Annotated in this window: 378 protein-coding genes and 3 tRNA genes (2 of these 381 running past the window's edge); 200 read left to right on the top strand and 181 right to left on the bottom strand. The window is 29.7% G+C overall.

What is annotated here, in order from left to right:
* Positions 1 to 520: the 3' portion of an enoyl-CoA hydratase/isomerase family protein gene (locus R3X25_RS03330; protein WP_317671834.1), read on the top strand. Its footprint begins 257 nt before the window's first position; 520 of the gene's 777 nt are visible here — the last part of the coding sequence; its start codon lies off the left edge, out of view; it ends in the stop codon at positions 518 to 520.
* Between the two features lie 4 nt (positions 521 to 524).
* Here the strand turns inward: R3X25_RS03330 and R3X25_RS03325 are convergent, their stop codons facing one another.
* Both R3X25_RS03325 and R3X25_RS03320 read right to left on the bottom strand, forming a co-directional pair.
* Entirely contained in the window at positions 525 to 1,178 is a 654-nt protein-coding gene (locus tag R3X25_RS03325) for an HD domain-containing protein (protein ID WP_317671832.1), read from the bottom strand.
* 61 nt (positions 1,179 to 1,239) lie between these two features.
* Positions 1,240 to 1,650 (bottom strand): BrxA/BrxB family bacilliredoxin, encoded by a 411-nt coding sequence (locus R3X25_RS03320; RefSeq protein ID WP_317671830.1) that lies wholly within the window; start codon positions 1,648 to 1,650, stop codon positions 1,240 to 1,242.
* 230 nt (positions 1,651 to 1,880) lie between these two features.
* Here R3X25_RS03320 and R3X25_RS03315 point away from each other — a divergent pair, with 230 nt between their 5' ends.
* Positions 1,881 to 2,621 carry a TerB family tellurite resistance protein gene (locus tag R3X25_RS03315; RefSeq protein ID WP_317671828.1) on the top strand — a complete coding sequence of 247 codons (741 nt, stop codon included), beginning with the start codon at positions 1,881 to 1,883 and terminating at the stop codon, positions 2,619 to 2,621.
* 441 nt (positions 2,622 to 3,062) lie between these two features.
* Here R3X25_RS03315 and R3X25_RS03310 read toward each other — a convergent pair whose 3' ends face one another.
* Positions 3,063 to 3,953, bottom strand: a complete 891-nt coding sequence (locus R3X25_RS03310; RefSeq protein WP_317671826.1) for a metallophosphoesterase — start codon at positions 3,951 to 3,953, stop codon at positions 3,063 to 3,065.
* A 145-nt stretch (positions 3,954 to 4,098) separates the two neighbouring features.
* Here R3X25_RS03310 and ileS point away from each other — a divergent pair, with 145 nt between their 5' ends.
* From ileS to R3X25_RS03295, 3 genes are all read left to right on the top strand, one after another.
* Positions 4,099 to 7,509, top strand: a complete 3,411-nt coding sequence (gene ileS / locus R3X25_RS03305) for an isoleucine--tRNA ligase (RefSeq protein ID WP_317671824.1) — start codon at positions 4,099 to 4,101, stop codon at positions 7,507 to 7,509.
* 4 nt (positions 7,510 to 7,513) lie between these two features.
* Complete coding sequence (locus R3X25_RS03300; RefSeq protein ID WP_317671822.1) at positions 7,514 to 7,891, top strand: TraR/DksA family transcriptional regulator; 378 nt, start codon at positions 7,514 to 7,516, stop codon at positions 7,889 to 7,891.
* A gap of 173 nt (positions 7,892 to 8,064) precedes the next feature.
* Positions 8,065 to 8,685, top strand: coding sequence for a lipoprotein signal peptidase (locus R3X25_RS03295; protein WP_317673390.1), 621 nt, complete (start codon positions 8,065 to 8,067; stop codon positions 8,683 to 8,685).
* Here the strand turns inward: R3X25_RS03295 and R3X25_RS03290 are convergent.
* From R3X25_RS03290 to R3X25_RS03280, 3 genes are read right to left on the bottom strand one after another with little or no spacing between them, the layout of a single operon-like run.
* A complete protein-coding gene (locus tag R3X25_RS03290) occupies positions 8,675 to 10,006 on the bottom strand; it encodes a sulfatase-like hydrolase/transferase (RefSeq protein WP_317671820.1) in 1,332 nt (443 codons plus the stop codon). The two genes, R3X25_RS03295 and R3X25_RS03290, sit on opposite strands and share 11 nt — an antisense overlap.
* Positions 10,007 to 10,024: 18 nt before the next feature.
* The gene (locus R3X25_RS03285) at positions 10,025 to 11,269 is read right to left on the bottom strand and encodes a DUF1566 domain-containing protein (protein WP_317671818.1); all 1,245 of its coding nucleotides are present in this window, start codon (positions 11,267 to 11,269) and stop codon (positions 10,025 to 10,027) included.
* Positions 11,270 to 11,294: 25 nt separating this feature from the next.
* Positions 11,295 to 12,473 (bottom strand): DUF1566 domain-containing protein, encoded by a 1,179-nt coding sequence (locus R3X25_RS03280; protein WP_317671816.1) that lies wholly within the window; start codon positions 12,471 to 12,473, stop codon positions 11,295 to 11,297.
* Between the two features lie 95 nt (positions 12,474 to 12,568).
* Between R3X25_RS03280 and R3X25_RS03275 the strand changes: the two genes are divergently transcribed.
* From R3X25_RS03275 to R3X25_RS03225, 11 genes are all read left to right on the top strand, one after another.
* Positions 12,569 to 12,901: a metalloregulator ArsR/SmtB family transcription factor gene (locus R3X25_RS03275; RefSeq protein ID WP_317671814.1), complete on the top strand. Its 333-nt coding sequence runs from the start codon at positions 12,569 to 12,571 to the stop codon at positions 12,899 to 12,901.
* Positions 12,902 to 12,963: 62 nt separating this feature from the next.
* The gene (locus R3X25_RS03270; RefSeq protein ID WP_317671812.1) at positions 12,964 to 13,437 is read left to right on the top strand and encodes a DUF6428 family protein; all 474 of its coding nucleotides are present in this window, start codon (positions 12,964 to 12,966) and stop codon (positions 13,435 to 13,437) included.
* Between the two features lie 45 nt (positions 13,438 to 13,482).
* Complete coding sequence (locus R3X25_RS03265) at positions 13,483 to 13,803, top strand: thioredoxin family protein (protein WP_317671810.1); 321 nt, start codon at positions 13,483 to 13,485, stop codon at positions 13,801 to 13,803.
* Positions 13,804 to 13,815: 12 nt separating this feature from the next.
* Positions 13,816 to 14,430, top strand: a complete 615-nt coding sequence (locus R3X25_RS03260) for a protein-tyrosine-phosphatase (protein WP_317671808.1) — start codon at positions 13,816 to 13,818, stop codon at positions 14,428 to 14,430.
* 125 nt (positions 14,431 to 14,555) lie between these two features.
* Positions 14,556 to 15,593: an ACR3 family arsenite efflux transporter gene (arsB, locus tag R3X25_RS03255; protein WP_317671806.1), complete on the top strand. Its 1,038-nt coding sequence runs from the start codon at positions 14,556 to 14,558 to the stop codon at positions 15,591 to 15,593.
* A 125-nt stretch (positions 15,594 to 15,718) separates the two neighbouring features.
* Complete coding sequence (locus R3X25_RS03250) at positions 15,719 to 16,696, top strand: permease (protein WP_317671804.1); 978 nt, start codon at positions 15,719 to 15,721, stop codon at positions 16,694 to 16,696.
* Between the two features lie 19 nt (positions 16,697 to 16,715).
* Positions 16,716 to 17,153, top strand: a complete 438-nt coding sequence (locus R3X25_RS03245; protein ID WP_317671802.1) for a nitrophenyl compound nitroreductase subunit ArsF family protein — start codon at positions 16,716 to 16,718, stop codon at positions 17,151 to 17,153.
* Entirely contained in the window at positions 17,153 to 17,863 is a 711-nt protein-coding gene (locus tag R3X25_RS03240; RefSeq protein WP_317671800.1) for an aromatic aminobenezylarsenical efflux permease ArsG family transporter, read from the top strand. Before R3X25_RS03245 ends, R3X25_RS03240 begins: the two co-directional genes overlap by 1 nt.
* A gap of 23 nt (positions 17,864 to 17,886) precedes the next feature.
* Entirely contained in the window at positions 17,887 to 18,012 is a 126-nt protein-coding gene (locus R3X25_RS03235; protein WP_317671798.1) for a hypothetical protein, read from the top strand.
* Positions 18,013 to 18,144: 132 nt separating this feature from the next.
* Complete coding sequence (gene uvrC, locus R3X25_RS03230; protein ID WP_317671796.1) at positions 18,145 to 19,944, top strand: excinuclease ABC subunit UvrC; 1,800 nt, start codon at positions 18,145 to 18,147, stop codon at positions 19,942 to 19,944.
* Positions 19,941 to 22,154, top strand: a complete 2,214-nt coding sequence (locus tag R3X25_RS03225; RefSeq protein ID WP_317671794.1) for a patatin-like phospholipase family protein — start codon at positions 19,941 to 19,943, stop codon at positions 22,152 to 22,154. The genes uvrC and R3X25_RS03225 overlap by 4 nt, the downstream gene beginning before the upstream one ends.
* Positions 22,155 to 22,209: 55 nt before the next feature.
* On the opposite strand, the gene R3X25_RS03220 is transcribed toward R3X25_RS03225, so the two are convergent.
* The gene (locus R3X25_RS03220) at positions 22,210 to 23,760 is read right to left on the bottom strand and encodes a ribonuclease E/G (protein ID WP_317671792.1); all 1,551 of its coding nucleotides are present in this window, start codon (positions 23,758 to 23,760) and stop codon (positions 22,210 to 22,212) included.
* Between the two features lie 275 nt (positions 23,761 to 24,035).
* Positions 24,036 to 24,326 (bottom strand): HU family DNA-binding protein, encoded by a 291-nt coding sequence (locus tag R3X25_RS03215; protein WP_317671790.1) that lies wholly within the window; start codon positions 24,324 to 24,326, stop codon positions 24,036 to 24,038.
* Between the two features lie 135 nt (positions 24,327 to 24,461).
* On the opposite strand from R3X25_RS03215, the gene mutY reads away from it, so the two are divergent.
* The 5 genes from mutY to R3X25_RS03190 are packed head-to-tail and all read left to right on the top strand — an operon-like array spanning position 24,462 to position 28,912.
* Complete coding sequence (gene mutY, locus R3X25_RS03210; RefSeq protein WP_317671788.1) at positions 24,462 to 25,499, top strand: A/G-specific adenine glycosylase; 1,038 nt, start codon at positions 24,462 to 24,464, stop codon at positions 25,497 to 25,499.
* Between the two features lie 37 nt (positions 25,500 to 25,536).
* Positions 25,537 to 25,977 carry a single-stranded DNA-binding protein gene (locus tag R3X25_RS03205; RefSeq protein ID WP_317673388.1) on the top strand — a complete coding sequence of 147 codons (441 nt, stop codon included), beginning with the start codon at positions 25,537 to 25,539 and terminating at the stop codon, positions 25,975 to 25,977.
* A gap of 22 nt (positions 25,978 to 25,999) precedes the next feature.
* On the top strand, positions 26,000 to 27,310 hold the full coding sequence (gene gldE, locus R3X25_RS03200) for a gliding motility-associated protein GldE (RefSeq protein WP_317671786.1): 1,311 nt from the start codon (positions 26,000 to 26,002) through the stop codon (positions 27,308 to 27,310).
* A 4-nt stretch (positions 27,311 to 27,314) separates the two neighbouring features.
* On the top strand, positions 27,315 to 27,863 hold the full coding sequence (gldD, locus tag R3X25_RS03195; protein ID WP_317671784.1) for a gliding motility lipoprotein GldD: 549 nt from the start codon (positions 27,315 to 27,317) through the stop codon (positions 27,861 to 27,863).
* On the top strand, positions 27,863 to 28,912 hold the full coding sequence (locus R3X25_RS03190; RefSeq protein WP_317671782.1) for a COX15/CtaA family protein: 1,050 nt from the start codon (positions 27,863 to 27,865) through the stop codon (positions 28,910 to 28,912). The genes gldD and R3X25_RS03190 overlap by 1 nt, the downstream gene beginning before the upstream one ends.
* A 51-nt stretch (positions 28,913 to 28,963) precedes the next feature.
* Here the strand turns inward: R3X25_RS03190 and R3X25_RS03185 are convergent, their stop codons facing one another.
* Both R3X25_RS03185 and R3X25_RS03180 read right to left on the bottom strand, forming a co-directional pair.
* The gene (locus tag R3X25_RS03185) at positions 28,964 to 29,341 is read right to left on the bottom strand and encodes a hypothetical protein (protein WP_317671780.1); all 378 of its coding nucleotides are present in this window, start codon (positions 29,339 to 29,341) and stop codon (positions 28,964 to 28,966) included.
* A gap of 74 nt (positions 29,342 to 29,415) precedes the next feature.
* Complete coding sequence (locus R3X25_RS03180; protein ID WP_317671777.1) at positions 29,416 to 29,796, bottom strand: heavy-metal-associated domain-containing protein; 381 nt, start codon at positions 29,794 to 29,796, stop codon at positions 29,416 to 29,418.
* A 90-nt stretch (positions 29,797 to 29,886) separates the two neighbouring features.
* Between R3X25_RS03180 and R3X25_RS03175 the strand changes: the two genes are divergently transcribed.
* From R3X25_RS03175 to R3X25_RS03100, 16 genes are all read left to right on the top strand, one after another.
* Entirely contained in the window at positions 29,887 to 30,759 is an 873-nt protein-coding gene (locus R3X25_RS03175) for a DMT family transporter (protein WP_317671775.1), read from the top strand.
* A 402-nt stretch (positions 30,760 to 31,161) separates the two neighbouring features.
* The gene (gene rplU / locus R3X25_RS03170; protein WP_317671773.1) at positions 31,162 to 31,815 is read left to right on the top strand and encodes a 50S ribosomal protein L21; all 654 of its coding nucleotides are present in this window, start codon (positions 31,162 to 31,164) and stop codon (positions 31,813 to 31,815) included.
* 34 nt (positions 31,816 to 31,849) lie between these two features.
* Positions 31,850 to 32,110 carry a 50S ribosomal protein L27 gene (gene rpmA / locus R3X25_RS03165; protein ID WP_317671771.1) on the top strand — a complete coding sequence of 87 codons (261 nt, stop codon included), beginning with the start codon at positions 31,850 to 31,852 and terminating at the stop codon, positions 32,108 to 32,110.
* A gap of 79 nt (positions 32,111 to 32,189) precedes the next feature.
* On the top strand, positions 32,190 to 33,425 hold the full coding sequence (locus R3X25_RS03160) for a 3-deoxy-D-manno-octulosonic acid transferase (RefSeq protein ID WP_317671770.1): 1,236 nt from the start codon (positions 32,190 to 32,192) through the stop codon (positions 33,423 to 33,425).
* Positions 33,422 to 34,054, top strand: a complete 633-nt coding sequence (locus tag R3X25_RS03155) for a Crp/Fnr family transcriptional regulator (protein ID WP_317671768.1) — start codon at positions 33,422 to 33,424, stop codon at positions 34,052 to 34,054. Before R3X25_RS03160 ends, R3X25_RS03155 begins: the two co-directional genes overlap by 4 nt.
* 72 nt (positions 34,055 to 34,126) lie before the next feature.
* Positions 34,127 to 34,684, top strand: a complete 558-nt coding sequence (locus tag R3X25_RS03150) for a YeeE/YedE family protein (RefSeq protein WP_317671766.1) — start codon at positions 34,127 to 34,129, stop codon at positions 34,682 to 34,684.
* A gap of 3 nt (positions 34,685 to 34,687) precedes the next feature.
* Positions 34,688 to 35,101 carry a DUF6691 family protein gene (locus R3X25_RS03145; protein ID WP_317671764.1) on the top strand — a complete coding sequence of 138 codons (414 nt, stop codon included), beginning with the start codon at positions 34,688 to 34,690 and terminating at the stop codon, positions 35,099 to 35,101.
* Between the two features lie 62 nt (positions 35,102 to 35,163).
* Positions 35,164 to 35,796 (top strand): Crp/Fnr family transcriptional regulator, encoded by a 633-nt coding sequence (locus tag R3X25_RS03140; protein WP_317671762.1) that lies wholly within the window; start codon positions 35,164 to 35,166, stop codon positions 35,794 to 35,796.
* Positions 35,796 to 36,782, top strand: coding sequence for a GTP 3',8-cyclase MoaA (gene moaA, locus R3X25_RS03135; RefSeq protein ID WP_317671760.1), 987 nt, complete (start codon positions 35,796 to 35,798; stop codon positions 36,780 to 36,782). Before R3X25_RS03140 ends, moaA begins: the two co-directional genes overlap by 1 nt.
* A gap of 158 nt (positions 36,783 to 36,940) precedes the next feature.
* Complete coding sequence (locus R3X25_RS03130) at positions 36,941 to 38,137, top strand: molybdopterin molybdotransferase MoeA (protein ID WP_317671758.1); 1,197 nt, start codon at positions 36,941 to 36,943, stop codon at positions 38,135 to 38,137.
* 124 nt (positions 38,138 to 38,261) lie between these two features.
* On the top strand, positions 38,262 to 38,741 hold the full coding sequence (gene moaC / locus R3X25_RS03125) for a cyclic pyranopterin monophosphate synthase MoaC (RefSeq protein WP_317671756.1): 480 nt from the start codon (positions 38,262 to 38,264) through the stop codon (positions 38,739 to 38,741).
* Positions 38,734 to 39,846, top strand: coding sequence for an NTP transferase domain-containing protein (locus R3X25_RS03120; protein WP_317671754.1), 1,113 nt, complete (start codon positions 38,734 to 38,736; stop codon positions 39,844 to 39,846). Before moaC ends, R3X25_RS03120 begins: the two co-directional genes overlap by 8 nt.
* Complete coding sequence (locus R3X25_RS03115) at positions 39,839 to 40,666, top strand: DUF1835 domain-containing protein (protein ID WP_317671752.1); 828 nt, start codon at positions 39,839 to 39,841, stop codon at positions 40,664 to 40,666. The genes R3X25_RS03120 and R3X25_RS03115 overlap by 8 nt, the downstream gene beginning before the upstream one ends.
* On the top strand, positions 40,666 to 41,739 hold the full coding sequence (locus tag R3X25_RS03110) for a HesA/MoeB/ThiF family protein (RefSeq protein ID WP_317671750.1): 1,074 nt from the start codon (positions 40,666 to 40,668) through the stop codon (positions 41,737 to 41,739). Before R3X25_RS03115 ends, R3X25_RS03110 begins: the two co-directional genes overlap by 1 nt.
* On the top strand, positions 41,740 to 43,509 hold the full coding sequence (locus R3X25_RS03105) for a MutS-related protein (protein WP_317671748.1): 1,770 nt from the start codon (positions 41,740 to 41,742) through the stop codon (positions 43,507 to 43,509).
* 85 nt (positions 43,510 to 43,594) lie between these two features.
* Entirely contained in the window at positions 43,595 to 46,072 is a 2,478-nt protein-coding gene (locus R3X25_RS03100) for an ATP-binding protein (RefSeq protein WP_317671746.1), read from the top strand.
* On the opposite strand, the gene R3X25_RS03095 is transcribed toward R3X25_RS03100, so the two are convergent.
* Entirely contained in the window at positions 46,069 to 46,494 is a 426-nt protein-coding gene (locus tag R3X25_RS03095) for a molybdenum cofactor biosynthesis protein MoaE (RefSeq protein WP_317671744.1), read from the bottom strand. The two genes, R3X25_RS03100 and R3X25_RS03095, sit on opposite strands and share 4 nt — an antisense overlap.
* A 79-nt stretch (positions 46,495 to 46,573) precedes the next feature.
* Here R3X25_RS03095 and R3X25_RS03090 point away from each other — a divergent pair, with 79 nt between their 5' ends.
* Positions 46,574 to 46,849 (top strand): DUF3817 domain-containing protein, encoded by a 276-nt coding sequence (locus R3X25_RS03090; RefSeq protein ID WP_317671742.1) that lies wholly within the window; start codon positions 46,574 to 46,576, stop codon positions 46,847 to 46,849.
* On the opposite strand, the gene R3X25_RS03085 is transcribed toward R3X25_RS03090, so the two are convergent.
* Positions 46,846 to 47,088, bottom strand: a complete 243-nt coding sequence (locus R3X25_RS03085) for a MoaD/ThiS family protein (protein ID WP_317671740.1) — start codon at positions 47,086 to 47,088, stop codon at positions 46,846 to 46,848. The two genes, R3X25_RS03090 and R3X25_RS03085, sit on opposite strands and share 4 nt — an antisense overlap.
* A 248-nt stretch (positions 47,089 to 47,336) precedes the next feature.
* Between R3X25_RS03085 and nrfD the strand changes: the two genes are divergently transcribed.
* The 3 genes from nrfD (at position 47,337) to R3X25_RS03070 (ending at position 52,798) form a co-directional block, all read left to right on the top strand.
* Positions 47,337 to 48,953: an NrfD/PsrC family molybdoenzyme membrane anchor subunit gene (gene nrfD, locus R3X25_RS03080; RefSeq protein ID WP_317671738.1), complete on the top strand. Its 1,617-nt coding sequence runs from the start codon at positions 47,337 to 47,339 to the stop codon at positions 48,951 to 48,953.
* Positions 48,954 to 48,981: 28 nt separating this feature from the next.
* Positions 48,982 to 51,894, top strand: a complete 2,913-nt coding sequence (locus R3X25_RS03075) for a molybdopterin-dependent oxidoreductase (protein WP_317671736.1) — start codon at positions 48,982 to 48,984, stop codon at positions 51,892 to 51,894.
* A gap of 160 nt (positions 51,895 to 52,054) precedes the next feature.
* Positions 52,055 to 52,798 (top strand): glycosyltransferase, encoded by a 744-nt coding sequence (locus tag R3X25_RS03070; RefSeq protein ID WP_317671734.1) that lies wholly within the window; start codon positions 52,055 to 52,057, stop codon positions 52,796 to 52,798.
* Between the two features lie 62 nt (positions 52,799 to 52,860).
* Here the strand turns inward: R3X25_RS03070 and R3X25_RS03065 are convergent, their stop codons facing one another.
* Positions 52,861 to 53,760, bottom strand: a complete 900-nt coding sequence (locus R3X25_RS03065) for a hypothetical protein (protein WP_317671732.1) — start codon at positions 53,758 to 53,760, stop codon at positions 52,861 to 52,863.
* Positions 53,761 to 53,887: 127 nt separating this feature from the next.
* On the bottom strand, positions 53,888 to 54,223 hold the full coding sequence (locus R3X25_RS03060) for an arsenate reductase family protein (RefSeq protein WP_317671731.1): 336 nt from the start codon (positions 54,221 to 54,223) through the stop codon (positions 53,888 to 53,890).
* 71 nt (positions 54,224 to 54,294) lie between these two features.
* Here R3X25_RS03060 and R3X25_RS03055 point away from each other — a divergent pair, with 71 nt between their 5' ends.
* Positions 54,295 to 54,750, top strand: a complete 456-nt coding sequence (locus R3X25_RS03055) for a DinB family protein (RefSeq protein ID WP_317671729.1) — start codon at positions 54,295 to 54,297, stop codon at positions 54,748 to 54,750.
* Here the strand turns inward: R3X25_RS03055 and R3X25_RS03050 are convergent.
* The 3 genes from R3X25_RS03050 to R3X25_RS03040 all read right to left on the bottom strand — a co-directional run bounded on the left by R3X25_RS03050 (position 54,742) and on the right by R3X25_RS03040 (position 57,968).
* Positions 54,742 to 55,482, bottom strand: a complete 741-nt coding sequence (locus R3X25_RS03050) for a THC0290_0291 family protein (protein WP_317671727.1) — start codon at positions 55,480 to 55,482, stop codon at positions 54,742 to 54,744. The genes R3X25_RS03055 and R3X25_RS03050 overlap by 9 nt on opposite strands.
* A gap of 127 nt (positions 55,483 to 55,609) precedes the next feature.
* Positions 55,610 to 57,211 (bottom strand): Ig-like domain-containing protein, encoded by a 1,602-nt coding sequence (locus tag R3X25_RS03045; RefSeq protein ID WP_317671725.1) that lies wholly within the window; start codon positions 57,209 to 57,211, stop codon positions 55,610 to 55,612.
* A 70-nt stretch (positions 57,212 to 57,281) separates the two neighbouring features.
* Positions 57,282 to 57,968 (bottom strand): ComF family protein, encoded by a 687-nt coding sequence (locus R3X25_RS03040; protein ID WP_317671723.1) that lies wholly within the window; start codon positions 57,966 to 57,968, stop codon positions 57,282 to 57,284.
* A 198-nt stretch (positions 57,969 to 58,166) separates the two neighbouring features.
* On the opposite strand from R3X25_RS03040, the gene R3X25_RS03035 reads away from it, so the two are divergent.
* Together R3X25_RS03035 and R3X25_RS03030 are read left to right on the top strand one after the other, a co-directional pair.
* Positions 58,167 to 59,051, top strand: coding sequence for a hypothetical protein (locus tag R3X25_RS03035; protein WP_317671721.1), 885 nt, complete (start codon positions 58,167 to 58,169; stop codon positions 59,049 to 59,051).
* Positions 59,052 to 59,164: 113 nt separating this feature from the next.
* On the top strand, positions 59,165 to 60,706 hold the full coding sequence (locus R3X25_RS03030; protein WP_317671719.1) for a glycine--tRNA ligase: 1,542 nt from the start codon (positions 59,165 to 59,167) through the stop codon (positions 60,704 to 60,706).
* A 68-nt stretch (positions 60,707 to 60,774) separates the two neighbouring features.
* Here R3X25_RS03030 and R3X25_RS03025 read toward each other — a convergent pair whose 3' ends face one another.
* The 3 genes from R3X25_RS03025 to R3X25_RS03015 form a co-directional block, all read right to left on the bottom strand.
* On the bottom strand, positions 60,775 to 61,290 hold the full coding sequence (locus tag R3X25_RS03025) for a DUF3575 domain-containing protein (protein ID WP_317671717.1): 516 nt from the start codon (positions 61,288 to 61,290) through the stop codon (positions 60,775 to 60,777).
* 60 nt (positions 61,291 to 61,350) lie between these two features.
* The gene (locus R3X25_RS03020; RefSeq protein WP_317671715.1) at positions 61,351 to 64,638 is read right to left on the bottom strand and encodes a hypothetical protein; all 3,288 of its coding nucleotides are present in this window, start codon (positions 64,636 to 64,638) and stop codon (positions 61,351 to 61,353) included.
* A 125-nt stretch (positions 64,639 to 64,763) separates the two neighbouring features.
* Positions 64,764 to 65,237 carry a methylated-DNA--[protein]-cysteine S-methyltransferase gene (locus R3X25_RS03015; RefSeq protein ID WP_317673386.1) on the bottom strand — a complete coding sequence of 158 codons (474 nt, stop codon included), beginning with the start codon at positions 65,235 to 65,237 and terminating at the stop codon, positions 64,764 to 64,766.
* A gap of 155 nt (positions 65,238 to 65,392) precedes the next feature.
* Here R3X25_RS03015 and R3X25_RS03010 point away from each other — a divergent pair, with 155 nt between their 5' ends.
* Positions 65,393 to 65,752 (top strand): hypothetical protein, encoded by a 360-nt coding sequence (locus R3X25_RS03010; RefSeq protein ID WP_317671713.1) that lies wholly within the window; start codon positions 65,393 to 65,395, stop codon positions 65,750 to 65,752.
* A gap of 2 nt (positions 65,753 to 65,754) precedes the next feature.
* On the opposite strand, the gene R3X25_RS03005 is transcribed toward R3X25_RS03010, so the two are convergent.
* On the bottom strand, positions 65,755 to 66,522 hold the full coding sequence (locus R3X25_RS03005) for a TatD family hydrolase (RefSeq protein ID WP_317671711.1): 768 nt from the start codon (positions 66,520 to 66,522) through the stop codon (positions 65,755 to 65,757).
* A 62-nt stretch (positions 66,523 to 66,584) separates the two neighbouring features.
* On the opposite strand from R3X25_RS03005, the gene queG reads away from it, so the two are divergent.
* The 12 genes from queG to R3X25_RS02945 all read left to right on the top strand — a co-directional run bounded on the left by queG (position 66,585) and on the right by R3X25_RS02945 (position 84,465).
* Complete coding sequence (queG, locus tag R3X25_RS03000) at positions 66,585 to 67,508, top strand: tRNA epoxyqueuosine(34) reductase QueG (RefSeq protein WP_317671709.1); 924 nt, start codon at positions 66,585 to 66,587, stop codon at positions 67,506 to 67,508.
* A gap of 136 nt (positions 67,509 to 67,644) precedes the next feature.
* Positions 67,645 to 69,948, top strand: a complete 2,304-nt coding sequence (locus tag R3X25_RS02995) for an NADP-dependent malic enzyme (RefSeq protein WP_317671707.1) — start codon at positions 67,645 to 67,647, stop codon at positions 69,946 to 69,948.
* 15 nt (positions 69,949 to 69,963) lie between these two features.
* On the top strand, positions 69,964 to 70,548 hold the full coding sequence (ruvA, locus tag R3X25_RS02990) for a Holliday junction branch migration protein RuvA (RefSeq protein ID WP_317671705.1): 585 nt from the start codon (positions 69,964 to 69,966) through the stop codon (positions 70,546 to 70,548).
* A 3-nt stretch (positions 70,549 to 70,551) separates the two neighbouring features.
* Positions 70,552 to 77,592, top strand: coding sequence for a cell surface protein SprA (gene sprA / locus R3X25_RS02985; protein WP_317671703.1), 7,041 nt, complete (start codon positions 70,552 to 70,554; stop codon positions 77,590 to 77,592).
* Positions 77,593 to 77,616: 24 nt separating this feature from the next.
* Positions 77,617 to 77,997, top strand: coding sequence for a glycine cleavage system protein GcvH (gene gcvH, locus R3X25_RS02980; RefSeq protein WP_317671701.1), 381 nt, complete (start codon positions 77,617 to 77,619; stop codon positions 77,995 to 77,997).
* Entirely contained in the window at positions 77,990 to 78,349 is a 360-nt protein-coding gene (locus tag R3X25_RS02975) for a VanZ family protein (RefSeq protein ID WP_317671699.1), read from the top strand. Before gcvH ends, R3X25_RS02975 begins: the two co-directional genes overlap by 8 nt.
* Positions 78,350 to 78,418: 69 nt before the next feature.
* On the top strand, positions 78,419 to 79,138 hold the full coding sequence (locus tag R3X25_RS02970) for an energy transducer TonB (protein ID WP_317671697.1): 720 nt from the start codon (positions 78,419 to 78,421) through the stop codon (positions 79,136 to 79,138).
* A gap of 183 nt (positions 79,139 to 79,321) precedes the next feature.
* Entirely contained in the window at positions 79,322 to 80,050 is a 729-nt protein-coding gene (locus R3X25_RS02965) for an energy transducer TonB (RefSeq protein WP_317671696.1), read from the top strand.
* Between the two features lie 169 nt (positions 80,051 to 80,219).
* The gene (locus R3X25_RS02960) at positions 80,220 to 80,957 is read left to right on the top strand and encodes an energy transducer TonB (RefSeq protein ID WP_317671695.1); all 738 of its coding nucleotides are present in this window, start codon (positions 80,220 to 80,222) and stop codon (positions 80,955 to 80,957) included.
* A 97-nt stretch (positions 80,958 to 81,054) separates the two neighbouring features.
* Positions 81,055 to 81,798 carry a deoxyribose-phosphate aldolase gene (gene deoC, locus R3X25_RS02955; protein ID WP_317671693.1) on the top strand — a complete coding sequence of 248 codons (744 nt, stop codon included), beginning with the start codon at positions 81,055 to 81,057 and terminating at the stop codon, positions 81,796 to 81,798.
* A gap of 3 nt (positions 81,799 to 81,801) precedes the next feature.
* The gene (locus tag R3X25_RS02950; RefSeq protein WP_317671691.1) at positions 81,802 to 82,377 is read left to right on the top strand and encodes an acyltransferase; all 576 of its coding nucleotides are present in this window, start codon (positions 81,802 to 81,804) and stop codon (positions 82,375 to 82,377) included.
* 3 nt (positions 82,378 to 82,380) lie between these two features.
* On the top strand, positions 82,381 to 84,465 hold the full coding sequence (locus R3X25_RS02945) for a gliding motility protein RemB (RefSeq protein ID WP_317671689.1): 2,085 nt from the start codon (positions 82,381 to 82,383) through the stop codon (positions 84,463 to 84,465).
* 108 nt (positions 84,466 to 84,573) lie between these two features.
* On the opposite strand, the gene R3X25_RS02940 is transcribed toward R3X25_RS02945, so the two are convergent.
* The 3 genes from R3X25_RS02940 to hypA form a co-directional block, all read right to left on the bottom strand.
* On the bottom strand, positions 84,574 to 84,837 hold the full coding sequence (locus R3X25_RS02940; protein WP_317671687.1) for a HypC/HybG/HupF family hydrogenase formation chaperone: 264 nt from the start codon (positions 84,835 to 84,837) through the stop codon (positions 84,574 to 84,576).
* Between the two features lie 185 nt (positions 84,838 to 85,022).
* On the bottom strand, positions 85,023 to 85,841 hold the full coding sequence (gene hypB, locus R3X25_RS02935; RefSeq protein ID WP_317671685.1) for a hydrogenase nickel incorporation protein HypB: 819 nt from the start codon (positions 85,839 to 85,841) through the stop codon (positions 85,023 to 85,025).
* Positions 85,842 to 85,852: 11 nt separating this feature from the next.
* A complete protein-coding gene (gene hypA, locus R3X25_RS02930; protein ID WP_317671683.1) occupies positions 85,853 to 86,194 on the bottom strand; it encodes a hydrogenase maturation nickel metallochaperone HypA in 342 nt (113 codons plus the stop codon).
* Between the two features lie 350 nt (positions 86,195 to 86,544).
* Between hypA and hypF the strand changes: the two genes are divergently transcribed.
* The 3 genes from hypF (at position 86,545) to hypE (ending at position 91,030) form a co-directional block, all read left to right on the top strand.
* A complete protein-coding gene (gene hypF / locus R3X25_RS02925; protein WP_317671681.1) occupies positions 86,545 to 88,791 on the top strand; it encodes a carbamoyltransferase HypF in 2,247 nt (748 codons plus the stop codon).
* 121 nt (positions 88,792 to 88,912) lie between these two features.
* Complete coding sequence (hypD, locus tag R3X25_RS02920) at positions 88,913 to 90,001, top strand: hydrogenase formation protein HypD (protein ID WP_317671679.1); 1,089 nt, start codon at positions 88,913 to 88,915, stop codon at positions 89,999 to 90,001.
* Positions 90,002 to 90,004: 3 nt separating this feature from the next.
* Positions 90,005 to 91,030, top strand: a complete 1,026-nt coding sequence (gene hypE, locus R3X25_RS02915) for a hydrogenase expression/formation protein HypE (protein ID WP_317671677.1) — start codon at positions 90,005 to 90,007, stop codon at positions 91,028 to 91,030.
* Between the two features lie 133 nt (positions 91,031 to 91,163).
* On the opposite strand, the gene R3X25_RS02910 is transcribed toward hypE, so the two are convergent.
* The 13 genes from R3X25_RS02910 to R3X25_RS02850 form a co-directional block, all read right to left on the bottom strand.
* Positions 91,164 to 91,430: a DUF3861 domain-containing protein gene (locus R3X25_RS02910; RefSeq protein WP_317671675.1), complete on the bottom strand. Its 267-nt coding sequence runs from the start codon at positions 91,428 to 91,430 to the stop codon at positions 91,164 to 91,166.
* A 48-nt stretch (positions 91,431 to 91,478) separates the two neighbouring features.
* Positions 91,479 to 91,820, bottom strand: coding sequence for a DUF4405 domain-containing protein (locus R3X25_RS02905; RefSeq protein WP_317671673.1), 342 nt, complete (start codon positions 91,818 to 91,820; stop codon positions 91,479 to 91,481).
* Between the two features lie 123 nt (positions 91,821 to 91,943).
* Entirely contained in the window at positions 91,944 to 92,765 is an 822-nt protein-coding gene (locus tag R3X25_RS02900) for a DUF4249 domain-containing protein (RefSeq protein WP_317671671.1), read from the bottom strand.
* Between the two features lie 5 nt (positions 92,766 to 92,770).
* The gene (locus tag R3X25_RS02895; RefSeq protein ID WP_317671669.1) at positions 92,771 to 95,128 is read right to left on the bottom strand and encodes a TonB-dependent receptor; all 2,358 of its coding nucleotides are present in this window, start codon (positions 95,126 to 95,128) and stop codon (positions 92,771 to 92,773) included.
* 157 nt (positions 95,129 to 95,285) lie between these two features.
* A complete protein-coding gene (locus tag R3X25_RS02890; RefSeq protein ID WP_317671667.1) occupies positions 95,286 to 95,567 on the bottom strand; it encodes a DUF3861 domain-containing protein in 282 nt (93 codons plus the stop codon).
* Between the two features lie 48 nt (positions 95,568 to 95,615).
* Positions 95,616 to 95,957, bottom strand: coding sequence for a DUF4405 domain-containing protein (locus R3X25_RS02885; protein ID WP_317671665.1), 342 nt, complete (start codon positions 95,955 to 95,957; stop codon positions 95,616 to 95,618).
* A gap of 91 nt (positions 95,958 to 96,048) precedes the next feature.
* On the bottom strand, positions 96,049 to 96,672 hold the full coding sequence (locus R3X25_RS02880; RefSeq protein WP_317671663.1) for a carboxymuconolactone decarboxylase family protein: 624 nt from the start codon (positions 96,670 to 96,672) through the stop codon (positions 96,049 to 96,051).
* A 90-nt stretch (positions 96,673 to 96,762) separates the two neighbouring features.
* Positions 96,763 to 98,061 carry an OsmC family protein gene (locus R3X25_RS02875; RefSeq protein ID WP_317671661.1) on the bottom strand — a complete coding sequence of 433 codons (1,299 nt, stop codon included), beginning with the start codon at positions 98,059 to 98,061 and terminating at the stop codon, positions 96,763 to 96,765.
* 143 nt (positions 98,062 to 98,204) lie between these two features.
* On the bottom strand, positions 98,205 to 99,554 hold the full coding sequence (locus tag R3X25_RS02870) for an MATE family efflux transporter (RefSeq protein ID WP_317671659.1): 1,350 nt from the start codon (positions 99,552 to 99,554) through the stop codon (positions 98,205 to 98,207).
* An 11-nt stretch (positions 99,555 to 99,565) separates the two neighbouring features.
* The gene (locus tag R3X25_RS02865; protein ID WP_317671657.1) at positions 99,566 to 100,210 is read right to left on the bottom strand and encodes an NAD(P)H-binding protein; all 645 of its coding nucleotides are present in this window, start codon (positions 100,208 to 100,210) and stop codon (positions 99,566 to 99,568) included.
* 98 nt (positions 100,211 to 100,308) lie between these two features.
* A complete protein-coding gene (locus R3X25_RS02860) occupies positions 100,309 to 101,097 on the bottom strand; it encodes a helix-turn-helix transcriptional regulator (protein ID WP_317671655.1) in 789 nt (262 codons plus the stop codon).
* A gap of 96 nt (positions 101,098 to 101,193) precedes the next feature.
* The gene (locus R3X25_RS02855; RefSeq protein ID WP_317671653.1) at positions 101,194 to 102,126 is read right to left on the bottom strand and encodes a helix-turn-helix domain-containing protein; all 933 of its coding nucleotides are present in this window, start codon (positions 102,124 to 102,126) and stop codon (positions 101,194 to 101,196) included.
* Between the two features lie 206 nt (positions 102,127 to 102,332).
* On the bottom strand, positions 102,333 to 103,097 hold the full coding sequence (locus R3X25_RS02850; RefSeq protein ID WP_317671651.1) for an SDR family NAD(P)-dependent oxidoreductase: 765 nt from the start codon (positions 103,095 to 103,097) through the stop codon (positions 102,333 to 102,335).
* Positions 103,098 to 103,424: 327 nt separating this feature from the next.
* Here R3X25_RS02850 and R3X25_RS02845 point away from each other — a divergent pair, with 327 nt between their 5' ends.
* Positions 103,425 to 103,799 carry a Fur family transcriptional regulator gene (locus tag R3X25_RS02845; protein WP_317671649.1) on the top strand — a complete coding sequence of 125 codons (375 nt, stop codon included), beginning with the start codon at positions 103,425 to 103,427 and terminating at the stop codon, positions 103,797 to 103,799.
* Between the two features lie 50 nt (positions 103,800 to 103,849).
* On the opposite strand, the gene scpA is transcribed toward R3X25_RS02845, so the two are convergent.
* The 9 genes from scpA to R3X25_RS02800 form a co-directional block, all read right to left on the bottom strand.
* Positions 103,850 to 105,982, bottom strand: coding sequence for a methylmalonyl-CoA mutase (gene scpA, locus R3X25_RS02840; protein WP_317671647.1), 2,133 nt, complete (start codon positions 105,980 to 105,982; stop codon positions 103,850 to 103,852).
* 5 nt (positions 105,983 to 105,987) lie between these two features.
* Entirely contained in the window at positions 105,988 to 107,778 is a 1,791-nt protein-coding gene (locus tag R3X25_RS02835; RefSeq protein ID WP_317671645.1) for a methylmalonyl-CoA mutase family protein, read from the bottom strand.
* 77 nt (positions 107,779 to 107,855) lie between these two features.
* On the bottom strand, positions 107,856 to 109,145 hold the full coding sequence (locus R3X25_RS02830; protein WP_317671643.1) for an acetyl-CoA hydrolase/transferase family protein: 1,290 nt from the start codon (positions 109,143 to 109,145) through the stop codon (positions 107,856 to 107,858).
* A 25-nt stretch (positions 109,146 to 109,170) separates the two neighbouring features.
* The gene (locus R3X25_RS02825; RefSeq protein ID WP_317671641.1) at positions 109,171 to 110,496 is read right to left on the bottom strand and encodes a sodium ion-translocating decarboxylase subunit beta; all 1,326 of its coding nucleotides are present in this window, start codon (positions 110,494 to 110,496) and stop codon (positions 109,171 to 109,173) included.
* Between the two features lie 10 nt (positions 110,497 to 110,506).
* On the bottom strand, positions 110,507 to 110,926 hold the full coding sequence (locus R3X25_RS02820) for a biotin/lipoyl-containing protein (protein ID WP_317671639.1): 420 nt from the start codon (positions 110,924 to 110,926) through the stop codon (positions 110,507 to 110,509).
* 3 nt (positions 110,927 to 110,929) lie between these two features.
* Positions 110,930 to 111,286 (bottom strand): OadG family protein, encoded by a 357-nt coding sequence (locus tag R3X25_RS02815; RefSeq protein WP_317673384.1) that lies wholly within the window; start codon positions 111,284 to 111,286, stop codon positions 110,930 to 110,932.
* 2 nt (positions 111,287 to 111,288) lie between these two features.
* Positions 111,289 to 112,848, bottom strand: a complete 1,560-nt coding sequence (locus tag R3X25_RS02810; protein ID WP_317671637.1) for an acyl-CoA carboxylase subunit beta — start codon at positions 112,846 to 112,848, stop codon at positions 111,289 to 111,291.
* Between the two features lie 15 nt (positions 112,849 to 112,863).
* Positions 112,864 to 113,268, bottom strand: coding sequence for a methylmalonyl-CoA epimerase (mce, locus tag R3X25_RS02805; protein ID WP_317671635.1), 405 nt, complete (start codon positions 113,266 to 113,268; stop codon positions 112,864 to 112,866).
* Between the two features lie 241 nt (positions 113,269 to 113,509).
* A complete protein-coding gene (locus R3X25_RS02800; RefSeq protein WP_317671633.1) occupies positions 113,510 to 114,466 on the bottom strand; it encodes an NAD-dependent epimerase/dehydratase family protein in 957 nt (318 codons plus the stop codon).
* Positions 114,467 to 114,606: 140 nt separating this feature from the next.
* Between R3X25_RS02800 and R3X25_RS02795 the strand changes: the two genes are divergently transcribed.
* Positions 114,607 to 115,233, top strand: a complete 627-nt coding sequence (locus R3X25_RS02795) for a hypothetical protein (protein WP_317671631.1) — start codon at positions 114,607 to 114,609, stop codon at positions 115,231 to 115,233.
* Positions 115,220 to 115,738, top strand: a complete 519-nt coding sequence (locus tag R3X25_RS02790; protein WP_317671629.1) for a nuclear transport factor 2 family protein — start codon at positions 115,220 to 115,222, stop codon at positions 115,736 to 115,738. The genes R3X25_RS02795 and R3X25_RS02790 overlap by 14 nt, the downstream gene beginning before the upstream one ends.
* On the opposite strand, the gene R3X25_RS02785 is transcribed toward R3X25_RS02790, so the two are convergent.
* From R3X25_RS02785 to R3X25_RS02760, 6 genes are all read right to left on the bottom strand, one after another.
* Complete coding sequence (locus tag R3X25_RS02785; protein WP_317671627.1) at positions 115,735 to 116,097, bottom strand: nicotinic acid mononucleotide adenyltransferase; 363 nt, start codon at positions 116,095 to 116,097, stop codon at positions 115,735 to 115,737. The two genes, R3X25_RS02790 and R3X25_RS02785, sit on opposite strands and share 4 nt — an antisense overlap.
* An 85-nt stretch (positions 116,098 to 116,182) precedes the next feature.
* On the bottom strand, positions 116,183 to 116,659 hold the full coding sequence (locus tag R3X25_RS02780) for a regulatory protein RecX (RefSeq protein WP_317671625.1): 477 nt from the start codon (positions 116,657 to 116,659) through the stop codon (positions 116,183 to 116,185).
* Positions 116,660 to 116,721: 62 nt separating this feature from the next.
* Positions 116,722 to 120,168, bottom strand: a complete 3,447-nt coding sequence (locus R3X25_RS02775) for an efflux RND transporter permease subunit (RefSeq protein ID WP_317671623.1) — start codon at positions 120,166 to 120,168, stop codon at positions 116,722 to 116,724.
* A gap of 3 nt (positions 120,169 to 120,171) precedes the next feature.
* The gene (locus R3X25_RS02770) at positions 120,172 to 121,347 is read right to left on the bottom strand and encodes an efflux RND transporter periplasmic adaptor subunit (protein WP_317671621.1); all 1,176 of its coding nucleotides are present in this window, start codon (positions 121,345 to 121,347) and stop codon (positions 120,172 to 120,174) included.
* Between the two features lie 18 nt (positions 121,348 to 121,365).
* On the bottom strand, positions 121,366 to 122,706 hold the full coding sequence (locus R3X25_RS02765) for a TolC family protein (protein WP_317671620.1): 1,341 nt from the start codon (positions 122,704 to 122,706) through the stop codon (positions 121,366 to 121,368).
* A 2-nt stretch (positions 122,707 to 122,708) separates the two neighbouring features.
* On the bottom strand, positions 122,709 to 123,317 hold the full coding sequence (locus tag R3X25_RS02760) for a TetR/AcrR family transcriptional regulator (RefSeq protein ID WP_317671619.1): 609 nt from the start codon (positions 123,315 to 123,317) through the stop codon (positions 122,709 to 122,711).
* A gap of 156 nt (positions 123,318 to 123,473) precedes the next feature.
* Here R3X25_RS02760 and R3X25_RS02755 point away from each other — a divergent pair, with 156 nt between their 5' ends.
* Both R3X25_RS02755 and R3X25_RS02750 read left to right on the top strand, forming a co-directional pair.
* Positions 123,474 to 124,442 (top strand): polyprenyl synthetase family protein, encoded by a 969-nt coding sequence (locus tag R3X25_RS02755; RefSeq protein WP_317671618.1) that lies wholly within the window; start codon positions 123,474 to 123,476, stop codon positions 124,440 to 124,442.
* A complete protein-coding gene (locus tag R3X25_RS02750; RefSeq protein WP_317671617.1) occupies positions 124,443 to 124,787 on the top strand; it encodes a hypothetical protein in 345 nt (114 codons plus the stop codon).
* Here the strand turns inward: R3X25_RS02750 and R3X25_RS02745 are convergent.
* Positions 124,771 to 125,289 (bottom strand): alpha-ketoglutarate decarboxylase, encoded by a 519-nt coding sequence (locus R3X25_RS02745; RefSeq protein ID WP_317671616.1) that lies wholly within the window; start codon positions 125,287 to 125,289, stop codon positions 124,771 to 124,773. The genes R3X25_RS02750 and R3X25_RS02745 overlap by 17 nt on opposite strands.
* Positions 125,290 to 125,371: 82 nt before the next feature.
* On the opposite strand from R3X25_RS02745, the gene R3X25_RS02740 reads away from it, so the two are divergent.
* A tRNA-Ile gene (locus tag R3X25_RS02740) sits at positions 125,372 to 125,445 on the top strand.
* Between the two features lie 41 nt (positions 125,446 to 125,486).
* On the opposite strand, the gene R3X25_RS02735 is transcribed toward R3X25_RS02740, so the two are convergent.
* Positions 125,487 to 126,029: a hypothetical protein gene (locus tag R3X25_RS02735; RefSeq protein ID WP_317671615.1), complete on the bottom strand. Its 543-nt coding sequence runs from the start codon at positions 126,027 to 126,029 to the stop codon at positions 125,487 to 125,489.
* Between the two features lie 173 nt (positions 126,030 to 126,202).
* Between R3X25_RS02735 and R3X25_RS02730 the strand changes: the two genes are divergently transcribed.
* On the top strand, positions 126,203 to 126,421 hold the full coding sequence (locus R3X25_RS02730; protein WP_317671614.1) for a PID-CTERM protein-sorting domain-containing protein: 219 nt from the start codon (positions 126,203 to 126,205) through the stop codon (positions 126,419 to 126,421).
* On the opposite strand, the gene R3X25_RS02725 is transcribed toward R3X25_RS02730, so the two are convergent.
* Entirely contained in the window at positions 126,418 to 127,008 is a 591-nt protein-coding gene (locus R3X25_RS02725; RefSeq protein WP_317671612.1) for a riboflavin synthase, read from the bottom strand. The genes R3X25_RS02730 and R3X25_RS02725 overlap by 4 nt on opposite strands.
* Before the next feature lie 62 nt (positions 127,009 to 127,070).
* Between R3X25_RS02725 and pdxA the strand changes: the two genes are divergently transcribed.
* The 7 genes from pdxA to R3X25_RS02690 all read left to right on the top strand — a co-directional run bounded on the left by pdxA (position 127,071) and on the right by R3X25_RS02690 (position 132,582).
* Positions 127,071 to 128,123, top strand: a complete 1,053-nt coding sequence (gene pdxA, locus R3X25_RS02720) for a 4-hydroxythreonine-4-phosphate dehydrogenase PdxA (RefSeq protein ID WP_317671610.1) — start codon at positions 127,071 to 127,073, stop codon at positions 128,121 to 128,123.
* Positions 128,124 to 128,192: 69 nt separating this feature from the next.
* The gene (locus tag R3X25_RS02715) at positions 128,193 to 128,747 is read left to right on the top strand and encodes a DUF177 domain-containing protein (protein WP_317671608.1); all 555 of its coding nucleotides are present in this window, start codon (positions 128,193 to 128,195) and stop codon (positions 128,745 to 128,747) included.
* Positions 128,747 to 128,944, top strand: coding sequence for a 50S ribosomal protein L32 (gene rpmF, locus R3X25_RS02710; RefSeq protein WP_317671606.1), 198 nt, complete (start codon positions 128,747 to 128,749; stop codon positions 128,942 to 128,944). Before R3X25_RS02715 ends, rpmF begins: the two co-directional genes overlap by 1 nt.
* Before the next feature lie 149 nt (positions 128,945 to 129,093).
* Positions 129,094 to 130,089, top strand: coding sequence for a beta-ketoacyl-ACP synthase III (locus tag R3X25_RS02705; protein ID WP_317671604.1), 996 nt, complete (start codon positions 129,094 to 129,096; stop codon positions 130,087 to 130,089).
* Between the two features lie 38 nt (positions 130,090 to 130,127).
* Positions 130,128 to 130,607 (top strand): acetyl-CoA carboxylase biotin carboxyl carrier protein, encoded by a 480-nt coding sequence (gene accB, locus R3X25_RS02700; RefSeq protein ID WP_317671601.1) that lies wholly within the window; start codon positions 130,128 to 130,130, stop codon positions 130,605 to 130,607.
* A gap of 77 nt (positions 130,608 to 130,684) precedes the next feature.
* Positions 130,685 to 132,034 (top strand): acetyl-CoA carboxylase biotin carboxylase subunit, encoded by a 1,350-nt coding sequence (gene accC, locus R3X25_RS02695; RefSeq protein ID WP_317671599.1) that lies wholly within the window; start codon positions 130,685 to 130,687, stop codon positions 132,032 to 132,034.
* Between the two features lie 83 nt (positions 132,035 to 132,117).
* Entirely contained in the window at positions 132,118 to 132,582 is a 465-nt protein-coding gene (locus R3X25_RS02690; RefSeq protein WP_317671597.1) for an Lrp/AsnC ligand binding domain-containing protein, read from the top strand.
* On the opposite strand, the gene R3X25_RS02685 is transcribed toward R3X25_RS02690, so the two are convergent.
* Complete coding sequence (locus tag R3X25_RS02685) at positions 132,583 to 133,278, bottom strand: zinc metallopeptidase (RefSeq protein ID WP_317671595.1); 696 nt, start codon at positions 133,276 to 133,278, stop codon at positions 132,583 to 132,585.
* A gap of 76 nt (positions 133,279 to 133,354) precedes the next feature.
* Between R3X25_RS02685 and R3X25_RS02680 the strand changes: the two genes are divergently transcribed.
* From R3X25_RS02680 to R3X25_RS02655, 6 genes are all read left to right on the top strand, one after another.
* The gene (locus R3X25_RS02680) at positions 133,355 to 134,395 is read left to right on the top strand and encodes an asparaginase (protein ID WP_317671593.1); all 1,041 of its coding nucleotides are present in this window, start codon (positions 133,355 to 133,357) and stop codon (positions 134,393 to 134,395) included.
* Positions 134,396 to 134,685: 290 nt separating this feature from the next.
* Entirely contained in the window at positions 134,686 to 135,435 is a 750-nt protein-coding gene (locus tag R3X25_RS02675) for a MotA/TolQ/ExbB proton channel family protein (RefSeq protein ID WP_317671591.1), read from the top strand.
* An 8-nt stretch (positions 135,436 to 135,443) separates the two neighbouring features.
* The gene (locus R3X25_RS02670) at positions 135,444 to 135,905 is read left to right on the top strand and encodes a hypothetical protein (protein ID WP_317671589.1); all 462 of its coding nucleotides are present in this window, start codon (positions 135,444 to 135,446) and stop codon (positions 135,903 to 135,905) included.
* Between the two features lie 8 nt (positions 135,906 to 135,913).
* Positions 135,914 to 136,537, top strand: a complete 624-nt coding sequence (locus R3X25_RS02665) for a biopolymer transporter ExbD (RefSeq protein WP_317671587.1) — start codon at positions 135,914 to 135,916, stop codon at positions 136,535 to 136,537.
* Positions 136,538 to 136,546: 9 nt separating this feature from the next.
* The gene (locus R3X25_RS02660; protein WP_317671585.1) at positions 136,547 to 137,017 is read left to right on the top strand and encodes a biopolymer transporter ExbD; all 471 of its coding nucleotides are present in this window, start codon (positions 136,547 to 136,549) and stop codon (positions 137,015 to 137,017) included.
* Positions 137,018 to 137,100: 83 nt separating this feature from the next.
* Positions 137,101 to 137,772 (top strand): porin family protein, encoded by a 672-nt coding sequence (locus tag R3X25_RS02655; RefSeq protein WP_317671583.1) that lies wholly within the window; start codon positions 137,101 to 137,103, stop codon positions 137,770 to 137,772.
* On the opposite strand, the gene R3X25_RS02650 is transcribed toward R3X25_RS02655, so the two are convergent.
* From R3X25_RS02650 to pyrH, 7 genes are all read right to left on the bottom strand, one after another.
* Positions 137,760 to 138,368: a hypothetical protein gene (locus R3X25_RS02650; protein ID WP_317671581.1), complete on the bottom strand. Its 609-nt coding sequence runs from the start codon at positions 138,366 to 138,368 to the stop codon at positions 137,760 to 137,762. The two genes, R3X25_RS02655 and R3X25_RS02650, sit on opposite strands and share 13 nt — an antisense overlap.
* Positions 138,369 to 138,379: 11 nt before the next feature.
* Positions 138,380 to 139,837, bottom strand: a complete 1,458-nt coding sequence (gene rpoN, locus R3X25_RS02645; protein ID WP_317671579.1) for an RNA polymerase factor sigma-54 — start codon at positions 139,835 to 139,837, stop codon at positions 138,380 to 138,382.
* Between the two features lie 83 nt (positions 139,838 to 139,920).
* Positions 139,921 to 141,354 (bottom strand): asparagine--tRNA ligase, encoded by a 1,434-nt coding sequence (gene asnS, locus R3X25_RS02640; RefSeq protein WP_317671577.1) that lies wholly within the window; start codon positions 141,352 to 141,354, stop codon positions 139,921 to 139,923.
* Positions 141,355 to 141,434: 80 nt separating this feature from the next.
* On the bottom strand, positions 141,435 to 143,810 hold the full coding sequence (locus R3X25_RS02635) for an efflux RND transporter permease subunit (protein WP_317671575.1): 2,376 nt from the start codon (positions 143,808 to 143,810) through the stop codon (positions 141,435 to 141,437).
* A 55-nt stretch (positions 143,811 to 143,865) separates the two neighbouring features.
* Complete coding sequence (locus R3X25_RS02630) at positions 143,866 to 146,376, bottom strand: DUF5686 and carboxypeptidase-like regulatory domain-containing protein (RefSeq protein ID WP_317671573.1); 2,511 nt, start codon at positions 146,374 to 146,376, stop codon at positions 143,866 to 143,868.
* 89 nt (positions 146,377 to 146,465) lie between these two features.
* Positions 146,466 to 147,020 (bottom strand): ribosome recycling factor, encoded by a 555-nt coding sequence (gene frr / locus R3X25_RS02625; protein ID WP_317671571.1) that lies wholly within the window; start codon positions 147,018 to 147,020, stop codon positions 146,466 to 146,468.
* 23 nt (positions 147,021 to 147,043) lie between these two features.
* Positions 147,044 to 147,751 (bottom strand): UMP kinase, encoded by a 708-nt coding sequence (gene pyrH, locus R3X25_RS02620; protein WP_317671569.1) that lies wholly within the window; start codon positions 147,749 to 147,751, stop codon positions 147,044 to 147,046.
* A gap of 178 nt (positions 147,752 to 147,929) precedes the next feature.
* Between pyrH and R3X25_RS02615 the strand changes: the two genes are divergently transcribed.
* Positions 147,930 to 149,240, top strand: coding sequence for a sugar MFS transporter (locus R3X25_RS02615; protein ID WP_317671567.1), 1,311 nt, complete (start codon positions 147,930 to 147,932; stop codon positions 149,238 to 149,240).
* Positions 149,241 to 149,310: 70 nt separating this feature from the next.
* Here R3X25_RS02615 and tsf read toward each other — a convergent pair whose 3' ends face one another.
* The 5 genes from tsf to polA form a co-directional block, all read right to left on the bottom strand.
* Positions 149,311 to 150,276, bottom strand: coding sequence for a translation elongation factor Ts (gene tsf / locus R3X25_RS02610; protein WP_317671565.1), 966 nt, complete (start codon positions 150,274 to 150,276; stop codon positions 149,311 to 149,313).
* Positions 150,277 to 150,306: 30 nt separating this feature from the next.
* The gene (rpsB, locus tag R3X25_RS02605; RefSeq protein ID WP_317671563.1) at positions 150,307 to 151,071 is read right to left on the bottom strand and encodes a 30S ribosomal protein S2; all 765 of its coding nucleotides are present in this window, start codon (positions 151,069 to 151,071) and stop codon (positions 150,307 to 150,309) included.
* Between the two features lie 153 nt (positions 151,072 to 151,224).
* The gene (rpsI, locus tag R3X25_RS02600; protein ID WP_317671561.1) at positions 151,225 to 151,611 is read right to left on the bottom strand and encodes a 30S ribosomal protein S9; all 387 of its coding nucleotides are present in this window, start codon (positions 151,609 to 151,611) and stop codon (positions 151,225 to 151,227) included.
* Positions 151,611 to 152,066, bottom strand: coding sequence for a 50S ribosomal protein L13 (rplM, locus tag R3X25_RS02595; protein WP_317671559.1), 456 nt, complete (start codon positions 152,064 to 152,066; stop codon positions 151,611 to 151,613). The genes rpsI and rplM overlap by 1 nt, the downstream gene beginning before the upstream one ends.
* 149 nt (positions 152,067 to 152,215) lie before the next feature.
* Complete coding sequence (gene polA / locus R3X25_RS02590; protein ID WP_317671557.1) at positions 152,216 to 155,029, bottom strand: DNA polymerase I; 2,814 nt, start codon at positions 155,027 to 155,029, stop codon at positions 152,216 to 152,218.
* Between the two features lie 140 nt (positions 155,030 to 155,169).
* Here polA and R3X25_RS02585 point away from each other — a divergent pair, with 140 nt between their 5' ends.
* The 6 genes from R3X25_RS02585 to R3X25_RS02560 all read left to right on the top strand — a co-directional run bounded on the left by R3X25_RS02585 (position 155,170) and on the right by R3X25_RS02560 (position 162,602).
* Positions 155,170 to 157,128: a T9SS type A sorting domain-containing protein gene (locus tag R3X25_RS02585; protein ID WP_317671555.1), complete on the top strand. Its 1,959-nt coding sequence runs from the start codon at positions 155,170 to 155,172 to the stop codon at positions 157,126 to 157,128.
* Between the two features lie 3 nt (positions 157,129 to 157,131).
* Complete coding sequence (locus tag R3X25_RS02580; protein ID WP_317671553.1) at positions 157,132 to 158,517, top strand: hypothetical protein; 1,386 nt, start codon at positions 157,132 to 157,134, stop codon at positions 158,515 to 158,517.
* Positions 158,518 to 158,534: 17 nt separating this feature from the next.
* A complete protein-coding gene (locus tag R3X25_RS02575; protein ID WP_317671551.1) occupies positions 158,535 to 159,536 on the top strand; it encodes a hypothetical protein in 1,002 nt (333 codons plus the stop codon).
* Positions 159,537 to 159,604: 68 nt separating this feature from the next.
* Positions 159,605 to 160,816, top strand: coding sequence for a metallophosphoesterase (locus tag R3X25_RS02570; RefSeq protein WP_317671549.1), 1,212 nt, complete (start codon positions 159,605 to 159,607; stop codon positions 160,814 to 160,816).
* 162 nt (positions 160,817 to 160,978) lie between these two features.
* The gene (gene serB / locus R3X25_RS02565; protein ID WP_317671547.1) at positions 160,979 to 162,202 is read left to right on the top strand and encodes a phosphoserine phosphatase SerB; all 1,224 of its coding nucleotides are present in this window, start codon (positions 160,979 to 160,981) and stop codon (positions 162,200 to 162,202) included.
* Positions 162,203 to 162,305: 103 nt separating this feature from the next.
* The gene (locus R3X25_RS02560) at positions 162,306 to 162,602 is read left to right on the top strand and encodes a thioredoxin family protein (RefSeq protein WP_317671545.1); all 297 of its coding nucleotides are present in this window, start codon (positions 162,306 to 162,308) and stop codon (positions 162,600 to 162,602) included.
* Here the strand turns inward: R3X25_RS02560 and R3X25_RS02555 are convergent.
* Both R3X25_RS02555 and R3X25_RS02550 read right to left on the bottom strand, forming a co-directional pair.
* The gene (locus R3X25_RS02555) at positions 162,599 to 163,246 is read right to left on the bottom strand and encodes a polysaccharide deacetylase family protein (protein WP_317671543.1); all 648 of its coding nucleotides are present in this window, start codon (positions 163,244 to 163,246) and stop codon (positions 162,599 to 162,601) included. The genes R3X25_RS02560 and R3X25_RS02555 overlap by 4 nt on opposite strands.
* A 1-nt stretch (position 163,247) precedes the next feature.
* A complete protein-coding gene (locus R3X25_RS02550) occupies positions 163,248 to 166,328 on the bottom strand; it encodes a DUF2723 domain-containing protein (RefSeq protein ID WP_317671541.1) in 3,081 nt (1,026 codons plus the stop codon).
* Between the two features lie 170 nt (positions 166,329 to 166,498).
* On the opposite strand from R3X25_RS02550, the gene R3X25_RS02545 reads away from it, so the two are divergent.
* Positions 166,499 to 166,569, top strand: a tRNA-Gln gene (locus R3X25_RS02545).
* Between the two features lie 347 nt (positions 166,570 to 166,916).
* Here the strand turns inward: R3X25_RS02545 and R3X25_RS02540 are convergent.
* Positions 166,917 to 167,756, bottom strand: coding sequence for a flagellar motor protein MotB (locus tag R3X25_RS02540; protein WP_317671539.1), 840 nt, complete (start codon positions 167,754 to 167,756; stop codon positions 166,917 to 166,919).
* Between the two features lie 133 nt (positions 167,757 to 167,889).
* Here R3X25_RS02540 and R3X25_RS02535 point away from each other — a divergent pair, with 133 nt between their 5' ends.
* On the top strand, positions 167,890 to 168,876 hold the full coding sequence (locus R3X25_RS02535) for an FAD:protein FMN transferase (protein WP_317671537.1): 987 nt from the start codon (positions 167,890 to 167,892) through the stop codon (positions 168,874 to 168,876).
* Here R3X25_RS02535 and R3X25_RS02530 read toward each other — a convergent pair whose 3' ends face one another.
* Together R3X25_RS02530 and map are read right to left on the bottom strand one after the other, a co-directional pair.
* A complete protein-coding gene (locus R3X25_RS02530) occupies positions 168,877 to 169,641 on the bottom strand; it encodes a class I SAM-dependent methyltransferase (RefSeq protein ID WP_317671535.1) in 765 nt (254 codons plus the stop codon). It abuts the gene before it with no gap.
* A gap of 4 nt (positions 169,642 to 169,645) precedes the next feature.
* Positions 169,646 to 170,464: a type I methionyl aminopeptidase gene (map, locus tag R3X25_RS02525; protein WP_317671533.1), complete on the bottom strand. Its 819-nt coding sequence runs from the start codon at positions 170,462 to 170,464 to the stop codon at positions 169,646 to 169,648.
* A 161-nt stretch (positions 170,465 to 170,625) separates the two neighbouring features.
* Between map and R3X25_RS02520 the strand changes: the two genes are divergently transcribed.
* Complete coding sequence (locus R3X25_RS02520; protein WP_317671531.1) at positions 170,626 to 171,897, top strand: acetyl-CoA hydrolase/transferase family protein; 1,272 nt, start codon at positions 170,626 to 170,628, stop codon at positions 171,895 to 171,897.
* A 79-nt stretch (positions 171,898 to 171,976) separates the two neighbouring features.
* On the opposite strand, the gene R3X25_RS02515 is transcribed toward R3X25_RS02520, so the two are convergent.
* The 4 genes from R3X25_RS02515 to R3X25_RS02500 form a co-directional block, all read right to left on the bottom strand.
* Positions 171,977 to 173,446: a glycoside hydrolase family 30 protein gene (locus R3X25_RS02515; protein ID WP_317671529.1), complete on the bottom strand. Its 1,470-nt coding sequence runs from the start codon at positions 173,444 to 173,446 to the stop codon at positions 171,977 to 171,979.
* A gap of 1 nt (position 173,447) precedes the next feature.
* Entirely contained in the window at positions 173,448 to 175,628 is a 2,181-nt protein-coding gene (locus R3X25_RS02510; protein ID WP_317671527.1) for a beta-glucosidase, read from the bottom strand.
* Between the two features lie 128 nt (positions 175,629 to 175,756).
* A complete protein-coding gene (locus R3X25_RS02505; protein WP_317671526.1) occupies positions 175,757 to 177,283 on the bottom strand; it encodes a RagB/SusD family nutrient uptake outer membrane protein in 1,527 nt (508 codons plus the stop codon).
* Between the two features lie 17 nt (positions 177,284 to 177,300).
* Positions 177,301 to 180,309, bottom strand: a complete 3,009-nt coding sequence (locus R3X25_RS02500) for a TonB-dependent receptor (protein WP_317671524.1) — start codon at positions 180,307 to 180,309, stop codon at positions 177,301 to 177,303.
* Between the two features lie 194 nt (positions 180,310 to 180,503).
* On the opposite strand from R3X25_RS02500, the gene R3X25_RS02495 reads away from it, so the two are divergent.
* Positions 180,504 to 181,376 carry an AraC family transcriptional regulator gene (locus R3X25_RS02495; protein ID WP_317671522.1) on the top strand — a complete coding sequence of 291 codons (873 nt, stop codon included), beginning with the start codon at positions 180,504 to 180,506 and terminating at the stop codon, positions 181,374 to 181,376.
* 99 nt (positions 181,377 to 181,475) lie between these two features.
* Here R3X25_RS02495 and R3X25_RS02490 read toward each other — a convergent pair whose 3' ends face one another.
* From R3X25_RS02490 to gpmI, 4 genes are all read right to left on the bottom strand, one after another.
* Complete coding sequence (locus tag R3X25_RS02490; protein ID WP_317671520.1) at positions 181,476 to 183,911, bottom strand: GH36-type glycosyl hydrolase domain-containing protein; 2,436 nt, start codon at positions 183,909 to 183,911, stop codon at positions 181,476 to 181,478.
* Between the two features lie 62 nt (positions 183,912 to 183,973).
* A complete protein-coding gene (locus R3X25_RS02485; protein ID WP_317671518.1) occupies positions 183,974 to 185,608 on the bottom strand; it encodes an MFS transporter in 1,635 nt (544 codons plus the stop codon).
* A gap of 147 nt (positions 185,609 to 185,755) precedes the next feature.
* Positions 185,756 to 186,286: a thioredoxin family protein gene (locus R3X25_RS02480; RefSeq protein WP_317671516.1), complete on the bottom strand. Its 531-nt coding sequence runs from the start codon at positions 186,284 to 186,286 to the stop codon at positions 185,756 to 185,758.
* Between the two features lie 27 nt (positions 186,287 to 186,313).
* Positions 186,314 to 187,831: a 2,3-bisphosphoglycerate-independent phosphoglycerate mutase gene (gene gpmI, locus R3X25_RS02475; RefSeq protein WP_317671514.1), complete on the bottom strand. Its 1,518-nt coding sequence runs from the start codon at positions 187,829 to 187,831 to the stop codon at positions 186,314 to 186,316.
* Between the two features lie 242 nt (positions 187,832 to 188,073).
* Here gpmI and R3X25_RS02470 point away from each other — a divergent pair, with 242 nt between their 5' ends.
* Entirely contained in the window at positions 188,074 to 188,490 is a 417-nt protein-coding gene (locus tag R3X25_RS02470; protein WP_317671512.1) for an ankyrin repeat domain-containing protein, read from the top strand.
* Between the two features lie 117 nt (positions 188,491 to 188,607).
* Here R3X25_RS02470 and R3X25_RS02465 read toward each other — a convergent pair whose 3' ends face one another.
* The 3 genes from R3X25_RS02465 to R3X25_RS02455 all read right to left on the bottom strand — a co-directional run bounded on the left by R3X25_RS02465 (position 188,608) and on the right by R3X25_RS02455 (position 191,108).
* A complete protein-coding gene (locus tag R3X25_RS02465; protein WP_317671510.1) occupies positions 188,608 to 189,465 on the bottom strand; it encodes a mechanosensitive ion channel family protein in 858 nt (285 codons plus the stop codon).
* A gap of 45 nt (positions 189,466 to 189,510) precedes the next feature.
* Positions 189,511 to 190,023, bottom strand: coding sequence for a DNA starvation/stationary phase protection protein (locus tag R3X25_RS02460; RefSeq protein WP_317671508.1), 513 nt, complete (start codon positions 190,021 to 190,023; stop codon positions 189,511 to 189,513).
* 314 nt (positions 190,024 to 190,337) lie between these two features.
* Complete coding sequence (locus R3X25_RS02455) at positions 190,338 to 191,108, bottom strand: M48 family metalloprotease (protein WP_317671506.1); 771 nt, start codon at positions 191,106 to 191,108, stop codon at positions 190,338 to 190,340.
* A gap of 150 nt (positions 191,109 to 191,258) precedes the next feature.
* Here R3X25_RS02455 and R3X25_RS02450 point away from each other — a divergent pair, with 150 nt between their 5' ends.
* Entirely contained in the window at positions 191,259 to 191,570 is a 312-nt protein-coding gene (locus R3X25_RS02450; RefSeq protein WP_317671504.1) for a rhodanese-like domain-containing protein, read from the top strand.
* A 58-nt stretch (positions 191,571 to 191,628) separates the two neighbouring features.
* Here the strand turns inward: R3X25_RS02450 and R3X25_RS02445 are convergent, their stop codons facing one another.
* Together R3X25_RS02445 and alaS are read right to left on the bottom strand one after the other, a co-directional pair.
* A complete protein-coding gene (locus R3X25_RS02445; protein ID WP_317671502.1) occupies positions 191,629 to 192,573 on the bottom strand; it encodes a GSCFA domain-containing protein in 945 nt (314 codons plus the stop codon).
* A complete protein-coding gene (alaS, locus tag R3X25_RS02440) occupies positions 192,574 to 195,186 on the bottom strand; it encodes an alanine--tRNA ligase (RefSeq protein WP_317671500.1) in 2,613 nt (870 codons plus the stop codon).
* Between the two features lie 155 nt (positions 195,187 to 195,341).
* Between alaS and R3X25_RS02435 the strand changes: the two genes are divergently transcribed.
* The 6 genes from R3X25_RS02435 to R3X25_RS02410 all read left to right on the top strand — a co-directional run bounded on the left by R3X25_RS02435 (position 195,342) and on the right by R3X25_RS02410 (position 199,189).
* Positions 195,342 to 196,313, top strand: coding sequence for a M23 family metallopeptidase (locus R3X25_RS02435; RefSeq protein ID WP_317671498.1), 972 nt, complete (start codon positions 195,342 to 195,344; stop codon positions 196,311 to 196,313).
* On the top strand, positions 196,313 to 196,645 hold the full coding sequence (locus R3X25_RS02430; protein WP_317671496.1) for a MerR family transcriptional regulator: 333 nt from the start codon (positions 196,313 to 196,315) through the stop codon (positions 196,643 to 196,645). Before R3X25_RS02435 ends, R3X25_RS02430 begins: the two co-directional genes overlap by 1 nt.
* 63 nt (positions 196,646 to 196,708) lie before the next feature.
* On the top strand, positions 196,709 to 197,317 hold the full coding sequence (locus tag R3X25_RS02425; protein ID WP_317671494.1) for a LemA family protein: 609 nt from the start codon (positions 196,709 to 196,711) through the stop codon (positions 197,315 to 197,317).
* On the top strand, positions 197,317 to 197,754 hold the full coding sequence (locus R3X25_RS02420) for a TPM domain-containing protein (protein WP_317671493.1): 438 nt from the start codon (positions 197,317 to 197,319) through the stop codon (positions 197,752 to 197,754). Before R3X25_RS02425 ends, R3X25_RS02420 begins: the two co-directional genes overlap by 1 nt.
* On the top strand, positions 197,755 to 198,573 hold the full coding sequence (locus R3X25_RS02415; protein ID WP_317671491.1) for a TPM domain-containing protein: 819 nt from the start codon (positions 197,755 to 197,757) through the stop codon (positions 198,571 to 198,573). It begins immediately after the preceding gene.
* 19 nt (positions 198,574 to 198,592) lie between these two features.
* A complete protein-coding gene (locus tag R3X25_RS02410; protein WP_317671489.1) occupies positions 198,593 to 199,189 on the top strand; it encodes a class I SAM-dependent methyltransferase in 597 nt (198 codons plus the stop codon).
* On the opposite strand, the gene R3X25_RS02405 is transcribed toward R3X25_RS02410, so the two are convergent.
* Both R3X25_RS02405 and R3X25_RS02400 read right to left on the bottom strand, forming a co-directional pair.
* Positions 199,186 to 200,427, bottom strand: a complete 1,242-nt coding sequence (locus R3X25_RS02405) for a hypothetical protein (RefSeq protein WP_317671487.1) — start codon at positions 200,425 to 200,427, stop codon at positions 199,186 to 199,188. The genes R3X25_RS02410 and R3X25_RS02405 overlap by 4 nt on opposite strands.
* Before the next feature lie 3 nt (positions 200,428 to 200,430).
* A complete protein-coding gene (locus tag R3X25_RS02400) occupies positions 200,431 to 201,759 on the bottom strand; it encodes a DUF4270 family protein (protein WP_317671485.1) in 1,329 nt (442 codons plus the stop codon).
* 388 nt (positions 201,760 to 202,147) lie between these two features.
* Here R3X25_RS02400 and R3X25_RS02395 point away from each other — a divergent pair, with 388 nt between their 5' ends.
* The 4 genes from R3X25_RS02395 (at position 202,148) to R3X25_RS02380 (ending at position 205,294) form a co-directional block, all read left to right on the top strand.
* Positions 202,148 to 203,131, top strand: coding sequence for a Kelch repeat-containing protein (locus R3X25_RS02395; protein WP_317671483.1), 984 nt, complete (start codon positions 202,148 to 202,150; stop codon positions 203,129 to 203,131).
* A gap of 80 nt (positions 203,132 to 203,211) precedes the next feature.
* Positions 203,212 to 203,526 carry a DUF4907 domain-containing protein gene (locus R3X25_RS02390; protein ID WP_317671481.1) on the top strand — a complete coding sequence of 105 codons (315 nt, stop codon included), beginning with the start codon at positions 203,212 to 203,214 and terminating at the stop codon, positions 203,524 to 203,526.
* A 245-nt stretch (positions 203,527 to 203,771) separates the two neighbouring features.
* Positions 203,772 to 204,575, top strand: coding sequence for a sensor histidine kinase (locus tag R3X25_RS02385; RefSeq protein ID WP_317671479.1), 804 nt, complete (start codon positions 203,772 to 203,774; stop codon positions 204,573 to 204,575).
* Between the two features lie 5 nt (positions 204,576 to 204,580).
* The gene (locus R3X25_RS02380) at positions 204,581 to 205,294 is read left to right on the top strand and encodes a LytTR family DNA-binding domain-containing protein (protein ID WP_317671477.1); all 714 of its coding nucleotides are present in this window, start codon (positions 204,581 to 204,583) and stop codon (positions 205,292 to 205,294) included.
* Positions 205,295 to 205,299: 5 nt separating this feature from the next.
* Here the strand turns inward: R3X25_RS02380 and der are convergent, their stop codons facing one another.
* On the bottom strand, positions 205,300 to 206,601 hold the full coding sequence (gene der / locus R3X25_RS02375) for a ribosome biogenesis GTPase Der (protein WP_317671475.1): 1,302 nt from the start codon (positions 206,599 to 206,601) through the stop codon (positions 205,300 to 205,302).
* Between the two features lie 120 nt (positions 206,602 to 206,721).
* Between der and R3X25_RS02370 the strand changes: the two genes are divergently transcribed.
* Entirely contained in the window at positions 206,722 to 207,231 is a 510-nt protein-coding gene (locus R3X25_RS02370) for a GTP-binding protein (RefSeq protein WP_317671473.1), read from the top strand.
* Here R3X25_RS02370 and era read toward each other — a convergent pair whose 3' ends face one another.
* On the bottom strand, positions 207,232 to 208,113 hold the full coding sequence (era, locus tag R3X25_RS02365) for a GTPase Era (protein ID WP_317671471.1): 882 nt from the start codon (positions 208,111 to 208,113) through the stop codon (positions 207,232 to 207,234).
* 98 nt (positions 208,114 to 208,211) lie between these two features.
* Between era and R3X25_RS02360 the strand changes: the two genes are divergently transcribed.
* The 11 genes from R3X25_RS02360 to R3X25_RS02310 all read left to right on the top strand — a co-directional run bounded on the left by R3X25_RS02360 (position 208,212) and on the right by R3X25_RS02310 (position 221,426).
* A tRNA-Met gene (locus R3X25_RS02360) sits at positions 208,212 to 208,284 on the top strand.
* Positions 208,285 to 208,337: 53 nt separating this feature from the next.
* Positions 208,338 to 209,657, top strand: a complete 1,320-nt coding sequence (locus tag R3X25_RS02355) for a site-specific integrase (RefSeq protein WP_317671469.1) — start codon at positions 208,338 to 208,340, stop codon at positions 209,655 to 209,657.
* A complete protein-coding gene (locus tag R3X25_RS02350; RefSeq protein ID WP_317671467.1) occupies positions 209,657 to 210,493 on the top strand; it encodes a hypothetical protein in 837 nt (278 codons plus the stop codon). Before R3X25_RS02355 ends, R3X25_RS02350 begins: the two co-directional genes overlap by 1 nt.
* 260 nt (positions 210,494 to 210,753) lie before the next feature.
* On the top strand, positions 210,754 to 211,023 hold the full coding sequence (locus tag R3X25_RS02345) for a hypothetical protein (protein WP_317671465.1): 270 nt from the start codon (positions 210,754 to 210,756) through the stop codon (positions 211,021 to 211,023).
* Positions 211,024 to 211,348: 325 nt separating this feature from the next.
* Positions 211,349 to 211,951, top strand: coding sequence for a hypothetical protein (locus tag R3X25_RS02340; protein WP_317671463.1), 603 nt, complete (start codon positions 211,349 to 211,351; stop codon positions 211,949 to 211,951).
* Positions 211,952 to 212,031: 80 nt separating this feature from the next.
* A complete protein-coding gene (locus R3X25_RS02335; protein WP_317671461.1) occupies positions 212,032 to 214,830 on the top strand; it encodes a DEAD/DEAH box helicase family protein in 2,799 nt (932 codons plus the stop codon).
* On the top strand, positions 214,830 to 216,485 hold the full coding sequence (locus tag R3X25_RS02330; RefSeq protein WP_317671459.1) for an N-6 DNA methylase: 1,656 nt from the start codon (positions 214,830 to 214,832) through the stop codon (positions 216,483 to 216,485). The genes R3X25_RS02335 and R3X25_RS02330 overlap by 1 nt, the downstream gene beginning before the upstream one ends.
* Positions 216,485 to 218,035, top strand: coding sequence for a restriction endonuclease subunit S (locus tag R3X25_RS02325; protein ID WP_317671457.1), 1,551 nt, complete (start codon positions 216,485 to 216,487; stop codon positions 218,033 to 218,035). Before R3X25_RS02330 ends, R3X25_RS02325 begins: the two co-directional genes overlap by 1 nt.
* Positions 218,016 to 219,776, top strand: a complete 1,761-nt coding sequence (locus R3X25_RS02320; protein ID WP_317671455.1) for a restriction system-associated AAA family ATPase — start codon at positions 218,016 to 218,018, stop codon at positions 219,774 to 219,776. Before R3X25_RS02325 ends, R3X25_RS02320 begins: the two co-directional genes overlap by 20 nt.
* On the top strand, positions 219,776 to 220,900 hold the full coding sequence (locus R3X25_RS02315) for a hypothetical protein (RefSeq protein ID WP_317671453.1): 1,125 nt from the start codon (positions 219,776 to 219,778) through the stop codon (positions 220,898 to 220,900). Before R3X25_RS02320 ends, R3X25_RS02315 begins: the two co-directional genes overlap by 1 nt.
* Positions 220,901 to 221,006: 106 nt before the next feature.
* The gene (locus R3X25_RS02310) at positions 221,007 to 221,426 is read left to right on the top strand and encodes a GIY-YIG nuclease family protein (RefSeq protein ID WP_317671451.1); all 420 of its coding nucleotides are present in this window, start codon (positions 221,007 to 221,009) and stop codon (positions 221,424 to 221,426) included.
* A gap of 48 nt (positions 221,427 to 221,474) precedes the next feature.
* Here R3X25_RS02310 and R3X25_RS02305 read toward each other — a convergent pair whose 3' ends face one another.
* From R3X25_RS02305 to R3X25_RS02255, 11 genes are all read right to left on the bottom strand, one after another.
* Complete coding sequence (locus tag R3X25_RS02305; protein ID WP_317671449.1) at positions 221,475 to 222,197, bottom strand: hypothetical protein; 723 nt, start codon at positions 222,195 to 222,197, stop codon at positions 221,475 to 221,477.
* A 110-nt stretch (positions 222,198 to 222,307) separates the two neighbouring features.
* Positions 222,308 to 222,640, bottom strand: a complete 333-nt coding sequence (locus tag R3X25_RS02300) for a hypothetical protein (RefSeq protein WP_317671447.1) — start codon at positions 222,638 to 222,640, stop codon at positions 222,308 to 222,310.
* 2 nt (positions 222,641 to 222,642) lie between these two features.
* Entirely contained in the window at positions 222,643 to 223,848 is a 1,206-nt protein-coding gene (locus tag R3X25_RS02295; RefSeq protein WP_317671445.1) for a DUF4407 domain-containing protein, read from the bottom strand.
* 119 nt (positions 223,849 to 223,967) lie between these two features.
* Positions 223,968 to 224,444 (bottom strand): paraquat-inducible protein A, encoded by a 477-nt coding sequence (locus tag R3X25_RS02290; RefSeq protein ID WP_317671443.1) that lies wholly within the window; start codon positions 224,442 to 224,444, stop codon positions 223,968 to 223,970.
* 305 nt (positions 224,445 to 224,749) lie between these two features.
* Positions 224,750 to 226,768: a hypothetical protein gene (locus tag R3X25_RS02285; RefSeq protein WP_317671441.1), complete on the bottom strand. Its 2,019-nt coding sequence runs from the start codon at positions 226,766 to 226,768 to the stop codon at positions 224,750 to 224,752.
* A 2-nt stretch (positions 226,769 to 226,770) separates the two neighbouring features.
* Positions 226,771 to 228,798: a hypothetical protein gene (locus R3X25_RS02280; RefSeq protein ID WP_317671439.1), complete on the bottom strand. Its 2,028-nt coding sequence runs from the start codon at positions 228,796 to 228,798 to the stop codon at positions 226,771 to 226,773.
* Between the two features lie 3 nt (positions 228,799 to 228,801).
* The gene (locus R3X25_RS02275; RefSeq protein ID WP_317671437.1) at positions 228,802 to 229,482 is read right to left on the bottom strand and encodes a hypothetical protein; all 681 of its coding nucleotides are present in this window, start codon (positions 229,480 to 229,482) and stop codon (positions 228,802 to 228,804) included.
* A 1-nt stretch (position 229,483) separates the two neighbouring features.
* Positions 229,484 to 232,711 (bottom strand): hypothetical protein, encoded by a 3,228-nt coding sequence (locus tag R3X25_RS02270; RefSeq protein WP_317671435.1) that lies wholly within the window; start codon positions 232,709 to 232,711, stop codon positions 229,484 to 229,486.
* The gene (locus R3X25_RS02265; protein ID WP_317671433.1) at positions 232,704 to 233,588 is read right to left on the bottom strand and encodes a hypothetical protein; all 885 of its coding nucleotides are present in this window, start codon (positions 233,586 to 233,588) and stop codon (positions 232,704 to 232,706) included. The genes R3X25_RS02270 and R3X25_RS02265 overlap by 8 nt, the downstream gene beginning before the upstream one ends.
* Positions 233,581 to 234,960: a sodium:solute symporter family protein gene (locus R3X25_RS02260; protein ID WP_317671431.1), complete on the bottom strand. Its 1,380-nt coding sequence runs from the start codon at positions 234,958 to 234,960 to the stop codon at positions 233,581 to 233,583. Before R3X25_RS02260 ends, R3X25_RS02265 begins: the two co-directional genes overlap by 8 nt.
* Complete coding sequence (locus tag R3X25_RS02255) at positions 234,947 to 235,636, bottom strand: hypothetical protein (protein ID WP_317671429.1); 690 nt, start codon at positions 235,634 to 235,636, stop codon at positions 234,947 to 234,949. Before R3X25_RS02255 ends, R3X25_RS02260 begins: the two co-directional genes overlap by 14 nt.
* Before the next feature lie 925 nt (positions 235,637 to 236,561).
* Between R3X25_RS02255 and R3X25_RS02250 the strand changes: the two genes are divergently transcribed.
* The 4 genes from R3X25_RS02250 to R3X25_RS02235 all read left to right on the top strand — a co-directional run bounded on the left by R3X25_RS02250 (position 236,562) and on the right by R3X25_RS02235 (position 245,471).
* Positions 236,562 to 238,724 carry a beta-glucosidase family protein gene (locus tag R3X25_RS02250; protein ID WP_317671427.1) on the top strand — a complete coding sequence of 721 codons (2,163 nt, stop codon included), beginning with the start codon at positions 236,562 to 236,564 and terminating at the stop codon, positions 238,722 to 238,724.
* A 500-nt stretch (positions 238,725 to 239,224) separates the two neighbouring features.
* Positions 239,225 to 239,947 (top strand): LytTR family DNA-binding domain-containing protein, encoded by a 723-nt coding sequence (locus R3X25_RS02245; protein WP_317671425.1) that lies wholly within the window; start codon positions 239,225 to 239,227, stop codon positions 239,945 to 239,947.
* Complete coding sequence (locus R3X25_RS02240) at positions 239,940 to 242,054, top strand: sensor histidine kinase (protein ID WP_317671423.1); 2,115 nt, start codon at positions 239,940 to 239,942, stop codon at positions 242,052 to 242,054. The genes R3X25_RS02245 and R3X25_RS02240 overlap by 8 nt, the downstream gene beginning before the upstream one ends.
* 183 nt (positions 242,055 to 242,237) lie before the next feature.
* A complete protein-coding gene (locus R3X25_RS02235; protein WP_317671421.1) occupies positions 242,238 to 245,471 on the top strand; it encodes a leucine-rich repeat protein in 3,234 nt (1,077 codons plus the stop codon).
* Between the two features lie 265 nt (positions 245,472 to 245,736).
* Here the strand turns inward: R3X25_RS02235 and R3X25_RS02230 are convergent, their stop codons facing one another.
* The 10 genes from R3X25_RS02230 to R3X25_RS02185 all read right to left on the bottom strand — a co-directional run bounded on the left by R3X25_RS02230 (position 245,737) and on the right by R3X25_RS02185 (position 254,492).
* Positions 245,737 to 245,925, bottom strand: coding sequence for a hypothetical protein (locus R3X25_RS02230; protein ID WP_317671419.1), 189 nt, complete (start codon positions 245,923 to 245,925; stop codon positions 245,737 to 245,739).
* A gap of 308 nt (positions 245,926 to 246,233) precedes the next feature.
* The gene (locus R3X25_RS02225; protein ID WP_317671417.1) at positions 246,234 to 246,407 is read right to left on the bottom strand and encodes a hypothetical protein; all 174 of its coding nucleotides are present in this window, start codon (positions 246,405 to 246,407) and stop codon (positions 246,234 to 246,236) included.
* 765 nt (positions 246,408 to 247,172) lie between these two features.
* Positions 247,173 to 247,763 carry a hypothetical protein gene (locus R3X25_RS02220; RefSeq protein ID WP_317671415.1) on the bottom strand — a complete coding sequence of 197 codons (591 nt, stop codon included), beginning with the start codon at positions 247,761 to 247,763 and terminating at the stop codon, positions 247,173 to 247,175.
* Positions 247,764 to 248,207: 444 nt separating this feature from the next.
* Positions 248,208 to 249,236 (bottom strand): putative manganese transporter, encoded by a 1,029-nt coding sequence (locus tag R3X25_RS02215; protein ID WP_317671413.1) that lies wholly within the window; start codon positions 249,234 to 249,236, stop codon positions 248,208 to 248,210.
* A gap of 45 nt (positions 249,237 to 249,281) precedes the next feature.
* Positions 249,282 to 249,779 (bottom strand): DUF1847 domain-containing protein, encoded by a 498-nt coding sequence (locus tag R3X25_RS02210; RefSeq protein WP_317671411.1) that lies wholly within the window; start codon positions 249,777 to 249,779, stop codon positions 249,282 to 249,284.
* Between the two features lie 691 nt (positions 249,780 to 250,470).
* The gene (locus R3X25_RS02205; RefSeq protein WP_317671409.1) at positions 250,471 to 251,703 is read right to left on the bottom strand and encodes a multidrug effflux MFS transporter; all 1,233 of its coding nucleotides are present in this window, start codon (positions 251,701 to 251,703) and stop codon (positions 250,471 to 250,473) included.
* Positions 251,704 to 251,822: 119 nt separating this feature from the next.
* The gene (locus R3X25_RS02200) at positions 251,823 to 252,530 is read right to left on the bottom strand and encodes a peroxiredoxin (protein WP_317671407.1); all 708 of its coding nucleotides are present in this window, start codon (positions 252,528 to 252,530) and stop codon (positions 251,823 to 251,825) included.
* A gap of 5 nt (positions 252,531 to 252,535) precedes the next feature.
* The gene (locus R3X25_RS02195; protein ID WP_317671405.1) at positions 252,536 to 253,000 is read right to left on the bottom strand and encodes a DNA starvation/stationary phase protection protein; all 465 of its coding nucleotides are present in this window, start codon (positions 252,998 to 253,000) and stop codon (positions 252,536 to 252,538) included.
* A gap of 77 nt (positions 253,001 to 253,077) precedes the next feature.
* A complete protein-coding gene (locus R3X25_RS02190) occupies positions 253,078 to 253,641 on the bottom strand; it encodes a Crp/Fnr family transcriptional regulator (protein WP_317671403.1) in 564 nt (187 codons plus the stop codon).
* 176 nt (positions 253,642 to 253,817) lie between these two features.
* Positions 253,818 to 254,492, bottom strand: a complete 675-nt coding sequence (locus R3X25_RS02185) for a Crp/Fnr family transcriptional regulator (protein ID WP_317671401.1) — start codon at positions 254,490 to 254,492, stop codon at positions 253,818 to 253,820.
* A 250-nt stretch (positions 254,493 to 254,742) separates the two neighbouring features.
* On the opposite strand from R3X25_RS02185, the gene R3X25_RS02180 reads away from it, so the two are divergent.
* From R3X25_RS02180 to R3X25_RS02170, 3 genes are all read left to right on the top strand, one after another.
* Positions 254,743 to 255,963, top strand: coding sequence for an MFS transporter (locus tag R3X25_RS02180; protein WP_317671399.1), 1,221 nt, complete (start codon positions 254,743 to 254,745; stop codon positions 255,961 to 255,963).
* Positions 255,964 to 256,131: 168 nt separating this feature from the next.
* Positions 256,132 to 257,085, top strand: a complete 954-nt coding sequence (locus R3X25_RS02175) for an SLAC1 anion channel family protein (RefSeq protein ID WP_317671397.1) — start codon at positions 256,132 to 256,134, stop codon at positions 257,083 to 257,085.
* Between the two features lie 26 nt (positions 257,086 to 257,111).
* Positions 257,112 to 257,618 (top strand): DUF302 domain-containing protein, encoded by a 507-nt coding sequence (locus tag R3X25_RS02170; protein ID WP_317671395.1) that lies wholly within the window; start codon positions 257,112 to 257,114, stop codon positions 257,616 to 257,618.
* 265 nt (positions 257,619 to 257,883) lie between these two features.
* On the opposite strand, the gene R3X25_RS02165 is transcribed toward R3X25_RS02170, so the two are convergent.
* From R3X25_RS02165 to R3X25_RS02140, 6 genes are all read right to left on the bottom strand, one after another.
* Positions 257,884 to 258,183, bottom strand: coding sequence for a chaperone modulator CbpM (locus tag R3X25_RS02165; protein ID WP_317671393.1), 300 nt, complete (start codon positions 258,181 to 258,183; stop codon positions 257,884 to 257,886).
* Position 258,184: 1 nt separating this feature from the next.
* Positions 258,185 to 259,078, bottom strand: coding sequence for a J domain-containing protein (locus R3X25_RS02160; protein WP_317671391.1), 894 nt, complete (start codon positions 259,076 to 259,078; stop codon positions 258,185 to 258,187).
* A gap of 88 nt (positions 259,079 to 259,166) precedes the next feature.
* Positions 259,167 to 260,120, bottom strand: coding sequence for a radical SAM protein (locus tag R3X25_RS02155; protein WP_317671388.1), 954 nt, complete (start codon positions 260,118 to 260,120; stop codon positions 259,167 to 259,169).
* 17 nt (positions 260,121 to 260,137) lie between these two features.
* Positions 260,138 to 260,575, bottom strand: a complete 438-nt coding sequence (locus R3X25_RS02150; protein ID WP_317671386.1) for a CGGC domain-containing protein — start codon at positions 260,573 to 260,575, stop codon at positions 260,138 to 260,140.
* Positions 260,576 to 260,726: 151 nt separating this feature from the next.
* Positions 260,727 to 261,572 carry a damage-control phosphatase ARMT1 family protein gene (locus R3X25_RS02145; protein ID WP_317671384.1) on the bottom strand — a complete coding sequence of 282 codons (846 nt, stop codon included), beginning with the start codon at positions 261,570 to 261,572 and terminating at the stop codon, positions 260,727 to 260,729.
* A 4-nt stretch (positions 261,573 to 261,576) separates the two neighbouring features.
* Entirely contained in the window at positions 261,577 to 262,137 is a 561-nt protein-coding gene (locus tag R3X25_RS02140; protein ID WP_317671382.1) for a hypothetical protein, read from the bottom strand.
* A 494-nt stretch (positions 262,138 to 262,631) separates the two neighbouring features.
* On the opposite strand from R3X25_RS02140, the gene R3X25_RS02135 reads away from it, so the two are divergent.
* From R3X25_RS02135 to R3X25_RS02125, 3 genes are all read left to right on the top strand, one after another.
* A complete protein-coding gene (locus R3X25_RS02135; protein ID WP_317671381.1) occupies positions 262,632 to 264,047 on the top strand; it encodes an alkaline phosphatase in 1,416 nt (471 codons plus the stop codon).
* 79 nt (positions 264,048 to 264,126) lie between these two features.
* Positions 264,127 to 264,618: a tRNA (N6-threonylcarbamoyladenosine(37)-N6)-methyltransferase TrmO gene (gene tsaA / locus R3X25_RS02130; RefSeq protein WP_317671380.1), complete on the top strand. Its 492-nt coding sequence runs from the start codon at positions 264,127 to 264,129 to the stop codon at positions 264,616 to 264,618.
* Between the two features lie 6 nt (positions 264,619 to 264,624).
* Complete coding sequence (locus R3X25_RS02125) at positions 264,625 to 266,697, top strand: hypothetical protein (protein WP_317671379.1); 2,073 nt, start codon at positions 264,625 to 264,627, stop codon at positions 266,695 to 266,697.
* A 161-nt stretch (positions 266,698 to 266,858) separates the two neighbouring features.
* Here R3X25_RS02125 and R3X25_RS02120 read toward each other — a convergent pair whose 3' ends face one another.
* From R3X25_RS02120 to R3X25_RS02105, 4 genes are all read right to left on the bottom strand, one after another.
* Entirely contained in the window at positions 266,859 to 267,878 is a 1,020-nt protein-coding gene (locus R3X25_RS02120; protein ID WP_317671378.1) for a TQO small subunit DoxD, read from the bottom strand.
* 71 nt (positions 267,879 to 267,949) lie between these two features.
* Positions 267,950 to 268,321 (bottom strand): hypothetical protein, encoded by a 372-nt coding sequence (locus R3X25_RS02115; protein WP_317671377.1) that lies wholly within the window; start codon positions 268,319 to 268,321, stop codon positions 267,950 to 267,952.
* A gap of 113 nt (positions 268,322 to 268,434) precedes the next feature.
* On the bottom strand, positions 268,435 to 268,989 hold the full coding sequence (locus tag R3X25_RS02110) for a hypothetical protein (RefSeq protein WP_317671376.1): 555 nt from the start codon (positions 268,987 to 268,989) through the stop codon (positions 268,435 to 268,437).
* Between the two features lie 3 nt (positions 268,990 to 268,992).
* Positions 268,993 to 269,418, bottom strand: coding sequence for a hypothetical protein (locus R3X25_RS02105; protein ID WP_317671375.1), 426 nt, complete (start codon positions 269,416 to 269,418; stop codon positions 268,993 to 268,995).
* A 374-nt stretch (positions 269,419 to 269,792) separates the two neighbouring features.
* Here R3X25_RS02105 and R3X25_RS02100 point away from each other — a divergent pair, with 374 nt between their 5' ends.
* Positions 269,793 to 270,227, top strand: a complete 435-nt coding sequence (locus R3X25_RS02100) for a DUF1847 domain-containing protein (protein ID WP_317671374.1) — start codon at positions 269,793 to 269,795, stop codon at positions 270,225 to 270,227.
* Positions 270,228 to 270,284: 57 nt separating this feature from the next.
* Here the strand turns inward: R3X25_RS02100 and R3X25_RS02095 are convergent, their stop codons facing one another.
* Positions 270,285 to 271,079, bottom strand: a complete 795-nt coding sequence (locus R3X25_RS02095) for an EFR1 family ferrodoxin (RefSeq protein WP_317671373.1) — start codon at positions 271,077 to 271,079, stop codon at positions 270,285 to 270,287.
* 241 nt (positions 271,080 to 271,320) lie between these two features.
* On the opposite strand from R3X25_RS02095, the gene yccS reads away from it, so the two are divergent.
* On the top strand, positions 271,321 to 273,450 hold the full coding sequence (gene yccS, locus R3X25_RS02090) for a YccS family putative transporter (protein WP_317671372.1): 2,130 nt from the start codon (positions 271,321 to 271,323) through the stop codon (positions 273,448 to 273,450).
* A gap of 31 nt (positions 273,451 to 273,481) precedes the next feature.
* Here yccS and R3X25_RS02085 read toward each other — a convergent pair whose 3' ends face one another.
* A complete protein-coding gene (locus tag R3X25_RS02085; protein WP_317671371.1) occupies positions 273,482 to 274,486 on the bottom strand; it encodes a sugar kinase in 1,005 nt (334 codons plus the stop codon).
* A 154-nt stretch (positions 274,487 to 274,640) separates the two neighbouring features.
* On the opposite strand from R3X25_RS02085, the gene R3X25_RS02080 reads away from it, so the two are divergent.
* The 14 genes from R3X25_RS02080 (at position 274,641) to R3X25_RS02015 (ending at position 301,665) form a co-directional block, all read left to right on the top strand.
* Positions 274,641 to 277,448, top strand: coding sequence for a triple tyrosine motif-containing protein (locus R3X25_RS02080; protein ID WP_317671370.1), 2,808 nt, complete (start codon positions 274,641 to 274,643; stop codon positions 277,446 to 277,448).
* A gap of 278 nt (positions 277,449 to 277,726) precedes the next feature.
* Positions 277,727 to 280,870: a TonB-dependent receptor gene (locus tag R3X25_RS02075; protein WP_317671369.1), complete on the top strand. Its 3,144-nt coding sequence runs from the start codon at positions 277,727 to 277,729 to the stop codon at positions 280,868 to 280,870.
* 20 nt (positions 280,871 to 280,890) lie between these two features.
* The gene (locus R3X25_RS02070) at positions 280,891 to 282,384 is read left to right on the top strand and encodes a RagB/SusD family nutrient uptake outer membrane protein (protein WP_317671368.1); all 1,494 of its coding nucleotides are present in this window, start codon (positions 280,891 to 280,893) and stop codon (positions 282,382 to 282,384) included.
* An 18-nt stretch (positions 282,385 to 282,402) separates the two neighbouring features.
* Complete coding sequence (locus tag R3X25_RS02065) at positions 282,403 to 284,445, top strand: hypothetical protein (RefSeq protein WP_317671367.1); 2,043 nt, start codon at positions 282,403 to 282,405, stop codon at positions 284,443 to 284,445.
* 23 nt (positions 284,446 to 284,468) lie between these two features.
* Positions 284,469 to 286,136: a glycoside hydrolase family 16 protein gene (locus R3X25_RS02060; RefSeq protein ID WP_317671366.1), complete on the top strand. Its 1,668-nt coding sequence runs from the start codon at positions 284,469 to 284,471 to the stop codon at positions 286,134 to 286,136.
* Positions 286,137 to 286,300: 164 nt separating this feature from the next.
* A complete protein-coding gene (locus R3X25_RS02055; protein WP_317671365.1) occupies positions 286,301 to 287,839 on the top strand; it encodes a sugar porter family MFS transporter in 1,539 nt (512 codons plus the stop codon).
* A 6-nt stretch (positions 287,840 to 287,845) separates the two neighbouring features.
* Positions 287,846 to 289,189 carry a glycoside hydrolase family 2 TIM barrel-domain containing protein gene (locus tag R3X25_RS02050; RefSeq protein ID WP_317671364.1) on the top strand — a complete coding sequence of 448 codons (1,344 nt, stop codon included), beginning with the start codon at positions 287,846 to 287,848 and terminating at the stop codon, positions 289,187 to 289,189.
* A gap of 94 nt (positions 289,190 to 289,283) precedes the next feature.
* Entirely contained in the window at positions 289,284 to 292,727 is a 3,444-nt protein-coding gene (locus R3X25_RS02045) for a hypothetical protein (RefSeq protein ID WP_317671363.1), read from the top strand.
* 97 nt (positions 292,728 to 292,824) lie between these two features.
* Positions 292,825 to 294,576 (top strand): glycoside hydrolase family 3 protein, encoded by a 1,752-nt coding sequence (locus R3X25_RS02040; RefSeq protein ID WP_317671362.1) that lies wholly within the window; start codon positions 292,825 to 292,827, stop codon positions 294,574 to 294,576.
* On the top strand, positions 294,573 to 295,823 hold the full coding sequence (locus tag R3X25_RS02035) for a glycosyl hydrolase family 17 (protein WP_317671361.1): 1,251 nt from the start codon (positions 294,573 to 294,575) through the stop codon (positions 295,821 to 295,823). The genes R3X25_RS02040 and R3X25_RS02035 overlap by 4 nt, the downstream gene beginning before the upstream one ends.
* A 24-nt stretch (positions 295,824 to 295,847) precedes the next feature.
* Complete coding sequence (locus R3X25_RS02030) at positions 295,848 to 296,858, top strand: glycoside hydrolase family 2 TIM barrel-domain containing protein (protein WP_317671359.1); 1,011 nt, start codon at positions 295,848 to 295,850, stop codon at positions 296,856 to 296,858.
* A gap of 31 nt (positions 296,859 to 296,889) precedes the next feature.
* Positions 296,890 to 298,338, top strand: coding sequence for a glycoside hydrolase family 30 protein (locus tag R3X25_RS02025; RefSeq protein WP_411556568.1), 1,449 nt, complete (start codon positions 296,890 to 296,892; stop codon positions 298,336 to 298,338).
* 12 nt (positions 298,339 to 298,350) lie between these two features.
* A complete protein-coding gene (locus tag R3X25_RS02020; RefSeq protein WP_317671355.1) occupies positions 298,351 to 300,708 on the top strand; it encodes an MFS transporter in 2,358 nt (785 codons plus the stop codon).
* A gap of 45 nt (positions 300,709 to 300,753) precedes the next feature.
* Entirely contained in the window at positions 300,754 to 301,665 is a 912-nt protein-coding gene (locus tag R3X25_RS02015; protein WP_317671353.1) for a glycosyl hydrolase family 17 protein, read from the top strand.
* A gap of 74 nt (positions 301,666 to 301,739) precedes the next feature.
* On the opposite strand, the gene R3X25_RS02010 is transcribed toward R3X25_RS02015, so the two are convergent.
* The 11 genes from R3X25_RS02010 to R3X25_RS01960 form a co-directional block, all read right to left on the bottom strand.
* Complete coding sequence (locus R3X25_RS02010) at positions 301,740 to 302,444, bottom strand: hypothetical protein (RefSeq protein WP_317671351.1); 705 nt, start codon at positions 302,442 to 302,444, stop codon at positions 301,740 to 301,742.
* Positions 302,445 to 302,456: 12 nt separating this feature from the next.
* Positions 302,457 to 303,665, bottom strand: coding sequence for a glycoside hydrolase family 117 protein (locus R3X25_RS02005; protein WP_411556556.1), 1,209 nt, complete (start codon positions 303,663 to 303,665; stop codon positions 302,457 to 302,459).
* A 10-nt stretch (positions 303,666 to 303,675) separates the two neighbouring features.
* Positions 303,676 to 306,189 (bottom strand): beta-mannosidase, encoded by a 2,514-nt coding sequence (locus R3X25_RS02000; protein WP_317671349.1) that lies wholly within the window; start codon positions 306,187 to 306,189, stop codon positions 303,676 to 303,678.
* A gap of 23 nt (positions 306,190 to 306,212) precedes the next feature.
* Positions 306,213 to 307,226 carry an L-rhamnose/proton symporter RhaT gene (locus R3X25_RS01995; RefSeq protein ID WP_317671347.1) on the bottom strand — a complete coding sequence of 338 codons (1,014 nt, stop codon included), beginning with the start codon at positions 307,224 to 307,226 and terminating at the stop codon, positions 306,213 to 306,215.
* 37 nt (positions 307,227 to 307,263) lie between these two features.
* The gene (locus R3X25_RS01990; RefSeq protein ID WP_317671345.1) at positions 307,264 to 308,310 is read right to left on the bottom strand and encodes an aldose epimerase family protein; all 1,047 of its coding nucleotides are present in this window, start codon (positions 308,308 to 308,310) and stop codon (positions 307,264 to 307,266) included.
* 29 nt (positions 308,311 to 308,339) lie between these two features.
* Positions 308,340 to 309,431, bottom strand: coding sequence for a mandelate racemase/muconate lactonizing enzyme family protein (locus tag R3X25_RS01985; RefSeq protein WP_317671343.1), 1,092 nt, complete (start codon positions 309,429 to 309,431; stop codon positions 308,340 to 308,342).
* A 68-nt stretch (positions 309,432 to 309,499) separates the two neighbouring features.
* On the bottom strand, positions 309,500 to 310,954 hold the full coding sequence (gene aldA / locus R3X25_RS01980) for an aldehyde dehydrogenase (protein WP_317671341.1): 1,455 nt from the start codon (positions 310,952 to 310,954) through the stop codon (positions 309,500 to 309,502).
* A gap of 25 nt (positions 310,955 to 310,979) precedes the next feature.
* Positions 310,980 to 311,744 (bottom strand): SDR family NAD(P)-dependent oxidoreductase, encoded by a 765-nt coding sequence (locus tag R3X25_RS01975; protein WP_317673380.1) that lies wholly within the window; start codon positions 311,742 to 311,744, stop codon positions 310,980 to 310,982.
* A 33-nt stretch (positions 311,745 to 311,777) separates the two neighbouring features.
* Positions 311,778 to 312,794: a zinc-dependent alcohol dehydrogenase gene (locus tag R3X25_RS01970; RefSeq protein ID WP_317671339.1), complete on the bottom strand. Its 1,017-nt coding sequence runs from the start codon at positions 312,792 to 312,794 to the stop codon at positions 311,778 to 311,780.
* Between the two features lie 20 nt (positions 312,795 to 312,814).
* The gene (locus R3X25_RS01965; protein WP_317671337.1) at positions 312,815 to 315,358 is read right to left on the bottom strand and encodes a glycoside hydrolase family 2 TIM barrel-domain containing protein; all 2,544 of its coding nucleotides are present in this window, start codon (positions 315,356 to 315,358) and stop codon (positions 312,815 to 312,817) included.
* A 135-nt stretch (positions 315,359 to 315,493) separates the two neighbouring features.
* A complete protein-coding gene (locus R3X25_RS01960) occupies positions 315,494 to 318,136 on the bottom strand; it encodes a T9SS type A sorting domain-containing protein (protein WP_317671335.1) in 2,643 nt (880 codons plus the stop codon).
* Between the two features lie 312 nt (positions 318,137 to 318,448).
* On the opposite strand from R3X25_RS01960, the gene R3X25_RS01955 reads away from it, so the two are divergent.
* The 4 genes from R3X25_RS01955 to R3X25_RS01940 all read left to right on the top strand — a co-directional run bounded on the left by R3X25_RS01955 (position 318,449) and on the right by R3X25_RS01940 (position 326,764).
* Positions 318,449 to 320,068 carry a tetratricopeptide repeat protein gene (locus R3X25_RS01955; protein WP_317671333.1) on the top strand — a complete coding sequence of 540 codons (1,620 nt, stop codon included), beginning with the start codon at positions 318,449 to 318,451 and terminating at the stop codon, positions 320,066 to 320,068.
* 220 nt (positions 320,069 to 320,288) lie between these two features.
* Positions 320,289 to 323,384 carry a TonB-dependent receptor gene (locus R3X25_RS01950; protein ID WP_317671331.1) on the top strand — a complete coding sequence of 1,032 codons (3,096 nt, stop codon included), beginning with the start codon at positions 320,289 to 320,291 and terminating at the stop codon, positions 323,382 to 323,384.
* Positions 323,385 to 323,406: 22 nt separating this feature from the next.
* On the top strand, positions 323,407 to 325,164 hold the full coding sequence (locus tag R3X25_RS01945; RefSeq protein ID WP_317671329.1) for a RagB/SusD family nutrient uptake outer membrane protein: 1,758 nt from the start codon (positions 323,407 to 323,409) through the stop codon (positions 325,162 to 325,164).
* 10 nt (positions 325,165 to 325,174) lie between these two features.
* The gene (locus R3X25_RS01940) at positions 325,175 to 326,764 is read left to right on the top strand and encodes a hypothetical protein (RefSeq protein WP_317671327.1); all 1,590 of its coding nucleotides are present in this window, start codon (positions 325,175 to 325,177) and stop codon (positions 326,762 to 326,764) included.
* Positions 326,765 to 326,864: 100 nt separating this feature from the next.
* On the opposite strand, the gene R3X25_RS01935 is transcribed toward R3X25_RS01940, so the two are convergent.
* The 6 genes from R3X25_RS01935 to R3X25_RS01910 all read right to left on the bottom strand — a co-directional run bounded on the left by R3X25_RS01935 (position 326,865) and on the right by R3X25_RS01910 (position 335,503).
* Positions 326,865 to 328,163, bottom strand: a complete 1,299-nt coding sequence (locus tag R3X25_RS01935; RefSeq protein ID WP_317671325.1) for a carboxypeptidase-like regulatory domain-containing protein — start codon at positions 328,161 to 328,163, stop codon at positions 326,865 to 326,867.
* 112 nt (positions 328,164 to 328,275) lie between these two features.
* Positions 328,276 to 329,163 (bottom strand): dienelactone hydrolase family protein, encoded by an 888-nt coding sequence (locus R3X25_RS01930; protein ID WP_317671323.1) that lies wholly within the window; start codon positions 329,161 to 329,163, stop codon positions 328,276 to 328,278.
* A 126-nt stretch (positions 329,164 to 329,289) separates the two neighbouring features.
* On the bottom strand, positions 329,290 to 331,419 hold the full coding sequence (locus R3X25_RS01925) for a M3 family metallopeptidase (protein ID WP_317671321.1): 2,130 nt from the start codon (positions 331,417 to 331,419) through the stop codon (positions 329,290 to 329,292).
* Positions 331,420 to 331,441: 22 nt separating this feature from the next.
* Positions 331,442 to 332,821 (bottom strand): MFS transporter, encoded by a 1,380-nt coding sequence (locus R3X25_RS01920; RefSeq protein WP_317671319.1) that lies wholly within the window; start codon positions 332,819 to 332,821, stop codon positions 331,442 to 331,444.
* Positions 332,822 to 333,015: 194 nt separating this feature from the next.
* Positions 333,016 to 334,716, bottom strand: a complete 1,701-nt coding sequence (gene lysS, locus R3X25_RS01915) for a lysine--tRNA ligase (RefSeq protein ID WP_317671317.1) — start codon at positions 334,714 to 334,716, stop codon at positions 333,016 to 333,018.
* A gap of 280 nt (positions 334,717 to 334,996) precedes the next feature.
* Complete coding sequence (locus tag R3X25_RS01910; protein ID WP_317671315.1) at positions 334,997 to 335,503, bottom strand: DUF456 domain-containing protein; 507 nt, start codon at positions 335,501 to 335,503, stop codon at positions 334,997 to 334,999.
* Between the two features lie 130 nt (positions 335,504 to 335,633).
* On the opposite strand from R3X25_RS01910, the gene R3X25_RS01905 reads away from it, so the two are divergent.
* The 3 genes from R3X25_RS01905 (at position 335,634) to R3X25_RS01895 (ending at position 338,352) form a co-directional block, all read left to right on the top strand.
* Positions 335,634 to 336,005: a BlaI/MecI/CopY family transcriptional regulator gene (locus R3X25_RS01905; RefSeq protein ID WP_317671313.1), complete on the top strand. Its 372-nt coding sequence runs from the start codon at positions 335,634 to 335,636 to the stop codon at positions 336,003 to 336,005.
* A complete protein-coding gene (locus tag R3X25_RS01900; RefSeq protein WP_317671311.1) occupies positions 336,002 to 337,714 on the top strand; it encodes a M56 family metallopeptidase in 1,713 nt (570 codons plus the stop codon). The genes R3X25_RS01905 and R3X25_RS01900 overlap by 4 nt, the downstream gene beginning before the upstream one ends.
* 161 nt (positions 337,715 to 337,875) lie before the next feature.
* On the top strand, positions 337,876 to 338,352 hold the full coding sequence (locus tag R3X25_RS01895) for a hypothetical protein (RefSeq protein WP_317671309.1): 477 nt from the start codon (positions 337,876 to 337,878) through the stop codon (positions 338,350 to 338,352).
* Here R3X25_RS01895 and obgE read toward each other — a convergent pair.
* The 3 genes from obgE to secDF form a co-directional block, all read right to left on the bottom strand.
* Entirely contained in the window at positions 338,349 to 339,341 is a 993-nt protein-coding gene (gene obgE, locus R3X25_RS01890) for a GTPase ObgE (protein ID WP_317671307.1), read from the bottom strand. The two genes, R3X25_RS01895 and obgE, sit on opposite strands and share 4 nt — an antisense overlap.
* Positions 339,342 to 339,382: 41 nt before the next feature.
* Positions 339,383 to 340,501 (bottom strand): adenylate kinase, encoded by a 1,119-nt coding sequence (locus tag R3X25_RS01885; protein ID WP_317671305.1) that lies wholly within the window; start codon positions 340,499 to 340,501, stop codon positions 339,383 to 339,385.
* A 133-nt stretch (positions 340,502 to 340,634) separates the two neighbouring features.
* A complete protein-coding gene (gene secDF, locus R3X25_RS01880; RefSeq protein WP_317671302.1) occupies positions 340,635 to 343,622 on the bottom strand; it encodes a protein translocase subunit SecDF in 2,988 nt (995 codons plus the stop codon).
* A 171-nt stretch (positions 343,623 to 343,793) separates the two neighbouring features.
* On the opposite strand from secDF, the gene R3X25_RS01875 reads away from it, so the two are divergent.
* A complete protein-coding gene (locus R3X25_RS01875) occupies positions 343,794 to 345,470 on the top strand; it encodes a formate--tetrahydrofolate ligase (RefSeq protein ID WP_317671300.1) in 1,677 nt (558 codons plus the stop codon).
* Between the two features lie 297 nt (positions 345,471 to 345,767).
* On the opposite strand, the gene R3X25_RS01870 is transcribed toward R3X25_RS01875, so the two are convergent.
* The 3 genes from R3X25_RS01870 to gyrB all read right to left on the bottom strand — a co-directional run bounded on the left by R3X25_RS01870 (position 345,768) and on the right by gyrB (position 349,903).
* Positions 345,768 to 346,691, bottom strand: a complete 924-nt coding sequence (locus tag R3X25_RS01870; RefSeq protein WP_317671298.1) for a malate dehydrogenase — start codon at positions 346,689 to 346,691, stop codon at positions 345,768 to 345,770.
* Between the two features lie 141 nt (positions 346,692 to 346,832).
* Complete coding sequence (locus R3X25_RS01865) at positions 346,833 to 347,861, bottom strand: DUF6588 family protein (RefSeq protein ID WP_317671296.1); 1,029 nt, start codon at positions 347,859 to 347,861, stop codon at positions 346,833 to 346,835.
* Between the two features lie 98 nt (positions 347,862 to 347,959).
* A complete protein-coding gene (gene gyrB, locus R3X25_RS01860) occupies positions 347,960 to 349,903 on the bottom strand; it encodes a DNA topoisomerase (ATP-hydrolyzing) subunit B (RefSeq protein WP_317671294.1) in 1,944 nt (647 codons plus the stop codon).
* Positions 349,904 to 350,204: 301 nt separating this feature from the next.
* Between gyrB and guaA the strand changes: the two genes are divergently transcribed.
* Positions 350,205 to 351,737, top strand: coding sequence for a glutamine-hydrolyzing GMP synthase (gene guaA / locus R3X25_RS01855; RefSeq protein ID WP_317671291.1), 1,533 nt, complete (start codon positions 350,205 to 350,207; stop codon positions 351,735 to 351,737).
* Between the two features lie 10 nt (positions 351,738 to 351,747).
* Positions 351,748 to 353,502, top strand: a complete 1,755-nt coding sequence (locus R3X25_RS01850) for a LysM peptidoglycan-binding domain-containing protein (protein WP_317671289.1) — start codon at positions 351,748 to 351,750, stop codon at positions 353,500 to 353,502.
* 67 nt (positions 353,503 to 353,569) lie between these two features.
* On the opposite strand, the gene R3X25_RS01845 is transcribed toward R3X25_RS01850, so the two are convergent.
* Positions 353,570 to 354,085 (bottom strand): DUF2892 domain-containing protein, encoded by a 516-nt coding sequence (locus tag R3X25_RS01845; RefSeq protein WP_317671287.1) that lies wholly within the window; start codon positions 354,083 to 354,085, stop codon positions 353,570 to 353,572.
* 51 nt (positions 354,086 to 354,136) lie between these two features.
* Entirely contained in the window at positions 354,137 to 357,253 is a 3,117-nt protein-coding gene (gene ccsA, locus R3X25_RS01840; protein WP_317671285.1) for a cytochrome c biogenesis protein CcsA, read from the bottom strand.
* A gap of 376 nt (positions 357,254 to 357,629) precedes the next feature.
* On the opposite strand from ccsA, the gene R3X25_RS01835 reads away from it, so the two are divergent.
* The 5 genes from R3X25_RS01835 to R3X25_RS01815 all read left to right on the top strand — a co-directional run bounded on the left by R3X25_RS01835 (position 357,630) and on the right by R3X25_RS01815 (position 362,691).
* Positions 357,630 to 359,006 carry a tryptophanase gene (locus R3X25_RS01835; protein WP_317671283.1) on the top strand — a complete coding sequence of 459 codons (1,377 nt, stop codon included), beginning with the start codon at positions 357,630 to 357,632 and terminating at the stop codon, positions 359,004 to 359,006.
* Positions 359,007 to 359,064: 58 nt separating this feature from the next.
* The gene (locus tag R3X25_RS01830; RefSeq protein ID WP_317671281.1) at positions 359,065 to 359,529 is read left to right on the top strand and encodes an Rrf2 family transcriptional regulator; all 465 of its coding nucleotides are present in this window, start codon (positions 359,065 to 359,067) and stop codon (positions 359,527 to 359,529) included.
* Positions 359,530 to 359,631: 102 nt separating this feature from the next.
* The gene (locus R3X25_RS01825; RefSeq protein WP_317671279.1) at positions 359,632 to 360,342 is read left to right on the top strand and encodes a DUF542 domain-containing protein; all 711 of its coding nucleotides are present in this window, start codon (positions 359,632 to 359,634) and stop codon (positions 360,340 to 360,342) included.
* Positions 360,342 to 361,319, top strand: coding sequence for a DUF438 domain-containing protein (locus R3X25_RS01820; protein ID WP_317671277.1), 978 nt, complete (start codon positions 360,342 to 360,344; stop codon positions 361,317 to 361,319). The genes R3X25_RS01825 and R3X25_RS01820 overlap by 1 nt, the downstream gene beginning before the upstream one ends.
* A gap of 121 nt (positions 361,320 to 361,440) precedes the next feature.
* The gene (locus tag R3X25_RS01815; RefSeq protein ID WP_317671275.1) at positions 361,441 to 362,691 is read left to right on the top strand and encodes an alginate export family protein; all 1,251 of its coding nucleotides are present in this window, start codon (positions 361,441 to 361,443) and stop codon (positions 362,689 to 362,691) included.
* Positions 362,692 to 362,848: 157 nt separating this feature from the next.
* Here the strand turns inward: R3X25_RS01815 and R3X25_RS01810 are convergent, their stop codons facing one another.
* The 7 genes from R3X25_RS01810 to R3X25_RS01780 form a co-directional block, all read right to left on the bottom strand.
* Positions 362,849 to 363,967 carry a PQQ-dependent sugar dehydrogenase gene (locus tag R3X25_RS01810; RefSeq protein ID WP_317671274.1) on the bottom strand — a complete coding sequence of 373 codons (1,119 nt, stop codon included), beginning with the start codon at positions 363,965 to 363,967 and terminating at the stop codon, positions 362,849 to 362,851.
* A 28-nt stretch (positions 363,968 to 363,995) separates the two neighbouring features.
* Positions 363,996 to 365,924 (bottom strand): CocE/NonD family hydrolase, encoded by a 1,929-nt coding sequence (locus R3X25_RS01805; protein ID WP_317671272.1) that lies wholly within the window; start codon positions 365,922 to 365,924, stop codon positions 363,996 to 363,998.
* Between the two features lie 156 nt (positions 365,925 to 366,080).
* Entirely contained in the window at positions 366,081 to 366,473 is a 393-nt protein-coding gene (locus R3X25_RS01800) for a hypothetical protein (RefSeq protein ID WP_317671270.1), read from the bottom strand.
* 10 nt (positions 366,474 to 366,483) lie between these two features.
* Positions 366,484 to 366,855 carry a DUF423 domain-containing protein gene (locus tag R3X25_RS01795; RefSeq protein WP_317671268.1) on the bottom strand — a complete coding sequence of 124 codons (372 nt, stop codon included), beginning with the start codon at positions 366,853 to 366,855 and terminating at the stop codon, positions 366,484 to 366,486.
* Between the two features lie 209 nt (positions 366,856 to 367,064).
* Positions 367,065 to 370,394: a bifunctional amidotransferase subunit GatB/aspartate--tRNA ligase AspS gene (gatB/aspS, locus tag R3X25_RS01790; protein ID WP_317671266.1), complete on the bottom strand. Its 3,330-nt coding sequence runs from the start codon at positions 370,392 to 370,394 to the stop codon at positions 367,065 to 367,067.
* Positions 370,394 to 371,791, bottom strand: a complete 1,398-nt coding sequence (locus R3X25_RS01785) for an amidase (protein ID WP_317671264.1) — start codon at positions 371,789 to 371,791, stop codon at positions 370,394 to 370,396. The genes gatB/aspS and R3X25_RS01785 overlap by 1 nt, the downstream gene beginning before the upstream one ends.
* A gap of 2 nt (positions 371,792 to 371,793) precedes the next feature.
* On the bottom strand, positions 371,794 to 372,051 hold the full coding sequence (locus tag R3X25_RS01780) for an Asp-tRNA(Asn)/Glu-tRNA(Gln) amidotransferase subunit GatC (RefSeq protein ID WP_317671262.1): 258 nt from the start codon (positions 372,049 to 372,051) through the stop codon (positions 371,794 to 371,796).
* Between the two features lie 265 nt (positions 372,052 to 372,316).
* Here R3X25_RS01780 and recQ point away from each other — a divergent pair, with 265 nt between their 5' ends.
* A complete protein-coding gene (gene recQ / locus R3X25_RS01775) occupies positions 372,317 to 374,431 on the top strand; it encodes a DNA helicase RecQ (protein WP_317671260.1) in 2,115 nt (704 codons plus the stop codon).
* Positions 374,432 to 374,534: 103 nt separating this feature from the next.
* Positions 374,535 to 375,155, top strand: a complete 621-nt coding sequence (locus tag R3X25_RS01770) for a short-chain dehydrogenase (protein WP_317671258.1) — start codon at positions 374,535 to 374,537, stop codon at positions 375,153 to 375,155.
* Between the two features lie 18 nt (positions 375,156 to 375,173).
* Here R3X25_RS01770 and R3X25_RS01765 read toward each other — a convergent pair whose 3' ends face one another.
* Positions 375,174 to 378,608: a methylmalonyl-CoA mutase family protein gene (locus tag R3X25_RS01765; RefSeq protein WP_317671256.1), complete on the bottom strand. Its 3,435-nt coding sequence runs from the start codon at positions 378,606 to 378,608 to the stop codon at positions 375,174 to 375,176.
* A gap of 143 nt (positions 378,609 to 378,751) precedes the next feature.
* Between R3X25_RS01765 and purU the strand changes: the two genes are divergently transcribed.
* Entirely contained in the window at positions 378,752 to 379,606 is an 855-nt protein-coding gene (purU, locus tag R3X25_RS01760; RefSeq protein ID WP_317671254.1) for a formyltetrahydrofolate deformylase, read from the top strand.
* 488 nt (positions 379,607 to 380,094) lie between these two features.
* Positions 380,095 to 382,959 (top strand): TonB-dependent receptor, encoded by a 2,865-nt coding sequence (locus tag R3X25_RS01755; RefSeq protein WP_317671252.1) that lies wholly within the window; start codon positions 380,095 to 380,097, stop codon positions 382,957 to 382,959.
* Positions 382,960 to 383,047: 88 nt separating this feature from the next.
* On the opposite strand, the gene R3X25_RS01750 is transcribed toward R3X25_RS01755, so the two are convergent.
* Positions 383,048 to 383,371 (bottom strand): hypothetical protein, encoded by a 324-nt coding sequence (locus R3X25_RS01750; RefSeq protein WP_317671250.1) that lies wholly within the window; start codon positions 383,369 to 383,371, stop codon positions 383,048 to 383,050.
* 80 nt (positions 383,372 to 383,451) lie between these two features.
* Between R3X25_RS01750 and R3X25_RS01745 the strand changes: the two genes are divergently transcribed.
* From R3X25_RS01745 to R3X25_RS01725, 5 genes are all read left to right on the top strand, one after another.
* On the top strand, positions 383,452 to 385,491 hold the full coding sequence (locus tag R3X25_RS01745) for a urocanate hydratase (protein ID WP_317671248.1): 2,040 nt from the start codon (positions 383,452 to 383,454) through the stop codon (positions 385,489 to 385,491).
* Positions 385,492 to 385,507: 16 nt separating this feature from the next.
* Positions 385,508 to 386,047, top strand: coding sequence for a DUF4136 domain-containing protein (locus R3X25_RS01740; protein ID WP_317671246.1), 540 nt, complete (start codon positions 385,508 to 385,510; stop codon positions 386,045 to 386,047).
* Between the two features lie 86 nt (positions 386,048 to 386,133).
* Positions 386,134 to 386,304 carry a DUF5522 domain-containing protein gene (locus R3X25_RS01735; RefSeq protein ID WP_317671244.1) on the top strand — a complete coding sequence of 57 codons (171 nt, stop codon included), beginning with the start codon at positions 386,134 to 386,136 and terminating at the stop codon, positions 386,302 to 386,304.
* A gap of 3 nt (positions 386,305 to 386,307) precedes the next feature.
* Complete coding sequence (locus R3X25_RS01730; RefSeq protein WP_317671242.1) at positions 386,308 to 387,018, top strand: DUF4197 domain-containing protein; 711 nt, start codon at positions 386,308 to 386,310, stop codon at positions 387,016 to 387,018.
* Between the two features lie 8 nt (positions 387,019 to 387,026).
* A complete protein-coding gene (locus tag R3X25_RS01725; RefSeq protein ID WP_317671240.1) occupies positions 387,027 to 387,431 on the top strand; it encodes a hypothetical protein in 405 nt (134 codons plus the stop codon).
* Here R3X25_RS01725 and R3X25_RS01720 read toward each other — a convergent pair.
* Positions 387,428 to 388,234: a helical backbone metal receptor gene (locus R3X25_RS01720; protein WP_317671238.1), complete on the bottom strand. Its 807-nt coding sequence runs from the start codon at positions 388,232 to 388,234 to the stop codon at positions 387,428 to 387,430. The two genes, R3X25_RS01725 and R3X25_RS01720, sit on opposite strands and share 4 nt — an antisense overlap.
* Positions 388,221 to 389,042: an orotidine-5'-phosphate decarboxylase gene (pyrF, locus tag R3X25_RS01715; protein ID WP_317671236.1), complete on the bottom strand. Its 822-nt coding sequence runs from the start codon at positions 389,040 to 389,042 to the stop codon at positions 388,221 to 388,223. Before pyrF ends, R3X25_RS01720 begins: the two co-directional genes overlap by 14 nt.
* Before the next feature lie 73 nt (positions 389,043 to 389,115).
* Between pyrF and R3X25_RS01710 the strand changes: the two genes are divergently transcribed.
* The 6 genes from R3X25_RS01710 to R3X25_RS01685 all read left to right on the top strand — a co-directional run bounded on the left by R3X25_RS01710 (position 389,116) and on the right by R3X25_RS01685 (position 393,692).
* Entirely contained in the window at positions 389,116 to 390,192 is a 1,077-nt protein-coding gene (locus R3X25_RS01710) for an ABC transporter permease (protein ID WP_317671234.1), read from the top strand.
* 93 nt (positions 390,193 to 390,285) lie between these two features.
* A complete protein-coding gene (tpiA, locus tag R3X25_RS01705) occupies positions 390,286 to 391,044 on the top strand; it encodes a triose-phosphate isomerase (protein ID WP_317671232.1) in 759 nt (252 codons plus the stop codon).
* 112 nt (positions 391,045 to 391,156) lie between these two features.
* Entirely contained in the window at positions 391,157 to 391,993 is an 837-nt protein-coding gene (prmA, locus tag R3X25_RS01700) for a 50S ribosomal protein L11 methyltransferase (RefSeq protein ID WP_317671230.1), read from the top strand.
* A gap of 4 nt (positions 391,994 to 391,997) precedes the next feature.
* Positions 391,998 to 393,041 carry a lactonase family protein gene (locus R3X25_RS01695; RefSeq protein WP_317671228.1) on the top strand — a complete coding sequence of 348 codons (1,044 nt, stop codon included), beginning with the start codon at positions 391,998 to 392,000 and terminating at the stop codon, positions 393,039 to 393,041.
* Positions 393,042 to 393,074: 33 nt separating this feature from the next.
* Positions 393,075 to 393,350: an ATP-dependent Clp protease adaptor ClpS gene (locus R3X25_RS01690; protein ID WP_317671226.1), complete on the top strand. Its 276-nt coding sequence runs from the start codon at positions 393,075 to 393,077 to the stop codon at positions 393,348 to 393,350.
* A 54-nt stretch (positions 393,351 to 393,404) separates the two neighbouring features.
* On the top strand, positions 393,405 to 393,692 hold the full coding sequence (locus R3X25_RS01685) for a hypothetical protein (RefSeq protein WP_317671224.1): 288 nt from the start codon (positions 393,405 to 393,407) through the stop codon (positions 393,690 to 393,692).
* 84 nt (positions 393,693 to 393,776) lie between these two features.
* On the opposite strand, the gene R3X25_RS01680 is transcribed toward R3X25_RS01685, so the two are convergent.
* The 3 genes from R3X25_RS01680 to R3X25_RS01670 are packed head-to-tail and all read right to left on the bottom strand — an operon-like array spanning position 393,777 to position 397,306.
* Positions 393,777 to 395,318: an acyl-CoA carboxylase subunit beta gene (locus tag R3X25_RS01680; RefSeq protein WP_317673378.1), complete on the bottom strand. Its 1,542-nt coding sequence runs from the start codon at positions 395,316 to 395,318 to the stop codon at positions 393,777 to 393,779.
* Positions 395,319 to 395,351: 33 nt separating this feature from the next.
* The gene (gene accC, locus R3X25_RS01675) at positions 395,352 to 396,794 is read right to left on the bottom strand and encodes an acetyl-CoA carboxylase biotin carboxylase subunit (RefSeq protein WP_317671222.1); all 1,443 of its coding nucleotides are present in this window, start codon (positions 396,792 to 396,794) and stop codon (positions 395,352 to 395,354) included.
* Between the two features lie 26 nt (positions 396,795 to 396,820).
* Entirely contained in the window at positions 396,821 to 397,306 is a 486-nt protein-coding gene (locus R3X25_RS01670) for an acetyl-CoA carboxylase biotin carboxyl carrier protein subunit (protein ID WP_317671220.1), read from the bottom strand.
* A 370-nt stretch (positions 397,307 to 397,676) separates the two neighbouring features.
* Here R3X25_RS01670 and R3X25_RS01665 point away from each other — a divergent pair, with 370 nt between their 5' ends.
* Positions 397,677 to 397,988 (top strand): isoamylase early set domain-containing protein, encoded by a 312-nt coding sequence (locus R3X25_RS01665; protein WP_317671219.1) that lies wholly within the window; start codon positions 397,677 to 397,679, stop codon positions 397,986 to 397,988.
* 492 nt (positions 397,989 to 398,480) lie between these two features.
* On the opposite strand, the gene R3X25_RS01660 is transcribed toward R3X25_RS01665, so the two are convergent.
* The 9 genes from R3X25_RS01660 to R3X25_RS01620 form a co-directional block, all read right to left on the bottom strand.
* Entirely contained in the window at positions 398,481 to 398,822 is a 342-nt protein-coding gene (locus tag R3X25_RS01660; protein ID WP_317671218.1) for an L-rhamnose mutarotase, read from the bottom strand.
* Positions 398,823 to 398,826: 4 nt separating this feature from the next.
* Positions 398,827 to 400,149, bottom strand: coding sequence for an L-fucose:H+ symporter permease (fucP, locus tag R3X25_RS01655; protein WP_317671217.1), 1,323 nt, complete (start codon positions 400,147 to 400,149; stop codon positions 398,827 to 398,829).
* A 97-nt stretch (positions 400,150 to 400,246) separates the two neighbouring features.
* Positions 400,247 to 401,038 carry an SDR family oxidoreductase gene (locus R3X25_RS01650; protein WP_317671215.1) on the bottom strand — a complete coding sequence of 264 codons (792 nt, stop codon included), beginning with the start codon at positions 401,036 to 401,038 and terminating at the stop codon, positions 400,247 to 400,249.
* A gap of 3 nt (positions 401,039 to 401,041) precedes the next feature.
* Positions 401,042 to 401,872 carry an amidohydrolase family protein gene (locus R3X25_RS01645; RefSeq protein ID WP_317671213.1) on the bottom strand — a complete coding sequence of 277 codons (831 nt, stop codon included), beginning with the start codon at positions 401,870 to 401,872 and terminating at the stop codon, positions 401,042 to 401,044.
* 10 nt (positions 401,873 to 401,882) lie between these two features.
* The gene (locus tag R3X25_RS01640) at positions 401,883 to 403,319 is read right to left on the bottom strand and encodes a tagaturonate reductase (protein ID WP_317671211.1); all 1,437 of its coding nucleotides are present in this window, start codon (positions 403,317 to 403,319) and stop codon (positions 401,883 to 401,885) included.
* Positions 403,320 to 403,333: 14 nt separating this feature from the next.
* Positions 403,334 to 404,986: an altronate dehydratase family protein gene (locus R3X25_RS01635; protein WP_317671209.1), complete on the bottom strand. Its 1,653-nt coding sequence runs from the start codon at positions 404,984 to 404,986 to the stop codon at positions 403,334 to 403,336.
* Positions 404,987 to 405,022: 36 nt separating this feature from the next.
* Entirely contained in the window at positions 405,023 to 405,691 is a 669-nt protein-coding gene (locus tag R3X25_RS01630; protein ID WP_317671207.1) for a bifunctional 4-hydroxy-2-oxoglutarate aldolase/2-dehydro-3-deoxy-phosphogluconate aldolase, read from the bottom strand.
* 97 nt (positions 405,692 to 405,788) lie between these two features.
* Positions 405,789 to 406,835: a sugar kinase gene (locus tag R3X25_RS01625; RefSeq protein ID WP_317671205.1), complete on the bottom strand. Its 1,047-nt coding sequence runs from the start codon at positions 406,833 to 406,835 to the stop codon at positions 405,789 to 405,791.
* Between the two features lie 32 nt (positions 406,836 to 406,867).
* Positions 406,868 to 407,875 carry a zinc-binding alcohol dehydrogenase family protein gene (locus R3X25_RS01620; protein ID WP_317671203.1) on the bottom strand — a complete coding sequence of 336 codons (1,008 nt, stop codon included), beginning with the start codon at positions 407,873 to 407,875 and terminating at the stop codon, positions 406,868 to 406,870.
* Positions 407,876 to 408,082: 207 nt separating this feature from the next.
* Between R3X25_RS01620 and R3X25_RS01615 the strand changes: the two genes are divergently transcribed.
* The 11 genes from R3X25_RS01615 to R3X25_RS01565 all read left to right on the top strand — a co-directional run bounded on the left by R3X25_RS01615 (position 408,083) and on the right by R3X25_RS01565 (position 429,084).
* Entirely contained in the window at positions 408,083 to 409,120 is a 1,038-nt protein-coding gene (locus R3X25_RS01615; RefSeq protein ID WP_317671201.1) for a LacI family DNA-binding transcriptional regulator, read from the top strand.
* Positions 409,121 to 409,171: 51 nt separating this feature from the next.
* Positions 409,172 to 413,431 carry a two-component regulator propeller domain-containing protein gene (locus tag R3X25_RS01610; RefSeq protein WP_317671199.1) on the top strand — a complete coding sequence of 1,420 codons (4,260 nt, stop codon included), beginning with the start codon at positions 409,172 to 409,174 and terminating at the stop codon, positions 413,429 to 413,431.
* Between the two features lie 165 nt (positions 413,432 to 413,596).
* Entirely contained in the window at positions 413,597 to 415,117 is a 1,521-nt protein-coding gene (locus R3X25_RS01605; protein WP_317671197.1) for a sulfatase-like hydrolase/transferase, read from the top strand.
* Positions 415,118 to 415,255: 138 nt separating this feature from the next.
* The gene (locus R3X25_RS01600; protein WP_317671195.1) at positions 415,256 to 418,513 is read left to right on the top strand and encodes a glycoside hydrolase family 2 TIM barrel-domain containing protein; all 3,258 of its coding nucleotides are present in this window, start codon (positions 415,256 to 415,258) and stop codon (positions 418,511 to 418,513) included.
* Positions 418,514 to 418,522: 9 nt separating this feature from the next.
* Entirely contained in the window at positions 418,523 to 420,622 is a 2,100-nt protein-coding gene (locus R3X25_RS01595; RefSeq protein ID WP_317671193.1) for a glycoside hydrolase family 97 protein, read from the top strand.
* Between the two features lie 202 nt (positions 420,623 to 420,824).
* Positions 420,825 to 422,240 carry a sulfatase-like hydrolase/transferase gene (locus tag R3X25_RS01590; protein ID WP_317671191.1) on the top strand — a complete coding sequence of 472 codons (1,416 nt, stop codon included), beginning with the start codon at positions 420,825 to 420,827 and terminating at the stop codon, positions 422,238 to 422,240.
* Positions 422,241 to 422,402: 162 nt separating this feature from the next.
* Positions 422,403 to 423,275, top strand: coding sequence for a family 16 glycosylhydrolase (locus tag R3X25_RS01585; RefSeq protein ID WP_317671189.1), 873 nt, complete (start codon positions 422,403 to 422,405; stop codon positions 423,273 to 423,275).
* Between the two features lie 6 nt (positions 423,276 to 423,281).
* Positions 423,282 to 424,370, top strand: coding sequence for an SGNH/GDSL hydrolase family protein (locus tag R3X25_RS01580; RefSeq protein WP_317671187.1), 1,089 nt, complete (start codon positions 423,282 to 423,284; stop codon positions 424,368 to 424,370).
* A gap of 13 nt (positions 424,371 to 424,383) precedes the next feature.
* Positions 424,384 to 425,352 (top strand): hypothetical protein, encoded by a 969-nt coding sequence (locus R3X25_RS01575; RefSeq protein WP_317671185.1) that lies wholly within the window; start codon positions 424,384 to 424,386, stop codon positions 425,350 to 425,352.
* 3 nt (positions 425,353 to 425,355) lie between these two features.
* Entirely contained in the window at positions 425,356 to 427,170 is a 1,815-nt protein-coding gene (locus R3X25_RS01570; RefSeq protein ID WP_317671183.1) for a beta-agarase, read from the top strand.
* A gap of 96 nt (positions 427,171 to 427,266) precedes the next feature.
* A complete protein-coding gene (locus R3X25_RS01565; protein WP_317671181.1) occupies positions 427,267 to 429,084 on the top strand; it encodes an arylsulfatase in 1,818 nt (605 codons plus the stop codon).
* A 159-nt stretch (positions 429,085 to 429,243) separates the two neighbouring features.
* On the opposite strand, the gene R3X25_RS01560 is transcribed toward R3X25_RS01565, so the two are convergent.
* From R3X25_RS01560 to R3X25_RS01550, 3 genes are all read right to left on the bottom strand, one after another.
* Positions 429,244 to 430,563, bottom strand: a complete 1,320-nt coding sequence (locus R3X25_RS01560) for a family 43 glycosylhydrolase (protein ID WP_317671179.1) — start codon at positions 430,561 to 430,563, stop codon at positions 429,244 to 429,246.
* Positions 430,564 to 430,572: 9 nt separating this feature from the next.
* Positions 430,573 to 431,850 carry a glycoside hydrolase gene (locus tag R3X25_RS01555; protein ID WP_317671177.1) on the bottom strand — a complete coding sequence of 426 codons (1,278 nt, stop codon included), beginning with the start codon at positions 431,848 to 431,850 and terminating at the stop codon, positions 430,573 to 430,575.
* 132 nt (positions 431,851 to 431,982) lie between these two features.
* Positions 431,983 to 432,843, bottom strand: coding sequence for an AraC family transcriptional regulator (locus tag R3X25_RS01550; RefSeq protein WP_317671175.1), 861 nt, complete (start codon positions 432,841 to 432,843; stop codon positions 431,983 to 431,985).
* A gap of 154 nt (positions 432,844 to 432,997) precedes the next feature.
* Here R3X25_RS01550 and R3X25_RS01545 point away from each other — a divergent pair, with 154 nt between their 5' ends.
* The 11 genes from R3X25_RS01545 (at position 432,998) to R3X25_RS01495 (ending at position 445,209) form a co-directional block, all read left to right on the top strand.
* Complete coding sequence (locus tag R3X25_RS01545) at positions 432,998 to 434,017, top strand: uroporphyrinogen decarboxylase family protein (RefSeq protein WP_317671173.1); 1,020 nt, start codon at positions 432,998 to 433,000, stop codon at positions 434,015 to 434,017.
* On the top strand, positions 434,017 to 434,691 hold the full coding sequence (locus R3X25_RS01540) for a corrinoid protein (protein ID WP_317671171.1): 675 nt from the start codon (positions 434,017 to 434,019) through the stop codon (positions 434,689 to 434,691). The genes R3X25_RS01545 and R3X25_RS01540 overlap by 1 nt, the downstream gene beginning before the upstream one ends.
* Positions 434,691 to 436,067, top strand: coding sequence for a uroporphyrinogen decarboxylase family protein (locus R3X25_RS01535; protein WP_317671169.1), 1,377 nt, complete (start codon positions 434,691 to 434,693; stop codon positions 436,065 to 436,067). Before R3X25_RS01540 ends, R3X25_RS01535 begins: the two co-directional genes overlap by 1 nt.
* Before the next feature lie 111 nt (positions 436,068 to 436,178).
* The gene (locus tag R3X25_RS01530; RefSeq protein WP_317671167.1) at positions 436,179 to 437,072 is read left to right on the top strand and encodes a CobW family GTP-binding protein; all 894 of its coding nucleotides are present in this window, start codon (positions 436,179 to 436,181) and stop codon (positions 437,070 to 437,072) included.
* Between the two features lie 4 nt (positions 437,073 to 437,076).
* On the top strand, positions 437,077 to 437,781 hold the full coding sequence (locus R3X25_RS01525) for a vitamin B12 dependent-methionine synthase activation domain-containing protein (RefSeq protein ID WP_317671165.1): 705 nt from the start codon (positions 437,077 to 437,079) through the stop codon (positions 437,779 to 437,781).
* 151 nt (positions 437,782 to 437,932) lie between these two features.
* On the top strand, positions 437,933 to 439,084 hold the full coding sequence (locus R3X25_RS01520) for a cytochrome P450 (protein ID WP_317671163.1): 1,152 nt from the start codon (positions 437,933 to 437,935) through the stop codon (positions 439,082 to 439,084).
* Between the two features lie 40 nt (positions 439,085 to 439,124).
* On the top strand, positions 439,125 to 439,433 hold the full coding sequence (locus R3X25_RS01515; protein WP_317671161.1) for a 2Fe-2S iron-sulfur cluster-binding protein: 309 nt from the start codon (positions 439,125 to 439,127) through the stop codon (positions 439,431 to 439,433).
* Positions 439,433 to 440,674 (top strand): NAD(P)/FAD-dependent oxidoreductase, encoded by a 1,242-nt coding sequence (locus R3X25_RS01510; protein ID WP_317671159.1) that lies wholly within the window; start codon positions 439,433 to 439,435, stop codon positions 440,672 to 440,674. The genes R3X25_RS01515 and R3X25_RS01510 overlap by 1 nt, the downstream gene beginning before the upstream one ends.
* A gap of 14 nt (positions 440,675 to 440,688) precedes the next feature.
* Positions 440,689 to 441,804 carry a Zn-dependent alcohol dehydrogenase gene (locus tag R3X25_RS01505; RefSeq protein WP_317671157.1) on the top strand — a complete coding sequence of 372 codons (1,116 nt, stop codon included), beginning with the start codon at positions 440,689 to 440,691 and terminating at the stop codon, positions 441,802 to 441,804.
* Positions 441,805 to 441,806: 2 nt separating this feature from the next.
* Positions 441,807 to 442,607 (top strand): alpha/beta hydrolase, encoded by an 801-nt coding sequence (locus tag R3X25_RS01500; protein WP_317671155.1) that lies wholly within the window; start codon positions 441,807 to 441,809, stop codon positions 442,605 to 442,607.
* A gap of 58 nt (positions 442,608 to 442,665) precedes the next feature.
* Complete coding sequence (locus R3X25_RS01495; protein WP_317671153.1) at positions 442,666 to 445,209, top strand: sugar-binding domain-containing protein; 2,544 nt, start codon at positions 442,666 to 442,668, stop codon at positions 445,207 to 445,209.
* A 75-nt stretch (positions 445,210 to 445,284) separates the two neighbouring features.
* Here the strand turns inward: R3X25_RS01495 and R3X25_RS01490 are convergent, their stop codons facing one another.
* The 7 genes from R3X25_RS01490 to R3X25_RS01460 all read right to left on the bottom strand — a co-directional run bounded on the left by R3X25_RS01490 (position 445,285) and on the right by R3X25_RS01460 (position 454,968).
* Complete coding sequence (locus R3X25_RS01490; protein ID WP_317671151.1) at positions 445,285 to 446,052, bottom strand: IclR family transcriptional regulator; 768 nt, start codon at positions 446,050 to 446,052, stop codon at positions 445,285 to 445,287.
* A 72-nt stretch (positions 446,053 to 446,124) separates the two neighbouring features.
* A complete protein-coding gene (locus R3X25_RS01485; RefSeq protein ID WP_317671149.1) occupies positions 446,125 to 447,156 on the bottom strand; it encodes an L-rhamnose/proton symporter RhaT in 1,032 nt (343 codons plus the stop codon).
* A gap of 9 nt (positions 447,157 to 447,165) precedes the next feature.
* On the bottom strand, positions 447,166 to 448,623 hold the full coding sequence (locus tag R3X25_RS01480; RefSeq protein ID WP_317671147.1) for an aldehyde dehydrogenase family protein: 1,458 nt from the start codon (positions 448,621 to 448,623) through the stop codon (positions 447,166 to 447,168).
* A 16-nt stretch (positions 448,624 to 448,639) separates the two neighbouring features.
* Positions 448,640 to 449,404 carry an enoyl-CoA hydratase/isomerase family protein gene (locus R3X25_RS01475; protein ID WP_317671145.1) on the bottom strand — a complete coding sequence of 255 codons (765 nt, stop codon included), beginning with the start codon at positions 449,402 to 449,404 and terminating at the stop codon, positions 448,640 to 448,642.
* Positions 449,405 to 449,566: 162 nt separating this feature from the next.
* A complete protein-coding gene (locus R3X25_RS01470) occupies positions 449,567 to 452,053 on the bottom strand; it encodes a glycoside hydrolase family 2 protein (protein ID WP_317671143.1) in 2,487 nt (828 codons plus the stop codon).
* Positions 452,054 to 452,083: 30 nt separating this feature from the next.
* On the bottom strand, positions 452,084 to 453,397 hold the full coding sequence (locus tag R3X25_RS01465) for an Ig-like domain-containing protein (RefSeq protein ID WP_317671142.1): 1,314 nt from the start codon (positions 453,395 to 453,397) through the stop codon (positions 452,084 to 452,086).
* An 11-nt stretch (positions 453,398 to 453,408) separates the two neighbouring features.
* Complete coding sequence (locus R3X25_RS01460) at positions 453,409 to 454,968, bottom strand: sugar porter family MFS transporter (protein ID WP_317671140.1); 1,560 nt, start codon at positions 454,966 to 454,968, stop codon at positions 453,409 to 453,411.
* A gap of 335 nt (positions 454,969 to 455,303) precedes the next feature.
* Here R3X25_RS01460 and R3X25_RS01455 point away from each other — a divergent pair, with 335 nt between their 5' ends.
* The 6 genes from R3X25_RS01455 to R3X25_RS01430 form a co-directional block, all read left to right on the top strand.
* The gene (locus R3X25_RS01455) at positions 455,304 to 456,374 is read left to right on the top strand and encodes an L-rhamnose/proton symporter RhaT (protein WP_317671138.1); all 1,071 of its coding nucleotides are present in this window, start codon (positions 455,304 to 455,306) and stop codon (positions 456,372 to 456,374) included.
* A 23-nt stretch (positions 456,375 to 456,397) separates the two neighbouring features.
* Positions 456,398 to 457,549 (top strand): ABC transporter substrate-binding protein, encoded by a 1,152-nt coding sequence (locus tag R3X25_RS01450; protein ID WP_317671136.1) that lies wholly within the window; start codon positions 456,398 to 456,400, stop codon positions 457,547 to 457,549.
* A gap of 4 nt (positions 457,550 to 457,553) precedes the next feature.
* On the top strand, positions 457,554 to 458,696 hold the full coding sequence (locus tag R3X25_RS01445; protein WP_317671134.1) for a CaiB/BaiF CoA-transferase family protein: 1,143 nt from the start codon (positions 457,554 to 457,556) through the stop codon (positions 458,694 to 458,696).
* 3 nt (positions 458,697 to 458,699) lie between these two features.
* Positions 458,700 to 459,842: a CaiB/BaiF CoA-transferase family protein gene (locus R3X25_RS01440; protein ID WP_317671132.1), complete on the top strand. Its 1,143-nt coding sequence runs from the start codon at positions 458,700 to 458,702 to the stop codon at positions 459,840 to 459,842.
* A gap of 185 nt (positions 459,843 to 460,027) precedes the next feature.
* The gene (locus R3X25_RS01435; protein ID WP_317671130.1) at positions 460,028 to 461,260 is read left to right on the top strand and encodes a sugar ABC transporter substrate-binding protein; all 1,233 of its coding nucleotides are present in this window, start codon (positions 460,028 to 460,030) and stop codon (positions 461,258 to 461,260) included.
* Positions 461,260 to 461,373, top strand: partial view of a Gfo/Idh/MocA family oxidoreductase gene (locus R3X25_RS01430; RefSeq protein ID WP_317671128.1) — the 5' portion only. 960 nt of this gene lie beyond the right edge of the window; only the first 114 of its 1,074 coding nucleotides appear in the window; its start codon is at positions 461,260 to 461,262; its stop codon lies off the right edge, out of view. Before R3X25_RS01435 ends, R3X25_RS01430 begins: the two co-directional genes overlap by 1 nt.

Genomic DNA, 461,373 nt, shown 5'->3' with positions numbered 1-461,373 from the left:
GCATGAAACATTATTCGATTTTGTACAAAATTTAAGTACTCCAGTAATTGCAGCTGTAAATGGTTTTGCACTTGGTGGAGGTTTAGAATTAGCCATGGCAGCTCATTTTAGAGTGGCAAGTTTAAATGCAAAAATGGGATTACCAGAAGTTAGTTTAGGTGTAATTCCAGGTTATGGTGGAACGCAACGTTTGCCTCAATTAGTAGGTAAAGGAAAAGCAATGGAAATGATTATGACTGCCTCTATGATTTCAGCCGAAGAAGCAAAAACGTATGGTTTGGTAAACTATGTTGTAGCTCAAGAAGAATTGTTACCATTGTGTGAAAAATTAGCTCTAAAAATAGTTAAAAATTCATCGGTTGCTATTGGCGCTGCAATAAAAGCTATTAATGCTAACTACACCAATTGTGTTAACGGATACGGTGTTGAAATTGAGCAGTTTGGTGTTAGTTTTGGAACAGATGACTTTAAAGAAGGAACAACGGCATTTTTAGAAAAAAGAAAACCAAATTTTGAATAAATACTTATTTTATTCCATTCCATTCATTATAAAATTGTTGTAGAAAAGTTTCCATATAAATATGTCTATCAGCAGCAATTTGCTGTCCAGTTTTGGTATTCATTTTATCTTTTAAAAGTAAAAGCTTTTCATAAAAATGATTGATAGTTGGCGCTTCAGATTTTTTATACTCCTCTTTTGTCATATTTAAATTTGGAGGAATTTCAGGATTGTATAAAGGTCGGTTTTTAAAACCTCCATAATTAAAACATCTAGCAATACCAATGGCACCAATGGCATCTAACCTGTCTGCATCTTGTAAAACATCTAACTCTGGCGAAGTAAATGTTTGCTTAAAATTTCCACCTTTAAAAGAAATATTAGTAATAATATTTTCAATATGAATAATAATGTCTTCAGAAACACCTTGTTTTTGCAAAAACATACGCGCAACTTTTGGGCCAACTGTTTCATCTCCATTATAAAATTTGGAGTCTGCAATATCGTGCAGTAAAGCTCCTAGTTCAACAATAAAAGTATCAACTTGTTCATTTTTGGAAATTAATTTAGCGTTGTTCCATACACGTAAAATATGAAACCAATCGTGACCACCTTCAGCATTTTTCAATGTTTGTTTTACAAAAGCTTCGGTATTAGTAATAATTTGATTTTTATCCATAGGTTAAAAGTAAAAAATCCATTCAAATTTGAATGGATTTATATTTAAACTTAAATATTTTTTAACAAAACTCTTCGTAAGCACCAGCTAAATTCCCTGCAATTACTTCTGCTGGTCTTCCTTCAATATGGTGGCGTTCTAGCATATGAACTAAAGCACCATCTTTAAATAAAGCAATACAAGGTGATGATGGAGGAAAAGGAATCATATATTCTCTAGCCTTATCTGTTGCTTCTTTATCAACTCCTGCAAAAACAGTTACTAAATTAGTTGGTTTTTTATCGTTTTGAAGCGAAACTATTGCTCCAGGTCTAGCTGTACCAGCAGCACAACCACAAACCGAGTTTACAACTACTAAAGTTGTTCCTTCTTTTTTAACTGCAGCATCTACTTCTTCAACTGTGTGTAATGATGTAAAACCAGCATTTTCTAATTCAGCTTGCATTGGTTGTACAATTTCTAATGGATACATATTTTTTTGATTTTATATATTAGACGTTAGTTTTGTGCAAACCTACATATTTTTTTATTTTTTATTTAATCTAAATAAAGAAAAGTGTGTTAGATTTTCAAAAACCAAAATAAAATAATTAAATACTACAGGTAAATAGAACAGAAGTTTATAAATAATTTAACATCTATAGCGAATCATACTTTTAGTAAACTAATAAAACACAGTATCTTTGGATTTTTAAATTAGATATGGGAAATTTTGCAAAGTGGTTAGGAGCCGGATTAGGTTTTTCGGTTGGCGGACCAATAGGAAGTATTTTAGGTTTTGTAGTAGGAAGTTTTATTGATGGTTTTACTAAAGAAGATGTAGAAAATGCTAGAACTTATAGAACAACGCATTCTAATGTTCAATCGGGAGATTTTGAAATAAGTTTATTATTACTATCGGCAGTTGTAATAAAAGCTGATGGAAAAATTGATCAGCGAGAGTTAGCATATGTACGTGAGCATTTTAAAAGAATGTATGGAGAGCAAAGAGCAAGTAATGCTTTTAAGCTATTTAATGGATTTATAAAAAATAATAATATATCTACGCGTCAAGTGTGTATGCAAATACGTCAACATACCACACATGCATCACGTTTACAATTAGTTCATTTTTTGTTTGGGATTGCAAAATCCGATGGAATTGTTAATGAAAGGGAAGTGAATTCTATTAAAACAATTGCAGGTTATTTAAATATAAGTAATTATGATTTTGAATCTATAAAAGCTATGTTTTATAATAGTTCAGACAGTTCATATAAAATTTTAGAGATTGAAAAATCTGCTTCAAATGATGAAGTAAAAAAAGCATATCGAAAAATGGTAAAAAAATACCATCCAGATAAGCTTCGTCATCTAGGAGAAGAACATTTAAAAGGTGCTGAAGAAAAATTTAGAGAAGTGCAAAAAGCGTACGAACATATTCAAAACGAACGAGGAATGTAAAATATTTTCAACTTTATTAAAAAACGTGGGTCTAACATATTGTAAATGAAAATTAATTGGTGGGAATTGAAAAGTTTTACCCCAAAGGAATATTATGTATCAGCCCTAAGATTAAAATCCGCTTCAAGTTTTGAGGCGGTTTTTATTTTTTAAAACAATTTGTGACTTTATAGCTTATTAAGTGTCAAATAAATTGTAAATAAAAATTAATTGATGGGAATTGAAAAGTTTTACCCCAAATAAAATTATCAGCCCAAAGGTTAAAATCCGCTTCAAGTTTTGAGGCGGTTTTTATTTTTTTAAAATAAAATGTGACTATTTAAAAAAATAGGTGTCAAATAAATGTTAGTAAGAAGATAAGGATTAATCAACAATTTCCCCACAAAATTATCGGTATCGATAAGAGTTAGAAACAAAGAACACCTTTTTTAAAGGTGTTTTTTAGTTTAAATAACTTCCAATATCTTGCGGTCCTTCTAAAACTGTTTTTATAATTTGAAGTGTACCATCCTCATTAGAAATAGTGTGCCATTTAATTAATGAAATTTGCATATCTTCAATTTCAATTCCAGTAATTGAACGTGGATGTACACAACTTCCATCATTAAAATAAGGTAAATCCTCTGGCTCTGGAAAACGTGGACGATGCGTATGCCCAGCAATAATCATTTGATTGTTATTATTGTCTATCCATTTTTTTAAACGTCTTTCAACCCTTAATAATTCTTTAAAATTTTTAGCAGGACTAGTAGGATCTTTAATACCCATTATTTGTAGAGGTTTCCATAAAATTCTCACTAAAAATCGGCTCCACTTCCAAAATACGTAATTAAAAAAATCTGCTTGGTGACCGTGAATTAATAATATATTTTTTTCAAAACCTTCAGCTTCTAAAATTATTCCTTCATCAAATTTAAGCCCTTTTAACAATTCTTTCTCGGTTCCAGTTATAGGGTCAAAATAATTACCCATCATTTTTTCAACTCGTTTTGCTTTTCGTAAAACCATATCATGATTTCCCCAAAGCATATGCAATCTATTTTTTAAATGAAATTTACGCAAAAGCATAAAAATATTTTTATGCGCAGTAAAAATATCATCGAAAGTTCTATTTTCCCATAATTCTAATCCGTCACCTAATTCTATGTACGTGTAACCATCAGTATAATAGTTGTTTAAAGCGTGAAAATAAATATTTCTATTTCTAACAAAATCATCAGCGTAACTATTATCTCCACGGTGACAATCGCTAAAAAACACAAATTTAGAGTCGCAATTCAAAGAGATTTTTTTTGCGTTTTTATACGAATTTGATATTATTTGTTGAATCATTTTTAATAGTGCTGAATTTCAGAACATAAACTTAAAATAATTAACATAAAAACAACCTATTTTTAGGTGATTTTTTTAACAATTTAAAAACATTATTTTAGAGAAAATGCTTAATTTCGCAAACTAATTGATTTAAGGGTAAAAAATGAGTAAAAAGTTTAGAGAATATAAAGGATTGAATCTCACTAAAGTAGCTGATGAAACTTTAGCGTTTTGGGAAGATGAAAATATTTTCGAAAAAAGTATTTCTACAAGAGATGCAAATAAACCATATGTGTTTTTTGAAGGTCCACCTTCAGCAAATGGATTACCTGGTATTCACCATGTAATGGCACGCGCAATTAAAGATATATTTTGTAGATATAAAACTTTACAAGGTTTCCAAGTTAAGCGTAAGGCCGGTTGGGATACTCATGGTTTACCTATTGAGTTAGGAGTTGAAAAAGAATTAGGAATTACCAAAGAAGATATAGGTAAAAAAATATCTGTTGAAGAGTATAACAACGCTTGTAGAAAAGCAGTTATGCGTTATACTGATGTTTGGAATGACCTAACCAGAAAAGTTGGTTATTGGGTAGATATGGAAGATCCGTATGTAACTTACAAACCAAAATATATGGAAACAGTTTGGTATTTATTAAGTCAATTGTATAAAAAAGGATTGATTTACAAAGGTTATACCATTCAACCATATTCTCCAAAAGCTGGTACTGGTTTAAGTTCTCACGAGTTAAATCAACCAGGAACCTACCAAGATGTTACAGATACAACTGTGGTTGCACAGTTTAAATCAATAAAAAACACATTACCAGAAATTTTACAAGATGTTGAAGGCGATGTTCACTTTTTAGCTTGGACAACAACACCTTGGACACTACCTTCAAATACAGCATTAACAGTTGGAAAGAAGATAGATTATGTGTTGGTAAAATCTTTCAACCAATATACGTTTGAACCAATTAGCGTAATTCTTGCTAAAAATTTAGTAGGAAAACAATTTGGAAAAAAATTCTTTACGGTTGAAAATGAAGCAGATTTAGCTAATTATAAAGCTGAAGATAAAAAGATTCCTTTTATTGTTGTAAAAGAATTTAAAGGAGCTGATATTTTAGAAACAAAATACGAGCAATTAATGCCGTATGCAAAACCATACCAAAACCCAGAAAATGCATTTAGAGTTATTGCTGGTGATTTTGTAACTACTGAAGATGGAACAGGAATTGTACATACAGCCCCAACATTTGGTGCTGATGATGCAATGGTATCCAAACAAGCAACACCAGAAGTTCCACCAATGTTAGTGCTGGATGATAATGGAAATCCAGTTCCTCTGGTAGATTTACAAGGTAAATTCACCAAACATATGGGTGAAGAATTTGGAGGAAAATATGTAAAGAACGAATACTACAATGCTGGTGAAGAGCCTGCACGTCCAATGGATGTTGAGTTAGCTATTCGTTTAAAAGAAGAAAATAAAGCATTTCACGTAGAAAAATATCGTCACAGTTACCCACATTGTTGGAGAACAGATAAACCAATTTTATACTATCCGTTAGATTCTTGGTTTGTAAAAGTAACTGACAAGCGTGACCAAATGTTCGAATTGAATGAAACTATTAACTGGAAACCAAAATCTACTGGAGAAGGACGTTTTGGAAACTGGTTAAAAAATGCCAACGATTGGAATTTATCTCGTTCACGTTATTGGGGGATTCCATTACCAATTTGGAGAACTGAAGATGGAACCGAAGAAATAATGATTGGTTCTGTTGAAGAATTAAAAGATGAAATGTCAAAAGCTGTTAAGGCAGGTTTTATGAATGAAGATATTTTCGCTGATTTTGAAGTTGGAAATATGAGTGAAGCAAACTATGATAAAATAGATTTACACAAAAATATTGTAGATCAAGTTACATTAGTTTCAGCTTCAGGGCAACCAATGAAACGTGAAAGCGATTTAATTGATGTTTGGTTCGATTCTGGTTCTATGCCTTATGCACAATGGCATTACCCATTTGAAAACAAAGAATTAATAGACGAGAAAAAATTCTATCCGGCAGATTTTATTGCTGAAGGTGTAGATCAAACTCGTGGATGGTTTTATACTTTACATGCTATTGGAACAATGGTTTTTGATTCTGTAGCGTATAAAAACGTAGTTTCAAATGGTTTGGTTTTAGATAAAGAAGGAAAAAAAATGTCTAAACGTTTAGGTAATGCTGTAGATCCATTTGAAACAATGGAAAAGTACGGAGCAGATACTACACGTTGGTATATGATTTCTAACGCAAACCCTTGGGATAATTTAAAATTTGATGTTGAAGGAATTGATGAGGTTAGAAGAAAATTCTTTGGAACACTTTACAATACATATTCATTCTTCTCGCTGTATGCTAATTTAGATAATTTTACATATACTGAAGATGAAATAGCAATTGAAAACAGACCAGAAATTGACCGTTGGATTCTTTCAGAATTAAATACATTAACTAAAAATGTAGAAAAGTTCTATGAAGAGTACGAGCCAACAAAAGCAGCACGTGCAATTCAAGAATTTGTAGGCGAAAATTTAAGTAACTGGTTTGTACGTTTAAGTAGAAGACGTTTTTGGAAAGGTGATTATGGGCACGATAAAATTTCGGCATACCAAACACTTTATACTTCAATGTTAACAGTGGCAAAATTAGGTTCGCCAATTGCACCTTTCTTTATGGATAATTTATACAAAGATTTAATTTCTGTAACCGGAAAAGAAAACTTTGAATCTATTCATTTAGCTGAATTTCCAAAATACAACGAAGCTTTAGTAGACGAAAAGTTAGAGCATAAAATGCAACAAGCACAAAAAATATGTTCAATGGTATTATCGCTTCGTAAAAAAGAAATGATAAAAGTGCGTCAACCATTGCAACGTGTTATGATTCCTGTTTTAGATGAAACAGATAGAGAAGAAATTTTGGCTGTGGAAAACTTAATAAAATCGGAAGTAAACGTAAAAGAAATTGAGCTAATTGACGATGCTTCAGGTATTTTAGTAAAAACAGCAAAACCTAATTTTAAGGTGCTTGGACCTAAATTTGGTAAAGACATGCGTTTTGTGGCACAAGCAATACAAAATTTAACACAAGAAGAGATTGCAACTGTTGAAAAAGAAGGCGAAATTTCTTTAAAAATTAACGAAAATATTGTAAATTTAACTCAAGAGGAAGTCGAGATTTCATCACAAGATATTGAAGGTTGGTTAGTAGCAAATCAAGGTAGTTTAACAGTTGCTTTAGATGTTACTATTACTGAAGATTTACGTAAAGAAGGTAACGCAAGAGAACTTATTAATAGAGTTCAAAACTTAAGAAAAGAAAGTGGTTTAGAGGTAAATGATAGAATTAAGTTAGTTATCCAGAAAAATGATATTTTAGAGCAATCTATAATTGCAAACGAAGAATATATAAAAAATGAAACATTAACTAACGAATTAGTATTTGAAGATACATTAGAAAAAGGCACGGAAATTGTATTTGACGAAGTAGATACTAAAATATTAATTCAAAAAATGTAAGCTTATGAATGAAAATAATAGATACTCGGACACTGATTTAGCTGAATTCAGAGAAATTATACAAGCTAAAATAGAAAATGCAAAAGAAGATTTAAGACTGCTACAAAGTTCTTTTAAAAACGATAGTAATAACGGTACAGATGATACATCTCCAACTTTTAAAGCGTTTGAAGAAGGTAGTGAAACAATGTCTAAAGAAGCAAATGTTCAATTGGCAATTAGACAAGAAAAATTTATTAGAGATTTAAAAAATGCATTGTTACGTATAGAAAACAAAACATACGGTGTTTGTCGTGTTACTGGGAAATTGATTCAGAAAGAGCGTTTAAAATTAGTGCCTCATGCAACATTAAGTATTGAAGCTAAAAGAATGCAACAATAATATAATAAGTATACAATAGAAAAGAAATTATCTAAAGTATGTAACCGTCATTCTGAACTTGTTTCAGAATCTCATCTTTTTGATTTCCAATTATGATGCGAACCTGAAACAAGTTCAGAATGATGAAAATTACTCTTTAGATAATTTCTTTTTTAATGAAAATTCAAAAATATATTCCATTGAAAAAAGCAATAGCAATTATAATATTAGTTTTATTAATTGATCAGATTAGTAAAATATATATAAAAACAAACTTCTATTATGGAGAAGAAGTTAGAGTATTTGAATGGTTTAGAATTCATTTTATTGAAAACAATGGAATGGCATGGGGAGCTGAATTTGGTGGGAAAAAAGGAAAATTATTTCTAACTATTTTTAGACTATTTGCTATAACTGGGATTGGATATTGGTTATATTCATCGATAAAAAAGAATGCTCATATTATTTTGGTCATTGCTGTGTCGTTGATTTTTGCTGGAGCTTTAGGTAATATAATTGATTCAGTGTTTTATGGAGTAATTTTTAATACACCAGGAGGCAATCAACTAGCAACATTATTTGCAGAAGATACTTATGGAACAATTTTTCATGGTAAAGTAGTAGATATGTTTTATTTTCCAATGTGGCATGGAGATTTACCTTCTTGGATTCCATATTTTGGAGGTAAACCTTTTACCTTTTTTAATGCAATTTTTAACGTTGCAGATTCAGCTATTTCTATTGGAGTTTTATTATTGATTTTATTTAGTAAAAAAGCATTTCCAAAGGAAGAGGATGAAAAAATTACGGCTTAATTTCTGCTAGTTTTTGGGTTAGTTCATCTTTCATTTTACTATCATTCTCACTTAAGGGTAAGTTTTTTGAATTTAATAGATTTTTAGTTTCTAGAGGGTCGATGCTTAAATTAAATAACGATTCTGAATTGTCATCAAACAACATGTATTTATGTGTATTGTTTCTAATAGTTACATTAAATTCATCTTCAGCATACGCATATTCTCTTTCTGAAAAGCTTGAATTTGAAAACGATTCTTGAAAACTTTTACTATCGTTAATTTTATCAATCTGAATTCCTGCAATGTTTGCAATAGTTGCAAATAAATCAGTAGTATTTATTAAAGCATTTTCAACTTCATTTATTCTAGTTACATTTTTGCCTGCAATTACCATTGGAACGTTTATACCTCCTTGATATAAAGATCCTTTCACTCGTTTACTGTTGTATTCTTGTGCTACTTGATTAGGAGTTCCATTATCTCCAATAAAAATAATAATTGTGTTTTCCTTTTCTTCTTCACTCAAAGAATTTAAAAGTCTTCCAAATTCAGTATCCATTGCTTCGAGCATTGCTAAATAATAAGGTAACGGATTGGCATCAATACTTGCTTGATCGGTTGCTAAACTTCCTTGAGAATGTAATTCTATTGGAGGTAAATGAAAAGGGTTGTGTGGAGCGTTGTAGGCTAGCCATACAAACCAAGGTTTTGTTTGTTCTTCAATCCAATCAATGGCAATGTTTGTGTATGCAGTAGTATTGTATGTAGTACTTGTTGTTTGAGTTCCGTTTTCAGTAAATTTCCAATTCCAATAATCATTCATTGCTCCTGATAAAAACCCAGCATAATATTCAATACCCATAATTTCAGGGTGATTTTTATTATTTGATAAATGCCATTTACCAATTACTGCAGAAGCATATTCACCATTTAGATTGGTATCTATATAGGTTTGAAGTGATGTTTCTGCAGCACTTAATGTGTTATTAACTTCCAGAACACCATTATTAATACCGTATTTACCAGTTAAAATGGTAGCTCTGGTTGGTGAACAAGTAGGGTTTGACCAAACATAATTATAGGTAATTCCCGTATTAATTAAATGTTGCAAATTTGGCATATTTGGTTTTGTTGACCCAATCGAATAACCTGGAGAGGCATCTAAACCCATATCATCAGCAATTACTAAAAGAATATTGGGTTTATTATTTATTATTTCATCAACTGGATCTTCTTCTATTACAGGATCTGTAAAGTCATCATTTTCTTCAGAACAAGAAAATAGTATAATGGAAATGACTAAAAAAATATAAAAGTTGAAGGTTTTATGTTGAATCAAAATAATTTACAATGTTTTTTAATTAATAGTTCTCACACATCGAACATAATTATAAACATATCTAACATCACCTTGAGGTCCAAAAAATTGTGGATAATCATCTTTACTTCCATTTTTAGGATCACTTCGTTGGCAACCTGCTCCATGAACATCCATTAAAACACCATTCATTTCTCCTTGTCCTTCGCCAAAAGCAACATAAACACCACTTGAATATGGGTTTACGCCATCTAAATGACTAGTTCCAGTCCAATAAAACGGATAATTCCCTTTGTTTCCATCTGGATCTGATATTTCAGTACAATCAAAAAGTGGATCAATGGCTGGAGAGTTTGTTGTTTTTGGAGATCTGGTATAATCTACAATGCTTTGTAATTCTTTAGCGTTTGGTAAACGCCAATCCGATTTATTTCCATGAGTTAGATCTTCTGCATAGGCTAAAGATTCTTCCCAATCTCTTGATGTTCCATCATCTGTTTTTTGCCACATTAAACCAGTTGCTAAATCACTAATTGTACCGTCTCCGTTATCAATAAAATCATTTGTACCATAGTCAGTATTTCCTCTCACCATTCTAAAATACATCGTGTTTGCATTTCCTGTATCTGGTTTGTATTTTGGATACCCTTTTATGCGTCCATCAATAAAATTCACACCAAAAACAGTTTCAACTCCATTCATTGTAGTAGAAACATATTCTGTTGAAGACCAAGTTTGAGCATCAATTTCACGTTCTCCAATAGAAGTATCACCTAATTCTTGATTAAAATAATTAGTATCTATAAATAAGTCAATAGCTACTTCACTGTTTACTTTACCCGAAAATAATATTAATGAGTATAATTCTTTTAGAGTAGGAACCCTCCAATCTGTATAATTTCCTAAACTTGAGTTGGATGCTTTTGTAGCAGCTTCACTAAAAGTTATTTTAGAGCCCATATCTTGTTCCCACATTAATCCAGTAACATTATCGGTAATAGTTCCATCATTATTATTTGTGTAAGAAGGTTGATTTCCGCTGTAATTAGCATCTTGTCCAAAAAAAGGATCACTTGTTGAAGGTTCTGAAATAATATCAGAATCACTATAAAAATTTATTGTACCAGTGTCTACAATTGTATAGTGTTTATCTGGAGTAGGGATTTCAATAACTTCATCATCATCATTTGATTCGTTATTTATATCGGTATCATCGTCGTTGCTTCCGCAAGAAATTAGAAATATGCTTAATAATCCTACTAGGGTAAATTTATTTAGTTTCATATTGTGTTTTATTCTATTTTATTTTTTAATTTATAGTTCTTACACATCTTACATAATTGTACACATATCGGACATCTCCTTGAGGTCCAAAAAATTGCGGATAATCGTCTTTATTTCCACTTTTAGGATCGATGCGTTGGCAACCTGCACCGTGAACATCCATAAGTTTGTTGCGCATTTTACCTTGTCCTTCACCAAAAGCTATATAAATAGCGCTACCATACGGATTTCTACCATCTTTATGTGTGGTTGAGCTCCAGAAAAAAGGATAATTTATATTCCCATCAGCATCTTTTATTTCTGAAGTTTCAAAAATAGGATTTATTGCAGGTGAATTTGTGGTTTGTAATGAACGTGTATAATCTACAATACTTTGTAATTCTTTAGCATTTGGTAATCTCCAATCAGATTTATTTCCAAGCTTTAAATTTTCAGCATAAGTTAGAGATTCTTCCCAATCTCTTGATGATCCATCGTCTGTTTTTTGCCACATTAAACCAGTTGCCAAATCACTAATAGTTCCATCTCCATTATCAATAAAATTATTTTTCCCGTAAGCAGTATTTCCTCTCACCATTCTAAAATACATCTTATGTGCATTTTTAGTACGTGGATTGTATTTTGGATACCCTTTAATTCGTCCATCAATAAAATTTACTCCAAAAACAGTTTCGTCATTTCTCATTGTTCTTCCAACATATGCTGTAGAAGACCAGGTTTGTGCGTCAATTTCTCTTTCATCTTTTGAAGTATCTCCCAAAGGTTGTTCGAAATAATTGGTATCGATAAATAAATCTATTGAATGCGCTCCTTTTACTTGCCCAGTAAATAGAATTAATGAATACAATTCTTTTATAGTTGGTACACGCCAATCTGTATAAACGCCTAAAGTTGAATTTTCAGCTTTTTTAAAAGCTTCTTCAAAAGTAATTTTTTCACCCATATTCTGTTCCCACATTAAACCTGTAACAGTATCGGTTATTGTTCCATCATCATTATTTGTATACGAAGGTTGATTTCCAGTATAATTAGCATCTTGTCCGTAAAACTCTTCATTTGGTTTAGGTTCTTTGATAATATCACCATCACTGTAAAATTCACTAACGCTTGTATCTACAACAGGGTACCATTGTTTTTGTTCTTGTGCGCACGAATACTGAAAAATAATTAATGCAATCACTAGAAGTATATTTAAAGCTTTCATATTCTTAATTTGTAACTTTTATAAGACCATAGAAATTTAAAAAGGTTTAAAATTATTTGGTAATTAATTTTCTTATCGTAAATTTGCGATAGACAATGAAAAGAACAAAGGAAAATATAGTATATCAAATTGAAACTGAAGAGTTAGCCAAATTTGCAAAAGCTTTAGGGCATCCAACTCGTATTAAAATTTTAAATCATTTAGACAATACAAGTTGTTGTTATACAGGTGATTTACTGGAGGTTTTGCCATTAGCACAATCAACAATTTCACAACATTTAAAAGAGTTGAAGGATGCTGGTTTAATTAAAGGTACTGTAAATCCTCCAAAAATTAAGTATTGTATAGATCAAGAGAATTGGAAGAAAGCTAAAATGATTTTCAATAATTTTTTCAATAAAAATATAAATAAAATTTCGTGTAGTTAAAAAAATTTAAATATATCAATCGTTTATTTACGATAAATATTGATGAGATTAAAAACAAAAAAATGAATATTCAAGAGATAAAAAAGCATTTAAGCACTTTAAAAAACATTGCATTTCAATTACCAAACGGTGATTTAGTTCCAAATCATTTTCATGTAACTGAAGTAGGTAAGGTTACAAAGCATTTTATTGATTGTGGAGGTACGTTAAGAAACGAAGTTGTTGCAAATTTTCAATTATGGGAGGCAAATGATTATGATCATAGATTACACCCAGAAAAGCTAATTAGTATTATTGAATTATCTGATAAGTTATTAAAACTTGGAAATTTAGAAATTGAAGTAGAATACCAAGCTGCAACTATTGGTAAGTATGGGTTAGATTTTAACGGGAAAAACTTTTTATTAACTACAAAACAAACAGATTGTTTGGCAAAGGATAATTGTGGAATTCCACTTGAAAAAACAAAAGTGAAACTTTCAGATATAGATAGTAATTCAGAAAGTTGTTGTTCTCCAGAATCAAATTGTTGTTAAAAGAATAAATAAAAAAACTATAAAATTTAAATTAAATAAAATATTATGAAATCAATTAAAATATTAGGTACAGGATGTCCAAAATGTATAAGTACAGAAGCTATAGTTACAGAAGTAGTAAATGAATTAAATATTGATGCTAAAATTGAAAAAGTTACGGACATTATGGAAATAATGGCTTTTGAAGTTATGACTACTCCAGCTATAGTTGTAGATGGAAAAGTTATGATTAAAGGTAAGGTTCCAAGTAAAGATGATGTTAAATCAATATTGGTAGATAATTTTGCTAATAACGCATGTTGTTCAGATGATACTTCAAATTCTTCTTGTTGTTCTACAGATGAAAGTGAAACTAGTTGTTGCTAAAAAAAATAATCTATGTTATTTAAAGAAATAAACAATACTGTTGAATTGTTGAAAAACATTAAAGTTTCAACCGAAAGAAAATCAGGTTTACAACCGTTAGTAGATTATATTCAAACTAAAGTTTCACAAGGTGAAAATGTAAATTTAAATTTTATTTGTACGCATAATTCACGGAGAAGTCATTTAGCTCAAATATGGGCGCAAACTGCAGCTCAAAATTTCGGAGTAAAAAATGTGTATTGCTATTCTGGTGGAACTGAAGCTACGGCTATGTTTCCAATGGTTGGAAAAACGTTAGAAAAACAAGGATTTCAAATAGCTAAATTATCTAATGAAAAAAATCCAGTTTATAGTGTTAAGTACGCAGAAAATGCACATCCAATTATATGTTTTTCTAAAAAATACGACGATGATTTTAATCCAAAAGGTGCGTTTGCAGCATTAATGACTTGTGATCACGCAGATGAAAATTGTCCCTTTATTTTTGGTTGTGAAGTTAGAATTCCAGTTAGATATAATGATCCAAAAGCTTTTGATAATACACCACAACAAGAAGAAAAATATTTAGAAAGAAGCAATGAAATTGCTTCAGAAATGATGTACGTATTTTCTCAAATTAAGAAGTGAAAACCGTCATGCTGAACTTGTTTCAGAATCTCATCTAAATAGGTTATGATTAATTATGTGAACCTGAACCAAGTTCAGGTTGACGAATGAGTGATTTTTTAGGCACTTGAAAATTTAATAAAAAAATGAAAAAAAGACTTAAATTTTTAGATAGGTATTTAACCTTATGGATATTTTTAGCAATGGCCATTGGTGTTGGATTAGGATATTTTTTTCCTCAAATGGCAACTATAACAGATAAATTATCTGTAGGAACAACAAATATTCCTTTAGCAATAGGGTTAATTTTAATGATGTATCCTCCTTTGGCAAAAGTAGATTATAGTCTAATTCCAACTGTTTTTAAGGACGCTAAATTAATGTCGTTATCATTATTTTTAAACTGGATTGTTGGTCCAATTTTAATGTTTGTTTTAGCGGTAATTTTTTTAAGAGACGAACCAGGTTATATGTCTGGACTAATTCTAATTGGTTTGGCACGTTGTATTGCAATGGTTATTGTTTGGAACGATTTAGCAGGAGCGAGCAGAGAGTATGGAGCAACACTGGTAGCTTTAAATAGTGTTTTTCAAATTATAACATATAGTTTTTATGCTTGGTTATTTATTACAGTTTTACCAAATTATTTAGGGTTAGAAGGTTTTGATGTAAACATTTCTATTGGTGAAGTAGCTCAAAGTGTAGCCATTTATTTAGGAATTCCGTTTTTAATGGGATATTTAAGTCGCTATTTTATTGTTAAATACAAAAGTTTAGATTATTACAATAGAAAATTTATTCCAGCAATTTCACCAATTACGTTAATTGCTTTGTTAGGAACCATAGTTTTAATGTTCAGTTTAAAGGGCGATTTAATTGTTGAAATTCCATTAGATGTATTAAAAATTGCAGTTCCGTTAGTAATTTACTTTGTGTTAATGTTCTTTGTTAGTTTCTTTATGGGAAAAGCAATGAATATAGATTACAAACGTAATGCAGCAGTAGCATTTACAGCAACAGGTAACAATTTTGAATTGGCAATTGCAGTAGCCATTGCAGTTTTTGGAATAAATTCTCAACAAGCATTTACAGGAGTAATTGGACCTTTGGTTGAAGTTCCTGTTTTAATAGGTTTGGTTAACGTATCGCTTTGGTTGAAAAGGAAATATTATTCAAAAGAGTAAATAATAACTGCATCAGTTCGAGTATTTTTTTTTGATATAAAGTAAGAGACAATGTATCGAGAACTTCTCAATACACACCTCCTAGAGTTAAAGTGCTTGAAGTGATAATAAAAAAAGATTAAATAATGTTTGATTGGATTCAAAAATTAGCAGATTGGCTTGTTTTAGATGTTTTAAAATTAGAAGCAGGCAAGCACCTAACGGAAGCTTTAAACTTTTTTATATATGATTCTGTAAAGATTTTATTACTGGTTTTGGTAATTATTTTCTTTATGGGAATTGTAAATAGTTATTTCCCCGTTGAAAAAGTGAGAAATTACTTGTCTCGAAAAAAATTATATGGATTTGAATATTTGGTAGCATCCTTATTTGGAACTGTTACACCGTTTTGTTCATGTTCATCTGTACCTTTATTTATAGGTTTTGTAAAGGGAGGAATTCCTTTAGGTGTAACTTTTTCATTTTTAATTACGTCACCTTTAGTAAACGAAGTTGCAATTGGATTATTTATCGGATTATTTGGCTTAAAAACAACGGTAATTTATGTAGTTAGTGGTGTTTTGTTAGGAACTATTTCAGGAATAATTCTTCAAAAATTAAAACTAGAAAAATATTTATCTCCTTGGGTGCAGCAAGTTTTAGCTAACAGTCAAAAAGAAACAGAACAATTTGAAATAGAACATACACCATTTAAAGATAGAATTCCTGCAATTTGGAAAGAAACAAAAACTATATTAAAAGGAATTGTGCCTTATGTTTTAGTTGGAATTGCCATTGGTGGTTTAATGCATGGCTATATTCCTGAAGGTTTTTTTGAAAAGTATATGGCTAAAGATAATTGGTTTGCTGTACCAATTGCAACAATAGTAGCAGTCCCAATGTATTCTAACGCATCAGGTATTTTACCAGTAGCACAAGTATTAGTTTCTAAAGGAATTCCTTTGGGAACAGCAATTGCATTTATGATGGGAGTTGTTGGACTTTCATTACCAGAAGCAATGCTTTTGAAAAAGGTAATGACCTTAAAATTAATTGCCATTTTCTTTTCAGTAGTAACATTATGTATCATTATTTCAGGATACTTATTTAATATTATATTTTAATCATAAACAAATTTTAAGAATGAAAAACATCAAAATTTTAATTGTAACAATTATTAGTTTAGTAATTGTTTCTTGTGGAAATAAAAAAGAAAGTAAGGCTGAAGAAACCATCGCCAAAAACAATGTAATTGAAGTGATTGATTTTCACTCAACACATAGATGTATTACTTGTAAAGCTATTGAGTCTAACTCAAAATACACTTTAGAAACGTATTTTGCTAAAGAATTAGCAGCAGGAAAAATAAAACTTAAAGTTATAGATGTAGATCTTGAAGAAAATTACAAAATTGCTGAAAAATTTGAAGCTACAGGTACAGCTTTATTTTTAAATGTAGTAAATAAAGGTAAAGAAGAACAAATAGATTTAACTGAATTTGCTTTTGCTACTGGGAAAAATAATAAAGAATTTTCAGAGCAGTTAAAAGCTAAAATAGAAGAGCAGTTAAATAAACTATAATGGATGTATTACAATCATTATTAGACACTTATAATATTCCAATTTTATCAGCTTTGCTGTTGGGTTTAATGACAAGCATTAGCCCTTGTCCGTTAGCAACTAATATTACAGCTACAGCTTTTATTTCAAAAAATATAAGCAATAAAAAAAAGGTTTTTTTAAGTGGAATAATTTATTCATCAGGAAGAGCTTTTAGTTATACCTTAATAGGATTAATTTTATTTTTCGGTGCAAGTAAATTTCATATAGCACGTTTTTTTCAACAAAATGGAGAGAAATATCTAGGACCATTGTTAATATTAGTTGGATTAATAATGCTAAATGTAATTCGGTTAAATTTTTTAGGAAAATCTAATTTTACTGAAAAATTAAGTCAAAAATTTTCGGATAAAGGTTTATTAGGTTCTTTTGTTATTGGCGTTTTATTTGCTTTAGCTTTTTGTCCGTATAGTGGCGCTTTGTATTTTGGAATGTTAATTCCTATGACTATTTCAAGTGCTGAAGGTTTGTATTTACCTATTGTGTTTGCTTTAGGTACAGGTTTGCCCGTTGTTTTATTTACCTATTTATTGGCATTTGCTGCAGGTAGCGTAGGTTTGTTTTATACTAAAATTAAAATTGTAGAGAAATGGATGCGAATGATAGCTGGAGTTGTTTTTATTTTAACAGGAGTATATTATGTTCTTATATTTACAGGAATTTTAAAATAAATTTGTAATTATAAAGCAAAAATATGAGTAAAGGATTAACTAGTAGACAAGTAAAAATAGCTATTGTAGTTTTTTTAGCTTCATTTTTAGCAACGTATAATATTATTTCTAATTGGGATGTTGTAAAAACATTTTTGTTTGGAAACTAAAAATAAAAAGCTCAAGTTTAAACTTGAGCTTTTTTTATATTATAGTTTTCTTATATATAGATTGAAATAAAAAACAGGAAACTAAAGGCTACTAAAAAAAGAGTATTTTTATGCTTTTATAAAAAGAATATATTGGATTTAAAACTTCAAATAAAAGTATTACCTAGCAAACCAGGTGTTTATCAATATTACGATAAAGACGATGTAATTTTGTATGTTGGAAAAGCTAAAAATTTAAAAAAAAGAGTTTCTTCTTATTTTACTAAAAATCACGAATATGGAAAAACCAGAGTTTTAGTAAAAAAAATAGCGCGGATTGAACATATAGTTGTTAATACGGAAACAGACGCCTTACTTCTTGAAAACAATCTAATTAAAAAATACCAACCACGGTACAATGTTATGTTGAAAGATGACAAAACATATCCGTGGATTTGTATTAAAAAAGAGCGTTTTCCAAGAGTATTTTTAACTAGAAATGTTATAAAAGATGGTTCTGAATATTTTGGACCATATACTTCAGTAAGAACAGCAAAAGCGTTATTAGATTTAATTAAAGAGTTGTATTTGTTGCGTTCTTGTAATTATGATTTAAGCGAAAAAAACATTGAAAACGAAAAGTATAAAGTCTGTTTAGATTATCATATAGGAAATTGTAAAGGCGCATGTGAAGGGCTTCAAAATATTGAAGATTATAATAACGATATTGTTGCAATTAGAAATATTATTAAAGGGAATTTTAAAGAAGCAATCAAATCTTTTCATAATTTAATGATGAATTATGCGAAAGAAATGGAATTTGAAGAAGCTCAAAAAATTAAAGAAAAAATAGATTTATTAGCCAATTATCAAGCTAAATCTACGGTGGTAAACCCTGCTATTTCTAATGTTGATGTATTTTCAATTACTTCTGATGAAAGTTATAGCTATATTAATTTCTTTAAAATTTCAAATGGTTCCATTATCCAATCTCATACTTCAGAAATTAAAAAGAAATTAAACGAAACAGATAAGGAACTTTTAGAGCTTTCAATAGTTGAAATTAGACAACGTTTTAATTCACAATCTAAAGAAATATTTGTGCCTTTCAAAGTAGATTTAGGTGAAGATATAAAGGTTACAGTTCCAAAATTAGGTGATAAAAAACGAATTGTAGATTTAAGTTTACGAAACGCAAAATACTTCCGTCAGGAGAAATTTAAACAAATGAAAATTGTAGATCCGGATAGGCATGTTAAAAGAATTATGTCACAAATGAAAAAGGATCTACGTTTAAGTGAAGAACCTAGACATATTGAGTGTTTTGATAATTCAAATATACAAGGAACGCATCCAGTTGCTGCTTGTGTAGTTTTTAAAGATGGAAAACCAAGCAAAAAGGATTATAGACATTTTAACATTAAAACAGTTGAAGGCCCAGATGATTTTGCCTCTATGGAAGAGGTGGTTTTTAGACGTTATAAGAGGTTGCAAGATGAAGATTTACCTTTGCCGCAACTAATTGTAATTGATGGTGGAAAAGGTCAATTGTCTTCTTCATTAAAAAGTCTAGATGTTTTAGGATTAAGAAATAAAATAGCTATAATTGGTATTGCAAAACGATTAGAAGAAATTTATTATCCAGACGATCCAGTACCATTATATTTAGATAAAAAATCTGAAAGTTTAAAAATAATTCAGTTTTTAAGAAACGAAGCGCACAGATTTGGAATTACACACCATAGAAATAAACGAAGCAAAAGTGCTTTGGTAACAGAATTAGAACAAATTCCTGGAATTGGAAAACAAACTATTGTATCTTTATTAAAATATTTTAAATCTGCTAAAAGAGTTTCTGAAGCTAAATTTGAAGATATAGAAAAAGTAGTTGGAAAAAGTAGAGCTGTAAAAGTTTTTGATTATTACCACCATAAAACAAACTCAAAAAAATGAAAAAGGTAATTTTAATTACATTGCTATTTTTTGTAAGCACACTTTTTGCTCAAGAAAAACCTGTAAAAGATTTAAAGGTTGGTGTTGTATTAAGTGGAGGCGGAGCAAAAGGGTTTTCTCATGTTGCAGTTTTAAAAGTTCTTGAAGAAGCAGGCGTAAGAGTAGATTATATTGGAGGAACAAGTATGGGAGCTATTGTGGGAGGTTTATACGCTTCAGGTTATAATGCTACAGAATTAGATTCTATAATTAAAACCATCGATTTTTTTAAAGTAATTTCTAATGATTTACCACGAAAATCTAAACCTTTTTATGAAAAGGAAAGTGGGGAGAAGTACGCCTTAACATTACCAGTTAAAAATAGAAAAGTTGGCATTCCAAGAGCAATAACCGATGGTCAAAATGTTTTAAATTTGATTACCAAACTTACACAGCACGTTAATAATATTAACGATTTTAATAAACTTCCAATTCCGTTTTTATGTATTGGTACCGATTTAGAAACTGGAAAACAAAAAATATTTAGAGAAGGTTTTTTACCAGAAGTTGTTAAAGCTAGTGGTTCTTTTCCAACGCTTTTATCTCCTGTAGAAATTGATGGTAAATTGTATTCAGATGGTGGAATTGTAAATAATTTTCCTGTAGATGAAGTAAAAGCTATGGGAGCAGATATAATTATTGGAGTTGATATTCAAGGAGGTTTAGATACAAAAGATAAGTTAATTTCTGCACCAAAAATATTGAATCAGATAGTAGGTTTTCAAATGTATAAAAGCATTGAAGAAAAAAGAAATAGAACAGATATTTTGATTAGACCTGATTTAACAAAATATAATGTAGTTTCCTTTGAAGCTATAGATGATATTATGAAAATTGGCGATTCTACTTCTAGAGTATTTATGGAGCAATTAAAAGCGATCAGTAATTTACAGCAAAAAAAGGAAAAAAAAGTTATTGATTTTAGCAAGTCTGAAAAATTTCATATTAAAAGTATAGAAATTCAAGGCAATAAAAATTATACTAGAGCTTATGTTTTAGGAAAGTTAAACTTAAAAAAAAGTGATACAACAAGTTATAAAAGTCTTGTAACAAGTATTAATAATTTATATGGAACAGGAAATTTTGAGAGTATTCAATATAAAATTGTAGATGAAGAAAAGGGAAGTGTTGTAAAATTTAAAGTAAGGGAACATTTAATTTCAAATTATTTTCAAATTGGTGTTCATTATGATGAGTTATATAAAACAGGAGTTTTAATTAATGGTTTGTCAAAACATTTATTGTTTAAAAATGATGTTATTTCAACAGATTTAATACTAGGAGATAATATTAGATACAATCTTAATTATTTTATTGATAATGGATTTTATACTAGTTTTGGTATTAAATCTAGATATAATAGTTTTAATTCAAATGTTAACTTTGATGAAGATAATATTAATAAAATTAATTTAGAGTATCAAGATTTTACAAATCAAATATATGTTCAAACAGTTTTTAATAGAAAATTTGCAATTGGAGCAGGATTTGAGCATAAGCGAATTAAAGCCTATACAGAAACTATTTCAACTGTTGAGAATAACCCGTTAGCTGAAGAAAATGGAAGATTTTATTTTGATAAGTCGGATTATTTAAGTGGTATAGCCTATATTAAAATTGACACATACGATAAAAGTTATTTTCAAAAAAAGGGAGCTTATTTAGATGCTAAATTCACGTGGTATTTAACATCTTCAGATTACAATAATAATTTTAAGCCGTTTTCCCAATTAAAGGGTAAATTTGGATATGCACATACTTTTTTTAATAATTTAACTGCCCATTTCACCTCTGAAGCAGGAATTACAATGGGTACCAATACTAATCAGGTATTGGATTTTATTGTTGGTGGTTATGGAGATAATTATATAAATAATTTTACACCATTATTTGGTTATGATTTTGGAGAGTTACGAGAAGATTCTTTTTTAAAATCAGCTTTAACTTTACGTTATGAGTTTTTACCAAAAAATTATTTTTCAGCCGCTGTTAATTATGCAAGGGTTGAAAATGATATATTTAATGAAGGTATGATTTTTGATAATACCAAATCTGGATATATGCTAGGCTATGGTTTAGATACTTTTTTAGGACCAATTGAAGTAAATTATGCTTGGTCACCAGATCAAAAGAATAGTAATTGGTATTTTAATGTTGGGTATTGGTTTTAAAGAAAAAGCCCTGAAACTTTTTAGCTTCAAGGCTTTATTAGATATTGTGAGTGCCTTATTTTATATATTCACCATTTTCATTTGAAAATTCAAATTGTAAATATTGGTATGCATCTCTCGGTAAAATCTTAATCCACTTTTTATATTTAAAAAACCATTTTTGTTGTAAGGATGGTGTTCCTTTTTTAAGATAAGCTGCAATAAAAGGATGCGTATTTATTGCAATCTTTTTATGTGTATTTGAATTTATTAGCCTATCTAATTGCACTTGTATTTTTTCAATTAATACAATAGGTGCTTCAACTTCACCTTCACCACTTGGGTTTGGTTCTTTTGTTTTAATTACCAACTCTGGTCTAACTCGTTGGCGAGTAATTTGTACCAATCCAAATTTACTTGGAGGTAGAATTTTATGCTTTGTTTTATCAAATGCCATTTCAGCTTTTAAATGCTCGTACAATTTTTGACGATGTTCAGCTGTGTGCATATCAATAAAATCTACTACAATAATTCCACCCATATCTCTTAACTGTAATTGACGTGCAATTTCTGTAGCAGCAATCATATTCACTTCTAAAGCAGTATCTGCTTGTGAAGAAGCTTTATTAGATCGGTTACCACTATTTACATCAACTACGTGTAAGGCTTCGGTATGTTCAATTACAAGGTATGCTCCTTTACTCATTGAAACTGTTTTTCCAAATGAAGTTTTAATTTGACGTTCAATGCCAAATTTTTCAAACATTGGAATTTTTGAATTGTACAATTTCACTATAGATTCTTTATCGGGAGCTATTTCTTGTAAATACTCTTTAATTTCTAAAAACAAAGTTTCATCATTAGTTACAATGCTTGTAAAAGAATCGTTAAACAAATCTCTTAAGATAGAAGAGGCTCTGTTTAATTCACTTAAAACTTTGGTAGGTAATTGTTGTTGTTTGGCTTTTTTAACTTTTTTGCCCATGGCCACCCAACGGTCTAAAGAATTTTGGAGATCTCTATCAAGTTCAGCAACTTTTTTTCCTTCAGCTACAGTTCTTATAATTACTCCAAACCCTTTAGGTTTAATGCTTTTTACTAATCTTTTTAGTCGATCTTTTTCTTCTTGATCCATAATTTTTTGAGATACGGAAACTCTATCAGAAAAAGGGACTAAAACTAAATACCTACCTGCTATTGATAATTCGGAACACATACGTGGACCTTTGGTAGATATAGGTTCTTTTACAATTTGTACTAATAAATTTTGACCAGTTTTTAGTACATCAACAATACTTCCGTTTTTATCAATATCGGATTCTTGTCTGAAATTTTTTAAAGTGTAATCTTTAATCTTACCTGAAACTATACCTTTTATAAATTTATTTAACGATTTTAATTGCGCACCTAAATCATGGTAGTGTAAAAATCCGTCTTTTTCGTAACCAACATTAACAAATGAGGCGTTTAATCCGGAAAGTACTTTACCAATTTTAGCTAAAAAAATATCCCCAACTGAAAATTTATTTCCGTTAGTTTCATTATTTAAAGCAATTAATTTACCATCTTTTAATAAGGCAAAATCAATATCAGAGGAGTTCGATCTTATTATTAATTCTGTTTTCACTCTGAATTGTTTTTGTGTTTGTATACATATAAACATATACAAACAATTTATAAATGTTTTTATCAGGTTGTAATACCCAAAATAGTTGTTTTTATACAACTATCTATTTCAATGAACTTTTTAAAGACAGAAAAAGTAAGCTTAGCTTACTTTTTCTTTTTATGTCTGTTTGCTCTTGCTCTTTTTTTACGTTTATGAGTAGAGATTTTTGCTCTTTTTCTCTTTTTACCACTAGGCATAATTAAAAAATATTTTTAGGTTAATAATCTAACTTTTTACTTTACTTCTACTTTACTTTTAACACCTTCAACAAATACTTTAGCAGGTTTAAATGCTGGGATATTATGTGCTGGTATTTTAATAGTTGTATTTTTAGAAATGTTTCTTCCAGTTTTTTCAGCTCTTGTTTTAATTATAAAACTTCCAAAACCTCTAAGGTAAACATTGTCACCTTTTTCAAGAGAATCTTTCACCTCGTCCATAAACGCTTCAACAGTTGCTAAAACATCTGCTTTTTCAATTCCAGATTTTTCTGAAATACTCGATACGATTTCTGCTTTCGTCATTTTTAATATATATTATCTATTGTTATTATAAAAAATTAAGGTGGCAAATATAGGATTAATATTCATATCCGAAAAGTTAATTCGCTAAAATTTAATCAATTAAATCTTGTATTATTGTATTTTTTAAAAGTTTAAATGAAATTTTCTAAACAGTTAATACCGTGGTATTTACAAAATAAACGAGATTTACCTTGGCGTAAAACTAAAAATCCATATAAAATATGGTTGTCTGAAATTATTCTTCAGCAAACAAGAATTGATCAAGGAATGAGCTATTATTTAAAATTTGTAGCGCATTTTCCAACTGTTTTTGAATTGGCAAATGCTAGTGAAGAACAGGTTTTAAAATTGTGGCAAGGTTTAGGTTATTATTCGAGAGCCAGAAATCTTCATTATTCAGCAAATTATGTGGTGAATGAATTAAAAGGTGAATTTCCTTCAACCTATAAAGAGTTGTTAAAACTAAAAGGTGTTGGAGATTATACAGCTTCAGCTATTGCATCCATTTGTTTTAATGAAGCTTCAGCTACAGTTGATGGCAATGTGTATAGAGCACTGTCTAGATATTTTGGAATTGAAACTGCAATTAATTCGAGCAAAGGTATTAAAGAGTTTAAAGCGTTGGCTCAAGAGTTAATTGATAAAAAACAACCAGGAAATTTTAACCAAGCGTTAATGGAGTTTGGAGCAACAGTGTGTAAGCCTCAAAATCCAACTTGTACTATTTGTGTTTTTAACTCTAGTTGTAAAGCATTACAAACAAATACAATTGCTAAACTTCCTTTTAAAGAAAAGAAACTGAAAATAAGAAATAGGTATTTTAATTATTTAGTAATACAAACTTTAGACAAAAAAACAGTTTTAGAAAAAAGAACCAGTGGAATTTGGAAAAACATGTATCAATTTCCATTAATTGAAACTGAAAGTGAAGTTGACGAGCAAGAATTTCTTCAGCATAATAGTTTTGATACACTTTTTAATAAAGCAATTACCATACAACTTTTTAATAAAGAATCTATTGTACACAAGTTATCGCATCAACATATTTATACAAGGTTTTGGGTTGTAAAAACAGACGAGAAATTTAGTAATTCGTTAAATTGGAGTGAGGTGAGCAAGTATCCAGTTCCTAAATTGGTTGATAATTTTTTAGAACAATATAATAACAACTAATTTTTTTTGGTATTTTTGATTAAAATTGAAAGCAATTATGGCAGGAAGTGTAAACAAAGCGATATTAATTGGTCATTTAGGTGATGATGTTAAAATGCATTATTTTGAAGGAGGAAATTCTATTGGACGTTTTCCGTTAGCAACTAATGAAACATACACAAATAGACAAACTGGTGAAAAGGTTACAAATACCGATTGGCATAATGTAGTTGTGAGAAATAAACTTGCTGAATTGTGCGAAAAATACCTTAAAAAAGGTGATAGAGTGTATTGTGAAGGTAGAATAAAAAATAGACAGTGGGATGCTGAAGATGGAACAAAACGATATACAACCGAAATTCATGTTATTGATATGACTTTTTTATCAATGAAGCCAGAAGTGAGTAATCAAGCACCATCAACCGAGGCAAAACCAGCGCAACCAAAAGCTCCTGAAACACCTGCACCTTCTGTTGAAGATGACGATTTACCATTTTAAGTTTAATTAAATTTGAAGAAACTTGGATCCTGAACCCACGAACTTATTATTAAATTTTTTAGACAACATAAATATTTGGTTTATAGTTAGCCTTATTGCTTTGTTGCTATTACTTGTAATATCAGCGTTAATTTCAGGCTCGGAAGTTGCATACTTCTCTTTATCACCAACTACTTTAAATAAAGTTTCAGAATCTAAAAATAATAAAGAAAAAGTTGTTGTTGAGTTATTAGAAAAGCCAAAAAAACTTTTAGCTACTATATTAATAGCAAACAATTTTATAAATATTTTAATTGTTTTACTTTTTGCCTTTATTGGTGAATTTATTTTTGCTGGAATTACTTCGGATATAATTAAATTTTTAATAGAAGTAGTTTTAGTAACATTTTTAATATTACTTTTTGGTGAAGTTTTACCTAAAGTATACGCTACAAGAAATGCATTAAAATTTGCTTCGATAATGGCTTACCCTTTAAAAGTGGTTAGTTTTTTATTAACGTTTATTAGTGTGCCATTACGTGGTTTAACTAATGTTATTGAAAATAATTTACGTCAAAAACAATCTAGTATTTCTGTTGAAAATTTATCACAAGCACTAGAACTAACATCTAATGAGGCTACTACAACAGATGAACATAAAATTTTACAAGGAATTGTAAATTTTGGAAATACAGAAACCTGTCAAATTATGACTCCAAGAATAGATATTTTTGCTATTTCTATTGATGAACCTTTTGAAAAAGTAATTGCAAACATTGTAAAAAAAGGTTTTTCAAGAAATATAGTTTATGGAGATAATATAGATGATGTTGTTGGCGTTTTGTATGCAAAAGATTTATTACCACATCTAAATAAAAAAGTTTTTCAATGGAATAAAATTCTTCGTGAGCCTTATTTTGTTCCAGAAAATAAAAAATTAGATGATTTGTTAAAAGAATTTCAAGAGAAAAAAAATCATTTAGCAGTTGTAGTTGATGAATATGGTGGAACAAGTGGAATAATAACACTAGAAGATGTAATTGAAGAAATTGTTGGTGATATTAACGATGAATTTGACGAAGATGATATTTCATATTCAAAATTAGATGCTAATAATTATTTGTTTGAAGGAAAAACCAATTTAAAAGATTTTTGTAGAGTTTTAGAAATTGAAGACGATATTGATTTTGAAGAAAATAAAGGTGAAGCTGAAACTATTGCAGGTTTTATTTTAGAAATCTCTGGTCGTTTCCCTAAAAAAAGAGAGGTAATAAATTTCCTAAACTATTCGTTTAAAATAGAATCTGTGGATCGAAGAAGAATTAAACAAGTTAAAGTAACTATTAAACGATAACTAAATGAAGTATTTATTAGCTATTTTTATAAGTATACTTATAATCTCATGTGGAAGTGATCCAATTCCCAAACCAAAATCGTATTTAAAACTTCAGTATCCAGAAAAATCTTATCAAAAACTAAATACTGAATGCCCATATACTTTCGAGTTTTCAAAATATGCCAACATAAGTTTAACAGAAAATTGTTGGGCTAAAATAGAATACCCAGAATTAAAAGCAACTATACATATTACGTACAGACCCATTGAAAATAATTTAAACGAAATTTTAAAAGAAGTTGAAAAACTAACTTTTGAACACACTGTAAAAGCAGATGTTATAAATTCCGTTCCGTACGAAAATTTTCAAAAAAAAGTATATGGAAAATTATATAATGTAGAAGGAAATGTAGCAACAAATGTACAGTTTAGAGTTACCGATAGTGTAAAACATGTACTTTCAGGAGCTTTATATTTTTATGTAAAACCAAATTACGATTCAATTTTACCAGCGGTTAAATATGTTGAAAAAGATATTATGCACCTAGTTGAAACTTTAGAATGGAAATAATGAAACAAAATTATAAGTACACAAAAACTATTCGGTTTTGGCTATTAACTGGTTTAATAATGTTAATAGGTCAAGTTATTTTAGGAGGTATTACAAGGCTTACAGGTTCGGGTTTATCCATAACGCGTTGGGATATAATTACAGGAGTTATTCCACCATTAAATGCTGAAGAATGGGTAGAAGCGTTTGAGCTTTACAAAGCTACTCCACAATTTCATAAAATTAATGCAACATTTAATATTGCCGATTTTAAATTTATTTATTTTTGGGAGTATTTTCATAGGTTGTGGGTTAGATCTTTAGGATTTATATTTTTAATTCCTTTTATAATTTTTCTTCTTAAAAAGAAAATAGATTCTTATTTAGTAAAAAGGTTAGTGGTGGTTGTTCTTTTAACAATGTTAACAGCTTCAGCTGGTTGGATTATGGTAAAAAGTGGTTTAATTAACAGACCATGGGTAAATGCTTATAAATTAACTATACACTTTGTTTTAGCAATGTTTGTGGTTGTTGCAATGGTTAAAACAGTGGCGGATGTTTATAATTTTGAGACCAAAACTAAAGTTTCAAAAAAGTTACTTTCAATAACAATTGCAATTACGTTTTTACAAATGGTTTTTGCAGGTTTAATGGCTGGTATGAAAGCAGGATTGTATTATCCAACTTGGCCAAGTATGGATGGTGAAGCAATACCTCAAGTTTTAAAAATTGGAGAAAATTGGACTTGGGCAAATATGATTAATTACGATAGTTATTTGTTTGCTCCAGCTTTAATTCAATTTATACACCGTTTGTTAGCCTATACATTGCTTGCTTTAACTATTGTATTGTTTTATAAACTTAAAAATAAACTTGAAAAATTAAGTAGCTTATGGTTAAATTATACAGCTGTATTGATTGTTGCTCAAGTTGTTTTAGGTATTTTAACTGTTGTAAATGTGGAGGGTAAAATACCATTATTATTAGGTGTAACCCATCAATTAGTTGGTTTACTGTATTTAATAAGTTTGTATTTTTTATATTATTCAATTAGAAATAAAAACGCATAAAAAAAGCTTCCGTACTGGAAGCCTTTTTTATTTTTTAAGAGTTTAAAAAAACTAGTCTTTTTTAACTGCGTTTTTTAAGTCTGTAGCTTTAGTTTCAACTGCATCAACAGCATCAGAAGCTTTTTCTTTTGCAGTGTCAACAGCATCAGAAGCTTTATCTTTTGCACCTTCAATAGCACCTTCAACTCCTTCTTTAGCAGCATCAACAGCGTCAGAAGCTTTAGTTTTTAAACTGTCAACAGTTTCTTTAACTTCAGTTTTTAAGTCGTCAGCAGCAGCTTCAGCACCATCTTTTACTTCGTTTGCAGCATCTGAAACTTCAGTTTTAGCAGCTTCTACACCGTCTTGAACATCTTTTTTAACTTCTTTACAAGAAATAGCAACTACACTAACCAATGCAATAGCTATTAATAATTTAATTGTTTTCATTTTAATTTAGATTGATTTTATTATTATGCAAAGAAACAATAAAAATGTTAAAATTTACATAAAATTCATTTAAATTAGTTAATAATAGTGTCTAATTCGATAGTTTTTGATACAGAATACAAATCTCCTCCAGCAATTGCTTCAATTTTTTGCACTATTTCTTTCTCATTTAACTTGTTTGAATCATAAGTAATAATTCCATTAGTGTGTTCAAAATCTACTTTAGCATAGCTTACACCATCAATTTTGTACAATTTAGATTGAATTAATTTTGCGCAACCAATTTCACATGTCATTCCATCAATGTTAACCTGAAAGCTATGTAAGTTAGCTGCTACTTCGGCATTTTTAGTTTCCTCAATGTTTGTTTTGTTGTTTTCTACTTTTTCTTTTGGTGTTTTATTACAAGCAATTATTGTAAAACACACAATTAGAATATAAAATAAATTTTTCATTTTGTGTTTATATTTAATTTGTAAAACGAAAGTAGCAACAAATAGGCTCAATTCCGAATAATTATCCGATTTTTGTATTTTATTTTTTGAATGGAACATAAACAATTACGTTGGATTTTTCTTTTTACGTTAGCAATAATTTGGGGTAGTTCATTTATTCTAATGAAATACGCTTTGGTTAGCTTATCTCCAATTCAGGTTGGTGCAATTCGTATTTTATTTACTGCTGCTTTTTTATTAATTATTGGTTTAAAAAAATTGTTAACTATAAAAAGAAGACATTGGTATTATTTAGCGTTAAATGGTTTTGTAGGAACGTTTTTTCCTTCATTTTTGTTTGCTTATGCTGTAGATAAAATTGATAGTTCTATTGCATCTATATTAAATTCCCTTACGCCGCTAAACACCTTAATTTTTGGTGCATTGTTTTTTGGTTTTGGTTTTAAAAAACGTCAATTAATAGGTGTTCTAGTTGGTTTGGTTGGAACTGTATTATTAATTTTAAAGGGAGCCGAAGTAAATCCAAATCAAGATTATTTTTATGCAAGTTTTATTTTAATTGCAACTATTGGGTATGCTTTTAATGTAAACATTTTAAAAAAATACTTACACGATTTAGATGCATTAAGCATAACAGTTGGAAACTTTTTTTTAATGATGATTCCAGCTTTTTTTGTTCTATTATATACTGACTTTTTTGAAACTTTTGAGCCAACTAAAGGAAATTTAAATGGCTTAATGTATATAGCTATTCTTGCAATTATTGGTACTGGTTTAGCAAAAATTATGTTTAATAGATTAATTCAGATTTCAACACCAATATTTTCATCGTCGGTAACGTATTTAATTCCTATAGTAGCAATTACTTGGGGAGTATTAGATGGAGAAAAAGTTACATTACTTCAATTTTTTTCAGGTTTAATAATACTTTTAGGTGTCTATATGGTAAATAAAGCTAAATAAAAATCTATTTTAAAGCTAATTACCATCTAAAATGTAAGGTTTTACATTTTTAACTTTTATTCAACAATGTGTTTATTAGATTATAATTTATTAAAACCAGTGAGTGTTAACAAATACAGTTGTTAGATCTACTAGAGAAAAGCTTATAATTATTTTTAATTTAATAATGATGAAGTGTTGATTGTTGTAAGTTTCAGGTATATTAATAACAATAAAAAGTTAATATTATTACTATTTAAATATTGTTTTCATTAAAATGCAGTTTAATTAATGTTAAGTACTGTAAATAAGCAATTTATTTAAGGTTAATTTTATTTGTACTAATAAAAAAAACCACTATATTTGCACCCGCCTTATTTAAAAGGTAAAAAGTATATTAATAATAAGCGAAAACAAATAACTATGTACGCAATTGTAGAAATAGCAGGGCAGCAGTTTAAAGTAGCAAAAGACCAAAAAGTTTACGTACACCGTTTACAAGAGGAAGAAGGAGCAAAAGTTTCTTTTGATAAAGTTCTTCTTTTAGATAATAAAGGTGCAGTAACAGTTGGCGCCCCAGCTATAGAAGGAGCCGAAGTAACGGCTAAAATTTTAGGTCACTTAAAAGGTGATAAAGTAATCGTTTTCAAAAAGAAAAGAAGAAAAGGTTACAAAAAGAAAAACGGACACAGACAAGCACTTACTGAAATTCAAATTGAAGGTATTGCTGCAACAGGTGCAAAGAAAAAAGCTCCAGCTAAAAAAGCTGCTCCAGTAAAAGAGGAAGCTCCAAAGGCAGAAGTAAAAAAAGCAGCACCTAAAAAAGCTAAAGCTGACGATTTAAAGAAAATTGAAGGTATTGGTCCAAAAATTGCTGATACTTTAGCAGCTGCAGGAATTGTAACTTTTGCTGATTTAGCAAAAAGTGAACCAGCTAAAATCGCTGAAATAATTGCAGACGTTCGTGGTAATCACGTAACTGATACTTGGCCAGCACAAGCTCAATTAGCTACTGATGGTAAGTGGGATGAGTTAAAAGAATTACAAGATAAGTTAGACGGAGGCGTTGAAAAATAAATCTATAAAGTTTAACCTTTAAAAATATAAGACAATGGCACATAAAAAAGGAGTTGGTAGTTCGAAGAATGGTAGAGAATCAGAATCGAAACGACTAGGAGTAAAAATATTTGGTGGTCAAGCTGCAATAGCAGGAAATATTCTTGTACGTCAAAGAGGAACTCAACACTATCCTGGTGATAATGTTTATATGGGTAAAGATCATACATTACATGCGAAAGTTGATGGTGTAGTTCAATTCCAAAAGAAAAAAGATAATAAATCTTATGTTTCTGTAGAAGCTTTTGAAGCTTAAGAAATAATTTGTAAAAAATATAAAACTCCCAAGCGTAAGTTTGGGAGTTTTTTTATGCGCTATTTTGTACATTTGCTAAATGTACTTTTTATACAATATCCTAGTTTATTTAGTTAGCTTTATTTTAAAAGTTATTGCTGTATTCAATCCTAAAATTAAATTATTTGTTGAAGGTCGAAAAAAAACTTTTGATAAGTTATTAAATGTAATTTCAAAACATGACGAAGTTATTTGGATTCATGCAGCTTCATTAGGTGAATTTGAACAAGGTCGACCTATTATTGAAAAGTTAAAACAACAAGTTCCTTCAAAAAAAATAGTACTCACTTTTTTTTCACCATCAGGTTATGAGATTCGAAAAAATTATGAATTTGCAGATGTAGTTTGCTACCTTCCTTTAGATTCAAAAAAAAATGCTAAAAAATTTTTAGATATTATTCATCCTGAAAAGGTGATTTTTATAAAATATGAATTTTGGCCAAATTTATTGAAAGAACTAAAGGTTAGAAAAATAAACACCATATTAGTTTCAGGTATTTTTAGAAAAAATCAATCATTTTTTAAATGGTATGGCGGTTGGATGCGAGGTGCTTTAACAGCTTTTTCCTTCTTTTTTGTTCAAGATAAAAAGTCTAAAAAATTATTAAATTCTATTAATTTTAATAATGTTAAAGTGAGCGGAGATACGCGTTTTGATAGAGTTTTTGAAATTACTCAACAAGATAATAATATTGATTTTATTACTGAATTTGTTGATGAAAAATATACCATTGTTTGTGGAAGTACTTGGAAAGAAGACGAAGCACTTTTAATAAACTATATTAATAAAGATGCTTCAGAAAACGAAAAGTTTATAATTGCTCCGCACAACATTAAACCAAATGATATTCAAGAACTAAAAAAATCTATTCAAAAAAAGGTTGTTTTATTTTCAGAAAAAGAAGGGAGAAATCTTTCAGAATATCAAGTTTTTATTCTGGATACAATAGGTATTCTAACTAAAATATACAGTTATGCAGATGTTGCTTATGTTGGAGGAGGTTATACTAAAAGTGGAGTTCATAATGTTTTAGAGCCCGCAACTTATGGTATTCCTATATTAATTGGACCAAATTATTTTAAGTTTAAAGAGGCAGTTGAGTTGGTTGAAGAAAAGGGTATAACAGTAGTTGATAATTCTCAAAAATTATCATTACATTTAAAAAAGTTTTTTAATGATATAGTTGAAAAACAAACTGTGGGTAATTTAACATTAGATTATGTTACTTCACGTACGGGAGCTACTTCTAAAATTTTAAAGTATTTAAAAAAATGAGAGAAAAGTTAGACAATTATTATTCATTTGTATTTGAAGATGAGTTATTAGATGAAATTGAAAAGGTCGGTATATATAAAAAAATACGAGAGGGTGAATTATTAGTTGATCTAGGTGATAAAATGAAAGGTGTTCCTTTATTATTAGACGGAGCTATTAAAATAGTTAGAGAAGATAAAAAAGGAGAGGAAATACTACTATACTTTTTAGAAAGAGGTGATACGTGTGCAAGTTCATTTGCAAGTGCTATTGCTAATGGAAAATGTGGAATTAGAGCAATTGCAGAAAAAGATTCTGAATTAATATTTTTACCTGTAGATAAGTTAGATGAATGGTTAATTAAATATAAATCGTGGCGTAATTTTGTAATTGATAGCTATAACATTCGTTTAAACGAAATGATGGAAACTATTGATACGTTAGCGTTTATGAAAATGGACCAACGTCTCTACAAATATTTGACCGATAAAGCACAAATTTTGCGTGAAACTACTTTAAACACTACGCATCAGGATATTGCTTATGATTTGCATACCTCAAGAGTTGTTATTTCTAGATTGTTAAAGCAACTTGAAAATGAAGGTAAGCTTAAGCTACACAGAAATAAAATAGAAATATTAGAATTTTAAATGTAACATTAGTTACATAACTAAAGTTTTGAAACTATATTTTTAGAAATACTAACTAATATAATATTACGTATGGAATTTATAACTCAACCATGGGCATGGTATGTTGCTGGGCCTATAATAGCATTGGTTATGTTCCTCCTTTTTTATTTTGGAGAACGTTTTGGAGTTTCCTCAAATTTAGAAACATTTTGCTCAATTGGAGGTGCTGGAAAATTTACCGATTATTTTAAAATTGATTGGAAACAAAATTCTTGGAATTTAATATTTGTTGCAGGATCAATTGTTGGAGGTTTTATTTCTGCACAATGGTTATCACCTTCTGATGCTGTTGCTTTAAACCCACAAACAGTTCAAGATTTAGCAGCTATTGGAATTCAAAATGCAGGAGAAACCTATTTGCCAGATGAAATTTTTAGTATAGATACAATGCTCTCTGTAAAAGGATTTTTTATTCTGATAGTAGCAGGAATACTAGTAGGTTTTGGTGCACGTTGGGCTGGCGGTTGCACATCAGGTCATGCAATAGTTGGATTAAGCAACCTTGAAATTCCATCATTAATTTCAGTGATTGGATTTTTTATTGGAGGATTAGTTATGACTTGGTTAATTTTACCTTTAATATTCTAAATTATGAAACACGTAAAGTTTTTTTTAGTAGGTATTCTGTTTGGAATAGTAATGAGTAAAGCCGAAATAATTTCATGGTATAGAATTTACGAAATGTTTAAATTTCAATCGTTTCACATGTATGGAATTATTGGGTCGGCTGTGGTTTTAGGAATGATAATTATGTTTTTCTTTCGTAAAAAAATGGTAAAAACCTTTGAAGGTAATGATATTCATGTAGCACCTAAAAAGAAAGGTTTGTATCGCAATTTACTAGGTGGTATTTTATTTGGTTTAGGTTGGGCTTTAGCAGGAGCATGTCCAGGACCCATGTTTGTTTTAGTGGGTAAAGGTATTGTTTCTATTTTAGTAGTAATTTTTGGAGCTACATTAGGAGCATTTTTATATGGTCTTTTTAAAGATAAATTACCTCATTAATATAGAAGCATATAATCGATATTTTATAATTATCTTTATTCTAATAATAAAAAGGTACTATTGTGAAGATTGACGATATTGTTTCAAAAAATTTCTCAAATATATTTGAGCCTAAATTACTCCAAGAAATTTGTAAATATGGAATTCTAAAAAATGCTGAATCTAGAAAAACAATTTTAGAAATTAGAAGAGAAATTCAATTTATTCCTTTTATTGTTGCAGGTATAGCTAAAGTAAAAAGAAGAGATGGAACAGGAAATGGTATTTTTCTTCATTATTTAATAGAAAACCAAACAAGTGCAATTTCCGTTACATATGCTCAAGAGCATAAAAAAAGTGAAATTAGAATTAAAACCGAAGGTAATGTAACTTACATTGCGGTACCTGTAAAAGTTGTTAATTCGTGGTTTTCAAAATATGAATCGTGGAGAAATTATTATTTCAAATTAAATCAAAAGCAAACTTCAATTTTAATTGAAAAAATAAACGATATTGCATTTAATAATCTGGAGTATAGACTTTTAAAATATTTAGAAGAAACCAGTATTGTAAAAAATGATAATGTTATTTATAGAAAACATTTTGATATTGCACGAGATTTAAAAGTTTCAAGAGAAGCAGTATCTCGTATTTTGAAAAAGATGGAAAAAGAAGAAGTTTTGACATTAGGAAGAAATAAAATTATTTTAAATTAATGCAGTTAACCGATAAGTTTGGTAGAAAAATAAGCTATTTGCGTTTAGCAGTTACAGACCGTTGTAACTTGCGTTGTCAATATTGTATGCCAGCTCACGGAATTGATATTGTTCAAAGAAAAGAATTACTTACCTACAAAGAAATGTACCGAATTACTCGTGTGCTTTCAGAATTAGGAGTTAATAAAGTTAGGCTTACTGGAGGAGAACCTTTTGTGCGAAAAGATTTTATGAATTTTTTAAAATCACTTTCATTTAATAATAAGCTAGACCAAATAAATATTACTACCAATGGCGCTTTAATTTCAAAACATATCAATGAATTAGAAGAGTTAAAAATCAACGCAATTAATTTAAGTATAGATAGTTTACAAAAAGAAAAATTTGCAAAAATTACACGTAGAGATGTTTTTTTAGAAGTATATAAAACATTTGAATTATTAGAGCAAAGTAACCTAAATTTAAAGTTAAATGTAGTTGTACAATCTGGTTTTAATACCGATGAAATTCTAGATTTTGTTGAGCTCTCTAAAAACAAAGATATTTCAGTTCGCTTTATTGAAGAAATGCCATTTAATGGTAAAGGTCAGAGAGTGATGGAAGATGAATGGAATTTCAATAAAATATTAAACCATATTAAAAATAAGTATCCAGAAGTTGAACAACTTTCTTCATCAAAATCATCAACATCTGTAAATTATAGAGTGCCAAATTACAAAGGTAATTTTGGAATTATTCCCGCATTTACTAGAACTATTTGTAACGATTGTAATAGAATAAGAATTACCGCAACAGGAATGTTTAAAAACTGTTTATTTGATGGTGGCGTGTTTAATGTTCGAGATTTTATTAGAAATGGAGCAAGTGATAATGAATTGAAAGAATTATTTATTAAAACAGTTCATCATAAACCCGAAAACGGTTTTATTGCTGAAGCAAGTAGAGGTAATAATGTTTCAGAAAGTATGTCAACCATTGGAGGCTAAAAAATAATTGACAATGAGTAATTCTTTTTTCATTATAAATATTATAAAGTAGGTCATTCTGAACTTGTTTCAGAATCACATAACACTATTAACACAACAGGATGAGACCCTGAAATAAATTCAGGGTGACGTGATAAATATTTGATACAGATTACACAATGAATTTAACTACAGTACAAAACGCTTTAAAAATAATTTTAAATAATACTGAAAATTTCGGTGTTGAAGAAATTGATTTTTTAGAAAGTGAAGGTCGTGTTTTAAAAGAAAATATTATTGCAGATAGAGATTTTCCGCCATTTAACAGAGTAAGTATGGATGGAATTGCAATTGATATTGAAGCGTTTAACAAAGGACAAGCTTCGTTTAAAATAGAAGGAATTCAAGCTGCTGGAAGCCCACAATTAACTTTAAAGGATTCAAATAATTGTATGGAAGCTATGACTGGAGCAGTATTACCAAAAAACACAAATGCAGTTATTCAATACGAATTATTAACTATTGAAAATGGAGTAGCTACCTTGAATGTTGAAGATTTAAAGCATTTTCAAAATATTCATAAAAAAGGATTAGATAGAAAGCAAGAAGCTATTTTAATATCAAAAAACACTCAAATAACTTCAGCTGAAATTGGTGTGTTAGCAACTGTTGGAAAATTTACAGTTAAAGTTGCAAAACTGCCAAAAGTAATGGTTATTTCAACAGGAAATGAATTGGTTGAAGTAAATGAAACTCCAGAAGAACATCAAATAAGAAGAAGTAATGTTTATACGTTAGTTTCTATATTAAAACAACTTGGAATTAGCGCTAAAACTGCTCATATTTTAGATGATAAAGAGGTATTAAAAACAAAGATTGATGGTTTTTTGAATGACTATGATGTGCTTATTTTTAGCGGTGCTGTTTCAAAAGGTAAATTTGATTTTATTCCTGAAGTTTTAAATGATTTGGGAGTTGAAAAGTTGTTTCATAGAGTAAAACAACGTCCAGGAAAACCATTTTGGTTTGGTAAAAAAGGAGAGAAAACAATATTTGCATTTCCAGGAAATCCAGTTTCAACATTTGTGAGTTGCTTAAAGTATTTTACACCTTGGTTTAAAAAATCTGTTGGCGTAAATTTTGAGAATAAAGAAACGGCAATTTTAGCTGAAAATTTTTCGTTTAAACCTAGTTTAACCTATTTTTTACAAGTAAAAACAAATATAGAAAATGGTAAAAAATACGCTATTACTGTTTCTGGAAAAGGATCAGGTGATTTAGCTAATTTAGTTGATGCTGATGCTTTTTTGGAACTACCAGATAATAGAACTAATTTTACCAAAGGAGAGGTTTTTCCTCTAATTAATTATAGATAAATGTTTGGTCACTGAGCGGAGTCGAAGTGACTTTAAAATTATATGAAGTGGTTTCGACTCCGCTCAACCACCTTAAACAAACAAATATCCGTCATTGCGAATGCAGTGAAGCAATCTCATATTTATGAAAGATGATTTTTCACATATTAATAAAAAAAATCAACCTAAAATGGTAAATGTTGGTGATAAAAAAATTACCAAACGTAATGCCGTTGCCAAAGCAACTATGTTTTTAGGTTCAGCAATTATTAATCATTTCAACAATAAAGAGTTAATTACTAAAAAAGGGCCCGTTTTTCAAACAGCTATTATTGCTGGAATTCAGGCTGTTAAAAAAACTTCAGAATTAATACCAATGTGTCATCCATTATTAATTAATGGAATAGATATAGATATTGAAATTGTTGATGATGAACATATAGAAATTTTATGTGATGTTTCTATTGAAGGAAAAACTGGTGTAGAAATGGAAGCGTTGACCGGAGCAAATATTGCTGCACTTACGGTGTATGATATGTGTAAAGCAATCTCTCAAAAAATGATAATAAAAGAAGTGAAATTGGTTAAAAAAACTGGAGGAAAAAGCGATATTAAGAATGGGTAAACATCAAAAACACGCAAAACTAAAATTAAGAAATAATGATAATTTTGCCCCTAATGAAATTGCTATTTTAGGGACAAAATGCAATATAATTTCAGATTTAGTAAAATCTGTTTCAGAAAAATTAACGGCTTATAAATTAGCTTATTTTGATGCTTCACATAGTAAAGAAATTCAAAAAAATAAATTAGAAACGTTTACCTTTCATTCATCGGGAAACTTAAATACTAATTCTAATTTTGAAGTTAATAAATTTAATCAGCGCGTTCAGTTTTCACAGTTTGATTATGTGTTTATAAATGGAAATCATTACCAAGGAGCAAAGCAAATATTGATTTTAGATAATGATAAAGAAGCTTCAGTTTTAAAACGTTTAGAACAGTTAGATCATATTCAGTTTATTGTGAAATTGAATGAAAATTCAACATATTTTGACTTTTTAGAAGAACACAATCCTCAAATTAAAAATTTACATTGTTATCATATTTCAGAAATAGATAAAATTTCAAGGCATATTGAAAATTTAATCAAAGAGAAAATTCCACCAATTCAAGGGTTGGTATTAGCTGGAGGAAAAAGTGTTAGAATGGGTAAAGATAAAGGAGAGCTAGATTTTTACGGTAAAAATCAACGCGATGTTGCCATTGAATTGCTTGAAAAAAACAACATAAAAACGTACCTATCAATTAGAGAAGAACAAGAAGTTGAATTAGAAAACAAGATAACCGATAAGTTTATTGGTTTAGGTCCATTTGGAGCCATTTGCTCGGCATTTCAACAAGACCCAGATTCGGCTTGGTTAGTGTTGGCAACAGATGTGCCTTTTGTAAATGATGACGTAATTAAGTTGTTGTTAAAGCATAGAAATCCTTCAAAAGTAGCAACTACAATTAAAGGAAATGACAAACAATTTCCAGAACCTTTAATTACCATTTGGGAACCTAAAAGTTATACGTTATTATTAAATTATTTGGCACAAGGATATTCTTGTCCGAGAAAGGTTTTAATAAATTCAGACGTTGAAATTGTTAAAGTTGATGATGAACTAATTAGAAATATTAATACTCCAGAAGAGTATAAAAACGCATATAAAGAGATTAATGGATAATATTTTACATGTAGTAAATGGTGATAGTACAGCCAAAATATTAAAAGAATCAAACATACAAGGAGATATTTTAGTTTGGCACGAAATGTTATGTGAAGGACCGTTGGATAAAGAAGTTGGTTCTGATACTTTTTGGATGAATAGGTATAATTTTTTTAAAAATGAATTTAATGTTGAACGTTTAGAATATTTCGATAAAACCATTAAGAAAATTGTTCAATTAGAAGATTTAGAAGGGGTAAATGAAGTAGTTTTATGGTTTGAATACGATTTGTTTTGTCAAATTAATTTATTAGCCACTTGTTCTTATTTATTAAAAAATTATAGAAAAGATGTAACCTATTCACTAGTGTGTGTGGGTTATGAAAAAGGGAAAGATAAATTACAAACCTTATCTGATTACACTTCAGAAGAATACCCAAAATTACTAGAAAATAAAATTAAAATTACAAAGGCAAACCTTGAATTTACAGATAAATGTTGGGAAGTTTATGTGAAAAATAATAAAGAAGAACTTCAAAATTATAAATTTAAAAATCCAAAATTTTGGTATTTACCAAAAGCAATAGAACAACATTTAAAAAGATTTCCATTAGAAAATGGACTTAATGAAATTCAGAATAAAATTCTTCAAATCATTCAAGCTAATTCATTTTCAGAAAAAGAAATAGTTAGAGAATTATTGCTTTGGCAAAATGCTGAAACAGTTTACGGTTTTGGAGATTTACAGTATTTCAACTATCTTAAAAAATTAAGTGATTATTACCAAGTTAAAGATGAAATATATAGTTTAAACAAACTTGGAAAATCTAAAATTTAATGATTTCAAAAAAGGATTTTTTTAAACGTCAAACCACACTTTCTGAAATAGGTGAGAAAGGGCAAGAACTATTGCAAAAAGCAAAAGTTTTGGTTATTGGTTGTGGAGGTTTAGGAAGTCCAATTTCGGTTTATTTAGCTACAACAGGAGTTGGACATATACATTTGGTCGATTTTGATACTGTTTCAACATCTAATTTACACAGACAAATTTTTTATAATATTGATGATGTTGGGAAGTCTAAAGCTGAAAATTTAGCCAAAAAAATTTCAAAAAAAGCACCTTTTACTAAAGTTACTTTTAGCAATAAAGCAGTTGATAAAGAGTCAATTTTAAAACTTGTTGAAGATTTTGATGTTGTAGTAGATGGAACAGATAGCTTGCCTATTAAATACTTAATTAACGATGCTTGTGTAATACTAAATAAACCTTTGGTATATGGATCTTTATATAAATTTGATGGCTATGTAGCTACATTTAATGTATTAGAAAAGGATGTATTTTCGTGTAATTTACGTGATGCATTTCCAACTATAACTACAGATATTCCAAATTGTGAGGAAGCAGGAACTATGAATGCCATTGTTGGTATTATTGCTTTAATGCAAGTGAACGAGGTTATTAAAATAATCACCAAAATAGGTAAACCATTAACCAATCAATTATTAATTTACAATGCGCTTGAAAATTCTCAATTTAAAATGAAATTGAGAAAAAATGAAAACATAAACATTCAAGAAATTTTTAAAAATTCAGATTATTTAGAAACGTATTGTGAAACTCAAGATACTTCCTTATTAATTACTGCTTCAGAATTTAAAGCTATTCAATCGGATGCTAATTTAGAGGTAATAAGCGTGTTAAATCATATAGATTCTCCTATTCCTTTTATAGTTCACCAAAAAATTCCATACAAAACATTTAAAGTTGAAGATTTGGCACCTAATTTTGATAAAAAATATGTAGTAGTTTGTAAAAAAGGAATTACAAGTTACGATGTTGTTTTAAAGTTAAAAGAAAATTACCCAAAAATCCAGATTTTTAGTTTGGTTGGAGGAATAGAAAATTACTAAATGAAAAAACCAATTGATTTTTATACCAGTGAAAAAAATGTTTTTGAGTTAGAAGCAAAAAAAATAAAAAAGCAATTATCAGTTTCAGGTATTTTACGCTTGTTAACTTTTTTAGCCATAGTTTTAGGTGTTTATTTTACGTTTGGAAACACTTCTATAGTTTTTGCAATTATAGGCGTTGGATTGGTTTTGTTTGTGTTTTTAGTTTTTAAACATTCGGCATTACAAGAAAAATACAATTTAAATAAAGCTTTAATTGAAATAAATACTACTGAAATTAAGGTGTTAAATTGTGATTATTTATCTTTAAATAACGGAGAGCAATTTATAAATCCAGCTCATTTTTATAGTTATGATATAGATTTGTTTGGAAGAGGTTCTTTTTTTCAATATTGTAATAGAACCGTTACATCTGAAGGTGAAATAGAGTTTGTTAACAGGTTAACTTCAAATAATATTATAGGTATTGAGCAAAAACAAGAGGGCATAAAAGAATTAAGCCAAAAGCCAAAATGGAGACAACATTTTTCTGCGTTGGCAAGTTTGGTAAAAATTGAACATTCTGCAAAAGAAATTATTAATTGGATTCATAATTACAAACAAGTTTTTCCAAAAATTTTATCGTATTTACCAACTATATTTTCAATAATTTCATTGGTGTTAATTGTATTGGTTGGAACGCAAATAGCGTCAGAAAAATTATTGTTGGTTTGGTTTTTACTTGGTTTGGTTGTTTCAGGATTTTACTTAAAAAAAGTAAACGACTTGTATGCAAATGCTTGTAATGCAAAAGATACATTTAAACAATACCATAAATTGTTAAGTGAAATTGAAACAGCAACATTTTCATCAATTATATTGAAAGAAAAGCAAGCCGCTATTAAAACAGAAACAGAGAAAGCATCGCTGATATTTCAAAAATACTCAAAACTATTAGATGCTCTAGATCAGCGAAATAATATACTAATAGCAATTGCTGGAAACGGACTTTTTCTTCGAGATTTAAAAATAGCTTCAAAAATTGAAAATTGGATTGCTACTTATAATTCAAAAGTTGAAGAATGGTTTAAAGTAATAGCTTTTTTTGATGCTGAAAATACATTGGCAAACTTTGCTTTTAATCATCCAAATTATGTTTTTCCTAATATAAATAAGGAAGACAATGTTATTAAGGCTCAAAATTTAGGCCATACATTATTAAAAGTACAAAAGCGTGTTGATAACGATTTTACTATCAGAAATCAACAATTTTTTATAATTACCGGAGCAAATATGGCTGGTAAAAGTACTTTTTTAAGAACCATTTCACTTTCTATTGTAATGGCAAATATGGGATTACCTGTTTGTGCTGAAAAATTTGAATATAGACCAGTAAAATTAATAACAAGTATGCGAACTTCAGATTCGTTAGCAGATGATGAGTCTTATTTCTTTTCTGAATTAAAACGATTGAAATTTATTGTGGACAAAGTAAAAGATGAAGACTACTTTATAATTTTAGATGAAATTTTAAAAGGAACTAATAGTACAGATAAAGCAATTGGATCCAAAAAATTTGTTCAAAAATTAGTAGCATCAAACTCTACTGGAATAATTGCTACACACGATTTAAGTTTGTGTGAAATAGAAAAAGAATTACCACAAATAAAAAATTATTACTTTGATGCTGAAATTGTAAATAACGAATTAAATTTTGATTATCAACTTAAAACTGGAGTATGTAAAAACATGAACGCTTCTTTTTTATTAAAAAAAATGGAAATTGTTTAAGGTGTTAATATTTAGCTTTTCAAAATAAAGGCATTTGTATTTTTTTAAAAATAGAATGTATATTTACAAAAAAAAGTTGTTAGTTATGAGAGTATTACAAAGAAGACATATAAGTTTGTCTGTTATTAGAGCTTTTCTTTTTATTGCTTTTTTATTAATGTTATTTGCTTCATGTGATTCTGAAAAAGAGAACTTTTTAACACCTAAAGAATTTTTATGGCTAAAAAATAACCACGCACAAATAGATGTTTTGTTTGGTTATGATTCTCCTCCTGAAGCCTTTTATAATAAAAAAGGTAACTACGAAGGATTACTAGTTGATTATTATAAAGAGTTAGAAAGTAAACTAGGTGTAAAGTTTAATTTTAAAGAATTTGAGAATTGGTCTAGTTTAATAGAATATTCAAAAACATCAAAAAACTTTATTATAGTTGGAATCGCAAAAACATCTGAACGCACTAATTACTTAAGATTCACTAAACCATTTATTGAAATACCATATGTAATTTTTACACAAAAAAATTCTGAAATTAAAAATATGGATGATTTGTTTAGTAAACATGTTTGTGCTACTAAACAATACGCTATAATCGATTATTTAGCAGAGCTTTATCCCGAAATAAAACCAGTTGAAGTTAACGAGGATATTGATGGAATTAGAGGTGTAGCTTCTGGTGAATATGATGCTATGATTGTAAGCCAAATGCATGGAACTTATATTATAGAAAAAGAAACCATTGCTAACTTAAAAATTTCAGGAGAAAGCGGATATATAAATTCTTTATGTGCAGCTGTCTCAACTAAAGATCCTCAATTATTTAGAATTATTTCTAAAGCCATTGATCAAATTAAACCTGAACAACGAAAAGAAATATTAAATAAATGGGTTAATTCAGGTTTAGGAAAGCTCTCTGAAAAACACAAAAGAATTCTTACAATTATACTTTTTAGTATTGTTATTTTAGTAGGAAGTTTATGGTTATGGTTAGTTAGTTTAAAAAAACAAGTATTTAAAAAAACACGATTAGTAAGAGAGAGCGAACAAAAATATAGATCTATAATTGAAAATTCTAACGATGCAATTTTTATTAGATTTAATGGAAAATTTGAGTTAATCAATAATAAATTTGAAAAACTTTTTGGATATACATCCAAAGAGGTTTTGTCTAATACTTTTAATGTTTTAGATATAATTGAACATGAAAAAATAGATTTAACAAAAGAGAATATAGATAATAAATATAATAGTGAAAAACCATTTATTGTTGAGCTAATTGGAAAAACTAAACAAGGAGAAAAATTATTTTTAGAAGTAGCTATTAGTTATCTGGATTATAAAAACGGTATTGCTATACAAGGAATTATACATAACATAACGTTAAGAAAAAATAGAGAAATTGAATTATTAAAAGCTAAAGAAAAAGCAGAAGAAAGCGATAAACTAAAATCTGCATTTTTAGCAAATATGAGCCACGAAATTAGAACTCCAATGAATGGAATTTTAGGGTTTACAGATTTACTAGATACTCCAAATATTACTGAAGCAAAAAAACATGAATTTATAAATGTTATAAAACAAAGTGGTAATAGAATGTTAAATACGGTTAACGATTTAATTGACATTTCCAAGATTGAGACAAATCAAATGAGTGTATCTTATTCTATATTTAATTTAAATGAAAGAATTGAGAATTTAGTTAACTTTTTTGAACTTGAAGCTAAAACTAAAAATTTAAAATTAAATTATGTACTTGGATTACCTAATAATGCGGCAAAAATTAAAACAGATAAATCAAAATTAGATTCTATTCTATCTAATTTAATTAAAAATGCTATTAAATTCACCAAAAAAGGAACTATTGATTTTGGGTATGAGTATATTAAATTGGAGGATGGAGACGAATTTTTACAGTTCTATGTAAAAGATACAGGAATTGGAATTCCGAATAATAGATTAGATGCTATTTTCAATCGTTTTGAACAGGCAGATATTGAAGATCAGCAAGCATTTCAAGGGTCTGGTTTAGGACTTGCAATTTCAAAATCGTATGTAAAAATGCTTGGAGGTAAAATATGGGTAAATTCTATTGAAAATATTGGAACAGAATTTTATTTTACACTACCGTTTAAAAATATTCAAAAATTAACTCTTGATAACGATAAAGCTTCTCAAAAAAATGATACTTTAACTTCATTAAAATTAAGTAAAACTTTAATTGTTGAAGACGATGAGATTTCAGCAATTTATTTAAAAGAAATTTTAAAAGAACTTACAAATAAAATTGTTCATGTTGAATCAGGCGAAGAAGCAGTAACTTATTGCGAGTTAAATAATGATGTAGAACTAGTTTTTATGGATATAAAAATGGCTGGTATTGGAGGTTTTGAAGCAACCCGAAGAATTCGTCAGTTTAATAAAAATGTAAAAATTATAGCACAAACGGCTTATTCAATGCCGGGTGATAAAGAAAAAACGATAAAAGCTGGATGTAATGAATATATTAACAAGCCTATTAATTCTAGTTTGCTGTTAAAAAAAATAGAAGTTTTAATGCAACATTAAGGGTGTGAATTTACCCAAACTTCACCATCGGTAAAATGCTCTTTTTTCCAAATAGGAACCGTTTCTTTTAAAGTGTCTATAGCAAATTCACAAGCTTCAAATGCAGCCTTTCTATGAGCCGATGAAACAGTGATTATTACAGGAACATCACCAATTTTTAATTTACCTAAAGCATGATGAATGGCAATTTTATAAATGTCATATTTTTCCAAAGCTTTAGTAGCAATTTTTTGCATTTCTTTAATTGCCATAGGTTCGTAACCGCTAAAATCTAATAGTGTTACGGTTTTATTTTGAGTTGAGTTTCTAACAGTTCCAACAAAAACAGCAATGCCACCGCAACTATCATCCTCAACAAAATGGTAGCAATCTTGTAGATTTAATGTTTCTTGGGTTATTTTAATAGATGTTCTTTCGTTCATTATTCAGTTTAAAACTTTGTCAAAGTTAATAAATTCAAAAAATGTACATTTGCCAATTCTTAATTTATATTAAAATTTGATGATTAAACTATTTAGAATTGTAAGTGTGTTAGAAGGTGTTTCTTATTTATTATTGTTGTTTATAGCAACTCCTATAAAATATTTATTAGATAATGAATTGTATGTGAAAATGCTAGGAATGCCACACGGACTTTTATTTATAACTTATGTTATTTTGGCAATTATGTTGAAATACGAATATAAATGGGAATCTAAAAAATTCTTTATTATTTTAGTTGCATCCATTATTCCTTTTGGAACTTTTTATATAGATAAAAAATACTTTAGAAATTAACCGCCACTAACAGGTGGAATAATTGCAACAACATCATTTGTTTGAAGAATTTGATTTTCTTTAGCATATTCTTCGTTTACAGCAAAAGCATACTCATCTAGGTTAGTAAGCTTTGTATATTTATTCAATAAAACTAATTTTAACTGTTTAATTGTTAGCCTATCTGCTATTTCTAAATTTACAGATGTTTCTCTTGTCAAATCGGTTGTAATTCCAAAAAATAAAACCTTAATTTTCATTAAATAATTAGTTAATATTTCAGTAAAAATAAACTAATTATTTTAGATGGAATAAACTTATTTATAGCTGTTCTAAATAATACTTAATGTAATCTCTATCACAAAACTAACACCGCCTTCTTTTAAATTTGTTGTAATTCAATTAATTAAATGCGTTAATCAAAATATCCTTATTTCAATTAATTAATATAAATAATTGACTTAATGGTTGTTACAAATAGTATTTAACTAATAATAAACTTAAACACATGAAATATGGCTTTATAATAGATAACCGAAAATGTATCGGTTGTCACGCTTGTACAACAGCATGTAAGTCTGAACACGATGTTGCTGTTGGGGTAAACAGAACCTACGTTAAGCAAGTAGAAAAAGGTGAATTTCCTAATACTAGACGAATTTTTTCAGTAATGAGGTGTAATCATTGTACAGATGCTCCTTGTGTTGAAATTTGTCCTGTAGAAGCCTTGTATACACGTGAAGACGGTATTGTAGATTTCGATAACAATCGTTGTATTGGTTGTAAATCATGTATGCAAGCTTGTCCATACGATGCTTTATATATCGACCCAAATACAAGCACTGCAGCTAAATGTAATTATTGTGCTCATAGAGTAGAAGTAGGTAGAGAGCCTGCTTGCGTTACGGTTTGTCCAGAGCATGCAATTATTGCTGGGGATATGCACAATCCAGAAACTGAAATTTCACAATTATTAGCAAGGCAAGCAGTAAAAGTTCGAAAGCCAGAAAAAGGAACAAATCCAAATCTATTTTATATAGATGCTGACGAAGCTTCATTAAATCCAGAAGCAACAGCTAAATCTGGCCCTGGATTATGGAATTCTCAAGCTCGAGGAGTTGGACATTTTGCAAAAGCAGCTGAAAAAATGATGCATACAAATGATGATGTAGATTTATTGCAAATGAGTATTGATAATGAAATACAAGCAGCTTACCAACGTAAAGAAACCGAAAACCCAAATTATATAGATGTGTTAAGTGGTAAAGCAAGACGAGTTTACGATACACCTGATAAAGGAATTTTATGGGGTTGGGAAGTTTCAGCCTATGTATTTACTAAAGCAATTGCTGCTGGAGCGTTTTTAATTCCATTTTTAGCAATGGTTTTAGGTTACGAAGTTTCTAATACTGCAAAACTTTGGTCAGCAGGAATCTCTTTGGTAGGTTTAGCATTAACAGGGTTATTCCTAGTAATGGATTTAGATCGTCCAGACAGATTTTTAAATGTTTTATTACGTCCACAATGGAATTCATGGTTGGTAAAAGGTGGATATACTATTACAGTTTTTGGATTGTTAGTAACAGTTTGGGGAGCCAATACATGGTTTAATATTGGTATTCCTGAAATGCCTTTACTTTGGATAACCGCAATTTTTGCAGTTTTATTAGCCATTTATACAGCATTCTTATTTGCACAAGCTAAAGGTCGTGATTTTTGGCAAAGCCCAACATTACCTTTACATATGTTAGTACATAGTGTAATGGCAGGAGTATCAGTATTTGTTTTAGCTTCAATTGTATTTGGAACTGAAAACTGGATGAGTATTCTAACAAATACTATGATAATTGCTTTAATTGTAAATTTATTTACAATGGTTACCGAATTAACAATTACACACCCAACAACAGCTGCAAAAACAGTTGTAAATATGATTACTAAAGGAAGATATAAAAATCTATTTTGGTTTATAACAGTGTTATTAGGAAATATAATTCCATTAGCATTGTTAATTTTTGGAAATACAGAACCTTTAACAATTGGAGCTTCAGTATTGGTATTAATAGGAATTATTGCAACAGAGAAAATTTGGGTGGAAGCACCGCAAAGAATTCCGTTAGCGTAATTAATCATCAATTCAAAAAAGATTCGAAATGGGATATAAAAAACCATCATTTATAGAAAATATAGCAGAGAAAATGGGACTAATTCCAAATCTGCACAAAGAAAAATATCAAGATTTTCAAGATGATATGCGTCATTTTACAGATGAAGAAGTTGCTCAAATGTATGAGAACTTTCCACCACCTGAAAAATGGGATAATTGGGTAGAATATGATCCAAAAGTTTGGCCTAAAAAGGACAAGAAAACCTATCAAATTATACCAACAACTTGTTTTAACTGCGAGAGTGCTTGTGGTTTAACAGCTTTTATTGATAAAGAAAGTGGTGAGGTTAAAAAGTTTGAAGGGAATCCACACCACCCTGGAAGTAGAGGGCGTAACTGCGCTAAAGGTCCTGCAACAATTAATCAAATAACAGATCCAGATAGAATTCTTTTTCCTTTAAGAAGAAAAGGAAAACGTGGTGATGGAGAATGGGAACGCGTATCGTGGAATGAAGTTTTAGATACTATTGCCGCAAGAATTAGAAAAGCAATTAAAGAAGATAGACATAATGAAATTGCCTACCATGTAGGAAGACCAGGCCATGAAAAATTTATGAATTGGATTCTTCAAGGTTGGGGAATAGATGGGCATAATTCACACACTAATATTTGTTCTTCAGGAGCAAGGTTTGGATACAATTTATGGTATGGATATAATAGACCTTCACCAGATCATGCCAATGCGAAGTTTATACTTTTAGTATCAGCACATTTAGAATCTGGACACTATTTTAATCCTCATGCACAACGTATTATTGAAGGGAAAATGAAAGGAGCTAAATTGGCGACAATGGATCCTCGTTTATCCAATACAGCATCAATGTCAGATTATTGGTTACCATCATATCCAGGAACCGAAGCTGCTGTTTTATTGGCTATGGCTTTAATAATCTTAGAAGAAGGATTGTACAATAGAGAATACCTTGAAAATTGGACTAACTGGAAACAATATCTAAAAGCTAGGCATAAAGATAAAGAGGTGACTTTCGAGAACTATATTGAGGCTATGATTGAAGAGTATAAAGAATTTACTCCTGAATATGCTGAAGAAGAATCAGGTGTAAAAGCTGAAATGATAATTGAAATAGCCCATAAAATTGGTGAAGCTGGTGAGCGTTTTGCATCTCATAATTGGCGAGCTGCTGGTGCATCAAATCTTGGAGGTTGGTGTGTGGCTAGAGCGTTACACTTTTTAACTACTTTAACTGGAGCTGTTGGAGCTAAAGGAGGAACATCTCCAAACTCTTGGAATAAATTTAAACCAACACAACCTAATCCACCTGAACCTCAAAAGAAATGGAACGAATTACATTTTCCAAAAGAATATCCATTAGCATTTTTTGAAATGAGTCAATTATTACCACATTTCTTAAAAGAAGGTAGAGGTAAAATGGATGTATATTTCTCAAGAGTATTTAATCCAGTTTGGACGTATCCTGACGGATTTACTTGGATGGAAATGTATCAAGATGAATCAAAATTTGGATTGCACGCTGCGTTAACACCAACATGGAATGAAACCGCTTTTTATGCCGATTTTGTGTTGCCGATGGGATTAGCATCTGAACGTCACGATTTAAATAGTTATGCAACTCATGGTGGAACTTGGGTCGCATTCCGTCAACCAGTTTTAAGAGAAGCTGCTAGACGTAATGGAAAACCTGTTGAGTTTACGTATCAAGCAAATCCTGGCGAAGTTTGGGAAGAAGATGAATTTTGGATTGAATTATCATGGAGAATTGATCCTGATGGAAGCATGGGAATAAGAAAAACATTTGAATCTCCATACAGACCAGGAGAAAAAATTACAATAGATGAATACTATCAATATATTTTTGAACGTGTAGATGGATTACCAGAAGCTGCTAAAAAAGATGGTTTTACTGGAGATTTTGCCGAATTGGAATACATGAAAAAATATGGTGCTTTTGAAATTGAAAAAGGAGAATCGTATAAGGTTAATGAAAATGAACTTTCCGAAGAAAAATTAAAAGGTTCTAAAGTAGATCCAGAAACCGATGTAATTTCAAAAGATGGAAAACCAATTGGTGTAATGGTAAATGGAAAAGCCTGTGTAGGTTTTCCAACACCATCACGAAAAAACGAGTTTTATTCTCAAACCATGGTAGATTGGAAATGGCCGGAATATGCGACACCAACCTATATAAAAAGTCATATTCATAATGATAATTTAGATAAATCTAAAGGAGAATATGTATTGGTGCCTACGTTTAGATTGCCAACCTTAATTCATACAAGGTCTGGAAATGCAAAATGGTTGGTAGAAATTTCTAATAGAAATCCAATTTGGATGCACCCTGATGATGCAAAAAAATGGGGATTCAAAACGGGAGATTTGGTGAAAATGAATACAGATATCGGTTATTTTATAGATAAAGTTTGGGTAACTCAAAGTATGAAGCCTGGAGTTGTTGCTTGTTCACACCATATTGGACGTTGGAGAAGGCCACAAGACAAAATAGGGAACCGTTGGGCAACTAATACTGTAAATATTGAAAATGACGGTAAAGGTGGCTGGAAAATGAATACGATGTCTGGTGTAAAACCATTTGAATCTGATGATGCTGATTCAAAACGTATTTTCTGGAAAGATGGAGGTGTGCATCAAAATATAACGCATGCCGTGCATCCAGATCCAATTAGTGGAATGCATTGTTGGCATCAAAGGGTAAGAATTGAAGTTCCTGGAAAAGATGAAAAATATGGAGATATTTATGTAGATACTAATAAATCTCATGAAGTTTATAAGGAATGGTTAGCAATGACTCGTCCGGCTCCTGGTCCAAATGGTGAAAGAAGGCCGCTTTGGTTTGATAGAGCCTTTACACCAGATAAAACTCCTGGTGGATGCTATTATATTCCCAAAGACGATAAATAAATAATTTAAATATTCCTGCGAAAGCGGGAATATTTTTTTAACAGCTTTTTCATTTAAAAAGGGTTTGAAAAAAATAAAAGAGTAATTTAAAAGTAGTAACTTTATGCACGTTTTTAGAGAATCAGTAAATAGAATTCTCTTTAATTTATAATCGATTTTTATGACACAAGATTCAACTCAAAAAAATTATATTTTCTGTATGAAGTGGGGAACTTTATATGGCGCGGAATACGTAAATAGATTGTATTCTATGGTGAAAAATAATTTGACCTACGATTTTAAAATGGTTTGTTTTACGGATGATGAGAAAGGAATAATTGATGAGGTTGATTGCTACCCAATTCCTGAAATAAATTTAGATTCAAATCTTCCAGAACGTATGTGGAAGAAATTAACCACGCTAAAAGAAGATTTATACGGTTTAGAAGGTAGAGCTTTGTTTTTAGATTTAGATATTGTTATTGTTGATAATATTGATTGCTTTTTTGATATTGAAGGTGAATTTAGAATTATAAAAGATCATAGTTGGAGAAGTTGGAGAATTACAGGAAACTCTTCAGTTTATAGATTTGATATTGGTAAACATGGTTATGTTTTTGATGATTTTATTGCAAATTCTGATAAAGCACTTAAAGAGCATAGAAATGAGCAAGAATACCTAACACACGCTATAAACGATAAAGGAAAATTACAGTATTGGCCAAAAGAATGGTGTCCAAGTTTTAAATACGACTGCTCATCAAGGTTTCCTTTAGCTTTTTGGAAAACTCCAAAAATTACAGAAGGTTCTAAAATTATTATTTTTCATGGAGAAATTAATCCTCATAAAGCAATAAAAGGTGGTTGGGGAAAATGGTATAGATATGTGCCTGCAGCACCTTGGGTAGAAAAATATTGGAAATAACATAGATTAAAAAAAGCCACTCAATTGAGTGGCTTTTTTATGATGTTTTTAGAAAACTATAATTAGTTCTTTTCTTTTTTACTAAAAGTATATGTAATACCAAAGTTAATTCCAAATGAAGAATAAGGAACTGTTTCAGATAATTTTTTAGCAGGATATGGGTCATCTCCATTAGCAGCTAAAGTAGCACTATCTAAATCGTCAACATATTCTGTTTCTTTTACATATCCGGCAGGAAGGTTGTCTAAAGTATATAGTCCTTCAACAGCAACGGTTCCATCAGCTAAAACTACGTCAGTATTAAATGCAACAAATTCAGAATCTTTTCTTGTTACACTAACTCCCATATATTCTAATTCAGTAAAAAACGACATATTATTACCTATATCCCATTTATACCCTAAAGCAGCTACTACACCTAAAGGTAATCTTCCATGAAAGTCAACTGTATAGTTTGTATGAGTAAATGCTCCAGCAGGTAAACCAAATGCTGTAGAAATAGTTGTTCCTGATGCTTCATCAGCAATGTAGTTTTTATCATCAACAATAGCTTCAGTTTTTCCTCCAACTTTAAGTAAAGCACCTATTCTACCATAAAAATGATCGTTGAATCTGTATGTTAATTGTGGTAATACTCCAAAAGCTCTACCTCTTGCAATTGCATCAGTCATTCTATAATTAGGAATATTTACGTCACTTTTTATTTGGTCATCTCCATGTAGGTAACCAATTCCTAATTCAACACCAAAGGTTTCATCAATTTGGTACCCAAAGCGTAGTTGACCGTTTAAACCTTCACCAAAACTTCCATAGGTAACTTCGGTTTCAGATGTTGTTATTTTCTCACCCATTTTAACTCCAGCACTTGGGATAGCGTATCCACCACTAGCTGAAACGTAAAACTGTGAAAATGCGAAATTTACTGTAAAAACAGTAACTAATAATAATGTAAATTTTTTCATAAATAGTTAAATTAAGTGTTTATCAAATATATATTTTCAAATAAAAAATTGAAATAGTTTTTGTTACAAATACTTATTTTTACGAATTTATTTTAAATTATTACCAAAACGTTAAATATTTTGTGAATTATATAGGTGAATCAACTCTTTTCTTAACATTTCCTACACATACCATACCGTTAGAAATAATTACAGGACGTTTTAAGAACGTATATTCATCTAAAATAAGCTGACGATAGTCTTTTTCTTCTAATTTTTGGTTTTTTAAGTCCATTTGTTTGTATTTTTTGGCTCTTCTGCTAAATAGAACTTCGTAACTATTTGTTAGCGTGTGAATTTCTTCTAATTGCTTTACTGTTATAGGTTCAGTTTTTATTTCTTGTAAAACATAATTGGTAGTATCCATTTCTTTTAGAATTCTTCTACAGGTGTCACAAGTTTTTAGGTAGTAAATTTTATTCATTGATTTTATATTTTAGGTAAAAATACAGAGTTTTTATACTAAATTTGATCTCTAATTAAAAAAAATAGAGAATGACTTCTAAATTTGATGTATTAAAAAAATCTAGAATTTTAACGTTAAAAGTTATTGAAGGTTTAACGGTAAAACAATTAAATATAATTCCTAAAGGGTTTAATAATAATATTGCATGGAATATTGGACATTTAGTAGTTACGCAACAATTACTATGTTATAAGCTTTCTGGTTTAGAATGTAATGTTTCTGATGAAATGATTGCTAATTTTGGGAAAGGTTCAGCTCCAAGTTATACTGTTTCAGAAGAAGAGTTTAATACATTTAAAAAATTACTAGTTGAATTACCTATTTTATTAGAAGAAGATTATACAAAAGGTATTTTTAAAAATTATGCTGATTATACAACAAGTGTAAATATAACTTTAACCAATATTGAAGAGGCAATTAGTTTTAATAATTACCATGAAGGAATTCATTTAGGAATAATTCTTCAGCTTAAAAAATTAGTTTAGGTAGTAAACAAATCCCATGTGAACCCACACTAACCAATCGTTATATTTGTTTGAAGGATCTTGTTTTGCATGTAAACCATCTACAGTATTTGAGAAAAAGTATTGCCAACGAGATTCTATAACAAAGTCGGTATATTCACCCATTTTTCTTCTAGTTCCAATTCCCATTGTTGCAGATGCAGTAAAGTTAGAGTTTACATTTATAGCTCCTGGAACTCTCCATTTTTTGTAAATTACAGAAATATCATCTTCCCAATCACCTAAATCAGACATTAGTTCAGGTTTGTAATAATCTACCATTAAACCGGCGCTAATGTAAGGAGACCACTTTAAATCTTTATATCTTCTAGAACCAAAATCTACAATGTCAACTATATGGAATTCTAATTGAGCACCAAAATTTACAATGCTAGTTTTTCCATGCATGGCTCTTAATTTATCGGCTTCATCAGAAGTTTGACTTTCATCAACATATTGTCCAAAGTGATCTAAATTAGCTTTCATATACGAAAGTTCACCTCTTAATCTAAAGTGTTCTGAAAAATAATTAGTTCTTTGATCCCAACGGTAGCGATAATCTGTAAAGTTTAAGTAATATATAACACCAATACCAGCACCAATATTTCCACCAATATTACTATTAAAATCGTTACGTTCACCATAATCTGTAGTAAAGGAAGCTGCACCTCCAATTAGACCAATTTCGTGACTGTTGTAATCTTGTGCGTTCAAAAAAATTGAACTAAAGCAGATTAGTATAGGGGTTATAATTTTTACAATTTTGCTCAAAATGAGGTTTTTAGATTTCCAAATTTAAAAAATTCTATTTAAATGTATAACGAATTATTTAAAAATTGAGTTAATTTAATATAAAAGATTCACTTAATTCCCAGTTTGCTCTTATAATTAATTCTTTTTTAAAGTATATAATTTTTTCGGGTTGTTGTTTTTCTAAAAAGTTTCCTGTGTCCCATTTGCCATTTTTATTTTCATCTAGTGTAACTCTAATAAAGTAAGTTTTAGGGTCGAGTAATAAAAACGTAATCTCTTTTGGTTCATTTAATTTTTGAATTCGAATCAATTTTTCGTTTTTATCCAGCAACTCTACAATTATTGCATTTTTATAAGTTCCAGTAAAATTTAAAAATAGTTTTCCAAAGTCTTCCGGTTTTTTAGTTTTAAATGAAAAATTTAAAGAATCGCTAACCATTGAAAACATATCTGTTACAGCTTCAGGTAATAATTCTAATTTATATTGCGTATCGTTTTCTTTCTCAAAGTTGAAAAATAATTTTTGTTTGTTTTCTGATAGAAAAGCTTCATAATTAACTATTGAAGAATCTTTGGGTTTAGAAAGTGTAATGTAAGCTTTATTAAAACTAGCAATTGGAGTGTTACTTTTTAAGTGAAATGTGTCTAGTAAATGTAAATTACTTCCAGAATTATCAATTTTTAACGAGTCAACTTTTTTAGTTCTAGGTCTAGCTTTTAATGCTTCAAAATAGTTATTTTTAGAAACTTCAAAATTTAAGGAATCTACTTCAAAAGGTGTGTACCAATAATGAATTGTATCTAGTTCTTTGTCAAAAATTATTTCCGATTTAAAGTTATCTGGTGTTTCTGTTAATAGTTTTATATCTATAGATGAAGCATCACCTTCATAACCAAATATTAAATGGCCTTTGGTTACTTCTTTTGGTTTTATAACTCTTAAAGTTGGAATTTCTTTAAAAATAGTAAAGCTATAAGTGCTGTCTGTTGGTAAATAAATAGTGTCTTTAACAAATCCAATTTTATCTACTCTTGGATCGAAGATTTTATTGCTGTTGCCATCTTGTAAAGCAATCATTAAATATTTACCTTTTTTTAAGTTTGTTAAATTAAACAAGGTAGAATCTAATGTGTTTGCTAAATATCTTGGTTTTTCTTTATAAATAATAGAATCGGTATAGTTTTCATTGTATTCATAAAGCATTACATCCATTTCAACTGGATTTTTTTTCATTTTTGGATCTGTAACATCTCCAGAAATGGTTAAGGAATCTATATAAGATCCTGTTGAAAAAACATATTTAAAGTTACCTAATTCATTTCCTTCATTATTATCAACTATACTATTTCCAAAATTAAATGAGTAGGTTGTATTGCTTAAAAGTGTATCAAGTATTTTAATAGAAATGGTTTTACTTGCAGTTGATGTTGGAATTATTTCAGGAGTGTATTTTAAAGGAGGAGAAATAACTAGGTTTTTATTAACATCTTTAAGTTTTACATATTCATTAAACTCAATTTTAATTTTTTGAGCTTTAAAATTTATACTTTCAATTTTAGGAATGGCTTTTACTAATACCGGAGGAATAGAATCTTTAGGTCCTCCAGTTGGATTTCCTCTTTTAGCACAATTCATAAATAAACTTGAGATAACAAGTAGTACTATAATTTTAAAAAAAATATGCTTCATGCCTTTAATTTGATTGCAAATTAACAACTTATTTATGTAATAACGAAGAATCAAAAAATGTAGTATTAAATTATTTAGTGTACGCCATACAAGCAATGCTAATTTTTATGTTTTTAGACTTTTTTAACTCAAAATAACAAGCTTCCAGTGTTGCTCCAGTAGTAATAATATCATCAATTAATAAAATATGTTTGTTATCCAAAGCTGGTGGATTTGAGTTTTTAAAAATTTCTTGCACGTTTTTCCATCTATCAACTCTAATTTTTTTAGTTTGTGTTCTAGTAAAAGAAGTTCTAACTAGCACATTTTCAGCATATGGAATATTTAGTTTGTTAGATAAAGCCTTACCAAATGTTGTAACCTGATTGTAGCCTCTAGTTTTTAATTTGTTTTTATGAAGAGGAACAGGAATAATTATATCTACGTTTTTAAATCGATTACTTTGTAAAAGATCATCACCTAACCAATTTCCAATAAAAGTTCCAACTTGTTGTTGACCTTTGTATTTTAATTGATGTATTAAAACTTGAACTTTCCCTTTTTTTAAAAAGTAAAATAAAGCAGTAGCAGATTGAATGGGAATTCTTCCATAAAACGCTTTTTCAACCAAATTATCTTTTTCTGAAGTAAAATTAGTTATTGGAAAATCAAATCTACACGTTAAACAAACAGTTTGCTCATTATCAGTAAGCTGTTTTTCACAGCACAAACAAATGTCAGGATAAAATAGGTTGAAAATATTTCTCAATAGTTTCATAGCTTTTTTTGTTAAAAATAAACTTAATATATTAAAATTCAACACAAAGCTTGATAAGTATAAAATAATATTGTAAATTTAGTAGTCTTAAAAATTACGCCCCTAGTAGTTTTGTGTTAGCCTCAAAAATTTATAGTTGTTTTTATAATTTAATGTATTAATGTACGTTATTTTAGAAACCCAAAAACTTAAACAGAAATGGAAGAAAAGAAAAAATCAGGTAGCAAAGCAATAGTAATAGTTCTGGCTTTATTACTAGTTGCAGCAATTGCTTATTTGTTTTATATGAATGGTAAGCACGAAAAATTAACAGATCAAATAGCTGAAGAAAAAGTAGAAATTGAAGAAAATTTAGATAGTATGATTGTGAAATACGAAGATGCTATCGCTCAAAAAACTTCAATGTCTAATGAATTATCTATAGAAAGAGATAGAATTATTGCCTTAAGAGACTCTATTAAAGGATTAAAATCTACTAATTACAGTTTAATTAGAAGATACCGTAGAGAAATTGCGAAACTTGAAGAAAAAAATAGAGAGTTATTTTTATTAACCGAAACGCTTACCAAAGCAAATGATTCTTTAGCAGTAAATTTAGATAGTGCTCAAGTTAAAATTTCAGAACATATTGCAAAATTTGACACATTATCATTACAAAATCAAGAATTAATTCAAAAAGTAGCAATTGGTTCCGTACTAAAGGTAAATAAAGCAAAAGTAATTGCTATGCGTGAGCGTACTAGTGGAAAATTAGTTGAAACTTCAAGAGCTAGAAATACGGATGCTTTTAGAATTAACTTTACTGTTGATAAAAACGAAATATCAGAACAAGGAGAACGCAATGTTTATATTCAAATTGTAAATAGTAAAGGTCAAACCATAGCACCAAAAGGTGAACTAGTTTTAACTGAAGAATTAACTGTTAATTATAGCGACTCAACAACTATTAATTATTTAAATGAAGAGATTGATATTATATCTTTAGTAGAAGTTAATAGAGATAATATAGAAAAAGGAATGTACATAGTTAATGTGTATATAGAGAATAAATTTGTGGGAGTAACCAAAATAACATTAAAGTAAATTAATGAAACTCCAGTTTTAAACTTAATTTAATGTTTGAAAAAGGTGGGAATAGTTTAGGCTATTTCCACTTTTTTATTTTTTAGTAATAAAAGCTTTACTATTTTTGCACAATGGCAAATCAAGAAGATAAATTTAAAAAGGTAGTTTCGCATGCAAAAGAATACGGTTACGTATTTCAATCTAGTGAAATTTACGATGGATTGAGCGCAGTCTATGACTATGCTCAAAACGGTGTTGAATTAAAGAAAAATATAAGAGATTACTGGTGGAAAGCAATGGTGCAAATGCACGATAACATTGTTGGTTTAGATGCTGCAATTTTTATGCACCCAACAACTTGGAAAGCTTCTGGCCATGTTGATGCCTTTAACGATCCTTTAATAGATAATAAAGATTCTAAAAAAAGATATAGAGCAGATGTTTTAATTGAAGACTATGTTGGAAAATTAGATGCAAAAATTGAAAAAGAAGTTGCTAAAGCTGCAAAACGCTTCGGAGACTCTTTTGATAAAGAACAATTTTTAGCTACAAATCCGCGTGTTGTTGGATATAAAGAAAAAGGAGATGCTATTTTACAACGTATGGGAAAATCTTTAGAAAATGAAGATTTAGCCGATGTAAAAGCCTTAATTGAAGAACTAGGAATAGGTTGTCCGTTGTCAGGTTCTAAAAATTGGACAGATGTGAAGCAGTTTAACTTAATGTTTGGAACAAAATTAGGCGCTTCAGCAGATACAGCCATGGATTTATATTTGCGTCCAGAAACTGCTCAAGGTATTTTTGTTAACTTTTTAAATGTTCAAAAAACGGGTAGAATGAAAATTCCTTTTGGAATTGCTCAAACTGGTAAAGCGTTTAGAAACGAGATAGTTGCACGTCAGTTTATTTTCCGTATGCGTGAATTTGAACAAATGGAAATGCAATTTTTTGTACGTCCTGGAACTCAAAAAGAATGGTACGAGCAATGGAAAGAAAATCGTTTAAAATGGCACTTGTCATTAGGAATGGGTGAGGATAATTACCGTTTTCACGATCACGAAAAATTAGCACATTACGCAGATGCTGCAGCAGATATTGAATTTAGATTTCCTTTTGGATTTAAAGAATTGGAAGGAATTCATTCTAGAACAGATTTTGATTTATCAAGTCACGAAAAACATTCAGGAAAAAAACTACAATATTTCGATCCTGAAATTAATGAACGTTATGTGCCTTATGTTGTAGAAACTTCTATTGGTTTAGATAGAATGTTTTTAGCGGTTTTCTCAAACTCTTTACAAGAAGAAGAATTAGAAAATGGAACCACAAGAACTGTTTTAAAATTACCAGCGGTGTTAGCACCAACAAAAGCAGCTATTTTACCTTTGGTTAAAAAAGATGGTTTACCAGAAATTGCTAAAAAAATTGTTGAAGATTTAAAATGGGATTTCAATGTTGCTTATGATGAAAAAGATGCAGTTGGTAGACGTTATAGAAGACAAGATGCGGCCGGAACACCATTTTGTATAACGGTAGATCACGACACTTTGAATGATGATGCTGTAACAATTAGATACAGAGATACTATGGAACAACAACGTGTTAAAATTTCTGATTTAAAAGCATTAATTAAAGAAGAAGTTGACGTTAAAAACTGGTTAATGAAAATGTAATCGGTTTTAAATTATAACATAAAAAAGCCTCGCAATTTGCGAGGCTTTTTTTATGTATGTTGTAAGTATTAAAATCTGTATCCAATAGAAACACCTCCACGTCCAACAATTTCAAGGTCGCTTTGGTCAAACATATCTCTTCCAATTCCGGCATAAATTTCAGCCACAAAACCACGATTGCTCACCCATTTTGTACCTACAGAAATACCAACAGCTAAATCTGTATATTTTTCATCAGTTGATATACTATTAGAAATTTCTTCTTCTCCAGAATGGATCATAGTAAAAGCTTCTACAAAAAAACCAGCGGCATATTTGTTAGAGAAAAAATGACGGTAATATGGTGTTAATGAAAATGTTCTGTATTCATCTAAACCTTCAGAATCTTTATCTAAACTAAAAAGTAAACTTGCACCAATTGAAGATTCTTCGTTTAAAATGTGTTCGTACCCTACATCAAACCATTTAAAACCTATTAAATTAGACATGTTTAATTTTAACTCGTTGGTAGCCATTTGGTTATCTTGAGCAAACATGGTAAAACATGTAATAAATAAAAGTAATGTAATTGTAATTTTTTTCATAATAGTAATTTAAAATTTCAGCAAATATATTATCAATAATTAAACCAAAGTATTTTTCTGCTAAAATATTGCTTTTAATTGAATACTTCCGGTATGTATTGCGTTTGAAGTTTCACTTTTTCGTCCTAAATAATTGAAACTTAAATTTAATATTGAGCCTATTTTACGGTTAAATAATAGGCTCCATGTGTAGTTTTTTCCAGGTTGTAAACCTTCTAACATTTGATAGGCTACTGAAGAATTTGAATTGCCTTTAAAAGTATTATTAAATAAATTTATTTCAGTTTTAATTAAGTTGTTTTCTTTAGTACTAAAATTTAATTCAGCTCCAATATTTTGTTGTTTTAAAGTTTCTAAATCACCAATTGTATTTTCTTTGTTTTTAAATTCATAAAAAATAGAGAAATAAGCATCATCGTTATAATAATAAGAGAGTTTTGGATTGATTAGCGTGTTGTTGAGTTCGTAATTTCTAGAGTTATAATTTTGAGAATTTGTTTCGTTTTTAGAAGAGCTTCCTTCTAAATTAAATTGCCAGAATTTTCCAATTTTATGTTCAAATTTAAGTTGATGCATTTGAAGGGTGTTACTTAAATTATCGATAGTTGTAGTGCTTTTAACTTTTGATTTTATAAAACTATAAGTTGTAGAATATTTCTTTTTTGCACGGTTAAAGTATAGACTATTATTAAGGTTAAAATTAAGTCCAAGAATATTATTGTTACTAATATCAAAAGGATTTAAATTGAATTTTTTTAACTGCTTTTCACGTTTGCTATCTATTAAAATAAAAGTTTGATTGGTAAAATGCGAAAGAGCTTTTTTAATTCCTTTTTTATTACTCCATTGTTGTGCATTTAGGGTAAGCGATTGTGTAAATTTGTTTTGATGTGTAGGTAAATATTGAATGGTTGTTAGTATAACACGTAAATATTCAGCTTCATCACTAAATTGAGCAATTTCAAATTCATCGAGATCTTTTATGCCATCTCCATTATAATCGTTCCAAGTATAGTAACCTTGTCCGGCTTCGGTTTTTATATATCTAAAATCTTGTTGTGCTAAACTTCCAGATATTGTTTGATAAATGGTGCTAAAACTAATAAATTGATTAAATAGTTGTTGGCTATACGTTAGTCTAGAATTTAACGATTCTTCGTTTTCAAAATTAGTATTATTAACAGTTCGGTAATTAATATACGCTTGTAATTTTGAAGTTTTTGAATTAATTAAATTTGAGTTAATATAAAATGTTTTTGCATTATTTACACGTTGAAATTTATTGTTTTGAATACTGTCAGTATTTCTAAAATTTGCACCAAATTGCGTGTATACATTTGTAGAATCTCCCACGCCAAAAAAGGCTTCGTATTCATTAAATTTATGGTTAATGGCAAATTTATTTTGAGTATTTAATGTTGTTCTATCGTTTTTTTCGGCAGCCCATTTTGTTCCTAACCAACTTTTTTTAAAATTGTATTTTGTTAGAAGTCTTACTTTACTAAAGGTTCCATTTTCACTAGAGTTTTCATTTTTTAGAATACTGGAACTAAAATTTGTTGTTAAATTTTTAGTACCTACAAAACTTGTGAAGCTATGTTTGTTTCCACTATAATTGTTATTTAAGTTTAATTTTTGAAAGTCATATTTAAATAAATGATTTGGTTTGGATAAAGTTAAACCTGCTTTTAGTAAGGCTTGATTGCCAGTAATTTCGTCGATATTCCAATCTCTATTAAATTCTACTGATTGAAAACGTTCAATGCTTTCAAAATTTTCATTTATAAAATCGTAATTAATATCGGTTTTTAGTTTCCATTTTTTATCAAATAAAACTTGTTGTAATCCAAATTTTGTTGCAAAACCATTGTTTTCTTCATCATCTATTGTTGAAAATAAATTTTCGTCATTTGTGCTAAAAGCTGTTTCGGCATATAAATTTGTTTTTTCAGAAGGATTAAATTCAGTTTTAATAACTGCTAACTGTAATTTTGTTGGTGGTGTTAGTTGAATTACAGGATTGTAATTTCCTAAATCTAATCCAACATATTCGTAAATATTTCCTATTGCAATTACATCGCTTAATACATAATCTCCTTGGTTTTCTCCAATGTAACTGAATGAAACGGTATATAATTCATCGGTTTCAATAGTTGAGTATTCAAAAATTTCTTCGGATCCAATTACTGTTTTTGTATACAAAATTTTATCTTCAGAATATGGAGTTAAATAAGCTGAAGGTGTTTCCATAGCATCTGAATTATTTCCGGCATTGGCTAAAATTTCTTTTTGTTCGTCGCTTAAATCTAGCTCTAAAGGATTGTTTTTTAAATCATTTTCATTGTAAAAATATCCTGTTACGTTTAGTTTTTTACTTTTGTATGAAATATTATTATAGGTAACAAAACGGGTGTAGTTTTCATTAGAATATTGATATTCTGCAGTAATTCTCATATCTGCAGTAATTGGAAAAGTAGTATTAAACGTTAACTCTGCATTATTGTAGTCTATAGTGTAATCGTTTTCTTCACCACGTTTTAGAAGGTTTCCGTTTATATAAATTTCTTCAGTACCAGATAGAATTAAAATATATTCATTATTAAAATTAGATAATTGATATGGGCCTTGGTTTCCTTCAACTCCAGTGAGTTCAATTTTATTATATTTTCCTTTAACAACTGCACCTGATGTTTGAATATCTATAGATGATTTTTTATTTTTTATAGTTGCATTTACGCCTAAACCTGAAACTTTTTTATTAAAATTCAGAAAGTTAGTTTCACTATTATTTAAATAAATATCACCTGCATTTATACTCCAATTTTTACTGCTTAATTCTATAAATACGCGGTCAAATTCGTTTAATTCATAAGTGTTTCCATTTTCTTGAATAGGTAAATTTGTATCTACAATAGATGCTTTTAGAGTCACGGTTTCAGAAAGTTTACCTTCAATTTGTAAATCTAATGATGAGTTTGAAACTCCATTTTGATTGTTTCCAATAGTAAAACCACGTGTAATGTTTCCAACTGCATTTAAACCTTCAAAAGGTTGAAAAGGTTTGTTGTTTTTAGGTGTCTTTAAACTATATAGTCTAGAGGTGTTTGAGGTATTTGGAACAATTAGTTTTTTGTTAAATTTATAATACGTTTTAGTTAAAAAATCTGGATAAGAGGTATATTGAATTTGTATACTTGTAGGATAATTTTTGGTTTTAAAAACTAATAACGATTTACTGAAATTAATTTTATAGGTTGAAGTATCAATAACACTATTTACAGAATCTAAAACCTTAAAGTTAAACGGACTTATACTTACAGAGTCTATTAGAACGGAGTCGTTTTTCACCAAAAATTCTTTTAAATGCAACCTTTTCGATTGACTTTGTATCGAAAACGTGACTAAAATAAATAAAAAGAGTAGTGGTGAAAATTGTTTCATTCTTAAACTAACGCTTATACGGCAAAAATAGTTTAAAATAATGATTGTTGTTTTATGCCGCTTTCGTGTTCTAAAAGCCACTTTTTTCGCCATAATCCACTAGCGTATCCGGTTAGAGAACCATCACTACCAATAATTCTATGGCAAGGAATAACAATCCAAATAGGATTTTTGCCGTTTGCAGAAGCAACAGCTCTAATAGCTTTTATATCTCCTAACACTTTACTTTGCTCTAAATAAGTTTTAGTTTTTCCATAGGGGACTTTAATTAAAGCTTTCCAAACTTTTTGCTGAAATTCTGTTCCTTTTGGGTTTAATTTTAGATTGAAGTTAGTTCTTTTTCCTTCAAAATATTCATCTAATTGTAAAAAGCAATTTTTTAAACAAATTGGAATTTCTGTTGAGGTGTCAACAGGTTTATCAATAACAGTTATTGAAGAAATTCCATTGTTGTCTCCTTCAACTTTAGCAGTCCCAATAGGTGTTTTGTAATATGCTATTTGAATGTTTTCCAACTTTTTAATGTTCGTTTATAAACTTTAAATATACATTTATTTGTAGAAGCATACTAATGGTTAGATTTTAATGAAGTAAAAGAAAATAGTGTTTTTTTTAAACAATTATAAACTAAATTTGGCATCTAGAATTTCTTCTATTAAAAATGAAAAACATTAAAGTTTTATTAATATTATTAGTTGTCCCCACAACTATTTCTTGTGATAAAGATGAAGTTAATTTCTCTAATATACTAATAGGAGAATGGCAACGAGATGATGCTGCTGAAGATTTTGATTATAGGTTAACATTTAATTCAGATTTTTCAGGCATTAAAGTTGTAACAGAAGGCACTATGGAAACGGAAGTAACGTCTTCATTAATTCAATTTGACTGGAGTTTAAAAAACAAAACTTTGACTATTGAAGAGTTAGATGCTGCTTTTGAAACTACTTTTATGTTAAATTCTGAAGGCCAATTATTATTGCCAGAATATTCAAATTTACCTTTTAACAAGGTAAATTAAGGTTAAATTCCAAAAACCTCTTTAGAGTTTTGAGTTGTAATTTTTGCTATTTCTTGTGGCGTTAATTGATAAATATCTACTAATTTTTCCAATACATTTACAATATAGCTACTTTCATTTCTTTTTCCTCGAAATGGAGTTGGCGCTAAATATGGAGCATCAGTTTCTAAAACAATATTATTCAATGGAATTTCATTTAAAAATTGATCAATTTTTCCATTTTTAAAAGTAACCACTCCACCAATTCCAAGTTTCATGTTGTAAGAAATTGCTTGTTTAGCTTGTTCTAAATTTCCAGTAAAACAATGAAAAATTCCGAATAGTTTATCGTCTTTTACGTCTTCTAAAATTTCAAAAATTTCGTTAAAAGCATCTCTACAGTGTATAACTATAGGTAAGTTTTTATCTTTTGCCCATTCAATTTGCTGTTTAAAAGCATCTTGTTGCTGTTGCAAAAATGTTTTGTCCCAATACAAATCAATTCCAATTTCACCAACCGCATAAAAGTTGCGTTTATCTAACCATTCTTTTACAAAAGCTAATTCTTCAGCAACATTTTCTTTTACATGTGTTGGGTGTAATCCCATCATTAAAAAAGTGTTTTTTGGAAACGATTTTTCCAAATCTAACATGGCTGATAAATAGGTAGAATCTATAGCAGGTATAAAAAAACGAGAAACGCCAGCATCTATAGCTCTTTGGATAACTATGTTTCTGTCTTCATCAAATTGTTCGCTATATAAATGTGTGTGAGTATCAGTAATAATCATTTAGCAAAAGTAATAGAAACTTATAAAATAATAAACTTCTTAATTTAGTAGTTTTGTAATAAGTGAAAAATCTAAAAACATATTCTAATTTAATAAAGCAAGAAGCAAAACGATTGGGTTTTGAAAGTTGTGGTATTGCAAAGGCTGAATTTTTAAATAATGAAGCAACTAATTTAGAGCAATGGCTAAAAAATGGATATCAGGGTAAAATGACTTATATGGAAAATTATTTTGATAAACGTTTAGACCCTAGGTTGTTAGTTGATAATGCAAAATCGGTTATTTCCCTTTCATATAATTATTTTCCTGAAGAAATTCAAATTAAAAATTCCTATAAAATTGCAAAATATGCATATGGCGAAGATTACCATCATATTATAAAATCGAAATTAAAAGAACTTACTTTTTTTATTCAAAATACTATTGGAGAAATAAACGGAAGAGCATTTGTAGATTCTGCACCTGTTATGGAACGTGCTTGGGCTCAAAAAAGTGGTTTAGGTTGGAGAGGAAAACACTCATTATTAATTCAAAAAAACAAAGGTTCATTTTTCTTTTTAGCTGAATTAATTTTAGATTTAGAATTAGAGTACGATCATCCTTTTGTAACCAACCATTGTGGTAATTGTTCACGTTGTATAGACGCTTGTCCAACAGAAGCATTTTTACCAAATAATACTGTTGATGGTTCTAAATGTATATCATATTTTACTATAGAATTAAAAGATGAAATACCTTCTTCAGTAAAAGGAAAATTTGAAGATTGGATGTTTGGTTGTGATATTTGTCAAGATGTTTGTCCGTGGAATCGGTTTTCAAAACCACATACCGAAGAAAAATTTATTCCTCACCCAGATTTATTATCAATGAATAAAAATGATTGGGAGGAAATAACTGAAGATGTTTTTAAACAGGTGTTTAAAAAATCAGCTGTAAAAAGAACAAAATATTTAGGTTTAAAACGTAATATTTCCTTTATAAAATAATGAAAATTTAATAACATTTAACAATCTTTTGCGAATGTGTTACTTTTATTACGTTTTGAAAATAAAATAAAGGAAACAAGTATTGCATTATTGATTAATTAATAAATTTGTTTAAAATCAAATCAGTTTAAGAATAATGAAGAATTCAAGAAAAAAAAGTGAGGCATTAGATTATCATGCTAAACCATTTCCTGGTAAAATAGAAGTTATACCAACAAAAAAACACGCAACACAAAAAGATTTATCGTTGGCATATTCTCCTGGAGTTGCAGAACCTTGTTTAGAGATTGAAAAAGATATAAATGAAGTATATAAATATACTTCAAAAGGAAATTTAGTAGCAGTAATTTCAAACGGAACTGCAGTTTTAGGTCTAGGAGATATTGGGCCAGAAGCATCTAAACCTGTAATGGAAGGGAAAGGATTACTGTTTAAAATATTTGCAGATATTGATGTATTTGATATTGAAGTTGATACTAAAGATGTAGATAAATTTATTGAAACCGTAAAAAATATTGCACCAACATTTGGAGGTATTAATTTAGAAGATATCAAAGCGCCTGAAGCTTTTGAAATTGAAAGAAGGTTAAAGGAAGAGTTAGATATTCCCGTAATGCATGATGATCAACATGGAACTGCAATTATTTCATCAGCTGCTTTAAAAAATGCAGTTGATATTGTAGGTAAAGATATTTCTAAAGTAAAAATTGTAGTAAATGGAGCTGGTGCGGCGGCAGTTTCTTGTTCTCGTTTATACTTGGCTTTAGGTGTTAAAAAAGAGCACTTGGTAATGTGTGATAGCAAAGGTGTTATTAGAAGCAATAGAGATAATTTAACACCTCAAAAAGCAGAATTTGCTACAGATTTAGAATTAGATACTTTAGAAGAAGCAATTGATAATGCTGATGTGTTTATAGGCTTGTCTGTTGCAGATGTGGTAACGCCAAAAATGTTACTGTCAATGGCAAAAGATCCAATTGTTTTTGCTTTGGCAAATCCAAATCCAGAAATTGATTACGATTTAGCTGTAAAAACACGAAAAGATGTTATTATGGCAACGGGTCGTTCAGATCATCCAAACCAGGTAAATAATGTACTAGGATTTCCATTTATTTTTAGAGGAGCTTTAGATGTTAGAGCAACTAAAATAAATGAGGAAATGAAAGTTGCAGCGGTACATGCTTTAGCCAATTTAACAAAAGAACATGTTCCAGAACAAGTAAATATTACCTATGGAGAAACAAATATTCAATATGGTAGAGAATATATAATTCCAAAACCTTTTGATTCTAGATTAATTACAGAAATTCCACCAGCTGTAGCAAAAGCTGCAATTGAATCTGGAGTTGCAAAAGAACCTATTACAGATTGGGAAGCTTATAAAGAAAGGCTAGCCGAAAGGTTAGGAACTGGAAGTAAGTTAATGCGTTTATTAATGTCTAAAGCAAAAGCTAATCCAAAAACTGTAATTTTTGCAGAAGCAGACCATTTAAACGTGTTGAAAGCTGCACAAATTGTGCATGAAGATGGTATGGCAAAGCCAATTCTGTTAGGAGATAAAGAAGTGATAAAAGAGCTAATGAAAGAGCTTAATTTTGATGAAGATTTACAAATTATCGATCCTAAATCTGATGAGGAAAAAGAAAGAAGAAATAAGTTTGCTCAAATATATTGGGAAAAAAGTAAGCGAGATGGTATTACCTTGCTAGATGCACAAAAGTGGATGCGCGAACGTAATTATTTTGCAGCAATGATGGTGAATCAAGGTGAAGCAGATGCTTTGGTTTCTGGTTATTCACGAAGTTTTCCAACGGTTGCAAAACCTATGATTGAATTAATAGGTATGGAAGATGGTGTAAAAAGAGTTGCAGCCACAAGTGTGTTAATATGTAAAAGAGGACCTTTATTTTTTTCAGATACTGCTTTTAACATTAATCCAGATGAAAATGAATTGGTTGAAATTGCAAGAATGAATTATAGAGTTATGAAACTTTTTGGAATTGAACCTGTATTAGCAATGTTATCGTATTCAAATTTTGGTTCTGCAAGTTCTAAATCTGCAAATAAATGTTCACGAGCTATTAAAGTATTACATGAAAATTTTCCAGAAATTAATATTGATGGAGAAATTCAAGCAGATTTTGCTTTAGATTCTGAATTAAGATCTGAAAACTTCCCTTTTACTAAAATAAATGGAAAAAAGGTAAATGGATTAATATTTCCAAATCTAAATTCAGCAAATATTGGACATAAACTTTTAAAAAGTATAAACAGTCCATCTGCTATTGGACCAATTGCTATGGGTTTTAAAAAACCTGTTCAAATTTTGCAATTAGGTTCAAGTGTAGACGAGATAGTAAATATGGTTTGTGTAGCAGTTATAGATGCTCAAGAAAATGCTAAAAATAATAAAGAATATTTTACTACATTTGGGAGTTAATATATCTAGGTAGAAATGATTACCCATTTAAAAGGAAAATTAGTAGAAAAAAATCCTACGTATGCTGTTGTTGAAGTCAATGGTGTGGGTTATTTATTACATATTTCATTAAATACATTTTCAAAGTTAGGAGACCTTGAAAATGTATTTTTATATACGCATTTTTATGTTAAAGAGGATGCACAGACACTGTTTGGATTTGTAGATAAGATTGAGCGTGAAATATTTAGGTTGTTAATTTCAGTTTCTGGTGTTGGTCCAAGTATAGCTAGAACTATGCTATCATCTATGAGTACTGATGAAATTCAACATGCAATTGCAACCGGAAATGTTGGTATAATTCAATCTGTAAAAGGTATTGGTGCTAAAACAGCACAAAGAGTACTTATAGATTTGAAAGATAAAATTTCAAAAACCTTTGCTATTGATGATGAAATTTCTAGTTTAGAAAGCAATACAACTAAAGATGAAGCGTTAATTGCATTAGAAGTTTTAGGCTTCAATAAGAAGCAAAGTGAAAAGGTTATTGATAAAATTTTATTAGCAGATGCCACTGTATCAGTAGAGGTTTTAATAAAAAATGCGCTTAAAAATTTATAGGGTTTGAAAAGAAAACAAAGAATTTATACATGTATTTTAATACTATTTGTTAGTATTTCTTTTAATTTACAAGCACAAGTAGTTCCGCCTGGAGTTCAAAAAGATACTGTAGAAACTTATTCAAAAGTAGATTCCTTAAAATACCCTTTTAGTAGAGATAAAGAAGGTAGTTTGTTTTTATCAGATCCGTCAAAACAAGAAATAGTTTACGATACAGAACTACAAAAATTTGTAATTATTGAAAAAATAGGGAATTCTATAATTAAACGCCCAATTTATATGTCTCAAGAAGAATATAAAGAGTATCGTTTAAAAAAGGATATGTTAAGTTATTTTAAAGAAAAAATAAACGCAACAAACCCAAAAAGAAAAGGTAGTGAAGAAGCTCAAAAAGATCTTTTACCAACCTATTATGTAAATTCTAGTTTTTTTGAATCAATTTTTGGAGGTAATACTATTGAGGTAAATCCTACAGGTTCAGTTTTAGTAAAAATGGGAGTGTTATATCAAAAAGTAGATAATCCCCAATTATCTGAACAAAATAGAAGTAGTTTTACGTTTGATTTTGATCAAGAAATTAGTGCTAGTATTCAAGCAAAGGTTGGAACAAGGCTTAAGGTTTCTGCACAATATGATACACAATCAACTTTTGATTTTCAAAATCAAATAAAATTAGAATACACACCAACTGAAGATGATATTCTACAAAAAGTTGAGGTAGGTAATGTAAGTATGCCATTAAAAAACTCCTTAATAGTTGGAGCTCAAAGTTTATTTGGTGTTAAAACACAGTTGCAATTTGGAAAAACTACAGTAACAGGAGTTTTTGCAGAACAAAAATCTCAAACTACTTCGGTTTCAGCAGAAGGTGGTTCTACAGTCGAAGATTTTGAATTTCAAGCATCAGATTACGATGCCAATCGCCACTTTTTCTTATCTCAATATTTTAGAGATAATTACAATACGGCAATGCAACAATTTCCTTTAATTAACAGTCCAATTAATATTACAAGGGTTGAAGTATGGATTACAAATAGTAACTCAACAACAACTGATATTAGAAATATAGTAGCAATTGCAGATTTGGCAGAAGGAAATTCAGATAACATAGGTCCTGCAAACGTAACTCCAGTACCTGGAAGCATATACCCTTTTAACGAGGCAAATAATATTTCTAATATTTTAACAACAACAAACCCTGTAAGAGAAATTGCAACCGTTGGAGATGGATTATCACCATACTCAATGCAGCAAGGAAGAGACTATTCTGTCTTAGAAAACGCTATAAAGTTAAGTTCAGATGCATATACTATACATTCTCAATTGGGTTATATTTCTTTAAACAGTAGGCTGTCAGATTCAGATGTTTTAGCAGTTTCGTTTGAATACACAATTAGTGGAAGCTCTGAAGTTTATAGAGTTGGAGAGTTTACTAGTGATGGAATTACTGCGCCAAACAATATTGTTGTAAAGTTATTACGAAGTGAAATAATTAGTACCACAATTCCAATGTGGGATTTAATGATGAAGAATATATATTCACTTCAAACATATAATATGCAAGAAGATGGATTTCGATTAGAGTTAATGTATGAAAATGATGAAACAGGTGTTGCAACTAATGTATTACAAAATGCGCAATCAACCGGAGTTTCAGATAAAACAATATTAAACCTTACAAGTTTAGATAGATTAAATCAAAGCTTAATTGAAACAGATGAAGGAGATGGTTATTTTGATTATGTTGAAGGAGCAACTGTTAATTCAGCAAAAGGGTATATTATATTTCCAAAAGTAGAACCTTTTGGAGAAGATTTAGCAACAAAGTTAACATCTATAGAAGATGAAATTTATGTTTTTAATGAATTGTATGAAATAACCCAATCTGAAGCTAAAAATAATTATCAGAATAAAGATAAATATTTATTGAAAGGGTATCTTAAATCTGAAAGTTCTAGTGGTATTTCTTTAGGAGCCTTTAACGTTTCGCAAGGTTCAGTTGTAGTAACTGCCGGTGGAAGAGAGCTAGTTGAGGGTGTTGATTATGTGGTTGATTATCAAATGGGTAAGGTTCAGATTGTAAACCCTAGTTTAGAGGCGTCAAATACACCAATTAATGTTTCAGTAGAAAATAATTCAACTTTTAATTTGCAAACTAAACGTTTTTTAGGAGTTGATATTGAGCATAAATTTTCCGATAATTTTGTAGCTGGTGCAACATTTTTAAATTTAAATGAAAAATCTATTACGCAAAAAGTAATTTATGGAGAAGAACCAATAAATAATTCTATTTTTGGATTAAACTTTGCTTACAATAATAAAGCACCATTTTTAACTAAATTAGTTAATAAGCTTCCCAATATTGATACTGATGCTGAATCTAATTTCTCAATTCGTGGAGATTTTGCTTATTTATCACCTGGTTCACCAAACAGCATTGAAGAAGATGGAGAAGCTACCTCTTATATAGATGATTTTGAAGGCTCACAAATTCCTTTAGAAATTAAATCAATTCAACAATGGCATTTGGCCAGTACACCACAATATCAATCGCAATTCGATTTTAATGGAAATGTATCTGATGTTTCATACGGTTATAAAAGAGCAAAATTAGCTTGGTATATAGTAGATCCTTTATTTTATAGTAGTTCTTCAACAAAACCAGATAATATTGATAATGAAGAACTTTCCAGAGCAGAAGTTAGAAGAGTTCGATATGAAGAATTATTTCCAGAACAAGATTTAGATTTAACACAATCATCCATAGTTAGAACTTTTGATTTAGCCTATTACCCAAACGAAAGAGGAAGTTATAATTACGACACAAGTAATGTAGGAGCAGATGGTAAATTTACAGACCCTGAAGATAGATGGGGAGGAATTACTAGAGCTTTAACTACAACCAATTTTGAACAATCAAATGTTGAATATATAGAGTTCTGGTTAATGGATCCATATCAACATTATTCAATTACAAACCAAGAAGGTTTACCCGTAAATATTGATCCAAATAATGTAGCAAATCAAGTTGGAGAATTGTATTTTAATTTAGGTAATATTTCTGAAGATATATTGAAAGATGGTAGAAAAATGTATGAGAATGGATTGCCAGAAAATGAATTAGATACAGATTTTGACGAAACTATTTGGGGTCGCATTCCTTCAACTCAATCATTACTATATGCCTTTGGAGATAGTGATTCAGAACGTTTAAATCAAGATATTGGTTTTGATGGATTAACAGATGAAAAAGAATTGGAATTATTTGGATCTGGTTTTGGAGATGATCCATCAAATGATAATTACACTTATTTTAGAAGTTCAGATTATGACAATCAAGATGCTTCTATTTTAACACGTTATAAAAAATATAATAATACACAAGGTAACTCTCCAACAAGTAGTATGTCACCAGAAAGTTATCCAACTTCTGCAACAACGTATCCAGATACAGAAGATATTAATAAAGATCAAACAATGAGTTCTGTTGAAAGTTATTATCAATACAGAGTTTCATTAAATCAAGAAGATTTAGTTGTTGGACAAAATAAAATTGTTGATGAAAAAATTGTTACAGTAGAGTTAGAAGATGGTAGTGAGCAACAAACCAGATGGTTACAATTTAGAGTGCAAATTAATGCTCCTGATGAAGTTATAAACGGTATATCAGGATATAGTTCTATTCGTTTTATGCGAATGTTTTTAACCAAATTTAAAATGCCAGTAGTTTTACGTTTTGGTGAGTTTCAATTAGTAAGAGGAGATTGGAGACGTTACACTAAAACTTTAGATGAAGCAACTGATCCATCACAAGATTTAACAACTGAAGATTTACAAAACTTTGAAGTTGGAGTAGTAAATATACAAGAAAACGATGATAGAAGTCCAATACCATATGTGTTACCTCCAGGGATTGAGCGTGAAGTTTTAATGGGTAGCACAACAATTCAAGAACAAGACGAACAAAGTTTAACACTAAAAGTGACTAGTTTAGAGCCAGATGAAACTAGAGCAATTTATAAAAATGTTGCAGTAGACTTAAATATGTACAAGTATTTAAAATTATTTCTACACGCTGAAGGAATCCAAACAAGAGACCAAGTAAACAATGGTGAACTAAAAGCTATAATTAGATTAGGAAGTGATTTAGATGATAACTATTATCAAATAGAGCAACCATTATATGTTTCAGATTATACAGCAACAGTAGATACCGATGTTTGGCCTCCAGAAAATAACATAGAGGCACTATTAGAGGAATTTGGAAAATTAAAATTAGAAAGGTTAAACGAAGGAATAGCATCTAATCAATTATACCCTATTCCTATTGAAGATGAGGAAGAAGTATATATTGTTAGAGTAAAAGGTAGTCCAAATCTAGCTAATATTAAAACAATAATGTTAGGTGTTAAAAACATTTCCAGCAATAATCAAAGTGCTGAAGTTTGGTTTAATGAGTTACGTACATCAGAATTTGATAATGAAGGCGGTTGGGCAGCTGTAGTTAATGCAGATGCAAATTTTGCCGATTTTGCCGATGTATCTGTAACTGGTAGAATGCAAACACAAGGTTTTGGAGGAATAGAAGATGGTGTAAATGAAAGAAGTCAAGAAGATACTAAATCATATGATTTAGTAACAAATGTTAATTTAGGACAATTACTTCCAAAAAAATGGGGAATTCAACTACCATTAAATTATAGTGTTGCCGAAGAAGTGAGTGATCCTAAATACGATGCTCAATACCAAGATGTTTTATCTGAAGATGCTGAAGACATAAACCCAAACAGTGAATATTCAAGAGATTATACAAAACGAAGAAGTATAAGTTTTATGAATGTTCGTAAACAACGTAACCCTAATAATCAGAAAAAACAACAATTTTATGCTGTAGAAAATTTATCAATGTCATATGCTTATAATGAAACATTTCATAAAGATTATGATGTTCAAAAAGAGATTGATCAAAACGTAAGAGCTACTGCAACATACAACTATAATTTTGAGCCAAAATCAATTGAGCCTTTTAAAAACTCAACTATATTTGATAAAAAATATTTAAAGTTTATAAAAGATTTCAATATAAACTTAATGCCTTCAACAATATCAGTTAATTCAAATATCTATAGAGCTTATAGTGAGCAGCAATCAAGAGATTTAGTAGATATTGGATTATCTCCATTGCCAGAATTAAAACAACGTAATTTTATGTTTGATTGGGATTATAACATAGGTTATAACCTTACAAAATCACTTCAATTTAATTTTAGAGCAAGTAACAACTATGTTTATGATACTTTTGAGGATAGTGAAGAAATAGAAATCTTCGATAACTTTTTTAACATTGGACGTCCAGATCATTACCATCAATCATTAAATGGAACATATAAAGTTCCAATAGATAAAATTCCATATTTAAATTTTATAAAAGCAGATTATGCCTATACAGCTGATTTTGATTGGCAAGCGGCATCACAATCATATGTAGATTTAGTTGGAAATGTTATTCAAAATGCAAATACACACTCATGGGGTTTTGATGTTGATTTTAGTAAGTTCTATAAAAATATAGGTTTAGAAAAACTTTTAGTAAAAAGAACTAAATCTCAAAAAAGGAAAGATGCTGAAGCTAAAAGTAAAGCAGTACCAAACTTAAGAAACAGAGTAGTTAGTGCTAGATTAAAAAAACCAAAAACAACAGGTGCTAAAGTTGCTAGAGTATTGTATGACGTGGTAACTTCAGTAAAAAAAGCAAGATTAAATTATACAGAAAACAATGGTACTTATTTACCAGGTTATGTTCCAGAAATTGGATTTTTAGGTAGAGATTCTTATGACGGAAGTTTAGCACCAAGTTTGGGATTTGTTTTTGGTAGCCAAGTAGATATTAGACAACGAGCAATTGAAAACGGTTGGTTACTGTCAAGAAGTGATACAGACCCATACTATAGTCAAACATATAGTCAAACACATTTAAATAAGTTAGATGTAAATATTACAGTAGAGCCAATTAATAATTTAGATATTCAATTTAGAGGAAGTAAAACATATACTAAAAGTTCAACTCAACAATTAGATGTAGTAAATGGAGTTTTAGATAATAACAACATTGTATCAGAATATGGAAACTTTAGTATTAGTTATAATATGTTAGGAAGTTCATTTAAAAATCTAGACGATACATTTACTGAATTTAAAGCTAATAGAGCCATTATTGCTGAAAGATTAGCAAATAAAAATGGGTTGCCAATTTCGGGTTATGGAGAAACAAGCCAGCAAGTAGTATTGCCAGCATTTTTAGCAGCATATTCAGGAAGCGATGCTTCTGGAGTAAAACTAGATGCATTTAGAAATATCCCAATTCCAGGATGGCAACTAACATACAAAGGTTTTATGAAAATGAAATGGTTTAAAAAACACTTTAGAAGTTTCTCTGTTTCACATAGCTATAACTCAATGTATTCAATTACTAGTTTTAGTAATAATCTAGAATATAATGCAAGTACTCCAGCCAATGTAGATATTGCAGGTAACTATTTCAGTAAAACTTTATTTACCAATGTAAATCTAATCGAAGAATTTTCACCGTTGGTAAAATTTGATGTAAAAATGAAAAACTCATTCTCTTTTACAGGACAAATTAATACAGACAAAGCACTTACATTAAACTTTAATAATAGCACAATAACTCAAAACAAAGGTGTTGAGTATGTTTTAGGTTTAGGTTATATTATTAAAGATTTAGCAATGAATTTTAATTTTGGAGGTGAAAAAACAAAATTAAAAGGAGATTTAACTTTAAGAGCAGATTTATCGTTGAGAGACGACGAAACAGTCATTAGAGCAATAGATGAAGATAACGATCAAGTAACAGGAGGTCAACGCTTATTATCATTAAAATTCTTTGCAGATTATGCATTAAGTAGAAATTTTACAGCTTCGTTCTATTTCGATCAAAGTTCATCACAATATGCAATTTCAACAACGTACCCAAGACAATCTGTTAGTTCTGGGTTAAGCGTTCGATATGTTTTAGGAAATTAATTAATTTATAAAAAAAAATATAAAATGAATATCCCATCTGAATTAAAATACACAAAAGATCACGAGTGGATTAAAGTTGAAGGTGATACAGCAATTGTTGGTATTACGGATTTTGCCCAAAAAGAATTAGGAGACATAGTATATGTTGATGTTGATACAGTTGACGAAACTTTAGATAAAGAAGAAGTTTTTGGTTCAGTAGAAGCAGTTAAAACAGTTTCAGACCTATTTATGCCACTTTCAGGTGAAATTATAGAGTTTAACGAAAGTTTAGAAGACGAACCAGAAAAAGTTAACAATGATGCTTACGGTGAAGGTTGGATGATTAAAATAACTTTCAATAATGCATCTGAAATAGATGAATTATTATCAGCTGAAGCATATCAAGAATTAATAGGTGCATAAATTACTTTTAACAACAGCTGTTTTATTAACAATACTTATAACTATTGGAAGTTTAATTACAGTTACAAATGTTGTGCAAATTAAAGTAAGTAATTCTGACAAAATAATTCATTTGTTAGCTTATTTTATATTAACATTTAATTGGTTATTAGTTTTTAAACAGCATTTAAACGTTACTAAAAAAATAATTTTTGTAGGTTTAGCAGTAATTATTTATGGTATAATTATTGAAGGATTACAAGGATTAACAACATATAGGGAATCTGATTCTATTGATATATTGGCTAATTCAATAGGGGTAGTTGCCGCTTTAATGTTTTTTAAAAAATATTTTTTAAAAAAAACAAGTTAATTAAAACAAATATAGTTGGAAAAATAATATTAAAATTATTAAATTAGCCCACATTAAAACTTATAAGAGATGCAAATAAAGAAGAATCCAAAGGCAAATTTAGAAAATTATAGCAAGCTCTTTATGCAATTAGGATTAGTTCTAGCACTTCTAGTTGTATATTTAGCTATTGAAAAAAAGACCTACGATAGAGTAATTGACGATTTAGGTCCAGTAGTTTTAAATCTTGAAGACGAAGAACAAACTGTTGAAATTGAGCAAATAAAACCGCCTCAACCAAAAACTCCACCACCACCAACTCCAGATAAAATTGAAGTTGTTGAAGATGAAGAGGAAATTGAAGAAACTGTAATTGAATCAACTGAAACTGATGAAGAAGAAGCAATTGAAGTTGAAGAAATTATTGAAGTAGAGGAAGAAGAAGAAGTAATTGAAGACGTACCGTTTGCAATTATTGAAGATGTTCCAGTATATCCAGGTTGTAAAGGAAGTAAAGCTCAACTAAAAGCTTGTTTACAAGAACAAATTACAAAACATGTAAATCGTAAATTTAATTCTGATTTAGCATCAGATTTAGGTTTATCGCCAGGAGTGAAACGTATTTTTGTGATGTTTAAAATTGATAAAACTGGTAATATCACAAATGTTCAAGCTCGTGCACCTCACAAAAAATTGCAAGAAGAAGCAATTAGAGTTGTAAATTCATTACCAAAAATGAAACCAGGTAAACAACGTGGAAGACCAGTTGGTGTAAAATACAGTTTACCAATTGCATTTAAAGTTGAATAACAGAAATTATTTAATATAGTAAAAGCTCAACCATTCGGTTGAGCTTTTTTTTTGGCACGTTTCTTGTCGTTAACAAAATATTAACATTTATCTCAAAATATTGCTAGTAAGTAAAACATCCTAATTCCACTCAAAAAGTTTAATTATTTAGCATATAAAAGAGATATTCAAAAACTTAACAGTATGCAAAACAAAAAACATCCAAGAGCAAATTTAGACAATTACTCTAAATTATTTGTGCAATTAGGGCTAGTACTTTCATTAGCCATTGCTTATTTCTTATTAGAAAGTAAAACATTTGATAAACAAGTAGTAGCTTTTAACGATTCAGGGCTTACTGCCGAAATTGATAATACAGAACTTATAGAGTATAAGATAGAGCCTCCAAAACCAAAACCTATTATTCAAAATCCAAATATTAATAAAATTGATAAAAAGGATAATGATGATGAAAATTTTACAGAAACAGCTATTGAAGTAATAGATCCAGATACTCCAGTAGATCCAGTAATTGAATTTAAAACTGTAGAAAAACCAATTGATTTTAATCCAGATGATGAAGTACCTTTTGATATAATAGAAGATGTTCCAGTTTTTCCAGGTTGTGTAGGAAACAACGAAGAATTAAAAGCTTGTTTTTCAAAAAAAATAAGCAAATTTATTAACAGTAATTTTAATATAGAATTAGCAAGTGAACTAGGTTTGCACTCTGGAAAGCAAAAAATATACACTATATTTAAAATTGATAAAAATGGAAATGTAGTAGATATTCAAGCAAAAGCACCTCATAAAAAGTTGCAAAAAGAAGCCGTTAGAGTTATTGAGCAATTGCCAAAAATGCAACCTGGAATGCAACGAAAAGTTCCAGTAGCAGTAAAATATTCTATTCCAATTACTTTTAGTATAGAGTAAATTAACTCAAAAGTGGAATAAATAAAAACCAACCATTAGGTTGGTTTTTATTTTAAAAATGCGTAACTTTAATATGATCGTAATCTTGTAAGTGATTACACTTACATTATATAATTAAGCTGCGTTAGCAGTTACTTGAGAATGTGTTTGTTTAACCAAAACAAAAAAAATGGAAATTAAAAAATATCCAGACGCAATTCTTGAGAATTACAGCAAAATTCTTATAGAATTAGGCCTTGTTTTAGCCTTGTTTGTAGTGTATGAATTTATGCAAATGAAATCTTACCCAAAACCAGTGAAAGGTTTATCAGGAACAGTTGTCGGAATTGATGATTCTGAACAAATTGTTGAGGTAAAACCCATTGAAGTAGAAGTTAAGCAGGCAGCAAAAGCTGTAATTCCAGATAAAATAGTACAAGTAGAAGATGAGGTTGATGTTATAGAGACTGTAATAGAATCTACAGAAACTGATGAATCCGATGCTGTTGTTGTTAAAGATGTAGGCAATGAGCTTATTTCTGTTGAAGAAGAAGAGGAAGAAATAGTAGAAGATGTTCCATTTGTAGTTATTGAAGATGTTCCTGTTTTTCCTGGTTGTACAGGAAATAAACAAGAATTAAGAGCTTGTTTCTCTCAACAAATGCAAAAATTTGTAGCAAAAAGGTTTAAAGCTGAATTAGCTTCAGATTTAGGATTGCAATCAGGAAGTATTCAAAGAATATTTGTAATGTTTAAAATTGATAAAAATGGAAAGGTTACAAATATTCAAGCAAGAGCACCACATAAAAAACTAAAAGAAGAAGCTATAAGGGTAATTAAGCAATTACCAGATATGACACCAGGAAGACAAAGAGGAAAACCTGTTGGAGTTAAATATAGTTTACCAATTACATTTAAGGTGGAGTAAAAATAAACGATTAATTAAATCCCGCAATTGCGGGATTTTTTATGTTTATGCACTTTAAAAACTTATATTTGCTTATAAAATTAAAAAGAATTAAATAATGGAAATTGGTCAATATTTAGATTCAACTTACCTTAAAAAAGCTGAACAAGCAAATATTTCAGAAGAAGCAACAAAACAAAACGTGATAGATTTAATAAACGAAGCCATTGAAAATAATTTCAAATTGGTAATGATTCGTTCTGAATTTATTGAAATGGCTAGAGAAATGATTCAAAAAGCCAATTCAAAAGTTGTTATTGGAACTGTAATAGGTTTTCACGAAGGAACCTATTCAACTGAAGAAAAATTAAAAGAAGCTCAAATTGCTATTGATAGAGATGTTGATGAATTAGATTACGTAGTAAACTATGAAGCTTTTAAAGAAGGAAAAATTAATTTAGTAAAAGCTGAAGTTTTCAAAGGAACTAAAATTGGTTTAGATAACAATAAGCTTGTTAAATGGATTATTGAAATAGCTGCTCTAACTAATGAAGGAATTGTTGGACTTTCACAATTAATACGTGATGTTGTTTTAGATAATTTTGGTGAAGAAAATGCAGAGAAAGTATTTGTAAAATCTTCAACAGGTTTCTATAAAACTGAAGGTGGTAAACCAAACGGAGCAACTTTTGAAGGGATGGAATTAATAGTAGAAAATTCAAAACCATTATCAGCAAAAGCTGCAGGTGGAGTTAGAAGCTATGAAGATGCTGTTAAAATGGTTAAAATGGGTGTAACTCGTATAGGTACATCTTCAGCAAAAGTTATTGCAGACGGAAAAACTTCAGATAGCGAATATTAATTTATGGATACTTTTTTTGCACACGAAACAGCTGTTATAGATAATGGTTGTACTATTGGAAACGGAACTAAAATTTGGCATTTTTCGCATATAATGCCTAATTGTACAATTGGCGAACAATGTAATATTGGTCAAAATGTAGTAGTTTCTCCAAACGTAGTTTTGGGTAAAAATGTGAAAGTGCAAAATAATGTATCAATTTACACAGGTGTAATTTGCGAAGACGATGTTTTTTTAGGTCCTTCAATGGTATTTACCAATGTAATTAATCCACGTAGTGCTGTTATTCGTAGAGATGAATATTTACAAACAATTGTAAAAAAAGGAGCAAGTATTGGTGCAAATGCAACCATTGTTTGTGGAAATAATATTGGTGAATATGCTTTTATTGGAGCAGGAGCTGTGGTTACCAAAGAAATTAAACCATATGCGTTGGTTGTTGGAAATCCATCAAAACAAATTGGTTGGATTAGTGAGTTTGGGCATCGTTTAGAGTTTAATAATGAAGGAATTGCAGTTTGTAAAGAAAGCGCAGAAAAGTATCAATTAAAAAACAATCAGGTTTCAAAAATTAGTTAGTATATGAAGAAGAATCTTTTTACACTTTTACTATTATTTTTTTCGGTTACAATTTTTTCGCAAGTTGAAAAACATCCGGTTTTTAAAGAATGTTCTGGAATTCAAGTTTCAGAATTAGAAGCTTGTTTTAACAATCAAGTAAAGCAATTAGTTTCTAAAGAATTTAAAATACCACAACAATTAAAAGATGAAGGTTTTTCCGACACCTTAAATATTGTTTTTTTAGTAACTTCAGAAGGGAAATTTAAATCGTTGTATGTGAATTCACCTTATGCAGCGTTAAAGGAAGAAATTCAACGCGTATTTGATACATTTCCTAATGTAGAACCAGCAAGTTTTAACAATCATCCGGTTGAAATGCAGTTTGTTTTTCCGTTAAAAATTCCTTTAAATGAAGTTGAACCTTTTGTGGCTTCAAAAAAAGAAGAAGTAATTGTTGAAAAAAAGAAAGAAACTATTCCTTTAGAAGATGAAGTGAAATTAGTAGATGCTTCAAAAAAGTTGTTGTTTCCAGAACATACAAGTAAACTTTCCATACCATTTACACATGCAGAATATTCGGTATACGATCGCTATTTAGATCAAGCAGAAAATGCCCACACTTCAGTAAAACCTTATGTTTATGAAGAAGTAAATAAATATTACAATTTAACCGAAGCTAAATCTAAATTTATAAAAGATAAACAATCGTGGTTTGGTAGAAAGTTATGGAATGAGCATTTAGTAAATGTGCAAGGAAATGATTTTTGGTTTACCGTAGATGCTGGAGTTGATTTACAAGTAGGGAAGGATAGTGAAGATGTAAATACATTTAACAATACGCGTTCTGTTCATATAAATGGTGGAATAGCTAAAAATGTAAATTTTTCAGCTAGTTTTTATGAGAGTCAAGGACGATTTGCAGATTATGTAAATAGTTATGCAGAATCAATAAGACCTGATGGAGGAAATCCGGCTATAATTCCTGGTAGAGGAACGGCAAAAGATATTTATACCGATGCTTATGATTATCCAGTATCTGACGCTTATGTTTCATATTCGCCAAGCAAACATTTTAACTTCAATTTTGGGTATGGGAAAAATTTTATTGGTGATGGTTACCGTTCATTATTTTTATCTGATGCAGCTTCACCGTACACCTATTTTAAAATGACTACCAAATTTTGGAAGTTTAAGTACACAAATATTTGGATGTCACTTCAAGATGTTCGTCCAGAATTAGTTGTTGATGGAGCACATAAAATTAAATATATGGCCATGCATTATTTAAGTTGGAATGTAACTAAAAAACTAAATTTAGGCTTTTTTGAAGCTGTAATTTGGGACAATGTAAATGATAGAGGTTTTGATGCTAATTATTTAAATCCATTAATATTTTACAATTCTGTTGAATTTTCTACAGGTTCAAGAGCAGGAAATTCTTTAATTGGTTTAAGTGGAAAGTATAAGTGGAATAAGAATATTTCTTTATACAGTCAATTGATAATTGATGAATTACGACCATCGGAATTAACAAGTAGCGAAGGTTGGTGGGCAAACAAATATGGAATTCAATTAGGAGCAAAATATTACAATGCTTTTGGAGTTGAAAACTTGTATTTACAAGGTGAATTTAATCAAGTTAGACCATATACCTATTCTCACGATGAAGCTAATTATAACTTTGGGCATTACAACCAACCATTAGCACATTTGTGGGGTAGTAATTTTAGAGAAGCAATAGGAATTGCACGTTATACAAAAGATCGTTGGTTTGCAAATGCAAAACTTATAATTGGAAAAAAAGGATTCGATTTTAATAACGGAACAGATACTTTTAGTTACGGAGGAAATGTGTTTGCGGATAATGATAATAGACCATCTGATTATGGAAGTGAAATTGGCCAAGGAAATACAGCCGATATTTTTATAGGAGATTTACAAGTTGGTTATTTAATTAATCCAGCCATAAATTTAAAGCTATTTGGAGGTGTAACTTATAGAAGTTTCAGTCCAATTGAACCAACAGAAGCATTTATAGATTCTAATTCAACTTGGATAACATTTGGTTTAAAAACCGATGTGTTTAATTGGTATTTAGATTTTTAATAAAAACTGTCATTGCGAATATAGCGAAGCGGAATGTGGCAATCTCACAATGCAATAGTTTTTAAAAACTCTTCATTTCAATAATTCAGAATAACAACATATTAATAGTTAATCATCACGCTCACCATCTTCCAATTCGTGAAGCTCATCAAGTTGTTTCAGTAATTCAAAAGTTTTTTTAGCCTCTTCTTCATCAATAGTTGAAATAGCAGCGCCAACATGCACTAAAACATAATCGCCAATAGTAGCTTCAGGAACCAGTGTTAAGCTTACTTCTTTTAAAATTCCATCAAAAGAAACTTTCCCCGTTCTAAAAACTTCATCAAGTTCAGAAGTTATTTCAACTAATTTTCCAGGTATTGATAAACACATAACTTTTAATATTTTTTTGGGTGTTCCCTTTCAGGTCGCGCTTTCCGTTATATCTTTTTCTTCGTTACACTTCAAAAAAGGATGCCACTACAATCACTAACACAAAATTTAGTTGTTAACTAAACAGAACCAAAATGACAATTATTTATTTTAATCTAGTTTCGACTTCACTCAACCACCAAATTTTAAACTTGATCTTTCAACCATTTATACCAAGTATCCATTCCATCTCCATTAGTTGCACTAACTTCAAAAAATTGTAAATTCGGATTTACCTGTAACGCATAATCCTTTAACTTTTGAATATCAATATTTACATAAGGTAACAAATCTATTTTATTGATAATACAAACATCTGCAGTATAAAACATGTCAGGGTATTTAATAGGTTTATCTTCACCTTCAGTTGTACTTAAAATTACAACACGTTTATTTTCGCCTAAATCAAACATAGATGGGCACACTAAATTTCCAACATTTTCAATCATTAAAATTGAATCGTTTTTCATCTCCAATTTTTTTACAGCCTCATACACCATATCGCTTTCTAAATGGCAGCCTTTTCCTGTATTAATTTGAACTACAGGAATACCTAGAGCATCTATTCTATTAGCATCGTTTAATGTTTGTTGATCACCTTCAATTACATAAAAAGGTATTTCATCTTTTAAATCAGTCAGTGTTTTTTCTAAAATAGCAGTTTTACCACTTCCTGGAGAACTTACTAAATTTAATGCAAAAACATTTTTAGCTTCAAAATAACCTCTATTTCTAGCAGCCAACATATCGTTGTTTTGTAAAACATCTTTCTCCACTTCAATTACACGTTGTTTGTGACTATGAGAATGGTCGTGATCGTGAGAATGAGGGTGACTATGATCGTGATGATGGTGATGATCATCGTGGTGATGATGTTCATGTTCGTGATGAGAATGACTATGTTCTCCTGGTTTTAAAATTGTAGCACCGTTTCCGTCGGTTCCACATCCGCAAGTTCCACACATAATTTTAGGTTTTAAATAACTTCTAGGGTTTTTACTCTTAATTCTTTTCCTTGTATTATATCTTTAAAATTACTGCTACATTTCGGACAAACATCAAAAATGTTTTCCATGTCAAATTCGGTATTACAATCTTTACATTTTCCTTTTCCTAAAATTTCAATAATTTCTAATTCTGCTTTTTCTAATACGGAATCCTTTACTGCCGATGGCCAAACAAATTTTAAAGCATCTAATTCAATTCCAGATAAAACACCAACTTCTAATTCAATTTTAATAGCTTCAGTGGCGTTAGCTTTTGAAGTTTCATCTTCGGTAATACGAACAATGTCCATTGCAATTGAAAGTTCGTGCATATCAGTAATTTAGTTGTATAAAGTTACGGATTTTAAAATATATAAGCATTTTTATTTTGTTAATATGAAGATCCTTTTATATAATATTATAATAAGATAAAATAGCCTTATTTAAATTTAATATAAATTAAGTTTCGCTTTTTGTTTCTAGAAATTAAAAAGTTAATTTTAGTCTTTCTTTTTTAGAAAGAATGGAATAATATTTTTCAGCCCAAAGATGATAGTAAATTCATTTAACTTATTTTTTTAATGTTAGATGAATTTTCTTTTTTAATAAACTATTAATCCAAATTGGTTTATTAAGATTTTAAAAAAGCGTAAATTTATATAGAATTTATAGCTTTAATTAAATGAATAAAACCTACAAAATTTTAGTTTCCGGGCAAGTTCAAGGTGTAGGTTTTCGTCCGTATGTTTATACATTGGCAACTGAATTTTCTTTAAAAGGAACTGTTTCCAATAATGAAGAAGGTGTTATTATTTATGTTTCAGGATTAGAAGAAAACATAAATAGTTTTTATCAAAAGTTAATCAATTTTCCTCCGCCAGTTTCTAAAATTCAACATAGTTCAATTGTAGAAATTGAATCTAAAAATTTTGAAGAGTTTAAAATTATTCCTTCAGAAAAAGAAGGTCAATTAAATTTACCTTTAACTCCTGATTTTGCCATTTGTAAAGATTGTGCAGAAGAACTAAAAGATACTTCAAATAGAAGAGTGGGTTATGCATTTACAACCTGTGTAAATTGTGGTCCACGATGGGCAATTACAAAAACGTTCCCATTTGAACGAGCGCATACAAGTATAGATGATTTTCCAATGTGTGAAACTTGTTTAGAAGAATATACAAATCCTGCTGATAGACGATTTCACTCACAAACTAATACATGTTCTACTTGTGGAATTCAATTGAAACTAGTAAATAATAAAGGTAAAGATTTAGAGTGTAGTTACATATTTAAAAAGGTTTCAGAATTACTTTCCGAGGGGAAAATTGTAGCTATAAAAAACACAAGTGGTTATTTGTTATGTTGTAATGCTGAAAACAGTAAAGTTGTTCAAAAACTTCGTGATAAAAAGCACAGGCCAAACAAACCTTTTGCGGTTTTATATCCATCGTTAAAATTTCTTCAAAACGAAGTAGAATTAAATAAAAAACAAGTAAAATCTTTACAATCTACAGAAAGACCAATTAATATAATCTCATTAAAAAAATACAAAGGAAATATTGCTTTAAAACAAGTTGCTCCAAAATTAAATCAGTTAGGTGTTTTATTACCTTATACTGGAATTTTGCAATTATTAGCAAACGAATTAAAGTTTCCGATTGTTGCAACTAGTGGAAATATTCACAGTTCTCCAATTATTAGTGAAAATAATCAAGCAATAGAAAAATTAAACCATGTAGCCGATTATTTTCTGGAACACAATTTAAAAATTGAACATCCGCAAGATGATTCTGTTTTAAAGTTTAGTAATAAATTTAAGCAACAAGTGTTGTTTAGACGTTCACGTGGTTTTGCTCCAAATTATTTGAATATTAAAATCAATTCCGAAGAAAAAATACTAGCAATGGGAGCACATTTAAAAAGTACGATTGCTTTTTATCCCAATGAAAATTTATACGTAAGTCAGTATATCGGAAATCTAGATAATTTTGATGTTTACAATCGATTTACAGAAACTTCCGAAGATTTTATACAGCTTTTTGAGCAAGAACCTTCAGTTATTTTAGTTGATAAACATCCAATGTATCAAAGTACTCAATTTGGAAAGGAATTAACTAAAAAGTACAATGTAAGATTAATAGAAATTCAACATCATAAAGCGCATTTCACTTCTGTTTTAGGTGAGCATAATTTATGGAATGAAAAAGTATTAGGAGTTGTTTTTGATGGAACAGGTTATGGTAATGATACTACCATTTTAGGTGGAGAGTTTTTAAGTTATAGCAATAATAAAATAGATAGAATAGGTCATTTAGAAAACTTTGATTGGTTAATGGGCGATAAAATGTCTAAAGAGCCAAGAATTTCATTATTTACACTAGCTTCTGAAGATATGAAACCAATTTTAGAAGAAAAATTTTTAGCTTCAGAAATAAAAAACTACAGCTATTTAAAATCACAAAATAAGTTAAAAACATCATCTGTAGGAAGATTGTTTGATGCGGTGGCTTCACTCTTAAATATTACTGATTTTAATACATACGAAGGTGAAGCAGCAATTTTATTAGAAAATTCAATTTCAACTTATAATTTAAATGAATGTAAATTGTATTGTAGTATAAATTCAGAAGGGTTTTCAGCAAAAGAAATTATTCAGAATATATATAAAGATTTAAAATTTGGAGTTGAAAAGGAACAAATTATTAGTAATTTTTTATTCACATTGGCAAAGTCAATATTAGATTTTTCAGAAGAAAAAGGATTCATTAAAATTGCGTTTAGTGGTGGTGTTTTTCAGAATACAACATTGGTTGATATGTTAATTGAAATGGCTCCTGAAGAAATAAAATTGTACTTTCATAAAGAATTGTCGCCAAACGACGAGAATATCTCTTTTGGGCAAATAATGTATTATTTGAATGTAGAATGAAGAGTATATAGGATTTAAATTTTCCCGTCAACCTGAACTTGTTTCAGGTTCTCATAATAATAGGCGAGTAGTTTGATGAGTTTCTGAACCAAGTTTAGAATGACGATTAAAAATAAATAGAATGAAATATCTAACCGAATATAGAAACCTAGAAGCAACTAAAAAGTTGTTAGATGAGTTGCATAAAATCACCACAAAACCTTGGAATATTATGGAGATTTGTGGTGGACAAACGCATGGTTTGGTTAAAAATGGCATTTTAGAATTATTACCAGAAAATGTTCGAATGATTCACGGTCCCGGTTGTCCGGTTTGTGTTACACCTTTAAATTTAATTGACAAGGCTATTGAATTATTAGAGCAAGGTGTAATTGTATGTTCGTTTGGTGATATGATTCGTGTTCCAGGAAGTAAAAAAAGTTTGTTAGAAGCGAAGGCTTTGGGTGGAGATTTACGAATTTTATATTCACCAATTGAAGCAGTTTCTATCGCCAAAGAGAATCCAGATAAGGAAGTTGTATTTTTTGCTGTTGGTTTTGAAACTACGGCTCCGGCAAATGCACTTTCAGTTTTACACGCAGAAAAAGAAGGTATAGAGAATTTTTCAATTTTAGTTTCTCACGTATTGGTGCCACCAGCAATGGAGGCCATTTTAGATGATGAATTATGCACAATTGATGGGTTTTTAGCTGCTGGTCACGTTTGTGCTATTATGGGGATTCAAGAATATTATCCGTTAGTTGAGAAATATAAAATCCCAATGGTGGTAACTGGTTTTGAACCGTTAGATTTAGTGCAAGGAATTTATATGACAGTGAAACAGTTAGAGGCAGGAAAACACGAGTTAGAAAATCAATATGCACGCGCAGTTAAAGAAGAAGGGAATACGGCAGCTATAAAAGTAATTAATACCATTTTTGAAGTTGGTAATAGAGAATGGCGTGGTATTGGTGAAATTCCAAATAGTGGTTATGTAATTAAAGAAGCATATAAAAAGTACGATGCTGAAACGAGGTTTTGCATTGAAAATATTAAAGTGCCTGAAAATTCTAAATGTATAGCTGGGGAAATTTTAAGAGGAATTAAAAAACCAATTGATTGTAGTGAGTTTGGTAAAACGTGTACACCTTCAAATCCGTTGGGAGCTCCAATGGTTTCTTCGGAAGGCGCGTGTGCTGCTTATTTTCATTTTTCAAATAACAAAATTTAAAATATGAGTATAGAAAATTTAGGTTTTGAAACCATTCATTTAGGCCACGGAAGTGGAGGAGAATTAACACGTAATTTGCTAGATAAAATCATTTTTAAAACATTTAGCAATCCGTATTTAGATCAAAAACACGATGGTTCTATTGTTCAAATTGATGGAAAAATGGCAATTTCAACTGATAGTTTTGTTATTACTCCCATTTTTTTTAAAGGTGGAAATATTGGTGAGCTAGCTGTTCACGGAACAGTGAATGATGTTGCAATGTGTGGAGCAATTCCTAAATATTTGTCATTGGCATTTATTATTGAGGAAGGGATGAAGGTTTCAGAATTTGTAAAGGTTGTAGAGTCTGTTAAAAAGGCTGCTGATGAAAGTGGAGTGTTGATTATTACTGGAGATACTAAAGTTGTTGAAAGAGGAAAAGGTGATAAAATATTTATAAATACAACCGGTTTTGGAGCAATGCATCCAAAGGCAAATATTTCGGTTCAAAATATTAAAGAAGGCGATGTTATTTTAGTGAATGGCTTTATTGCACAACACGGAATGGCAATTATGAGTGAGCGTGAAGGTTTGGAATTTGAATCTACTATTGAAAGTGATTCAACCAACTTAAACTATTTGGTAAATGATTTATTAGATGAATTTGGAGAAAAAATTAAACTATTTAGAGATCCAACGCGTGGAGGTTTAGGAACTGTTTTACACGAATTAGCAAATGATTTTTCGATTGGTGTAGCATTAAAAGAAATAGATGTTCCGGTTGAAAAACAAGTTGCTGCAGCTTGTGAAATGTTGGGTTTAGACCCAATGTATGTTGCTAATGAAGGAGTGTTTTTAACTGTTGTAGATGCTAGTATAAAAGATGAAGTTTTAGCCTTAATGCAAAATCATTCCAAAGGGAAAAATGCTGCTATTATTGGCAAAATAACTTCTGAACATCCAAATAAAGTAGTAATGCAAAGTTTAATTGGTGGCAAACGAATTGTGAGTCCGTTAGTAGGTGAGCAATTGCCTCGGATTTGTTAATTGTTATTTTAAATTTAGCGATAGCAGAATGAATAACTAAAGAACTATTTTATCAATAAAAATAGTTCTTTAATTATCTTGAGTATACTTTATAATATAATATCAGTTAAAAAAAACCATTACCTAACTTTTCCTAATTTTTTAACCCTTTCATAAACTCTTTAAAATGTGGTAATAAATTTTTAAATATTGGTTTCTCCTTCTCCTTTAATAGTACACTTGTAAAAAGCTTTAATCCTATTCCTAAAGAAGCAACGTCAGTGTCACTAAACTCTGGATGTTGTTCTAACTTTTTTACAATTTCAAAAAGATTATCGTGGCTTTTAGTCTCAAATTCTAATTTTTGATTGTCTAATCTACCTTCTTCAGTTATTTCTTCTACTGTTATTTTATATTTCATTTTTTTCTTTATTATGAAATGCTAAATCAAGTTCAGCATGACTTTATATTAACTTTTACTCTCTAATTGAGACATTAACAATTCAATTTCTTGAATTTTTTCTTTATTCAATGGTTTGTTAAACCCAACAACATAAAGCACACTCATTATTAAAACCATTCCAATTCCAAAAACTAAAACTTTTCTAACACTTAAATACTTTTTAATAGGTTTAAAGTTGAAGTAAATATGAAATCCACCAGAAATGGTCATTAATATTCCAAAGATTTTGTGTACTGGATGCATTTGTAATTGAAACTCAAGACTGTTGAGTACAATCATCATTATTCCTGATGAAGCCAATGCCATTAATGAAACTAATAACGTTATTGAAACTGCTTTTCTAAACATATTTAGTGGGTTTTATTTATACATCAAAACTACTTTATTGATTAGTAAATGATAAGACACTAATTACTTAAAGTATGGTACTTTTCAATGGTTTAATATCTAACCGATGAATTTGGTTTATTTTTAATCAATTGTAATACTGTCTATATCAACCTCACTTAATCTAAAATAACCTAAAACTTCTTCTTCTGAATTATTTATGTTAACGCAATTTCCTTTTAATGCTGCAGGAGTTGTTTGAAACGGACCCTTTTCTCCTAACTGACTTATTAAAATTTCAATATAATTGTAATAATCTTCTGAAATTCCGTGTAGTTTAACTTCTACTTGAACACCCGTTTCTAAATCTTCTTCTTCATATTCCATAAAGAAATTATTTCCATTATAAAATTCATCTTTTGATGAAACTAAAGAAAGTAATGGTTTATGAGACGGAATAAATTCAGCCAAATAAAAGTCTTTTGTAGATTCAGGATCATTATAATTCACTTTTATATTTATTTCATCATTACCCATTCTACTTTCTATACTTTGTGTTATCGAAGAAATTTCTATACCTGAAGTAAATGTTTCAGTTGCTACGTAATGTTCTCCTTCATAATTAATATCTAACGAGTAAGAATCTCCAATTATAGGATTAAAATTATTAGAACTATAAATACCATTCCCTTCATTTTGAAAATCGAAAATTTCACTTGAATTATTATTTGTTATGCTAACAATTGCACCTTCAACAGGAATATCCAATTCATCTGTAAAATATTCAGTAGATTTTGATAATTTAATCTCTTGGTTTTGACCTGTTGTTCCTTTTTCCCATAAAATAGAAGCCTCAACAACTAAACGTTCACCTCCATTTGGTACATCAACATCAACAGTTTCAGTACACGAAACAATTAATAACGTTAAGCAACTAATAACAAGTTTTATATATGTGTTTTTCATAATTTCTAAAATTTAAAATTGTAAGTAACTGAAGGTATAATTCCAAAAATTGAAGTTTGCGTTGCCTCATTAATTCCTGTATCTACATCCTGTCCAAATGTAATAGATGCCGCATTGCTTCGATTGTATAGGTTATAAATACTAAAAACCCATTCTCCTTGCCACTTTCTATTTTTATTTTTTTCAGGAATTAAAGTTGCCGATATGTCTAAACGATGATAAGCTGGCAATCTATCAGCATTTCTTTCAGAATACGTTGGAATTGACAATCCATTATATTGAAATTGACCATTTGGATATGTTGTTGGTCTACCGGTTTGAAAAACAAAATTAGTTCCAAAACTCCATTTATTATTTAATTTATAATTTCCGGTAAACGAAATATCGTGAGTCCTATCATACGATGAATTGTACCATTGTCCATTATTAATTCCTAAACCTCCTATTGATCCTCCATCTGTTTTTTGTTCAGCTTTAGAAAGTGTATACGCTAACCAACCTGTAAATTTTCCTGTGTTTTTTCTTAACATTAACTCTAATCCATAAGATCTAGATTCTCCTGTTAAAATTTGAGTTTCAATATTATTTTGAGCAATTAAATCTGCTCCATCAATATAATCTACTCTATTGTCAACAGTTTTATAATAGGCTTCTGCTTCTAAAGAATAGGTATTGTTATTAAAATTTCTAAAATAACCTACAGCGTATTGATCTGCTAATTGAGGTTTTATATATTCACCACTTGGTGCCCAAATATCTAGCGGTGTTGCTGATGTTGTATTAGAAATTAAATGTAAATATTGAGCCATACGGTTGTAACTTGCTTTTACCGAAGAATCTTCTGTTAATTTATATGAAATTGCTGCTCTAGGCTCAAAATTCCCATACGAAGCAATACTTTCTCCACTAGAATATTCTGTTTCACCTATGGCTTCTGCACTTTCATAAATTCCTAATTGAGAGTTGTAAATAACAGGAGCATTGTTCTCGTAATTACTAATTACTTGATCTCCAACTCTATTAAAATTGCTATAGCGTAATCCATACATTGCTGTTAAGTTATTACTTATTTTATGTTCTAAACTTGCGTAAATACCATTTTCAAAAGCAAACTTATCATCTAAATCTAATCTGTTTATTCCTGAATCTTCATTTAAAGGACTCAACAAACCTGGATTGAATTTATAATGAATTAAACTTGCTCCAAACTTAAATTTTAATTTTTCACTTTTGAAATAACTGAAATCATATTTTAAATTGTAATTGTTAATATCAGACGCCCATTTTAAATCTCTAAAATCGAGTTCCATATCGTAATTATAACGACTGTAGATAACAGAAAGATTAGAAAACAGCTTATCATTAAATATATGATTCCATCTTAAATTTGTAGTTAAATTTCCGTAAGAGTTTGAAAAAGCTTCTGAAATATTGAAATTATCTTGCCCGTAATAACCCGATAAATACAACTTATTATTATCATTTATTTTATAATTCGTTTTAAAATTTAAATCGTAAAAACCTGTACTATTATCATTGTCAGCTAATTTTAAAAATAAATTTACATATGAAGAACGACCAGCAACAATAAAAGATCCTTTATCTTTAATAGTTGGGCCTTCTACAGTTAAACGACTAGAAATTGCACCAATTCCACCTGTAAAACTTAAATTTTTACTGTTTCCGTCTTTTTGTCTAATATCTAGTATAGAAGATACTCTACCTCCAAATTGCGAGGGAATTCCTCCTTTATACAATTTTATATCTTTTACGGCATCATTATTAAATATTGAGAAAAACCCAAATAAATGCGACGAATTATAAATAACGGCTTCATCTAACAAAATTAAATTTTGATCTTCAGCACCTCCACGAACATTAAACCCTGAAGCTCCTTCGCCTGAATTAGTTACACCTGGTAATAATTGAATTGATTTAATAATATCAACCTCACCCATTACAGCAGGAATTTGTTTAATTATTTTAGATGACAATTTAGAAACACTCATTTGAGGTGTTCTTAAATTTACTTTTTTTGATTCACTTGCTGAAATTTGTATCTCATCTAATTGTGAAGCGCTTTCTTCTAATTCAAAATTTATTTTTTTATTTGTTTTTAAATCAACCTGTTTTTCAATAGTTACAAATCCTAAATAAGCTACAACCAAAGTATAACTTCCTTCTTCTGCTGTTAAAGAGTAAAACCCGTATTCATTTGTAACACTCGCAATACTAGTGTTTTTAAAATAAACAGTTGCTCCCATTAAAGTTTCACCATTAAAGGCGTTTTTTATAACACCACTAACGGTATTTTTTTGCTGCCCAAACATTGCGAATGAACTAAAAACTATTAGTAGAAACATTTGAAATACTTTTAAGTGCTTCCTTATCATTTTTTTTATCATATTTATTTAAATTAAGAGTAAAACTTTTCAACTGAAGTATTAAAAAATTATTAAATAAAAAATCTCGAATAGCTATACTTTCGAGATTTTTTAGAACATTAATCAAAAGAAACAATTATTTAACTTTTCTTGAGTCTTTCAATTCCTTCATAAATTTTTTAAAATGTGGCATTAAATTTTTAAACAATGGTTTCTCCTTCTCCTTTAATAGTACGCCTGTAAAAAGCTTTAATCCTATTCCTAATGAAGCAACATCAGTGTCACTAAACTCTGGATGTTGTTCTAACTTTTTTACAATTTCAAAAAGATTATCGTGGCTTTTAGTCTCAAATTCTAATTTTTGATTGTCTAATCTACCTTCTTCAGTTATTTCTTCAACTGTTATTTTATATTTCATATTTTTCTTTATTATGAGATGCTGAAACAAGTTCAGCATGACGTTAAATTAACTTTTACTCTCTAATTGAGACATTAGCAGCTCAATTTCTTGAATTTTCTCCTTGTCTAATGGTTTATTAAAGCCAACAACATAAAGCACACTCATTATTAAAACCATTCCAATTCCAAAAGCTAAAACTTTTCTAATACTTAAATACTTTTTAATAGGTTTAAAGTTGAAGTAAATATGAAAACAGCCTGATATGGTCATTAATATTCCAAAGATTTTGTGTACTGGATGCATTTGTAATTGAAACTCAAGACTGTTGAGTACAATCATCATTATTCCTGATGAAGCCAACGCCATTAACGAAACTAATAGGGTAATTGAAACTGCTTTTCTAAACATATTTGTTATTTTTATTAATACATCAAAACTACTTTATTGATTCGTTTTTATTAAGACACTAATTACTGAAAGCATGGTACTTTTCGAAAGTTTAAATAATTGGTGTTTTTAATTTATTTTGATTTTCATTAGTGTTGTTTTTAAAAGTTTTTTCAAACCAAACTTTTATAATTGCAGCAGGAAGTAACACAAGAACTCCCAAAGCAATACCTAACTCGTTACCCAATTTGCTGCCTTTCATTTTTTGATTTTTAAATCTGCTTACAAAAGCATCTAAAGAAATACCATGAATATTTGCTACCATAATAACTTTTATCATAGCTAATATATCAGCAGCTTTCTGCTCTCCATAATGTTCTACAAAGGCTGAATACGTTTCTTTATCAGGATTTCCTTCAGTATCTGCATAATGTTGAGCAAACATAAGTGCAACAGACTCATCATTATCCAATTCACCTAGTTCACCATTCAGCAACATTTTTATTTCATCTTCTGAAGTACCTGCATCAATTGCATTTTTTGTGTGAACGTAATTACAGTATCTACAGCCATTTACTTCTGTTACGGCTAACATAATTTTCTCGCTAAAAGCTTTACTTACATTTCCGTTTTTTCTTGCTTTACGAAAATCAGAAAAGCTTGCAACAAAAATTTTAAGATGCTTGTAAAAGCTTGCTGGTGTAAATATTCTAGCTTTGAATTCTTGAGCTTCCATTTTCCTTTTTTTGAATTATTAAATACTACTTATTTTGATAAAAACAGCTTCAATCAGAACAAGTTTTCTTGTTCTGATTGAACTAGAATCTTATTTTACAAGTTTACCGTTCAAATAAATACTGGTTTCCATTTCTGTTTTGTATACGATGCCTTCACCAGCAAAACAACAGCGAAGTGCTTGAGTCGCAAATTGATTTGCTTGTGCTTCATCAGCATCACTTTTAACCAAAATTCTTGTTACAACGTCGGTCATTTCTCCTGTCATTGTTGGAGTCATAAAGTTTTCTTGTTTATAATTAAATTGGTGTTCAACACCAAAGTCATCAATTTTAACACCTTTTTTTTGAAAATACATCATGTTTGGAGCAAGTTGGCTCATTAAACAAAATGATGTTCCTAAAGTAAAATACTCCCTTGAGGTTGGTGCTTTGTTAATGCCAACATAACCACGACTATCATCAGAGTATAGTTCCCAAGTTTCGTAATCTGGTGTTAAAGATTTTGCTCTTATTTTATGTAAAAATGGACGCTCTGTATTATTTGCTGATTCTGCAATCCCTATTTCAGAGAAACGCATTTCTTTTGGTGGATTTGTTAAATCCATTTTCATGTCTTTTGGCTCATTGTAATTTATTGTTTGCATTTTTATTGCAGAAGTTGTATTCGAAATAGTGAGTCCATTATCAACAGAAACTGGAGAAGGAATTTGTCCTGGTTTTGCAGCCTTTCCATCCCAATCGTCACCATTAATAATAAATGCTTTGTCAATAGGTGTAGCGTTAGTTAAAGATTCACCAATAGACCAAGCTTTAATTGCCATATCTTTTAATTCTTTAATTTTTTCGGTTGGTTCATTACTTTTAATAACAATATTAGCAACTACTTTATCTGTATAACCCGACCAATCATCAGTCATAATATCTGTCCATCTAAAGAAAATTTCTGTTTCTACTTTTACATTATCTACATCCAATCCCATTATTTGTATACTTCTCTCAACTTGAGTTAGTAAATCTGAAGCTGCACCAGCAGTAAAGTACGTTAACGGATTTGGAGCACTTTGAGGATTACCACCTTCATCACTTGTCATTTGCCAAGCGCTTAAGTTTTCTTCCCCTACAGTTTTCACTACACCTTTTTTAAGAAAAGGTTTTTCCTTGTTTAATAATCTTTTAGATGAGGTTACAACATTTTCAGTAATAGCACCATTAACTGCAGTTGCTTTAGTAGGATAAAATGTTGTAGGTTGGTTGAAATTATCAACTCTTTTTATAACCTTATAATCCTTTTGAATAGGTTTTTCGTTGTTTTGAGCATTAATTGTTCCTCCACTTATTAATAGCGTAAGTAACATAACATATCCGCTTTTGTTTTTTATTGTTTTCATTATTAGTTTTTTTAAATGATTAATTATTTTTTTACTGTTGAAATTTCACATTACAAAGATGTAGTTAAACGAAGCCTGAATAAAGGTTAATAAAACACAATAAATGGTAAATGTGTAACCTGTATTGTTATTACTTGATAAAGTTATCTTACACTTATTTTTTTAACTGTAAGGTTTAGATGGTAATACGATACAATTCCAACTATAATATTTGCAATAAAACCAGCCCAAAACACACCATTAATATTAAATAACTTAGCGCCAAACCAAGCCAATGGAGCATATAATACAAGCATTCTTATCAAGGAAAAAACGGCAGATGGATATGGTTTATTAATACCATTATAGCTAGAAGTACTTAAAATAACCAGTCCTTGTAAACCATAACTAGCACCAATTATATAAAAGTATTTTTTTGTTATTTCAATAACTTCCATATCATTGGTAAAAACTGATGCTATAAAATTTCCGAAAAGTAATAACAAAACAAAAATAATTCCTCCCCAGATTAAGGAAAATACCATAGCGTAATTAAGCGATGTGAAAATTCTTTCAAATTTATGCTTACTTATATTTTGCCCAACAAAAATTATTAACACTGAACCAAGTGACATAATTACCATTAGCGCAAACATTTCAACTCTTGAAGCTACACCAAATGCAGCAACAGCTTCTTTTCCAAATCCAGAAATTATTTTTGTTATAAAACCTATTGAAATTGGTGTTATTAATAAACTAATTGAAGCAGGTATAGCAACATAAATTAATTCTTTCCAAGTTGCTAGAATATCTTTTATTTTTCCTAAGTGAATTGTTAATAATTGTTCTCTTTTTATAAGTACAATTAGAATTAAAACTAAACTTGTTCCTCTAGAAATTACGGTTGCTAAAGCAGCTCCTTTTATACCCATTTCTGGAAATGGCCCGTAACCAAATATTAGTAATGGATCTAAAATACCATTTACAACTCCTGATGCTATCATTAACATTCCTGGTAATTTTGTATCACCAGTTGCTCTTACTATATTATTACCAATCATTGGTATGGTTACAAACGGAACACCTAAAAACCAAATGGTCATATAATCAATAATATGTGGCATTATTTCTGGTTCTGCTCCTAACAATTTAAAAGTGGGTTCGATAGCATTTAAACCTGCAATAACAAATACAATAACAACCGTAATCCCTAATAAAATTGCTCTACTAGCCATTATTTTAACTTCACTACGGTCTGTGGCAATTATATTTCTTGCAATTAATGAACTTGTACCAATTCCAATTCCCATAGAAAGTCCGTTTAAAAACATAATTACAGGAAAACAAAAACTAATAGCTGCTAATTGTTGTACTCCAAGAAGTCCTATAAAATAGGTGTCAATAATGGTAAAAATTACCATTCCCAACATACCTAAAGTCATTGGCCAAGTTAAACTGAATAATTGCTTTCCAATACTTCCTTCAGTTAAATTTTTATTGATTTTTTTAGACATTTTAATTCTTATTATTTAGTACCAACTACCGGAGCTTTTTTAATCCATTTTTTGTTTAAAATTTCAGATAACATAAAATCTGATAATTGATTAGAGTCTACCATTGCTCCTACAAACTTGTGGTTGTCTGCAACAAATTTGCCTTCCACTTTTTCTTTTATTGCGGGAGCTCTTACAACAGTCCAATCTAATTTGCTTTGTTCTATTAAATAGAGTTCCCTGTCTCTTACGTTCATAGTAGATTTAGACGTTTCCATTATTTTTACACGTAAAAGTTTTCTGGCTAAAGGTAAATGCTCATTACTCATTTTTACACCTGCATTTGAAATACTTATCCATCTATTTTGATGGTTCACCTGCATTTGTTTTAATATAAATCTGAATATATTAATGTATTTATCTTCATCATCCTTAGATAGTTTATTATTGAAAGTTGGTTCTATAACCGAAACAACTATTTGAGCACCTTTTAGAGCTTGTTCCAGTGTATTTTTATTAAAATAATTCCCTTCAATTATCTCAATTGAATGAGAATACTCTTGTATTTCTTCTTTGTTTTTAACTAATGCTTTAATCTTTATCCCTTTGGTAAGAGCCTTTTTTATCAGTTTTTTTCCAACCAAGCTTGTTGCTCCTAAAATTGTTATTTGCTTCATCTTTTCTATGGTGAATTTCACCATACAAAAATGAACAAAAGACAACGTAGGAAAAAGGTAAATTAAAGAGGTTGAATGGTAAATGTATAACCTAATATTTACGCTAATGCATTTCTAAATTCAACAGGTGTTAAACTTGTATGCTTTTTAAAATACTTTAGAAAATTAGTAGGCTCATCAAAACCCAACGTAAAGGCAATTTCTTTTACTGAAAGAGACGTAGAAACCAGCATTCTTTTAGCTTCTAAAATTATATAACTATCTATAAAAGCTTTAGCTGTAGTTTTTACAATTTTCTTACACACTTCATTTAAATGTTTGTATGATATAGCTATATCTGACGCGTAAACTTTTGCATCTCTTGTTTTTGAATAATTTTGTTCAACAAGGTGTTTAAATAGATTGAAATATTCTAGTTTTTTATCATCTACTGTATTTGTAGCTAAACTTGTATTTTCATCATTCAACTTTAAAAGATAAACTGTTAATAATGAAGCTATAATATTTGGCAATGAAGACGATTTACTTTGTAATTCTTCTTTTAATTTATTTAGCAAAATTTGATTGTAGTCTGGGTTGTTAATTTTTTCTTGTTTTAGAAAATAATTATACAAGTGATTTATACGTGCAATGGTAGATTGTGCAATGTATTTTTGCATAAATGCTTCTGAAAAAACTACCAAATACCCCTTGTATTTGGCTCTTTGTTCAAAAGCGTGAATTTGCCCTTTTGAAATAACCATAACATCTCCCTTTTTAAGCGTATGAACCTTAAAATCTACAATATGGTTTACTTCACCTTCAGTAATTATTAGAACAGCATAAAAATTTAACCGATGAGGTAAGTAAGGGTTGTGATCTGACGGTTTTAAATCTTCAGTAATCAAGGTTTCAAGTTTGAAGAATTCAAAACCTTTTATTTGCAATTCTTTATCTTTCCAAAAGCTTATTTTAGGTATTTTTTTTAGGTTATCGATAATTTATTAAATTTTTATTTGATATTTTTTTCTTATTTCTTCTCGGTATTGTGATGGGCTTTTACCAACTTCTCGTTTAAAAAAGCGACTAAAGTATGATGTATCTTCAAAATTAAGTGTGTAGCCAATTTCAGCAGTAGTTAATTCTGTATTTGCTAATCTACGTTTGGCTTCAAAAATTATTTCTTGCCGAATGAGTTGTCCGGGTGAATACCCAGTAATTTTCTTAACGGTATCTCTTAAGTGTGTTGTACTAATTCCAATTAAATCGGCATACTCTTTAACAGAACGAATAGTTAGATAATTTTCAGAAACTAATTGTCTAAAATTACGAACCATAACATTGGTAGTATCTAAAATATCTTCGTTTTGTTCTTTTGCATGAATTCGAAATAGGTTTACCAATAATATATGTGTATAAGCACGTAGCATTGTAAGGCTACAATCAGATTTCCGCATATATTCTTCGTTAATTTCTTTCAATAAAACATTTATTTTGGAGAAATTAACCTTGTCAATTTCAACACAAGGAGCTTTACTTAAACTATTAAAAATTGCTAAATCACCTTCGTGATTAAAAGTTGTTGCTAGTGGAATTAAAAATTCTCTAGGAAATAGCAGTACTTTTCCTGCGAGTCCTTTATCAAGTTCCCAAAAATGAATTTGACCTTTAGAAAGAAAATAAAATGAAGGAGTTTTAATTTTGTATGATTCGTAATCAATAATATGTTGTCCCGCTCCTTCTTCTAAAAATATTATTTCATAATAATCATGTCTATGAGGAACTTGAGCTTGAGCTCTATTGGTCATTAAATCAAATTGCGTTATTATAAATGGAAAATTAGGATTTATTGAAAGCGCAGGATGACCATCTTTAATATTTACATACTTATGTGTTTCTGAATAATGATGGAATGGTATATCGTCTTTACTCTGCAAATTACCTTCAATTTTATATTATGATTTAAATTTAAGACAAAATTATTAGGTAGCAAAAGACCTTTGTTAGAATTACATATTTATAGATGGTTAATTTATGAATACTAAAAAAGCCCAAACATTAAAAATGTTTGGGCTTTATATTGTAAATAATCTAGAGACTTATTCTTGTTGTAAAGAATTTACATTCTAATAAGTATCTTAAATTATATTCCCAAAGCTTGTCCACCACCAATTTGGATAGTTTCAGCAGTTATAAAGGAAGCATCTTTACTAGCTAAGAAAGAAATAACAGAAGCAACTTCTTCTGGTTTCCCAATTCTTCCTAATAAAATACTATTAGCCCATGAAGCGAATACTTCTGGTTTAGTTGCTTTAATTTGAGCGTGGAATGGAGTGTCAATTGTACCTGGAGACACTGCATTTACTCTAATTTTGTATTCTGCTAAATCTTTTGCTAATGCTCTTGTAATTGCGTGTACACCTGCTTTAGATGTTCCGTATATACCAGCTCCTGGTCCACCTGCATTCCATCCTGCATTTGATGTATAGTTAATGATTGATGGATTGTCTGATTTTTTTAAGAAAGGAATTGCTGCTCTTGAAGCAAAAAATACTGAATCAAGGTTTAACGCCATTACAAATCTGTAAAACTCTGTAGTCATTTCTTCAAATCTAGATCTTCCACCTAAACCACCTGCATTGTTAACAAGTACATCTATTTGACCATACTTTTCTCCAATTGCAGTAATATTTTTAGTTACAGCATCATCACTTGTAACATCAAAACCAATGTACTCTGCAGAAATTCCTTCTGCTTCAAGTTCTTTAACTCTTTTTGCTCCTTCTTCATCTTCAATACCGTTTAAAACTACAGTATATCCGTCTTGTCCTAATCTTTTAGCTACTTGAAATCCAATTCCACCAGTTGCTCCTGTAACTACTGCTACTTTTTTGTTTAAATTACTCATTACTTTTTTAAATTTTTAAATTAATTTGTATAATATTTAGACTTATTCAAAAGTTAAACAAATAGAATTGTTTCCTGTTTTGTGAGGAATAAATAATGCTATTAATAATATTGAATAAGAAAATTTCTTTGTAGTATTTGAACTAAATAATTTATTAAAACAGATAAAATGTAGTAATTTTAAATTCTGTGTTAATATAAATTAGAATTAGTTTCTTAATGTTATTTTAGATTGTTAATTAAATTTAGGAAGAATATATCTTTTCTCTTATTTATAGTACAAAGATACGATGAAATTATTAATATTGCAACAATGTTACAATAAGAAATGAAAAAAAGACAAACTAAATCTAAAAAAGCCATTTTAGAATGCCTTCAAAACGCTGGAAATTATGGTTTGAGAGCGGATAGTATAGAAGATCAATTGCCACAATTTGATCGTGTTACCATATATAGAGTGCTTCAAAGTTTTGTAGATGATGGAATTATTCATAAAGTAATTTCTGATAATGGTAAGTTTTATTATTTTAAATGTCAAAATTGTGGAGAAGTCCATTACCACCATCACTATCATTTTAAATGTGAGAAATGTGGAAAAGTTGAATGTATGGATAATGAGATAGAAGTTAAAGTTCCTTTAGGTTATACTATTGATAGTGTTAATTTTTGGATAACAGGTGTTTGTAGTAAATGTAAAAAATAAAAAAACCCGGCTATTAGCCGGGTTTTTTTTAATATAAATAATTTAGAAACTTATTCTTGTTCTAAATATTTCTCCATAATTGTAATGGCTGATTCTGAAATTACAGTACCAGGACCAAATACTGCAGCTACTTTTCTTTCGAATAAGTATTCATAGTCTTGCGCTGGAATAACTCCACCTGCAAACACCATAATATCAGGTCTACCTAAACGTGCTAATTCTTCAATTAATTGAGGAATTAATGTTTTATGACCAGCTGCTAAACTAGATGCTCCAATAAAGTGAACATCGTTTTCAATAGCTTGTTTTGCAACTTCTTCAGGAGTTTGGAATAATGATCCCATATCTACATCAAAACCTAAATCAGCGAAACTAGATGCAACTACTTTTGCACCTCTATCGTGACCATCTTGACCCATTTTAGCAATCATAACTCTTGGTCTTCTACCTTCAATTTCTGCAAATTTATCAGCTAATTTTTGAGCTTTTGCAAACGTACTGTCGTTATCTACTTCTTTACCGTACACACCACTTATTAATTTAGTATCCGCTTTATGTCTTCCAAAATGAACTTCTAAAGCATCAGAAATTTCACCTAAAGTAGCAAAATTTTCTGCAGCTTCAACAGCTAATTCTAATAAATTACCTTTTCCAGAACCAGCACAGTCTTCTAATGCTTTTAAATTAGCAGCAACTACTTCTGAATTACGTTCAGCTTTCATTTTATTTAAACGTGCAATTTGAGATTCTCTTACAACGGTATTATCAACTTCTAAAATTTCTATGTTAGATTTTTCTGTAGTTTGGAATTTATTCACCCCAACTAAAATATCTTGACCAGAATCTAAACGTGCTTGTTTACGAGCTGAAGCTTCTTCAATACGTAATTTTGGAACTCCAGTTTCAATAGCTTTTGCCATTCCACCTAATTCTTCAACTTCTTCAATTAATTTCCAAGCTTTTTTAGCAATCTCTTGAGTTAAGTACTCAACATAGTAAGAACCAGCCCAAGGATCAACCGCTTTAGTCATTTGAGTTTCATCTTGAATAAAGATTTGCGTATTACGTGCAATACGTGCAGAGAAATCTGTAGGTAAAGCAATTGCTTCATCCAATGCATTTGTATGTAAACTTTGCGTTCCACCTAAACCAGCAGCCATTGCTTCAATACAAGTTCTAGCAACGTTGTTAAAAGGATCTTGCTCACTTAAACTCCATCCTGAAGTTTGACTATGCGTACGCAATGCCATTGACTTTGGATTTTTTGGGTTGAATGATTTTATGATTTTTGCCCATAACATACGTGCAGCACGCATTTTAGCAATTTCCATAAAGTGATTCATTCCAACTGCCCAGAAGAATGATAAACGAGGAGCAAACTCATCAATTTTTAAACCAGATTTTAATCCAGTTCTAATGTACTCCATACCATCTGCTAATGTATAAGCCAATTCAATATCAGCAGTTGCACCAGCTTCTTGCATATGGTAACCACTAATTGAAATGGAATTAAATTTAGGCATATTTTTAGTGGTGTAATCAAAAATATCACCAATAATTTTCATGGAAGGTAATGGTGGGTAAATGTAAGTATTACGTACCATAAATTCCTTTAAAATATCATTCTGAATAGTTCCAGAAAGTTTATCTAAAGGAACACCTTGTTTTTTTGCAGCAGCAATATAAAAGGCCATAATTGGTAATACAGCACCATTCATTGTCATAGAAACAGACATTTTATCTAATGGAATTTGATCGAACAAAATTTCCATATCTAAAATAGAATCTATAGCAACACCGGCTTTACCAACATCACCAGTTACACGTGGGTGATCTGAATCGTATCCACGGTGTGTAGCTAAATCAAAAGCAACTGAAAGTCCTTTTTGACCTGCAGCTAAATTTCTTCTGTAAAAAGCATTTGATTCTTCGGCAGTTGAGAAACCTGCGTATTGACGAACCGTCCAAGGGCGCATAGCGTACATAGCACTATATGGTCCTCTTAAAAATGGTGGTACACCAGCAGCGTACCCTAAATGTTCTGCTTCTGAAATATCTTCTTTATTAAATTGTTTTTTTACAGGGATTCCTTCAGGAGTATTCCAAACGTCTTGATTCTCTGAAGTTGCAGCTGTTTGTTTTACAGCTGAATTTAATTTTATATCTGAAAAATCTGGTTTCATACTTCTTAAGATTTTAAGGTTTTTTGAACTTTTTTCTGAATAGCTGAAAGTGTTACAAGAACATCTGTTCTCATATTAACCACACCATCTAAACCAGCTTCAGTTAGTTCGTCCATATTTTTTGGAGCACCAGCTAATAACAATACTTTATTAGTGTTAATAGCTCTAAATGCTTTTACAAAGTCAACAGCAGTTTCATCATAATCTTGATCTGAACTACAAATAACAACTACGTGAGCATCTGAATTTGCACTTTCTTTAGCAGCAACTGCAGCACTTTCGAAACTTTCTTCTTGATGCACGTCAAATCCGCTAACACCAATAAAGTCGTAAGCAAAAGCAGCTCTTGCTTTACGCATATTTAAGTTTCCGTAACTAGCTAGTTGAACTATAGGACGTACTTTAGTTTCTGCAACTAATTCTTCAGTAGTTCTACGCATAGCTTCAATTTCTAAAGAAGCTCTTCGCGGAGTTAATACTTTTGAATTGTCAGCAGCACCACTTGAAAGTAAATCAGCAGCAACAGTTTCCATTAAGTTAGGGTATTTGTTAATACCTACCATTGGAGTTCTACGTTGACTAATTAGTTTTAATTTTTTTAAACGAATTTCAGCAATTTGAGCTTGAATAGTTTCGTTTTCAAAAGCAGTAAAGAATCCTCCAGCAGCTTCAATAGCTTGGAATAGTTCTAATGCTTTTTCAGCTATTTTTGTTGAAACTTCTTCAATATAATAAGAACCATCAACTGGATTTGAAACTTTACCGAAGTAAGATTCTTCTCTTAAAATAGTTGTAATGTTACCAGCAATTCTGCTTGAGAAATCTGAAGGATTTTTAAACTCTTTATCGTATGCATCAATTAAAACACCATCTACATTTCCTAATATAGCAGACATTGCTTCCGTTGTACAACGTAATAAGTTAGTTTCAGCATCTGTTACAGATTTACTCCAAATTGAAGTTTTAGCTGTAATTGTATTAGCACATTCGGCAACTCCGTATTTAGCAGCTACTTCAGCTAATAAACTGTTGAATGCTCTAAATTTACCTATTTCAACAAAATATTCTAAACCAATTGCTAGTTTAAAGTTTAAGTTGTTAAAAATAGCTTGAGTTTCAACACTTTTTTCTGAAAGTTTTTCAATTAAGAAAACTAAAGAGTTTAATGTGTAAGCAATTTCTTGAACTTGGTTTGCACCTGAATCTAAATATTCAGTTCCTGAAATTGTGATTGCTTTAAAGTTAGGAAAATTAGCAGTTAATTTAACTAATTCTGCAGCAACTTCAATTTGACTTTCATCAAAAGAACCTGTTGTTACATAGTTAGATATAATACCTGTGTCAATGTATCCTTTTAAATTACTATCTTTTGCATAAGAAACTAAATTTTTAGTAAAAGTAGTAGCGTTAGTAGTTATTTTAAAAGAAACACTTGTTGAATTTAAATCTATTCCGTTTAAAAGTTCAGCGGCGTCAACATTTTCATCTAAAGTGAAAATGATTCCGTTCATTCCTTCCTCAACAGCTTTTATAGCCAGTTTGTTTCCGTTTTCAGTATTTGTAACTTTAATGTTACGGTAATTAACTAATGCTTGAGAATTTTCTCCAGTATTTTTAAGCTGCGTAATTTTATTTTCTGAATTATAACAAGGTTGAATATTAATACCTGTTAGGTTTTTCCAAACTAGTTTTTTATCAAAATCAGCTCCTTTTAAATCTGCGGTCACTCTTTCCATCCATTGTTCAGTAGAAACTGAAGGAAATTCAGAAAAAAGTGCTTTGTTTTTATCGCTCATTATGTGTGAATTTATTTTGTTTTAGAATTATTAGAGCCCTAAAATTACAAAATTATAGGACTCTAAATTCTAGTTTTTTATTTTGTAATAAAATTACCTCCAAATCTTTCAAAAATAGCTTTGTCTAATTCTTCTCTTGCATCAGGATGAGCAATATCTCTTAGAGCTACAGCTCTTTGTTTTAAGCTTTTTCCAAAAAGTTCTGCAACACCGTATTCTGTAGCAACAAAACGGGCATGAGCACGTGTTGTTACAACACCAGCTCCTGGTTTTAGAGAAGAAACTATTTTGGAAACACCTTTAGCAGTAGTTGATGTAATGGCACAAATAGGTTTACCTCCATGAGATAAGGCTGCACCACGCATAAAGTCCATTTGACCACCAACACCAGAGAACATTCTCATACCAATAGAATCAGCACAAATTTGACCTGTTAAATCTACTTCAATTGCTGAGTTAATTGCTGTTACTTTTGGATTTTGACGGATTACAGCTGTATCATTAACATAAGCAATGTCTCTCATTTCAATTTCTGGATTGTCATCCATAAAATCGTATAAGCGACGTGTACCCATAGCAAAACCAGATACAATTTTATAAGGATTTACTTTCTTTTGAGAACCGTTAACAATTCCTTTTTCTACTAAATCAACAATTCCTTCAGCAAACATTTCAGTGTGTACACCTAAATTTTTATGATTATGTAAGAATGTTAAAACAGCATTTGGAATACCTCCAATACCCATTTGTAAAGTAGAGCCATCATCTATAATTTCAGCAATATTTTTACCAATAGCACTTTCAGTTTCTGTTGGATTTACAAAAGGCATTTCGTAAATTTTCTCTTCAATTTCAACACAAGCGTCAAAATTGTTTATGCTAATTTGAGCATCACCAAAAGTACGTGGCATTAATGGATTAATTTGCGCAATTACTTTTTTACCTTGCTCAATGCCAGAAAGTACAATATCTACGGATACTCCTAAAGAACAAAAACCATGTTTGTCTGGAGGTGAAACATTAACCATTACCACATCTAAATCCATATAACCTTGACGGAATAAGCTTGGAATGTCACTTAAAAATATTGGAATGTAATCTGCGGTATCTCCAATGTTTTTTCTAATATTTCCTCCAATGAAAAAAGCATTTGTATGAAAACTTTCTCTTAATTCTGGATTGGTATAACCATGTTCACCTTCAGTATGTAGGTGGACTAATTCAACATTTTTTAATTCTGGAGCTCTTGCAACCATAGCTTTTATTAAAGCTTGAGGAGTTGCCGAACCACCTTGTATTAATACTCTATTTCCTGACTCAATTAGTTTAACTGCCTCATCTGCAGTCATTGAATTTGGTATTTTCATTTTGTTTGTTTTATTGTTTATTTAATTATCCTAAAAAACTAAGAATTATACCTGCTGCAATTGCAGAACCAATTACTCCAGAAACATTTGGAGCCATAGCGTGCATTAATAAATAGTTTGATGGGTCTGATTTTAAACCTTCATGGTGAACAACACGAGCACTATCTGGAACGGCAGAAACACCTGCAGCACCAATTAGTGGATTTATTTTGTTGTCTCCTTTTAAGAAAAGGTTCATAAATTTAGCAAAAAGTAAACCTCCACATGTTGCAATTACAAAAGAGATTGCTCCTAAAGCAAATATTAACATTGAATCTTTTGTAATAAATATATCTGCTTGTGTTGAAGCACCTACAGTTACACCTAATAAAATGGTTACAATATCAATTAATTTTGTTCTTGCAGTATCTGCTAATCTTTCAGTTCTTCCAGATTCTTTTAGTAAGTTTCCAAAGAATAACATACCTAATAATGGTAAGGCACTAGGAGAAATAAATAATGTTAAAATTAAAGCAACCACAGGGAAAATCATTTTTTCTTTTTGAGATACCGCTCTAGGTGGTTTCATTTTAATTTTTCTATCTTTTTTAGAAATTAATAGACGCATTAAAGGTGGTTGAATTACCGGTACTAATGCCATATATGAATATGCGGCAATTGCAATTGGTCCAATTAAGTTTTTAACCGTAGTTCCATCTGCAAGTATGTTTACACCATTAGCTAATTTAGATGAAAGGAAAATAGCAGTAGGTCCATCGGCACCACCAATAATTCCAATTGCACCAGCTTCAGGAAGGTTAAATCCTAAATAAAGAGCTCCCATAAAAGTTGCAAATACACCAATTTGTGCTGCAGCTCCTAAAAGCATTAATTTTGGATTTGCAATTAAGGAAGAAAAATCCGTCATAGCACCAATTCCTAAAAATATAAGCGGTGGATAAACTCCTTTTACAACTCCAAAATATAAATAGTTTAGAACAGATCCTGTTTCATAAATACCCGTTTGATTTCCTGCAACAAAAGGTATGTTACCCATAATAACACCAGCTCCAATAGGAACTAAAAGTAATGGTTCATAATCATATTTTATTCCTAAAAATATAAATACAATACCAATAACAATCATTATTATATGTCCTGAAGTTGCATTTGCAAACCCAGTATAATTATAGAATTGTTTAATTCCTTTAAAAGCTCCATCGTAAGAATGAGATTCAGCTGTATTTTCAACTTGTTCAGTTTTTACAGCATCATTTAAATTAGTTGAGTTCGAATTTGTGCCTAAACCTAGTGCTGGTCTTATAAAAATCAGCAGTGATAAAACACAAAATATTAAAATTACTTTTTTCATTATTTATGTTTTATCCTAGTTCTATCATTACTTCATCTTGAAGCACTTGTTGTCCAATACTAACGTTAATAGCGGTAATAGTTCCTGCTTTTTCACAAACAATATTGTTTTCCATTTTCATTGCTTCTAAAACTAGCATTCTGTCACCAATTTTTAAGGTATCTCCAACCTTTACATCTAAACTTAATACTATTCCAGGAATTGGAGCAACAATTTTAGTTTTATTAGATTTTGGATTTACTTTTAATGGTTCTGCTGGCCTTTTTGAAGCGGCACGAACTAATGTAGGTGTTTTTGTTGTTTTTTTATCTTGTTTTAATTCCACATCATAAGATGTTCCATTCACTTCTAAATTGATGATGTTATCTTCGTGTGATTTAACATTAACTGTATAACCAGTTGCGTTTACTTTAAATTTATAAGTTTTCATATTTTATAATCTATTTTGTGTTCCATAAATTTTAGAACTCCAAGGTGAATATGTTTTTTTAACGTGTTTAATTGTCAAAATTGCACTTTCGTGATCGTGTTGTTCACTTAAATACATATGGACAGCAGCACCAATGGCTGCTGAAATTTCACCGGTAAAATCACTGTCAGATTTTAATGAAATTTCTGTGATTTTCTTATCTTTTCTTTTCGTTATTATTTTATATATGTATAACATTACTGGTAGTCCAAATTTAAAAAATAAGGAAAGCGTTAGTAATGCACTGAATACAATTAATAATCCCGTAATCAAAATAACGTATCCTTCGTTAATTTGATCAATTGCTATAGGTAAAAACATCATTATAATGGAATATTTGAGTGTTTTTTTGGTGGATTTACTTCTTTTTTATTTTGAAGTAATTGTAATGCTCTAATAATTCTGAAACGTGTGTTTCTTGGTTCAATTACATCGTCAATAAATCCGTATTTTGCTGCCATATATGGGTTTGCAAATCTCTCTGTATATTCATCTTCTTTTTTCTGAATATAATCTTGTTTTTCTTCAGCATCTTCTATTTTTCTAATATTAGATCCTTCTAAAACTTCAACAGCACCTTTAGCTCCCATTACTGCAATTTCAGCAGTTGGCCAAGCGTAATTTAAATCACCTCGTAGTTGTTTACAACTCATTACATCGTGCGCTCCACCATATGATTTACGCAATGTAATTGTTACTTTAGGTACAGTAGCTTCACCATAAGCAAATAATAATTTAGCTCCGTGTAAAATAATACCACCATATTCTTGTCCTGTTCCTGGTAAGAAACCTGGTACGTCAACTAACGTAACTAGAGGAATATTAAATGCATCACAAAAACGTACAAAACGCGCAGCTTTTCTAGAAGCTTCAATATCTAATACACCTGCGTAATATTTTGGTTGGTTAGCAACAATACCTACAGGATGACCATTAAATCTGGCAAAACCTACACATATATTACGTGCGTAACTTCTGTGTACTTCTGTAAACTCACCATTATCAGCAAGTATTGAAATTACATCAACAATATCATAAGGTTGATTTGGGTTTTCTGGTATAATTTCGTTTAAGGCATCTTCTAATCTATCAATTGGATCATTACAAGAAAGTATAGGTGCTTCTTCTAAATTATTTGAAGGTAAGTAACTTAATATTTTACGAACTAGTAATAAGTTTTCTTCATCATTTTCAGCTAAGAAATGTGATACACCAGATCTTGTTGAATGAATTTTTGCTCCACCTAACTGTTCTGTTGTTACAACTTCACCTGTAACTGTTTGTACTACTTTAGGACCTGTAACAAACATATAACTTGTTTGGTCTGTCATAATTGTAAAATCAGTTAAAGCAGGAGAATAAACTGCTCCACCAGCGCAAGGTCCTAAAATTGAAGAAATTTGAGGTATTACACCTGAAGCCATAATATTTCTTTGGAAAATCTCGGCATAACCAGCTAAAGATCTTACACCTTCTTGGATACGTGCTCCACCAGAATCGTTTAATCCAATTACTGGAACTCCAATTTTCATTGCCATATCCATAACTTTACATATTTTTAATGCATATGTTTCAGATAATGAACCTCCAAATACTGTGAAATCTTGAGCGAATAAATATACAACTCTACCATCAATTGTTCCATGCCCTGTTACAACACCATCAGAAAGATAAATTTGTTTATCTAATCCAAAAGATTTTGTTCTATGTGTTACAAACATGTCAAATTCTTCAAAACTATCTTCGTCTAAAAGAATGTCAATACGTTCGCGTGCTGTTAATTTACCTTTAGCATGTTGTGAATCAATACGTTTTTCACCTCCACCTAATTTTGCTTTAGCTCTTTTTTCTATGAGCTCGTTAATTTTATCTTGATTTGCCATTTTATTACTTATCTATTATTTTTTTGAACAAAGTTCAGTTAGTACTCCTTGAGTTGATTTTGGATGTAAAAATCCAATATTTAATCCTTCAGCACCTTTTCTAGAAACTTTATCAACAAGTTGTACGCCTTTTTCTTCAGCCTTTTTTAAAGCTTCTGTAGCGTTTGGAACTGCGAATGCTATGTGGTGTATTCCTTGTCCTTTTCGTTCAATATATTTTCCTATTGGTCCATCAGGAGAAGTGCTTTCTAATAATTCAATTTTTGTGTCACCTACCATAAAAAAGGCAGTTTTCACTTTTTGATCTGCAACTTCTTCAATACTATAGCATTTTAAGCCAAGTACTTCTTCGTAATATTTTATTGATTCTTCTAGGTTGCTTACTGCTATTCCTATGTGTTCAATATGTGAAATATTCATAAATTAGATATTTTATAGATTATTTTTTGATTTTTTTAATGAAATAAGCATTCAATTTTTTGCATACTACAAATTTAGACAACAAAATTAAGGTATGCGTAAAGTTAATATTATGATGTTTGTCATATAATTTAGCAAACTACTAAATCGTTTTAGTGGCTTGTATGTGTTAATTTTATTGAGTTTTATTGATCAACAATATAAAAAAAATGAGGGAGTTTTAATTTAAAAATTAGATTTATTACCAGCCTTTGTATTTTGAGTATAAGTTGTTAAGCATTCTTTTACTCATAGTTTCTAAATTAAATTGGTGTTTCCAACCCCAATCTTTTCTAGCATTTGAATCATCAATACTTTTTGGCCAACTATCTGCAATTTTTTGTCTAAAATCTGAATGGTATTTAATACTAAATTCAGGAATTGTTTTTTTTATTTCTTCAGCTATTTCTTGAGGAGTAAAACTGATAGCTGCTAAATTGTACGAGGATCTTATTTTAATTTCTGATGGTTTTGCATCCATAATTTTAATGGTAGCATTTATAGCATCATCCATATACATCATAGGAAGTTTTGTGTTTTTGCTTAAAAACGAATTGTATTTTTCTATAAGTAATGCATTGTGGAAAATTTCAACGGCATAATCAGTAGTGCCTCCTCCGGGTTTTGTTTTCCAGCTTATAATTCCAGGGTAACGCACGCTTCTTACATCAACTCCAAATTTGTTAAAATAATATTCACACCAGCGTTCACCTGCTTGTTTACTAATTCCATAAACAGTTGATGGTTCCATAATTGTTGCTTGAGGTGTGTTTTCTTTTGGTGTTGTTGGACCAAAAACGGCAATTGAACTTGGCCAAAAAACCTTTTTTATAATACCTTCTTTAGCTAAATTAAGTACATTAAAAAGTGAATTCATATTCAATTCCCATGCTTTAGCTGGGAACTTTTCTCCTGTAGCAGAAAGCATTGCTGCCATTAAATAGATGTCAGTTATATTGTATTTGTCTACTACGTTGTGTATACTATTATAATCCATAGCATTAATAAACTCAAAAGGACCAGATTCCATTAATTCTGGATTTCCTTCACGAATATCGGAAGCTATAACAGTATTTTTACCGTTTATTTCTCGCAATTTTAAAGTGAGTTCGGTGCCTATTTGCCCACAAGCACCTATAATTAAAATGCTTTTTTTCATTCTATACTTTGGTTAATTTTTAGTAATCAAATATACAGATTTAATAAATGTTTAGAATACTAAATTTACTTTTTGCCAATTTTATGTTTTTTTAGAAGATTACTATATTTATTAGTACTTTTGACAATAATTTTATTGGCATGAAACAATTATTTGGCATATTAGGTGTTTTTTTATGTTTATTTATTTCTTGTGATAATCCTAAAAAAACAACTAAAGTTATAAATATAAAGGATAGTATTGAAAATTCTGAAAGAATTATTAATACAGTTAATGTAACATTAATTTCTTCTGCAAAGAAAGATTTAGATGATTGGCAAGAGTATACTATTTTAGATGAATTTTTAATTAAATACTATAATATTTCATATTACGATGCATTGGAAAATGCGAAAGAATTATCTGGTTTAGTTAAAAATTTAAAGGACTCTTTAAGAGTTGATAAAATAAATAAAAAAAATGTAGTAGCACGTATTAATACGTTAGAAAATGAAGCTTTACGTTTGGCTGATATGGCAACTATCACTTCAATTAGTGATGATGAAGTTAAAATGGAAGTAGATAAAATAGTTGAATTGTTTGATGCTTTAAATTCAAAAATTAATACTATTTATAAAACCGAAGAGTTGCAAAACTCTTTAGATATTGACACTGAAGTACCGATTGAAGTAGAGGAAGAAAGAGGTGTTAAGTTTAAAAAACGAATGTCGGCAAAACCAAGATTAGGTTCTTCAAAAAATAAGACAATTAATAATGAGAAAGATTAGTATTTTAGTAGTTGTATTTTGCTTTATAAGCTGTAGTAATAGTGAGCCAAAAGCAGATGTAATAATTTCTAATGAAAAAGAAGTTATTTGTAATGTTATAGATACTTGGCATAAAAACGCTGCTGAAGGTAATTTTGAAGATTATTTTAGCGCTATGACAAATAGTAGTGTTTTTATAGGAACTGATGCCAATGAAAATTGGTTGATGCCTGAATTTAAAGAATTTAGTAGACCTTATTTTGCAGATGGAGTAGCATGGGATTTTAAAGCAATAGACCGTAATGTTTATTTAAGCGCAGATAACAAAATAGCATGGTTTGATGAACTATTAAGTACATGGATGGGTGTAACTCGAGGTTCTGGAGTTTTAGTTAAAGAAAATGATATATGGAAAATACAGCACTATGTGCTTTCAGTAACTGTGCCTAATAAAAATGTTGAAGATGTTATAAAAATAAATAAAGAAATAGACTCATTGTTTTTAAAAAAATATCAAATAAACTAAAAGTCAATTGTTGGTTTGTTTTCGTGTTCCATTTTTTCTACACTAGTAATTTTATTGTTTTCATACACAACACGAGTTATTTCATTGCCTTTATAATACATCCAAGTTCCTACTTTTATTCCTTTGTTGTAAAAAGCTACACATTGTCTGCTTCCATCTTTATTAAAACTTTCCCAGCAGCCATGTAATAATTTTTCTTTGTTGGTGTAAAAACCGAACTGCATTAATTCACCAGTATCGTAATACAATTTTACCTCTAGTAAATTGCCTTTTTCTTCTATGGTTTTTAATGAAGTGTTTTGAGCATATGATGTTATTGCAATTATAAAAAATATGAATAGTATGATTATTTTTTTCATGACAGATAGGTTTTGTTGCTATATTGTATAAAGTTAATCTAATATCAATTCAAATTCAATGATTTAAGTCACTATTTTATAAAAATTAACATTGGAAAATTTGATTTAAACAATTGTTAATTAGACTTGTTTCAAAACCTTTTGAAGAAAGGTAGGTATATAATTTTGCTCTTTTTTTAAAAGTATTAGTTTCTTTGATTAAGACTATTTTTTTTTCAGCTATTTGTTGAAGTGTCTTAACATAATCAGCTTCATTAATTTCTTTTAAAGCAGTTTTAATATTATATGATGAAATATTTTTGAATTTTAGCTCGGAAGTAATTTTAATTTTCCCCCATTTATTTTGGTTAAATTTTCCTCTAGCAAAGGCTTTAGCAAAGCGTTCTTCATTTAAAAAATTGTGTTGTAATAAATGAATAATTATTTGTTCTTTAGCTTCTGGAATTAATTTTAAATCGTATAATTTTTGTTCAACATCCTTATGGCAACGTTCCTGATAAGCACAGTATTTTTCGAGTAATCTTGTGGCATCTTCAACTGTATATGATTTTTGTTGTTTCATTTAAATGTAAAAATAAAAAAAGCCTCATTAATGAGGCTTTTTTTATGGTAATTATTAAAATTTTATTGTCTATTCTTTTTTATTCTAAACTTTAGTTTATTCACTAGATAAAAACTTACCGGTACAATTACTAATGTTAAGAATGTAGCAAAGGTTAATCCGAAAATTACTGTCCAAGCTAATGGACCCCAAAAAACAACATTATCTCCACCAACATAAATTTTAGGATCAAATTCACTAAATAATGAAAAGAAATCTATATTTAAACCAATAGCTAACGGAACTAAACCTAAAACAGTTGTAATTGCAGTTAATAATACTGGACGTAAACGAGATTTACCACCTTCAACAATTAAGTTAAACATTATTTCATTTCTTAATTGATAATTAGCAGGTAAACCTAGAGATTCTTTTTTTCTATTCATTAATAATTCAGTATAATCCAGTAAAACCACACCATTGTTTACTACAATTCCGGCGAGTGATATAATACCAACCATGGTCATCATAATAACAAAATTCATATTAAAAATTACCAAGCCAAATAGCACTCCAATAAAACTTAAGAAAATAGCCATCATAATAATTAATGGTTTTGAAATAGAGTTGAATTGGAAAATTAATAGTAGCATAATTAACCCTAAACCGGTCATTAATGCACCCATTAAAAAGTTCATATTGTCTTCTTGTTCTTCCATTTCACCTGTAAATTTGTATTTCACATTTTCAGGCATATCAAATCCTTTTAATTCAGCTTTTACATGGCTAACAACTTCATTGGCATTGTAACCAGCTAAAACTCCAGAATATAATAACACAACACGTTCTAAATCTCTGTGCTTAATAGCACTAAATGAGTTGTTGTTTTTTTGAGAAACTAAAGCTGCAACTGGAATTTCTTTTATTTGTCCGTTTGCAGGATCTCTAAACGTTATTTTTTGATTGAATAATGAACTTTTATTGTATCGGTTTTCATCATTAAAACGAACGTTAATATCATAATCTTCACCATTTTCTTTATAAACTCCAGCTTTTTCACCAAATAAAGCTCTACGCAATTGCATACCAACTTGGCTTGCAGATATTCCTAATTCTCCAGCTTTTTCTCTATCAATATTTACTTGTAATCCAGGCTTATCTTTATTTACATCAATTTTTAATTCTTCTACTCCTGAAATTCCTTTTTGATTTAAGAAAACTCTCATTTGATCAGCTGTAGCAATTAAATCGTTATAATTTTCACCTAGAATTTCAATATTTACTGGGTAACCAACTGGCGGACCATTTGCGTCTTTTTCAACAGAAACTAGAACTCCAGGATAACCTTTTACAGCAGTTTGAACTTCTTTACGCAGCTCTTCACTATCTTTTCCTCTTCTATATTTAAATTCACGAAGCGAAACCGTAATTTTACCTTTATGTGGCATTTCAGCAGAAGATCCACCATCTGTTTGTGGGTTTCCTGCACCTTCACCAACTTGTGATACTGTAGAGTCTACCATATAATTGTACCCGTCTCCATCTACATAATTTTCTAAAACAGTATATACATCTTGTTCAATTTCTTCAGTAATTTTATTGGTTTTAGCAATATCGGTTCCTTCTGGATATTCTATATAAACAATAATTTGATTTGGTTTGTTGTCTGGAAAAAATTCAACTTTTGGTTGTGCAATTCCAACTAATACAAATGAAATAAATAGTAAGGCAATTGTTCCAAATAAAAATATATAAGGCATAATTCCTGTTAAGGCAAATTTTAAAAATTTTCTATAAAAAATTTCAAGCTTTCTTAAAATTACATTTTGAAAATAATCAGCAATTTTGCTTAAAGCAAATTTATATACCCATAACATTACACTCATAAAAATCATAAGTGTTCCTAATGCTTTTATTGCGCCTCCACCAATAAAAATTAATAGTCCAACAACAAATAAAATACCACTGTATAGTGTAAGTTGTTTTATATTAATTTCATCTTTTTCACCTTCATCAATCTTCATAAAGTTTGAAGTTAATGTTGAATTAAAGAATACGGCTACAAATAATGAAGAACCTAATACTATAGAAAGTGTTATTGGTAAAATCATCATAAATTGTCCCATTACACCAGGCCAAAATCCCAAAGGAAGAAAGGCAGCTACCGTTGTTGCCGTTGAAATAATTATAGGGAAAGCAATTTCACCAATACCTTTTTTAGCAGCTTCTGTTCGGCTCATGCCTTCTTCGTCCATTAAGCGGTATACGTTTTCAACAACTACAATTCCATTATCAACCAACATTCCCAGTCCCATTACTAATCCAAATAGAACCATTGTGTTTAAAGTGTAGCCAAATAAGTTTAAAATCATAAAGGACATAAACATGGACATTGGAATGGCAAAACCTACGAATAAGGCGTTTCTAAAACCAAGGAAGAATGTTAATACACCAACTACTAATAGAATTCCGAAAATTATATTGTTCACCAAGTCGTTAACTTGGTTAATAGTCATATCAGATTGATCATTAGCAACTTCAATTTTTACGTCTGGAGGAAATACATTGTTCTTTTTAACTTTGGCAATTAATTCGTCAATTTGTTCAGCTGCACGAATCATATTTTTACCAGAACGTTTTTTTACTTCAAGCATTACAACATTGTCTCCATACGAACGAGCAAAAGTTGTTTTTTCTTCTTCCTTAAATGTAATTTGAGCAATGTCTCTTAAATAAGTAGCTCCATTTTCAGATTTTACAACAAAATCTTCAAGCTGGTTTGGTTTTTCAATTTCACCAATAACTCTTATGTTTCTACGTTGACCGCTTGCAATTAAGTTTCCAGCAGAAACAGTTACATTTCCGCCTTTTATAGTGTTTATAACATCGTCAAAGCTAATTTTAGCAGCAGTCATTTTGTAAATATCTACTGCAATTTCAACTTCTTTTTCTTGAGCACCTCTAATATCTACTTGCTTAATTTGAGGAAATCCTTCAATTTCTTTTTCTAAATATTCTCCATACTCTTTTAATTTTTCCACAGGGTAATCTCCTGAAATATTAATATTAGAAATTGGTGTTTCTTCAGCAATATTTAAATCAAAAACATTGGGTTCAATTTTAGCATCGTTATAAGTAGGCCAATCTTCACCGGCTTTAACAGCATCTACTTCATCTTTTACTTTTTGAAGTGCTTGTTCAACGGTAATGTTTTCATCAAATTCAACCGTAATAATTGAATAATCTTCTTGTGAAGTTGATAAGACTTCAACTACGTTTGATACATTTTTTATTTCTTCTTCAAGCGGATCTGTAATTAAACGTTCAATATCTTCAGCTGTATTTCCTGGATACACTGAACTTATATAAACTTTGGTTTCTTTTATTTCAGGAAAACTTTCACGAGGCATACTGTAGTATGCTGAAAGTCCAACAAATAGGAAAATGGCTACAATTACGTAAATGGTAGTTTTATTATCTATTGCCCATGAAGATAAACCAAATTCCTTTTCAGTTTTATTTTTAGCCATCTGTTACTTAATATTAATTAATTGTCCGTCTTTTACTGATCTTGCACCTTCAACAATTAGGTGAGTGCCTACAGAAAGTCCTTTTGTGATTTCTATGAATCCGTTTTGTGATTTTTCAGTTTCAATAATAACTCTTCTAGCTCTTGTTTTACCATCTTCCTCTATTGCAGCATAAACGTATTCTTCACCTTCGGCATTTTCTGAAATTACACTTTGAGGGACTAGTATTGCATTTGCATTATTATAATCGTTTATACTAACTTTTGAAGTTAAATTAGGTTTTATATTTCCATTTTTATTTGGAATTGACACTTCAATAGTAAACGACCTATTGTTAGGGTTTATAAAATTACTTACTTGGCGTACGTTACTTTTAATAGTTTCATTTAACATTGGAAGGTGAACTTCAGCATTTGTTCCTTTTTTTACTGATGTAATATATTTTTCAGGTACTTCAGCTTCAACATACATGCTGTTTAGGTTTACAATTCTAAATAAAGCAGTTCCACCTTGCACTACAGAACCTTGATCTGTAATAATATTATCAATAGTTCCTGAAAAAGGAGCGCGTACTGTTGTTTTTGCTAATTGAGATTTTAATTGATTTAGCGCATTTTGTGCTGATGTAGCACTAGTTTTTGCTTGTAGAAATTGGATTTCAGAGCCAATTTTTTGCTCCCATAACTTTTTTTGACGTTGAAATGTTGTTTCTGCTAAATCTGCTTGTGCTTGTAATTGAGCAACTTGCTGGCTTAAACCTCCATCATCTATTTTTGCAAGTATTTGACCTTTTGAAACGCTTTGCCCTTCTTTTACGTAAATTTTACTTAAAGTTCCGTTGTATTCAGAAAGTATTACTACGTTTTGTTTAGTTTTTACGTTTCCTTGAAATTCAACAAAATGAGTAAACAAAGTATCTTTAATTTCTATTGCTGTTACATCAAAAGCTTTTGTTACAGTATCTAGTTTTGATAGTGCGGCGTTTATTCTGTCTAATTGAGTTCTTAATTCTGAATATTCAGAAGTAACGGTTGCTTTTGCAGATTTTAATCCTCCTAAATCTTGTTTTTCAATTAATGATTCTATTTTGTTAGCGTCTATTTTGGTGTTTTCGCCACTTCCACAACTGCTTAAAATTACAGTTAGTGTTATTAATAGTATGTTTAATTTGGTTTTCATTGTTTTTTCTATTGTTTGTTATTGTATAGGCTTGTTTAATGCGTTGTCTAATGCTGCTTTACTAGCTATTACATTTAGCATAGCTTGTAAATAATTTTGTTGCATTGAATATAATTGACGTTGAGCTTCTGCAAGTTCAAAGCTGCTTGAAATTCCTTCGAAAAATTTAATTTGTTGCTTGTTTTCAATGCGTTCGGCAAGTGCTAAATTTTGTTTTGAAGTTTCTAGTTCTTCAATATTGAAATTGTAATCTGTTTTTGCCGACTCTAAATTTAGTAATAGGTTTTGTTCTGTTTCAGTTAAATTAGTTTTAGCTTTTTCAAGTTCAATTTTAGCTTTTTGAGTTCTAACACTTCTTTTTAAGCTACTAAATATTGGAATATTTAAACTAACTCCAAGTAATGAAGAATCGAACCATTTTTGTTCTTTTTTTAAGAAATCAAATTCTTCTCCGTAGCCAGTATATCCAAAATTAATATATGATGTTAGCGATGGAAGCGCTTGACTTTGCTCTAACTTCATTAACAATTCGTTAGATTTTTTATTGTTTTTAGCAATTTTAAAATCTATATGATCTTCTATATTAAATGTTTCTGAAAAAAAATCGAATTCTGAAGATTTTTGAGCTAGTTCGTTTAATTTATCGGTTAGTTTAATACTACTTTTAATATCGATACCTAATGTTATGTTTAAAAGTTGGTATGCAATTTTGTTTAATTTTTGGGTTCTAGATAAGTTGCTTTTTACTGAAGCCAAAGTAATTTTTAATTGCTCAACATCTTCTTCTTCATTTAAACCGTTTTTGTAAATTTCGGTGGTTTCATTTAATGTTTTTTGAAGTGAAGCAACATTGTTTTTTAATATTTGAACACTTTCTTCACTTAATAAAACATTTCCATAAGCATTTATAACAGCTTCTCTAATTCCAAGTTCTGTTTTTTCTTTAGCGTTTTCAGAAATTTGCAGATAAACTTTTGCTGATTGTAAACCAACAATATATGATCCATCAAAAATAAGTTGACTTAATGTAGCAGTAGCACTTATATTTTGTTTTGTGCTAAAGTTAACTTCGGTGTATTCTCCAGCTGTACCTCCAAAAATTTCTGAAGGAATTAACGTAATTTGTTGCTTAACCCAATTTTGATAATCTACAGTTGCATTAATTTGTGGTAAACCTATAGTGGTAGTTTCCCATTTTTGTTTTTTTGCTATATCAATATCTCTAGATGCATTAATTGCTGAATAGCTGTTTTTTAATGCGTAGTCTATTGCTTGTTTAAGTGATAACGAAATGCTTTCTTGTGCATTTATTATAGTACTAAATAATAAAGCAGATGCTATTATTAGTGTTTTTCTCATTACTAAATATGGTTTAATTTTAATAGTTGTTTTTCTAGTTCTTTTATTCCTTTTGTAGTTGCAATTGCTCTAGTGTGATATTCTAGAACATCTATTTCTAATTGGTTTATGCTATTTTTTTTATATGTAAACAATTGATCGTCATGTACGCTATGAACTAGTGAGAAATAGAATCTAGAAACTACCGATTTGTTTATTGATTTAATATACAAACCTTCATTAATACCTTTCTTAATGTTTGTAATTATGCAATTTTGAAATTCTTCAAACTCTTTATTCATAACCTTATTAAAGGTGTTGGGGTAGTATTTTTTTAATTGAAACATTGGAGATTCATCAGAGCTTTGTAAAAGGTCTTTAAAAATTTTTTTAATCTCAAAGTTTTCTTCAATAGCGTTATAGCCAATGGCACATACTCCATTAATTTTTTTTAGACAATTTTCATGAAAATTTACAATAGCTTGATCAACTAAATCTTCTTTGTTTTTAAAATACTTGTACAATGTTTTTTTGGACATTCCCAAATCATTGGCAATATCATCCATTGTAACGCTTTTAAATCCAAACTTTAGAAAAATGTCTGCGGTTTTTTTTAATATTATTTCTTTCATTTTTAATTAACCATCTTGATAATCGGGTGCAAATATACTTAAGGAAACTTTAGAAACAAAAAAAGTTTCCGTAGTTTTAACATTTTAATAACAAATAAGTTTTTAAAGAAATCTATTTGTTAGAAAAGTGTATTTTTACTGTTAAATAAATAAGGAATGAATTTAGAAGAATATAAGGAAGTATTTTTAGGTTATTTAAATGAAAAAATAAAATCAAAAGATCCTGTAAATCTTTATAATCCAATAAAGTACATATTAGAAATAGGAGGTAAGCGATTACGACCTATTTTAGCTTTAATGATTTGTGATTTGTTTGGAGAAGATTCAAAAAAAGCAATGGATGTTGCTTTAGCTATAGAGGTTTTTCACAACTTTACTTTGGTACATGATGATATTATGGATAGTGCTCCAATAAGGAGAGGAAAGGAAACTGTACATAAAAAATGGGATGAAAATACAGGTATTTTATCTGGAGATGCTATGTTAATTATTGCATATCAATGTGTTGAGAGTTATGAGCCAGAGTTGTTTAAAAAATTAATGTTGTTGTTTAGTAAAACCGCATTAGAGGTATGTGAAGGTCAACAGTGGGATGTTGATTTTGAAACTAGAAATGATGTAAGTATAGAGGAGTATATAAAAATGATTACTTATAAAACATCGGTTTTAATTGGAGCGGCAATGCAAATGGGGGCAATGATTGCTAATGTTTCAGAAAAAGAAGAAAAAGCAATATATAATTTCGGGTTGAATTTAGGACTAGCATTTCAATTACAAGACGATTATTTAGATACTTTTGGAGATGTTGAAACATTTGGTAAGAAGATAGGAGGAGATATAATTGAAAATAAAAAAACCTTTTTGTACTTAACGGCTTTAAATGTGTGCGAACCAAAAGAACGTAGAGAATTATTTAATTTATACAATTCAGATGATTTGAATAATAAAAAAGTAGAAAAAGTAACTTCTATTTTCAAAAAAAATAAAGTAGATGTTTTAATAAAAAAAGAGATTGAAAATTATACAGAAAAGTCTTTAAAAGTTCTTAATCAATTATCTATTTCAGAACAAAAAAAATCTGTTTTAAAAGAGTTTGGTTTAAGTTTAATGAAAAGAACAATATAAATGTTACCAAGAAAAACATTCAATATTGAGCAAATAGAAAAAGACACAAAACTTTATAAATTATTAATTAAACAATTAAATAAAGATTTTGTTTTGGCTGGTGTAGATTATTTTTCTTTTTCCGAAGGGTTAAATTTAAATGAGTTGATAAAATCGTTGTCAGAAATAATTGAAAAATTATTTAAAGGTAGATATGATTCTTATTTGAATTTTGTGTATAGAGTAGATATACAAGAAAAAGAATTGTTAAAAGTAGATTCTGAAAGCGAAACATTTTTTAATGATTTAGCTGTAATTATTGTAGAGCGAGAGTTTCAAAAAGTGTGGTTTAGAAATAAATTCTAAATACGGGACTTAATGCAGAAGAGTAGATAGCATTTTTGTTTTCGTCAAATAGAATATCATATCTTAATCCCATGGCTACCCGCCCTGTTATATATTCTGCTCCAAAATACAATGCTGGCTGCCATTGAGAAACACCTGTAGCGTTTGAATAATTCTGTTTTAAATGAAGTTGCTCATATTCTAAAGATAGCTGAAAACTAGAAAAGGGTCTATAAAAAGTCATTAAGCTTCCACCTAAAATATTTGTTGATTTTTGAATTGTTGACTTATTTTTCACATACACATAGGTTAAACTAGCTCCAGCGCTAAAATTTTGTGAAAAATCGTAAATGGCACTTGGAGATATTGATAATGTGGAGTAATTACTTCCAAAACCCATATTAAATGTCCCTCCAAACCTTACTTTTTTACTAGAATTCAGGTAGTTACTACTACTTTGAGCATAACTAATAAAAGAAGATATTAAAAAAAGTACAAGTATTAAGTTATTTCGAGACATCATTTTTTTTTGACTAAAGTAATAAAATAATTAAATAATAATTGTGCATAAACTAAATAAGTGTTATTTTTGCACCCAGTTTTTAGGTCCCATAGCTCAGCTGGTTAGAGCACCTGACTCATAATCAGGGGGTCCAAGGTTCGAGCCCTTGTGGGACCACGTCGTAAAAACTTAAAGCCTTGCAGAAATGTGAGGCTTTTTTATTTTAAAGTGTTTAAATCTTTTTTTAATTCAGCTATGCTGTTTACGTTGTTTAATTGAAAATTATCAATTTCATATAAATCGGAAAAAGTAATAAAAGTTGTTCCGTCAAATCTCTTTCTAGTGGATCCTTTGGGAAAGTATTTTCTTTTTTTAATAAAATCTTCTTTAGTTATCCAGCCACAAATTGTTACCTCATTATTAAGTTTATGATAACTACAAAAAATATAAACTTCAGTTTCGAAGTAATCTTGGGCTTTTAAAAAATTATTTGTGTAATTTTTTTTAACTGTAGTAGTTCTTCCCATTGTTTTTATATCAATTTTCTTATTATTAAAAACAAGGTCAATACCATTGTCAAAACCTTCATTTCCATCTATTAAACCTTTATTGAATAAATTGGTAACAACACTTTGTCCAATAATTCCAGTTAATTGTTGGGTTTTTGTACCATTTGCAAATTTTCTTTGTCCAAAGTTGAATTTTTCTACTTGTTTTTTACAATGCGTAAGTATGTTTTCAGTAACTGTAATTGTAATCATAACTAAATTTTATATAAATATATTAAGAAATAAATTAACTATTACAGCATGTAGTATTGTTTATACCTATGTGTTATATTGTATTTTATTTTTACACAAAATTGTTCATTATAAAAAAAACTTTATATTTGTATCTGTAGAATTTTTAAATTCTATTAAAAACAAACCCCAAAATGAAAAATAAGTTTAACATTTTACTGTTAACTTTTAGCTTGTTAGTTTTTGTGAATGGATATTCACAAAAGACATTACCAACACCGCCTCCAAACGGTAATAAGCCTGCAGCACCGGCTCCAAATCCCGGACTTCCAGTCGATGGAGGATTAAGTTATTTGTTGTTGTCAGGAATTTTATATGGAGTATATGAATTGCGAAAGGGGAAAAAACATTAATTTCTTTTTTCTAATAATCTAGCAACATATTTTCCAATAACATCAAATTCTAAATTAACAACACTTCCATTTTTAAATGTATGAAAATTAGTGTTTTCATATGTGTAAGGTATAATTGCAACGGAAAACTTATTATCAATTGAATTTACTACTGTTAAGCTAGTACCATTTACAGTAATAGATCCTTTTTCAATAGTAACATTATTGTATGTTTTATCGTATTCAAAAGTATAAACCCAACTTCCGTCTTCTTCAACTACGTTTACGCAAGTTGCAGTTTGATCAACATGGCCTTGAACTATATGGCCATCTAATCTTGCTCCTAAAATCATAGCGCGTTCTAAATTAACAACATCACCAATTTTAACATATTTAAAGTTAGATTTGTCTAAAGTTTCCTTAATTGCAGTTACTGTATATTCATCTCCTTGAATTTTAACTACTGTTAAACAAACTCCATTATGGGCAACACTTTGGTCAATTTTTAATTCTGAAGTAATATTACTTTTTATGGTAAAGTGAAAGTTATCACCTTCTTTTTCAATATTTGTAATAGTTCCAAGTGTTTCAATAATTCCGGTAAACATAATTATATCATTTTATTTGATTACTTTTGAGCACACAAAATTAAGCATTATAAACTTCATTTATGAGTAAAACTGAAAAAATAAAGTTAGGTATTTCAATAGGAGATATTAATGGAATTGGAATTGAAATTATTCTCAAAACATTTTTAGATAAAAGAATGCTGGAGTTTTGTACACCGATAGTATTTGGTTCAACAAAATATATTTCAGCGTATAAAAAAAGTTTAAATCTAAACGTACAATATAATGGTGTTTTTAATGTTGAAAAAGCTGTAGAAGGTAAAATAAATGTTGTAAATATATGGAAAGAAGATGTTCCGGTAGAGTTTGGAAATCCAACTAAAAGAGCAGGAGAATATGCATTTAAATCTTTAGAAGCAGCAACAAATTCACTTGCCAACAATGAAATAGATGTTTTAGTAACAGCACCAATAAATAAAGATAATATTCAAAGTGAAGATTTTACATTTCCTGGTCATACGGAATATTTAGAATCTAAATTAGAAGGAAAAAGTTTAATGATTTTAATGACTGAAAACCTTAAGGTAGGTTTAGTTACTGGTCATATTCCTATTTCAGAAGTTTCAAGTGCTATATCAGAAGAAGCAATAACGGATAAAGTTGAAATACTTTATAAAACTTTAATTGAAGATTTTGGAGTAAGTAGACCGAAAATTGCAGTTCTGGGTTTAAATCCTCATTGTGGAGATAATGGTTTAATTGGTATTGAAGATGATGAAATTGTTAGGCCAACACTAATAAAAATTCAAGAACAAGGTAAGCTTGTTTATGGCCCTTATGCAGCAGATAGCTTTTTTGGATCAGAAAATTATAAAAATTTCGACGCAATATTAGCAATGTATCACGATCAAGGTTTAGCACCTTTTAAAACATTATCGTTTGGAGAAGGAGTGAATTACACTGCAGGCTTAAATAAAATTAGAACATCGCCAGATCACGGTACAGCCTATGAATTAGCAGGAAAAGATAAGGCAAGTATTTCTTCATTTAAAGAAGCTGTTTTTACAGCGATTAAGCTTTTTTCAAAAAGAGAAGAATATAAAAGTTTGACACAAAACGTATTAAAAACAAACAGTAAAAATAAAATGCTATAAAAATTTAAAAATTATTTTTAAATAAATAGTTTAATTTTATATCTTTGCACGCTCAAATTGAAGTTCAACATGAAAGATTTAAAAGAGTTTAATATTTCTTTTATAGGTTTAAAAGACGGAGAACACCATTTTGAGTATGTTATTAAGAAAGAGTTCTTTGAATTTTATAACTATGATGAATTTAATAATTCAAACGTACATGTAAATGTGTTGTTTCTAAAAAAAACAACTATGTTTGAATTAGATTTTAAGTTAACTGGATGGGTTGAAGTAGCATGTGACGTTACTAACGAGATGTTTCAACAACCAATTTCAAGTAATTTAAAATTAATAGTTAATTTTGGGAAAGAATATAATGATGAAAATGAAGAAATTTTAATCATTCCATATTCTGAACACACGTTAAATGTTGCACAATATATATATGAAGCAATAGTATTAGCAGTTCCAACAAAAAGAATTCATCCAGGAATAGAAGATGGAACATTAAATTCAGATATTTTAGATAAGTTAAAAGAATTTGAAATTAATAGAGAAGAAAACGAAAAAATAGAAGATAATCAGGATATTGATCCTAGATGGAATAAATTAAAAGATATACTAATAGATAAAAATAAAGAGTAATGGCACATCCTAAAAGAAAAATATCGAAAACTAGAAGAGATAAAAGAAGAACTCACTACAAAGCTGTAACTCCTCAAGTTGCCATTGATCCAACTACAGGTGAAGCTCACTTATACCACAGAGCACACTGGCACGAAGGAAAATTATATTACAGAGGTCAAATTGTAATTGATTCTACAGATGTAGTAGAAGCTTAAAATATTAAAATTTAGCATTTAAAAAACTCTCAATTCGAGAGTTTTTTTATTTTTACACTTTAAAGCTGTTAAAAAAAACATATATTATTCAGTATTAATAAATAATTTTCATTTCTTTGGAATTCTTTTTTAATAAAAGAAATTAACTTATGATAAAAATTACCGCAGCAATTACCGCAGTTGGAAAGTATCTACCAGAAGATGTTTTAACTAATAAAATGTTAGAAAAAATGGTAGAAACTAATGATGAGTGGATTACCTCTAGAACTGGAATTAAAGAACGAAGAATTCTAAAAGGTAAAGGTAAAGGTACCGGTTATATGGCTACTAAAGCCGCTGAAAACTTAATTGAAAAATCCAATTTAGATCCAAAAGAAATTGATTTAGTTCTAGTTGCAACAGCAACTCCAGATATGCAAGCAGCTGCAGTTGGTGCTTTTGTTGCTTCAGAAATTGGAGCTATTAACGCTTTTGGATTTGATTTAGAAGCCGCGTGTTCAAGTTTTTTATACGGAATGTCAGTAGCATCAAGTTATATCGAATCAGGAAGATATAAAAAAATACTATTAATAGGCGCAGATAAATGCTCTTCTATGATTGACTACACCGATAGAGCAACATGTATAATATTTGGAGATGGAGCAGGAGCAGCACTTTTTGAACCAAATTATGAAGGTTTAGGCCATCAAGATGAATATTTAAGAAGTGACGGTATGGGAAGAGAGTTTTTAAGAGCTAAAGCAGGAGGTTCTATGTATCCAATAGATAAAGATACTTTTAAAAATAGAGAGCATTATGTTTATCAAGATGGAAAAACCGTATTTAAAAATGCTGTGTTTAACATGGCTGATGTTGCAGTTAAAATTATAGAAAGAAACAATTTAACTCAAAAAGACGTAAATTGGTTGGCAGCTCATCAAGCCAATAAAAGAATTATTGAAGCTACAGCTAACCGTATAGAAGTCGATAGCTCAAAAGTAATGATGAATATTCAAAATTATGGAAATACTACGTCAGCTACATTGCCATTACTTTTAGCTGATTACGAAAGTCAGCTTAAAAAAGGTGACACTATCATATTTGCAGCATTTGGTGGAGGATTCACTTGGGGATCAATCTACTTTAAATGGGCATATAACTCATAAAATATCAATTAACAAAAATACTTAAAACCCAATACATTATGGAATTAAAAGATATTCAAAACCTTATTAAATTCGTTGCTAAATCAGGAGCGAGTGAGGTAAAGTTAGAAATGGAGGATATTAAAATTACCATTAGAACAGGAGAAGGTAAAGAAACAACAACAATTGTTCAACAAGCACCAATGGGAGTTTCACAAATTCCTATGGCAGCAGCACCTGCAGTTCCAGTTACTGAAGAAAATACAGCAGCTCCTGAATCAAAAGATGATAACTCAAAGTACATAGAAATAACTTCGCCTATTATTGGAACTTTTTATAGAAAGCCTTCACCAGATAAACCAAACTTTGTTGAAGTAGGTGATATGGTTTCTCCAGACTCAATAATTGCTATTGTTGAAGCAATGAAATTATTTAATGAAATTGAATCTGAAGTTTCTGGAAAAATAGTTAAAGTTCTTGTTGAAAATGGATCTCCTGTAGAATTTGGTCAGCCATTATATCTAGTAGAACCAGCGTAAGCTAATCTCAATAGTTTGTTTTAAAATTTTAATTTTTATTGAAATTTAAAAAATGTCTAACTTAAACTTAAAGCATAATGTTTAATAAAATATTAATTGCCAATAGAGGAGAAATAGCTTTGCGAATTATAAGAACATGTAAAGAGATTGGAGTAAAAACAGTTGCTGTTTATTCAACTGCAGATGCTGAAAGCCTACATGTGCGTTTTGCGGATGAGGCTGTTTGTATTGGTCCTCCAGCTAGTAGTGCTTCCTATTTAAATATGCAAGCTATATTGGCTGCAGCAGAAATAACAAATGCAGATGCTATTCATCCAGGTTACGGATTTTTAGCTGAAAACGCTAAATTTTCAAAACTTTGCGAAGAGCATGGTATAAAATTTATTGGAGCTGATGAAGAAATGATTAGTAGAATGGGAGATAAAGCATCTGCCCGTGAAACTATGAAAGCAGCAGGAGTTCCTACAATACCAGGTTCTGACGGTATAATTGAAACATTTGAAGAATGTGAAAAATTAGCTGATGAAATGGGCTATCCAGTAATGCTTAAGGCTACTGCTGGTGGTGGTGGAAAAGGAATGCGTGCCGTATGGAAAAAAGAAGAATTACAAGAACTTTGGGATGCAGCAAAGCAAGAAGCATTTGCTTGTTTTGGAAATGATGGAATGTATATGGAGAAGCTTATTGAAGAGCCACGCCATATTGAAATTCAAATTATAGGTGATTCTTTTGGAAAAGCATGTCACTTATCAGAAAGAGATTGCTCAATTCAACGTCGTCACCAAAAACTTACAGAAGAATCTCCATCACCGTTTATGACTTCACAGTTACGTAATAAAATGGGTGAAGCAGCTGTTAGAGCAGCTGAATTTATTAAGTATGAAGGTGCTGGAACAGTCGAATTTTTAGTAGATAAGCATAAGAATTTCTACTTTATGGAAATGAATACACGTATTCAGGTAGAGCACCCAATTACAGAACAAGTTATAGACCATGATTTAATTTATGAACAAATAAAAGTAGCAGCTGGTGTACCAATTTCGGGAAAAAATTATATACCAAAATTACACTCAATAGAATGTAGAATAAATGCTGAAGATCCTTTTAATGGTTTTAGACCTTCACCTGGTAAAATTAATATTTTACATACTCCTGGAGGACATGGAGTTAGAGTAGATTCTCATGTGTATGCAGGCTATACTATTCCGCCAAATTATGATTCTATGATTGCAAAGTTGATTACTACTGCTCAAACAAGAGAAGAAGCAATTAGTAAAATGAGACGTGCTTTAGATGAATTTGTTGTAGAAGGTGTAAAAACAACAATTCCTTTCCATAGACAATTAATGGATAATCCAGATTATATATCAGGAGATTATACCACCAAATTTATGGAAGATTTTAAGCTAAAACCTCAAGAAGAATAAAAATATATATTTATAGAGTATAATAAAGGGTAAACGAAAGTTTACCCTTTATTTTTTATATTTACTTATTAAATAATAATTAGATGAAAGAAAAAGAGTTGAAGATAGACGGTATAGATAGAATTATTTTAAAACATTTAATGAATGATGCACGAACTCCAATTTTAAGTATTGCTCGAGAAATTGGAATTTCAGGTGCAGCAATTCACCAGCGATTGCGAAAATTAGAATCTTCAAGTTTAATTGCTGGAAGTAAATTTATAATAAACCCTAAAGTGTTGGGATATTCAACATTGGCATTTGTAGGTATATTTTTAGATACAGCTAGTAAATATCAAGAAGTAATTAAAAGGTTGAAAGAAATTCCTGAAGTTGTTGAAAGTCATTATACCACAGGAAATTATTCTATAGTTATAAAAATATTATGTAAAAATAATGAGCACTTAATGGCTCTTTTAAGTCAAAAAATACAATCTATAAAAGGTATTGCAAGTACAGAAACATTTATTTCATTAGATCAGAAAATAGATAGACAAATAAAATTATAATTAATCTCTAGACCCTAAAATACGTAAAGCCCAATAAAATAACATAGCTAAAGATCCTAATGCAGCAACTAAATAAGTTCTAGCAGCCCATTTTAAGGCATCATGCGCACCATCTTGCTCGGTCGCTGTTAACATATTTTTTGTTTTTAACCAAGCTAAAGCTCTGTTACTTGCATCATATTCAACAGGTAAGGTTATTAAGCTAAATAATGAAGCCATACCCATCATAACTAAACCAGCTATTGCAACGTAGAACCCTAGTCCAGATGATTCTGCAGCACCTAAAGCTAAACCACCAATTACAAGCCATATAGAAAATTTTGAAGAAATATTAACTACAGGTACTAATTGAGATCTCATGGTTAACCATTTATAAGCTTTTGCATGTTGAACAGCATGTCCAACTTCGTGAGCTGCAACTGCTGCAGAAGCAGTATTTCTTTCGTTATAAACAACATCACTTAAGTTTACTGTTTTGTTTTTAGGGTTATAATGATCCGTTAATTGTCCGCTTGTTGAAATAACTTTTACATCATTTATTCCATGATCACTTAACATTTTTTCAGCAATTTCTCTACCACTTAAACCGTTTTGTAAGTGAATTTGAGAATATTTTTTAAATTTTCTTTTTAACTGTTGACTAACTAACCAACTAGCTAAAGAAATAATTCCTATTATTATGTAATATCCCATCATAATTTTCTTATTTTGTAGTATTATTATATGGTAAATATATAGCATAAATTATTCCAAAAAAAAGTTACAAGACAAAATGGCAAAAATTCCACATATACTTTTAATTTATACTGGTGGAACCATTGGTATGGTTAAAGATTTTGAAACAGGAGCTTTAAAAGCATTTAATTTTGATAAATTATTAAATGCAATTCCAGAATTAAATCATTTAAATTGTACTATTGATACCTTTTCATTTGAATCACCTATAGATTCTTCAGACATGAGCCCTAAAGAGTGGTTGTTGATTGCTGAAGTTATTGAAGAATGTTATAATAATTATGATGGTTTTGTTATTCTCCATGGGTCTGATACCATGTCATACTCTTCTTCTGTATTGAGTTTTATGCTTGAAAATTTATCTAAACCAGTAATTTTCACAGGTTCTCAACTTCCAATAGGTCATTTAAGAACAGATGCTAAAGAGAATTTAATTACATCTATTGAAATTGCATCAACACAAAATAAGAATGGAAAGCCACTTATAACTGAAGTGTGTTTATATTTTGAGTATAAATTATATAGAGCAAATAGAACTACAAAAATAAATGCTGAACATTTTGAAGCTTTCTCCTCTCCTAATTGTATGCCGTTAGCGGAAAGTGGAGTTCATTTAAAGTTTAATAAACAGTTAATAAAAACTAATAGCTCTCAAAATAATTTTCAGGTTCGAAAAAAATTATGTGATGATATTGTAATACTAAAATTATTTCCTGGTATAACTGAACAAGTAGTAAAAAGTATATTAGAAATTAAAAAATTAAAAGGTGTAATTTTAGAAACATTTGGATCTGGAAATGCTACTTCAAAGCCATGGTTTATTTCATTATTATCTAAAGCAATAAATAATGGAGTAAAAATAATTAATGTTTCACAGTGCCATGGTGGAAGTGTTATTATGGGGAAATATGAAACTAGTATAAAGCTAATTGAAATAGGAGTAATTAGTGGTTTTGACATAACTACAGAGTCAGCAATTGCAAAACTTATGTATTTACTTGGTCAAAATATCTCTGATAGTAATTTTAAAGCAGATTTTGAAACACCAATAAGGGGAGAATTGACAATTCATAAATAAAAAAAATGCATTCAATAAAAGATTAATAAGTATTAAATGTAATTATTGACATTATTTTTAACCTTTTTTTTTAATTTTTTTTAAAAAATTAAGAAATTGCAAAAAAATACACTAAAGTCTTACTAAAATTTTCAAAACTCAACATTTTTTTGTTACTTGCCGTATGCAAAAGCTAGCACGTTAAAGGTGTTAATGATAAAATAAAAATATCATTATATTTTAGTGTAACTTTTGTGTAAAAAAAACTTATATTTAACACGTTGAAAAATTAATAAATTAACTATTACACAATGAAAAGAGTATTTACTATCCTTGCAATTACAGGATTATTGTTATTTGGAGCAGCGCCTAAAGCTATAGCGCAAGATGCAACTAAAACAGAGCAAGTTGCTGACAATCCAACAGAAGAAAAAACATTTCACCAAGAATTAAAACAACGTTTTATTGAAGGTGGTCCTTTCTTTATGGGGATTGTATTAGTAGCCTTAATTTTAGGTTTAGCAATTGCTATTGAAAGAATTATTTATTTAAACATGGCAACAACTAACACTAAAAAGTTAGTTAGTAAAGTGGACGACGCTTTAGCTAGTGGTGGAGTAGAAGCTGCAAAAGAAGTTTGTAGAAATACAAAAGGTCCTGTTGCATCAATCTTTTACCAAGGTTTAGATAGAATGGACGAAGGAGTTGAAGCAGCTGAAAAAGCGGTTGTTGGATACGGTGGAGTTCAAATGGGATTATTAGAGAAAAACATCTCTTGGTTATCTTTATTTATTGCTTTAGCACCAATGTTAGGTTTCATGGGAACTGTAATTGGTATGATTAGTGCATTTGACTCTATTCAAGCAGCGGGTGATATTTCTCCAACAGTAGTAGCAGGAGGTATTAAAGTAGCCTTATTAACAACAGTATTTGGTTTAGTAGTAGCTATTATCCTTCAAATTTTTTACAACTATATTATCTCTAAAGTTGATAGTATTGTAAATAACATGGAAGACGCGTCAATTTTATTAGTTGACCTATTAATTAGACACAAAAAATAATCCAAATTATGAGTAAAAATTTATCAAGAATATTAACCTTAGTAACAGGTGTAATTGGTTTGATAGGTTTCTTCTTCTTCATCAGAGTTATGATGGCTGGAGACGAAGCTATTGAAAACGATGCAGCAGTACAAGCAAGTATTGTATCTCCTTTTGTTACTTTCGCAAGGTTATTGTTAATATTTACAGCAGGAATTGCTGTATTATTTTCAATTTGGAATTTAATTAAACAACCACAAGTATTAAAAAGATCATTAATTGCTGTTGGATTATTAGCAGTAGTTCTTGCCGTTTCTTATGTTTTAGCTTCAGATGCTCAGGTAACTGACACTGTTGGTAGAGTATTAGAAGGTGGAGAAGCTGGAGCAGTTTCAAAATGGGTAAGTACAGGAATTAACTTCAGCGCTATTTTAGGTGGAGTTGGATTGTTGTTCTTTGTTTTAGACTTTGGTAGATCATTAGTAAAATAAACTAAATTATGGCAAGAAGAGATAATTCAGAAATTAATGCTGGTTCTATGGCAGACATTGCGTTCTTGCTTTTAATATTTTTTTTAGTAACAACCACTATGGATGTTGATTCAGGGATTTCAAGAAAATTACCTGAAAAAAATCAAAATCCAGAAGAAACTAAAGTTGTAATTAAAGAGAAGAATGTGTTAGATATTGTAGTAAACCGAAATAATCAAATTTTGGTTGAAGGTACTGACTATGTTCAAGTAAAAGATATTAAGAAAATAGCAATGGATTTTATTGACAATGGTGGTGGACTTGGTAATTCAGTTGATGGACAGCCAGCTAAAGAGTGCGATTATTGTCAAGGAGCTAAAAACCCATTATCGTCTGATCATCCAAGTAAAGCAATTATATCATTACAAAGCGCTCGTGGTACTACTTATGGTATGTACGTTTCAATTCAAAATGAAATTGAAGCTGCTTATAATGAATTAAGAAGCCAATTATCTGAAAAGTTATATGGAGTTTCTTATGATCAATTGTTAAAGGATTATAATGACAATGGTGGTGAAAAATTAAAAGCTAGAATAGATAATTTGAAGGATAAATATCCGCAAATTATTTCAGAACCTGAACCAATTAAATAATATCAAGTTATGAGTAAATTTAAAAAGAAGAAAAAAGGGTTACCTGCAATTTCTACTGCATCATTACCTGATATTGTATTTATGCTTTTGTTCTTTTTTATGGTATCTACAACTATGCGTGAGACTGATTTGTTAATCAAAAAACCAGCATTACCAGTTGCAAGTGAAGTAAAAAAACTAGAGCAAAAGAGTTTAGTGAGCACTATTTACGTGGGTAAATCTAAAGATAAAAATATATCTGGTGATAAAATCCAAGTAAATGATAAAATAATAGATGTTAAAGATGTTCCAAGTTTTATTTTTTCTGAAAGAGCTTTAAGAAAAGAAGAAGAAGTTAAATATATGACTACTTCTATTAAAGCTGATAAAGAAGCAAGTGTTGGAACTATTTTAGATATTAAAGAACAATTAAGAGATATAAACGCTTTAAAAGTTAGTTTTTCAACTAGTAAAGGTAATGACTTAAAAAGTAATTACTAACAGTATAATTCTCAATAAATTTAAAAAAAGGCAATCTAATATTAGATTGCCTTTTTTATTTGATTAAACTATATTTGTTTAATATGAAACAGTTAGTACTATTTATTGTTTTAATTTTTACAATTAATGTATCAGCACAGATTGAAAATGATACAATTGATTCAAAATATTTGGAAGATCAACTTTATATTTCTTTAACTTATAATTTGTTAACTTCTAAACCATCGGATATTTCTCAAAATGGATTTTCGGGTGGATTTTCAATGGGTTTTGTAAAAGATATTCCATTGAATAAAGAAAGAAATTTTGGAATTGGAATTGGTTTTGGTTATGCTTACAATGCGTACATTCAAAATTTAAAAATTAGAGAGCAAAATAGTGTTTTTAACTTTGATATTGCTGAAGATTTTGATGTTAATAGATTATCAATACACGCAATTGATTTACCTTTTGAAATACGATTTAGAAACTCTACGCCAACAAAATACAAATTTTGGAGAATTTATGCTGGAGTTAAATTTAGTTATTTATTTTCTTCTAAATATAAATACAATGATTCTTCAGAAACACTTGTATTTAAAAATATCTCATCTGTAAATAAATTTCAATATGGCTTAACTCTTTCAGCTGGTTACGAAGTTTGGAATTTATATATTTATTACGGTTTAGAACCTTTATTTAAAGATGCATTTTTGGAAGCAGAAAATATAAAAATGAAAGATATACATATTGGTTTAAAGCTTTACATAATGTAAAACACTCCAAATGTAGCTAGCTGCGATAATAACCCTACAAAAAAGCCTAAAAACACTTCTTTAGCTGTATGTGCTCTTAACTTTAATCTAGCAGAAATAATAAAGCCTGCCAAAACAAATAATAGGATATAGATTAGTATAAAGTTTATTCTATAAACATAACTGAAGTACAGTAAAAACCCAATTAAACCACTTATTCCAATAGCATGAAGACTTATTTTAATTTTTACATGTAATAATAAATAAGCAATAGATAATGCAATTCCAAATCCAAGAAAAAACAAAGCCAATAGGTCAACTATTTGGTTTTTAAATAGCCAATTAGTTAAAATTAGAGAAATAGCAATCATTAAACTAGTTGGAAATTTACGTTCTTCAATAGTAGCTGATTGAATACTAGAAATCATTTTAAACTGTTTTAACATAAATAATAAAAACAAAGGGAATAAATATGACCCAATAATAATAACCGTAAGAATTGTATATTCTTGTGATTTATAAATATGTTTAGGAATAAATAAAAAATATACAATAGTTCCTACAATTGGAAAATTGATTGGATGAAAAAAATATGAAATAAATTTAGAAAACCCCATAGTTAAAGTACCTATATTTCTTTTCGTAATCTTGCAACAGGAATATCTAATTGCTCTCTATATTTTGCAACTGTTCTTCTAGCAATAGGATACCCTTTTTCTTTTAATAAAGCAGATAACTTATCGTCTGTTAGCGGTTTTCTTTTATTTTCTTCACTTACAACTGTTTCTAAAATATTTTTTATTTCTCTTGTAGAAACATCTTCACCTTGGTCGTTTTTCATAGATTCAGAGAAAAACTCTTTAATTAGTTTAGTTCCGTAAGGTGTGGTTACAAATTTGCTGTTAGCAACTCTAGATACTGTTGAAACATCCATATCAATAACATCAGCAATATCTTTTAAAATCATTGGTTTTAACTTGCGTTCATCTCCAGTTAAAAAATATTCTTTTTGATGCTGCATAATTGCATTCATGTTCAATAATAATGTTTGCTGACGCTGTTTTATAGCATCAATAAACCATTTAGCACCATCTAGTTTTTGTTTGATAAATAAAACTGCATCTTTTTGTGATTTCGATTTATCTTTAGAGTTTTTATAACCTTCAAGCATTTCATTATATTCTCTAGATATATGAAGTTCTGGTGCATTTCTAGAATTTAGTGTTAAATCTAATTCACCTTCAATAATACGTATAGTAAAATCAGGAACAATTTGTTCGGCAATTTTATTATTACTAACGTATGATCCTCCTGGTTTTGGATTTAATTTTTCAATTTCTGAAATTGCCTCTTTTAATTCATCTTCTGTAATATGAAATTTTTGAATTAATTTTTTATAGTGTTTTTTAGCAAATAATTCAAAACCTTCTGTTAATATACCAATAGCCAATTCTCTGCTTGGTTTATCTTTTTTTCTATGAAGTTGAATTAATAAACACTCTTTTAAATCTCTAGCTCCAACTCCTGCAGGGTCTAATTGTTGTACAAGTTTTAATAAGCGGCTTATTTCTTCTTCAGAAGTGTATACGTTTTGTGTAAAAGCTAAATCGTCTAAAATATCTAACAATTCTCTTCTTATATAGCCACTTCCATCAATACTTCCAATTAAAAAATCGGTAATAATTTCTTCATCATCAGTTAAGCGGTACGTGCTCATTTGGTTTTTTAAATACTGTGTAAACGAAGTTCCAGATGCGTAGGGAACTTGTTTGTCATCATCATCACTAGAATAATTATTTGCTTGAGTTTTATACATTGGTATTTCATCATCACTCAAATATTCATCAATATTAATATCTTCAGCACTAATATTTTCGTTTCCATCATCATCATAATTATCATCATTTTCATTATTTCCTAACTCTTCTATCTTTTCCTTACCATTTTCTAATGCAGGATTTTCTTCTAATTCTTGTTTTAAACGTTGTTCAAATGCTTGTGTAGGCAATTGAATTAGTTTCATCAACTGAATTTGTTGAGGAGATAATTTTTGAAGTAATTTATATTGTAAACTCTGTTTAAGCATATATTATTTTGGTTGTACTTTTATAAAAATACAAAAAAACATACTATGAAAATAATATGTTTTTTAAAGTGTTCAGATTTTTTTTAAAAATCAGCATTTTGTGGAGTTCTAGGATAAGGAATTACGTCTCTAATATTTCCCATTCCTGTAGTAAATTGTACTAAACGTTCAAAGCCTAGACCAAAACCACTGTGTTCTGCTGTTCCAAATTTGCGAGTGTCTAAATACCACCACAATTCTTTTTCGTCAATGTTTAAGGCTGCAATTTTTTGTTTTAATACATCTAAACGTTCTTCACGTTGACTTCCGCCAACAATTTCTCCAATACCTGGAAATAAAACGTCCATTGCTCTTACTGTTTTTTCATCATCGTTTAGGCGCATGTAAAAAGCTTTAATATTTGCCGGATAATCAAATAAAATAACAGGGCATTTAAAGTGTTTTTCAACTAAATAACGTTCGTGTTCACTTTGTAAATCTGCTCCCCATTCATTTATTGGGAATTGAAATTTTTTCTTTTTATTTGGTTTGCAATTACGTAGTATATCAATAGCTTCAGTATAACTTACACGTTTAAAATTATTTTCAACAACAAAGTTTAAACGTTCGAGTAAAGTCATTTCACTACGTTGATTTGCAGGTTTTGTTTTTTCTTCTTGAGTTAATCTATTATCTAAAAACTCAACATCATCTTTACATTTTTCTAATGTATATGAAATAACTGATTTTATAAAATCTTCAGCCAAGTCCATATTATCGTCTAAATTATTGAAAGCTACTTCAGGTTCAATCATCCAGAATTCTGATAAGTGACGTGTTGTATTTGAGTTTTCGGCTCTAAAAGTAGGTCCAAATGTATATACTTTTCCTAAAGCCATTGCATAGGTTTCAGCTTCTAATTGTCCAGAAACAGTTAAGTTAGTTTCTTTACCAAAAAAATCTTTAGAATAATCTACTTTACCTTCTTCGTTTTTTGGAAGTTTATCTAACCCTAATGTTGAAACTTGAAACATTTCACCAGCACCTTCTGCATCAGATCCTGTAATAATTGGCGCGTGAAAATTGTAAAAACCATTTTCAGTAAAATATTTATGAATTGCAAACGAAAGTGTTGCTCTAATACGCATTACTGCACTAAAAGTATTTGTTCTAATTCGTAAATGTGCATTTTCACGTAAAAATTCAAAGCTATGTTTTTTAGGTTGAATTGGGTATTCTTCAGGGTTAGAATCACCTAAAATTTCAATTTCTGAAACGGTAATTTCAACAGTTTGCCCTTTTCCTTGACTTTCTACTAAAGTTCCTTTAATTGCAACTGCAGCTCCAGTTGTTATTCTTTTTAAAGTTTCTTCTGGTGTGTTTTCAAAGTCAACAACACATTGTATGTTTTTTATTGTAGAACCATCGTTTAATGCAATAAATCTATTAGCTCTAAAAGTTCTAACCCAACCTTTAATCTCTACTTCTTGTAAAAAACAATCAGAATTTAATAATTCAGCTATGGTTTGTTTTGTCATTTTTCTTAAATTTTGAACAGCAAATATACACTATCAAATTAAGGTTTAAAAATGGATAGTTTGAAAGTTATGTGAAAAAGTTACTTATCTCCGTTTTCGTCTTCAGGAACTAAAATATCTAGTGTTGGTTCTTTTAAAACTTTTTTATTAGCAATTCTTTTTTCTAAAGAGAGTAGTAATGAAGGTAATAGAATTAAGTTTGAAACCATTGCAAAAAGAAGTGTGATAGAAACCAAACCACCTAATGCAATTGTACCTCCAAAGCTAGAAACTGTAAATACCAAAAAGCCAAAGAAAAGTACAATAGAAGTGTAAAACATACTTACACCAGTTTCACGCAGTGCTCCATAAATAGATTCTTTAATTCTCCAGTTATTAGCTTTTAATTCTTGTCTATATTTTGCTAAAAAGTGAATTGTATCGTCAACTGAAATACCAAAGGCAATACTAAATACTAATATGGTTGAAGGTTTTAAAGGTACGCCTAAATACCCCATAAGCCCAGCAGTAATTAGTAACGGAAATATATTTGGAATTAATGAAATAACAATCATTCTAAGCGATCGGAACATAAAAGCCATAAAAATTGCAATTAATAGAATGGCTAACGTAAGGGAAACCACTAAATTATTGATTAAAAAACGAGTTCCTTTTACAAAAACTAAAGCTTTTCCAGTCATTGTTACATCATAGCTTTCTTTTGGAAATTCTTTATCAATTTTTTGTTGAATTCGTTCTTCAATAATTTCCATTTTATCGGTTCCAATATCTTTCATAAATGTGGTTAATCTAGCATATCTGCCTGTTGAGTCCACATAATTGTCTAGCATATTAGAGTTTTCGGTTGAATTTTTCGCATACGATAAAATCCAATTTTTTTCTTGATTGTTTGGTAATTGATAGTATTTTGGTTTTCCGCTATAGTAAGCTTGTTTTGTATATTTTATAAGATTTAAAACAGAGATAGATTTAGATAATTGAGGAATTTCATCAATAGTTTCATCCAATTTATCCATTCGTTTTAAGGTGGAGAGTTTCATAACACCTTTTTCATTTTTGGTGTCAATCATAATTTCTAAAGGCATAATACCTCCAAATTCTTCTTCAAAGAAAACAATATCATTAAAAAACTCTTCGCCTTTAGGCATGTCTTCAATTAAACTTCCAGATACTTTAACCATGTAAACTCCAATCATGCTTACAATAATTAGCGTAATTGTAGTTGCATAAACAGAAACTCTATGATTTTTAACTACAAATTCCATCCAGTTTACAATACTTTCTATCCATTTTCTTTCTAAATGTTTTAAATGCTTTTCTTTTGGAAGCGACATAAAACTGTAGATAATTGGAATAATTAATAATGCTAAAACAAATATTCCAATAATATTAATGGATGCAATTGTACCAAATTCACGTAATAATTGACTTTTGGTAAAAATAAAAGTTGCAAAACCAGAAGCTGTTGTTACGTTAGTCATTAACGTTGCGTTTCCTACTTTTGAAATTACGCGTTGTAATGATTTTGCTTGGTTTCCGTGTTTTTTTACCTCTTGTTGGTATTTATTTATTAAAAATATGGCATTTGGTACACCAATTACAATAATTAATGGAGGAATTAATGCCATTAACACTGAAATTTCATACCTAAACCAGCCAATAAATCCAAACGCCCAAATTACTCCAATACTAACTACTAAAAGGGTTATAAGTGTTGCTCTAATAGATCTAAAAAAGAAGAAAAAGATAACAGCAGTAACAGCTAAAGCTAAACCAACAAACAAGCCCATTTCATCAATAATGTTTTGGGCATTCATTGTTCTAATGTATGGCATTCCAGATACTCTAACGTCTAAAGTATTCGTTTGTTCAAATTTTTCTATAGTTGGATTTAATGCTTTTAAAATAAAGTCTTTTCTGGCTCCAGTATTCACAATATCCTTATCCATATAAACTACTGTTCGTATGGTTCCAGTTTTTTTATTGTATAAGAAATTATCGAAAAAAGGTAGGTTGTTAAATAGTTCGTCTTTTATTTTTAGAACTTCTTCGGTAGTTTTAGGGTTTTCAGTGTAAAGTGGTTCTACATCGAATTTTTTTTCTTTAGTATTTTTTTTAAGCTTTTTAATATCTGCTACAGCTACTGTAAAATCTACTTCAGGAAAACTATCTAATTTGTTAGATAACTCATTCCAAGCATTAAATTTGGTAGGCGTAAATAGTGTAGAATCTTGAACTGCTAGAATAACTAAATTTCCTTCTTCACCAAATAGGTCTAAAAATTTATCGTATTCTATATTAATTTCGTGGTTTGCGGGTAATAAATTGGCTTCAGTATACGAAAAACGCATATATTGCATTTGTGAAGAAAGGAAATAGGTAAATGCAGCTATTAAAACTAAAATTAAATACCTTCCTTTTAAAATAAACCTAGAAACAGGAGTCCAAAAATCCATCAAAAAAATTTCTGCAAAGTTAGTAAAATAGTTTAGTTATAATAGTTATAGATTACTAAAATCCAAGGTTTAATTTAAAGGTAAGTTTTACGGCCAAATTATCACTTACTTTAGCATTTTGATTTGGGCCATATCTATAAAAAGCGCTAGCTCCAAAGCCTTTGAATAAACCATTTAATTCTAAACCACTCTCGTAATAACCATTTTTTAAACTTTTAAAGTCAATACCTGTATGAAATTGTTTGTTATCAATGGCTCCAACGGCCGCTCTAGAAACAAAAGTAAATTGTGGTCGAAATTTATTGGTAATTTTAATTGGTTTTAAATCGTGTTTAAAATGTAATGCAATATATCTATCTGAAATAAATTCGTTATAACCCATTGTTTCAAAGCTGTTTTTCCCTGCAAAAGTTACACGTTTTATCCAAGGGCTTTTATGTGTGTAGTTTGGTGTAGAATTGTATAAATGCGTTAATGGAGCATCACCAAAAACTGCACCACCTTCTAACATAAATGTTGTAGTTGCTTTTCTTAATCTATCTATTTTATGTAGAATTCTAAAATTAATTTGTGTAAAATCAAAATCGCTTTCAAAAATATCTTTTAAACTTTTACTTACTTGAAATGTAATTTGAGGAAAGTTATTTTTAATAGTTAGTTTTCCAATTGGTGAATTCATATACTCGCTAAACGGATTGTATTGAATTCCAATAGATGCTGTTGATAGATTATAATTTGTATACGTTTCTCCTTCAGAAATAAATTGGTAATTAAACAAAGGTTTAAATTTTCCGGTAGTAAATTTAATTTTTGCTTCTAAATTTGGTTGAATATCGTGTGTAATATTTGCACTATATGTTTTGTAATTAAAAAACTTACTAATGTTTAAATTTCTTGGATTTATTGGTGAAAACGAAGTGTTTTCTTTAATAAAATGAAGTGATGCTGCTTCCTCAATATCATTAGTATGTTGTATTCCAAACCACGTATTAGATTCTTTATTAAATCTTACTGAAGCTCCGTAACTATATTTAAATTCTTTATCTTTAGTTCCGTAAGCAACATACGACTCTAGTTTAAACTTGTTTGAAAAACTTGAATTGGTAATTCCGCCAAAACCAACTCTTAAACCTTCATAATTATTTAAGTTTATTATTTTTCCAAGATTTAAGTTTACGTATTTTGTAGGGTAGTAGCCTTTTAATAGGTTTCTAGCTAAATTTATTTTTCTGTTTACGCCTTCTTTTTCGGCTAAACTATCTAAAAGTATATAGGTTTCTTTTCCTCTTTTAGTAATTGAATCTGTTCTATAGGTGTTCCAAAATTTAGTTGACTTTTTATGTGCGTTTTCTTCAAATTTAATAGTAGTGGCTGAATTAGAAATTTTAATAGGTTTATTAATTTCAATTTCACTATTAATAGTTTTTGAACTAAAATATGAAACATCACTAGGATCTTTTTTTGCAGTTTTAACAATGGAATCATTTGGTTTATTAGTTGAAAATTGAACCATTCCGCCAAATAAGTTTGTATTTTTTTTATTCTCTCCTTTTTTAATTATAATTTCTTGATCGGTTGGAAACCAAATTTTTTGAGCTGGTTTATATTGGTAGTTTTGTTCAGCTTTAACATTTACAATAGCTTTTAGTTCAGCAATTCCTTTTGCAATTCCAAAGTTTTGTGAATCTATATAAAGTATACCTTCTAAACCAACAGTTTCTTTAGTTTCTGTAGGTCTAAAATAAAGCATTATTGTTTCTTTATTTTGAATTGTTACGGTGTCTAAAATTTTATAAGAATAATGTTTAAGTGCATTTTTTGAAACAGGGTTTATATATCTAGATCCTGCCAATGTGTAATATTCATTATAAAATGAAAAGTCTTGAATAGTAATTGCTAATAATTCATACAAAGGTTGTTTTAAACCAGCCATTCTAGAAGCTAAAACAACTTCTTTTTTCTTACTTCCTTTTTTAAATTTAAATTCTGAAATTTTTTCAGTTAAATAGATATGTGTTTTTTCTAATTCTTTTTTGAATTTATAGTTGTTAGAATCTAATTTTTTAAACACTTTTTCACCTTTTTTCAAAACAAAAATTGTATCTATATTGCCTCTAATAGAATCTGGATTTGCCGTAACTAATATTTTATTATACGCTTTAAATTTAAAAGAATTTAAAGCTTTTTCAATGTTGTTTTTGGAAGTATTAGCAATAACTTTTTTAATAAGTTTTATAGCTGGATTTTCTTTTGCCGTAATTACAATTTCATTCAAAGATTCTACGGTTTGTTCTAATTTTACACGAATAAATTTATCCTTTTCAGAAATAGGAACTATAACAGAAGAATAACCTATATATGAAATTTTTAGAGTTGTAAATTTACTTTTAGTTTTAATAGTAAATGTTCCATCCACATTTGTTAACGCGCCAAAATTTGTTGAAGTTATAACGGATGCAAAGGGTAATGGTTTATTGGTTTTTGAATCTAGTACAATACCTTGAATTGCAGTTTGAGAAAAAATAACTGCAGGAAAAAAAAGAATAATTAATAAAAATTTATTCATATACTTAATTTGATTCAAGTGTAAATATAATAGAAAAAAAAGCACTCGAACGAGTGCTTTTGTATTTGTGATAAGTTTAACGAAGATTGTTAAACTTTCATAATTTCTTCATCTTTTACTTTGTAAAGGCTATCAACATCAGCACTAAATTTATCCGTAAGTTTTTGAATATCAACTTCAGCATTCGATTTCATATCTTCAGATGCATCTGTTTTTTTAATTTCATTCATTGCTTCTCTACGATCGTTTCTAATACTAACTTTAGCAACTTCAGCTTCAGCTTTAGCGTGTTTAGAAAGTTCTTTACGTCTTTCTTCTGTTAATGCAGGAACGTTAATAATAATCATTTCACCATTGTTCATTGGGTTGAAACCTAAATTAGCAATCATAATTGCTTTTTCAATTTCTTGAAGCATGTTTTTCTCCCAAGGTTGAACTGTAATAGTGTGCGCATCCATAGTTCCAACATTTGCAACTTGTGAAAGTGCAGTTTTTGCACCGTAATAATCAACAGAAACGCTACCCAACATTGATGGGTTTGCTTTTCCAGCTCTAATATTTCTAAATTCTTTTTCTAAATGCACAATTGAATTTTGCATTAATTCTTTGGTGCTGTCGATTATAAATTTTAATTCTTCATTCATAATGGAAAAGTTTTAATTATTGATTATTTATCAACTAGTGTACCAATACTTTCACCAGAAACCACTTTTTCAAGGTTTCCTTTGGTGTTCATATCAAATACTACAATAGGTAAATTATTTTCTTGACTTAAAGCAAAGGCAGTCATATCCATAACTTTTAAGCCTTTATTCATAACATCTTTATAAGTTATACTATCAAATTTTACAGCATCATCATTTTTTTCAGGATCTGAAGTGTAGATTCCATCCACGCGAGTTCCTTTTAAAATTACTTCGGCATCTACTTCAATTGCTCTTAATACAGCAGCTGTGTCAGTTGTAAAATAAGGGTTTCCTGTTCCGGCACCAAAAATAACAACTCTACCTTTTTCTAAATGCCTTACAGCTCTTCTTTTTATAAAAGGTTCAGCAACTTGTTCCATTTTAATTGCTGTTAATAATCGAGTAAAAATTCCTTCTTCTTCGAGGGCGCTTTGTAATGCTAAACTATTAATTACAGTCGCCAGCATTCCCATATAATCTCCTTGCACTCGATCCATTCCGTTACTTGCAGCTGCAACACCTCTAAAAATGTTTCCTCCACCAATAACTATGGCTACTTCAACACCTTTATCAACAATGTTTTTGATTTCAAGAGCGTACTCTTTCAATCTTTTTGGGTCAATTCCATATTGGCGTTCACCCATTAGAGCTTCACCACTTAATTTTAATAAAATTCTTTTGTAACTCATAATTATTTTGAAAGTTATGCAAATATAAGAAATACTTTAGAAGTTTAAATACTGAAAATGTTTATAAAAATTGATTTTTATGATTGAATGAAAAGATTAAATATTGCTTTTAGATAAAAAAAAGTGTTAGAACAGAAAAAAAGATATATTTTTAAGTTTCTTTAAAATTACATTTTGAATGGCAGTAAATAACGTACCCCAAAACAAAAATTTAGTTCCAATTTTAATTATTGCAGGACTTTTTTTCATATTTGGATTTGTAACATGGATAAATGGAGCTTTAATTCCATATATGAAAATAATTAATGAATTAACTGAAGCGCAGTCTTATTTAGTAGCTTCGGCATTTTATATTTCGTATGTTTTTATGGCATTACCAGCATCTTATATTCTAGAGAAAATAGGCTATAGAAAAGGAATGTCGTTAGGTCTTTTTGTAATGGCAATAGGTTCGCTTGTATTTATTCCTGCTGCTGAAGCTAGAACTTATTGGATGTTTTTAAGTGGTATTTTTATTCAAGGATTAGGTTTAACAATTTTACAAACAGCTGCAAATCCATATATAACAGTTTTAGGGCCTATTGAAAGTGGAGCAAAAAGAATTGCTATTATGGGAATTGCCAATAAAATTGCAGGTGCATTAGGCTCAATTATATTTGGAGCAATTTTACTTTCTGGTATTGATGAAGTTAAAGAAAAGTTGAGTGTTGTTTCTGTTGAAGAAAAAGGTAAACTTTTAGATGTTATGGCAGATAGTGTTGTAATGCCATACATTATAATGGCAGTTGTACTTTTTGTGTTAGGATTGTTGATTAGAAAAGCACCTTTACCTCATGTTGAAGCTGAACCTATTAGTGAGTCTAGTGACAGTAAAAGTTCCAAAACTAGTATATTTCAATTTCCTCATTTGTGGTTAGGGGTATTAACCTTGTTTGTATATGTTGGGGCAGAAGTTATAGCAGGTGATACTATTATTTCTTACGGGATTTCTCTCGGTATTTCTGCTGAAAAAGCAAAGTTTTTTACCACATTTACCTTAATGGCAATGGTTTGTACTTATGCGTTAGGAGTTTTTCTAATTCCTAAATACTTAAAACAACATACTGCTTTACAGATTAGTGCTGTTTTGGGTATAATTTTTAGCATTTGTATATTGGTTACAACTGGATTTACATCAGTATTATTTGTAGCCGCTTTAGGTATTGCAAATGCGTTGGTTTGGCCTGCAGTTTGGCCTTTAACTTTAGATGGATTAGGGAAATTTACCAAAACTGGTTCTGCATTGTTAATTATGGCAATTGCTGGTGGAGCTATTTTAACACCACTTTATGGAAGGTTAGTAGATGTAGCAAAACATAGTTTATTAAGTGAAGGTTTTATGGAAAATGAAGCACTTGCTTTTGCATCAACTTCTAGTTATTGGATTTTGTTACCTTGTTATGTTATTATTCTGTTTTTTTCGTTGAAAGGTTACAAATTAGGAAAGTAATTAGCTATATAAAATTAAAAAGCCTCGCATTTAGCGAGGCTTTTTTTATAAGATATAATTTAAGAATTTCTTAAACTAAAGAAACTCTTTTAAATCCTGTAACTTCTACACCTGCTTTTGCAACGTAATCAGCAACAGTAATTTTTTCATCTTTAATAAAGTTTTGATCTAATAAACATTGCTCTGTATCAAGAGTGGTATTATCAGAAATAAAACGTTCTAATTTTCCAGGAACAATTCTATCTAAAATAGCTTCTGGCTTACCTTCAGCAATTAATTCAGCTTTAATATCAGCTTCAGCTTTTGCAAGAACTTCATCAGTTAATTGAGATCTAGAAATAAAAGTTGGTACATTTTTCAATGTTTTTCCTAATCTTCCTAACTCAATATTATCTTTTTCAATTACTGCAATTCTAGCTTCAGTTTCAGAAGCAACATATGCAGGGTCAAAATCTTTGTATGATAATATTGAAGCTCCCATTGCAGCAACCTGCATAGAAACGTCTTTTCCAATTACATCAGCACCGTCTACCTTTTCAGATAAAGCAGTTACTGCAGCAATTTTGTTACCAGCGTGGATATACGCACCTACAAAACCACCTTCAACTTTTTCAAAAGATCCAATTTCTAATTTTTCACCAATAACTCCAGTTTGCTCAATTAATTTTTCAGCAACTGTCATACCTCCAAAATCAGCAGCTAAAAACTCATCTTTTGAATTAGTATTTACTGCAATAGCAGCAAATTCATGTGCTAAAGCTACAAAGTTGTCATTTTTAGCTACAAAGTCTGTTTCACAGTTTAAAGAAATAATAACACCTTGTGTAGCATCACTATTTACTTTAGCTATAACAGCACCTTCTGAAGAATCTCTATCAGCTCTTTTATCAGCAACTTTTTGTCCTTTTTTACGAAGGATTTCAATTGCTTTGTCAAAATCACCTTCTGCTTCAACAAGTGCATTTTTACAGTCCATCATACCAGCTCCGGTAGATTTTCTTAATTTGTTTACTTCTTGGGCTGTAATTTTCGCCATTTTAATATATTTTTTATTGAGTTAAATCAATTATTTTTTTTCTTCAGTTTTAGCAGCAACTTTCTTTTCAGTTTTTGCTTCGTCAGCAACTTTTTCTTTACCAGCTTTTCTTGCAGCTAAACCTTCAGCAACACCATCAGTAATAAAACCTAAAATTTTATCAATTGATTTTGAAGCATCATCGTTTGCAGGAACAACATAATCAATACCTCTTGGATCAGAGTTAGTATCTACCATTGCAAAAATTGGAATATTTAATTTTTTAGCTTCTGCTACAGCAATATGCTCTTTTTTAATATCCACAATAAAAATTGCACCAGGTAAACGAGTCATATCAGAAATAGAACCTAAATTCTTTTCTAATTTAGCTCTTTGACGATTGATTTGTAATTTTTCTCTTTTAGATAAAGCATCAAAAGAACCATCTTGCTTCATTCTATCAATAGAAGACATTTTTTTAACAGCCTTTCTAATAGTAACAAAGTTTGTTAACATTCCACCAGGCCAACGCTCTGTAATATAAGGCATGTTAACGCTAGATGATTTTGTTGAAATAATTTCTTTTGCTTGTTTTTTTGTTGCTACAAAAAGAATTTTTCTACCTGAAGCAGCTATTTTCTTTAGAGCATCAGCAGCTTCATCAATTTTAGCAGCTGTTTTGTAAAGATCAATAATGTGAACTCCGTTGCGTTCACCATAAATGTAAGGTGCCATATTTGGATCCCACTTTCTAGTTAAGTGACCAAAGTGTACACCAGCATCTAATAAATCTTGAATTTCGATGTTGTTTGCCATTTTTTATTTTTTAGTTTACTTTCCGTTGAATTAGCAATAGATGAGTAGCGATTAATCGATCTCACCTATTTGGATGCTAAACTTTCAACAATTTGTTGTTTATATTTATTTTTAATGAAGTACCAAAAATGGTACACAAATTCCAAATAACGATTAACGTTTTGAGAATTGGAATTTTTTTCTTGCTTTCTTTTGACCGAATTTTTTACGTTCAACCATTCTTGGATCTCTAGTAAGTAACCCGTGAGGTTTTAATAAAGTTCTATTTTCTTCATTAATTTCTACTAAAACTCTTGAAATTGCAAGTCTTATTGCTTCTGCTTGACCAGTAACACCTCCACCAAACACATTTACTTTAACATCGTATGCATCTACATTGTCAGTTAACATAAATGGTTGCTTTACTTTATATTGTAAAGTTGCAGTTGTTAAATAGTCGTTTAAGTCTTTTTTGTTAACAGTAATTTTCCCAGTTCCTTCAGTAACATATACACGAGCAACGGCTGTTTTTCTTCTCCCTATTTTGTGAATTGTACTCATTATCTAAGATCGTTTAAGTTAATAGCTTTTGGTTGTTGAGCTTCTTGATTGTGCTCTGTACCAGCATATACATATAAATTTCTGTAAAGAGCGCTACCTAATTTGTTTTTTGGTAACATTCCTTTTACTGCTTTTTCGATTAAACGAGTAGGTTCTTTTTCGAACATTTCTACAGCAGTTAACGATCTTTGACCTCCTGGATAACCTGTGTGACGGATATATGATTTGTCAGTCCACTTTTTACCAGTTAAGTTTATTTTTTCCGCGTTGATAACCACTACATTGTCTCCACAATCTACGTGAGGAGTGTAATTTGGTTTGTATTTACCTCTAATTAGCATTGCTACTTTAGAAGCTAGACGACCCAACGTTTGGCCGTCTGCATCAACTACTAACCACTCTTTGTTTGCGGTAGCTTTATTTGCTGATACTGTTTTGTAACTTAATTTACTCACAATTAAATTCTTTGTTATAGTTAAACATTTATTTTTAATCCCTAAAAAGGGAGTGCAAATGTACAACTAATAAATTTAATTTCAAATAGTGAATTTGTTATAAAATTTAAAGTTATTTTTAATATTGAAATACTGCTTGTAAAAACTACCTAATGTGCTTCTAACCAATGTTGTCCTTCTCCTAAATCAACTGTTAATGGTACGGATAATTTAAATGCATTTTCCATTTCGTTTTTAATCAGGTTTTTTATCTTTTCTTTTTCCGAATTATACATGTCAAAAACCAATTCATCATGTACTTGTAAAAGCATTTTAGATTGGTAGTTGCCTTCGGTTAATTTTTTCTGAATATTAATCATTGCTATTTTAATAATATCAGCTGCGCTTCCTTGAATTGGTGCGTTAACAGCATTTCTTTCATCGGCGCTTCTAACAATGGCGTTTTGTGAATTGATATTTTTTAAATAACGTCTTCTTCCTAAAACTGTTTCCACATAGCCTTGGTCTCTAGCTAAATCTATTTGACTTGCAATGTATTGTTTTAGTTTAGGGAATGTTTCATAATAATTGTCTATCAATTCTTTGGCTTCAGCTCTAGATTTATTTAACTGTTGTGCTAATGTAAAAGCACCTTGTCCGTAAATTATCCCAAAGTTTACCGCTTTGGCATCACCACGTTGGTTGCGAGTAACATCTTCTAATGGAATATTGTAGATTTTTGCAGCTGTTGCTGCGTGAATATCTAATCCTTTATTAAAAGATTCTATCATACTTTCGTCTTTACTTAAGGCAGCAATAATTCGTAATTCAATTTGCGAATAATCGGCAGCGAGTAACGTATAGTTTTCATCTCTAGGTACAAATGCTTTTCTAACTTGTTTTCCTCTTTCAGTTCTGATAGGAATGTTTTGCAGATTTGGATTGTTTGAACTTAAACGACCTGTTGCGGCAACTGATTGACTGAATGTTGTATGGATTCTTCCAGTTACTTTGTTTACTTCGTTTGGTAAGGCATCTACATAGGTGTTTTTCAATTTTACCAATCCACGCCAATCTAAAATTTCTTGAACAATGGTATGTTTTGGAGCTAATTTAGATAGTATTTCTTCACCTGTGGCGTATTGCCCAGTTTTGGTTTTTTTTGGTTTATCAACTAGTTTTAAATGTTCAAAAAGCACATCACCTAATTGTTTTGGTGAAGCTAAATTAAATTCAATTTCAGCTTCTTTATATATGGTATCTTCTAGTTTTTTAATATCTGAAGATAATTCTTCGGAAAGTGAATTTAAAAAGATAGCGTCCATTTTAATTCCTTCTAACTCCATAGAAGCCAGTACTTTTAATAGTGGTAATTCAATTTTGGTATATAATTTTGTAAGACTTTTTTCTTCTAAATTTTTCTCAAATAATTGTTTTAATTGAAATGTAATATCTGTTAGTTCTATAGTGTAATTGGCTTGTTTTTTTATTTCAATTTGCGATATGGTTAACTTGTTTTTACCTTTTCCAATTAACGATTCTAAAGTAATTGGTTGGTAGTTTAAATAGGTTTCAGCTAACACATTTAAATCGTGTCGCATATCTGGATGTAATAAATAATGTGCTAGTTTAACATCGAAAATAATTCCTTTTAAGTTTGTATTAAAATTATGAAGAATTTTGATGTAGTCTTTTAACTCATTACCTATTTTTTCAATATTTTCGTTTTCAAAAAAAGGCTTAAATTCATTGAGAATTTCTTGTTGTTCCTTTTCTTCAATTGAAATATAATAGCCACTATTTTTAGCATATGAAAATGAAATTCCAATAATTTGACTTTCAAAGGCGTTAGTCCCAATAGTTTCTATATGAAATGCAACAGAAGTTTGTTTTAGTAAATTTTTTAATAATAGGCTTCTAGCGAAAGAGGTGTTTATAAATTGATATACTTGTTCTTTACTTTCAACAGTTTTATAACCTGTAGTGTTTTTAGTTTCTTGTGGAGTAGCAAATAAGTCGAATTGTTGTCCAGAAGAGGTGGCAGTTTGTTTTGGTTTTTCTGAAGTAGTTTCTAGATTTTTATTTTCAGTTGTTGGAATCGGTTTATTAAAAAGTTTATTGAATTGTTCAGAAGCGCGTCTAAATTCTAATTCTTTAAAAACTTCATCTACTTTTTCAAAATCTGGATGATTTAATTCGTAATCCTTTTCATCAAAAGTAACTGGGCAATCTAATAAAATAGTAGCTAATTTTTTTGAAAGTAATCCAAGTTCTTTATTTGCTTCAACTTTTTCTTTCATTTTACCTTTTAGCTCATGTGTATTCTCAAAAAGGTTTTCCATGCTTCCATATTGTTTCAAAAACTTTTTAGCAGTTTTATCGCCAACACCTGGTAAGCCTGGAATATTATCTACAGCATCTCCCATCATACCTAAATAATCAATTACTTGTTCTGGTTTCTCTACTTCAAACTTGGCTTGCACTTCTGGAATTCCCCAAATTTCAATACCATTTCCCATTCTAGATGGTTTGTACATAAAAATATTTTCAGAAACTAATTGCGCAAAATCCTTGTCTGGAGTTACCATAAATGTTTGATAACCTTCTTTTTCGGCTTGTTTGGAGAGTGTTCCTATTAAATCATCAGCTTCAAAACCAGCTTCTTCAATAATTGGAATATGCATGGCTTTTAATATTTTATGAATGTATGGAACAGCAATTTTTATGGCTTCAGGAGTTTCTTGTCGGTTTGATTTGTATTCAGGAAATAAATCATTTCGTAAATCTGAACCGCCTTTGTCAAAGGCTACGGCTAAATGATCTGGTTTTTCACGTCTAATTACATCTAATAGCGAATTTGTGAAACCCAAAATAGCGGAAGTATCCATTCCTTTTGAATTGATTCTTGGGTTTTTTATTAAAGCATAATAGCCTCTAAAAATAAGTGCATAAGCGTCTAAAAGGAAAAGTCTTTTTTTAACCATTTATTTAATTTAATATGTTTTTTATATGTGTTTATTTACTGTTTATATGTGTTTTTAGTTTTAGGTGTATGATTTTTATCATACAAAAAAACATAAATGAATTGTAAATTTACACCATAAACTTCAATTCCCTACAAGTTATGAGACAAAAAATATTTTTTGTAATCATATTATTTTTTTCTATCTCATATTTGAATTCTCAAGTATTTAATCAAGGTGTTTTAAAAATTCAAGAAGCAACTGATGTGTATTTTGGTGAAGAATATACAAATAATTTGGGAGCAACGCATTATTGTAATGGTGATTTGTATTTAGAGAGTAATTTTATAAATAATGGAACAACTAAATCTACTGCAGGAACAGTTAGTTTTATTAGTTCTACTAATAAGATTCAAACAATTTCTGGGAGCTCAAACCAAGTTAATTTTTATAATTTAAAAACCGATATGTCTACAACTGGAACGTTAGGAGTTTCAGTTGTTGATAATTTTGGTTTATATATAGAAAATTCAGTTAATTTAGATGATGGAGATTTAAGACTTGTTGGTGATGCGCAATTAATTCAAACACATACAGGTTCAAATGCAAATACTTCTATTAGTGGTTTGTTGCATAAAGATCAGCAAGGGTATGCTTCAGCTTATGGTTATAATCATTGGTCCTCTCCAGTTAATAATGGTGGTTCATATTCTTTAAATGGAGTACTTTTTGATGGGACTGACTCTGATATTAACCCATTTAGTTCACAGCAAGTATTATTTAATTCGGGCTCTTTAGAGGGTTCAGAAGCTTTAACTGATGGTAGTGGAAATGTAATTACTCCATTATCTATAAGTTCAAGATGGCTTTATAAATTCTCAAGAGGAAGTACAGGTGAATATGCTGATTGGATCAAAATTGATGAAAACAGTAATTTATTACCTGGAGAAGGCTATTTAATGAAAGGTACTAATACTGCTAATTCATCTCAAAATTATGTGTTTAAAGGAGAACCTAATGATGGAACTTATTCTTTTACAGTAGGAGCAGGGGAATCAAATTTATTTGGAAATCCATATCCAAGCGCAATAGATGCAAGTAAATTTATTTCAAATAATTTATCACTATTTGATGGTACTTTGTATTTCTGGGTTGAAGGAGGTTCAACAAATCATTATAGATCTGATTATTTAGGAGGATATGCAACCAGAAATTTAACAACGGGTGTTTCTGCATCAGTAAATCCATCCGAAGCTGGACTTGGGTCTGCAAATACAACTTCTCCAACCCAATACATTGCAGTTGGTCAAGGTTTTTTTATGGATACAACAGCAAATGGTTCAATTGTATTTGATAACTCTTTAAGAGTTTTTAAAACAGAAGGTTCAGGAGAGTCAATTCATTACAAATCAACTGAATCTAAAGTAACAGAAGAAAATAGTGTTGTTAGAATTGGATACGAAGATCCAGAAAATTTTCATAGGCAAATAGCTTTAGGTTTTTTACCTAATTCTCCTGATGCAAATTTAAATTATAATGTAGGTTATGATGCTTTAATGTCTGGAGAAAGAGAAGATGAATTATTTTTTATTATTGATAATGATTTGGAAAAAAAATATGTGATACAAGGTGTTGGTGCTTTTAACGAAAGTTTAGAGTTTGATTTAGGTTTAATTATGAGTGAAGAGGGGGCGCATAAAATTATGTTGGATGGTGTTGAAAATTTTTCACAGGATGTGTTTTTAAAAGATGTGTTTTCAGGAACAATCTATAACTTAAATCAAGCAGAATATAACATAGAACTTCCTACAGGTAGTTATTTAGATAGATTTAAACTGGTTTTTGTTGAAAATGTACTTTTAGTTGATAATATTCAAGAATTGTTTTTAAATGTATATTATAATTCTACAAGTTCAAATATTATATTGCTTAACTCTAGGCAAATTAAATTAAATGCAGTAGAAGTTTATAATAATATTGGGCAAATTGTTTATAAGCAAAGCAAACAATTAAACTCAAGTTCAAAAATTAAAATTCCCTTTAATTTAAGTAATGGACTTTACTATGTAAAAGTAATGTCAGAAAATAAAAAAGAAATTTATAAAATATTAAAAATATAAAATATGAAAAATATATCCCTACAATTATTTTTTATACTAGCGGTAGTTTGTAATATTCATGCACAGGTTGGTATTGGCACAGTTAATCCTAATGCTTCATCTATGCTAGATATACATTCTACAACAAAGGGTTTGTTAATTCCTAGAATGACTACAGCCCAAAAAAATGCTATTAGTTCACCGGCGGAGGGTTTAATGGTGTATGATACCGATTTAGATAAATTCAACTTTTATAACAATAGTACTTGGTCAATTGTAGAATCTAATGATAATTATCGAAATAATTATGTTTTAGTGACCTCATCAGCTGATTTACCTGCTCCTTCAGGTGGGGTAATTACTTTAACACCTGGAACCCTATATGAAATAAATGGAGCTATAGCAATACCAAATACAATAGAATTAAATGGTTGTGTTTTAGAAGGTAGAGATATAGGAAGTGATATGTTAATATTTACTGGTTCTGGAGCATTATTATCAGGAACAAAAGGTGGTGTAGTCAAAAATCTAACATTAGTTGGTAGTTCAGGTAAAAATTTATTTAATTTAAATGATGCAACCAAAACGTTATCTCTTATATTTAGAGATTGTTATGTTTCTTCTTTTGCTTCAGTAGGAAGCATTTCTGGTTACAACGTGGTTTTAATGAATTTAATAAATTTTATTAATAATAATAATGGTGTAACTTATTCAAACAATTCAAAAATATTTTTGGAAGATCAAGGTTGGTTTTCATCAAATACAGGCACATTTACCAAATTAATTGGAGATTTTGATAAGATTTACATATCGGGTGGTATGACACAATCCTTGTCGGGCTCTACAGATTTAGATGTAAATGGGGTTACTAGTATTTCGAGCAGAGCAACTATAAACTCTGTTGCTTTTACAGGAACAGGAACTAGAACATCAGGTACTTTTTCTAAAGAATGGGAGGTAGAGTCAACGGGTTTAATTACAGAAAAAGATGATGTTGCAACAGGTTCAATTTATATAAATAGTACTAATACAACTAATATTACTTCAAAAGATGTTCCAACAAAAGTTAGTGGAATAACAACGGCGGCAAACTTATTTAGGGTTGATACTGGCTCTCAAAATAACCGACTACGCTATACAGGTACAAAAACAAGATATTTTGAAGTAACAGCTACTTTTTCATTATACGGAGGTAGAAATGATGTATATGCATTTTATATTTATAAAAATGGAGTAAAGGAACCTTCTATATATGTTGAAAATAAAATTGCAAATAGTGGAGACGTTGGTGCAGCTACTATAATGGGAACCGTGTTGTTAGCTCCAAATGATTATGTAGAGTTGTGGGTTGAAAATAAATCAGCTGCTGCAGATTGTACTTTAAACGCAATGAATTTAATTATAAAATAAATTTTAAAAAAAATATTATGAAAAATATTTCCCTACAAATATTGTTTATTGTTGTTTTAGGAATTAGCACTCAAGCGCAAGTTGGAATTGGAACAACCAATCCAGAAGCTTCATCAATGTTAGATATTCAATCAACATCAAAAGGAGTGTTAATTCCGAGAATGACAACCTTACAAAGAGGAGCAATAGCTACACCTGTTAATGGTTTGTTAGTTTTTGATACAACAACTAGTTCTTTTTGGTTTTACACTACAAGTTGGCAAGAGTTGGCTGCAGAATCATCTACAAATAATTTTGTAGATGCCGATGGAGATACAAAAATTGAAGTAGAAAAAACTCCAGATATCGATGAAATAAATTTCACAACATCAGGTACTGAACGTATGAAAATTAATGCTAATGGAGTGGTGATTATGGGAGATAGTATGAGTGGTAATTATACGAAAGTTACAACTGATGGATCTTTAAGCTACGAAGGTGAGGCAACTAGATGGGATGATTTAAAGGTGCCAATGAATGCTACAAATAAAGGAAGTAGTAACCAACCTGAATGGTTGGAATTTAAGGAGAATGGAACGCAAGGAGTGTGGTTATGGTCATTTTCCCATAATGTAGAAGAAGAGCTTTATTTTGTAGTTCAAATGCCACATGGTTGGAAAGAAGGTTCAGATATTTATCCACATGTTCATTGGACAACAAAAGTTGGAAGTTCAGGTAATGTTAAATGGGCATTAGAATACACTTGGTCTAATGTAGGAGATGTATTTTCTAATCCAACAATAATTTCATCTTCAACAATAACTAAAGGTGACGCTAATACTGCTTATAATCATAATTTAACAGCTCTTCCAATTATTACAGGTACAGGTAAAACATTGTCTAGCATGCTAGTATGTAGAGTTTATAGAGATGGTGACGATGGATCTGATACTTTTAATAATGAAGTTCAAATATTGGAATTAGATTTCCATTACCAAATTGATAGTGATGGAAGTAATGAAGAATATTCTAAATGGTAAACTGTTAAAAGCTTCTTAAATAAAAACTTGTAGAAGTGTAGTTTCAAATAAAAATATAAATTTGAAACATGCTTCGACTTTTTATTTTTACATCGGTAATATTACTAATAGATTTTTATGCTTTTCAAAGTGTAAGAACTCTCACCAAAAATAAATGGATTTACTTGGTTTATTGGTTAATTTCAATTGGTGTCATTGCTAATTTATTTTTTCAATTTTCTCAAAGAGATACACATGGAATTTCACAGCGTGTAATGTTTGCAATTGGGCTATTTATTTTGTTAGGAGTACCTAAAATTGTGATGGCTTTTTCAATGTTAGCAGAAGATATTATTAGAATTATAAAATCTGTTTTTAATTTAATGTCTTCTTCTGATGCTACTTTTATTCCTAGTAGAAGAGCTTTTGTGAGTAAAGTTGCATTAGGTCTAGCAGCAATTCCATTTGCTTCAACTATTTATGGAATGATGCGTGGAAAATATAACTACCAAGTTGTAAAACATACCTTATTTTTTAATGATTTACCAGAAGCTTTTGATGGTTTTAAAATAACCCACTTGTCAGATATACACAGTGGAAGTTTTGATAACCCTGAAAAAATTTCTTATGGAATAGATTTAATTAATGAACAAGAATCAGATGTGGTTTTATTTACAGGTGATTTGGTAAATAATATTGCTGACGAAATGGACAATTGGATTCCTTATTTTAATAGAATACAAGCTAAAGAAGGGAAGTATTCGGTATTAGGAAACCATGATTATGGAGAATATGTGAGATGGAATAATTCAGAAGAAAAAGAGCAAAATTTTCAAGCAATAAAAGATATTCACCCTAAAATTGGATTTGATTTATTGCTTAATGAAAGTAGATATCTTAAAAAAAATGGTGAAAAAATAGCATTAGTAGGTGTTGAGAATTGGGGAACTCGTTTTAAAAAAGCAGGTGATTTAAAAAAAGCTTCAGAAAACATTAAAAAAGAAGATTTTAAAATTTTAATGAGTCACGATCCTTCGCATTGGGAAAGTGAAGTGAAAAAGCATGAAGATAATTATCATTTAACTTTGAGTGGACATACACATGGAATGCAATTTGGTATTGAAATTCCAGGTATAAAATGGAGTCCTGTTCAATATATCTACAAGCATTGGGCAGGTATTTATAAAGAGTATAATAGATATATAAATGTAAATAGAGGTTTTGGGTTTTTAGCTTTTCCAGGTAGGGTTGGTATTTGGCCTGAAATTTCGGTAATTACTTTGAAAAAGATGAAAGATTAGTGGTTGTTCTATGGAATTTAAAACTCTATTAAAAAAACTAAAAATTGTTAATTAATTAATTTTATGCTTAAAAATGTGAAATTAGGATAATTGATAATAATTTAAAGATAAACTGTTTGGTTGTTTTCAAAAAAATTATCAATTTCACACATTAAATTAATTATGGCAACAGAAATTTACTTATTAAATATATCAGGTCAAGATAAACCAGGTTTAACATCAGCATTAACTGGAGTTTTATCAGCTTACGGAGCAAAAATTTTAGATATTGGTCAAGCAAATATTCATGATACTTTATCATTAGGTATGATGTTTGAAATTCAATCTGGAGAGAAATCTGCAGCTGTACTCAAGGATTTATTGTTTAAATCTTACGAGTTAGGCATTACAGCAAAATTTCATCCAATTTCTCTTGATAATTACGAGAAATGGGTTACGCTTCAAGGTAAAGATAGGTATATTGTTACCATTTTAGGAGAAAAGTTAGAAGCAAAACAAATATCTGAAGTAACAAAAATTATTTCGGAGAAAAACTTGAATATTGATTCCATTAAAAGGCTTACAGGTCGTTTATCGTTGGTAACAGAAGAGGATTATCCAAGAGCATCTATACAATTATCTATAAGAGGTAAAATTGATTGTAAATCTGATTTTACGGAAAAATTTATGAAAATTTCTCAAGATTTAGATGTAGATATTGCATTTCAAGAAGATAATATTTTTAGAAGAAACAGGCGTTTAGTGTGTTTTGATATGGATTCAACTTTAATTCAAACTGAAGTTATTGATGAATTAGCAGAACGTGCAGGTGTTGGTGAGCAAGTAAAAGCTATTACGGAATCTGCTATGAATGGAGAAATTGACTTTAAAGAAAGTTTTAAAAAAAGAATGAAACTTTTAGAAGGTTTAAGTGAAGATGTTTTACAAGAAATTGCGGTTAATTTACCTATTACTAAAGGTGCAAGACGCTTAATAGATGCGCTTAAAAATTATGGGTTTAAAACAGCTATCTTGTCTGGAGGATTTACTTATTTTGGACATTATTTGCAAAAAGAATTAGGTATGGATTACGTGTATGCTAATCAATTAGAAATTGTTGATGGTAAATTAACAGGTAATTACCTTGGCGAAATTGTTGATGGAGCTAAAAAGGCTGAATATCTTCGAGAAATTGCTAAAAATGAAAGGATAGATATTGGACAAACCATAGCAGTTGGAGATGGCGCTAATGATTTAGCAATGCTAAATGTTGCCGGTTTAGGTATTGCATTTCATGCAAAGCCAAAGGTAAAAGATAATGCACAAAGTTCTATTTCGAGTATTGGTTTAGATGGAGTGTTGTATCTTTTAGGTTACCATGATAGGCAAATTGATTTGATTAGCTAAAAGTTGCCTAAATTGTTATAGTTGTCTTTATTCAATTAAAATGTTACATTTGTAATAGTTAAGTGCTTTTAAGTAAAGGATTTATTCTAAAAAATGAGCTAGTATGACTAAATTTGGAGAGTTAATAAGTTCGGAAATTCCAGTATTAATAGATTTTTACACGGAATGGGAAGAAACTACTGATAATGTTCATGGTACATTGCGAGATGTTGCTGCAGCTCTAGGCGATAAAGCTAAAGTTATAAAAATAGACATAGAGAAAAACGAAATTTTAGCTAATGCTCTTCGAATAAAAGGAAATCCAACATTTATTATTTATAAAGATGGAGAAATGAAATGGCGTCAATCTGGAGATCAAGATGCAAATACATTAATTGGTTTAGTGCAACAGTATTTTTAAGCAATTGCTTTAAATAAATAACCTTTGGCTGTATAATAATCTAAAATTTGAGGTAGTACAAATTTAACTTTTTCAGAAGCTTTTACACTATCGTGAAATACAATAACGCTACCATTCTCTGTATTTTTAATTACGTTACGTAAACATTTTTCTTTGGATATTTCAGTGTCAAAATCGGCACTTAACACATCCCACATTATTATTTTAAAACCTTTTTTGCGAAGTTTTTTTCCAGTTCTTAAACTTAATTTTCCGTATGGAGGTCTAAATAATTTAAAATTTTGAGAATCTGTTTTTAAATATTTGTGTATTTCATTTTCGGCTAATAAAACATTCTGTAAATATTCCGATTCTTTAGTTTTAGTTGCTTTTAAATGGTTGTTAGTGTGGTTACCGATAGAATGGCCTTCTAAAGCTATTTTATTAAAGATAGAAGGATGTTGCTTAATGTTTTTTCCAATACAAAAAAACGTAGCTTTTGCATTTACTTTTTTAAGTTCGGTTAAAACCCAATCAGTAATTTCTGGAGTTGGACCATCGTCAAAAGTTAAATAAATTGATTTATCATTTTTAGAAAAACTCCAATCCCATTTATTAAAAATAAGTTTTACAATTGTTGGAGTTTTAACTAAATATTTTTTCAATTTATTCTTCATCAGGAACAAATAATCTTAAATAACTAATATACTCATCTTTTAATAAAGTTGCGTAACTTTCATCATCATACTGAATTGCGGTTTTTATTAATTGATCATACATTAATAAGTTTCTCTCCACTTGGTTATACACGGCTTCAAAATCTTGGTTCTCAAACTGACTGTAATAAGTTAGTTTTTCTTGAATAGGAATTTTTAAGTCTTCGATTAATTTTTGAGCTTTCTCTTTTTTGTTTAATGCGTAATATAAATCTACGTAAGGTATTACCATGCTGTAATGTCCAAATTTATCTATTGGCATTTTTTCTATAGATATATCAATTATTTCTTCAGCCTTGTCAAATTGTTTTTCATATAGTAATGCTTTAGCTAAACGCTCCATATTATTTCTGTACGAAACTGAATTTTTACGAGTTTCAGGGTCTAAATAAATATTATCATCTGTAATATTACGCCAATCCCAGTTTTTAATATTGTTATACATAATATCTGTATTTACGCGTCCCATTTCAAAGAAATTACCATCGGTAGGTGTTTTAATTGGAACTAATCTGTAGGCCATTCCATCGAGTTGTAAATAATCTTTCATCCAAATATATTCTTCAGCGGCTTGTGCTCCACCTGTAAAATAAATTGGTTTTTCCCAATTATTATTTGCAATAATATCTAACATTAAAATACGATTTTTGGTAAGTGAACTTCCAAAATTAATATCGATATAAGGCACAATTAAATCGGCATCTTTTTGAGCAACAATTCCATTTTTTAGAACAGTTTCCTTATTAACAGGGATTCTAATTTTGTTTGAAGGTAGAATTTTTTCAGGGTTACCATCATCATCCAAATCATAAAAAGTTATTTTATTATCGCTTTCAATCCATTTCATTAAATAATCTATTGTAACAACAGAATCTTTTAATTGAGGAATAATTTCTTCAAAATAATAAGCAACATCTAATGATCCTAGTTTGTATTTATCATGTGTTAATTGTGAAGGAATTGGATCTGCTTTGTATGTTTTTCGTTTCATTTGGTCTATATACCAATCGGTTTGAAAAAGACTGGTGTTTACCAATTTAATATCGGTTCTATAATTTTCAACTTCTTGCATATACCATAATGGAAAAGTGTCGTTATCACCAATAGTAAACATAATGGCATTCTCTGCACATGAATCTATATAAGCTTTAGCATTTAAATGTGAAGTATATCTATTTGAGCGATCATGATCGTCCCAATTTTCAGATGCCATTAATGTTGGAACTGCTAAAAATGAAATTACAGTTACTGCTATTGCAACAGTTTTTTTGTTAGTGTATTTTTTCAAATATTCATAAAGTGCTAATACTCCAAATCCAACCCAAATGGCAAAAATGTAAAAGGATCCCACAACTGCATAATCTCTTTCTCGTGGTTCAAAAGGTTTTGGATTTGTATAGAAAATAATTGCTAAACCAGTAAAAGCAAAAAAGAGCAGTAAAACATAAAAGTTTTTTAAATCTTTTTTAATATGAAATAGCAATCCAATAATTCCTAAAATAAAAGGTAAAAAATAGTAGGTGTTTCTACCTTTATTGTTTTTTACTTCTGAAGGAAGATTACTTTGTGGTCCTAGTCTAAATTCATCTAAAAACTGAATACCGCTTAACCAATTTCCATTTTCAAGGTCTAAATTGCCTTGTTCATCGTTTTGTCTTCCAACAAAATTCCACATAAAATAGCGTCCATACATATATCCAAACTGGAAATCAATCATAAATTTTATGTTCTCTCCAAATGTTGGTCTACGTTTACTATTTTCAGGGATTCCTGCAATTGCTTTGTAATTTTTAATTACTCCTGGAGATGGACTTACCATTCTTGGAATAAAACCTTTATGTTTGCTACTCCAGTTAGGTAGCGCATCTTTATAATTATTTACTATAACGTATTTACCAGTTTTAAAATCTTTTTCATATTTAGGTTTTTCGTCTTTAGTTGGATTTTTTTTGTCTTGTTCTCGGTTAAAAGCAACAGAATAATACGTGTCATAAAAAACATTGGCATCTCCATATTGTTCACGATTGTAATATGCTAATAATTCTCGAGCACTTGATGGGTTGTTTTCGTTTATTGTAGTGTTTGCATTGGCTCTAATTGGTAGCATTATCCACGAAGAAAATCCAATAACTATAAATAAAACGGAAAGAATTAGAGTGTTGGCTCCAACCATTTGTTTTTTATGTGTGTATTGAATTCCAAAATAGAATAAACCAATCATTAAAATAGCAGCAATAATACTTCCAGAATTAAAAGGCATTCCTATAGAATTCACAAAAAATAATTCTAATGCGCTAAAATATTTTAAGGTATATGGAAATAAAAGTTTAAAAACAAAAGCTAAAACTAGTATAGAAACAATATTAGCAATTGCAAATAGTTTGAAGTTTTTGATGTTGTAATTTTTGTAGATATAAAGAAAAACAATTGAAGGAATTACTAATAATGATAAAATATGAACACCAAATGAAAGCCCAACAACAAAACTAATAAGTAGTAGCCATTTGTTTCCGTTTGGTTTATGCATTACTGCTTCCCAGCGCAATCCTAACCAAAATAGTAATGCCATTAGAAATGATGACATTGCATATACTTCACCTTCAACAGCACTAAACCAAAAACTATCTGAAAATGTATACGTTAATGATCCTACAAAAGCGCTTCCTAAAATTGCTATAGATTTACTTTGAGTTAATTCTGAAGGGTTTTTAATTAATTTTTTAGCTAAAATAGTAATAGTCCAAAACATAAATAAAATGGTGAAAGCACTTGCAAGTGCAGACATAAAGTTTACCATTTTTGCAATTTCAGTTACATCAGTTGAAAACATAGCAAAAAATGCTCCTAACATTTGAAATAGAGGTGCTCCTGGAGGATGCCCAACTTCTAATTTTACAGCTGTTGAAATGTATTCGCCGCAATCCCAGTAACTAACAGTTGGCTCTAAAGTTAATGTGTAGGTTAATAATGCAATTCCAAAAGTTATCCATCCTATTATGGAATTCCATTTGCTAAATTTGAATGAACTCATAAATTATTTTTTATCGTGGCGAATTTAACAAAATTAAACTTAACTATTGAATGTAAGTACGCTACAAACTATTTTTTTAGTATTAAAGAGTTGTTAAAATTTTATTTTTAAAAAAAAATGTAAAATTATTTGTTGAATAAAAACTTTGCGTTAAATTTGCACTCGCAAAATGACCCATGGTGTAATGGTAGCACTCCGGTTTTTGGTATCGTCAGTCAAGGTTCGAGTCCTTGTGGGTCAACTTTAATCCTGATAATCGTATGATTGTCAGGATTTTTGCATTTTAAAGCTTTTTGGGCGTAAAATTAATGCTACTAAATAGTTTTTAGAAACTAGTTTAAACTTAATTTAAAAGGGTTTTATAATCTTTTTTTATGTGTATTAATTGAAAAAAGTGTACTAGATTTTAAATATTTATTGAGTAGGGAAGGAGTATTGTATTAAAGGTGTTTAAATAATTTTGTATTTCAGTAGTTGAGTAACTATTGGAATAAACACTTTACATTATAAGTAATTAGAATAAAAAACAAAAGAGCTCGATAAAATATCGAGCTCTTTTATTTAAATATTATGTTTTAATTATTAAAACTATTCAACTTTGTTTTCTAGTAATTCAAAAAATTGTTCTAATTGAGGCATTAGTACAATTCTAGTTCTTCTGTTTCTAGATCTACCTTCAACCGTATCATTACTTTCTAAAGGTTTATACTCACTTCTACCGGCAGCAATTAATCTTTCTGGAGCAATATTAAAGTCGTTTTGTAAAACTCTAATAATAGAAGTAGAACGTTTTACACTTAAATCCCAGTTATCTTTAATTCCAGCTGTGCTAATTGGTTTGTTGTCTGTATAACCTTCAATCATAACTTCTAAATCTGGTTGTGCAGAAATTACTTCAGCTACTTTACTTAACACATTTTTAGCATCGTTAGAAACTGTTGAGCTACCACTTTTAAATAATAATTTATCAGCAATTGAAATATAAACAACTGTTTTTTCAACATCAACTTGTATATCCTCATCATTGAAACCATCTTTCAACACACTTTTTAATTTAAATCCTAAAGCAAGATTTATAGAATCTTTTCTAGTCATTGCTTTTTGTATGTGTTGGATATATTCGTCTTTTTTGCTCATTTGAGCTAATGTTTCTTTAATGTTATCAGATGCTGATTTAGACAATACAGTTAAATTATCAACATATTCTAACGTTTTTTCTTTGTCTTTCTTTAAACTTTCAACTTTAAATTCTAAAGCTGAAACTTTACTGTCCGATTCAATTCTACATTTCATTAAGTCAGCCTTTACATCAACTAACTCTTGGCTTTTTTTATTAAAGTTGCTTTCTAAATCTGCGTATTGTTTTTTAGAAACACAAGAACTTAAGCCAACTGATAATACTACTGCTACAATTAATAATTTTTTCATAATTCAAAAAAGGATTTTTAATGAAACAAATTTAATAAAAAGAAATGTAGTTTGTACATTTTTTGTATGATTTTAAGATGAATTTATGACTTTTTAAATAATATCTTTGTAGAAATTTTTAAAGCACACTATAATGAAGAATTTTTTGTTTCTATTAATTGGGTTAGTTTCTATTTCATGTGTAGAAAACACTAAAAAGTTAAATGTACTTACTGGAAATGCAATAGGAACTACATTTTCAATTAAGTATTTAGGTGATTCTACTATAGATTTTGAAAGTAAAATAGATAGTTTAATTACTGCAGTTAATAAATCTACTTCAACCTATATCCCTACCTCTGATATTTCAAAAATAAACAATGGAGATTCTACGGTTGTGGTTGATGAAATTTTTAAGGAAGTTTTTAAAAAATCGTATAAAATTTATAAAGAAACCGAAGGTCAATTTGATCCAACTGTTGGAATTTTAGTAAATGCTTGGGGATTTGGACCTAAAAAAACATTACAAAAATTAAGTGCTACTAAAGTAGATTCGTTATTGCAATATGTTGGATTAGATAAAATAAAAATTGAAAAAAATAGAGTTATTAAAGAATCTTCTGAAGTTTACTTGGACTTTAATGCTATTGGAAAAGGTTATTTAGTAGATGTAATTGGAAGAATGTTCGAAAAAAATAATGTAGAAAATTATTTAGTTGAAATAGGAGGAGAAATTAGAGCTAGAGGTTTTAATCAAAAAAGTATTCCATGGAGAGTTGCTATAGAAAAGCCAAATTTTGACAATACCCGAAGTTTTGTAACTGCAATTTCACTTAAAAATGAATCTATTGCTACATCTGGAAATTATAGAAAATTTAGACTTGCAGATAATGGCAAAAAATATGTGCATACTATTAATGCTAAAACTGGTTATGCTACAGAAAGTAATTTATTAAGTGCATCTGTAATTTCAGAAAAAGATTGTGCCGATGTTGATGGTTATGCAACTGCGTTTATGGCTATGGGTTTAGAAAAAACTAAAAAATTTATTGAAAAGCATCCAGAATTAAAAGTGTTTTTAATTTTTTCAAATAATAAAGGAGAATTAGAAACGTATGCTTCTTTTAATTTAGAGGAATAATTATTTAGTACAAACAGGTAAAATTTCACCTTTAACTAAACAATATTTTTTTATTAATTCTTCTGGTAAGGTTGAAGAATAATCAATTTCTTCAACTTTAAATCCAACAGCGCGAAGTCGATCAAAATAATCTCGTCCATACACTCTTACATGATCGTATTGTCCAAAATGTTTAGCGCGTTCTTCTGGAGAAGTTATTGAAAAATCTTCGTAGGTTTTTTCTCTATCTAATTCTTGTGGAATTTGAAAAATACCTAATCCGTTTGGTTTTAAAACCCTATACAATTCACTCATAGCTTTAGCATCATCTTCAATATGTTCTAAAACATGATTGCAGAAAACTACATCAAAACTATTGTTTTCAAAAGGTAAATTGCAAATATCAGCCTTTACATCTGCTATTGGAGAATATAAATCGGCAGTTATATAATCTAAATTTTTAAGATTTTTAAACCGATTTAAAAAGCATTGTTCAGGAGCAAGGTGTAGTACTTTTTTGTTTTCAGAAAAAAAATCAGTTTCGTTTTTTAAATACAGCCAAAGTAACCGGTGACGTTCTAATGAAAGTGTACTTGGCGATAATACATTTGAACGCTGTGTGCCATAACCATACGGTAAAAATTTTCGAAAACTTTTACCATCAATTGGGTCGGTAAAGGTAGTTCCTTTTAAAAATAAAGCAATTAATGGTCTAACCCAATAACTAACTTTAATTAATATTGGACGAGGAATGTTATTCAGAAAAAATTTAAATAGTTTGTTCAATTATTTATAAAACTAAAGGTTGTTTTCTAAATTCATCTTCTTCATTACTTTCAATACCTAGTTCTTTATAAACATACGCAAATGTAGAAAGTAGCTCTGGTTTTCCATCAACAATAGCAACATCATGTTCAAAATGAGCACTTGGTTTATTATCTTTAGTTAAAATAGTCCAACCATCTCTTAATTGATTTATTCGGTGTGTACCTAAATTTATCATAGGTTCAATAGCAACTACCATTCCTTCAATAAATTTTTTACCTCTTCCTCTACGCCCATAATTTGGCATTTCAGGATCTTCATGCATAACACTACCTAATCCGTGACCTACCAATTCTCTAACAACTCCGTAACCATGTTTTTCGCAATAGTTTTGAATTGCCCAACCAACATCTCCAACTCGGTTACCAGCTTTAAATTCGCGAATTCCTTCGTATAAACTTTCTTTTGTTATTTGTAATAATTTTTTGGTTTCCTCTGCTACTTCACCAACTTCAAACGTATAGGCATGATCTCCATAAAAACCATTTTTTAAAGCACCACAGTCAATTGAAATAATATCTCCGTTCTCTAAAGGTTTATTATTAGGAATACCATGAACAACTTGAGCATTTGGACTCATACAAAGTGTATTTGGAAAATCATACAGACCTAAAAATCCTGGAATAGCTCCGTTATCTCTAATAAATTCTTCGGCCAACTTATCTAGGTGTAAAGTTGTAACACCTGGTTTTACTTCTCTGGCTAATAATCCTAAAGTTTTAGATACTATTAATGCACTTTCGCGCATAAGTTCAATTTCTTCGCGAGTTTTTATTTTAATCATTTGATACAAAATTAATGAGGCAAAGGTAAATTAAAAAAATATAAAAGCACAGCGCTAAAGAAATAAAGTAAATTGTAAAAAACGCAAAATAAATGATCTTTGTTAGGGTTGTTTTACGAAATCATTATTAAATTTACACGATAAGCTAAAAAAAACCAATTATGTATAAACCAGTATCAGCAGAGCAAGCTGTAAAAGTTATTAAATCACACGATAGAGTATATATACAGGCAGCTGCGGCTGCATCCCAAATATTAATTAATGCAATGTCTGCCAGACATGAAGAGTTAAGAGGTGTTGAAGTTTGTCATTTACATATAGAGGGAGATGCGCCTTATGCAAACCCAATTTATAAAGATAGTTTTCATGTAAACTCACTTTTTATAGGTAAAAATGTTAGACACACTATAAAAGCGGGAAATGGAACTTATACACCAGTGTTTTTAAGTGAAGTACCTAATTTATTTAAAAGAAATGTGTTACCTGTAGATGTTGCTTTAATACAAGTTTCAACTCCTGATAAGCATGGATATTGCTCTTTAGGTGTTTCTGTTGAAGCAATTTTAGCGGTAATTTCGAATGCAAAAAAAGTAATTGCTCATATAAATGATCAAATGCCGAGAGTGCATGGTGAAGGATTAATTCATATTTCTGAATTAGATATTTTTGTTGAAGAAAGTGTTCCTATTCATGAGTTTCATATGCCAACGCCTTCTAAAATTGAAAACAAAATTGGAGATTATATTGCTGAATTAATTGATGATAGAAGCACCTTGCAAATGGGAATTGGTTCTATTCCAAATGCGGTATTGTCTCGTTTAGGAAATCATAAAGATTTAGGCTTGCATACTGAAATGTTTTCTGATGGAGTTATTGATTTAATTTTGAAAGATGTTATTAATGGAAATTATAAAGGTGTAAATGCTGGAAGAGCATTAACTACTTTTTTAGGTGGCTCTAAACGTTTGTACGATTATGTAGATGATAATCCGTTTATTGAAATGCGCTCATGTGATTATACAAATGATGTGGTTAATATTAGAAAAAATCCAAAAATGGTCGCTATTAATTCTGCTATTCAAGTAGATTTAACTGGCCAAGTTTGTGCAGATTCTATTGGTGCTAATATGTTTTCTGGTGTTGGTGGACAAATGGATTTTATTAGAGGAGCTAGTTTAAGTGAAGGAGGAAAAGCTATTATAGCATTACCTTCTGTTACTAATAAAGGTATAAGTAGAATTGTTCCTTTTTTATATAAAGGTGCAGGAGTTGTTACAACTAGAGCAAACGTACATTATATAGTTACAGAATATGGTGTAGCAAATTTATATGGTAAAACCGTTAACCAACGTGTTGCAGAATTAATAAAAATTTCTCATCCAGATTTTAGAGAAAGTATGGAGCGTGAATATTTTGAAACAACAAAAAAATAGTTTATTTATTATAGAAAAAAGCCGTTTTCCTTTCAAAAGAAAAACGGCTTTTTAATTAATTTAAGAATCATAAATAATGCTAATATATTATTGATTGCATTGCACGTGCTGGTATATTAACTGGTATTGCCATTGTAGTTCCAACATATAAATTATAAGAAATATCTTTATTGGTTGTATTCATAACAACTGTTACAATTTTACCATCTTCATTTTTAAATGAAGTACTTTCTAAAAAACTAATACTTGAAGTTGTACTTAATCGTTTTGCATTAGGACGAATGTATTTTGAAAAATGTCCTATATAATAATAACTTGGAGTATAAATTATTTTGTCAGAAGATGTATCAGCATGAATTGGGGCAAAACACAAGTTTTGTACGTGGTTTGGTCCACCAGTTTCATCTAGTAAAATGTTCCAATCTGTCCAGCCAACTGTTCCTCTATTAAAATCATTAATCATAGATTTTCCATACCTTTCAGCATTTGGCCAGTATTGGTATTTTGCCGCGTCAAAAGCCTCGTTACAACCTTCAGTAAAAAGTAATTTTTTATCAGGGTATGCTTCTTGTACCGTTTGTAAAGCGTTAAAATTTGGTTCTCCACCTCTCCAATTTTCATACCAATGAAATCCAATTCCCCAAGCGTATTTTGAAGCTTCTGGGTCATCAAAAATAGTGCTAGCTCTATATGAAAGTAAATCACGATTATGATCCCAAACAACTATGTTTTTATCACCTAAACCTTCTTTTTCAAATGTTGGTCCTAAATAATTTTTAAGAAAATCACGTTCTTCTTCAGCAGTATAAATACAAGATTCCCAACGTTGTGTTGCCATTGGTTCGTTTTGTATAGTAATTCCCCAAACTGGTATTCCTTCTTTTTCGTAAGCTTGTATAGTTTTGGCATAATATTTTGCCCAAGCTTTATTAAATTCAGGTAATAATTTACCACCACCTAGCATGTCTTTTTTGCCTTTCATAAACGCTGGTGGACTCCATGGGCTCATATAAAATAACATTTTTCCACCTGCTTTTTTAATTGCTTGTTTAATCATTGGGATTCTATATTGCCTATCGTGTTCTATACTAAAAGTTTTTAGTTCTTTATCTCCTTCTTCAATATAAGTATAACTTTCACTACTAAAATCACAACTATGAATTGAAGTACGCATTAAAGTATAATCTATACCATCTTTTCCATAATAAGCAGAAAGTAATTCTTGCTGTTTTTCTTTAGATAATTTTGCAAAAACTTCAGCAGAAGCATCTGTTATGGCTCCTCCAATACCTATAAAAGTTTGAAATGAGTGATTTGGGTTTACAAAAACAGAATTAGCCGTTTCAGTTGGTTGATTGGCTTTAGAAAATTTTACCTCATCTGTTTTTGTAAGTCTTAAATTAGTGTCTTTTGCAGTTGTTATAATAACTGCTGTTTTACCTTCTATTTGTAGAGTTTCTTTTACAGGTTTTATTTTAGTGTTTTTTTGTTTTTGATTACAAGCAAAGGCACTTAAAACTAGTAGCAGAATAAATATTTTTTTAGACATATTATTTAATTATTATGTTTAATTTTTTGATAATATTTTGAGATGAATTTCCAACAAAAATTGTATAATTACCTTTTTCTAATTCCCAATTTGATATTGATTCATTATAATAAGAAAGGTCTTTAAGATTTAATTGTAGCTCAATAGTTTTAGATTCCCCTTTTTCTAAATGCACTTTTTTAAATGCTTTTAATTCTTTTAAAGCTCTATTAACCTTTGAGTTTGGTTTTCCAATATAAACCTGAATAACTTCTGCACCTTCTCTATCTCCAGAATTTGTAACCGTAGTTGTAATAATAATTTTATCATCTTGTTTATAAACCTTCTTATTAGCTCCAACATTTGAGATTTTAAAAGTAGTGTATGACAATCCTTCACCAAAAGCAAATTGAGGTTTTATTTTTTTTGTATCGTGCCAACGATAACCGACTAAAATATCATCTTTGTAATATTGATTGATACTATCTCCTGGGTAAGACAATTCACCATAATAATGCGCTGAATTATCTTTTAATTTTTTAGGGAAAGAGAAAGGGAGTTTACCAGAAGGATTTACATCTCCACTTATTATTTCGGCTAAAGCTTCACCTGTTATACTTCCTAAATACCATCCTTGGATAAGTGCTTTTATTTTTAAAATCCAAGGTGTTTCAACTGCATTTCCGCTAATTAAAACTACTCCTACATTTTGATTTACTTTTAAAATTTCATTTAATAGTTCGTTTTGACCAAATGGTAATTCAAATGATTTTCTATCATCACCTTCACAATCTTGTTGATGGTTTTTATTTAATCCACCAAAATATAATATAATATCAGATTTTTTTGCAACTTCAATTGCTTCTTTTTTAAGTTTTTTATTGTCAAATTCAGTAGGAATAATTTCTCCGTAAATGGATGGTCCTGAAGAATAACCCATTGCATGTAAAACTGTTGCGTTTTTAAATTTATTTTGAATTCCTTCTAATGGTGAAATTTCAAATTGAGCTTTTAATTCTGAAGAACCTCCTCCTAGAGTCATTTTTTTGGTTGCATTTTCACCTATAACAGCTATTTTTATTTTTTTTATAGTATCAATAGGGAAAAAAGAATTGTTGTTTTTTAGCAACACTATTCCTTCTGATGCTATTTTTTTTGCTGTTGAATGATGTTCTTTAGTGTTCATTTTACCAAAAGAACGATTTTTGTTCATGGTAGTTTTAAACATTAAGCCTAAAATTCTTTTTACTTTATCATCAATAAATGCTTCTTCAATTTCACCAGACTCTACCATTTTTAATAAAGGTAGTGCCATGTAATAGTTGTCGTAAGCATTTTTTAAAGAGTGTGTTAGTCCATCTGTTCCTGTTCCCATTTCAATATCTAAACCATATAAGGCAGATTGTTTAGTATTGTGAGTAGCTCCCCAATCGGATATTATTACACCGTTAAAATTCCAGTCTTTTTTAAGAATAGTATTTAGTTTTTCATTATGACTACAATATTGCCATCTAAATTGATTGTAAGCACTCATTATAGACCAAACTTTACCTTTTTCAACAGCTGCTTTAAATGCAGGTAAATAAATTTCGTGCAAAGCTCTATCACTAACTTCAACATTAATATGTGTTCTCCATTTTTCTTGATTATTTAATGCATAATGTTTAACACAAGCAGCAACACCATTTTGTTGAATACCTTGTATATATGGAACAACCATTTTTGAAGCTAAATATGGATCTTCCCCCATGTATTCAAAATTTCTTCCATTTAAAGGAGTTCTATAGATGTTAACTCCTGGCCCTAATAAAACGTCTTTTTTTCGGTAACGAGCTTCTTCACCAAGGCTTATGCCATACTCTTTGGATAGTTTAGGGTTAAAAGTTGCGGCTAAACAAGTTAATGCAGGAAAAGCAGTAATTGAATCGTTTGTCCATTCTGCATGTTCCCATTTATCCCAACTAATTTCAGCTCTAACACCATGTGGTCCATCAGACATCCATAATTCTGGTATCCCAAGTCTGGGAACACCAGGTGTGCTAAATTTTGATTGTGCATGAATCATAGCAATTTTTTCTTTTAACGTAAGTTTAGAAAGAATACTATCAATATTATTTTTGTTTTGTGCGTTTAAGTTATTTGAACAAAATAAAATTAATACACTGCAAATTAAAATAGCGATTATAAATTGGGTGTATTTCATAAATTAAAGGTTAAATATTAGTACGATTTAAAATTTATTGAGTAGCTGGTTTTTCTCAATTATTTGTTTAAAAAAGCCGTTTTCTTTAAAGGAAAACGGCTTCTAAACTTAATTAATTATTATGAATATTAATAACCTGCATTTTGATCTTCTTCATTAATCAGACTATTTCTACTTATTTCACTAGATGGAATTGGATATAATGCATGTTTAGATTGATATCCATAACTTGATAGTTCAGCATCTGCCATTCCCCATCTAACTAAATCCCAGAAGCGTTGTCCTTCAAAAGATAATTCTAATTGACGTTCAGTTACAATAGCATCAAATAAAGCGTCACCGGTAGCAGTAACATCTGGTAACCCAGCTCTATATCTAACTTTATTTAATTCTATGATAGCTTTTCCATCTTCATCGTTTTTATGATAAGCTTCAGCGGCCATTAATAATACATCTGCATATCTTAATAATCTCCAATTAATACCATAATTTAACTCGTTAATTGGACCATCAGTATCTTCAGTTCTTGTAACGTATTTTAAGCGTATATAGCCTTCATAATCATGGATTCCTGCATCAGGTTCAGTTACTGATCCTCCTGCGGCAATTAAATCTTCTTCTGAAATTAATGTTGCATTTTTTCTAACCATATCGCCTGCATTTTCGTAGGCTTCACCAATTTTAGCAGTTGGTAAATTGAAACCCCAACCGTTTGCAACACCAATTGCTGCTACATCAAAAATACCATCACCTCTTGGTCCCATAAGTTGTGCGTGGATGTTACTTTCAGGTCTTCCTCCCCAAGGGAAATTACCCCAGTCGTATTGTTCGGTACTTACATAAGAAAGTTCAATTAAAGATTCAATTCCATGTTCGTTTTCAGTTTTCCATATATCTTCAAAATTTGGTTCTAAATCAAAAGCCATACTAGATATAACTTTTTCAAATTCAATACTTGCAAGGTCATATTTTTCTTGAAATAAATACACTTTTCCTAATACAGCTCGTGCAGCTTCATTAGAGATTCTAAAAGGTTGACTAATTGCGCTTTTTGCAGGTAACCCATCAATAGCGTCAGTTAGATCATTTTCAATTTGAACATAAACTTCACTTTTTGGAGATCTTGCTAGTGCAAACTCATCAATAGTTTGTGGAGTTGTAATACGTAAAGGAACATCTCCAAATAATGTAACTAATTCAAAATAGCTATATGCTCTTAAAAATTTAGCTTCTGCAATAAATTTGTTTTTTGAACTTAATTCTGAAGCTTCTAATTTTTCAATTAAAACGTTAGCTAAACCAATTGTTTTGTAATAACCTTCCCAAACACCAGTTATTGAAGGGTTATCTGCTACGTGTTCAAAATCATCTATTTGTTGTAATTGTGATTGATCTCCAGAATTACCTCCAGCTGCATTTGCGCAATCTCCAGGTAAAACTTTTAAGAAAAAAGCACTGTGCCAAGGTCTGTTATAGTTCCAGGCCATTAGATCGTATATACCATAAATTACAGATTCTGCTTCTTCATCGGTAGTTAAAAAGTCATCTTCGTTAATTAATCCAATTGGATCAACTTCGGTAAAATCGTCACTACAAGATGTGTTCAGAAAAGAGATTAACACACCTAGTATTATTATTTTAATATATTTTTTCATTGTTTACTTTTTTAAAATTATAAGTTTACTGATAAACCAAATATTATTTTTCCAGGAATTGGGTACACACCTCTATCAATACCTTGACTTAAGTTATTTGTACTTCCTGCTTCAGGATCTAAACCTTCGTATTTTGTAAATGTGAAGTAATCTTCAAGTGAAACAAAAAAGCGTAAACGATCTAAACTTAATTTTTCAATAATTTCTTTTGGTAAATTATATCCAAATTGAATTTGTTTAATTCTCATATATGATCCATCTCCAATCATTAAATCACTTCGGTATAATTCATCACTTGTTACATCTGCTTTTGGATAAGAAGCAACATCCCCAGGTGCTGTCCATCTGTTGTCAAATAAGAAAGATGGTTTATTAGAATAAATTCTATCTGTTCTATTCCACATCATGTAGATTTCGTTTCCGTAAGTTCCTTGGAAATTTAAATTAAAATCGAAGTTTTTGTAACCTAAATTAATTTGTCCACCATATAGTAAATCTGGATGTGGATCTCCAATGTTTGTAATATCATTTGGTGTAATATCACCACTTCCATCAACATCAACTACAATTACTTCACCTGTTGCAGGGTCTATACCATCTGTTTTATAACCTCTAAAGTACCAGATTGGTTCACCTTCTTCAAAACGAGTTGTTCCTGTAAAACCTCTAACTTCAACTCCATCAATTGGAGAGTCAACTGCTAGTTTTGTAACTTCGTTTTTAAGTGTTGAAAGGTTTAAGTTAACACTATATCTAAAATCTCCTACATTATCATTATAACCTAATTCAAATTCCCAACCTTTGTTGGTAACTGTACCACCATTAAAACTTCCGTATTGGCGACCTACAGAAAGAGGAATTAAACTGTTTCCACTTACAATTAAATCTTTTGTTTTTTTGTCGAAATAATCTGTAGAGAATTTTAATCTACCGTCAAAAGCTCTTAAGTCTAAACCTAAATCTAATTGTTCTGAAGTTTCCCAAGTTAGATCTGGGTTTGGTATTGAACCAGCTTCATAACCAGGTAAAAAACCACCATTTCCATCAGGTATTTTTATACCTTCACTAACAAAAAACTGTAAATCTTCGTTACCTAATAAGTTTTGATCACTACCAACTTGTCCCCAAGAAGCTCTTAATTTTAAGTAATCAACTTTTAATTCGTCTTTCCAAAAATCTTCTTTTGAAATTACCCAACCAGTAGAGATTGAAGGGAATAAACCAGCATCGTTTTTAGGAGAGAACGCGCTTGATTTGTCATAACGTAATGTTCCTTCTAATAAGTATTTATCATCGAAATCATAAGAAAAACGTCCAAATAATGAAGTTTTTTTACGTTCAATAAAAGTACCACCTACTTGATCTAAATCATCGTTTTGTGTAAAATCATGATACGCATAGTTGTCGCCTTCTTTTGGCATTGGTCCAGAGAATAAGTACCAGTTTGGAGATTGATATTTTTCAGCAGACATACCAGCTAAAATAGTGTAATTGTGTTTGCCTATGTTACTTTTGTAGGTAGCAAAATTTTCCCATTGCCAAGATGTATTTTTTGTAATATCATCTTGTACTGTTGCTAAAGAATTTTGTCTTTCAGAAGATACATAGTAAACCGGATTCCAATTGTGTTGTGTAGAATAGTTTACATCAACACCAAATCTAGTAGTAATAACAAGTTTTTCAGTTGGTTTAATATTGGCAAAGAAAGTACCTAATATTTTATCGGTTTTTGTATTTCTATTTTGAATTGTTAGCATAGCTACTGGATTTGCAATTTCTCCAGTTACATAAGCTGGTAAACCATAATATTGTCCATCGCTATTAGTTAAAATAGTTTGTCCAGCATTTACTAAATCAGTTACATTACTTGGAACACCATCATAAACTACAGGTGTTAATGGATCCATTAAAATGGCATTGTTTAAAATACCTCTATACTCATCATCTTCATCAATTACACTTCTTGCAGTATTAGAATATGTTAAGTTATTTCCAATTTCTAACCATTTTTTAATTTGATGTTTAGAGTTTAAACGTGCAGTATAACGTTTAAAATTAGCTTGACTTCCACCAACAATACCATCTTGGTTTGTATAAGAAGCTGAAACTAGATAGGTAGATTTTTCATTTCCACCTGCAAAACTTAAATGATGTTTTTCCATCCAAGCATCTTCAAAAACTTCATTTAACCAGTTTGTGTTTACTCCATTTGAAGCTATATTTTGCACACCAGCTTCATTTAAATAAGTTCTGTATTGAGACTCATTCATTAAATCCATTTTTGTACGTTCACTTTGAATACCAAATTGTGAATTGTATGATATTACTGGGTGTTCGTAGTTTTTACCAGATTTAGTAGTTACAATTACAACTCCATTTGCACCTTCAGTACCATAGATTGCTGAAGAAGCAGCATCTTTTAAAACTTCAATAGATTCGATATCTCCAGCTTCTATATTGTCAATACTATATGTTTTCATACCGTCAACAATATAAATTGGATCAGAATTACCATTTGAGCCTGTACCTCTAATTCTAATTTTTGATGCAGAACCTGGAGAACCAGAGTTTGTTAAAACCGAAATACCAGAAACTTTACCTTGCATTGCTTGTTCAACTCTTGTTGAAGCATTGTTTTGAATGTCGTCAGATTTAATACTAGAAATTGCTCCGGTTACTAAACTTTTCTTTTTAGATCCATAACCTACAACAACAATTTCTTCAAGTGAGTTTGCATCTTCAACTAGAATAATATTGAATGTGCTTTTTTCATTAACTTGAATTTCTTGAGAAGCATAACCTACAAAACTAATTTGTAAAACTGCATCGGAAGAAACTTGAGATAAAATAAAATTACCGTCAAAATCTGTGGTTGTTCCATTTGTTGTTCCTTTGACCACTACATTTGCACCAGGTAAAGGTCCATTAACATCAGATATAGTCCCTTTTATTTCTTGCGCTTGTGTAATTGAACACAGCATAAGGAATAAAAACACTGAAATACCTTTTAAAAATTTAATTTTCATAAAAAAATGTTTTAATTAATTGTTCTTTTTTATTTGGTTAACTTTAAGTTAATGCTATTTTTTGATAGATATAAGCTGATAATTAAATATTTATAGCAATAACTTACACAAAGTTATAAGTTATGTTAAAAGAATGTTAATTGATTTTTGTCATTTCTTTGTATTTTTATTTCAAGTTTTATTAATATTGGTTTATGATAGTAAATGCTCACAGAGAAATAACTAGGCTTATACCCGAGGATAGTTTTTTGGTTGAAGAAAGAATTAAAGACGACTTTGATTTTCCAATTCATTTTCATCCAGAATATGAGTTAAATTTTATTTACAAAGGTAAAGGAGTAAAGAGAATAATTGGGGATCATACAGAAGTGATTGATGATTTAGAACTGGTTTTAGTAGGTCCAAATATTGTTCATGGTTGGACTTTAAATGATTGTACTTGTAAAGAAATTTATGAAATAACTATTCATATTCATAATGATTTATTAGGTGATAAAATGTTGTCTAGAAGAATATTTAAACCTATTAAAGAAATGTTTAGCAGATCTAAACATGGGATTCTTTTTTCTAGAGAAACCACAAATTTTATAATGCCGAGGTTAATGGTATTGCCCAGAATACAGGGAATAAGGTATTATTTAGAGTTTATTTCTATATTAAATGATTTGGCGGAATCAAAAAATCAAACGCTTTTATCAAAATCTAGTGTTGAAAAAGAGGATTTTCACAATAGTGATAAGATTAAAATTGTTTACGATTATATTCAACAAAATTTTTCAAGAACTATAACATTAAATGAAATTTCAGAATTGGTAAATATGAGTCCTGTTTCGTTCAATAGATTTATTAAAAAAAGAACAGGTCAAACATTTATACATTATCTAAACGCTACTAGAATTAGTTTTGCTTCTAGATGGTTGCTAGAAACAGATTTGAGTATTGGTGAAATTAGCTTTAAATGTGGATTTAATAATTTAGCAAATTTTAATAGACTTTTTAAAAAAGCTAAACATTGTACACCAAAAGAGTTTAAAAATGAATTTGTTGGAATTAAAAGAACTTTATAAAAAAAAAGGGTTCAATTCTAAGTAGAACTAAACCCTTTTAAAGTTAAATAGTATTGTATTTTAATTCGAAATTTGTTTCTAAATTAATTTGTTAATAAACTATCCCATTATTACTTCAACTTTATGTTCTTTATTAGAGTCTAAAATAGGGATTATTGTTGACTCTATTTTTTCTCCATTTACTCTAATTTCCTTAATTCCTTTACATACTTTATATGGATTTTTAACATGAATATTGTAAACGGTTCCTCTAAATACTCGTTTTACGTTAAATTCTTTCCATTCTGAAGGAATACATGGATTTATTGAAAGACCATTATAATCTGGTTTTATACCTAATATATATTGAGTAATTGCATAGAAGTTCCAAGAAGCTGTTCCTGTTAACCAAGAGTTTTTTGCTTCGCCTGGTTTGTGTGCTTCTTTACCAGCAATCATTTGGCAATAAACATAAGGTTCAACTTTATGTAACTCTGAAATTTCTTCTAAAAAACTGGGTGCTATTTTTGAATAGTATTCAAATGCCTGATCACCGCGTCCAAGTATGGTTTCAGCAATCATAATCCAAGGATTGTTATGGCAAAAAACACCTCCATTTTCTTTGTACCCTATAGGGTAAGTTGAAATCTCACCATATTCTTCATAATATTTTGAATAAGCTGGGCTATTTAAAACAATTCCATAATCACAATCTAAATATTTTTTAACCGAGTCTAAAGATTTTTTAACCATGCCGTTTTCTAGACCAATTTCAGCCATTGAACACCAACCTTGAGATTCGATAAATATTTTTCCTTCTTCGTTTTCATTGGATCCAACTTTGTTTCCGTAGTAATCGTATGCTCTTAAAAACCAGTCGCCATCCCAACCGTAATTTTTAACTGCTTCAGACATGTTATTAATGTGTTTTGCAGCAAAAATTGCTTCATCATCTAAATGTAGTTCTCTACAAAGTTTAACAAATTCTTTTCCATAAACCACAAATAATCCAGCAATCATAAGCGATTCTGCTGTTTTTCCTTTTTTGTTACCTGTAGTTTGAAAAGATTCGTTAGGGTCTTGAGAAAAACAGTTGAGGTTTAAACAATCGTTCCAATCTGCTCTTCCAATTAACGGAAGATTATGAGGTCCAAGATTATTTACAACGTGATAAAAGGATACTTTTAAATGTTCAAAAAGTGATTTTGCTTTTGAAACATCATTATTAAAAGGAACCTTTTCATTTAGAATAGAAAAATCTCCAGTTTCTTTAATATATTCTGTTGTTGATAGAATAAGCCATAATGGATCATCGTTAAAATCACCGCCTAAAGTTGCATTTCCTTTTTTAGTTAATGGTTGGTATTGATGGTAACAAGAGCCATCTTCAAATTGAGTTGAAGCAATGTCAATGATTCTTTCTCTAGCTCTTTCAGGAATTTGATGCACAAAGCCAATAAGGTCTTGATTTGAATCTCTGAAACCCATTCCGCGTCCAATACCAGATTCAAAAAAAGATGCTGATCTAGACATGTTAAAGGTAACCATACATTGGTATTGGTTCCAAATATTAACCATTCTGTCTAATTTTGGCTCGTTAGAAGAAATGTTTATTTTACCCAATAAATTATCCCAATACAGTGCTAAATCGTTTAAAGCATTTTCTACTTTTTCTTTAGTATTGTATTTGGCAATCATTTCCTTTGCAGGTTTTTTATTAATTACCGACTTACTTTCCCATTTGTCTTTTGCATCTACTTCAACATAGCCTAACATAAAAACAAAGTCTTTTTCTTCATTAGGTTTTAGGCTAACCTCAATGTAATGCGAAGCAATTGGTGACCATCCATGTGCTTCAGAATTTGATGCTTTTCCGTTTTCAACCGCTTGTGGAGATTCAAAACCATTGTACAAACCAATAAATGATTCTCTATCAGTATCAAAACCATTAATATTCTGATTTACAGAGAAAAAAGCATAATGATTTCTTCTTTCTTTAAACTCTGTTTTATGGTAAATTACAGAGTCTTCAACTTCCACTTCACCAGTGTTTAGGTTTCTTTGAAAATTAGTCATATCATCTTCAGCATTCCAAAGCGCCCATTCTATAAACGAGAATAGTTTTATGTTTTTTTCTTTTGATGAAGTATTTTTTAGTTTTACATGTTGAATTTCACCTAAAAAATCAAGTGGAATAAATTGTAGAACTTCAGCATTAACACCATTTTTTTCTCCAATAAATTTGGTATAGCTTAAGCCATGTCTACACTCGTACTTATCTAATTTTGTTTTAACAGGTTTCCAACCTGGAGACCAAATAGTATCTTCATCTTTAATGTAAAAATATTTTCCACCATCATCAATTGGAACATTATTATATCGATATCTAGTTAATCTTCTAAATTTGGCATCTTTGTAAAATGAATAACCTCCACCTGTATTCGATGTTAACGAAAAGAAATCTTTATTTCCTAAATAGTTAATCCAAGGATAAGGAGTTTTAGGCTCTGTGATAACATATTCTTTATTATCATCATCAAAATATCCGTACTTCATAGTTGGTTAATTTGTGTTTTGGAGTGTTTTTATTTTATTAAAAATAAAAACACTCTAAACAATTAGTTTGGTTTATTTATTATCTGGTTTTGTTGTTCGTTTAGTCTTCTTGAATTTAGTTCTGTAGTAATTTCATTCAATTTATTTTGGTTTAAAGGGTATAGTGTCATTAACCCAGCAGCTACAACTGTAATAATTGCAGGTACCCAACTCATTAACATTATTATACCAGGAATAGCACCTTTTATGGAAGATGTATCCTGACCATTATAATTAAAAGCTCCTAATATTAATCCAATTATTGCTCCAGCTATTCCACCTCCAAACTTGGTTGCAAATGAGCCAGCGGAATAAATAAGGCCTGTTGCTCTTCTACCATTTTTAAATTCTGAATAATCGGCTGCATCACCTAACATTGCAAAAAACAAGGTTGGAAAAATTGCTGCTGCAAATTCTGAAACAATTCCTATGGTGAATATTGCGCCAATATTTTCTGGACTGCAAAACACTAACAAAGCATTTACGCCTCCAGAAAATAAAAGTGCGTAAATAAACAAGTTTCGTTTTCCTAGTTTTCTTCCTAATGGAGAGGTTAGCATAGCTCCAGCTACTGAAGCTAACATTAAACCTACCAAGAATGAAGCTGCCAATAATTGATTGTTTAAATAATGTGTAAAGTAAATAACAGTAATTCCTTGCTTTATAGAATTGTAAATGTTGAATAAAAGTCCAATTACTAATAATACAAGCCAAGGTTTATTTGATATTAAATCTTTTAAATCTTGTTTTAAATTATTTTTTTGAGATTTTGGAGGTTGTACTCTTTCTCTTGTTGTATAGAATGTTATAAACATAAAAAGGGCTAAAAAAGCTGACATTACATACATGGAATTGCTATAACCTTTTTTTTGATCTATAATTGAAATATTGCTTTCCTCTATATTTTCTTCACCTGAAACTATAAATGAGTATTTTTTATGGGCTTCCATAGAAAAACTTTTTCCACGTGTAGGTGTGTTTTCTTCTGAAGTAATAGTAGCATCTTCCCAAACAAATGTTGCTATTCCATCTTCAGTTTTTATGTTTACATTTTCTATATTTTTTGAAGATGAAACTTCAACTTTAAACTTTTTATCTGCTAAATTATCAACCTTTATACTAGGGTTAACGTTTCCAAAATACGCTACTAAAAATAGTAAAGCACCTTGAACTAACATTCCACCAGCAAAGGCTCCTACCATTCTAAAAGAACCTAAAGTTGTACGTTCTTTGTCATCACCAGTCATTACGGCCATTAAAGCACCGTAAGGAATGTTGTTGGCGGTATAAAGTAAGGTGAAAACTATATAGGTTATATATGCGTAAATAATTTTACCAGAGTTGCTAAAATCGGGGCTAGTAAATAACAAGGCAAGTATTACTGCTAAAGGAATGGCTGTCCATAAAATCCAAGGGCGAAATTTTCCATATTTAGATTTAGTTCTGTCTCCAATAATTCCCATTAGAATATCGCTAATTCCATCACTAAACCTTGCTACTAAAAATAAAACACCAACTGTAACTGGATTTAATCCAAATACATCAGTATAAAAAATGAATAAAAATGTAGCAACTCCTCTCCATGCAATATTTGCTGCTCCATCACCTAAAGCATATCCAATTTTTTCTTTTAAACTTAATTTATTGTTTGTCAGCATTTCTTGTATTTATTATTTTCAAAATTAGAAAAGTAATATACAAGCTTTTAATACATTTTTGTCTTTTATGTAAACATTATTATATTAATTAAAAACAAAAAAAAAGCCGTTTTCGAAAGAAAACGGCTTTTTTTTAAATCTATAAAATTACTCTTGATAAGAGTGTTTGTATGGTTCTCCACTAATAATTTTAAGCATATCTGCTTCAACAGTTTCTCTTGGATACTCTACAAAACGACCAATTTCTTCATTGTTTTTATAGAATATAAAAGTTGGAACTCTGTCTATATTAAAACCTTTTTCTAAACTATCTGGTGTAACCTTATCTCGGTCAACAGCAATTAGTTCCAAATTATTCATGTTAAATTCTGTTGCTTCTAAAACTTTGTAAAATATAGGTGTTTGTTCTTGACTGTCGCTGCACCAAGTTCCCATAAAAGCTTTTATTGTTACATTATTTATCAAAGGTTTTAGTTTTGAAATAATTTCATTATTTAAGCTATAGTCTTCATAACCAGATTCAAACCATTCGTTAAAAGGTTCTTGTAAAAATTGATTTTTAGTTGTAACTCCAATTAAATCGCCATCTTCGTTTAAAGTTGCTTTTGTAACTTTTGGTTGTTGATTACAAGCAAAAAATAGCGTTGTAATAAATAGGCTTAAAATTATTTTTTTCATTTGTTTAAAAATTCAATGGTGTGAAAATTAAATTAATGAATGTTGTGTCATTTCTTCTGGTTGCTCTATTCCCATTAGTTTTAAAATAGTTGGAGCAATATCACCTAAAACACCGCTATTGATGTTTTTTAAATCTTTGTCAACTAAAATAAATGGAACTGGGTTTGTTGTATGTGCTGTATGAGGTGATCCATCAGGGTTCACCATAGTTTCACAGTTTCCGTGATCTGCTATAACTAATACCGTATAGTCATTTTCTACTGCTGTAGTAATTACATCTTTTACACATGAATCTACAGCCTCACAAGCTTTAATAGCTGCTTCCATTACACCTGTGTGTCCAACCATATCTCCGTTTGCAAAGTTTAAACAAACAAAATCAACATCACCTTTTTCTAATTCAGGAATAATAGCATCTTTAATTTCGTAAGCACTCATTTCTGGTTTTAAATCGTAGGTTGCCACTTTTGGAGAAGGGCATAATAAACGTTTTTCACCTTCAAATTCTTGTTCTCTTCCACCTGAAAAGAAGAAAGTTACGTGTGGATATTTTTCAGTTTCAGCAATTCTAATTTGTTTTTTTCCTGCTTTTTCTAAAACTTCACCTAATGTATTTTCTAAATTTGCTGTATTATAAATTACGTTAATTCCTTTGTAAGTTTCATCGTAATTTGTAATTGTTACATAATGAAGAGGAAGCGTTTTCATATCAAACTCTGGGTAATCTTGTTGCGTTAACACTTCTGTTAATTCTCGACCTCTATCTGTTCTATAGTTAAAGAAAATAACTACATCGTCTTCTTGAATTTTTGCTTTAGGATTACCTTCAGCATTAGTCATAATAATTGGTTTGATGAATTCATCAGTTACATCATTATCATAATTTGCATTCAAACTAGCTACAGCATCTGTTGATTTTTCACCAACAGCATTCACCATTGCATCGTACGAAACTTTAACACGTTCCCAACGTTTATCTCTATCCATTGCATAATAACGTCCACAAATTGAAGCTATTTCTCCAGTTGTTTCAGCCATGTATTCTTGAACATCGTTAATAAAGTAAGCTCCAGATTTTGGGTCACAGTCTCTACCATCAGTAAATGCATGTAAATACACGTTTTCTGCATTGTTTTCAGCAGCTACATCTAAAAGACCTTTTAAATGATTAATATGAGAATGTATACCACCATTAGAAACTAAACCTAATAAGTGAATGTTTTTGTTGTTTTCTTTAGCGTAATTTAAAGCATCTAATAACACTTTTTCTTTTCCTAAAGTTTTGTTTTCAACAGCCATATTAATTCTAACCAAGTTTTGGTAAACAATACGTCCTGCTCCTAAATTCATGTGTCCAACTTCACTATTACCCATTTGTCCAACTGGTAATCCAACATGTTCACCATCAGTACGTAAACTTGCGTTTGGATATAGGTTGTATAAACTATCTATATAAGATGTTTGGGCATTAAAAATTGCAGAAACTTTTGGATCTTGAGTTATTCCCCAACCATCTAAAATCATTAAAATTACTTTCTTATTCATCGGAAATTATGTTAATTATTTTTGAAGTTCAAATATACAAATGAATCTGCTTAACTACCTTAAAATTAGGCGTTAATTGAATGTTAATTTACTAAAACGATTGCGATATTTTAATAATTATTAAAAGTAGATAAAAAATTTGTTAGGTGTTAAATACTTGTTAAATACTATAGTTAGGCTTAACATTTTTAGTTTTAGGTAGTCTTTTAAGTATAATTATTAATGTTTAAATATTTTAAATTATGAAGAAATTTTTAGTTACCACAGTATTTTTTTTCGCAGTTGTAAGTATAACAACAGCGTCAACCATTACATCAAATTTTAAATCGTTAAATTTCACCAAAAAGACCTTAACCATTAATGCTTTTTGTAAGTTAATTCAAATGGGAGATTATGAAGCAGTTAAATCTTTAATTAATGAAGGAGTAGATGTTAACAAAAAATCAAATGGGTTAACACCTTTAATGTTTGCCGCAAGACATAATAGAGTTAAAATTGCTAAATTATTAATAGCAAATGGAGCAAAATTAAAAATGAAATCTGATAAAGGATTTACAGCATTGAAGTATGCTGAATTATCAAATGCAACAGAAGCAAAAATAATAATTGAACATGCATTAATTGCTCAAAAAAATAAGCGAAAAAATAGAATGGTATAGTTAATTTATGTTTTGCAAAAAAAAAGGAGCTGAATTATAATTCAGCTCCTTTTTTATAAGAAAATTTTACTTTTAAAATGCATATAACTAAATTAGTTTATTGAAGTTTAACTAGTATTAGTTATTGTTTATATTAATTGTTCTAATTGGAAACGGAATGTTAATATTATGTTTATCAAAAGATTTTTTCAATTCTATAATAACTTTACTTTTTGCCTTTAATATTTCTAAACTACTTTGTCCGTTAACCCAAAATCTAGAGATAAAATTAATGGAGCTACTTCCAAATTCGGTATAGTAAAATTCTATTTCTTCATTTATTTCTTTCTGATTGTAAAGTTTTGATATAACATTTTTAGTAATTTTTTTTACTTCATCTAAATCTGATTCATAACCTACACCACAATTAATAACAACGCGCATTTTTGTGGTAAGTGAGTAGTTTTTAAATGGGTTTTCCATTACCATTTTGTTTGGAATAATTACCATATTATTATCGGCTTCCTTTAGTACTAAATAACTTAACGCAATATCAACTACTTCACCCGAAAAACTATTAGTTTCTATCCAATTTCCTAATTTAATATTTTTTCTAAATGATAGTACAATCCCTGCGATTGTATTGGATAACGTACCTTGAAGTGCTAAACCAATAATAATACCCGAAATACCTACACCAGTTAATAAACCTGTTATAGATTTTCCAAGATTTAAAGCACTTAAGGCTAAAAATAAACCTGCGAGTACAACTACGGAAGCTGTTAACCTTGCTATTAATTTTGTAACAGCATTTTGTTTAACTTTTTTATAGAGTAGTTTTAAAGTGGTTTTATATATAAATCTAGATAAGAAAAAACTTATTAATAGAACAATAGTTGCTATTGCTAAATTGGGTAAATTAGTTATAAATAACTCCCACCAGTTTTTAAGTTTACTTGTTATTATAGAAAGTGTGTTTTGAAGAGGTGTAATCATAGTATATTTTTAGTTAATAATTAGCTTTTACTTTTAGGTGTATTTTTATTTACACCAAGAAGTAAACATCCAATTTCTTTTTTCTATACCTCTCATAAAGTCTGTTACTATTTGCTCTGTTACATTGTCTCCAGTTTCTAAAGAAGCATTTATTACATTTAGCATTTTATCATGTAGAATACCATAATCTTTTAATACTTCAGTAACCATTTCAATAGGTGACATTTTAGCGGAATCTACTTCTTTGATTTCAGACATAGCTAAAGTTTCTTTAATAGTTATGGAAGGTTTTAATCCAAATACACGTATTCTTTCAGCTATAATGTCAATATTTTCTTTAACTGTATTGTATTCGTTTTCAAACTCTTTGTGTAATTCAAAAAATTCTTGACCGTCAACATTCCAGTGAAAGTTTCTTAATTTGTTGTAGTGTATAAAATAATTTGCCATTAGATCATTTAAACTAACTACTATTTCAGCTGTTTCTAAATAGGTGAATCCTAATTTTCTAAATGGTTTTTTTACTGTTTTTTTTGTTTGATCTACTATAGTGTTCATATGTTATCTGTTTTTATAATTAATAATCTATTAGTATAAAAGCTATATTTTAGCTTAAGTACAGTTATTTTTTTTTTGAATAAAAAGAGGAAGGTGTATTATAGACTTTATTAAGGCCTAGATAACATTTATTGTAGTATGTGTTTGTAATAATAACATACTATTAATATACAGGTTTAAATGGAAAAGTCAAATCTTTAACACTTTTTAACAAGTAGAAAAAGAGTTGATTTTTTTAAAGGAGATGTATTTTAAACCTCTTCAATACTTAATTTAAGAAGGGTTTTAGTTGAAGTGTAAATTTAATGTAAGCTCTAATTTTTATATTTTTCTATTGCTTCTTTAATTTTTTCAATTCTATTTTCAGGATCTGGGTGTGTGCTCATTCTTTCTGGTGTTCTATTTGGGCCTGCAGCTTCTTTTAAAATTTTCATAACACCAATTAATTCATTTGGATTGTACCCAGCATCTATCATAAATTTTACACCTAAATCATCGCTTTCTAATTCATCATCTCTTCCATAGCTTAAGTTTAATACATTTGCAATTGCCGCTGCGCCTTGTGCTGTACTTGGATCAAAACCTACAGAGACACCACTTAATATACCTTGTGTTAAACCTTGTTTAGCCATGCGTTCAGCTGAATGCCTACCTACAACGTGTCCAATTTCATGACCTAAAACACCAGCCAATTGGTCTACGTTTTCTAATTTAGAAAACAAAGCGTATGTAATAAAAATTTGTCCTCCAGGTAATGCAAAAGCGTTAATGGTTTGTGGATCACGAAGTAGGTGAAAATCATAGGTGTAAGCAGTTTGTTTAGCAATACTATTATTTACTAATTTTTGCCCTACTTCATCTACTAATTTTTGGTAATTCTGATCAGGATATAAACCACCATGTTGTTGTGCCATAGTTGGGGCACTTTGGAGTCCTATAGCAATTTCTTCATCAGAAGTAATAGAAATATGTTGTTTTTTCCCCGTAAATTCATTTACTTCACTATTAGAATAGTATTTAAATACTGCAAATAAAACAATAGCAACTCCAATAAATAATTTTACTTTAGAATTTCCTCTTCTCATTTTTTTAATTTTTAGCGGTTTACAATATACAAACTAAAATTATTTGTTAAAAATTAATTTTTTTAATACTCATTTATAAAAATAGTAACACTAGTTACGTGTCTTTTGACTAATTCAATTATATTTGCCGAAAATATAAAAAGAATTATAATGAGTTTTTTTGGTTTATTTGGTGGAGGAAATAGCTCTGCTAGTATAGAAGAATATTTAAAAGAAGGTGCAGTAGTAATTGATGTTAGAACTGTAGAAGAATTCAAAAGTGGCCATGTTAATGGTTCAAAAAATATTGTATTAAATACAATACCAACTAAAGTTGCAGAAATTAAGGCAATGAATAAAAAAGTTATTGCTGTTTGTAGAAGTGGAGCTAGAAGCGGACAAGCAACTTCATTTTTAGCTGATAATGGAATTGACGTTATTAACGGTGGTCCATGGCAAAATGTAGCTAAATTTGTAAATTAATAATACAAATAATAAATAAAGTTATATAAAAAAAGGGATGCATTTAGCGTCCCTTTTTTTATATAATAATATTATGTTCGTTTTTAAGCTTTTTAATTTTTAGTTGAAGTTTTTCTAAAAATTCTTTATGTTTTGTTGAGTCTGGATTGAATGGTTTGTGCGCTAATCCTTTTTGAATAGCCTCAACTTCTTTCATTAAAGTAAGTGATTTTTTATAAATCCAAACATTTTGAAATTGTTCCCAAATATAATTTATAGCTACATTGTTAGGGTGAATCATATCGCTTTTGTAAAAACGATAATCACGTAAATCATCCATCATAATTTCATAAGAAGGGAAATAATAGAGCTGTTTTCTTTGATCTACAAGTTGTTGAATTGCCGAAATTAAATGCGATTTACTTTGCATATTTTCAATAAAACCATCTTTTAAATGACGAATAGGACTTACTGTAAAAATAATATTTATTGAGGCGTTTTCTGTTTTAATTAGAGTAACAATATTTTCTAATGAAGCAATAATCTGTTTTACAGAAAGTAATTCTTGTAAAAACTTTTTTTGAGGAATTTTATGACAATTCCCAACTATAATATCACTTTCAATATGTCTATAAACTCTTGCGGTACCTAACGTAATTATTAGGTGCGAAGTATTTTTAAGTTGCTTTTTGGTTGAAGTAATTTGTGTATTTAGGTTAGAAAGAATCCCTTTTTTTGAAGTTGAGCTACAATCTGAATGTGCATCAAAACAATGCCAACGTTCGTTTAATTGAAAAATATCTTTTTCAGAATATTGCTTTTCATTAATAGCATTTGTAATTAAATTTTCAATTGCAATAGGATTGTATAAAATACCAAACGGATTGCTTTTAGCTTGAAACTTAAAATAATCTAACTTTTTACTAATGTTTTCTGAAAAACAAGAACCAATTAATAACAATTTGGAACTGTAATCAATTTGATTACGTTCTGGTTTAAGTTGTATGTTGGTTCTAAAATTCAATTATTTAATATAATCTTTTGCTCTTTCTAATGCTTTAGGAATTCCACCTGGATTTTTACCTCCAGCTGTTGCAAAGAATGGCTGTCCACCACCACCACCGTGGATTAATTTACCTAATTCTCTAACAACTTGTCCTGCATTTAATTGTTTTTCTTCCACCAAGTTTTTAGCAATATAGCATGTTAAACCAACTTTACCATTATTTTCAGTTGCTGCCAAAAAGAATAAGTTTTCAACTTGATTTCCAATTTCAAAAGCTAAATCTTTTAAACCACTAGCGTCTAAATCTAATTTTTTTGCTAAAAAGTTAACACCATTAATAGCTTCAACTTCATTTATTAAATCGCCTTTTAAGTTTTTTGCTTTGTCTTTTAAAAGCGCTTCAATTTGTTTTTTAAGAGAAGTGTTTTCCTCTTGTAAATCTACAATTGCTTTTTGTGGATTTTTTGGATTTTTTAAAAGGTCTTTTATTTCGTAAAAAACTCTGTTGTTTTCAAAATAGAAATCTTTTGTAGCATCTCCAGTAATAGCTTCAATACGTCTAATTCCAGCAGCAATTGCACTTTCACTTACAATTTTAAAATGCCAAATGTCGCTTGTGTTTTTAACATGAGTTCCTCCACAAAGTTCTACAGAATTTCCAAACTGAATGGCTCTTACTGTGTCTCCATATTTTTCTCCAAATAAAGCTAAAGCACCTTTGTCAAGCGCATCTTTCATTGGGATATTTCTATGTTCGTTTAATGAAATTTTATTTTCAACTCTAGCATTAACAAAATCTTCAACTTGGCGCAATTCATCTACAGTTAATTTAGCGAAGTGCGAAAAGTCAAAACGTAAATTTTTGGAATGAACAGCAGAACCTTTTTGTTCTACATGCGTACCTAAAACTTCGCGTAAGGCTTGGTGTAATAGGTGTGTTGCTGTATGGTTACAAGCAGTTCTAAAGCGTTGCTTTTCATCAACAACAGCTTTAAAAGTTTGAGATGTATTTTTTGGTAAACTTTTAGCAAAATGAATAATTAAATTGTTTTCTTTTTTAGTGTTAACAATATAAATTACGTTTCCATTCTCAACTTCAATATAACCTTTGTCACCAACTTGTCCACCACCTTCAGGGTAAAAAGGTGTCATGTTAAATACGAGCTGATATAAATTTCCATCTTTTTTTGATGAAACTTTTCTATAACGCGTAATTCTAACTTTAGCTTCTAACGTATCGTAACCAATAAACTCTTCAATATCATCATCTTCTAAAATTACCCAATCGTCAGTTTCAACAACAGCTGCAGCTCTTGATCTGTTTTTTTGTTTTTCTAACTCTTCATTAAACTGAATTTCATTTAAAGTCATTCCTTTTTCTTCAAGAATTAACGCAGTTAAATCTATTGGAAAACCATAGGTATCATATAATTCAAATGCTTTTTTACCAGAAACTTCTTTATTTTTAGTGTTTTTTATTACACCATCTAATAAAACTAAACCTTGTTCTAAAGTTCTTAAAAAAGAATTTTCTTCTTCTTTAATAACATTGGTAATTAATTGTTTTTGAGCTTTTAATTCAGGGAAATAATCTCCCATTTGGTTGCTTAAAGTAGTAACCAATTTATAAATAAAAGGTTCTTTTTTATTTAAAAAAGTAAACCCATATCTAATTGCTCTACGCAATATTCTTCTAATTACATAACCCGCACCAGTATTTGAAGGTAATTGGCCATCAGCAATTGCAAAAGCTACTGCTCTAACGTGATCAGAAATTACTCGAATAGCAATATCAATTTCTTCGTTTTTACCATAATCAGTTGTTGTAATTGCTTCCACTTCTCTAATTAATGGGGTAAAAACATCTGTATCGTAATTAGATTGTACGTTTTGTAATACCATGCACAAACGTTCAAATCCCATTCCAGTATCTACGTGTTGTGCAGGTAATTTTTCTAATGAACCATCGGCTTTACGGTTGAATTCCATAAAAACCAAATTCCATATTTCCACAACTTGCGGATGATCCATATTTACTAAATCCTTTCCTGAAATTTTAGCTTTATCTTCGGCTGAACGTAAATCTACATGAATTTCGGAACAAGGTCCACATGGTCCTTGCGCTCCCATTTCCCAAAAGTTATCTTTTTTATTTCCGTTTAAAATTCGGTCTTCAGCAATGTGTTGTTTCCAGAAATCAAAAGCATCTTGATCAAAACTTAATCCATCTGTTTTATCGCCTTCAAAAACAGTTACATATAAACAATCTTTGTCAACCTTTAAAACATCAACTAATAATTCCCAAGCCCACTCAATTGCTTCTTTTTTAAAGTAGTCACCAAAACTCCAGTTTCCTAGCATTTCAAACATAGTGTGGTGGTAGGTGTCTTTTCCAACTTCATCTAAATCGTTATGTTTACCAGAAACACGTAAACATTTTTGTGTGTCAGCAACACGTTTGTTTTTTGCATTTTTTTGTCCTAAAAAATATTCTTTAAAAGGTACCATTCCTGCATTTGCAAACATCAATGTTGGATCGTTTTTTAACACCATTGGAGATGACTGTACAATAGCGTGGTTTTTTGAAGCAAAAAAGTCTAAAAATTTCTGACGTATTTCTTGTGATTTCATTTGGTAAAATTTCTTTCAGCTAATAGTTAATTATATGCTAAATACTTACTGTTTTACGGCTTTTGCAAAACATTTTGTAATTTTGTTATTTACGCACAACAATATAAATTATTGACAAAGCGTTTTATTGAGCAAAAATAACATAATTTTAAACAATGACGAAGGTAAAATATTATTACGATTCTGATACCTTATCTTATCAGAAAATTAAACCAAAAAAAGGGCGAAATTTGCGTAGAGTTTTGTTATCTGTTTTAGCCGCATTTTTATTTATGATTATTGGTTTTGTAGTGTTTACACCTATATTTGAATCTCCAAAAGAAAAGGAATTAAAACGTGAGTTAGAGTTTGTGAAATTAAATGAAGAACTTCATAATAAAAAAATAACTCAACTTCAAAAAGTATTAGAAGATATACAAGAGCGCGATAATAATATTTATCGTTTGTATTTTGAGGTAAATCCTATTCCTGAAGAGCAGCGAAAAGCAGGATTTGGCGGAGTAAATAGATATAAAACATTGGAAGGTTTTGATAGTTCAGAAATGATTATTGATGTAACTAAAAATATGGATATTTTATCAAAACAATTATATATTCAATCAAAATCTTTAGATGAAATTGTAAATTTAGCTGAAAACAAAGAGGATTTGTTAGCGGCAATGCCTGCAATTCAACCAGTAAAAAAAGAAGATTTAACCAGAATGGCATCTGGTTATGGTTGGAGAACAGATCCATTTACCAAAGCAAGAAAAAAACACTGGGGAATGGATTTTACAGCACCAAGAGGAACTCCAATTTATGCTTCAGGTGACGGTAAAGTTATAAGAGCAGATCAAAATTCATCGGGATACGGAAAGCATGTTAGAATAGATCATGGTTTTGGTTATATTACATTATATGCACATATGAGTAAATATAATGTTAGAAAAGGACAACATGTAAAACGTGGTGATTTAATAGGTTTTGTTGGGAATACAGGACGTTCACAGGCGCCGCATTTACATTACGAAGTTATTAAAAATGGAACAAAAATAAATCCTATAAATTTCTATTACGGGAACTTATCTCCTGAAGAGTTTGCGGCTATGCAAAAAGCAGCGGAAATTGAAGGGCAATCTCTAGATTAATGCATATAGATTTACCAGAAAAAAGATATTATAAAATTGGAGAAGTAGCTAAAGCCTTTGATGTAAATACATCACATATTCGTTTTTGGGAAAAGGAATTTGATATTCTAAAACCTAAAAAAAATAAAAAAGGAAATAGATTATTTACGCAAGAAGATGTAAAGAATTTACAACTAATTTATCATTTAGTAAAAGAAAAAGGCTTTACTCTAGAAGGGGCAAAAGCTAAAATGAAAAGTAAGCCTGAAATTATTTCAACAAACCAAGATGTAATTTCTCGTTTAGAGGAAATTAAGGCTGAATTGATAAAAATAAAAAAAGAAATTTCGTAAAAACGTAACTAAAAAGTATTTTTAGTGTCTTATAATTGATTATTAATTTTAAAACAAGAAAAAATGAAAAAGTGGTTAATTCCTTTAATAATAATTGGTGTACTAGCATTTGCTGGTTATAGTTGGGTAAAAGGATTTTATAATACAACAATTCAATTAAACGAATCCGTATCAGAAAGTTGGGGAAATGTAGAAACAGCATACCAACGTAGAAACGATTTAATAGGTAATTTAGTTAATACAGTTCAAGGTGCAGCAGATTATGAAAAAGAAACCTTAACACAGGTTATTGAGGCAAGAGCAAAAGCAACATCTATAAATATTGATCCTACAAATATAACACCAGAACAATTGGCACAGTTTAACAAAGTGCAAGGTGGTTTAAGTGGAGCATTAAAAAGTTTATTAGTAACTGTAGAACGTTATCCTGATTTAAAAGCAAATGAAAACTTTTTAAAATTACAAGATGAGTTAGCTAGTACTGAAAATCAAATACTAACAGCGCGTACCCGTTTTAATGAAGCTATTAAACCATATAATAATCATGTAAAAACATTTCCAAATAATATTTTGGCAGGGTTTTTTAATTTTGATGGAAAACCATATTTTGAAGCTGAAGAGGGAGCTGATAAAGCACCCGATGTTAAATTTGATTTTGGAAAAAAAGAATAATGTCTAAAGTTGAAGATTTTTTAACAGCAGAACAGGAACAAACTGTTATTAATGCTATAAAAGAAGCTGAAAAAAATACTTCAGGTGAAATACGTGTTCATATAGAAAAAGCAACGGAAAAATCTCCAATGGATAGAGCATTGGAGATTTTTTATAAGTTGGAAATGCAAAATACTGAACAGCGTAATGGAGTGCTTATTTATATTGCTGTAGAAAGCAAGCATTTTGCAATTTTAGGAGATGAAGGAATTAATAAGTTAGTTTCTAATAATTTCTGGGACACTGAAAAAGAATTAGTTTTAAGTCATTTTGCAAAAAAAGAATTCACAAAAGGATTGGAATTAGCTATTATTAAGGTGGGAGAAAAGCTAAAAGAATTTTTCCCTTACCAAAGTGATGATACTAATGAATTATCTGACGAAATTTCAAAAGGATAAATGAAATCATTTTTAAAAATATTGGTTAGAACAACAACAGTTTTATTACTTTTTTTAGTTGCTCAAACTTCGTTTGCACAATATACAATACCCGAAACGCCTAAATTACAAACAAGTTTATACGATTATGCAAAGCTGCTTTCCAGCTCCCAAAAAACAGCTTTAGAACAGAAGCTAATTAATTACTCCGATTCTACGTCAACTCAAATAGTAATTGTAACTGTAAAAACAATTAACAATGAAGATATTGGAATTTTAACTCCAAAATGGGCGCATAAATGGAAAATTGGACAAGAAAAAGAAGATAATGGTGTTTTTGTTTTATTAGCTGAAAAAGAGCGTGAAATATGGATTTCTCCTGGTTACGGAGTAGAACATTTACTCACAGCCGGAATAACAGGAAGTATAGTTAGACAAATTATTATTCCCGAATTTAAAAAAGGTAGTTATTATAACGGTTTAGATAAAGGATCTGATGCAATATTTGACGTTTTAAATGGATCTTATCAAAATAATCAAGTAGAAAATAATAGTTCTGGATTTCCTGTATTTTTAGTTTTAATAATTATATTTTTTATTCTAATTATTATTTTATCTAATAAAAATAAAGGAAATAATAATGGAGGTGGAGGAAAACACTTTAAAAGAAATACAGCCTTTGATATTTTAGATGCCATAATTTTAAGTGGAGCAGGTAGAAGTAGTAGTGGTGGCTTTGGAGGTAGTAGTGGAGGCTTTGGAGGCGGAAGTTCTGGAGGTTTTGGCGGAGGCTTTGGAGGCGGAGGTTTCTCTGGTGGTGGAGCAGGAGGAAGTTGGTAACTTTTTTTTAAATAAATATATGAAAGAATTTTGGGACGATAGGTATAAAGAAAATGAATATGCTTATGGTATTGAGCCAAATAAGTTTTTTAAAGATACTTTAGATGCTTATAAATTTAAAGGAAACATTTTATTGCCAGGTGATGGAGAAGGTAGAAATGCTATTTATGCCGCTAAAAAAGGATTAAATGTACATGCTTTTGATATAAGTATAGAAGGTAAAAAGAAGGCTTTAAAACTAGCCGAAATAGAAAATGTTACCATTAATTATGAAGTAGGTAATTTTTATGATTTAGATTTAAATTCAATAAAATTTGATGCTGGAGCTTTAATATTTACTCATTTTCCAGTTGAAATAGTAGAAAGTTATCATACAAAAATAGCTTCATTAATAAAGTCAAATGGCATTATTATAATAGAAGCTTACAGTAAAAATCATTCAGGTAACGGAGGACCAAAAAACCCTGAAATGTTATTTTCTAAAGAAATGATTCAGCAACATTTCTCAAATTTTAGCACACTAAAACTAGAAGAAATTGAAGTTGATTTTTCTGAAGGGAAATACCATCAAGGTTTAGGAACAGTAATTAGATTTGTAGGTAAAAAAAATAACTAGAATATCTTTTGCTTTTGAAACCACTTTCCACTTAAACTTAAGTTAAGAGATAGTTTATGAAAATTATCAATTATTAAATTGTTGTCTAAAGTACCTTCTGAACCATAAGTGTATGTTAGATTTAACGTAGACGCATTGTTTTGAGAAAAAGGTAAACCTAGACCAGCTGAAAAGCCATAGCTATCAATTTTGTTTTTAGAAATAGTTAAATAACCAGAATCGTAATTTGCTCCTAATCGGTATAAAACATTGTTCCAATATTTGTAATTATTGCCAGTAGGTTTGTATTCAAACCCTATTCCATAAGTGTTTTGATCGTTGTATTTGTAGGTAGTATTTGATTGGTAAGAATCACTCCAAAAACTCTTTTTGTAATCCATACTAACAGTTAAACTTTTGTATGTTGAAGAAATTCCTACTCCAATTTTTAAAGGCAATTTATAACTGTCGATTGATTCATCTTCATCTTCAGAAATAGTATAAGTGCTACTTGAATAAGTTTTAGTAGATGTATAATCTTGTGAACCTTTTAAAGTGGACTCTGTACTAATTATTCCTCCAATGGTAGTTGTACTTCCAAATAAGTTATTTAAAGTGTATTGAAAACCAGCAGTTAAACCAACTCCATTATAATTATTTTCTTCAATTATTGTAACACTATTATCTCCATAATAAATGTTTTTTTCTTGATCAATTGAGCCAAAATAGGTAGTTAATTGTAAACCAACAGATAGATTTTTAGTTAGCTGATAACCATTTCCCCAGAAAGCCTCGTTAACTCCTCCTGAACCAATAATGTTAGTGTAGTAATTGTAGCTAGAACCTTCAATAGGTTGAATAAGATCAATTTCATAACTAACTTTAGTTTTTGGAATTAATCCAAAATTCATTTTCCATTTTTTATTTAGAGAAAATCCAATACCTATATTGGTAAAGTTAAAATTGTTATTGTTTTGAGTAGATTCACTGTCTTGTTTTGAAGAAAAAGTGTTACTAAAACCTATTTCATAAATAAAAGTTCCTAGTTGTAATGCTGTTAAAGAAGCTGGGTTTAGGTTATTTATGGTGCTAGGAGAGTTGTTAGCAATTCCAGTATTTCCTAAAGCGTTTGAATTGCCAAATAGGGTTGAATTTTCTTTTCCTATTCCAAAAATTGAATACGGTGAATCAAAATCACTTTGCCCAAAAATTGAATAAGTTGTACTTATTATAAATAATAGAACTAATTTAAGTTTCATAAATTAAAAGGATAAATAAGTTAAAAGAAGTTGCATTTTGAAATCAATATTGTCTGGGCTTTCCGAATCATGAATAAGTAATTGTTTAATACTTTTTGTATTATCAGGAAATTCTAATCGTAATGAATAGTCTAAATCATATGTACTTGTTTGAATCTCTTCAACAAAGTAGCTTACGTCAGCTGTATAATAAATATTATTGTCGAATTCACTACTTTCTGTATTTAATTTTGCATACACAGAGCTTCCAGCAAAATTAATAAGTTGTTGAATAGTTCTGTTTTTATTGTCAATTACATAAACAGCTAAAGAGTCTATTAAATCAATTTCAGAGTAACTTGTTTTATCAGGGTACATTTTTAAAGTTGCATCTAAAGTTGATCCATCATTTTCAAGATCGTTAAAAGATCTAAGGTGTGGTGCTTCAATACGTATTGACACTCCGGTTCCGGATTGGAGGTATAATTTATTTGATGTTTCAGAGCTAAATAAAATATCTTCACTATCGGTTAAAGAGTTTATTTCGGTAAGTGATTTGTCACTAGTAATGTTATTAAACATAGTGTTGCTTCCGCTTAATGAAAAATCAATAATATATTCGTTATCCTCTTCATCCTCATCTTTTATAGTATAATACATTCTAATAGCCGAATAATTATAGGTAGATGTAGATGAATATTTAAAACCTAAAATGGTATTTACATTTTCTTGGGGAACAATAGTAATTCCTCTAAATTCGTCTTCAAAATCTGTAAGATCTTCAATTTCATCGTTTTGAATTTTATCGAAAAGTGTTTGTCCAAATTCATTAGATAAAGCAATTGAAATAGAATCTTTTTTATTTGGGTAAGGAATAAAGGAAACTTCACCAATTGTTTCAGAACTGTAATCTAGTGAAGAGGTGTTGTAAAAATAAAGATCGTCTTCCTCATCATTTGGTTCAAATTTTTCTGTTACTTCATAAATTTTATAATTTTGCACTTGAGTTGTATCTCCATAATAATATCTATCGTAATGCATAACAAGCGCAATAGAATCAAAAGTAGCATCATCGTCTAAACTATATGCTGAAGGTGTTAATTTTAAAAAACTTTGAGCTTTTAATTTTCCAAATTTTTCATCATGCAAAGCTCCAAGTAAAATTCTTCCAGAGTCTGAAGTAATTAAAGAGTCTGCAATAATTGTGGAAGTATTTAAAGTTATGGTGTCTGTAGTGAATAAATGTTCGTCTGATTGAATAAAATCTTCACCAACCTCATACAGCTTTGTATCTTCTGAACAGGAATAAGCTATTATTAACCCTGTGATTAACAGTATTAAGTATTTTTTCATACTATATTTTGTATATTTTTAGCAAAAGTATTTGATACCTACTGTTAATTATTCATAAAATAGATAAATAGCCGATATGTATCGATAAAAGAGTTAAGGAATAGTTAAAAAGCTGTAAATCAGCTAATTTAAAGGGTTTGTTGGCTGTATAGGCTATTTGGTAGATAAAAATCGCCAGTTGGTCTATTAAGTTATTTCTAATAAAAATATACGCATAGTTTTGCCGTAGAATTTTGAACTATTATATAATAAATGGTGAAGTAAGGGAATGTTACTTAAAAAAATTATTAATTTGTCTTTTAAACCATTAAAATAGGTTTTAAAATTCTAAATAAAAATAACAAAAAATAGACAAGTTTAATAAACAATAAAAAAGAAATAATTAATTATGAAATTTAGAAATGTACTATTAAAATTTATACCCGTATTATTAATAGGTATAGTTGTAGGGTGTAGTGATGATGATACTGAATACGGAAACTGGGTAGAAAGTTCATCTTTTGATGGAGATGCTAGAGCAAATTCTGTCTCTTTTGTAATTGGAGATAAAGGTTATTTAGTTGCAGGTTATGATGGTGACGATTATTTAAGTGATGTTTGGGAATATGATAAAGATGGAGATTATTGGGTTCAAAAAGCAGATTTTCCTGGTATAGCTAGAAGTGGAGCAGTTGGTTTTTCTATTGATAATATAGGTTATTTTGGAACTGGTTATGATGGAGATGATAAATTAAAAGATTTTTGGAGTTTTGATCCAAATGCAAATACTTGGGAGCAAAAAGCCGATTTTGCAGGTAGTGAAAGATACGGAGCAGTTGGTTTTTCTTTAGTTGGAATGGGATATATTGGAACAGGATATGATGGAAGTGAATTAAAAGATTTTTATCAATACAACCCTTCAACAGATGAATGGGTTCAGTCTGTAGGTTTTGGTGGTGATAAGCGTAAAGATGCTACCGTATTTACAATTGGAGATTTAGCTTATATGGGAACTGGATTGCATAATGGAGCATATGAAAATGATTTTTATGTGTTTGATGGTGTAAATGAAACATGGACACGTTTAAAAGATTTAGATGATGATGACGAAGATTATAGCATATTATTATCGAACGGAGTTGGTTTTTCTTTAAACGGAATGGGATATATTACAACAGGTGGTGCTGGTGGCGTAAATACAAATGTTTGGGAATACAACCCAGCAACTGATACTTGGGATGATTTACCTGATTATGAAGGTTCAGCTAGACAAGATGCTATTGCGTTCAATTTTTCAGACAAAGCTTTTGTGTTAATGGGTAAAAGTGGAAGTTATTATTTTGATGATAACTGGGAGTTTAGACCAGAAGAAGAAGAAAACGAAGATGATTAAATTTTCATAATAGATTAATATTTGGTAATTGGGCTAAAGCTGATAAATTAGCTTTAGCCCTATTTTTTTGAAAATAAAAAATGAAGAAAATAATTTTAATAGGTTTGTTGCTTTTAATAGTGTTAGGTTCACTTAAATTTGCTTTGCCAAATAAAAATGAATCTAATTATTCTATAAAAACATTTAAAATTGAAAATGGTTGGGGTTATAGTATTTTTAAAGGAGAAAAAATTATAATTAGACAAGATATAATTCCTTCAATTTCAGAAAAAAAACATTTTCAAAATCAACAAGACGCTTTAAAGTGCGGTAAAATAATGTTAAAAAAGCTACATAACCATAAAATACCAAGTGTTACTATAAAAGAGCTTCAATTGAATAATATACATTTGTAATTATTTTTTAAAGTTTGGAATTTAATAGAAAAAATAGCACTCCTTTTATTATCCACATATTGTGTTGGATAATTTTTTTGTTAATAAATTTATCTACATTTTATTCACGGTTTAATTTTTTTCCAGACTACACTTTTGGATTTAGATTTTTATTTGAAGTCACTATTTTTTATCTCAACTTTTCAATTTTAGTTCCAAAATTATTAATTAATAATAAAGTAATACTATATGTTTTCACATCGATAGTGTTTATTGTTTTTTCATCGTATTTAACAGATAGTTTATTGTCTCCTAGGTTTTTAGAACATTTAAATATTAATGTTAATAGACCAGAAATGCCTCAAGGTCCAAAAGGTGGAGCAAAACCTTTTCAGTATTTAATATTTGTAGTGTTATTTGCTATTGGTACAAGTGTAAAGTTAGTTTCAGAATGGTATAAGTCTGAAAAGTTAAAACAACAAATAGAAAATCAGAAAATTAGTGCTGAAATTTCATTTTTAAAAACACAGTTAAATCCACATTTTTTATTTAATTCTTTAAATAGTATTTATTCATTAGCTAATAAAAAATCTGATGATACAACAGAGGCAATTGTTACGCTTTCTGAATTAATGCGTTATATGATTTATGAAACTCAAAGAGAATTAGTTCTTTTAGCTGATGAAATTAATTATATTAAAAATTATATTTCACTTCAAAATTTAAGATTGAAGGATTCGAGTGGTGTTCGTGTAAATATTTATGGAAAAATTGATTATAAAATAGAGCCACTTTTATTAATTTCATTTATTGAAAATGCTTTTAAATATGGGACAGATTATAATGGTAAAACGGATATTAGAATTACTATTAAAATAGTTGAAAATAAACTTTCTTTTGAGGTATCTAATTATGTTTCTATTCATAAAAAAGATGATCAAAATTCCGGAATAGGGCTAAAAAACGTAAAAAATAGATTGCATTTACAGTATCCAAATAGTCATAAATTAACTATATTAGAAGATAATAAAAAATTCACGGTAAAGTTAGAATTAAAACTTAAAAACTAATAAGAATGATGACTTGTTTGATAATTGATGATGAGCCTTTGGCAATTGAATTGTTAGAAGATTTTGTTTCTAAAATACCTTTTTTAAAACTCGAAAAAAGTTGTTCAAATGCATTTGAAGCAATGCATGAAATTCAATCAAAAAAAATAGATTTAATTTTTTCAGATATTGAAATGCCAGATTTTACGGGTATAGAGTTTATGAAATCATTAGAAAAAAAGCCCTTAATAATATTTACAACAGCTTACTCACATTACGCAGTTGAAGGTTTTAATTTAAATGCTGTAGATTATTTAGTAAAACCAATTCCATTTCATAGATTTATAAAAGCTGTAAATAGAGCTCAAGAAGTATTTAAGGTAAAAAAGAAACAAGAAACAGCGATTCCAGAAATGGAAGTTCAATCAAAAATAGATTTTATTTTTGTGAAATCGGAATATGAAAATGTAAAAGTAAATCTAAATTCAATAAAATATATTGAAGGTTTAAAAGATTATATTAAAATTTATTCCGATAGGCCAAAACCAATTTTAACACTTAATAGTTTAAAAGCTTTTGAAGATAAATTACCTGAAAATTTTATACGTGTTCACAGGTCTTTTATAGTATCCTTAAATTACATAGATTCAGTACAACGTAACCGAATTGTAATTGATAAGGTTCGAATTCCAATAGGGCAAAATTATAAAGATGAGTTTATAAAACGAATTGAAGGTTAATCTACCTATTTCTTTCTAAAATAAATAATAACTGGAACACCTTTAAAATTGTAGATTTCACGTAGCTGATTTTCAACAAAACGTTTGTATGGATCTTTTACATATTGTGGTAAATTGGCAAAAAACACAAATTGAGGAGTTGGTGTAGGCAACTGCATACAATATTTAATTTTCACAAACTTACCTTTAATTGCTGGTGGTGGATTTTGTTTAATAATATCTAGCATAGTCTCATTTAACTTACTAGTTGCAATACGTTTTTTACGGTTTTCAAAAACCTCAACAGCTGTTTCAATTGCTTTAAAAACACGTTGTTTTGTTACAGTACTTGTAAAAATGATGGGAACATCTGTAAAAGGAGCAATTTCTCGTCTAACTTGCGCTTCAAAATCACGCATGGTATTGGTTTCTTTTTCTACCAAATCCCATTTGTTAATTAAAATAATTATACCTTTTTTGTTTTTTTCAGCTAACCAAAAAATATTTTCATCCTGACCTTCAAAACCACGAGTTGCATCAATAACTAAAATAGCAACATCACAATATTCAATTGCTCTTACAGCACGCATTACTGAATAAAACTCTAGGTCTTCTTTTACTTTTGATTTTTTTCTAATTCCAGCAGTATCCACTAAATTAAATTCAAACCCAAAACGGTTGTATTTAGTATCTATTGAATCTCTAGTAGTTCCAGCAATGTTAGTTACAATATTTCTTTCTTCACCAATTAAAGCATTTATAAACGATGATTTACCAGCATTTGGACGACCAACAACAGCAAATCTAGGTAGTTCATCTTCAACAATAACATCTTCAACCAATTCTTTAGATAAAGCATCTAATAAATCACCAGTTCCACTTCCATTAATAGATGAGATAGTGTAATATTCACCCAAGCCTAAATTATAAAACTCAACAGCATCATTTTCTCTCATGGAATTGTCAACTTTGTTAACAGCCATAAAAACAGGTTTTTTAACTTTACGCAGTAAGTTAGCAACTTCTGTATCCATTGGTGTAATTCCTTCTTCAACATCAACTACAAAAACAATAATATCAGCTTCGTCAATAGCAAGTTCAACTTGATTTCTAATTTCTTCTTCAAAAATATCATCAGAACCAATAGCCCAACCTCCAGTATCAATTACTGAAAATTCTTTTCCATTCCAATCACTTTTACCGTAATGTCTATCACGTGTAACTCCACTAACCGAATCAACAATTGCTTGGCGTTGTTGAATCAAACGATTAAACAAGGTTGATTTTCCTACATTTGGTCTTCCTACTATGGCTACAATATTACTCATTAATGCTTTTTAATTTTTTGCAAAAATACGCTTTTTTATTTTGAAAATACAGTAGTTAACATGCTGAAAATAGGTTATTCATAAATTTTAGGTATATTTCAAAACCAAAAGTTAACATTTATGCAGGAAGAACGCAATAGCAATATTCATTTACGTCCGCGGTTTAAAATGGAGTTTGATGAAAATGAGGAGCAGTTAATTGCTAAATTTAAATATAATTTGAAAGATGAAGAATGTAAGTATTGCAGTAAAATTGTAGATGGACATATTGTAATTGATATACCTGCTGAAGAAAATCATTTTTGGTCTCCACAATTAAATATAGAAGTTGAAAAAATAGATGATAAAAAATCTGTAGTTAAAGGTTTGTTTGGGCCAAAACCACAAGTTTGGACGCTATTTATGTTTATACACTTTGGTGTGGGTGTTGCTTTTATTGGTTTTTTAATTATGTGGTATGTAAAATATATGATTAAAGAAGATGTAACTTTTGCTGTGTGTATGGTAATTGCATTACCAGTTTTTTGGTTTATTCTTTATTTTATTGGAAGAGTAGGTAGAAAAACAGGACATAAACAAATGGATGAATTACATAAGTTTATGATGAACACATTGGATAAAAAACCTTAATTAATCGTTATAACCAAACCTACGAAGCTGACGTTTATCACTTCTCCAATTTTTATTCACTTTTACGTATAGCTCTAGATGAACTTTTTTATCGAAGAATTTTTCTAAATCTTTTCTAGCTTCCGTACCAACCTTTTTTAATGCAGAACCTTTATGACCAATAATAATTCCTTTTTGGGTGTCTCGCTCCACCATTATTACTGAACGGATTTTTATTATTTTTTCTGATTCAATAAAATCTTCAGTTTCAATTTCAACAGCGTAAGGAATTTCCTTTTTATAGTTTTGAAGTATTTTTTCTCTAATTTTTTCGTTAACAAAAAAACGTTCAGGTTTGTCTGTAAGTTGATCTTTTGGGTAAAATGGAGGAGATTCTGGAAGCAGTTCTAATATTCTATTAAAAACGCCTTCAACATTAAAGTTTTCTAAAGCAGAAATTACATGTAGTTCAGCATTTGGAACTTGCTCTTTCCAATACGCCATTTTTTCTTCAACGTCGGTTTGCGTAGAATTGTCAATTTTATTTAAAACTAGTAAAACAGGAATTTTAGAATTTTTAATTTTATTGAAGAAATTCTCATCTTTTAAAGATTTCTCACCAATTTCAACCATATAAACAAGCACATCGGCATCTTCAAAAGCACTTTTCACAAAATCCATCATTGAAGATTGTAATTCGTAAGCTGGTTTTATAATTCCTGGAGTATCAGATAAAACAACTTGAAAGTCATCACCATTCACAATTCCAAGAATTCTATGACGAGTTGTTTGTGCTTTTGAGGTGATAATTGATAATTTTTCACCCACAAATGCATTCATTAGTGTTGATTTCCCAACATTTGGGTTCCCAATAATATTTACAAAACCTGCTTTATGCTTCATTTTCAGTATTTAAGCCTGCAAAGGTACAATTAATAACGGTTTTATTGAAAAATAAAGTTGGTAATTTGAAATATTGATGTATCTTTGCAATCCAATATCGCGGGGTAGAGCAGTAGGTAGCTCGTCGGGCTCATAACCCGAAGGTCGCTGGTTCGAGTCCAGTCCCCGCTACTACTTTTTAAAAGATGTAAATCAGCAGTTTAGCTTTCTAAACTGCTTTTTTTATGTCTAATTTGAACAAATTACTTAACTTTGAATACGGAAATGCATACGATTTTGCATACGATTTGTCAATGAAAAAGAATTATTCAAACCCCAAAATTTACGATGCCAATGGCGATTTAACAAAACGCTGGTATGTCTACTTTTCTTACCGAAATCCAGAAACTGGGAAGCTAAAACGAGTTACACCGTTCTACGGTAAAACAAATAGCTACAAAACAAAGGCCGAAAGAATGTTTGTATTGATGATATATAAGCATAAAATTTTAGAACTCTTAAAACGAGGTTACAATCCATTTGAAGATAATACAGATTTTTTTATAAAAGAAAATCAAGAGGTAAAGCATGTTAAGAAAGTTGAGCCAAAAGTTGTTGAACCAAAAGTTGTAACAGCTCCTAAAACTGTTGCAGTAGATCGTAAAACAGTGAAAGAAGGACTTGAATTTGCTTTAAAACTTAAGGAAAGACTGGTAAACGCTACAACAATGCGCGATTACACTGGTAAGTCAAAAGCGTTGCAACAGTTTATAAAAAAAGAGTATCCAGAGTTAAAATACATTGACCAGATTACAAAGAAGATCCTAACACATTTTTTAAATACTATTTTAGAAAGGAGTAGTGCAAGAACACGAAACAATTATAGAATAGATTTAAGTAGTCTGTTTCAAGTATTGGAAGAGAATGAGATCATTGCAACCAATAGTATAAAAAACATTAAAGTATTAAAAGCACTACCTGAGCGACATAAAACATATTCAAAACAGTTAGATGCTGATATATTTAAATATCTGGAAGAGAAGGATCCTATATTGCTATTGTACATTAAATTTATTTCATACAATTTTTTAAGACCTATTGAAGTAAACAGAATAAAAGTAGGGGATATCAATTTGAACGAAAGAACCATTTCATTCAAAGCAAAGAACAAAGCGTTAAAAACAAAAATTATCCCAGATGTTTTATTGAAGGAAATTCCAGACCTAACAAAACTAAATACAGAAGACTATCTATTTACACCAGAGAAGATTGGTGGGGTTTGGGAAGCTACTGAAGTAAACAGAAGAGATTATTTTTCAAGACGATTTAGAAAAGTAGTAAAAAAGCACTTTGATTTAGATAAGAATTATGGATTGTACAGTTTTAGGCACACTTACATTACCAAACTCTATAGAGAGCTTGTAAAAAATGGATCTCCGTTTGAAGCAAAAAGTAGACTGATGCAGATTACAGGACATTCAACAATGACGGCTCTAGAAAAGTATTTAAGAGATATAGATGCAGAGCTGCCAGAAGATTATTCAGAATATTTTAAAGAGGACTAATGAGTGAAAATTCAATAAATATAAATGAAGTTTTAGATGAACTGTTTGAGACATTTTACCATAGGTTTATCTTTTACATACCTTCGGAAATATTAACACAATCCGTATTGGATAAGTTAGATGGGGCTTATAATGAATGGTTTGATACGTTGTTTTTTTTAGATAATGAATTAGGTAAGGGAGAATTTGATAATGGAGAAGATGATGCTTTGGAGGTAGGTACTTACGTTGGAAGTAAACAAGAGTTTTTAGAGAAAAACACATTCAAGCTAGTTAAAGTGTGTAAAAGTCTATCTGAATTTGAGATACATATTCTTATTGAAAAGTACTATGAGTTCTTAATGTTGTTTCATCACATTTCAGAATGGATGTCTGTAAATGCGGAAAAATACAACAAACACTTACATATTAATATTATTGGTGCTTTTGCAACTCAATTGGGTTATTTTAACTCACATTTAAAAGATATCTGTAATTATTTTGGAGCGTTTATAGATTTTGAAAAGGAATTTGATTATTCATTAAGTTCGTTTATGTTTAAGTATTTGATGGATGTTGCAAGAAGATTTGATAAAATTAGAAATAGGCAAATTCAATCTGGTGAAGATTTAAAAAAGGAGGGAGCAGAATGTGAAAAACTTCAAGGCTCTAATCAGGTTAAGATAGAAGAGAAATCAAACCAAGAAAACCAAAACCTTAAGCCAATAGTTAAAAAGAAAAAGCAAAAACTTCAAATAGATACTGAAGAAGTGGAAACAATTATTTTGACAAAAATATTCAATGTAAACCAAGAGGTGTTACAACAATTTAAAAATCAAAACAATTTAAAAAATTAAATTATGCGTAAAACGTACGTACGTTTTACGCATAAATCAAAAAATATGGCAAAAAAGAAAAAGATAAAAACGAAGATCCATCAATTAATTTTAGATTACCAGAGGAGTTAAAACAGGAGATTTATAAAGAAGCATCACAAGAAAACAAAACAGTCTCGAACTATTTAAGAGATCACTTACAAGAGTTTATAGATGGTTCTTTATTTGAAAAAGAAATAGCAAATTATAAAAACAATGCATTTATAAATTCAACTGAATTTTTGAAGTTAGTTACATGGATTATATCTCAAAAACTAGATCCTACTTGTTCTTTGTCAAATGAAACTTTAAATGAGTTAATACAAACTCTAAAAAAAACAAACGAGCATATGCCACTTTATATAGTTGTGGAATTTGATAAGGTTTTGGCAGATTTGTTAAGAGTAATTCAAGAGCATCCTAGTACAAGGTCTTTTTACTTTTGTGGAACTGCTTTTACTAAACCTACTTTCAATTATAAAAAATTAATGGACTACATTTCAGCTATCTAATAGATTTAAAATCACATCAAATAAGTTAAATTAAACTGTAATAAAAGCTGTGATTATTTTGTGATAAAAAATTATCACAAATAAATAATTATGTTGCAACAAGTGAAAAATACATTCAAATACTCCTGTTGTAAAGGGTTTTAGGGGTGCTAATGTGTGGTTGCCGATGGTTTCAAGGGTTTTATTCTTGTGATACAGTTTTACTAATTAAAAAAATAGACTAGCTTATTTTTTTAACTTATCAAAGTTTCAGAGCTACTTTGATAAATGTCATAGGTTACTTTTATTATAATAGTTATTTTTAAAAAGTTGAAATTAAGTTGCTATGAAAGAAAAAGAAATCTTGTTGAAGTTACAACAAGAATACCCAGTTGTAAATAAATTATATCCTTTTCCAGATCCATTTATTGGAGATAGTGAAATAAAAGCAATAGTTCTTGGAGCTGATCCCAGTCATATTGTAAATGAAACGCCAAAACCTTTAAAAAAAGTGTTTCAGCTAGATAATCCAACGTCGCCATATTGGAGATCAATTCAACAAAATATAAATCAATTAAATGGGCTAACTATTGATAATTTATATGTTCAAAATTTATGTAGAAATTACTTTAATAAAGAAACAAGTAAAAATACAGATTGGATTGAAATAGCTAGAAATTATTGGTCACCTTTTTTAAAAATTGAACTAGATGTTGCTTTTGATAAAAGTATTCCAATTTTAATGACAACTGAGTTTATTCTAAATTCAGTTTTAAAGGATCCAAATCAAAAAATAAAAGCTAAAAATATTTACACAAATTGTATTTCAATAGCGCCAGAGGATAATTTATTAGGTAGAGAGTTAATAGCTTTATATCGTCATTTTCATTATTCATTAAAGAAAGATGAATGGTCGGAGTACAATAAATTTATTAATAGAAAGCTTTGAAAGTAAACTTTGTTATAAGCAAGTGTTAATTTGTATATTTGGTTTTGAAAATTTACTAAATATTGAATTAGAATATATTTATGAATGAATCAACAACTAGAAAAGAATTAATTGACATTCAGCTTAAAGAAGCTGGATGGGATGTTAATGACCATACTCAAGTGGTAGAAGAGTATGTTGTTGACCTTACTACTGAAAATCAAGTGGATGAATTAACTGAAAAATATAAAAAAAATCAGTTTTCAGATTATGTTTTATTAGGGAAAAACGGAAAACCTTTAGCGGTTGTAGAAGCTAAGAAAAGTACTAAAGATGCCAATACTGGTCGTGAACAAGCAAAACAATATTGCTATAATATTCTGAAGGAAACTAAAGACATTTTACCTTTCTGTTTTTACACGAACGGTCACGACATTTTCTTTTGGGATTTGGAAAATGCTCCACCTAGAAAAATTGTTGGTTATCCAACGAGAGAGGATTTAGAAAGATATCTATACATTAGAGAGGCAAAAAAGCCTCTTTCTAGTGAGTTTATTAATACTAAAGTAGCTGGTAGGGATTATCAGATAAGAGCTATACGTTCAGTAATGGATGGTTTAGAACAAAAAAGAAGAACCTTTTTAATTGTAATGGCTACTGGTACTGGAAAAACTAGAACCACCATTGCTTTAGTAGAAGCTTTAATGCGTGCTGGTTGGGCAGAAAAAGCTTTGTTTTTAGTTGATAGAATTGCTTTAAGAGATCAAGCACTAGAAGCTTTTAAAGAACATTTACCTAACGAACCTAGATGGCCTAAACAAGGTGAAAAAAGTATTGCAAAGGATAGAAGGATTTATGTGTCTACATATCCAACAATGCTTAATATTGTTCGTGAAGAAAAAGAAACCTTATCTCCTCACTTTTTTGACTTAATTGTAGTAGATGAAAGTCACAGAAGTATTTACAATACATACAAAGAAGTACTTGATTACTTCAACACAATTACAATTGGTTTAACCGCTACTCCAACCGATGTAATTGACCATAACACGTTTAAAATATTTAATTGTGAAGATGGCTTACCATCATTTGCTTACACTTATGAAGAAGCTGTAAATAATATTCCACCCTATTTGTGCAATTTTCAAGTAATGAAAATTAAAACCAAATTCCAGACGGAAGGAATTAGTAAAAGAACAGTTTCTCTTGAAGACCAAAAGAAATTAATTCTTGAAGGAAAAGAAATTGCAGAAATCAATTTTGAAGGTGTTGAATTAGAAAAAAAAGTAATCAATAAAGGAACAAATACGCTTATTGTAAAGGAGTTTATGGAAGAATCCATAAAAGATGTCAATGGTGTATTACCAGGAAAGACCATATTCTTCTGTGCCAATATTGCACACGCAAGGCGTATTGAAGAAATTTTTAATCAACTATATCCACAATACAATGGCGAATTAGCCAAAGTAATGGTTTCAGAAGATTCTCGAGTTCACGGAAAAGGCGGTTTACTAGATCAATTCAAAAACAAAGACTTTCCTAGAATTGCCATTAGTGTAGATATGCTTGATACAGGGATAGATGTTAGAGAGTTAGTAAACCTAGTTTTTGCAAAACCTGTGTATTCATATACCAAATTTTGGCAAATGATTGGTAGAGGAACGCGTTTGCTAGAACCAACACAAATGAAATCTTGGTGTACCGAAAAAGATGTATTTCTCATCTTAGATTGTTGGGATAATTTTGAATACTTCAAATTAAAACCAAAAGGAAAAGAACTGAAACAAGCGATTCCAATTCCAGTAAAGCTTTTCGGTTTACGATTAGATAAATTAGAATTGGCTTATGAAGCTAGTTTAGAAACTACAATTTTAGAAGAATCAAAAAGGCTACAACAGCAAATAGCATTATTACCTGCAAATTCAGTAGTCATAAAAGACAATAGTAAAGCAGTAACAAAAGTAAATGCTCCTGAGTTTTGGGAAAATATTAGCGTGGATAAAATCGACTTTCTAAAATCAGAAATACTACCATTAATGCGAACTGTTTCAGGAGTTGATTTTAAAGCTATGCGTTTTGAAAAAGATATATTAGAAGTTTCATTAGCTAAAATGCAATCAGAGAACGAAAAGTATGATATGCTTAAAGATGCTTTAATCGAACGTATTTCTGATTTACCGCTATCATTAAACATAGTAGCAAAGAAACAAGAACTTATAAAAGATGCCCAACGAATGCATTTTTGGAATAACATCAAAGAAGCTAAATTCAATAATTTAATAGATAATTTGTCTCCTTTAGCTAGATATATTGATACAAGAGAAAATACTTCTGGACCTTCTAAATTTAATTTTGAAGATGAACTAGTTGCCAAAGAAATGGTAGGATTTGGACCGCAAAATGAAGCCGTAAGTATTACACGCTATAAAGAAATGGTAGAAGAGAAGATTAAGGAATTGATGGAATCCAATCCTATTCTTCAAAAAATAGTGGAAGGCGATACTATTTCACAAGAAGAAATAGAGGAACTAGCCAATGAACTACACGAAGAAAATCCACATATTACCATTGGTTTATTACGAAGAGTCTATCAAAACAGAAAAGCAAAATTCATACAATTTATTAAGCACATTTTGGGTCTTGAAGTATTAGAAACATTTAATGAAAGTGTTGCGAATGCTTTTGATGCTTTTATTACAGAACATAGTGATTTATCAAGCAGACAATTGCAATTTTTAGACATTCTAAAAAAATACATATTGGAAAAAGGAAATCTAGAAAAGAAAAACTTGATAGAATCTCCATTCACAATGATTCATCCAGAAGGAATAAGAGGTGTGTTTTCACCAAAAGAAATAAACGAAATTTTACAATTAACGAATAAAATATTAGCAGCATAATGTTACAAAACAATCCAAAATTAAAAGCCTTAATAGTTAGTCTTTGGAATACCTTCTGGAGTGGTGGTATTGCGAACCCAATTACAGCTATTGAGCAAATCACCTACTTACTCTTTATTAAAAGACTAGATGAGCTAGAAAGTAAAAGAGAGCGTGATGCAGAATGGACTGAAGAACCATACGAATCTAAATTTGATGGAGAATACACACCTTGGATAAACGAAAGTTTGTATCGCCCAAAACCAGATGCATCTGAAAAAGAAAAGGCTGCCTTATACCAAAAGCGTGAAGAAGCTTTAAAACCAAGATCTAAAAAGGAATTGAAATGGAGTTTCTTTAAATCTATGCCTGCAGACGATATGTTGTTACACTTTAGAAACAATGTATTCCCACATATTAAAGATTTAAATGACGAAACATCTTCATTTACCAAGTATATGAAGAATGCGGTTTTTATTATTCAAAAACCTTCTTTACTAGTAGAAGCGGTTAAAAAAGTAGATGAAATCTTTATTGAAATTGAAGAAGATGCCAAAGATGGAAAGCAATCGTTCCAAGATATACAAGGAGATGTTTATGAAATGCTATTAAGTGAAATTGCTACTGCTGGTAAAAACGGGCAATTCCGTACACCTAGGCATTTAATTAAATTATTAGCGGAATTAACGGAACCGAAATTAGGACACAAAATAGCAGACCCAGCTTGTGGAACAGGTGGTTTTTTATTAGGAGCTTATCAATATATTTTGAGCGATTTAGTTCGAAAAAAAGAACCCGAATTATTACAAGCAGATGAAGATGGTTTTGAACGTGCCTCTATTTCTTCTGTGCTAGATGATAAAAATAAACAAATACTAAACGATAGTTTTTATGGGTTTGATATAGATACGACTATGGTACGATTGGGTTTAATGAACCTAATGATGCACGGTATAGACAATCCCCATATTGAATACAAAGATTCGTTAAGTAAAAATTATAATGAAACGGGAGATTACGATATTGTACTAGCCAATCCTCCTTTTACAGGTAAGTTAGACAAAGGAGATGTAAACCCAGATTTAGGTATAGATACGGGTGCTACTGAATTGTTGTTTTTAGCTCGTATTTCAAAAATGCTACGTGCTGGTGGAAAAGCTGCGGTAATTATACCTGAAGGTGTTTTGTTCGGTGGTAATAAAGCTCAAAAAGCTACACGAGAAATATTATTAAAAGACAACCAATTAGAAGCTGTTATTTCTTTACCTGCTGGTGCTTTCAAGCCCTATACAGGTGTAAAGACCGCTATTTTAGTATTTACTAAAGTAGAAGAAGACAGTAAAACTTGGCACACCGACAAAGTGTGGTTTTATGCTTTAGAAAATGACGGTTATAGTTTAGATGATAACCGTAAAAAACTAGAAGAAAACCCATTACCAATAGTAAAAAGTGAATTTACAAAAAGAAAAAAAGTTGAATATCCAGACCGTAAAAACCACTTTTTTGTAGACTTGGCTGAAATACAAAAAGAAGGATTAGACCTTAGCCACAATCACTATAAAGATTATGAATACTCCGAGCAAAGCTATGACCCACCTAAAGAGATTCTAGCGAAACTACTAGAAATGGAAAAAGGCATTTTAGCAGATATGCAAGAACTTAATGACTTGATATAATGAAAACAGAAAAATTTAATGAACTGTTTGATTTTGCTAAAAAGTCGAAAATTAAAGCCGGAGATGGTTCAAAAGAAGGTTTATATCCTTTCTATACTTCTAGTGCAACTTTGTCCAAACGTATAGATGTTTTTCAAGAAGACAGAATTTCTTTGATTTTTGGAACTGGAGGAAAAGCAAGTGTACATTATGTAGATGAACAATTCTCAACCTCTACAGATTGTATTGTTGCGTATAAAAAGGAAGACAAAATTTTCAATGAAAAGTTTATTTACTATTACTTATTTGGAAACATTCATATACTTGAAAGAGGATTTAAAGGTGCTGGTTTAAAACATATATCCAAAAAATATATTCAGAATCTTGACATTCCAATTCTTCCTCTAGAAACTCAAAACAAAATAGTCTCACTGTTAGATAGAGCTGATTCTTTGCTAAAAGAAAGAGACAAGAGTATTGTTTTGTTGGATGAGTTGTTAAGAGCTCAGTTTTTGAGAATGTTCGGAAAAGCAAATCGACAATTTGATGATTGGGAAGATGTCCAGATAAAATCTTTAGCATTGGACAAGAAAAACTCAATGAGAACTGGGCCTTTTGGTAGTAATCTAAAACATTCTGAATTTGTAGTAAACGGACCAGTTGCAGTTTTAGGTATTGACAATGCTGTTAAAAACACTTTCGAGTGGAAAGAAAGAAGATATATAACAAATGAGAAATATGAAGATTTAAAAAGATATACGGTTTTTCCAAGAGATGTTATTATCACTATAATGGGAACAGTAGGTCGTTCGGCTGTCATACCTGATGATATTCCTGTTGCTATTAATACAAAACATTTAGCTTGTATATCCTTGGACCCAGAAAAATGTAATCCTTATTATTTAGCTTACTCCATTCACTCAAACCCTTATATCAGCTATCAAATGAAAGCTAGAGAAAAAGGAGCAATAATGGCAGGTTTGAATCTTACAATCATAAAAGAATTAAAGCTGAAAGATGCTCCTATCGAACTTCAAAACCAATTCGAAGCTATATATCATAACATAGAGTCTCAAAAAGAAACCTTAAACCTATCTAAAATTGAGTTAGAACACTTATTCAATAGTTTGATACAAGAAGCATTTAAGGGAGAATTAGAAGTTTCAAAAGAAGAAGTAAAAAAAAAAGACTCGATTATGTCTGAAATAAAAAAGCAAGAAGGTGAAAAAGTAGATATAACTAAACTTGATTTAGCCACATATTTAGGTATACCAGAAGATGTAATAGACGATAATCCAAAATGGATATTCGAATTTATCAGAGAAGATATTTTTTATCAATTTTTATTAAAAAAACACTTCACTAAAAAAGATAAATTTACTTTACAAGATATAGAAGAAGAATTACATTCGTTTTTCTATCATATTGGAGATTTAGATTTTGACAATGAAAAGTGGCAAGAAGTCATTTTTACTTTTTTAGATGCAAAACCACCATTATTAGAACAAATATTTGAAGAAGAAACTGCAACCGTAAAACTTAAACTAACAGATGAAACTTTTAAGGCTTAAAATAAATCAAGAAGAAGGTTTCAATTCTTTATTTAACGGTTTTGAAATAAACTTTCTTCAATCAGAAAACAAAGATAAAGCTACTGTCTTTAATCCTTATGTATTAGCAGGAAAAAATGGTAGTGGAAAATCTAATGTATTGGAAGCCTTATCAGAAATATTTTATCATTTAGATTGTATATATCTGAGTAACAAACCTAGTTATTTTGACGAAGAGGATGAAAATAATTCTAATTCATTTGATTCCAAAACCTCGAGAGTTGATGCATATGAACTCGAATACTTAACGTTTATTACAGAAGGATTCCCACAACTATCTAATAAAAAAGAAGAGATACATAAAGCCCATATTTACATTTCTAAACAAATTGGCGAACGCCCAAAAATAAAATGGAAAAACAAGGATGAATTTGGAGTTGATGAACTATTAAGTCATCAAATAAAGTTTCTATTGCCAGAATATGTAGTGGGTTATGCATCTGGTGAAAATGAAACTTTAAGTTTCCCATTTTTTAAGAGTCGTTTTATTCAGTATGATGCCTATTACAGTAATTTGATTACAGAGTCAATTATAGACCCAAGTCCTGAAAGCTCTTTAATTTATGTAGATAAATCTTATAGCCAATTTATTCTCTTAACTAATTTGTTAATGCAAACAAATAGTGAACTAGAAAAAGATGTATTATCTCCCTTTAAAGAATATGTAGGTGTTGAAGCAATAGACTCTTTTCGATTAATTATTAAAACAGATATTGTAAAAGAATATGAGAATAAGAAATTTCCACTTTTAAAAAACTTAGATTTTGATGCTCAAAGTCAAGGTAAAAACACAAGCTCATATATTGAAAAATTAAAAAAGTGTGCTACCACTTGGTATGAAGAAGACAACTATGATTTTTATGAAAATGAATTTAATAATAGTAGCTTTCTTATTTTAGATTACAAAGTTAATAATGATACTCTGAAAGCTTTTCAATTTCATTTTGAGAACAATCCGTTAAAGCTTTTTGAACTATTTCAGCTTCTTTTAATATTAGAAATACATTCTGTAAACCAAGAAAGTAAAAACAACACGTATGCTACTGAGAATATATTTTTAAGTGAATCCATAAACTTTAGGCCTATTGAATCTAGAAGGGTATTAAATATCAAGAATTTTGAAATTAAGAAAAAAGGCTTAGAAAAGAATATTTACACTAAGGCATTATCAGATGGTGAGCATCAATTTTTACATTCTTTAGGGTTATGCTTACTTTTTAAAGATACACGTAGTTTGTTTTTATTAGATGAACCAGAAACACATTTTAATCCAAGTTGGAAAGCAAAGTTTTTATCCAGTTTGCGTTTTTGTTTCGAGCAAGAAGAGGAAAATAGCAATGAAACTATGCGAGAAATGTTAATTACAACGCATTCTCCTTTCCTCATTTCTGATACTGATTCAAATTATGTTAGAGTTTTCAATAAAAAGAAAAAGAAGAATAAAAAAAGGAAAGTAATTTGTAAAAAACCCAATTTTCAAACACTAGGAGCATCAATAAATGACATAACTGTTGAAATATTTGATAAAGATAATACGATAGGAGATTATGCTTTAGGCATAATAGACAATTATGAAAAAAGGATTATGAGTGGAGAAAATGCGATTAAAATCATCAAGGAAATGAATAAGGAAATTGGTGATTCTCTGGAAAAAACAATCTTCATAAATAAGATTTTAAACAAGTTTCATCCCCAAAAATAATGTTATTCACCTATTCATATATAAACCACGAAGCTGAAAAATTTCAAAAGTATTTAGATTTTATATTTTTTGAAGTTTGGTGTAAAGCTAAAGGTGATTTTAACTCAAAGAAATTAAGAGGCTTTAAGGAATTACAATTAATATATGAAGGTTTTCATTATGACGAATCTAAAGGGGGGCAATTTTTTAACTCTCACATTGAGCTAATCTTTGAAGAGTTTAAAGAATTAGATAAAAGAGACATTAAAAAATTAAAAAAATGGTATCGTATAAATAATAATGTTAGTCTTATATGCTCTAATCGAACAATAAAACCTATAAATTATAAAAAATTAGAAAAGAACTATCCAGAATTAGGTAAGTTATTTAAGTCTTTCTATAGTAAGTTGTATGGTAATAAAAGTCCTTTTAATTTAAAGGTTTTTGGTAATTTTAAAAAAATTATAAAAAGTCATTATAATGACTTTATGGAAGCCAATGAAGAAGAAATTTGCCCTTTCTGTGGGATTAAAGAAATTAAAGGGAAAAATCATTCTAAAAGGGAAGCATATGATCATTATATACCTAAAGGTAAATACCCTTTTAACTCAGTAAATTTTAAAAATTTAGTTCCAATGTGTAATGATTGTAATTCCTCATATAAACTTGAGCAGGAGTTACATTTGAAAAATGAAGGGAAAGGGAAAAATAAAACATTTAAAAGAAGAAAAGTGTTTTATCCATATACTCATAAAAAATGGATATTGAATGTTAATTTTGAACTCAAGAGTTTAGATATTCAAAATCTAAAGAAAAAGGATTTTGAAATTAGTATATCAACATTCGATGAGTTCAGCCACAAGGATCATTTAGCTGGTTGGAAAGAAACTTTTGGGATAGAGGAACGATATAAAGCAAAAATCTTAAGAAAGAAAAGAGGAGCTAAGAAGTGGGTTAATCAATTAGAAAATGAATTGAAAAATTTTCAAAGATTAACTAACAATGTTTCAGCTACTAAATTTGATTATTGCAACTATATGATAAATGAATCAGAAATTGATAAATTAGATAATAGTAATTTCCTTAAATCAGAATTTTTGAAGGAATGGAGCCATAGAAGTAAACAGCTTGAAAGTGAACAATGATAAAAGAACAATATATAGAATTACATATAAAAGATATATTTTTAAAGAAGTGTGATTCTAAAGAGTTGTTTTAAAGGTTACTTTTTATAGTAATTATGAAAAATAAATGAAAGAGCCTGAAATAAAAATACAGTTTTCAACATCTATAGATTTGGCCATAGATTTTGTACTTAAAAAGTCAAATCTTATAAACCCTGATGATAGTTCAGTTATTAACTATAAAAATATAGGTATAGTATACTTTATTTATTTGGTAAATAAGGAAAATGAATCAACTTCATTGGTTTACATAGGTAAATCAAAAGGTTATCTTTTTAAAACTAGAATAAGAAATCATTTTTTTAAGAAGCATCCAAAAACTGGTTCAAAATTAGGAAAAGTAAAAAGTGAGTTAGCTCAAGGGAATGAATTGAAATTGAAGTTTTTAAAAGTTACACCTGAATCATTTAGAAATACTTTGGAAGAGGAATTGATAAATCACTTCAGACCTTTATGGAATATCCAAAAAGGCAGGTTGAAAAAGTAAAAAATCTGGAGAAATAAATCTCCAGATTTATGGCTACAAAAGGAATAATTAATCTTGATACCTCTTAAGTTGTTCGTCAATAATGTTCTCAAACCGAAGTAAGAGTCTATCAAGGAAGTTCATATATCTCTCACCTTCTTGCAGGATAGAGTTAACATATTGATTTTTTAGTTGTGGATAATTTTCAAGTTTCGCTACATAATCATGTTTTTCCATCATCATTCCTAAAAAGTCGTGTTGTCTTACTTTTACTTCTTTTGAGAGGTCAGACATCTTTGTCATCATAAACGATGCAACACGCTGTCTATAATGGGCTTTAATCATCATTAATCCAGTATTTGTTTTTTCACTTAAAGCTTCTAACCTTCCATCTAAAACTGTTCTGTAGAATTTTATCTTGTATTCAGCAGAAGCGTTAAATAGATCTTTTTTATGCTCTTGAACAACTTTATACATAGATCTATTTGTCCATTGTTCAGTTAAACTCCAGTTTCTGTTTAAATCTCTTTGATGATTGTCATCAATTTTTTTATGACTTTCTTGTAAAGATGATACGCTTTTGTCATCTTTTTCAATTGGGTTCACCTTATTGATGCTTTCACTTTTTAAGTCATTAAGGTTTGTTTTTTGAAAGGGATTCTGATCGGGATTTCCCATGTATTCTCTTTGAATAGGATTATTATCAAGGTTCTCAATATTATCAAGATTAAAATCTACTTTTGAAAAATCAGTGTTTTGATTGCTATTGTTTAAGTTGTTGTTAGTATTCATAATAAATAAGTTTAAAAATTAATAAAGTTTTTAAGAATTGAAATTTAAATTGTATTTGAGTATTTACATAGGCGTAAAATTTAGTTTAGTTGATAATATATTAAGTGATTTCATTCGAGCTCTTTAAACAAAGAAAAGGTACGGTCGTTCAGAGTAATCACATCATTTTTTTGAAGTCTTTTTATGACTTTAGTTCCGACTTTAGGTACATTTCCAGAGGTAGAAACCATAATGGATTCTCCTGTAGATGTATCTTTTAATTCATATACACCGTAGAGTAATTTGAAGTTCCTTACCACTTTTCCAGTCACTGTGATAATGGCTCCATTATCATTAGAATTAACAGTTTGAGATACAGTTTGTGGAATTACTGATTTAATATCCTTTTTAAAAAAGATATATGCTCCTGCAATTAAGATTGCTATTAAAATTAGTTTTTTCATAATTATATGTTATTTGAATAGAATTGGTTTGATTTAATAATTAAGTCTTCCATGTTTTTGAAATAACCATCATAAACTTGATTAAGCTGGCTTAAGAGTTTTGCTTTTATTTCTTCATCTTTAATGTTTTTAATTGCTTTTAAGTCTTGTTTCAATTTTTTATCAGCTGCTAAATACATTTGTTTGGCTATATGTTCTGTGTTTAATTCATTTGATGCAGCTATTTTCTTTGTATCAATCTCGTTTAGTTTTAATATTTTTTCTTTATTTCTAGATTTTTCTTCACTTTCCATTAATTCTTTCTTTAATGTATTATTTGAAGTAACAATACTTAACTGAACTTTATTTTCATCATCTACTATGTCATAGTAAAGATCTCCCTTCTTATTTGGTGATATCTTAATTAAAAAAGGAATTATTTCGATAAAGAAAAAGAATAGTCTTAAAGCCCACGTAGCATATACTACTTCTTTGTCTTTAAGTGAGTGTAAAGCCCTAAATTGTCCTAATAGTCCATTAGCTTGAACAGTTTTAAGTTCATTTAGCTCATTATTAAATTCAGTATTTAAACCAGATTTTAGATCGGAAATTTCATCTTTAAATTCATTGTAATTTGTTAGTTCATTTTGATAATCATCATATTTTTGTTTGTAGATTGGCCCTTTATTTGGATTTCCAGATCCGCCGGTACCATCCATCTCTGAAGTGTAGCTTTTTTGTTTTTTATCTAGTCTTTCTCGAGCTGTTTTTAGTCCTTTATTTAAGCTAACTATCCTTGGACTATATTTTTTATTCAGTTCATCCTTTTTTACGATAAATTCTTCATGAATCTTTTCATTTATAGTGTCTTTAAAGGCTAAAAGAACAACTGGTTCTGCTACAACAAAGCCTATAATAACAGTAAATAATAATCTTCCAAGCATTCCAAGATTGAATGTACCTGGTTTATTTCCTGAAACAAGACTTCTGTCAATAAAAAAGATTACGATTCCCCAGATTGTTCCTCCTATTACTGAAATCAGAAGGCTTTTAGAAATTAAGAACATTGCGTAGGACATAGAAAATAGTCCAACAATTGCTGGAATTAAAATTAGTGTTCCATGTTTGGCCATTTTATTTATTTCTGATGATGTACAGCTTTTAGCTGTTTCAAGGTCATATCCTGCGATCTGGATAAATATTTTTTGAGTAAAAGAAATTGTGTTCATAGTTATGGTTTGTTGTATTAATAATTATCAGAGAAATTATGTTAGATTAAAGGATCAAATATTATTTTTTCATAGGCGGTGTATTTTTGATTTGTTATTTATACTGTAAATAGACTATTTTAATATTTTTCCTCATTCTTCCTTCCAATTTTTAGTTGAATTGAAAGAATCATTGATGCCAATATTGAAAATAGAAGGGAGAAGGTTCCAATTTCAATTTTCAGGTTGAAAATGGGGTTGCTTTTAGAAGCGATAAGTAATAAGGCAATTACAAAAACATCTACCATTGCATATTTTTGTAGGTATAGTACTATGTCATTAATTGTGTTATTAAATAATTTTATTTTAAAAATATTTAGTAATAGTGTAATATATTTGAAAATAGGAAGTACTATTACAAAAAAGATTAAAGTATTGCTAAGTAAAAGGTGCCCTTGCTTATTTAAAATATTAATACTTTTAAAAAAAGAGATGTGTTCTTCACTAAAGCTGAAGCCTAAAACTTCTCCACTGGTTATAAATAAAGTAGTTTGTAACGCAAAGGCATAAAACCCAATAGATATTATGTAGATTAATAAGTTCTCTGTTTTTTTCATAGCTTAGCGATTAACATTTTATGTTTAGTCTTTTTTTTATGTAATACAAACATATAATGCTTATAGTTTTTCTTAGTTTTCCCAAACAGTCTCTAGGTTTTATTTGGGTTAAGGGTTGAAATAATATCTGGTTGAGGAAAATAGAAGTTAGGCTTTTCCCATAGCGAAGCGAATTAGAGAGTTGGGTATGCGGTTCGGTAAGAGATATTTGGAACTTAGTTTTGAAAAATTACAGGAACAAAAAATAACCATAACAATTTTGTTATGGTTATAATAAGTTTGAGTAATATTTTTTGGATTAAAAACTAATCTAGGGTGTTGTTACTTATTATATTATTTAAAAGATTTTGCAAATTTTTAGATAGATTATTAAATTCTTTAGAGTCTTGATATTCGATTATTTCGTTTTTAATCACTGTTTTATACTCTTTTTTGATAGATTTAGCATTAAACAGTATGTCATTAATTGATTGCTTCATTTTTTCTTCAGTATAGTCCGTGAAATTTAATGGTGCGTTTAATTTATTTTCTTTTGCTAAATTAATATTTGCTATCCACCAATAAGTTAACTCACATAATTCAATATATTTTTGAGCAAAATCATTTACAGAAGATTTAAGTAAGCTATTATAATTTAATTTAAATTTTTCCTCCTCAATGAATAGTTGGTTTGTTTGGAATTGAATAATTACTTTGGGAACTTCATCTAAAACTAATTTTTTTTCTTTAGGCAAAATTTGAATTGTAGTAAACCCTAAAAGGCCAAAATCTCCATCGGGCTTAACACTTAATGTTGTGTTTTTTTTCAAATACCTATTGTAATTTTCTTTCCAAAATGGTTTATGCGACCAACTATTATTTATATCGCTATTATCTTTATATACTACTTGGTCCTTATCATTAAAAAAAGAAATCCATAATAGTCTGTGTGTTAAAATTTGTTCTAATAATGCAACTGAATTTTCTTTAGTATTTTTTTCAAGAAAATTATGACGATCATCTATTTTAATGAATTTAGTCTCTATAATTTCAGAGGTTTCATCATTTAAAATGTTTAAGACTTTCGTTTCAATACGACTCCACATTTCTTTAAAAATTTGACTTTCTTCTATTTGCAAATTATAATAAAACCTCTTAAATCCAGAGCCAGTAATTTTAACTTCGCCTTTTTTGTCAACCTCCTTTTTGGTGTCTTGCCAAAAGATTTTTTTTTCAGGACCTTTCATATACTTTAAACTTCTAAAAGCTTTTATATCATTTTTTAGTTTTTTTACCCAAATATCAAAGCCTTCTGAAAACCCATAAAAAGCAATAACGCTTTTGTATAAAATGTCATTAATATCCATATTTACTAATTCGGATATTCCCTTTCTCGGTAAACCAGATACTATTCGTTTTACAATGTGTTTATGTTTCTTTGAGTTTGATACATACTCGATTAACTCAATACCTTGAACAGGTTGGTCGATTTGATTCTCATCTAATAATTCTAAATCTGTAATTAATCCTTGATATATATCTCCACCAATTTCTAAAGCTTTTATTGCATCTAATCCATTTGACTTATAATTTACATCAAAGTAAATATCTAAAGCGGCTTTAATTTCCTTTCCAAATTCCTTATCATCTTCAACCAATAAAATTTTTTCTTTAACTCCATTGTATTCTATAGGTTTATTTTCATCCAGAATATTCAATTCCCTTAATCTCTTATTTAAAAATAAATGTAATTCATTAAGTTTTTGGTTTGAAGATAATTTTTGACTACTTAAAAGATTAATAATTGCTGGATTCAGCAATGATTTAATTCCGAGCAGACGTTCTTTATAAGAAATAAATATATCTTCAAAATTTAATTGTGATTTATTTAAATCATTTTTTAAATCATGATTTATAGTTTCTAAAATACCTGATTTAGTTAAAGCATATTTTTTAAGGTATTTCCATTTGGATTTAGAGTATGTTTTTAAATTAATACCTTCGTTAAAAGGTAATGAATGGTGTTTAAAGGACTTTACGAAAAATTTATCGACATCTTTTGTTTGGTTAAACAATGATAACTGACTTATGAAACTGAAAAATTGAATATTTGGAGGGTTTTCATCATTTCTCCAATTCATAACAATAGAACTGGCTACTTCATAACCATAAAAAGGATTGTTTTCCCAATTAAGCTCAACTAAAATAAATATACATTCAAAATCATTAATCTCTAGGTTTTGAAAACTTTCATTATTACATACAATAACTTTATTATCTATTTTTTTAGATAATTTATTTATATATTTTCGGGATTCCTCTCGCCAGATAAATAATGCGTTCATAGTTAGTTTTTATAATGAATTTCTATTCGTTCAATGATTTTATCTTCATTTAAAAATGAGGAAATATTTTTAAGAGCTAACTGATTAGAGATAGTTTTAGTGCTATTTTTTAATTTTTCTTTTTTTAAATTTAAAACAACTTCATTTGGAGCAGAATTTTTATTTAATTTTAATGCAATATTTTGAGTTAACTTTTCTTCGTCTTTATTACTTTTAATTTTCCATTTTTCTTTAGCATCCTCGTTTATTGTAACATTTTTTTTAAATAGATAAGAATGAAATTGATTTAGTCTAGTAAAAAAAGAACTTGTACTTACTGCCCTCTTTGAATTATGAGAATATATATTTCTTAATTTATACAATTCACTTCCTAGTTCATCTCCTCTTAATTGGATAATTGCTCCTGTAGTTAAATATTTGTAGTTTTCGCCTTTTATTGCCGGATGAATAAGTTCAATTACCTTTCCAATTAAGATACTTAATGAAGCAAAATGAGATTGCTTATCTTTATTTGAAAGGGACCTCTTTAAAATAATAGTTTCATTAATATAAAAATTTAATAATTTAGATAAACTTAGCAAGTATTCAAAGACGTTTTGTTTACTTACAATTTGTTGGTTAGGAATTGTGTAATGTATTCCATTTTTATAGGTCTTGTTGTTTGAATCACCCCATATTTTATTTTCCCACCAAAAGCTATCTTCTTGAAATTTTTTATTATTTAACTCTTTAAATTTTCTTAAAATGGAGTATTCTAACGAGCAAAAAGATTTGGTTAATTCTAAAAGTTTATTATAATTTATTATAGATTCATCAAAGTTGTAATTATTTTCAAGACCCTCTTTTATCCAGTATGCATCAGCACCATATGAAAGTGCTAATTGGTAATTCCAAATTTTGTTTGATGCAGAAGTAATTAGAACTGGAATATGTTTATGCTTTTCTTTTATTTTTTTTAATATTTCTAAACCAGAATATAGTTCAGAAATATTCTTTTTTAGGCTATTCGGGAAGAGCATAAGATCTAAAAAAATAAAATCCAATAAATTAGAATTTTCATCTAAATATAGTTCAATTCTCTCCCATAATTCATTAACTAATTCAAGAGATGTTTTTTTTTGCAAATAATCAAAATCTATAACATCAATCTTTTGCGATATTCCAATCACTTGTTCATGTGTATGTTTCCATCCTTCGAGAGCTTTGTCATCGATCATTAAAACATTAGATTTTTTATCAATCTTTTCTAATTTAGATTTTAATTCTTCAATTTTTAAAAGATAAATGTTTTTATCTTCAAGATTAGAATTTGGAATTAAGTTATTAAAGACTACTATTTGCCGTTTAATTGTTTCTATTTCTAATCGTTTCGAATCTTCAAAATTATTACTTTTTGCATTGTTTTCATTTAAAGATTTTTTTAAGTCTTCTTCATAAGAGTTTTTAGGTCTGAAAATGAAACAAGCTAATGCGTTATTTAATGACTTTTGTTTCTTTAAAATAATATCGGGGTAGACAACATCATTTTTTAAACGATGGCAATCCAATAATGTTTTCATAGCCCACCAATTGGCTTCTTCATGTCTTACTTGCTCAATTTTAAATAAGTTTCTGGCATGATCTTTTAGTTTTTTATATAAAATTTTATTTTTATTAACACTTATTATCTTTTTTGGTAAATCGAATGGTAACTTAAAATAGGATACACCTTCACTTGAAATTATAGTATGATTGGGTTTGAGCATTCTTATTTTTTCAATACTTAAAAATCCACAAGTAATTATCGCTCCTTCAAAACCATACTTACACCTTAGCCAATAAATTAAATCAAAACCTTTTAGATTAATATGCTTATTATTTTCAAATGTAGCTTCTAAATTAATAATAACAATTTTAGGGCTCTCATTAATTACTCTTTTAGCGTAATCATGTAGCTCTTCATTTTTTTTCGCAAGTAAAATACTTAGATTTTTACTTCCCTGCTTTTTAAAGAAATTAATTAAATTGTTTGTTGTATCAAGAACTATCATAAGTTAATTTAATAATTTATCTGCAATAGCTGTTAGTGATTTACTAATTTCATTTTCATTAAAATATGACTTTTCGAATCCAAATCGATTTGCTTCTTCTTCATCAAATTCACCACCTAATAACTTATGTAGAAAAGTTAGTTTTTGGTTTAGTGATTCACGATTACTAATTTCTTCATCGGAAGAAAAAAATTTTGATTCAAACTCATTTAATTTTTCATCAAAATTTACATTTTCTCCCCAAAATTCATTTAATCTATAAAAAATATTTGTACTATTTTGTAAATGAGATTTAGAACAGGTTTTAAATGTTTTTGGTTTATTTTTATTAATTTCACTCTCTAAAAAATCATTAAGCCCATTGCTGTTATTTATATGTTTAACAAGTAACAATTTATTAAACTGACTAAAGCTGTCAATAATTTCTTTTGAAATTTCATTAGGATCCAATGAATCGTGAAATAAAAAGATAGAATTACCATTTATATCTTTTGGCCCTATTTTGTTTAAACTAGAATTTAAAACATAGGTTTTTTCATCATCCTTATGAAATCCATTTATGACTCTTAAATCAACATCATCGTCATCAGTGAACAATTCTGATTTAAATAATTTTTTGTCAAATGTACTACTGTAAATTTCTGAACAATAGGTTACATAAATTAATGCTACTGTAAATTTCATGTTATTTTTTTCTTAAAGATTTTAATAATTCTACCAAATGTGATTTACTACTGTTATAAGCATCTAAAATATATGTAGCTAACGTTGAATAAGGTAAAAAATACTCATTTATTGCTTTAATATCTGGAGTATGCCCTCTGCCAGATGTGATTACTAAAATACAATTTTTATCTATAATATTTTTAATTTCATGAACAATGTCTTTTGCTTCATTATTATCTTTTAATGATTCAATAATCCCATAATGCATTACAAGGTATTGTGCTTTTTCTTTTTTTAAATAACTATATAAATCATTTTTTATATCTAATAAATTGCTAGAATTTAGGTTAATATCTTCATTTGGTATATTAATACCTTTTTTTTCTAAAATATCGATTAAATTTTTTTCAATTTTATACCCATTGATACTCAACTCAGTTTTTTGATTGATTGCCTCTTTTTGAATTCTTTCGTCAACTATTAATACTTTATTATTTACTCCTTCAATAAAGAAGTGCATATGTTTATTACGATTAAATCTCTCATTTTCTATGTTTTTCTCAATATTTTGTATATAAAGTCCCAACAATGAACTTGAACCAAATCCTTCATAATAATCAACTTCATCATTGAAATTCTCAACATGATGATCTATTAGGCTAGATGAATAAAAATTTGGGTATTTTGATAAAAAAATATCAATATGTCCTTCTTCAAAATAATCAATTGATGTATAAATAAATTTAGGAATATTTAAAGAGGATTTTATATTTTTATATTTTATGTTTATTATTTTATTAATTAATTTCTCTAAATTTTCTTTTGAGTTTAACCCCCTTAAGTTACTTTCAACGTCATTATAATGTAAATAGAAAATATGTTGAGGTAAATTTTTGTAATTTTTATAGTTAAAATCAAAATTATCAATAACTAGAAGATATTTATGTCTGAAAATTTCATTTCTATCAATATCATTAATAATATTAACTCCTAACTTTGATGTTATTTCCTTTTTTGGAATTGACGTTTTAAGTTTTTTATTAGTATCAAAAATTAATAATTCTTTAGGTTTCTTTAGATAAAAAGCATAACCAAAGCCTTGATTTTGTTTATTAGACATTCCGTCAATAGCTTCGATAATAGGAAAACGATGTAAATTACCTTTGCTTCGAGTAATAAGTCGGTCTTTATCTTTTAACAGTTTTTTATTGCTTTCCCATAATTCGATGTTTTCTATAAACTTACTATAGAGTACCTTATCTTTTTTTATGTCTTCTTCGTTTAAACTTAAAGGGGAAAACTCATAATTATCAATATTTTTAATATTATTGTTTAATAAATACATGCAAGCCATCTTCATTTCTATAGTTCCCCAGCCTTTATCTCTTACTTTATCTTCGTTATTTAAAATATCTTTAGCAATGTTTAAATTTCTATCAATAATTAACTGTGTAAGCCCGTCATCATGATTTATACTATCATAAATCTCAATTCTAAAATGATTATTAATTCTATTAGGGTATACATGAATGTTAAAGATACAGATATCATCTTTTTTTAAATTAGAGTGTTTTGCTGTATTTCGAATAATATTTTCTAAAATCACATAAAAAGCATGATCTCCTAACACTCCATTAGGAATAGCAACATAGGGGTCTTCAAAATTTTCATTATTAATACCCAAATGGTTATAATAAAAATGAAATTTAAATTTAAAATTATCTCCTTTTCCGCTAATAAACTTAAGAAGCAGTTGGTTTTTTTCAAAGTTTTTAAAAACTTCTGAAAATAATTTTTTACTGGTATAGAGCTGGGCATTCTCTGTTGTAGCATAGTCTGCGATAAAATCCATTCGCTCTTTTAAGTATTTATTAAATACTCTAACCAACTCGGTCATTTTTAAGTCTGCATCAGGATTAATTAAGGTTTTTTTCGCACTATTAATTTTTGATAATTCATAAATCGGTTCAGGGATGAAATTATCCTCTGAAAACAATTTTCGAATTTCAGAATTTGAAGACAAGCTGTTTAGGACATGAGATCCTATATTATGGGATAAATTACGAGAGGCCACTGTAATTAACGATGACCGCAAGGTTTCTTCTCTAAAACTTATATATTCTTTCCAATTATTATAACAAAATTTAAATAGGTCATTTAATTTTTTTGTTATTTCAATTTCAATTTCGTTTTTAAATTTTTCAGTTTTATGAATCCAATTAAGGACATTGTTTTTTTCATCATAAATTATAAAAGATTTTATAGTGAAATTTAAAAGTAAATCTTTACTTATATCATCATCGTTTAAAATAAGATCATAAAATTCATCATCTTTATCTTTTATAACATTAATACAATCCTTAATTGTATAATCAGGCACTACATTAGTCGCTAAATCTATATGTTTGACAGAACGATATATCGGTTCATCATTGCGAAAAATATAATAATCTAAAGGTATTAAAAAAGAAGAAACTGCATCAGCAAACCATTTAAAGAACTGGGTTTTAGATTTTGCTGTTCTAATATTAACTAAATTCGAATATAAAATGCGTATAAGTTCATTAAAATATGAATCTATGTTGGAAAAAATAAAGTCATTTACTAATAATAAAAAATCTTTCGTTTCAATATCTATTTTATCATGATTTCTTTTTTTATTTGAAGTAATGATAAAACTTGTAGGGCTAGTTCCAAAAGGAATTGGGAAAGCAATTAAATTTGTAGTTTCTGGTTTAAAAAAGACAATGTCAAGTAAGTTTATTATTATATCCCTATTACTATAAACAATTTTATTATCTATTATTTCTCTTAATTTTTTACTAATACTTTTTATTATAATAATATCCTTTCCCTCCTCTTTTTTATGAGAGTAGCCTATTGTTAGTTTTGGGTCATTATTTAATTTAACCTCATTATTATTGGATAAAAACTTTATTTTGTCACTATTAATTTTAATATTAACGAACTTATAAAAATCATGATTGTTATTTTTTAAATTATCGTAATGAAGAAAATCAGAATAATTTCGGGGTTGAGATGTTAAATATTTAATTTTTTGAGATAAATCATTTGTAGCAAATTCATATAATGGTAAAACTTTCATAATTATTTTACCTGAATCTTTATCACAAGGAATATTGTAGCCTAGAAAACCGTCATTTAGATGTTCTTTGTACTCATTATTTTGAGTTATTTTCGTTTTTAAATCTAAATATAAATCATTAAATATTGCGTCATTAATCATTAGTAATTTTGGTTAAGGTTATTTTTTCGTATAAAAAATCACTATATTTTTCATATGGAAAACCAGATATAATATCAATGTTTATTTTTATATCTTTTTTTACATCCAAATAATACTGTATTGCTTCACATCCATTTACTACTGCACCTCCACACTCTATCGGTATGAATAATACAAAATTAAACTGTTGTCTTTTTAGAACTAAATCATAAATAACCTGCATTATTTCTCCACTACAACCACAATTACCATCTTCAATAATACAGAATGATTCATTAAAAAGGTTTTTAAAGAATACATTTCTTTTTCTACTTTTGGTTTTAGTTGTATAAAATGCGTCAAGTTCAAGCATTTTATTTTTTAATGATCGATCAAATCTTTTTCTAAATACATACTCTGAAAACAAGAATGTTTCAGAAGCTAATATTTGATTGTCTTCTCTTAAGTCATTATTATCTAGTATAAAATTATCGTACGGGTTATTTCCTAAGATATTTTTAAATTCAGTTGGTATATCATTTAACTCTTTAAAATAATTCCTCCTTAAAACAGGTATTTTAGCTTTCACGTTTTTATCTTTTAGAGATGGAAATTTATGATCGTTTACTAAAAGGGTTATTTTTGAATTTATAGTAGAATTAATTAATTCTACACCTAATTTAAATGTGTTTTCAGGAAATGTACCTACTTCAATTTCAACTTTTTTGTTAAAAAAATCACTATTTTTACTATTAAAAATTAGAGGTTTTAAGCATTCTGTTTTTTCGTTGTAATCTAATATATAATGACCTGCTAAAATTAATAAGTCACTTTTACCTTTATAGTAATTTAGTATTTCAATTTCTTTATCAAAATATATAATTTCTTTTTTAATCATTTATAGCCATGATTTTATGAACAATATAATACCCTATGAAACTGAAAATGATACCTAATAAAATTGAAGGAATAGTTTCAGATAGCGAAAATTTACTCCATACAATTGAAGTAGTAATGCCTAAAATTATCGATATAAAAGCAGATTGCCAATACATTTTAGTGAAAAATATTGAGGCGAATAGAGCGACGAGTATAGCTGGTGCCCAGACCGAATAAACAAATAAAAGGCCACTCAATATTGTAGTGAAATAAAAACTAATTAATACTGCGAAGATTGAGATTATAATTGTTGCAATTCTCGCTAACATTAATTTGTTTTTATCTGTTTTATTCGAATAGACAGTTATTATATCTTGTGTGAAAACGGTTGCTCCAGAATTTATTAAAGAATCTAATGATGACATTACAATACTTATAAGTGCAACAATAAAAACTCCATATAATCCATAATTTAAATAATTTTCACCTAACAATAATAAGGTTTGATCTCCACTAGTTTCTATATTCAAAACATTAGCAGCTCCCCCTAAAATTAGCATAATAAATAACCAAAAGATCATAAATAATCCAGAGTAAATTAAGGCTTTTTTGGAAGTAGAGGAATTGTTTGTAGATAAAATACGATTTATTGTAGGTGGTATTAACATTTCTCCAAAAAACCAAGTGCATGCTAAAGCTATTATTTGGGGTATTGAATTTGTATTTATTGCTGATTTTGTGCTTTCCAACATAGATGTATTAAAACTAGAAAAATCAAAAGAATTATTTGTAAAAATAAATATTAAAAGTACAGGTATTAATACTATAAAAACTACAAATTGGATCATATCTGTATAGATTGATGCTTTTATTCCTCCAAAAAATGAATAAATAGTTACTATACTTATAATAATTATGGTTGACCAAACTTTATTTATGCCTGTAAAATGATTTAATAATTCACCTCCTGCTTTAGCTATAACTGCACTGAAACCAATTAAAAGTGCAAAAGAAATCAATCCTACCAGTAAATGCAAAAAATTATTATTATGTGATTCTTTACCTGCAATTATATCTCCAATAGAATGTGCATCTTTAAATTTTGTTCTTATTTTTTTTGCAACTACAGTTCCTTCAAATATTTTAGATAACCCATAAAAACTTGTTACTATCATAAGAAAATATCCAGAGTTAAATCCTTCATTTACTAATCCTAAAGAAAAACCTGGGCCAATAAAAGTAGCAGATAAACTTGCGAAAATAACCCAAACTCCTAACGATTGATTAGATTTTGTAAAGTCATTAAACGAGCTGTTTTTTCTCTTTTTAAAGATGAAATAGAATAAAAAAGCTAAAAAAACTATTCCTATAATAAGATCAATTGTTTTCATTTTTTAAATAATAAATTATATAACATTCTTTATCAATTATTTTTTTTGGTTCCAATTCAAGAAATGATAAAATCTTATTAATTTCTTCATCTTCTCTCCAAATAGAAGTATAACCGTTATTCGTAACTAACCTACCTTCATTTAGCTTACTTTTTTTAAAATCAATATTTCCTATCATAGGTTTAATACTTGGGAATAATTTATTTTTTCCAAAATCATTCATGGCTTTAGCTTTAAAAAAAGAAATTATCATTTCCGCATTATTTTGTTTTAAAAACTTTTTAATTTCTTTTAATATCTCAATTAAATTACCTTCTAATGTACCTATTGTGTTTTGAGCCAAAATTAATAAAGTATTTTTAATTTCTAATTTAAAATATTTGTTTAAATCTAGCATGTTACCCAATGTGGAAGATGTGTTAGGGTAATTATTAGCCCTTTTTTCTAATTCAGTATACATGTCCTTATTAATTTCTATGAGATGAAATTCTTTGCATACAGGGCTTAATATAGGTATCAACCTTCCATGCCCAGCACCTAATTCGACCAAAGTTTTACTTTTAAGATTACTTATAGATTTAATTAAATTAACTTCATCATTCATAAACTCATTTAGAACCTTCAAATGAGTGTTTTCTACCAAATCAATATATTCTTTTGAATTAAAATTTCTCATTTATCAAAAATACTGAAAAGTCAGTTTTCCCTAGTTTTCCTCATTTGCACTTGCAAATTAAAAAACATTAATAAGTTTGATTAGTCTATTAGTAATTTCATAAATTGCAGTAACAAAATAATTAATAATCAAAAGCGAAAACTGCATACGATTTGAATACGTTTTGCATACGATTTTGAAAAATAGCATAGCGGGAGCCCAGTAAAATGGTTGAGATTTTGGTCAACTTTGAGCTCATAACCCGAAGGTCGCTGGTTCGAGTCCAGTCCCCGCTACAAATGCGGAATCGCAGATAAACAAACGGTTTAGATTAATCTAAACCGTTTGTTTATGTCAATACTTACTGAATTTACTATCTTTGATACTCAAAATGAACACGATTTTGAACACGATTTTCAAATGAAAAAGAATTTTTCTGCTCCAAAAATCTACACAGCCAGTTGAGATTTAAGTAATCGCTAGTAGGTTTACTTTTCCTTCCGTAATCCTGAAACGAGGAAACTTCAGCAATTAAAGTTACTATTATTGGTGCTTTAGCATCTATTCCAATAGTTGTTGGTTTTAAAATAACGTCAATGCCTTGGATAGACCAAATAGGGTTAATAGCTTTATTAATAATGGAGTGATAATTATTATTAGTTTAATACAACACAAAGGAAAAGATGATGAAAAATCAATTCAAATTACGAAAGAATTATTTAAAACAAGTCTGTTATTTAATATTGGAGTATTTGCAATAATGTTAATCGTGGTAGTATTATATGCTTTGTTTTGGAAATAATATTTTGTATATTTAATATGAAAATATTGTTTGATTTACTGTAAATAATTTAATTATAAAAATAGAGTGTATAGCTTATAAAAGAGTTTTGTTTAAACTCAATCCTTATGTAATTCATTAATAATATTATAATAATTATAACTTATGAATAAATTAATACCATTCCTTCTAGTGTGCATTCTTATTAGTGCATGTAACGAACCTAATGTTCAAGAATACAAAACAACTACCATGTTTCAACCTTTTCAACCTCCAATAGCTTATGAAGATGCTAAAGAACAAGCATTAAAAATTCTAAATCAGATGACTATCGATGAGAAAATATCAATGATAGGTGGTCATAATGTATTTTTTACAAAAGGGTTTGAAAGATTTAATATACCAGCAATGTATTTGTCAGATGCGACTCAAGGAGTAAACATTCGACGTCATTTAGATGATCAACTTGAAAAATCAGTTGCTTTTCCAAGTCCAATAGCTTTAGCCAGTACTTGGAATAAAGAGTTGGCAGGTAATTATGCAAAATCAATTGGAGAAGAGTGTAGAGCAGGTGAAATTGCTGTACTGCTTGGACCTGGAATGAATATTTACCGTATTTCACAAAATGGTAGAAACTTTGAATATTTTGGAGAAGATCCATACTTGGCTGCTCGAATGATAGAAAATTATGTAGTTGGAATGCAAAATACAGGTACTATGGCTACTTTAAAACATTTTGTAGCTAATAACACGGATTATAAGAGAAGAACATCAAATTCTGTAGTAGATAAAAGGACCTTACACGAAATTTATTTACCAGCGTTTGAAGCTGGTGTTGATGCAGGTGCTATGGCAGTTATGACCTCTTATAATTTAGTAAATGGAGAGTATGCCGGACAAAATAAAGAAGTTATTACAGGTCTTTTACGTGAAGATTTGGGTTTTAAATGGTTGGTAATGAGTGATTGGTGGTCGGTATATGATGCTGAAAAAGTAATACAATCTGGACTTGACCTTGATATGCCTGGAGAACCAAGAGCTGAATATCCTGATTATATGAAAAAAGATGAATTCTTTTTACGTTTCACTACAAAATCGCTTCTTAAAGAAGGAAAAGTAAAAGAAGAAGATATTAACAGAATGGTTACCAACATTCTTACAACAGAAATAGCTATGGGATTGCTTGAGCGACCAATAAAAGACGCTTCATATTTTGAAAATTTTGACCAACACGTAGAAGTTGCTTTACAAACTGGAAGAGAAAGTATTGTACTACTTAAAAATGACCATATTTTACCTATTGATAAAACAGGTGAAATTTCAATTTTACTCACAGGCGAATATTCAGATAAAATACCACATGGTGGAGGTGCAGCTGAAGTTGTTGGATACAATCAAGTTACTATGCTAAAGGCACTTAAAGATATTTATGGTGATAAAGTAACTTATATTAAAGAACCAACAGACGAAGACATAAAAGCTTTTAGCCATATAATTTATAGTACAGGAACTTTTGATTCTGAAGGATGGGATAAATCATTTGATTTTTCAGAAGAGATTAATAACAAAATAAAACATATAGCTTCATTAAATAAAAATATTATTGTATCTGTTAGCTCTGGTAGTGGCACAAATATGAGTGAGTGGAATGATGCTATTGCAGGATTGATTTATAGTTGGTATCCAGGTCAGATAGGATTTAAAGGGTTTGCTGAAATAGTAGCTGGTATTACAAATCCATCAGCCAAGCTGCCTATTACTATTGAGAAAAAATTTGAGGATTCTCCAGGATATGGGTATATACCAGAAGGACAAGAATTATATACTGGTTGGGATCAAGATCATAGAATTATAGACCCAATTACCGATGTGAAATATGACGAAGGCGTATTTGTAGGTTACCGTTGGTATGAACATAAGGCTATTGAGCCTCTTTACGCATTTGGCTTTGGCTTGTCGTACACAAACTATGAATACAGTAATTTACAGTTAGAAAATAAATCGATAAAAGCGGGAGAAAACATCAACTTAAAAATCGATATAGAAAATACAGGAGAAATGGATGGTAAAGAAGTTGTTCAAGTATATGTACGTGATGTTGAATCATCAGTTGAACGACCTTTAAAGGAGTTAAAAGATTTTAAAAAAGTAAGCATAGCTGCTGGAGATAAACAGACCGTTTATTTTACATTAACCAATAGAGACTTTGCATTTTGGGATGCTAAAACTGAAGATTGGAAAGTAGAAGCAGGTAAGTTTGAGATTCTAGTAGGTAAAGCTTCAAATAATATATTGGCAAGTGCTAAGCTTGAAATTACTGAAGAATAATATAAAAAAAAGTAGAATATAAGGAATACATTCTAGTTAGAAGTGAAATAAAGCTAGGCTATGGTGTTGTATCTTGAAAAGGCAAAAATGAGAGCTGTTTGGAAAGAACTTTAAAACAATAATTTAAGTATTTAATAGAGCGGAGGTGTTGATTTAAGAAACTACTTTATGAGTGCTATCAATTAAGATAACCTGTATATTGTATATATGAAAACTATTCAGTAAAGAGTTTAAAATTCATTTATTGTTTAAGTTATTGTAAGCAATTTAAGTATAAAAATGGTATTTGTTTAAACTTATAACTCGAAGGTCGCTGGTTCGATTTCAGTTTTCGCAATTAAGTAGAGAATTTAGAATTAGGTTCTCTTTTTTATGCTGAAAATTTAATGGAGTAAAAAATCTATATTTAATTAATACTAATTTGTATTTTTTTATTAAAATAAGTAGGTTTATAATCAATAGAATTCTTATTTTTGATAAAATAATGTACCCCAATATACATGACTTTAATTAACTCCATTCTTATAGATGATGAGCAAAATGCCTTAGATTCTTTAGAAATACTTTTAAGTGAATATTCTTTTATTAATATTCTTCATAAAATATCAAACCCGTTAGATATTTTTCCAATTTTAATGAATTCCAAAGTCGATTTAATTTTTTTAGATATTAGCATGCCAGTTATTAATGGTATAGGTTTATTAGAGAAAATTAGAGAATGCAATTCAATAGTTAAAATTGTTATGGTTACGGCTTACGATAATTATGCTATGAAAGCAATTAAACACAATGCTTTTAGTTATTTATTAAAGCCAGTAAGTAGAGTAGAGTTAAAATTTACTATAGAAAAACTTCAAAAAAGTATAGAAGCGAATAATGAAAGAAAGAAATTAAAAAAGATTTTAATAAATTCAAAAGGAAATACAGTTATAGTTGAGCCAAATGATGTTGGTTATTTTGAAGCTGAAGGGAGTTATACACACGTTTATTTAAAAAATGGTTCTAAACTTATAGCTTCAAGTAATTTAGGGGTTCTTGTAGATAAGTTTCCAAAATGCGAGTTTATTAAAATAAATCGTTCTACGGTAGTTCACAAAAACAGTATAATTTCAATACATAAAAAGCAAAAAAAATGCTTACTACAATTAAATGAAAAGGAAATAGGTTTATCAGTGTCAACAACATTTTTAAGAGAATTTAACTCCATTTTTAATAATGCGTAAAATTTGGAGAGAAACTTTTAAAAATTATTTATTTATATCCTTTTCGAGTCCTTGGTTGTTAGCATTAATCCCAACAATAATTATTGTATTACTGTTGCCTGAGTTATTTCATAAATATAATTTTACTTTAGAACAAAAGGAAGATAGAGCAAAAACAAAAATGCTAACTTTTTTTAATGATATTAATGGTGATGGTGTAAAAGATAAAATTGATGTTTTAAATTATAGAAACATATCTGCTTGTTGTAATTTTCAAGAAAACAATAGTTTATTAAAAAAGCAATTTAACTTTTATGGTAATTTGCTGAATCAAGAAAATTTAAATATTCCAATTTTTAATGATGTAACCTATGATGGTATTAAAGAGCTATTTGTTTTTACTCAAAAAGCAGATTCATTGTTTTTAAATGCTGTAGATTTTAAAGAGTCTAAAGTAATTTTATATGGTAGATTTATTACTAAAATTGGTGATGCAAGTACAACTGCAAGAGATTTTGTTTTAAGACCAATAATAAATCATGATTATAATAATGATGGTATAAATGAAATGTATTTTTTAATAAATGGAGGCTTTTCATTAGTTCCCAGAAAAATAATGGCTTATGATTTTAAAAATGATACATTAATAAGTTCAATAAATACTGGCAGTCAGCATTTTGTAACACCAATTAAAACTGAAGACAATAAATTGTATTTAATTAGCACCACAAAAGCTACAGATAATTGTCCACAAGATTTTTCGTACCCTTATAAAGATAATAATTCTTGGATATTTGGATTTAATGACAAGTTGGAGTTTACCTTTAAGCCAATTTGTTTTAAAGGCACTTCAACAAGGGTAAACGGACCAGTAGTTTTTAATAATGAATATCATTTTTATGTTTTAAATGGACAAGAAAATAATAATTACGCTTTTGCAATAAATCAAAAGGGAGACGTTCTAAAAAAAACAAAAAAGAAGGCATTAATTTTAAAGGACAAAGTAATACCTGTTAAAAATAAAGACAAAAAGAGTGTAATTTTAGAAGGTGAATATAATAATAACATAAAACATTTTGAGTATCAACCAGAAACTATGACTGTTTTACAGTCTCATTTTACAAATAACTTACCAAATTCTAGTTTAGTTCCATTAAAAATTGATAGTAACAAACAAGGGTTTATTGGTGTTAATAACAAAACAAACTTGGCATACTTGTATCTAAATAATTTTAATGAAGAATTAGAATTTAATGGTAATTTGTATTTAAAAAGCTGGAATTTTTATACACAAACTAAAAATATAAAAGAAGGATGTTTAGTTAAAGTAACAGATAAGTATTTTTTATATACATTTTTATTAACCAAAGCTACATATTACCCATATAGGTTTTTATTATTTATTTCTATTTATTTATTAAGTGCTGGTTTTGTGTATTTACCTCAAAAATTGCGAAGGCATATTGTATTGAAACGTGAAAAATTACAAAAAGAAATTACAGCATTGCAATTACAATTGGTAAACTCTAAATTAGATCCTCATTTTACATTTAATGCACTTAACACAGTGTCTGCAAAAGTTTTAAAAGGAGATAGATTTGAAGCCTATGATTTAATGACAAGCTTTTCTAGTCTAATGCGATCGGCATTGTTCTTTTCAGATAAAGATAGTTGGAGTTTAGCTGAAGAATTAAACTTTACCAAAAGTTATTTAACTTTAATGAAAGGGCGTTTTAAAAACAGATTTAGCTATGCAATTGTAGTTGGAGAAGTTGTAAATAAAAAGAAAATTACTATTCCTAGATTATTGGTGCAAAATTTTGTGGAAAATGCTGTTAAACACGCATTTAATGGAATCGATTATGAAGGTCTTATAAACATAAGAGTTAAAAATTTAGATGAAGCTGTTAATATTTCAATTATTGATAATGGTATAGGGCGTAAAAAAGCACAATTAAAAAACAATAATAATCCAAACAAAAGCGGAAAAGGTATTGGTTTAAATAAAAAACAAATTGAAATTTACAATAAGTTGTATAAAACTAATATTACAATAGAAATTATAGATTTGTTTAATACAAATATTTCTACAGGAACAGAGATTAAAATTGTAATTCCTAATTTGTGATAAGTCTTTTTTAGGCAATTTTACCATATTTTATAGCTGTTTTTCGCTAAAAAAAATATTCCTTCGTCTAGAAAAAGTGCTACTTCATACATAAAATAGGCAGGTTTATTAAGTAATCTTACACTTTTAAAAAGGAAGAGGTTTTCATCTTAATTTTGAGTTTTAATTTAAAAATTAACCCAAATGAAAAGAAATTTACTCTTATTTTTTATTTTTTTATGCGCTTTTGCAGTTAAAGCACAACAATACACATTAACCGATGACGATGTTGTAGTTACGGATGGTGTAATTATGAGTTGTTCTTATGACTTTACATTAACAGATATAATAATACCCGAAACATTAGACGGGCAAACAGTGACAGAGATTTGGGGATCTAATCTTGTCTTCGGCTCAGCTTTTATAGAGAAAGGTATCACTTCAATTGTATTCCCCGAAACGTTATTAAAAATAGGGCGTTATACATTTTATAAAAATGAATTAACAGAAGTTATTATTCCTGATAGTGTAATAGAAATTGGTGATAATGCTTTTCGAGGAAACCAATTAACAAGTGTTACTTTATCTGATAACCTCAAGGTTTTAGAAACTCAAGTTTTTACATCTAATAATCTAACAAGCATTACAATACCAGAAGGCGTAACAGAAATTGGAGATTCTGCATTCTCATCTAATTCATTAACAAGTGTTAGTATTCCTAATAGTGTAACAAATATTGGAGAAGGAGCTTTTTTATCTAATAGTTTAACTTCCATTACACTGCCAACGGTAGATATAACAGGCTTTATAAATTGGATAGATGAAGATGGAAATACATATTCGAATGGAGCAGTTGTAACAAATTTATCCAGTTTTTTTATAGCACAGTTTGCTCAGACTTTAACAGATGATGATGTTGTAGTTGTAGATGGTATAATAACAAGTTGTACTTTAGATGATACTACAACCAGTATTACTATACCAGAAGTGTTAGATGGGCAAACTATAATTGGTTTAGGAGATAACTTGTTTAGTGGTGATGCTTTAACAGCGGTTGATTTACCAGAAACAGTAACTACTATTGGAGATTGGGTTTTTTATAATTGTAACCTCACAAGTATTGCTTTACCAAGTGGTTTAAGCTCTATAGGAGATCGTGCGTTTAGTAGTAATTCATTAACTGAAGTTTTATTGCCAGAATCTTTAACCTCTTTAGGTTCATATACGTTTGCATATAACAATTTAATTGAAGTAAATATTCCAGGTAGTGTAACAGTGATAGAAGATTATGCATTTAGAGCTAATTATGATTTAGCAAAAGTTACCATTAATGAAGGTGTTACCTCTATTGGGGAAAATGCATTTGGTTATTGCTACGATTTAACAGATTTAAGTATTCCAAATAGTGTTACTTATATTGGAGCAGGTGCTTTTGATGGTTACACTTCTAAATTAGCATCTTTTACTTTACCTTCACCAATAAAAACAGGATATACAGTTAATTGGATAGATAGTAATAGTGTTGAGTATACAACAGGAGCAGAAGTAACAGATAAAGCAGTTTCTTATACTGCAAATTTTGAAATTAATACCTACGTAATTTCTGGTACTGTAAGTGGTGCAGATGGTGTTAGTTTAACATTAAGCGGTGATGTAGAAGAAATACAAACTGTTACCGCTAGTGGAGATACTTTTAACTTTAGTGTTGAGTACAATAAAAGCGTTGTACTTACCGCATCTAAACTAGGATACTTATTTGATACAGAGGAATATTCTTTTCCAAATATATATGGCGATAAAACTGAAACTAATTTTACTGCAAGTATAAATGAGGAAATTAACACTTACGTGCCAGATGATAACTTTGAACAAGCTTTAATAGATCTAGGTTATGATGCTGATTTAGACGATTATGTGTTAACAGAAAATATTAATACAATAACAAGTTTAGATGTTGCTTCAAAAAATATTGCTGATTTAACAGGTATTGAAGATTTTGTTGCTTTAACAAATTTAAATTGTTATTCAAATGCTTTAACAAGTTTAGATGTAAGTAATAATTTGAATTTAAATGGTTTACAATGTTATTATAATAAAATTTCAACTTTAGATGTAAGTGCAAATACATTACTTCAAACTTTATATTGTGGAGATAATCTATTAACAACATTAGACGTAAGTTTAAATACAGCATTAGTAAATTTAGGTTGTACTGCAAATCAACTAAAAACATTAGATTTAAGTAGTAATTTAAATTTAAGAACATTAGGTTGTCCATCAAATGAATTAATCAGTTTAGATGTAAGTGCTAATACGGCATTAACTTATTTGGTTTGCGAATCTAATCAATTAACAAGTTTGGATGTAAGTGTTAATACGGAATTAACTAATTTATCTTGTTCTTCAAATTCTTTAACTAGTTTAGATTTAAGTGCTAATACAGCATTAACTTCTTTATCTTGTTATTCAAATAGTTTAACTAGATTAAATGTGAAGAATGGGAATAATATAGCCCTTACAACATTCTATGCTGATGAAAATCCAAATTTAACCTGTATTCAAGTAGATGATGCCGAGTGGAGCACAACCAACTGGACAGATATAGACGCGCAATCTTATTTTAATGAAGAAAGTTGTTTTACCTATGTTCCAGGCGATAATTTTGAACAAGCTTTAATAGATTTAGGTTATGATACTATTCTAGACGATTATGTGTTAACAGAAAATATTAATACATTAACAAGTTTAGATGTTGGTTCAAAAAATATTGCCGATTTAACTGGAATTGAAGATTTCCCAGCTTTAACATATTTGAGGCTTTCTTACAATAATTTAACAACTTTAGATGTAAGTAATAATATTGCTTTAGAAAAATTATATTGTGGTACAAATGCTTTAACCAGTCTAGATGTAAGTGCAAATACAGCTTTAACTAATTTAAATTGTGATGTAAATGAATTAACCAGTTTAGATGTAAGTGCAAATACAGCTTTAATTAATTTTAGATGTGATTCTAATAATTTAACAAGCTTAAATATAGCAAATGGAAATAATGTTAATTTTACTAGGTTTTGGGCTTATTCTAATCCAAATTTAACGTGTATACAAGTAGATGATGCCGAGTGGAGTACAACCAATTGGACAAATATAGATACTACAGCTAGTTTTAGTGAAGATTGTAGCTCTACTTTAGCTACAGATAATTATGAAATAGAGAATTTTAAAGTATACCCAAACCCAAGTAATGGAGATGTGTATATTTCTGTATCCGAAGAAGCGGCTTATCAACTTGTTAATTTAACAGGTCAAGTTATAAAACAAGGAAAACTAGTTGATGGAGTCAATAATTTAAATTTAACTGGTTTTAATAAGGGTATGTATTTTGTAAAAATTAAAACAGACAATGCAATACATACAGAGAAATTAATTTTTAAATAGCATAAAAAGAGTATTTATATTAAAAGGCTAAACTTATTAAGTTTAGCCTTTTTTGCATTCTAGATAATAGTAAAATTAGTGGATTGGTTTAATAAGTAGTTTTTTATTTAGAAGGCTGAAATTGACTAAAAAATGGTAAAACAAATTAGCAAAAAAAACTTTAAATAATTAAATGTGTTTATTAATTATAAACTTATTCTCTTAAATCTATATCTTTTAACTCTTGTTTTTTATAAATAAGTTTTTCTTTTCAATTTAGTCAATACTAATTACGTGCAGTTTTGATATTCCCAAAAATCAAAGACGTACATAATAATCCAATTCCAATTCCTATAAAAGAACCTTTCGCTAAATCAGGTAACTCAAAGTAATAAGAAAATACTTGTGAAGTAGCAATTATAAATATTCCCATAGATACTAAAATTAGTGCTTTTCTTTTAGTTAGTTTTTTCATTTTAATTGTGTTTTAAATGATTTGTATTTCAATTCTAGTATTTGTTACAGATTTTCCTCAAATTATTGGCAACGGTTTTGGGTTTACTTTTGTTGGTTTAACTCAAAGTTAATTAATAATTTTGAACATTTGGTTAATTAGAGGTTTCTTGTAAAGCGAACAAAAAAGCAATGAAATAAACCCATTGTTATATGCTGCCTTTTAGTCTATTATTTGATTATTTAATTTCTCAAATTCAGCAAATAACTTATTTAGTTTTATGTTTTGTTTCCTTTTATTTTAATTTAGATACAAGGAATGCCAAAATGCTACAAACTAATTAATTTATTATGTAATTCATTCAGAGATAATTTAGTTATCATATAGATATCTTGACTAAAATATATTATTGCGCCATCTTTATATTCTTCTATTTTTTTTATTTGATCTGCATTTAAAATTACTCTTTTTCCTTTTCTATCTTTAATATCTAATATTTTCATAAAGTGCTATTTTTTATATTTGCTAACGGTTTTGTACAAGGTTTAGTTGCGTGTTTTAAGCACCTAATTTAGTAAATACAAACCGAATAGCAAATCCGTGAGGATTTTAGTAAGTAGGTTAGAACCAAACAATAATATATATCCGTTGTTTACCTATAGTTATTAATCTACTAACCAGTCTAAAACATGTAAAATATTATTCAGTCCAAAATAAACATAAACTTCACGATTAGGTTTTATTAGTAAATGATTTATATTAAAATCAGAACTTTGAAAAAACAACTTTTCAATTAAATTATATTGGTCTAAATAAATGTGGTTTTGTTATTCGATTCAATTTGTGAGTTCTTGGTTCCAATTAAAAAAGATTGATATTGTTTAGAATTGTTTTTTATCCATTTTCAATATTTTTTATTTTTAGAGTATTTATAAATATTCTTATTATTCTAGTATAAATTTTTCTATTATCAAGTTATTCAAATTCAGCTTTTGTTATTTGATTATTATTGAAAATAATAGTGAATTTTTTTGCTAAAATTTTGACTAAAACAGGTAACTGAAATTAAAAAAAATATTAATATAGTTAGATTTTTCTTTATAATTATAGGTAGCGGTCTTGGGTTTACTTTCGTTGTGTTGGTTTAGCTCAAAGTTAGTTAAAATTCTTTTAGACATAGTTTATTAGAGGTTTCTTGTAAAGTGAACAATAAAGCATTGAAATAAACACGGTGCAAGCAAATATTCAATTTAGATTCCTAGAAATAATTAAAAAGAAAACGAATCTTTTTTTATAAAATTCTCGTAATATGATAGATACTTGGTGTTAGTTTCACCTTTTAATGATAATCTATAAAGTTCTTCAATAACCTTTCTTTCTCTTATTAGTAAATTTCTTTCACTTTGGTCTTTATCGTCTTTTAAAATACCGTCTTTAAAAGATAATTCACGAACGTTTTTAAATTTCCAAGTTTGATGAAACCCACTATGTATATACAATTCATCAATAAAATCATTCATAATAATTAACTTACCAGAAAATAGAATTTCCTTATCTATATTTTCATACTTTAAGTCAGACATTAAATTGATTTCTACTTTAGGAAGAACACCAAAAATTTTTTTCGGGATATAATTTTTAATGCCTTTTTCTACTAAATCTAAATCAACGGCTTCTATTGTTTTAAGTTTTAATCGATTATTCTTTATTTCAAAGGTTTGATTAAATTCTCCTCCTGCAGTTGTTTTTTCATAATATCTCAATCCAAATTTTTTCAAATCAATTGATATTCTGTTAAAATTAGGTGATGTGTAATATTCTTCTATGTAAATTATAGAATCTGTTCGTTGAGCGGTCATTAAATATTTGTTAACGGTTTATTAAAGTGTTGGTAGTAGTATTATTTTAATATATTTTTCAATTCAATTATTGTGTATACAGGATTTTTTTATGAGGTATTGAATATTCCATAGTTTTTAATTTTCAACATAAACCACATAGGTTTTTGTAATTTTTCAAAATCAAATATAGGTTAACTTAAACATTTGAACTATGATATTTATCAAATGACATATCGATTTAAAGCAATATAGAAATTTCAACATTTAATAACGCTAAAGCCATCACTAGTTTAAAAAAACTTGATCATTTTTTTAATTCTAATAACTCTTTATAATTTTTTTCTGTTTTCGACATTTTTAATTTTTGAAACATCAGTTTTTTTAATGTTTATTTGAGAAGAGTTTTTTTTTATTTGATTTCGTAAATTTTCTATCAATACAATTTTTGTTGCAGCAAAATATTTAAAAACCAAAAAACAAACCTATTCCTCCAATTGCAAAAGCATATAGTATATTAATTAGCTTTACAATAGCAAAACCTTTTTTAGATTCTGCCAACAAAGGAAGCATTCCATGTCCATCTTGTGATATTGAATTTGCTAGTAAAATACTAAACGGAATGGTACCTGAAGCAAAAAGGGTAACAAATACTAAATGCGGACCAGATTCTGGAATAAAACCAGCTACAACTGCAACAAGTAACACAATAAAAATATTATTTGATATCCAACTTTCTAAGTTTATATAAATTGTTAGAAAATGCATAATTAGTAATACCCCAAAAACCCATAAAAAAATTCGAGGTAAATGAACTTTAACTATATGCTTCCAAATATGTTCTTTTAAAAAATGATTTGGTACTGTTATTAAAATAAACAAAGCCAATAAAAATGTGAATAATAAAGTAATTCTAATCCACAATTCTGCATCTTTTACAAATGCTCCTGTAAGTAAACCAATTATTAGAGCTAAAATTCCAACCGATAATGAAAGTCTATAAAATGAAGGATGAATTATATTAGACCAAATAATATTCTTTTGAAAACATAAACAATCTTTTTCAGAATGTAATTCGAATTTATGATTTGATTTATTATTTAATAAGTTAGCAGGCTTGTAGAATTTATCGGTTAAATATCCTGCTAATATTCCTAAAGCAAATAATAAAAAAGTAAGTAACAATGCTTGTTTTGGAAACATTGCAAACATTACAAAAGCTTCATCTCCACTTGTTGCAATCATAGCTGTAACCAATGCGCCAAATGAAACCATTCTATGTGAAAAAAGGGCTACTATTGTAAATGCTCCTAAACAACCCGGAATTGCTCCTAAAAGCGAAGCAATTATATACTGTTTAAACTTATTACCTTTAAAATATTTTTGCCAAACACCTTTAGATTGAACATTAATATACTCAATAACAACCATCATAATAAACACAAAACTTGATATTATAACAGCCTTTAAAAACAATTTATAAATAACTTCCATAGTAATTACAATTATGTTTTCAATTTTAAATTTAATTTAGAATTTTTACAATTCTTTTTCTATTTCTCTAAAGGCAATTTCTGGCCTATTACTATTAGTAAAATCTTTATCAAACAAGTTTGTTACTAATCCCTTTGATTTTTTACTAAAAATCATATCATGTCCAACACAAAGTCCCATAGAAATATTTAACTCTGTTTGTTTACTATTTAAATAATCTGCCTGCCCTGCAGGATTGCACATTACTCTATTGCTTTCGCCTCCTAAAATTTCTTTTTTTCTAACTTTATCGTGTTTACATCCCACCGTATAAACCGTAAAGTTTTTAGATAAATATTGTTTCAGAATTTCTGCTTTATGCGAAAAAGTTATACAGTGTGCAATACCTATTCTACTAATATTCATACCCTTTGCGATATTTACAATCTCGTTAATTCTATTAGATCTCGTACTAGTAAAATCGCAATTAGCTTGCATAATTTTTTTAAATTCTGTTGTATATAAATTATTCATGTTTTTTGTGCTATTTTTATTAATAACCATTGATTTTTAATATTAATTTATTTCATGTTTTAAATCAAAGAATTACATTTTCGCTTAAATATTAATTCTTTAATAAATAGTTTTTTAACTAATTACTTTTTAGGTGTTATAGGTTATAAATTAGAAAAATATAAAGTGTGTTTTACTTTTAAATAGTAAATAATTGAGTGATATATTGTTTTTTAATTCCTTCAATTAAATATTAAAACTTAAATAAGTAGTACTAAAAATTTTAACTGCTTTTTTAAAATTATAGTACAAAGGTACATACTTTTTCTTATTATTGCAACAATGTTACAATAAGATATAAAAAAGACAAATCAAATTTAAAAAGGTAATTTTAAAATGTATTCAAGATATAGAAATCTATGGATTAAGGTCTGACATTATAGAATCTCAATCACATAATTTTTATAGAGTTACAACCTATAGCGTTCTACAAAGTTTTATTGATGAAGGTATTATTCATAAAGTTGTTTTAAACAATGGAAAGTTTTACTATTTTAAATATAAAAATTGTACTGAAACACATTTTTACAATCATTATCACTTTAAACACAATGTGTGCGGTAAAGTAAGCTGCTTAAATAATGAATTACATTTTGATTTACAACAAGGTTATATTGTTGAAAATTTTAATTTATGAATTTCTGTAATTTGCAGTAATTGTAATACTAAACATTAAATTAATTTACATATTAACACTGCTTAAATCCATTACCTTATATTTTTTAAAGGCACCTGCAAATAAAATATTACCAATTAGTGTACACATAAACATTGCTGTACCCAAAGGAATTAAATTTTTAGCATGAAACAATGCTATTATGCTTCCTATTATAAAACTTAAAACAAAACGCATTATTCCTATTGCAGCATTTGCTGAACCCGCAACTTTAGGGTTATGATTTAGTATTACAGCAGTACCGTTTCCAAAAATTAAACCTAAACTTCCAACAAACACAACTATACCAATAAATACAGCCCAAAACATTGGAGTTTCTTCTCTAACAGCTAAAAACAATACAATACCTGCCAATAGCTGTAAAATTAAACCAACTCTTAACAATTGCATTGGTTTATACTTTTTTAACAATTGTGTATTTAAAAAAGATAAAATTATATTAAGAATAATATTTGACCCAAAAAGTAATGGGAATTTTTCTTGAGAAATACCAAAATATTCTATGTAAATAAATGAAGCTCCTGTTAAAAATATATACATTCCAGACATTGAAAAACTAACAGCAAAAAGTGTAGTTACAGAAAGTTTATCAGAAAAAAACACTTTATATTTATCTAAAAACTGACTTGTTTTAATAGACTTTGTAATTAGTAGTTTATCTCTAGACTCTGGTATAAGTATTAAAAATGCAATAAATAATAACAAGGCAAAACCAAACATAAAATAAAACACACCTTTCCAACCAATAAGTTTAATTAAAACAGCTCCAATTACTGGTGCAAAAAGTGGCGCAAGCATCATCATCATACTTACTACAGTTATTAATTTAGCCACTTGTTTTCCTTTAAACCAATCTCTAATATAAACGTTTGATGTAACGGTTGCAAAACCACCTCCAAAAGCTTGCAATACTCTAAAAAATATTATTTGTTCTATCGAAATACATTCGGTAATTATTAATGAACTAATACCATAAAGTGCAACACCTATTAAAGTTATATTTTTTCTACCAAAAGAATCGGACAATGGACCTCCAAAAAAATTACCCAATGCAAACCCTAAAAAATAAACTGTAATTGTAAGCTCAACTAAACTGAATTTTACATTAAAATAGGTTGCCATTAAAGGCATTGCCGCTAAATAAGAATCAATTGCAAATGGAGATAAGGTTACTAATGCCGCTAGCATTATAGTTATAATGGGTAATCCTTTTTTATGTATATCTTTTATATATGCCACTTTTAAATTATATTAAAATAGTTAAATATGTAATTAATATTAATTAACAAAAGAGAGGTAAATACTTAACTTAAGTATTTACCTCTTGTAACCTATTTATTTAACTTAAATAAGTAGTTTTAACTTAATATTTCTTCAATAGTTATGTAATCACCAACTTTTCCTGTCATTTTTTCAACATCTGTTTGAACAGGAAGTGTTTTTTTTCCTGGTCTCCAACCTGCAGGACAAACTTCTCCTGTTTGGCTTGCATGTTGCCAAGCTTTAATTTGTCTAAGAAATTCATCTACATTTCTCCCAACAGAATCAGCTTGTACTTCTTGAGCTACACAAACACCATCAGGATTAAACAAGAATCTACCTCTAAGTGCTACACCTTCATCTTCAATTAAAACTCCAAAATCACGGCTTACTTCTTGTGTTGTATCAGCTCCAATTGTTAATTTTAAACCTTTAAGAATTGGTTCAGTTTCAACGAATCTTTTATGCGAAAACTTTGAATCTACCGATACAGGTAATAATTCTACTCCTAGTTCTTCAAACTCATCGTAATGAGCATTCATTGCTGCAATTTCTGTTGGACATACAAAAGTAAAATCAGCAGGATAAAAACAAACTACTGTCCATTTATCTTTATAATCTTTACTTGATACAGTTGTATAATGTCTTGTTTTAGCATTGTATGCTTCCATTTCAAATTCTGGCATTTCTTGTCTAACCATTGTTGCGCTCATATTTTTTTTATCTTCTTTAATTTCTGTATTATTATTTAATTCTTTTGTTTTGATTTTCTTTTTAAGTGGTTTTATACCATTTACACATGCCATAGTTTTTATTTTAATTGTGCGTTTAACATCCAAGTCATTTTTTCTTGTTCTCCTATATATTCTGATAACAAGCCTACTGTACCTTCATCTCCATTTTCTGAAGCAAACGATAGTATTTCTCGTTCAATATTTAAAAGTTTTTGAGTATCGTTAAGTAAGCTATTTATACTTTCTTCTGAAGAACTTACATTTGTTTGTTCATTAATTTCAGAAATTTTAAGGTATTCAGAAAAGGAATGCAAAGGTTTTCCGCCAAGAATTAAGATACGTTCAGCAACTTCATCAGCCATTTCATTTAAACTGTTATAAACCTCTTCAAATTTTGAATGTAGCGTAAAAAATTGTTTCCCTTCTATATTCCAATGGTATCCACGTACATTCATATATGCAATTTGTAAACTGCTTAAGTACGCATTTAATTTTCCTACTACTTCTTCGGAATAATCCATATTAAATCCTATTTTATTCATAAATATTATTTTTAGTTAAATATTTACAGCAAAATTAGAACTTAGAAGTCTGGTATTTTTTTACAAATGTTAAAAAATTATTTCTTTGAACGTAAGCGACTCAATGATACTTGTGAAATACCTAAAAAACATGCTGTATCACCTAAACTTATACGGTGTTGTAGATGTCCATATTCCGTAATAAAATTTTTATATCGCTCTGAAGCATTTAAATGAAGCATGGTTTTTAAACGCTCTATGGACATGATTGCTATATTAGAAATTATTATTCGAATAAAATGTTCAAAAGAATGGTGATTTTTGCAAAGGTTTTCCAAATCATCATACTCTAAATAAATTATGGTGGTATCTTCTAAAGTAATCGTAGAATATTCAGCAGGTAAATTTCTAAGGAAACAATCAGAAATAGTTACAAAACGATTATCACAAAAAAACCGTAATATAAACTGATTACCATTGTAATAGTAATAATGTTTTAACATTCCCTGCTTAATAAAATAAAAACGGCGTGAAACCCTACCTTTTTGATTAACTATTTCACCTTTTTTATACTTTTTTATTTTTAAATGATTTAGTAAATCCTCTTTTGTTTCCTTTGAAATAGGAGCAATTAGCTCTAATTGTTTAATAAAATCATTCATTTTTTCTAAATATAAAATAGCTTTAAAAAGTGTTATGTTGTATTATACTGAAATAGGTAGACCATATTTTTGAATTTATATGGTTAACATTTCTAAATTTTGTTTATTAATTTTAGAGTTTTTGTAGTTCACATTTTTATTTAAATGTACTTGAAACGGCGTTATTAACTACAAACTTATCCTCTTAAATCTATATCTTTTAACTCTTGCTTATTTTTAATAATTATTTCTTTTCCTTTCAAAATAATTAATCCATCTTTTTCAAACTCTTTTAAAAATTTCACTGTACTTTCTACTGTAATTGATGCAAAATCGGCTATGTTTTGTCGAGTTAAAAAATTAAAAACATTATAATCTTTTAATTCATCCGATGTTAAGTATAAAATAGCAGAAGCAAGTTTTCCTCTCATTTGTTTATAGGATAAATTCTTTATAATATCAATATACCTACTTTCATTCATGTTATTTTTTGAAGTAAGTTGCATTGAAAAATCTGTATTTCTTATTAAAACTTCTTTTAAGGCTTCTTTTTCTATCATGCAAAAAGTTGAATCGCTAAGTGAAATTGCGGAATACTGGTAGGTTTTTTTATTAAAAACAGATGAAAAAGCTATAAAATCGCCTTGTTTGGCCAAGTGGATATTAATTTGTTTAGACTTTCCAAGTTGTAAATATACCATTGCTAGGCCTGAATTTACAAATAAAACATGTGGAGCAAATGCTCCTTGCTTAAAAATAGTTTCACCTTTTAAATAGGATACTTGTATTTTTCTTTCATTTAAGAAAATGAGATCATTTTTGGGTAAATTATTAAAGCATCCTGAAATCTGCTCTATACTATTAAGTTCCATATTTTATTAAATTCATTTTCAAAAATTGTAATGCTAAAATACTCATGATTTTTTTAATTCTAAACATAGAAAAGTAAAAAACATACAACATATATTGTTATTGATATACTACGGTGAAATTAAAAACTATTATTTAATAAGAATTTTATTATAATTTTCCTGTTAAATAGAGGCAATACTCCAATTGCTTTTTCTTGCCTTAAAACCAACACGTATATATTTTTGCGCTACAAAAAAATATAAGAATTAAGTGACTTTACCTAAAAATATATCAAAACATAATTACTACTCTTTTTTATGGCATGCTGGATTTTTGGCTTTTGCCCAAAATTTTATAGATGTAGATACTATAATTCCAGCTATGGTTATTGAAGCTGGTGGTAATTCATTACATGTAGGTATTATGGTTGCTATTATGATGGGAGGATCTAGTTTAACCCAATTATTTTTTGCTCCTTTTGTAAACAATAAAAAATATAAGAAAAAGTACTTGTTAGCAGGTATTAATTTAAGGGTTATTTCATTGTTAGCATTAGCGTTTATATTGTATTCACTTTCTATACATTATTCTTCATCTGTTTTATGGTTTATTTTTATTTTTATTTCATTGTTTTCATTTAGTGGTGCATTTACCAATATTAGTTATGTTGATGTTATTGGTAAATCAATTAATCAGGAGAATCGAAAGTCGTTTTTTTCTGCTCGTCAGATAGTTGGGGGAATTATTGTTATATCAACAGTTTTTTTAGCAAAAAGAGTATTATCTAGTTCTGAATTTCCTATAAATTACTTTAGCATGTTTTTGATAGGAGGTGCAGCTTTATTTATAGCTTCAGCAGGTTTTTGGAATGTTAAAGAGGTAGTGCCATCAGGAAGTAAAATATCTGGTATAAAAGGTTTTTTAAAAAGCATGAATTTTGAGTTGAAAAACAATAAAAAATTGCTCTATTTTTTAGGCTTTATTAATACTCAAGGTGTTGTTATATCAATTATCCCTTTTGTAATGCTTTATGCTAAAGAACACTTTTATACTGAAGCATCTGATACCGGTATATTTCTCCTTTTTAAGGTAATTGGTGTTGTGACAATGAGCTTTTTTATTTTAATTTTAAATAAAAAAATAAAATATCGAGCACTATTATTCAGCAATGTTTTTTTATCATTATTACTTGCATTAATCACTATTTTTATTTCTGAATCCGATTCTTTAAAGTGGATATTTATTTTGGGTGGCTTTACAGTTTCTCTTTACGCGGTTACGTTAAATGGAGTGTTACTTGAAATATCTGGAAATGAAAACCGAGCATTGTATGCTGGTTTTGCCGGAGCAGGAAATATTATTCCAACTATTTTTCCGCTTATTTCAGCAGGTATAATAAACCAATTTGGGTATGTGGTTTTCTTTACTGTTTTTATGATTATAATTTCTACATCCGCATTTTTTATTTTTAAACTTAAATGCATTAAATAATTATAACGTATACACCGAGAATAATTATAAGAAAAATAACTTAATGGTATTATAAAATTAGTAGCGTACTTTTAAATTAATTGAAGCTATATAAAAGCAATAAATAAATTATAAACAAAAAATCAAATTTTAATAAAGTGGAATTTTTCCCTTTAAAACTATATTATTATGAAAAATGAAAAACTTCAATATTTTCCCATCACTGCATTTGCAATTATTATGGGATTGTCGGGGTTAACTATTGTGTTTGGTAAATTTTATCATATGCAATGGTTGCCTAAAGTATTATATGATAGCTTATTGTTTTGCACAACAGGCTTATTTCTATTTTTTCTGTTTACATACGGTAGAAAAGCTTTAAAACATTTTGATGAGGTACAAAAAGATTTTCGTCACAGAATTCGCATTAATTTCTTTTCAGCAATATCTATTTCATTTTTATTGTTATCCATTGCATTTATGACTTATTGGCCTTTTCTGTCTCTTGTTTTTTGGTGGGTTGGAGTTATATTGCATACGTATTTTATGCTTCATACTATAAGCTTTTGGATACAACACAATTTTGAAATTCAGTTTATGAATCCAGCGTGGTTTATACCAGTAGTAGGTAATATTTTAGTTCCTGTAGCCGGAGTTGAATATATGCCTAAAGCATTTTCATTTGTTTATTTTGCAATTGGATTCTTTTTTTGGATAATACTATTTACAATTTTTTTAAATAGAGCAATATTTCATTATCAATTACCACAAAAATTTATTCCTACACTTTTTATTTTAATTGCACCACCTGCAATTGGGTTTATTGCATATATCCGTATTTCTCAAAGTTGGGATAATTTCGCTGTGTTTTTGTTGTTTATAGCTTACTTTTTTGTTGCTCTAATACTTTTCTTATATAAAAGCTTTAAAAAACTAAAATTCTTTATTTCGTGGTGGGCATTTACATTTCCACTAATGGCAATTACTTTGGCATCTGTTGTTGCTTACCAAGTTTCATCTGTTACTATTTATAAATATTTAGCATTTGGAATGTTGGCAATTGCCTTAATTACAGTTGTATTTGTTACCTGGGTTACTATAGGAAAAGTGCGACAAGGAGAAATTTGTGTAAAGGAAGATTAATCAATAAAAATTTAATTAAAAATAAAATGAAAACAAAAGTATTAACAATTGTATCCGTTGCTTTCGGGTTTATAGTAGGAATTATATTTACAGGTATTACAATATCCATATCGTCAAGTGAAATGATGGTAAAGGAATTTAAAAGTCCTTATAACTTTGAAAAAACTGTTCATGTAATTACGCAACGAATTAATAATAAAGATGGTTGGAACGTTACTGGTATTATTGACCAAAATAAAGAAGTAACTGAAAATGGAGGTTTTGAGATTGGTAATTTTAAAATTATTAAATATTGCCACGGAGGTTATTCTGCTCGTATGTTAAAAGCTGATGATCGAAAAAAGATTGGTAATATGATGCCTAAATCATTTGCCGTTTATGAGAAATCAGACGGGCAAGTATTTGTGTCAACTATGAATGGTGGTGTTATGGGAAAACTTTTTGGTGGAGAAATAGAAGTGATTATTGAAGAAGTTTCACTTGAAGTAGAAGATATGATGCGTTTTATTAATTTAAAATATACGTTGTTTTAAAAAATATAAAGACAAAACTATTTATTCTTGCACCAACCATCAATCAGTTTAATTTTATGTAATTCAATTTTTTAGTTTTACGTATGTTTTTTTAAATGGTTGGTTGCTTTTTCACATTTAATATGGAGGTGAGTTAGTTGCTAGTAAACATCATTATTTTAATTGGATGGCTTCATATTTATAGTAAACTATTACTAAATTCTGGGGGAAACATAACTATTCATTTGATATTGTTGAAGTATCGGCATTTGAAATTCTATTTTTGCTATAAATTATCTTCGTAAAGGCGTAATTTATTTTTTAGATAAATTACTTCTTCTTGTAATTTCATTTCCTTTTTTAAAAGATTGAATACAATATCAATACCTTCAATATTAACATTTAACTCGTTGTGAAGTCTAATCATTTTTTCAAGATCATTTATTATATCTTGATGAATAAATTTATTTTGTTCTACTCTTTCAATTTTTATAAGCCCCACATTGTCTAATGCTTCAAAAAAAGAAAGTTCTATTTTATAGTGTACGCAAAGCTCATCTATTAGTATTAAATCTTGTGTTGCCATTTTATTTTAATTTTTGTAATTCTGTAAACAATGCTTTTTCTTTATCATTTAATTTTGATGGAATTTTTACATGATATGTAATTATTAAATCACCAAATTGATTGGGTTTTTTATACATAGGAAAACCTTTTCCTTTGAGTTTAACTTTTGTTCCATTTTGAGTTCCTGGTACAATTTTTAATTTAACTTTTCCTTTAAAAGTATTAGTAGTAATATCACCACCTAAAATAGCAGTGTATAAATCTAAATCAACAGTGGCATATAAATTATTGCCATTGCGTTTAAATGTTGTGTTGTTTTTTATAGAAAATTTAATGTATAGGTCTCCATTTGGTCCTCCATTTAGACCATCTCCACCTTTTCCTTTTATTTTAATTATTTGACCATTTTCTATACCTGCTGGAATAGTGAGTCTAATTTTACTATTATTTACAGTTAATACTTGTTGATGAGTTTCGTAAACATCGTTTAAATTTAATTGCAATTCTGCATTAAAATCTTGTCCTTTAAATTTTCTACTATTATGCGATGAATACCTTTTTGAACCTCCAAACATAGATTCAAAATAATCTGAAAAGTCTTGATCAGAATATGCTTGATTTGAATTAGAATAACTTTGGCGTTGCCTATTAGATTGTTGTTGCTGTTGTGCTTTTTCAAATTCTTCTCCGTGTTTCCAATCTTTTCCGTATTTATCGTATTTTTTTCGGTTTTCGGCAGAACTCAATACTTCATTTGCTTCATTAATTTCTTTGAATTTTTTTTCAGCTTCCTTGTTGTTAGGATTTAAATCTGGATGGTATTTACGAGCTAATTTTCGATATGCTTTTTTAATTTCAGTATCTGTTGCCGTTTTTTTAACACCTAATATTTTATAATAATCTATAAATGTCATTGATTTATATTTTTAAAGAACCTAATATTTTAATTGTATTCTGAATTACAAGGCATTACTAATTTTTTTGTTTTATCTGTAGAATGTTTTAAATTTTACAGTGTTTATTTTTTTTAATTTGATAAAAATCTCCTCTTTTTTGCGTAACAATTTCTATTTTATTGTCTGAATCTAAAACAGAAAGGTATTTATTAATTTCATTACTATGAATTCCTAATATTTTTTCTAAATCGTCAAGAGTGCAAGGTCTTCGTGTTATTGTACCTAATATTGTAGATTCTATATCTTTTCTATAGGATTGTATTTTTTTTCGTTCTTTAACTGCTGAAATAATTTCTACATTATCTAAATTCCAAAAATCAACTATTTGCTGTAATTCTTCACTTGTAGCACTTCTTAAACTTTTAATAATTCCGGGTCTATCTAAACTATTTAATTGAATAGTATCTGGATTGATTTTTAATATGATTTTTTTTAAAGCTATTAATTCACTTAACGAATTATTGTAACCCGGTAAAATAAATATTTCGAGCCAAATTTTTCCTTTAAAATTTTTACAAAATGAAATTAATCCGTTTATATATTTTTCTAATTCTAACGTTTTTACTGGACGGTTTAATTTTCTAAAAACACTTTCAGTTGCAGCATCTAACGATGGTAGTAGTACATCAACTTCTTTTAAAGATTCTTGTACATTTTTATCAAACAATAGCGTACCGTTTGTTAGTACAGCAATAGGTAAAGTAGGTTTGTGTTTTTTTATAAAACTAATAATATCTCCTATTCGAATATTAAGTGTTGGCTCTCCATATCCAGAAAAAGTAATATAATCGGGATCGGGATTATTTTTAAAATACGAAGTTAATTCTGCTATAATTTCATGATAGTTTATATACTCTTTTCTTTCAAGTGTTAGTTCTGTTGTTTTACCAACTTCGCAGTATACACAATTAAGGGAACATACTATTTTGGGCACTAAATCAACTCCAAGTGACATTCCTAATCTTCTTGAAGGAACAGGTCCAAATAAAAATTTATACATTTTATTTAAGCTTTTAGTTAATTATACTTTTCTCTTAAAACTTTATTACCTAATGTAGGTTTAATTAATTCCTTCCATTTATTAGTTAGCCAAGTTTTAAGGTTTTGATGTGTAGTAAAATACTTTTGTGGAATAGGATGGGTTCCAACAACAACTTTTATAGTGTATTTATCTTCAATAAATTTTTTAAAATAAGATATGTAGGGGCAAGGTGGATAACCAACAACAAATCCCGTTGCAAAATGAATGGTTTTTGCACCATTTTTAATCATTTCTTCTGGTGTGTATTCAATATTTCCACCAGGACATCCTCCACAACTAGTATATCCAACTATTTCTAAAGGTTCTTTTTTACTGTAGATGTCGAATGCTCCTTCTCTGTTTTGCATGGCTCTAAAACATTTTCCACCTGCACAATTTTTGTATCTGTCGCAAATTATAATTCCTATTTTCATGTGATTAATTTTTTAATTTGTTTTCACACAACAATCTGCTAAACACTGTTCTATATCTTTAACTAAAGGTACAAAATATAGAGGTAATACAATGTAATATCAATTACTAATTAATAAGAAAGTTATAGTTGTAAATAGTGTTTATACGGATCTAAATTTTATGTTCTTTAAGAATAATAGCGTTATCTTCTATGCCAAGATGGTTTGCTATAATTGGGCATTTTGATTTTAATAAGAAAAAAACTTGCCTGTTGCAATCAGATAAGCCTTCATAATTTCCTTGTCCTTTACTTATAACAAGTCCAGTTGTGTTGAAAAGTTCTAGAAATTCAGGTGTGCTTTGATTAAGAATAACACCTGGAGATTTACAGCCTGAATCAATTAATTCTGTAACTTCATGTAATCCTGAAGCTATTGCATCTTCCCAAGTAACATCATTTATTATGGGAATTGAACGTACAGCATATTTTACTGGTTTTTTTAATTCATTAATAAGTATTTTGTCGAAAACTGATTCGCCAACATTATCACCAATATAAAGTATGTTTTTGGTTTTTTTTAATTGCTTTTTAAAAGCAGTATAGTCAAAAACTGCAAATTCTTGTTTCAATATTTTTTTTACATCACTTACAATATCAAATGCTCTACTAACTCCTAAATCAATTATATTTCCGGCAATGGCAATTTTTATGGCAGTAAGAAGTTTATCATCGGAATTGGCTACTATTTTTTCTAATTCAGGATAAATGGCTTTTGTTTCTTTAAGATGTTGTTTTTTAATAGCTTTAAAAGGATCTTTTACACCAGTAACTTCTCTAACAATGCCATAAATCATCATACCTGTTTCTGCTGGTGTAGCATTCATTGAAACGTTTTTTACCATTTCACCAGTTTTATCCAGAATTAGCTTAATTTTTTTTTCGTTAGTAGTAGCCAATCGTCCTGCACGTAATGCTTGTTGCATAAAGCAGGGAATACAATCAAGGTAAGTTTTCATTATTTTAAGTTGTTAATTTATTTAGTTTAACATACTTTTTTACTTTCGGAATTTTTAAATAATATTCTTCATTTAAATAATTACATATTTGACTAGAGTTAATTTCAGTCAATCTTTCTAATAGTTCTATTTCCTCTTTTTTAGTTAATTTTTCTGAACTAATAAATTCAAAAAGACTAGCAACAAGTATTTGCTCAATAGTAACATTATTTTCTATTTTTATTTGTTCTATAATTTTTTCAATTCCAGGTTTTAGAATATTTATATTAATGTCTGTAATTTCGAACTCCATAAAATCACATAAAATTTTAGAAGCAAATTCTCTTGTTTTTTTATTTGAAGATTGAATGTCTCTTATTAAACGATTGTAAAAATCTTTAGTAGAAACTTTATTTTCAATGGAAATATGCTCTTTAGTTATTCTTTCAATTTTACATTCAGTATCAAAACTTACAGTATATTTTTCAATCATATTTTCAGAACACCAACCATTTAATTCTAGAATAATCCCAGTTTTTTTTGAATTTAGTAATTGAAATTTATGACCAATAAATGTTTTTTTCATAGTTTTTTTAAATTATTAGTAAAGGCCTATAATTATATTTTTGTTGAAATATTAGGAAGAATATTCAAATTTATAGAAAGAATATATGACTTTAACCAACCCTAGAAATTAATTACTTATATTAGTTATTGTAATTATTTATGCCAATTATAATTATAAATGATGTTTTAAATGGATTTATTCAAATTGTTCCCAGAAATAATGCAATAAATTTGTTTTTATTTTTTTGATTGATATCTAATATTTATACTTTTTGTTTCATGTATTTTAATTTTGTTTATTTACCAAAAACAAGTAGTAGGCTTTAACAATCAACAGTTTGTTTTACATTATAGTTCATTTAAATTCTATTTTTTAAATAGTTATATATTTATATTTAAAATTTAAAATAGTTTTAGAAGTAAGTTTAAAGGTTTTTTTAAGCAACATAGAACACATAAATTAATTGAAAATAAGGTATATTTGGGCTGTTTTTTTATATAAAATGATAATTTATGAATAGAAGAAATTTTTTTAGAAACGGATCTCTTTTTGCACTTGGGACATCATTATTAAATCCTTTTGATTTAGGTGCAACAACATTAGATCTTGATACTATAAATAAAAATAAAAAGGCAAAAAATATAATTATTTTAGTAAGTGACGGTATGAGTATCGGAACTTTAAATATGGCTGATTTGTATCTTTCAAGAAAAACAGGAGAAGGAAGTAATTGGCTTCAGTTATATAAAGAGAATAAAGTGAGTAGAGCCTTAATGGATATGGCTTCTGCAAGTTCTATAGTTACAGATTCTGCAGCCGCAAGTTCTTCTTGGGGAGGTGGTTTTAGAATAAAAAACGGAGGGATAAATATTGGAACTAAAGGTGAGGAATATTTACCAATTTGGCAAAAATTTAAAAAAGCTGGTAAAATGGCTGGTTGTGTAACTACTGTGCCTATAACACATGCAACTCCTGCTGGTTTTTGTGTAAATAGTAAAAGTAGAAATGATCAAGAAGGTATTGCTAAAAAATATTTAGCGCAAAAATTTGATGTGATGATGGGTGGTGGTGATAACTATTTTTCTGCAGATTCTAGAAAGGATAAGGTAGATATGTACCAAAAATTTGAAGAAGGAGGTTATCAAGTAGTAAAAACTAGAGATGAAATGTTAGAAGCAACCAATAAAAAACCAATTTTAGGTGTTTTTTATGCTAATGGATTGCCTTATACAGCCGATAGAAATAGTAGTAAAGAGCTTACTGAAAAAATACCAACATTAGGGGAAATGACACAGAAAGCTATTGACTGTATGAAAAACAATGAGGAAGGTTTTGTGTTACAAGTAGAAGCAGGGAAAGTAGATTGGGCAGCACACGGTAATGATATTGCAGGTTTAATTTACGACCAAACAGCACATGATGAAGCTGTTAAAGTAGCCATCGATTTTGCAGAAAAAGATAAAGATACACTTGTTATAATTACTACAGATCACGGTAATGCAAATCCGGGAGTTATTTACGGAAAAGAAGCTAACAAACAATTTGATAGTATTCAAAATTATAAACATACCAACGATTGGATTTTAAACGGTTTTGGAAAAGAAACTTCAATTTCTCAAGTTAAAGAGCGAATTGAATATGCTAATAATTTTGCAGTAACAAGCGAAGAAGCTAAATTACTTATAGCATATTATACTTCTATTAAAGCTGAAGAAGGTCTATATAACTACAAACATTTACCATTTAAAGCATTAGCTCAAATTCAAAAAGAACGTAATTCTGTTGGGTGGATTAGTATGCAACATTCAGCCGATTATGTGGAGTTGGCTATGTTTGGTCCAGGAAGTGATTTGTTAAAACCTTTTATTAAAAACACAGACCTACATTATTTAATGTTAGAAGCAGCTGAAGTTGAAAATAACTATTAATTTTTGTTAGAATAGTAACAATTAAAAAATAGCTAAAAAAAGAATCGTTAAAAATAAAAATGGTTTTATAATATTAAAAATGCAATCGGAACAAATAACCATAACACCAATTGGAATAATTCATACCCCATTTAATACAATTAAAGGTATGCCTATTCAACCACTTGCTTCAAAAGGTGTTAAAGGTTTTATAGAATTGTTTCCAGAATATATAGAAGGATTAACTGATTTAAAGGAATTTTCACATATTACACTTCTGTATCATTTACATAAAATAAAGGATTACGAATTAATGGTGAAACCTTTTATGGATACTAAAGAACATGGTATATTTGCCACTAAATCACCCAAACGCCCAAATGCAATTGGATTCTCAACAGTTAAGCTTTTAAGTATTGAAAATAATATTATACATATAGAAATGGTTGATATGCTAAATGGAACGCCATTAATTGATATAAAACCGTTTTTTGCAAAGTTTGACAATAGAACTAACACTAAATCAGGATGGTTAGACAACCAATTAAATATTCCTATAAAAGAACTTCGTTCTGATGAACGTTTTAATTAAATACGTATGAAAAATAATATACTTATTGAAGATCAATATAAAAGAACAAGTTTGTTTGAAAAAGAAAACGTGAATTATCTTGTTCGCGTTTTAAAAAGATTTAATACCGTACCTAAAATCAACAACATAAATATTATTACTTCGGTTAGTGAGCCTAAAGTATTTAAAATTGTACCCAATAAATCTATAGTTATTGGTTCGTTATTTTTAATGGAACCAGTTTTAGCATTGGTTTATTTAAGATACGGTATCGAATGGCAACTATGGTACAAAGCTTTAAGTGCAGACAAAAAAGATACTATTTTATGTGATATAGCGGCGCTTAAAGTAACTAGAATATTTTATGAGTTATTACCTAAAAACGATAAAGAAAAATTAGAATCTATTAACGATTTTTTCATTAATTTAATTAAAAGTGATGAAGATTTAAATGCAGAATTATTATTAAAATATGAAGAGTTACAAAATTTTCATGGATTAAAAAACAACAATAAAGTATTTAAAGAATCTTGGAAACCAATACTTGAAAATTTAGCGAAACCAACAGAATATTTATTAATGGATGGTGGTGATTTAAGATTGAATATTGATGAAATTAATTTATTAAATAAATACGGTTGCCGACCATTTCCAAGACCTGAAGCATTTACTTTTGCATCATCTACAGCAACAAGTGTATCTAATTTTGCTTTTGATAAAACAGATAAAGTTAGAAGTATATTAATAAGAAATAGCTTAAAAAATGGATTTAAAAAAGCAACCATTGAGTTTTCTGAATTGCTGAAAAATAATCTTAAAAATATATTTAAATTAAAGGATGAGTGTCAAATAATTTTTTCACCATCGGGAACAGATTCTGCACTTCAAATAGCAGCTATTACTCAAATTATTACCAAAAAAGATATTACACATGTGTTAGTAGCTTCAGACGAATCTGGTAGTGGTGTGCCTGCAGCTTTAAAAGGTTGTCATTTTGAAAAAAATACAGCTTTAAACTATCCAGTTAAAAAAGGAGATAGAATAGAAGGTTTTAGAGATGTAGATGTAATTAAAATTATTTTAAGAGATGAAAATGGGGATTTAAAAACTACTGAAGAAGTTGATGAAGAAGTATTTAGCGCAATAGCTAAAACTAATGAGTTGGGTAGACAAGTGGTGTTACATACTATGGATCAATCTAAACTAGGTTACCAAGCTCCTAGTGATATGCTTATTAAAAAACTAAATACACTTAATAATTTATCCATGCAAATAATAGTGGATGCAGCACAACTTCGATTAGATCCTGCTGATATTCAAAATTATTTAAACAAAGGTTATATTGTTACTATAACAGGAAGTAAATACTTTACAGGTCCTCCATATTCAGGTGCCTTAATTTTACCAGAAAGTGTAAGTAAATCAATTCATTCCGTAAAAAGTACATTGCCAGAAGGTATAAATTACTATTATAATAATTCAGATTGGCCAACATCATGGTTTTGTTCAACTAATTTATCTGAAGGCTATAATTACGGTTCATATATGCGATGGAATGCAGCTATTGTTGAAATGGATAGATATTTTAAAACCCCTATTTTATATAGAAATATGGGTATTGAAATGTTCTGTAATTTTGTTGAAGATTCTATAAACGAAGCTGATTTTTTAGAGCCAGCTTTTGGTGATGAAACAAAAATAAAGAGCTATAATAGTAAAGAGTTTGGCTTAAGAAACATTCGTACAATTTTCCCTTTCTTCATTAAAAATAATAAAGAAGTATTATCGGTTGAAAAAGTAAAACAACTGTATGTTTTATTAAACTCTGATTTGTCGGAGCAATTCGAAGGTTCTTCATTAGAAATTATTAGGCTTGCCGCTCAAAAATGTCACATTGGACAAGCAGTTAATGTAAAATACGAGAACGGTGTTCAAAGTGCTATTTTAAGAATTAGTTTAGGTGCAAGAGTTATTTCAGAAAGTTGGGTAAATAGAGATATTAGTCTTTATTTTAGAAATATAGAATTACAAATGAATCAAATTACTGTTATTATTAAAAAAATAGAGTTAATTCTTAATAATCCAGAGTTGTTAGATTAAATAAAAGGTTATAAAAATAGGGTGTTATTTGTGTTTAGCAATTAGCACGCTAGATTTTAAAGGTATTTTTAGTAGTTATCTTTATTTATATAAAAGAAATAGCAGCAAAGAACTTACAAATACGTTATATTCTTTGCTGCTATTTTTTTAGTTTATAATTTCTATTTCTTTAAAATTTTGTGTTGCCAATATGCACCGCTAATGTCAGTCATTTTTAATGTATATGTTCCATTAGTTAAATTAGTGAAAATTTCATTTTTAAAACTTAATTTAGCCTTTGCACCTAAAGGTATAATTAAACTGTGTTTTCCAGGTTTTATTTTAGCTACGTAATAGTTTGAAATATTTTTTTTATTAAAAGTTGCTAAATCTTCTTGTGTATATTCAAAAATTATATTGTTTTCACTGTCAGATAATTGAATGTTTATAAGCCATGAACCATAAACATCTACACCTTCGGTTCTAAACACATCAAAAGATAATGTGTTGTTGTTAATTTTACCTTCGGTAATTTCTAATTTTGGTTTTACAGATTTGTTATGAAGTGTTCCCCATAAACCACCATGAAATACTTGGTTAGTTATTAAAGTTATTCCAAAAATAAATAATGAACCGATTAATACAATTTTTGGAAAAATAGTTTCCTTAATGGGCAAAATACCTGAACCTATCCAATTAAACCATTTCTTTTTAGTGAAACCATAATGGTGTTTTATTAAATAATTATCTATAGAATATTTCCCACTACCTGTTAAAAATAATACAAAACCTGAAGCGAGACCTAAAACTCCTATTTGCCATTCATCTAAACATGTTGTGCCAATCCAGCCAGAGCCTAATAGTATACTCATTGCTAAACCAAAAACACTTAAACCCATAAGTCTAGTGAATAAACCAAACATTATAAATAAGCCAATAACGCCTTCTATAATGGTGAAAATTACCATGTTTAGCCAAAGTACATCTGGGTTTTCAACTAAATATTGAATTATTGGTTTTATGCCTAAAGCATTGGGTAAAAAGTGATTAAACTTTTCGCCAATATAGCCTGCAGCATCTGGGTCTAATTTATTGGCTAATGCGGTTCTTCTCCAAAAGGCTGAAAAATAGGTCCAACCTACAACTAATCTTAACGCTAGAGCTAAAAGCCCAGCATCGTTTTTTATACTAATATGTTTCATTTATAATTATCTATAATTTATAAAATTCCAGTTTATTATTTCTGGATACTGTTACTTTTAGAAAAAGCGAATTATAAATAATTTTTAAAGTTTTGGTATAAAATGTAAAGTGGAATTTTAGAAGATGTACAACTTCTATTTACAGGTAATTGCAAAAAATTAATACAATACACTACTGCACCAAAAGTTAACTTATAATTTGGTGTAATTATTGGTGATTGTTGAAAGAGTTTTTTTGTTTTAACTATAGTTTTGGTTACTATTTCTAGATTGTTACATTTAGAGTTGTTGAAAGTAGTTTTACTTTTATTACTAACTTCAGTTTGTGGAAGATTAAGGTTTTCTTGTATATAATTACGAACCTTACAAGGAGAAAGTAGTAGTAGTAATCCTAAAATAGGAATTAGTGTATATATTACTTTTGTATTCTTTTTTACTTTCACAATGCGAAAATATCAAAAGTTAACTAGTAGTATGTTATTTTTTTCTTAAATAAAGCTAACATTTTTAATAAAAGTAAGTGAAATAGATATGTAATTAAATTTTTATCCTTTTTCTATTCAACCTGTTTTTTTATTAATCCATTGTACTTGGGTTTATCAAAGGTATTTATTAGTTTTTCTGTAATTATTCCTTGAAATACAGAAAAAATAATCATTACAATTAGTAATGTAATAGCGTAAACCCAACCAAAATATAATAATAAAACAGGCAACCATTGTAGTTTAACTCCACGGTTGTAAAGAAATGTAACAATAAATTTATCCTTCACTCCTTTTTGTTGTAAATCTTTTAATAACGGATACCAAACATAAATTGATCCCATTGAAACTATACCAGCTAAAATAGAGATTATCCAACCTTTTAGGCCAGCATCATCTCCCATGTGTTTTCTTAACTTTTCGTTATTAATATATAAATTGGTAAGAACCATTATAATATAAATAATTAGAAATATGGGTGCTATCTGACCTAACAGCTTAATAAATGATATTAAAATTGGTAATGATTTTTCTGGAGCATACCATGAAACAAATCCATAAATTAATACTACTAAACTTAAAAAGTACCACTTTTTAGAAGAATCCTTTTGTTTTTTATTTTTTTTCATAAGCTATATAGAGTTAACTATTAAAACCGTAATAATAGCAACAACTATTGCCATGAAAAAAGCAGAAATATTTCTAAATAAAGCAAATCGTTTTCCTAAAAACAGAGCTTCAGCAGGCGATTGAAATATACCTACGGTAACCCAAGCTACTAAAAACGTTGTTACTGCAACTAAACTAATTCCACTTTTTAGCAATTCGTTACCAATAATATATCCAGTAATTGGGTTGCCCATTAAAAAACTTCCTAATAGATCTCCAATTAAAGCATCTAAAAATAAGTTTCCTTTAAACAGTTTTTGGTAAAATGATTTTGGAACTACGTTAGTAATAATACTCACTAAAAACAACATACTAAATATAATAGGTAATGTTTTTACAATGTTTTTAAACGCAATTTTATTAGATTTCTTAAGTTTTACTAGATTCATTTGTTATAAAAAAAGAAGTACTAAAAGGTTTATTTTTTTATTGAAATTTGAAGTATGTAAAGTTACAATGTTTTGGTGTAAAACATAGGAAAGTAGTTAAGAATTATAAGTGTTGTTATGTAACTTTTGTTAATACTTGTATTGTAAACTATTGTTATTTTTGTGCTCTAATTAACTTTTTTGATAAAATAGAAATATTATTTATTCTTTAAATAAGAATGCTCTTAACAAAATCTATTTCTTTATTATAAAATATAAATACAAATCAAGTTTTTCAATATAGAAACTATTAAAATAGTACAATTAATTTTGTATGTAATAAAACACTATAAATAAATATGGATAATTTATACACAGATGAATATCGTAAAATAATGGAAACCAATCTCGATTATACCAGCATGAGTTCAAACCGTATCGAAGAGATTAAGAATTTTGCGCAGGGTATTAATTTTGAGCGAATAGGAATTGCACATTGCATTACTTTTTCACGAGAAGCCGAAATATTGAAGCAATATTTTTCAAAATATTTCGATGTTTATACGGTTGGGTGCAAGCATGGAAAAATGAAAAAGGGAGCTCTTATGGGAGGAACTAGTGGGCGTGTATTATGCAATCCGGCAGGACAAGCTGATTATTTAAATAAAAAAGGTTCACAGTTAAATATTTCAATGGGATTATGCGTTGGTCACGATATGATATTTAGTAAAGCATCAGATGGTTTAGTTACAAATTTATTTGATAAAGATTTTACAAATAACAATAACCCAGAGCAAGCAATGGCTGAAATTTATTCACAAACTAGGTAGATTTTAGTTGTATTAAAAAACCTGTATAAGTTATTTAACTATTGAAAAGCGTTGTAACTACATAAAAAATACAGGTTCTTTTCTTGTTGAAAAATTTTGATACAATCTATTTTGAATTGTATTTATGGTTGAATTAGAAAATATGCGTGCTTCGTGTGGGCAATACTTAACACAAGCACAGCACCAAGTACATAATTCTCCATTTGTAATAACAGTATCTTCAATTGTTATGGCATTTGTTGGGCAAACATCAACACAAGTTCCACATTGGTTACAAATAGCATTATTTGTTTCAGGATATAAAGTTACGGGTAATTGGTTACGTTCTTTATAAGGAAAGTTTCCTGGAATTACTACTTCTGAAAGCTTATTTAGATTTTTATTTCTTTTTAGTTTTGAAGTTATTTTTTTAGCAAAATTCTTACACGTTTCTAAATCTTTTGCGTCTGGTCTGTCTTTAGCTACAGGTTTTTCATCTGTTGAGTATGAGTGTTCTCCAATAAATACAGCTCCAGCAACTACTTTAAATCCACAATCACTTGTAATTTGTTTGAGTTCTAAAAGCGCATCATCAAAATCTCTATTACCATAAACAACTACAATTACAACAGGAGATTGATTGGATTTTAATTTTTTTAAGTTCTCTAAAGCTGCCAAAGGTAATCGGCCACCATATACCGGTAATCCAATTATAGTAAGGCTATTATTACTTGTTTCAGTTTGTAAATTGAAATTATTTTCAGCTAGATTATTTTCGGCAATAAGTTTTAATCCCGTGTTTTGACCAATTTCTCTAACTATTTTTTGTGTTGTTCCTGTTGGTGAATAATATACCAAGCTTAAAGTTTCCATTCTTTAACTTCTTAAGTTAATAATTATAGTTCCTATATGAACTTAAATTTATAGCAATAAATAAAAGTTTAAAATTAACTTTTTTTATTATAAAACCATAAAAAACACTAGTGAATTAAACACATTTTACCATTTAGTTACTTTTATTTTTTTGATAAATCAATTTATATAATAAAGTGTTTTTATTAATTCTAATGTTTACTTTTGCTGTGCAATTGTTTACTTAAAAACGAAATAACTTTTGTTCTATTTAAAACAAATAACTTGGTATAAATCCTTTAGAAACAACTTTTTAATTAACCCAAATAGATTATTAGCTTTTAAAGCTACAATTGTAATTGGTTTTTTGGTTATTTTAATGTTGAGTATTGGGTTGCCATTTTATGCGGTAACTTTAGGTTTGGGTGCATTAGCTGGTGCGCTTTCTGAAACTGACGATCATCCAAATGGGCGTTTGAAATCTATGGCTTTAAAAGTAGTAAGTTTTGCTATTTCAAGTTTTTCAGTAGAGTTGCTACAACCTTATCCTGTATTATTGGCAATTGGGTTAGCAATTTCAACAATAGTTTTTATTTTAATTGGCGGTATTAGCGAGCGGTTTAGAGGAGTTACTTTTGGAGCTTTACTTGTTGGTATTTATACCATGATTGGAGTACAAATTAGTCCGGTTTGGTATCTTCAACCTATATTATTAACCTCTGGAGCCTTTATTTATGGAGTGTTTTCTTATATTTTATTACGAATAAAACCATACAGTTTGTTGGAAGAGCAATTGGCAAGAGGTTTTTCAGCACTTTCATTATACTTAAATGAAAAATCTAAATTATTTCCTAGTGATGCAAATGAGGAAAAAGAAATAAGAGCCAATTTAGCATTGTTAAATGTGCAAACAGTTGAAGCTTTAGATAAATGTAAAGAAGTGCTGAACAGTTATAGTGAATCGCTAAAAAATCAAAAACTACTAACTCCTTATTTACATTATTTTATGGTGTTGCAAAGTTTGCATGAAAGAGCAGCATCTAGCTACGAGCGTTACGATTTGTTGAGCTCTAATCCGTTAAGTAAAGAATTAATTGGTGGAATTAGGCAATTGTTACATGAACTTTCCCATGCTACACAAAATTTTGCAAAAAGTTTACTTACAGGTTGTTCTTATAAACATCCAATTGTTTTAGATTGGTTAGTTAAAACAATTGATAATTTATTGAAAAATAATGAGTTAGAAGCATCGCATCCTTTAAACTTATTGATTAGAAATTTAAAGCAATCTAATACAACAATAAAAAATATTTATCAGAATAATAATGCAAATTTATTACCTAAATTAGAAAGAGATAACCGAAATTATTTTGAAAGATTAAAAGCTCAATTGCATATAAATCATCCTAGATTTCGATATGCTTTGCGTTTAAGTATTTCTTTTTTAGTAGGGTATGCAGTTTCTGAATATTTTGAAGTAGCAAAAGGAGAATGGATTGTATTAACTATTTTATTTGTGCTACAGCCAAGCTATAGTGAAACAAGAAAGCGCTTATTACAAAGAATATTAGGAACATTTTTAGGAGTTGTTTTAGGGGTTTTAATTATTAGATTATTTACTTTTTATGGGCAAATTCTATTAATGATAGCTTCAGCATATTTATTTTTATTATGGATGAAAAAGCGTTATTCTGTTGGGGTAGTGTTTATAACTATTTTTGTGTTGTGTGCCTTTAATATAATTGCAAATAAAGGTGTAGATGTAATGGCGCCTCGTTTAATAGATACTTTAATAGGCGCATTAATTTCATTTTTAGTTGTGAGGTTTTTATGGCCAGAATGGCAATATAAAAAATTACCAAGTTTATTAAGTGAAGTAATACACAAAAACACTGCATATTTTAGAGCAATATTAAATGAGTATAAACAAGCTACAACCGATGATTTAGCATATAGAATTGCACGACGAGAAGCACATAGAGCAGATAACGCTTTGGTTATGGCTTGGCAAAATATGCAATTAGATCCTAAAAAGCAGCAACAATTAAAAAATACAGCTTTTACGTTAACGTATTTAAACCACGCGTTACTTTCCTATCTTTCCGCATTAGGAGCACATAGAACAACTCATCAAAATATAGAAACTTCACACTTGTTAACTTTTGAAAATCATATTTTAAAAGTTTTAGATAAAACATGCAATTGGTTAACTACACAAGATAATACCGATTTTGAAAATATTGAAGAAAGTTTAGAAGAAATTAGACAATATTTAGTTAATACTAAAGAACCCACCCAAATGCAAACTATTTTATTGTTTAATATTGCAGAGGTAACATTGCAAATATTAGAGCAAGCAAAACTATTTAAGCTTACAGTAAAATTTAATTAGGTATTACTTATAATACTTTTGAGAGTTGAATCTACCTTTTTATTTTTCCAGAAGTGTCTCCTTCCATTAAGTTTAGAACATTATCTAGTGAAACCATATTTACATCACCTTCAACAGTATGTTTTAGTGCACAAGCAGCTGAAGCAAAATTTAAAGCTTGTAAGTCATTATCACAATGTAATAATCCATAAATAAGACCTGCAGCAAAAGCATCTCCAGTTCCAACACGATCAATTACATGAGTTATATTAAACATTTCAGATTTAATATATTTTTCCCCATTCCACATTTTACCTTGTATTTGCTGATGAGAAGCGCTTATTGATTTTCTAGTTTTTCCTACAACTTTTTTTATTCTAGGGAAAGTGTCCATTAGTTGTTTGGCGGAATTTCGAAATTTTTTCCCATTTTCACCTAGTCCAAATAATTCATGAATACCACGACTACTGGTAATTACAATATCACAATTTTCTACAAATTCTGGCATAACTTCTTGCATGGTTTTTCCATATTTCCACATATTTTTTCTAGAATTAATATCTCCAGAAACAGTTACACCCATTTTATTTGCTGTTTTAATAGCGTCTAAACAACACATTGCTGCACCTTCTGAAATAGCAGGTGTAATTCCTGTCCAATGAAACCAATCAGCGCCCTCTAGAACTTCTTCCCAATTTACCATTTCAGGTTTTATTAAAGAAAAAGCAGAACCTTCTCTTTCATAAATTACTTCGCTTGGTCTATGAACAGCTCCTTTTTCTAGAAAATACTTTCCTAACATATTATCTCCATAAATAACATTTATAGTGCCTAACCAGTGCTTACGTAAAAATTGAGTAGCCGCTCTACCTAGTGCATTGTCTGGGAAACGAGTTACATGGGCAGCTTTCATGCCTAGATAACCACATGAAATAGCTACATTTGCTTCACCACCTCCATAAACAAGATCGAAAGATGTTGTTTGAGAAAATTTTGAATATCCAGGTGGAGATAAACGCATCATTACTTCACCAAATGTTATTAATTTTTTTGACATAATTTTTAGTTTTTAACTATAGAATGTTAAAGATAATAAATATGAGATAGATTGTAAATACTTATAAATTAAAATGAGTTGTTGTAAGGGCTGTATTGTGTTAATTATTTTAATAATTAATAAAATTGTAATTTTGTAGTTAAAATCCTATAATTTGAAACAATACAAGAAAATTACTTTTTTATTAATCTTGATTTCATTTATTGTTAGAGCTCAAGAATTACCTCCTTTGGTAAATTATTCGCCTAAAGATTATTCTGGAGAAAATCAAAATTGGGATATAGACCAATCATCTGATAATTATATTTATATAGCAAATAATAGAGGATTATTGGAATTTAATGGTGCAAATTGGAATATTTATCCTGTACCTAATAATTCAGTAATTAGGTCTGTTAAAGTTGTTGAAGATAAAGTTTTTATTGGATGCTACATGGATTTTGGATTTTGGAAAAGAGATGAGTATGGTAATTTAAATTTTACATCTATAATTTCTAAATTAAACATTCCTTTATTAGAAGATGAAACGTTTTGGAATATTTTACATTTTGAAACGTATGTTTTGTTTCAATCTTTAGATAGAATTTACATCTATAATTTACAAGACGAATCCTATACTATTATTGATGCGTTAACCAAACGAGCATTTATTTTTAATATTGGAAATTATATTTACTTTCAAAAATCAGACCAAGGCTTATTTAAAATTGAAAATGGAAAATCAGTCTTAATATCTAATCAAAATGTGGTAAAAACACAAGAATTAGTAGGTGGTTTTTTAGTTGATAAAACACCTTTATTTTTAACGGATAAAGGAGAGTTTTACTTTTTAAAAGGAAATAAATTTTCTAGATGGAATATAAGCTCTGATCTTATATTAAAATCAAAAAAAATATACAGTAGCGCTCAATTATCTGATGGTAGTTTAATATTAGGAACTATTTCAAATGGTGTTTATCATATTAGTGCTGAAGGAGATTTTATTAGAAGTATAAACAAAGAAAATGGCTTATTAAATAATACCGTATTAATTGTATTTGAAGATAACGATAAAAACATTTGGTTAGGATTAGATAATGGAATAAGTGTAATTAATTTAAATTCTACGTTTATTAGTATTTATAATGATACCAAAGGAGACATTGGGTCTGTTTATACGTCTATTATTTTTAAAGAAAATTTATATGTTGGGACAAATCAAGGTTTGTTTTACAAATCAATAAATTCTAATGGTGAGTTAAAACTTGTTAATGGTACAAAAGGGCAAGTATGGAGTTTGAGTAAAATTGATGAAACCTTATTTTGCGGTCATAATGGTGGAACATTTGTAATCGAAAATAATAAAGCAACAAAAGTTTCAGATTTTTCAGGTACTTGGGGTATAAAAAAAATAGCAAGTCAAAATAATTTATTACTTCAAGGAAATTATAATGGAATTAGCATTTTAGAAAAAAGTAATAATAAATGGAAGTTTAGAAATAAAATTGAAGGTTTTGATATTTCAAGTAGGTTTTTTGAATTTATTGATACTAATGAGTTAATGATAAACCACGAATATAAAGGTATTTTTAAACTAAAATTAAATAACACCTATACCAAGGTAATTAGTCAAAAAAAATATAAAAATTTAGGCGAAGAATCTAGTTTGGTTTTATATAATAATAAGTTATTACACGCTTCAAGTAGTGGTGTTTACCAATACAATAATTCAAAAAGTGGATTTGAAAAGGATACTGTTTTATCGTCATTGTTATATGATAAGAGTGATCCAATAGTAGGGAATTTAATTAAAGACAAAACCAATAAACTTTGGGGAATTTCCAATAGAAACATAGTTTGTATTACGTATGATGCTTTTAGTAATAAACCTAAAAGAATAAACATTCCTGTTCAAAAATCTTATAGATCCAGTAAGGTAATTTCAGGTTTTGAAAATTTAAATCATTTAGTAGGTGAAATATTTTTAATAGGGAACACAACTGGTTTTTCAACATTAAATTTAGACAAATTAAAAACTAAAAGTTATTCAGTTAATATAAATTCAATATATAAGCAAACACTCAATCATGAAAAACAGCAGTTGGCAATTAATCAAAATCACAATTTAAAAGCCAATTCAAACAATTTATATATTTCATATAGTGTAGCTGAATTCGACAAAAATATCGAAGTAAATTATCAATATAGGTTAAAAGGCATTTATAACGATTGGAGTGAATGGTCTGAAAAATCAAACATAGTATTTAATAACTTACCATTTGGAGATTACACTTTTGAAGTAAAAGCAAGAGTTGGTAATGAAATTTCAAATAACATAGCTTCATTCAATTTTAATATTGATAGACCATGGTATATGTCTAATTTAGCTATTGTTATATATGCAATTTTAGCATTTTTACTTTTTCTATTAATCCATACCTTATATAAAAGGCACTATACTAGACAAAAACAAAAACTAGTTGAAACAAAACAACGCGAATTTGCATTATCCCAGTTAGAAAGCGATAAAGTAATTATGAAGTTGAAAAACGAAAAGTTAAAAAATGAAGTTGAAAGTAAAACAAGAGAATTGTCATCTTCAGCAATGAATATTATTAAAAAGAATGAGCTTTTAAATACAATAAAAAAAGAATTACTAGCAATTAAAAACGATGCAGGTATAGCTCCCGTTATTAAAACAATTAACAAAAACTTATCTACAAATAGTGATTGGGAAATGTTTCAAGAAGCATTTAACAATGCAGATACAGACTTTCTAAAAAAAGTAAAGGATTTACACCCTAATCTTACTCCAAATGATTTAAGACTATGTGCATATCTTCGTTTAAATTTATCTTCTAAAGAAATAGCACCATTATTAAATATTTCAGCAAGAAGTGTTGAAATTAAACGTTACAGATTAAGAAAAAAAATGGATTTACAACACGAAAAGAGTCTTGTTGAGTATGTTTTAGATATTTAATGTACTGCTACAAAATAAAAAAACACCTATACAACACCTCAACATTTTAATAACTACAAGGTTTTAGTAATATTTTTTTAACAATCTTTTAAGGTTTATTTCGAACTTTAAAACACCCCTGAAAGACTTATAAACACTGTAAAGTATGCTTAATTAACCCTCAAGTGTGTAGAATTCACATTAAGTAATAACTACTGTTGTATGTTTTTTGTATAGGTATGTTTTATAAAACCAACGAATTTTAGAGTTAATTTTAACTAAACTTAATTATTCATTATATGAAATCATTTATTCTAACATTTATTCTAAGTTTTATGGGATTGTATGTAACAGCCCAAACTTATGAACTAAAAGGAACTGTAACTGATGTTTCTGGAACACCTTTACCAGGCGTAAGCATAGTTGTTAAAAATACAGCTAAAGGAGCATCTACGGATTTTGACGGGAATTTTGTAATTACTAATGTAGCGCAAGGAGAAACAATTGTTTTTTCATACATTGGTTTTGCAACTAAAGAAGTTCTAGTTGAAAACGCAAACATTTTAAATATCCAATTAACAGAAGACACTCAAAGTTTAGATGAGGTTGTTGTAATTGGTTATGGTACGCAAAAGGTTACAAAAGTATCTGGAGCTGTAGCAACAGTAAAAGCGGAATCAATTGAAAATTTGAAACCGTTAAGAGTTGAAGAAGCCCTTCAAGGTAGTGCTTCTGGAGTTTCTGTAATTCAAGGAGGAGCACCGGGTAGTAAACCAACGGTATTAGTACGTGGTATTCCATCTTTTTCAGGAGTAGATCCTGTTGTAATTATAGATGGTGTGCCTCAAACACTAGACGATTTAAATTCTATTAGTTCAGCTGATATTGAATCTTTAAATATTTTAAAAGATGCAGCATCAACAGCAATCTATGGTGTAAAAGGTGGTAACGGTGTTATAGTTGTAACTACTAAAGGAGGAAGAAATAATGAAAAAGCAGAATTTACTTTTAACACCTATACAGGTATGCAATCTGTTTATAAAAAAGTAGGAGTGTTAAATGCTACAGAATATGCTTCAATAATTAATGAAGGAAGCGTTGCTTCAGGTGGTGATTTAATTTTTTCTGATATCTCTAATTTAGGAGTTGGAACAGATTGGCAAGATGAAGTATTTGAAGATGCACCAGTTACTTCATATACCTTATCAGCTAGAGGTGGTTCAGATAAAATTGGATACTTTTTCTCTACAGGTTATTTAAGCCAAGGTGGTATTGTTGGAGGTGAAGATAAATCTAATTTTAACAGAACTAATTTTACTGCAAATTTAGATTTTCAATTAACACCTAAATTAAAATTTATTTTAAACTCTAGTTACGCAAATATTAAAAGTCAATCAGTAGCAGAAAATTCATTTAATTCAATTTTAGGGAATGCATTAAATTTTGATCCTACAGTTTCTGTATATAATAATGATCCAGATGACTTTGCAACATTCGGTTATAGTAATTTATTACTTTCTGAAATTTTTAATCCAGTTCAAAGATTAAATGATACTTACAATGAAAGTAATGGAGATAAATTTTACGGAAAATTTGAATTACAATACGAAATTTTAGACAACTTAAAAGTAACATCTCGTTTTGGTTATACAAAATGGAATCAAACAGGGAAAAGTTTCACCCCATTAGCTTACTACGGACCAAATAACGTATCAAGTGATTATTATGCAGATGGTACAGTTAAAACTCAAGAAATAGATAATGAAGATGGTACAACAACTACACTTCCTTTATTTCATAACAGTGTAACAGAAACAACAACTTCAAGTTTTAATTATACTTTTGAAACTTTTGCAAGTTATGGGTTTATGTTAAACGATATCCATAATTTTGATGTTGTTTTAGGTGTTTCAAGAAGTAAATCTACAGGAGATGGTTTTGGAACAACAAGACAAGACGTAAGAGATAATTCTTGGGAATGGGCTGATATTAGTGCAGCAACAGGTGTAAATACAAGTTTAAATACAGATGCTTATACAGGTTATAGTTACCAAAATTTAGAACGTAGAAACATGTCATTTTTTAGTAGAATAAATTACGATTATGATGACAAATATTTGGCATCATTCTCTGCTAGACGTGATGGTTCAATTGCATTTGGTGATGATAAAAAGTTTGCAAATTTCTATGCAGGTTCACTAGGTTGGGTAGTAACAGCTGAAGATTTCTTTGAGTCAGAAGCTATTAATTTCTTAAAAATTAGAGGTAGTTACGGTACTGTTGGTAACGAAAATGTAGATCCACAATATGTAAGTATAACAATTGGTGGTCCTAGTTATAATTCAACAGCAAATAGTAATGGATATACATTTGGTTCTGAATTTGTTTCTGGAGCAACTGTAAATTCTTTTAGTAATACTACTTTAAGTTGGGAAGAACAAACACAATACAATATTGGTTTTGATTTAACATTGTTAGACAATATATCTTTAACTGCAGATTATTTTAATAAATCTGTTGAAGGGTTATTATTTGTGGATGCACCACCATTATATGCTGGAACATCTGAACCAGTAACATCAAATATTGGTAGTACAGAAAGTAAAGGTTTCGATCTTACTTTAGGATATAAAAATAGTGGATCTAAAGATTTTAAATTCAACACTTCTATAACATTCACAACTTCACAAAATGAAGTTACTGAAACAAATAGTGATGGTAGTGCATTTGTATCTGGTGGTTCATACTTTAATGGACAAAGCCATGATGCAACTCGTTTTGAAAAAGGATATACACCTGGTTATTTTTATGGTTACCAAACCAATGGATTATTTCAAAATCAAGGTGAAATTGATGCACATGCATTACAAGAAGGTGCACAACCTGGAGATATTCGTTTTGTAGACTTTAATGAGGATGGAGTTATTAATGATGATGATAAAACACAAATTGGAGATCCATTTGCAGACTTTACTGTAGGTTGGAATTTAGGATTTAATTATAAAAATTTCGATTTGCAAATGTTTACATATGCTTCTGTAGGTAATGATATTTATAGAGCTTACGAGCGTAACGCACAATACACAAATAAATTTAGAAATATTTTAGATAGATGGACTGGTGAAGGAACTACAAATGATGCTAGTAATCCACGTTACTCTTTTGCAGATACAAATAGTAATATTAGACCATCTGATAGATATGTAGAAGATGGAAGTTTTGTTAAAATTAAAAGTTTAATACTTGGATATACTTTGCCAGAAGATTCAAGTACGTTCTTTAGTAAAGTACGTGTATATGCACAAGCAAAAAACTTGTTAACACTAACTGATTATACAGGTTACGACCCTGAAATTTCTGGAGGTATTTTAGATACAGGAGTAGATAGAGGATCTTATCCACAAGCTAGAACGTTTTTAGTTGGTTTAGACCTTAAATTTTAATAACCATAAAACAATACAGTATGAAAAATATAAAAAACAATATTGGATTAATCATCATACTTTCAATCTTTATCGGTTGTTCAGATGTAGTTGAATTCGATCCGCATGATGAGTATAATGTAACAGAGAATGATTATTTACAATCAGAAACTGATTACAGAACTATGGCAGTAAGCTGCTATACACCAACACAATGGTTAAACGGAGTAGTAGTTATAGGAGATTTAGCATCTGATAATGCAGTAGCAGGAGGAGAAAATGCTTCTGATGTTATTTCATTACAAAATATTGATGACTATGAAGTAGACCCTAATAATAGCACACTTGAAGATTTATACCTTTCAGCTTATGAAGGTGTTAATAGAACAAACTATTTAATCAAATATAAAGACGCTAACTTACAAGGTGAAACAATTGATTTTGATGGTAAAGAAGAACTTTATGGTGAAGTGTACTTTTTAAGAGCATATTACTATTTTCACTTAACTAGAATGTATGGAGATGTAGTTTTATTTACCGATCGTAAATTAGGTTTATCAGATTTTGGTACTTTGGAAAGATCTCCAAAAGAAGAAGTTTATGAGCAAATAGAAATTGATTTACTAGATGCTATAAGCGTTTTACCAACTTCAGCATATCAACAAGGTAGAGTTACTAAATATGCAGCACAAGCCTTATTAGGTAAGGTGTATCTATATCAAGAAAAATTTACAGAAGCTGCAGCAATGCTAGAAAATGTTGTAAATGGACCATTTACTTTAGTTTCAAATTTTGATGATATATTTTTGTTAGATGGTGAAAATGGACCAGAATCTATTTACGAAGTTCAATATTCAAACGGTCAACCATATTACAATTGGAGTGGACAAACTAGAGGACAAGGAAATTATGCCGTTCAACAATGTGGTGTAAGAGGGTTAAGTGGTTCAGCAGAAATGCCTTACAATGCAGGTTGGAGTACTAATTTACCAACACAAGATTTAGCAGCAGCGTATGAAGAAGGTGATCAAAGAAAAGATGCTACATGTTTTGATGTTGCAGCTTATGCAGCAGCGAATCCTAGTTTAAATGTTACATTTCAGGTAGCACCTTTTAAAAATACTGATTTGTATAATAAAAAATACTTACCAAGAAAAGGACAAACTAGTGGTCAAGTAGAATTAAATTATGAAAACAACCATCGTATAATTCGTTATTCTGATGTGTTATTAATGGCTGCTGAAGCTAACTTAAGATCAAACAATGTAAATCAAGCAAAAGCTCAAATTTATTTAGATAAAGTAAGAGATAGAGCATTTGGCGATGAAGACCATAGAGTAACAGCAACTGTGCAAGCAGTTTGGAATGAAAGACGTTTAGAACTTGCAATGGAAGGTGATCGATTTTTCGATTTAGTTAGAACAGGACAAGCAGCATCAGTTTTAAATGGATACAACGCAGCAACTAATGGACTGTTCCCAATTCCACAAAGCGAGGTAGAAGATTCAGGTTTATCTCAAAACGATGGATACTAATAAATTAAAAATAGAAGTATGAAAACATTAAAATATATTTTAAGTACTTTAATTCTATTGATAACTTTTTGGAGTTGTACAGAAGAAGAATTAGGAAGTACAGATTTTACAACTACCGTTGTTGCTCCAACAGGTGTAACAGCAGTATTAAATGTAACACAAGATAATACAGGTCTAGTTACTATTGCTCCTAACAGTGAAGGAGGAGTTAGCTATACTTTAGATTTAGGTGACGGTTCTGAAATGGTGACATTAAATCAAGGCGAAAGTGTAACTAATATTTACGCTGAAGGAGAATATACAGTAAGTGTAACAGCTGTAGGTATTACAGGTTTAACAACAATTGTTTCCGTGCCATTAACAGTTTCGTTTAAAGCTCCAGAAAATTTACTAGTAGAAATTACGAATGATGAAGCAATTTCAAGACAAGTTAATGTATTAGCAAATGCAGATTATGCAATTACTTTTGATGTGTATTTTGGAGAAGATGGTGTTGCTGAACCAGTTTCAGGTAACATAGGAGACATAGTTTCTTATATATATAATGAGCCTGGAATGTATACAATTAGAGTTGTAGCAAAAAGTGCAGCTATTGAAACTACAGAATATTCTGTAGAATTCGAAGTTACTGAAATTCTTGAGCCACTTGAAAAAGCTCCAACACCACCAACTAGAGAAGCAGAAGATGTAGTTTCAATATTTAGTGATGCATATACTAATATTAATGTTAATGAATGGAATCCAGGTTGGGGACAATCAACAACCTTAACTGATTTTGATGTAGATGGCGATAATATTTTAAAATATGATTATTTAAACTACACAGGTATTGTTACAGATTACGATAATCCAACAGATCTTTCACAAATGGAATTTGTTCATTTTGATTATTGGACAAACGATGCTGAAAGTTTATCACTAAAAATAGTAAATACAAGTCAGGCTGATGGAACTCCTGAAAAAGAATCTGAAATAAGTGTAGATGGAATTACTGAAGGAGAATGGGTAAGTGTTGACATTCCTTTAACTGATTTTACAACAGATATGTCTGGAGTAACACAGTTCTTATTTGGATCTAGTGGAGTAACAGTTTTTATAGACAATTTTTACTTTTATAAAGTTCCTACAGTTTTTGCAGATTTACCAATAACTTTTGATTCAACTGTAGAAACATTTGAGACATTTTTAGGTGCTGAATTTGAAATTACAGCTGATCCTGATGATGCTAATAATCCTGTAGGAAAAATAACTAACTATGGCGCAGATAATAGTTGGGGTTGGGAAGGAGTTAAATTACAATTAGATACTTGGGTTGATATGAGTATAATACCAACTATAAAATTAGATTTTTATAATGATGGTGCAACGCATGATGTTTTAATGAAATTAGAAGATACTACTTCTCCTTTAGATGGAAATGGAAACCCAACAGTTTTTGAAGAAGTTCATGCAACAGTTTCAAATACAGGTTGGTCAACATTAATTTTTGAATTTACATCAGGATTAAGTTATGATTCTTTAGTTTTATTTGTTGATGGTGGTTCAACAGGAATACCTGGAACATACTATTTTGATAATGTTGTAAATGAAGAATATATTTCATTGCCATTAACTATGGATACTCCAGGTCAAACATTTGAGACATTTTTAGGTGCTGAATTTGAAATTACAGCTGATCCTGATGATGCTAATAACTCGGTTGGAAAAATAACTAACTATGGAGCAGATACTAGCTGGGGATGGGAAGGTATTAAACTTAATTTAGATGAGTGGATTAATACAGACGCAGATTATAATATAAAATTAGATTTTTATAACGATGGTGCAGCTCATGATATTTTGATAAAATTAGAGGATTCTACATCTCCATTAGATGGAAATGGAAATCCAAGCGTAATTGAAGAAGTACATGCTTCAGTTTCAAATACTGGTTGGTCTGAATTAACTTTTAATTTTACAAGTGGTTTATCATTTGATAACATAGTAATATTTGTGGATGGTGGTGAAACAGGAATTCCAGGAACTTTTTACTTTGACAATGTAATGCACCTACCTAATTAATTAATAATTGTAAATTTTTTAAAATGAAAAACATAAAATATATATTAGGCTTTTTTCTAGCTCTTGTATTTTTTACAAGCTGCGAAGAGAAAGAGTATGAATTTGGAGATATAATTGCTCCTTCAAATGTTGTTATAACGGCTGAAATAATTGGGCAAGATTTAACTGATCCTGAACTTATGTATGGTGATGGTTCAGGAAAAGTAAAATTTACAGTTTCTGCAGATAATGCTATTACCTATCAAATTTATTTTGGAGATGGTAAAGATGATTTAGCTCCAATAGGTGAATACACTAAACAATATACATCACCAGGTGTAAATACATACGTAGCTACGGCTAGTGCTGTTGGTACTGGAGGTGTTACATCAAATTCTTCAATTGAAATTGAAGTGTATAGTGCATTTTCTGATGTAGATACTGAAAATCTGTTAAGTGGAGCCAATGTTGGAGATAGCACAAAATGGTATTGGGCGGCAGATTTACCTTTACATGTTGGTATGGGTACTGCATTTGATGATTATGGTAGTGGAGAATTCGCTTTTGAGTCATGGTGGAGTGGAATTGGTGCTTGGGATGAAGAAAAAGGCTGTATGTATGACGATGAATTCGTATTTACAAGAACAGAAGAAGGTATCACTTTTGAGCAAACTGCAGGTCTTGCATTTGTTCCTGGTACTTATGCAGGTTACATTGGTGTAGATGGAGATCAATGTCACGATGAAACAGTTGCAACTACTATGTATGGAGAGAAAACAGTAGCATTCTTACCATCAACTTCTAGAGCAGCTTTAGAAGGTACTTATGATGAAGAACCTTATTTAGGAACATCATTTGAAATTTCTGATGGTGGTTTTATGGGATGGTATGTAGGTTCAAGTACGTATGATATAATTTCTATAGATGAAAATTATATGAGAGTTAGAATTATTGAAAATACCGCAACTGGATCAGGTGCAGCATGGTATCAATTATTTACGTCTACAAAACCAGTTCAAGAAACTGAATCTTTAGTTTGGTCTGATGAATTTGATACAGACGGAGCTCCTGACAGTGCAAATTGGACGTACGATCTTGGTGATGGTGGCTGGGGTAATGGAGAAGCTCAAACGTATACAGATAATGCAGAAAATGTAATTGTTGAAGATGGTGTTTTAAAAATTACTGCAAAAGCTGACGGAGACGGAGGTTACACTTCTGCAAGATTAAAATCTCAAGGTTTACAAAGTTTTAAGTATGGTAGAGTTGAAGTAAAAGCAAAATTACCAAGCGTAGAAGGTACTTGGCCTGCAATTTGGATGTTAGGTGATAGTTTTGATACTGTTGGTTGGCCAAAATGTGGTGAAATTGATATAATGGAACAAACAGGTGCAGACAAAGCAACTACTTTAGGAACATTACATTGGTGGGATGAAGCTTCAAGTTCAAATGCAAGTTATGGTACTAATACAACAGTAGAAAATGCTTCAACTGAATTTCATGTGTACTCACTAGATTGGGATGAAACTTCAGTAAAAATCTATGTTGATGATGTTGAGTTTTTTGCAATGGATAACAATGAAGATTTACCTTTTAATGATAATTTCTTTATGATATTTAATATTGCAATGGGAGGATCATTAGGAGGAGACATTGACGCTGCATTTACAGAAGACTCAATGGAAATTGATTATATAAGAGTTTATCAATAATTAATAATTAAGTTAATTTTTTGGTTGGACGAAGGGGTCAGATTTTGTGATCTGACCCCTTTCTTTAAAAATTTATTTGTCCTAAAAGCAAAATAGTTTCGAGTTTAAATTTATAATCAATTACAGCTTTATTAACGGAAGAAAAAATTTAATTAATATCAAAGATGTCTAAAAAAGTTATATTTATTGCATTTGTTGTTTCTTTAGGAGGTTTTTTATTTGGATTTGATGCCGGAATAATTTCAGGAGTTATGTCTTATGCTGTTCCAGAGTTTAATTTAAGCGTTGGGCAAACGGGATGGGTAGTAAGTTCTCCTTCATTTGCAGCAATGATAGCTATGTTAATAGCTGGTAGATTAAGCGATGTAATTGGTAGAAAAAACATATTAATTGTTGTAGCATTTTTATATGCTGTTTCAGCTATAGCATCGGCATACGCAACTTCATATGAAATGTTGTATATAGCTAGAATGGTTGGTGGTTTAGCATTTGGTGCAGCACTAATTTTAGCGCCAACGTATATTGCCGAAATATCTTCAGCAGAAAATAGAGGAAAACTAGTTTCAATTCAACAATTAAATATAGTATTAGGTTTTTTTGCAGCTTTTTTAAGTAATTATTATTTCAATAAATTAAATACATCAAACACTTCATATTTAACCGATGAAAATGTTTGGAGATGGATGCTTGGAGTAGAATTTATTCCAGCTATTTTATATTTTATATTTATGTTTTTTGTGCCTAAAAGTCCACGTTGGTTGTGTTCTGTTGGTAAAATTAATGAAGCTAAAAAAGTATTAAATAGTTTACATGGCGAACAATTAGCAGATAATGAAATTAGAGCTATTGAAAAAAATATTAAAATTCAAAAAACAAAAGAAAAAGTTTCAGTTTTAGAACTCTTAAAACCATCATTACGTTTTATTTTAATAATAGGCTTGGTATTAGGAGTATTACAACAAATTACAGGAATAAACGCAGTTTATTTTTATGCAACATCAATATTTAAACAAACAGGTATTGGTACAGATGCTGCTTTTGCATCAGGAATTTTATTGAGTTTAACAACAGTATTTTTTACAATAATTGCCATATTTTTAATTGATAAAATGGGAAGAAGACCATTACTTTTGGTCGGTATTGCAGGTATTGCAATTAGTTTATTAGTTTGTGCTTATGGTTTTAATCAAGCTACTTATCAACTTTCATCAGAAAAAATTTCTCAATTTGAATTTGATGATAGTACTAAATTAACACCTTTTATTGATAAAATGTATACCAATGATGTTGATTTTAAAAATGATATGAAATCTGCTTTAGGTAATCAAGTTTATACAAAAAATGAAGGTGCAATTTTAGAAGCGGCAATAACTATGAATGCTACTTTAGTTTTAATCGGAATATTAGGTTTTATTGCTTGTTTTGCTTTTTCATTAGGGCCAGTAATGTGGGTAATGCTATCAGAATTATTTCCAAATAAATATAGAGGATTGGCAATTGGTGTAATTGGGTTTGTAAACTCTTTTATTAGCTGGTTGGTTCAGCAAGTTTTTCCTTGGGAGTTATCAAATTTTGGAAATGCGATTAGCTTTTTAATATTTGGGGTAATTGCAGTATTTGGATTCTTTATTTTGTTAAAAATATTGCCAGAAACAAAAGGGAAATCATTAGAGCAAATAGAACTTGATTTAGTAAAAAATTAGAAATTCATGATGGGATTAAGTAAAAAATTAGTTAAAAATATTTTTAGAATTACGTTATGTAGTGCATTGGTTATTGGATGTACAACAAAATCCCAAACAAAAAGTAAAATGATTACAACTAATAAGCCAGCAAAAGTTGAATTGATAAGCGAAAGCGGAAAATTCAAATTGTTAGTAGATAAAAAACCATTTTATATTAAGGGTGCAGGTTTAGAGTTTGGGAAAATTAAATCGGTGGCAAAACACGGAGGAAATTCTTTTAGAACTTGGAGAACTGAAAATGGAAAACAAAGCGGAAAAGAGGTTTTAGATGAAGCGCTAAAAAATGGTTTAATGGTAACTATGGGAATTGAAGTTGCCAGAGAGCGACATGGATTCGATTATGATAATGAAGTTGCTGTAAAAGAACAATTAGAAAGAATTAGGCAAGAAGTTATAGCCTTAAAAAATCATCCTGCGCTGTTAATGTGGGGAATTGGGAATGAATTGAATTTGAGATATACCAATCCAAAAGTATGGGATGCGGTAAATGATATTTCAAAAATGATTCATAAAGAAGATCCAAACCACTTAACAACTACAATGTTAGCAGGTATATCAAAAAAAGAAGTTGATTTTATTAAAGAGCGAAGTTCTGATTTAGATTTATTGTGTTTTCAAATTTATGGAGATTTATTAAAGTTGCCAACATTGGTAAAAGAATCTGGTTGGAAAGGAGCATATATAGTTACAGAATGGGGAGCAACTGGACATTGGGAAGTTCCAAAAACTTCTTGGGGTGTTTCAATTGAAGAAAATAGTACTGTAAAAGCAGCAAACTATTTGGCAAGATACAATGGAGGAATTGCAGCAGATCCAAATCAATGCATAGGTTCGTATGTTTTTTTATGGGGGCAAAAACAAGAGCGTACACCAACTTGGTACGGTATTTTTTTAGAAGATGGAAGCGAAACCGAATCTGTTGATGTAATGCATTATGTATGGAATAACAATACTTGGCCAGAGAATAGAGCGCCTCAAATTCAATCGTTTCAATTGAATAATAAAACAGCATACGATAATGTTATTTTAAAATTAAATGAAGAATGTGTTGTAAATTTTAAAGTGAAGAATTTAGAAAATGAGGAATTAAATTATAGTTGGGAAATTTTAAATGAAAGTACAGATTTAAAAGATGGTGGAGATTATGAAAAAAGACCTAAAGCAGTTCCTTTTGAAATAATAAATAGTATAGAAGGAAATTTGGTTTTTAAAGCTCCAAATAACAAAGGAGCTTATAGATTATTTGCGTATGTAAAGGATAGTGACAATAATACAGCAACAGCAAATATTCCATTTAAAGTAAATTAAAATAGAGCGTAAATTAATAAAAGCAACCTCATTCAAAATTATAGATAATAGAGGTTTTAATTAAAGTTAGTAAAAAAAAGTAAAAATTATTTCGATGTATATAGGTGAAAATAAAGTTTCTTTTGAAGAAAATGAAGTAAAAGGGAAACAAGTTAAAATAGGAGAAGAGAGTTACTATAAAATCTCTAATGTAGACGAAATGCGTCCGTTTTTTATGAGTATTGTAAGTTACTCAAATCATTGGATGTTTTTATCTAGTAATGGTGGATTAACAGCAGGTAGAAAAAATGCACAGTTTGCTTTATTTCCTTATTATACCGATGATAAAATTACAGAGTTTGCTGAAATTACAGGTAGTAAAACAATTTTAAAAGTTCAGTTAAATAACAAAACATATTTATGGGAACCTTTTTCAAATAGATTTGAAGGAGCTTATAAAATCAAAAGAAATTTATACAAAAATAACTATGGAAACAAAGTAATTTTTGAAGAGATAAATGAAGATTTAGGTTTAAAATTTAAATACAGTTGGAACTCAACTGAAAAGTATGGATTTGTAAAAAAATCAATGCTTACAAACATTTCAAAACAGAATAAAACTATTGAAGTTTTAGACGGATTGCAAAATATACTTCCTTATGGCGTTGGAGATGCGTTACAAAATGCATCAAGTAATTTGGTAGACGCTTATAAAAGAAGCGAATTAGATACTGAAGCAGGTATCGGAATTTTTGCCTTAAGTGCTATTATAGTAGATAAAGCCGAACCAAGTGAAGCCTTAAAAACAAATGTAGTTTGGTCAGTAGGTGTGGACAACCCAACATATTTATTGTCATCATTACAGATAGATAGCTTTAGAAAAGGAAAAAAAATTCAGCAAGAAACCGATGTGAAAGCTGAAAAAGGAGCATATTTTACACTTTCAGAATTTAGTTTAAAAGCTGAAAGTGAAAAAGATTGGTATACCATTGCAGATGTATCAAAGTCTGTTTCAGAACTAAATGAAATCACTAAATGGATTAAAGAAGAAGAAAATTTAGTTGATTTAATAGTTAAAGATATTGAAGAAGGAACTACTAAATTAGTAACCTTAAATGGAAATTCAGACGGAATACAATTAACTGCTGATGATTTAATTAATACACGTCATTTTGCAAATACACTTTTCAATATTATGCGAGGTGGTATTTTTGATGATGATTATAAAATTGAAAAAGCTGATTTTATAAAATACATTGCAAATGCAAATAAAAAAGTATTAAAAAAGAAAGAAGATGATTTAGCAAATCTTCCTGAAGTATTTTCATTAGAGTTTTTAAAAGAACTAGAAAATAATCAAACAGATAAAAATTTTAAAAGACTTTGTTTAGAGTATTTACCACTAAAATTTAGTAGAAGACATGGAGATCCAAGTAGACCTTGGAATAAGTTTTCTATTAACACAAAAAGTGAAATAGATGGTTCAAAAATACTAGATTACGAAGGTAACTGGAGAGATATATTCCAAAATTGGGAAGCGTTAGCACATTCGTACCCAGAGTTTATTGAAAGTATGATTCATAAGTTTTTAAACGCAACAACTTTTGAAGGTTACAATCCTTATCGTGTTACAAAAGATGGTTTTGATTGGGAAACTGTAGAACCAGACAACCCTTGGTCTTATATTGGATATTGGGGAGATCATCAAATTATTTATTTATTAAAGTTTTTAGAGTTTATTGAAAAATATTATCCAAATAAATTAGCGAGTTATTTTAATCAAGAAATTTTTGTGTACGCCAATGTTCCTTATAAAATAAAAAAATACGAGGATATATTAAAAAACTCAAAAGATACTATTGAATTTGATGCAGAATTAGATGAAAGTATAAACGAGAAAAAAACTCAATTAGGTGCTGATGGTGCATTATTACGAGATGAAAATTATTTTATTTATAAAGTAAATTTTGTTGAAAAAATATTAGCTACCGTATTAGCAAAAGTTTCAAACTTTATTCCTGAAGGTGGTATTTGGATGAATACACAGCGTCCTGAATGGAACGATGCAAATAATGCATTAGTTGGAAATGGAGTTTCAATGGTAACACTTTATTATTTGAGACGTTTTTTAACTTTCTTTGAAAACGTAGTAGAAAATACATCGAACGAAAAAATTGAAATTTCAGCAGAATTAGCAGATTTTTTCAAAAAAGTAGTTGATACTTTAGGTCAAAATAAAGAAATTCTTTCAGGAAAAATTTCAGACAAACAAAGAAAAACAGTTCTAGATGGTTTAGGAATTGCAGGAAGCGATTTTAGAACATTAATTTATGATAACGGATTCTCTTCAAAAAAGAAAACTATCTTAAAATCAGAATTAGTTGGTTTTGTTGCAATCACATTGAAATATATTAACCATACTATTAAAGCTAACAAAAGAGCGGATAATTTATATCACGCCTATAACTTAATGACTATTAAAAATGAGGAAGAGGTTTCGATTTCTTACTTACCTGAAATGTTAGAAGGTCAGGTTGCGGTATTAAGTTCTGGGTATGTTAAAGGTAAAGAAGCGTTAGAATTGTTAGATGCACTTAAAAATAGTGCGCTATTTAGACCAGACCAATACAGTTATATTTTATATCCAAATAAAAATTTAGCAGGTTTTAAAACCAAAAATAATATACCTACAAAAAAAGTTCAAGGTTCAAAATTAATACAACAATTAGAGAAAGATGGTATCAATGCTATTGTTGAAAAAGATGTATTTGGAACCTACCACTTTAACGGAATTTTTAACAATGCTAACAGCTTAAAAGTTGCATTAGAAAACTTACCAACAGTATACAAATCATTAGTAGAAAAAGATTCAAAATATCTTTTAGAAACTTTTGAAGAAGTTTTTAATCATAAAGCATTTACAGGTAGATCTGGAACATTTTTTGGGTACGAAGGTTTAGGCTCAATTTATTGGCACATGGTTTCAAAATTGTTATTAGCAGTTCAAGAAGTTTGCTTAAAAGCTTTTGAAGATAAAGAAGATGAAGTAATAATTGGAAAATTATTAGATCATTATTATGAGATTAATGCAGGAATTGGAGTACACAAATCACCAGAATTATACGGAGCATTTCCAACAGATCCTTATTCTCACACGCCAGGAGGAAAAGGAGCACAACAACCTGGAATGACTGGGCAAGTTAAAGAAGATGTGTTAAGTAGATTTGGAGAGTTAGGTGTTTTTGTAAATAATGGTAAACTATTTTTTAATCCAAGATTGTTGAAAAAAGATGAATTTTTAAAACACGAAAAAACATTTAAATATCAATCAATTAATAAAGAAAATAAAGAGCTAAAATTACAAGCAAACTCACTTTGTTTTACATATTGTCAAGTGCCAATTATTTATAAATTATCAGCTAAACAAGGTTTAAAAGTTGAATTTAATAAAGATTCAGCATTAGAGTTTAGCGAGTTAAATTTAGATAAAAAAACAAGTTCAAAATTATTTAAAAGAACAGGTGAAATAAGTCAAATTACAGTATTTATAAAAGAATAATATGATTGTTAACTATCAACATCTTATTAAATATTTGCTGATGATTAGCGTTTGTTTGTTCTCTTTTAATTCTTGTAAAACAACAGTAAAAAAAGAGATGACTAATAACGAAATCATAGAGCAAAAAGTAGATTCATTACTTGCATTAATGACCCTTGAAGAAAAAATTGGTCAAATGTCGCAAGTGAGACACTTTTGGGATATAAAAGATGGAGATGTTACATCAAAATTTATTGGTTCAATAATTCATACAGATGGTCCAAATCCGGGAGAATCTGCTGTAGATTGGCAAGCTAGATTTATGGAGTTGCAAAAGGAAGCTCTTGCTACCCGATTAAGTATTCCTTTATTATTTGGTGTTGATGCTGTACACGGTCAAAATACGTTCGAAGGTGCTACTATTTTCCCTCATAATATTGGTTTAGGAGCAACTCAAAATACAAAATTAGTTGAAGAAGCTGCAAGAATAACAGCAATTGAGTCACAAGCAACTGGATTTAATTGGGTTTTTTCACCTTGCGTGGCAATTCCATACAATGAGAAATGGGGTAGAGTATATGAGGCATTTTCTGAAAGTACTGATTTAACGGTTGAATTAACAAAAGCATCAATAAAAGGTCATCAAGGAAACCTTGCTGACAAAACAAGCGTAATGGCTACAGCAAAACACTTTGTGGGTGATGGAGCTACAGATAATGGAGTTGAAGGTGGAATTACAACTTTAAATGCAGCTGAAGTAAATAAACGTTTGTTACCACCATATAGAGCAGCAGTAAAAAGTGGAGTTGGTGCTATAATGACTTCATTTAATTCCTATGAAAACGTATCAATGCACGCACATAAAGCATTAATTACAGATACTTTAAAAGTTGGAATGAACTTCGATGGAATTGTAGTTTCAGATTGGAAAGGGTATTCTCGTTTTGGAAAACATACCATAATTAATGCAGGAGTTGATATGATTATGGCAGTTGATGGTGATTTAGATTTTTTTCAAAGTGATTTAAAAAAGGCGGTAGACAGTTCAAAAGTTTCAAAACAAAGAATTGATGATGCAGTTAAAAGAATTTTACGTCAAAAATTTCGATTAGGATTGTTTGAAAATCCATTTCCTACTAAATCTTTAATTAAAGAAATTGGTAAAAAAGAACATAGAGTAATTGCAAAACAAGCAGTTAGAGAATCACTTGTTTTATTAAAAAATGAAGAGAATATTCTTCCAATTAATAAAAAAACAAAAAAAATTGTTGTTGTAGGTGAACACGCTAACAATACAGGATTGCAATCTGGTGGATGGACTATTAGTTGGCAAGGAAAAAAAGAAAGTTATAAAGGAGCCACAACCATTTTAGATGGAATAAAAAAATTATCTCAAGGAACTATAATTTATGATAAAGATGGAACGGGAAATTATTTTGATGCTGATGTAGCAATTATAGTAGTTGGTGAACCACCTTATGCAGAGTTTTTTGGAGATATTAAAAAAGATTCACCATTACAATTAGCCTTAACATTATCAAAAACACATCAAAAATATATTAAAACATATACAGATAAAGGTGTAAAAGTAATTACTGTTTTAATTTCAGGAAGACCATTGGTGGTTACAAATCAATTAAAACAATCTAAAGCTTTTGTGGCAGCTTGGTTACCAGGATCAGAAGGAGAAGGAATTGCAGAAGTGCTTTTTGGAGATTACAATTTTAAAGGAAAATTACCGCATTCTTGGCCAAAGTTTGTGAAAGATTTTAAAGGAAAGTATGGCCCTAATTTTTGGGATTCATCAATTGAGCCATTGTTTCCTTTTGGATTTGGTTTACAATACAACGATGAAAATTTTAAAAAATGAAATTAAAACTAAAAATAGTACTAGGATTTATTTTAATGATGATGTTAAGTTGTTCAGAAAAACAAGAAAGTAAAGAGTTAACTGCTAAAGATATTTTGGGAAATCCAGAATATTTAGCAATCTCTTATGGAGGATATAGAGCTATAACGCGAGATGTACAGCCAACAATTCAAGAGTTAAAGGATGATATGAAAATTTTAGCAGCTATGAATGTTAAAATTTTACGCACATACAATGTTCATTTAGAACAAGCATCTAATTTGTTAAAAGCTATTTCAGAACTAAAGCAAGAAGATTCAAACTTTGAAATGTATGTAATGTTAGGTGCTTGGATAGATTGTAAAAATGCATTTACAGCGTTAGAACCTAATCATTTTGAAGAAAGTAAACGTAACCCAAAAGAAATAGCTACAGCAGTTAAATTAGCACAACAATACCCAGATATTGTAAAAGTTATTGCCGTAGGTAATGAAGCGATGATACGTTGGGCAACAAGTTATTATGTACAGCCAAGTGTAATATTAAAATATGTGAATCAATTACAAGAGCTAAAACAAAAAGGTGAATTACCTAAAGATTTATGGATAACTAGCTCCGATGATTTTGCCTCTTGGGGTGGTGGAGATCCAAGTTACCAAACACCAGATTTAGAGTTGCTAATAAAAGCTGTTGATTATGTTTCTATGCACACCTATCCAATGCATAATACTTATTACAATCCACAGTTTTGGGTGCTTCCAGAAAATGAAAACAACCTTTCAGACCAAGAGAAAATTGAAAAAGCAATGTTACGGGCAGTAGATTTTGCAAAAAATCAATATAAGGAGGTTTCAAACTATGTAAAAAGTATCGACTCAACAAAAACAATTCATATAGGTGAATCTGGTTGGACAACATATGCAAATGAACATTATGGAGATGATGGTTCAAGAGCTGCTGATGAATTTAAAGCAGGAACGTATTATAAGCTAATGCGTGAATGGACAAACAAGCAAAAAATTTCATTATTCTATTTTGAAGCTTTTGATGAACAATGGAAAGATGCTAAAAATCCAAAAGGGTCAGAAAATCATTTTGGACTTATCAATTTAAAAGGACAAGCTAAATACGCTATTTGGGATTTAGTAGATAATGGAACTTTTAAAGGTTTAAAAAGAAATGGTAAAACCATAACAAAATCATTTAGCGGAGACATAGATGCTTTAAAAAAATATGTATTAGCACCACCAACTACTGTTAATAAATAAGATAAAACCTAAAATAATGTAGTTATGTTAAAACAGTTTGTATTTGCATTTTTAATTTGTGTTTTGGTAGCATGCAATCCATTAAATTCTAATTCAGTTAATGTTTCTGGGCGTAAAATAATGGTTAATAACAGTCCTTATTTAATAAAAGGAATCTGTTATCATCCAGTTCCAAAAGGCAGTAATCAAAGAGATTTTAGCAACCTAACGCAAGATTTAGAATTAATGTTGCAAGCTGGCATAAATACTATAAGAGTTTATTCACCAATAATTGAAGAAGCTGTTTTAAATGAAATAGATGCTGCAGGTTTAAAAGTAATTATAGGTTTTGGATACAATCAAGGTGGTAATTTCGATATGCTTTCTGGGTCATTTATAGACTATGTAGAAAAATACAAAAATCATAATGCAATTTTATTGTGGGAGTTAGGTAATGAATATAACTATCATCCAGAATGGTTTGATGGAGATATAAATAACTGGTATAAAGCAATGAATAATGCGGCAGATTTAATTCATAAAACAGATAAAAACCATTTAGTAACAACTGCTCACGGAGAATTACCAACTGTTGATGTGATAGCTGCTTGTCCAAATATAGATGTTTGGGGAATGAATGTATACAGATGGGATGATCCAACTGAACTATTTTCTCAATGGGAAAATAGAAGTACAAAACCAATGTATTTATCTGAAGCAGGTGGAGACAGTTATATGACTATAACTAAAAGTGGTTATGCACAAGGGGTTAATGAAAAAGCGCAGGCAGATGCAAATGCCAAAATATTAAAAAGTGTTTTTAATAATACAGAAATATGTTCGGGTGTAACTATGTTTTCATTTACTGATGGATGGTGGAAAGCTGGAAATAATGATAGCCAAGATATAGGAGGATACGCTCCAAACAGTAGTGGAGTTCCTTATGATGGATCACCAAACGAAGAATATTGGGGTATAGTTGATATAGATAGAAATAAGAAATTAACATTTGAGATAATCAAACAAAACTATAAAAGTGAAGCATATGAGAAATAATCAAACAATCGTATTTATTTTAATTACACTTATGGTATTAAGTTCATGTAATAAAGTTGAAAAGTTAAATGTTGAAGTATATGAAACTTCAGCAAGTGGAAATAAATTAACACAATTAACAAATTTCACTCCTAGTGAAAATGTAATTAGTATAAAATTAGTGCCAGAAGAAAAATTTCAAACCATTACTGGATTTGGAGGTGCTTTTACAGAATCTTCAGCTTATTTATTAAATAAGTTAAGTAAAGAAAATCGTAATAAAATTATTGATGCATATTTTAGTCAAGAAGGAGCTAACTATTCTTTAACTAGAACTCATATGAATTCTTGTGATTTTTCATTAAGTAATTACTCTTATACACCTGTTGAAGGAGATATAGAACTTGAACATTTTACTATTGAAGAAGATAAGGACGATTTAATTCCATTTATAAAAGATGCAATGGCAGCTTCAAAAGATGGATTTAAAATTTTTGGTTCACCTTGGACTGCTGTTCCTTGGATGAAAGATAATAACAAATGGGTTGGTGGAAAATTAAAACCTGAATATTACGATACTTGGGCATTGTTTTTCTCGAAATATGCTGATGCTTATAAGGCAGAAGGGATTGATATTTGGGGATTCACTGTTGAAAACGAACCTCTTGGAAATGGAAATAACTGGGAAAGTATGCATTATTCTCCTGATGAAATGACCAACTTTGTAGTCAATCATTTAGGGCCAAAATTAGAAGCAGATGGAAAAGGAGACCTTAAAATTTTAGGATACGATCAAAACAGAGAACACTTAAAAGAATGGGTAGATTCTCAATTTAAAAATGAAGAAACATCTAAATATTTTGATGGAACTGCAATACATTGGTACGCTAGTACGTATGAAGTATATCCTGAAGAATTACAATATGCACATAACAAAGCTCCAGAAAAATTATTAATTCAAACAGAAGCATGTGTAGATTCTCAAGTGCCAGTTTGGCAAAATGACAAATGGTATTTTGAAAAAGAAGCAACTGATTGGGGTTATACTTGGGCGCCTGATAAAGACAAAAAATTTCACCCAAAATATGCACCAGTTAATAGATATGCAAGAGATATTATAGGTTGTTTAAATAACTGGGTAGACGGTTGGGTAGATTGGAATATGGTACTTGATAAAAAAGGAGGTCCAAACTGGTTCGAAAACTGGTGTATTGCTCCAGTAATTGTAGATCCAGAAAAGGATGAGGTGTATTTTACACCACTTTACTACACAATGGCTCACTTTAGTAAATTTATTAGACCTGGTGCAGTTAGAATTGGTTTTAAAAATTCAGATGAAAGTTTAATGGTTACAGCAGCTCAAAATTCTGATGGATCTATAGCGGTAATTGCCTTTAATGATGGGGATGAAGAAAAAACCATTGAGTTAACATTAAATAATAAATCAACTAATTTAACCATAAGTGCAAAAGCTATTCAAACTTTAGTAATTGCTAATTAACACCTAAAAATTATGTCAACAGCCACAACCAAAGTTCCATTCGGTCAAAAAGTAGCTTTCGGAGTTGGAATGCTCGCCAATCAAATGTTTCCCGCTGCTTTAGCTATTTTTATGGTAGTGTTAGTTCAAGATTATGCTTTTCCAACTTGGATGTGGGGAGTTTTATTTTTTCTTCCTCGTATTTTTGATGCTTTTACAGATCCTATAATGGGATTTATTTCTGATAATACAAGATCTATTTGGGGTAGACGTAGGCAATATGTGCTTATAGGTGCTTTAATTATGGGAGTTTCTTTTGGCTTAATGTGGCAATTATATATAGAAAACGGTGTAAGTTATAATTTCACATATTTCTTAATATGGTCTTTAGTTTTTTATTTAGGGCTTACAATTTTTTCTGTTCCTTATGTAGCTATGGGTTATGAGATGAGTGATGATTTTCATGAACGTACAGATATCATGGCAATTGCACAATGGATTGGACAATGGGCATGGGTAATTGCTCCTTGGTTTTGGGTGGTTATGTATGATGACGGCTGGTTCGGTGAAACAACCGAAACAACAAGAACTTTAGGAGTTTGGGTAGGTGTTATTTTTGCTGTTTTAGCAATGGCGCCTGCGTTGTTTATAAAAAGCAAATCAACTAAAAATGATGAAAATTTAGCGCCTCTAACATTAAAAACTATTGGCGGAAGTTTAAAACAGATTATAGATAATTTTGTAGAAGCTTTTAAAATTGATCAATTTAGAAGATTATGTTTTTCAACATTTTTAATTTTTAATGCATATAATGTAGTTGCTGGTTTTTCATTTTTTATTGTTGTTTATTATTTATTTAATGGCGATGCAGCAGCAGCAGGTCTTTGGCCAACATTATTAGGTAGCGTAGGTGCTTTAGCAACTACTTTTTTGGTAATACCTATTGTGGCTAAAATGTCTAAAAATTTGGGTAAAAAGAAAGCCTTTATGTTATCACAAGGTATTTCTGTTTTAGGGTATATTATGCTTTGGTTCTTATTTATTCCTGGAAAACCATATATGTTTTTATTTGCATTACCATTTTTTTCTTTTGGAATTGGAAGTTTATTTACACTAATGATGTCTATGACTTCAGATGTTATAGATATTGATGAATTAAATACAGGAAAACGAAGAGAAGGTGTTTTTGGAGCTATTTATTGGTGGATGGTAAAATTTGGTTTTGCAATTGCAGGATTATTAACAGGTGCAATTATGACACTAGTAGGGTTTGTACCAGATACTGTAAATTCTGAAGCATCAATTACAGGAATAAGATTATTCTATTCGGGTTTACCAATACTTGGTACTCTTGGTGCTATTTGGATAATGCGAGGTTATAATTTAACAGAGGAAAGAGCTCATGAAATTAGTGCAGAGTTAGCAAAGAAAAAAGCAGTTAAACCTTATGGAGCTTCAAATTTAAACTTGCTTTCTGAAGTTAATATTGATGGGTTATCTGAAAAAGAAGTAAATGAGAAATACCCACAGTTTTTTACAACTAAAGTAGATTTTACTTCTTTATCCAAAAATAATTTGCAAAGTGAATTTACCAATGTTTTTGATAAAGGTATGCCTGGTATTTGCTTTAGTGCATATACTAGTGGTCAAGCTCCTGGAGATATAATTACCGAAAAACAAATACGAGAACGTTTAGAAGTTCTGAAACCACATTCTAAATGGGTTAGAGTATTTTCTTGCACAAATGGTCATGAGAATATCCCTAAAATAGCAAAAGAAATGGGCTTTAAAACTATGGTTGGTGCTTGGATTAATAATGATATTGAAGCGAACAATATTGAAATTAAGGCTTTAATAAAACTTATTCAAAATAATTATGTTGATGTTGCTGCTGTTGGAAATGAAGTTCTATACAGAAAGGAATTGAATGAGGAAAAAATAATAGAATACATTCAACAAGTTAAAAAGGAAACAAATAATACTCCTGTTAGTTACGTAGATGCTTATTTTGAATTTTTAAACAAACCAGAATTAACTGCGGTATGTGATGTGATTTTAATCAACTGTTATCCTTTCTGGGAAGGTGCATCAATACAATCAGCAGGATTCCATCTTCAAGAAATGTATCGTAAAACATTAGATATTGCTCAAGGTAAAAAAGTAATTATTTCTGAAACAGGTTGGCCTAGTAAAGGCGAAGTAATTGGAAAAGCAATTCCTTCAGAAGAAAATGTAATGCAGTATTACATAAAAACACAATTATGGGCAGAAAAGGAACATGTTGATTTGTTTTACTTTTCTTCATTTGATGAATCTTGGAAAATTCATTTTGAAGGATGGGCTGGAACTTCTTGGGGATTATGGGATGCTAATGAAAGATTTAAGTACTAATAATTTCATAAAAAATAATTATAATTTCATATAAAAAAACATACAATGTCTTATAGAAAAGAGCGAAATTTTTCATTAAAAGAAGTTGAACATACAACATACGCTGGTGTTAATTTCACAAAGCTTTCAGTTGAAAGTTTAGAAGAGTTATGTAAAAATACTTTGGAAGATGGTATGCATGGTTTATGCTTTAGTTTATATGAAGATGGCCAAAAACCTGGTGATACTATTACAGAAGAACAGGTTAGAAAACGTATAGAAATTATAAAACCTTACACTAAATGGATTCGTTCTTTTTCTTGTACAGATGGTAATGAATTTATTCCAAGAATAGCAAAAGAATATGGAATAAAAACATTAGTTGGCGCATGGTTGGGAGATGATTCTGAAATTAATAAAAAGGAAATATCTGGTTTAATAAAATTAGCTAAAGAAGGCTTTGTAGATATTGCAGCTGTTGGAAATGAAGTAATGTATAGAAAAGATTTAACAGAAGATGAATTGTTAGATTTTATGGCTGAAGTTAAAGAAGCCATTCCTACAACAATTCCTATTGGGTATGTAGATGCTTATTATGAGTTTTCTGATAGACCTAGAATTACTGAAGCCTGTGATATAATTCTAGCAAATTGCTATCCATATTGGGAAGGTTGTCCGTTAGAATATTCTTTACAGCATATGAAACAAATGTACTATCAAGCTGCGCAAGCTGGAAATGGTAAAAGAGTTATTATTACTGAAACTGGATGGCCAAGTGAAGGTGGAGAATTTAAAGGTTCATTTGCTTCAAAAGAAAATTACATGAAATATTTTATTAACGCACAAGCTTGGTCTGCTAAAGATAATATTGAAATGTTTTACTTTTCATCATTTGATGAATCATGGAAAGTTGGAGCAGAAGGAGATGTTGGAGCTTATTGGGGTTTATGGGATAAAAACGAAAACTTAAAGTTTTAAATAATACAGTATATAAGAATAAAAAAGGCGATTTATAATTTATAAATCGCCTTTTTTATTAAAATATTCTATTTTTAATCGGTTGTAAAACTCCAAACTTGACCAATAGTTGTTCCGCTCTGACCATCTTTTACCGCTATTTTCCAATAGTAAGTAGTTGAATCACTTACATTTTTTGTAAATGTTGTTGCTGTTTGATTTTCTGAAACTACAGGAAGTGAATTAGAATCTTCACCAAAATAAACATCAAAGGTTAAACTGTCATTATCTACATCTTCTGCAGTCCATTCTAAAATCACACTAGAATCGGTTACAGCTTCTTCCATAGCCGGTGAAACTAATTCAGGCATAAAAGGTAGATAATTACTAACACCTACACCTTCAGTATAAAATTGCACTCCACTTGTATAGTCTCCTGATAAATTTTTGCTATCAACAGCTTTTACTCTCCAGTAATACGCCGTTCCTTTATCTAATGAAACACTTTTAGAAGTTCCACTTAAATTGGGATACTCTTTAACATTAGCAGAAAAACTTGAATTTGTGGCTATTTGTAGTTGATAACTAACAGAATCTCCATTTGGATCACTTGCCGTATTCCATTTAAAATTTACATAATTATCTTCACATAAATCACTTGATGTTGGATATGTAATTGATGGAGTTGTAGGTTTTTCATTTACTTCTACTTCTGGGTCAGGTGGATTATCTCCTCCTCCGCTTCCACCGCAAGCTATTAATATGTTTAATACAACAATTAGGCTTAATAATTTTTTCATCTTAATATTTTTTTATTCTGCATCTTCACCTTTAGCAGTGTGATTTTTTAAATTCCAAGTTTTAAAACCTCTGATATATTGGTAATCCCAACTTTTATACTCGTGCGTTAATCCCCAACGTAAAATTTCAGTAGGATTTTTCTCATTATCAGCAGTTCTATTTAAACCTATTGCGTGAGGAGCTCCTTTTACAACTCCCATAATTTCAAAGTTTATACCATCTGGAGACCATTGCACGGTGTTTTTTTCTGGTCCATCAGTTGTAATTAATGAAGCAATTCCACCGTTGTAAGGCCAAACACATATTTCGTGACCGCTATTACTAATTGGGTTGTAAGGTGACTTTACATAAGGTCCTTTTGGGTTATCTGCAATTGCAACACCATGTCTAATTTGGCGACCTCCAAATGTAATTTGTTCACCCATTTGTTCACCTTTATAGTATAAATAGAACTTTCCTTTAAATGGAATAATACAAGGATCGTGTACTTTATGACTATCGAAATCTCCTTTTTTCTCAACCATAAATCTGTTTTGTTCTTCACCTTTCCAAACTCCATTATCTGCAGGACTCAAAATAGGTTCCTCGCTTTTTGTCCAAGGCCCATTAATGTTATCGGCCCAAGCTAAACCAACTTGATTTTTAACACGAACATTATAAATACCTCCAACTGTTTGATAGCATAAATAGTATATACCTTCGTGTTCCATAATTTCTACAGTAAAAACAGAACGATCATCGTATGATCCTTTTTTACCTCTTTCTACAGCAACACCTTCTTCTTTCCAGGTAATTCCATCTTCAGAAGTTGCATACCAAATATCACATCTATCCCAAGGGAAAACTTTATCTTTTTCAGTGTCTCCACCAAACCCTTGTGATTCACCAGTACTTCTGCTATACCAAACATAATATTTCCCATCATGCTTTATCATGGCACTAGGATCTCTTCTTACTACACCTTCTTCATAAGCAAAATCACCTTTTAAGTCTTCAACTTTATATTCAAAAAACCAGTCGTTACCTAAATCAGTTGGCCATTTTAAAGCTCTTTTACTAGCGGCGCTCAAATGCTCTTTATCTGTTATTCCTAAATAATCTTGCTGCTTGTCAGTTACTACAATCTTTTCTTCCATTGTATTCTCTTTTTTAGTCTCACAATTGCATGAAATTAGACTAAATCCAATTACTGCAAAAAATAAATATGATAATTTTTTCATTTTATTTAATTTAAAATCCTCTTGTTTTTATTGTATCTGTTTTACTTTCGTACTCCTTTTTATTAGCGCCTATTATTTGATCAAAAAAACGTAAGTAGTTTCCATAAGAATACTCACTATTTCTATTTCTAATTTCCTCACCCATTTTTTTGAATTTTTCCGCATCGCCTCGTTGATCTCCAATTAAAAACATATAATTGTTTGAAGACAATACTTCTCCATCCTTATTAGTAAGTTCAACTTCAACATAAAAATTCTTTTTTACTTTTTTTAGAACTTTTGCTTCAATTTCTAAAAACTGTTTTGAACTATTCTCTTCAATTTTAGCTACATCAAATGATGATTTTTGTAGTACTTTTTTATCATCATCTAATATTGAATATGAAACCTTACAATTTTTATATTCTTTATATAAATCATTTACAATCCAAAATTGACCTTTAAACATTTCAGAGTTTAACCATCTACGTTTTGCAAAGTTTAAGTTAACCAATACCGGTTGATAAGCCGTTTTAACAAACTCAAAAGAACGTTTTGGTTGCAAATAACTATCAACCATTCCCCATTTCATATCTGGCCAATAGGTAATAAAATGACACAATGCAATTCCACTAGTTCTTGGTTTATTTCTTCGGAAATGTTCTATAGATAATTGAAAAATAATTCCTTGAGCATCTTGTGTAGCATCAACAAACTCTTGCAAAGAACCTTTTTTTTCATCACCGAAAGCATCAAAATTTTGAATTCTTAATCGATCTAAATCTGCCCAATGATGTCCCCAACTTGGTCCAGGAGGCCATAATTCATCCTTCGGAATAAATTTCTTTAAGCTCTCCACATTTGGAACTGAAGTAATAGCTAATTCAGGAACAATTGGAAAATCTAATGTTTTAAACCACTCTTCTAATGGCCATTTACCCATTCCATAAAAATATCCTAAAGCGTGTACAGCTTCTTTTTTCTTGTAACCAGCTTCTATAGAAACATGACAAGTTAATGGTGAGTCTGGAACGTATGGTAAATCGACCATACCTTGGTATCTTTTACCTAAAGTTTCTAGGAAGTTTCTTGCGTACATTGCATCACTTGCTCGTAACAACATTTCTTCTCCACCTTCCATCATAATTAACGATGGATTATTTCTTCTGTTTTTAATAACATTTTCACCTTCTTGGAAAATACGCTCCAATAATTCTGGTTTATTAGGAATATTTCCTGTTCCTAATGGAATCATATCTTGCCAAACAGTAATTCCTTGCTCGTTACACAACTTGTAAAACAATGGAATTTCTGGTGGATGCCATCCAAAAATACGAATGTTATTCATATTCGCTTCTTTAGCTAACTCAATTAACCTTCTATATTTTTCTTCTGAAGTTCTTCCAACAAAAATATCTGGTGGTCCACCCCAACAAGCAGAACGAATAAAAATAGGTTTTCCATTAATTAAAGTAGTTCTAGGAAAAGAAACTTCATCTCTTGTAAAACCAGGATTCCATTCCATATCTACTCTACGTAAACCAAAAGTAATTTCTTTAAAATCTTGATTTATTTTTGCTTCATCTAATGAAACTTTGGCATCGTATAAATTAGGTTTTCCTAAATCCCATGGCCACCAAAGTTGAGGATTGTTAACTTCAACCTCATGTTTTATTATTTGCTTACCTGGTTGCAATAGCTTTTTAAAACTTACTGTTTGTTGTTTACCATCAAAATTTTGTCCTTCAAATGAAATGGTAATAGTTTTTTCTTTTGCTATTTTTTCAGTGTTTTCAACTTCAATTTCAAAAGTTACTGAAGCATTCTTTTCGTTTTTAACATTTGGCTTCGCATATACATCTAAAATTCTAGATTTTCCTGTGAATACTAAATCAATTGAACCAGTAATACCAAATGGAATTAAATCTCTCCAATAATCTCCAAACCAAGGTGTTTTTAAACCAGCAACATTTGCATTTACTTGTGGAGGTGGCGCTAACCTAATTACTAACATGTTTGTTGCTTTTAACCAGTGTTCATTAGATAAAATAGCTTCGGTTACATCAAATGAGAAAGAAGAAAAAGATCCTTTATGACTTCCTATTTTATGTCCGTTTAACCAAATGTCACAAGCGTGGTCTACAGATTGAAAATCTAATCTTGCAACTTTATCGCTCAAGTCTTGATTCACTTTAAACTGTGTAGAATACCACCATTCGTATTGCATTACCCATTGTGCTTTTACACTATTTCTTCCGAAATAAGGATCTTCAATAACACCCGCTTTCCAAAGATCAGTATATACATCACCAGGAACCTTTGCTGGATTCCAAACTAGTGTTTCAATATCACCAGGAGGTAATTTATGTAGCCCATGTTTTATTCCTTCTCCAGGAAGCATCATCTTCATTTTCCATCGATAACTATCTAAACTAGTTATAAGCTGACTGTTATTATTATGGTTACTAATTGTACTTGGTTGTGCAAATGTGCTAAAACCAAGAATTAGAAAACATATTAAAAAACTAAATTTTTTAATCTTCATAATTATATAATTCATTCAAATAGTTAGGCAATACCGTTTCCTGCTGCAATAATTATTATTCCAACAATCATACATGCTAAACTTAAGTATAGATAGTTTTTTGCTTTTCCAGAAGCATCTATCCATTCTTTAGTAATAATTCCACTTACAATTGCTGTTGCAACACATGCAGTATTGAATATTGCATAACCAACAGTATTTCCTATTTCACCTAATTTAAATGCTGCGAATGCAAATAATGCTGATGCAGCATAATGGAAAATGGCCATAATTAATATTAACATAAAGTTTTTACCAAAAGCCGGTGTTTTAAAATCTCCCCATGCTTTTTTAGTTGTTAACTGGTATGCAAAATATGCAGCCATAACAATACCACCACTTATAAATATTGGAAACATAACTCCAACAGCTGTAACCCATTCAGCGTTTCCTGCAGCTTGGCAAGCTTCGTGAATAAATGGTCTACCTACAGCATTTGCATAACTAAATCCGGTGGCTAATAAACCACCAATTACTGCAATTGCAATTCCAGTAAACATAGAGCCTTTTTCACCTTTGTTTTTACCTGCGGCAATTTCGTCTTGTTCTCTAGTAATTCCTGCTTTTCCATTGAAAAGTACACCTAATAGAACAACAAAAATACCACCTAAAATGGTCATAAACACACTACTTTCTGGAAGTCCTTCAACAACAAAAGGTAGTACAGAACCAACTAAAATAACAGTTCCAATAAATAATGAAAAACCTAAAGAAAGACCAATATGGTTTATTGCTTTACCCCACATCATAACTCCAATTCCCCATAATACACTTGCGGCGGCCATTTTAAATATAATATCTGTTGGTACAGATGCAAACACACCACTAAAATCTTTTATTAGAAATACAGATGCTATTATTGGTACTAAAAACATTGTTAACATAAAGAAAAGTCCCCATGTGTTTTCAAATTTAAAATCTTTAGTAAATTTTTCTGGTAAAGCATAAAGGCCTAACATTAGTCCTGCGCCAATTGCTAAAATAATTCCTTCGATCATAATTAATAAGTTTTAAGTATTTGGTTAATTTATTTGATTACCATCCAAATTTAAAGATGGTTGTGCTTTTAAATTCTTCTCCTGCTTTAGTAATGGTTTTAGGTGAATTTTCTATATTTGGTCCGTTTTGATAACGATGTGTTTCACAACAGAAACCTTTATATTTTCCATATTGTTCTCCGTTTTCTCTTTTAATTGCATCAGAAGTATATTTTCCTGTGTATAATAACATACAAGGTTCAGTTGATTGAACTGTTAAAGTTCTACCTGATGCTTCAGACTTTATTTTTGCTACTTCTTGTAAATTGAAATCAGCATTATCAAAAACGTAGAAATGCTCAAATCCATCACCCATAGCTTCGTGAACATCACCTATTCTTTTTCCTTTTCTTAAGTCATCTGCTTTACCTTCAATATTTAAAATTTTTCCAGTTCCAGCTCCAGTTTCATCCATTTCTTGTCTTGTAGAAGTATTCACTTGTGCAATATGATTCTCGACAGTTCCAGAAAATGTATCTAAATTAAAGTAGGTATGATTAGTTAAGGCAATTGGCGTGTCTTGATCAGGTGTTGCGCTGTAATCAATTCTTAGTTCGTTGTTTTCAGTTAATGTAAAAAATACAGAAACTTCAACGTCTCCAGGGTAGCCTTCTTCTAAATCTTTGCTCAATAAAGACATTTTTAATGAAGAAACTCCTTCGCAATTAACTACTTCAGCATTCCAAATTCTTTTATCAAAACCAACAGTACCACCATGTAAATTGTTGTCTCCACAATTTGCATTTAGTTGGTATTCTTTTCCGTTTAAGTTAAATTTTGCATCTTTAATTTGAGAACAATATCTACCAACTGTGCTTCCGAAATAAGGTGAATTTTCAACATAGTCTTTCCCAAAATACCCTTCTAGTGTATCAAAACCACAAGCAATATTTTCTAATTCCCCTTTAGAATTAGGAACTATTATTGAAGTAACAGTTGCTCCATAATTACTTATTTTAACTTCAACGCCATTTTTATTTTTTAGTGAGTATATATCAATTTTTTTGTTATTGAAAACTCCAAAATCTGTTTTATTTGTATTCATAAGATTGTATAATTGGTTAACTTCTTATTTTAATTTTCTTCGAAAGGTTCTAGTTTATCCCAATCGAATATTACACCTACACCAGGATAATCAGGTGCAACTGCTCTGTAGTTTTCAACTACTAGCGGTCTTGTTGTATATTCATCAATAGGGAAACTGTGTACTTCTAACCAACCTGTATCTTGTGAAGAGACTAAACTAACGTGTAATTCTTGCATTCCGTGAGAACAAGCTGGAATATTTTGTTTGGCGGCAAGTTTAGCGGCTGCTAACCAACCTGTAATTCCTCCACAATTTGATGCGTCTGGTTGAACAAAAGATAGTTTTGATTGTTCCATTGCATATTCAAATTCATGAATAGTATGAAGATTTTCACCCATTGCTAATGGAAATCCTGTTTTATCAACAATTTCTCCGTAGCCTTTAAAATCTTCTGGGATAATTGGTTCTTCAAACCAAGTAATGTTGTATTGTTTAAAGCCTTCAATAGCCTTAATTGCTTTTTCAACAGTCATTGAATAATTGGCGTCAACCATAAAAGTTACATCTGGCCCAATAAATTCTCTAACAGCTTTGATACGTTCTAAATCTTCTTCAAGATTTTCACGTCCAATTTTTATTTTAACAGCTTTGTAACCTTTTTCAAGGTAACCTTTCATGTTATTTAATAATTTTTCAATAGGGAACATTAAATCAATTCCACCACAATATGCTTGACAAGTATTGTTTGCTCCACCTGCAACTTTCCATAAGGGTTGGTTTAGTTTTTTACAACGGATATCCCATAAAGCAATATCTACTGCAGAAATGGCAAAAGAATCAATTCCACCACGACCTACATAATGTATATGCCAACGTAAAAATTCGTTTATTTCTTCAACTTCGCTTCCATCTTTTCCAATTAAAGCTTCTGTAAAATCATGTTCTACCATGGCTTTAATTGAATGCCCACCTTTACCACCTGTGTACGTGTATCCTGTTCCTTCGCTTCCGTCTTCTAGAGTAATAGTAACAGTTACTAACTCAAAATGATAGTGATCTCCGTGTTTAGCATCAGACATTACTTCAGGTAATGGAACTTTGAATAAACGTGTTTTTATGTTTGAAATTTTTGTACTCATATTGTGAATTGAAAAAAGGAAGGTTGAGTTATAATTATTTCTAACTCAACCTTTCAATTTCTTATTTATTAAGCTTTGTGTTTAATGTAGAATGTTTTCTTTTCTAAATATTGCTCGAAACCATATTTACCATCTTCACCACCTGATCCAGATAATTTATATCCATTATGGAAACCTTGATGTTGTTCACCATGACCTCTATTTACATAGATTTCACCGTATTCTAACTCATCGTTACATTTCATAATAGTATTCATATCATTTGTAAATACCATTGCGGCTAGACCATATTCACAGTCGTTTGCAAAACCAATAACTTCGTCAAAAGTTTTGAATTTTAATACTGGTAAAATAGGACCGAATGATTCTTCGTGAACAATTGTCATGTCTTGTGTTACATTTGTAAGTACAGTTGGTTCAAACCAATATCCTTTTTCAAATTCAGCGCCTTCTGGTCTTTTACCTCCAGTAGCAATTGTTGCACCTTCTTCAACACTTACTTTTACCAAGTGTTCCATATGTTCCAATTCCGATTTATTAACTTTTGGTCCCATATCAGTTTCTTCTAACATTGGGTCTCCAACTTTAATTTCTTTGGTTTTGGCAATGAATTTGTCCATAAACACATCATAAATATCTTCATGTACGTACATACGTTCATTACAAGTACAAACTTGACCACAATTGTCGAATCTAGAATGTAATGCAGATTCTACTGCTGCATCAATATCTGCATCAGCAAATACAATAAATGGTGCTTTTCCACCTAATTCTAATTGAACATGAGTTAAATTTTGAGCTGCATTACGTGCAATTTGTTGACCAACTGGTGTAGAACCTGTCATAGTCACCATTTTACAAATAGGACTTTCTACCAAAGCATTACCCATTGCTCTACCTGGACCGGTTAAGATATTGATAACACCTGCAGGAATTCCTACTTTGTTTGCCAATTTTCCTAACTCTAAAGTTGCTAAAGGTGTTTCAGAAGTTGGCTTAAGTACAATTGTATTTCCTGCAACCAAAGCTGGACCCAATTTACGACCTGCTAATGCTAATGGGAAATTCCAAGCTGTAATAGCAACTACAACACCACGAGGTACTTTTTGAATCCAAATTTGTTCGTTTGGATTATCAGAAGGTATAATATCTCCTTCAATTCTACGTGCACCTTCACAAGCATATCTAATAAATGAAGCAGTAACGGCAACCTCTCCTTTTGCTACTTTTAATAATTTTCCTTGCTCTTTAACTAACAATTCAGCTAAATATTTTGCATTTGCATCAATTTCATCAGCTAATTTATATAGTAAGTCTGCTCTAGTTCTAGCAGGTAGTTTTTTCCACTCTTTTTGAGCTTTATCTGCAACTTCTAATGTTTCTAGCGCTTCTTCAGCAGTTCCATTTTGCACGCGTGCAACAACTTCTCCGTTAGAAGGGCTTACAATATCAATAGTTTCTCCTGATGTGGATGTTCTCCACTCTCCATTTATAAATAACTGATACTCTTTAATTTCTGACATTTTATTGATTTTTTAAGTTTTTGAATTATCTACCCATCCATCCACCGTCAACTAGAACGATAGAACCGTGCATATATGCAGCGGCTTCAGATGCTAAAAATACTGTTGGACCTGCAAAATCAACTGCATCTCCCCAACGACCAGCTGGAATACGAGATAAAATTGATTCAGATCTTACAGGATCATTACGTAAAGCTTCTGTATTATCTGTTGAAATATAACCTGGTGCAATTGCATTTACGTTTACACCTTTTCCTGCCCACTCATTAGCAAAAGCCATAGTCATTTGACCAATTGCTCCTTTACTAGCAGCGTAACCTGGAACTGTTATTCCTCCTTGGAAAGTTAATAATGAAGCCGTGAAAATTACTTTTCCAGAACCTCTAGCAATCATATCTCTACCAAATTCTCTTGTTAAAATAAATTGAGCGTTTTGGTTTACTTCAATTACTTTATCCCACATTTCATCTGGGTGTTCAGCTGCAGGAGTTCTTAAAATAGTTCCGGCATTGTTAACTAAAATATCAACTTGAGGGTGATTTGCTTTTACTTCAGCAATAAATGCGTATAAAGCTTTTCTGTCTGAAAAATCACACTGGTAAGCTGTAAATTCCTTTCCAGTTGCTTCTACTGCTTTGGCTACATCACTTCCTTGTTTTTCTAATGAAGCTGATACACCAATAATGTTTGCTCCAGCTTCTGCTAATCCAACAGCCATTGCTTTTCCTATTCCTCTTTTACAACCTGTAACTAAAGCTGTTTTTCCTTTTAAACTAAATTTATCTAAAATACTCATTTTATTATTTTTTGTGTTGTTAAATTTTTATAATGAACAATCCATAAGAACTTTCATTCCGTCAGGATTCTGATCTATACTTTCAAATACTTTTTGAATGTTTGTTAATGGTTGTACATCTGTAATCATTTCTTCAAATGGTAATTCATTTGCAGTAATTAAAGAAATTGATTTTTCATAATCTTGTTTTTCATATACACGTGCACCAATTAATTTTAATTCTTTCCAAAAGAATTTAAATAAGTCAACAGGTTTTTTTTCTCCGTGGATTGCTACCATTACAATTCTACCTCTAATTCCAGCAACTTCCGTCATAACATCTAAAGTTGGTTGAACTCCGGCTACTTCAAAAACAACATCTGCTAAACGACCTTCTGTTTTTTCACGAACATATGTTACTAAATCAACTTTTGCTGGACTAACAGCATCTAAACCTAATTCTTTAGCTTTTGCAATTCTTGTTTCGTTTACTTCTGAAACTATAACATTTGCACCAGTTTCTTTAGCAACCATTGCAACTAATAATCCAATTGGACCACCACCTAAAACTACAGCTGTTTCGCCTGCAACTAATCCACTCATTCTAACATCATGAGTTGCTACAGATAGTGGTTCAATTAATGCAGCTAATTTTAAATCAGTATTTTCTTTTAATTTGTGTAATGTGAATGCTGGAACATTCCAATATTCTTGCATTGCACCTGGACTATCAATTCCAATAAATTTTAATTTTTCACAAATGTGATTGAATCCTTTATCAGATGGTTGTACTAAACGATCGTCTAATGGGCGAACAACTACTTTGTCTCCAATAGCATAATCAGAAACTCCTTCACCAACGGCATCAATAATACCTGACATTTCGTGACCAATAGTTTCTGGCATGTTTACACGTTTATCCATCATACCATGATAGATATGTACGTCTGTTCCACACACACCTACAAATGCTACTTTAATTCTAACTTCTCCTTTTGCAGGAGCTTCAATTTCTCTGTCTAATACTGTGAAGGTTTTATTTCCTTCGTATTGTGTTGCTTTCATGTTATTTATATGAAATTAAATTATTTTATTTCTATTGTTATTTGTTCTGATTCTAAATTTTCTCCGGTTGCTTTTATTTCTACTTTTCCAGTTTTATCCATAGATTGAATAATTAGCAAGGTTTTTCCGTTATGCGTTGTGTTTTTATTTGTTTGAAATTTTTGAACACTTTTAATCCATCCATTATCTACTCCTAATAGTTTTGCGTTTCCGTTTATTTCAAATGTTATTTCTCTATTGTCGGTTTTAACAGGATTTCCATTTTTATCTACTAGTTGTGCTATTATATGTGCTACATCGTAATTATTAGCGTTTAAGTTTTTTTCTTCAACAGAAAGAGTAATTTTTGCTGCTTTTGCTGCTGTTATAATTTCAGAAATAATCTCTTCTCCATCTTTTTTTCCTTTAGCAATTAATTTTCCTTCAGAAAATGGAACAGCCCATTTATAAATGTGATCTTCAAAATCAGCTAGTTTTTTTAATCCTAATGATTTTTCGTTTAGGAACAATTCAATTTCATCACAGTTTGAATATATTTCAACTGAAATTATTTCATTATTGTTATAATTCCAATGTTCATTTACATCTTGCCATTTCCATAATGCATGTTTCCATTGTTCTGGATCTTTTGCTACAATGTTTCCGTTTTTATCTAATTTGTTTAACGATTTTTCAATGTTTTGAGTTGCAATATGGATATGAGGTTCTGGATTCCATAAAGTTTTCATCATGTGATAAGAGCCTTTTGGGAAACCTGCTGTAGTTAGCATTCCTGATGGTTGAACGCGAACAGGCCAAGGATCTCTAATTTCACCCATGTAATCTATTCCTGTCCATAAGAATGTTCCAGAAATATGAGGTCTTTCCATTATTGCTTTCCACTCATGGTATTGTGCTAAATTTTCGGTACCCATTATAGGTTTGTTAGGGTAGTTTTTATGACCATAATCATATAAAACTCTTCTATAACTATAGCCAACTACATCTAAAGCATCTGCATAACCAGATAAATGACTGGCAGAAGGTAAAATACAGTTTGCTGTAACTGGTCTAGTTGTGTCTAGTTGTTTTGTCCAGTTCGCTAGTTTATGAGCAGTTTGCCCAATGTCATACTTTCCTTTTGGTAATGTTTCTAATTGATGTTTAATTTCTTCAGTTGAATGTGGAGGTTCAGACCAAAAATAGTTTCCATTCCAATCCATATTATTGAAAAAACCTGTAGCTGCTGCATTTCTAGGGTATGTCCATTCAATCTCGTTTCCAATACTCCATTGAAATATTGAAGGATGATTTCTATGACTTAACATTACATTTTTTAAGTCTTTCTCGGCCCATTTTTGAAAATGTTCACCGTACCCTCTAGTAATGTAATCTGTACTTTTAGATTCGTTCTGGTTAAAACGTTTATCTTTTGGATTGTCCCATTCGTCAAAAAATTCGTCTTGTACTAAAAAGCCCATTTCGTCACATAATTCTAAAAATTCTGTAGAAGCAGGATTGTGTGAAATTCTAATGGCGTTACAACCACCATCTTTTAAAATTTGTAATCTTCGTTTCCATACGCCTTTTGGAACTGCAGTACCAACTAAACCGGCATCGTGATGTAAGCAAACACCTTTAATTTTCATATTCTTTCCGTTTAAAAAGAATCCTTTGTCTGCATCGAATTTTATATCTCTAATTCCAAATGGAGTAGTGTATGAGTCAACTATTTCAGTTCCTTTACTTATAGATGTAATTGCTTTAAATAGATAAGGATTTTCTATGTCCCACAATTCTGGGTTTACCAAATCTAAAGATTGTGTAATGTTTTTTTGGCTATTTCCATCTAAACTTAATTCATTTTCAACTGAAGTTATTTGATTGTTGTTTTTATCAACAATTACTGTTTTGATTGTTGTTTTTTCTTCAGAAGAGAAATTGTTTTTTACAGAAATATCAATTTGTACAGTTGCTTTTTGTTTGGTAGCTGTGGGAGTTGTTAAATAGGTTCCCCAAACAGGAATATGTAATTTGTTTTTTGTGATTAATTCTACATTTCTGTAAATACCAGCTCCTGTATACCATCTGCTATCTGCATAGCGAGTATGATCTATTTTAACTTCAATAATGTTTGAAGTGCCATTTTTGTTCAAATAAGGAGTAATGTCAAAATAGAAAGGCGAGTAACCATAAGGGTGAAAACCTAATTTGGTTCCATTTATATATACTTCGGAATTATTATAAATTCCATCGAAATGAATATAAGTAACTTCGTTTTCGTTATATTTTTTATCAAATGTTTTTCTGTAGTATCCATAACCTTTACCAGCTAAATAACCGGTTGCTTTGGCATCGTAAACTAAAGTTGAATCAAATTCTTGCTCAACTACCCAATCATGAGGTAAGTTTAAATTTCTGAATTTGTTTTGGTTGATGGTATTTATATCTAAATTATCTTGAGATAAATGAAATCCCCAATTTAAATTGAAATCCGATATATTTGTGTTCTCATCTAATTGTTTTTTATGTGTGCAACTAATACATAAAAATAGTAAGAGGATAAGTGTAGATAGTTTTTTCATTTTAAAGGATAAATGTTTTTTTAGTCTCATTTATTTTCTGCTAAATTCGTTCAATAAATTAATTCAAAAGGAAACTAATATTTAAAAGAGTGCAATAAATGATTTCTATTGTTAGTTTTTACTTTTATTTTATTGTTATTTATTTTGTACAATAAGTTTTGATTGAATATTTGTGATATTGTTTTTATTTGCATTAATTATGTAAACACCTTGAGGTAATTCTGAAATTTTAATAGATTGTTTTTCATTATTAATTTTAATGGTTTTAATTATTGAACCATTTATTGCTAAAATTGAAATTTCACCGCCAACCATTTCAGATGGAATAGAAACATTAATTTTTTGCATTGCAGGATTTGGATAAATAGTTAAGTTTTTTTCTAAAAACAAACTTTGATTGAATTTGCCTTGGCATTCTTTATCTGTTGTTATTGAAACTTCGTTTTTACCATAATTTAGAGGTAAATTTATTTTATCTAAAGTTGTAGTTGTAATGTTTCCATTTAAGTTTATAGTATAACTTTTGCTTCCAGATAATTGGAATGAAACGGTATTGTTTGACTTGTCTATTTTTGAAGAGACTAATAAGTTATCAGGTTCTGAAATTTCAATACTAAATTCTATACTATAATCTGGATATTCTGGAATGGTAATTTTAATGGTATATGTACCAGTTTTTAGATTTTCAATATTTAAATTATTTGAAAAATCTAAAATTTTGTTGTAATTATTACTAGTTATTTCAGCTTTGTAGTTCAAGGTTTTTCCTGTGGCAATTTCTATTTTTCCATTGTTGGAATCAATACAGGTTGCACTAGTTGTTTTAATTTGATAATTAGTAGCTGGTAAATTAGTTGGGTTAAAAACTCTAATATTATCACTAAAATTGAATACTTGTAAAGCAACACTACTTATATGTCCGCCGTTGTCGCTAAAAGAAACAGATATACTGTTGTTAACCTCTAAAACATCAAAGGGTACTGGGATTTCTAAAACTCCAAAAAAGCGTTCTCTTTGAGCTTGATCATAGCCTCTCCAGTCGGTTGGAACATCAATAGTTTCGCCATTAACTTTAATAGATGGATGTAGTGTTTTTCCATGTTCACGACCAACTCCAATTCTTAATACTGCTTCTCCATAAGTATCTTTTGAAACATTATTTATATTAAAATTTTGTTCTTGATTAGCACTTATTGGTTTGTAATAAGTTTCGGCATAATATTTTACTTCGTTAGAAGTTTTATTGATGTCAATTTCATTTTCAAAAGTATATTCTAATATAATGGTAGATTCAGCACCAATTGTAACAGAAGTAATTGGTGAGGTGAAAGTTTCTTCATTTAAAATAGGAGTTTCATTAACTAGGGTTAAATGTCTTTTTAAAATAGAAACTATATTTTCATTTTTAGAATCAAATAAATTTAGATTTATAGTGTGTTCTGTGAAATCTAAATTGTTTAAAATTAAATAACCTTTAGTGCCATCGATATAGGCGTCTACTTGTAAATCTAAATCATCTGATGTAGTGTCAATTCTAGTTCCTTTAACATTTTGCCATAATTGAAAAAATTTAACCATGTCTGTGTATACCCATTCTCCAGTATATTCTTCAGGTTCATTTGCTTTTCTCATTAATCGGCTAGGGTAAGGAATATCTAATGTGCTATTATATCCCCATTCTGCTTTTACTATAATAAAATTTATGGCAGATGCAATATTTTGCGGGCGTTCTAAAAACGACATTAATAGTGAGTTGGAAGCTTTAAGGTGTAACCAATCTCTATAAGGAGTCCAAGTTTGGTTATTGTAATCGTGAGTTTGCGCTCCGTATTCTGATATTACTATAGGTTTTATTTCATTAAAAGATAGTTTGCTGTAATGTTCCATCATATCAAATGTAGCTTCTACATTACTTCCTGAACGTAATTCTTTTTCTCCTCCTCTAATAGAGGTAAAATCATATAAGTGAATAGACCAGAAATCCATTTTTTCACCAGCAATATCCATAAACATTTTCCATCTGTTTTCCCATCTTTGGAAATCGCCAACTTCAAAGTCTGGAAATGCTGTTGTGTATCCACCAATTTTTAAATTAGGTGCTTGGACTCTAATTGCATCAGCAACTTCAACATGGAAATCGGCTATTTCTTCAATGGAATGTGTATAGTCTAATTTTCCACCCATACTTTCGTAAGCTGGTTCGTTGATAATTTCAACGTATGAAGGTGTTTTTTGACCATTGCTACCATGAAATTCGTTTATATATCGACCCATATATTCCCCTGTAGCTGTAGCACTTGCCAGTTTCCATCCATTATTTGTTTCTTGTTGACCTTCACCAGTCCAAAAAGGATGAAGTTGTCCTGCTATGGTTGCATTTTTTCGTTCTTCATATTGGTGTAGATTAGTGTTGTTTTCAAAGCTATTTCTGGTATTTAAACCTTTTGATGTAATTTCGGAAGGTTTAGCATAGCCTGGTCTATCAGGATCTTCGGACATATTATTTAAGTTCCAGGTAATTCCACCTGTATCTCTACCAAGATATACATCGTAACCGTTTAAAAAATCATTTCTTAAATCTGAAGTAAAGTTATCTCCATCCCATTCGTTTTCTATTTGGTTTGCATGAATAACAATAAATTTTGATCTATCAAATTCTGAAATATTTCCAACAGTATGTTTTACATTTAAATTGGCTGAAACATTTATTTGGGAATAAATATTAGAAGCAAAAAATGTTGTTAACAGAAAAACAACAATAGTATAAAATTTAGGCATTATGTTTAATTTAAGTTTTACACAAATTTCCTAAATTTAATAGTTAAATAGTATATTTAAAACTAGACAATAACTCAACGGATTTAAAATATAATGTATTTTAACTAGACTTTAATTGATGAATATTATTTTTAATATTGTTAGAGGTTTGTAAAATAATATATATGTAGATAGCAGAATATTAATAGTTTATAGATATTATTTTTTATAATTATTAATTTTTGTTAGTTGTATTGTTTGAAATTTAGTATTTTTAAAAAGCTATAATAACTAAATAGACTTATATTTGAATGTTATTTCTAATAGATTAGTATGAAGAATATTGAAAATTATTACCTATTTGTTTTTTTTATGTTATTTGTGAATTTGTCTATTGGGCAGGAGAATAATAATTTACAAGAAATCCATAAAAAAGCCATGTCTTTAAGGTTTAGTCAGCCAGATAGTGCTGCGTTTTATTTTGATAAAGGATATCAATTAAGTTTAAAAAATAAAGATACTTTAGAGTCAATAAACTACTTGTTAGAATTATCACAGCTTTATTCTCATAATGTTAATTACGGTAAATCATACGATGGTTATTGGCAGGCATTATTATTAGCAGATAAATCTAATGATCTGGTATCAAAATCAAATATATATCAAGGTCTTGGTTGGCTTTATAGTTTTTATCAGAGAGAAGACGAAGCATTAAAATATTTTTATAAATCTATAAATATCAGAAAAGAACTTTTAAAAAACGATAATTCCGATTTAAATAGAGATTTTTTGCAAAGCGATTATTTTTCAGTTTTAAATTTATATAGAGTTAATAAGGATTATGCTACTGCCAAAATGTATTTAGATAGCTGTATTCTAATGAGGAAACAGAGTAAACTAGAGTTAAGAACTGATTATTTAGTACCTGAAGAAGGTTTATTATATGCTATTGACGGTAATTTTAAAAAGGCTTTGGAAAATTTGAACAAAGCAAAAAAATATTTTGAAGAAAATGACCCTTCATATTTAGTTATAGTTCACTCTTTGCTTGGTAATGTTTATAGGTTAATGGATTTACCTTATAAAAGTATTGAAAATCATAAAAAATCTTTAGAAATTTCAAAAGAATTAAATAGGCATATTAATTATAGAATTTTTGGTTATGAAGCATTGTCAGAAATTTATTATGAGTTAAATAAGCCTAAAGAAGCCTACAAGTATTTAAAGTTAGCTAAAGAAAGAAATGACGAAATATTTGGAGGGCAAAGTAAAAATAATACTCATTTATTAGAAATAAAGGATAAATATAGAATAGAAAAGGACAAACAGAATGATCTTATAAAGCAAAAGCATATTGCTGAATTAGAGCACGAAGAAAAAGTATCGTTATTACAAAATGTAATTTTAGTTGGAGTTTTAGTTTTTATTCTTTTATATGGTTTTGTATGGGTGAAACATATACGCAACAAGTATAAAAGTGAAAAACGAATATTAACTGAAAAACAAAAGTTACGATTGCAAAAGCAAAATGAAATTCTAGAGTTGAAAAATAAAGAGCTTACAGAGTCTGCATTAAGGCTTATAGAAAAAGATGAGTTTATTGCAAGTATGAAGAAAAAACTTTCTAATAACAACGATGAAATAGATATTAATGTAGTAAAAAGAATGTTGAAATCTATTCAAGGTACACCCAATAGTAATTGGAAAGAGTTTGAGGCTCGTTTTACAACAATAAATCAAAGTTTTTATAAAAAATTAAAAGAGAACTTCCCTCAATTAAGTCAAACAGATCAAAAAATTTGCGCTTTAGTAAAATTAAATTTTTCAAGTAAAGATATGTCTAAATTACTTGGAATTTCAGTTGAAAGCGTCCACACTTCAAGGTACAGACTGCGAAAAAAACTAGAATTGAATAGAAATGATAATTTAGAAGAATTTATTAATAAGTTTTAGTTTTTTTAAAAAGTTCTTTTTTATTAATTAATAACAAAATAAAAGTTAAGTGTCTGTAAATAAGGTTATAATATTTTTTAAAAAAACATTAAAGTTAAGTAATTGTCTAGTTGTTTGTAGTTGATAAAACAAAAATGTAAAGTTTTAGTCTAGTAGTTTTTTGTTAATTGTGTACATTTTTCTGTGAAATTTGTATACTTAAACTCAAAACAATTTATATATGAAATTCAAATTACTAGTTAATTGGAAAACTAAATGTTACTTAATAACTACAGTGTTATTATTTAGTATAAGTGTTATTCATTCACAAAGTCTCACACTAAAAGGTGTTATTTCTGGAGATGGAAGCCCACTGCCTGGAGTAAGTGTAATAATTAAAGGTTCAGATAGTGGTACAACTACAGATTTTGATGGTTTGTTTGAAATTAAAGCAAACAAAAACGATGTTTTAATATTTAGTTATGTTGGTTTTAAAACCAAAGAAATGGTTATTGGAAACCAAACACAACTTAATGTAACTTTAGAATCTGATGTTTCTGCACTTGATGAAGTAGTAATAGTTGGTTATGGAACACAACGTAAAAAAGAAGTTACTGGAGCAGTAATTAATGTAGGTGAAGAAGTAATTGCTAAAACTGCTACATCAGATTTAGCAACTGCACTTCAAGGTCAAGTAGCAGGTGTAAATATCCAAGCTGCAAGTGGTCGTCCTGGAGATGCTGCCAATGTTCAAATTAGAGGGTTAGGTTCTGTAAGTTCAGGATCGTTAGGTCCTTTATATGTTGTAGATGGAATTCCTTATGAAGGAAATCCAAATATAGCTCCTGAACAAGTTAAATCTATTGATATTTTAAAAGATGGTGCTGCAGCTTCAATTTATGGAACAAGAGCATCTAACGGTGTAATTTTAATTACAACCAAAAAAGGTTCATCAGGTAAAATGCAAATAGACTTTAGCGCTTATACAGGTATTCAAAACATTACTTCTGGAACACCTTTAATGAACGCAGAACAACAAATGTATACTGAAGAAGTTTTGTTAGAAGCTTTAGGAAGAGACCCTTTAATCTTCTTTTTTAATCAAGATGCTTTGGACTACAATTCGGATTTTGTAGGTGATGTTCAAAACAACAATGCTCTTATTCAAAATTATAACCTATCAATTTCAGGAGGTGTAGAAAACTTAACTTTAAATTTTAATACAGGTTATTTTAAACAAGACGGTGTTTTAATTAACTCTGGATTTAATCGTTTTACTAATAGAATTACAGGTGAATTTAAAAAAGGTAAATTTAAGGCTTATGCAACAGTAGGGTTTACAGAAGAAAATAAAGATCAAGAGCCTTGGGGATTATATGAGTATGCAATTACTCAAAAACCTTGGCAACCACCTTTAGCAGATTTAGCAGCAGTAGGTGATAATGGAGTTCAAATACCTGTAAGAAATGCAGAACAGTATGGTTACCTTTCTAAACAATTAGGAAATACAGACGAAACAAAAATTCAAAGTTCAAATATTGCAGTAAACCTATCTTATGAAATTCTAGAAGGACTTAATTACAAAATAAGTTTGGGTAGAAATTCTTGGGATTCTGAAAGAAATTTTTTCCAAAAGCAATATTTAATCTATAACCAAGATGGTTCTTATAATGCAGGAGCCTCAAATGAAAAAGCCTCATTAAACAAAGATTATTTTTGGAGTACTAAACAATCTATAGAGAATATATTAAGCTATAATAAAGAGTTTGGAAAGCATAAACTAGGTTTATTAGCCGTGCTATCTTATGAAAAATATAATAGTGAAACTTTAGGAACAGGAGTAATTTATAGTAAAGAGTCAGGGAATTCTTTAGAAATTATTAGCGGAGGAAGTGAAGGTATTACACCAAATGGTATAGAAGAGGAAAGAACTATTTCAGGTAAATTATTTAGAGCTCAATATAATTATGATGATAGATATTTATTATCTGCAAGTATTAGACGCGATGGATCTTCTAAATTTTCAGACGAAAATAGATATGGAAACTTTAAAGGATTTTCTGCAGGTTGGAATATTCATGAAGAACAATTTTTTGAAAATTTAAATTGGGAAAAATTAAATAGTGTAAAATTAAGAGCTAGTTGGGCTGAAGTAGGAAACCAAGATATTCCTTCTTATTCATACACACCTGTAATTGAATCTGGAATTAACTATCCTTATGGACCTAATGAAAATTTAAATTTTGGAGCCATTCAACGAAGATATGTTGATCCAAATATTAAATGGGAAACAACAATATCTAAAAATATTGGTGTAGATATTACTATGTTAGATTATAGATTAAATTTCACAGCTGACTTTTATCAAAATGATAAAGAAGATATGTTATTACAAGAAAGATTACCTCCTTCTACAGGTACATATCAACCAAGAGCAACTGGAGTTTACGACGTAAAAACCATAAATGCAGGTAACATGGTAAATAAAGGTATTGAACTTGCTTTAAGTTATAAAGATGAAACTTCTGGAGGATTAAAATATAATATTTCTTCTACTTTCACTAAAAACAAGAACGAAGTAACCGATTTAAATGGTATAGAAAGAGGATATGCAAATGCTCGTCCAATACTTACAAATGGTGAAAATACCGATTACACTACATTTTTAGCTACAGGTTATGAAGCTGGTGCTTTTTTCTTGGTAGAACATGCTGGAGTTATTAAAAACGATGAGCAATTAGCAGCTTACCAACTGATTGATGGTAGTGCTCAAAAAGGAGATATGATGTATGTTGATCAAGATGGAAACAATAAAATTGATGATAACGATAGAGTATATGCTGGTTCTGGACAAGCAGAATTTGAAGCAGGTATTAGTGTAAATTTAGAATATAAAAACTTCGATTTTTTTGTTCAAGGATATTATTCTTATGGAGCAGAAATCTATAATGGAGCAAAACTACACGCTTATTCAAGAGGAAGACATGCAGACCAATATTATATGTGGTCACCACAAAATCCAGACTCTGATATACCAACAGATAGATTAAACTCATTACATAATAACGTAAGAGCAAGATCTGACTATTTTATTGAAGATGGAACCTATTTTAGAATTAGAAACTTAAGTCTAGGTTATACAATTCCAAATTTAGCTGAATCAACAGGTATAGAAAAAGCAAGAATCTACATAACAGGTGTTAACCCTTTTACATTCACAAACTATGATGGATACGATCCTGAAGTTGGTGGAGATGGAATCTTTACGCGTGGAGTAGACAGAGGTAATTACCCTGTAACTCGTCAATTTATGCTTGGTGTTCAATTAAGTTTTTAATAACTGATAAAATTCAATAATTATGAAAAACATAAAAAATATTTATATAAAACTTTTTCTTATAACAGCAATCGCTTTTATTGGCTGTGATGAAGATAATTTTTTAGAGCAAGTAAATCCAAATGCGATTACTGAAGACACTTACTGGAAAACAGAAAGTCAATTTAATAGTGCTTTAACTACTGTATATGGAGCAATGCAATTTAACAACATTAGCGCTGGTAGTTTAATAAAAGAGATGAACATGTCTGACATTGGAGGATGTGAAACTTGGAATGGAGGATATACTTTTAGAAACCTTACCTATACAGATGCTACAGCTTCTGTAACCGAACAATGGAACGAATTATATGTTGGAATTTTTAGAGCAAATCAAGTAATTCAATATATACAGGAAGCTGATGATTCAAATTTTACAGGAAATAGTAAAGCACAGATTGAGGCACAAGCTAGATTTTTAAGAGCATTCTTTTATTTTAAAGTAGCACACACCTATGGTGGAGCTGTAATTCATACACAAGTAGCAGAAAATTCAGAAGATCTTTCAAAACCATTTTCAACAATAAGTGATGTAACTACAGAAGTTATTATTCCAGATTTAGAGTTTGCTCAAACTAATTTGCCAACAATTTGGGAAGGAGATAATGTAGGTAGAATTACCTGGGGAGCAGCAACTAGCTTACTTGGTAAAGTTTATTTATTCGACAAAGATTTTCCAAAGGCAGCAAGTTTATTTAAAGAAGTTATTGATTCTGAAATTTATAGTTTAACTACAAACATTATCGACAACTTTAGTCATGAAAACGAATTTAATTCTGAATCTATTCTAGAAGTTTCGTATTCATCAACTCTAAACCCTGGTGTAAACGGTAATATAATTGATGATAATCCTTATGAAACTGGAGCAGAAGCTTCTTCAATGGCAAGAGGTATTGGTCATCATTTAGAAGGTGGAGGTTACAATGGAATTATGCCAACTTATTATTTGCATGAAATGTTTTTAGCTGATGAAGTTGATTCTACAAACCCAATAAACGATGGCAACGCACATTCAAAACGATTAAATGTTAGTATTGCACCTATTGATTATGAAGGATTGTATTATAATAAACTAGTAGAAGATATGTCGGGTTGGGCATACGGACAAAGTGCCTATACTAAAAAACACAGTAATTGGTACCATTTAGATGCTGAAGATACTGAATATAGATCAGGTATTAACTTTAGACATATTAGATTAGCAGATATCTATTTAATGTATGCAGAAGCAGTTATCGAAGCTAATGGAGATTACACAACTGCAATTGAATACATTGATAAAGTTAGAAAAAGAGCTGGTGTAGTAACACTTCAAAAATACATGGACAATAATTCTGGAATGTTTCCTCAATTACATATTAGTCAAGAAATTCATGGAGAAAGACCTATGGTTGCAGCAAGTTCAGAAACAGTTATGACGCACTTAAGAAGAGTTGAAAGACCATTAGAACTTTGTTTTGAAGGACACAGATGGAAAGATTTAGTACGTTGGGGAATTGTACAAGAAGTTTTTGACGAACTACGTGCAGATGAAGTTTGGAGATTTGATCATATTGATGATCTAAATGTTAAAAAGAATGCAGCCATTGGTAACGATGGAACTGGAATTGCTCCATTATTTATTAAAGAACGAATTAGACCAGACTTTGTAATTTGTTCTGATGTTTACACACCTAGTCAGCACGATTATTTTCCAATTCCTGCTGGTGAAGTTCAAGCAAATGATCAATTAAATAACTAAACAGCGAATTATGAAAATTAAAACATTTAAAATATATATACTATTTATACTTTTTGCACTAACATTTAGTTCTTGTGAAGAAGATAATGAAGTAAAATTATCAGAGACAAATCACCAAGTGATTTACACTTCGGAAATGGATTTTGAAAACACCATACAAGTAAATGGAAAAATTTCATTTTCAGATGTATCACAAGGTATCATTTCTAGAGAATGGACATTTCCTGAAAATGTTGTAGATATTATAGATTCTGAAAACGATTTAACATCTACTGAAGTAACTGTAAAAACGTACTTTAATGAAGCAGGAATTTACGATGTAAATTTACATCAAGAATTTAAAGGAGATGCTTATGTTGGTGAAACTATAAAAGGAAAATCATTAGATACTACTATTGTAATTACGGTTTTAGATTACCTGAACGCTTCAATTACTGCTAATTATATTAATGAAGATGGATCAACTGGAGCTGCTTTAAATTTAGCTGATATGGCTGAAAACGAAGTAACAGCAAGTAAATCTATTCGATTCTCACAATCAACTATTGGAGGTCCTGAAAATTTTAATTGGACTTTAGAAGGTGGTGATCCTGAAACGGTTTCTGGCGAAGAAAATTCAATTGACATTAAATACAAAAAACTAGGTGTTTATGATGTAAAATTTATAGCTTCAAGAGCAAGACCCGAAGGCGTTGACACCGTTTATTTCAAAGATTTAATTAAAGTAATTCCTTCAACAGATCCAGTTGATTTAGAAAAAATCACAGCAGATGAAGATGGTAATATTTTATTATTGTTTAGTAGAGAAATGGATGCTTTTACGTTAGATAAGGCTAATTTTTCAGTTTCTATTAATAATGGAGATAATTCTATTCCTGTAGTAATATCAAATGCTAAAGTAGATACTGTAGATGGTACTATTATAGTATTAGAATTAGATGGAGATAGAGTTTATAATAATGATATTGTTACCGTAAGTTATTCTCCAGGTGTGTTAATGACTACAGATGCTGTTGCTGCAACAGCGTTTACCGATGTAGTTTTAGAATTTGAAACATACAATATTTTACAAGATACTGATTATGATTATAGTTTTGAAAACACTACAGCAACTGAATGGCCTTACCTTTGGTGGGGTGGAAATTGGGGAATGTTTGACCTAGAAGTTTCATCCTCTAACGCTCAAGACGGTTCTAAAAGTGCTTATGTAGAATACCATGAAAATGGAGGTATGATTATTGGACACAATGATCTTGGTGGAACAGCAGTTACGGTTCCTATTGTAGCCGGACAAGCTTATGAATTTGGACTTTGGATTTATGTTACTGAAGACTTTGTAAGTAATCCATACCCTTTAAATGATTCTGTTTTTGAATCTGATATAAGAATTTACCCAAGTGATTGGAGTTTTGAAGCGCTTGTAACGTTATTTAATGAAGATTTTCCTATTGGAGAGTGGGTTTATACTAATGCTTTTGTTACTGGAGCTAACGATTCAAATGTAAACTTTTTTATAAGAGGTTATAACGTTGGAACCGATAAAAGGTTAAAATTTTACATGGATAATTTAAGTGTCTCTAAAGTATCTCTTAGACCTTAATATTATATTTAATTAAGTTTAAACTCCTCTAATATAAATTGTTTATTAGGGGAGTTTTTTTATTAGGTAGTGTTTGTTTAAATTATTATTCAACACATAACTAATCTTGCTTTTTTCTTTTAAGTTGTTTTTGAATTTTTTTGATAGCTGATTCTATAGGTTTTTCGGGTTCAATTACATTGTAAGTTCCCCAGAAATCTGGATCAGAGAAACCAGAAGCCTCATCGCTCATAATTACAGATTTTTTTAAACGTTCTTTGTACTTTATGGTTGGTTTTTCTGAAAGTGTTTTCCAATCTGTAATAGCCATTTCCATAGTTGTATTATATATTGTATTGAACCATTTTTTATCCCAATTTACTTTAAAACCAAGTTCAATTCTACTATATCCATAATACCATTTACCGTTTCTAACTCTATAATCAATTTTATATTCAGCTTTAATAGGAGTAACTATTGCATTTTTAGGTTTTTTTATAATAAATATTTTTCTAGCTTTATTAATATTATTCATATTTAAATAAAATTTTGCGCTAGTTAAAGCCAAAGTTTGTGCATCTATGTATAACTTACCATAAAATAATGGATCTTTAATAAGTTTATTTTGTTTGAAGTTAATTACGTAAATAGGTCTATTATCAATTTTTGTTGATTTTCCAAATGTGAAATGATACTCATTTTCAAAACCTTCCTGAAATAAATCATACTTCATAATATCCATATATAAAGTATTAAATGGACCACCACTTAACTTAAATGCAACAGTATCTAGTTTTTTGTAATCTGTGTTTTTTCTAGACTTATAAAGTTGAAGTATATCTCTTTTGTTGTTCATGTAGGGCTGCTTGTTAATGTCTACAACAGCTTCGGAAAGTGAAACATACGATTTTCTTTTCTGAATAGTTTCTCTATAAAAAGCAGTCATATTGGTATGTGTATCGAAATAATTATGTTGTTTTTGTTTCAACATTTGCTTCACTATAGAAAGTGCATCTTTAGTAACAATATTTACTTCTGAAAGTTCTTCAATATGGGTGTCTAGTTTTATAATGTTTACCTTTTCATTTAAATCAGTAAGCTTATAAACACTACTTGTGTAACCTAAAAATGAAATTGTAATAGTTTTGTTATAGAGTTTTTTTGGAACTTTTAATAAAAATTCACCTTGCGAATTTGTAACAGTGCTAATGTTAGATTCATTAACATTTAATGAAGCAAAAATTAGAGGTTTTTTTGTTTTACTATCTATAACTTTTCCTTTATATCTATTAAATCCAATAGTGTCAGTTTCAATTAAATTTGAAGAATATCCTATATGTTGAATTCCTAAAAAAAGAATTAAAAATATGATTGGTTTAATTAAGCTTTTTTTTAATGATTTTTCTATTAAATTTTCCATCATATTAAATTTAAAAATAATTGATTATCTAAATACCTAATTTACTAATTTTTAGACAAATAAAAGGTGTTATTTATCAATTCCTGTTAAAAGGTTAAAAAAGTTTTTTTGATTATTTTAAGTTTTCTTTAAAGAAAGTAATGGTTCTACTCCAAGCAATATCGGCGGCTTTTTTATCAAATCTAGGCGTTGTATTATTATGAAAACCATGATTTACATTAGGATAAATAAAAGCTTGGTATTTTACATTGTTTTCTTTTAAAGCTTTTTCATATTCAGGCCAACCAGCATTTACTCTTTTATCAAGTTCGGCGTACTGTAGCATTAATGGAGCTTTAATTTTTGGCACATCTTCAATTGCTGCTTGTCTTCCATAAAAAGGAACAGCAGCAGATAAATTAGGTATTTTAACTGCCATCATATTTGAAATCCAACCTCCAAAGCAAAATCCTACAACTCCAACTTTTCCATTGCATTTAGGGTGTACTTTTAAATACTCATAAGCCGCTATAAAATCTTCCAACATTTCTTGTTGATTTCTTTTTTTTTGCATTGCTCGTCCATCATCATCATTCCCAGGGTAACCACCTAATGGACTTAAAGCGTCAGGCGCTAAAGAAATAAAACCTTCCAAGGCTGTTATTCTTCCTACATCTTCAATATACGGATTTAAACCTCTATTTTCGTGTACCACAATTACACCAGGTAATTTAGTTTCAGCTTCAATTGGTACAGATAATAACCCTTTGATTTCTCCACCACCTTTTGGTGATTTATAAGTGATAAATTTAGAATCTAGTCGAGGGTCATTTGCCAAAACTTGAATATTTTCTTTGTATTTTGGGCTTATAAAACTTAAAAGTGAAGGAACTGTTAAACCTCCAACCGCATAGATAGATAGTCTTTCAATAAATTTTCTTCTATCTAATTTATTGTGTGCATAATCATCATATAAATCTAGAATTTCTTGACTAATATCTTCTTTTTTGATTTTTTTCATAATTAGTAGTTTTTAATTTAAAGATTAGGTTGGTGTTAAATTGAACTAAATATAACAAATTCTAATTTATAAATAAAAAGGAGCTACTTTTTAAGTAACTCCTTTTAAAATAATATGTTAGTTCAATTATTTAACGGGAAAACCTCTATCTCTCATTAACGCTTCTACGTTCGCATCTCTACCTCTAAATAGTCTATATGCTTCGGCTGGATCCATAGTGTTTCTTGGTGCAAATAAATATTTCACCATTTTTGCTGAAAGCTCTTTATCGTAAAAACCACCTGGAGCTTTAGAAAATGCTTCTGCAGCATCAGCAGTTAAAACATCTGCCCACATATAACCGTAATATGCAGTTGCATAACCTTCACCAGAAAATACGTGTCCAAAATGTGGAGTTCTATGTCTCATTGGTAATTCTTTAGGCATATTCATTTCAGCCAACGTTTCTTTTTCAAATTTGGCAATGTCAATATTTGTTGGGTCAGCTTCATGAAGTTTCATATCCATAATTGCTGAAGCTAAATACTCCGTAGTTGAAAAACCTTGGTTAAAAGTTGAAGATTTTTTAATTTTTGCTACTAGTTCTTTTGGAATTACTTTTCCTGTTTTGTAATGAACCATAAATTGATTGATTAATTTATCAGTTCCTAACCAACGTTCTAAAACTTGAGATTGGAATTCGGTATAATCTCTAACACCTCCATTTAAAGTAGGATATTTTACTTCAGAAGAGAAAAAGTGTAATGCGTGTCCAAATTCATGTAAAAATGTAGTTGCATCGTCCCAAGAAACCAATAAAGCTTCACCAGGTGCAGGTTTTACAAAGTTTGAATTGTTAGAACCCAGAACATTCTTTTTACCATTAAAAGTAGAATGACTTCTATACGTTGTTGCCCAAGCACCCGAACGTTTTCCAGGGCGTGCAAACGGATCTAAATACCACAAGCCAATATGTTCTCCTGAAGTTTTATCAGTTACTTCCCATACTTTTACATCCTCATGAAATACAGGAACTGAACCTTCTTCTACTGGTGTAAATTTATAATTGAAAACTTCATCAGCTACAAAAAATAACGCATCTGTTAATTTGTCTAATTGTAAATATTGTTTTACTTCATCAGAGTCTAAATCGTATTTTTCTTTTCTAACTTTTTCAGCATAAAATCTGTAATCCCATGGTTCAATAGTTAGGTTGTCTCCGTTTTTATTTGCTACGGCTTGCATATCGGCAACTTCTTCTTTTACTCTTGCAATGGCAGCAGGCCAAACAGCATCCATTAATTTCATTGCATTTTCTGGTGTTTTTGCCATACGGTTTTGTAAACGCCAATCTCCAAAAGTATTGTAACCTAATAATCCAACACGTTCTTTACGTAGCCTTAATATTTGAGCAATAATTTTTTTGTTATCAAACTCATCGTTATTATCTCCACGCGAATAGTAGTTTTCCCAAACTTTTTTACGTAATTCTCTTTCAGTAGAATAGGTTAAAAAAGGATCCATATATGAGCGAGTGTTTGGAATAGCATACATTCCTTCTTTACCTTTGTCTGAAGCTATTTTAGCCATAGATTTCACCATTCCATCAGCTAGTCCACCTAGTTGATCTTTGTTCACGTAAACCACGTAGTTTTCTTCATCAGCTAAAACATTGTTCCCAAATTTTGTATATAATGAAGAAAGTTCTTTATCAATTTCGGCATAACGTTGTTTTTTTTGAGCATCTAGTTCAGCGCCATTCATTGCAAAACCTTCATAGGTAAGCTGAACAACTCTTTGTTGATCTGCTTCTAAAGGTGTTTTTAATGAGTTATCATAAACAGTTTTAATTCTTTTGAATAAAGCTTCGTTTTGCGAAATTTTTGATCTAAATTCTGAAAGAATAGGAGACATTTCTGCTTGAATTGCTCTAAATTCTGGTGAAGAAACATTAGCACTCCAAATTCCATAATATTTAAAAACTCTACTTAATTCTTCGCCTGCTTTTTCCATTGGAACAATGGTGTTTTCAAAAGTAGGCTCTTCGGTATTTGCAGTAATAGCATCAATATCTTTTAAATTTAATTCCATTCCTTTTTCAAGAGCTGGTTTTAAATCTTCAAGATTCATTTTGTCAAAAGCAGGAACACCACCAAAAGGTCCTGTCCATTCTTCTAACAATAAATTAGTTGTCATAGTTTCTTTATCTTTTGGTTGATTACAACTAATAATTGCCAAACAGCAGAAAGTTGCAAAAAATTTAATTGTATTTTTCATATAAAATTAGTTAGATTGAATTTTACTTTTTAGCATCTAAACGTTCAATTACTTTACCATAAATAATTAACGAAATAGCGGCAACCATTGCAATACCAGCAAAGAAATACCATATATAATGCGCATTTACGGCAGCTGCTTCCCAGGCTTCATGCGTTTCAAATAATTTTGGATCTGGGCAGTATTTTGATAGTAAATAACCAGAAATACCAAATCCAACTATTGATGCTATAAATGAATGTAGATGACTAAACCCTAAATACAATCCTTCTTCACCTTTTGGCGCTTGTAAAGAGAAAAATTCTAAAAAACGTGGTGAAATAAACGATTCAGCCAATGCTTGAAGTGCAATACCAATAATCATCATTAACGCTACTGGATGCATTATCATAAATCCTAAATCTATTCCTTCTCCGCCAAACCAGTTTCCTGATGCCATTGCAATAGCAGATAATGGCATAATAAACATACCAACTGTCATTGAGAAAAGAGGTGTTTTACTTGCCATAATTCTAGTTACAAAAGTTACTGTAAGTACAACTATTAATGGATTAACGTTTGCATACCAAGATGGAGCAGCACCTTCACCAGCCATACGTAATACGTATTTAGGCATGGTTGCATACAATTGATGTTGAACCATCCAGAAACCTGTGATAATAATTATTAATGTAATTAACCTTCCATTAGTTAATACTTTTACTAAAGCAGTCCAAATTTCACTAAACGTTTTTCCTTGTCCTTCTTGTTTTGCACTTTTATAAAAAAATATAATCATTATAAGCGCCAAAGCCGTCATTGTAGCAGAGAAAAAGTTAAGGTTAATTAACCCCATATCTCCCATAGAATCACGTAATGGTTTTACAATGGTTTTTCCTGAAAAGGCACCAATGTTTACCATCATGTAAAAAATAGAAAATCCAGCTGCTCTTGTTGCTTCAGTAGTTTCTTTAGCAACCGTTCCAGTAATTACTGATTTAATAAATGAACCTCCAAACATAATCACTAACATTACAGGTGCAATTAACCATTGATACGAAGACTCTTTTAATCCTCCTGCGAATGAGATTTCATCAGAATAATCTACAAGTCCTGCAGATTCAAGAAAAGTTGGTAATAAAGCTAAACCTAAATAACCAATAGTTAATAATGAAAAGGCTATTATTAAAGAGAATTTAAATCCGATTTTGTCTGCTAAAGCTCCAGTAAAAGTTGGTAATAAGTATAAACCTCCAGAGAAAACCCCAGAAATAATACCGGCTTCAATATCTGTGAATCCTAAAATTCGAGATAAATAAAGTGTAATTACAATAAAAACTCCATAATAAGCGGCTCTTTCGAGTAACTCAACAATGTTGGCTGTCCAAAATGCACGTGAAAAACCTTTTAATTTTTGAAACATGGTTATTGATTTAATTGAATAAAATAAAGCACCGAATTTACTAAAATTAAATGATACTATTTTTATGAATTTTAACTGTAGTTAATACTAAATACTTTTAAAAAGGTAATTATATAAAAAAAGGAACTACTTTTTTAAGTAATTCCTTTTTTTATATTTATAGATTCCTGCCTTCGCAGGAATGACATTTGTATTTAAACTAATTCAACAAATAAACCTTCGTCTGTATTATTAACTTTGGCAATATTGTTTTTAGTTAAACCTTTAATGGTTTTATCCCATTTTTTATTGCTTAAACCACTTTGAGTTTTTAATTCTGGTAACAATATTTTTTCAACTTTCTTCAACAATTCAAAAACAGCTTTTTCATCGTCGTTTAATTCAACTTCTGGAGCTTTTTTCTCTGGTTTCATTTGTGGGAAAAACAATACTTCTTGTATGGATGCATTATTGGTCATAAACATAACTAAACGGTCAATTCCAATTCCAATACCTGAAGTTGGAGGCATACCATATTCTAATGCTCTAATAAAATCTTGGTCAATAAACATAGCTTCATCATCACCTTTTTCAGATAGTGATAATTGATCTTCGAAACGTTCTCGTTGGTCAATTGGATCATTTAACTCTGAATAAGCATTTGCTAATTCTTTACCGTTTACCATTAATTCAAAACGCTCCGTTAAAGCAGGGTTTGTTCTGTGTTCCTTTGTTAACGGACTCATTTCTTTTGGATAATCTGTAATAAATGTTGGTTGAATGTAGTGATGCTCACATTTTTCACCAAATAGTTCATCAATTAATTTCCCAACTCCCATAGTTTCGTCAACTTCAATACCAACTTTAGTACAAACTTCACGTAATTCAACTTCATCCATTCCGGCAACATCAAACCCTGTATGAATTTTAATTGCTTCTAAAATAGGTACACGTGCATAAGGTGCTTTAAAACTTACTTGATTTTCGCCTATAGTAAGTTCAGTTGTTCCGTTAGAATCCATGGCAATTTTTTCCAATAATTCCTCTGTCATATTCATCATCCAGTTGTAATCTTTGTATGCAACATACAATTCCATTACCGTAAATTCTGGATTGTGAGTTCTGTCCATTCCTTCGTTTCTAAAATCTTTAGCAAACTCATAAACGGCATCAAAACCACCAACAATTAATCTTTTTAAATATAATTCATTCGCAATACGTAAATATAAAGGCATATCTAAAGCATTGTGATGCGTTTGAAATGGGCGTGCTGCAGCTCCACCAGGAATTGGTTGTAAAATTGGAGTTTCAACTTCTAAATAACCACGTTCATTAAAAAAATTACGCATTGAAGTGGTAATTTTTGTTCTTTTAATAAAAGTATCTTTAACATGGTCATTTACAATTAAATCTACATAACGTTGTCTGTAACGTTGTTCAGCATCAGAAAAAGCATCGTGCACTTTTCCATCAGCATCCGTTTTTACAACAGGTAATGGTTTTAAACTTTTTGAAAGTACTGTAAGTTCTTTAACATTTACAGAAGGTTCACCTACTTTAGTTTTAAAAACTTCACCTTTAATACCAATAATGTCTCCCATATCCAATAATTTTTTGAATACAGTATTGTATGAAGTTGTGTCTTCGCCATTAGCCATTTCATCGCGATTCAGATAAATCTGCATTCTTCCTGAAGCATCTTTTAATTCAGCAAAAGAGGCCTTTCCCATAATTCTTCTACTCATCATTCTTCCTGCTAAAACAACCTCTTTCCCTTCAAATTGTTCAAATTTTGAAACAACATCTTTAATGGTTGCTGTAGTTTTAAATTCTTCTGCAGGATAAGGATTGATACCTAATTCGCGTAATTTTTGTAACGACTCTCTTCTAACTATTTCAAGTGGTGATAATTGCATGCTGCTATTTTCTTTTATTTTTCGGTTCGCAAAGATACAACCAATTCACAAAAATTAGTAATTATAAAAGAAAAAGTATAATAATAAGAATTTCGAAGAAAAAATGTATATATTTGTAGCCTGCTTCGGCAGATTAGTTGTGTTGTTTTGACGTGAAAGCGTCAAATAGGTTTTTAAAACCAATGGAAAGCTTCCCGAAAAACCGGGACGCTTTTTTTGTTTTATAGCTATTGTGGTGATGGTATTTTTCACTACTCACTACTCACTACTCACTACTCACCTAAAAATTGAAAAACGCTTCTTTGTGCTCCCAAAATATTGAAAGATAAAACCCTGTAAATATTACCGCTGCAATAAACTTCATAAAAGCTGAAGTTAGAAATCCTAAAAACGACCCAAAGGCAGCTTTTAAAGCCCTTTTAGAATCTTTACTATCATTAATCATTTCTCCAACATAAGCACCTACAAAAGGTCCAATTATAATTCCAAATGGAATAGGAGCGATGATTCCAATTATTAAACCAAGCATAGTTCCAATTACACCGTATTTGGTTCCTCCAAACTTTTTTGTTCCCATTGCCGGGATTATATAATCAATTATCCAAATTACTATTGCAACTGCTAATGTAATTCCTAAAAAAGTCCAATCTTGTGGAATTACTTTTGTTAAATGAAGTATTAATAATCCAACCCAACTTGTAAATGGTCCAGGTAAAACGGGTAAAAATGAGCCAATAATTCCAAGAACTGCAAAAAAGAATCCTAGAATTAGTAAAAATATATCCATATTGTTTTTGTTTCAAAGTTAATAATAACTAGTGAATAGCAATTATTGTGCTAAATTTCAACTAAAAAATTAGTTTAAACTAAATATTTAGTTATATTTGTATTGTTGAACTAAAAAATTAGTTGAAAAAATGGATAAGAGATTAACAAAAGCAGAAGAACAATTTATGCAAGTGCTTTGGGAGTTAGAAGAGGCAAGTGTAAAAGAAATTATAGAGCAATTACCTAACCCAAAGCCAGCTTACAACACTGTTTCTACAATAATTAGGATATTAGAAACTAAAGAAGTGGTTGCGCACAAATCTAAAGGAAGAGGTTATATATATTATCCTTTAGTCAAAAAATCGGACTATAGTAATCAAAGTTTACAAAAGTTAGTAGATGGTTATTTTGATGGTTCTTTTAAAAGTTTAGTATCGTTTTTTGTGAAAAAAAATGATGTGGATATGAAAGAATTAGAATCAATTTTGAAGCAAATTAATGACAAAAAGACAGAAAAATGATAAATTATATAATTCAAGTACTGCTTTTTCAAGCCTTATTTTTAGCCGTTTACGATTTCTTTTTACAGAAAGAAACTTTTTTTAAATGGAATAGAGTTTATTTGATACTAACACCATTGTTATCATTTTTAATTCCGTTTTTAAAGTTTAATACTGTTCAACAAAATATACCTCAAGAATTTATAGTTCAACTTCCTGAAGTAATTATTAATCCTGAAGTTATAATTCTGCAAGCTTCAACTAATGTAAATGAAACTTATAACTATTTAAACTTACTGTTTGTTATTGGTGCATTTATATTTTTAATGATATTCTTCTGGAAATTAAAAGCATTAGTTAGCTTAATTACATCTAATAAAATAATTCAAAAAGAAGGTTTTAAATTGGTATTGGTTGAAGATAAGCAATCAGCATTTTCATTTTTCAACTATATTTTTGTGCATCCATCTTATCTTAAAAAAGAAGATTTTAAAATTATTCAACACGAATTAATTCACAGTAAACATTTACACAGTTTAGATTTATTATTTTTTGAAATATTAAAAATTACCATGTGGTTTAACCCTTTAATTTATGTGTATCAAAACAGAATTACAGTTTTACATGAGTATATTTCAGATGCAGAAATTTTAAAAACTTCAAACAAAGAGCATTATTTTAATCAATTATTAACCGAAACGTTTCATGTTGAAAACATTTCATTTATCAACCAATTTTATAAACATTCATTAATTAAAAAAAGAATTATTATGATTACTAAAGAAAAATCAAACAGCTTAAAACAGTTAAAGTATTTACTAATTATTCCTTTATTAGTTGGGATGTTAATTTTTTCAGCTTGTACAACAGAATCCAAATTTGATTCGGTAGAATTAGAAAATACATTAAGCTATAAAATTCCTTTAAATGGAAAGTATTTTGATGCAAAGTTTGGGAAAATATTTTTAGGAAGTCATTTAGAGGGCGAAGAAATAAATGAGAATCAATATACTAAAGAGGAAAGTGAAGCGGCATCGTTTATTAAGAATAAAAAGGGTTTAGAATTTAAAATAATGATTGATAGAAATGGAGAAAGAGTAGCATTTATAAAAATACCGCTACCTCCACCAACACCATTTAACGAACAAAATGAAATTGATTATACAGGAAAAGAAGATGTTCCATTTGCTGTGATTGATGAAGTACCTGTTTTTCCGGGTTGTGAAGATAATTCGGATACAAAAAAGTGTTTTCAAGAAAAAGTTACTACGCATGTAAGTTCTAATTTTAATTCTAAACTAGCTGATAATTTAGGTTTAGAGCCTGGACTAACAAGAATATTTGTAATGTTTACCATACAAAAAGATGGTATTATTGGAGAGATAAAGGCTCGTGCACCTCATAAAGTTTTACAGGAAGAAGCAGTTAGAGTAATAAATTCTTTACCAAAAATGCAACCAGGAAAACATCAAGGAAAAGCTGTAAATGTAAAGTACGCTTTGCCAATTGCATTTAAAGTTTCTGGAGATAACACTACTTCAAAAGAGGAAAATAAAAAGCTAAACAATGTTATTTATATGGTAGAAGGTAAAGAAATGGCTAAAAGTTTAGTCGATAAAATTAATGCAGATAACATTAAAAGTGTAAATGTATTAAAAGGTGAAAATGCTATTGAAAAATATGGAGAGAAAGGCGAAAATGGTATTATAGAAATTGTATTGAAAAAATAGCTAATTGTAAAAAAAAATAGCTTTTTTAGATGAAGTGAAGAAGCGATTGGGTTTATAAAAATTCTTCACTTTATTTAGAATGGAGTTAGAACTGATAATTAAAATTAGGAATTGTTACGTAACTTAAAAAGTTGTATTTTCACACATTGAATTGAAAGTCAATGTTGAAAAAGTTTTTATACTTAATTCTAGTTCCTTTTTTTATTTCTTCTTGTTCGTATTTTCAAAATCAAACGAACAAGAAAAATACTATTCATGAAGTTGATACTTTAGTAGATTTTACAAGTGTTGATGCTTTTCCATTGTTTCCTAATTGTACAGAAATTCCTTCTAGAGAAAAACAGCAGATTTGTTTTCAAATGGAGATGTCTCAACATATTTACGCTTCCTTAAAAAAACATCAATTAAACGCATTAGAATTGGTTAATGATACTGTTTTGGTAAAGCTAAAAGTAAATGCTGAAGGAAAAACAACGCTTTCAAATGTTGAAATTTCTGAAGACACTAAAAACAAATTCCCTCAATTCGATAGTATTTTAAGAGTTAGTATTTCTCATATACCTATACTTAAACCTGCTATTAAACGAGATATGCCAGTAACTACACAGTTTGTGTTGCCAATAATTTTAAAAAATTAATTATTTAGCATTTTCCAGAGTGTATCTTTTAATTCTGTTAAACCTTGTTGTGCAATAGACGAAATAAATAGAGTTTCAATTCCTTTTGGAAGCTCTTGTTTAATTTCTTCCTTTAATTCGTCATCTAACATATCGCATTTAGAAATTGCTAATAATCTTTCTTTATCTAGTAATTCAGGATTGTGTTGCTTTAATTCATTTAAAAGTATTTCATACTCTTTTTGAATATTATCTGAATCAGCAGGAATTAAAAATAATAAGGTAGAATTACGCTCAATATGACGTAAAAAACGATGTCCTAAACCTTTTCCTTCCGCAGCGCCTTCAATAATTCCAGGAATATCAGCAATTACAAAAGTTTGATAATCTCTATATTGAACAATTCCTAAATTAGGTTTTAGAGTTGTAAAAGCATAATCTGCAATTTTTGGTTTTGCAGAAGTTATTACAGATAGTAATGTAGATTTTCCTGCATTTGGAAAACCAACCAGGCCAACATCAGCAAGTAATTTTAATTCTAGTTGAAACCAACCTTCTTTACCATCTATTCCAGGTTGCGCATAGCGCGGCGTTTGATTTGTAGATGATTTAAAATGCCAGTTTCCACGTCCGCCCATTCCACCTTCTAGTAGAATTTGTTCTGTATTTTCATTTGTTATTTCAAATAGAACTTCTTGCGTTTCACCATCTCTAATTATGGTTCCTAAAGGAACTTCAATGTACACATCTTCACCATCTTGTCCGGTACTTCTAGATTTACTTCCATGTCCACCAGATTCAGCTCTAAAGTGTTTTTTAAATTTTAAGTGAAATAAGGTCCATAAATTAGGATTAGCTCTAACAATTATATGTCCTCCACGTCCACCATCTCCACCGTCTGGACCACCTTTAGTTATATATTTTTCACGGTGTAAATGTGCTGATCCACCACCTCCTTTTCCAGAGCTAGCAAATACCTTAATATAATCAACAAAATTTCCGTCTACCATGATTTTTTTATATTCTAAAGTTAAAAGCTTATTTAAAACTTTTATAGTTTATCAAATATTTGACTTAAACGTTCAGTAATTTCAGGAATTGATCCAACTCCGTTAGCACCAAAATATTTGTTTTGCGCTTGGTAATAATCTTTTAAAATAGCTGTTTTTGTATTGTACTCAACAAATCTATTTCGAATTTTACTTTCGTCTTGATCGTCACTTCTTCCACTAGTTTTTCCGCGTTCTAATAGTCGTTCAACTAATAAATCTTCAGATACTTCTAGAGCAACCATTCCATTAATTCTTTCTCCTTTTTCTTCTAAAAATTGATCTAATGCTTTTGCTTGTGATTCGGTTCTAGGAAAACCATCAAAAATAAATCCGTTAGCGTCAGAATTTTTGTCCACTTCTTCTTTCAGCATATTAATAGTTACTTCATCAGGAACTAAATTTCCATCATCCATATAAGATTTTGCAAGTTTTCCTAATTCAGTTTCGTTTTTAATATTAAAGCGGAAAACTTCACCTGTAGAAATATGTTTCAATTGGTATTTGTCTCTTAACATTTCAGCTTGTGTTCCTTTTCCTGCTCCCGGAGGGCCAAATAATACAATGTTTTTCATTTTAGGTTCTGTAGTTAATTGATAAATTTCTTCTAAATTTCTTCCAATACCATCATAATCTAATCCATAACCAACAATAAATTTATCTGGAATTGGAATTCCAATATAATCTATTGGTAAAGCTTTTTTAAATACATCAGGTTTAAAGAACAGCGTAGCTATTTTAAGTTGTTTTACTTTTTTATCTTCAAAAATTTGATAAATTTCTTGAAGTGTATTTCCGGTATCAATAATATCTTCTAAAATAACAACAGTTCTTCCTTCTAAATTTTCATTTACACCAACTAGTTGTTTTATTTTTCCTGTTGAGTTTGTTCCTTCGTAAGAAGCCAATTTTACAAAAGAAACTTCACAATCACTATTGTATTTTCTAATAAAATCGGCGACAAACATAAACGAACCATTTAAGATGCCAATAAATAAAGGTGTATCAACATCTTTTAAGTCTTCTGTGGTTTGATCAACTAGTTTTTGAATAGCTTCATCTATTTGTTTTGATGAAATGTAGGATTTAAAATACTTATCGTGTAACTTAATAATGCTCATTGTGTTGCTTTCTTGCAAATTTAATAATCAATATGAAATATTAAATTTAATTTACTACTTATTTATTAATTTGAAATATAAAAACCGTTTTGAACTATCAAAACGGTTTTTAAAATATATAGTTTATTCTAAATTACTTTTTGTCTTTATTCAATTTCTTTGTAGAATCAAACATAATTGGAGATGCAATAAATAGTGAAGAGTAGGTACCTACTATAACACCCACAATTAATGCAAACATAAATCCTTTAATAGAATCTCCACCAAATAAGAAAATTGCAGATAATACAACTAATGTAGTAGCTGATGTATTTATAGTTCTACCTAAAGTACTACTCAAAGCTCTATCTACAACTTCTTTAAAATTCCAAGAAGTATGTATTCCAGTAAACTCTCTAATTCTATCAAATATTACCACGGTATCATTCAATGAATAACCTACAACTGTAAGTATAGCCGCAATAAATGATTGTCCAATTTCCATATCAAATGGTAATACTTTCCAGAATAATGAGAAGATTGCTAATACAATTAATACATCATGAAATACAGCAGCTACAGCACCTAAACTATATTGCCATTTTCTAAAACGTAATAAAATGTATAAGAACACAACTAATAATGATCCGAAAATTGACCATCCAGCTGCTATTTTAATATCTGATGCAATAGTTGGTTCTACTTTAATAGAACTCATAACACCAGCTATTTTATCTCCATCAAATCCAGGTTTAAATTCATCCATTGATAATCCTTCAGGTAAATAACTTTTTAACCCTGTGAATAATAATTCTTGAACTTCATCATCAATATGATTTCCTTCCTCTTCAATTTTGTATTTTGTAGTAATTTTTAATTGACTTGCATTACCATAAGATTTTACTTCAGGAGCACTTCCAAAAGCGTCTTTTAGCGTAGCTGCAACATCAGTTGGGTTTGTTTCTTTATCAAATTTTACAACATAGTTTCTTCCTCCAACAAAATCAACACCATAATTTAAGCCATTAGTAACTAAAGATCCGATACCAACTAAAATTACAATACCAGAAATTACATAGGCAATTTTACGTTTTCTTAAAAACTCAATATCAATTCTATGGAACCAATTTTTAGTAATGTTTGTGTTGAAAGTGAATTTTTTGTCTTTTGCAGCATACCAATCAATTAATAAACGTGTAATAAATACAGCTGTAAATAATGAAGTAATAATACCAACCATTAAAGTATAAGCAAATCCTTTTACCGGTCCTGTACCAAATACATATAAAATAACACCAGTTAACATTGTTGTAATGTTAGCATCAATAATGGCAGATAAAGCACCTTTAAAACTAAATCCGTGTTTAATAGCTGCTTTTAAAGCTTTACCTTTTATCAATTCCTCTTTAATACGTTCGAAAATAATTACGTTTGCATCAACTGACATACCAATTGTTAAAATAATACCAGCAATACCAGGAAGTGTTAATACAGCTCCAAATGCAGTTAAAATTCCGAATATAAATAAAATGTTTACTGCTAATGCAACATCAGCAAAAGCACCTGCTTTTCCGTAATAGAAAATCATCCATAATAACACTAAAATAAGTGCTAATCCAAATGAGCGGAATGAACTATCAATTGCTTTTTGACCTAATGATGGTCCAACAACTTCAGATTGAATAATGTGTGCAGCTGCAGGTAGTTTACCAGCTTTTAATACTGTAGCAATATCTTGTGCTTCACTTACCGTCATACTTCCACCAGAAATAGAAGTTCTACCTGTAGTAATTGGAGTGTTAACAATAGGAGCAGTGTAAACATAATTATCTAAAACTACGGCTACAAACTGACCAACATTGTCCGTTGTCATTTTACTCCAATCTCTAGTTCCTCTTACATTCATAGTCATGCTAACTTCAGGAGCTCCAGTTTGACCGAATTCTTGACTAGCATCGTCAATTACATCACCTTCAATTGGTGCAACATCTTCACGGTTAGATTTAATGGCGTATAAGTTAATTAATTCAACTTCTTCATTAGTTGAAGAAAGTGTAGCTTTAAAAGGTTTAGCATCCCATAAAAATTTAGCGTACTTCATGTCGTTAGACAGTAAAGCTCTAACTTCTGGCATTGCAAAATATTTATTCACTTTTGCAGTATCTGCAACTTTAGCGTTACCCAACATTGAAGAAACTTGTTCCTGACTTTGTGGAAAGTTTGGAGTAAAAACTGAAAATAGATTATTTGAAGGTTTAACTGCTAATGAGTCTGAAACTTCACCTAATAAATCGTCAACTTCTTCTTCTTTAGTTTCAGGTTCTTCTTCAGTATCTTTCAATAAATTCTCTACTACAGAATTTGCTTGAATAAAGAAATTTGAAACTTGTTGGTTAGAGTATACTTCCCAAAATTGTAATTCGGCAGTACTTTGTAATAATTTTTTTACACGGTCAATATCTTTAGCTCCAGGCAATTCAATTAAAATTCTTCCTGAATTACCAATACGTTGAATGTTTGGTTGTGTTACCCCAAATTTATCAATTCTACTTCTTAAAACTTCAAAAGCTGTATTTACTGATCCAGTAACTTCTGCCTCAATAATTGGCTCTACTTCATCGTCAGTTAGTTTGAAATTAATTTTTTCACGAAGTGATTTATTACCAAAAATACTTGGATCACTTAATTTAACTTTTCCGTTACTAATAGTTTTAAATTCTTCAAAAAATAAATTTAAAAATGTTTTGTCGCTACTTTTTTGTTTTTCAGTTGCTTTAGCTAAAGCTTCGTTGAAAGTTGGATTTTTTGAATCGTTAGATAAACTAACTAAGATATCTCTAACAGATACCTGTAAAATAGCGTTAATACCACCTTTTAAGTCTAACCCTAAATTTAGCTCTTTGTCTTTAATATCATTGTAGCTAAATTGAGCGAAACCTAAATCAATTGCAGGTTTATTAGCAACTGAATCTAAATAGAAACCTTCTAATTTAGAAATTTCTTTACTATCATTAGTTCTTGTTTCAGCATAAGTTGTTGCTTTATTTTCAACATTTTTAGTAAACCATGTAAATGATAACTGGTATAAACTTACTAATCCGAATAGAATAGCGAATAGTTTAATAAGTCCTTTGTTCTGCATTATAAGTTATTTTAAGTATAAAATTTCGTTTATTATAAACGTGCAAATATATAATTTCAATAAGGATTTAACAATTCTTTTTAGGTTTTTATCACTATTATTTAGTGGTAACACAAATAACGCTAATCTCATCATGTAATTTTATATATTTGAATACCAAAAATGATTAAAATGGAATTCTTAAGTGATATTGAAATAGCACAACAAAAGAAATTAAAACACATAAAAAAAATAGCAGTAAAAATTAATATTGATGAAGATGATTTGGAGATGTATGGGAAGTTTAAAGCAAAACTTCCATTAAATTTAATTGATGAAGAAAAAATAAAACAAAACAATTTAGTATTAGTTACTGCCATGACTCCAACACCTTCAGGCGAAGGTAAAACCATGGTTTCAATTGGTTTAACCGAAGGTTTAAATAATATTGGAAAACAAGCAACTGTTGTTTTGCGTGAACCATCTTTAGGTCCTGTTTTTGGTATTAAAGGTGGCGCTGCAGGTGGCGGATATTCTCAAGTGGTGCCAATGGAAGATATTAACTTACATTTTACAGGAGATTTTAATGCTGTAGAAAAAGCAAATAATTTATTAGCAGCTTTAATTGATAATAATTTACAAAGTAAATGTTGTAGCTTAAATCTTGATCCAAGAACTATTCTTTGGAAACGTGTTATAGATATGAACGATCGTTCTTTAAGGCATATAACTATTGGTTTAGGCGGTACAGCTCATGGAATTCCACGTGAAGATGGATTTAACATAACACCAGCTTCTGAAGTAATGGCTATTTTATGCATGGCTACAGATTTTGAAGATTTAAAAAAACGATTGGGTGATATTTTTGTTGGATTTACTTTTGATAGAGATCCAATTTTTGCAAGAGATTTAAAGGCAGAAAACGCTATGGCTATTTTATTAAAAGATGCCATAAAACCAAATTTAGTTCAAACGTTAGAAGAAAATCCAGCAATTATTCATGGTGGTCCATTTGCTAATATTGCTCAAGGAACAAATACCATAATAGCAACCAAAATGGGATTGTCACTCTCTAATTATGTGGTAACTGAAGCTGGTTTTGGAGCAGATTTAGGAGCTGAAAAATTTTTAAATATAAAATGCCAAGCTGCAGGTTTAAACCCTAAAGCTGTTGTTTTGGTAGCAACTATTAAAGCTTTGCGTCATCATGGTGGGGCTGCTAAAGACGCAATTAATACTCCAAATTTAGAATTGGTTAAAAAAGGAATTTGTAACCTTGAAAAGCATATTGAAAACATTCGTAAATTTAAAATACAACCTGTTGTAGCAATAAATATTTTTATTACTGATACTGAAGAAGAAATTAATTTTGTAATTGAAAAATGTAAAGAGCATGGTGTTCAGGCAGTTGTAACCAAAAGCTGGGCTGAAGGTGGACAAGGTGCAATAGATTTGGCGCAAGCAGTAGTTGATGTAGTTGAAAATTCAACAGAAGAATTTACACCTTTGTATAATTGGAATATGCCAGTTAAAGATAAAATTGAGAAGATAGCTAAAGAAATTTATGGAGCGGTTAAAGTTGATTTTGACAAAAAAGCGAAGTTAAATTTAAAGCGAATTGATAAACTTGGATTTAACAATTTTGCAGTTTGTATGGCAAAAACGCAAAAATCATTTACCGATAATGAATTTTTAAGAGGAAGACCGGAAAATTTTGTTGTTACTGTTCGTGAAATTGAAATTTCAGCAGGAGCAGGATTTATAATTCCAATTTTAGGTCAAATGATGCGTATGCCTGGTTTACCTGCTACACCAGCATCTGAAGGAATGCATATTGATAAAAATGGAGTTATTTCTGGATTATCTTAATAATAAGGTTGTGCTATGAATAATAATCATATAAATTATATAGAGTTTAAGGCTTTAAATATTGAAAAAATAAAGAAGTTTTATATTATTCAAATTTGGAATTAATTATGAAAAATATAATTAATTCTGGAGGAATAATTTCTAAAGAAATTTTCTCTTTTCCGGGGAAGAAGATTTCATTTTATAGATCCTTCAGGTAATAAATTAGCTGTTTGGTCTGATAAATAGTTTAAATAGGTACATAAAAAAGCCTCCAATTTTTAAAATTGGAGGCTTTTTAAATATGTTAAAATTAGATTAATCTAATAATGCATTTGTTTTTTTAACACCTTCAGCACTTGTATGAAGTTTTGCCATTTCTTCTTCAGACAATTCAACTTCAACAATTTTTTCAATTCCATTTTTACCTAAAATACAAGGTACACCTATTGATAAATCGCTTAAACCGTATTCACCTTCTAATAAAGCTGAACAAGGAAACATTTTTTTAGAATCTAAAGCAATAGCTTTTACTAATTCTGAAACAGCAGCTCCTGGCGCATACCAAGCACTAGTTCCTAATAATTTAGTTAAAGTAGCACCACCAACTTTAGTAGCTTCAACAACTTCTTGCATTCTTTCTTCAGATAAAAATTCAGAAACTTTTACACTGTTTCTTGCAGCTTTTCCAATTAATGGAACCATTCCAACATCGCTATGTCCACCAATTACCATTCCATCAACATCTGATGAAGGGCATTCTAAAGCTTCAGCTAGTCTAAATTTAAAACGAGCACTATCTAAAGCACCACCCATACCAATAATTCTGTTTTTTGGTAATCCAGTTGCTTTGTGAGCTAAATAAGCCATTGTATCCATTGGGTTACTAACAACAATAATAACTACGTTTGGAGAATATTTAATTAAGTTTTCAGAAACTGTTTTTACAATACCTGCATTAATTCCAATTAATTCTTCACGAGTCATTCCTGGTTTTCTAGGAATACCACTTGTAATTACTGCAACATCGCTATCTGCAGATTTTGAATAATCATTTGTAACACCAGTTATTTGAGTATCAAAACCATTTAATGATGCACATTGCATTAAATCCATAGCTTTACCTTCGGCAAAACCTTCTTTAATGTCAACTAAAACTACTTCTGAAGCGAAATTTTTTATAGCTATGTACTCGGCACAACTTGCACCAACTGCACCAGCTCCTACTACTGTAACTTTCATATATTTTGTTATTTGTTAAGTTAAAATTCGATTGTAAAAATACAAATTTTTAAGTAATGAAAGTAACACTTGATTAATCAATTTACGAAATCGTTATTTTAACTATTTTAAGCTTAAAATTATGATAAATATCATTATTAATTACCTAAAACTGAAAGCTATACCTGCTGTAACTGTGTTGTATTCTTTTATTGAATAATCACCAAATACCTTAAAAAAACCAAGGTTTAGTCTGGCTCCTAATTTTGCGCTAATTTCATTAGTGTCAAAATTCATACTTATTGGATCAGTAACAGAATTTTGTATTGTGCCAATTGTATTTCCTGCACTATCTTCAATATCATATTCTAATTCATAAGTTCCGTTTAGTTTTAAAGTGGAGGTTCCTTTTTCTAAACCAATTCCTCCATACAGTGATATCACTGGGAAGTCTAATGAAGCAATAGTTTGAATAGTGAATGTGTTTAATTCAAAAACAACTTCTTGATTGGTTCCTGCTAAACCATCAATTTCACCTATTAAATATTTTGCATCCATTTTTGTGAATCCTCCAAAAATTGAAATGTTTAGAGGGAGTTTTTCTAATGGACCCAAATATTGCATTAAATTATGTTTTAGTCCTAAACCAATAAGGTTTCCTTCAACTTCATCGGTTTTAATCTCTGGCATATAACGTATGGTAATATCTGTATCAAAAAACAATCCAACACTTGCTTGTAGCATTGGTGATGGTACTGAATTTAAAGGAACATCATTTTTAATACCGTTAGGCATACTAAAACTTGCTACTTTGTAATTTTCTGCTTCTGGAATTCTAATGCCAAATTCTGTATTATTTGCTCCTCCCATTACAGTGTTTACCGTAGAACTTCCAGATTCTAATGTTACATATTGATAATCGGCAGCATTAAATTGAAACGATTGAGAAGAGGTTGGAACCATTGCTGCATTTGCTAATATTGTAATGTCAAAACCAAATTTTTTATGTGTTTTAGCTGTATGATACCATCCGTTATTTAAACTAGACTGCATTCCTTCCATAACAGGAGACATATAGTTTTTCATAAGTAGGCTAGCATCGTCACTAGCTAATAATAAGTATTCTAATTCTTGTGATTTTGAGGAAATACTTAAAAGTAATCCAATAAAAAGTAGGGATAATTTTTTCATTGTTTTGGGGTTAAATTGAATGTAAATATAATAATTATGTTAAAAAAAAAGGCTGATTTTTAAATCAGCCTTTTTTTAGTTTATAATTGAACGCTTATTTAAGCATCAATATTTGCATATTTTGCATTCTTCTCTATAAATTCTCTACGTGGTGGTACTTCGTCTCCCATAAGCATAGAGAATACTCTATCTGCTTCGGTAAGATTATCGATAGTTACTTGACGCAATGTTCTAAACTCTGGATTCATAGTTGTGTCCCATAATTGTTCAGCATTCATCTCCCCAAGACCTTTGTAACGTTGGATGTTTACACTTCCACCTAAATTATGAGCAATTAAATCTCGTTGGTCATCATTCCAAGCATATTCTCTTTTTTGACCTTTCTTTACTAAATATAAAGGAGGTGTTGCTATAAAAATATGTCCGTTTTCAATTAATTCTTTCATATATCTAAAGAAGAATGTAAGTATTAATGTTGCAATGTGACTACCATCAACATCGGCATCACACATAATTACAATTTTATGATAACGTAGTTTAGATAAGTTTAATGCTCTTGGATCTTCTTCTGTTCCAATAGAAACGCCTAATGCAGTAAACATGTTTTTGATTTCTTCGTTTTCAAAAACTTTGTGTTGCATAGCTTTTTCAACATTTAATATTTTACCACGTAAAGGTAAAATTGCTTGAAAAGCTCTATCTCGTCCTTGTTTTGCTGTTCCACCCGCCGAATCTCCCTCAACAAGGAATATTTCACAAGCTTCTGGGTCGGTTTCAGAACAATCACTTAATTTTCCAGGTAGACCACCAATACTCATTACAGTTTTACGTTGCACCATTTCACGTGCTTTACGAGCTGCATGACGTGCTGTAGCTGCTAAAATTACTTTTTGAACAATAGTTTTAGCGTCGTTTGGATTTTCTTCCAAATAATTTTGTAACATTTCAGAAACAGCCTGACTTACAGCGGCGGAAACTTCGCGGTTACCTAATTTAGTTTTAGTTTGACCTTCAAATTGAGGTTCTGCTACTTTTACAGAAACAATTGCCGTTAAACCTTCTCTAAAGTCATCTCCTGCAATATCAAATTTTAATTTATCTAGCATTCCAGAAGTTTCAGCATACTTTTTTAGGGTACTTGTTAAACCTCTTCTAAAACCAGATAAGTGTGTTCCACCTTCGTGAGTGTTAATATTGTTTACGTAAGAGTGTAAGTTTTCAGTATAAGATGTGTTATATACCATTGCAACTTCAACAGGAATACCATTTTTTTCACCTTCCATTGCAATCACATCAGCAGTTAATTGCTCTCTAGTCCCATCTAAATAGCTTACAAATTCAGGTAATCCAATTTCACTATAAAATTTTTCAATTGGATGGTTTCCTTCTTCGTCAGTTATTCTTTTATCTGTTAAAGTAATTGTTAACTGTTTGTTTAAGAATGATAGTTCTCTTAAACGTGTAGCTAGTGTATCGTAATTGTATTCTGTAGTTTGTGCAAATATAGTTTTGTCTGGTGTAAATGTAACCATTGTACCTTTTTCGGTAGTATTACCAATAGGTTTTGCAGGATACATTGCTTTACCTCTTTCATATTCTTGTTCCCAAATTTGTCCATCACCAGAATATACAGTAGCTTTTAAATGGTCAGATAAAGCATTTACAACTGAAACACCAACACCATGTAAACCACCTGAAACTTTATAAGAATCTTTATCGAATTTACCTCCAGCACCAATTTTAGTCATTACAACTTCTAATGCAGAAACGCCTTCTTTTTTATGCATTCCAACAGGAATACCACGACCGTTATCTCTAACAGATATTGAATTATTTTCATTAATAATAACATTTATTGTATCACAATGGCCAGCCATTGCTTCATCAATAGAGTTATCTACAACTTCGTATACTAAATGGTGTAAACCTCTAATTCCTACATCACCAATATACATAGATGGACGCATGCGTACATGCTCCATTCCTTCTAATGCTTGAATACTATCAGCAGTATAATTATGTTTTTTAGCTTCTTCGCTCATAAAATTCTTAATTTTTGTTAACATACAAATATAAGAATTCAGAAGGCTAAAAAGGAAGGTGAATAAATTGCTTAAATTGAAGTTATTAACAATTTATTAATTGAACGAAAGTTCCTTAAATCGCACAAAAACGGCTTTAATTTTGAATTTATAATATTTCAAGATGAATTATTTTATTGGAATTGAGGAAATTGTTTTAAATCGATTAATTTTAAGTCTATTTTTAGGTGTAATTTGTTATATTTTGAATAAAAAAAGCACAATGGTTTAGCTTATAATTATTTAAATATTATTTTTGCGGATGCAACATCAGGTACTTATTTTAGATTTCGGTTCGCAATACACACAGTTGATTGCTCGAAGAGTTAGGGAGTTAAATATTTTTTGTGAAATATTTCCTTATAATAGTAAAAATTTTAATGTTAAAAATTACAAAGCTGTAATACTTTCAGGAAGCCCATTTTCGGTTAGAGCAGAGGATGCACCACAACCAGATTTATCTGAAATTAAGGGTAAATTACCTATGTTAGGTGTTTGCTTTGGAGCACAATATTTAGCGCATAATTTTGGTGGTGAAGTAGGAGCGTCAAATACACGTGAATATGGAAGAGCAAACCTTTCTTATGTAAAGGATGGGGAAGTGTTTTTTAAGAATGTTTCACTAGGTAGCCAAGTTTGGATGAGTCATAGTGATACTATTTTAGATTTACCAGAAAACTACGAGTTAATTGCAAGTACACACGATGTGAAAAATGCTGCATTTAAAATAAAGGAAGAAAAAACATACGGAATTCAATTTCACCCAGAAGTATATCATTCAAAAGATGGGTTAACTATTCTAAAAAACTTTTTGGTAAATATTGCAGGTTTGGAGCAAACTTGGACACCAGAGTGTTTTGTAGAGACTACAGTTGCCGAACTAAAAGAAAAACTAGGAAACGATAAAGTTGTTTTAGGATTATCAGGAGGTGTAGATTCAACAGTTGCGGCTGTTTTAATTAGTAAAGCAATTGGTAAAAACTTGTATTGTGTTTTTGTAAATAACGGATTGTTGCGAAAAAATGAGTTCGAAAGTGTATTGGAACAATACAAAGGCATGGGCTTAAATGTAAAAGGTGTAGATGCTTCGGCACGTTTTTTGAAAGAATTGGAAGGAGAATCGGATCCTGAAGGAAAACGTAAAATTATTGGCCGTGTTTTTATAGAGGTTTTTGATGATGAAGCACATGAAATTCAAGATGTAAAATGGTTGGCGCAAGGAACTATTTATCCAGATGTTATTGAATCAGTTTCAGCAACAGGTGGACCTTCTGCAACTATAAAATCGCATCATAATGTTGGTGGATTGCCTGATTTTATGAAGTTAAAAGTAGTGGAGCCTTTAAATACCATTTTTAAAGATGAAGTAAGACGAGTTGGAGCTTCAATGGGAATTGATGCTGAATTATTAGGTCGTCATCCGTTTCCAGGACCAGGATTTGGAATTCGTATTTTAGGCGATATTACGGCTGAAAAAGTGAGAATGTTGCAAGAAGTTGATCATATTTTTATTCAAGGATTAAAAAAAGATGGTTTGTATAATAAAGTTTGGCAAGCTGGTGCAATGTTATTACCTGTAAATTCAGTTGGTGTTATGGGAGATGAAAGAACGTATGAGAAAGCTGTTGTATTAAGAGCGGTAGAATCTACTGATGGTATGACGGCTGATTGGGTTAATTTACCATACGAGTTTTTACAAAAAACTTCAAACAAAATAATAAATAACGTTAAAGGCGTTAATAGAGTAGTATATGATATTAGTTCAAAACCACCTGCAACTATTGAGTGGGAATAAAAATAACAACATGAAAAAAATTGCTATTATAGTGCTTTTATTTGTGAGTATACTTGGATATTCACAACAAAAAAAATATGTTTCTTATACTGTACAGCAAGGTGAAACAATGAAGGATATTGCTAAAGAGTATAAAATTTCTACTAGAGATTTATTACGCTTAAATCCTGATGTTTCGAGAAAACCAAAGGCTAATACAGTTATTATTGTGCCTAATTTAAATTTTGGAAACACAGTTGAAAGTGTAAATTCTAATGTTGTTGAAAAAGGAATTTATTTGGTAAAACCTAAAGAAACTTGGTTTGGAATTGCAAAGAAATTTAATATTTCTGTAGAGGAATTGAAAGTAGCTAATTTAACTATTTCAGATTTAAAAATTGGAACTAAATTAATAATACCTGAAGCAAAAGAGTCTGTTGAGCAAATTGTTGAAGATGATGTATTAAAATATAAACTTCATAAAGTTATTAAGGATGATACGGTTTATAATTTAACCAAACGTTACAATGTTTCTGAACAAGAATTACTTCAATTAAATCCAGTTTTAAAAGATGGATTAAAGTTAGGAATGGTATTAAAAATAAAGCCAATATCAAATACTTTAACTGAAGTTGATTCAACTGAAATTTTAGAGGAAACAAAAAAAATATTTGTAGAAAATTTTGCCAGTGGTAAATCTTTGAATGTTGTTTTAATGTTGCCTTATCAATTAAATAAAATAGATGATTCTTCATTAACAAATAAGTTTGAAAAAAATCAATTATTAAATATTGCTACGGATATACATATGGGTGTTTTAATGGCAATTGACTCATTAAAACATAAAGGATTAAGTATTAATTTAAAATATTTTGATACTGAAAATTCAATTCAAAAATTACAAAACATTATAACTAACAATAATTTAGATGATGCAGATGTTGTTATTGGACCACTTTTTTATGATAAAGCTGTTTGGTTATCAAAAAAGGTTGACGCTCCTGTTGTTGCCCCAATGTTTTCAAAAAAACAAGATCAATTAGCATCTAATAATATTGTAAAATCTATGCCAAGCAATAAGTTATTAGATAAAGCTTTGTTTAATTATTTAGAGAAAAATTACAAAGGAGAAAATATTATTGTAATTAACGATGGAAAAGCAGATACGCAAAAAGCACTTTGGCAAACGGTTAACAAAATGAAGGCTTTTGACTCGATTCAAACTATATCAGTTTTAAAACCTGGTGTAAGAAAAGATAAAAAAGAAAATTTAGTTATTAATAACGAAAAATTGGTTGAAAAGTTGAGTTTAACATCTAATAATTGGATTATTTTAATTACTGATGAAAACGAAACTACAGCTTCGGCAATTAATGGCTTGAAAAGTTATAATTCTGAAGATTTTAAATTGCGTTTGTTTTCTTTTGAAAAAGGAGATAATTTTGATAAAGTTGATAATAATTTATTAGGAATGTTGAATTTTACATATCCAACTTCAGAGTTTATAGATATGAGTGCACCTACTGTACAAAGGTTTTATAAAAAGTATCAAAGTTTAAATTATGCAGTTCCAACTAAATATTCAGTTAGAGGTTTTGATGTAGCTTATGATGTTTTAGCAAGGCTAGCTAGTAATAATAGTTTTGAAGATGGAATGAAGGCAGGTGTTTCTAGACGATTATCTCATACCTTTAATTTTAATAAAAAATTATTTGGACCTACAGAAAATACTGAAGTGTACTTAATTCAATATAATAAGGAACTTGCTCCAATAATATTAGAATAGTTTATTTAGAACACAACACAAAAAAAAGCGGCAATTGCCGCTTTTTTTTGTGTTGTAAATTATATTGTTAGATTTTCTTCATTTGTTGTTTAAGCATTTTAATTTGATCTGTTAAAACACCTTGTGTATCTAATTTTTTAGCTTCTGTAATTAACATTTGAGCTTCACGTTTTCTTCTTTTGGTCATTGCAATTCCGGCTAATTGTAATTTTGCCATTGCAATATCGTGCTTCATGTTTAAGCCTAATTTTAATGCTTTTTTAAAGTATTTTTCAGCTTTGGTAACATTTTTTTGCGAAATCATAATTCCTTGTAAAAAATTATAATAACCTTCTTGTTTTTTTACCAATGCTGTACTTGGGTTTTTAATATAAGTTAGCCATTTGCTAGCTCCATCAAAATTTTGTTTACGTAATTGCCAAAAAGCAAGTAAAATAAATTCATTTTTAAAGTAGAATAGCACAAATATTCCTGCTAAAAGTAATAATGAAATACCGTTTAAAATATGTCCTTCAATAAATTGAAAAATTGCCCATACAACTATAGCAGCAGCAATAATTAATTTTATTATTTTATTATACATAAATGTTCAAATTTAATGAAATGCAAAGTTACATTTTTTGAATAAATAACCTTACTTTTTATAGTGTTTTCTATATTGTTCATAAGCTAATAAAGAAATTATAGAAAAAATAGCTATTGAATAATAAACAAATGTTGGTGTTATTGCTTTATCTCCACTTGCGTAAGAATGCAGACCTGATAAGTAAAAGTTAACCCCAAAATAAGTCATTAAAATAGAAGCAAACGCAGCTACTGAAAACATGTTGAATGTAAATCTACCGCGTAAACCTGGAACTAGGCGTAAATGCAATACAAAAGCATAAATCATAATACTTATTAAAGCCCAAGTTTCTTTTGGATCCCAACCCCAATAACGTCCCCAGCTTTCGTTAGCCCATTGTCCGCCTAAAAAGTTTCCTACAGTTAATAACATTAGACCTACTGTTAAAGACATTTCATTAATAATGGTTAGTTCTTTAATCATTAAACCAATTTTTTCTTTATTCTTTTTGGTGGTTAAAATCATTAGTAATAATGAAATCAAACCTAAAATCATACCTAAAGCAAATGGTCCATAACTTGCCACAATTACTGCTACGTGAATCATTAACCAATATGAATTAAGTACTGGAACTAAATTGGCAATTTCAGGATCCATCCAATTCCAATGTGCAACCATTAAAATAAACGCTGTTAAAAATGCCGTTGCAGCAATGGTCATTGATGATTTTCTTCCAAATAGTAATCCAAATAACATTGTTGCCCAACCTACATAAATCATACTTTCATAAGCATTACTCCAAGGTGCATGACCACTAACTATCCAGCGTGCTATTAAACCTCCAGTGTGCATTAAAAATAATCCTATAATTATTGCAATACATGCTTTTATTAAAAAGTTTACAGTTTTATTATTTTTGAATATTTGAAAAATTACTAGAAAAAACATTAATGTTCCAATGTACATATAGTAGCTATATAGTTTTTTGAAAACATCGTATTTATTGTAAGCTATTTCTAAATTTATTTTATCATCAGAAGGGTAAACAGCTTTCCCAAATTTCTTTTGATAATTAATAATACCTGCTAAAATTTCATCAGCTTGTTTATAGTTTTTGTTAAATGTTGCTTCGGCTAAAGTTTGTGTATAAATTGGTAAAACTTTATTTACAAATAAGGAGTCTTGATCTTTAAGGTTAGACATGTGTAAATCTCTATGAGAAACCCATTTGTTTTCTGGATGGTTTGGAATTGGAAAAATTCGTAAAACATCACCCATAATTGCCGAATACAATAAATTTAAACGATTATTTACGTTTATTACATCCTTTTCAAACTTACTTTTAATATTACTTTTATGAGCCTTTTGTACATAACTATCAATTTTAGACATTCCTTTAGCATCAAATAAATCTACAAGTGCTGCATATTTTTGATCGTGAGGAATTCCAATAATATCACGTAGTTTAGTGTTGTCTTTCTCAATATAAATTATAGGTGTTTGAAACCATATTCTTGGATTTTGTTGAATAGATAAAAATACTTGAGTTGCATTTAAACCTTTGTAGGTATCGCTTTTACTTACTTTTCTTAATAATTGTGAAGCAAAAGTGTGAACAGGTTTCATTCTACCACCAGCATCCTGAATAATAAGTTTAGCATATTTTTCAGCATGTTTTAAATCGATAGTGTTGGCTGTAATTACTGAATCTATTTGTACTTCAGTTAATTTATGATTGTGTTGTTGTGCAAAAAGAATACTTGAGAATATTAATAAACCAATAGTTAATGAAGATTTTTTATCTCTAATTTTATTTAGAGAGTTTCTTAAAAAACTAAAACGAGTTCCTTTTACAAATAGAATTAAAATTAAACCAGCATATAATAAAAAGTAACCAATATAGGTGATTGTTGTTCCCCAAAAATCATGATTAACACTTAAATGAGTTTGCTCATAAGTATCTGTAATTGTGTAACTAGATTGAAAAAATTTATAACCTTTAAAGTTTAAAATATGATTCATAAAAATTCTGTAATCAAATGTTTTTTCTGGAGCAATAACAGTTACTTCACTGGCGTAAGACATTGGGCTGTTGGAACCTGGATATTTTTCTAATTGGAAATCGTTCAGTTTTATGCTAAATGGTAATTCTAATTGTTTAGATCCATAACTTAATCTAAAGTTTAAATTATCTACTGAAAATAGTGTAGGTTCTTGCATGGAGAATTTACCACCTTTAACTTTAACATGCTCTGTTTTGTTGTTAGTAGTAACATCAAATTCTAATTGGGCTAGGCCAGATTGCTCCGATGTGCCTGAAACAGTTTTATAAGAACCTTTAGCTGCAGGTTTTGGAATAACAAATTGTAAGCCTGCAAGGTTGTAAACTGCTAATAACGAAAAATTTTGAAGAGAATCCTTGGCAACATTCCCTTGAAAACTATCTGCCATTCTAAAGAAATTACCTTCAACTGCAGATTTAATTTTTAAGTTTCCATCTATAGTTTTAAAATCAATGGTGTTTTTATTTTCAGAATCAAAACCAACCAATACGCCATGTACTATTTCTGAAGAACCTTTTTTAATATAATGGTTGTGACGACCGCCACTACCTGACTCTACAAATAGTAAATATTCTTCACCTTGATCATTTTCTTCAAAAGTTTCAATAGCATTTGGAATATAATCAGTTAATTTTATAGAAACATCTTGCCCTTTAAAATCTGTATTTATGTTAAAATTATTAGAACCTAAAGCAGAAAATAATACGGATTTATGGATAGGAGTTTTTTGTTCGTTTCCATTATTTATAACTACACTTACAAAGTTTTTTTCTGTTAGAAATTTGTTGCTTACTTCGCCTTCTTTTATAGGCATTATACCTTCATAACTAATATATCTTGTAACACCAGCTCCAACTAAAATTAAAAAAAAAGCTAAATGAAAAGTAAGAACTATTAGCTTTTCTTTTCTATACAATTTATATTTAAAAATATTTCCAAAAAAATTAATAGCAAATAAAACCATAATTAGCTCAAACCACCATGCATTGTATACTAGTGCTTTTGCAGTTTCGGTGCCATAATCGTTTTCTATAAAAGTGGCAACACCCATTGCAATAGCAAAAACTATAAATAATACGGCCATTAATCGGGTAGAATATAACTGATTTAATATTTTATTCATTTTGATATAATTGTAGTTGAAAATAAACGTTTTGCAAAAATAATGATATTTATCAGATTCTTGATTTAAAACGTAATTTTAACAAGTATCATTAGTTTTTTAATTGCTTGCAAATATAAGTGTAACCTCTGTTATTATGTGTTATAATTGTTATTTAATATTGTGGAGCTAATTAGGTGTTAAGTATCAAGTTTTTTTTAAATTTGTTAGTGCAATTCATTTTTTAAAAATAATGTTAAGTTTTTTCAAAAAGTATTTCAACATATATTTATATATAAAACGCCCAGAGTGTTTTATTTCTTTATAATTTTTTTTTTGAAGTCAACTGTTATAGTTGCAAATTCTTACACATATTTTCAATACTAAAATTACAATTATGGAATTACCATATGCAGAACCTTATAAAATTAAAATGGTTGAACACATAAAGCGTTCAACAAAAAAAGATCGCCAAAAATGGATAAAAAAAGCACATTACAATTTATTTAATTTATCGTCTAAAAATGTGTTTATAGATTTGTTAACTGATTCTGGAACTGGCGCAATGAGTGATAAACAATGGGCTGAAATGATGATTGGTGATGAGAGTTATGCAGGTTCTCAATCATTTAAAAAACTAAAAAAAACAGTTAAAAAAATTACTGGATTTAAATATTTTTTACCAACTCACCAAGGTAGAGCAGCTGAAAATGTATTGTTTTCTGCACTAATTAAAGAAGGAGATATTGTTCCGGGTAATTCACATTTTGACACTACAAAAGGGCATATAGAGTTTAGAAAAGCTACTGCAATTGATTGTACTATTGATGAGGCTTTTGATACATCAATAATTCATCCTTTTAAAGGAAATATAGATGTTGTAAAATTAGAAAAGGTTTTTAAAAAATATCCGAAGGAAAAAATTCCGTTTGTAATTCATACCATAACTTGTAACAGTGCAGGAGGTCAGCCAGTTTCTGTGCAGAATGTTAAAGAAGTTTCAGCGCTGTGTAGTAAGTACAAAATTCCATTGTATTTTGATGCTGCTCGATTTGCTGAAAATGCGTACTTCATAAAAAAAAGAGAAGAAGGTTATGCTAATAAAACTATAAAAGAAATTGTGAAAGAAGTTTTTTCTTATGGTGATGGAATGACTATTAGTGCCAAAAAAGATGGTTTAGTAAATATGGGTGGTTTTATTGCATTAAATAATAAAAAAGTATTTAAACAGGCCACCGTTTTTAATATTATGTTTGAAGGATTTATTACGTATGGAGGAATGAATGGTAGAGATATGGGTGCTTTAGCCGTTGGGCTAAATGAATCAACAGAGTTTAATTATTTAGAAAGTAGAGTAGAGCAAATAGCATATTTAGGAAAAAAACTGGTAGAATATGGAGTACCTGTACAACAACCATTTGGTGGACATGCAATATTTTTAGATGCAAATAAATTTGTGCCAACCATTCCTAGAGAAGAGTATAGAGCACAAGCTTTAGCTATTGAATTATATATTGTTGGAGGAATTAGAGGTGTAGAAATTGGAACTGTACTAGCTGATAGAGATCCAGTTACACGCAAAAATCGTTATCCAGAATTAGAATTGGTGCGTTTGGCTGTGCCTAGAAGAACATATACAAATAACCATATGGATTATATTGCAGCTACATTAAAAAATATTTATAATACTAGAAAAGAAGCTAAAAATGGTTATAAAATAATTGATGAAGCTCCAATTATGCGTCATTTTACCGTTAAATTCAATAAAATATAATACTTCTTACTCTTTTTTTAGTAATTTCGCATTATTAATAAAAAAAAGCTAAAAAAAAATGACACTTTCTCGAGCAAGTAAATATGCTATACTATCTGCTTTATTTTTAGCAGAACATTCAAGTGAAACAAAAAAAATTAGTGTTAAAGTTATCGCTGAAAGTATAGATGTACCTAGCCCTTTTTTAGCAAAATTATTTCAGCAATTAGTTAGAGGTAAAATTATCTCTTCAACTAAAGGCCCAAATGGAGGTTTTTATCTTTCAAAAAAAAATCAAAAAAAATCAGTAATTGATATTATTGAAAATATAGATGGTTTGGGTAGATTAAACGAATGTTTTTTAGGATTATCAAAATGTGATGGAGAAAATCCTTGTCCAGTTCATTTTATAGTAGAACCTTTTAAACAACAAATATTAGGTAAATTTAGAGATAAAACTATTATAGAGTTTGCTGAAGAAATTTCAGCTAAAGGCAGAGTACTTACACTTAAAGATGTAGATAATTTAACATCAGGTAAATAATTCATTTTTTCTGTAGTAAAATAATTTTAATCTTATATATTTGCATCTATAAAAGATAAAAAGGTCTTATATTCTTTATAGATTGAAAATAAAAATTTAAAAATGAGTATTATAAAAGAACAAACGGTGGCAGAAGTTGTATCTGAAAATATGGGGGCAGACCATGTTTTTAGCAAATATAAAATTGATTTTTGTTGTGGAGGTGGAGACACCATTGAAATTGCATGTAAAAATGCTGAAGTTGATTTAGAAAAGTTGATTTTAGAAATTAAAAATATCAATGCACAAATTTCTGGAAAGGTGAATGTGAATGATTTAGACATACCTACTTTAATTAATCAAGTTAAAGAAAATTACCACACTAAAATTAGCGATCTTATTTTTGAAGTTTTACCCTATGCAGCTAAAGTAGCCGAAGTTCACGGAGTTGAACATAATGAGGTTATTGAAATTAACCAGTTAGTTAAAGATGTAAATACTGTAATTTCTGAAACATTTACAAACTCTATTATGAGTTTGTATCCAATTATAAATGAAATTATAGAAACAGTTGAAAAAAATGAAGAGGTATCTATTGAAACTTTGCAAGCTTTTCAAAAAGCAATAAAAAGAAATGAAATTGCTCAAAAATTAATTGGAGATTCTTTTAAAGAAATTTCTAATTTATCTTCAGAATACCAAGTGCCTGAAAGTGCATGTAGCTCATATAGTTATTTATATAAAAACTTAAATCAGTTACAGCATGAAGTTCATAAATACATGCATTTTGAAAAAAACGTTTTAATTCCAAAAGCTTTAAATACAATTAAATAATGAACTCATTTTTAACAACAGTAGAAAAATTACCTGCAGGGCATCCTGTTAAGGTGTATTATGAAGAAAGCACGTTAATTCAAAATTTAATTTTAGAATTAAATGAAGTGAATACAGGAGAAGATTTTCAGAAATACTTCAACATATTTAACCAATTAACAACTATTGAAAAGCGATTTGCTAGAAAAGAAAATCAATTATTCCCTTATTTAGAAAAATATGGTTGGGAAGGTCCAAGTCAAGGAATGTGGTCTTTCCACGATAATTTAAGGGAACAAATAAAATTACTTCACAAGTATAATTCAGATAAAAATATAGAAAAAATAGTTGAAAACCTTCCTTATTTAACACAAGGAATTGAACGATTATTGAGTATTGAAGATGAGCGTTTATTTCCAAATGCTATGGGTTTATTAAAAGAAAAAGATTGGGAAGAGTTTTATGTTGGCGATGAAGAAATTGGTTGGATGTTGAAAGAAAAACCAGTGCAGTATCCTGCCGTTGAAGAGATAGCATATGTTCACCCAAGTGAAGATTTTAGTGAAAGAGAATTATCTTTTTCAACCGAAAACACGTTTCATTTAGATGAAGGCTATATGACTCCAGAACAAGTAAATCTATTACTTCGATTTTTACCAATAGATATAACGTATGTAGATGAGAATGATAAAGTGATTTTTTACAATAGAGGAGAAGATAGAGTTTTTCCGCGTAGTAAAGGAATTATTGGTAGAGAGGTAAAGTTTTGTCATCCACCAAAAAGTGTACACATGGTGTTGAGAATTGTTGATGAATTTAAAGCAGGAACTAAAGATATGGCTGAATTCTGGTTTAACTTTCGTGGAAGAATAATTCATATTAGATATTTTGCAATCAGAGATGATAAAAAGGCTTATAAAGGTGTAATTGAAATGTCGCAAGATATTACTGAAATTCAAAAATTAGAAGGAGAAAAACGTCTGTTAGATTGGGATTAATTTTTAATAATTGATAATTATCAGTATTTGATATTAAATAAGAATGTATTTTCGCACATATTTATTATAAGATAAAAAGGTCTTATTATATCAATAAAGAATTTAATTCAAATTAACAACAATGAGAAAATACTTATTTTTAAGTCTATTTGTTACACTTTTTGTAACAACCTTAACAGCGCAGCAGTTCGATTTATCTGCAGAGATTCGACCAAGATTTGAAAACCGTCATGGCTACAAATCTCTAATAAGCGATGGTGTTGATGGAGCAAACTTTGTTTCACAGCGTTCACGTTTAAACTTTAATTTTCAACAAGAGAAAATTAAAATAGGCATTTCTTTACAAAACGTACGTGTTTGGGGAGATATTAGCACTTTGGGAGCTGATGATAATAATACAGCTTTACACGAAGCTTGGGCAGAAGCTTTATTATCTGAAAACTTTTCATTAAAACTAGGGCGTCAAGAAATTATTTATGATGATAGTAGAATTTTTGGTAACGTAGGTTGGGCACAGCAAGGTAGAAGTCACGATGCGATGTTAGCAAAATTTAAAATATCCGAAAACAGTAAATTAGATCTAGGTTTTGCTTTAAACTCTGATTCAGAAAGCAATACAGATGTTTTATATACAAACGTTGCAGGTTATAAAGCGTTTCAATATGCTTGGTATAATACAAAACTTAATAATTTAGGAGTAAGTTTATTAGTATTAAACAATGGTGTTGAGTATGATGATATGGGAAGCCAGGAAGTAGATTATTCTCAAACTTTAGGAACTCACTTAAAATATGGAAAAGGTAAATTGGCTGCAGATTTTTCAGCTTATTTTCAAACAGGAAAATTAATGGATAATGATGTTAACGCAAGTAATTTTGCCGGTAACATAAACTATAAATTATCGAATGAATTTTCGTTAGGATTAGGTGCAGAATATTTATCTGGGAAAGACATGGATGACGCTAGTTCTGATATAAAATCATTTCAACCATTCTACGGAACCAACCATAAATTTAACGGTTGGATGGATTATTTTTATGTTGGAAGTCATATGACATCTGTAGGTTTAGTTGATATTAATGTAACGTTGGCGTATAGTAAAGATAAATTTTCCGCAAAAATAATACCTCATTTCTTTTCTTCTGCTGCAGATATTTATAGCGGAAGTACAAAAATGGATGCTAGTTTAGGTACTGAAGTTGATTTAGTATTTGGTTATAAAGTAGCAAACAATATTATGTTGAATGCTGGATACTCACAAATGTTTGCAAAGGATTCTATGGAAGTATTAAAAGGTGGAGATAAAGACGAAACGAACTCATGGGGTTGGATTATGTTCACATTTAAACCAAATTTATTCACTTCAAAATAGAATAAATTAGATTGAAAATTTTAAAATAAGAAATTGTTTAAAAATGTGAAAATCCGTCATTCTTAATTCATTTCAGAATCTCATTATATTATTACTTATGTTTATGAGAACCTGAAACAAGTTCAGGTTGACGAAAAGTAGATTTTTAAACAGTTTCTTATTTTTTTGGAATAATTTTAACAATACCTTTATGTTCAATACCTACATAAATAAAACCATCAGGAGATTGTTTAATACTTCTAACGCGTCCTAAACCTTCAAGCATTTTAATTTCTTTTACAACTTTATTGTTTTTTATAATACATCTGTTTAAGTATTGAAACTTTAAAGAACCTACTAACAAGTTTCCTTTCCATTCAGGATAAATATTGCTAGTAACAAATTCCATTCCGCTTGGTGCAATAGATGGTACCCAATAGTGAATAGGATTTTCCATTCCAGGTAACGTTTTATGTTCGGTAAATACGGATCCACCATAATTTACACCATACGATGCTTTTGGCCATCCGTAGTTTTTACCAGCTTTAATTATGTTTATTTCATCTCCACCTTGCGGACCGTGTTCGTGAGTCCAAATTTTACCAGTGTTTGGGTGTAAAACCATACCTTGCGGATTTCTGTGTCCGTAGGAATAAATAGCCTTTTTGGCATTTTTAGTGTTTACAAATGGGTTATCTTTTGGTATTGTTCCATCATCGTTTAAACGATATATTTTCCCAGCATCTTTTGTAATATCTTGTGGCAAGGTATTTCTATTATATCTATCGCCAATTGAAAAGAATAAAAAACCATCATTGTCAAAAGTAATTCTAGAGCCAAAGTGCGTTCCGTTTGTGAAATTAGGTGTTGCCTTGTAAATTATTTCTTTGTTTACAAGTGTATTATTTTCAATTTTCCCTCTTAAAATAGTTGTGTTTCCACCACCACCTTTGTTGTTGATATCTGATGAAAAAGATAAATAAATCCAACCATTATTTTTATAGTTTGGGTGCAATTCAACATCCAATAAACCACCTTGGCCACGAACGTAAATTTCTGGTAAACCTTCAATTTTTGTTTTTGTATTGTTTTTAAAATGAATTAATTCTCCTTTTCGTTCTGTATATAAAATGGAGTTATCTGGTAAAAAAACCATTCCCCAAGGTACATCTGTATTAGGTACAATAGTTTCAAGCTCGTATTCAATTTTTGCGGTTGAAAAATTTTGGGCTAGTTTAGGTTTTTCTTCTTTACAAGAAATAAAAAGAATTGCTAAAATGAATATAATTTTTCTCATAACCCTTAATTTAAAAAATTAGACCTTACTAATTTAATACTTTAAATTCAATTTCTGAAGAAGTGAAAACGGTATGTGTTTGTGTTTTAAAGTCTTTTTTATCAGCCTTAAAAATATTATCTACATACGTTTGAGGGTTTAGATCAAATAATGGAAACCAAGTACTTTGAACTTGTATTTGCAATTTATGCCCTTTTTTAAATGTATGGTGTATATCTTGAAGTTTAATGTTTACAGCAGTTTTTTTATTAGGAACAAAAGGTTCAGGATGCGTAAAACTATTTCTAAATTTTCCACGCATAATTTCACTTCTCACCATTAAATGGTAATTACTCAATTTTAAGTGTTTTTGCATATCCTTATTGTTCTCTTTAATATTAGAAGGATGAACATCAATTACTTTTACCACCCAATCGGCATCGGTTCCTGTAGTAGCAACTTGTAATTTTGCTAAAATATCACCAACAAGTGTTAAATCATTTTCTAATACTTCAGTTTCAAAAATCAATACATCATTTCTTCTTGCAGCAAAACGTTGGTCATCGGTCATATACTTTCTTGGAGTAAATGTAGTTTTAATATCTTCAGAAAAAGGTACAGGTTTATTTATGTCACTAATAAATTTAATTCCAGTTTCTTTTTCTTTTGAAGTAGTTAATTTTTGGTTTTCAGATAAATAGAAAACTTTTTTTTCGGCTTTTTTTGGAGGCCAATTATTGTATGAGTTCCATTCTTTTTTACCGGTATCATATACATAAGCTTCGGGTAAACCAGCGTTTTTATCTCCATTACCTTTTAAAAAGTGATTGAAGAATTTTGTTTCTATTTCTGTTTGATATTTTAATGAAATTGAATCTCCAAAATAATAATTTCCAACGTTATTTTTAGATTTAGGACTTACCCATTGTCCGTGACTCCAAGGCCCAAAAACTAATGTGTTATAGTTATTTTTATTGAACTCTTCAATGTTTTTATAGGTTTCTAAAGGTCCATACAAGTCTTCAGCATCAAACAAACCACCAACTACCATAGTTGCAACATGAGATTTTACATTTTTTAAATGTTGAATTAGACCTTTACTTTGCCAAACTTCATCGTAATTTGGGTGTTCTTTTAATTCTTCCCAAAAGAAATCAGTAGCTTTATTTTTACTCTGTAAATTAGGTGTATCTAAATGCTCATATTCAAAATATGTATCTAAATTTTTAAGTGGACCAGCATCTAGAAAAAACTGATAACCATCTTTAGTTTTTAAATCGGGGAATTTGTACCAGCTAGTATTACTAGGTTTAGTTTTTGGAGTTCCAAACAACGATGTAATTTTAAAATACGCAAGCATATAAGCTCCGTTATGGTGAAAATCATCAAAATAAAAATCTCCAATACAAGCTTGTGGCGAAGCAGCTTTTAATGCTGGATGCGCATCAATAGTAGAGTAGGTACTATAAAATCCGGGATAGCTAATTCCCCAAGTACCAACATTACCATTGTTATTTTCAACATTTTTCACCAACCAATCTATAGTGTCGTAAGTATCAGAACTTTCATCAATATCTAAATTACTTTTTTTGTTTGGAATGTAAGCACGCATATTATCATAGGTTCCTTCACTCATCCAACGCCCTCGAACATCTTGGTAAACAATTATATTTCCTTCCTTCATTAAATGAGGATTTGGAGCAATATTATTTTTAAATTTATCTTCTCCGTATGGTCTACAGCTGTATGGTGTACGTTGTAAAAGTATTGGGTATTTTTTTGAAGTATTTTTTGGTGAATATATTACTGTAAATAGTTTAACACTATCTCGCATAGTAATATATGCTTCAGTTTTAGTATAGTTTTCTTCAACATAATTAACTTCTTTTAAAGCGTCAAAAGAAGTTGTTTTTTTACAACTAAATAGTGTAATACCAATTAATAAAAGGAAGATTCCTTTAAAAACTTGAATTTTCATTAAAAAATAAATTGTTTGAGCTATAAAACTACAAAAAATACACGAATAGAAATTATACTTGCTATTGGAGGTTTTTTAGAAAATGAAGTTTTGTAATAATAGTAAAATACAATTTGTTTTATTTCATATTATAACAATTAAAATGTACTTTTTTGCTTATTCTTCATTCTTTTTAGCGAGTATAACTTCGTGAAAAGTTGGAGTATTTTCAGTGATACTTCCCATACCTTTTTTGTTAATTTTAAAGGTAACATCTTTTGTTGTGGTAAATAGCAATACAGATAAAAATGACTTTTTTAAATGTGGTTTCATTATTGCGTAAGCTTCCTCTAGTGTAAGTTCTTTTTCCACATCTTCTGTTTCTTTAGATCTGTAACTAAATTTAAGTAATACTTTATAAGTATCTTCAGAAAAAATGGGTCTTAAAAAAATATTTTTCAAGTTAGGTTTGCCAATAGTTTTTGCCATAGTTAATTTGGCAAATTCACCTTTTTCAATACTATCTTTAACTTGTTCCCAGAAAAGGATAAATACATTTTGGTATTGCATAAACTTAAAATTAAACGTTATAAACTAGTAGTGCCCAGCCAATAATTAATAGTAAACCACCAAGAGGTGTAATAGGGCCAAGAATTTTTATTTTTTTATTTTTTGCTGAAGAAATAACCAAACCGTAGATACTAAAGGAAAAAAGAATAATTCCGGCAATAAAACTATAAACCATATATTTTTCTGAAGCAATTTCTAATTTAAAATTGAAACCAATAATTAATAAAACAATAGCATGATACATTTGATATTTTACACCTGTTTCGAAACTTTTTAATTGTTCTTCAGAAAGAATTTTTTTTAAAGCGTGTGCTCCAAAAGCTCCAAATATTACAGCTAATCCTCCTAAAATACTTGCAAATACTAATGTGAATTGTTCCATATGAATTTTTTTAAATAAAAGAAGCTGTCTTAAAAGTATTCTAAACCGTCATTTTGAATTCATTTCAGAATCACATTAAACTGATAAACAGTCACTATGCGAACCTGAAATGAATATTCACGATTTCTTTAATAAAAGATAATAAAGAAATGAGTAAACAAGTTCAGATTGACGAAAAACTAATTTTTAGGACAGCTTTTTTAATTTTATTATTTTAGAATCCGAACGTTTTGTTCTTCTACTTTTTTATCTGATAATTGAGATGGCGCACCAAAAAGTAAATCGTCACTAGTTCCTGTTTTAGGAAATGCCATTACTTCTCTAATAGATGTTTTTTTCTCTAAAATCATCATTAATCTATCAACTCCCCAAGCAATTCCTCCGTGTGGTGGTGCTCCATATTGGAAAGCTTTATACATAGCTCCAACACTTTTAATCATTTCCTGTTTATTGTAACCCATATTTCTATAAGTTGCTTCTAAAATCTCCGCTTTATGCGCACGAACAGATCCTCCACCAATTTCATAACCGTTTAAGATTAAGTCGTATTGTTGAGCGATGATGGTTCCAATTTCATCTTCTTTACCATTCATATGCTTGTCTAAATCGTAAATAGCAGGCATAGAGAAAGGGTTGTGTGTAAATGTCCAACGTCCTTCATCTGTTTTTTCAAACATTGGAAAATCAACTACCCAAGCTGGGCGTAATTCTTTAGGGTTTATTAAACCTAAAATTTTACCCATTTCTTGTCTAACAGCATCTAACGCTTTGTTTGCAGTTTCATAATCGGCAGCAGAGAAAAATACAATGTCACCAACTTCAGCATTGGTTTCATTAATAATTCCTGCAGCAATTTCAGCACCCAAAAACTTAATAATTGGCGATTGTAAATCGTTTTCATTTACAATAATATATGCTAAACCTCCTAAACCGTTTTGTTGTGCAATGGCAGTTAGATTTTCAATTTGACCTTTAGACATACGGCTTTTACCTTGTTCTTCAGCAGAAACCTTAATACATTTTACAATTCCACCTTGTTCAATAGGTTTGCTAAATACTTGGAATGTTGTGTCTTTTACAATTTCTGTAATGTCTTGCATTTTTAAGCCAAAACGTAAATCTGGTCTATCACAACCGTAAAAATCCATGGCTTCTTTATAGGTAATTACTTCAAACGGATGTAAAATCCATTTTTTACCATATATTTTTTTCACTATTTCATTAAACATTTTAGTGTTTAAATCTATAATTTGTTGCATACTTGCGTACGCCATTTCAATATCTAACTGTGTAAATTCTGGTTGACGGTCTCCACGAGAATCTTCATCTCTAAAGCAACGTGCAATTTGAAAATATTTCTCGTAACCACTTACCATTAACATTTGTTTAAATTGTTGAGGTGCTTGTGGTAAGGTGTAAAAAGAACCTGCTTGTTTACGCGTAGGAACAATAAATTCTCTTGCACCTTCATCAGTTCCAGCAGTTAAAATTGGTGTTTCAATTTCTAAAAATTCCTCTTCATCTAAAATGTCGCGCATTAGTTTAATTACCTTGTGGCGATTAACAATAGCTCTTCTAACATCATCATTTCTGTGATCCAAAAATTTATATTGGAAACGAACAGTTTCACTAGTTTTTGCAGCTCTTTTTATTTCAAAAGGCAGTGTTTTAGATAAATTTAAAATTTCTAATTCAGATGTTTCTAATTCAATTTTTCCAGTTCGTAAACTTGCATTATAATCGTCTTCATTACGTTGAACAATAACACCTGTTACTGAAATTACAGATTCAGGTTTTAGTTTTACTAATTCATCTAAATTAGGAAACGATTCTCTACTTAATCTAACTTGGAAAATTTCGTTACTAGAATCGCGTAAGTCAATAAATATTAATTCTCCGTGATCACGTACACTAGAAACCCAACCAGCTAATGTTACTTTTTCTGAAATGCTTTTTTCAGATAAATCAGAAGCTTTATGAGTTCTATAATTATCTTTTATTATTGTTGGTATGTTTGGTAACGCTTCATCATGATCTTTTTTAGCGCTATTTTCATTTTCTAATAAACCTTTTCCATAACCTGTTTTTTGTTCTGATATTTCTGAAGGATTTAATCTATTTAAAATCCCTTTTCTAATAACTTTTCCAGAAGCTCCTTTACCAATAATGCTGATTACTTTTCCAACTAAAATACCTGCTTTTCCTTGGTTTCCAGACTTAATGTCGTTAGCAATAGCTTCATTTTCTGAAATAACTTTTTGAATTGCTTCTTCAATTTTTTCTTCAGAAATGGTGTTATCTTCAAAATACTTGTTATAATCAAAAGTTCTATCTTTTAAATACGAAGTTATTCCGTTTTGAGCTAAAACAGCTGTGATTTTTTCAGCTTTAAACAATTGAAATATTTCTATTAAACTCTCAATGCTATTTATTGCTGCATAATCTTCTGGTTTAATATTGTTTACCAACGTTTTTGCAACAAAAGATGGATCTTTTAGCTCTTTATTTATATCCATAAAAACTTTAGAACGGACAGCATCAGCAGTAAAAAATTTGGCGTCTTGAGGTAAAACACCACCTTTAATTAAAACAGTTTCAACCGCAAAAGGTAATGCGCTAGAATCAACACTTATGGCTTTAATTTCGTTTTTAATACTTACAAAAGGTAAATCTGGTTCAGAAATAAAACGGTAATCTGCTTCAAATTCCTTTTTACGCATTGTTTTGGTTTGCTTTAAATCAGCATCCCATAAAACGGTAGTTTGGTCTGGTCTAAATTCTTTATGTTCAACGTAATAGTTGAGTTGTTTTTCAATTTCTTCTTTTAAGGCATCAACCATAAACTTAAACGAGTTTAAGTTTTTGATTTCAGTACGTGGATTTAAATCGTAGCTACGTTTTTTACGTAGCGACACCGAAACATCTGATTTAAATTCACCTTTTTCTAAATTTGCTTCTGAAATTCCTAAATTTTGAACAATACGCTGAATATACTGTGCATAAGTAGAAGCATCTTCAATATTTCTGATACAAGGTTCTGTAACAATTTCAATTAACGGAACACCAGCTTTGTTAAAATCAACTAACGAAACATTTTTTTCGTGCATTAACTTTGCAGCATCTTCTTCAATATGAACTTGTGTTAAATTCACTGTAAACTGTGAACCATCGTTTCTATAACAAGAAACGTGTCCGTCTGGAATTATTGGATTATGAAATTGTGTTATTTGAATGTTTTTTGGGTTGTCAGGATATTCGTAATGTTTTCTATCCCAGGAGATTATTTCATTGTCGAACGAAGATTCTACTGCTTTTCCAAAATAAATAGCTTTAGTAATAGCTTCTTTATTAATAGCAGGTAAAACGCCCATTTGCCCAGTACAAACGGAACATATATTTGTGTTTGGTGTTTCAATTTCTTGATTTGGACAAGAACAAAACAACTTGGTTTTGGTATTTAATCGAACGTGTGTTTCTAGTCCAATTACCAATTCTAAATCGTGCTTTTTTATAGCAGCATTTAATTGTTCTAATTCCATTATAGTGTATCTTTTAAGAAGTTAGCAAACTTCAGTATCAATTCTTCATTATTTTTTGCGGCCGTAACTTGCAATCCGGTAACTGTTCCCTGTGGTACAGTTAAAGTTGGTAGTTGTCCTAAACTAAATCCAACAGTGTAGGCGTCAGATAAATACATGGCGTGTGGATCTTTTAAACTTTCTCCAATTTTAGGTGGTGCACTTGGTGTAACTGGAGATAAAATAATATCAACTTCATTAAAATCTTCATTAAAATTTTCAGAAATTTGATTTTTTAAAGCCAATCCTTTTAAATAAATTTCATCAGAAAAACCTTGTGACAACACTTGGTTTCCACCAACAATTCTACGTTTTGTTTCTTCAGAAAAATTTTCTGAACGCGTTACAGCATAAGATTCTATTAAATTTTCTGCTTCAATACGGTTTCCGTAGTTAGTTCCATCTAAACGAGATAAGTTGGAAGCAGTTTCTGCCATTGCTAACGTGTAATATGTTGAAACTAAAATATCAGATTTAAAGAAATCGAGTTCTTTTACGTTAATTCCTTTAGCTTTTATTTTTTCAATACTTGCTAAAAAATCTGCTTTAACTTCAGAATCAATAGCATCACTTTCAATAAAGTTTTTAAAGTAACCTACAGTTTTTACGGTGTTTGTTGAAATAGCATTTTCACTTATTTCTTTAGAAGTGATTGATGTTTGATCTTTAGGATCTTTACCACTCATCACATTTAAAACAATACGAATATCTTCAACAGATTTTGCTAACGGACCAACACAATCAGTTGATGACGCATATGCCATTATTCCATAACGTGAAACTCTTCCGTATGTAGGTTTTAAACCATATATTTTATTGTAACCAGCAGGTTGACGAATGGAACCTCCAGTATCGCCTCCAATAGAAAAAACGGTATAATCTTTAGCTACATTCACTGCAGAACCACCACTTGAACCACCAGCAACCAATTCAGGATTTAGTGCATTTTTAACAGCTCCAAAAATAGTGTTTTCACTAGAAGATCCATGACCAAAACTATCACAATTTTCTTTTACTAGTGGAATTGCTCCGGCATCTAATAATTTTTGAATAGCAGTTGCGGTATAAGCAGATTTGTAATTTTTTAATAAATCTGAACTTGCTGTAGTAAAAGTTCCTTGAACCATGTATACATCTTTAATTCCAAAAGGTATACCTTCAAGTAATCCAATTTCTTCACCGTTTTTAATTTTAGTATCTACTTTTGCAGCTAATTCTAAAGCTAAAGTATCTAAAATAGAATTTACAGTATTGTGTGTATTTTCTTTTAGTAAGTCTAATTTTTCTTGTACTAAAGCTGTACAAGTTATCTGTTTAGACACCAATTGTTGGTGTATGTATTTTATTTGAGAATCCATTTTTAACCTTCTATAACTTTAGAAACTACTAAATAACCGTTTTTTTTGTTCGGGAAATTTTCTAAAATTATTTGTTTTTCAATAGCCGAACTCTCTATTACTACATCTTCTCTTAAATTATTAATAGACACGCAATTATTAGTAACATTATTTAAAGAGTTATTATTTGTTGGTTGTGCATTTTTAATTACATCAAATAATTTGTTCACAGCCTCTGATGGTTGTGCTCCTTTAATACTCGACAATATGTCGACTGTCATAATTTTACTCATGTCTTTTTAATTTATTTATTAAGTCAAACTTTAAGCAGGCCAAATTACGAAAGTTTTACGAGGGTTGCACGTTTTTTTTAATTCAGAAATCTAGTAAACATATGTAACTTAAAGTATATAGAATATAATTTAAGATATTATCAATGAATGCTGTAATCATTAAAATATATTGAAATAAAAGTGTGAATAAGTCATCTAATTTCAATTTCTTCTAATTTGTTAATTAAATGTACTTTTGTCAAAAATCTGTTAAATGCTATTAAAAGAAACAAAAGAACAGCTGATACCTACATTAAAAAAGTATTTTGGTTACGATAGTTTTCGTGATCAACAACAGAATATTATAGAATCTGTACTTTTAAAAAACGATAATTTGGTAATTATGCCTACCGGTGGAGGAAAGTCTATCTGTTTTCAGTTACCAGCACTTTTATTTGATGGAATTACGTTGGTAATTTCACCTTTAATTGCTTTAATGAAAGACCAAGTTGATGGTTTAAATGCGAATGGAATTGCAGCAGATTTTTTTAATAGTAGTCAAGAAAGTGCTGAACAAGAAGCTATTTTTGAAAAGGTATTTAAAAAAGAAATTAAACTATTTTATGTTGCGCCAGAGAGTTTACAATTGCTAGAAAATATTTTGAATGAAAAATATGTTAGCTGCGTTGCAATTGATGAAGCGCATTGTATTTCTTCTTGGGGACACGATTTTAGACCTTCATATCAACAACTAGGTTTTCTTAAGAAATCATTACCAAATACGCCAATTATTGCATTAACAGCAACAGCAGATAAAGCAACAAGAGCAGATATTTTAGAGCAATTAAGCATAACAAATGCAACACAATTTTTATCTTCTTTTGATAGAAAAAACATTGAATTGGAAGTTCGTCCAGCAAATGATAGATTAACTCAAATTATTAAATTTATCAATCGAAAGCCTAATGAATCTGGAATTATTTATTGTTTAAGTAGGAAATCTACAGAGCAAATTGCTTCAAAATTAAAGTTGAACGGAATAAATGCAAAGGCTTATCACGCAGGTTTAAGTTTTGAAGAGAGAACTAAAACGCAAGAAGATTTTATTTTTGATAAAACTCAAGTAGTTTGTGCTACAATAGCTTTTGGAATGGGAATAGATAAATCTAACGTGCGTTGGGTAATTCACTACAATATGCCAAAAAATATTGAAGGATATTACCAAGAAATTGGGCGTTGTGGTAGAGATGGATTAAAAGCAAATGCTTTGTTGTTTCATAGTTATTCTGATGTAATTCAACTTAAAAAATTTATGAGCGGAGCTTCAAATGAAGAAGTGCAAGCTGCAAAATTAGATAGAATGAAACAATTTTCGGAAGCAACTACTTGCCGAAGAAAAATACTATTGAGTTATTTTGGAGAATTATTAAGTGAAAATTGTGGAAATTGCGATGTTTGTAAAAATCCACCACAGTTTTTTAACGGAACAATTATAGCTCAAAAAGCACTTTCGGTAATTACAAGATTAAAAGAGGCTGAAGCTATTGGAACAGTTATAGATGTGCTTCGAGGTGCATTAAATGCAACCATTTTGGATAAAGGTTACGATAAGTTAAAATCTCATGGTGTTGGTAAAGAAATTTCGTGGAGAGATTGGCAACAATACCTAATTCAATTAACAAATCAAGGGTATTGCGAAATTGCTTTTCATAAAAATAATGCTTTGCAATTAACTAGTTTTTCTAAAAAAGTATTGTTTGAGAATGAGGTAGTAAATTTAACAAGACCTATTGAATTTAAAGAGCAACCAGTAATTGAAAAAGCAACTAAAACTAAAAAGGCTAAAAAAGATACGTTATTTGAAAGACTGCGAAAATTAAGGCAAGAAATTGCGTTGGCTGAAAATATACCAGCATATTTAGTTTTTAGTGATGCTGCATTAAAAGAAATGGAACGTGCGCGCCCTATGAGTGAGGCTGACTTTTTGGAAATTAGTGGAGTAGGACAACGAAAACTCGAAGTTTATGGAGAAGATTTTATTGCTGAAATTGTAGCTTTTTCTAATGAAAAAATTAAAACTAGAAAAAAGAAGGATACACATAAAATTACTTATGATTTATATAAAGAAGGGCTAGATATTGATGAAATTGCTAAAAAAAGAAATTTAAAATCAACTACTATTTTTTCACATTTAGCATTGTTGTACACTGAAGGAAAAGATATAGAAATTTATGATTTTGTATCTAATGAAGAAGTTGAAAAAGTTAGAAAATCTAAAGATGAATTAGAAAGTCCACAAGCTTTAAAACCTTATTTTGAACACTTAAATGGTGAGGTTGAATATTTTAAAATTCGTTTAGCTTTAACAATTATTGATAAAGAAGGTTAGCTAATTTGTTAAATTATGATTAAATGTTGAAAATGTTGCGTGAATATCTTCTAGTTTAATTTCTTTCTGTATATTTTTGCAAATCCTGAACATGAGAAGTTAAATGAAAGAAACTAGTAAGTCAAAGAAAAAATCAAAGTTTAAATTATTACACCAGTATTATTCTTATACAGGGTTTTATTCTTTTGTAGGTAAAAGTGTAAAAAAAGCACTGTTGCCAATAGCAATTGTTATTGTGATTATTTTCTTGTTTAATAATTATGTTTATAATGTAAATGAAGGGTTAAAAAATTTAACGGATACATTTACGGCTACTCAAATATTTGTCACATTTTTTCTTTCAGAATCTTTTTTAGGCTTAATTCCACCAGAATTATTTATTGCTTGGACAAAAAAAACAACTGAACCAGTTATTAACTTGGCTATTTTGGCTGTTTTCTCTTACGTGGGAGGAATTATTTCATTTTATATTGGAAAAACAATATTGAAAATAGAAAAGGTTAAAAATTATTTAGAAGTAAAAATGGCAAAACAATTAAAAAATATTAGAAAATGGGGAGGTTTTTTAATTGTTGTTGGTGCGCTTTTACCTATTCCTTTCTCTATAACTTGTATGGCTGCTGGAATGATAAAGTATCCTTTAAAAGGTGTTTTAACATTTGGTTTGTTAAGGTTTGCAAGGTTTGCAATTTATGCATTAGCTATTTTTCAGGTGGTGAGTTAGTTGTTATTTACTTTATTTTTACATATTTCTTCTGTACTGACCGCCAACTTCAAATAAAGCTTCGGTTATTTGTCCGAGAGAACATACTTTACAAGCTTCCATAAGTTGCTCAAATATGTTTTCGTTATTAGTTGCTTTTTCTTTTAATAATTCTAGTTGTTCTTCAACTTTATTAGCATTTCTAGTATGTAAATTTTCAATCACATTAATTTGTAATTGCTTTTCTTCTTCCGTTGCTCTTATTACTTCTTGTGGTAAAATTGTAGGCGAACCTTTGCTGCTTAAAAATGTGTTTACACCAATTATTGGAAACTTTCCGTTATGTTTTAACGTTTCATAGTACAAGCTTTCTTCTTGTATTTTACTACGTTGATACATGGTTTCCATTGCTCCTAAAACTCCACCACGATCTGTAATTCTATCAAATTCTTCATAAACAGCTTCTTCAACTAAATCGGTTAATTCTTCAATAATAAACGCACCTTGAATTGGATTTTCATTTTTAGTTAAACCTAATTCTTTGTTGATTATTAATTGAATTGCCATTGCTCTTCTTACACTATCTTCTGTTGGAGTTGTAATGGCTTCGTCATACGCATTGGTATGTAAGCTGTTACAATTATCGTAAATGGCATATAATGCTTGAAGTGTTGTTCTAATATCATTAAAATCAATTTCTTGCGCATGTAAGCTTCTTCCAGATGTTTGAATATGATATTTCAACATTTGTGCACGTTCATTTGCTCCATATTTTTCTTTTAGTGCTTTTGCCCAAATTTTTCTGGCAACTCTTCCAATTACTGCATATTCTGGATCAATTCCATTAGAGAAGAAGAACGATAAATTTGGACCAAATTTGTTAATATCCATTCCTCTAGAAAGATAATATTCTACATACGTAAATCCGTTTGCTAATGTAAAAGCTAGCTGTGAAATTGGATTTGCGCCAGCTTCGGCAATATGATAGCCAGAAATAGATACTGAATAAAAATTCCGAACATTATTTTTTATGAAAAATTCCTGAACATCACCCATTAAACGAAGTGCAAACTCTGTTGAGAAAATACACGTATTTTGAGCTTGATCTTCTTTTAAAATATCAGCTTGTACAGTTCCTCTAATTATAGAAATTGTTTTATTTTTTATTTTTTTATAAACTTTTAAAGGAAGAACTTCATCACCTGTTACGCCTAATAAAAATAAACCTAAACCGTTATTTCCTTCAGGTAATTCACCTTGATATGTTGGGCGTTTAACACCTTTTTCTTTATAAATTGAAGTGATTTTTGCTTCAATTTCATTTTTTAAATTGTTTTCAAAAATATATTTTTCACATTCTTGATCAATAGCTACATTCATAAAATAACCTAACAGCATAGGAGCTGGACCATTTATAGTCATTGAAACTGAAGTGGTTGGATTGGTGAGTTCAAACCCAGAATACAGTTTTTTAGCATCATCTAAACAGCAAATTGAAACACCTGCATTTCCAATTTTCCCATAAATATCAGGTCGAATATTTGGGTCTTGTCCGTATAATGTAACCGAATCAAAAGCGGTAGATAAGCGTTTGGCAGGTAAACCGTAACTTACATAATGGAAACGTCTGTTTGTGCGTTCTGGGCCACCTTCCCCAGCAAACATTCTTGTTGGGTCTTCACCTTGGCGTTTAAAAGGATAAATTCCAGCAGTAAAAGGAAATTCTCCAGGAACATTTTCTTGTAAAATCCATTTTAAAACATCTCCCCAACCTTCGTATTTTGGTAGTGCAATTTTTGGTATTTGTAAATGAGAAAGTGACTTGCTATGTGTTTTAATATTTATTTCTTTATCACGAACTTTAAACGTGTAAATTTTGTTTTTGTAGCGTTGTTTTATTTTTTCCCAGTTTAAAATTAGTTGCCAATTGTATGGATTAAAATCCATTTTAAGTTTAGCAAATTCTTTAAGTAAAATTGATATTATTTTTTCATTTCCATTGTGTGAAATTTCATTTAAAATAGCATTTTCATTTAAACCGTTTTCAGTTAAATCAACTGTTGTTTTTGAAATTGTTTCAATAGTTTTATAAATTCCATAGAGTTTTTGAGCTATTTCCTTTTGTTTTTCAGCGTTTTGATTGTAAAGTCTATTACTCTCGGTAATTTCAGATAAATAACGTGTTCGGTTTGGCGGAATAATAAATTGTTTTTTATTTGCATCGTCAGAATATTCAAAAGACGATTTAAATTTTATTGCCGTTTTATTTGAAATTTTTTCAATAATAACTTTGTACAATTCATTAGTTCCTGAATCATTGAACTGTGAAGCAATGGTTCCGTAAACAGGCATATCTTCAATATATTCACCCCATAAATTATGGTTGCGTTGGTATTGTTTTTTTACATCGCGTAGAGCATCTAAAGCACCGCGTTTATCAAATTTATTCAAAGCAATAATATCGGCAAAATCAATCATATCAATTTTTTCTAATTGAGTTGCAGCACCATATTCAGGAGTCATTACATATATGGAAACATCTGAATGTTCTATAATTTCTGTATCGCTTTGTCCAATTCCTGAAGTTTCTAAAATAATTAAGTCAAATTCAGCAACTTTTAAAATATTAAGAGCGCTATTAACGTGTTTTGAGAGTGCTAGATTAGATTGGCGCGTAGCTAAAGATCGCATATAAACACGTTGGTTTTTAATGGCATTCATTCTAATTCGATCTCCTAACAGTGCGCCTCCAGTTTTCCGTTTTGAAGGATCTACTGAAATGATTCCTATTGTTTTTTCTGGAAAATCTATTAGAAATCTTCTTACAATTTCATCAACAATTGAAGATTTTCCAGAGCCTCCAGTTCCTGTAATTCCTAAAACAGGAATGGTTGATTTTGAAGCTAGTTGTTTTACTTCAGAAATAAAATTAGCATGTTTTTCTGAAAAATTTTCAGCTCCAGAAATTGCTTTGGCTATTTGTGTAGTATTTTTATTTTTTAAATCTTTTACATTGAAATCTATAATTTCTCCAGTGGAAAAATCACAATTTTCAATCATATCATTTATCATTCCTTGTAGCCCAAGTTTTCTACCATCGTCAGGAGAATAAACTCGAGTGATTCCATAATCCATTAAATATTTAATTTCTTCAGGAAGAATTACGCCGCCGCCACCGCCAAAAATTTTAATATGTGAAGCACCTTTTTCCTTCAATAAATCGAACATATATTTAAAATATTCTATATGTCCACCTTGGTAAGAAGTGATTGCAATTGCATTAGCATCTTCTTCAATAGCGCAGCTTACTACTTCTTCAACGCTTCTATCGTGACCTAAATGAATAACTTCAACTCCAGTAGCCTGAATTATACGTCTCATAATATTTATAGTAGCATCGTGGCCATCGAACAGTGATGCAGCAGTAACAATCCGTATTTTACATGTAGGTTTATAAGGTGTAATTTTGTTCATATGGTAATTTTAGCTAGTATTTGTAATGCAATTTATAAATATTTTAATAATATAATGAATTAGTTGTTATAAATACAACATTTTAAATTTCAGTAAAACCTATGTGTTTTTTGCATAATTTTGAATCTTAATTTTTTAGTAAAATGAAAAAGATAACAATACTTATAAATTGTAAGGATAATAAAGGAATTATAGCTTCTGTAACTAATTTTATTTCACAGCAAAGTGGAAATATTGTGTACATCGATCAATATGTTGATAGGGTAGAGAATTTATTTTTTATGCGTTTAGAGTGTGAATTTTCTGTAAAAGCTTTTAATTTAAAAATGTTTAAAAACATGTTTAATAATGTAATTGCAGATAAATTTGAAATGAACTGGAGATTACATGATTCTGATTCAAAACCAAAAATGGCTATTTTTGTATCAAAATATTCGCATTGTTTGTATGATATTTTAAGTAGATATAATGCAGGTGAATTAGATGTTGAAATTCCATTAATTATTAGTAATCATCCAGATTTAGAGCGCATTGCAAAATCTTTTGATATTCCATATTACTGCGTAAAGGTTACAAAAGAAACTAAAGTTGATGCTGAAAACGAACAGTTAAGGTTGCTTAAAGAGTATAATGTAGATTTTATTGTTTTAGCAAGGTATATGCAAATACTTTCTTCTAAATTAATAGAGGAGTACCCAGACCGTATTATTAATATTCACCATTCGTTTTTACCTGCGTTTCCAGGTGCAAAACCTTATCATTCAGCATATAAAAGAGGTGTAAAAATTATTGGAGCAACTAGCCATTATGTTACTGAAGATTTAGATGAAGGGCCAATTATTGAGCAAGATATAACAAGAGTTACTCACACAAATACGATTAAAGATTTTATTTTAAAAGGTCGTGATTTAGAAAAAATTGTACTTTCCAGAGCTATTAAATTACATATTAAAAGAAAAGTTATGGTTCACAATAATAAAACAGTTGTGTTTACTTAATAGTAATAAATAAAAAATTTTTAAAGACGGTTCGTGTTCGATACCGTCTTTTTTTATGGTGTAAATATTTAATTTACCTTAAGAAGTTTATTAATCGAGTTAACTAAATAAGTTTTATGTTAGTAATTAAAAATTAATAAATGGCTTCAATAGTATTGTTTTAGTATAAGTGAAATTATTAAGAGTTTAATAGGTTTTTAGATTAATGATATTTGTCAGTGTTTTTTAACAAGTAATAATTGCGAAATAACTTTAAGTGTTGTAAATCAACGGCATAAGTGTTTTTATTAAGGGTTAAATGATTGTAAATTACGTAATTTCAAAATTACACAATTCGCAATAAAGTTAATTTAAAACATAATTATATTAAATTAATGTTAATTTAAGTTAAATTATAACTATAAATTTAACATAAAAGTTAAAGAAAGTTTATTTGATTGTTTTTAATATCGTTTAATCTTTCAATTTTATAATATAATTTAATTCTTATGATACAAAAAAAACAACTCATTTTAGCAATCTTATTATTTGTTACAGTTACTTTTTATGCGCAGTCGTATCAAGTGTCTGGTTTAGTAACTGATTCAAGTAATCAACCGTTACCTGGAGTAACAGTAACAATTGAAGGAACATCAAGAGGAACTTCTACAGATTTTGATGGTAGATACACTATAAAAGTAGAATCTAGTGAAAACCTTATATTTAGTTATGTTGGGTACAATGAAAAAAAATTAGAAATGGATGGAACAAAAATTTTTAATGTTGTTTTAGTTTCTGGTGTTTCATTAGAGGAAATTGTTGTTGTTGGATCAAGAAATCCAAATAGAACTGCAGTTGATACTTCAGTGCCAGTTGATGTTATTGATGTGGCTGAATTAGTTACTGCTGGGCCTCAAGTGAACTTAAACCAAATATTAAATTATGTAGCGCCTTCATTTACTTCAAATACTCAAACAATATCGGATGGAACAGATCATATTGATCCTGCTTCTTTAAGAGGTTTAGGACCTGATCAAGTTTTAGTACTTGTAAATGGAAAAAGAAGACATAATTCTTCATTAGTTAATGTAAACGGAACTTTTGGACGTGGTAGTGTTGGAACAGATTTAAATGCGATTCCTGCAGCTTCAATTGAGCGTATTGAAGTTTTAAGAGATGGTGCAGCTGCGCAATATGGATCTGATGCTATTGCAGGTGTAATAAATATTGTATTAAAAAGAAGTACTAATGAATTAAATTTTAATGTTACAACAGGTGCTAACTTTAGTAAAAACTCTAATTCACAAACAGGAGGTGTTGATGGAGAAACTACAAATGTTAGTGCAAATTATGGCTTGCAGTTAGGTGACAAAGGAGGGTTTATTAACTTTACTGGAGATTTTGATGTAAGAGAAGATTACAACAGAATGAAAGAATGGGAAGGTACTATTTTTAATCTTTACAATACTGTTGAAAGATATGCTGCTGCTGATGGTTATGATTTAGTAAATTTATTAGATGATGATGTTGCAGATGTTATACAATATGGAAACATTGCAGGATTGGGTCTAGATTCTAACGCAACTAAAACAGAGCTTCAAAGTATATTAAGCGCTGATAATACAACAGCTGAATTAACAGCAAGAGGTTTGGAACGAAGCGATTTTAATATGAGAGTAGGTCAATCATCATTGCGTGGAGGAAGATTTTTTGCAAATATGTCAATTCCTTTAAATGATGATGGAACAGAATTGTATTCTTTCGCAGGAATTAGTTCTAGAGTTGGTAATTCAGCAGGTTTCTATAGGTTGCCTAATCAAAGTAGAACATATACTCCAGCTTATATTAATGGGTTTTTACCAGAAATTAATTCTGCTATAAAAGATAAATCATTTTCAATTGGAATTAAAGGTAAAATTTCAGATTGGGATGTAGATTTTAGTAATACGTACGGTAAAAATGAATTTTTATACACAATAGGTAATACTTTTAATGCATCAATGGGAAATTCTTCTCCTACAACATTTGATGCTGGTGGATTTTCATTTGCTCAAAACACAACAAATTTAGATATAAGTAAGTTTTATGATGATGCTATGTCTGGAGTAAATATTGCTTTCGGAGCCGAATATCGAGTAGAAAATTATGAGATTATAGCAGGTGAAGAAGCTTCATATTCTCAATACACTGCAAGTGGAGAAATTATAACTACTGCATCTCAAGAACCTTTGGAAGACTTTTTTGGAAGTTCTAGACCTGGTGGTTCTCAAGTATTTCCTGGTTTTAGTCCAAAAAATGAACTTTCAAGAGGAAGAAGTAGTGTTGCAGGATATTTCGATGTAGAAGCTGATTTTTCTGAAAAATTTCTAGCTAGTTTTGCCTCGCGTTTTGAAGATTATTCAGATTTTGGATCTACATTAAATTTTAAATTAGCTACAAGATTAAAAGCGAGTGATAATACAAACATAAGAGCAGCATTTAATACTGGTTTTAGAGCTCCATCTTTACACCAATTAAATTTTAATTCTACTTCAACAATTTTCGATGCTAATGGAGATCCGCAAGAAGTAGGTACTTTTGCAAACGATAGTAGAGCTGCAGAATTATTAGGTATTCCGCAATTAAAAGAGGAAACTTCTAAAAGTGTTAGCCTTGGATTTACATCAAAAATACCATCTGCACATTTAACAATTACAGTAGACGGATACTGGGTTGGTATTGATGATAGGGTTGTGTATACAGGTCAATTTAAAGGTCCTGGAACAGGTACAGAGTTAGATAATTTATTAGCTCAAGCCAATGCAACAGCTGCTTCGTTTTTTGCAAATGCCATTGATACAGAGTCTAAAGGAATAGATATTGTTGTAACACATGATGTTATGGTTGGTAATACAACAAAATTAAAAACAGATTTATCAGGTACTTTTTCAAAAACTAAACAAGTTGGAGATATTAAAGCTTCTGAAGTATTAGAAGATGCAGGTTTAATAGGTACTTATTTTCCTGAAGACAGTAGAATTTATTTAGAAGAAGCTGTACCAAGAGCAAAAATTAATTTATCAAACAGTTTAACAACAGATAAATTTAATGTGTTTTTAAGAAATGTATGGTTTGGTGAAGTTACTGAAGCTACTACAACAGTTGAAAATCAACAAGTTTATGGGTCAAAAGTTGTTACAGATTTATCGGTAGGTTACCAACTTTCAAAAAGTACAACAGTTACTGTTGGTGCAAATAACCTTTTTGATATTTATCCAGATAAAACAATTGAAGGTAACAGAAGTTCTGGTAGATTTGACTGGTCACGAAGATCTCAACAATTTGGTATTAGTGGTCGTTTTCTTTTTGCAAGGCTAAATTTTATACTTAAATAAATAATAATATTAAAAATAGTTAGTAATTTTTAACTGAAATTACATAGCATAAAAAAAAGGACTTTGTTAAAAAGTCCTTTTTTTTATTTTAAAAATAGAGCAAAAAATTAAACTTTTTTCGTTCTAATAAGTAATTAAGATTTCCTTCATTTTGATAAGCTTCTTTTTCAAAACTTATATTTTTGTATGCTTTGTAATGGTTTTTGTGTTGAATTAAGCGAATTAAATACTCTGAAAAATACCAGATAAAAAACACAAACCAAAGCAATTCTTTTTGTTGTTGTATGTGAATTTTTTCATGATTTAATAAAAAATCATCGCTTTTTAAATCTTTTCGTTTCAGAAAAACAAAAGGATAAATAGTAAGTCCACTGTAATTTTTTGGAACCAAATATTTTGAAATAATAATCATAGCTAACTTTCTAAATCAAAAATCAAACCAAATTTACTGTATATTTGTGTTACCTAAAATAATGAAATAATTTGTAACCAATGACTTTCAAAGAACAAATTCAACAGGGAATTCCTTCAGAACTACCAAACTCTAAACAATACGATTTACATCTGAATCACGCTCCAAAGCGAAAAAATATTCTTACAAAAACTGAAAAAGAACTAGCAATTAGAAATGCACTTCGATATTTTGATAAAAAACATCATGTAATTTTAGCTAAGGAATTTATTGAAGAACTTGAGCAGTTTGGTCGAATTTATATGTATCGTTTTCGTCCAGATTATAAAATGTATGCACGTCCAATAAGCGAATATCCAGGTAACTGTGAGCAAGCAAAAGCTATTATGCACATGATTCAGAATAATTTGGATTATGCGGTAGCTCAACATCCTCATGAGTTAATAACTTATGGAGGAAACGGAGCTGTATTTCAGAATTGGGCGCAATATTTACTCACTATGCAGTATTTAAGTGAAATAACTAATGAGCAAACTTTAATAATGTATTCTGGTCATCCAATGGGATTATTTCCTTCACATAAAAATGCGCCAAGAGTTGTGGTTACAAATGGAATGATGATACCAAATTATAGCAAACCAGACGATTGGGAAAAATACAATGCTTTGGGAGTTACTCAATACGGGCAAATGACTGCTGGAAGTTATATGTACATTGGGCCTCAAGGAATTGTGCACGGAACTACAATTACTGTTTTAAACGCTGGAAGAAAAATTTCAAAAAATGGTGAAGGTTTAGCAGGTAAATTATTTGTTACTTCTGGTTTAGGTGGTATGAGTGGTGCACAACCAAAAGCTGGAAATATTGCTGGCTGTATTACAGTTTGTGCTGAAGTGAATCCGAAAATTACAGAGATTCGTTTATCTCAAGGTTGGATTGATGAGAAAATAACTGATTTAGATGAATTAGTGCAAAGAGTTAAAAAAGCAAAAAACAATAAAGAAGTTATTTCTATAGCTTACTTGGGAAATATTGTAAATGTTTGGGAAAAGTTTGCCGAGGTTGGCTTGTATGTAGATTTGGGTTCAGATCAAACTTCATTACACAATCCGTGGGCTGGAGGTTATTATCCGGTTGAATTAACTTTTGAACAAGCTAATGAAATGATGTCTAACAATCCAGAATTGTTTAAAGAAAAAGTTCAAGAAAGTTTACGTAGACAAACTGCTGCAATTAATAAACACACGTTAAAAGGAACGTACTTTTTTGATTATGGAAATGCATTTTTATTAGAAGCAAGTAGGGCAGGAGCAACGGTATACAAGAATAAAAAAGGAGATTTTTGCACAGTAAATGAAGTTGAGATGGGTAGTGAAGCCTTTGCTTATCCAAGTTATGTCCAAGATATTATGGGGCCAATGTGTTTTGACTATGGTTTTGGTCCTTTCCGTTGGGTGTGTACTTCAGCAAATCCAGAAGATTTATTAAAAACAGATCAAATTGCTTGTGAAGTTTTAGAAGAAATTAGAAAAAACTCACCAAAAGAGATTCAGCAACAAATGACTGATAATATTCAGTGGATTAAAGGTGCACAAGAAAATAAACTAGTTGTAGGTTCGCAAGCGCGTATTTTATATGCTGATGCTGAAGGAAGAACAAAAATTGCTACTGCATTTAACAATGCTATAAAAAATGGTGAGATTTCCGAGCCAATTGTATTAGGAAGAGATCATCACGATGTTTCTGGAACAGATTCACCCTACAGAGAAACCTCAAATATTTATGATGGCTCACAGTTCACTGCAGATATGGCTATTCAAAATGTAATTGGAGATAGTTTTAGAGGTGCAACTTGGGTCTCTATTCATAATGGAGGTGGAGTTGGTTGGGGAGAAGTTATAAATGGTGGTTTTGGTATGGTTCTTGATGGTAGTATAGAAGCAGAAAAGCGTTTAAAAAGTATGCTTTTTTGGGATGTTAATAACGGTATTTCACGTAGAAATTGGGCAAGAAATAAAGGGGCAACATTCGCTATAAAAAGAGCAATGGAAGTTGAGCCAAAATTAAAAGTAACTTTACCCAATTTAGTTGACGATATGGTAATTAATAATTTATTCTAATTCTAAAATAATTAATATGAAAGCATTTAAAATACTTCCGTTAGTGTTACTTTTTATAGTGGCATCGTGCAGTTCTGTTCGAGTTACAAGTGATTATGATACTTCAACTGATTTTTCAAAATATAAAACATTTGCTTTTTATAAAAAAGGAATTGATAAAGCAGAAATTTCGGATTTAGATAAGCGTAGAATTTTAAAAGCTGTTGAAAGTGAGTTAATAGCAAAAGGATTTACAAAATCTGAAAATCCAGATTTGCTAGTTAATATTTTTACAAAAGCACGTCAAAAAGTTGATGTTTACAACAATAATAATTTTTATCACGGATGGCATCCTTGGTATTATGGAGCAAATTTTGGTATGCATATTTCAAAATATACTGAAGGAACTTTGTTTGTAGATTTAATTGATACAAACTCTAAAGAGTTGGCATGGCAAGGAATAGGAAGTGGAGCTTTAACAACATCTTACCATGTTGATAAAAAAGAAGCAAGAATAAAAGAATTTGTTGCTGAAATTATGGCAAAATATCCTCCAACAATAGAAAATAAAAAATAATTTATTTACTAGATTTAAATAAAATTAACATTAGTTAACTAAAACACTCTGAAATTTCAGAGTGTTTTTTTATACATTTGCCATTAATGGAATTTAAAAAGCCAAATCCTTTAGAAGAAGGAGATTATTATATAAACGAGCAAGGATTTCGTGTTTTTACAAAGCAATACCATATAAAACGTGGTTATTGTTGTAAAAATGGATGTAAACATTGTCCGTACGGATATGATAAAAAAACAGATTCATTTAAAAAATAAATTATGATTAAAAGAATAGTATTAGTTGCAGTAATTTTTTCATTTACAGCGTGTGCTGAATTGCAACAAGTAGTAAGTCAATTGCCTACAAGTACTGGAGTTGGGATTACAAACGAGCAAATAGGAAACGGTTTAAAAGAGGCTTTAAACAAAGGAATTACAGAAAGAGTTAATTTGTTAGGAGCAGAAAATGGATTTTTTAAAAATGAATTAGTTAAAATAGTTTTACCAGAAGAATTACAAAAAGTTGACAATACCTTACGAAAAATTGGTTTGTCTAGTGTAGCAGACGAAGGTTTAAAAGTGCTGAATAGAGCTGCAGAAGATGCAGTAGGTGAAGCTATTCCAATTTTTGTAGATGCTGTAAAAGATATGACATTTGCAGATGCTAAAAATATTTTATTAGGAGACAAAAATGCGGCTACAACATATTTACAAACGAAAACTTCAGAAGCATTGTATCAAAAATTTCAGCCAATTATTAATAATTCTTTTGCAAAAGTTGGTGCTGATAAAATATGGACAAACTTAATTACTAAATACAATAATTTACCATTAACAAATAATGTAAACCCTGATTTAACTGCATATGTTACAGGAGAAGCTTTAAAAGGTGTTTATACTATGGTTGAAGTTGAAGAGGCAGAAATTAGAACTAAAGTAAGTAGTAGATCAACTGATTTACTTAAAAAAGTATTTGCATTACAAGATTAATTTTTTAAATGAAAAAGTTATTTTTAATAATATTATTTGGATTTTCAATTTCAACTTTTGCCCAAAAGGTAAGAGGCGATAAAGTTGAAATTGAAAATTATATTGCAAAAAAATGGGATGTAGAGTATGCGCTAATGAGTGGTTTGGTTATAAAAAAACTACCTTTAAAAACAGATTTTGAAATTTCATTAACTAAAAATGGAACTTTCCAAATTAATAAACTTTCTGGAGAAGTTATAAAAGGAACTTGGGTTTATAATTCACTAAAGCATTATATTATACTTTTAAGTAATGAAAATATAATTGGCAAAATAGCTAAATTAGAATCAAATAAAATGGAACTAATTTTTATTAGTGATAAAGATTCAAATTCAAACCTAGCAGATATTAAAGCTATTTTAAAACCATTTTAAAAATGACTTTCAAGTTTTTTGTGTAGCTCTTTAAAATAATCAAAGGCTAAAAGCATTCTTGATCCAAACCAACTAAACATTTCTCCATCTCCAAAAACAGTAATTGATCTATTGGTAAATGAGCCAATTTCCATGGCGTGTTTGTCTTCAAATTTGTAAGGTTCAGAAGAAAAAATAAGCACATCTGGATCACCTTCCCATCTAATTTTTTCAATGTTTATTTTAGGGTAGCGGCTCATGTGCCCATAAATATTATCAAATTTATTAAGCTTTAAAATTTCATTTATATATGTGTCGTTTCCAGCAACCATCCAAGGGTTAGCCCATATAAAATAAGCAACTTTTCTTATTGGCTTATTTTTCATGTATTCTTTAAAATCGGCTAATTTGTATTCAATTTTATGAGCCATATTATCACTTTCAGTTCTTCTATTTAAAATAGAGCCTAAATGTAATATTAAGTCTATTGAATCTTGAATTGTATTTACATCTGAAAAGTACGTAGGTGCAATTTTCTCTAATTCAGGAAGCATTTCATAAGAGTTCTCTTCTTTATTGCATAAAATAAAATCAGGTTTTAATTCCTTTATTTTTTCATAGTCTACTTTTTTTGTGCCGCCAACAATAACTTTAGTAGATTTTAAATTAAAAGGATGTACACAAAAATTTGTGATTCCAATAATTTCATTTTCTAAAGCTAAATCATATAATAATTCAGTTTGTGAAGGAACCAGTGAAACTATTTTTTTTGGTGTACTTTTTAAAAGTATTTCTCTACCAATTTGATCTTTAATTGTTTTCATTTAGAATTTGCTCCATTTGTTGTTGTAATTTCAGTGCTTCTTTTTGTGCGGATTTTGCAAAATTTTCATCTTTTTTAGCATAAATAATACCTCTTGATGAATTTATAAGCAATCCACAATCTTTATTTAAACCATAGTTACAAACATCTTGTAAATTTCCACCTTGTGCGCCAACACCTGGTACTAATAAAAAGTGATTTGGAACTATTTTTCTAATTTCTTCAAAATATTCAGCTTTAGTTGCTCCAACAACAAACATTAAATTTTCTGAATTTTTCCAAGTTAAAGCAGTTTCTAAAACTTCTTTATAAATTTCTTGTTTGTCAGTTTTTAAACCTTGAAAATCTAATCCTCCTTTATTTGAGGTTAAAGCTAATAGAATAGTTGTTTTATTTTTAAATGCTAGAAATGGTTCTACAGAGTCACTTCCCATATAAGGTGCAACAGTCACAGAATCAAAGTTTAAATCTTCAAAAAATGCTTTTGCATACATGGTTGACGTGTTTCCAATATCACCACGTTTTGCATCAGCAATTGTGAAAATTTCAGGGTAATTAGTGTTAATATAGTTTATTGTTTTTTCTAAAGCTTTCCAACCTTTAATTCCGTATGCTTCGTAAAATGCAGTGTTAGGTTTATAGGCAACGGCTAAATAATGTGTGGCATCAATTATTTGTTTGTTGAATTCAAAAATTGGATCTTCTTTGGTTAATAAGTGAGGAGGTATTTTATCTAAATCTACATCTAAACCAATACATAAAAACGATTTTTTCTTTTGAATTTGTTCAATAAGTTCTTGTCTATTCATAACTTAAAATAAAGATGCTGCAAAAGTAAACATTTTAATAGTTTCAGTTATATTTGTTATCAAATTTTAATTTTTGTTTAAATACATTTTATATAAACTATTTTATGGAATTTTGACGTTGTTCGGTGTAATAACAGTCATTTTTTTGTTGTTTAATGTGTTGCCTGGTGATCCAGCTCAAATGATGTTAGATCAACGTGAAGACAGTGAGCAATTAGAAAATATTAGAAAAAAATATGGTTTTGATCAGCCAGTTTCTACACAATATTTATATTATTTAAACGATTTATCACCAATTTCAATTCATAGTACTAAAGAAGATAATTATACATTTTTAGACTCTTCAAAATATACTTATACCGAACTATTTTCAGTAGGAAGTAAAATAACAGTTTTAAAATATCCATATTTACGCAAATCTTTTCAAAAAACAGATAAAAATGTTTCAGAAGTAATTAAAGAAACTTTACCAAATACTGCAATTTTAGCAGTTTCGGCAATTGTTATAGCTATTTGTATTGGGATATTTTTTGGAGTTATTTCAGCCATTTATAAAGATACGTTTATTGATAGAATAATAGCAGTAATAAGCACTTTAGGAATGAGTGTTCCTTCATTTTTTTCAGCAATATTATTTGCTTGGTTATTTGGTTTTGTATTAAATAAATACACCAATTTAAATATGACGGGCAGTTTGTATGAAGTAGATGATTTTGGAGAGAAAATTTATATTCAATGGAAAAATTTAATATTACCAGCTTTTGTTCTAGGAATTAGACCTTTAGCTGTTGTAATTCAGTTAATGAGAAATTCGTTATTAGAAGTACTTGGTCAAGATTATATTAGAACTGCAAAAGCAAAAGGACTTTCAACAATTAAAGTTATTAGAACTCATGCATTAAAAAACGCATTAAATCCGGTTGTAACTGCTGTTTCTGGCTGGTTTGCTTCCATGTTGGCTGGAGCTGTTTTTGTTGAGTATATTTTTAATTGGAATGGTTTGGGTAAAGAAATTGTAAATGCTTTAAACACGTTAGATTTACCTGTAATTATGGGAAGTGTTTTAGTAATAGCTTCTATGTTTATTATTATCAATATTTTAGTAGATATTATTTATGGAATTTTAGATCCTAGAATCTCTTTAAAATAAACGAAAACGAATTCGTATTATAATGATAATTAGTAGTTAACCACTAAATTTATTGATTAATTTTGTAAGAAATTATAACCTAAAAACGATATAATGAGAACTAAAATAGTAGCAGGAAACTGGAAAATGAACAACGATTTAGATGCATCTAAAAAGTTAGTTAAAAAAGTTGCCAAAAAAGTAAAAGGAAAAAAATTAAAAAACACAAGAGTTATAGTTGCTCCAACATTTGTTAGTTTAGAAAGAGTATCAAAAAAAGCTAGCGGAACACCTGTTGAAGTAGCGGCACAAAATATGCATTTTGAAAAAAGTGGTGCTTTTACTGGAGAAATTTCAGCAGATATGTTAAAAAGCGTAGGTGTAGAAATAGTTATTTTAGGACACTCTGAAAGAAGAGAATATTTTGGTGAAACTGATGCTTTATTGGCAAAAAAAGTTGATACTGCTTTAGCTAACAAAATGGAAGTTATTTTCTGTTTTGGTGAAGTTTTAGAAGATAGAAAATCAGATAAGCATTTTGATGTTGTTGAGAGTCAAATTAAAAATGGTTTATTTCATTTAGAAGCTAAAGCCTGGAAAAATATAGTGTTGGCATATGAACCAGTTTGGGCAATTGGAACTGGTGAAACTGCAAGTCCAGAGCAAGCTCAAGAAATGCATGCATTTATTAGAAAAATTGTTGCTGATAAATATTCAGCTGAATTAGCTGATGATGTTACCATTTTATACGGTGGAAGTTGTAAGCCTGGAAATGCTAAAGAAATCTTTTCTAAAAAAGATGTTGATGGTGGATTAATTGGTGGAGCAGCTTTAAATGCTGATGATTTTGAAGCAATTATTGATGCTATCTAATTTATAGATACAACTATAAAAAAAGTATAAATGAAATTCCTTGAATTATATATTTAATTCAGGGAATTTTTATTTTAAATAATACACTAAATTTGTAATTCAAAATAAAAAAATGGTAGATAATATTTATATTTCATATACATTTAAAGTGAACCCTTTACAACCTGTAACTGAAATTTTAATTGCGGAATTAGGTTTTGCTGGGTTTGAAAGTTTTGTTGAAAATGAAAGTGGAGTAATAGCTTACATTCAGCAAACAGATTGGAATGAAGAAATTTTAGAGGATATTCAAATATTAAAATCTGATGAGTTTGAAATTTCATTTGAAAAAGAAGTAATCGAACAAACCAACTGGAATAGCGAATGGGAAAAGAATTTTAACCCTATTCAGGTTGATGATTTGGTTAGTATTAGAGCACCTTTTCACAACAATCCAAATTTAAAATACGATATAGTTATTGAACCAAAAATGAGTTTTGGAACCGGTCATCATGAAACTACACACATGATGGTTCAACATTTATTGGATATGGATTTAACCAATAAAAAAGTGTTGGATATGGGATGTGGAACTGGGATTTTAGCAATTTTTGCTGAAATGAAAGGTGCAAACCCAATAGATGCTATTGATATTGATAATTGGTGTTATTTAAATTCTATTGAAAATGCTGAAAGAAATAACTGTAAAAACATTTCAGTTTATGAAGGTGATGCTTCGTTATTAATAAATAAAAAATACGATATAATTATTGCAAACATTAATCGTAATATTTTATTAAATGACATGCAAGCTTATATGAATTGTTTGGCTGAAGACGGAACTATCTTATTTAGTGGTTTTTATCAAGAAGATATTCCAATTATAGATGCTGAAGTCTCCAAATACGGTTTAAAAATTGATAAAATTATTGAGCGTAATAATTGGGTTGCTTTAAAATATAAACATTAATAAAATGATTTTATACTCAGGGTCATATACTGAAGAGGTTGGACCAGGATTGTCTGGAAAAGGAAAAGGTATTTGTTGCTTTTATTTTGATGGTGAAACAGGAAAAATTGATTTGTTTCATACATTAATAACTAGAAATTCTAGTTTTATAACTATCTCAAAAAATAAAAAGTATTTATATAGTTTTCAGGAAGTTAGTAGTGATAAAAAACCAGTTGTTTTAGCATTTTTTATTCAAGAAGATTGCTCATTACAACCAATTGATCAACTCCAAATTTCTGGAGGTCTTCCTTGCCATCTTTCATTAATAAATAACGATAAAAATTTAGCAGTTGCTTGTTACCAAAAAGGAATAGTCTATAATATTCCTATAGACGAAAACGGGAAATTTGCACAAGATTTTCAAACTTTAGAACACAAAGGAATAGGCATTCATAAAGAAAGACAAGAATGTGCGCATGCACATATGGTTTGTGAGCAAGGCAATCAAATTTTTGTTCCAGATTTAGGAATAGATAAAATAGTTGTGTACAATTTAATAGCGAATAAGCTAGTTGAAAATTACAAAGTAGAAACACCTTTAGGTTTTGGGCCTAGGCATTTAGTGTTTCATCCTTCAAAAAAATACGCTTTTGTAATGAATGAATTAACTAGTAAAATTTCAGTTCTTAAAAAAGTTAAAAACAAGTTTCAAGTTCTAGAAAATATTAATTCTTTACCAGAATTATATAAAGGAATTCCTTCGGGAGCAGCTATAAAAATTAGTGATGATGGAAACTTTATTTATGCCTCAAATAGAGGGAGTAATACAATTGCAATTTTTAGCTTTAATCAAGAAAATGAAGAATTATTATTAGTTAATCAACAAGAAACTTTTGGAGAAACACCAAGAGATTTTATTATTTCTCCAAGTGGAAAATGGTTAGTTGTTGCAAACCAAGATTCGAATAATATAGTTGTATTTAAAAGAAATTTAGAAACAGGTTTATTAGTAAAACATATTGAAAATAAGCAAGCTAAATCTGTAGTTTGTTTAAAATGGTTATAAAAATTCATTTTTTTTTATAAATTTGAAACTGTTATGAGTACAAAAAAAAAGATACAGGAAGAAGTTGATGTTTTAGAGCAAGAAACTAATTTAAACGAAATTGTTTTATTTAACGATGATGTAAATACATTTGATTTTGTTATTGATTCGTTAATTGATGTTTGTGAACATACATTAGAACAAGCCGAGCAATGTACAATTTTGGTGCATTACAAAGGTAAATGTACCGTAAAAACAGGTGAATATAAAGATTTAGAACCTCGTTGTACAGCATTATTAAACAGAGGTCTTTCAGCTGAAATTATTTAAAAAATAAGAGAAAAATTAATTAGTCAATTAAACTATTAAATAAAAATTAAAACTATGTATTTAATTAATGTCCTTGCTAAACCAACAAAAGAAAGCGATCAATTTGACAAAGTAGTTGGAGCTTATGTTAGTATTTATATTGATTTTAAAGATATTGATGGAGCATATGAATTGGCAAAATTCTATGTTGTTGAAGAAGGTTGGGAAATTGAAGAAGTAGAAGAAGAGTATTTTTCTATAGATTCTGAAAATGATGTTGATAATGAGGATATAGAATTGTATGAAGAAGCTTTGGAATACGGATTTTCAATGATATTTAATTGTTATGAATCTGAAGATTAATGATAAGGAAAGATTACTTTATTTTTAAAGTATTAAGATAACTAGATTAAAAAAAAATCTCGCATTTGCGAGATTTTTTTCTTCTTATAAAGGAATATTTCCATGTTTTCGTTTTGGAAGGTTTACTTCTTTACCTTCAAGCATTTGAAATGTTTTAATTAATTTTCTTCGTGTGTTTTTTGGATAAATTACTTCATCAATAAAACCACGTCTAGCAGCTCTGTATGGATCCGCAAATTTACTAGCATACTCTGCTTCTTTTTCTCTCCATTTTGTTTCAGGATTATCTGATGCTGCAATTTCTTTTCTAAATATAATTTCAGCAGCACCTTTTGCTCCCATAACAGCAATTTCAGCAGTAGGCCAAGCAAAATTCATATCAGCACCAATGTGTTTAGAATTCATTACATCGTAAGCTCCACCATAAGCTTTACGAGTTATAACTGTTACTTTTGGTACTGTTGCTTCGCTTAAAGCATATAATAATTTTGCTCCATTTTTAATAATTCCATTCCACTCTTGGTCTGTTCCTGGTAAAAAACCAGGCACGTCTACTAAAACTAATAATGGAATATTAAAGCAATCGCAGAATCTTGTAAAACGCGCGCCTTTAATAGAACTGTTGGTGTCTAAACATCCTGCAAGTTGCATTGGTTGGTTTGCAACAATTCCTATACTTCTACCAGCAATTCTAGCAAAACCAACAATTATATTTTCGGCAAAATCTTTATGAATTTCAAATAATGAATCTTCGTCAATAATACCTTTAATAACATTGTGCATATTATATGGTTTAGAAGTGTCTTCTGGAACAATTCCAATTAAATGCTCGCGTAGTTCTTCACCCAATTCGTAAGCAACTTTTTTTGTTGTTTCACGATTGTTTTGAGGCATATAGCTCAATAATTTTCTAACATCTTGTAAGCATTGAATATCATTTGCTGATGTTAAGTGTGCAACACCAGATTTTGTTGAATGTGTACTAGCTCCACCAAGTTCTTCTGAAGTTACCTCTTCATTAGTTACGGTTTTAACTACGTTAGGTCCAGTTACAAACATATAACTTGTTTCTTGAACCATAATTGTAAAATCTGTCATTGCTGGTGAGTATACAGCTCCACCAGCGCAAGGCCCCATAATTGCAGATATTTGTGGAATTACTCCTGAAGATTGTACGTTTCTATGAAAAATATCGGCATAACCACCAAGAGATTTAACACCTTCTTGAATTCTTGCTCCACCAGAATCATTTAATCCAATACAAGGTGCTCCAACTTTGACAGCTGCATCCATAATTTTACATATTTTTTCGGCATGAGTTTCAGATAAGGCTCCACCAAAAACAGTAAAATCTTGTGCAAATACGTAAACTAATCGTCCATCTATTGTTCCGTAACCAGTTATAACACCATCACCAAAATAAATTTGTTTTTCCATTCCAAAGTCAGTAGTTCGGTGAGTTACTAAAACTCCTATTTCTTCAAAAGAGCCTTCATCTAATAAATATTCAATACGTTCACGTGCAGTTAACTTCTTTTTTTTATGTTGTTTTTCTATTCTTTTTTCACCACCACCTAAATGAGCTAAAGCAACTCTTTTGTCTAGATGTTCAATTTTTGAAACCATTTTTCTTATTTTCATAATATAAGTTTTAGGTGATTAATGTTTTGGGACTCTTAATATTTTTTGATCTTCAAAATATAGTTTTAAAGCAACTAAAGCGGCAATTTTTGCTTTTTCTTCAGATCTTTTTTGAAGTTTTTCTGGAGTATAATAATTTTTTACAAAATGAGTGTCAAATTTTCCAGTTCTAAAAGCTTCATGTTCACAAACAAATTTTCCAAATGGCAGGGTAGTTTGAGCGCCTTCAATTTTATAGTCTTCAATGGCGTCTATCATTAATTGTATAGCTTCTTCTCTTGTATTACCATAGGTAATTAATTTTGAAAGCATAGGGTCGTAATAAATAGGAATGTCCATTCCTTCTTCAAAGCCATCGTCAACTCTAATTCCTTTTCCTTTAGGCGGTTGATAAGTTGTTAATGTTCCAACACTTGGCAGAAAGTTGTTTAAAGGATCTTCTGCATAAACTCTTAATTCAATAGCATGACCATTAATTTTTAAATCTTCTTGATTTATAGTTATTGCTTCACCACAAGCAATTCTAATTTGCTGCTCAACCAAATCTACTCCAGAAATTAATTCTGTAACTGGATGCTCAACCTGAAGGCGAGTATTCATTTCTAAAAAGTAAAAATTTAGATTTTTATCAACTAAAAATTCAACAGTACCAGCACTTAAATAATTACAAGATTTAGCAACATCTACAGCTGCTTGTCCCATTTTTTTTCTTAATTCTGGAGTTAGAATTGAAGAAGGGGCTTCTTCAACTACTTTTTGATGTCTACGTTGTACACTACATTCTCTTTCAAAAAAATGTAATACTTTTCCGTGAGAATCGGCTAGAATTTGAATTTCAATATGGCGAGGCGATGTAATATATTTTTCAACAAAAACAGAACCATCACCAAAAGCTGAAGTTGCTTCAGAAATAGCACGTTCCATTTGTTTTTGAACATCTTTTTCATGTTCTACTATACGCATACCTTTTCCACCGCCGCCTGCAGCTGCTTTAATTAAAATAGGAAAACCAATTTGTTTTGCTATTTCTACTGCTTCTTTTGGATCTGTTATAGCTCTGTCTACTCCAGGAACCATAGGGATATTGTAATTTTTCACAGCATCTTTTGCTGCTAATTTATCTCCCATAGTTTTAATGGCGTATGATTTTGGTCCAATAAAAATAATATTATTGTCTTCGACAAGTTTTGCAAAATCTGCATTTTCACTTAAAAAGCCATATCCTGGATGAATTCCGTCTACATGTAATTTTTTACAAACTTCAATTATTTTTTTACCAACTAAATACGATTTGTTTGAAGGTGCTTCACCTATACAAATAGCTTCATCTGCAAATCTTACGTGCGGAGCGTTTCTATCGGCTTCAGAAAACACGGCTACTGTTTTTATACCCATTTTTCTAGCTGTTTTCATAACTCTTATAGCTATCTCACCTCTATTTGCTATTAATATTTTTTTCATAATGCTTTGTGAATTAGTATAATTAATTAAGCTATTTCTATCATTAATTCGCCTTTTTCAACGGTTCCATTTTTATTTATATTAATGGATTTAATTATTCCATCTTTTGGAGCACTTATAGCATTTTCCATTTTCATTGCTTCCAAAATAAGCAGCGTGTCACCTTCTTTTACTTCTTGTCCTTCTTTTACATTTATACTTAAAATCATACCTGGCATAGGAGCCTTAACATTGTTAGATTTTTTTGTAGAACCTAAAGAGAAGCCCATTTCTTTTACAAGTTGGTCTAATTGGTTAGAGATATCTATAGTATGTGTGATTCTATTTACGGTAATTATATATTTTCTATTATAAAAATCAGCTTTATTAAGCTTTACGCTAAAAGATTCTCCATTTTGTATAACATGAAACTTATTATTTGAGAGTTTTAATAAGTCTAATTGATAAGCGTCTCGAGTTTTTAAATCAAATTCAAAAGACTCATCGACTTTAACTTTGAATTTTTTTTCCATATTGCTTAATTTTAGATGTGTTATTCAATAAAATATTGAATACTATAAAGTTTCCTTTTTTTTGAATAAAAAACACTGATTTAAGTCATTAAATTGTGAAAACATTTTTTTGAGGTTAAAATAGAGTGTTGAATTAGTGAATTGCTAAAAGATTAGTTTTTAAGTATATAAAAAATTATTTCTTTTTATATATGGATATTAAATGAATAGCTTTTTTTTAATAAATAAACTTAATAATGTGTATATTTAACATTGAAAGCGTCACTAAAACGTTTTCGGTGTTAATATAGAATATAAAATAGTAAAATGTGTTGTAAAATATTTTAAATTTTAGTTGTTATTTAGCATTATAATTTAAACAGTTAAAATTATGAGTTTAAAAAAGCAATTTTTAAAAAGCAAACCTGTATGTAAGGTAACTTTTTCTTTAGATAAAAGTGAAGTTGAAGGAGCTGAAAAAGTGCAAGTATTAGGATCATTTAACGATTGGAATGTTGAAGAAGGTGCAGTAATGAAAAAATTTAAAAATGGAAATTTTAAAGTTACTCTTGATTTACCAACAGAAGGTGAGTATCAATTTAAATATTTAGTTGATGGAGCAAGTTGGATAAACGATTCAGAAGCTGATAAATATGTAAGTAATGGAATTGCAGCAGAAGAAAATTCAGTTGTTGTAATATAAAAATATAATTGGTTAAGTTTCATTATTATAGCTACACGCTATGTTAATGTTAATTTTTAGGTGTAAAAAGGCTTTATTTTTAATAAAGTCTTTTTTTTTGTGCTTAATTTTCTGAAGATTTCTTGGTGTTAAGTTTAGTATATGATATATTATTAAAAATAAGGTTTATAAAAATTTGCACTCTGGTACAAAGTGATTTAGTTTGAGTTAGGCACAAAAAAAAAGGAAACTCTTTTTGAATATGAATTTCCTTCTTTAACTACTAACTAAAAAAATCAAAAACATTACCTAAATAGGTTAAGTAATGAAATATGAGACAAATTTAAGCGGAACTTTCTACATAAACACTGACTTATATCAGTTATTGAAAAAATAATTTAAAAATATTTAATTTATTTTAAAACGGTATTCATTTAGAGACCTTTAAGTAAAAATAAAAAAAACCATTTCAATTTGAAATGGTTTTTTTTAAATTATTATATTACTTTTTTATTAAAGTTTAAATACTTTTTCTAAAGCAATCCATTTTTCACCATCTTTAGCCCAAGGAAGTTCTTGTTGATAATCCCACATTAAATTTTCCCACTCTTGTACTTTAGGATTGTTTGCGTCCATTTCTGCCTTTTTAACGGGATCAAAAGTTTCATCTACTTCCATTATCATAAACATTCTATTTCCTGTTAAATAGATTTCCATATCAACTATACCAGCATCTTTAATACTTTTAGTTATTTCTGGCCAAGCGTTTCCAGCGGCATGGTATTCTTTATATTCTGCAATCAATTTTGGATTGTCTTTTAGATCACATGAATAGCAATATCTTTTTGTGCTCATAATTTTATTTTTTTGATAATTTCATTGTTTTATATCCGTAAAGCGAAACAACAGCTAAACAAATTAATGGTAATATAAAAGAGAAGTTTACTTCAGGTATAAAACCTAAAACCTTTACATCAGAAAATCCTGATCCTCCCCAATCTAAAATACTTCCTTGTAATACTGGCATTAATGCTCCACCTACAATTGCCATTACTAAACCAGCTGAACCTATTTTTGCTTCATCACCCATATCTTTTAATGCAATACCATAAATTGTTGGAAACATTATTGACATGAATACTGAAATAGCTACTAATGAAATTAATCCGGCCATACCAGATAGTAAAATGGCTCCAGAAGCACATATAACTCCTCCAATTCCAAATAGCATTAATAGTTTTGATGGGTTTATGGATTTCATTAAAGCTGTACCAATCCATCTACCTATTAAAAATGATACCATTGCAGCAACATTAAAATAGGTAGCGGTTAATTCCATTCCATATGTTTCGTTAATATTGTCGACGTATTGGAATATATAAGTCCAGCACATAATTTGAGCTCCAACATAAAATGCTTGGGCTATTACTCCAAACACATAGTTTTTATTTGCAAATAATTTTGAGAAAGATTCTGATAATCCCATTTTATCTTCTTTTGCTGTTTTTGGCATTTTTGTAAAGATAATAATGGTCATAATAGCCAATACTAATACTCCTAAACCAATGTATGGTAAACTAATTACACCTAAATCATTTTCTCTAATAGCTGCTAATTCTTCAGAAGTTAAAGCATTGTAAGCCTCTGTTGTATAATCGTCAGAACGTAAGGCTCCAATTACAAATACTTGAGCAATTATCATTCCCGTTAATGATCCAATTGGATTAAAAGCTTGAGCTAAATTTAAACGTTGTGTAGCTGTTTCTTTATCACCCATCATTAAAATTAATGGATTAGAAGTAGTTTCTAGAAATGCTAAACCACAAGTAATTACCCATAGCGAAATTAGAAAGTAATTAAATTGCTCGTTTGCAGCTGCAGGGTAAAAAAGAAATGCACCAGTTGCGTAAAGTATCAATCCTAATATAATTCCAGATTTGTAGCTATATTTTCTAATAAATAATGCTGCAGGTAATGCCATAAAGAAATACCCAAAGTAAAATGCAAATTGAACAAGAGATGCTTGAACATTTGAAAGTTCTGGCATCACTTTTTTAAATGCTGAAACCATAGGGTTAGTTAAATCGTTAGCAATTCCCCAAAGGGCAAACAATGAAGTGATAATGATAAAAGGAAATAATAGTTCCTTTCTTACTACAGGTATTTTGGTTAATTTATTCATATTTGTTTTGGTTATTTAAGATGTGTAAAAATAAAAAAACACAAACCTTTCATTTGAATGGTTTGTGCATTTTTATAGAACATATGTGTTTTAATTTCTATTCTGTAAGAAGTGACCTGTCTAAATGGACATATCCACCATCAACTGTAATAAATTGACCAGTTGTATGTGATGATTTTTCTGAAATAGTAAACAAACAAGTATCCGCAATTTCATCTGGTGTAGTCATTCTATTCTCTAAAGGAATTTTCTTTACAATAGATTTTAATTTTTCTTCACCGTTTTCTAACGTTTTTATCCAAGCATCGTATGCTGGAGTCCAACTTTCAGCAATAATAATTGCATTAGAACGAATCCCAAATTTAATTAAATCTACAGCCCATTCTCTAGTTAAACCTAAAACACCACCTTTTGAAGCAGCATAACCTGAAGTTCCACCTTGACCAGTTAAACCAACTTTAGAACCAATGTTAAGAATATTTCCTTTTGAAGCTTTTAAAAATGGTAACGCGTGTTTTACAACTAAAAAGTAGCTTACCATATTTAATTTTAATGAATTCATAAATTCATCGTAAGAAGCATCTAAACCAACACCATCATTTACACCAACATTGTTAATTACAGCATCAATTTTTCCATATTTGTCAGTAATAGTTTTGATTGCTTTTTCAATTTCATCAGGATTTGTAACGTCTGTTTGACAAAATGTTGCGTCTATTCCTTTTTCTTGAAGTTCTTTAACATATTCAAAACCTCTTGCATTTCTATCTATAATTGCAGGAACAGCTCCTTCTTCAGCTAAATGTTGAAGAATTGTTTCTCCTATGCTTCCTTTGATACCTGCGGCACCAGATATAACAACTACTTTTCCTTTTAAATTTAAGTCCATTGTTTATTTTATATTGTAGAATATTGTAGCATTTTCACCCATAATAGAGGCTTGTTCTGTTGAACTTAATTGTGCTATAAATTCTGTTACTAATTCTTTTATTTTTTTATAATTTCCTGCCACCAAGCAAACTGGCCAATCTGATCCAAACATAATTTTTTTCCAACCAAAAGCAACAAAAACCAATTTCATATATGGTGTTATTTGTTCTGGTGTCCAAGTTGTGTAATCAGCTTCAGTTACCATTCCTGAAAGTTTACAGTACACATTTTCACATTTTCCAATTTCGAACATTAAAGCTGCCCAACCATCGTAAAAACCATCTTTTATATATGGTTTTGCAATATGATCTATCACAAATTTTTGATTTGGAAATTTTTTTACCAATTCTAAAACTGCTCCTAATTGATGTGGAAAAACTAAAATATCATAGGTGAAATCATATTTTTCTAACGCTGCAATTCCTCGTAAGAAATCTGGGCGTAACAAAAAATTATGATCTGGTTCACCTTGTACAACGTGTCTAAAACCTTTCAGTTTTGGATACTTGCTGTATTCTTTTAAAACTTCTTCAATATTTTCAGCTCGTAAATCTACCCAACCAACAATTCCTTTAATAAAATCGTTTTTATCGGCTAAATCTAAAAGAAAATCAGTTTCTTCTAACGTTTGATCTGCTTGTACAGCAACACAACCATCAATTCCATTTTCAGCATACACTTTTTGTAAATCAGAAGGCATAAAATCTTTTCGAATTACCGACATAGCGTCGTCAATCCAATCGTGTTTTACGGGTTCGTATTTCCAAAAATGCTGATGCGAATCAATAATCATATTTCTAAAATTATTTTACAAAAGCGTCTAAAGTCGCTTTCATACCATTGTTTAAAATTGCTTCTAAATGTGTTGTGACTTCTTCTTGAAGACCATCAATTTCAGTTAAATCTGTTCCCCAGAAATCTTTATTAGATAATGTTTTTTCAGCAACTTCAACAAAATTATTATTAGCCCAAGCTTCTTTAAAGAAATCTAATACAGCAGCATCATCTTTTAATGCAATTTCAGTTCCATTTCTATCACCTTTATAAAAAGTAATTAATGCAGCTAAAGAGAATAATAAGTTTTTAGGTAACTCATTTTTACGTTTTACATATTCTAATACAGAAGGTAAAACTCTTGTTTTATATTTTGAAATAGAATTTAATGAAATACTCATTAATTCGTGTGCTAAATAAGGGTTTCTAAAACGGTCTAACACATCTGCAGAAAACTGACTTAATTCTTCAGCAGGTAAATCTAATGTTGGAGAAATATCGTTGAATAAGGCATTTTTTAAGAATTTACCTACAACTTCATCTTCTAAAGATTCACGAACTCTATCAATTCCGTATAAATATCCAACAGGAACTAGGGTAGTGTGAGCACCATTTAAAATACGCACTTTTCTTGTTCTGTAAGGTTCCATATTGTCTGTAAATACAACATTTAAACCACAAGCTTCAGAAGGAAATTCATCTTTAACAGATTCAGGTCCTTCAATAACCCATAAATGGAATTGTTCACCTTCAACCACTAAATTATCTTTATAACCTAATTCTTTAGTAATAGCATCCATTTTATCTCTTGGATATCCTGGTACAATTCTATCAACTAACGTATTACAGAAAATATTGTCTTCATTAATCCATTCAACAAACTCATCACCTAAATTCCAGTCTGTAGCGTATTGTAGGATTATTTTTTTTAAGTTATCTCCATTACGGTCAATTAATTCACAAGGAATTACAATTAAACCTTTGTCTGAAGCACCATTAAATATTTGGAAACGCTTATACATTAAAGCAGTTAATTTTCCAGGGAAACTACTTTGAGGTGCATCATCTAATTTATCGTTAGCATTGTAAGAAATACCAGCTTCAGTAGTGTTAGAAATAACAAAACGTAAATCAGGATTTTCAGCATTTGCTAAATAATCAGCATAATTTTCGTAAGGATTAATTCCTCTTGTAATACAATCAATAACTTCTTTTTCACTTAAAACTTCACCGTTTTTAATTCCGTTTAAGTATAAAGTGTATAAACCATCTTGATCGTTTAACATTTTAACTAAACCTTGGTCAATAGGTTGTACTACTACAACACCAGCATCAAAGTCTGCTTTTTTGTTCATTTCGTGAATCATCCAGTTTGCAAAGGCTCTTAAAAAGTTACCTTCACCAAATTGTAAAACTCTTTCAGTATACGAATTTGATTCTACTGTTGTTCTATTTAAATTTTTCATTCTATTTGGTTATATTATAAAGAAATTCCTCTTTTCCAAGGAATAAAATCGTTGTGTCCTTTAACTACTGCTTTTGATGGAGTTTCACCACTTGCCACTCTAATAACGTGGTCTAATATTTTTTCACCCATTGTTTGAATAGTATCTTCACCTGTAATAACAGTACCTGCATTAATATCAATAATGTCATTCATTCTTTCATATAACTCTGTGTTACTAGACATTTTTAATACAGGAGTAATTGGGTTTCCTGTTGGAGTACCTAAACCGGTTGTAAATACAATTACATTACAACCCGAACCAGCTAAACCGGTAGTACTTTCAACATCATTACCAGGTGTGCATAATAAGTTTAAACCTGGTTTTGTAATTTTTTCAGCATAATCTAATACTTCAACAACTGGAGATGTTCCACCTTTTTTGGCAGCACCTGCAGATTTCATTGCATCGGTAATTAAACCATCTTTAATGTTTCCTGGAGAAGGATTTGCTTCAAATCCAGAACCTACAGCAACAGCTGCTGCAGAATAAGAACGCATAATTGAAGAGAATTTTTTAGCGTCGTCTTCATTTACACATCTATTAATAATATTTTGTTCAACTCCGTTTAATTCTGGAAATTCAGATAAAACTGGAGAACCGCCAAGTGCGGCTAATAAATCTGCTGCATAACCTAGAGAAGGATTTGCAGAGATACCTGAAAATCCATCAGAACCACCACATTCTAATCCTAGAACTAATTTGTTTAAAGGCGCTGGTTTACGCTCAATTTTGTTAGCTTCCATTAAACCTACAAATGTATGTTTAACTGCTTGTTCAATTAATTCACGCTCACTGGCAATTTTTTGTTGCTCTAAATAATGTACAGGTTTGTAACCATTAGGATCTTTAATTTTTAATGCTTTTTCAAGCATTTCAATTTGAGCATTTTGGCAACCTAAACTAAAAATTGTAGCTCCTGCAACATTAGGGTTCGCAATATAACCGGCTAATAAGTTACATAGTACTTCAGAATCCTGACGGATTCCTCCACAACCACCATCGTGTGTTAAAAATTTAATACCATCTACATTTGGAAAAAGTCTGTTTTTAGCCATTTCTTCTTTTGTAGCAATAATAGGTGTGTTGTAAATATCTTCAGTTGAAGCACCTGCTTTGTACTGCGCAATTAAAGCGTCAGTATATACAGCAAAATCTTTTTTTGTTTCATAGCCTAATTTTTCAGAAAGCGCACCTTCTAAAACATCAATATTTCTGTTTTCACAGAATGTTAAAGGAATAACTAACCAATAATTTCCAGTTCCTACACTACCATCTTTACGGTGATAACCGTTAAAAGTTCTGTTTTCAAAGTTTGAAGTGTCTGGAGCAGTCCAAACAAATTTTTCATTTGAATCGTTAAAATCAGCAGAAGCGTGTTTAATGTTTTCAGTAGTAATAGCTTCTCCTTTTTGAATAGGAAGTACAGCTTTACCAACTAAAACACCATACATAAAAATTTCATCACCTACAGCAAAATCTTTTAAAGCAAACTTGTGTTTACTTTTAATGTTTTCTTTTAAAATGATTTCTTCACCATTTACAACTGTTTTTAATCCTTTTGGAAGATTATCAATAGCAACAATTAAGTTATCTATTGGGTCTATTTGAGCGTAGTTCGCAGACATATTAGTGGTTAGTTATTTCTTTGTAAATAAGTTAAATTATCCTCTTACTTCTTTAATTAAAGCCATTGCTTCTTCAACTTTAGCTTTTAATCCGTCGTAATCTTTATTAGCGATAATATCTTTTGAAATTAATTGAGAACCCATTCCAACACAAGTTACACCTGCATTAAACCATCCAGTTAAGTTTTCTTTATTTGGAGCAACACCACCAGTAGGCATAACGCTAGTCCAAGGTTGAGGTCCTTTAATACCTTTTACAAATTGAGGTCCGTAAATATCTCCAGGGAATAATTTTACGATTTCACATCCTAATTCTTCAGCTCTGGTAATTTCAGTTAATGTACCACATCCAGGAGACCATAAAACTTTACGTCTATTACATGCGATTGCAATGTCTTCTCTTAATACTGGAGTAACAATAAAGTTTGCTCCTAAAGCCATATATAATGAAGCCGCAGCTCCATCAGTAACTGAACCAACACCCATTATCATTCCTGGTAATTCAGCAATTGCATATTTTGTTAGTTCACCAAAAACTTCGTGAGCGAAATCTCCACGCGCAGTGAATTCCATTAATCTTGCACCACCATCGTAACAAGCTTTTAATACTTTTTTACTTAATTCTATATCGCTGTTAAAAAACAAAGGAATCATCCCTGTTTCTTTCATTGCCGTAGCAACTTCTATTCTTGAAAATTGTGCCATTGTATGTGTTTTTATTGTTTATGTGAAATCGTTTACTTGTTGAGTTAAAAATTAATTTAACTATTCAACAAGTAAACGATTTAACTTTAATTTTTAATTATCTAGCAACTCTACCAGAAGCATCACCACCCATTAATTTGTTCACTTCGTCAACAGTTACCAAGTTTGCATCACCTTTAATTGTGTGTTTTAAACAAGAAGCTGCTACTGCAAAGTCTAATGCATTTTGATCATCTTCAGGGTATTTAAGTAATCCGTAGATTAAACCTCCCATAAATGAATCTCCACCACCAACTCTATCTACAATATCAGTAATTTGATATTGGCGAGTTTCTAGCATTTGTTTTCCGTCATATAATACACCAGCCCAAGTATTATGAGATGCTGAAATAGAACCACGTAAAGTTGTAATTACTTTTTTAGCTCTTGGGAATTTTTTCATCATTTGTTGACAAACAGATAAGAAAGCTTCTGCTTTTACATTATGTCCTGCAGTTTGTACAGCAGCACCATCTGGTTTAATTCCAAAGTGCATTTCTGCATCTTCTTCATTTCCTAAAACAACATCACAGTAAGATGTTAATTCTGTCATGATTGCTTCTCTATGAGCATCGTCACAGAAATTCCAAAGTTTAGCACGGTAATTTAAATCTGTAGAAATAGTAATACCTAATTTGCTAGCTGCTTTTACAGCTTCCAAACAAACATCTGCTGAACTTTGAGAAATTGCAGGAGTAATACCTGTCCAATGGAACCATTCAGCTCCTTCAAATACTTCTTCCCAATTCACCATTCCAGATTCAATTTCAGACATTGCTGAATGTGCACGATCATAAACAACTTTAGATCCACGAGAAACTGCACCAGTTTCTAAAAAGTAGATACCTAAACGGTCTCCACCCCAAACAATTTTATCTACACCAACACCTCTTTTACGCATTTCCATCATTGCACATTCTCCAATATCATTTTTTGGTAAACGTGTTACAAAATCTACAGGAACTCCATAATTAGCTAATGATACAGCTACGTTAGATTCTCCACCTCCATAAATTGCATCAAAGCTATTTGCTTGAGAAAACCTTAAAAATCCTTGAGGAGCTAATCTTAACATGATTTCTCCAAATGTTACTACTTTTTTCATTGTTGTTATTATTTATTTAGATTGATTACTTGTTAAAAATTTACAGTTGCTTTGATAACTCCTGTTTTTGGATCTAACCAACTGTCAAAGTTTTCTATCATTTCTGTAAAAGGTACATTGTGTGTAATAAACGAGTCTGTAGGAAATTGACTTAAAACACTAATTACGTGTTCAAAATCTTCAGTAGTTGCATTTCTACTACACATTAATGTCATTTCTTTGGCATGAACAGCAGGATGCATGTAAGTTAATTCACCTTTAGATAAACCAACTAAAACAAATCTTCCTCCGTGAGCCATATAGCTTGGTCCAGCTTCTAAAGCAAATTTATTTCCTGAAGCATCAAATACAGCAGTTGCCATGTCTCCGTTTGTGATTTCAGAAATTTGTTTTACTGGGTCATTACCAGCGTTTACAATATAGTCTACACCAATTTTATCTTTAGCATAGGTTAAACGATCTTCGTTCATGTCAATTGCAATTACTTTAGCACCTTCAATTTGAGCTAATTTCATAATTCCAATTCCTATTGGTCCACAACCTACAACCACTACATATTCATCTTTTTGAACAGCAGCTCTTCTAACAGCATGCGCTCCAATTGCTAAAGGTTCAACAATTGCCATTTCATCATCAGATAAGTTGTTTGCAGGTAATAAAATATCTGCAGGAACTGAAATTTGTTCTTGCATACCACCATCTCCATGCACACCTAAAACTGTAATGTTTGTACAACAGTTTGTTTTTCCATTTCTACAAGCAATACATTTACCACAACTAACATATGGCATAACAACTACTTTGTCTCCTGCTTTAATTCCTCTTTCGTTTTCTCCAATTTCTAAAACTTCAGAGGCAAGTTCGTGACCTAAAATTCTTGGATACGTAAAAAATGCTTGATTACCAGAATATGCGTGTAAATCTGTACCGCAAATACCAACTTTATTAATTTTTAATAAAGCTTCGTTTTCTTTTCTTATAGGTGCTTCTTTCTCTTTTAGAATAAATTCACCTGGTTTTTCACAAACTATGTATTTCATTATATAAAAATTTCTTATTATTTCTAGTTTTGTTCAATCGATTGAACAGTTTATCAAAAAAAGAGAAAACTGCTTTGAAACATAATTAGTGATTAGTTTGTGAGCTACTCTCTTGTTATACGTGTTTAAAATAAACCCTTGTTGATTTTGTGTATTCTAAAAAAGGTTATAAATTTGTTCAAACGATTGAACAAAGATATATAAAATTTGGTAAATAAAAAAAAATCAACAATAAAAGATATTGCTAATGTTTTAGGAATTTCTCCTTCTGCAGTTTCTAGAGCTTTAAGTGACCATCCTCGTATTAGCGACAAGACTAAAATTGCGGTTAGGCAAGTTGCTGAAAACTTAAATTATCAGCCTAATCATTTGGCAAGTGCTTTAAGAAAAGGAAAAAGTAACCTGGTAGGTGTTATTGTTCCACGAAATAATAGCAATTTTTTTTCTTCCGTGTTAGAAAAAATGGAAGAAGTTTTAGATAAAAATGGATATCAGATAATTATTACTCAATCAAATGAATCTTACAAAAAAGAATGTAAAAGTATTGATGCTTTATTGTTTTCGCAAGTAGATGGAATAATTGCATCTATGGCTAATGAAACAACTAATTTAGAGTACTATAATAAAATTAAAGCAAAAGGAGTTCCTTTGGTTTTATTTGATAGAGGAGAAAATGATTTAAATGTGGATTATGTTGGGATAGATGATTATTTGAGTAGCCAATTAGTAGTGGAACATTTAGTAAGTCAAGGTTGTAAAAGAATTGCTCACATAGCTGGTTTTAGTCATACAAGAATTTACAAAAATAGAATTAGAGGGTATATTGATACTTTAAAAAAATACAACTTGCCATTTAATGAAGAGCTAATAATTGAAAGTAATTTAAGGTTAAATGATGGTAGAGCTGTAATGAAAAAATTACTAAAATTAAAAGAGAGGCCAGATGCAGTTTATGCTGCAGGAGATTATGCAGCTTTAGGAGCTTTGCAAGTTATGCAAGAAAATAATGTGAGAGTTCCAGAAGATATAGCTTTGGTTGGTTTTAGTAACGAGCCTTTTACGTCTTATATAAAACCTTCAATTTCAACTATTGATCAACATAGTGATAAAATCGGAAAAATAGCTGCCGAAGCTTTTTTAAATAGAATAAAACACCCAGAAATTGAAGTTAAATTAAATAAAATTATATTAACTCCAGACCTTGTTATTAGAGAATCTTCTAATAGGAAAAAGTTTAATAATTAGATTAATTTACATTAAAAAAAATACCTATATTACGTTTCGTAATTTTTACTTATGATAAATAAATATTTTAATAATATATATATAATTTTAGTATTGCTATTAAGCTGTTTTATAGAGAATAGTTTAGCACAAAACACTATTGAATTTGAACATTTATCAACAGCTGATGGGTTATCTCAAAGTGATGTAAACACAATTTATCAAGATAAACAAGGGTTTATGTGGTTTGGTACTCATGATGGTTTAAATAGGTACGATGGGTATAAATTTACAGTGTTTGTGCCAGATTCAAATGATTCAACAAGCATTAATAGTAATTTAATTTTTGCTATTGATGGAGATGAAAAAGATAATTTATGGGTAGGTACTACAGGAAAAGGGTTAAATTATTTTGATAGAACAACAGAGAAATTTACACATTATGTACATGATAAAAATAATGACAATAGCATAAGTAGTAATTATATTAATACCCTTTACGTCGACAGTAAGGATAGGTTATGGGTGGGAACTGATTTGGGGATTGATATGGTTGAAAGAGATAAAACTACAAATGAAGTAAAAATAAATCACTATGATTTTAGTGTACCTGTAAATCCTCTATTTGGAAATATAAATATTAACTGTTTTTATGAAGATAGCAATCATCAAATATGGGTTGCAGGAATACAAGGATTGTTTAAATTATCGAGAGATGAAAATGGTGATTTTTATTTTCAATATTTAAGTGAAATATTTGGAATTACTCAAATGCAAGTGCGAAGTATTATTTTAGATTCACTTGGAAGAATGATAATTGGTAGTTCTAATGGTTTATATGTTTTAGATTGGAAAAACGAGAATATAAAGCTTGAAAAAATTACTTATGGATCTTTCAATAAATTAAAAATTAGTAATAATGAGCTTTGGGCAGGAGGAGTGAATGGATTGTATCACTATTCTATAAATACTACAACTAATAAATACAAATTAATTAAACACTATAAATACGATCCTAAAAATCCTTCAGGAACTTTAAGCAGAAGTAGTGTAAAATCATTGTTTATTGATAAAACTGGAATAGTTTGGGTTGGTTCAAATGCAAGTGGTGTAAATAAATTAGATTTACATCAGAAAAAATTTCAGCATATTAAAAAAACTTTAAGTCCAACTAGTTTAACTAATTCTAGTATAAAAACAATTTTTGAAGATAGTAATGGAGCACTATGGATAGGAACAGAAGAAGGCGGATTAAACTATGTACATAAAAAAGATAAAAATAAAGAGTATACAAATTTTAATAGTTTATTAAATAATAGAACTCCGATTAAAATATTTGAAATTGAGGAATTTGGTATAAAGAAACTTTTGGTTGGAACTACAAATTTCCCGGGTTTATATGTTATTGATATTACTAAACCAAATCAAAATTATGTTGCAGAATTAAATAAAGAAATTCCTAACAGTGTTTTTTCCATACTTCAAGATAAAAATAAAAATTTATGGATAGGTACATACAGTGGTGGTTTATATAGGTGGTTAAAAAGTGAAGGTTCTAGCGGATATAAAAAAGACGTTTTATATAATAATATAAACGATTCAACAAGTATTCCAAACAATATAATTAGAGATATTTATCAAGATAAAAAAGGGAATATTTGGTTTGCTACTGCAAATGGATTAAGTATGTTAACAGAAGAGGAATCTATTGTAAAAAGCCCCAAATTTTTAACTTTTAAAAATGAAAAAAACAACCCTTTAAGTTTAAGTCATAATTACATTCTTACCATTTTTGAAAGTAGTGTTGGAGATTTATGGTTAGGAACTCTTGGAGGAGGATTAAATAAAATTATATATTCTGAAAAAGGAGAAATAACTTCATTTAAAACATATTCCAAAAATAATGGATTACCAAATAATGTTATAAAGGGTATTTTAGAAGATAAACTTGGAAATTTATGGATTTCTTCAAATGGAGGGTTATCAAAATTTAACCCTACTTCCGAAGAGTTTAAAAACTATGATATTAATGATGGCTTACAAAATAACGAGTTTGGCGAATTAGCTTGTTTAAAAAGAGAAAATGGAGAAATGTTGTTTGGAGGAGTTAATGGTTTTAATATTTTTAATCCTGAAAACATAAAAGAAAACAGTAGTAAAGCTCAAACAGTTTTAACAGGCTTTTCTATATTTAATAAATTAGTTAAAATTGGAGAAAAAGTTAACGGAAGAGTTATACTACAAAAATCAATAAATCAAATTGAAGAAATAGAATTAAAATATAGCGAAAATAGTTTCTCATTTGAGTTTGCCGCATTGCATTATGCAGCGTCAAGAAAAAATAATTATGCATATAAATTAGAAGGTTTTAACGAAGATTGGATGTATACCAATTCAGATAATCGCTACGCAACATATACTAATTTAGAGCCAGGTGATTATGTGCTAAAAGTTAAAGCTTCTAATAATGATGGTGCTTGGGATGAAACACCCTATGAATTAAAAATAAATGTAAAACCACCTTATTGGAGAACTAATTACGCAAAAGTAATTTACGCCTTACTATTTTTAGCAAGTTTGTTAGCTTTTAGACGATTTACTATAATTAAAACCACCAAAAAGCATCAGCTAGAATTAGAACATTTAGAAAAAGAGAAGCACGAAGAAATTAATAAATTAAAATTAGAATTTTTCACTAATATTTCTCACGAATTTAGAACTCCATTAACTCTAATTAAGGGGCCACTTGAGTTTTTACAAAAAAAAGGAGAATCTTTAAGTGCAGACAAAATTAAAGAGCAATATAATTTAATGCAAAAAAATACGGAATACCTTTTAAGATTGGTAAATCAACTTTTAGATTTTAGAAAAATGGATAAAGGTAAAATGGATCTAAAAGTGGGAGAAAGTAATTTAGCATATTTTATTGAAGAGGTAGGAGAACCATTTCAGTTTTTGGCTAGAAATAAAAATATAGATTTTAAAATTAAAAGTGAAAATAAAAAAATGCTGGCTTGGTTCGATCCAGATGCTGTTGAAAAAATAATGAACAATTTGCTGTCAAATGCATTTAAATTTACTCCAAAAAATGGTGAAATTACAGTATCATTAAATAACGGTCTTGATTTTAAAGTGCCAGAAGGTATGAAAACCAAAACAGATAAGTCAAATTACGTAATTATTAGCGTAAAGGACTCTGGCCCGGGAATACCAAAACATAGAATTAATTTTATTTTTGAAAGATTTTACGTAGACCGAGATGTGCGTAAAATTAATACAGAAGGATCTGGAATTGGATTGGCTTTTATTAAAAAATTGGTTGAATTACATCAAGGAAGTATTGATGTTTCGAGTAATCCAAAAGATGGAACGCAATTTCTAGTTTGGTTACCAATACATAAAGAGTCTTACGAGAACATTAATGGAATATATTTTAGTGACCCAGAAGAAAGTAAAACTTTTATAAATCAGAAAAACGCTGAATCACATGCTATTGAAGTTATTGATGATATAGTGGATCAAAACATTTCAAAAACACGTTCCAAATTACCAGTTGTTTTAATTGTTGATGATAATTCAGATATTAGAGCCTTTATAAAGCAAGGATTAATTGATAAATACGATGTTTACGAGGCTGAAAATGGTCAGCGAGGATGTGAACTTGCCAAGAAACTGCTTCCAAATATAATTCTAACAGATATTTTAATGCCTGTAATGGATGGAATAGAGTTTTGTAATAAGCTAAAATCTACACAAGAAACAAGTCATATTCCTGTTGTAATGCTTACAGCTAAAATCTCTCAAGAATGGGAAATAGAAGGTTTAAGAACAGGTGCAGATGCTTATATTCGAAAACCATTTGATATGGAGTTGTTAGAGTTAAAACTCGAGAATATTTTAAAGCATAGAGAAGAATTAAGACGACGATTTAATAGAGAAATAACACTTCAACCACACGAAGTTACTGTAACATCTGCCGATGAAAAATTTCTGCAAAAGGCAATAGATATTGTTGAGAAACATATGATGAATACAGAATTTAGTGTAGAATTATTGGTGAAAGAAATGGCTTTAAGTAGAAGTAATTTATACTTAAAAATTAAGGAACTAACAGGGTTGTCTTCAAGTGAGTTTATTCGAAATATCAGATTAAAAAGAGCAATGCAACTTTTAGAAAAAAGCGATTTATCTGTAAAAGAAATAATGTATATGACAGGTTTTAATACAGCATCCTATTTCTCAAAATGTTTTAAAAAGCAATTTGGAGTTATTCCAAGTAAATACGTTAGGGAGGTAAAAAATTCAGAAAATAAAGATTCAGAAGAAAATTAGTTTATAGAAAGATTTATAATCATTTGTACCAATTATTTGTACATATGTGATCTGTATTATATTTATTATTGATGACTTTTGATGTGTAAAATAAAGTATAGTTTCATTTAAATGGAAATAGAAACGCATCACTTATATAGAGTATTAATTATTTATAAATAGAATATGAAATTTAAAGGATTGATAATTGTAGTATTTGCATTTTTTATTTCTTGTAAAACAACAGTTCAACAAGAAGAAGCAAAGCCCAATATTGTTTTTATTTTCACAGATGACCAAACTTATTCATCTATTCAAGCATTAGGTAACAAAGAGATTATTACGCCAAATATGGACAATCTTGTAAAAGAAGGTACAACATTTACTCATGCATATAATATGGGATCTTGGAGTGGAGCTGTTTGTGCGGCTTCTAGAGCTATGATAAATTCTGGACGTTCTGTTTGGAGAGCAAATAAGTTTAGAAAAAACTGGAGTAAAAAGGATAGTGTAAGTATAAGTAAGTCTTGGGGGAAATTAATGGAATCTGCAGGTTACGATACTTATATGACAGGGAAATGGCATGTAGATGCTCCAGCAGATATGGTATTTCAAAATACTACTCATATTAGACCAGGTATGCCAAAAGATGCCTGGGATCATTTTACAATGGTAAAAAAATTCGATTCTTTATCAAAAATAAAAGGCGCAAATTCAGAAGATATAATGCCAAACGGTTATAATAGACCACAAGATGAAAATGATAAATCTTGGTCGCCATCAGATACTTCAAAAGGTGGTTATTGGCAAGGAGGAAAACATTGGAGTGAAGTACTTAAAGATGATGCTATTGGTTTTATAAACCAAGCAAAACAAAAAGACAATCCATTTTTTATGTATTTAGCTTTTAATGCACCTCACGATCCTCGTCAGGCACCACAAGAATATCAAGATATGTATTCTTTAGAAAATATTTCAGTGCCAAAAAGTTTTTTACCTGAATATCCATACAGACATAATATTGCAAATGGAGATAATTTACGGGATGAAGCTTTAGCGCCGTTTCCGAGAACAGAATATGCAATTAAAGTTCATACAAAAGAATATTATGCAAGTATTACGCATGTGGATGTACAAATTGGTAAAATTATTGATGCCTTGAAGAAATCTGGTAAAATGGACAATACCTATATTATTTTTACTGCCGATCATGGTTTAGCAATGGGGCGTCATGGATTGTTAGGTAAACAAAGTTTGTTTGATCATAGTATGCGTCCTCCAATGGTAATTGTGGGACCAAGTATTCCTAAAAATCAAAAAACCAATGCAGATGTATATCTGCAAGATGTAATGGCAACATCATTGGATATTGCAGGTGTAGAAAAGCCAACTTATGTTGAGTTTAATAGCTTTTTAGATATTGCAAAAGGCGAAAGAAAAGAGAGTTATTATAATTCTATTTACGGCGCATATTTAAGTGTGAGCCGCATGATTAGAAAAGATGGATATAAATTATTGGTGTATCCTGAAATTAATAAATTATTATTGTTCGATATGAATAATGATCCTGAAGAAATGCATGATTTAGCAGGTGATATTTCAAATAAAGAAAAAATAAAAACAATGTTTGATCAGTTGTTAGTGCTTCAAAAAGAAATGGATGACCCGCTCGATATATCAAAAATTTATAACGAATTTTATAAATAAGAATAAAAAAAACCTCAATTATTATTGAGGTTTTTTTATATAAAAATCATTTGTATTACTTATTTAACCAAATCACTACAATTAAATTAAGGTAAGTCTTTAAGTTTGTATATAGTTTAAAATATACCAACTACTTCAATGAGAAAACTTACATTTTTAGCAGTATTATTTATTAGTTTTATTTGTTATTCACAACAAAAAAACGATTGGGAAAACCCAAATGTCAATCAAATTAACAGGTTGCCAGCAACTTCTACTTTTTATAATTTTGAAAATGAATCTCAAGCATTAGCTGGAGAAAGAGAAGCTTCAAAATATTACAAATCTTTAAATGGAGATTGGAAATTTAATTGGGTAGCTAAACCTGCTGATGCTTCAGAAACTTTTCAAGAATCAAATTTTGATGCTTCAGGTTGGGATACAATTGATGTTCCTTCAAATTGGGAAATGAGAGGATATGGTACGCCAATTTATACAAATTCTACCTATCCGTTTTTTAGCGATTTTCCTAATATAAATCATCACGATAATCCAGTTGGACATTATATTAAATCTTTTGAAGTTGATACTTCTTGGAATGATAAAGATGTAATTCTTCATTTTGGAGGAGTTTCATCGGCATATTATGTTTGGGTAAATGGTGAGTTTGTTGGGTATAGTGAAGATACTCGCTTATCGGCAGAGTTTGATATAACTGAACATTTAGTTAAAGGTGAAAATAAAGTTGCAGTTAAAGTATATAGATGGAGTGATGGAAGTTATTTAGAAGCTCAAGATCATTGGAGAATGAGCGGAATTGAACGAGAAGTTTATTTAAAAGCAGTTCCAAAAGTTAGATTGTCTAACTTTTTTGTAAGAACAGATTTTGATGATAATTATGAGAATGCAAAACTTCAAATTAGACCAGAATTTATTGCAAATATTGCAAATAAATATGTTGAAAAAGTCGGGCATTTTGGAACAGCACCTTTAAAAACTACAGTGGATAATTGGACATTAACTACTAAACTTGTTGATGCAAACGGTAATTCTATTGGAAAAGAAACAGTAACAAAATTAAGTAAGTATTTTGGTGAATTATATCCTCAAAGAGACAATGTCTATTTCGGAATGATTGAAACTGAAGTAAAAACTCCAAAACAATGGTCTTCAGATGATCCTTATTTATACACACTTTTACTTGAAGTGAAAGATGATAAAGGAAATCCAGTGCAGTTTTCAAGTACAAAAGTTGGTTTTAGAGAAGTTAAAATTGATGATAGAGGTCGTTTTTTAGTAAATGGAAACCCAGTTAAAATGATTGGTGTGAATCGTCACGATCATCATATGACTAACGGTAAATCACTATCAAGAGCAGATATGGAAGAAGACGTTAAATTAATGAAACAATTTAATTTTAACGCAGTTAGAACTTCTCATTATCCAAACGATCCTTATTTCTACGATTTATGTGACACATATGGAATTTATGTAATGGATGAAGCAAATTTAGAGTCGCACGGTGTTCGTGGGCAATTGTCTAATGTTTCAGAATGGAGTAATACATATTTAGAGCGTGCAGTTAGAATGGTTGAGCGCGATAAAAATCACCCAAGTATAGTTATGTGGAGTTTAGGAAACGAGTCTGGAATGGGACCAAATCACGCGGCAATGGCAACGTGGATTAAAGTTTTTGACCCTACGAGATATGTGCATTATGAAGGTGCGCAAGGAGTACCAACACATCCAGATTATAAACAAAAGTTTTATACGCAAGATCACGGAAATCCAACAGATCCGTTTTGGGTAGATATGTTGAGTAGAATGTATCCACAGCCTTGGGAATTACAAGATTTAATAGACGATACAAGTGCGATTGATAATAGACCAGTTGTAATGTGTGAGTACGCACATTCAATGGGAAATTCAACAGGGAATATGAAAAAATATTGGGATGTTATTTATAATAACGACAGAGCTTTAGGTGGTTATATTTGGGATTGGATTGATCAAGGAATATTGAAAAAAGACAAGAACGGAAAAGAATATTTAGCATATGGTGGAGATTTTGGAGATACTCCAAACGATGGAACATTCTGTATTAATGGAGTTATAGCATCAGATAGAACACCAAAACCTGCAACATATGAATGTAAAAAAGTAAATCAGCCAGTTGTAATTTCAGCAGTAAATGCTTTAAAAGGTGAGTTCGAAATTTTAAATCGTCATCACGCGGTAGATTTATCTAAATACGATTTGTTTTGGAATATTACTGAAAATGGTAAAATTATTCAACAAGGAAATATACTGTCATTAAATACGAAACCATTTCAAACAGATAAATTAAGAGTAGATTTCAAAAAACCTAAACTTAAAACGGAAGCTGAATATTTTATAAACATTCAAGGAAAATTAAAAGAAAATGAACTTTGGGAAAATAAAGGATATTTAGTTTTTGAAGAACAGTTTAAATTAAACTATTCAGTAAAAAAAGCTGAAAATTTAAAAAGTAATTCAACCTTAACAATTGTTGAAAACACTAAAGAAGTTATTGTAAAAAACAAATCAGTTTTATTGAAGGTTGATAAAGCTTCAGGATATATAACTTCATTCAAATCAAAAGGAATCAATGTTGTTTCTACTCCTTTAAAATTAAATTTCTGGAGAGCAGAAACTGAAAATGATGAAGCATATAGAAAAAGCTTAAAAAAGCAAAACGAACTTGATTGGATGAATGCCGGAGATAACTTTAAAGCAACAAACGTTTCTGTAAGTGCTGAAGAAAAAGGAAAAGTAATAGTAAATGTTGTCGGTGAAATTTCAAACCCAAATACAAAAGTAAATTTAGTGTATACCATTTTAGGTAGCGGAGAAGTAAAAGTAGATTACAATGTAGATATTGCTGAAGGAGCTCCAAATGCACCAAGAATAGGAATGCAGTTCGATATTACAGACAAGTATGGAAAGTTAACTTATTTTGGAAAAGGACCACACCCAAATTACGCAGATAGAAATTATGGTTCTCACGTAGGTTTATATTCTGGAAAAGCAAAAACTATGAGTTATCAATATGTGTATCCAGAAGAATTTGGAAATCATACAGAAACACGTTGGTTTAAAGTTGAAAATAATAGAGGACGTGGAATTTTAGTAAAAGGTGAAGATAAATTAAGTTTTAGCGTGGTACCTTATAGTACTAATAACTTACAAGAAGCGAAACATACAAATCAGTTAATAGATAGAGATGTGTTAACTGTAAATATAGATTTAAAACAAACAGGTGTTGGTGGAGATGATACTTGGTCGCCAAGTGCAGAACCACATAAAGAGTATTTAAATACACCCGGAAACTATAATTATTCATTTTATTTAGTGCCTTTTACTTCAACAGTAAAAGTTGAAAAGATTAAGTTTTAAATTAAAGATATGAAAAAAGTAGCTTATTTAATTGCAATTTTATTAGTTATAAGTTGCAGTCCTGTTAAAAATGCGAATACCTCTGTTGTATCTCCAAATAGTGAAAATACAGTTCAGTTTTCCTTAAGTGAAGATGGGCAGTTGTTTTACAATGTTAGTACAATTGAAACCAAATTTATAAAATCATCAGCGTTAGGATTTGAATTAAAAAATCAATCTTTAAAAAATGGTTTTGAAATTATTTCTTCTGAAGAAACTACTGAAAACTCGCAATGGAAAACAGTTTGGGGGCAACGAGAAACAGTTACTAATAATTTTAATGAATTAACACTTCATTTAAAACAAAAAGAATCAAATGTTTTAATTGATGTTGTTGCACGTTCTTATAACGATGGTGTTGCATTTAGATATGTTTTTCCAAAGCAAGAAAACTTAAAAGATTTTGTAATTGCCGATGAGTTAACAGAGTTTAATTTTAATGGAGATTACAAAGCTTGGTGGAATTTTGCCGATTATGATAATTACGAAAAAGTATATTACAATTCACCAATAAGTAAAATAGGCGATTCTATAAATTTTGCACGAAGACCTGGTAAAGAAGAGCGTGCAAATATGGCAAATACACCAACAACTATTGAGGTTGCTGATAATTTAATAATAAGTATTCACGAAGCAGATTTAACAGATTATGCCGGAATGAATTTGCTAAATACGTTAGAAGGAACAAAACTAAAAGCACATTTAACACCTTGGTTAAATGGAGATTTGGTAAGAGCTTCAACACCATTTCAATCGCCTTGGAGAACTATTCAAATTGGTAAAACGGCTGGCGATTTGGTAGAGTCTGATTTAATTATGAATTTAAATCCACCTTGTGCATACGAAACTACAGATTGGATTGAAACATATAAATACATAGGTATTTGGTGGGAATTACATATTGGGAAATCTGCTTGGGCAGAGAAAACTCAATTTGGAAGACCAATTAATAGACCGCACGGAGCAAATACTAAAAATGCAAAATATCATATAGATTTTGCAGCTAAACACGGAATTCCAGATGTGTTAATTGAAGGCTGGGATAAAGGTTGGGATGATATGGAAGGTTCTTGGACTGGTTACAATATTTTCGACTGGAAAACTTCAACAGATGATTTTGATATTGAAGAGGTTTGTAGATACGGAAAAGAAAAAGGTGTTAGAATGATGATGTATCACGAAACAATTTCAGATATAGATCATTATGAGCCAGCAATGGATGAATTGTATAAAATGTGTGCAGATTTAGGTATAAAAACGGTGAAGGTTGGTTATACAGGTGATGTGAATTATGACTACGATAAAAAAACATACCGTCAACATCATCACGGTCAATATATGGTTCGTCATTATAAAAAAATGGTAGAAGCGGCAGCGAAACATAAACTATTAATTGTAAATCACGAACCAATTAAATTTACGGGAGAACAACGTACGTATCCAAATTTAATGGCTAGAGAAGGAGCAAGAGGGCAAGAATACAATGCTTGGAGCGAAGGAAATTCACCAGAACACGGTGTTGTATTGCCATTTACAAGAATTTTAGGAGGTCCAATAGATTACACACCTGGAATTTTTGATGTGTTTTTACCAGATAAACCTTGGAGAAAAGAAAGTTTTAGAGTTCGCTCAACAATTTGTAAGCAGTTAGCATATTATTTAACAATGTTTAGCCCTATTCAAATGGCGGCAGATTTACCAGAAAATTACGAAGAAAATGCTGCATTTCAGTTTATTAAAGATGTACCAACAAATTGGTCTGAAAGTAAAGTGTTAAACAGTAAAATAGGTGATTATTATACGGTTGTAAGAAAAGAAAGAGGAACAGAGAATTGGTATTTAGGTAGTATTAGTGATGAAAACTCGAGAGAGTTTGAAATTGATTTATCATTTCTTTCAGAAGGCCAAAAATATAAAGCTACAATTTATGCAGATGCTAATAATGCAGATTGGGAGTCGAATCCTGAAGCTTTCGAAATTGAAACAAAAGAAGTTACTTCAAAAGATAAATTGAAAATAAAGTTAGCCGCAGGTGGTGGACAGGCAATAGAATTTAAGTTAATTGATTAATTATAATGGTGTTTTGTAAAAATTGATTATTGTGAAACCGAAAGTGTTTAAAAGAGAAGTTGTAGAACTTCTCTTTTTTTATTTTAGCATTACACATATGAAGTAGTTATATGCACAAATGAATAAATTGTTTAAAATGATCTTGATTAAATTTGACAGTGTTAAATATCAAAATAGAAAAACATAAACTTAATAATTAATTATGAAATCTAAACTAGCTATTTTATTTATAGCAATTATTTGCTTTTCATGTTCAGAAAAAAGTAAAGAGAAAACAATTGAAACTAAAAACTCTGAAAAACCAAACATTATTGTAATTCTTACCGACGATCAAGGTTGGGCAGATGTTGGTTTTAATGGAGCTACAGATATTCCAACTCCAAATTTAGATAAAATGGCAGGTGAAGGAGTTATTTTTTCAAATGGTTATGTTTCGCATCCATATTGCAGTCCTTCAAGAGCTGGTTTGTTAACTGGGCGTTACCAAGCACGTTTTGGGCACGATTGTAATATGCCTTATGATGTGGAAAGTGATGAAACTGTAGGTACACCACTTTCAGAAAAAATGATGCCGGAAGCTTTTAAAGAATTAGGTTATAGAACAAGTGCAATTGGTAAATGGCATTTAGGAGATCACGAAGATTTATGGCCTCCAGCACAAGGGTTTGATCATTGGTTTGGTTTTCCTGGTGGTGGAATGAATTATTGGGGAAAATCCAAAAATAAAATTCAAACTATTTATAGAAATAGAAAAGTAGTTCCTGAAGATGAGCTAACTTATTTAACGGATGATTTTACAGACGAAGCAATTAATTTTATTACTAAAAAAGATGACAAGCCATTTTTTATGTATTTGGCTTACAATGCACCACACGCACCAGATCACGCAACAAAACAATATTTAGAAAACACTAAACATATTGAATATGCGGGTAGAAGTATTTACGGCGCTATGGTAAATGGTGTTGACCATGGTGTGGGTAGAATAGATTCTACACTAGTTGCCAATGGAATGAAAGATAATACCGTAATTGTATATTTAAGTGATAACGGAGGTAGAGCTAAACATGCAGATAATAGACCATATAGAGGACACAAAGGAATGTTGTTTGAAGGTGGAATTAAAGTTCCTTTTAGTATTACTTGGCCAAACGGAATTAAACCAAATCAGGTTTATGAAGAGCCAATTATTTCTTTAGATTTATTTCCAACTTTATTGAATATGGCAGGTGGAGATGCAACTAAAGAAACTCAACTTGAAGGAAAAGATTTGTTACCATATATTGAAAATGAAGTGGTTGGAAAGCCACATGAAATTATGTTTTGGCGTTCTGTTGGTGGTTTTGAATATGCAGTTAGAAAAGGAAAGTATAAGCTGTATAAAAGTTCATATAAAAATAAAACCTTGTTGTTTGATTTAGAAAATGATTCATATGAACGTTATGATATTTCTGAAAGTCATCCAGAATTAATGAAAGAGTTAGAAGCTGAATATAAAAAATGGGATGCAAAAAACATAGAGCCACAATGGTTTGATCCTCATAAAGAAAATGTATTGAAAGAAGAAAAGAAGTTTCAAGCAGATAGAAGACGATCTTTAGGTCCAAAAGAAAAATAAGTTAAAAAATATAAATCAGTAAAAAAGAGGAGCATAGATTGTGCTTCTCTTTTTTGTTTAGAAAGTGAGTTAATAATAAATCATATGTAGTACAATTGCAATCAAATGTTGTTTAAAACTATAATTGCAAATCGTAATTTTATTTTTTTAAAATTTGAAATTATGTTTAAAAGGTTTTTTATATTTTCTATTGCGTTATTTTTGGGTAGCTTAACTATTTCGGCACAAAATTTAACTATTCCTCCAAAGAATTATGTTGATTCAGTAAAGGTTGAAAATAGAGTTGAAAGAACTACTAATAAGTTTCCATTATCTGATCAAATCAACGCTAAAAACTGGAAATTATTAACTAAATATTCTGATGAATTTGAAGGTGAAAAATTAAATGAAGAACGTTGGTATCCAAATAATCCAGGTTGGAAAGGTAGAAAACCTACTTATTTTCATGGTTCAAATGTAAGTTTAGAAGATAATGAATTAGTCTTTAGAGTGAACAAACACGGGAATGAAAAATTACCTGAAGGGTATACTCATTCAACAGGTTTTATAAAAAGCAAACAAAAGTTTTTATATGGTTATTTTGAAGCCAAAGTTAAGTTAATGAACGCTCCTTGGGTTTCTGGTTTTTGGATGACAAATGTTAGTAAAGATTGGTGGACAGAAATTGATATCTGCGAAAACGCTCCAGGTTTACATTACAACAGACACGATCTAAATTCTAATATCCATGTATTTAGAGCACCAGAGGATAAAGGTGATGTGAAAAAGCATTTTTCAAGAACAAAAAAATATTATTTCCCAGAAGAACTACAAGCAGATTATCATGTTTGGGGATTAGAGTGGACTCCAGAATTTATTCGTTTTTATATAGATGGTATTTTATTTAGAGAAGCAAAGAATACACATTGGCATCAACCTTTAGAAGTGAATTTTAATTGTGAATCTAACAAGTGGTTTGGTGCATTACCAGATGATAATAGATTAGATGGAGAATACCATGTGAAATATTTTAGAACTTGGCAATTAAAAAAATAATCCTGAATGAAGCATTTACTAAAACTTTCATTCGTTTTTCTATTTATAGTAGCTTGTAAATCTTTACCTACAGCTACAAGTACAACTTTTGTTAAACATTCAGATAATAAAATTGTTTATGAAGGTAGAGTTGGACAAAATGAAAATAATTCAGCTTCTGAAATTTATTGGTCAGGAACTTCAATAAAAATAAATTTTAATGGCACTTCAGTAAAAGCAATTTTAGATGATGAAAATGGTACTAACTATTTCAATGTTATAATTGATGGAACGAAATCTGAAATTTTAAAATTAGAAAAAGGGAAAAAAGAATATGTTTTAGCAAAAGACTTGTTAGAAGAAAAACACTCTTTAGAAATAACTAAAAGAAATGAATGGACATATGGTAAAACACAGTTTTTTGGTTTTGAGATAGATGGAGAACTTTTAGAAAAAGATAAAGAAAAAGAATTGTTTTTTGAATTTTATGGAGATTCAATAACTGCAGGTCATGGAAATGAAGATTTCACAGGTGAAGATAAAGCAGATGGAAATGTAACAAATAATTATAACACTTATGCTGCAATAACGGGAAGAGTATTTAATGCTGAATATTCTTGCATTGCGCGTGGAGGTATTGGAATAATGGTAAGTTGGTTTAATATGATTATGCCAGAAATGTATTACAGATTAAATCCAAATGATGAAAATAGCAAATGGATTTCACAAAAAACACCAGATGTTGTTGTTGTAAATTTATTTCAAAATGATTCGTGGATAGTAAACAGACCTAACCATAAAGAGTTTAAAAGAAGATTTGGGACTGAAAAACCTTCCGAAGAAAAAATTATTGAATCCTATGCAAATTTCATTAAAAGTATTAGAGCAGAATATAAGAATACATCAATTGTTTGTTTGCTTGGAAATATGGACATAACAAAAAAAAATTCACAATGGCCAAATTATATTACAAAGGCTGTTAATAGTTTAAAAGACTCAAAAGTATATACCTGTTTTGTACCTTATAAAAATACAAAAGGGCACCCAAAAGTAGAAGATCATCAATTAATTGCAAACCAATTAATTAGCGTAATAGAAAATAGAATTATTAAATAATTAACCAATAATCATGAGTAAAATAAATTATCTAAAATCAACCTTATCAATACTAGTTATTGTAATTTTTTCCTGTAAAATGTTGGCGCAAGACGTCGATAAGGTAATGTTTATAAAATCTGTTCCAGTTGTAATGAAAACACAAAGTTCATTTCAATTTAAAATAGGTTATGTAGCAACTGAAGACAGAGATATAAGCGTTGAAATGAATGGAGGTCCAGAAAAATTTTGGGGAAGTAGAACCATAAAAGTTAGCAAAGGTCAAGGTATAAAAGATATTGTTTTAAGCCCTCCAAATATGCCAGCAGTTGGTTCTGGTTATAGATTAATTTTATCTATAAAACCTCGTGGTGGAGATTGGAAAACAACTATAGCTGCTCGTGTAATTAATAATTTAGAATTTGTTAAAAATGATTTGCGTTTTGTGGATGATGCTTCATTTTCACTAGCTACACCAACAGTTCTAGAAAGTGCAAGTGTTTACAATTTTGAATTAGATTATAATGTTAGTAAAGAGCATTTTGTACAAGTTTCAATTTGGAGTGGAAAAGGTTGGCTTGCAACTTCAAAAAAAATTAAGGTAAACCCAGGAAAAGGATCTACAAAGGTTGCAATTCCTATAGAGCCATTAGAGGAAGGTAATAAGTATAAGTTTGTGCTAACATTTGGAACTCAAGATGATTTTGATAATAAAACGTATGCACAAAAAGAAATGTCTGGAATAATAATTGTAAAAGCAACAAAAAAGCTAACAATAAAAGAAATTAACGAAAAAAGTATCCAGATTTCGCTTAATAAAGAATCAGAAATATTAACATTACCAGGAGATCCAATATATGATTCAATAAGAATTATTGCAATGAACGGTCAGCCGTTACTAGAAGTTGCAAATTCTAATTCTATTAATATTTCACAACTTCCTCAAGGAGCATATTTCGCTATTACAAACACTAATGATTACTACAAATTCGTAAAATTTTAAACAATGAAAAAACAGTCTATACTATTATATATTAGCTTATTTATTTGTGCAATTTCAATTGCGCAAAATAAAGTAAGTGTAGATTTTTCTACACAAAAATTTATTGGAGATCAAAGTGAGTTAAATAGAGAAAAGTATTTTTCAATGCATACATCTTATACAGATGGATCTTTAGCTTCTGAATCTAATTATTTGTTTAACAAATTAGGAATTCATTTTGGAAGAACCTTTGGAGGGCCAAAACCTTTTAGAGGAAATAAAACTACAGTGCCAAATATAGCAGATGCTAAAAAATTCGCAAAAAGTAGTGCAGCTCATTATACAGGATCCGAAATGTTTAAAGATTTTGGAACAACAGATTTGGTAATTACAGACCATCCAAAACAAGCATTCCAGTTAAATGTAGATTATGCTAAAGTGGCAGAATTCAATGCCGAATTTATTAAAAATGCATATCCAATAATGCCAAAATATTATGAAGTAATGAACGAACCTTTTGTGCATGCAAAAGACTTTGTTAAAACTTGGGCAGAGACAAATATGGTAATTACTGAAATGAGTAAGCTTTATAATGAAGTTGGAAAAAAAGTACATGAGCAAGTGCCAAATATAATGGTTGGAGGATATTGTTCAGCTTGGCCAGAAGTTGATATGAAAGATTTTGATCATTGGAATACTAGAATGAAACAGTTTATGGACATTGCCGGAGCAAATATGAAGTTTTTCTCCACACATATTTACGATGGAAGAAATGTAACAGGTAATTTCACGTATCGTTCTGGAAGTAATTCTGAAGCAATTTTAGATTTAATTGAAGCCTATAGTTATAAAAAGTGGGGAGTTGTAAAACCTCATTTAATTTCAGAATATGGTTATACATCTAAAGGAATGCAAGGAAAACCTTATTCAGCTGAATCAGACGGTATTTGTTTAGTTTCATATAACAGAATTTTAATGTCTTTAATGGATAAACCAGATAGACTTTTAAAAGCAATTCCATTTATTACAGGAAAAGCAACTTGGTTTTACAGCGATACTAGAAACCTTGACGGAAACCCATATCCTTGGGTATTGTTAAGAAAATTAAAAAATGGAACGTATAAATATACGCATCTTAAAAAATTCTATGAATTATGGAAAGGAGTTGAAGGTAAGAGAATTGATGTAGCTTCAAATAATCCAGATATTCAAGTAAACGCTTTTGCAAAAGCTTCTAAAATCTATGTAGCTATCAATAGTTTAGTAGAAGAAGAACAAAAAGTTAACCTAGAATTTTTGAATAGTAGTTTAGAGCAAATTAAAAATATAACAATTAGAAGATTATATTCAACAAGTACTGGAATTCCTAAACTTGTGTTTTTTACAAATATTAGTGCAATAAGCGAACTTGATTTAAAAGCTGGGGAAACTGTAATTTTAGAGATTGATGTAAATCAAGTTAATTTCAAAAAAACAGTAACTGAAGAGAATTTTTATTCAAAAACATATTTGCAACCAATTAAAGCAAATACAGCAATTAGTTTTGATATAGAAAATGTTGAAGTCTCTGGAAATGGAAGAGCAACTTTAAAAATGGGATTAGGTAGAAAACACGATTTAAGTAAACAACCTAAAATTTTAGTTAATGGTAAATCTATTGAAGTACCAACTAATTGGGCAGGTTACGATCAGAAACCAAGAGATGGCTTTTTTGGTGTAATTAATGTTCCTTTTGATTATTCATATTTAAAAGCAGGAACAAATAAAGTTGATATTACTTTTCCTGATGCTGGCGGACACGTAAGTTCTTTAATTTTAAATGTTGAAAATTATAAATAATAAAATTCAACATACAAGGTAATATTATAGACAAATGAATTAAGGCAAATGTTTAAAAATCAAAACCTTTGTCTCTAATTAAACTTTTAAATAAAAATGAAATACGCTAAATTTTTTGTGCTACTAGTTTTAACCATTGTTAGTTGTACAGCAAAAGAAGTAAAAATTGAAACTAAACCAAATGTTGTTTTAGTAATAACAGACGATCAAGGATATGGGGATTTAGGCATTCATGGAAATGAAATAATTAAAACACCAAATATTGATGCTTTTCATAGTGAAAGTTATCATTTAACTGATTTTCACGTTGGACCAACTTGTGCTCCAACACGTTCAGGTTTAATGACTGGTAGATATGCAAATAGCGTAGGTGTTTGGCATACTGTTGGTGGTTGGAGTTTATTACGTCAGCAAGAAAAAACAATGGCCGATATGTTTACCCAAGCAGGTTATAAAACAGGAGGTTACGGTAAATGGCATTTAGGTGATAATTATCCGTTTAGACCAGAAAATAGAGGGTTTCAAGAAACTGTGATGCATGGTGGAGGTGGTGTTTATCAAACTCCAGATTATTGGGGAAATACGTATTTTAACGATACTTATTTTAAAAATGGTAAGCCTCAAAAATATGAAGGGTATTGTACGGATGTTTTCTTTGATGAAGCTACAGAATTCATAAAAAAGAATAAAGACGAACCTTTCTTCTGTTACATTTCTACAAATGCACCGCACGGTCCTTACAATGTGCCATTAGAGTATTACAATATGTATAAAGATATTGATGAGAATACTTTAAGTGATACTCAAAAGCGTTTTTATGGAATGATAACAAATGTTGATGATAACTTTGGAAAACTTCGTGAAACTTTAGAAGAATTAAAAATAGCAGATAATACTATTTTAATTTTTATGACGGATAATGGTTCAGCTGCTGGTTATAAGTACGATAAAAAGACAAAAAAAACTCTAGGGTTTAATGCTGGTATGAAAGGAGCTAAAGGAAGTGCTTATGAAGGTGGGCATAGAGTGCCATTTTTTATTCATTGGAAAAATGGGAACATAACTACTTCTAAAGATTTTTCTCAATTAACGGCTAATTTAGATATTATGCCAACTTTGGCTGAATTATGCGGAATAGAATTACCAAAGAATGGAATGCCAATAGATGGTAAAAGTTTAGTGCCAATATTTAAAAATCCAGAGTTAGAAGATAACCGTATGTTGGTTACAGATTCTCAACGTTTGCAAGAGTTAAAAAAATGGAGAAACTCTTCTGTTATGCAAAACAAATGGCGTTTAATTAACGGAAAGGAATTATACAATATTGAAAGTGATAAAGGGCAAAAGAATAATTTAGCTGATGAAAATCCAGTAAAAGTTAAAGAAATGCGTGATTTCTACGAAAAATGGTGGAAACAAGTTTCAGTTCAAGGAGGCGAAGAAGTTTACATTCCAATTGGAACAAAATTTGAAAATCCTACTACATTAACTTCTCACGATTTACATTCAATGAAAGAGAAAGAGTTTTATGCTTGGAATCAGGTTTACACTAGAAATGGAGCAATTGCAGAAGGTTATTGGAGTATTGATGTTGCCGAAGCTGGAGATTATGAAATTTCATTAAGAAGATATCCTATAGAGTCTGGTTTAAAAATAAACACAACAACTCCAAAAATTACCTCTGAAGATGTACCTGGTTTAGAAAAAACGATTCCTGAAGGACAAAATTTAGGTTTTGTAAAAGCCGCAATAAAAATTCAAGGAATTGAAGATCAAAAAGAGTTTGCAAATGATAGTGAATCGGTTAATTTTAATGTGAAGCTAGAAAAGGGAAAAACACAATTTGAAGCAAGTTTCTTTAATAAAAAAGGAGTTGAATACGCTGCTTATTACGTGTATGTAAACAAAAAATAAGTTAGAATTAGCATATAAAAATAGGCTGTCTAAAAAGTATTGAACCCGTCATTCTGAATTTATTTCAGAATCTCAACATATTGATAATTAATAATTTTGAGAACCTGAATCAAGTTCAAGTTGACGAAAAATTTAACTTTTTAGACAACCTCTTTTTATTTAATTGAATTTAAACCAATCAATACTAAATTCGGAATCAGAATTATTTTTAAAAGTGAAGTGTAAAGCGTGTTTACCTTTATTTATTTTTTTGATAGAACCAGTTGAAATTTTATAAGCTGTATTTTCATTTTTTGGTTTTATAGTTATTGTGCCAATTAACTTTCCTTTAGCATTATCTAATCTAATTTCAATAATTCCCTCTGAATTTGGACTCGTTTTAACTTCAAAACTAGTAAGTTTATCTTCAAAAGAAAAGTATTTATAAATAGCAGTATCATTGTTTTTAATTTCAGATAAACCTTCTGAAATAATATCTTTTTTGCTAATAGTTGAAACTCTAACATTTCCAGACAAGCCACAAGTCCATTCAGCCTCAATTCTATTTGTTGGATTTAGAGGTTTTCCAGCACCTTGTGATGTCATTTCTACTTCATCAATTGTTCCATCTTCATTAAAATAAATAGGTTCTATACATGCTTTTCTAAACTTTTGGGAATTATTTGTTGAACGGTGGTAAAAAACATACCATTGCCCTTTAAATTTTTCAATGGAACCATGATTATTCCAGCTAGATGGATCACAATTATAATTATCTATAATTACACCTTTATATTCAAAAGGTCCCATAGGTGAACTCCCAATAGCATACCCTAAACAAGTTGGTCTGTTTTCTCTACTGTCATCAGCAAAAACTAAATAATACAAATCTCCAATTTTTCTGATGGAAGAACCTTCGTGAAATGCAACGTTTCCTTTTTCATCTAACGGGTAAATGATGGTAGATTTGTCAATCTCCATCATATTCGGTTTTAATTTTGCAACCTTCGGTTTTCCTTGTCCCCAAAAATAATAGGCTTGTCCGTCATCATCAATTAACACAGCTGGATCAATGCCAAAAGCATCTTTTATTTGTTTACCATTTACAAACGGACCATTAGGATTTTTACTTGTTGCCACACCTTCAATTTTTGGTTTTCCAGGTGAGCAGAAATATAAATAATAGGTTCCGTTTTTATAGGCAGCATCTGGAGCAAATAGTAAATTATCGTGAAATTTAACTTGATCATTTTCTCCTTTTGAAGCAAATACATTCTCTGTAATATCCCAATCAGTTAGGTTTGAAGTGCTTAATACATGATGTGTATATGAGCACCAATAATCGTCACTTTCATCACGAGATCCATAAATATATAATTTGCCATCTTTCCAAACGTGCGCTTCAGGATCTGCAATATACATTCCTGGTGGAGTTATTGGGTTTTGAGCAATAATTTCCTGAATTGACATTAACAAAAGTAGCGTTAGAAATATTCTCATTAGTAAAAATTATTTTTTTGAATTTAAAAGCTCCTGATTTTCTTTAGCAATACGTTCGCGTTGTTTTTTGTTCAATCCATATTTAAAATATAAATCATTTGGAAGTAAAACATTAGATCTTTTTAAACTTGGATCGTTTGTACTTTGACTTAAATCGCAATCAAAACGTCCTAGTTTTGAGTACATTTTACCCCAATTATTTCCTGCATTTATAAAGTGAGAAATTCCCCAAGTAATTCCGTCTGCATTTTTGCTATCTGTAAAGGCATCAGGAGAAAATGGACCTCCAGCAGTTGGTAATAATTTTGTAGTTGCTGCAACTTCAAAATTTACCCAATCTTTAGCATATTGAATGGTAAAATGTTCAATTCCGTCTGTTCCAACAATAGCTGCAACACCTTCTTTAAAAGGAAATAACATTGTTTCGTGTCCAGAGTTTATTACAGGATTTAAGGGATGTTTTGTAAAAGGACCTTCAGGTGAATCTGCAGTAGCAACTCCCCAACAATCCCAGTGTTTTCTGTTGGCATCACGTTCTCCTAAACCAGATTTATAATAAATATAAATTTTACCATTATGTACTAATGGATACGGATCGTGAATAACTCTGTGATCCCATTCATCTTCTGCTCCAAAAGGTATCACAACCTGATTTAAAGGAGTCCAAGGTCCATCAGGAGAATCTGCATACGACATAGCAACAGGACATCTATCACTTCCTTTTTTAGCTTTTCTATTACCACTTGCCGAACTGAATGCTTGATAGTACAAATAGTATTTCTCTTTCCATTTTAAAACATCAGTTGTTGCAACAGAACGCCAACCAGGATTTGGTTTTGGTGGTCGAGGTACAGCAACTCCTTGTTCTTCCCAAGTAAAACCATCTTTACTAGTTGCATACCAAATCTCACATAAATCCCAATCTACTGAAGGAATGGAATCGTTATGTTTTTCATAACCTTGTGGCTGTGTTGGTGTGTTTCTATGTGTATACCACATATAGTATTTACCATTTTCAAAAATTACTTTTGAAGGATCTCTTCGAGTAATTGTTCCATCTCCATTGTTATAATCAAATCCTTTTAATTCAGTGTATCTAAAGTTGGAGTATAATTCATTGTCTAAAAGTCTTGGAGCTTCATAATGTTCAAAACTACGTTTCATTGCAGCGCTCAATTCTCTATCAGAATTTAAATTTTTTAAGTAAAGTGGAAAAGGTTTTTGCTCTTTCTGTGAGCAACTGATAAACAATATTGAAAAAGTTATCAGACTTGTAATTAATCTCATAATAGATTTATGTTATTGGTTAATTCTATATTTTGAATAAATTTAATCAGTAAATTTTTCCTATTAAAAAAATAAAGAAGAATTCATAATTAAATAACCATATGAGATAAATTATTAATCATTCATTTAGAACTATTTTACAATTAAGTAATTTTTTTTGAAAACTAAAGGTGAGCAGTTCATAAATTTTTGAAATTGTCTATAGAAAAAAGGTAAACTTTCATAACCGCAATCGTAAGCAATTTGACTAACTTGTTTGTTGGTTTCAATAAGCATTTTACAAGCTAAATTTATTCTATATTCATTTACAAATGTAAAAAATGACTTATTTAAAGATTTTTTAAAAAACCTACAAAATGCTTCTTCACCCATAGAAACTAGGTTTGAAACGTCTTTTAGTTTTATTTTTTTTGCATAATTTTGTTCTACAAAATTGTATACTTTATCTATTCTATTGTTTGTTTTAATATTTAAATTAGGTGTAAAGTTAATTGAAGTTAAATTTTTTGAATCATTCACACTACTTAATGAGTCTAATAAATTTATAAACCCAATTAATTTTTTAAAGGGCTCTTGTGTTAATAGATTCGTTAATTTTTCGAATGTATTTTTACTGACTTTATTGGAAAATTTAATTCCTAATGAACCCTTTTGTAAAAGCTCTTTAATACCTTGGAACTCACTTTTGTTTATCCAATCTTTTCCTAGTAGATTATTATCCCATTGAAAAACAATAGATTTAACGGTTCCTTTGTTTTGAGCAGAATCTTTCCAGCAATGCGGTAGATTTGAACCGAGCAGCACAAAATCTCCTGCTTCAAATTTTTCAACATTGTTACCTACGTATCGGATTCCTTCACCTTTTACAATATAAGTCAATTCAAATTCAGGATGAAAATGCCATGGTGCACCAAAAGTTTCATCTTCATAAATAAATGCATGTAATGAGCTGTTTTTTGCTGGCGATACTTTTTCGAATTGAGCTTTTAACATTGGTTTGTTTTATTTTCAAATATAATCAATAATATCAATAAAAGTAAAAATATGATTTTAATCATGTCAAAATAAGGTATTATAAGGCTAAAATCAAAGTAGAATGTAGCGTTTAGTTATTTTAAATTTGATTTAAATCTAAATTCACAATAAGATGACAAAAAGAGAAATAATTAAAATGGTGCTAAACCATGAGAAACCACCATATGTGCCGTGGTCTTTTAAATTTACAAAGGAGCCTAAAGAAATGCTTGAAGAACACTTTAAATCGGATGATTTAGATATTACTTTAGGAAACCACATTTTAAATTTAGGTAGCGATATTGGGTTTTTTGATGAAGTTAAAAAAGACCACTTTAAAGATGTTTTCGGAGTAGTATGGGATAGATCTGTTGATAAAGATATAGGAATGCCTGTTGAAGATATTATTAAAGAACCTACAATGGAAGGATTTGAATTCCCAAATCCTCACGACCCTAGATTCTTTGCAAATATTGAACCTGAAATTGAGAAAAAACCTGATTTATTTAGAGTATTTCAAATAGGATTTTCTTTATATGAAAGAGCTTGGTCAATGAGAGGTATGGAAAACTTATTGATGGACTTTTATTTGTATCCAGATTTTGTTCACGAACTTTTTGAAAAAATTGCAGATTACAACATCGCTCAAATAGACAAAGCACTAGAGTATGATATTGATGCTGTTTATTTTGGTGATGATTGGGGACAACAACACGGTTTAATTATGGGAGCTGATTTATGGAACGAGTTTATGTATCCACAAATTAAGCGTATGTATAAAAGAGTAAAAGATGCAGGAAAATATGTAATGATTCACTCTTGTGGAGATGTTGATGAATTATTCCCAGCATTAGTTGATGCAGGTTTAAACTGTTTCAATCCTTTTCAACCAGAAGTAATGGACGTGCACCAAATTCATAACGACTATTTAGGAAAATTGTGTTTCCACGGAGGTTTATCAATGCAAAAAACATTGCCTTTTGGAACTCCTGAAGAAGTTAGAGAAGAATCTTTAGCTTTACTAGAAATGGGTAAAAAAGGTGGATACATTTTTTCTCCTTCTCATTCAGTTGAAAGCGATACTACATTAGAAAACATATTAACATTTATTGAAATTGCTCAAGCGCAATTAAAAAAAGAAGAACTAGCGTAATGGAAGAATTATTTAATAAAATATCGGATTGTGTAGAGTTTGGTAAAATTAACAAGGTTTCGCCATATCCACCAAATATGAAAGATCAAGACGGAGCAGATGAATTAACAGTTCAGGCTTTGGAGCAAGGAGCAAGTGCACGTGAAGTATTGGAGAAAGGCTTAATACTTGGTATGGAAAAAGTAGGTGTTAAGTTTAGAGAAAATAAAGTTTTTGTTCCTCAAGTATTAATGTCTGCAAAAGCTATGAATACGGCTATGAATCATTTAAAACCGTTGTTTGCTGCTGGTAATACAGATAAAAAAGGTGTGTTTGTAATAGGTACAGTTGCCGGAGATTTACACGATATTGGTAAAAACCTAGTATCTATGATTGTTGAAGGAAATGGTTACGAAGTGATTGATTTAGGAACTGATGTTCCTGCACAAAAATTTATTGATACAATTAATGAATTTCCAAATGCAATTATAGGTCTTTCATCGTTACTAACTACAACAATGGCTAGTATGGAAAACATTGTAAAAGAAATTAAAGCAGCACATCCAAACCAAAAAGTAACAATTGGTGGAGCGCCTATAACACAAGAATTCTGTGACCAAATTGGTGCAGATAATTTTTCAGCAGATCCACAAGGTGTTGTTGAATTTATGAATAATCTTAAAATGTCAGCATAATGAACGGTTTAGAATTAGTAAAAGCAGCTATGAAACGTCAGGAAGTGGAACGTGTGCCTTGGGTACCATTTGTTGGTGCGCACGCAGGACACTTATTAGGCTTAAATGCTACCACTTATTTTAAATCTGAACAACATATTATTGATGGTGCAGAGGAAGCGATAAAAAAGTACAATCCTGATGGAATTCCAGTAACTTTTGACCTTCAAATTGAAGCTGAAGTGTTGGGTTGTGAACTAAAATGGTCTGATGATAATCCGCCGGCTGTAGTTTCTCATCCTTTAGCAGATGGAAGTTTAAAATTAGAAGATTTAAAAGTTCCTTGTCGTTGTAAAGGTAGAATTGCAACGGTAATGAATGCTGCTACAAAAATTAAAGAAGCACATCCAGATGTTGCATTGTATGGCTTAATTACGGGTCCTTTTACGTTAGCATTACATTTAATGGGTACAGATATTTTTATGAAATTATTTGAAGATCCAGAGTATGTTGGTAAAGTAATGGATTACTGTACTAAAGTTGGTAAAGCAATGAGCAACTATTATATTGAAGCTGGTTGTGATGTTGTGGCTGTGGTTGATCCAATGGTTAGCCAAATAGATCCAATGTCTTTTGAAATGTTTGTTTCACCTTATTGTAAAGAAGTTTTTAGTCATATTAGAGAATGTGGTGCATTGAGTTCTTTCTTTGTTTGTGGAAATGCTACACAAAACATTGAAGAAATGTGTAAATGTGAACCAGATAATATCTCAATTGATGAAAATATTCCATTAGATTTCTTAAAAGAACAATGCGATAAGTATGAAATCAGTTTTGGTGGAAATATGAAGTTAACTTCTGTTTTACTAATTGGTACTCCTGAAGATTGTAAGTTCGAAGCAATAGAATGTATGGATATTGGTGGTAAAAAAGGATTTATTTTAGCTCCTGGTTGCGATTTACCAATGGCAACACCTCCAGAAAATTTAGAAGCTATCGCAGAAATTGTTCACGATGAATATCAACAAGATGTGTTAAGAACAAAAGGTCAAACAGCTAAAGATGTTGAGTTATTAGATTTAGAAAATTACTTTACTAATGATAAAGTAAAAATAGATGTAATTACGTTAGATTCTGAAGGTTGTGCACCTTGTCAGTATATGATGCAAGCTGTTGAATTAGCTGTAAAAGAAATTGGAGCAGATAATATTGAATATGTAGAGCATAAAATTAAAAACCAAGAAGGTATTCAAATGATGTTGAGTTTAGGTGTTAGAAACCTACCAACCATTTGTATTGATGGTACTATTGAGTTTATTTCTATTATTCCTCCAAAAACCGAATTGGTTAAATGTATTCAAGGTCATTTAGATAAAAAAGCTGTTGTTAATTCATAATATTACTTAATTCGTCATGCTGAACTTGTTTCAGCATCTCATCAGATTGGTAACTAATTAGGATGTGACCCTGAATCAAGTTCAGGGTGACGTTCGTTTATAAATAAAAGAATGATTGCAGACTTAATTCTTATTAGTGGATTTTTAGGCAGTGGTAAAACAACATTGCTTAAAAATCTACTTTCTTTACATAAAGGAAAAAGAATTGCTGTCATCCAAAACGAATTTGCACCAAGTGGTGTAGATGGAAAAGAGTTAAAGCTTAATGATGAAGGTTTTAAGCTTGTTGAAATTAATAATGGCTCCGTTTTTTGCGTTTGCCTGTTAAGTAATTTCATAGAAAACATTACCAAATTAATTGAAGAATACAATCCTGAAATTATTTATTTAGAAGCATCCGGAATTTCAGATCCAATTTCTATTTGCGAATTATTAAATAAAGACGAAATAAGTAATAAGGTTCGTTATGCTGGCGCTTGGTGCGTAGTTGATGCCTTAAATTTTGAAAAAAGTGCCGTTTTTGTACAACGAGCCAAACATCAGGTTAGAGTTGCGGATAAAATAATATTGAATAAAATAGATTTGGTTAATGAAACTAAAATTGAAGATGTAATTCAAAAAGTAAAAGAAATAAATCCATTTGCAGAAATAGAGCAACAACAGTTTTGCAATGTGCAATCTGTTAAGTTAAATCAAGTAACTAAAATTCCAACAATTACAACTGAAGATTCGCGACCTGAAGAAATAAAAACGGCTGTTTATAGAACAACTGATATTATTTCAGAAGAAAAATTAAACATTTTTTTAAAAGAATTGACAGCTATTAGTATTCGAGCAAAAGGTTTTGTGAGAGTTGCAAATAACCAGTTTAAGTTATTTCATTTAACGTATAATAATTTCGAAATTATTCCATTGGATAATTATACAGGAAGCTGTGAAATAATAGCTTTTGGTGAACAAATGAGTTTAAAAACATTGAGAGAATTATTTCAAAAAAACAAATGATATAGTGAAAGGTACATTTACATATAAAATAGATTTTTCAGAAATAAAACTGGAAAAAGAGGAGATTTCTTCGTTTATGGGATTAGGTCTAGTACCTGAAGAACCTTTTAATAGTATGATTGATACTGCTATTGAATTGCTTTCAAACAATAAAAATATTGAAGGTGGATTTACCATAAAACCTGTAACCAATTTTTCTGCTAAAAAAGGAATTATTTCTGTTGAAGATAAAATATTTGAAACAGGTAGAATGATTACTTCATTTTTAAGAAATGCTGAATACGCTGCATTATTTACTTGTACTGCAGGATATGAGGTTGAAAAATTGAGTAAAAAATTTAATGCTGAAGGAGATATTGTAATGAGCTATGTTGTAGATTCAACCGGATCAATGCTTGTAGAAGGAGCAATGGATTTAGTTTATGAAAAACTAAAAACTATGGTAAGTTTAAACAACCTTTCAGTAACAAATAGATACAGTCCAGGTTATTGCGATTGGTTGGTAAAAGATCAGCAAAACTTATTTTCTTTTTTCCCAAAAGGCTTTTGCAATGTAACTTTAAGTGAAACTTCATTAATGAGTCCTGTAAAATCGGTAAGTGGAATTGTGGGTATTGGAAAAGATGTAAAATACCTTGGTTACATTTGTGATACTTGCAAAAATAAAACCTGTGTTTACCGTGCAAAAAAAATGTATGTAAGGCATTAAAGATTAAATAGTCTTTATTGCTTATTTTGACTGTATTATCTTCTATTTTTAATGTTTTAATCAAAATAAGCACCTTTAAAGCTAATAATGGTTATAGTTTTTTCATTAAGAATATTCATTTTTGAAAATAGAAACTACAAAACCAATTATAATGAAGAATAGCAAAATTTCAGATCCTTTTGAAAAAGAGAGACTAGAAAAAGGTTACGGCGAAATGGATGACCAAAATGATCCTGTAACTATGGTCTTACGTCATAAAGATGTTCGTAGATGCGCACATAATCATAAAACATTTCAATCTGGTGCTGAACCTGGAAGAATTGTAGTTCCTTCTGAAGTTAATATCAGAGACATTCGCCAAATTCCATTTGAAGTAGATCCGCCTCAACATGGTGCTTATAGAGCAGTTGTTGAAGATTGGTTTAAAAGACCTTTAGAAGAAGAATATACGGAGCAGTTAGAACAAATAATTGGTGATGTAGTTGATGAAGCTTTAACTAAAGATAGCGTAGAGATGATTAAAGATTTCTCGTTAGTGTTACAATCTCGCGCATTAACCTTATTATTTAATGTGCCTTTTTCTGAATCAGAGACTTGGATTTCTTGGGGAACTCACGTATTTAGAAGCGAAGAAACTGCTTTAGACGCTTCAAAAGCTACTATTTTATACGATTATATAGATGAACAATTAGATTATTACGAAAAAAATTTAGGTGAAGATTTTTATTCAACATTATTAAAAGCAGAAGTTAATGGTGAAAAATTAACTAGAGAAGAAATTAAAGGTGTTGTAATTTTAACATTTGCAGGTGGAAGAGATACCGTTATTAATGCAGTAACAAATTCAATAGCATATTTTGCTGAAAATCCAAAATCACTAGAACAAATTAAAAACGAACCTCAAATTTTAAACTTTGCAATAGAAGAATTGGTTCGTTATTTCTCACCTTTAACGCATATGGGACGCGTTGCAACTGAAGATACACAGGTTTGTGAGCACGCTGTTAAGGCAGATACCAGAATATCTTTAAACTGGGCTTCTGCAAATAGAGATGAAACAGTTTTTGAAAATGCAAATGAAGTGGTTTTAGATAGAAAAATGAATCCACATGTGGCATTTGGGTTTGGAACGCACAATTGTTTAGGAGCTACACATGCTCGTCAAATTTTAAAAGTATTAATTCAAACACTAATTAAAAAAGTGAATTCAATTGAAATTTTGGAAGCTGATGAAAATATTGAAACGCTCGGAGACCTTAAACGAAAAGTTGGTTTCAATAGTATTAAAATGAAATTTAACTAGAATAAAAGATATTACTAAAACTAAAAAAAATCAAAATAAAATGGCAAAAATAACATTTGTAACTCAAGGTAATGAAACTATAACTGTTGAAGGAACAGCAGGAAATGTAATGGAGTTGGCAGTTCAAAATAAAATAAAAGGAATTGATGGTAACTGTGGAGGAGTATGTTCTTGTGCAACTTGTCACGTTCATGTGGAACCAGAGCACTGGGATAAAGTTGGAGCTCCTAACACAATGGAAAGTGACATGCTAGAGTTTGATGAAAAAGTAAGTGACCACAGTCGTTTATCTTGCCAAATGAAAGTAACTGAAAATTTAGACGGAATTGTTTTAAAAGTAGCAAATTAATGTCTAATAAAACTTGTGTAGTAATTGGTGCTAGCCACGCTGGAGTAAATTTTGCTTTTTCATTACGAAGAGAAGGTTGGAGAGGTGAAATTATATTGTTCGATAGTGACCCTGAAATACCTTACCACAGGCCTCCGTTATCTAAAGCTTATTTATCTGTTGAAAATAATTCAGAATTAGATTTATTATTTCCAAAACAAAATTACCAAACAGAAAATATCACTTTAAGGTTAGGTGAAACAGTATCAAAAATAGATAAAGATTCTAAAGAAATTACGTTGTCTAATGGTGAAATTCAATTTTATGATAAATTGGTTATTGCAACTGGAGCAAGACCTTTTATTCCTCCAATTAAAGGAATAGAAACAGCAGTCAATTTGTTTCCAATGAGAACTTTTGCTGATACGGTGAATATTCAAAATGCTATAAAAAAATCTAATGAAAAGCGAGTTGTAATTATTGGTGGTGGATATATTGGATTAGAAACTGCTGCTTCATTAAAAAAGTTAGGAGCAAAGGTTATTGTTCTTGAAAGAGAAAATCGTGTTTTAGAACGTGTAACCGCACCTCAAATGTCAGACTTTTTTAGTAAATTACATGGAGAAAATGGTGTTGATTTATTAACCAATAAAAATGTTGTTTCAATAAAAAAATCTGAAGGTGTAAATGAGGTTATTTGTGATGATAATACTTCATACATAGCTGATTTAATAGTTGTAGGAGTTGGAATAAAAGTCAATTTAGAATTAGCTCAAAAAACTGGTTTAGTAATTGAAAACGGAATTAAAGTTGATGAAACTACAAAAACCAGCGACGAGAATATTTATGCAATAGGGGATTGTACGTATCATTTCAACTCGCATTACAATAGATATATTAGATTAGAATCTGTTCAAAATGCGGTGGATCAAGCTAAAGTTGCTGCTTCAACTATTTGTGGAAATGATGTAAAATACAATGCTATTCCTTGGTTTTGGTCAGATCAATACAATGTGAAGTTGCAAATGGTTGGACTTTCTCAAGGGTATAATGATGTAATTCAGCGTGTTGAAGAAGATAATGAAAAATGCCAATCGGTCTGGTATTTTAAAGATGATGAGTTATTAGCTGTTGATGCCGTTAATAATGGAAAAGCTTACGTTTTAGGTGGCCGGTTTATAAAAGGAAGAACTGAAATTGATAAAATAAAATTAAGAGATACTAGCATTGTAATTAAACCAACTAGTTTCTTAAAAGACTAACTAAATAAGTAAAAATGAGTATAAAATGTAAAGCTGCAATTGCAAAAGGAGATGGTAGTTATTCTATTGAAACAATAGAAGTTCAAAACCCAAAAGAAGATGAAGTACTTGTTGCAATAAAAGCTGCTAGTTTATGCCATACAGATCACGATTCTTTAAATTGGGGAAAACCAATTGTAATGGGACATGAAGGTTCGGGTATTGTTGAAGCAGTTGGAGCAGATGTAAAAAGTGTAAAAGTTGGTGATGCAGTAATTTTAAATTGGGCAACTCCTTGTGGTGAATGTTTTCAATGCAAGCACGAAAACGAGCATATTTGTGAAAATAATTCTCCAGTTGTTGCGGGTGCAAATGGTTATACACCAGGTCACGCACATAAAGAGGGAACAACTTGGAACGGAAATACAATTGAACGTTCATTTAATATTGGAACCATTTCAGAATATACATTGGTAAAAGAATCTGCGGTTGTTAAAAACCCAATTCAAGATATGAATCATTCTTCTGCAAGTATTATTAGCTGTGGAGTTATGACAGGTTTTGGATCTGCGGTAAACACGGCTAAAGTTGAAGTAAATTCTTCAGCAGTTGTTTTAGGTACCGGAGGAGTTGGATTAAATGTTATTCAAGGAATTAAAGTTTCAAAAGCTTCAAAAATTATTGCTATTGATGTAAATCAACAAAGGTTAGATATGGCAGTTGAATTTGGAGCAACACACACAATTTTAGCAGATAAAAATGATAAAGGCTTACTAAATGCAGCTGAAAAGGTAAAAGAAATGACTGATGGAAGAGGTGCCGACTATGCTTTTGAGTGTACTGCTATTCCAGAACTAGGAGCAGCACCATTAGCTATGGTTAGAAATGCTGGAACTGCAGTTCAAGTAAGTGGAATTGAGCAAGAAGTTTTAATTGATATGGCTTTGTTTGAATGGGATAAAAAATATATCAATCCTTTGTATGGTAAATGCAATCCGCAAAAAGATTTTCCCAAAATTGTAGAACATTACCATAAAGGTGAAATTATGTTAGATGAAATGATTACCAGAACATATCCAATTGAAGATTTAGAACAAGCTTTTGATGATATGCTTACAGGTAAAAATGCAAAAGGTGTTATTGTTTTTTAATAATGAACAAATCAAAATTTAGAACAACAGAAATTTCGAACCCTGAATTTGAAAGTAATAACCTTCGTTTTATTACCGTAAAAACTCTAAACTTAAAGGGTAGAGGCGATATTTGTGTATTTGTTCCTCCAGGAGAAAACTTAAAAGATTTACCAATTGTTACGCTACTTCACGGAGTATATGGGAGTGCTTGGATTTGGGCGCATAAAGCTGGAGTTCATTTTACTGCGTTAAAAATGATGAAACAAGGTATTATAAAACCAATGGTTTTAGCAATGCCTTCCGATGGTTTGTGGGGCGATGGTTCTGCTTATTTACCACATAACAATAAGAATTTTGAAAGTTGGATTGTAGATGATGTAAACCACGCAGTTATTGAAAATATAGATTGTGTTAGTAAAAAATCAGATTTATTTATTTCAGGACTTTCTATGGGAGGTTATGGTGCTTTGCGTTTAGGTGCAAAATATTCAGAAAAATACAAAGCAATTTCAGGTCATTCTTCAATTACAAATAAAAATCAAATGCATTTGTTTGTTGAAGAAAATGAAGATAATTACAATCAAGAAAATTCAATAGACGAAGATGTTTTTGAAATTATGCTTCAAAATAAAAATAGTTTGCCACCAATTAGATTTGATTGTGGTAAAGATGATTTATTAATTGAACACAACAGAGAGTTGCATCAAAAGTTAACTTCAGAAAACATTCCACATATTTATAAAGAATTTGAAGGAAAACACGAGTGGAGTTATTGGGAAGAACATATTAAAGACACACTAAAATATTTTAACAACTACTAACTTAAAATTCAATAATTAAAATTTAAAACCAAATATCTATTTATTTAAAAACAACCAAATGAGAAACACATTTTATGTATTAATTACATTTCTAATTCTAACTTCTTGTAGTCAGAAAAATACAGAAACTAGAATTATTGAAGATTTTAATTATGATTGGAAATTTAATTTAGGAGTTAATAACGAAGCTTTTCAAACAGAATTTGATGATAGTTCTTGGGAAAAATTAAATGTCCCACACGATTGGAGTATTGAACAAGGTTATACCAAAGAAAACACTGCCGCAAGTACTGGTTTTGTTGAAGGAGGAATTGGTTGGTATCGTAAAGATTTTAGCTTAAATGCTAACGATAAAGGTAAACAAATAAACATTCTATTTGATGGCGTTTACAACAATTCAAAAGTTTGGATTAACGGACATTTATTAGGTGATAGACCAAGTGGATATAGTTCTTTTTCATATAACTTAACTGAACATTTAAACTATAATGGTAACAATGTAATTGCTGTAAAAGTAGATAGAACTGCTTATGCCGATTCTCGTTGGTATACAGGTTCTGGAATTTACAGAAAAGTGCAATTAATTAAAACTTCTCCGCTGCATGTTGCACAATGGGGAACTCAAATTACAACACCAAAAGTAGCTAGTGAATCTGCTGAAATTTTAGTTGTTACAAAATTAGAAAATAGCAATAGTAACAATCTAAATAATGTAACCTTAAACTATACAATTCTTGATAAAGAAGGACTAAAGGTTGCTGAATTATCTTCTAAAAGTGATAAATTATTAATGGATAAATCAACAATAACAGTTGATAATCCAAAACTTTGGGGAATTGAAAATCCTAATTTGTATACTTTAAAAACAGAAGTTTTTCAAAATGAAAAATTAGTTGATGTTACAACGGAAAAATTTGGTATTAGATCTTTCAATTTTGATGCAAATAAAGGATTCTTTTTAAATGGAAAGAATGTGAAAATTAAAGGTGTAAATCTACATCACGATGCTGGAGCAGTTGGTGCAGCAGTGCCAAAAAGTATTTGGGAATATAGAATAGACAAATTAAAATCTATTGGTGTAAATGCCGTTAGAATGGCTCATAATCCTCATTCTGTTGAATTAATGGAAGTTTGTGATGAAAAAGGGATTTTGGTAATGGCTGAAGCTTTTGATGAATGGTTTAACGCTAAAGGAAAAAACAAAGTTTATATTGGTGATAATGCTGCGAAAGGAGAAATAGCAAAATCTTATCCTGTTCATTTTAATGAATGGGCTGAAAGAGATTTAAAAGATTTAATAAAAAGAGATTTCAATCACCCTTCAGTATTTATGTGGAGTATTGGAAATGAAATTGAATGGACTTTTGGACATTATTCAAAAACATTTAATGAGGTTAATAAAAAATCAGGAGATCAAGGTTATGAGTTAGTTCCTACATACAACGTTAATGATATTAAAGAAATATTTGACAAAAACTCAAAAGGTGAAGATTTACTAGCAAAAACTGCAAATCAACTTGTAAAATGGGTAAAAGAAGTTGATACTACAAGACCAACAACCTGCGGAAGTGTTTTGCCTTCTATTGGATTAACAAGTGGTTATGGAACAGCTGTAGATGTATATGGTTTTAATTATAGAGCTTCAGAATATGATGTTGCACACAAAGCATTTCCTAATTTAAAAATTTTAGGAACAGAAAACTGGGGAGCATATAGTGAATGGAAAGCTGTTAAAGAACGTGAGTTTGTTCCTGGAATATTTGCTTGGACAGGTTTTGCTTATTTAGGCGAAGCTGGTCCTTGGCCAAGAAAAGGCTTAAATATTTCATTTTTCGATTATGCAGGATTTAAAACTCCAAGAGGTCACTTTTTTGAATGTTTATGGAAGTCAGAACCAAAAGTGTATATGGTAACAACTCCAGCCAAAGAATCTGAATTTTCTTTTACTGAAAAAGAAGGTTGGAAATTTGATATGCAATACTCAGCTCCTCCAGTATGGAAAATGTTAAGAAAATGGGAATGGTATAAAACATACCCAAAATGGAAATATGAAAATGATGAAGCTATTGTTGTACAAACGTATACCAATTGTGAAGAAGCTGAATTGTTTTTAAATGGAATTTCTTTAGGTAAACAAAAATTAGTTGATGTTACTAAAACAGACAATATTTTAAAATGGTTGGTTCCTTATAAAAGTGGAGAATTGAAAGTTGTAGGTTATAATAATGGTGAAAAAGTTGATGAATACCTATTAAATACAACTGATAAAGTTTCAAAAATTGAAATTGAATCGACTAAAACAACCTTAAGTGCAGATGGTTATGATGTGGCAATAATTACTGCAAAATTAGTAGATGAAAAAGGAAATTTAATTGTAGATAAAGATCAAGAAATTGAATTTATTGTAGATGGTGAAGTTAAAAATTTAGGAGTTGATAATGGTTGGGAAATGAATGTACAACCTCATAAAGCAACTAAAGTTGTAACACATAACGGTAAGGCTATAATTCTAATTCAGTCAACAAAAAAGAAAGGAAATAGTAAAGTTTCAGCTAAAAGTGACAAAATTGAATCAGAAATTTTAGAAATAGTTTCTGAATAATTATATGCAAAAAAATAGAAAAGCCGAGTATAATATTATACTCGGCTTTTTTATGAAAATTGCTTGTTAAAGAGTTTAACCACCAATAAATTGGTTTATTTTTTGTTGTGCTATTTTTAACTCATCCAAAATTTTATTAATGTCAAGTTCTTCTAAACTTGAAGAGAAAATAGAAACTGCTAATACTGCCGTTAATTCTGAATTATTTAATCCAATAGGAACAGCAATATCTGTAATTCCACTAGTTAGTTTACTTTTTGCCGAACGGTATCCAATTTCAGTTACTTTATTTATAGAATTAAATAGACTTTGTTGTTCTGTTTTATTCCATTTTTTAAAGTATACATCTCTAGCTAAAATATTTTTCCTTTTTTCATTAGAAAACATAGATAATAAAACTCTTCCAGAAGTAGTCATAGATAAAGGGAAATGCGTTCCTTCTTCAATAGATAGTGAAACTGCATTTGGACTTCGCATTTGTGAAATAATCAATAATTGATCATTATTCATAATACTTAAATGGCAAGATTGTCTTGTTTTTTCAGAAAGTGCTTGCATAGGGTAATGAGCCACACGTTTTAACTCATCAAAAGGCGTGTGTGTATGTGATAAACTATACATTTTTAATGACAATCTATATTTCCCAGCATTTGAACCACGTATTAAATAACCACGTTGTTCTAAACAAACTAACATTCTGTATATTTCACTAGGTGTTTTATTAATGCCTTGAGCTATTTCTACTTGAGATAGTGGAATCCCTTCTTTTGAAAGGAATTCAATAATATCCAGACCTTTATCTAGAGCGGGAGCATTATATTTTACTTTAGTTGTTTCTGCCATAATATGTAAACAAATCTATTAGTTATTTTTTTAAGAGCATAATTTACTGGGAATGTTCTTAAAAAATAAGAGTTAAACTATTGAATTACCAAAAGCAACTAGTATAATTCCAATTGTCATTATTGATAGTCCACTATACAACCAATTTTTACTTTTTGAACCGGCATTTTTCCATTCACCAGAAAAGATTCCTAATAAATTAGCAACCATAATACAACCTGTTTGAAAAATTGCAAATCCTACGGATGTTCCTAAAGGACCTAATTCGTAAGCACCCAATCCATAAATGATCAAAGAAGCGCAATAAACTATAGCCATTATTAAAAGGTAGAATAGGTTTTTAGAACTGTTTTTATGGTTGAAATTGGACCAACTTTTATTTTTGGTAAGTTGATAACCAAAGTAAATCATAATTGCAATTCCACTTCCTATGAATGATGGAAGCATTACTGCCAAACGCGCTACCCAAGATTCGTTACCAAATTGTTCTTGTGAAATTTGACCAATATGTCCAATGTTATCTGCAACGTGATATGCTAAATTAAATCCTGCTGCTGAAATTCCTCCAATAACACAAAGTATAATACCATTTCGCATTGTATTATTGTTTGAAGACGTTTCTTTAGTAGTGCTATTTTCATGCTGTTCACGTAATAAGCCAGCTTTACCGTTTGCAATAATTCCTAGCATAATTATAAAGATACCGCCGAGAATAAACATTCCGCCAGGTGTTGTTAATTTATCAGCTCCACCCATAAAAAAAGGTAACAAAGATCCTGATAACGTAGAAACTCCAATTAATAGTGAAAAACCTAAAGCCATACCAATTTTTGAAATGCTAATTCCCCAAAGTAAATTACCAATTCCCCATAAAATACTTAAACCGAATATGGATAAGAAAATTGAAGTAGGAATTTGCTTATAGGTTGCTCCAAGTCCATCTACTAATGCAAAAGTTGAAATTATGGGAACAACAAACATTGCTAATAGCCAAAAGCCACTCCATAAATTTTCAACTTCGTAGTTTTTTACAAATTTACTTGGGTACGCATAAAATCCGAGCATTATTGCGGCCAGTAAGACCCAAAATATTCCTATTCCCATAACTTGATTTTATTCGTAGTTTAAATAAATGGTTCTCTTTTGAAGGTAATGATCAATTCCAAAAACTCCATCTTCACCAGCGTTACCAGAAGTTTTATGACCTGAATGATAACCTTGAATATTTCCAATAATTTGTTGATTGATAAATATTGTACCAACTTCTAAAGAATCAATTGCTCTTTGATGCAATCTATAATCGTTTGTGTATAAATATGCTGAAAGTCCTTCTTCTCTGTTATTAGCTAAAGCAACAGCTTCATCAAAACCATTCACTTTTACAATTGGCATAACAGGCGCAAATAATTCTTGACTTACCGTTGCACCATCTCCTTTTACATTTCCTAAAATAGTAGGAGCGTACCAGTTTCCTTTTTCGAAGTATTCTCCATCAGGAATATCTCCACCAAGCAATAATTCAGCACCTTGAGAAACATTTTGTTTTACTAAAGCATTAACACGGTCTAAACCAAATTTACTAACGTTAGGTCCCATATGTATACCTTCAGCAAAAGGATCTCCAACCTTAATTTGTTGTGTGCGTTTTACCACTTTATCTGTAAATTCATCGGCAATTTTTTCATCAACAAAAACCATTTCATTACAAATACATACTTGTCCACAATTTGCATAACGTGAAATTACAGCAGCTTCCACAGCTTTGTCAATATCTGCATCTTCACAAACAATAAACGGCGCTTTACCACCTAATTCTAAAATTAATCCAGTAATATTTTCAGCGGCAGCTCTGTACATTGCTCTACCAGCTCTTGTACTTCCTGTTAATGAAATTAATTTTGTAATTGGACTTTCAACTAATAATGAAGCGGCTTCGGCATTTTTTGTTGAAACCATATTTATGACACCTTTTGGTAAGCTAGATTCATCGACTAAACGACAAAATTCTGAAGCAGTTGTAGGTGTTAATTCGTGCGGCTTGATAATCATTGTATTTCCAGTTGCTAAAGCCGGACCAATTTTACGGCCAATCAACGCTAGCGGATAATTAAATGCACATAAACCTACAGTTACTCCATAAGGAACTTTGTAAATAGACAATCTTTTATTTGGTTGTTCTGCAGGAAAAATTGCACCTTGAATTCTTCTGGCAGCTTCTGCAGAATAGGTCATATAGGTAATAGTATCATCAACTTCACCCAAAGCTTCAGGATATGTTTTACCTTGCTCCATAACTAAAAGTTTTGCGAAATGTTCGCGTTCAGCTTTTAATTTATTGGCAATTTCAATAATGTGTTGAGCTCTTGTATTTGCAGGAGTTAATCCCCAAGCAATTTGAGCTTTTTCAGAAGATTCTAAAGCATATTGAACATCATCTTTTGTACAAGCAGTAACTGTTGCGTACACTTCATTATTAACTGGGTTTTCTACTTCAATAACTTCTCTTATATTATCATCTAACCATTCTCCGTTAATGTAGCAGGAATAGTGTTTTATAGTTGTTGAATTCATATTTGGTTAAGTTTATTTATTCAAATTTAGGTTCTCTTTTTTCTACAAATGATTGAAATCCTTCTTTAGCGTCAAACGTATCATAAAGTGTTTCAACCATTTCAGTCTCTAATTTAAGGAAATCTGATGTGCTTTTTCCAACACCTAAAGCAAATGTTTGCTTAATTGCTGCCATTGCCTTTTTTGGACCTTTGGAAAGGTTTGTAGCATAAGTTAAAGCTTCTTCTTCGGCAGTTTCTTCGTTGTATAATTTGTGAGCCAATCCAATTCTAAATGCTTCTTCAGAATTAATTGGATTTCCAGAAACTACCATTTCATATGCGTATGAAGTTCCTACGGCATTTACCAATCTTGGAATTCCACCATTTCCTGGCATTAAACCCAATTTAACTTCGGGTAACCCGATTAAGAATTTTTTGTTTGAAGCCAATCTGATATCGCAAGCACAAGCCAATTCTAATCCACCACCTAACGTATGACCGTTTAAAAAAGCAACATAAATTTTATTGCTTGAACTAATAGCTGTAGCTGTTTTATTAGCCATTGCTACCATTTCGTTGTTTTGCTCTACAGTGTTTTTAGCAAATACTTTGATATCCGCACCTGCACAGAAAAATTTTGGAATGGCACTTTTTAAAAGCACAACTGCAATGTCTTTATCATTTTCAATGGAATTTAAAATTGTTTCAAATTCATTGAAAAAGTGAATATCGTAACTGTTAGCTGGGGATTTATCTAAAGTGATCATCCCCAATCTATCTATTTTTTCAAATTTAAACATAGTGTCTATTTTTTTATTATTGCGTCACCCTGAATTTATTTACTCATTCAACACTTATTTTACTATAAGGAATTCGTGATTCTTTGAATTCAGGGTTTCATCATTTTGTTAATGGTTAGATGAGATGCTGAAACAAGTTCAGCATGATGTACCTTTATATACTTATTTTTTATCAAAACCTCTGGCGATTGGCATTTTAGAATCTGCTTCTAAATGACCTTCTTCCGCTCCTAAGCCTGGGAAATATCTAAAATAATTTGCCCAACCATATTTTTGCTTAATTTCAAATGCTTCTAACCCAATAGCTCTTAATTCAGCTCTATCTTTCTTTTTATCTGCTACTAATAACATATAATCGTTTTCAGATAAAGTGTTTCCATCAGCGTCAACTAGTGTCATTTCAGCATAGAATTTATCACCAATTTTACCCGGTACTTTACAAGAAACGTCTACATATTTAGAAGAACTATCTCCTTTTATTTCAGAAAAATCAAATGTTTCTTTTTTGATAACATTCTTGTTGTTATCCAAGAATTTGATACTTGCCTTACAGTTAGTATATGATTCGTAATAATCATTTACAACCCATAATTCACCTTTAAATTCCTCTCCTGGTAACCAGCGTCTATCGTAATGTTTCATAGTTAATAAGACTGCCTGGTACGCTTTTTTCACATAATCAAAAGATAATTTTTTCTCTTGGTAATAATCTACAATTCCCCATTTCATATCTGGAGCAAACGTGATATAATGACAAATACAAATAGCGCTAGTTCTTGGTTTTCTAGTTCTGAAATGTTCTAAAGCATATTGGAAAATAGCACCTTGAGCTACTTGTGTTGCGGTTACAAAACTTTCTAAACTATCTGTACTTTGATCTCCTGAAACTTCAAAATTTAAAGTTCTTAACGCATCAAAATCTGTCCAATGATGTCCCCAACTTGGTCCAGGAGGCCAAATTTCATCAGCAGGAATAAACTTTTCAATACTTTCAATATTTGGACAAGAAGAAATTGCCAATTCAGGAATTACTGCGTAATCTAAACTAGGGAAATAATCTTCCATAACAAATTCGCCTTCACCATAAAATAAATCGTTGGCGTGGAAACTTTCTTTTGGTTTAAAACCTAAATTTAATCCAACTTCATCACTTAACGGAGAAGAAGGAATAAAATATAATGATGTATATGGTTTAATTGCTTCTCCCAATCCGTTTACAAACTCCAAATTATGTTGAGGGTCAGAAGCGGTCATAAATAATTCTTCCGAACCTTCTAATAATACAATTGAAGGATGGTTACGTTGCGCTTTTACTGAAGAAATTGCTTCAGCATACACGTCATCTTTAAATTTTTGATCTTTAGGTAATGATAAACTAGCTAGTGGCAATACATCTTGCCAAACAGTAATACCAGCTTCATTACATAGTTGATAGAATAACGGAATTTCTTCTGGATGCCAACCAAAAATACGCAAGTTATTAAAGTTAGCTTCTTTCGCTAATCTAATTAATTCAACATACTTGCTTGGATGCGCACGACCCATAAAAATATCTGGTGGTCCGCCCCAAGTTCCTGAACGCATAAAGTGACGTTTTTCGTTGATCATTACAGTCCAAGGATTTTCAACTTCATCTAACGTAAATCCAGGATTGTGAACCATTTTAACTTCTCTAATTCCAAATGAAGTTGAGGTTGTATCTAAAATGGCTCCTTCTTTTTCAGAAACCATAACTTTTGCAGTGTATAAATTTTGATCTCCTAAATCCCAAGGCCACCATAACTTTGCATCATCAATATCAATACTTAATTCTAATTTGTTGCTTCCAGCATTAACACTTATATCTTTGTTTACAGTATATGTTTTAGATTCGAAATTCTCTCCTTCAATTTCAACTTCAACATTTACAGAATTACTAGCTGAATTATGATTTTCAAGTTCTATTTCAATATCTAATTTTGCTAAATTTTCAGATAAAACAGTTGGTTTTACATAGGTATCTTCAATAGTAATGTTACCCATTGCTTCTAAATACACAGGTTTCCAAATTCCTGTAGGAGGCAAGGCTACCCAATAATCTCCGTGCCAAGCTGGTTTTCTACCGGCAACCTGACTGTATCGTCTTGGTGCAGGATGCAGGCGAATCATTAATACGTTTGTTCCAAAACGTAAACGTTCAAAACGAATCGTTTTTGAAACGTCAAATTTAAATTGAGAAAACATTCCTTCGTGCGTTCCCAGCAATTCACCATTTAACCAAACGTCACATCCAAAATCTACACCATCAAAAACTAGTTGAATTCGTTTTCCTTCCATTTCTTTTGGAACATCAAACTGGCGTTTGTACCACCACTCATTTTCTGGAACCCATTTTGCTTTTAAACTATTTCTTCCAAAATGAGGATCTTCAATTCTACCTTGTCTCCAAAGATCGGTATAAACATCTCCAGGAACTTTTGCAAAGCCCCAGTTAAATGAATCTCCTGTGATATCAAAATTTAATTCGTGAAATCCTATTTTTACGCCTTCATCAGGTCGAATGCCTTCCATTTGCCAGTTATTTCCGGAAAGATCTAACACAATTTTATCGTTAGAAGTCTCTCCTTCACCTTTAAGGTATTCCTTTTCGTCTTGACTAATATTTTTCATTAATCTATATTTTTAGATGAATCTGTTTTATTATTTGTCTTCTAGTTTCCAAGTTCTAACCCAATCAATTCTCATGGTATTAATAGTGTTATCATTTAAATCAGTTTTTGGAGGAAGTCCTCCTAAATAGTTTGCTTCATTAGTCCATAAATCAAAAATGATTTCTAAATCACGAGTAAATTCCCGACCTTCATATGTTTGTCCTGATCTGTCGTGACCTACTATAACGCTTCCTGCAGGTTCACCATTTAAGTAAAATTGAATGTTTTTAGAATCTTTCCACCAAACACCAAATGTTTGATATTCTTCATTCCATTTAACGCCTTTTAGAGGATTTGCATCAGATAAGTTAGTGTTTATGAAATTATCTTCATCTCTAATAACAACTGGATCTAGATTAGAATCAGCGTGAAAATACTGTGAATTCATTTGATTTGGAAAATCAGGTTGACAACCACAAGATGGTTTTGAATTGTTTTCAATAATATCAATTTCATCACGGTCTGTACTATTTCCATTATTTAGCCAATAGGTATTATAAGCAGAAATATGAGCTGTTTTTATACTAGCTTCTGTGTACATTGGATAACTGGTTTCGGCTTTAGAATGAATTCTTGCGGTTTGAAACCATCTCTCTTCAGCATTACTTTCATTTAATGTTGCTTTAATCCATAACTTACCATCTGAAACACCTGAATTTTCAGCATCAGTTGTCATAAAAACTGGAACTCCATAATTCCAAGTTGATTTAAACCATTTGCTACCATCCCATGAGTCAAATTCATCGGACATAGATTCTAATTTAACCCATTTTTTATCTTCTGGAGTAGTATCATCTATAGATGTAAATGAAGGAAAGTTAGGATCTATATTGTTAAAATCTTCAGCAGTTAAACCAACGCTATTTACTGTAATGGTAACAATTGCTGTATCGGAATCACCATCTGCATCTGAAATTTTATAGGTGAATTCATCATTTCCAAAATAATCAGCATTAGGAATATATTGAAAAACACCATCACTAATTTCACTAACAATTCCATTAGCGGCATTAGAAACTAAACTAAAATTGTCGTTGTCTCCTCCATCTTTGCCAAGATCGTCATTTACTGAAACATTTATTTGATTTGCTGTACCAGCACTGCTATTCTCTTCTACAATAAGCGTGTTATTAACAGCTGTTGGTGAATAATTTATATCTGGAATTGGTTCTTCTGAAGTTGAAGAACTACCACAATTAATGAAAATTAAGGATATTATAAGTGAAATCATTAAGTTTTGTTTTTGGAAATATTGTTTATAGTTAAATTTATTTTCTTTTTTTTCAAGATTTATTTTTTTCATTTATAGGTGTTTTATTTAATTAACAATTCTTCTAATTCTTCTAGCGATTTTCCTTTAGTTTCAGGTACTTTAAACCAAATAAAAAGGAAACCGATTACAGCAAAAGTTCCAAATAATAAAAATGTTGTTGCATTACCTAAAACAGAAAGTTCTAGCGGAAACAATAATTGAACTAAAAACCCAACGCCTAAATTTATAAAGCCTACAAAAGCTATAGCAAAACCTCTAATTCTATTTGGAAATAATTCTGAAAATAATACCCACATTACGGGTCCAATAGACATTGCAAAGAAACCTACAAAACCTATAATTCCTATTAATATAAGTAACGTATTCATTTTTGCTGAAGCAGTTACAAGTGTTCCTTCATGAATACTAGCATTTTCTTCACCTAATGTATTTAATAAAGCGGCTTTAAAATCTAAATCGTTATCAAATACTTTGTCTTGTATTGAAGCTAATTGATTTTTATTAATTTCAGAAGGTAGATTTACAATTGCATCATTATTTAAGGTGTATGTAGCGTCGTTAAATCCATAACTTAATAAGAAAAGACAAACTGCAATTCCAGCCATACCAATAATAAGTAATGGTCTTCTACCAAATTTATCAATAGTAAGCATGGCAACTATTGTAAAACCTAAATTAGTAACACCAACTAATGCTGCTTGAATAAATGAAGCGTCAGTTCCAATACCAGTTTGTTCAAATATCATAGGCGCATAAAACAAAACAGCGTTAATACCAACAATTTGTTGAAAAACACCAACTATTATTCCTATAATAATTACGTTACGCATCGATTTTTTGAATAAATCACTAATCGTTATTTTCTTTTTGTTTTTATTTTCAGAAATACTTTTTTCAACTTCTTGAATTTGAATAGTAGCTTCCTCTTCAGAAATAACTTTTTTCATTACTTCAAGCGCTTCTGTTTTGTTATTTTGTACCATTAACCAACGAGGACTTCTAGGTACTGAAAAAAGTCCAAGAAAATAAAATATTGCTGGTACGGATTCAAGCCCTAGCATCCATCTCCAATTCCATTTTCCTAAACCAATTGAAGCAGCTAAACTTGAATCTGAATTTCCCCATTTTAATATTAAGTAGTTTGTAAAAAATGCAATTGAAATACCAATTACAATGTTTAATTGATTAAATGAAACTAATTGGCCTCTTTTTTTAGGAGGAGCAACTTCAGCAATATACATAGGTGCAATAATTAATGCGGCACCAACTGCTAAACCTCCAATTAATCTAAAAATGATTAGCCATAAAAAGGAACCAGCTAAAGCTGAACCTACTGCGGAAATGGTGAATAGAACTGCGGCAACTTTTAAATTTTTTCGTCTACCATATTTGTCACTTAATGGACCGGCAAATATCATTCCTATTGCGGCAGTTAGAGTTATACAGCTTACGGCCCAACCTACTTCTAATTTTGAAAGATTGAATTCGACTTTAATGAAATTAAGAACTCCAGAAATTACTGAAGCATCAAATCCGAGTAAAAACCCGCCTAGGGCAACAATTAAGGCAATTCTTATAATGTAATTATTTTTTTTGGACATAAGTTTTTTGGTGTTGAATTAAAAATAATAAGTTGAAGTTAATAGTTCGCTTGTAAAAATACATTTTACATATAAAATAAATTAATATTAACCCTAGACATAAACTGAACAATTGATTTAATAGTAGCTATTGAATTCTCTTTTTTAAGAAATAGTATTTTATTTGAACTGTTTTTTTTTTATGAATTTAAAACTCTAAAAACCCAAACTAATTAAAGAATGTTATAAGATAAAAAACATTTGTTATACTATTAATCTTCATATTTTCAAAGTGATTTATATATAAAATGTATTTTTGCATATGAAATATCATATTAATTAATACACTATAAAATATGGCAAATCCATTATTAGGAACGCTAATTCACGCAGTTGGAGGCGTAGCAGCTTCAACATGTTATTTACCACTTCAAAAAGTTAAAAAATGGTCTTGGGATACTTATTGGTTATTGCAAGCATCATTTGCTTGGTTTATTTTTCCATTTATCATAGGTTTTTTAACAGTGCCAAACTTAATGGATGTTTTTGCAAAAGCAGATACTTCTGTTTTAATAAATGCTACACTTTTAGGTTCTATATATGGATTTGGAGGGATGTGTTTTGGGTTAGCAATTAGGCATATTGGTTATTCTTTAACCTACACTATTTCAATTGGTATATCGGCAATATTAGGAACCATTGTACCTTTAATTATGCACGGAGAATTAGTTGAAAAATTCAATGCTCCAGGTGGAAAAGTTGTTTTCTTGGGAATGTTTTTTGCTCTTGTAGGTATTGTTATTTGTGGTGTTGCCGGTTATAAAAAAGAGAATGATTTAAAAGGTATTAAAGTTGAAGGTGCAGAGCCTTTAACTTTTAATATGAAAAAAGGGTTAACCTTAACATTAATTGCAGGTGTATTATCTGCAGTATTTGGAATTTCTTTGGAAGTAGGTGAACCTCTTTCTGCAATAGCAGATGCAAATGGAGCGGGACAATTTCAAGGAAATGCAAAGTTAATTTTATCAACGGGAGGTGCATTTATTACCAACTTAATATGGTTTACAATTGTTGGTCTTAAAAGAGGAACCTTAAAACAATTAATTGATGTAAAAGGAATCGGAGTAAGTGCTTATAGCTTAAATGTTGGAATGTCAATTTTAACTGGAGCCTTATGGTATGGTCAGTTTTTCTTTTACGGAATAGGGCATACAAATATGGGCAATTTTGGCTTTGCTAGTTGGGTAATTCATATGTCTATGTTAATTTTCTTTAGCTACATAGTTGGTATTATAATGAAAGAATGGAAACAAGTAACCAAAAAGACAAACACGGTTTTAATTTTAGCATTGGTTGTGTTAATTACATCATTTGTAGTTATGGCTTATGGTACAATGCTAGGTGAAGGAAATATAGGAGGACATTAAAAAAATATAGAAAGGATAGTATAATGAGTACAAAAAGAATACAATTAAAAGGAATTACTTGGAATCATAGTCGTGGATTTACTTCAATGGTTGCAACAGCACAACGTTTTTCAGAATTAAATCCGAATGTAGATATTACTTGGGAAAAAAGATCATTGCAAGCATTTGCAGATGAACCAATTAATGAGTTAGCAAAAAGATATGATTTATTAATTATAGATCACCCTTGGGCTGGTTTTGCTGGTAAAAACAATGTTATTTTACCTTTAGATGAATATCTTCCTAAAGCTTTTATGAAAGATTTAGAAGAGAATTCTGTTGGACGCTCTCACGAAAGTTATTCTTCAAACGGACATCAATGGGCATTGGCCGTAGATGCAGCAACTCCAGTAGCATCATCTCGTCCTGATATTTTAGAAGAAAATGGATTAGAATTACCAAAAACATATGACGATTTATTAGCGTTGGCTAAAAAAGGATTGGTTATTATGCCTGGAATTCCTCAAGATACTTTGATGAATTTTTATATGATGTGTTGTAATTTAGGTGAAGAAGTTTGTACTTCAAAAGAACACGTTGTAAGCGAGGAGATAGGAATAAAAGCGTTAAAAATGTTACGTGAATTAGCTGTTGAAATGGATCCAGCAATTTTCGATTGGAATCCAATTAAAGTGTACGAAGCTATGACGCAAACTGATAAATATGCATACTGTCCTTGGGCGTATGGATATACAAATTACAGTAGAAATGGGTACGCACGTAAATTATTACATTTCCACGATATGGTTGAAATTAATGGTGTTGGTGCTATTTCAACTTTAGGAGGAACAGGTTTAGCAGTTTCAGCACAAACAAAAGAAATTGACACTGTAATGAAATATGTTGAGTATGTTGGTTCTGAAGAATGTCAAAAAACTTTGTTTTTCGATAATGGAGGTCAGCCAGGACACAGAAAAGCTTGGTTAGATGAACACACAAACAGCTTAACAGCTAATTTCTTTAAAAATACGTTGCCAGGTTTAGACAGATCATTTTTACGTCCAAGATATAACGGGCATATGTATTTTCAAGATAGAGCAGGAGCGCCAATTAGAGAATATATGATGAATGGTGGAGATGAAAAAGCATTGCTTTCTCAATTGAATGAATTGTATATAAAATCATTAGATATTTAAAAATATGAGACCTTTAGAAGGAATTACAGTACTTGAATTTAGTCAATTTATGGCTGGACCGTCAGCAGGTTTGCGAATGGCAGATTTGGGTGCTAGAGTTATTAAAATTGAAAGACCAGGAAGTGGTGAAGCAGGAAGAAAAATTGCTTTAAAAAATCTATTTTTAGATGGAAGTAGTTTAGTATTTCACACAGCAAATAGAAACAAAGAATCTTATGAAGCAAATTTGAAAGATTCTGAAGATTTAGAACGTGTAAAAAAACTAATTGAAAAGGCAGATGTAATTACTCACAATTTCCGTCCAGGAGTTATGGAAAAAATAGGGTTAGATTACAAAACTGTCCAAAAAATTAATCCAAGATTGGTTTATGCAACTGTAACAGGTTATGGAACTGAAGGTGTTTGGGTAAAAAAACCGGGACAAGATTTGTTAGTACAATGTATGTCTGGTTTTGCTAATCTTTCTGGAAATAAAAACGACAATCCAACTCCTGTTGGTGCAGCAGTTTCAGACATTATTACGGGAACTCATTTGGTTCAGGGAGTATTGGCTTCATTAATTAAAAGGGAAAAAACAAATAAAGGTGCTTGGGTAGAGGTTAGTTTATTAGAGTCTACGTTAGATCTTCAGTTCGAGTATTTAACAACATATTTAAATGATGGGAATAAAATTCCTAAAAGAGCCGAAAGAGGTTCTGCAAACCCAGCTTTAGGTGCTCCTTATGGCGTTTATAAAACAAAAGATGGATATATTTCTATTGCTATGGGTTCAGTGTTAAAATTGGGAGAAGCTTTAAATTGTAAAGCTCTTTTAAAATATACGAATCCTGAATCTTGGTTTACAAATCGTGAAGATATTATGACAATTTTAAGAACGTTTTTAATTGAAAAAAACACTTCTGAATGGCTAGAAATTTTAGAATCAAATGGAATTTGGTGTTCAGATTTATATACTTACAAACAATTGTTAGATCACAAAGGATATCAGGTATTAAAAATGGATCAAAAACTGAATTTGTTGTCGGGAGAAGAAGTACATACAACACGTTGTCCAATTAGATTGAATGATGAGCGTGTGTACAGTCCAAAACCTGCACCACGTGTTGGTCAACATACTGAAGCAATTATTAAAGAATTTAATTTGTAAAAGATGAAACCGTTAGAAGATATATTAGTAGTTGATTTTAGTCAGTTTTTATCTGCACCTTCATCAACATTGCGTTTGGCAGATTTAGGCGCAAGAGTTATAAAAGTAGAGCGACCTGATACAGGGGATATTTGTAGACAGTTATATGTTTCAAATGTTAATTTGAATGGTGAGTCTAGTATTTTTAGAGCCATTAACAGAAATAAAGAAAGCTTTCAAGCTGATTTAAAAATTGAAGCAGATAAAGAGCAAGTTTATAAATTAATTGAAAAAGCTGATGTTTTTGTTCATAATTTCCGTCCAGGAGTTATTGAGCGATTAGGTTTTGATTATGAAACTCTTCAGAAAATAAATCCATCATTAATTTATGGTGAAATTTCAGGGTACGGAAAAGAAGGTCCTTGGAAATCTAAACCAGGACAAGATTTATTGGTTCAATCTTTATCAGGAGTTACGTGGTTGAACGGAAATGAAGGAGATCCAACTCCAATTGGGTTAGCGATAGTAGATATTTTATCTGGCGCAAATTTAACACAAGGAATATTAGCATCTATATATAAAAGACTAAAAACAGGAGAAGGAACCAAAGTTTCGGTAAGTATGATGGAATCTATCATTGATTTTCAGTTTGAATCCATTACCACTTTTTATCACGATGGAGGAGCGCCAACAGTGCGCCCAAAAAGTAATAGTGCACACGCTTATTTAGGTGCACCATATGGAGTTTATCAAACAAAAAATGGTTATTTAGCTTTAGCTATGGGTTCTATTCCTTTTCTAGGTGAGTTGTTAAGTGCAGATGAATTATTGAAGTATAAAGATTTTCAAACGTGGTATACTGAAAGAAATGAAATTAAAGAAATTTTAGCTTCAACTTTAATGAAAAACACTACTGAACATTGGCTTTCTATATTAGAACCAGCAGATATCTGGTGCGCTAATGTAATGACTTGGGATGTGTTATTTGAGCACGATGGATTTAAAGTGTTAGATATGATTCAAGATGTGAAAATGGGTGATGGTTATGAATATAAAACAACACGTTGTCCAATAAAAATTGATGGAGAGTATTTAACTTCATCATTAGGTTCTCCGGCTTTAGGCGAACACACAAATTCAATTGTTAAAGAATTAATTGAAGAATAGGAAGCGTATTAACTAACGTCACCCTGAACTTGTTTCAGGGTCTCATCAAAATTGAGTGCAAGAAGGTAGATTCTGAAATTATAAATTAGCACGTTCCTTATTGTTAAATAAGAAATAGAAGGGTAAATATATTCAGAATGACGGATTAGTTATTGTTAATAATGAGGAATTAATTATAAAAAGGAATGAAGCAAAAATTTAGAATAGCAGTACGTAAATTTGATGCATTTGAAAGTGCAATAGATAAAATATGGAAGTTATTCTGTGAAAAAACGGGGTGTACATTAGAGTTGGAGGCAGTTCCACTTGATTTACATCCGCTATACGATACTATTTTAAAAGAAGATGGTCTAAAAAATGGAACTTGGGATGTTTCACTAATTAATACCGACTGGATTACAGAGGCGTATGCTTCAAATTCAGTAGAAGATTTAACTTCTTATATAGAAAAAGATGCGCCGCAGGATTTTCCAAATGGATGGTCTAAATCATTATTATACAAGCAAGAATTTGAAAATAAAACAGTTGGTTTACCGTTTCACGATGGACCAGAATGTTTAATTTATAGAAAAGATTTGTTTGAATCTGTTGAAGAAGGTGTTGCTTTTTATGCTACATATGGCAAACCATTAGAAATTCCAAAAACTTGGGATGATTTAATGCAAGTAGCTGAATTTTTCAATAGACCAGAGCAAGATTTATACGGAACTACATTCGCTGCATTTCCTGATGGACACAACACAGTATTTGATTTCTGTTTGCAATTATGGACTCGTAATGGTGAATTGTTTGATGAAAACAAAAACATAAAATTAAATTCTGAAGCAGCTGTGGAAGGAATGGAGTTTTATAGAAAAGCATTGAAAAATAGTAATGCCATCCATCCAGAGTCACGTGATTTTGATTCAGTAAAATCTGGTTTAGCCTTTGCTAATGGAAATTTAGCAATGATGGTAAACTGGTTTGGTTTTGCATCAATGTGTGAGTTTTTAGAAGATTCAAAAGTAAAAGGAAAAGTAGACATAGCGAATGTGCCTGCTGGTCCAACTGGTGAAGGAACTTCATTAAATGCTTATTGGATGTACGTAATTGGAACAGGTAGTGAGCACAAAGACTTGGCGTATGAATTTATCAAATTTGCGGTTAATGAAGCAAACGATAAATTGCTAACATTAGAAGGAGCAATAGGTTGTAGAAAATCTACTTGGCACGATGAAGATGTAAATACTGAAGTACCTTATTATCACAAATTAGAAGAATTACATAAAAAAACACGATCACTTCCTAGAAAAAGCAATTGGTCTGAAATTGCTGATGTTATAGATCAGTTAGTGTTGGAAGTTATAAATACTTCAAAAGACATAAAAGAAATTTTAGACAATGCTCAACAAGAAGTAAATCGTATTGAATATATATAATGATGGAATTAAAATACAAACCAGAATTACCAAAAGAAAAACGTCCAATTTATATAATTGGAGCAGGAGGAATTGTTCGTGATGCACATTTACCAGCTTATAAAAATGCTGGT

The sequence above is a fragment of the Lutibacter sp. TH_r2 genome (assembly GCF_033101135.1).
Taxonomy (GTDB): Bacteria; Bacteroidota; Bacteroidia; order Flavobacteriales; family Flavobacteriaceae; genus Lutibacter.
The sequence above is the reverse complement of the archived record's forward strand: the minus strand, read 5'-3'. Positions and strand labels throughout refer to the sequence as shown.

Bases quoted from the DNA above. Each gene is read 5' to 3' on its own strand.
- R3X25_RS01555 (WP_317671177.1), bottom strand. From the start codon at position 431,850: ATGAGATTAATTACAAGTCTGATAACTTTTTCAATATTGTTTATCAGT.
- R3X25_RS02520 (WP_317671531.1), top strand. From the start codon at position 170,626: ATGTATAAACCAGTATCAGCAGAGCAAGCTGTAAAAGTTATTAAATCA.
- R3X25_RS01570 (WP_317671183.1), top strand. From the start codon at position 425,356: ATGAAAAAACAGTCTATACTATTATATATTAGCTTATTTATTTGTGCA.
- gyrB (WP_317671294.1), bottom strand. From the start codon at position 349,903: ATGAGCGAAGAAGCTAAAAAACATAATTATACTGCTGATAGTATTCAA.
- R3X25_RS01455 (WP_317671138.1), top strand. From the start codon at position 455,304: ATGGCAAATCCATTATTAGGAACGCTAATTCACGCAGTTGGAGGCGTA.
- R3X25_RS02055 (WP_317671365.1), top strand. From the start codon at position 286,301: ATGTCTAAAAAAGTTATATTTATTGCATTTGTTGTTTCTTTAGGAGGT.
- R3X25_RS01445 (WP_317671134.1), top strand. From the start codon at position 457,554: ATGAGACCTTTAGAAGGAATTACAGTACTTGAATTTAGTCAATTTATG.
- R3X25_RS02945 (WP_317671689.1), top strand. From the start codon at position 82,381: ATGAAGAAGAATCTTTTTACACTTTTACTATTATTTTTTTCGGTTACA.
- mce (WP_317671635.1), bottom strand. From the start codon at position 113,268: ATGAATATTTCACATATTGAACACATAGGAATAGCAGTAAGCAACCTA.
- R3X25_RS02430 (WP_317671496.1), top strand. From the start codon at position 196,313: ATGCATATAGATTTACCAGAAAAAAGATATTATAAAATTGGAGAAGTA.
- R3X25_RS01660 (WP_317671218.1), bottom strand. From the start codon at position 398,822: ATGAGCACAAAAAGATATTGCTATTCATGTGATCTAAAAGACAATCCA.
- R3X25_RS03265 (WP_317671810.1), top strand. From the start codon at position 13,483: ATGAAATCAATTAAAATATTAGGTACAGGATGTCCAAAATGTATAAGT.
- R3X25_RS01575 (WP_317671185.1), top strand. From the start codon at position 424,384: ATGAGTAAAATAAATTATCTAAAATCAACCTTATCAATACTAGTTATT.
- R3X25_RS02465 (WP_317671510.1), bottom strand. From the start codon at position 189,465: ATGATTACACCTCTTCAAAACACACTTTCTATAATAACAAGTAAACTT.
- deoC (WP_317671693.1), top strand. From the start codon at position 81,055: ATGGAAATTGGTCAATATTTAGATTCAACTTACCTTAAAAAAGCTGAA.
- R3X25_RS02215 (WP_317671413.1), bottom strand. From the start codon at position 249,236: ATGGAAGTTATTTATAAATTGTTTTTAAAGGCTGTTATAATATCAAGT.
- R3X25_RS03245 (WP_317671802.1), top strand. From the start codon at position 16,716: ATGAAAAACATCAAAATTTTAATTGTAACAATTATTAGTTTAGTAATT.
- R3X25_RS02790 (WP_317671629.1), top strand. From the start codon at position 115,220: ATGAGAAAGATTAGTATTTTAGTAGTTGTATTTTGCTTTATAAGCTGT.
- R3X25_RS02775 (WP_317671623.1), bottom strand. From the start codon at position 120,168: ATGGCTAAAAATAAAACTGAAAAGGAATTTGGTTTATCTTCATGGGCA.
- R3X25_RS02140 (WP_317671382.1), bottom strand. From the start codon at position 262,137: ATGAAAAAAACATTTATTGGTCATAAATTTCAATTACTAAATTCAAAA.
- R3X25_RS02685 (WP_317671595.1), bottom strand. From the start codon at position 133,278: ATGATGGGATATTACATAATAATAGGAATTATTTCTTTAGCTAGTTGG.
- R3X25_RS02110 (WP_317671376.1), bottom strand. From the start codon at position 268,989: ATGAAAAAAAATAAAAAACAAAAGGATTCTTCTAAAAAGTGGTACTTT.
- R3X25_RS02885 (WP_317671665.1), bottom strand. From the start codon at position 95,957: ATGTTTAGAAAAGCAGTTTCAATTACCCTATTAGTTTCGTTAATGGCG.
- der (WP_317671475.1), bottom strand. From the start codon at position 206,601: ATGAGTAATATTGTAGCCATAGTAGGAAGACCAAATGTAGGAAAATCA.
- R3X25_RS02040 (WP_317671362.1), top strand. From the start codon at position 292,825: ATGACTAATAACGAAATCATAGAGCAAAAAGTAGATTCATTACTTGCA.
- R3X25_RS01950 (WP_317671331.1), top strand. From the start codon at position 320,289: ATGAAATTCAAATTACTAGTTAATTGGAAAACTAAATGTTACTTAATA.
- R3X25_RS02460 (WP_317671508.1), bottom strand. From the start codon at position 190,023: ATGAACACTATAGTAGATCAAACAAAAAAAACAGTAAAAAAACCATTT.
- pdxA (WP_317671610.1), top strand. From the start codon at position 127,071: ATGAGTAAAACTGAAAAAATAAAGTTAGGTATTTCAATAGGAGATATT.
- accB (WP_317671601.1), top strand. From the start codon at position 130,128: ATGGAATTAAAAGATATTCAAAACCTTATTAAATTCGTTGCTAAATCA.
- alaS (WP_317671500.1), bottom strand. From the start codon at position 195,186: ATGAAATCACAAGAAATACGTCAGAAATTTTTAGACTTTTTTGCTTCA.
- R3X25_RS02650 (WP_317671581.1), bottom strand. From the start codon at position 138,368: ATGGGGTTTTCTAAATTTATTTCATATTTTTTTCATCCAATCAATTTT.
- R3X25_RS01830 (WP_317671281.1), top strand. From the start codon at position 359,065: ATGACACTTTCTCGAGCAAGTAAATATGCTATACTATCTGCTTTATTT.
- R3X25_RS01690 (WP_317671226.1), top strand. From the start codon at position 393,075: ATGAGTACAAAAAAAAAGATACAGGAAGAAGTTGATGTTTTAGAGCAA.
- R3X25_RS02655 (WP_317671583.1), top strand. From the start codon at position 137,101: ATGAAACAGTTAGTACTATTTATTGTTTTAATTTTTACAATTAATGTA.
- hypE (WP_317671677.1), top strand. From the start codon at position 90,005: ATGAGTATAGAAAATTTAGGTTTTGAAACCATTCATTTAGGCCACGGA.
- R3X25_RS02025 (WP_411556568.1), top strand. From the start codon at position 296,890: ATGGTATTAAGTTCATGTAATAAAGTTGAAAAGTTAAATGTTGAAGTA.
- R3X25_RS02560 (WP_317671545.1), top strand. From the start codon at position 162,306: ATGACTAAATTTGGAGAGTTAATAAGTTCGGAAATTCCAGTATTAATA.
- R3X25_RS03010 (WP_317671713.1), top strand. From the start codon at position 65,393: ATGAAAAACATTAAAGTTTTATTAATATTATTAGTTGTCCCCACAACT.
- rpsI (WP_317671561.1), bottom strand. From the start codon at position 151,611: ATGAGTACAATTCACAAAATAGGGAGAAGAAAAACAGCCGTTGCTCGT.
- R3X25_RS03110 (WP_317671750.1), top strand. From the start codon at position 40,666: ATGATTTCAAAAAAGGATTTTTTTAAACGTCAAACCACACTTTCTGAA.
- nrfD (WP_317671738.1), top strand. From the start codon at position 47,337: ATGAAATATGGCTTTATAATAGATAACCGAAAATGTATCGGTTGTCAC.
- R3X25_RS02290 (WP_317671443.1), bottom strand. From the start codon at position 224,444: ATGAAAAAAACAGAGAACTTATTAATCTACATAATATCTATTGGGTTT.
- R3X25_RS03155 (WP_317671768.1), top strand. From the start codon at position 33,422: ATGAGAGAAAAGTTAGACAATTATTATTCATTTGTATTTGAAGATGAG.
- R3X25_RS03315 (WP_317671828.1), top strand. From the start codon at position 1,881: ATGGGAAATTTTGCAAAGTGGTTAGGAGCCGGATTAGGTTTTTCGGTT.
- R3X25_RS01680 (WP_317673378.1), bottom strand. From the start codon at position 395,318: ATGGTTTCAAAAATTGAACATCTAGACAAAAGAGTTGCTTTAGCTCAT.
- R3X25_RS01935 (WP_317671325.1), bottom strand. From the start codon at position 328,163: ATGGAAAATTTAATAGAAAAATCATTAAAAAAAAGCTTAATTAAACCA.
- R3X25_RS01550 (WP_317671175.1), bottom strand. From the start codon at position 432,843: ATGTTAAAAGCTCAATTCGAAAAAGTATCGCCAGCAAAAAACAGCTCA.
- R3X25_RS03145 (WP_317671764.1), top strand. From the start codon at position 34,688: ATGAAACACGTAAAGTTTTTTTTAGTAGGTATTCTGTTTGGAATAGTA.
- R3X25_RS01735 (WP_317671244.1), top strand. From the start codon at position 386,134: ATGGAATTTAAAAAGCCAAATCCTTTAGAAGAAGGAGATTATTATATA.
- R3X25_RS02670 (WP_317671589.1), top strand. From the start codon at position 135,444: ATGAGTAAAAATTTATCAAGAATATTAACCTTAGTAACAGGTGTAATT.
- R3X25_RS02350 (WP_317671467.1), top strand. From the start codon at position 209,657: ATGAGTGAAAATTCAATAAATATAAATGAAGTTTTAGATGAACTGTTT.
- R3X25_RS03090 (WP_317671742.1), top strand. From the start codon at position 46,574: ATGATTAAACTATTTAGAATTGTAAGTGTGTTAGAAGGTGTTTCTTAT.
- R3X25_RS03225 (WP_317671794.1), top strand. From the start codon at position 19,941: ATGAAAAAGGTAATTTTAATTACATTGCTATTTTTTGTAAGCACACTT.
- R3X25_RS03150 (WP_317671766.1), top strand. From the start codon at position 34,127: ATGGAATTTATAACTCAACCATGGGCATGGTATGTTGCTGGGCCTATA.
- ruvA (WP_317671705.1), top strand. From the start codon at position 69,964: ATGATTACCCATTTAAAAGGAAAATTAGTAGAAAAAAATCCTACGTAT.
- R3X25_RS02310 (WP_317671451.1), top strand. From the start codon at position 221,007: ATGAAAGAGCCTGAAATAAAAATACAGTTTTCAACATCTATAGATTTG.
- R3X25_RS01695 (WP_317671228.1), top strand. From the start codon at position 391,998: ATGATTTTATACTCAGGGTCATATACTGAAGAGGTTGGACCAGGATTG.
- R3X25_RS01920 (WP_317671319.1), bottom strand. From the start codon at position 332,821: ATGTTTCAAAAATTAAAAGGTTTTTCACGTGCATTTTGGACAGCCAAC.
- R3X25_RS02070 (WP_317671368.1), top strand. From the start codon at position 280,891: ATGAAAAATATAAAAAACAATATTGGATTAATCATCATACTTTCAATC.
- rpmA (WP_317671771.1), top strand. From the start codon at position 31,850: ATGGCACATAAAAAAGGAGTTGGTAGTTCGAAGAATGGTAGAGAATCA.
- gpmI (WP_317671514.1), bottom strand. From the start codon at position 187,831: ATGAATAAGAAAGTAATTTTAATGATTTTAGATGGTTGGGGAATAACT.
- R3X25_RS03045 (WP_317671725.1), bottom strand. From the start codon at position 57,211: ATGAAGCATATTTTTTTTAAAATTATAGTACTACTTGTTATCTCAAGT.
- ccsA (WP_317671285.1), bottom strand. From the start codon at position 357,253: ATGAATAAAATATTAAATCAGTTATATTCTACCCGATTAATGGCCGTA.
- R3X25_RS03025 (WP_317671717.1), bottom strand. From the start codon at position 61,290: ATGAAAAAAATTACAATTACATTACTTTTATTTATTACATGTTTTACC.
- R3X25_RS01850 (WP_317671289.1), top strand. From the start codon at position 351,748: ATGAAAAAAATTGCTATTATAGTGCTTTTATTTGTGAGTATACTTGGA.
- R3X25_RS01875 (WP_317671300.1), top strand. From the start codon at position 343,794: ATGGAATTCTTAAGTGATATTGAAATAGCACAACAAAAGAAATTAAAA.
- R3X25_RS02410 (WP_317671489.1), top strand. From the start codon at position 198,593: ATGAAAGAATTTTGGGACGATAGGTATAAAGAAAATGAATATGCTTAT.
- R3X25_RS03185 (WP_317671780.1), bottom strand. From the start codon at position 29,341: ATGAAAACAATTAAATTATTAATAGCTATTGCATTGGTTAGTGTAGTT.
- R3X25_RS03240 (WP_317671800.1), top strand. From the start codon at position 17,153: ATGGATGTATTACAATCATTATTAGACACTTATAATATTCCAATTTTA.
- R3X25_RS02795 (WP_317671631.1), top strand. From the start codon at position 114,607: ATGAAACAATTATTTGGCATATTAGGTGTTTTTTTATGTTTATTTATT.
- R3X25_RS02265 (WP_317671433.1), bottom strand. From the start codon at position 233,588: ATGATTAAAAAAGAAATTATATATTTTGATAAAGAAATTGAAATACTA.
- R3X25_RS02415 (WP_317671491.1), top strand. From the start codon at position 197,755: ATGAAATCATTTTTAAAAATATTGGTTAGAACAACAACAGTTTTATTA.
- R3X25_RS01625 (WP_317671205.1), bottom strand. From the start codon at position 406,835: ATGAAAAAAGTAGTAACATTTGGAGAAATCATGTTAAGATTAGCTCCT.
- R3X25_RS03180 (WP_317671777.1), bottom strand. From the start codon at position 29,796: ATGAAAAATTTATTTTATATTCTAATTGTGTGTTTTACAATAATTGCT.
- R3X25_RS02135 (WP_317671381.1), top strand. From the start codon at position 262,632: ATGAATAGAAGAAATTTTTTTAGAAACGGATCTCTTTTTGCACTTGGG.
- R3X25_RS01925 (WP_317671321.1), bottom strand. From the start codon at position 331,419: ATGAAAAATACAATTAAATTTTTTGCAACTTTCTGCTGTTTGGCAATT.
- R3X25_RS01870 (WP_317671298.1), bottom strand. From the start codon at position 346,691: ATGAAAGTTACAGTAGTAGGAGCTGGTGCAGTTGGTGCAAGTTGTGCC.
- R3X25_RS03035 (WP_317671721.1), top strand. From the start codon at position 58,167: ATGGAAGAAAAGAAAAAATCAGGTAGCAAAGCAATAGTAATAGTTCTG.
- guaA (WP_317671291.1), top strand. From the start codon at position 350,205: ATGCAACATCAGGTACTTATTTTAGATTTCGGTTCGCAATACACACAG.
- R3X25_RS02680 (WP_317671593.1), top strand. From the start codon at position 133,355: ATGGCAAAAATTCCACATATACTTTTAATTTATACTGGTGGAACCATT.
- R3X25_RS03325 (WP_317671832.1), bottom strand. From the start codon at position 1,178: ATGGATAAAAATCAAATTATTACTAATACCGAAGCTTTTGTAAAACAA.
- R3X25_RS03160 (WP_317671770.1), top strand. From the start codon at position 32,190: ATGTACTTTTTATACAATATCCTAGTTTATTTAGTTAGCTTTATTTTA.
- R3X25_RS02765 (WP_317671620.1), bottom strand. From the start codon at position 122,706: ATGAGAAAAACACTAATAATAGCATCTGCTTTATTATTTAGTACTATA.
- R3X25_RS03095 (WP_317671744.1), bottom strand. From the start codon at position 46,494: ATGAACGAAAGAACATCTATTAAAATAACCCAAGAAACATTAAATCTA.
- R3X25_RS01795 (WP_317671268.1), bottom strand. From the start codon at position 366,855: ATGGAACAATTCACATTAGTATTTGCAAGTATTTTAGGAGGATTAGCT.
- R3X25_RS02325 (WP_317671457.1), top strand. From the start codon at position 216,485: ATGAAAACAGAAAAATTTAATGAACTGTTTGATTTTGCTAAAAAGTCG.
- R3X25_RS02050 (WP_317671364.1), top strand. From the start codon at position 287,846: ATGATGGGATTAAGTAAAAAATTAGTTAAAAATATTTTTAGAATTACG.
- R3X25_RS01545 (WP_317671173.1), top strand. From the start codon at position 432,998: ATGACAAAAAGAGAAATAATTAAAATGGTGCTAAACCATGAGAAACCA.
- R3X25_RS03065 (WP_317671732.1), bottom strand. From the start codon at position 53,760: ATGAAAAAATTTACATTATTATTAGTTACTGTTTTTACAGTAAATTTC.
- R3X25_RS02705 (WP_317671604.1), top strand. From the start codon at position 129,094: ATGATAAAAATTACCGCAGCAATTACCGCAGTTGGAAAGTATCTACCA.
- lysS (WP_317671317.1), bottom strand. From the start codon at position 334,716: ATGCAATTATCACCACTTGAAATAGTTAGAAGAGAGTCGTTACAAAAA.
- R3X25_RS01450 (WP_317671136.1), top strand. From the start codon at position 456,398: ATGAGTACAAAAAGAATACAATTAAAAGGAATTACTTGGAATCATAGT.
- R3X25_RS03190 (WP_317671782.1), top strand. From the start codon at position 27,863: ATGAAACAAAATTATAAGTACACAAAAACTATTCGGTTTTGGCTATTA.
- R3X25_RS01495 (WP_317671153.1), top strand. From the start codon at position 442,666: ATGAGAAACACATTTTATGTATTAATTACATTTCTAATTCTAACTTCT.
- R3X25_RS02160 (WP_317671391.1), bottom strand. From the start codon at position 259,078: ATGACATTTATAGATTATTATAAAATATTAGGTGTTAAAAAAACGGCA.
- R3X25_RS02175 (WP_317671397.1), top strand. From the start codon at position 256,132: ATGAAAAATGAAAAACTTCAATATTTTCCCATCACTGCATTTGCAATT.
- R3X25_RS01815 (WP_317671275.1), top strand. From the start codon at position 361,441: ATGAGAAAATACTTATTTTTAAGTCTATTTGTTACACTTTTTGTAACA.
- R3X25_RS01560 (WP_317671179.1), bottom strand. From the start codon at position 430,563: ATGAGAATATTTCTAACGCTACTTTTGTTAATGTCAATTCAGGAAATT.
- asnS (WP_317671577.1), bottom strand. From the start codon at position 141,354: ATGACAAAACAAACCATAGCTGAATTATTAAATTCTGATTGTTTTTTA.
- R3X25_RS03085 (WP_317671740.1), bottom strand. From the start codon at position 47,088: ATGAAAATTAAGGTTTTATTTTTTGGAATTACAACCGATTTGACAAGA.
- R3X25_RS01965 (WP_317671337.1), bottom strand. From the start codon at position 315,358: ATGAAAAAACTATCTACACTTATCCTCTTACTATTTTTATGTATTAGT.
- R3X25_RS01600 (WP_317671195.1), top strand. From the start codon at position 415,256: ATGAGAAAACTTACATTTTTAGCAGTATTATTTATTAGTTTTATTTGT.
- R3X25_RS02900 (WP_317671671.1), bottom strand. From the start codon at position 92,765: ATGAAAAACACATATATAAAACTTGTTATTAGTTGCTTAACGTTATTA.
- R3X25_RS03040 (WP_317671723.1), bottom strand. From the start codon at position 57,968: ATGAAACTATTGAGAAATATTTTCAACCTATTTTATCCTGACATTTGT.
- R3X25_RS03100 (WP_317671746.1), top strand. From the start codon at position 43,595: ATGAGAGTATTACAAAGAAGACATATAAGTTTGTCTGTTATTAGAGCT.
- R3X25_RS01960 (WP_317671335.1), bottom strand. From the start codon at position 318,136: ATGCCTAAATTTTATACTATTGTTGTTTTTCTGTTAACAACATTTTTT.
- R3X25_RS01465 (WP_317671142.1), bottom strand. From the start codon at position 453,397: ATGAAAAAAATAAATCTTGAAAAAAAAGAAAATAAATTTAACTATAAA.
- R3X25_RS02505 (WP_317671526.1), bottom strand. From the start codon at position 177,283: ATGAAAAAATATATTAAAATAATAATACTAGGTGTGTTAATCTCTTTT.
- R3X25_RS02960 (WP_317671695.1), top strand. From the start codon at position 80,220: ATGGAAATTAAAAAATATCCAGACGCAATTCTTGAGAATTACAGCAAA.
- R3X25_RS02585 (WP_317671555.1), top strand. From the start codon at position 155,170: ATGAGACAAAAAATATTTTTTGTAATCATATTATTTTTTTCTATCTCA.
- R3X25_RS02835 (WP_317671645.1), bottom strand. From the start codon at position 107,778: ATGAGCGATAAAAACAAAGCACTTTTTTCTGAATTTCCTTCAGTTTCT.
- R3X25_RS03175 (WP_317671775.1), top strand. From the start codon at position 29,887: ATGGAACATAAACAATTACGTTGGATTTTTCTTTTTACGTTAGCAATA.
- R3X25_RS01900 (WP_317671311.1), top strand. From the start codon at position 336,002: ATGATAAATTATATAATTCAAGTACTGCTTTTTCAAGCCTTATTTTTA.
- R3X25_RS01630 (WP_317671207.1), bottom strand. From the start codon at position 405,691: ATGGCACAATTTTCAAGAATAGAAGTTGCTACGGCAATGAAAGAAACA.
- R3X25_RS02755 (WP_317671618.1), top strand. From the start codon at position 123,474: ATGAATTTAGAAGAATATAAGGAAGTATTTTTAGGTTATTTAAATGAA.
- R3X25_RS01515 (WP_317671161.1), top strand. From the start codon at position 439,125: ATGGCAAAAATAACATTTGTAACTCAAGGTAATGAAACTATAACTGTT.
- R3X25_RS03300 (WP_317671822.1), top strand. From the start codon at position 7,514: ATGAATGAAAATAATAGATACTCGGACACTGATTTAGCTGAATTCAGA.
- R3X25_RS03235 (WP_317671798.1), top strand. From the start codon at position 17,887: ATGAGTAAAGGATTAACTAGTAGACAAGTAAAAATAGCTATTGTAGTT.
- pyrH (WP_317671569.1), bottom strand. From the start codon at position 147,751: ATGAGTTACAAAAGAATTTTATTAAAATTAAGTGGTGAAGCTCTAATG.
- R3X25_RS01845 (WP_317671287.1), bottom strand. From the start codon at position 354,085: ATGTATAATAAAATAATAAAATTAATTATTGCTGCTGCTATAGTTGTA.
- R3X25_RS02550 (WP_317671541.1), bottom strand. From the start codon at position 166,328: ATGAGTTCATTCAAATTTAGCAAATGGAATTCCATAATAGGATGGATA.
- R3X25_RS02305 (WP_317671449.1), bottom strand. From the start codon at position 222,197: ATGAATACTAACAACAACTTAAACAATAGCAATCAAAACACTGATTTT.
- R3X25_RS01645 (WP_317671213.1), bottom strand. From the start codon at position 401,872: ATGATTATTGATTCGCATCAGCATTTTTGGAAATACGAACCCGTAAAA.
- R3X25_RS02035 (WP_317671361.1), top strand. From the start codon at position 294,573: ATGAAATTAAAACTAAAAATAGTACTAGGATTTATTTTAATGATGATG.
- R3X25_RS01810 (WP_317671274.1), bottom strand. From the start codon at position 363,967: ATGAGAAAAATTATATTCATTTTAGCAATTCTTTTTATTTCTTGTAAA.
- R3X25_RS02830 (WP_317671643.1), bottom strand. From the start codon at position 109,145: ATGAAAATACCAAATTCAATGACTGCAGATGAGGCAGTTAAACTAATT.
- gatB/aspS (WP_317671266.1), bottom strand. From the start codon at position 370,394: ATGGAATTAGAACAATTAAATGCTGCTATAAAAAAGCACGATTTAGAA.
- R3X25_RS02000 (WP_317671349.1), bottom strand. From the start codon at position 306,189: ATGAAGATTAAAAAATTTAGTTTTTTAATATGTTTTCTAATTCTTGGT.
- R3X25_RS01460 (WP_317671140.1), bottom strand. From the start codon at position 454,968: ATGTCCAAAAAAAATAATTACATTATAAGAATTGCCTTAATTGTTGCC.
- R3X25_RS01640 (WP_317671211.1), bottom strand. From the start codon at position 403,319: ATGAAAAATTTAAATAGAACAACAGTAGAATCAAATTCGTATACTGAA.
- R3X25_RS02470 (WP_317671512.1), top strand. From the start codon at position 188,074: ATGAAGAAATTTTTAGTTACCACAGTATTTTTTTTCGCAGTTGTAAGT.
- R3X25_RS01770 (WP_317671258.1), top strand. From the start codon at position 374,535: ATGAAAGAAACTAGTAAGTCAAAGAAAAAATCAAAGTTTAAATTATTA.
- R3X25_RS02395 (WP_317671483.1), top strand. From the start codon at position 202,148: ATGAAATTTAGAAATGTACTATTAAAATTTATACCCGTATTATTAATA.
- R3X25_RS01505 (WP_317671157.1), top strand. From the start codon at position 440,689: ATGAGTATAAAATGTAAAGCTGCAATTGCAAAAGGAGATGGTAGTTAT.
- R3X25_RS03060 (WP_317671731.1), bottom strand. From the start codon at position 54,223: ATGAATAAAATTTACTACCTAAAAACTTGTGACACCTGTAGAAGAATT.
- rpoN (WP_317671579.1), bottom strand. From the start codon at position 139,837: ATGCTTAAACAGAGTTTACAATATAAATTACTTCAAAAATTATCTCCT.
- R3X25_RS02490 (WP_317671520.1), bottom strand. From the start codon at position 183,911: ATGAAGTACGGATATTTTGATGATGATAATAAAGAATATGTTATCACA.
- R3X25_RS02145 (WP_317671384.1), bottom strand. From the start codon at position 261,572: ATGAAAACTTACCTTGATTGTATTCCCTGCTTTATGCAACAAGCATTA.
- R3X25_RS02225 (WP_317671417.1), bottom strand. From the start codon at position 246,407: ATGAAAATATTAGATATTAAAGATAGAAAAGGAAAAAGAGTAATTTTA.
- R3X25_RS02730 (WP_317671614.1), top strand. From the start codon at position 126,203: ATGAAAAATAAGTTTAACATTTTACTGTTAACTTTTAGCTTGTTAGTT.
- R3X25_RS02890 (WP_317671667.1), bottom strand. From the start codon at position 95,567: ATGAAATATAAAATAACAGTTGAAGAAATAACTGAAGAAGGTAGATTA.
- fucP (WP_317671217.1), bottom strand. From the start codon at position 400,149: ATGAATAAATTAACCAAAATACCTGTAGTAAGAAAGGAACTATTATTT.
- R3X25_RS02355 (WP_317671469.1), top strand. From the start codon at position 208,338: ATGTCTAATTTGAACAAATTACTTAACTTTGAATACGGAAATGCATAC.
- R3X25_RS02295 (WP_317671445.1), bottom strand. From the start codon at position 223,848: ATGAACACAATTTCTTTTACTCAAAAAATATTTATCCAGATCGCAGGA.
- R3X25_RS02875 (WP_317671661.1), bottom strand. From the start codon at position 98,061: ATGAAAACAATAAAAAACAAAAGCGGATATGTTATGTTACTTACGCTA.
- R3X25_RS02495 (WP_317671522.1), top strand. From the start codon at position 180,504: ATGATAGTAAATGCTCACAGAGAAATAACTAGGCTTATACCCGAGGAT.
- R3X25_RS02665 (WP_317671587.1), top strand. From the start codon at position 135,914: ATGGCAAGAAGAGATAATTCAGAAATTAATGCTGGTTCTATGGCAGAC.
- R3X25_RS03285 (WP_317671818.1), bottom strand. From the start codon at position 11,269: ATGAAACTAAATAAATTTACCCTAGTAGGATTATTAAGCATATTTCTA.
- map (WP_317671533.1), bottom strand. From the start codon at position 170,464: ATGATTAAAATAAAAACTCGCGAAGAAATTGAACTTATGCGCGAAAGT.
- R3X25_RS02480 (WP_317671516.1), bottom strand. From the start codon at position 186,286: ATGAAAAAAATAATTTTAAGCCTATTTATTACAACGCTATTTTTTGCT.
- R3X25_RS02870 (WP_317671659.1), bottom strand. From the start codon at position 99,554: ATGTCTAAAAAAATCAATAAAAATTTAACTGAAGGAAGTATTGGAAAG.
- R3X25_RS02815 (WP_317673384.1), bottom strand. From the start codon at position 111,286: ATGTTTTTACCTATAGCAATTGATCAAATTAACGAAGGATACGTTATT.
- R3X25_RS02845 (WP_317671649.1), top strand. From the start codon at position 103,425: ATGAAAAAAAGACAAACTAAATCTAAAAAAGCCATTTTAGAATGCCTT.
- R3X25_RS01805 (WP_317671272.1), bottom strand. From the start codon at position 365,924: ATGAAAATTCAAGTTTTTAAAGGAATCTTCCTTTTATTAATTGGTATT.
- R3X25_RS02825 (WP_317671641.1), bottom strand. From the start codon at position 110,496: ATGAAAAAAGTAATTTTAATATTTTGTGTTTTATCACTGCTGATTTTT.
- R3X25_RS01745 (WP_317671248.1), top strand. From the start codon at position 383,452: ATGACTTTCAAAGAACAAATTCAACAGGGAATTCCTTCAGAACTACCA.
- R3X25_RS02230 (WP_317671419.1), bottom strand. From the start codon at position 245,925: ATGAAAAAACTAACTAAAAGAAAAGCACTAATTTTAGTATCTATGGGA.
- R3X25_RS02060 (WP_317671366.1), top strand. From the start codon at position 284,469: ATGAAAAACATAAAATATATATTAGGCTTTTTTCTAGCTCTTGTATTT.
- R3X25_RS02630 (WP_317671573.1), bottom strand. From the start codon at position 146,376: ATGAATAAATTTTTATTAATTATTCTTTTTTTTCCTGCAGTTATTTTT.
- R3X25_RS01820 (WP_317671277.1), top strand. From the start codon at position 360,342: ATGAACTCATTTTTAACAACAGTAGAAAAATTACCTGCAGGGCATCCT.
- R3X25_RS02405 (WP_317671487.1), bottom strand. From the start codon at position 200,427: ATGAAACTTAAATTAGTTCTATTATTTATAATAAGTACAACTTATTCA.
- R3X25_RS02275 (WP_317671437.1), bottom strand. From the start codon at position 229,482: ATGAAATTTACAGTAGCATTAATTTATGTAACCTATTGTTCAGAAATT.
- R3X25_RS01940 (WP_317671327.1), top strand. From the start codon at position 325,175: ATGAAAATTAAAACATTTAAAATATATATACTATTTATACTTTTTGCA.
- R3X25_RS02905 (WP_317671673.1), bottom strand. From the start codon at position 91,820: ATGTTTAGAAAAGCAGTTTCAATAACGTTATTAGTTTCATTAATGGCA.
- R3X25_RS01565 (WP_317671181.1), top strand. From the start codon at position 427,267: ATGAAATACGCTAAATTTTTTGTGCTACTAGTTTTAACCATTGTTAGT.
- R3X25_RS03250 (WP_317671804.1), top strand. From the start codon at position 15,719: ATGTTTGATTGGATTCAAAAATTAGCAGATTGGCTTGTTTTAGATGTT.
- aldA (WP_317671341.1), bottom strand. From the start codon at position 310,954: ATGTCAGAAATTAAAGAGTATCAGTTATTTATAAATGGAGAGTGGAGA.
- R3X25_RS02030 (WP_317671359.1), top strand. From the start codon at position 295,848: ATGTTAAAACAGTTTGTATTTGCATTTTTAATTTGTGTTTTGGTAGCA.
- R3X25_RS02190 (WP_317671403.1), bottom strand. From the start codon at position 253,641: ATGAATGATTTTATTAAACAATTAGAGCTAATTGCTCCTATTTCAAAG.
- R3X25_RS01755 (WP_317671252.1), top strand. From the start codon at position 380,095: ATGATACAAAAAAAACAACTCATTTTAGCAATCTTATTATTTGTTACA.
- R3X25_RS02255 (WP_317671429.1), bottom strand. From the start codon at position 235,636: ATGAGAAATTTTAATTCAAAAGAATATATTGATTTGGTAGAAAACACT.
- R3X25_RS01535 (WP_317671169.1), top strand. From the start codon at position 434,691: ATGAACGGTTTAGAATTAGTAAAAGCAGCTATGAAACGTCAGGAAGTG.
- R3X25_RS01500 (WP_317671155.1), top strand. From the start codon at position 441,807: ATGAACAAATCAAAATTTAGAACAACAGAAATTTCGAACCCTGAATTT.
- R3X25_RS01605 (WP_317671197.1), top strand. From the start codon at position 413,597: ATGAAATTTAAAGGATTGATAATTGTAGTATTTGCATTTTTTATTTCT.
- R3X25_RS01800 (WP_317671270.1), bottom strand. From the start codon at position 366,473: ATGCAATACCAAAATGTATTTATCCTTTTCTGGGAACAAGTTAAAGAT.
- R3X25_RS01955 (WP_317671333.1), top strand. From the start codon at position 318,449: ATGAAGAATATTGAAAATTATTACCTATTTGTTTTTTTTATGTTATTT.
- R3X25_RS02580 (WP_317671553.1), top strand. From the start codon at position 157,132: ATGAAAAATATATCCCTACAATTATTTTTTATACTAGCGGTAGTTTGT.
- R3X25_RS02165 (WP_317671393.1), bottom strand. From the start codon at position 258,183: ATGGCAACACAAGATTTAATACTAATAGATGAGCTTTGCGTACACTAT.
- R3X25_RS01510 (WP_317671159.1), top strand. From the start codon at position 439,433: ATGTCTAATAAAACTTGTGTAGTAATTGGTGCTAGCCACGCTGGAGTA.
- R3X25_RS02380 (WP_317671477.1), top strand. From the start codon at position 204,581: ATGATGACTTGTTTGATAATTGATGATGAGCCTTTGGCAATTGAATTG.
- tpiA (WP_317671232.1), top strand. From the start codon at position 390,286: ATGAGAACTAAAATAGTAGCAGGAAACTGGAAAATGAACAACGATTTA.
- tsaA (WP_317671380.1), top strand. From the start codon at position 264,127: ATGCAATCGGAACAAATAACCATAACACCAATTGGAATAATTCATACC.
- R3X25_RS02965 (WP_317671696.1), top strand. From the start codon at position 79,322: ATGCAAAACAAAAAACATCCAAGAGCAAATTTAGACAATTACTCTAAA.
- R3X25_RS01610 (WP_317671199.1), top strand. From the start codon at position 409,172: ATGATAAATAAATATTTTAATAATATATATATAATTTTAGTATTGCTA.
- R3X25_RS02800 (WP_317671633.1), bottom strand. From the start codon at position 114,466: ATGAAAAAAAGCATTTTAATTATAGGTGCTTGTGGGCAAATAGGCACC.
- R3X25_RS02750 (WP_317671617.1), top strand. From the start codon at position 124,443: ATGTTACCAAGAAAAACATTCAATATTGAGCAAATAGAAAAAGACACA.
- purU (WP_317671254.1), top strand. From the start codon at position 378,752: ATGAAAAAGATAACAATACTTATAAATTGTAAGGATAATAAAGGAATT.
- rpsB (WP_317671563.1), bottom strand. From the start codon at position 151,071: ATGGCAAACAACATCGAAATTCAAGATTTATTAGATGCTGGTGTACAC.
- hypD (WP_317671679.1), top strand. From the start codon at position 88,913: ATGAAATATCTAACCGAATATAGAAACCTAGAAGCAACTAAAAAGTTG.
- R3X25_RS02010 (WP_317671351.1), bottom strand. From the start codon at position 302,444: ATGAAAAAATTATTAAGCCTAATTGTTGTATTAAACATATTAATAGCT.
- R3X25_RS02240 (WP_317671423.1), top strand. From the start codon at position 239,940: ATGCGTAAAATTTGGAGAGAAACTTTTAAAAATTATTTATTTATATCC.
- R3X25_RS02095 (WP_317671373.1), bottom strand. From the start codon at position 271,079: ATGGAAACTTTAAGCTTGGTATATTATTCACCAACAGGAACAACACAA.
- R3X25_RS03275 (WP_317671814.1), top strand. From the start codon at position 12,569: ATGAAAAGAACAAAGGAAAATATAGTATATCAAATTGAAACTGAAGAG.
- arsB (WP_317671806.1), top strand. From the start codon at position 14,556: ATGAAAAAAAGACTTAAATTTTTAGATAGGTATTTAACCTTATGGATA.
- R3X25_RS03130 (WP_317671758.1), top strand. From the start codon at position 36,941: ATGAATTTAACTACAGTACAAAACGCTTTAAAAATAATTTTAAATAAT.
- R3X25_RS03205 (WP_317673388.1), top strand. From the start codon at position 25,537: ATGGCAGGAAGTGTAAACAAAGCGATATTAATTGGTCATTTAGGTGAT.
- R3X25_RS02500 (WP_317671524.1), bottom strand. From the start codon at position 180,309: ATGAAAATTAAATTTTTAAAAGGTATTTCAGTGTTTTTATTCCTTATG.
- R3X25_RS01480 (WP_317671147.1), bottom strand. From the start codon at position 448,623: ATGAATTCAACAACTATAAAACACTATTCCTGCTACATTAACGGAGAA.
- pyrF (WP_317671236.1), bottom strand. From the start codon at position 389,042: ATGAATAGACAAGAACTTATTGAACAAATTCAAAAGAAAAAATCGTTT.
- R3X25_RS01885 (WP_317671305.1), bottom strand. From the start codon at position 340,501: ATGAGCATTATTAAGTTACACGATAAGTATTTTAAATCCTACATTTCA.
- R3X25_RS01530 (WP_317671167.1), top strand. From the start codon at position 436,179: ATGATTGCAGACTTAATTCTTATTAGTGGATTTTTAGGCAGTGGTAAA.
- R3X25_RS03030 (WP_317671719.1), top strand. From the start codon at position 59,165: ATGGCAAATCAAGAAGATAAATTTAAAAAGGTAGTTTCGCATGCAAAA.
- R3X25_RS01595 (WP_317671193.1), top strand. From the start codon at position 418,523: ATGAAAAAAGTAGCTTATTTAATTGCAATTTTATTAGTTATAAGTTGC.
- R3X25_RS03215 (WP_317671790.1), bottom strand. From the start codon at position 24,326: ATGACGAAAGCAGAAATCGTATCGAGTATTTCAGAAAAATCTGGAATT.
- R3X25_RS02220 (WP_317671415.1), bottom strand. From the start codon at position 247,763: ATGACCGCTCAACGAACAGATTCTATAATTTACATAGAAGAATATTAC.
- R3X25_RS02570 (WP_317671549.1), top strand. From the start codon at position 159,605: ATGCTTCGACTTTTTATTTTTACATCGGTAATATTACTAATAGATTTT.
- R3X25_RS02735 (WP_317671615.1), bottom strand. From the start codon at position 126,029: ATGATTACAATTACAGTTACTGAAAACATACTTACGCATTGTAAAAAA.
- accC (WP_317671599.1), top strand. From the start codon at position 130,685: ATGTTTAATAAAATATTAATTGCCAATAGAGGAGAAATAGCTTTGCGA.
- R3X25_RS01825 (WP_317671279.1), top strand. From the start codon at position 359,632: ATGAGTATTATAAAAGAACAAACGGTGGCAGAAGTTGTATCTGAAAAT.
- R3X25_RS02260 (WP_317671431.1), bottom strand. From the start codon at position 234,960: ATGAAAACAATTGATCTTATTATAGGAATAGTTTTTTTAGCTTTTTTA.
- R3X25_RS02045 (WP_317671363.1), top strand. From the start codon at position 289,284: ATGTATATAGGTGAAAATAAAGTTTCTTTTGAAGAAAATGAAGTAAAA.
- R3X25_RS01665 (WP_317671219.1), top strand. From the start codon at position 397,677: ATGAGTTTAAAAAAGCAATTTTTAAAAAGCAAACCTGTATGTAAGGTA.
- R3X25_RS02615 (WP_317671567.1), top strand. From the start codon at position 147,930: ATGGCAGTAAATAACGTACCCCAAAACAAAAATTTAGTTCCAATTTTA.
- R3X25_RS01670 (WP_317671220.1), bottom strand. From the start codon at position 397,306: ATGGAAAAAAAATTCAAAGTTAAAGTCGATGAGTCTTTTGAATTTGAT.
- R3X25_RS03005 (WP_317671711.1), bottom strand. From the start codon at position 66,522: ATGATTATTACTGATACTCACACACATTTATATAGCGAACAATTTGAT.
- R3X25_RS03055 (WP_317671729.1), top strand. From the start codon at position 54,295: ATGACTTCTAAATTTGATGTATTAAAAAAATCTAGAATTTTAACGTTA.
- R3X25_RS01995 (WP_317671347.1), bottom strand. From the start codon at position 307,226: ATGATCGAAGGAATTATTTTAGCAATTGGCGCAGGACTAATGTTAGGC.
- R3X25_RS02970 (WP_317671697.1), top strand. From the start codon at position 78,419: ATGCAAATAAAGAAGAATCCAAAGGCAAATTTAGAAAATTATAGCAAG.
- R3X25_RS02785 (WP_317671627.1), bottom strand. From the start codon at position 116,097: ATGAAAAAAATAATCATACTATTCATATTTTTTATAATTGCAATAACA.
- R3X25_RS01485 (WP_317671149.1), bottom strand. From the start codon at position 447,156: ATGGGAATAGGAATATTTTGGGTCTTACTGGCCGCAATAATGCTCGGA.
- R3X25_RS02185 (WP_317671401.1), bottom strand. From the start codon at position 254,492: ATGGAACTTAATAGTATAGAGCAGATTTCAGGATGCTTTAATAATTTA.
- R3X25_RS01635 (WP_317671209.1), bottom strand. From the start codon at position 404,986: ATGTCTGCGAACTACGCTCAAATAGACCCAATAGATAACTTAATTGTT.
- prmA (WP_317671230.1), top strand. From the start codon at position 391,157: ATGGTAGATAATATTTATATTTCATATACATTTAAAGTGAACCCTTTA.
- R3X25_RS02065 (WP_317671367.1), top strand. From the start codon at position 282,403: ATGAAAACATTAAAATATATTTTAAGTACTTTAATTCTATTGATAACT.
- R3X25_RS02780 (WP_317671625.1), bottom strand. From the start codon at position 116,659: ATGAAACAACAAAAATCATATACAGTTGAAGATGCCACAAGATTACTC.
- R3X25_RS02950 (WP_317671691.1), top strand. From the start codon at position 81,802: ATGGATACTTTTTTTGCACACGAAACAGCTGTTATAGATAATGGTTGT.
- R3X25_RS02535 (WP_317671537.1), top strand. From the start codon at position 167,890: ATGAAGAATTTTTTGTTTCTATTAATTGGGTTAGTTTCTATTTCATGT.
- R3X25_RS01590 (WP_317671191.1), top strand. From the start codon at position 420,825: ATGAAATCTAAACTAGCTATTTTATTTATAGCAATTATTTGCTTTTCA.
- rplU (WP_317671773.1), top strand. From the start codon at position 31,162: ATGTACGCAATTGTAGAAATAGCAGGGCAGCAGTTTAAAGTAGCAAAA.
- R3X25_RS01540 (WP_317671171.1), top strand. From the start codon at position 434,017: ATGGAAGAATTATTTAATAAAATATCGGATTGTGTAGAGTTTGGTAAA.
- R3X25_RS02865 (WP_317671657.1), bottom strand. From the start codon at position 100,210: ATGAAGCAAATAACAATTTTAGGAGCAACAAGCTTGGTTGGAAAAAAA.
- R3X25_RS03070 (WP_317671734.1), top strand. From the start codon at position 52,055: ATGACACAAGATTCAACTCAAAAAAATTATATTTTCTGTATGAAGTGG.
- R3X25_RS02200 (WP_317671407.1), bottom strand. From the start codon at position 252,530: ATGGCATGTGTAAATGGTATAAAACCACTTAAAAAGAAAATCAAAACA.
- R3X25_RS01685 (WP_317671224.1), top strand. From the start codon at position 393,405: ATGTATTTAATTAATGTCCTTGCTAAACCAACAAAAGAAAGCGATCAA.
- R3X25_RS02315 (WP_317671453.1), top strand. From the start codon at position 219,776: ATGTTATTCACCTATTCATATATAAACCACGAAGCTGAAAAATTTCAA.
- R3X25_RS02400 (WP_317671485.1), bottom strand. From the start codon at position 201,759: ATGAAAAAATACTTAATACTGTTAATCACAGGGTTAATAATAGCTTAT.
- R3X25_RS01475 (WP_317671145.1), bottom strand. From the start codon at position 449,404: ATGTTTAAATTTGAAAAAATAGATAGATTGGGGATGATCACTTTAGAT.
- R3X25_RS03320 (WP_317671830.1), bottom strand. From the start codon at position 1,650: ATGTATCCATTAGAAATTGTACAACCAATGCAAGCTGAATTAGAAAAT.
- R3X25_RS02850 (WP_317671651.1), bottom strand. From the start codon at position 103,097: ATGAGTAATTTAAACAAAAAAGTAGCAGTAGTTACAGGAGCAACTGGT.
- R3X25_RS03105 (WP_317671748.1), top strand. From the start codon at position 41,740: ATGAAAAAACCAATTGATTTTTATACCAGTGAAAAAAATGTTTTTGAG.
- serB (WP_317671547.1), top strand. From the start codon at position 160,979: ATGGCAACAGAAATTTACTTATTAAATATATCAGGTCAAGATAAACCA.
- R3X25_RS02940 (WP_317671687.1), bottom strand. From the start codon at position 84,837: ATGTGTTTATCAATACCTGGAAAATTAGTTGAAATAACTTCTGAACTT.
- R3X25_RS01490 (WP_317671151.1), bottom strand. From the start codon at position 446,052: ATGGCAGAAACAACTAAAGTAAAATATAATGCTCCCGCTCTAGATAAA.
- R3X25_RS02170 (WP_317671395.1), top strand. From the start codon at position 257,112: ATGAAAACAAAAGTATTAACAATTGTATCCGTTGCTTTCGGGTTTATA.
- R3X25_RS02745 (WP_317671616.1), bottom strand. From the start codon at position 125,289: ATGATGTCTCGAAATAACTTAATACTTGTACTTTTTTTAATATCTTCT.
- tsf (WP_317671565.1), bottom strand. From the start codon at position 150,276: ATGGCGAAAATTACAGCCCAAGAAGTAAACAAATTAAGAAAATCTACC.
- R3X25_RS01780 (WP_317671262.1), bottom strand. From the start codon at position 372,051: ATGACAGTCGACATATTGTCGAGTATTAAAGGAGCACAACCATCAGAG.
- hypB (WP_317671685.1), bottom strand. From the start codon at position 85,841: ATGTGTGGAACTTGCGGATGTGGAACCGACGGAAACGGTGCTACAATT.
- R3X25_RS02210 (WP_317671411.1), bottom strand. From the start codon at position 249,779: ATGGTTATTAATAAAAATAGCACAAAAAACATGAATAATTTATATACA.
- R3X25_RS02425 (WP_317671494.1), top strand. From the start codon at position 196,709: ATGAAAAAGTGGTTAATTCCTTTAATAATAATTGGTGTACTAGCATTT.
- R3X25_RS02300 (WP_317671447.1), bottom strand. From the start codon at position 222,640: ATGAAAAAACTAATTTTAATAGCAATCTTAATTGCAGGAGCATATATC.
- R3X25_RS03115 (WP_317671752.1), top strand. From the start codon at position 39,839: ATGGATAATATTTTACATGTAGTAAATGGTGATAGTACAGCCAAAATA.
- R3X25_RS02435 (WP_317671498.1), top strand. From the start codon at position 195,342: ATGACGAAGGTAAAATATTATTACGATTCTGATACCTTATCTTATCAG.
- R3X25_RS02760 (WP_317671619.1), bottom strand. From the start codon at position 123,317: ATGAAAGAAATAATATTAAAAAAAACCGCAGACATTTTTCTAAAGTTT.
- R3X25_RS01470 (WP_317671143.1), bottom strand. From the start codon at position 452,053: ATGAAAAATATTAGTCAAGACGAAAAGGAATACCTTAAAGGTGAAGGA.
- recQ (WP_317671260.1), top strand. From the start codon at position 372,317: ATGCTATTAAAAGAAACAAAAGAACAGCTGATACCTACATTAAAAAAG.
- R3X25_RS02085 (WP_317671371.1), bottom strand. From the start codon at position 274,486: ATGTCAAAAAAATTAATAACATTTGGTGAAGTAATGATGCGTTTATCT.
- R3X25_RS02420 (WP_317671493.1), top strand. From the start codon at position 197,317: ATGTCTAAAGTTGAAGATTTTTTAACAGCAGAACAGGAACAAACTGTT.
- R3X25_RS01750 (WP_317671250.1), bottom strand. From the start codon at position 383,371: ATGATTATTATTTCAAAATATTTGGTTCCAAAAAATTACAGTGGACTT.
- frr (WP_317671571.1), bottom strand. From the start codon at position 147,020: ATGAATGAAGAATTAAAATTTATAATCGACAGCACCAAAGAATTAATG.
- scpA (WP_317671647.1), bottom strand. From the start codon at position 105,982: ATGAAACCAGATTTTTCAGATATAAAATTAAATTCAGCTGTAAAACAA.
- hypA (WP_317671683.1), bottom strand. From the start codon at position 86,194: ATGCACGAACTTTCAATTGCAATGGACATTGTTCGTATTACCGAAGAT.
- R3X25_RS02880 (WP_317671663.1), bottom strand. From the start codon at position 96,672: ATGGAAGCTCAAGAATTCAAAGCTAGAATATTTACACCAGCAAGCTTT.
- gcvH (WP_317671701.1), top strand. From the start codon at position 77,617: ATGAATATCCCATCTGAATTAAAATACACAAAAGATCACGAGTGGATT.
- R3X25_RS02285 (WP_317671441.1), bottom strand. From the start codon at position 226,768: ATGAACGCATTATTTATCTGGCGAGAGGAATCCCGAAAATATATAAAT.
- R3X25_RS02515 (WP_317671529.1), bottom strand. From the start codon at position 173,446: ATGTCTAAAAAAATATTTATTCTGCTACTAGTTTTAAGTGCCTTTGCT.
- R3X25_RS02510 (WP_317671527.1), bottom strand. From the start codon at position 175,628: ATGAAATACACCCAATTTATAATCGCTATTTTAATTTGCAGTGTATTA.
- R3X25_RS03260 (WP_317671808.1), top strand. From the start codon at position 13,816: ATGTTATTTAAAGAAATAAACAATACTGTTGAATTGTTGAAAAACATT.
- R3X25_RS02995 (WP_317671707.1), top strand. From the start codon at position 67,645: ATGAAGAATTCAAGAAAAAAAAGTGAGGCATTAGATTATCATGCTAAA.
- R3X25_RS03280 (WP_317671816.1), bottom strand. From the start codon at position 12,473: ATGAAAGCTTTAAATATACTTCTAGTGATTGCATTAATTATTTTTCAG.
- R3X25_RS01910 (WP_317671315.1), bottom strand. From the start codon at position 335,503: ATGGATATATTTTTACTAATTCTAGGATTCTTTTTTGCAGTTCTTGGA.
- mutY (WP_317671788.1), top strand. From the start codon at position 24,462: ATGAAATTTTCTAAACAGTTAATACCGTGGTATTTACAAAATAAACGA.
- R3X25_RS01905 (WP_317671313.1), top strand. From the start codon at position 335,634: ATGGATAAGAGATTAACAAAAGCAGAAGAACAATTTATGCAAGTGCTT.
- R3X25_RS02125 (WP_317671379.1), top strand. From the start codon at position 264,625: ATGAAAAATAATATACTTATTGAAGATCAATATAAAAGAACAAGTTTG.
- R3X25_RS02340 (WP_317671463.1), top strand. From the start codon at position 211,349: ATGAAAGAAAAAGAAATCTTGTTGAAGTTACAACAAGAATACCCAGTT.
- R3X25_RS01435 (WP_317671130.1), top strand. From the start codon at position 460,028: ATGAAGCAAAAATTTAGAATAGCAGTACGTAAATTTGATGCATTTGAA.
- secDF (WP_317671302.1), bottom strand. From the start codon at position 343,622: ATGCAGAACAAAGGACTTATTAAACTATTCGCTATTCTATTCGGATTA.
- obgE (WP_317671307.1), bottom strand. From the start codon at position 339,341: ATGGTAGACGGAAATTTTGTTGATTATATTAAGGTATTTGCTAGCTCT.
- R3X25_RS02895 (WP_317671669.1), bottom strand. From the start codon at position 95,128: ATGTTTCTACTAATAGTTTTTAGTTCATTCGCAATGTTTGGGCAGCAA.
- R3X25_RS01585 (WP_317671189.1), top strand. From the start codon at position 422,403: ATGTTTAAAAGGTTTTTTATATTTTCTATTGCGTTATTTTTGGGTAGC.
- gldD (WP_317671784.1), top strand. From the start codon at position 27,315: ATGAAGTATTTATTAGCTATTTTTATAAGTATACTTATAATCTCATGT.
- R3X25_RS01740 (WP_317671246.1), top strand. From the start codon at position 385,508: ATGAAAGCATTTAAAATACTTCCGTTAGTGTTACTTTTTATAGTGGCA.
- R3X25_RS03075 (WP_317671736.1), top strand. From the start codon at position 48,982: ATGGGATATAAAAAACCATCATTTATAGAAAATATAGCAGAGAAAATG.
- R3X25_RS02715 (WP_317671608.1), top strand. From the start codon at position 128,193: ATGAAAGATTTAAAAGAGTTTAATATTTCTTTTATAGGTTTAAAAGAC.
- R3X25_RS01730 (WP_317671242.1), top strand. From the start codon at position 386,308: ATGATTAAAAGAATAGTATTAGTTGCAGTAATTTTTTCATTTACAGCG.
- R3X25_RS02100 (WP_317671374.1), top strand. From the start codon at position 269,793: ATGGAAACCAATCTCGATTATACCAGCATGAGTTCAAACCGTATCGAA.
- polA (WP_317671557.1), bottom strand. From the start codon at position 155,029: ATGGTTAAAAAAAGACTTTTCCTTTTAGACGCTTATGCACTTATTTTT.
- R3X25_RS02635 (WP_317671575.1), bottom strand. From the start codon at position 143,810: ATGGATTTTTGGACTCCTGTTTCTAGGTTTATTTTAAAAGGAAGGTAT.
- R3X25_RS01765 (WP_317671256.1), bottom strand. From the start codon at position 378,608: ATGAACAAAATTACACCTTATAAACCTACATGTAAAATACGGATTGTT.
- R3X25_RS01835 (WP_317671283.1), top strand. From the start codon at position 357,630: ATGGAATTACCATATGCAGAACCTTATAAAATTAAAATGGTTGAACAC.
- R3X25_RS03270 (WP_317671812.1), top strand. From the start codon at position 12,964: ATGAATATTCAAGAGATAAAAAAGCATTTAAGCACTTTAAAAAACATT.
- R3X25_RS01990 (WP_317671345.1), bottom strand. From the start codon at position 308,310: ATGAATACAAATAAAACAGATTTTGGAGTTTTCAATAACAAAAAAATT.
- R3X25_RS01620 (WP_317671203.1), bottom strand. From the start codon at position 407,875: ATGAAATACATAGTTTGTGAAAAACCAGGTGAATTTATTCTAAAAGAG.
- rpmF (WP_317671606.1), top strand. From the start codon at position 128,747: ATGGCACATCCTAAAAGAAAAATATCGAAAACTAGAAGAGATAAAAGA.
- R3X25_RS02120 (WP_317671378.1), bottom strand. From the start codon at position 267,878: ATGAAACATATTAGTATAAAAAACGATGCTGGGCTTTTAGCTCTAGCG.
- R3X25_RS02075 (WP_317671369.1), top strand. From the start codon at position 277,727: ATGAAATCATTTATTCTAACATTTATTCTAAGTTTTATGGGATTGTAT.
- R3X25_RS01895 (WP_317671309.1), top strand. From the start codon at position 337,876: ATGTTGAAAAAGTTTTTATACTTAATTCTAGTTCCTTTTTTTATTTCT.
- R3X25_RS02320 (WP_317671455.1), top strand. From the start codon at position 218,016: ATGAAACTTTTAAGGCTTAAAATAAATCAAGAAGAAGGTTTCAATTCT.
- R3X25_RS02910 (WP_317671675.1), bottom strand. From the start codon at position 91,430: ATGAAATATAAAATAACAGTAGAAGAAATAACTGAAGAAGGTAGATTA.
- R3X25_RS02810 (WP_317671637.1), bottom strand. From the start codon at position 112,848: ATGGCAAATCAAGATAAAATTAACGAGCTCATAGAAAAAAGAGCTAAA.
- R3X25_RS01985 (WP_317671343.1), bottom strand. From the start codon at position 309,431: ATGAGTACAAAAATTTCAAACATAAAAACACGTTTATTCAAAGTTCCA.
- R3X25_RS02155 (WP_317671388.1), bottom strand. From the start codon at position 260,120: ATGTATAAATTTTTATTTGGACCTGTTCCTTCAAGAAGATTAGGAATG.
- R3X25_RS01580 (WP_317671187.1), top strand. From the start codon at position 423,282: ATGAAGCATTTACTAAAACTTTCATTCGTTTTTCTATTTATAGTAGCT.
- R3X25_RS01520 (WP_317671163.1), top strand. From the start codon at position 437,933: ATGAAGAATAGCAAAATTTCAGATCCTTTTGAAAAAGAGAGACTAGAA.
- R3X25_RS02020 (WP_317671355.1), top strand. From the start codon at position 298,351: ATGTCAACAGCCACAACCAAAGTTCCATTCGGTCAAAAAGTAGCTTTC.
- R3X25_RS02015 (WP_317671353.1), top strand. From the start codon at position 300,754: ATGTCTTATAGAAAAGAGCGAAATTTTTCATTAAAAGAAGTTGAACAT.
- R3X25_RS02450 (WP_317671504.1), top strand. From the start codon at position 191,259: ATGAGTTTTTTTGGTTTATTTGGTGGAGGAAATAGCTCTGCTAGTATA.
- R3X25_RS02540 (WP_317671539.1), bottom strand. From the start codon at position 167,756: ATGAAAAAATTATTAATTGTAGCAGTAGTATTATCAGTTGGCTTAAGT.
- R3X25_RS02690 (WP_317671597.1), top strand. From the start codon at position 132,118: ATGAAAGAAAAAGAGTTGAAGATAGACGGTATAGATAGAATTATTTTA.
- R3X25_RS02820 (WP_317671639.1), bottom strand. From the start codon at position 110,926: ATGAAAACTTATAAATTTAAAGTAAACGCAACTGGTTATACAGTTAAT.
- era (WP_317671471.1), bottom strand. From the start codon at position 208,113: ATGAAGCATAAAGCAGGTTTTGTAAATATTATTGGGAACCCAAATGTT.
- moaA (WP_317671760.1), top strand. From the start codon at position 35,796: ATGCAGTTAACCGATAAGTTTGGTAGAAAAATAAGCTATTTGCGTTTA.
- R3X25_RS02675 (WP_317671591.1), top strand. From the start codon at position 134,686: ATGAAAAGAGTATTTACTATCCTTGCAATTACAGGATTATTGTTATTT.
- R3X25_RS02280 (WP_317671439.1), bottom strand. From the start codon at position 228,798: ATGATAGTTCTTGATACAACAAACAATTTAATTAATTTCTTTAAAAAG.
- R3X25_RS03120 (WP_317671754.1), top strand. From the start codon at position 38,734: ATGGGTAAACATCAAAAACACGCAAAACTAAAATTAAGAAATAATGAT.
- R3X25_RS01650 (WP_317671215.1), bottom strand. From the start codon at position 401,038: ATGGACTTAAATTTAAAAGGAAAAGTAGTTGTTATATCTGGTGCCGCA.
- hypF (WP_317671681.1), top strand. From the start codon at position 86,545: ATGAATAAAACCTACAAAATTTTAGTTTCCGGGCAAGTTCAAGGTGTA.
- R3X25_RS01440 (WP_317671132.1), top strand. From the start codon at position 458,700: ATGAAACCGTTAGAAGATATATTAGTAGTTGATTTTAGTCAGTTTTTA.
- R3X25_RS02725 (WP_317671612.1), bottom strand. From the start codon at position 127,008: ATGTTTACCGGAATTATTGAAACACTTGGAACTATTACAAATATTGAA.
- R3X25_RS02390 (WP_317671481.1), top strand. From the start codon at position 203,212: ATGAAGAAAATAATTTTAATAGGTTTGTTGCTTTTAATAGTGTTAGGT.
- R3X25_RS02235 (WP_317671421.1), top strand. From the start codon at position 242,238: ATGAAAAGAAATTTACTCTTATTTTTTATTTTTTTATGCGCTTTTGCA.
- R3X25_RS02335 (WP_317671461.1), top strand. From the start codon at position 212,032: ATGAATGAATCAACAACTAGAAAAGAATTAATTGACATTCAGCTTAAA.
- R3X25_RS02330 (WP_317671459.1), top strand. From the start codon at position 214,830: ATGTTACAAAACAATCCAAAATTAAAAGCCTTAATAGTTAGTCTTTGG.
- R3X25_RS01930 (WP_317671323.1), bottom strand. From the start codon at position 329,163: ATGAAAAAAATCAAAAAAGAAGATATTAGTCAAGAAATTCTAGATTTA.
- R3X25_RS02245 (WP_317671425.1), top strand. From the start codon at position 239,225: ATGACTTTAATTAACTCCATTCTTATAGATGATGAGCAAAATGCCTTA.
- R3X25_RS01865 (WP_317671296.1), bottom strand. From the start codon at position 347,861: ATGAAAAAATTATCCCTACTTTTTATTGGATTACTTTTAAGTATTTCC.
- R3X25_RS02660 (WP_317671585.1), top strand. From the start codon at position 136,547: ATGAGTAAATTTAAAAAGAAGAAAAAAGGGTTACCTGCAATTTCTACT.
- R3X25_RS02250 (WP_317671427.1), top strand. From the start codon at position 236,562: ATGAATAAATTAATACCATTCCTTCTAGTGTGCATTCTTATTAGTGCA.
- R3X25_RS01785 (WP_317671264.1), bottom strand. From the start codon at position 371,791: ATGGATTCTCAAATAAAATACATACACCAACAATTGGTGTCTAAACAG.
- R3X25_RS02455 (WP_317671506.1), bottom strand. From the start codon at position 191,108: ATGAGAAGAGGAAATTCTAAAGTAAAATTATTTATTGGAGTTGCTATT.
- R3X25_RS02485 (WP_317671518.1), bottom strand. From the start codon at position 185,608: ATGCTGACAAACAATAAATTAAGTTTAAAAGAAAAAATTGGATATGCT.
- R3X25_RS02105 (WP_317671375.1), bottom strand. From the start codon at position 269,418: ATGAATCTAGTAAAACTTAAGAAATCTAATAAAATTGCGTTTAAAAAC.
- R3X25_RS02770 (WP_317671621.1), bottom strand. From the start codon at position 121,347: ATGAAAACCAAATTAAACATACTATTAATAACACTAACTGTAATTTTA.
- R3X25_RS02370 (WP_317671473.1), top strand. From the start codon at position 206,722: ATGCAGGAAGAACGCAATAGCAATATTCATTTACGTCCGCGGTTTAAA.
- moaC (WP_317671756.1), top strand. From the start codon at position 38,262: ATGAAAGATGATTTTTCACATATTAATAAAAAAAATCAACCTAAAATG.
- R3X25_RS01945 (WP_317671329.1), top strand. From the start codon at position 323,407: ATGAAAAACATAAAAAATATTTATATAAAACTTTTTCTTATAACAGCA.
- ileS (WP_317671824.1), top strand. From the start codon at position 4,099: ATGAGTAAAAAGTTTAGAGAATATAAAGGATTGAATCTCACTAAAGTA.
- R3X25_RS02195 (WP_317671405.1), bottom strand. From the start codon at position 253,000: ATGAATAAAATAGGATTTAATATGGATTATTCCGAAGAAGTAGTAGGA.
- R3X25_RS02150 (WP_317671386.1), bottom strand. From the start codon at position 260,575: ATGAAAATAGGAATTATAATTTGCGACAGATACAAAAATTGTGCAGGT.
- R3X25_RS02575 (WP_317671551.1), top strand. From the start codon at position 158,535: ATGAAAAATATTTCCCTACAAATATTGTTTATTGTTGTTTTAGGAATT.
- R3X25_RS02005 (WP_411556556.1), bottom strand. From the start codon at position 303,665: ATGAAAAAATTATCATATTTATTTTTTGCAGTAATTGGATTTAGTCTA.
- R3X25_RS02270 (WP_317671435.1), bottom strand. From the start codon at position 232,711: ATGATTAATGACGCAATATTTAATGATTTATATTTAGATTTAAAAACG.
- R3X25_RS01725 (WP_317671240.1), top strand. From the start codon at position 387,027: ATGAAAAAGTTATTTTTAATAATATTATTTGGATTTTCAATTTCAACT.
- R3X25_RS03310 (WP_317671826.1), bottom strand. From the start codon at position 3,953: ATGATTCAACAAATAATATCAAATTCGTATAAAAACGCAAAAAAAATC.
- R3X25_RS01970 (WP_317671339.1), bottom strand. From the start codon at position 312,794: ATGAAAGCAACACAATACGAAGGAAATAAAACCTTCACAGTATTAGAC.
- accC (WP_317671222.1), bottom strand. From the start codon at position 396,794: ATGAAAAAAATATTAATAGCAAATAGAGGTGAGATAGCTATAAGAGTT.
- R3X25_RS01720 (WP_317671238.1), bottom strand. From the start codon at position 388,234: ATGAAAACAATTAAAGATCAAATTGGTAGAGAAATACTTTTAAAAAGT.